Origin of the sequence: Streptomyces erythrochromogenes (genome assembly GCF_036170895.1) — a bacterium.
GTDB classification, from domain to species: Bacteria; Actinomycetota; Actinomycetes; order Streptomycetales; family Streptomycetaceae; genus Streptomyces; species Streptomyces erythrochromogenes.
The window spans coordinates 5703126-6157447 of the sequence record NZ_CP108036.1 but is presented as its reverse complement, the minus strand read 5'-3'; the positions used below and the strand labels follow the sequence as shown (position 1 = coordinate 6157447).

At 72.4% G+C, this 454322-nt stretch carries 405 protein-coding genes, 1 tRNA gene, 1 other RNA gene, 7 pseudogenes and 2 riboswitches (2 of these 416 cut by a window edge); of the genes and pseudogenes, 183 read left to right on the top strand and 231 right to left on the bottom strand.

What is annotated here, in order from left to right; translation table 11 throughout:
• From uvrC to OHA91_RS28160, 3 genes are all read right to left on the bottom strand, one after another.
• On the bottom strand, nt 1–1361 hold the 5' portion of the coding sequence (gene uvrC / locus OHA91_RS28170) for an excinuclease ABC subunit UvrC (RefSeq protein ID WP_037632011.1). 649 nt of this gene lie to the left of the window's left edge; 1361 of the gene's 2010 nt are visible here — the first part of the coding sequence; the start codon lies at nt 1359–1361; its stop codon lies beyond the left edge, outside the window.
• Between the two features lie 189 nt (nt 1362–1550).
• Nucleotides 1551–2345 (bottom strand): hypothetical protein, encoded by a 795-nt coding sequence (locus OHA91_RS28165; RefSeq protein WP_031149133.1) that lies wholly within the window; start codon nt 2343–2345, stop codon nt 1551–1553.
• Between the two features lie 5 nt (nt 2346–2350).
• The gene (locus OHA91_RS28160; RefSeq protein WP_031149135.1) at nt 2351–2959 is read right to left on the bottom strand and encodes a papain-like cysteine protease family protein; all 609 of its coding nucleotides are present in this window, start codon (nt 2957–2959) and stop codon (nt 2351–2353) included.
• A gap of 228 nt (nt 2960–3187) precedes the next feature.
• On the opposite strand from OHA91_RS28160, the gene OHA91_RS28155 reads away from it, so the two are divergent.
• Entirely contained in the window at nt 3188–4138 is a 951-nt protein-coding gene (locus tag OHA91_RS28155) for a hypothetical protein (RefSeq protein ID WP_328740245.1), read from the top strand.
• 20 nt (nt 4139–4158) lie between these two features.
• Here the strand turns inward: OHA91_RS28155 and OHA91_RS28150 are convergent, their stop codons facing one another.
• Nucleotides 4159–4590, bottom strand: a complete 432-nt coding sequence (locus tag OHA91_RS28150; RefSeq protein ID WP_031149139.1) for a Rieske (2Fe-2S) protein — start codon at nt 4588–4590, stop codon at nt 4159–4161.
• Between the two features lie 120 nt (nt 4591–4710).
• Here OHA91_RS28150 and OHA91_RS28145 point away from each other — a divergent pair, with 120 nt between their 5' ends.
• A complete protein-coding gene (locus tag OHA91_RS28145) occupies nt 4711–5592 on the top strand; it encodes a carbohydrate kinase family protein (protein ID WP_266502235.1) in 882 nt (293 codons plus the stop codon).
• Here the strand turns inward: OHA91_RS28145 and OHA91_RS28140 are convergent.
• Together OHA91_RS28140 and uvrA are read right to left on the bottom strand one after the other, a co-directional pair.
• Nucleotides 5582–5776 carry a hypothetical protein gene (locus OHA91_RS28140; protein WP_328740244.1) on the bottom strand — a complete coding sequence of 65 codons (195 nt, stop codon included), beginning with the start codon at nt 5774–5776 and terminating at the stop codon, nt 5582–5584. The two genes, OHA91_RS28145 and OHA91_RS28140, sit on opposite strands and share 11 nt — an antisense overlap.
• A gap of 162 nt (nt 5777–5938) precedes the next feature.
• Nucleotides 5939–8920, bottom strand: coding sequence for an excinuclease ABC subunit UvrA (gene uvrA / locus OHA91_RS28135; protein WP_266502231.1), 2982 nt, complete (start codon nt 8918–8920; stop codon nt 5939–5941).
• A gap of 185 nt (nt 8921–9105) precedes the next feature.
• Between uvrA and OHA91_RS28130 the strand changes: the two genes are divergently transcribed.
• From OHA91_RS28130 to OHA91_RS28120, 3 genes are all read left to right on the top strand, one after another.
• Nucleotides 9106–9795, top strand: coding sequence for a maleylpyruvate isomerase family mycothiol-dependent enzyme (locus OHA91_RS28130; protein WP_031149145.1), 690 nt, complete (start codon nt 9106–9108; stop codon nt 9793–9795).
• Between the two features lie 23 nt (nt 9796–9818).
• Nucleotides 9819–10475 (top strand): MBL fold metallo-hydrolase, encoded by a 657-nt coding sequence (locus OHA91_RS28125; protein WP_328740243.1) that lies wholly within the window; start codon nt 9819–9821, stop codon nt 10473–10475.
• A gap of 192 nt (nt 10476–10667) precedes the next feature.
• Nucleotides 10668–11993 (top strand): MFS transporter, encoded by a 1326-nt coding sequence (locus OHA91_RS28120; protein WP_266502721.1) that lies wholly within the window; start codon nt 10668–10670, stop codon nt 11991–11993.
• Between the two features lie 14 nt (nt 11994–12007).
• Here OHA91_RS28120 and OHA91_RS28115 read toward each other — a convergent pair whose 3' ends face one another.
• The 4 genes from OHA91_RS28115 to uvrB form a co-directional block, all read right to left on the bottom strand.
• Nucleotides 12008–12991, bottom strand: a complete 984-nt coding sequence (locus OHA91_RS28115; RefSeq protein WP_031149151.1) for a TerC family protein — start codon at nt 12989–12991, stop codon at nt 12008–12010.
• A gap of 237 nt (nt 12992–13228) precedes the next feature.
• On the bottom strand, nt 13229–15187 hold the full coding sequence (locus OHA91_RS28110; RefSeq protein ID WP_031149154.1) for a TerD family protein: 1959 nt from the start codon (nt 15185–15187) through the stop codon (nt 13229–13231).
• Nucleotides 15188–15233: 46 nt separating this feature from the next.
• Nucleotides 15234–15812, bottom strand: a complete 579-nt coding sequence (locus OHA91_RS28105; protein WP_031149156.1) for a TerD family protein — start codon at nt 15810–15812, stop codon at nt 15234–15236.
• 88 nt (nt 15813–15900) lie between these two features.
• Nucleotides 15901–18057, bottom strand: coding sequence for an excinuclease ABC subunit UvrB (uvrB, locus tag OHA91_RS28100; protein WP_328740242.1), 2157 nt, complete (start codon nt 18055–18057; stop codon nt 15901–15903).
• Between the two features lie 235 nt (nt 18058–18292).
• On the opposite strand from uvrB, the gene OHA91_RS28095 reads away from it, so the two are divergent.
• From OHA91_RS28095 to OHA91_RS28085, 3 genes are all read left to right on the top strand, one after another.
• Nucleotides 18293–19195, top strand: coding sequence for a glycerophosphodiester phosphodiesterase (locus tag OHA91_RS28095; protein ID WP_031149160.1), 903 nt, complete (start codon nt 18293–18295; stop codon nt 19193–19195).
• Between the two features lie 64 nt (nt 19196–19259).
• Nucleotides 19260–19823, top strand: a complete 564-nt coding sequence (locus OHA91_RS28090) for a methylated-DNA--[protein]-cysteine S-methyltransferase (RefSeq protein WP_031149162.1) — start codon at nt 19260–19262, stop codon at nt 19821–19823.
• Nucleotides 19824–20082: 259 nt separating this feature from the next.
• Complete coding sequence (locus OHA91_RS28085) at nt 20083–21288, top strand: MFS transporter (protein ID WP_276566694.1); 1206 nt, start codon at nt 20083–20085, stop codon at nt 21286–21288.
• Here the strand turns inward: OHA91_RS28085 and OHA91_RS28080 are convergent.
• Entirely contained in the window at nt 21278–21652 is a 375-nt protein-coding gene (locus OHA91_RS28080; RefSeq protein ID WP_031149166.1) for a cupin domain-containing protein, read from the bottom strand. The genes OHA91_RS28085 and OHA91_RS28080 overlap by 11 nt on opposite strands.
• A gap of 66 nt (nt 21653–21718) precedes the next feature.
• Entirely contained in the window at nt 21719–22507 is a 789-nt protein-coding gene (locus OHA91_RS28075) for a class I SAM-dependent methyltransferase (protein ID WP_266502215.1), read from the bottom strand.
• A gap of 83 nt (nt 22508–22590) precedes the next feature.
• On the opposite strand from OHA91_RS28075, the gene OHA91_RS28070 reads away from it, so the two are divergent.
• Entirely contained in the window at nt 22591–23535 is a 945-nt protein-coding gene (locus tag OHA91_RS28070; RefSeq protein ID WP_266502213.1) for a pseudouridine-5'-phosphate glycosidase, read from the top strand.
• A complete protein-coding gene (locus OHA91_RS28065) occupies nt 23532–24437 on the top strand; it encodes a carbohydrate kinase family protein (protein ID WP_266502211.1) in 906 nt (301 codons plus the stop codon). Before OHA91_RS28070 ends, OHA91_RS28065 begins: the two co-directional genes overlap by 4 nt.
• A gap of 268 nt (nt 24438–24705) precedes the next feature.
• Here OHA91_RS28065 and OHA91_RS28060 read toward each other — a convergent pair whose 3' ends face one another.
• The gene (locus tag OHA91_RS28060) at nt 24706–25353 is read right to left on the bottom strand and encodes a nucleoside/nucleotide kinase family protein (RefSeq protein WP_031149174.1); all 648 of its coding nucleotides are present in this window, start codon (nt 25351–25353) and stop codon (nt 24706–24708) included.
• A 93-nt stretch (nt 25354–25446) separates the two neighbouring features.
• On the opposite strand from OHA91_RS28060, the gene OHA91_RS28055 reads away from it, so the two are divergent.
• Nucleotides 25447–26901: a WGR domain-containing protein gene (locus OHA91_RS28055; protein WP_266502208.1), complete on the top strand. Its 1455-nt coding sequence runs from the start codon at nt 25447–25449 to the stop codon at nt 26899–26901.
• A gap of 27 nt (nt 26902–26928) precedes the next feature.
• Here OHA91_RS28055 and OHA91_RS28050 read toward each other — a convergent pair whose 3' ends face one another.
• Entirely contained in the window at nt 26929–27327 is a 399-nt protein-coding gene (locus tag OHA91_RS28050) for a cupin domain-containing protein (protein WP_308289031.1), read from the bottom strand.
• Between the two features lie 148 nt (nt 27328–27475).
• Here OHA91_RS28050 and OHA91_RS28045 point away from each other — a divergent pair, with 148 nt between their 5' ends.
• Nucleotides 27476–28144 (top strand): DUF2293 domain-containing protein, encoded by a 669-nt coding sequence (locus tag OHA91_RS28045; protein ID WP_328740241.1) that lies wholly within the window; start codon nt 27476–27478, stop codon nt 28142–28144.
• Here OHA91_RS28045 and OHA91_RS28040 read toward each other — a convergent pair.
• Nucleotides 28137–28820, bottom strand: coding sequence for a chaplin (locus OHA91_RS28040; protein ID WP_308289030.1), 684 nt, complete (start codon nt 28818–28820; stop codon nt 28137–28139). The genes OHA91_RS28045 and OHA91_RS28040 overlap by 8 nt on opposite strands.
• A gap of 149 nt (nt 28821–28969) precedes the next feature.
• Here OHA91_RS28040 and OHA91_RS28035 point away from each other — a divergent pair, with 149 nt between their 5' ends.
• On the top strand, nt 28970–29518 hold the full coding sequence (locus OHA91_RS28035; RefSeq protein ID WP_031149185.1) for an HAD domain-containing protein: 549 nt from the start codon (nt 28970–28972) through the stop codon (nt 29516–29518).
• Here OHA91_RS28035 and OHA91_RS28030 read toward each other — a convergent pair.
• The 3 genes from OHA91_RS28030 to OHA91_RS28020 form a co-directional block, all read right to left on the bottom strand.
• On the bottom strand, nt 29499–30704 hold the full coding sequence (locus OHA91_RS28030) for an SWIM zinc finger family protein (RefSeq protein WP_031149187.1): 1206 nt from the start codon (nt 30702–30704) through the stop codon (nt 29499–29501). The genes OHA91_RS28035 and OHA91_RS28030 overlap by 20 nt on opposite strands.
• Nucleotides 30701–33529, bottom strand: coding sequence for a DEAD/DEAH box helicase (locus tag OHA91_RS28025; RefSeq protein WP_328740240.1), 2829 nt, complete (start codon nt 33527–33529; stop codon nt 30701–30703). The genes OHA91_RS28030 and OHA91_RS28025 overlap by 4 nt, the downstream gene beginning before the upstream one ends.
• A 95-nt stretch (nt 33530–33624) precedes the next feature.
• A complete protein-coding gene (locus OHA91_RS28020; protein ID WP_328740239.1) occupies nt 33625–34965 on the bottom strand; it encodes a helix-turn-helix domain-containing protein in 1341 nt (446 codons plus the stop codon).
• Nucleotides 34966–35136: 171 nt separating this feature from the next.
• Here OHA91_RS28020 and OHA91_RS28015 point away from each other — a divergent pair, with 171 nt between their 5' ends.
• Nucleotides 35137–35754, top strand: a complete 618-nt coding sequence (locus OHA91_RS28015; RefSeq protein WP_031149193.1) for a hypothetical protein — start codon at nt 35137–35139, stop codon at nt 35752–35754.
• Nucleotides 35755–35798: 44 nt separating this feature from the next.
• The gene (locus tag OHA91_RS28010; RefSeq protein WP_328740238.1) at nt 35799–36059 is read left to right on the top strand and encodes a DUF6343 family protein; all 261 of its coding nucleotides are present in this window, start codon (nt 35799–35801) and stop codon (nt 36057–36059) included.
• 120 nt (nt 36060–36179) lie between these two features.
• Here OHA91_RS28010 and OHA91_RS28005 read toward each other — a convergent pair whose 3' ends face one another.
• From OHA91_RS28005 to rpsA, 4 genes are all read right to left on the bottom strand, one after another.
• Nucleotides 36180–36566, bottom strand: a complete 387-nt coding sequence (locus OHA91_RS28005; RefSeq protein ID WP_031149197.1) for a tetratricopeptide repeat protein — start codon at nt 36564–36566, stop codon at nt 36180–36182.
• 66 nt (nt 36567–36632) lie between these two features.
• A complete protein-coding gene (gene coaE / locus OHA91_RS28000; protein WP_328740237.1) occupies nt 36633–37256 on the bottom strand; it encodes a dephospho-CoA kinase in 624 nt (207 codons plus the stop codon).
• A 58-nt stretch (nt 37257–37314) separates the two neighbouring features.
• A complete protein-coding gene (locus OHA91_RS27995) occupies nt 37315–38253 on the bottom strand; it encodes a PAC2 family protein (RefSeq protein WP_328740236.1) in 939 nt (312 codons plus the stop codon).
• A 237-nt stretch (nt 38254–38490) separates the two neighbouring features.
• Nucleotides 38491–39999 carry a 30S ribosomal protein S1 gene (gene rpsA, locus OHA91_RS27990; protein ID WP_030666059.1) on the bottom strand — a complete coding sequence of 503 codons (1509 nt, stop codon included), beginning with the start codon at nt 39997–39999 and terminating at the stop codon, nt 38491–38493.
• A 353-nt stretch (nt 40000–40352) separates the two neighbouring features.
• Here rpsA and OHA91_RS27985 point away from each other — a divergent pair, with 353 nt between their 5' ends.
• Nucleotides 40353–41201, top strand: coding sequence for a class I SAM-dependent methyltransferase (locus OHA91_RS27985; RefSeq protein WP_266502188.1), 849 nt, complete (start codon nt 40353–40355; stop codon nt 41199–41201).
• 4 nt (nt 41202–41205) lie between these two features.
• Complete coding sequence (gene hrpB / locus OHA91_RS27980) at nt 41206–43728, top strand: ATP-dependent helicase HrpB (RefSeq protein WP_328740235.1); 2523 nt, start codon at nt 41206–41208, stop codon at nt 43726–43728.
• Here the strand turns inward: hrpB and OHA91_RS27975 are convergent.
• From OHA91_RS27975 to OHA91_RS27965, 3 genes are all read right to left on the bottom strand, one after another.
• A complete protein-coding gene (locus tag OHA91_RS27975; RefSeq protein ID WP_266502184.1) occupies nt 43718–44731 on the bottom strand; it encodes a DUF3068 domain-containing protein in 1014 nt (337 codons plus the stop codon). The genes hrpB and OHA91_RS27975 overlap by 11 nt on opposite strands.
• A gap of 14 nt (nt 44732–44745) precedes the next feature.
• Nucleotides 44746–44886, bottom strand: a complete 141-nt coding sequence (locus tag OHA91_RS27970; protein ID WP_106971437.1) for an SPW_0924 family protein — start codon at nt 44884–44886, stop codon at nt 44746–44748.
• 157 nt (nt 44887–45043) lie between these two features.
• Nucleotides 45044–46285 (bottom strand): lytic transglycosylase domain-containing protein, encoded by a 1242-nt coding sequence (locus OHA91_RS27965; protein ID WP_328740234.1) that lies wholly within the window; start codon nt 46283–46285, stop codon nt 45044–45046.
• Between the two features lie 184 nt (nt 46286–46469).
• Here OHA91_RS27965 and OHA91_RS27960 point away from each other — a divergent pair, with 184 nt between their 5' ends.
• Nucleotides 46470–47339 (top strand): DUF4184 family protein, encoded by an 870-nt coding sequence (locus OHA91_RS27960; RefSeq protein WP_051893049.1) that lies wholly within the window; start codon nt 46470–46472, stop codon nt 47337–47339.
• A 40-nt stretch (nt 47340–47379) separates the two neighbouring features.
• Here OHA91_RS27960 and polA read toward each other — a convergent pair whose 3' ends face one another.
• The gene (gene polA / locus OHA91_RS27955; protein ID WP_031149219.1) at nt 47380–50103 is read right to left on the bottom strand and encodes a DNA polymerase I; all 2724 of its coding nucleotides are present in this window, start codon (nt 50101–50103) and stop codon (nt 47380–47382) included.
• 199 nt (nt 50104–50302) lie between these two features.
• Between polA and OHA91_RS27950 the strand changes: the two genes are divergently transcribed.
• From OHA91_RS27950 to OHA91_RS27915, 8 genes are all read left to right on the top strand, one after another.
• A complete protein-coding gene (locus OHA91_RS27950) occupies nt 50303–52573 on the top strand; it encodes an FdhF/YdeP family oxidoreductase (RefSeq protein WP_328740233.1) in 2271 nt (756 codons plus the stop codon).
• A 54-nt stretch (nt 52574–52627) separates the two neighbouring features.
• Nucleotides 52628–53119, top strand: a complete 492-nt coding sequence (locus tag OHA91_RS27945; protein ID WP_031149223.1) for a PaaI family thioesterase — start codon at nt 52628–52630, stop codon at nt 53117–53119.
• 552 nt (nt 53120–53671) lie between these two features.
• Nucleotides 53672–54073, top strand: a complete 402-nt coding sequence (locus OHA91_RS27940) for a hypothetical protein (RefSeq protein WP_031149225.1) — start codon at nt 53672–53674, stop codon at nt 54071–54073.
• Between the two features lie 540 nt (nt 54074–54613).
• Nucleotides 54614–55846, top strand: coding sequence for a branched-chain amino acid ABC transporter substrate-binding protein (locus tag OHA91_RS27935; protein WP_031149227.1), 1233 nt, complete (start codon nt 54614–54616; stop codon nt 55844–55846).
• A 108-nt stretch (nt 55847–55954) separates the two neighbouring features.
• Nucleotides 55955–56887 (top strand): branched-chain amino acid ABC transporter permease, encoded by a 933-nt coding sequence (locus OHA91_RS27930; RefSeq protein ID WP_031149230.1) that lies wholly within the window; start codon nt 55955–55957, stop codon nt 56885–56887.
• 5 nt (nt 56888–56892) lie between these two features.
• The gene (locus tag OHA91_RS27925) at nt 56893–58629 is read left to right on the top strand and encodes a branched-chain amino acid ABC transporter permease (RefSeq protein ID WP_031149232.1); all 1737 of its coding nucleotides are present in this window, start codon (nt 56893–56895) and stop codon (nt 58627–58629) included.
• Between the two features lie 5 nt (nt 58630–58634).
• Complete coding sequence (locus OHA91_RS27920) at nt 58635–59675, top strand: ABC transporter ATP-binding protein (RefSeq protein WP_266502716.1); 1041 nt, start codon at nt 58635–58637, stop codon at nt 59673–59675.
• Complete coding sequence (locus tag OHA91_RS27915; protein ID WP_031149237.1) at nt 59672–60388, top strand: ABC transporter ATP-binding protein; 717 nt, start codon at nt 59672–59674, stop codon at nt 60386–60388. The genes OHA91_RS27920 and OHA91_RS27915 overlap by 4 nt, the downstream gene beginning before the upstream one ends.
• Before the next feature lie 71 nt (nt 60389–60459).
• Here the strand turns inward: OHA91_RS27915 and OHA91_RS27910 are convergent, their stop codons facing one another.
• Nucleotides 60460–61113 carry an ANTAR domain-containing response regulator gene (locus OHA91_RS27910; RefSeq protein WP_031149239.1) on the bottom strand — a complete coding sequence of 218 codons (654 nt, stop codon included), beginning with the start codon at nt 61111–61113 and terminating at the stop codon, nt 60460–60462.
• 98 nt (nt 61114–61211) lie between these two features.
• On the opposite strand from OHA91_RS27910, the gene OHA91_RS27905 reads away from it, so the two are divergent.
• Nucleotides 61212–61286 (top strand) — tRNA-Leu (locus tag OHA91_RS27905).
• Nucleotides 61287–61396: 110 nt separating this feature from the next.
• Nucleotides 61397–62142, top strand: a pseudogene (locus OHA91_RS27900) (transcriptional regulator).
• Here OHA91_RS27900 and OHA91_RS27895 read toward each other — a convergent pair.
• Genes OHA91_RS27895 through OHA91_RS27885 form a run of 3 tightly spaced genes read right to left on the bottom strand, consistent with a single transcriptional unit; the run spans nt 62139 to nt 63736 of the window.
• The gene (locus OHA91_RS27895) at nt 62139–62645 is read right to left on the bottom strand and encodes a GNAT family N-acetyltransferase (RefSeq protein ID WP_037632017.1); all 507 of its coding nucleotides are present in this window, start codon (nt 62643–62645) and stop codon (nt 62139–62141) included. The pseudogene OHA91_RS27900 and the gene OHA91_RS27895 overlap by 4 nt on opposite strands.
• Entirely contained in the window at nt 62642–63226 is a 585-nt protein-coding gene (locus OHA91_RS27890) for a GNAT family N-acetyltransferase (RefSeq protein ID WP_051893050.1), read from the bottom strand. Before OHA91_RS27890 ends, OHA91_RS27895 begins: the two co-directional genes overlap by 4 nt.
• Before the next feature lie 51 nt (nt 63227–63277).
• A complete protein-coding gene (locus OHA91_RS27885; RefSeq protein WP_031149245.1) occupies nt 63278–63736 on the bottom strand; it encodes a hypothetical protein in 459 nt (152 codons plus the stop codon).
• Nucleotides 63737–63800: 64 nt separating this feature from the next.
• Between OHA91_RS27885 and OHA91_RS27880 the strand changes: the two genes are divergently transcribed.
• Entirely contained in the window at nt 63801–64073 is a 273-nt protein-coding gene (locus tag OHA91_RS27880) for an EF-hand domain-containing protein (protein ID WP_328740232.1), read from the top strand.
• Here OHA91_RS27880 and OHA91_RS27875 read toward each other — a convergent pair.
• The 3 genes from OHA91_RS27875 to OHA91_RS27865 form a co-directional block, all read right to left on the bottom strand.
• Entirely contained in the window at nt 64003–64569 is a 567-nt protein-coding gene (locus tag OHA91_RS27875; protein ID WP_031149247.1) for a hypothetical protein, read from the bottom strand. The two genes, OHA91_RS27880 and OHA91_RS27875, sit on opposite strands and share 71 nt — an antisense overlap.
• Before the next feature lie 44 nt (nt 64570–64613).
• A complete protein-coding gene (gene pyk / locus OHA91_RS27870; RefSeq protein WP_031149249.1) occupies nt 64614–66041 on the bottom strand; it encodes a pyruvate kinase in 1428 nt (475 codons plus the stop codon).
• A gap of 146 nt (nt 66042–66187) precedes the next feature.
• Nucleotides 66188–66892 carry an SIMPL domain-containing protein gene (locus tag OHA91_RS27865; RefSeq protein ID WP_031149252.1) on the bottom strand — a complete coding sequence of 235 codons (705 nt, stop codon included), beginning with the start codon at nt 66890–66892 and terminating at the stop codon, nt 66188–66190.
• A gap of 127 nt (nt 66893–67019) precedes the next feature.
• On the opposite strand from OHA91_RS27865, the gene OHA91_RS27860 reads away from it, so the two are divergent.
• On the top strand, nt 67020–68825 hold the full coding sequence (locus tag OHA91_RS27860) for a bifunctional metallophosphatase/5'-nucleotidase (RefSeq protein ID WP_328740231.1): 1806 nt from the start codon (nt 67020–67022) through the stop codon (nt 68823–68825).
• A gap of 61 nt (nt 68826–68886) precedes the next feature.
• Here OHA91_RS27860 and OHA91_RS27855 read toward each other — a convergent pair whose 3' ends face one another.
• The 7 genes and pseudogenes from OHA91_RS27855 to OHA91_RS27825 all read right to left on the bottom strand — a co-directional run bounded on the left by OHA91_RS27855 (nt 68887) and on the right by OHA91_RS27825 (nt 78650).
• A complete protein-coding gene (locus OHA91_RS27855) occupies nt 68887–70359 on the bottom strand; it encodes a peptidase M16 family protein (RefSeq protein ID WP_328740230.1) in 1473 nt (490 codons plus the stop codon).
• 98 nt (nt 70360–70457) lie between these two features.
• Nucleotides 70458–71867: a lysine N(6)-hydroxylase/L-ornithine N(5)-oxygenase family protein gene (locus OHA91_RS27850; RefSeq protein WP_266502167.1), complete on the bottom strand. Its 1410-nt coding sequence runs from the start codon at nt 71865–71867 to the stop codon at nt 70458–70460.
• On the bottom strand, nt 71864–73192 hold the full coding sequence (locus OHA91_RS27845; RefSeq protein ID WP_328741181.1) for a pyridoxal phosphate-dependent decarboxylase family protein: 1329 nt from the start codon (nt 73190–73192) through the stop codon (nt 71864–71866). Before OHA91_RS27845 ends, OHA91_RS27850 begins: the two co-directional genes overlap by 4 nt.
• A 598-nt stretch (nt 73193–73790) precedes the next feature.
• Nucleotides 73791–76304, bottom strand: coding sequence for an aminopeptidase N (pepN, locus tag OHA91_RS27840; RefSeq protein ID WP_031149262.1), 2514 nt, complete (start codon nt 76302–76304; stop codon nt 73791–73793).
• A 39-nt stretch (nt 76305–76343) separates the two neighbouring features.
• Nucleotides 76344–76706: a chorismate mutase gene (locus OHA91_RS27835; RefSeq protein ID WP_051893051.1), complete on the bottom strand. Its 363-nt coding sequence runs from the start codon at nt 76704–76706 to the stop codon at nt 76344–76346.
• Between the two features lie 317 nt (nt 76707–77023).
• A pseudogene (locus OHA91_RS27830) lies at nt 77024–77662 on the bottom strand (response regulator); the annotation flags it as partial.
• A gap of 235 nt (nt 77663–77897) precedes the next feature.
• The gene (locus tag OHA91_RS27825; RefSeq protein ID WP_031149267.1) at nt 77898–78650 is read right to left on the bottom strand and encodes a S1 family peptidase; all 753 of its coding nucleotides are present in this window, start codon (nt 78648–78650) and stop codon (nt 77898–77900) included.
• A gap of 171 nt (nt 78651–78821) precedes the next feature.
• On the opposite strand from OHA91_RS27825, the gene OHA91_RS27820 reads away from it, so the two are divergent.
• From OHA91_RS27820 to OHA91_RS27780, 9 genes are all read left to right on the top strand, one after another.
• Nucleotides 78822–79718 (top strand): hypothetical protein, encoded by an 897-nt coding sequence (locus OHA91_RS27820; RefSeq protein ID WP_328740229.1) that lies wholly within the window; start codon nt 78822–78824, stop codon nt 79716–79718.
• A 153-nt stretch (nt 79719–79871) separates the two neighbouring features.
• On the top strand, nt 79872–80549 hold the full coding sequence (locus tag OHA91_RS27815) for an HAD family acid phosphatase (protein ID WP_031149271.1): 678 nt from the start codon (nt 79872–79874) through the stop codon (nt 80547–80549).
• Between the two features lie 372 nt (nt 80550–80921).
• Entirely contained in the window at nt 80922–81413 is a 492-nt protein-coding gene (locus OHA91_RS27810; RefSeq protein WP_078959205.1) for a flavin reductase family protein, read from the top strand.
• Nucleotides 81413–82102: a hypothetical protein gene (locus OHA91_RS27805; RefSeq protein WP_328740228.1), complete on the top strand. Its 690-nt coding sequence runs from the start codon at nt 81413–81415 to the stop codon at nt 82100–82102. Before OHA91_RS27810 ends, OHA91_RS27805 begins: the two co-directional genes overlap by 1 nt.
• A 47-nt stretch (nt 82103–82149) precedes the next feature.
• Nucleotides 82150–82851 (top strand): TetR family transcriptional regulator C-terminal domain-containing protein, encoded by a 702-nt coding sequence (locus OHA91_RS27800; RefSeq protein ID WP_328740227.1) that lies wholly within the window; start codon nt 82150–82152, stop codon nt 82849–82851.
• Nucleotides 82852–82994: 143 nt separating this feature from the next.
• Nucleotides 82995–84191 carry an MFS transporter gene (locus tag OHA91_RS27795; RefSeq protein WP_328740226.1) on the top strand — a complete coding sequence of 399 codons (1197 nt, stop codon included), beginning with the start codon at nt 82995–82997 and terminating at the stop codon, nt 84189–84191.
• A gap of 52 nt (nt 84192–84243) precedes the next feature.
• Nucleotides 84244–84990: an SDR family NAD(P)-dependent oxidoreductase gene (locus tag OHA91_RS27790; RefSeq protein ID WP_266502148.1), complete on the top strand. Its 747-nt coding sequence runs from the start codon at nt 84244–84246 to the stop codon at nt 84988–84990.
• Complete coding sequence (locus OHA91_RS27785; RefSeq protein WP_107064675.1) at nt 84987–86069, top strand: amino acid permease; 1083 nt, start codon at nt 84987–84989, stop codon at nt 86067–86069. Before OHA91_RS27790 ends, OHA91_RS27785 begins: the two co-directional genes overlap by 4 nt.
• 63 nt (nt 86070–86132) lie before the next feature.
• A complete protein-coding gene (locus OHA91_RS27780) occupies nt 86133–86864 on the top strand; it encodes a TetR/AcrR family transcriptional regulator (protein WP_037632022.1) in 732 nt (243 codons plus the stop codon).
• 23 nt (nt 86865–86887) lie between these two features.
• Here OHA91_RS27780 and OHA91_RS27775 read toward each other — a convergent pair whose 3' ends face one another.
• Both OHA91_RS27775 and OHA91_RS27770 read right to left on the bottom strand, forming a co-directional pair.
• The gene (locus OHA91_RS27775; protein WP_031149285.1) at nt 86888–87805 is read right to left on the bottom strand and encodes an SDR family oxidoreductase; all 918 of its coding nucleotides are present in this window, start codon (nt 87803–87805) and stop codon (nt 86888–86890) included.
• Between the two features lies 1 nt (nt 87806).
• The gene (locus tag OHA91_RS27770) at nt 87807–88571 is read right to left on the bottom strand and encodes an SDR family oxidoreductase (RefSeq protein ID WP_031149287.1); all 765 of its coding nucleotides are present in this window, start codon (nt 88569–88571) and stop codon (nt 87807–87809) included.
• Between the two features lie 56 nt (nt 88572–88627).
• On the opposite strand from OHA91_RS27770, the gene OHA91_RS27765 reads away from it, so the two are divergent.
• The 5 genes from OHA91_RS27765 to OHA91_RS27745 are packed head-to-tail and all read left to right on the top strand — an operon-like array spanning nt 88628 to nt 93012.
• On the top strand, nt 88628–89377 hold the full coding sequence (locus OHA91_RS27765; protein WP_031149290.1) for an enoyl-CoA hydratase family protein: 750 nt from the start codon (nt 88628–88630) through the stop codon (nt 89375–89377).
• Complete coding sequence (locus OHA91_RS27760) at nt 89374–90225, top strand: CoA transferase subunit A (RefSeq protein ID WP_031149292.1); 852 nt, start codon at nt 89374–89376, stop codon at nt 90223–90225. Before OHA91_RS27765 ends, OHA91_RS27760 begins: the two co-directional genes overlap by 4 nt.
• On the top strand, nt 90222–90956 hold the full coding sequence (locus tag OHA91_RS27755; protein WP_031149294.1) for a CoA-transferase subunit beta: 735 nt from the start codon (nt 90222–90224) through the stop codon (nt 90954–90956). Before OHA91_RS27760 ends, OHA91_RS27755 begins: the two co-directional genes overlap by 4 nt.
• Before the next feature lie 4 nt (nt 90957–90960).
• Entirely contained in the window at nt 90961–92052 is a 1092-nt protein-coding gene (locus OHA91_RS27750) for an NAD(P)H-dependent flavin oxidoreductase (protein WP_037632025.1), read from the top strand.
• Between the two features lie 30 nt (nt 92053–92082).
• A complete protein-coding gene (locus OHA91_RS27745; RefSeq protein WP_266502134.1) occupies nt 92083–93012 on the top strand; it encodes a tyrosine-protein phosphatase in 930 nt (309 codons plus the stop codon).
• Between the two features lie 61 nt (nt 93013–93073).
• Here the strand turns inward: OHA91_RS27745 and OHA91_RS27740 are convergent, their stop codons facing one another.
• Nucleotides 93074–94771: a DEAD/DEAH box helicase gene (locus tag OHA91_RS27740; RefSeq protein WP_328740225.1), complete on the bottom strand. Its 1698-nt coding sequence runs from the start codon at nt 94769–94771 to the stop codon at nt 93074–93076.
• Nucleotides 94772–94872: 101 nt separating this feature from the next.
• Nucleotides 94873–95076, bottom strand: coding sequence for a cold-shock protein (locus tag OHA91_RS27735; protein ID WP_008743912.1), 204 nt, complete (start codon nt 95074–95076; stop codon nt 94873–94875).
• 248 nt (nt 95077–95324) lie between these two features.
• Here OHA91_RS27735 and OHA91_RS27730 point away from each other — a divergent pair, with 248 nt between their 5' ends.
• Nucleotides 95325–95963 carry an SIMPL domain-containing protein gene (locus OHA91_RS27730; RefSeq protein WP_031149305.1) on the top strand — a complete coding sequence of 213 codons (639 nt, stop codon included), beginning with the start codon at nt 95325–95327 and terminating at the stop codon, nt 95961–95963.
• Between the two features lie 43 nt (nt 95964–96006).
• Here the strand turns inward: OHA91_RS27730 and OHA91_RS27725 are convergent, their stop codons facing one another.
• Genes OHA91_RS27725 through OHA91_RS27715 form a run of 3 tightly spaced genes read right to left on the bottom strand, consistent with a single transcriptional unit; the run spans nt 96007 to nt 98631 of the window.
• Complete coding sequence (locus OHA91_RS27725) at nt 96007–97164, bottom strand: acetyl-CoA C-acetyltransferase (RefSeq protein ID WP_266502127.1); 1158 nt, start codon at nt 97162–97164, stop codon at nt 96007–96009.
• A gap of 27 nt (nt 97165–97191) precedes the next feature.
• Nucleotides 97192–97833 carry a TetR/AcrR family transcriptional regulator gene (locus tag OHA91_RS27720; RefSeq protein ID WP_266502125.1) on the bottom strand — a complete coding sequence of 214 codons (642 nt, stop codon included), beginning with the start codon at nt 97831–97833 and terminating at the stop codon, nt 97192–97194.
• Nucleotides 97834–97848: 15 nt separating this feature from the next.
• The gene (locus tag OHA91_RS27715; protein ID WP_328740224.1) at nt 97849–98631 is read right to left on the bottom strand and encodes an SDR family oxidoreductase; all 783 of its coding nucleotides are present in this window, start codon (nt 98629–98631) and stop codon (nt 97849–97851) included.
• An 88-nt stretch (nt 98632–98719) separates the two neighbouring features.
• On the opposite strand from OHA91_RS27715, the gene OHA91_RS27710 reads away from it, so the two are divergent.
• Both OHA91_RS27710 and OHA91_RS27705 read left to right on the top strand, forming a co-directional pair.
• Nucleotides 98720–99865, top strand: coding sequence for an acyl-CoA dehydrogenase family protein (locus OHA91_RS27710; protein WP_328740223.1), 1146 nt, complete (start codon nt 98720–98722; stop codon nt 99863–99865).
• Complete coding sequence (locus OHA91_RS27705) at nt 99865–100857, top strand: acyl-CoA dehydrogenase family protein (protein WP_328740222.1); 993 nt, start codon at nt 99865–99867, stop codon at nt 100855–100857. The genes OHA91_RS27710 and OHA91_RS27705 overlap by 1 nt, the downstream gene beginning before the upstream one ends.
• Here OHA91_RS27705 and OHA91_RS27700 read toward each other — a convergent pair.
• Nucleotides 100844–101572, bottom strand: a complete 729-nt coding sequence (locus tag OHA91_RS27700) for a class I SAM-dependent methyltransferase (RefSeq protein WP_266502117.1) — start codon at nt 101570–101572, stop codon at nt 100844–100846. The genes OHA91_RS27705 and OHA91_RS27700 overlap by 14 nt on opposite strands.
• 54 nt (nt 101573–101626) lie before the next feature.
• Here OHA91_RS27700 and OHA91_RS27695 point away from each other — a divergent pair, with 54 nt between their 5' ends.
• Nucleotides 101627–102094, top strand: a complete 468-nt coding sequence (locus tag OHA91_RS27695; protein WP_328740221.1) for a hypothetical protein — start codon at nt 101627–101629, stop codon at nt 102092–102094.
• A gap of 30 nt (nt 102095–102124) precedes the next feature.
• Here the strand turns inward: OHA91_RS27695 and OHA91_RS27690 are convergent, their stop codons facing one another.
• The 3 genes from OHA91_RS27690 to OHA91_RS27680 form a co-directional block, all read right to left on the bottom strand.
• Nucleotides 102125–102676: a hypothetical protein gene (locus tag OHA91_RS27690; protein WP_031149325.1), complete on the bottom strand. Its 552-nt coding sequence runs from the start codon at nt 102674–102676 to the stop codon at nt 102125–102127.
• 46 nt (nt 102677–102722) lie between these two features.
• On the bottom strand, nt 102723–103457 hold the full coding sequence (locus OHA91_RS27685; protein WP_328740220.1) for a glucose 1-dehydrogenase: 735 nt from the start codon (nt 103455–103457) through the stop codon (nt 102723–102725).
• Nucleotides 103458–103540: 83 nt separating this feature from the next.
• Nucleotides 103541–103738: a hypothetical protein gene (locus OHA91_RS27680; RefSeq protein WP_328740219.1), complete on the bottom strand. Its 198-nt coding sequence runs from the start codon at nt 103736–103738 to the stop codon at nt 103541–103543.
• A gap of 178 nt (nt 103739–103916) precedes the next feature.
• On the opposite strand from OHA91_RS27680, the gene OHA91_RS27675 reads away from it, so the two are divergent.
• The 3 genes from OHA91_RS27675 to OHA91_RS27665 are packed head-to-tail and all read left to right on the top strand — an operon-like array spanning nt 103917 to nt 106661.
• On the top strand, nt 103917–105320 hold the full coding sequence (locus OHA91_RS27675) for a hypothetical protein (RefSeq protein ID WP_328740218.1): 1404 nt from the start codon (nt 103917–103919) through the stop codon (nt 105318–105320).
• Between the two features lie 34 nt (nt 105321–105354).
• Nucleotides 105355–106083, top strand: coding sequence for a VWA domain-containing protein (locus OHA91_RS27670; RefSeq protein ID WP_328740217.1), 729 nt, complete (start codon nt 105355–105357; stop codon nt 106081–106083).
• Nucleotides 106084–106118: 35 nt separating this feature from the next.
• Nucleotides 106119–106661: a pyridoxamine 5'-phosphate oxidase family protein gene (locus OHA91_RS27665; RefSeq protein WP_266502106.1), complete on the top strand. Its 543-nt coding sequence runs from the start codon at nt 106119–106121 to the stop codon at nt 106659–106661.
• Between the two features lie 65 nt (nt 106662–106726).
• Here OHA91_RS27665 and OHA91_RS27660 read toward each other — a convergent pair whose 3' ends face one another.
• The 4 genes from OHA91_RS27660 to OHA91_RS27645 all read right to left on the bottom strand — a co-directional run bounded on the left by OHA91_RS27660 (nt 106727) and on the right by OHA91_RS27645 (nt 109895).
• On the bottom strand, nt 106727–107275 hold the full coding sequence (locus OHA91_RS27660; protein ID WP_328740216.1) for a DUF1062 domain-containing protein: 549 nt from the start codon (nt 107273–107275) through the stop codon (nt 106727–106729).
• Nucleotides 107276–107503: 228 nt separating this feature from the next.
• The gene (locus tag OHA91_RS27655) at nt 107504–107908 is read right to left on the bottom strand and encodes an HIT family protein (protein WP_328740215.1); all 405 of its coding nucleotides are present in this window, start codon (nt 107906–107908) and stop codon (nt 107504–107506) included.
• A gap of 84 nt (nt 107909–107992) precedes the next feature.
• Nucleotides 107993–108715 (bottom strand): dienelactone hydrolase family protein, encoded by a 723-nt coding sequence (locus OHA91_RS27650; protein WP_328740214.1) that lies wholly within the window; start codon nt 108713–108715, stop codon nt 107993–107995.
• Nucleotides 108716–109058: 343 nt separating this feature from the next.
• A complete protein-coding gene (locus tag OHA91_RS27645; RefSeq protein WP_266502100.1) occupies nt 109059–109895 on the bottom strand; it encodes a helix-turn-helix domain-containing protein in 837 nt (278 codons plus the stop codon).
• Between the two features lie 176 nt (nt 109896–110071).
• Between OHA91_RS27645 and OHA91_RS27640 the strand changes: the two genes are divergently transcribed.
• Nucleotides 110072–110503: a hypothetical protein gene (locus OHA91_RS27640; RefSeq protein ID WP_266502098.1), complete on the top strand. Its 432-nt coding sequence runs from the start codon at nt 110072–110074 to the stop codon at nt 110501–110503.
• 130 nt (nt 110504–110633) lie between these two features.
• Here OHA91_RS27640 and OHA91_RS27635 read toward each other — a convergent pair whose 3' ends face one another.
• The 3 genes from OHA91_RS27635 to OHA91_RS27625 all read right to left on the bottom strand — a co-directional run bounded on the left by OHA91_RS27635 (nt 110634) and on the right by OHA91_RS27625 (nt 117810).
• Nucleotides 110634–112094, bottom strand: coding sequence for a glutamate synthase subunit beta (locus OHA91_RS27635; protein ID WP_031149348.1), 1461 nt, complete (start codon nt 112092–112094; stop codon nt 110634–110636).
• On the bottom strand, nt 112087–116652 hold the full coding sequence (gltB, locus tag OHA91_RS27630) for a glutamate synthase large subunit (RefSeq protein ID WP_455753564.1): 4566 nt from the start codon (nt 116650–116652) through the stop codon (nt 112087–112089). The genes OHA91_RS27635 and gltB overlap by 8 nt, the downstream gene beginning before the upstream one ends.
• A gap of 426 nt (nt 116653–117078) precedes the next feature.
• Nucleotides 117079–117810 carry a VIT1/CCC1 transporter family protein gene (locus OHA91_RS27625; protein WP_328740212.1) on the bottom strand — a complete coding sequence of 244 codons (732 nt, stop codon included), beginning with the start codon at nt 117808–117810 and terminating at the stop codon, nt 117079–117081.
• 251 nt (nt 117811–118061) lie between these two features.
• On the opposite strand from OHA91_RS27625, the gene OHA91_RS27620 reads away from it, so the two are divergent.
• The 7 genes and pseudogenes from OHA91_RS27620 (at nt 118062) to OHA91_RS27585 (ending at nt 128248) form a co-directional block, all read left to right on the top strand.
• Nucleotides 118062–119057, top strand: coding sequence for an ADP-ribosylglycohydrolase family protein (locus tag OHA91_RS27620; protein WP_051893057.1), 996 nt, complete (start codon nt 118062–118064; stop codon nt 119055–119057).
• Between the two features lie 695 nt (nt 119058–119752).
• Nucleotides 119753–120931 (top strand): ADP-ribosylglycohydrolase family protein, encoded by a 1179-nt coding sequence (locus OHA91_RS27615; protein ID WP_266502712.1) that lies wholly within the window; start codon nt 119753–119755, stop codon nt 120929–120931.
• 7 nt (nt 120932–120938) lie between these two features.
• Nucleotides 120939–122081 (top strand): ADP-ribosylglycohydrolase family protein, encoded by a 1143-nt coding sequence (locus tag OHA91_RS27610; protein ID WP_328740211.1) that lies wholly within the window; start codon nt 120939–120941, stop codon nt 122079–122081.
• 1208 nt (nt 122082–123289) lie between these two features.
• Nucleotides 123290–124693 (top strand): ADP-ribosylglycohydrolase family protein, encoded by a 1404-nt coding sequence (locus OHA91_RS27600; protein WP_381699799.1) that lies wholly within the window; start codon nt 123290–123292, stop codon nt 124691–124693.
• Nucleotides 124690–125568 (top strand): annotated as a pseudogene (gene rbsK / locus OHA91_RS27595) (ribokinase); the annotation flags it as partial. The gene OHA91_RS27600 and the pseudogene rbsK, both read left to right, overlap by 4 nt.
• Nucleotides 125569–126185: 617 nt before the next feature.
• The gene (locus OHA91_RS27590; protein WP_408059190.1) at nt 126186–127436 is read left to right on the top strand and encodes a CaiB/BaiF CoA transferase family protein; all 1251 of its coding nucleotides are present in this window, start codon (nt 126186–126188) and stop codon (nt 127434–127436) included.
• On the top strand, nt 127433–128248 hold the full coding sequence (locus OHA91_RS27585; protein WP_328740210.1) for an HpcH/HpaI aldolase/citrate lyase family protein: 816 nt from the start codon (nt 127433–127435) through the stop codon (nt 128246–128248). The genes OHA91_RS27590 and OHA91_RS27585 overlap by 4 nt, the downstream gene beginning before the upstream one ends.
• Before the next feature lie 166 nt (nt 128249–128414).
• On the opposite strand, the gene lgt is transcribed toward OHA91_RS27585, so the two are convergent.
• The 11 genes from lgt to hisI all read right to left on the bottom strand — a co-directional run bounded on the left by lgt (nt 128415) and on the right by hisI (nt 137600).
• Nucleotides 128415–129440: a prolipoprotein diacylglyceryl transferase gene (gene lgt, locus OHA91_RS27580; protein WP_078959209.1), complete on the bottom strand. Its 1026-nt coding sequence runs from the start codon at nt 129438–129440 to the stop codon at nt 128415–128417.
• Between the two features lie 88 nt (nt 129441–129528).
• Nucleotides 129529–130512, bottom strand: a complete 984-nt coding sequence (locus OHA91_RS27575; protein ID WP_266502087.1) for a DsbA family protein — start codon at nt 130510–130512, stop codon at nt 129529–129531.
• A 95-nt stretch (nt 130513–130607) separates the two neighbouring features.
• A complete protein-coding gene (gene trpA, locus OHA91_RS27570; protein ID WP_031149375.1) occupies nt 130608–131423 on the bottom strand; it encodes a tryptophan synthase subunit alpha in 816 nt (271 codons plus the stop codon).
• A complete protein-coding gene (gene trpB, locus OHA91_RS27565; protein ID WP_328740209.1) occupies nt 131420–132670 on the bottom strand; it encodes a tryptophan synthase subunit beta in 1251 nt (416 codons plus the stop codon). The genes trpA and trpB overlap by 4 nt, the downstream gene beginning before the upstream one ends.
• Before the next feature lie 205 nt (nt 132671–132875).
• Entirely contained in the window at nt 132876–133031 is a 156-nt protein-coding gene (gene trpM / locus OHA91_RS27560) for a tryptophan biosynthesis modulator TrpM (RefSeq protein WP_381620827.1), read from the bottom strand.
• A 77-nt stretch (nt 133032–133108) separates the two neighbouring features.
• Complete coding sequence (gene trpC, locus OHA91_RS27555) at nt 133109–133918, bottom strand: indole-3-glycerol phosphate synthase TrpC (protein ID WP_030032547.1); 810 nt, start codon at nt 133916–133918, stop codon at nt 133109–133111.
• A 172-nt stretch (nt 133919–134090) separates the two neighbouring features.
• Nucleotides 134091–134591 carry a DUF2752 domain-containing protein gene (locus OHA91_RS27550; RefSeq protein ID WP_107064677.1) on the bottom strand — a complete coding sequence of 167 codons (501 nt, stop codon included), beginning with the start codon at nt 134589–134591 and terminating at the stop codon, nt 134091–134093.
• Nucleotides 134592–134659: 68 nt separating this feature from the next.
• The gene (locus OHA91_RS27545) at nt 134660–134911 is read right to left on the bottom strand and encodes an HGxxPAAW family protein (protein ID WP_031149381.1); all 252 of its coding nucleotides are present in this window, start codon (nt 134909–134911) and stop codon (nt 134660–134662) included.
• Between the two features lie 123 nt (nt 134912–135034).
• The gene (locus OHA91_RS27540; RefSeq protein WP_031149383.1) at nt 135035–135709 is read right to left on the bottom strand and encodes a TIGR02234 family membrane protein; all 675 of its coding nucleotides are present in this window, start codon (nt 135707–135709) and stop codon (nt 135035–135037) included.
• Nucleotides 135710–135723: 14 nt separating this feature from the next.
• Nucleotides 135724–137214 carry an anthranilate synthase component I gene (locus OHA91_RS27535; RefSeq protein WP_266502079.1) on the bottom strand — a complete coding sequence of 497 codons (1491 nt, stop codon included), beginning with the start codon at nt 137212–137214 and terminating at the stop codon, nt 135724–135726.
• 17 nt (nt 137215–137231) lie between these two features.
• Nucleotides 137232–137600: a phosphoribosyl-AMP cyclohydrolase gene (hisI, locus tag OHA91_RS27530; RefSeq protein ID WP_031149387.1), complete on the bottom strand. Its 369-nt coding sequence runs from the start codon at nt 137598–137600 to the stop codon at nt 137232–137234.
• A gap of 91 nt (nt 137601–137691) precedes the next feature.
• Between hisI and OHA91_RS27525 the strand changes: the two genes are divergently transcribed.
• Entirely contained in the window at nt 137692–138324 is a 633-nt protein-coding gene (locus tag OHA91_RS27525; protein WP_031149390.1) for a TIGR03085 family metal-binding protein, read from the top strand.
• A 436-nt stretch (nt 138325–138760) separates the two neighbouring features.
• On the opposite strand, the gene hisF is transcribed toward OHA91_RS27525, so the two are convergent.
• Genes hisF through hisD form a run of 8 tightly spaced genes read right to left on the bottom strand, consistent with a single transcriptional unit; the run spans nt 138761 to nt 144471 of the window.
• Nucleotides 138761–139516 carry an imidazole glycerol phosphate synthase subunit HisF gene (gene hisF / locus OHA91_RS27520; protein ID WP_031149391.1) on the bottom strand — a complete coding sequence of 252 codons (756 nt, stop codon included), beginning with the start codon at nt 139514–139516 and terminating at the stop codon, nt 138761–138763.
• Nucleotides 139513–139911: a RidA family protein gene (locus OHA91_RS27515; protein ID WP_031149393.1), complete on the bottom strand. Its 399-nt coding sequence runs from the start codon at nt 139909–139911 to the stop codon at nt 139513–139515. The genes hisF and OHA91_RS27515 overlap by 4 nt, the downstream gene beginning before the upstream one ends.
• Nucleotides 139908–140636: a bifunctional 1-(5-phosphoribosyl)-5-((5-phosphoribosylamino)methylideneamino)imidazole-4-carboxamide isomerase/phosphoribosylanthranilate isomerase PriA gene (gene priA / locus OHA91_RS27510; protein WP_266502074.1), complete on the bottom strand. Its 729-nt coding sequence runs from the start codon at nt 140634–140636 to the stop codon at nt 139908–139910. Before priA ends, OHA91_RS27515 begins: the two co-directional genes overlap by 4 nt.
• Complete coding sequence (gene hisH / locus OHA91_RS27505) at nt 140636–141286, bottom strand: imidazole glycerol phosphate synthase subunit HisH (RefSeq protein ID WP_030964994.1); 651 nt, start codon at nt 141284–141286, stop codon at nt 140636–140638. Before hisH ends, priA begins: the two co-directional genes overlap by 1 nt.
• Entirely contained in the window at nt 141283–141450 is a 168-nt protein-coding gene (locus tag OHA91_RS27500; protein WP_030855494.1) for a hypothetical protein, read from the bottom strand. Before OHA91_RS27500 ends, hisH begins: the two co-directional genes overlap by 4 nt.
• A 2-nt stretch (nt 141451–141452) precedes the next feature.
• On the bottom strand, nt 141453–142046 hold the full coding sequence (gene hisB, locus OHA91_RS27495) for an imidazoleglycerol-phosphate dehydratase HisB (RefSeq protein ID WP_328740208.1): 594 nt from the start codon (nt 142044–142046) through the stop codon (nt 141453–141455).
• A complete protein-coding gene (locus tag OHA91_RS27490) occupies nt 142043–143170 on the bottom strand; it encodes a histidinol-phosphate transaminase (protein WP_031149397.1) in 1128 nt (375 codons plus the stop codon). The genes hisB and OHA91_RS27490 overlap by 4 nt, the downstream gene beginning before the upstream one ends.
• Nucleotides 143149–144471 carry a histidinol dehydrogenase gene (hisD, locus tag OHA91_RS27485; RefSeq protein WP_031149399.1) on the bottom strand — a complete coding sequence of 441 codons (1323 nt, stop codon included), beginning with the start codon at nt 144469–144471 and terminating at the stop codon, nt 143149–143151. Before hisD ends, OHA91_RS27490 begins: the two co-directional genes overlap by 22 nt.
• Before the next feature lie 125 nt (nt 144472–144596).
• Between hisD and OHA91_RS27480 the strand changes: the two genes are divergently transcribed.
• The 3 genes from OHA91_RS27480 to ybaK are packed head-to-tail and all read left to right on the top strand — an operon-like array spanning nt 144597 to nt 147481.
• Nucleotides 144597–146195, top strand: a complete 1599-nt coding sequence (locus OHA91_RS27480; protein ID WP_031149400.1) for a hypothetical protein — start codon at nt 144597–144599, stop codon at nt 146193–146195.
• Between the two features lie 34 nt (nt 146196–146229).
• Nucleotides 146230–146967, top strand: a complete 738-nt coding sequence (locus tag OHA91_RS27475; RefSeq protein ID WP_031149402.1) for an LON peptidase substrate-binding domain-containing protein — start codon at nt 146230–146232, stop codon at nt 146965–146967.
• A 19-nt stretch (nt 146968–146986) separates the two neighbouring features.
• Nucleotides 146987–147481, top strand: coding sequence for a Cys-tRNA(Pro) deacylase (gene ybaK, locus OHA91_RS27470; protein ID WP_031149405.1), 495 nt, complete (start codon nt 146987–146989; stop codon nt 147479–147481).
• Nucleotides 147482–147503: 22 nt separating this feature from the next.
• Here the strand turns inward: ybaK and OHA91_RS27465 are convergent, their stop codons facing one another.
• The 4 genes from OHA91_RS27465 to OHA91_RS27450 are packed head-to-tail and all read right to left on the bottom strand — an operon-like array spanning nt 147504 to nt 151461.
• Nucleotides 147504–148196: a hypothetical protein gene (locus OHA91_RS27465; protein WP_381620592.1), complete on the bottom strand. Its 693-nt coding sequence runs from the start codon at nt 148194–148196 to the stop codon at nt 147504–147506.
• A 28-nt stretch (nt 148197–148224) separates the two neighbouring features.
• Complete coding sequence (locus OHA91_RS27460) at nt 148225–149088, bottom strand: ABC transporter permease (protein WP_051893059.1); 864 nt, start codon at nt 149086–149088, stop codon at nt 148225–148227.
• Nucleotides 149085–150122, bottom strand: a complete 1038-nt coding sequence (locus OHA91_RS27455) for an ABC transporter ATP-binding protein (protein ID WP_266502067.1) — start codon at nt 150120–150122, stop codon at nt 149085–149087. Before OHA91_RS27455 ends, OHA91_RS27460 begins: the two co-directional genes overlap by 4 nt.
• 28 nt (nt 150123–150150) lie before the next feature.
• Complete coding sequence (locus tag OHA91_RS27450) at nt 150151–151461, bottom strand: NYN domain-containing protein (RefSeq protein ID WP_051893060.1); 1311 nt, start codon at nt 151459–151461, stop codon at nt 150151–150153.
• 221 nt (nt 151462–151682) lie between these two features.
• On the opposite strand from OHA91_RS27450, the gene OHA91_RS27445 reads away from it, so the two are divergent.
• A complete protein-coding gene (locus tag OHA91_RS27445) occupies nt 151683–151847 on the top strand; it encodes a hypothetical protein (protein ID WP_167344713.1) in 165 nt (54 codons plus the stop codon).
• Between the two features lie 89 nt (nt 151848–151936).
• Here the strand turns inward: OHA91_RS27445 and dnaE are convergent, their stop codons facing one another.
• Nucleotides 151937–155479 carry a DNA polymerase III subunit alpha gene (dnaE, locus tag OHA91_RS27440; protein ID WP_266502063.1) on the bottom strand — a complete coding sequence of 1181 codons (3543 nt, stop codon included), beginning with the start codon at nt 155477–155479 and terminating at the stop codon, nt 151937–151939.
• A 172-nt stretch (nt 155480–155651) separates the two neighbouring features.
• Between dnaE and OHA91_RS27435 the strand changes: the two genes are divergently transcribed.
• The 5 genes from OHA91_RS27435 (at nt 155652) to OHA91_RS27415 (ending at nt 161529) form a co-directional block, all read left to right on the top strand.
• On the top strand, nt 155652–156977 hold the full coding sequence (locus tag OHA91_RS27435) for a DUF2252 domain-containing protein (RefSeq protein WP_266502061.1): 1326 nt from the start codon (nt 155652–155654) through the stop codon (nt 156975–156977).
• Between the two features lie 37 nt (nt 156978–157014).
• A complete protein-coding gene (locus OHA91_RS27430; RefSeq protein WP_328740207.1) occupies nt 157015–157704 on the top strand; it encodes a hypothetical protein in 690 nt (229 codons plus the stop codon).
• A gap of 48 nt (nt 157705–157752) precedes the next feature.
• Nucleotides 157753–158547, top strand: a complete 795-nt coding sequence (locus OHA91_RS27425) for a DsbA family protein (RefSeq protein ID WP_031149422.1) — start codon at nt 157753–157755, stop codon at nt 158545–158547.
• Nucleotides 158548–158677: 130 nt separating this feature from the next.
• The gene (locus OHA91_RS27420; RefSeq protein ID WP_031149424.1) at nt 158678–160339 is read left to right on the top strand and encodes an alkaline phosphatase D family protein; all 1662 of its coding nucleotides are present in this window, start codon (nt 158678–158680) and stop codon (nt 160337–160339) included.
• A gap of 242 nt (nt 160340–160581) precedes the next feature.
• Nucleotides 160582–161529, top strand: a complete 948-nt coding sequence (locus tag OHA91_RS27415) for a zinc metalloprotease (protein WP_266502702.1) — start codon at nt 160582–160584, stop codon at nt 161527–161529.
• Between the two features lie 72 nt (nt 161530–161601).
• Here OHA91_RS27415 and OHA91_RS27410 read toward each other — a convergent pair whose 3' ends face one another.
• Nucleotides 161602–162171, bottom strand: coding sequence for a dienelactone hydrolase family protein (locus OHA91_RS27410; protein WP_031149428.1), 570 nt, complete (start codon nt 162169–162171; stop codon nt 161602–161604).
• Nucleotides 162172–162234: 63 nt separating this feature from the next.
• Here OHA91_RS27410 and OHA91_RS27405 point away from each other — a divergent pair, with 63 nt between their 5' ends.
• The gene (locus tag OHA91_RS27405) at nt 162235–163293 is read left to right on the top strand and encodes a mechanosensitive ion channel family protein (protein WP_266502056.1); all 1059 of its coding nucleotides are present in this window, start codon (nt 162235–162237) and stop codon (nt 163291–163293) included.
• 49 nt (nt 163294–163342) lie between these two features.
• On the opposite strand, the gene OHA91_RS27400 is transcribed toward OHA91_RS27405, so the two are convergent.
• Entirely contained in the window at nt 163343–163930 is a 588-nt protein-coding gene (locus OHA91_RS27400; protein WP_031149432.1) for a TetR/AcrR family transcriptional regulator, read from the bottom strand.
• A gap of 63 nt (nt 163931–163993) precedes the next feature.
• Between OHA91_RS27400 and OHA91_RS27395 the strand changes: the two genes are divergently transcribed.
• Nucleotides 163994–164500 carry a hypothetical protein gene (locus OHA91_RS27395; RefSeq protein ID WP_031149434.1) on the top strand — a complete coding sequence of 169 codons (507 nt, stop codon included), beginning with the start codon at nt 163994–163996 and terminating at the stop codon, nt 164498–164500.
• On the opposite strand, the gene OHA91_RS27390 is transcribed toward OHA91_RS27395, so the two are convergent.
• The 4 genes from OHA91_RS27390 to OHA91_RS27375 all read right to left on the bottom strand — a co-directional run bounded on the left by OHA91_RS27390 (nt 164497) and on the right by OHA91_RS27375 (nt 168645).
• Entirely contained in the window at nt 164497–166089 is a 1593-nt protein-coding gene (locus OHA91_RS27390; RefSeq protein WP_328740206.1) for a Na+/H+ antiporter, read from the bottom strand. The two genes, OHA91_RS27395 and OHA91_RS27390, sit on opposite strands and share 4 nt — an antisense overlap.
• A gap of 93 nt (nt 166090–166182) precedes the next feature.
• Entirely contained in the window at nt 166183–167124 is a 942-nt protein-coding gene (locus OHA91_RS27385; RefSeq protein ID WP_030665814.1) for an RluA family pseudouridine synthase, read from the bottom strand.
• A gap of 53 nt (nt 167125–167177) precedes the next feature.
• Entirely contained in the window at nt 167178–167738 is a 561-nt protein-coding gene (lspA, locus tag OHA91_RS27380) for a signal peptidase II (RefSeq protein WP_030965020.1), read from the bottom strand.
• 133 nt (nt 167739–167871) lie between these two features.
• Complete coding sequence (locus tag OHA91_RS27375; RefSeq protein WP_328740205.1) at nt 167872–168645, bottom strand: TraR/DksA family transcriptional regulator; 774 nt, start codon at nt 168643–168645, stop codon at nt 167872–167874.
• A 588-nt stretch (nt 168646–169233) separates the two neighbouring features.
• Between OHA91_RS27375 and ileS the strand changes: the two genes are divergently transcribed.
• Nucleotides 169234–172386, top strand: coding sequence for an isoleucine--tRNA ligase (gene ileS / locus OHA91_RS27370; protein ID WP_266502046.1), 3153 nt, complete (start codon nt 169234–169236; stop codon nt 172384–172386).
• A gap of 624 nt (nt 172387–173010) precedes the next feature.
• On the opposite strand, the gene OHA91_RS27365 is transcribed toward ileS, so the two are convergent.
• The 16 genes from OHA91_RS27365 to rsmH all read right to left on the bottom strand — a co-directional run bounded on the left by OHA91_RS27365 (nt 173011) and on the right by rsmH (nt 191181).
• Nucleotides 173011–174222 carry a DivIVA domain-containing protein gene (locus OHA91_RS27365; protein WP_031149445.1) on the bottom strand — a complete coding sequence of 404 codons (1212 nt, stop codon included), beginning with the start codon at nt 174220–174222 and terminating at the stop codon, nt 173011–173013.
• 82 nt (nt 174223–174304) lie between these two features.
• Nucleotides 174305–174601: a YggT family protein gene (locus tag OHA91_RS27360; RefSeq protein WP_030664053.1), complete on the bottom strand. Its 297-nt coding sequence runs from the start codon at nt 174599–174601 to the stop codon at nt 174305–174307.
• Nucleotides 174602–174661: 60 nt separating this feature from the next.
• Complete coding sequence (locus tag OHA91_RS27355; protein WP_030774792.1) at nt 174662–175279, bottom strand: cell division protein SepF; 618 nt, start codon at nt 175277–175279, stop codon at nt 174662–174664.
• 149 nt (nt 175280–175428) lie between these two features.
• Nucleotides 175429–176148, bottom strand: a complete 720-nt coding sequence (locus tag OHA91_RS27350) for a YggS family pyridoxal phosphate-dependent enzyme (RefSeq protein ID WP_328740204.1) — start codon at nt 176146–176148, stop codon at nt 175429–175431.
• Nucleotides 176135–176899, bottom strand: a complete 765-nt coding sequence (pgeF, locus tag OHA91_RS27345) for a peptidoglycan editing factor PgeF (protein WP_031149455.1) — start codon at nt 176897–176899, stop codon at nt 176135–176137. The genes OHA91_RS27350 and pgeF overlap by 14 nt, the downstream gene beginning before the upstream one ends.
• A gap of 17 nt (nt 176900–176916) precedes the next feature.
• Nucleotides 176917–178122: a cell division protein FtsZ gene (ftsZ, locus tag OHA91_RS27340; RefSeq protein WP_031149457.1), complete on the bottom strand. Its 1206-nt coding sequence runs from the start codon at nt 178120–178122 to the stop codon at nt 176917–176919.
• 279 nt (nt 178123–178401) lie between these two features.
• Nucleotides 178402–179256 (bottom strand): cell division protein FtsQ/DivIB, encoded by an 855-nt coding sequence (locus OHA91_RS27335; RefSeq protein ID WP_408059189.1) that lies wholly within the window; start codon nt 179254–179256, stop codon nt 178402–178404.
• A gap of 30 nt (nt 179257–179286) precedes the next feature.
• A complete protein-coding gene (murG, locus tag OHA91_RS27330; RefSeq protein WP_031149462.1) occupies nt 179287–180381 on the bottom strand; it encodes an undecaprenyldiphospho-muramoylpentapeptide beta-N-acetylglucosaminyltransferase in 1095 nt (364 codons plus the stop codon).
• A gap of 6 nt (nt 180382–180387) precedes the next feature.
• The gene (ftsW, locus tag OHA91_RS27325) at nt 180388–181758 is read right to left on the bottom strand and encodes a putative lipid II flippase FtsW (RefSeq protein ID WP_031149465.1); all 1371 of its coding nucleotides are present in this window, start codon (nt 181756–181758) and stop codon (nt 180388–180390) included.
• Between the two features lie 70 nt (nt 181759–181828).
• On the bottom strand, nt 181829–183406 hold the full coding sequence (gene murD, locus OHA91_RS27320) for a UDP-N-acetylmuramoyl-L-alanine--D-glutamate ligase (protein ID WP_245240066.1): 1578 nt from the start codon (nt 183404–183406) through the stop codon (nt 181829–181831).
• Entirely contained in the window at nt 183388–184458 is a 1071-nt protein-coding gene (mraY, locus tag OHA91_RS27315; protein ID WP_031149469.1) for a phospho-N-acetylmuramoyl-pentapeptide-transferase, read from the bottom strand. Before mraY ends, murD begins: the two co-directional genes overlap by 19 nt.
• Nucleotides 184455–185885: a UDP-N-acetylmuramoyl-tripeptide--D-alanyl-D-alanine ligase gene (locus tag OHA91_RS27310; protein WP_031149471.1), complete on the bottom strand. Its 1431-nt coding sequence runs from the start codon at nt 185883–185885 to the stop codon at nt 184455–184457. The genes mraY and OHA91_RS27310 overlap by 4 nt, the downstream gene beginning before the upstream one ends.
• The gene (locus OHA91_RS27305; RefSeq protein ID WP_031149473.1) at nt 185882–187591 is read right to left on the bottom strand and encodes a UDP-N-acetylmuramoyl-L-alanyl-D-glutamate--2,6-diaminopimelate ligase; all 1710 of its coding nucleotides are present in this window, start codon (nt 187589–187591) and stop codon (nt 185882–185884) included. Before OHA91_RS27305 ends, OHA91_RS27310 begins: the two co-directional genes overlap by 4 nt.
• Nucleotides 187592–187636: 45 nt before the next feature.
• On the bottom strand, nt 187637–189658 hold the full coding sequence (locus OHA91_RS27300; RefSeq protein WP_107064678.1) for a peptidoglycan D,D-transpeptidase FtsI family protein: 2022 nt from the start codon (nt 189656–189658) through the stop codon (nt 187637–187639).
• 63 nt (nt 189659–189721) lie between these two features.
• Complete coding sequence (locus tag OHA91_RS27295) at nt 189722–190255, bottom strand: hypothetical protein (RefSeq protein ID WP_031149478.1); 534 nt, start codon at nt 190253–190255, stop codon at nt 189722–189724.
• Nucleotides 190252–191181: a 16S rRNA (cytosine(1402)-N(4))-methyltransferase RsmH gene (gene rsmH, locus OHA91_RS27290; RefSeq protein WP_031149480.1), complete on the bottom strand. Its 930-nt coding sequence runs from the start codon at nt 191179–191181 to the stop codon at nt 190252–190254. The genes OHA91_RS27295 and rsmH overlap by 4 nt, the downstream gene beginning before the upstream one ends.
• A gap of 390 nt (nt 191182–191571) precedes the next feature.
• Here rsmH and OHA91_RS27285 point away from each other — a divergent pair, with 390 nt between their 5' ends.
• The 4 genes from OHA91_RS27285 (at nt 191572) to OHA91_RS27270 (ending at nt 197046) form a co-directional block, all read left to right on the top strand.
• Nucleotides 191572–192123, top strand: coding sequence for a beta-class carbonic anhydrase (locus OHA91_RS27285; protein WP_030850219.1), 552 nt, complete (start codon nt 191572–191574; stop codon nt 192121–192123).
• A gap of 137 nt (nt 192124–192260) precedes the next feature.
• On the top strand, nt 192261–193271 hold the full coding sequence (locus OHA91_RS27280; protein WP_266502036.1) for an AAA family ATPase: 1011 nt from the start codon (nt 192261–192263) through the stop codon (nt 193269–193271).
• Nucleotides 193271–194638 (top strand): DUF58 domain-containing protein, encoded by a 1368-nt coding sequence (locus OHA91_RS27275; protein ID WP_266502034.1) that lies wholly within the window; start codon nt 193271–193273, stop codon nt 194636–194638. The genes OHA91_RS27280 and OHA91_RS27275 overlap by 1 nt, the downstream gene beginning before the upstream one ends.
• A complete protein-coding gene (locus OHA91_RS27270) occupies nt 194635–197046 on the top strand; it encodes a transglutaminase family protein (RefSeq protein WP_266502032.1) in 2412 nt (803 codons plus the stop codon). Before OHA91_RS27275 ends, OHA91_RS27270 begins: the two co-directional genes overlap by 4 nt.
• Nucleotides 197047–197513: 467 nt before the next feature.
• Here OHA91_RS27270 and OHA91_RS27265 read toward each other — a convergent pair whose 3' ends face one another.
• The 3 genes from OHA91_RS27265 to OHA91_RS27255 are packed head-to-tail and all read right to left on the bottom strand — an operon-like array spanning nt 197514 to nt 201182.
• Complete coding sequence (locus OHA91_RS27265; protein ID WP_328740203.1) at nt 197514–198146, bottom strand: TetR/AcrR family transcriptional regulator; 633 nt, start codon at nt 198144–198146, stop codon at nt 197514–197516.
• Between the two features lie 29 nt (nt 198147–198175).
• On the bottom strand, nt 198176–200269 hold the full coding sequence (locus tag OHA91_RS27260) for a YhgE/Pip domain-containing protein (RefSeq protein ID WP_328740202.1): 2094 nt from the start codon (nt 200267–200269) through the stop codon (nt 198176–198178).
• A complete protein-coding gene (locus tag OHA91_RS27255) occupies nt 200241–201182 on the bottom strand; it encodes an ATP-binding cassette domain-containing protein (RefSeq protein WP_328740201.1) in 942 nt (313 codons plus the stop codon). The genes OHA91_RS27260 and OHA91_RS27255 overlap by 29 nt, the downstream gene beginning before the upstream one ends.
• Before the next feature lie 179 nt (nt 201183–201361).
• Between OHA91_RS27255 and OHA91_RS27250 the strand changes: the two genes are divergently transcribed.
• The 5 genes from OHA91_RS27250 (at nt 201362) to OHA91_RS27230 (ending at nt 205584) form a co-directional block, all read left to right on the top strand.
• Nucleotides 201362–201868 carry an SAV_6107 family HEPN domain-containing protein gene (locus tag OHA91_RS27250; protein ID WP_328740200.1) on the top strand — a complete coding sequence of 169 codons (507 nt, stop codon included), beginning with the start codon at nt 201362–201364 and terminating at the stop codon, nt 201866–201868.
• Nucleotides 201869–201941: 73 nt separating this feature from the next.
• Nucleotides 201942–202700 carry a methyltransferase gene (locus OHA91_RS27245; protein WP_031149500.1) on the top strand — a complete coding sequence of 253 codons (759 nt, stop codon included), beginning with the start codon at nt 201942–201944 and terminating at the stop codon, nt 202698–202700.
• A gap of 293 nt (nt 202701–202993) precedes the next feature.
• The gene (locus OHA91_RS27240; RefSeq protein WP_030663992.1) at nt 202994–203395 is read left to right on the top strand and encodes a DUF3040 domain-containing protein; all 402 of its coding nucleotides are present in this window, start codon (nt 202994–202996) and stop codon (nt 203393–203395) included.
• Nucleotides 203396–203502: 107 nt separating this feature from the next.
• On the top strand, nt 203503–204129 hold the full coding sequence (locus tag OHA91_RS27235; protein ID WP_031149503.1) for a DUF4126 domain-containing protein: 627 nt from the start codon (nt 203503–203505) through the stop codon (nt 204127–204129).
• A gap of 36 nt (nt 204130–204165) precedes the next feature.
• A complete protein-coding gene (locus OHA91_RS27230) occupies nt 204166–205584 on the top strand; it encodes a phytoene desaturase family protein (protein ID WP_078959215.1) in 1419 nt (472 codons plus the stop codon).
• A gap of 22 nt (nt 205585–205606) precedes the next feature.
• Here OHA91_RS27230 and OHA91_RS27225 read toward each other — a convergent pair whose 3' ends face one another.
• The 5 genes from OHA91_RS27225 to OHA91_RS27205 form a co-directional block, all read right to left on the bottom strand.
• Entirely contained in the window at nt 205607–206467 is an 861-nt protein-coding gene (locus OHA91_RS27225) for a chromosomal replication initiator protein DnaA (protein ID WP_031149507.1), read from the bottom strand.
• A 42-nt stretch (nt 206468–206509) separates the two neighbouring features.
• Nucleotides 206510–207424: a methylenetetrahydrofolate reductase [NAD(P)H] gene (gene metF / locus OHA91_RS27220; protein ID WP_030663980.1), complete on the bottom strand. Its 915-nt coding sequence runs from the start codon at nt 207422–207424 to the stop codon at nt 206510–206512.
• A gap of 170 nt (nt 207425–207594) precedes the next feature.
• A complete protein-coding gene (thiE, locus tag OHA91_RS27215) occupies nt 207595–208230 on the bottom strand; it encodes a thiamine phosphate synthase (protein WP_031149512.1) in 636 nt (211 codons plus the stop codon).
• 75 nt (nt 208231–208305) lie between these two features.
• Nucleotides 208306–208671 carry an Rv2175c family DNA-binding protein gene (locus tag OHA91_RS27210; protein WP_030663974.1) on the bottom strand — a complete coding sequence of 122 codons (366 nt, stop codon included), beginning with the start codon at nt 208669–208671 and terminating at the stop codon, nt 208306–208308.
• An 87-nt stretch (nt 208672–208758) separates the two neighbouring features.
• A complete protein-coding gene (locus OHA91_RS27205) occupies nt 208759–209979 on the bottom strand; it encodes an NAD(P)/FAD-dependent oxidoreductase (protein WP_266502016.1) in 1221 nt (406 codons plus the stop codon).
• A gap of 81 nt (nt 209980–210060) precedes the next feature.
• A riboswitch (TPP riboswitch) is annotated at nt 210061–210172 on the top strand.
• On the opposite strand from OHA91_RS27205, the gene thiO reads away from it, so the two are divergent.
• The 6 genes from thiO (at nt 210170) to OHA91_RS27175 (ending at nt 217253) form a co-directional block, all read left to right on the top strand.
• Nucleotides 210170–211351 carry a glycine oxidase ThiO gene (gene thiO / locus OHA91_RS27200; protein ID WP_031149517.1) on the top strand — a complete coding sequence of 394 codons (1182 nt, stop codon included), beginning with the start codon at nt 210170–210172 and terminating at the stop codon, nt 211349–211351. It overlaps the preceding riboswitch by 3 nt.
• Nucleotides 211348–211548, top strand: coding sequence for a sulfur carrier protein ThiS (gene thiS, locus OHA91_RS27195; RefSeq protein ID WP_031149519.1), 201 nt, complete (start codon nt 211348–211350; stop codon nt 211546–211548). The genes thiO and thiS overlap by 4 nt, the downstream gene beginning before the upstream one ends.
• Nucleotides 211549–211553: 5 nt before the next feature.
• On the top strand, nt 211554–212348 hold the full coding sequence (locus OHA91_RS27190; RefSeq protein ID WP_031149521.1) for a thiazole synthase: 795 nt from the start codon (nt 211554–211556) through the stop codon (nt 212346–212348).
• 1501 nt (nt 212349–213849) lie between these two features.
• Complete coding sequence (gene pknB / locus OHA91_RS27185) at nt 213850–215763, top strand: Stk1 family PASTA domain-containing Ser/Thr kinase (RefSeq protein ID WP_328740199.1); 1914 nt, start codon at nt 213850–213852, stop codon at nt 215761–215763.
• Nucleotides 215764–215769: 6 nt separating this feature from the next.
• Entirely contained in the window at nt 215770–216630 is an 861-nt protein-coding gene (locus tag OHA91_RS27180) for a deoxyribonuclease IV (protein WP_031153020.1), read from the top strand.
• An 89-nt stretch (nt 216631–216719) separates the two neighbouring features.
• The gene (locus OHA91_RS27175; protein ID WP_328740198.1) at nt 216720–217253 is read left to right on the top strand and encodes a DUF4396 domain-containing protein; all 534 of its coding nucleotides are present in this window, start codon (nt 216720–216722) and stop codon (nt 217251–217253) included.
• 33 nt (nt 217254–217286) lie between these two features.
• Here the strand turns inward: OHA91_RS27175 and OHA91_RS27170 are convergent, their stop codons facing one another.
• A complete protein-coding gene (locus tag OHA91_RS27170; RefSeq protein ID WP_031153024.1) occupies nt 217287–217919 on the bottom strand; it encodes a sulfite oxidase-like oxidoreductase in 633 nt (210 codons plus the stop codon).
• Between the two features lie 173 nt (nt 217920–218092).
• Here OHA91_RS27170 and bfr point away from each other — a divergent pair, with 173 nt between their 5' ends.
• Nucleotides 218093–218569, top strand: coding sequence for a bacterioferritin (gene bfr, locus OHA91_RS27165; RefSeq protein ID WP_031153026.1), 477 nt, complete (start codon nt 218093–218095; stop codon nt 218567–218569).
• A gap of 40 nt (nt 218570–218609) precedes the next feature.
• On the opposite strand, the gene OHA91_RS27160 is transcribed toward bfr, so the two are convergent.
• Both OHA91_RS27160 and OHA91_RS27155 read right to left on the bottom strand, forming a co-directional pair.
• Nucleotides 218610–218876, bottom strand: coding sequence for a (2Fe-2S)-binding protein (locus OHA91_RS27160; protein WP_031153028.1), 267 nt, complete (start codon nt 218874–218876; stop codon nt 218610–218612).
• A gap of 163 nt (nt 218877–219039) precedes the next feature.
• Nucleotides 219040–220401 (bottom strand): class II 3-deoxy-7-phosphoheptulonate synthase, encoded by a 1362-nt coding sequence (locus OHA91_RS27155; protein ID WP_381620537.1) that lies wholly within the window; start codon nt 220399–220401, stop codon nt 219040–219042.
• Nucleotides 220402–220730: 329 nt separating this feature from the next.
• Between OHA91_RS27155 and OHA91_RS27150 the strand changes: the two genes are divergently transcribed.
• Nucleotides 220731–222701 carry an anthranilate synthase family protein gene (locus tag OHA91_RS27150; protein ID WP_328740197.1) on the top strand — a complete coding sequence of 657 codons (1971 nt, stop codon included), beginning with the start codon at nt 220731–220733 and terminating at the stop codon, nt 222699–222701.
• A gap of 117 nt (nt 222702–222818) precedes the next feature.
• Here OHA91_RS27150 and OHA91_RS27145 read toward each other — a convergent pair whose 3' ends face one another.
• The 6 genes from OHA91_RS27145 to OHA91_RS27120 all read right to left on the bottom strand — a co-directional run bounded on the left by OHA91_RS27145 (nt 222819) and on the right by OHA91_RS27120 (nt 228158).
• Complete coding sequence (locus OHA91_RS27145) at nt 222819–223136, bottom strand: hypothetical protein (protein WP_031153033.1); 318 nt, start codon at nt 223134–223136, stop codon at nt 222819–222821.
• A gap of 71 nt (nt 223137–223207) precedes the next feature.
• Complete coding sequence (locus OHA91_RS27140; RefSeq protein WP_031153035.1) at nt 223208–224215, bottom strand: 2-hydroxyacid dehydrogenase; 1008 nt, start codon at nt 224213–224215, stop codon at nt 223208–223210.
• Nucleotides 224216–224286: 71 nt separating this feature from the next.
• Nucleotides 224287–225315 carry a 6-phosphofructokinase gene (locus OHA91_RS27135; protein WP_031153037.1) on the bottom strand — a complete coding sequence of 343 codons (1029 nt, stop codon included), beginning with the start codon at nt 225313–225315 and terminating at the stop codon, nt 224287–224289.
• A gap of 153 nt (nt 225316–225468) precedes the next feature.
• The gene (locus OHA91_RS27130) at nt 225469–226113 is read right to left on the bottom strand and encodes a response regulator (RefSeq protein ID WP_051893308.1); all 645 of its coding nucleotides are present in this window, start codon (nt 226111–226113) and stop codon (nt 225469–225471) included.
• 59 nt (nt 226114–226172) lie between these two features.
• Nucleotides 226173–227390: a MacS family sensor histidine kinase gene (macS, locus tag OHA91_RS27125; RefSeq protein ID WP_328740196.1), complete on the bottom strand. Its 1218-nt coding sequence runs from the start codon at nt 227388–227390 to the stop codon at nt 226173–226175.
• Nucleotides 227391–227426: 36 nt separating this feature from the next.
• Nucleotides 227427–228158, bottom strand: coding sequence for a lysophospholipid acyltransferase family protein (locus OHA91_RS27120; RefSeq protein WP_031153043.1), 732 nt, complete (start codon nt 228156–228158; stop codon nt 227427–227429).
• 170 nt (nt 228159–228328) lie between these two features.
• On the opposite strand from OHA91_RS27120, the gene OHA91_RS27115 reads away from it, so the two are divergent.
• Together OHA91_RS27115 and OHA91_RS27110 are read left to right on the top strand one after the other, a co-directional pair.
• On the top strand, nt 228329–229108 hold the full coding sequence (locus OHA91_RS27115; RefSeq protein ID WP_031153046.1) for an alpha/beta hydrolase: 780 nt from the start codon (nt 228329–228331) through the stop codon (nt 229106–229108).
• Nucleotides 229101–229706 carry a hypothetical protein gene (locus OHA91_RS27110; RefSeq protein WP_328740195.1) on the top strand — a complete coding sequence of 202 codons (606 nt, stop codon included), beginning with the start codon at nt 229101–229103 and terminating at the stop codon, nt 229704–229706. The genes OHA91_RS27115 and OHA91_RS27110 overlap by 8 nt, the downstream gene beginning before the upstream one ends.
• Nucleotides 229707–229783: 77 nt before the next feature.
• On the opposite strand, the gene OHA91_RS27105 is transcribed toward OHA91_RS27110, so the two are convergent.
• From OHA91_RS27105 to OHA91_RS27080, 6 genes are all read right to left on the bottom strand, one after another.
• On the bottom strand, nt 229784–230545 hold the full coding sequence (locus OHA91_RS27105) for an endonuclease/exonuclease/phosphatase family protein (protein ID WP_031153050.1): 762 nt from the start codon (nt 230543–230545) through the stop codon (nt 229784–229786).
• A 68-nt stretch (nt 230546–230613) separates the two neighbouring features.
• Nucleotides 230614–231555 carry an ROK family glucokinase gene (locus tag OHA91_RS27100; RefSeq protein ID WP_031153053.1) on the bottom strand — a complete coding sequence of 314 codons (942 nt, stop codon included), beginning with the start codon at nt 231553–231555 and terminating at the stop codon, nt 230614–230616.
• A 61-nt stretch (nt 231556–231616) separates the two neighbouring features.
• Nucleotides 231617–232081 (bottom strand): DUF5304 domain-containing protein, encoded by a 465-nt coding sequence (locus OHA91_RS27095; protein ID WP_266501996.1) that lies wholly within the window; start codon nt 232079–232081, stop codon nt 231617–231619.
• Between the two features lie 75 nt (nt 232082–232156).
• Nucleotides 232157–233314: an ArsA family ATPase gene (locus tag OHA91_RS27090; RefSeq protein ID WP_328740194.1), complete on the bottom strand. Its 1158-nt coding sequence runs from the start codon at nt 233312–233314 to the stop codon at nt 232157–232159.
• Between the two features lie 116 nt (nt 233315–233430).
• Complete coding sequence (locus OHA91_RS27085) at nt 233431–233871, bottom strand: SRPBCC family protein (protein WP_030850114.1); 441 nt, start codon at nt 233869–233871, stop codon at nt 233431–233433.
• A 135-nt stretch (nt 233872–234006) separates the two neighbouring features.
• A complete protein-coding gene (locus OHA91_RS27080) occupies nt 234007–234825 on the bottom strand; it encodes a metallophosphoesterase family protein (protein WP_031153061.1) in 819 nt (272 codons plus the stop codon).
• Between the two features lie 243 nt (nt 234826–235068).
• Between OHA91_RS27080 and OHA91_RS27075 the strand changes: the two genes are divergently transcribed.
• Entirely contained in the window at nt 235069–236865 is a 1797-nt protein-coding gene (locus OHA91_RS27075) for an AMP-dependent synthetase/ligase (protein ID WP_031153063.1), read from the top strand.
• Nucleotides 236866–236898: 33 nt separating this feature from the next.
• On the opposite strand, the gene OHA91_RS27070 is transcribed toward OHA91_RS27075, so the two are convergent.
• The 7 genes from OHA91_RS27070 to OHA91_RS27040 all read right to left on the bottom strand — a co-directional run bounded on the left by OHA91_RS27070 (nt 236899) and on the right by OHA91_RS27040 (nt 245230).
• Entirely contained in the window at nt 236899–238512 is a 1614-nt protein-coding gene (locus tag OHA91_RS27070) for a GMC oxidoreductase (RefSeq protein ID WP_031153065.1), read from the bottom strand.
• Between the two features lie 131 nt (nt 238513–238643).
• Complete coding sequence (locus OHA91_RS27065; protein WP_328740193.1) at nt 238644–239786, bottom strand: glycosyltransferase family 4 protein; 1143 nt, start codon at nt 239784–239786, stop codon at nt 238644–238646.
• Nucleotides 239787–239806: 20 nt separating this feature from the next.
• A complete protein-coding gene (locus OHA91_RS27060; RefSeq protein ID WP_063835565.1) occupies nt 239807–240937 on the bottom strand; it encodes a hypothetical protein in 1131 nt (376 codons plus the stop codon).
• 78 nt (nt 240938–241015) lie between these two features.
• Nucleotides 241016–242080 (bottom strand): C40 family peptidase, encoded by a 1065-nt coding sequence (locus OHA91_RS27055; protein WP_328740192.1) that lies wholly within the window; start codon nt 242078–242080, stop codon nt 241016–241018.
• Nucleotides 242081–242301: 221 nt separating this feature from the next.
• Nucleotides 242302–243330: a C40 family peptidase gene (locus OHA91_RS27050; protein WP_031153073.1), complete on the bottom strand. Its 1029-nt coding sequence runs from the start codon at nt 243328–243330 to the stop codon at nt 242302–242304.
• A gap of 253 nt (nt 243331–243583) precedes the next feature.
• Nucleotides 243584–244948 (bottom strand): NYN domain-containing protein, encoded by a 1365-nt coding sequence (locus OHA91_RS27045; RefSeq protein ID WP_031153075.1) that lies wholly within the window; start codon nt 244946–244948, stop codon nt 243584–243586.
• A gap of 42 nt (nt 244949–244990) precedes the next feature.
• Nucleotides 244991–245230 carry a hypothetical protein gene (locus OHA91_RS27040; protein ID WP_008738811.1) on the bottom strand — a complete coding sequence of 80 codons (240 nt, stop codon included), beginning with the start codon at nt 245228–245230 and terminating at the stop codon, nt 244991–244993.
• A gap of 136 nt (nt 245231–245366) precedes the next feature.
• On the opposite strand from OHA91_RS27040, the gene OHA91_RS27035 reads away from it, so the two are divergent.
• Complete coding sequence (locus OHA91_RS27035; protein ID WP_245240162.1) at nt 245367–246089, top strand: rhomboid family intramembrane serine protease; 723 nt, start codon at nt 245367–245369, stop codon at nt 246087–246089.
• Nucleotides 246086–246367, top strand: coding sequence for an Lrp/AsnC family transcriptional regulator (locus OHA91_RS27030; protein WP_328740191.1), 282 nt, complete (start codon nt 246086–246088; stop codon nt 246365–246367). Before OHA91_RS27035 ends, OHA91_RS27030 begins: the two co-directional genes overlap by 4 nt.
• Nucleotides 246368–246783: 416 nt before the next feature.
• Here the strand turns inward: OHA91_RS27030 and OHA91_RS27025 are convergent, their stop codons facing one another.
• The 7 genes from OHA91_RS27025 to ctaE all read right to left on the bottom strand — a co-directional run bounded on the left by OHA91_RS27025 (nt 246784) and on the right by ctaE (nt 254614).
• Nucleotides 246784–247365: a ferredoxin gene (locus OHA91_RS27025; RefSeq protein ID WP_328740190.1), complete on the bottom strand. Its 582-nt coding sequence runs from the start codon at nt 247363–247365 to the stop codon at nt 246784–246786.
• A 26-nt stretch (nt 247366–247391) separates the two neighbouring features.
• On the bottom strand, nt 247392–248777 hold the full coding sequence (locus tag OHA91_RS27020) for an aminotransferase class V-fold PLP-dependent enzyme (RefSeq protein ID WP_328740189.1): 1386 nt from the start codon (nt 248775–248777) through the stop codon (nt 247392–247394).
• A gap of 219 nt (nt 248778–248996) precedes the next feature.
• Nucleotides 248997–249113: riboswitch (SAM riboswitch) on the bottom strand.
• An 86-nt stretch (nt 249114–249199) separates the two neighbouring features.
• The gene (gene trpD, locus OHA91_RS27015) at nt 249200–250264 is read right to left on the bottom strand and encodes an anthranilate phosphoribosyltransferase (RefSeq protein WP_031153085.1); all 1065 of its coding nucleotides are present in this window, start codon (nt 250262–250264) and stop codon (nt 249200–249202) included.
• A gap of 163 nt (nt 250265–250427) precedes the next feature.
• Entirely contained in the window at nt 250428–252056 is a 1629-nt protein-coding gene (gene qcrB, locus OHA91_RS27010; protein WP_031153086.1) for a cytochrome bc1 complex cytochrome b subunit, read from the bottom strand.
• Nucleotides 252053–253111 (bottom strand): cytochrome bc1 complex Rieske iron-sulfur subunit, encoded by a 1059-nt coding sequence (qcrA, locus tag OHA91_RS27005; protein ID WP_031153089.1) that lies wholly within the window; start codon nt 253109–253111, stop codon nt 252053–252055. Before qcrA ends, qcrB begins: the two co-directional genes overlap by 4 nt.
• Nucleotides 253108–253917 carry a cytochrome bc1 complex diheme cytochrome c subunit gene (qcrC, locus tag OHA91_RS27000; protein ID WP_030036316.1) on the bottom strand — a complete coding sequence of 270 codons (810 nt, stop codon included), beginning with the start codon at nt 253915–253917 and terminating at the stop codon, nt 253108–253110. The genes qcrA and qcrC overlap by 4 nt, the downstream gene beginning before the upstream one ends.
• A gap of 76 nt (nt 253918–253993) precedes the next feature.
• On the bottom strand, nt 253994–254614 hold the full coding sequence (ctaE, locus tag OHA91_RS26995; RefSeq protein ID WP_030036314.1) for an aa3-type cytochrome oxidase subunit III: 621 nt from the start codon (nt 254612–254614) through the stop codon (nt 253994–253996).
• Between the two features lie 199 nt (nt 254615–254813).
• Here ctaE and OHA91_RS26990 point away from each other — a divergent pair, with 199 nt between their 5' ends.
• Entirely contained in the window at nt 254814–255218 is a 405-nt protein-coding gene (locus tag OHA91_RS26990; RefSeq protein WP_031153091.1) for a DNA-binding transcriptional response regulator, read from the top strand.
• 53 nt (nt 255219–255271) lie between these two features.
• Here OHA91_RS26990 and OHA91_RS26985 read toward each other — a convergent pair whose 3' ends face one another.
• The 4 genes from OHA91_RS26985 to ctaC form a co-directional block, all read right to left on the bottom strand.
• A complete protein-coding gene (locus OHA91_RS26985; RefSeq protein ID WP_031153093.1) occupies nt 255272–256516 on the bottom strand; it encodes a L,D-transpeptidase in 1245 nt (414 codons plus the stop codon).
• Between the two features lie 131 nt (nt 256517–256647).
• Complete coding sequence (locus OHA91_RS26980; protein ID WP_031153095.1) at nt 256648–257046, bottom strand: cytochrome c oxidase subunit 4; 399 nt, start codon at nt 257044–257046, stop codon at nt 256648–256650.
• Entirely contained in the window at nt 257043–258773 is a 1731-nt protein-coding gene (ctaD, locus tag OHA91_RS26975; RefSeq protein WP_031153097.1) for an aa3-type cytochrome oxidase subunit I, read from the bottom strand. The genes OHA91_RS26980 and ctaD overlap by 4 nt, the downstream gene beginning before the upstream one ends.
• A complete protein-coding gene (gene ctaC / locus OHA91_RS26970) occupies nt 258770–259744 on the bottom strand; it encodes an aa3-type cytochrome oxidase subunit II (RefSeq protein WP_031153099.1) in 975 nt (324 codons plus the stop codon). Before ctaC ends, ctaD begins: the two co-directional genes overlap by 4 nt.
• Nucleotides 259745–260027: 283 nt before the next feature.
• Here ctaC and OHA91_RS26965 point away from each other — a divergent pair, with 283 nt between their 5' ends.
• Nucleotides 260028–261407 carry a cysteine desulfurase/sulfurtransferase TusA family protein gene (locus OHA91_RS26965; RefSeq protein ID WP_328740188.1) on the top strand — a complete coding sequence of 460 codons (1380 nt, stop codon included), beginning with the start codon at nt 260028–260030 and terminating at the stop codon, nt 261405–261407.
• Nucleotides 261408–261665: 258 nt separating this feature from the next.
• On the opposite strand, the gene OHA91_RS26960 is transcribed toward OHA91_RS26965, so the two are convergent.
• Nucleotides 261666–262640, bottom strand: a complete 975-nt coding sequence (locus OHA91_RS26960; RefSeq protein WP_031153103.1) for a carbohydrate kinase family protein — start codon at nt 262638–262640, stop codon at nt 261666–261668.
• Nucleotides 262641–262783: 143 nt separating this feature from the next.
• On the opposite strand from OHA91_RS26960, the gene OHA91_RS26955 reads away from it, so the two are divergent.
• Together OHA91_RS26955 and OHA91_RS26950 are read left to right on the top strand one after the other, a co-directional pair.
• Entirely contained in the window at nt 262784–263023 is a 240-nt protein-coding gene (locus OHA91_RS26955) for a hypothetical protein (protein ID WP_031153105.1), read from the top strand.
• Nucleotides 263024–263103: 80 nt separating this feature from the next.
• Nucleotides 263104–264540 (top strand): hypothetical protein, encoded by a 1437-nt coding sequence (locus tag OHA91_RS26950; RefSeq protein ID WP_031153107.1) that lies wholly within the window; start codon nt 263104–263106, stop codon nt 264538–264540.
• Nucleotides 264541–264627: 87 nt separating this feature from the next.
• On the opposite strand, the gene erpA is transcribed toward OHA91_RS26950, so the two are convergent.
• The gene (erpA, locus tag OHA91_RS26945; RefSeq protein WP_030010511.1) at nt 264628–264984 is read right to left on the bottom strand and encodes an iron-sulfur cluster insertion protein ErpA; all 357 of its coding nucleotides are present in this window, start codon (nt 264982–264984) and stop codon (nt 264628–264630) included.
• A 292-nt stretch (nt 264985–265276) separates the two neighbouring features.
• Here erpA and nadA point away from each other — a divergent pair, with 292 nt between their 5' ends.
• Nucleotides 265277–266464, top strand: a complete 1188-nt coding sequence (nadA, locus tag OHA91_RS26940; protein WP_031153109.1) for a quinolinate synthase NadA — start codon at nt 265277–265279, stop codon at nt 266462–266464.
• Between the two features lie 128 nt (nt 266465–266592).
• Here nadA and OHA91_RS26935 read toward each other — a convergent pair whose 3' ends face one another.
• The 3 genes from OHA91_RS26935 to cobS all read right to left on the bottom strand — a co-directional run bounded on the left by OHA91_RS26935 (nt 266593) and on the right by cobS (nt 271514).
• The gene (locus OHA91_RS26935; protein ID WP_328740187.1) at nt 266593–269718 is read right to left on the bottom strand and encodes an efflux RND transporter permease subunit; all 3126 of its coding nucleotides are present in this window, start codon (nt 269716–269718) and stop codon (nt 266593–266595) included.
• A gap of 137 nt (nt 269719–269855) precedes the next feature.
• Nucleotides 269856–270602: a response regulator gene (locus OHA91_RS26930; RefSeq protein ID WP_245240164.1), complete on the bottom strand. Its 747-nt coding sequence runs from the start codon at nt 270600–270602 to the stop codon at nt 269856–269858.
• 90 nt (nt 270603–270692) lie between these two features.
• A complete protein-coding gene (gene cobS, locus OHA91_RS26925; protein WP_328740186.1) occupies nt 270693–271514 on the bottom strand; it encodes an adenosylcobinamide-GDP ribazoletransferase in 822 nt (273 codons plus the stop codon).
• Between the two features lie 70 nt (nt 271515–271584).
• On the opposite strand from cobS, the gene OHA91_RS26920 reads away from it, so the two are divergent.
• The gene (locus OHA91_RS26920; protein WP_031153115.1) at nt 271585–272361 is read left to right on the top strand and encodes a hypothetical protein; all 777 of its coding nucleotides are present in this window, start codon (nt 271585–271587) and stop codon (nt 272359–272361) included.
• Nucleotides 272362–272446: 85 nt separating this feature from the next.
• On the opposite strand, the gene pspAA is transcribed toward OHA91_RS26920, so the two are convergent.
• Together pspAA and OHA91_RS26910 are read right to left on the bottom strand one after the other, a co-directional pair.
• Nucleotides 272447–272725 carry a PspA-associated protein PspAA gene (gene pspAA, locus OHA91_RS26915; RefSeq protein ID WP_031153117.1) on the bottom strand — a complete coding sequence of 93 codons (279 nt, stop codon included), beginning with the start codon at nt 272723–272725 and terminating at the stop codon, nt 272447–272449.
• A gap of 12 nt (nt 272726–272737) precedes the next feature.
• Nucleotides 272738–273532: a PspA/IM30 family protein gene (locus tag OHA91_RS26910; protein WP_078658699.1), complete on the bottom strand. Its 795-nt coding sequence runs from the start codon at nt 273530–273532 to the stop codon at nt 272738–272740.
• Between the two features lie 282 nt (nt 273533–273814).
• On the opposite strand from OHA91_RS26910, the gene OHA91_RS26905 reads away from it, so the two are divergent.
• Both OHA91_RS26905 and OHA91_RS26900 read left to right on the top strand, forming a co-directional pair.
• Nucleotides 273815–274414, top strand: a complete 600-nt coding sequence (locus OHA91_RS26905) for a DUF3043 domain-containing protein (protein ID WP_031153119.1) — start codon at nt 273815–273817, stop codon at nt 274412–274414.
• Between the two features lie 50 nt (nt 274415–274464).
• Complete coding sequence (locus tag OHA91_RS26900) at nt 274465–275223, top strand: class I SAM-dependent methyltransferase (protein ID WP_328741177.1); 759 nt, start codon at nt 274465–274467, stop codon at nt 275221–275223.
• 52 nt (nt 275224–275275) lie between these two features.
• On the opposite strand, the gene OHA91_RS26895 is transcribed toward OHA91_RS26900, so the two are convergent.
• Entirely contained in the window at nt 275276–275488 is a 213-nt protein-coding gene (locus tag OHA91_RS26895; protein ID WP_030849308.1) for a hypothetical protein, read from the bottom strand.
• 104 nt (nt 275489–275592) lie between these two features.
• Here OHA91_RS26895 and OHA91_RS26890 point away from each other — a divergent pair, with 104 nt between their 5' ends.
• The 5 genes from OHA91_RS26890 to OHA91_RS26870 all read left to right on the top strand — a co-directional run bounded on the left by OHA91_RS26890 (nt 275593) and on the right by OHA91_RS26870 (nt 281857).
• Nucleotides 275593–276798, top strand: a complete 1206-nt coding sequence (locus OHA91_RS26890; RefSeq protein WP_031153122.1) for a bifunctional adenosylcobinamide kinase/adenosylcobinamide-phosphate guanylyltransferase — start codon at nt 275593–275595, stop codon at nt 276796–276798.
• A 113-nt stretch (nt 276799–276911) separates the two neighbouring features.
• Nucleotides 276912–277967: a nicotinate-nucleotide--dimethylbenzimidazole phosphoribosyltransferase gene (gene cobT / locus OHA91_RS26885; protein ID WP_266502696.1), complete on the top strand. Its 1056-nt coding sequence runs from the start codon at nt 276912–276914 to the stop codon at nt 277965–277967.
• A gap of 83 nt (nt 277968–278050) precedes the next feature.
• On the top strand, nt 278051–279916 hold the full coding sequence (locus tag OHA91_RS26880) for a phosphatidylglycerol lysyltransferase domain-containing protein (protein WP_328740185.1): 1866 nt from the start codon (nt 278051–278053) through the stop codon (nt 279914–279916).
• A gap of 56 nt (nt 279917–279972) precedes the next feature.
• Nucleotides 279973–280617, top strand: coding sequence for a hypothetical protein (locus OHA91_RS26875; RefSeq protein ID WP_051893302.1), 645 nt, complete (start codon nt 279973–279975; stop codon nt 280615–280617).
• A 73-nt stretch (nt 280618–280690) separates the two neighbouring features.
• Nucleotides 280691–281857, top strand: a complete 1167-nt coding sequence (locus OHA91_RS26870) for a sensor histidine kinase (RefSeq protein WP_037632925.1) — start codon at nt 280691–280693, stop codon at nt 281855–281857.
• A gap of 78 nt (nt 281858–281935) precedes the next feature.
• Here the strand turns inward: OHA91_RS26870 and OHA91_RS26865 are convergent, their stop codons facing one another.
• The 5 genes from OHA91_RS26865 to OHA91_RS26845 all read right to left on the bottom strand — a co-directional run bounded on the left by OHA91_RS26865 (nt 281936) and on the right by OHA91_RS26845 (nt 288689).
• Nucleotides 281936–282763 (bottom strand): endo alpha-1,4 polygalactosaminidase, encoded by an 828-nt coding sequence (locus tag OHA91_RS26865; protein WP_266501962.1) that lies wholly within the window; start codon nt 282761–282763, stop codon nt 281936–281938.
• On the bottom strand, nt 282760–283473 hold the full coding sequence (locus OHA91_RS26860) for a spherulation-specific family 4 protein (protein ID WP_328740184.1): 714 nt from the start codon (nt 283471–283473) through the stop codon (nt 282760–282762). Before OHA91_RS26860 ends, OHA91_RS26865 begins: the two co-directional genes overlap by 4 nt.
• Nucleotides 283470–285032 (bottom strand): hypothetical protein, encoded by a 1563-nt coding sequence (locus tag OHA91_RS26855; RefSeq protein ID WP_031153136.1) that lies wholly within the window; start codon nt 285030–285032, stop codon nt 283470–283472. The genes OHA91_RS26860 and OHA91_RS26855 overlap by 4 nt, the downstream gene beginning before the upstream one ends.
• Nucleotides 285029–286564, bottom strand: coding sequence for a GT4 family glycosyltransferase PelF (pelF, locus tag OHA91_RS26850; protein ID WP_031153138.1), 1536 nt, complete (start codon nt 286562–286564; stop codon nt 285029–285031). Before pelF ends, OHA91_RS26855 begins: the two co-directional genes overlap by 4 nt.
• A gap of 94 nt (nt 286565–286658) precedes the next feature.
• Nucleotides 286659–288689, bottom strand: a complete 2031-nt coding sequence (locus OHA91_RS26845) for a hypothetical protein (RefSeq protein ID WP_051893304.1) — start codon at nt 288687–288689, stop codon at nt 286659–286661.
• A gap of 346 nt (nt 288690–289035) precedes the next feature.
• Here OHA91_RS26845 and OHA91_RS26840 point away from each other — a divergent pair, with 346 nt between their 5' ends.
• The 6 genes from OHA91_RS26840 to OHA91_RS26815 all read left to right on the top strand — a co-directional run bounded on the left by OHA91_RS26840 (nt 289036) and on the right by OHA91_RS26815 (nt 298378).
• Entirely contained in the window at nt 289036–290571 is a 1536-nt protein-coding gene (locus OHA91_RS26840; protein ID WP_031153143.1) for a leucyl aminopeptidase, read from the top strand.
• Nucleotides 290572–290855: 284 nt separating this feature from the next.
• Nucleotides 290856–292244: a dihydrolipoyl dehydrogenase gene (lpdA, locus tag OHA91_RS26835; RefSeq protein ID WP_031153146.1), complete on the top strand. Its 1389-nt coding sequence runs from the start codon at nt 290856–290858 to the stop codon at nt 292242–292244.
• 54 nt (nt 292245–292298) lie between these two features.
• Complete coding sequence (gene sucB / locus OHA91_RS26830; protein ID WP_328740183.1) at nt 292299–294086, top strand: 2-oxoglutarate dehydrogenase, E2 component, dihydrolipoamide succinyltransferase; 1788 nt, start codon at nt 292299–292301, stop codon at nt 294084–294086.
• A 133-nt stretch (nt 294087–294219) separates the two neighbouring features.
• Nucleotides 294220–294843 carry a GntR family transcriptional regulator gene (locus OHA91_RS26825; protein WP_030654838.1) on the top strand — a complete coding sequence of 208 codons (624 nt, stop codon included), beginning with the start codon at nt 294220–294222 and terminating at the stop codon, nt 294841–294843.
• Nucleotides 294844–295063: 220 nt separating this feature from the next.
• Complete coding sequence (gene aceE, locus OHA91_RS26820; protein ID WP_031153151.1) at nt 295064–297745, top strand: pyruvate dehydrogenase (acetyl-transferring), homodimeric type; 2682 nt, start codon at nt 295064–295066, stop codon at nt 297743–297745.
• 114 nt (nt 297746–297859) lie between these two features.
• The gene (locus OHA91_RS26815; RefSeq protein WP_031153153.1) at nt 297860–298378 is read left to right on the top strand and encodes a DUF4240 domain-containing protein; all 519 of its coding nucleotides are present in this window, start codon (nt 297860–297862) and stop codon (nt 298376–298378) included.
• A gap of 9 nt (nt 298379–298387) precedes the next feature.
• Here the strand turns inward: OHA91_RS26815 and OHA91_RS26810 are convergent, their stop codons facing one another.
• Nucleotides 298388–299158 (bottom strand): SDR family NAD(P)-dependent oxidoreductase, encoded by a 771-nt coding sequence (locus OHA91_RS26810; RefSeq protein ID WP_266501953.1) that lies wholly within the window; start codon nt 299156–299158, stop codon nt 298388–298390.
• Nucleotides 299159–299245: 87 nt separating this feature from the next.
• Here OHA91_RS26810 and OHA91_RS26805 point away from each other — a divergent pair, with 87 nt between their 5' ends.
• Entirely contained in the window at nt 299246–299899 is a 654-nt protein-coding gene (locus tag OHA91_RS26805) for a TetR family transcriptional regulator (RefSeq protein WP_031153156.1), read from the top strand.
• Between the two features lie 62 nt (nt 299900–299961).
• Here the strand turns inward: OHA91_RS26805 and OHA91_RS26800 are convergent, their stop codons facing one another.
• Nucleotides 299962–300597 (bottom strand): hypothetical protein, encoded by a 636-nt coding sequence (locus tag OHA91_RS26800; RefSeq protein WP_328740182.1) that lies wholly within the window; start codon nt 300595–300597, stop codon nt 299962–299964.
• Between the two features lie 141 nt (nt 300598–300738).
• A complete protein-coding gene (gene glnA / locus OHA91_RS26795) occupies nt 300739–302148 on the bottom strand; it encodes a type I glutamate--ammonia ligase (protein WP_030654817.1) in 1410 nt (469 codons plus the stop codon).
• Nucleotides 302149–302333: 185 nt separating this feature from the next.
• On the opposite strand from glnA, the gene OHA91_RS26790 reads away from it, so the two are divergent.
• Nucleotides 302334–302801 carry an RDD family protein gene (locus OHA91_RS26790; RefSeq protein ID WP_031153161.1) on the top strand — a complete coding sequence of 156 codons (468 nt, stop codon included), beginning with the start codon at nt 302334–302336 and terminating at the stop codon, nt 302799–302801.
• A gap of 86 nt (nt 302802–302887) precedes the next feature.
• Here OHA91_RS26790 and OHA91_RS26785 read toward each other — a convergent pair whose 3' ends face one another.
• From OHA91_RS26785 to OHA91_RS26765, 5 genes are all read right to left on the bottom strand, one after another.
• Nucleotides 302888–303586 (bottom strand): DUF4191 domain-containing protein, encoded by a 699-nt coding sequence (locus OHA91_RS26785; protein ID WP_030849255.1) that lies wholly within the window; start codon nt 303584–303586, stop codon nt 302888–302890.
• A 10-nt stretch (nt 303587–303596) separates the two neighbouring features.
• On the bottom strand, nt 303597–303794 hold the full coding sequence (locus tag OHA91_RS26780; RefSeq protein ID WP_030849252.1) for an SCO2195 family GlnR-regulated protein: 198 nt from the start codon (nt 303792–303794) through the stop codon (nt 303597–303599).
• A gap of 248 nt (nt 303795–304042) precedes the next feature.
• Nucleotides 304043–304990 (bottom strand): lipoyl synthase, encoded by a 948-nt coding sequence (gene lipA, locus OHA91_RS26775; protein WP_031153164.1) that lies wholly within the window; start codon nt 304988–304990, stop codon nt 304043–304045.
• Between the two features lie 119 nt (nt 304991–305109).
• Entirely contained in the window at nt 305110–305901 is a 792-nt protein-coding gene (gene lipB / locus OHA91_RS26770) for a lipoyl(octanoyl) transferase LipB (RefSeq protein ID WP_031153166.1), read from the bottom strand.
• Between the two features lie 76 nt (nt 305902–305977).
• Nucleotides 305978–306274 (bottom strand): hypothetical protein, encoded by a 297-nt coding sequence (locus OHA91_RS26765; RefSeq protein ID WP_031153168.1) that lies wholly within the window; start codon nt 306272–306274, stop codon nt 305978–305980.
• A 172-nt stretch (nt 306275–306446) separates the two neighbouring features.
• Here OHA91_RS26765 and OHA91_RS26760 point away from each other — a divergent pair, with 172 nt between their 5' ends.
• Nucleotides 306447–307886 (top strand): hypothetical protein, encoded by a 1440-nt coding sequence (locus OHA91_RS26760; protein ID WP_031153170.1) that lies wholly within the window; start codon nt 306447–306449, stop codon nt 307884–307886.
• Nucleotides 307887–307979: 93 nt separating this feature from the next.
• On the opposite strand, the gene OHA91_RS26755 is transcribed toward OHA91_RS26760, so the two are convergent.
• The 3 genes from OHA91_RS26755 to OHA91_RS26745 all read right to left on the bottom strand — a co-directional run bounded on the left by OHA91_RS26755 (nt 307980) and on the right by OHA91_RS26745 (nt 311280).
• Nucleotides 307980–309251: an NAD(P)/FAD-dependent oxidoreductase gene (locus OHA91_RS26755; protein WP_031153172.1), complete on the bottom strand. Its 1272-nt coding sequence runs from the start codon at nt 309249–309251 to the stop codon at nt 307980–307982.
• Nucleotides 309252–309404: 153 nt separating this feature from the next.
• Nucleotides 309405–310295, bottom strand: coding sequence for a TIGR01777 family oxidoreductase (locus tag OHA91_RS26750; RefSeq protein ID WP_328740181.1), 891 nt, complete (start codon nt 310293–310295; stop codon nt 309405–309407).
• 313 nt (nt 310296–310608) lie between these two features.
• Complete coding sequence (locus OHA91_RS26745; RefSeq protein WP_328741176.1) at nt 310609–311280, bottom strand: VIT1/CCC1 transporter family protein; 672 nt, start codon at nt 311278–311280, stop codon at nt 310609–310611.
• A gap of 176 nt (nt 311281–311456) precedes the next feature.
• On the opposite strand from OHA91_RS26745, the gene OHA91_RS26740 reads away from it, so the two are divergent.
• Nucleotides 311457–312539, top strand: coding sequence for a PP2C family protein-serine/threonine phosphatase (locus OHA91_RS26740; RefSeq protein ID WP_031153177.1), 1083 nt, complete (start codon nt 311457–311459; stop codon nt 312537–312539).
• 111 nt (nt 312540–312650) lie between these two features.
• Here the strand turns inward: OHA91_RS26740 and OHA91_RS26735 are convergent, their stop codons facing one another.
• Nucleotides 312651–312902, bottom strand: coding sequence for a hypothetical protein (locus OHA91_RS26735; protein WP_030032818.1), 252 nt, complete (start codon nt 312900–312902; stop codon nt 312651–312653).
• Nucleotides 312903–313009: 107 nt separating this feature from the next.
• On the opposite strand from OHA91_RS26735, the gene OHA91_RS26730 reads away from it, so the two are divergent.
• Nucleotides 313010–313381 carry an ArsC/Spx/MgsR family protein gene (locus tag OHA91_RS26730; protein WP_031153179.1) on the top strand — a complete coding sequence of 124 codons (372 nt, stop codon included), beginning with the start codon at nt 313010–313012 and terminating at the stop codon, nt 313379–313381.
• Here OHA91_RS26730 and OHA91_RS26725 read toward each other — a convergent pair.
• Both OHA91_RS26725 and OHA91_RS26720 read right to left on the bottom strand, forming a co-directional pair.
• Nucleotides 313378–314208 (bottom strand): class I SAM-dependent methyltransferase, encoded by an 831-nt coding sequence (locus OHA91_RS26725; protein WP_078959409.1) that lies wholly within the window; start codon nt 314206–314208, stop codon nt 313378–313380. The genes OHA91_RS26730 and OHA91_RS26725 overlap by 4 nt on opposite strands.
• Before the next feature lies 1 nt (nt 314209).
• Nucleotides 314210–315067, bottom strand: a complete 858-nt coding sequence (locus OHA91_RS26720) for an alpha/beta fold hydrolase (RefSeq protein WP_408059188.1) — start codon at nt 315065–315067, stop codon at nt 314210–314212.
• A 159-nt stretch (nt 315068–315226) separates the two neighbouring features.
• On the opposite strand from OHA91_RS26720, the gene OHA91_RS26715 reads away from it, so the two are divergent.
• The 3 genes from OHA91_RS26715 to OHA91_RS26705 all read left to right on the top strand — a co-directional run bounded on the left by OHA91_RS26715 (nt 315227) and on the right by OHA91_RS26705 (nt 317749).
• Complete coding sequence (locus OHA91_RS26715; protein ID WP_051893306.1) at nt 315227–315688, top strand: MarR family winged helix-turn-helix transcriptional regulator; 462 nt, start codon at nt 315227–315229, stop codon at nt 315686–315688.
• Nucleotides 315685–317118, top strand: coding sequence for a MocR-like pyridoxine biosynthesis transcription factor PdxR (gene pdxR / locus OHA91_RS26710; protein WP_328740179.1), 1434 nt, complete (start codon nt 315685–315687; stop codon nt 317116–317118). The genes OHA91_RS26715 and pdxR overlap by 4 nt, the downstream gene beginning before the upstream one ends.
• Before the next feature lie 88 nt (nt 317119–317206).
• Complete coding sequence (locus OHA91_RS26705; protein ID WP_245240166.1) at nt 317207–317749, top strand: hypothetical protein; 543 nt, start codon at nt 317207–317209, stop codon at nt 317747–317749.
• On the opposite strand, the gene OHA91_RS26700 is transcribed toward OHA91_RS26705, so the two are convergent.
• Nucleotides 317742–318611, bottom strand: a complete 870-nt coding sequence (locus OHA91_RS26700) for a Gfo/Idh/MocA family protein (RefSeq protein ID WP_037632932.1) — start codon at nt 318609–318611, stop codon at nt 317742–317744. The two genes, OHA91_RS26705 and OHA91_RS26700, sit on opposite strands and share 8 nt — an antisense overlap.
• A 321-nt stretch (nt 318612–318932) precedes the next feature.
• On the opposite strand from OHA91_RS26700, the gene glnII reads away from it, so the two are divergent.
• Together glnII and OHA91_RS26690 are read left to right on the top strand one after the other, a co-directional pair.
• On the top strand, nt 318933–319952 hold the full coding sequence (glnII, locus tag OHA91_RS26695) for a glutamine synthetase (RefSeq protein ID WP_266501907.1): 1020 nt from the start codon (nt 318933–318935) through the stop codon (nt 319950–319952).
• A gap of 504 nt (nt 319953–320456) precedes the next feature.
• Complete coding sequence (locus OHA91_RS26690; protein ID WP_031153189.1) at nt 320457–321059, top strand: winged helix-turn-helix domain-containing protein; 603 nt, start codon at nt 320457–320459, stop codon at nt 321057–321059.
• Nucleotides 321060–321130: 71 nt separating this feature from the next.
• Here OHA91_RS26690 and OHA91_RS26685 read toward each other — a convergent pair whose 3' ends face one another.
• Nucleotides 321131–322627 carry a PepSY-associated TM helix domain-containing protein gene (locus OHA91_RS26685; RefSeq protein ID WP_328740178.1) on the bottom strand — a complete coding sequence of 499 codons (1497 nt, stop codon included), beginning with the start codon at nt 322625–322627 and terminating at the stop codon, nt 321131–321133.
• Between the two features lie 86 nt (nt 322628–322713).
• The gene (locus OHA91_RS26680; protein ID WP_328740177.1) at nt 322714–323409 is read right to left on the bottom strand and encodes a hypothetical protein; all 696 of its coding nucleotides are present in this window, start codon (nt 323407–323409) and stop codon (nt 322714–322716) included.
• Nucleotides 323410–323472: 63 nt separating this feature from the next.
• On the opposite strand from OHA91_RS26680, the gene OHA91_RS26675 reads away from it, so the two are divergent.
• The 3 genes from OHA91_RS26675 to OHA91_RS26665 all read left to right on the top strand — a co-directional run bounded on the left by OHA91_RS26675 (nt 323473) and on the right by OHA91_RS26665 (nt 326992).
• On the top strand, nt 323473–324060 hold the full coding sequence (locus OHA91_RS26675; protein WP_328740176.1) for a rhomboid-like protein: 588 nt from the start codon (nt 323473–323475) through the stop codon (nt 324058–324060).
• A 134-nt stretch (nt 324061–324194) separates the two neighbouring features.
• On the top strand, nt 324195–324992 hold the full coding sequence (locus OHA91_RS26670) for a tyrosine-protein phosphatase (protein ID WP_031153193.1): 798 nt from the start codon (nt 324195–324197) through the stop codon (nt 324990–324992).
• Between the two features lie 59 nt (nt 324993–325051).
• Nucleotides 325052–326992: a hypothetical protein gene (locus OHA91_RS26665; protein WP_328740175.1), complete on the top strand. Its 1941-nt coding sequence runs from the start codon at nt 325052–325054 to the stop codon at nt 326990–326992.
• Between the two features lie 26 nt (nt 326993–327018).
• Here OHA91_RS26665 and OHA91_RS26660 read toward each other — a convergent pair whose 3' ends face one another.
• The 5 genes from OHA91_RS26660 to OHA91_RS26640 all read right to left on the bottom strand — a co-directional run bounded on the left by OHA91_RS26660 (nt 327019) and on the right by OHA91_RS26640 (nt 330868).
• On the bottom strand, nt 327019–328008 hold the full coding sequence (locus tag OHA91_RS26660; RefSeq protein ID WP_328740174.1) for a hypothetical protein: 990 nt from the start codon (nt 328006–328008) through the stop codon (nt 327019–327021).
• The gene (locus tag OHA91_RS26655) at nt 328008–328952 is read right to left on the bottom strand and encodes a hypothetical protein (protein ID WP_328740173.1); all 945 of its coding nucleotides are present in this window, start codon (nt 328950–328952) and stop codon (nt 328008–328010) included. The genes OHA91_RS26660 and OHA91_RS26655 overlap by 1 nt, the downstream gene beginning before the upstream one ends.
• The gene (locus tag OHA91_RS26650; protein WP_328740172.1) at nt 328942–329958 is read right to left on the bottom strand and encodes an ABC transporter ATP-binding protein; all 1017 of its coding nucleotides are present in this window, start codon (nt 329956–329958) and stop codon (nt 328942–328944) included. Before OHA91_RS26650 ends, OHA91_RS26655 begins: the two co-directional genes overlap by 11 nt.
• Nucleotides 329955–330488, bottom strand: a complete 534-nt coding sequence (locus OHA91_RS26645; RefSeq protein ID WP_328740171.1) for a septum formation family protein — start codon at nt 330486–330488, stop codon at nt 329955–329957. Before OHA91_RS26645 ends, OHA91_RS26650 begins: the two co-directional genes overlap by 4 nt.
• An 89-nt stretch (nt 330489–330577) precedes the next feature.
• Nucleotides 330578–330868 carry a hypothetical protein gene (locus tag OHA91_RS26640; protein WP_328740170.1) on the bottom strand — a complete coding sequence of 97 codons (291 nt, stop codon included), beginning with the start codon at nt 330866–330868 and terminating at the stop codon, nt 330578–330580.
• 466 nt (nt 330869–331334) lie between these two features.
• Here OHA91_RS26640 and OHA91_RS26635 point away from each other — a divergent pair, with 466 nt between their 5' ends.
• From OHA91_RS26635 to OHA91_RS26615, 5 genes are all read left to right on the top strand, one after another.
• Nucleotides 331335–332738, top strand: a complete 1404-nt coding sequence (locus tag OHA91_RS26635) for a hypothetical protein (protein ID WP_209441518.1) — start codon at nt 331335–331337, stop codon at nt 332736–332738.
• An 88-nt stretch (nt 332739–332826) separates the two neighbouring features.
• The gene (locus OHA91_RS26630) at nt 332827–333723 is read left to right on the top strand and encodes a metal-dependent hydrolase (protein ID WP_031153196.1); all 897 of its coding nucleotides are present in this window, start codon (nt 332827–332829) and stop codon (nt 333721–333723) included.
• The gene (locus tag OHA91_RS26625) at nt 333720–334775 is read left to right on the top strand and encodes a PDR/VanB family oxidoreductase (RefSeq protein WP_266501893.1); all 1056 of its coding nucleotides are present in this window, start codon (nt 333720–333722) and stop codon (nt 334773–334775) included. Before OHA91_RS26630 ends, OHA91_RS26625 begins: the two co-directional genes overlap by 4 nt.
• Nucleotides 334776–334798: 23 nt before the next feature.
• Nucleotides 334799–335515: a TetR/AcrR family transcriptional regulator gene (locus OHA91_RS26620; protein ID WP_031153199.1), complete on the top strand. Its 717-nt coding sequence runs from the start codon at nt 334799–334801 to the stop codon at nt 335513–335515.
• A gap of 62 nt (nt 335516–335577) precedes the next feature.
• Nucleotides 335578–336114, top strand: coding sequence for a GNAT family N-acetyltransferase (locus OHA91_RS26615; RefSeq protein WP_031153201.1), 537 nt, complete (start codon nt 335578–335580; stop codon nt 336112–336114).
• Here the strand turns inward: OHA91_RS26615 and pulA are convergent.
• From pulA to OHA91_RS26580, 7 genes are all read right to left on the bottom strand, one after another.
• Nucleotides 336101–341449: a pullulanase-type alpha-1,6-glucosidase gene (pulA, locus tag OHA91_RS26610; RefSeq protein WP_408059187.1), complete on the bottom strand. Its 5349-nt coding sequence runs from the start codon at nt 341447–341449 to the stop codon at nt 336101–336103. The genes OHA91_RS26615 and pulA overlap by 14 nt on opposite strands.
• 96 nt (nt 341450–341545) lie before the next feature.
• Nucleotides 341546–343258 carry a carbohydrate-binding module family 20 domain-containing protein gene (locus OHA91_RS26605; protein WP_328740169.1) on the bottom strand — a complete coding sequence of 571 codons (1713 nt, stop codon included), beginning with the start codon at nt 343256–343258 and terminating at the stop codon, nt 341546–341548.
• A gap of 1468 nt (nt 343259–344726) precedes the next feature.
• Entirely contained in the window at nt 344727–345728 is a 1002-nt protein-coding gene (locus OHA91_RS26600) for a LacI family DNA-binding transcriptional regulator (RefSeq protein WP_245239977.1), read from the bottom strand.
• Nucleotides 345725–347374 carry a glycoside hydrolase family 13 protein gene (locus OHA91_RS26595; RefSeq protein WP_031146283.1) on the bottom strand — a complete coding sequence of 550 codons (1650 nt, stop codon included), beginning with the start codon at nt 347372–347374 and terminating at the stop codon, nt 345725–345727. The genes OHA91_RS26600 and OHA91_RS26595 overlap by 4 nt, the downstream gene beginning before the upstream one ends.
• Nucleotides 347375–347423: 49 nt before the next feature.
• Nucleotides 347424–348266, bottom strand: coding sequence for a sugar ABC transporter permease (locus OHA91_RS26590; RefSeq protein ID WP_030659138.1), 843 nt, complete (start codon nt 348264–348266; stop codon nt 347424–347426).
• Nucleotides 348267–348268: 2 nt separating this feature from the next.
• A complete protein-coding gene (locus OHA91_RS26585; protein WP_136230600.1) occupies nt 348269–349324 on the bottom strand; it encodes a carbohydrate ABC transporter permease in 1056 nt (351 codons plus the stop codon).
• Between the two features lie 7 nt (nt 349325–349331).
• Nucleotides 349332–350603, bottom strand: coding sequence for an extracellular solute-binding protein (locus OHA91_RS26580; RefSeq protein WP_031146278.1), 1272 nt, complete (start codon nt 350601–350603; stop codon nt 349332–349334).
• 222 nt (nt 350604–350825) lie between these two features.
• On the opposite strand from OHA91_RS26580, the gene OHA91_RS26575 reads away from it, so the two are divergent.
• The 3 genes from OHA91_RS26575 (at nt 350826) to OHA91_RS26565 (ending at nt 355122) form a co-directional block, all read left to right on the top strand.
• On the top strand, nt 350826–353090 hold the full coding sequence (locus OHA91_RS26575; protein WP_328740166.1) for an alpha-amylase family glycosyl hydrolase: 2265 nt from the start codon (nt 350826–350828) through the stop codon (nt 353088–353090).
• A gap of 26 nt (nt 353091–353116) precedes the next feature.
• A complete protein-coding gene (locus tag OHA91_RS26570; protein WP_031146274.1) occupies nt 353117–354157 on the top strand; it encodes a LacI family DNA-binding transcriptional regulator in 1041 nt (346 codons plus the stop codon).
• Nucleotides 354158–354231: 74 nt separating this feature from the next.
• On the top strand, nt 354232–355122 hold the full coding sequence (locus tag OHA91_RS26565) for a phosphatase PAP2 family protein (RefSeq protein ID WP_078959048.1): 891 nt from the start codon (nt 354232–354234) through the stop codon (nt 355120–355122).
• A gap of 99 nt (nt 355123–355221) precedes the next feature.
• Here OHA91_RS26565 and OHA91_RS26560 read toward each other — a convergent pair whose 3' ends face one another.
• From OHA91_RS26560 to OHA91_RS26540, 5 genes are all read right to left on the bottom strand, one after another.
• Nucleotides 355222–357294 (bottom strand): phosphocholine-specific phospholipase C, encoded by a 2073-nt coding sequence (locus tag OHA91_RS26560; protein WP_266501865.1) that lies wholly within the window; start codon nt 357292–357294, stop codon nt 355222–355224.
• A gap of 147 nt (nt 357295–357441) precedes the next feature.
• Nucleotides 357442–357942, bottom strand: a complete 501-nt coding sequence (locus OHA91_RS26555) for a GNAT family N-acetyltransferase (protein WP_328740165.1) — start codon at nt 357940–357942, stop codon at nt 357442–357444.
• A complete protein-coding gene (locus OHA91_RS26550; protein ID WP_328740164.1) occupies nt 357939–359027 on the bottom strand; it encodes a hypothetical protein in 1089 nt (362 codons plus the stop codon). The genes OHA91_RS26555 and OHA91_RS26550 overlap by 4 nt, the downstream gene beginning before the upstream one ends.
• Nucleotides 359024–359281: a DUF397 domain-containing protein gene (locus OHA91_RS26545; RefSeq protein WP_031146260.1), complete on the bottom strand. Its 258-nt coding sequence runs from the start codon at nt 359279–359281 to the stop codon at nt 359024–359026. Before OHA91_RS26545 ends, OHA91_RS26550 begins: the two co-directional genes overlap by 4 nt.
• A complete protein-coding gene (locus OHA91_RS26540; protein ID WP_328740163.1) occupies nt 359278–360129 on the bottom strand; it encodes a helix-turn-helix domain-containing protein in 852 nt (283 codons plus the stop codon). The genes OHA91_RS26545 and OHA91_RS26540 overlap by 4 nt, the downstream gene beginning before the upstream one ends.
• A 110-nt stretch (nt 360130–360239) precedes the next feature.
• Between OHA91_RS26540 and OHA91_RS26535 the strand changes: the two genes are divergently transcribed.
• A complete protein-coding gene (locus OHA91_RS26535) occupies nt 360240–360704 on the top strand; it encodes an ATP-binding protein (protein WP_328740162.1) in 465 nt (154 codons plus the stop codon).
• Between the two features lie 203 nt (nt 360705–360907).
• A complete protein-coding gene (locus tag OHA91_RS26530) occupies nt 360908–361765 on the top strand; it encodes a helix-turn-helix domain-containing protein (protein ID WP_328740161.1) in 858 nt (285 codons plus the stop codon).
• Between the two features lie 8 nt (nt 361766–361773).
• On the opposite strand, the gene OHA91_RS26525 is transcribed toward OHA91_RS26530, so the two are convergent.
• Entirely contained in the window at nt 361774–362343 is a 570-nt protein-coding gene (locus OHA91_RS26525; RefSeq protein ID WP_328740160.1) for a hypothetical protein, read from the bottom strand.
• A 609-nt stretch (nt 362344–362952) separates the two neighbouring features.
• Between OHA91_RS26525 and OHA91_RS26520 the strand changes: the two genes are divergently transcribed.
• Nucleotides 362953–363729, top strand: coding sequence for a CAP domain-containing protein (locus tag OHA91_RS26520; protein ID WP_328740159.1), 777 nt, complete (start codon nt 362953–362955; stop codon nt 363727–363729).
• 89 nt (nt 363730–363818) lie between these two features.
• On the opposite strand, the gene OHA91_RS26515 is transcribed toward OHA91_RS26520, so the two are convergent.
• Nucleotides 363819–366806, bottom strand: a complete 2988-nt coding sequence (locus tag OHA91_RS26515) for a bifunctional [glutamine synthetase] adenylyltransferase/[glutamine synthetase]-adenylyl-L-tyrosine phosphorylase (protein WP_328740158.1) — start codon at nt 366804–366806, stop codon at nt 363819–363821.
• A gap of 1294 nt (nt 366807–368100) precedes the next feature.
• Here OHA91_RS26515 and OHA91_RS26510 point away from each other — a divergent pair.
• A complete protein-coding gene (locus OHA91_RS26510) occupies nt 368101–370113 on the top strand; it encodes a PIG-L family deacetylase (protein ID WP_328740157.1) in 2013 nt (670 codons plus the stop codon).
• A gap of 176 nt (nt 370114–370289) precedes the next feature.
• Complete coding sequence (locus OHA91_RS26505) at nt 370290–372350, top strand: PIG-L family deacetylase (protein ID WP_266501839.1); 2061 nt, start codon at nt 370290–370292, stop codon at nt 372348–372350.
• 3 nt (nt 372351–372353) lie between these two features.
• Here the strand turns inward: OHA91_RS26505 and OHA91_RS26500 are convergent, their stop codons facing one another.
• From OHA91_RS26500 to OHA91_RS26490, 3 genes are all read right to left on the bottom strand, one after another.
• Nucleotides 372354–373016: a hypothetical protein gene (locus OHA91_RS26500; protein WP_051892565.1), complete on the bottom strand. Its 663-nt coding sequence runs from the start codon at nt 373014–373016 to the stop codon at nt 372354–372356.
• A 164-nt stretch (nt 373017–373180) separates the two neighbouring features.
• Nucleotides 373181–373435, bottom strand: a complete 255-nt coding sequence (locus OHA91_RS26495) for a hypothetical protein (protein WP_245239974.1) — start codon at nt 373433–373435, stop codon at nt 373181–373183.
• A gap of 162 nt (nt 373436–373597) precedes the next feature.
• Nucleotides 373598–374395 carry an arylamine N-acetyltransferase family protein gene (locus OHA91_RS26490; RefSeq protein WP_328740156.1) on the bottom strand — a complete coding sequence of 266 codons (798 nt, stop codon included), beginning with the start codon at nt 374393–374395 and terminating at the stop codon, nt 373598–373600.
• Between the two features lie 107 nt (nt 374396–374502).
• Between OHA91_RS26490 and OHA91_RS26485 the strand changes: the two genes are divergently transcribed.
• Complete coding sequence (locus OHA91_RS26485; RefSeq protein WP_266501828.1) at nt 374503–375120, top strand: DUF7691 family protein; 618 nt, start codon at nt 374503–374505, stop codon at nt 375118–375120.
• 33 nt (nt 375121–375153) lie between these two features.
• Nucleotides 375154–375363, top strand: a complete 210-nt coding sequence (locus OHA91_RS26480) for a hypothetical protein (protein ID WP_266501825.1) — start codon at nt 375154–375156, stop codon at nt 375361–375363.
• Between the two features lie 43 nt (nt 375364–375406).
• Here OHA91_RS26480 and OHA91_RS26475 read toward each other — a convergent pair whose 3' ends face one another.
• Nucleotides 375407–376066, bottom strand: coding sequence for a hypothetical protein (locus OHA91_RS26475; protein WP_328740155.1), 660 nt, complete (start codon nt 376064–376066; stop codon nt 375407–375409).
• A 169-nt stretch (nt 376067–376235) separates the two neighbouring features.
• Nucleotides 376236–377597 carry a glutamine synthetase family protein gene (locus OHA91_RS26470; RefSeq protein ID WP_031146228.1) on the bottom strand — a complete coding sequence of 454 codons (1362 nt, stop codon included), beginning with the start codon at nt 377595–377597 and terminating at the stop codon, nt 376236–376238.
• Nucleotides 377598–377769: 172 nt separating this feature from the next.
• Here OHA91_RS26470 and OHA91_RS26465 point away from each other — a divergent pair, with 172 nt between their 5' ends.
• The 4 genes from OHA91_RS26465 (at nt 377770) to OHA91_RS26450 (ending at nt 380159) form a co-directional block, all read left to right on the top strand.
• Complete coding sequence (locus OHA91_RS26465; RefSeq protein ID WP_328740154.1) at nt 377770–378144, top strand: hypothetical protein; 375 nt, start codon at nt 377770–377772, stop codon at nt 378142–378144.
• A 124-nt stretch (nt 378145–378268) separates the two neighbouring features.
• The gene (locus OHA91_RS26460) at nt 378269–378901 is read left to right on the top strand and encodes a DUF3105 domain-containing protein (RefSeq protein WP_051892605.1); all 633 of its coding nucleotides are present in this window, start codon (nt 378269–378271) and stop codon (nt 378899–378901) included.
• Nucleotides 378898–379575, top strand: a complete 678-nt coding sequence (locus tag OHA91_RS26455; protein ID WP_031146223.1) for a DUF305 domain-containing protein — start codon at nt 378898–378900, stop codon at nt 379573–379575. Before OHA91_RS26460 ends, OHA91_RS26455 begins: the two co-directional genes overlap by 4 nt.
• Before the next feature lie 164 nt (nt 379576–379739).
• The gene (locus OHA91_RS26450; RefSeq protein ID WP_266501813.1) at nt 379740–380159 is read left to right on the top strand and encodes a CBS domain-containing protein; all 420 of its coding nucleotides are present in this window, start codon (nt 379740–379742) and stop codon (nt 380157–380159) included.
• Nucleotides 380160–380189: 30 nt separating this feature from the next.
• On the opposite strand, the gene OHA91_RS26445 is transcribed toward OHA91_RS26450, so the two are convergent.
• Nucleotides 380190–381125: an alpha/beta fold hydrolase gene (locus OHA91_RS26445; RefSeq protein WP_408059186.1), complete on the bottom strand. Its 936-nt coding sequence runs from the start codon at nt 381123–381125 to the stop codon at nt 380190–380192.
• Nucleotides 381122–381823, bottom strand: coding sequence for a DUF998 domain-containing protein (locus OHA91_RS26440; protein WP_031146217.1), 702 nt, complete (start codon nt 381821–381823; stop codon nt 381122–381124). Before OHA91_RS26440 ends, OHA91_RS26445 begins: the two co-directional genes overlap by 4 nt.
• Nucleotides 381824–381898: 75 nt before the next feature.
• Between OHA91_RS26440 and OHA91_RS26435 the strand changes: the two genes are divergently transcribed.
• From OHA91_RS26435 to OHA91_RS26420, 4 genes are all read left to right on the top strand, one after another.
• Nucleotides 381899–382273: a hypothetical protein gene (locus OHA91_RS26435; RefSeq protein WP_328740153.1), complete on the top strand. Its 375-nt coding sequence runs from the start codon at nt 381899–381901 to the stop codon at nt 382271–382273.
• Between the two features lie 200 nt (nt 382274–382473).
• On the top strand, nt 382474–384054 hold the full coding sequence (locus tag OHA91_RS26430; RefSeq protein WP_031146215.1) for a multicopper oxidase family protein: 1581 nt from the start codon (nt 382474–382476) through the stop codon (nt 384052–384054).
• Nucleotides 384055–384163: 109 nt separating this feature from the next.
• Nucleotides 384164–385372, top strand: a complete 1209-nt coding sequence (locus tag OHA91_RS26425; protein ID WP_031146212.1) for a DUF4352 domain-containing protein — start codon at nt 384164–384166, stop codon at nt 385370–385372.
• 130 nt (nt 385373–385502) lie between these two features.
• Nucleotides 385503–387257: an NAD+ synthase gene (locus OHA91_RS26420; protein WP_266501799.1), complete on the top strand. Its 1755-nt coding sequence runs from the start codon at nt 385503–385505 to the stop codon at nt 387255–387257.
• Between the two features lie 83 nt (nt 387258–387340).
• On the opposite strand, the gene OHA91_RS26415 is transcribed toward OHA91_RS26420, so the two are convergent.
• A complete protein-coding gene (locus tag OHA91_RS26415; RefSeq protein ID WP_031146208.1) occupies nt 387341–388369 on the bottom strand; it encodes an endonuclease/exonuclease/phosphatase family protein in 1029 nt (342 codons plus the stop codon).
• 288 nt (nt 388370–388657) lie between these two features.
• Here OHA91_RS26415 and panB point away from each other — a divergent pair, with 288 nt between their 5' ends.
• From panB to OHA91_RS26400, 3 genes are all read left to right on the top strand, one after another.
• Nucleotides 388658–389527 carry a 3-methyl-2-oxobutanoate hydroxymethyltransferase gene (gene panB, locus OHA91_RS26410; RefSeq protein ID WP_328740151.1) on the top strand — a complete coding sequence of 290 codons (870 nt, stop codon included), beginning with the start codon at nt 388658–388660 and terminating at the stop codon, nt 389525–389527.
• A 136-nt stretch (nt 389528–389663) separates the two neighbouring features.
• Complete coding sequence (locus OHA91_RS26405) at nt 389664–390686, top strand: ATP-binding cassette domain-containing protein (protein WP_031146204.1); 1023 nt, start codon at nt 389664–389666, stop codon at nt 390684–390686.
• Nucleotides 390683–391534, top strand: coding sequence for an ABC transporter permease (locus tag OHA91_RS26400; RefSeq protein WP_031146201.1), 852 nt, complete (start codon nt 390683–390685; stop codon nt 391532–391534). Before OHA91_RS26405 ends, OHA91_RS26400 begins: the two co-directional genes overlap by 4 nt.
• A 57-nt stretch (nt 391535–391591) precedes the next feature.
• Here OHA91_RS26400 and OHA91_RS26395 read toward each other — a convergent pair whose 3' ends face one another.
• Nucleotides 391592–395398: an AfsR/SARP family transcriptional regulator gene (locus tag OHA91_RS26395; protein ID WP_328740150.1), complete on the bottom strand. Its 3807-nt coding sequence runs from the start codon at nt 395396–395398 to the stop codon at nt 391592–391594.
• Between the two features lie 73 nt (nt 395399–395471).
• On the opposite strand from OHA91_RS26395, the gene OHA91_RS26390 reads away from it, so the two are divergent.
• Entirely contained in the window at nt 395472–396272 is an 801-nt protein-coding gene (locus OHA91_RS26390) for a site-2 protease family protein (RefSeq protein ID WP_266501787.1), read from the top strand.
• Nucleotides 396273–396341: 69 nt separating this feature from the next.
• Nucleotides 396342–397235, top strand: coding sequence for a S41 family peptidase (locus OHA91_RS26385; protein ID WP_031146195.1), 894 nt, complete (start codon nt 396342–396344; stop codon nt 397233–397235).
• 4 nt (nt 397236–397239) lie between these two features.
• Here OHA91_RS26385 and OHA91_RS26380 read toward each other — a convergent pair whose 3' ends face one another.
• The gene (locus OHA91_RS26380; protein WP_030849047.1) at nt 397240–397428 is read right to left on the bottom strand and encodes a hypothetical protein; all 189 of its coding nucleotides are present in this window, start codon (nt 397426–397428) and stop codon (nt 397240–397242) included.
• Nucleotides 397429–397614: 186 nt separating this feature from the next.
• Here OHA91_RS26380 and OHA91_RS26375 point away from each other — a divergent pair.
• Nucleotides 397615–398133, top strand: a pseudogene (locus OHA91_RS26375) (hypothetical protein); the annotation flags it as partial.
• Between the two features lie 60 nt (nt 398134–398193).
• Here the strand turns inward: OHA91_RS26375 and npdG are convergent.
• A complete protein-coding gene (gene npdG, locus OHA91_RS26370) occupies nt 398194–398898 on the bottom strand; it encodes an NADPH-dependent F420 reductase (RefSeq protein ID WP_031146191.1) in 705 nt (234 codons plus the stop codon).
• Between the two features lie 84 nt (nt 398899–398982).
• Between npdG and OHA91_RS26365 the strand changes: the two genes are divergently transcribed.
• On the top strand, nt 398983–399591 hold the full coding sequence (locus tag OHA91_RS26365; protein WP_031146190.1) for a hypothetical protein: 609 nt from the start codon (nt 398983–398985) through the stop codon (nt 399589–399591).
• Between the two features lie 15 nt (nt 399592–399606).
• Here the strand turns inward: OHA91_RS26365 and OHA91_RS26360 are convergent, their stop codons facing one another.
• Entirely contained in the window at nt 399607–399864 is a 258-nt protein-coding gene (locus OHA91_RS26360) for a hypothetical protein (RefSeq protein ID WP_266501779.1), read from the bottom strand.
• Between the two features lie 93 nt (nt 399865–399957).
• Between OHA91_RS26360 and map the strand changes: the two genes are divergently transcribed.
• Nucleotides 399958–400815, top strand: coding sequence for a type I methionyl aminopeptidase (gene map / locus OHA91_RS26355; protein WP_031146185.1), 858 nt, complete (start codon nt 399958–399960; stop codon nt 400813–400815).
• Nucleotides 400816–400943: 128 nt separating this feature from the next.
• Entirely contained in the window at nt 400944–401591 is a 648-nt protein-coding gene (locus tag OHA91_RS26350; protein ID WP_031146183.1) for a biliverdin-producing heme oxygenase, read from the top strand.
• 82 nt (nt 401592–401673) lie between these two features.
• Here the strand turns inward: OHA91_RS26350 and OHA91_RS26345 are convergent, their stop codons facing one another.
• The 4 genes and pseudogenes from OHA91_RS26345 to OHA91_RS26330 form a co-directional block, all read right to left on the bottom strand.
• Complete coding sequence (locus tag OHA91_RS26345; RefSeq protein ID WP_031146181.1) at nt 401674–401991, bottom strand: hypothetical protein; 318 nt, start codon at nt 401989–401991, stop codon at nt 401674–401676.
• Between the two features lie 70 nt (nt 401992–402061).
• Nucleotides 402062–402727 (bottom strand): PhzF family phenazine biosynthesis protein, encoded by a 666-nt coding sequence (locus OHA91_RS26340; RefSeq protein ID WP_031146179.1) that lies wholly within the window; start codon nt 402725–402727, stop codon nt 402062–402064.
• Between the two features lie 19 nt (nt 402728–402746).
• Nucleotides 402747–404171, bottom strand: a complete 1425-nt coding sequence (locus tag OHA91_RS26335; protein WP_328740149.1) for an HtaA domain-containing protein — start codon at nt 404169–404171, stop codon at nt 402747–402749.
• Between the two features lie 311 nt (nt 404172–404482).
• Nucleotides 404483–405901, bottom strand: a pseudogene (locus OHA91_RS26330) (HtaA domain-containing protein); the annotation flags it as partial.
• A gap of 61 nt (nt 405902–405962) precedes the next feature.
• On the opposite strand from OHA91_RS26330, the gene OHA91_RS26325 reads away from it, so the two are divergent.
• From OHA91_RS26325 to efeU, 6 genes and pseudogenes are all read left to right on the top strand, one after another.
• Entirely contained in the window at nt 405963–407033 is a 1071-nt protein-coding gene (locus tag OHA91_RS26325; protein WP_408059185.1) for a heme/hemin ABC transporter substrate-binding protein, read from the top strand.
• A gap of 1 nt (nt 407034) precedes the next feature.
• The gene (locus OHA91_RS26320; protein ID WP_245239973.1) at nt 407035–408291 is read left to right on the top strand and encodes a FecCD family ABC transporter permease; all 1257 of its coding nucleotides are present in this window, start codon (nt 407035–407037) and stop codon (nt 408289–408291) included.
• A 59-nt stretch (nt 408292–408350) separates the two neighbouring features.
• Nucleotides 408351–409172: pseudogene (locus OHA91_RS26315) on the top strand (heme ABC transporter ATP-binding protein); the annotation flags it as partial.
• Nucleotides 409173–409424: 252 nt separating this feature from the next.
• On the top strand, nt 409425–410576 hold the full coding sequence (efeO, locus tag OHA91_RS26310; RefSeq protein ID WP_328740147.1) for an iron uptake system protein EfeO: 1152 nt from the start codon (nt 409425–409427) through the stop codon (nt 410574–410576).
• Between the two features lie 40 nt (nt 410577–410616).
• The gene (efeB, locus tag OHA91_RS26305) at nt 410617–411909 is read left to right on the top strand and encodes an iron uptake transporter deferrochelatase/peroxidase subunit (RefSeq protein WP_328740146.1); all 1293 of its coding nucleotides are present in this window, start codon (nt 410617–410619) and stop codon (nt 411907–411909) included.
• A gap of 26 nt (nt 411910–411935) precedes the next feature.
• A complete protein-coding gene (gene efeU, locus OHA91_RS26300; protein ID WP_328740145.1) occupies nt 411936–412799 on the top strand; it encodes an iron uptake transporter permease EfeU in 864 nt (287 codons plus the stop codon).
• Between the two features lie 4 nt (nt 412800–412803).
• Here the strand turns inward: efeU and OHA91_RS26295 are convergent, their stop codons facing one another.
• Genes OHA91_RS26295 through OHA91_RS26285 form a run of 3 tightly spaced genes read right to left on the bottom strand, consistent with a single transcriptional unit; the run spans nt 412804 to nt 415056 of the window.
• A complete protein-coding gene (locus tag OHA91_RS26295) occupies nt 412804–413379 on the bottom strand; it encodes a GNAT family N-acetyltransferase (RefSeq protein ID WP_266501757.1) in 576 nt (191 codons plus the stop codon).
• Nucleotides 413376–414239 (bottom strand): PhzF family phenazine biosynthesis protein, encoded by an 864-nt coding sequence (locus OHA91_RS26290; RefSeq protein WP_328740144.1) that lies wholly within the window; start codon nt 414237–414239, stop codon nt 413376–413378. The genes OHA91_RS26295 and OHA91_RS26290 overlap by 4 nt, the downstream gene beginning before the upstream one ends.
• A gap of 55 nt (nt 414240–414294) precedes the next feature.
• Entirely contained in the window at nt 414295–415056 is a 762-nt protein-coding gene (locus tag OHA91_RS26285) for an SDR family oxidoreductase (protein ID WP_266501751.1), read from the bottom strand.
• A 109-nt stretch (nt 415057–415165) separates the two neighbouring features.
• On the opposite strand from OHA91_RS26285, the gene OHA91_RS26280 reads away from it, so the two are divergent.
• Both OHA91_RS26280 and OHA91_RS26275 read left to right on the top strand, forming a co-directional pair.
• The gene (locus OHA91_RS26280; protein WP_328740143.1) at nt 415166–416515 is read left to right on the top strand and encodes a Bcr/CflA family multidrug efflux MFS transporter; all 1350 of its coding nucleotides are present in this window, start codon (nt 415166–415168) and stop codon (nt 416513–416515) included.
• Nucleotides 416516–416549: 34 nt separating this feature from the next.
• Entirely contained in the window at nt 416550–417563 is a 1014-nt protein-coding gene (locus OHA91_RS26275) for a small ribosomal subunit Rsm22 family protein (protein WP_266501745.1), read from the top strand.
• Between the two features lie 30 nt (nt 417564–417593).
• On the opposite strand, the pseudogene ddaH reads toward OHA91_RS26275, so the two are convergent.
• Nucleotides 417594–418421 (bottom strand): annotated as a pseudogene (gene ddaH / locus OHA91_RS26270) (dimethylargininase); the annotation flags it as partial.
• Nucleotides 418422–418561: 140 nt separating this feature from the next.
• Between ddaH and OHA91_RS26265 the strand changes: the two are divergent.
• On the top strand, nt 418562–419173 hold the full coding sequence (locus OHA91_RS26265; RefSeq protein ID WP_328740141.1) for a TetR/AcrR family transcriptional regulator: 612 nt from the start codon (nt 418562–418564) through the stop codon (nt 419171–419173).
• 170 nt (nt 419174–419343) lie between these two features.
• Complete coding sequence (locus tag OHA91_RS26260; RefSeq protein ID WP_031146150.1) at nt 419344–420093, top strand: bifunctional DNA primase/polymerase; 750 nt, start codon at nt 419344–419346, stop codon at nt 420091–420093.
• 54 nt (nt 420094–420147) lie between these two features.
• Here the strand turns inward: OHA91_RS26260 and yaaA are convergent, their stop codons facing one another.
• From yaaA to OHA91_RS26245, 3 genes are all read right to left on the bottom strand, one after another.
• On the bottom strand, nt 420148–420951 hold the full coding sequence (gene yaaA / locus OHA91_RS26255; protein WP_031146148.1) for a peroxide stress protein YaaA: 804 nt from the start codon (nt 420949–420951) through the stop codon (nt 420148–420150).
• Nucleotides 420952–421039: 88 nt separating this feature from the next.
• Complete coding sequence (locus tag OHA91_RS26250) at nt 421040–421870, bottom strand: hypothetical protein (protein ID WP_328740140.1); 831 nt, start codon at nt 421868–421870, stop codon at nt 421040–421042.
• Nucleotides 421867–422601 carry a MerR family transcriptional regulator gene (locus OHA91_RS26245; RefSeq protein ID WP_266501729.1) on the bottom strand — a complete coding sequence of 245 codons (735 nt, stop codon included), beginning with the start codon at nt 422599–422601 and terminating at the stop codon, nt 421867–421869. Before OHA91_RS26245 ends, OHA91_RS26250 begins: the two co-directional genes overlap by 4 nt.
• A gap of 78 nt (nt 422602–422679) precedes the next feature.
• Here OHA91_RS26245 and rnpB point away from each other — a divergent pair.
• An RNA gene (rnpB, locus tag OHA91_RS26240) (RNase P RNA component class A) lies at nt 422680–423081 on the top strand.
• Between the two features lie 911 nt (nt 423082–423992).
• Here the strand turns inward: rnpB and OHA91_RS26235 are convergent.
• Genes OHA91_RS26235 through OHA91_RS26225 form a run of 3 tightly spaced genes read right to left on the bottom strand, consistent with a single transcriptional unit; the run spans nt 423993 to nt 426978 of the window.
• Nucleotides 423993–425381, bottom strand: a complete 1389-nt coding sequence (locus OHA91_RS26235; protein WP_328740139.1) for a bifunctional RNase H/acid phosphatase — start codon at nt 425379–425381, stop codon at nt 423993–423995.
• A complete protein-coding gene (locus OHA91_RS26230; RefSeq protein WP_031146141.1) occupies nt 425381–426124 on the bottom strand; it encodes a zinc ribbon domain-containing protein in 744 nt (247 codons plus the stop codon). The genes OHA91_RS26235 and OHA91_RS26230 overlap by 1 nt, the downstream gene beginning before the upstream one ends.
• Nucleotides 426121–426978 (bottom strand): Nif3-like dinuclear metal center hexameric protein, encoded by an 858-nt coding sequence (locus OHA91_RS26225; protein WP_031146140.1) that lies wholly within the window; start codon nt 426976–426978, stop codon nt 426121–426123. The genes OHA91_RS26230 and OHA91_RS26225 overlap by 4 nt, the downstream gene beginning before the upstream one ends.
• A gap of 224 nt (nt 426979–427202) precedes the next feature.
• Between OHA91_RS26225 and OHA91_RS26220 the strand changes: the two genes are divergently transcribed.
• A complete protein-coding gene (locus tag OHA91_RS26220; protein WP_031146139.1) occupies nt 427203–428300 on the top strand; it encodes a hypothetical protein in 1098 nt (365 codons plus the stop codon).
• A 15-nt stretch (nt 428301–428315) separates the two neighbouring features.
• Here the strand turns inward: OHA91_RS26220 and OHA91_RS26215 are convergent, their stop codons facing one another.
• The 3 genes from OHA91_RS26215 to OHA91_RS26205 form a co-directional block, all read right to left on the bottom strand.
• Nucleotides 428316–429257, bottom strand: a complete 942-nt coding sequence (locus OHA91_RS26215) for a 3-oxoacyl-ACP reductase (protein ID WP_031146132.1) — start codon at nt 429255–429257, stop codon at nt 428316–428318.
• A gap of 63 nt (nt 429258–429320) precedes the next feature.
• The gene (locus tag OHA91_RS26210) at nt 429321–430397 is read right to left on the bottom strand and encodes a Zn-dependent alcohol dehydrogenase (protein WP_328740138.1); all 1077 of its coding nucleotides are present in this window, start codon (nt 430395–430397) and stop codon (nt 429321–429323) included.
• Nucleotides 430398–430418: 21 nt separating this feature from the next.
• Nucleotides 430419–431273 (bottom strand): MaoC/PaaZ C-terminal domain-containing protein, encoded by an 855-nt coding sequence (locus OHA91_RS26205; RefSeq protein WP_031146128.1) that lies wholly within the window; start codon nt 431271–431273, stop codon nt 430419–430421.
• Between the two features lie 217 nt (nt 431274–431490).
• On the opposite strand from OHA91_RS26205, the gene OHA91_RS26200 reads away from it, so the two are divergent.
• The 4 genes from OHA91_RS26200 to OHA91_RS26185 all read left to right on the top strand — a co-directional run bounded on the left by OHA91_RS26200 (nt 431491) and on the right by OHA91_RS26185 (nt 433375).
• A complete protein-coding gene (locus OHA91_RS26200) occupies nt 431491–431844 on the top strand; it encodes a response regulator (protein WP_266502681.1) in 354 nt (117 codons plus the stop codon).
• Nucleotides 431845–432001: 157 nt separating this feature from the next.
• Nucleotides 432002–432547, top strand: a complete 546-nt coding sequence (locus OHA91_RS26195; protein ID WP_328740137.1) for an RNA polymerase sigma factor — start codon at nt 432002–432004, stop codon at nt 432545–432547.
• Nucleotides 432534–432818, top strand: coding sequence for a hypothetical protein (locus tag OHA91_RS26190; RefSeq protein WP_328740136.1), 285 nt, complete (start codon nt 432534–432536; stop codon nt 432816–432818). The genes OHA91_RS26195 and OHA91_RS26190 overlap by 14 nt, the downstream gene beginning before the upstream one ends.
• Before the next feature lie 128 nt (nt 432819–432946).
• Nucleotides 432947–433375: a hypothetical protein gene (locus OHA91_RS26185; RefSeq protein WP_328740135.1), complete on the top strand. Its 429-nt coding sequence runs from the start codon at nt 432947–432949 to the stop codon at nt 433373–433375.
• A gap of 20 nt (nt 433376–433395) precedes the next feature.
• Here OHA91_RS26185 and OHA91_RS26180 read toward each other — a convergent pair whose 3' ends face one another.
• On the bottom strand, nt 433396–434583 hold the full coding sequence (locus tag OHA91_RS26180; protein WP_031146119.1) for a lipid-transfer protein: 1188 nt from the start codon (nt 434581–434583) through the stop codon (nt 433396–433398).
• A gap of 12 nt (nt 434584–434595) precedes the next feature.
• Nucleotides 434596–436728, bottom strand: coding sequence for an acyl-CoA dehydrogenase (locus OHA91_RS26175; RefSeq protein WP_328740134.1), 2133 nt, complete (start codon nt 436726–436728; stop codon nt 434596–434598).
• A gap of 130 nt (nt 436729–436858) precedes the next feature.
• Between OHA91_RS26175 and OHA91_RS26170 the strand changes: the two genes are divergently transcribed.
• Nucleotides 436859–438391, top strand: a complete 1533-nt coding sequence (locus OHA91_RS26170) for a hypothetical protein (protein ID WP_328740133.1) — start codon at nt 436859–436861, stop codon at nt 438389–438391.
• A gap of 58 nt (nt 438392–438449) precedes the next feature.
• Here OHA91_RS26170 and OHA91_RS26165 read toward each other — a convergent pair whose 3' ends face one another.
• Genes OHA91_RS26165 through OHA91_RS26155 form a run of 3 tightly spaced genes read right to left on the bottom strand, consistent with a single transcriptional unit; the run spans nt 438450 to nt 441137 of the window.
• Nucleotides 438450–440033 (bottom strand): serine/threonine-protein kinase, encoded by a 1584-nt coding sequence (locus tag OHA91_RS26165; protein ID WP_266501710.1) that lies wholly within the window; start codon nt 440031–440033, stop codon nt 438450–438452.
• Nucleotides 440034–440068: 35 nt separating this feature from the next.
• Entirely contained in the window at nt 440069–440329 is a 261-nt protein-coding gene (locus OHA91_RS26160) for a DUF397 domain-containing protein (RefSeq protein ID WP_328740132.1), read from the bottom strand.
• Nucleotides 440289–441137 carry a helix-turn-helix domain-containing protein gene (locus OHA91_RS26155; RefSeq protein WP_328740131.1) on the bottom strand — a complete coding sequence of 283 codons (849 nt, stop codon included), beginning with the start codon at nt 441135–441137 and terminating at the stop codon, nt 440289–440291. The genes OHA91_RS26160 and OHA91_RS26155 overlap by 41 nt, the downstream gene beginning before the upstream one ends.
• A gap of 130 nt (nt 441138–441267) precedes the next feature.
• Here OHA91_RS26155 and OHA91_RS26150 point away from each other — a divergent pair, with 130 nt between their 5' ends.
• The 7 genes from OHA91_RS26150 to OHA91_RS26120 all read left to right on the top strand — a co-directional run bounded on the left by OHA91_RS26150 (nt 441268) and on the right by OHA91_RS26120 (nt 452242).
• The gene (locus tag OHA91_RS26150; protein WP_328740130.1) at nt 441268–442671 is read left to right on the top strand and encodes an SMI1/KNR4 family protein; all 1404 of its coding nucleotides are present in this window, start codon (nt 441268–441270) and stop codon (nt 442669–442671) included.
• Nucleotides 442672–442765: 94 nt separating this feature from the next.
• Complete coding sequence (locus tag OHA91_RS26145) at nt 442766–443407, top strand: class I SAM-dependent methyltransferase (RefSeq protein ID WP_266501699.1); 642 nt, start codon at nt 442766–442768, stop codon at nt 443405–443407.
• Nucleotides 443408–443490: 83 nt separating this feature from the next.
• Nucleotides 443491–444486, top strand: a complete 996-nt coding sequence (locus OHA91_RS26140; protein WP_031146100.1) for an N-acetylmuramoyl-L-alanine amidase — start codon at nt 443491–443493, stop codon at nt 444484–444486.
• Between the two features lie 155 nt (nt 444487–444641).
• The gene (locus tag OHA91_RS26135; protein ID WP_031146098.1) at nt 444642–445463 is read left to right on the top strand and encodes a membrane protein; all 822 of its coding nucleotides are present in this window, start codon (nt 444642–444644) and stop codon (nt 445461–445463) included.
• Between the two features lie 160 nt (nt 445464–445623).
• Nucleotides 445624–448215 carry an N-acetylmuramoyl-L-alanine amidase gene (locus OHA91_RS26130; protein ID WP_328740129.1) on the top strand — a complete coding sequence of 864 codons (2592 nt, stop codon included), beginning with the start codon at nt 445624–445626 and terminating at the stop codon, nt 448213–448215.
• Nucleotides 448216–448313: 98 nt separating this feature from the next.
• Nucleotides 448314–449324 carry an LLM class F420-dependent oxidoreductase gene (locus OHA91_RS26125; RefSeq protein ID WP_031146094.1) on the top strand — a complete coding sequence of 337 codons (1011 nt, stop codon included), beginning with the start codon at nt 448314–448316 and terminating at the stop codon, nt 449322–449324.
• A 176-nt stretch (nt 449325–449500) separates the two neighbouring features.
• Complete coding sequence (locus OHA91_RS26120) at nt 449501–452242, top strand: PKD domain-containing protein (protein WP_328740128.1); 2742 nt, start codon at nt 449501–449503, stop codon at nt 452240–452242.
• Between the two features lie 115 nt (nt 452243–452357).
• Here the strand turns inward: OHA91_RS26120 and OHA91_RS26115 are convergent, their stop codons facing one another.
• A complete protein-coding gene (locus tag OHA91_RS26115) occupies nt 452358–452753 on the bottom strand; it encodes a hypothetical protein (protein ID WP_051892557.1) in 396 nt (131 codons plus the stop codon).
• A gap of 78 nt (nt 452754–452831) precedes the next feature.
• The gene (locus OHA91_RS26110; RefSeq protein WP_031146088.1) at nt 452832–453470 is read right to left on the bottom strand and encodes a hypothetical protein; all 639 of its coding nucleotides are present in this window, start codon (nt 453468–453470) and stop codon (nt 452832–452834) included.
• Between the two features lie 112 nt (nt 453471–453582).
• Here OHA91_RS26110 and OHA91_RS26105 point away from each other — a divergent pair, with 112 nt between their 5' ends.
• Nucleotides 453583–453885 carry a hypothetical protein gene (locus OHA91_RS26105; RefSeq protein WP_078959056.1) on the top strand — a complete coding sequence of 101 codons (303 nt, stop codon included), beginning with the start codon at nt 453583–453585 and terminating at the stop codon, nt 453883–453885.
• A gap of 93 nt (nt 453886–453978) precedes the next feature.
• Here the strand turns inward: OHA91_RS26105 and OHA91_RS26100 are convergent, their stop codons facing one another.
• Nucleotides 453979–454322, bottom strand: partial view of a prenyltransferase/squalene oxidase repeat-containing protein gene (locus tag OHA91_RS26100; RefSeq protein WP_031146084.1) — the final stretch only. It continues 739 nt past the right edge of the window; only the last 344 of its 1083 coding nucleotides appear in the window; the start codon falls outside the window, past its right edge; the stop codon is at nt 453979–453981.

The following is a 454322-nucleotide window of genomic DNA, read 5'->3' as shown; positions in this document are numbered from 1 at the left end:
ACCTCGTGCATGGACCGGACGTCGTCCTGCCCCTCGAAGGACTTGACCTGGAAGCGCCGGTACTCGCTCTTGCGGGCCAGGCCGTCCTCGAACACGACCATGGACGCCACGACGTCGTCCCCCTGCAGGTGGGAGATGTCGAAGCACTCGATGCGCAGCGGTGCGCCGTCCAGCTCCAGGGCCTCGGCGATCTCCTCCAGGGCGCGGGAGCGGGTGGTGAGGTCGCTGGCGCGCTTGGTCTTGTGCAGGGCGAGGGACTGCTGCGCGTTGCGGTGGACGGTCTCCATGAGGGCCTTCTTGTCGCCGCGCTGCGGTATCCGCAGGCTGACCTGGGACCCCCGGCGCTCGGCGAGCCACTGGGCCAGCGCGGGCGTGTCCTCGGGGAGCGCGGGGACCAGCACCTCCTTGGGGACGGACTCGCCCTTCTCCTCGCCGTACAGCTGCTGGAGGGCGTGCTCGACCAGTCCGGCCGTGTCGACGGCCTCGACCTTGTCGGTGACCCAGCCGCGCTGGCCGCGGACGCGGCCGCCGCGGACGTGGAAGATCTGCACGGCGGCTTCGAGCTCGTCCTCGGCGACGGCGATCAGGTCGGCGTCGGTGGCGTCGGCGAGCACCACGGCGTTCTTCTCCATGGCCCGGCGCAGCGCCCCGATGTCGTCGCGCAGCCGGGCGGCCTTCTCGTACTCCATGTCCTCGGCCGCGATGTGCATCTCCTTCTCCAGCCGGGAGAGGTACGCGCCGGTGCGGCCGGCCATGAAGTCGCAGAAGTCCTCGGCCAGTTCGCGGTGCTCCTCGGGGGTGACCCGGCCGACGCAGGGCGCGGAGCACTTGCCGATGTAGCCGAGGAGGCAGGGGCGGCCGATCTGGGCGGAGCGCTTGAACACTCCGGCGGAGCACGTCCGGACCGGGAAGACCCGCAGCATCAGGTCGACCGTCTCGCGGATCGCCCAGGCGTGGGCGTACGGACCGAAGTAGCGCACGCCCTTCTTCTTGGGCCCCCGCATGACCTGGACCCGGGGGTACTCCTCGTTCAGGGTGACGGCGAGGGAGGGGTAGCTCTTGTCGTCCCGGTACTTGACGTTGAACCGGGGGTCGTACTCCTTGATCCAGGAGTACTCCAGCTGCAGCGCCTCGACCTCGGTGGAGACCACGGTCCACTCCACGGAGGCGGCCGTGGTCACCATGGTGGCGGTACGGGGGTGCAGGCCGGCGACGTCCTGGAAGTAGTTGGCCAGGCGCTGGCGCAGGCTCTTGGCCTTCCCGACGTAGATCACCCGGCGGTGCTCGTCGCGGAACCGGTAGACCCCCGGGGAGTCGGGGATCTGCCCCGGCTGGGGGCGGTAGCTGGAAGGGTCGGCCATGCCAACCACCCTACTGGCGCGCACCGACAACGAACCGTAGCCCTCCGGGCCGGTCTGCGGATCCGTGGGGTCCGCCGCGCGGGGTCCGGGGCGGAGCCCCGGGGAACGGTGGAAGGGCGGGGTGGGGAGAGCCGCCCGCAGGGCCCGGCCCCGAGGTGGGGGCGGGCCGGGCACTGCGGGGGCAGCCGCTCAGGCCCGCGCGCCCGCCCGGCGGGAGCGCCGGACGGCGGCCGCACCCAGCGCCCCGAGCACCAGCACACCGGCCCCCGCCGCCCACGGCGCCTCCGCACCCTCGGCGGCCGGCACGGCCACCGCGGAGCCCTCGGCGTAGCCGCCCGCCGAGCCGCGCTCGGCATACGGGGAGCCGGGGAGCTTGTCCCCGTACGCCGTGGCGACCCGCGCCCGGTAGGCGCCGAGCGTCGTGCCCCCGGCGCCCACCGCCCGCACGGCGTCCTCGTCCAGCGGCAGCACCCGGCTGCCGCCGGCCACGTACCAGGCGTCGATCTGCGGTTCCCGGAACACGGTTCCACCGGGCAGTTTCGCGGCGCCCAGCTGCGCGTAGCGGAATTCGTCGTCGCCGGTGGCGATGTTCACGACCTGCCAGCCGGCCTCCGTGCGGGCGGTCCACAGGGCGGCCTGCTGGCCGTCGGAGGAGACCGCCTTGCTGGCGAGGAACTCCAGGCGGGCGACGGACGCACCCGCCCGGCCCGCGACGAAGTCCGGGGAGAGGTGGTGGACCGGTATCGCCTCGCCCTCGATGCGGGGCTGCGCGGCGGCGAGGGAGACCTTGCCCTCCCGGGCGAAGAACCGGGAGAGCGTGGCCAGGGTGTCGGGGGCGGTCGCCGCCTGCGCGGCGGCCGCCCTGTTCTCGGCGGTGGCCGCCCGGGGCTGCGGCTCGGGGGCCGCGGCGGCGGCCTGCGGGGAGAGCCCGAGGAGGGCGGTGGCGGCGAGGACGGCCGCGGCGGCCGAAGCGCGCAGGGTCATGGCGGTCACGCCCCGATCCGGTAGAGGGAGTGGGTCCAGGAGAAGGTGTTGTTGTTGACGTACCAGGCGTGGGAGGCCCAGTTGTAACGGTCGCTGGAGGGCCAGGGGTCGCCCCAGTAGACCCAGTTGCTCGCGGTGTCGTAGCCGTAGACGACGTGCATGTGGCCGCCGCCGTTCGACCACTGGATGCGGGTCTCGATCGGGCGGCCCGCATTGATCTCGGTCTGGACGGTGGAGTACTGCAGCCAGCCGTTGACGTACGAGCCGGGGTTGATGCCCGCCCAGCGCAGCCCGGTCTGGACGTTGCCGAGGGTGGCCTGGCTGTTCGGGCACTCGGTGCCCTGCTGGCGGTTGAAGGCGGCGTTGCAGAACTGGTTCTGGCTGTGGTTGCGGCCGAACCAGGTGGCGATGGTGTTGCCGCCGGCGGCCCAGCACCAGTTGGTCTTCTGCTGTGCCTGCATGGTGATGTTCAGGCGCTTTTGCGCCAGGGCGAGCGGGGCGGTCGCGTCGGCATCGGCGGCGGTGGCGGTGCCGGCGGGCAGGGCGAGGAGCAGGGCGGTGAGAACGGCGGTGAGGAGGGCGGCCGGGGAAAGCCGCCGGTTTCGGTTGCGCATCGCGTTCCTCCCGAGGTGGGGAGTGGGGGTGGAGGAGCGCGTCCGGACGCTGTGGAGGAGCATCAGGGAGTTGTCGCGATCAGGTCAACGCGCTTCAATACGCGGTGACGTTGCAGTGTGAACGGTGGGACTGCGGTGTGAACGGTTGCTGTCGTTTCACCTGGTCCCCCGGAGCTGCCGCCGTGATCCCCCACCCCGGCGCGTGTGAACGTTCACAGAGGAGTCGCCATGCGGCCTTCCACGGATCCGGCGAACACGGCGGAACTGAACCGGCTGCTGCGCGGCGGCCCCTTCCACCTCGCCCTGCGCGCCGCCCTCGCCGCCCGCGGGCTGCCCCTCCAGCGGGTGCAGCACCGGCTCGCCGCGCAGGGCATCAAGGTCGGCGTGACCAGCCTCAGTTACTGGCAGCAGGGCGCCCGCAGGCCGCGCCAGCCGGAGTCACTGCGGGCCGTCACCGCCCTGGAGCGGATCCTGGAGCTGCCCGACGGCGCCCTGGTCAGGCTGCTGGCGGTCCCGGACCCGGCGTCCGTCACCGGGCCCGCCGCCCGGCCGGCCGGCCGCTCGTACCGGGCCCTGTTCAGCGGGGGCGGGACGGTGGAGAGGCTGCTGGACGGGATGGAGCTCCCGCCGGACGGCGGGCTGCACTCGCTCGGCCACCACGAGCGCGTCCGCATCGGAGCGGCGGGCGAACTGCGGGTCCGCGAGTCCCAGCAGATCGTCCGGGCGCACCGGGACGGGGTCGACCGCTACCTCGCCGTGCACCACGGCGACCCGGGCTGCGACGTGTCCCGGGTGCGCGTGACGGCGTACGAGAACTGCCGTACGGGCCGGGTGCGGTGCCATCCGGAGGCCGGGGTGGTGGTCGCCGAGCTGCTCTTCGACGCCCGGCTGCGGCGCGGTGACACCTACGTCTTCGGCTACGGAGTCGAGGACGGCACGGGCCCGCGCAGCGGCGAGTACGTGCGCGGCTTCAGCTACGCGGGCGGCCAGTACATGCTGCAGGTCCACTTCGACGCATCGGCCCTCCCGGTGCGCTGCCGGCGGTTCGCCCGCACCGGACCGGACGCCCCGCGCACCGGCCTGGCGGACCTGACGCCGAGCGGCCGGCACCGGGCGGTGCACCTGGTGGAGCAGTCGGTGCGGCGCGGGATCCTCGGGATCGCCTGGGACTGGGACTGACCCGTACGGCCGGGTGCGGATCAGCCCGCGACGAGCTTGCCGTTCTCCGCGCGGACCGGAACCTCCGGCAGCGGCCGGTCCGCCGGGCCCTGCAGGACCTTGCCCGTGGAGACGTCGAAACGGCTGCCGTGGCAGGGGCAGTTCCCCTCGCCCTCGACGATCTTGTCGAGGACGCAGCCGGCGTGCGTGCACTGGGCGCTGAACGCCTTGTACTGGCCCTCCGCCGGGCAGCTGACGATCAGCTTCCGCTCCCGGTAGAGCTTCGCGCCGCCCACCGGGACGTCGGCCGCCGCGCCCAGCTCCACGGGGGCGGTGGGGGTCGCGGGGGTGTTGCCGCCGCTGTTGGTCTGCGTGGAGCAGGCCGTGAGGGCCGCCCCGGCGCCGGCGGCCCCCGCCAGCGCGGCGGCGCCCTTGAGGACGGTACGGCGGGCGGCGGACTGCGGCGCGGACATGCGGTTCTCCAGGGCTGCGGAAGGGGTGGGGCGGGGCACGGACGGAGGTCACGGGCGGAGCCCGGTCCGGGCACCGGCCCACCCGACGATACCGCCGCCCCATGGAGTACCTTCCTCCGCGTGATCGTCGTCGGCGGAGAAGCCCTCATCGACCTGGTGCCCGCGGTCGGACCGCCGGGCGCGCTGCTGCCCCGGCCGGGCGGCGGGCCGTACAACACCGCGCGCGCCCTCGGTCGGCTCGGCGCGGAGACCGCCTTCTGTTCCCGGGTCTCGACGGACGGTTTCGGCGAGAGCCTGCTGGCCGGACTGCGGGCGGCCGGGGTGGACGTGTCGCTGGTCCAGCGCGGGCCGGAACCGACCACCCTCGCCGTGCCCTCCCTGGCCCCGGACGGCTCGGCCTCGTACGGCTTCTACGTCGAGGGCACCGCGGACCGGCTGTTCACCCTGCCGCCCGCCCTCCCGCAGGGGGTACGGGCCCTCGCGCTCGGGACCTGCTCGCTCGTCCTGGAGCCGGGCGCGAGCGCGTACGAGGCCCTGCTGCGCCGGGAGTCGCGGCGCGGGCTGCTGACCCTGCTGGACCCCAACATCCGGCCGGCGCTGATCGCGGACCCGGCCGGCTACCGCGCCCGGTTCACGGACCGGCTGCTGCCGCACACGGGCGTCCTCAAGCTGTCCGAGGAGGACGCGGCCTGGCTGGGCGGGCGGGTCGGGGACTGGCTGGCGGCCGGGCCCTCGGCGGTGGTGCTGACCCGTGGCGCGGCGGGCCTGACGGTCTGGACGCGGGAGGGCGCCGAACACTCGGCGGCGGCCCGCCCGGTCGCGGTGGCGGACACGATCGGGGCGGGCGACACCGTCAACGCCGCCCTGCTGCACCGCCTGGCGGCGGATCCGGGCGCTCCGGTGGACTGGCAGGACGTCCTGGCCTACGCCGCCCACGCGGCGGCCCTGACCTGCACCCGGCCGGGAGCGGAACCCCCGTACGCGGCCGAGCTCAGCGGATAGCGGCCCAGACGCTCCGGGCCACGGCAGCGGCGGCCTGCAGGGCGGCCATGAGCGGGCCGGCGTTGGGCGTGCGTTCCATCAGCACGCGCACGAACATCTCTTCCTTGTTCGCGCAGTACTGCCCCGCGCCGATGTCGGGGACGCCCTCCTGACCGCCCTGACGGACCCGTCCTGCACGGGCCACGCGGTGGGCGTCGCCTCGTAGCCCCGGACGACGGGAGGGGCCCGGCCGGTGGCCTGCCCGCCCCCGCTGGTCCGAGCGCGGCGGCTGGGCCGTCCCTTCCGGATCTTGTCGGACGAGCCCGTGCCGGGCGGCGCGGGCCCGGCACGATCCGAAAGGGACGGCTTAGGCCTTGCGGGCCCGCGTCGTCGTCTTCTTGGCCGCCGTCTTCTTGGCGGGGGCCGCCTTCTTCGCGGCGGCCGCCTTCTTGGCCGGGGCCTTCTTCGCCGCGGCCCGCACCGGGGACGCCCCCGCGTCGGATACCCGGTCGGCGCCCAGGATGTCCCGCAGGAACTTGCCCGTGTGGCTCGCGCCCACCGAGGCCACCTGCTCGGGCGTGCCCTCGGCCACCACCAGGCCGCCGCCGTAACCGCCTTCGGGGCCCATGTCGATGACCCAGTCCGCGGTCTTGATGACGTCCAGGTTGTGCTCGATCACGATCACCGAGTTGCCCTTGTCGACCAGCCCCGACAGCACCTTGATCAGCTTCGAGATGTCCTCGAAGTGCAGGCCCGTCGTCGGCTCGTCCAGCACGTACACCGTCCGGCCCGTCGAGCGCTTCTGCAGCTCGGAGGCCAGCTTCACGCGCTGCGCCTCGCCGCCCGACAGGGTCGGCGCGGACTGGCCGAGGCGGACGTAGCCCAGTCCCACCTCGTTCAGCGTCTTGAGGTGGCGCGCGATCGTCGGCACCGCCTCGAAGAAGCCCAGCGCCTCCTCGATCGGCATGTTCAGGACTTCCGCGATGGACTTGCCCTTGTAGTGGACCTCCAGCGTCTCCCGGTTGTACCGGTCGCCGTGGCAGACCTCGCACGGGACGTAGACGTCCGGCAGGAAGTTCATCTCGATCTTGATCGTGCCGTCGCCGGAGCAGTTCTCGCACCGGCCGCCCTTGACGTTGAAGGAGAAGCGGCCCGGCAGGTAGCCGCGCACCTTCGCCTCCATCGTCTCGGCGAACAGCTTGCGCACGTGGTCGAAGACGCCGGTGTACGTCGCCGGGTTCGACCGGGGTGTCCGGCCGATGGGCGACTGGTCGACGTGGACCACCTTGTCGACGAGGTCGTCGCCCTCCACGCGGGTGTGGCGTCCCGGCACCGAGCGGGCGCCGTTCAGCTCCCGCGCCAGGTGCGTGTAGAGGATGTCGTTGACCAGGGTCGACTTTCCGGAGCCGGAGACACCGGTCACGGCCGTGAGCACGCCCAGCGGGAAGGACACGTCGATGTCGCGGAGGTTGTTCTCCTTGGCCCCGTGGACGGTCAGCCTGCGCTCGCCGTTCACGGGCCGGCGGATGTCCGGGATCTCGATGGACCTCTTCCCCGACAGGTACTGCCCGGTCATCGACTCGGTGTTCTTCAGCAGCTCCTTGAGCGAACCGCTGTGGACCACCTTGCCGCCGTGCTCGCCCGCGCCCGGACCGATGTCCACGACCCAGTCGGCCACCTTGATGGTGTCCTCGTCGTGCTCGACGACGATGAGGGTGTTGCCCATGTCCCGCAGCCGCACCAGCGTCTCGATCAGCCGGTGGTTGTCGCGCTGGTGCAGGCCGATGGACGGCTCGTCCAGCACGTAGAGGACGCCGACGAGGCCGGAGCCGATCTGCGTGGCGAGCCGGATGCGCTGGGCCTCGCCGCCCGACAGGGTGCCGGCGGCGCGGTTGAGGGAGAGGTAGTCCAGACCGACGTCCACGAGGAAGCGGAGCCGCTCGTTGACCTCCTTCAGGACCCGCTCGGCGATCTTCTTGTCGCGGGCGTCGAGGCGCATCCGCCCCAGGAAGTCCGCGCACTCGCTGATCGACATGGCGGCCACCTCGGCGATGGACTTCTCCATCACCGTCACCGCGAGCACGATCGGCTTGAGGCGGGTGCCCTCACAGGTGGGGCAGGGCACCTCGCGCATGTAGCCCTCGAAGCGCTCGCGGCTGGCGTCGCTCTCCGACTCCGCGTGCCGCCGCTTCACGAACGGCACGGCGCCCTCGAAGGCCGTCGTGTAGGCCCGCTCGCGCCCGTAGCGGTTGCGGTAGCGGACCTCGATCTGCGTCCGGTGGCCGTGGAGCAGGGCCTTCTTCGCGCGCACCGGCAGCCCGGCCCACGGGATGTCCGTGCGGAATCCGAGCTCCCCGGCGAGCGCGCCGATCAGCCGCTGGAAGTAGTCCTTGGTGTGGCCGAGCGACCACGGGGAGACGGCGCCCTCGTCGAGGGACTTGTCCTCGTCCGGGACGATCAGCTCCGGGTCCACCTCCATGCGCGTACCGATGCCGGTGCACTCGGGGCAGGCGCCGAAGGGCGAGTTGAAGGAGAAGGAGCGCGGCTCCAGCTCCTCGAAGGACAGGTCGTCGTACGGGCAGTAGAGGTGCTCGGAATACATCCGCTCACGCTCGGGGTCGTCCTCGGCGAGGTCGACGAAGTCCAGGATCACCATGCCGCCGGAGAGGCCGAGGGCGGTCTCCACGGAGTCGGTCAGCCGGCGCTTGGCGCTGTCCTTGACGGTGAGGCGGTCGATGACCACCTCGATCGTGTGCTTCTCCTGCTTCTTCAGCGTCGGAGGCTCGGAGAGCTGGATGGTCTCCCCGTCCACCCGCGCCCGGCTGTAGCCCTTGGTCTGGAGGTCGGCGAAGAGGTCGACGAACTCGCCCTTGCGCTCGCGCACGAGCGGCGAGAGCACCTGGAAGCGGCTGCCCTCGGGGAGCGCGAGCACCTTGTCGACGATCGCCTGCGGCGACTGGCGCGAGATGGGCCGGCGGCACTCGGGGCAGTGCGGCTTGCCGATACGGGCGAAGAGGAGGCGGAGGTAGTCGTAGACCTCGGTGATGGTGCCGACGGTCGAGCGCGGGTTGCGCGAGGTGGACTTCTGGTCGATCGAGACGGCCGGGGAGAGGCCCTCGATGAAGTCGACGTCGGGCTTGTCCATCTGGCCGAGGAACTGACGGGCGTACGACGAGAGCGACTCGACGTAGCGGCGCTGGCCCTCGGCGAAGATCGTGTCGAAGGCCAGGGAGGACTTGCCCGACCCGGAGAGTCCGGTGAAGACGATGAGCGAGTCGCGGGGCAGGTCGAGCGAGACGTTCTTGAGGTTGTGCTCGCGAGCGCCACGAACGATGAGACGGTCGGTCACGCCGGTCCGCACCTTTCTTGAGAGAGCGGGGGGCACGGCCCCCGTCCCAGGGTATGGGGGGCGCCTCTGCAGTGGAGATGGAGTCTGGACTTCGAGCGTATAGCACGCACATTCGATTTACGGCACTCCGCAGACCTCTTCACCCGATCGTGTGGCCGTCGGCTCCGAGCACTAGGCTCGAAGCCATGACTGATCATGTGCACGACCTGCGATCTGTACGTGAAGCCACGGACCGACTGCTGACCGCGGTCGCGAAACTGGACAACGCCGCCCTGTCCGAGGAGTCACACCTCCCGGGCTGGACCCGGGGCCACATCCTGGCCCACCTCGCACGCAACGCCGACGCCCTCCTGAACGTCTTCGAGGGCCGCCCGATGTACGAGAGCGGCGAGGCCCGCGACGCGGACATCGCGCGCGACGCCGGCCGGCCTCTGGAAGAACACCTGACGGACCTCCGTGATTCCGGGGCCCGCTTCCTCGCCACCACCGAGCACGACCAGGACTGGTCCCGCACGGTCGAGCTGCGCAACGGCGTCACCGACCTCGCCTCGAACGTGCCCTTCCGCCGCTGGGTCGAGGTGGACCTGCACCACGTCGACCTGAACATCGGCTACGAGCTCTCCGACCTCCCGGAGGAGTTCACCGACCGCGAGATCGCCTTCCTCGCCGACCGCTGGTCCGGCCGCCCTGAGGTGCCCGCCACGGCCCTGTCCACCGCCGACGGGCGCACCTGGCGCACCGGCTCTGCCGGGGACCCGGCCGTGACCGTGTCCGGCTCCCCCGCCGCCCTGCTCGCCTGGCTCGCCGGCCGCGGCGACAAGGGTGCCTCCCTGACCACCGCGGGCGGCCCCCTGCCCGTGCTCCCGCCGTTGTAGGAAGAGACCTCTAGGATCAACACATGACGTACACCGGAGAGGTCAAGGTCGGCGGTCCGGCCGACGTGCACGAGCTCGCGGACCTGATGATTTCCAAGGTCGCGGTGGGTTCGATGAACAACAACGCGTACCTGCTGCGCTGTCGGGCCACCGACGAGCAGCTGCTCATCGACGCGGCCGCCGAGCCGCAGACGCTGCTGAACCTGATCGGCGACGACGGCATCGCCTCCGTCGTCACCACCCACCGGCACGGCGACCACTGGGGTGCGCTCGCGGAGGTCGTGGCGGCCACCGGGGCGCGGACCTACGCGGGCGCCCTCGACGCCGAGGGCATCCCGGTCGCGACCGACGTCGCGGTCGCGGACGGGGACACCGTGCGCGTCGGGCGGGTCGAGCTGACCGCACGGCACCTGGTCGGGCACACCCCCGGCTCGATCGCGCTGGTCTACGACGACCCGCACGGCCACGCGCACGTGTTCACCGGCGACTGCCTCTTCCCGGGCGGCGTCGGCAACACCCACGACGACCCGGAGGCCTTCAAGAGCCTCCTCGACGACGTGCAGCACAAGCTCTTCGAGCAGCTGCCCGACGAGACCTGGGTCTACCCGGGCCACGGCAACGACACCACGCTCGGCGCGGAGCGTCCGCACCTGGCGGAGTGGCGCGAGCGCGGCTGGTAGGGACGGCAACGCGTCAACTTGGCTACGCGGAGCACTCCTTCCGGTCGTTGACGGCCGAACTCATGTCCCGGCGGACGGGGAGGCGGTATTTGGTGCGGCATGCAACAGGACCCCTCCCCGCCCCCCGCCCCTGCCGCCTCCCCCGCTCCGGCCCCGCGGGCCGCTGAAGACGGCGGCCCCGCCCGGCCCGGGATGCTGCGGCTCGCCTCCGCGGCGCTCGCCGGGACCGCCATCGAGTTCTACGACTTCTTCGTGTACGGGACGGCCGCCGCACTCGTGCTCGGCCCGCTCTTCTTCCCCTCCTTCTCCCCGCTCGCCGGGACCCTCGCCGCCTTCGGCACCTTCGGGGTGGGCTTCCTCGCCCGCCCGCTGGGGTCCGCCGTCTTCGGCCACATCGGCGACCGCTACGGCCGGCGCCCCGTCCTGTTGGCCTCCCTGCTGCTCACCGGCCTCGCCACGGTCGCCGTCGGCTGCGTGCCGACGTACGGGACGATCGGCATGGCCGCGCCGGTGCTGCTGCTCCTGCTGCGCTTCCTCCAGGGCCTGGGGCTCGGCGGCGAATGGGGCGGCGCGGTGCTCCTGACCGCGGAGCACGCGCCGGAACACCGGCGCGGCCTGTGGGCGAGCTTCCCGCAGATCGGCCCGTCTGTGGGGTTCCTGCTGGCCAACGGCCTGATGCTGGGGTTGTCCGCCTCGCTGACCGACGCCCAGTTCACCTCGTGGGGGTGGCGCGTGCCGTTCTGGGCGGCCGGGCTGCTGGCCCTGGCCGGGCTGTGGCTGCGCCGCTCGGTGGAGGAGACCCCGCAGTTCCGCGCGCTCGCGGCGACCGGGCGGCGGGCCGACGCCCCGCTCGCCGAGGTGTTCCGGGGCCACTGGCGGCTGCTCCTGCTGACCGGCGGGGCCCTCGCCGTGGGCTACGCCGTCTTCTACGCGGTCACCACCTGGTCCCTCGCCTACGCCACCGAGCACCTCGCGGTGGGCCGCACGACGATGCTGGCCTGCATCATGGCGGCCGTCGCGTTCAAGGGCCTGATGACCCCGCTGCTCGCGATGCTCGGCGACCGCTACGGGCGGCGGCCGCTGTGCCTGGCCGGGTGCGCGGCCAGCGCCGTGTGGATGTTCCCGCTGGTGGCGCTGTTGCGGACGGCCGACCCGCTGCTGATGACGCTGGGCTTCGCGGTGGCGCTGCTGGGCATGGTGACGATGTTCTCGGTGGTGGGCGCGTACCTGCCCGAGCTGTACGCCCCGCGGATCCGCTGCACGGGGGCGGCCGTCGGCTACAACCTGGGCGGTGTGCTGGGCGGGGCGCTGACCCCGATCGTCGCGACGGCGCTGGCGGACGGCTCCGGGCCGCCGTGGGGCGTCGCGGCGTACCTCACGGCGATCGCCCTGGTCAGCCTGGCGTGCTTCGCGCTGCTGCCGGAGACCAGCCCCCTGGTGGTGGGGAAGCGGTCGGGCGTGGAGTCCCAGGAGAAGAAAACGGAAACGGGGGCGGCCGAAGCGGCCGCCCCCGTGTAGGTCCGGGAACCGGGTCAGGCGTCGATGCTCTCGGTGCGGGCGGCGGCCTCGGCCGCCGCCTGCTTCTTCGAGGCGATCAGGCTGGTGATCGTGGTGATGACCAGGACACCGCAGATGACGCCCAGGGAGACGGGGATGGAGATCACCGGCACGTGCACCCCGGACTCGTGCAGGGCGTGCAGCACCAGCTTGATGCCGATGAATCCGAGGATGATCGACAGGCCGTAGCTGAGGTGGACCAGCTTCTTCAGCAGGCCGCCGATGAGGAAGTACAGCTGGCGCAGGCCCATCAGCGCGAAGGCGTTGGCCGTGAAGACGATGTACGGGTCCTGGGTGAGGCCGAAGATGGCGGGGATCGAGTCCAGCGCGAACAGCACGTCGGTGGTGCCGATGGCGAGCATGACGACCATCAGCGGCGTCAGTACGCGCTTGCCGTTGTTGACGATGAAGAGCTTGGTGCCGTGGTACTGGTCGGCGACGCCGAACTTCTTCTCGACGGACTTGAGGAGGCGGTTCTCCTCGAACTCCTCGTCCTCCTCGTCCTTGCGGGCCTCCTGGATCAGCTTCCACGCGGTGTAGATCAGGAACGCGCCGAAGATGTAGAAGACCCAGCTGAAGCTGGCGATGATCGCGGCGCCGGCGGCGATGAAGACCGCGCGCAGGACGAGTGCGATGAGCACGCCGATGAGCAGCACGCGCTGCTGGAGGTGGGAGGGCACCGCGAACTTCGCCATGATCAGGACGAAGACGAAGAGGTTGTCGACGCTGAGGGACTTCTCGGTGATGAAGCCCGCGAAGAACTCCTGGGACGCCTGGGGGTTGCCGAAGAACCACAGGCCGAGGCCGAAGAGTGCGGCGAGGACGATCCAGACGACCGTCCAGATGCCGGCTTCCTTGATCGATACGTCGTGGGGCTTGCGGCCGATGAAGAAATCGGCGCCGATGAGCAGGGACAGACCGAGGATGGTCGCGACCCAAAGGGCCCAGGAAACTTCCATGGTGAATACGCCTCCGGCGGATGGCTCAGCACTTCGTCAGCGTCATCGCTGCCGGAGGTCTCTTCCACCCGGGCGGCCTGGAGGCCGTGGGCCGACGCCCCGGGACCGACTTGCGCTTATTCAAGCAATGGTCCGTATTGACGGGTACGCCGTAGCAGGAAAGCAGGAATACTCCCCTCCGCGGAGACGAGCTTACCCGCCGAAGGCGGTAAAGGTAAAGGGAATGCCAAAGGATGGTCACGGACGGGTAGTGCGCCGGGCCTCCGCCACCCGGTCGAGGGCCTGGTCGAGGACCCGGCTGCCCTGCGGCGGGAGGTCCGGCTCGAAGGTCCAGGCGTGGTGCACCCAGGGGTCCGCGAGGTGGTTGTCCGGGACCGGCGAGAGCCGCATCAGGGAGCGCCACAGCGGGTCGAGCAGCGGTCCGTAGGCGGACGCCTCGTCGCGGTCGGCGACCATCAGCAGGTGCACACCGACCGCCGCGCCCTCGTCCGCGAGGTAGCGCAGCTGGGTGACGGCCCGGTCGTCGAAGCCGTGCGGGAAGTCGTGGACGATGAGCAGCTGGTCGGCCGTGTCCACGTCCGGCGGCAGGTCTTCGGGGGCTCCGGCCTTGAGCGCCATCTGTACGAGGTCCACCCGGCGGGTCAGCTCGGCCAGCGTCCGGGTCACCCCCGCGGCCCCGGCGGCGGGCGGTGCGGCCAGCACCCCGGCCCGTACCAGGGGAGCCAGGGAGGCGGCGCCCGCCCCGGCCGCGTCGATGACGTGGACGGAGAACCGGTCGGCGGGGTGGACCGCGAGCAGCCGTACCGCGTGGGCGACGGCCATGTCCATGGCGGCGCGGCGCAGCCGGTCGGTGTCCATGGCCATCGCGGCCTCGGAACCGGTGCGGCCGTTGTCGATCCACAGTCCGCGCTCCAGCGGGACCCGGACCAGCATGGGGATGCGCAGGTCGGGCCGCTCGGGCAGGTGCAGGTCGCCCAGGCGCAGGGCGAGGGGGCCCTCCTCCGGCGTGCGGTGGCCGTGCCAGACGGGGTTGTCCCAGCGGGCGTACGAGGCCGGCAGCGCGGGCTCGACGACCTCGGCCTCGGCGATCAGCTGGGCGAGGTCGCGGTCGAGGACGGCCTGGGCCTGGGCGACCAGTTCCTCGCGGCGGGCCCGCGCGGTGTCGCGGGCGGCGTTCCCGGAGCCGCCGATGCGGTGGCGCGGGTCCGAGAGGGCGTCGTCGAGCTCGCGGTCCATGCGGGAGTCGGCGAACTCCACGGCGCTGCGGTAGGCGGCGACCGTGCGCGCCAGGTCCTCGAACATGCCCCAGACCTGGTTGTAGAGCCGTTCGTCCATGGACCAGCCGCTGGCGTCGCCGGCGACCGGCCGCGGGGGCTGCCCCGACTCGGCCGCCGCGGCGGCCCGGGGAGCCGGCTCGGGCGGCTCGCTGCTGGTGCGGCGGCGGCGCGGGTGGGTGTAGCTGATCGTGGGCGGGGAGCCGTCGCCGGTGGGCGCGGGACCGGGCGTACCGGCGTACGGGACGCCGGAGACCGGGATCGGGTCCGGGGGCTCCGGGGCGGGCGCGGGGGCCTGGGCCGGGGTCTGCGGGGTGCGCAGGTCGCCGACGAGGGTGGGCATGGCCGCGAGCGTCACGTCGGCCTCCTTCGCCGGGGCGACGGTGCGCAGCGCGGTGGCGGCCAGCTCCCGGGCGGCCGGTGCGGGCATCCCGCCGTCGGCGAGGAGGGCGCCGAGGCCGTCGGCGTAGCCCTGGCCGACGGCGCGGACCTTCCAGGCGCCCTGGCGCCGGTACAGCTCCAGGGCGGTCACGGCGGTCTCGGCGTCCAGCCCGGTGAGGGTGTAGCCGGCGATCTCGGTGCCGCCGTCGGCTGCGGCCACGGCCACGTAGGAGGCCGGGACCGCGCCGAAGCGGACCGGGCCGCCAGGCGGCAGGACGAGCAGCACGCCGACGCGGTGGACGTCCGCCGCGACGGCGTCGAGGTCCACGGCGAAGGTGTGCCGGTCGGCGAGGTCCGCCGGCGCGTGCACGCCGGGGAGGGACCTGGCGCCCGGGTGGGCCAGGACCTCGGTGCCGGTGAGCCGGCCCTGTTCGTCGGCGAGCGAGGCCAGGGCGAGCACGGGCGTGCCCGCCGAGACCCTGATCTCCACCCGGCTCTGGGACACGGGGTGGTTCTGCCCCCGGACCAGTTCGGCCGTCATCGTGCAGCCCCTCCCCCGTGCCTTCTTTTCTCTTCTTCCGGTACTGCTACAGGTGCGGCAGGATTGCCGGCATCAGGTCCTGGAAGGTGCGGCCGTTGGCCGGGTTGCCCAGGGCCGTCATCTGCCAGCCGGAGCCCGCGCGGGACACCTTCGCCATGATCTGCGCGGTGTACGCGCCGCCGCCGTCAAGGGTGTAGCGGGCCAGCTCCTGGCCGTTGGTCTCGTCGACGATGCGGCAGAAGGCGTTCTGCACCTCCTGGAACGTCTGGCCGGTGAAGGAGTTCACCGTGAAGACGATCTGGTCGATGTGGACCGGCACGCGCTGGAGGTCGACGAGGATCGCCTCGTCGTCCCCGCCCTGGCCGACGCCGCCGACGAGGTTGTCGCCGGTGTGGCGCACCGAGCCGTCGTCGCTCTGCAGGTGGCGGAAGAAGACCACGTCGACCGGCTGCTTGTCGGCGAAGAGCACCGCCGACGCGTCGAGGTCGATCTCCCGCGTCCGCGAGCCGAACAGTCCGCGGCGCTTGGCCGCCTGCCAGCCCAGGCCCATCCGGACCGCGGTCAGCGTGCCTCCGTCCGCCTTCTGCAGACTGATGGCCTGACCCTTGGTCATGTTGACCGTCACGCGCGTCCCCTCTCCATAGCCCGCCCCAGTTGACTGGTGCGCAGCGTGTTCCTGCGGCTGTGACCCAACCCTACTGACAGCCCCCGACTCAGGCGAGGCCCGCTTCCTTCATCTGCCGAAGCTCCTTCTTCAGCTCGCCGACCTCGTCCCGGATCCGGGCCGCGACCTCGAACTGGAGCTCCGCCGCGGCGGCGCGCATGCGGTCGGTCATCTGCTCGATGAGCGAGGCCAGTTCGGCGGCCGGGCGGTCGGTGAGCACCTCGGCACCCTTGGCGCCCTTGGCCGGTTTCGTCCCCTTGCCGCCCTTGGCGCCCGCCGGGGCGTGGGCCGCGGGACCGCCGAGCGCCGGCACCGGTGCCTTGGCGCCCTTGCCCTGCCGGTATCCGGTGCCGAGGAGCTGCTCGGTGTCCAGTTCCTCGCGGGCGATGGTGGCGACGATGTCGTTGATCTTCTTCCGGAGCGGCTGCGGGTCGATCCCGTGCGCCGTGTTGTAGGCGATCTGCTTCTCGCGGCGCCGGTTGGTCTCCTCGATCGCCTTCTCCATGCCCGGCGTGACCTTGTCCGCGTACATGTGGACCTGGCCGGACACGTTGCGCGCGGCGCGGCCGATGGTCTGGATCAGGGAGGTGCCCGACCGCAGGAAGCCCTCCTTGTCGGCGTCGAGGATAGCCACCAGGGACACCTCGGGCAGGTCGAGGCCCTCGCGCAGCAGGTTGATGCCGACCAGGACGTCGTACTCGCCGGCCCGCAGCTCGCGCAGCAGCTCGATGCGGCGCAGGGTGTCGACGTCGCTGTGCAGGTAGCGGACCTGGATGCCGAGCTCCAGGAAGTAGTCCGTGAGGTCCTCGGCCATCTTCTTGGTGAGGGTGGTGACCAGGACCCGCTCGTCCTTCTCCACCCGCTTGCGGATCTCGTGCACCAGGTCGTCGATCTGGCCCTCGGTGGGCTTGACCACGACCTCGGGGTCGATGAGGCCGGTGGGGCGGATGATCTGCTCGACGAAGCCGTCGCCGCGCGAGAGCTCGTACTTGCCCGGGGTCGCCGACAGGTAGACGGTCTGGCCGATGCGCTCCTGGAACTCCTCCCACTTCAGCGGCCGGTTGTCCAGCGCGGACGGCAGCCGGAAGCCGTGGTCGACCAGGGTCCGCTTGCGGGAGGCGTCGCCCTCGTACATGGCGCCGATCTGCGGGACGGTGACGTGCGACTCGTCGATGACCAGGAGGAAGTCCTCCGGGAAGTAGTCGATGAGGGTGTTGGGCGCCGATCCCCGCTCGCGGTCGTCCATGTGCAGCGAGTAGTTCTCGATGCCGGAGCAGGACCCGATCTGGCGCATCATCTCCAGGTCGTAGGTGGTGCGCATGCGCAGGCGCTGCGCCTCCAGCATCTTGCCCTGGTTCTCCAGCTCGGCGAGGCGCTCGGCCAGCTCGGTCTCGATGCCGGCGATCGCCTTCTCCATGCGCTCGGGGCCGGCGACGTAGTGGCTGGCGGGGAAGACGTAGAGCTCGCGGTCCTCGCTGATGACCTCGCCGGTCAGCGGGTGCAGGGTGGAGAGGGCCTCGATCTCGTCGCCGAACATCTCGATGCGGACGGCCAGTTCCTCGTAGACCGGGAAGATCTCGATGGTGTCGCCGCGCACCCGGAAGGTGCCGCGGGTGAAGGCGACGTCGTTGCGCGTGTACTGGATGTCGACGAAGCGGCGCAGCAGCTGGTCCCGGTCGATCTCCTCGCCCACCTTGAGCGAGACCATCCGGTCGACGTACTCCTGCGGGGTGCCGAGGCCGTAGATGCAGGACACGGAGGCGACGACGATCACGTCCCGCCGGGTCAGCAGCGAGTTGGTGGCGGAGTGGCGCAGCCGCTCCACCTCCTCGTTGATCGAGGAGTCCTTCTCGATGTACGTGTCCGACTGCGGTACGTAGGCCTCGGGCTGGTAGTAGTCGTAGTACGACACGAAGTACTCGACGGCGTTGTTCGGCAGGAGCTCGCGGAACTCGTTCGCCAGCTGGGCGGCCAGCGTCTTGTTCGGCGCCATGACCAGGGTGGGGCGCTGGAGCTTCTCGATCATCCAGGCGGTGGTCGCCGACTTGCCGGTGCCGGTCGCACCCAGCAGGACGACATCCTTCTCACCTGCACGGATGCGCTTCTCCAGCTCGGCGATGGCCGCCGGCTGGTCGCCGCTGGGCTGGTAGGGGCTGACGACCTCGAAAGGCGCCACCGTGCGTTCGATCTTCGATACGGGCCGCATGAGTCCACCGTACGACCCCGCACTGACACTCACGCCTCCCCGCCCGGTCCCGGCGCGCTCCGGGCGGCCCCGCGGGCCCCGGGCCCCCGTCATCCGTTCTGGTCCGTTTGTCGTAGTTCGGTGGCGGCTCCGTGATCTTCAACCCCATGATCGCGGTGAAGTGCATCGCCACAACGTCTGCCGCTCCGCACCCGTCTGACGCAGGAACAGGGCTCACGACCCGAGGAGAACGCACATGTACGTCCGACCCGCCGCCGCGGCCGCCGCCGCATTCCTGGGCTTCACCCTCACCCTGCTGGGCGGGACGGCGTCGTACGCCGCCACCGGTCCCGGATCCACGCCCGGACCGCTGGGCCTGGGGGGTCCCGTCGTGTACGCCCACCGGGGCGCCTCGGCGTACGCCCCGGAGAACACCCTCGCCGCGGTCGACCTGGCGATGCGGCTGGGTTTCGACTGGGTCGAGAACGACGTGCAGCGCACCAAGGACGGCGAGCTGGTGGTGATCCACGACGACACCCTGGCCCGGACCACGGACGTCGAACAGCTCTTCCCCGACCGCAAGCCCTGGAAGGTCAAGGACTTCACGGCGGCCGAGATCGATCGGCTCGACGCGGGCAGCTGGTTCGGCGAGGAGTACGCGGGCGCCTCCGTGCCGACCCTGCGGCAGTACCTCGACCGGGTGCAGCGCAACCGGCAGCGGCTGCTGCTGGAGATCAAGAAGCCGGAGCTCTACCCGGGGATCGAGGAGCAGACCCTGAGGGTGCTGGGCGAGGCGGGCTGGCTCGACGCGCGCCACGTCGCGCAGCGGCTGGTGGTGCAGAGCTTCAGCGCCGACTCCGTGCGCATCGTGCACGGGCTGCGCCCCGACCTGGTGACGGCCTTCCTGGGCACCCCGCCCGTGGCGGACCTGCCGCGGTACGCGGAGTTCACCGACCGGATCAACCCGTGGCACACCACCATCACGGCCGACTGGGTGGCGGCCGTGCACGGTCTGCTCGGGGCCCACGGCAGGGCGATGGAGGTGGACACCTGGATCGTCGACGACGCCGCGACCGCCCGGAAGGTGCAGGAGATGGGCGTGGACGGGATCATCACGAACGCCCCCGACGTGGTCCGGGAGGCGGTCGGCGGCTTCTGAGCACCCGGGCGGTGACAAGCCGGTGCGGCCGGGGCCTGTCGGCGGCGAGCCGTACCGTGGAGGCGTGGACAGCACCGAGCGGCCCCGCGGGCCGCACCTCGAATGGACCGTCGTCGCCAGCGACATCGGCCCCCTGCTCCTGGCCGCGACCCCCGAGGGGCTGGTCCGGGTCGAGTTCCATGCCGGGCCGGACCGGCTCGACCGGATGACAGGACCGCTGGTCTCCCGGCTCGGCGCCGACGCCCGGCGGCCCGCGCCGGGCGAGGAGGAGCTGCTGGCCGAGCCGGTGCGCCAGCTCGCCGCGTACTTCGCCGGTTCGCTGCGGCGCTTCGACCTGCCGCTGGACTGGCGCCTCAGCTCCGGCTTCAACCGCCAGGTGCTCCAGGAGCTGGACCGTTCCGTGCCCTACGGATCGGTCGTCGGCTACGGGGAGCTGGCGGCCCGCGTCGGACAGCCCGGCGCCGCCCAGGCCGTGGGCAACGCCATGGGGTCGAACCCGCTGCCGCTGGTGGTGCCCTGCCACCGGGTCGTGGAGAACGACGGGGGCATCGGGGGGTTCGGCGGCGGACTGGAGACCAAGCGGCAGCTCCTCGCACTGGAGGGAGTGCTCCCGCAGCCCCTGTTCTGAGCCCGGCGCGACGCCTGTGACCTCCTGGCCCGGCCCGCGGTGACGGCCCGGTTCCGCCGGACGGTAAGGGGTGGCACACTGCGGCGGTGACTACTGCTGCTGCCGCCGCACCCGGCCCCGCCGCGTCCCCCGTGCCCCGCGCCGCGCACCCGCGAGGGCGGTGTACGGCGTGACCGCCTCTCCCGGCACGGACCGGCCCGCCCCGCCGCTCGGCCTCCCGGACCTCGCGCGGCTCCAGAAGCGCACCTCCCGTGTGCTCATGGCCGGCCAGATGCTCGGCGGCCTCGGCGTGCCCATCAGCATCGCCCTGGCCCCCGTCCTCGCCACCGAGGTCAGCGGCACCGAGGCGCTGTCCGGGTTCGCCTCGACCGCCTCGGTGATCGGCACCGCCCTGGTCTCGCTGCCGCTCGCCGCCCTGATGACCGCGCGCGGCCGGCGCCCCGGACTGGTCCTGGCGTACGGGATCGGCGCCGTCGGGGCGGGCCTCGTGGTGCTCGCCGCCACGATCAAGAGCTTCCCGCTGCTGCTGCTCGGCATGGCCGCCTTCGGCGCCGCCTCCTCCGCCAACCTCCAGGCCCGGTTCGCCGCCGCGGACCTCGCCGCCCCGGACCACCGGGCCCGGGCCATCTCGGTCGTCGTGTGGGCGTCCACCCTCGGCGCGGTGCTCGGCCCCAACCTGTCCGCGCCGGCGAGCCGCAGCTTCGCCGGGACGTCCATACCCGAGACGGCCGGCCCGTTCGTGTGGGCCGCCGTCGTCTTCCTGCTGACCGGCGCGCTGATCGCCGTACTCCTGCGCCCGGACCCGCTGCTGACGGCTCGGGCACTGGCCGCACCCGAGGAGCAGACCCGCGAGGGCCGCTCGATCCGCGCGGGAATCGCCGCCGTGAAGGCCTCGCCGCGGGCCCGCCTCGCCCTGCTCACCGTCGCCGTCTCCCACACCACCATGGTCTCGATCATGGTCATGACCCCGATGGACCTGGGCCACCACGGCGCCGGGCTGGAGCTCGTCGGGCTGGTGATCAGCGGTCACATCGCGGGGATGTTCGCCTTCTCCCCGCTCATGGGCTGGCTCGCGGACCGGCTCGGACGGCTCTCCGTGATCGGCCTCGCCGCGGGGATGCTGTCGGTCGCCGCGCTGCTCGCCGGGACGGCCGGGCCCAACCACGGCCAGAGCGCCCTCGGGCTCTTCCTGCTCGGCCTCGGCTGGTCCGCCGGGATGGTGTCCGGCTCGGCCCTGCTGACCGACTCGGTGCCGCAGCCCGCGCGGGCCGCCGTACAGGGCCTGAGCGACCTCACGATGAACACGGCGGCGGGCGTGGGCGGGGCCGCCGCCGGCGTGATCATGTCCCAGGCCGGCTACGGCTGGCTCAACGCCGTCGGGGCCTCGCTGCTGCTGCCGATGGCGGCGCTCGCCCTGTTCACCGCGCGCCGCCGTCCCGCGGATCCCAAGGGGGTCAGCAGCTGATGTGGTAGGCCTTGCGGAGCGTCTCGTGGACGGTCCAGACGGTCTTGTCGCCCTCCCTCAGGACGCAGGCCGAGCCGGGGCCCACCTCCAGGGTCTCGCCGCCCTCGACCTCGACGGTGGCGCGTCCGCTGACCACCACGAACAGCTCGTTCGCCTCGACGTCGGTGACCACGCCCGGGGTGATCTGCCAGATCCCGCGCACCTGCTTGCCGTCGGCCGACTCCCACAGGACCTTGCCCGTGACGACCGGATCGCCGGAGACGATCTGTGCGGGGTCGAGGTCGTCGGGCTCCAGCTCCACGTCCGCCACGGTGACGGCGAAGGAGGCGGGGGCGGGGACGGCGGAGTGATCGCTGGTGCTCATGGCGCGCCAGCCTAGTGCGGCCCGTCCGCCCGGCGCGGTGACCACAGCGTCCAGGAACGGACCGGCCTACGAGTCACCCTGTCCAGTCGGACCGGGCCGCCTGGCGGTGAGGACCGGCTGGTGGAAGCCGGTGTCCGCCGGAGCGTGCCAGGCGGTGTCGCGCAGGCCCCCCTCCCGGGCGAACTCCGCGGTCCTCTCCTGCGTGAGCGCCCAGTACGTGGCGCGCGAGGTCCAGGGCGTCCAGGTGTCGCCGGCCGGCAGCAGCTGGAAGAGCTCCAGGTCGTAGCGCTCCCCGTCGGCGTGCCAGTGCCACAGCTGGAAGGTGATCGTCCGCTGCCCGTCCGGGCCGGTGTGGACGTGCGGGGCCTCGCTCTGCGGCCGGGCCCGGAGCAGGTCCGCGTAGGGGCGGGTGGAGAGCAGGAGCAGGCCGCCGGGGCGCAGGACCCGCCGGGTTTCGGCCAGGGCGGCGCGCACGTCCTGGGCGGTCAGCAGGTGGGGCAGCGCGTTGTCGGCGCAGACCACGGCGTCGAAGGAGGCGTCCGCGAAGGGCAGGGCCCGCATGTCGGCGGCGGCGAAGGGCAGGTCGAGTCCGCGGCGGGCGGCCTCGCTCGCGGCGCGGGCCGCGGAGAGGGGGCTCAGATCGGTCCCGGTGACCTCGTGGCCCAGTGCGGCCAGGCCGAGGGACTGCGTGCCGATGCCGCAGGCGTTGTCGAGGACCGTGTGCGGTCCCGGACCCAGCGCGGCGGTGAGCAGGGCGTCGAGGGCCCGGCCCTGCCGGGTGACGGACGCGTCCCAGTCCGCGTAGATGAGGTCGTAGCGGTCGGCGAGCCCGTCGTAGAAGCCGCGCGTGTCCATGGGGGAACGCTACTCGGACAGCTTTGTGACGGGTGTGGCGGGAGTGCGTTTGGAGGCGGCGGTCCCGTGCCATGGATGGGGACATGTCACAGCACAGAGCAACTGCACCCCTGCCCGGTGGACCGGTCCTGTCGGAAGAGGTACGCGAGGCGCTCGCGCAGGGCAGGCCCGTGGTGGCCCTGGAGTCGACGATCATCGCGCACGGCCTGCCCCGCCCCCGCAACCTGGAGGTGGGCCTCGAACTGGAGGAACTGGTCCGCGCGGAGGGTGCGGTTCCGGCGACGGTCGCGGTCGTCGACGGCGTGGCCCGCGCGGGCCTCGACAAGACCCAGCTGGAGCGGATCGCGGCCGGTGACGGCGTGCGCAAGCTCGGCCACCGGGACCTGGCGCCCGCGCTGGCGACGGGCGCGACCGGGGCGACGACGGTGTCCGCGACGGCCTTCCTCGCGGCCCGGGCGGGCCTGCGGGTCTTCGCGACGGGCGGGCTGGGCGGCGTGCACCGCGAATGGGCGCAGACGCAGGACGAGTCGGCGGACCTCTCCCTGCTGGCGCGGACCCGGATCACGGTGGTGTGCGCGGGCGTGAAGTCCATCCTGGACGTCCCGGCGACACTGCAGCGGCTGGAGACGCTGGGGGTGGGGGTGCTCGGGTACGGCACGGAGCGGTTCCCCGGTTTCTACCTGGCCGATTCCGGTGAGCCGGTGGACTGGACCGTGCACCGGCCCGAGGAGGTGGCGGCGGTCATGGCCGCTCAGGACGCGCTGGGCGGGACGGAATCGGCGCTGCTGGTGGCCAATCCGGTGGCGGCCGGGGAGCAGCTGGACCCGGAGCTGCACGACCGGGTCCTGGCCGACGCCCTCGCCCTCTGCCGCGAGCAGGGGATCACGGGCCAGGCGGTGACCCCGTTCCTGCTGGGGTTCCTGGTACGGGCGACGGACGGGGCCTCGCTGGAGGCGAACCTCGCGGCGGTACGCGGCAACGTGCGGCTCGGCGCCTGGATCGCCGGGGCCTGGGCGGCGCGGGCATGACCGCTGCGGGGGCGCTGCTCGTCGTCGGGGACGTGGTGACTGATGTGGTCGCCATACATCCGGAGCCGCTTGCTCCGGCCACCGACACCGCGGCCCGCATCCGCACCCTGCCGGGCGGCGCGGGGGCCAACGCGGCGTGCTGGGCCGCCCGTACGGGGAGCGCGGAGGTACGCCTCCTCGCGCGGGTGGGCACGGAATCGGCGCGGTGGCACGAGCGGGCCCTGGTGGACGCGGGGGTGCGGCCGCGGCTGGTGGTCGACCGGGAGGAGCCGACCGGGACGGTGGTGGCCCTGGTCGGCAAGGACGCGGAGCGGACCTTCCTCACCGACAGCGGGGCCTCGCTGCGGCTGTGCCCGGCCGACTGGGCCCCGTCCCTGCTGGACGGGGCGGCGCACCTCCACCTGTCGGGTTACCTGTTCTTCGCCGACAGCAGCCGGGAGCTGGCCCTGGTCGCGCTGCGGGCGGCGCGGACCCGGGGGGTGCCGGTGAGCGTGGACCCCGCGTCGGCGGGGTTCCTGGCGACGCTGGGCCCGCAGCGCTTCCTGGACGCCGTGGCGGGCGCGGGGGTGCTGCTGCCGAACGAGGACGAGGCCCGGCTGCTGGCCGGGCTGCCGAAGGGGGCCGGCGCGGCCCGGGCGGCGACGGCGCTGAGCCGGCGGGTGCCGCTGGTGGTGGTGACCCGGGGCCCGGCGGGGGCGCTCGTGGCCGAACGGGGCCGGATCACGGCCGAGGTGGCGGCCTCGGACCCGGCCGGGGCGGTGGTGGACTCCACGGGAGCCGGCGACGCCTTCACGGGCGCCTTCCTGGCGGCCCGCCTGGAAGGCGCGGACCCACCGGAATCGGCCCGCGCCGGCTGCCGCGCGGCAGCCCGAGCCATAACCCGCCCGGGCGGCCGCCCGTAACACCCCCAGCCCCGCCGACACCAGAGGTCCAGGCCCGGACAGCACCCGCCACCCCAACCCCGCCGGCGTTTGAGGCCCGGGCCCGGACAGCACCCGCCACCCCAACCCCGCCGGCGTTTGAGGCCCGGGTCCGGACAGCGCCCGCCACCCCAACCCCGCCGGCGTTTGAGGCGCGGGTCCGGGCAGCGCCCGGGAAACGGCGAAGGGGCGGGGCGGGGTGGAGCCTCCGCGCAGCGGCACTGGCACCCAGCCCCGCCGCCCCGCAGGGTCACCGCTCCCGGACCCCCGTCCAGGCGGGATGCCTGGGATCATCGGCCCGCACCACCACATCGGCGGCGGACGCCGGATCCACCTCGGCCTCGTACCGGGCGAACGCCTCCCCCGTCCACCGCTCGGACTCCTCGGTCCGCCGCGCCAGCGCCCCCGGCGACAACCGCACGTGGACGCTCAGGTCGAAGGGGAACCACCGCCCCAGCAGCAGCGGCCCGTGCACCAGCAGCACACCGCCGGCCGGGAGTTCGACGTACGGGCTGCGGGTCGCCCGGTCGGTCACCGGGTCCCACAGGTCCGGCAGCACCCGCCCCGTCCCACCGGGGTCGGTCGGCCCGAACACCTCCCGCCAGAGCGCGGCCGTGTCGTACCAGCCGTCCAGGTACGCGTCCACGTCCCGCCGGCCGAACTCGTAGCGGAGGGAGGCGGGCCGCAGGAACCCGCCCGTCGGCACCACCAGGACCGGTCGCCCGCGCAGCCGCAGCTCCTCCGCGAGCCGCCCGGCGAGGGTGCCGGTGTCCGCCGCGGGCGCTCCGTCGATGCCCACGCGCTGCCGGCCGTCCGGCCCGGGGGCGTTGGCGGGGTCGTCGAGGTGTCCGGCGAGCCGCTCGGCCATCCGCTGCCATGTGATCGCTTCCCACTGCACCGGCCCATTGTCAGTGGTCGGCCCTAGCTTTTTCCCACGAGGGATCACCGCGGAAAGGGCGCCGGTGGCCCGGCTTTCGGGGAGGGGTCTGTCATGGCTCGGGAGACGACGTATCTGGAGCTGTCGCAGGACGGCGGCGGGGCGCACAAGTTCTACGAGGTGACCGTGGACGGCACGGCGGTCTCCGTGCGCTACGGACGCATCGGCGCGCCCGGCCAGTTGCAGAGCTCCTCGTTCCCGACGGCCGAGAAGGCCCGGGCGGCCGCCGCCAAGAAGATCGGCGAGAAGGTCCGCAAGGGGTACGCCCCGGCCGTGCAGGGGCAGCGCGCCGCCCGGGCGGTGACGCGCCGCCAGGTGACGTCGGCGCCGTCGACGGCGCGTGCCGTCGCCCCCGTGCTGTGGCGTTTCCGTACCGGTTCCGCGGCCTTCGGGATCCATGTCGACGAGGACCGCTGCTGGGTCGGCAACCAGGCAGGCGACGTGTACACGCTGAGCCACGGCGGTGAGGTGCTGGCCCGCTATTCGCTGCCGGACGGGGTGAAGTGCCTGGTGGCGGACGAGTTCTGGATATACGCGGGCTGTGACGACGGCACGGTGTACGACCTGTCGTCGAAGGTCCCCTTCGGCGCCTACGCCATCGCGGCGGACGTGGACATCTACTGGCTGGACATCCACGAGGGCGTACTGAACGTCTCCGACGCGAACGGCGGCCTGACCGTCATCGACCACGAGGAGGAGCACCAGTGGTCGCGGAAGTCCTCGGGGACCGGTGGGTGGATGGTCCGGGCCGACGAGCGGGCGGTCTACCACGGACACAGCGCCGGTGTGACGGCCTACGCGGCCGACGGCACCGGGCAGTTGTGGCACAGCGCCACCCCGGGCGGTGTCCTGTTCGGCTGGCAGGAGGAGCACTCGGTGTACGCGGGTACGGTCCGCAACACCGTGCAGCGGCTGTCGAAGGCCTCGGGGGCGACCGAGGCCACCTACCGGTGCGACGCGGCGGTGTATTCGTGCGCGACCTCGCCGGACGGCCGCCACGTCTTCGCGGGCGACTCCTCCTCCTCCGTCTACTGCTTCGACGCGGACGGGAACCGGCTGTGGAAGCTGGGGACCGGCGGCGGGTCGGCGCTGTCGATGCAGTACCTGGACGGGCGGCTGTACCTCGTCACCACGGACGGCTCTCTGGTCTGCGTGGACGCGAGCGAGCAGGCGATCGCGGCGGCCCAGCAGGGTTCGGTGCCCGCGCCGATGGACGTGAAGTCGGCGGCCGCGCTGCCGGTTTTCACCCCGGCCGCGTCGGCCTCGGCGGTGGCGACGGTCTCCATGGCCGCGGTGGCCTCGGAGCCGGCGGGCGGTGTGGTGGTGGAGTGCGTCCAACAGGGGGGCCGGATGCGGGTACAGGTGGTGTCGAGCGGCTTCGAGTCCTCCTGGAACGTGCAGTTCCCGCGGGGGATCAGGGAGGTCGGCGCCCGGTACGTGGTCGACGACCTGCACGCGGCGTCCAGGGGCTTCTACCGGGTCCGCGGCGAGATACGCCGACTGGTGTGAGCGCGGCCGGCCCGCTCGGGCGGCGGCTCAGCAGGGGTGCTGCCGGCAGACCTCCGGTGTGACACCGGAGGGGGCCGGCGTGGGTATGGAGAAGGCGGTCCCCTCGGGCAGCCGGGGGGTCACGTGGAGCACGACCGGCTCGGTGCCGAGGTTGTGGCCCAGGTGTATGTGGCCGATGCCCGCGGGTTCCACGAAGGCGGTTCCGGGCCGGTGCACCTCGACGGTGAGGTCGTGCAGGACCCGGGTCAGGGTGCCCGCCAGGACGACGGCTTCGAGCCGCATCCGGTGGTAGTGCCAGCCCGTGCAGCCGCCCGGCGGGATGACGATCTCATGGCCCGCGGGGATCGTGGTGACGCATGCCTTTCCGGTGCTCATGCCGAAGCCGATCACCGGCGGCCGTGCCGTCGTCGTCCGCCGTGCGCCCATGTGTTCCTCCTCCGTGGACCGACCCCCGTGGTCAGCGGTCCAGGGCCCACCGTAGGAGTGATCAGGCCGATCCCGGAAGAGTCGGTGAAACCTCAACCTCCCTTCGCCACCAGGTGATATGAGGGGCGCAGGGCGGTATCACACCTGTATGAGCCTGGTCGTGTTCGAGTCTGCGAAGCAGATCCACTGCGCGGAGTGCCGGCAGGGTCCCCTCCGGCACCTGGTCCGCGAGGCCGGTGTGCCCCGGTGCCTGGACTGTGCGGATCTGGGGCACCTCGTCTATCTTCCGCGCGGCGACGCCGCGCTCACCCGCCGCTCCCGCGAGGCCAGTTCGCTCTCCGCCGTCGTGGTCCGCTTCCACAGGCGGCGCCGCCGGTACGAGCGCCTCGGGCTCCTCGTCGAGGACGCCGCCCTGGCCGGCGCGGAACGCGCCTGTCTCGCGGACTCCGAGGCGCGGGCGCGCCGCCGGGAGCGCGACCGGCTGCGCCGTGCGGCGGAGGACGTCCGCTTCACGGCGGCCTTCGCCGCCGAGATCGTCCGGCTGTTCCCCGGCTGCCCGGCCGACCGGGCCGTGGCGATCGCCACCCATGCCTCGGTGCGCGGCAGCGGCCGGGTGGGCCGCACCGCGGCGGGGCGGGCCCTGGACGAAGCGGCGGTCTCGGTGGCGGTGCGGGCTGCGGTGCGGCACACCGACACCGAGTACGACGCTTTGCTGATGTCGGGTGTCCCCCGCTTCGCGGCCCGCGCCCGGCTGGCTCCGCGGATCGACGCCATCCTGGACGGGTGGCGCACCATGCCGCGGAGGGCGGCTAGTTGAGCCGGAAGCGGCGGTAGAGGAGGACACCGCCGAGGAGCAGGCCTCCGCCCGCGGGCAGCAGGTACCCGGCGCCGTCGGCCCCGGTGTGGGCGAGCGCCTCGCTGTGCCGCGGCGGCTGGACCTCGGTGACCGGGACGACGGGCGTGACGGGGGTGGCCGGCGTGACCGGGGTGACCGGCTTCTCGACGACGGGCGGCTGGACGGGCTTGCCCTCTGTGGGCTTCTCGCCGTTGACGGACGTGTTGCTGTGCGCGGGGTTCCCGATGCCGACCACGTTGACGGAGTTGCCGCTGACGTTCAGCGGGAGGTCGACGGGGAGCTGGATCCCATTACCCGACAATACGCCCGGAGAATCCTTTCCGCGCCCCTCTGCCACGGCTCCTCCGCCGTTCCCGCCGCCCTGCTGCGACGTGTGCGACCCGCCCTGCGTGGAATGCCCGCCGCCTCCCCGCGACTCGTTCGCACAGCGGTTCCCGGCCGCGGGGTTCAGCACGCCGACGACGTTCACGGTGTTCCCGCAGAGGTTCACCGGCACGTTCACCGGCAGCTGCACCAGGTTCCCGGACAGCAGACCGGGCGAGCGCTCGGCCCTGCCGCCGGCGTCCGCGTCGGCGTGGGCGAGCCCGCTCACGCCTGCGGCGGCCAGGCCGCCGCCTGCAACGACCGCCGCGATCAAGCCACTTCGACGACTGTGACGCATCACTTTCCTGCCTTCCGGTGGATTTCGGGACCCAGCCCCGCATCGGAAACAACGCCTCCAAACCCATACGGGTTATAGGGGTGGTAGGGATTTCACTCAATCGTGTACTGGGTACTGGGTACTTCATGACTGATCGCCCACTGCTGCTCCTCGACGTGGACGGCCCGCTCAACCCCTTCCGTTCCCTCTCCGCCGGGCTGCGCGGGTACCGGAGCCACCGCATGCGGCCGGAGGTCTGGCTCTCCTACCGCGACCCGCAGTCCCGCAGCGCCCGGCGCGGCGCGCGGGTCCGCCTCCACCCGTCCCACGGCGCCCGGCTGCTGGCCCTGCCCTTCGAGATCGCCTGGGCCACCGCCTGGACGCACCAGGCCAACACCCTGATCTCCCCGCACATCGGGCTCCCCGGCGACCTGTCCGTCGTCGAATGGCCCGAACTGTTCGCCGAGGACCCCGACGGCCTCTCCTGGAAGACCCGCCACCTGCGGGACTGGGCGGCCGGCCGGCCCTTCGCCTGGGTCGACGACATGATCACCCCGCAGGACCGGGCCTGGGTCGCCGCCCACCATCCGGCCCCGGCCCTCCTGCTGCGCATCCACCCGCGCCACGGCCTGCGGGACCGCGACTTCACCGCCCTCACCCGCTGGGCGGAGGGTCTCAGCCCAGCAGGGCGCTGACCGGGTCCGGGGAGGGGCGGCCCGTGGGCCACCAGTCGTCGTCGTCCGGGCGGGACTCGTAGGCGTACCAGAGGGCGTCGCGGCCGAGCCGGAGCTGGCGGGTGCGGGCCGTCAGGCGGTTGCGCTCGGGGCGGAAGGAGCCCTGCGACGCGGCGAGGAGCGCGGGGCGGGCCCGGTCGAAGGGGCCGGCCGGCGGATCCCAGGGCTCTTCGAGGGCGGCGAGGGCGGGGCGGCCGCCCTGGCGCCAGGCCGCCGCGGCCCGGGCGAGGTCGGTGGTGGTACGCCCGGTGGCGCGGGCCAGGTCCCGGTAGAGGGTGCGGGCCGCACCCGTCAGGCCCGCCGTTGGCTCCGCGGAGGCCAGCCGTACGGCGTCCTGCCAGAGGGAGAGCCCGGCGATCGGGTCCTCGCCGGTGGTGAGCAGGGCGAGGGCGCGGGCGGCCGCGTCGGAGGCGAGCTGGTCGAGGGCCAGCGGGTCCGGTGCAGCCGGGTCGGCCGGGTAGGCGGGCGGAAGGCCCGCCGCCGCGGGTGGGGCGAGCGGCGCGGGCAGCGGCGGCAGCACGGTGCGGACGAGCGCCTCCCGGGCGGCGACACCGGGGAAGTCCGGCGCCGCATCGGGCTGTTCGCGGGCGGCGTGGGCGGCGTTGCGGCGGGTGAGGTCCTCCAGGAGTTCCCGTTCGCCGCGGCCGCGCAGGAGCAGCAGGACGAACGGGTCCTCGTCGAGGAGGCGGGCCGCGCGGTAGCAGAGGGCGGCGGCGTGCTTGCACGGCGGACGCCCGAAGTCCGGGCAGGAGCAGTGCGGGACGAGCTCGCCCGCCCCGGGCAGGACGGTCCCCGCCAGCGACTGCGGGACCTCACGCTCCAGGAGCGCGCCGAGCGCCGCCGGGTCGGCCGCGACCTCCTCCAGCAGCTCGCTCCACTCCGGGTCCGCGAAGGCGGGCAGGGTCAGCTCGGTGCGGTACGGGCGGGGCCTGCTGCCCCGCACGTACGCGACGATCCGGCCGGGGGTGACGGTCACCGCGTCGACGTGCCCGGCCACGGCATAAGTACGGCCCCGGGCCAGGCGGGCCGGGTCGCCGGAGGCCTCCTCCAGTGCGGCCACCCAGGACCGGCCCCACCAGCTCACCGCCTCCGCCCCGGCGGGCACGGTCTCGAAGGTGCGGCGGCGGTCGTCCCGCGCGGTGATCATGCGGGCCTCCGCAGGGAGACGAGGTCGGCGAGCTCGCGGTCGGTCAGCTCGGTCAGCGCCGCCTCGCCCGAGCCGAGGACTGCCTCGGCCAGGGCCCGCTTCGCCTCCAGCATCTCGGCGATGCGGTCCTCGACGGTGCCCTCGGCGATGATGCGGTGGACCTGTACGGGCTGGGTCTGGCCGATGCGGTAGGCGCGGTCGGTGGCCTGTTCCTCGACGGCCGGGTTCCACCAGCGGTCGAAGTGGACGACGTGGCCGGCGCGGGTGAGGTTCAGGCCGGTGCCGGCGGCCTTGAGGGACAGCAGGAAGACGGGGACCTCACCGGCCTGGAAGCGGTCCACGAGCTCCTCGCGGCGGGCGACCGGGGTACCGCCGTGCAGGAGCTGCGAGGCGATCCCCCGGGCCGACAGGTGCCGCTCGATCAGCCGGGCCATCGTCACGTACTGCGTGAAGACCAGCACCGAACCGCCCTCGGCGACGATCGTGTCCAGCAGCTCGTCCAGCAGGGCGAGCTTGCCCGAGCGGTGCGGCAGCCGGGGCTGCTCCTCCTTCAGGTACTGGGCGGGGTGGTTGCAGATCTGCTTGAGCGAGGCCAGCAGCTTCATGATCATGCCGCGTCTCTCGATGCCCTCGCTGGACTCGATCACGGCCATCGCCTCGTCCACCGCGGCCTGGTAGAGGGAGACCTGCTCCCGGGTGAGGGACACCGGGTGGTCGGTATCCGTCTTCGGCGGCAGCTCGGGCGCGATACCGGGGTCGGACTTCTTGCGCCGCAACAGGAACGGCCGTACCAGCGCGGACAGGCGGGCGACCGCGGCCTCGTTGCCCCCGTCCTCCTCCTGCTGGTGCTCCACCGGGCGGGCGTGGCGGGCCCGGAAGGCGGTCAGCGGGCCCAGCAGGCCGGGCGTGGTCCAGTCGAGCAGCGCCCACAGCTCGGAGAGGTTGTTCTCCACCGGGGTGCCGGTCAGCGCCACCCGGGCCGGCGCCGGGATCGTGCGCAGTGCCTTCGCGGTCGCCGAGTGGGGGTTCTTGACGTGCTGCGCCTCATCGGCGACGACCATGCCCCAGCGCTGTTCGGCGAGCTGCGCGGCGCTGGCGCGCATCGTCCCGTAGGTGGTGAGGACGAACCCGCCCTCGCAGGACGTCAGGTCCTCGGTCCTGCGGCCGCCGCCGTGGAAGCGGCGCACGGGGGTGCCGGGCGCGAACTTCTCGATCTCCCGCTGCCAGTTGCCCAGGAGGGAGGCCGGGCACACGACGAGCGTCGGCTCGCGGCGGTCCCGGTGCAGGTGCAGGGCGATGAGGGTGACGGTCTTGCCCAGGCCCATGTCGTCGGCGAGGCAGCCGCCGAGACCGAGGGAGGTCATCAGGTCCAGCCAGGCCAGGCCGCGCGCCTGGTAGTCGCGCAGGGTGGCCTTGAGCGCGGCGGGCTGCGGCAGCGGCGCCAGTTCCCCCGTCAGCCGCTCGCGGAGCGCGGCCAGCGCGCCCACGGGCACCGCCTCGACCTGCTCGCCGCCGACCTCCGTGGTCCCCGACAGCGCGGCGGCCAGCGCGTCCACCGGGTCCAGCAGGCCCAGTTCGCGCTTGCGCGCCTTGCGCACCAGCTCCGGGTCGACCCGGACCCACTGGTCCCGCAGCCGTACGACGGGCCGGTGGGCCTGCGCCAGCGCGTCCATCTCGCCCGGGGTGAGCCGGTCGCCGCCGAGGGCCAGTTCCCAGGAGAAGGCGAAGAGGTGTTCCGCGTCGAAGAAGGCGGTCCCGTCGGTGGCGGACCCGGGCGCGGTGGACCGTACGACGGCGTTCGCGGACAGCGTACGGGCCAGGTCGCGGGGCCAGTGGACGACGACCCCGGCGGCCGCCAGGCGGTTCGCGGCGACCCCCAGCAGGTCTTCCAGCTCCGGGTCGGACAGTGCCAGGGCGTCGGGCACGGGCTGGTCCAGCAGCCGCAGCAGCGGTGGCCAGACCCGCGCGGCCCGGCGCAGCGCGAGCACGGCGTCGATCCGGGCGCGGGGACCGAAGCCGGCTCCCGCGGTGCCGGCCCACAGCTGCCCGGCATCGGTGACCAGCGTCGGGTCGGCGAGGCTGTGGACCTGGACGACGGCGGCCCCGGCGCGCCGGGTCTCCTCCCCCTCGGCCTCGTCGAAGAGGCGGAAGGAGGACAGGTCGAGCCGGAGCGAGAGCCCGACCCCGGTGTCGGATCCGGCCGCGACCTGCGCGGCCCACTCCTGTATCCCGGGCACCCGCTGCGGTTCCCGGGCGGCGAAAGGCCGCCCGGCGGCGACGGCAGCCGCCGGGGTGCGGGGCAGGCTGTCGGCGACTGCGTCGAGGAACGCGCGGACCAGCGCCTCCGGTTCGGGCAGCCGGAGCGGACGGCGGCCGGCGAGGGGCGTCGCGTACCCCTCGTGGGGCAGGGCGGCGGCGACCGCCCTGAGGTGGGCGATGTCGGCGGCGTCGAGCGGGCCCGCGCGCCAGGCGTCGACGCCCTCGGGGGTGAGCCCGGGGAGCAGTCGGCCGCGCGCGGCCAGGGTCAGGGCCTGCGTGGCGGCGGTGCCCCAGGCCCGGGTGGCGGGGTGCGCGGCGGGGCTGCGGGGGGCCGGCGCGAGCAGGGGCAGGGCTGCGGCGACCGAGAAGGTCACCGCGGGCACGGTCCGGCTGCGGACCCCGGTGCCGTGCGGCCGTACGACGGTGAGCGGACCCGGTGTGCCCGCCTCGGGCAGGGGGTCCCCGTCGGGCGACCAGAAGGCGACCCGTCCCTCCCGGGGGACGGCGGCGGGCAGGAAGACGGCGGCATGGCGCAGCAGCGCGGATGCGTGCGTCTGCGCGGTCATGGTGTCCCCCTCCCTCACGATGTCCTCCCGGACCTGCCGACCCCTTCCCCACGAGTCTAGGTGTGGCCACCGACAACGGCCCCTGACCTGCGGATTCAGCGGGACCAGCGGCCCTGTTCCACGGCGTACCCGTACACGGGCCGACCGGTCGCGGCGCTCGTGCGCAGCGAGCGGCCGCCGTCGTCGATGCGCAGGGTTCCCGAGCCGGCCGGCGAGGACCAGCGCAGGTCCAGGGACCAGTCGCAGTCGCAGCCCGTGGTGGCGGCCGCCACCCGCAGGACGACCGGCTCGGCGGCCGAGACCCGCATCGGGAAGGACGGGGCGGGAAGCCGGTTCCCGGCGTCGTTCCCGGCGACGGGCCGGGCCAGCGGGCGCGGCGCGTCCAGGTTGACGGCGAAGACGGCCGGGGTGATGCCTCCGCCGCAGCCCTGCGACATCTGGTAGACGTTCCAGGCGGGCGGTGTGCGGCGCGCCGCCACCCGCACCTCCAGGCCCTCCAGGACCACCGCGCCCCCGCCCGTGCCGTGCAGGGTGGCCTCCACGATCTGGTTCCCGGCGTGCACGGCGCGCTGCGCCGAGGCCCAGGCGGGCGCGTCCGCCTCCACGGGCGGCGGGGGCACCGCTGCGGGACCCCGCTCGGACAGGTAGGCGTGGTCGCAGCCCGCTGCCCACACGTGCGACCGCACCGCCGCCCTGAGGGGCGCCGCCGGCGCCTGGCCGGGGGCCGCCGCCGGCGGCGGGGAGGAGGACGGGGCCGGCGCCGTCGCCGGTCCCTGCGACGCTGCCGAAGGCGGTGCCGGACCCGTCGCCGGCTCCGACGGAGCCGCTCCGTCCGCCGACGGAGTCCCCGCCGCCGGGCCGGATCCCGCAGGCCCCTGCGTACCGGCCCCCGTGCCCGCCCCCGCCCCGGCCCCCGCCTGCGGGGTCCCCCGCTCGGGTCCGGTCACCGCCAGCAGCGCCACGGCGACCGCACCCGCCGCCAGCCCCGCGGCGACGACCACGGCCGCCCTGCGCCGGTACCAGGACGGGCGGACCACCGGCTCCCCCACCGCGGCCGGAGCGACCACCAGCACGGCCCGCTCCGCCGCGACGGCCGGTACCGGCGGCTCGGGTACCTGCGGCTCCGGTACCTGCGGCTCGGGTACCGCCTCTGGTGCCGGCTCCGGTACGGGCGTCGGCGCGGCCGCCCCCGCGCGCCGCCGCGCGTCCGCCAGCAGCCACGCCCGGTGCAGGTCCACCGCCTCCGCCGCCGAGGCCCCGCAGGCCCGCGCGAAGCGGTCCACCACCGCGAACTCCGCCGGCAGCGCCTCCCCGTTGCAGTAGCGGTGCAGCGTCGACGTACTCGTGTGCAGCCTGCGCGCCAGGACGCCGTAGCTCAGCCCTCCGCGCTCCTTCAGCTCCCGCATCAGCCGCGCGAAATCCTCGGCCTCACTCACCGTGTCCCCCGTCCCGTGTCCCGTGGCTCCGTTCCATGCCTGAGGTGTTCCCCCAGGTGAAAGCGCGTACGGGCGTTCCAGTGTCCCGATTTCGCCCCGAACCGTCGCCCTGCGCCCCCACCGGGGAACAGCCTTGTCAGGCACACCGATGCATCCACGGGGAGAACCGACATGTTCCGACGTACCGACACTGCCGCCACCCTCGCCACCGCACTGGTCGCGGCGGCCGCCACCCTCGTCCTCACCACCTCGACCTCCGCCGCGGCCGTCGGCGCACCCGGTTTCCTGACCGGCACCGACCTGCCGCCGCACCCGACGTCCCCCTGGTACTCCGGCGAGATCACCAAGGGGCTGCCCGAGACGGCGCCGTTCTGCCTGGACGGCGTACTGCCGGCGGCGGGCAGCTGGCACCGCACGTTCGGCACCGAGCTCGACACCGGTGCCGTGCAGGTCTCCGTACGGTCCGCCTCGCCCTCGGCGGCCGCCAAGCTGGTCGGCACGCTGGAGCGCAAGGTCGCCGCCTGCGCCGCCGACTGGCTGCGCACGGCCCCGGGCGGCACGGCCTCCTGGCAGGACTACGGGACCCTGCCGGTCGAGGAGGGCGCGCACGTCTACGGGGTCCACACCTCGATCCCGGAATCCGAGCCGGGCGTGCACCTGTACGGGATCGGACGCGACGGCTCCACCGTGACCGTCGTGCAGTGGGGGCAGATGGGCGACCTGTCGCAGGCCCCGCTCGCCGCCTTCAAGAAGACGACCACCAAGGCCGTGAACAAGCTCAACCCGTAGCCCGGCCGCCCGAGTGGGACCATGGACAGCGAGAGGCGATGGCCATGCGTTCCGGAAACGAGCCGGTGACAGCCCGCAGTCCGCTGCGGCTGCGGTTCTGGCTGGGTGTCTGGGGGCTGGTCTGGTCCGCCGCCGGGACGGTCGCCTTCTCGCTGGCGGGCCGTCCCGGATGGGCGGCGGCGTGCGGGGCGCTGGCGGTCGTGGTCAGCGTGGACCTGTTCATGATCGTGCGCCACATCCGCCAGGGCCCCCACTACCAGCCGGGCCGGGACATCCCCCCGTACGAGCCGCCCGACAGCCGTTGATCGGGGCTCGGCCGGACCAGGCGACCGGGCGTCGGCCGGACCAGGCGGTCAGGCGGTCAGGCGGTCAGGCGGTCAGGCGGTCAGGCGGTCAGGCGGTCAGGCGGTCAGGCGAGGGGAAGATCAGGCCTGTTCCTCGAAGCGGGCCGCCGCCAGGTACTCCGGCTGCGGGTCGAGGGCCGCGGCCAGCCGGAAGTGCCTGCGCGCCTGCTCCGGCCGGCCCGCGCGCTCGTGCGTGCGGGCGAGCGCGAAGTGGGCGAAGGCGTTGTCCGGCTCCCGCTCCAGCACCAGCTCGAACTCCAGCTCCGCCGGGCGCAGTTGGGCGGCGGCGAAGAAGGCCCGGGCACGCAGCAGCCGGGCCGCCGTGTTCTCCGGGTGGGCGGCGATGACCGAGTCGAGCAGCTTGACCGCGCCGCGCGGGTCGCGTGCGGCGAGCAGCTGCTCGGCCGCCCGGAAGTCGATGACGTGTGTTTCCGGGCTGGACGGCGTGGGACGCGTGGTCTCGGACACGGTATGGATCCTTCCCTCTACCGGCGCCTTCAACGCCCCCGCCCCACGCGCTATTCCATGCACACGTCAGGCGGTGGCGCTTCCCGGGGCCCGGCCCGAGGCCCGCGCCGTAAGCTCTTCCCACACCTTGCGCACCTGCGGCTCCAGCGCGTCCAGCGGCCCGTCGTTGTCGATCACGAGGGTGGCCACGGCCAGCCGCTGCTCGCGCGTGGCCTGCGCGGCCATCCGGGCCCGGGCCTCCTCCTCGGCCATCGCGCGCAGTGCGGTCAGCCGGGCCAGCTGCGTCGACGGGGCCGCGTCCACCACGACCACCAGGTCGTAGAGGGGCGCGAGGCCGTTCTCGGTGAGCAGCGGTACGTCGTGGACGACGATCGCGTCGGGACCCGCCGCGGCCTCCAGCTCGGCGGACCGGGCGCCGACCAGCGGATGCACGATCGCGTTGAGGGTACGGAGCTTGTCCTGGTCCGCGAACACGATGGAACCCAGCTTCGGCCGGTCCAGACTCCCCTCGGGGGTCAGCACCTCTTCCCCGAAGGCCGCGACGACGGCCGCGAGCCCCGGCGTACCGGGCTCCACGGCCTCCCGTGCGATCCGATCGGCGTCGACGACGATCGCCCCGTACCCCGCCAGCAGTCGCGAGACCTCGCTCTTGCCGGCACCGATTCCGCCCGTCAGGCCCACTTTCAGCATGCCCCGCAGCTTAGGCCCCCGTACACCCGTGCGGGAGGCGGACCCCCGGGCGGGGGGCTCAGCCCTCTCCCTCGCGCTCCGCCAGGAACCGCTCGAACTCGCGGCCGATCTCGTCGGCCGACGGCAGCTCCGCCGGCTCGGCGATCATGTTGCCGCGGGTCTCGGCCCCGGCGGCGGCGTCGTACTGGTGCTCCAGCCCCTGCACCAGGCTGACCAGCTCCTCGTCGCCCTCGCGGATCTGCCGGTCGATCTCCGTCTGCGTACGGTGCGCCTCGGTCCGCAGCGCGTGCGCCACGGCCGGCAGCACCAGACCGGTCGCCGCCGTGATGGCCTCCAGCACCGTCAGCGCGGCGTCCGGGTACGGGGAGCGCGCCACGTAGTGCGGCACGTGCGCGGCGACGCCGAGCACGTCGTGCCCGGCCTGGGACAGGCGGAACTCCACCAGGGACTCGGCGCTGCCGGGCACCTGGGCCTCGTCGAAGGGGCTGCGGTGGCCCGGCATGAGGTCGGTGCGGTTGCCGTGCGGGGTGATGCCGACGGGCCGCGTGTGCGGGACGCCCATCGGGATTCCGTGGAAGTTGACCGAGAGCCGGACCCCGAGGCGCTCGACGATCTGCCGGACGGCGACGGCGAAGCGCTCCCACTCCACGTCCGGCTCCGGGCCGGACAGCAGCAGGAACGGCGCTCCGGTGGCGTCCTGGACCAGCCGGACCTCAAGCCGCGGCTCCTCGAACTCCGCCCAGTGGTCGCGCTGGAAGGTCAGCAGCGGACGGCGCGCCCGGTAGTCCACGAGCCGGTCCGCGTCGAAGCGGGCGACCACCTGGTGGGGCAGCGTGTCCAGCAGCCGCTCGACGATCTGCTCGCCGGTCTCTCCCGCGTCGATGTACCCCTCGAAGTGGTACAGCATGACCAGCCCGGCCGAGTCCTGGGCGACCGCCAGGTCCGCCACCGCCAGACCCTTGGCATCCCATTCGTACAAGCCCTGTGGATCAAGCACCGCCACCACTCCTCCTCGTCTCGTTCTCTGCCAAGAACGTCCAAGGCTGCGCCGCCATTCCCCAGTTGGCCCCCTTCACAGGAACGCAATGGATCACACGGACCACACGGAGCACACGGAGCACGGGAATCGCAGGGGCCCGCCGGGAACGCGGAGAGGCCCGCCCCCCGAAGGGGACGGGCCTCACCGTCGTACTCAGTCAGCTCTGCTCACACCGGAGTGCGATGCGCGCTGCGATCAGCTCTGGCCGCCGGCCAGCTTCTCGCGGAGCGCGGCCAGGGCCTCGTCCGACGCCAGGGCGCCGGAGGTCTCGTCCGACTCCGAGGAGTAGGAACCACCCGAGATGCCCGCACCGGCGTTGCCACCGGCGGCCGGGGCGGCAGCGCCCTCGGCAGCAGCGGCCTCGTCGGCCTCGCGGCTCTTGATGACCTGAGCCTGGTGCTGCTCGAAGCGAGCCTGCGCCTCGGCGTACTGGGTCTCCCAGGCCTCGCGCTGCTTCTCGTAGCCCTCGAGCCAGTCGTTGGTCTCGGGGTCGAAGCCCTCGGGGTAGATGTAGTTGCCCTGGTCGTCGTAGGACGCGGCCATGCCGTACAGGGTCGGGTCGAACTCGACCGACGCCGGGTCGGCACCGAAGGACTCGTTGGCCTGCTTCAGGGACAGCGAGATCCGGCGACGCTCGAGGTCGATGTCGATGACCTTGACGAAGATCTCGTCGTTGACCTGGACGACCTGCTCCGGGATCTCCACGTGGCGCTCGGCCAGCTCGGAGATGTGGACCAGACCCTCGATGCCCTCGTCCACGCGGACGAACGCACCGAACGGAACCAGCTTGGTGACCTTACCCGGGACGACCTGACCGATCTGGTGCGTACGGGCGAACTGCTGCCACGGGTCCTCCTGCGTCGCCTTCAGCGACAGGGAGACACGCTCGCGGTCCATGTCGACGTCGAGGACCTCGACGGTGACTTCCTGGCCGACCTCGACAACCTCGGACGGGTGGTCGATGTGCTTCCAGGACAGCTCGGAGACGTGAACCAGACCGTCGACGCCACCCAGGTCCACGAAGGCACCGAAGTTGACGATCGAGGACACGACGCCGGAGCGGACCTGACCCTTCTGCAGGGTGGTGAGGAACGTCTGGCGAACCTCGGACTGGGTCTGCTCCAGCCAGGCGCGGCGGGACAGGACCACGTTGTTGCGGTTCTTGTCCAGCTCGATGATCTTCGCCTCGAGCTCCTTGCCCACGTAGGGCTGGAGGTCGCGGACGCGGCGCATCTCGACGAGGGAGGCCGGCAGGAAGCCACGGAGGCCGATGTCGAGGATGAGACCACCCTTGACGACCTCGATGACGGTACCGGTGACGATGCCGTCTTCTTCCTTGATCTTCTCGATCGTGCCCCAGGCACGCTCGTACTGAGCGCGCTTCTTGGACAGGATCAGACGGCCTTCCTTGTCCTCCTTCTGGAGAACCAGGGCCTCGATCTCGTCGCCGACCTTGACGACCTCGTTCGGGTCGACGTCGTGCTTGATCGAGAGCTCGCGGCTCGGGATCACGCCTTCCGTCTTGTAACCGATGTCGAGCAGGACCTCGTCCCGGTCGACCTTCACGATGACGCCGTCGACGATGTCGCCGTCGTTGAAGTACTTGATCGTCTCGTCGATCGCGGCGAGGAAGGCTTCCTCGTTACCGATGTCGTTGACCGCTACCTGCGGAGTGGTAGAGGTGGTCTCGGTGCTGCTCGTCATGTGGGAAAGGGCTCCGGTTACGGACAGAAAGTCGTAGGTACTGCTACGCCGGGAGCCCTTATCGGCATCTGCCGAAGAAGCCGGACAGCCAAGGAAGCCCCTGATCCGCACAAGCGGGGAGGGCCTCGAAAACCGAGGGGACATCAACAGATGCAAGCGCAGCCTGCTAGGTCTGAGGAGCACAGGCTCGCAGCGCAACTTGTAGCATACGGGGACGGCCGGACAGGGTCAATGCGCGAAGGCCCACACCCCGGGCGGATCACCGCACAACCGGCACAATTCATGGGCGGGAACGCCCTGATGGCGGTTCCTGCCACATCCCAAGACATTCGCAGACTACGACGACGGGCCCCATGAACCAAGAGGACGACGCCCCCGAAGACGCGTACAAGGCCGATCCGGACTCCGCGGACGACGCCGAGGCCACACGCCGTGACGCAGGGGAAGCGGAGAGCAGCCGGGCGAGCCGCGGCTGGTGGGACCGCAACGCCGACGAGTACCAGAGCGAGCACGGCGCCTTCCTCGGCGACGACCGCTTCGTGTGGGGGCCCGAGGGACTCGACGAGGCGGACGCGGGCCTCCTGGGCCCCGCCGCCTCCCTCAAGGACAGGGACGTGCTGGAGATCGGCGCCGGCGCCGCCCAGTGCTCGCGCTGGCTGGCCGCCCGGGGCGCCCGCCCGGTGGCCCTCGACCTCTCCCACCGCCAGCTCCAGCACGCGCTGCGCATCGGCGACGACATCCCCCTGGTCGAGGCCGACGCCGGCCGGCTCCCCTTCCGCGACGGCTCCTTCGACCTCGCCTGCTCCGCCTACGGCGCCGTCCCCTTCGTCGCCGACCCGGTGAACGTCATGCGCGAGGTCCACCGCGTACTGCGCCCCGGCGGCCGCTGGGTCTTCTCCGTGACCCACCCCCTCCGCTGGGCCTTCCCCGACGAGCCCGGCCCCGAGGGCCTGACCGTCTGCGCCTCCTACTTCGACCGGACCCCGTACGTCGAGCAGGACGAGCAGGGCCGCGCGGTCTACGTCGAACACCACCGCACCCTCGGCGACCGCGTCCGCGACGTGGTGGCGGGCGGCTTCCGCCTGCTCGACCTCGTCGAGCCCGAGTGGCCCGAGTGGAACGGCCAGGAGTGGGGCGGCTGGTCCCCGCTGCGCGGCAACCTGATCCCCGGCACCGCGATCTTCGTCTGCGAGAGGGCCTGACGTCTTGATCCGCCAGGCCGCCCTCGACGCCCTTCCCGTACGCGAGGCCCTGCCCGGGCTGGTCTCCGCGCTCGACGCCCACGGCACCGCGGTGCTGTGCGCGCCGCCCGGGACCGGCAAGACCACGCTGGTGCCGCTGGTGCTCGCGGGCCTGGTCGGCGGCGGGGCGCGGCGCCGGGTGGTCGTGGCCGAGCCGCGGCGGATCGCCGCCCGGGCCGCGGCGCGCCGGATGGCCTGGCTGCTGGGCGAGCAGCCCGGCGGCTCGGTCGGCTTCACGGTCCGCGGCGAGCGCGTGGCCGGCCCCGGCACGGTGGTGGAGGTGGTGACCACCGGAGTGCTGCTCCAGCGGCTCCAGCGCGACCAGGAGCTGGCCGGCGTGGACGTGGTCGTCCTGGACGAGTGCCACGAGCGGCATCTGGACGCCGACACGGTCGCCGCGTTCCTCCTCGACGTACGCGAGACCCTGCGCCCGGAGCTGCGGCTCGTGGCGGCTTCGGCGACGACGGACTCCGCGGGCTGGGCCCGGCTGCTCGGGGGCGCGCCGGTGGTGGAGGCCGCGGGGGTCTCGTACCCGGTGGAGACCGTCTGGGCGCCCCCGGCCCGCCCGGTGCGGCCCCCGCACGGGATGCGGGTGGACCCGGCGCAGCTCGCGCACGTGGCCTCGGTGGTGCGGCGGGCGCTGGCGGAGCGTTCGGGTGACGTGCTGTGCTTCCTGCCCGGCGTCGGCGAGATCGCCCGGGTGGCGGGGCAGCTGGGCGGTGTGGACGCGGAGGTGCTCCAGGTCCACGGCCGGGCGCCGGCGGCCGTGCAGGACGCGGCGCTGACGGCCTCGGACCACCGCCGGGTGATCCTCGCGACGGCGGTGGCGGAGTCGAGCCTGACCGTCCCCGGGGTGCGCGTGGTGGTCGACTCGGGGCTGGCCCGCGAACCCCGGGTGGACCATGCCCGCGGGCTGGGCGCGCTGGCGACCGTACGGGCCTCCCGCGCGGCCGGGCGCCAGCGGGCGGGCCGGGCCGGGCGTGAGGCGCCGGGCGTGGTGTACCGCTGCTGGACGGAGGCGGAGGACGGCCGGCTGCCGGCGTTCCCGTCGCCGGAGATGCGCATCGCCGACCTGGCGCAGTTCGCACTGCAGGCGGCGTGCTGGGGCGACCCTGACGCGTCCGGGCTGGCGCTGCTGGACGCGCCGCCGGCCGGGGCGATGGCCGCGGCGCGGGAGGTGCTCGTGGCCGTCGGCGCGGTGGACGCGGCCGGGCGGCCGGGCCCGCGCGGGCTGCGGATGGCCCGGCTCGGGCTGCACCCGCGGCTCGCGCGGGCCCTGCTGGACGGCAGCGCCGCGCTCGGCGCCCACCGGGCGGCGGAGGTGGTGGCCCTGCTGAGCGAGGAGCCGCCGCGCGAGTACGGGGACGACCTGGCGTCGGCCTGGCGTCGGGCCCGCGCGGGCGGGGACGCGTACGCCGCCCGCTGGCGCACGGAGGCCCGCCGCCTGGAGCGTGCCCTTGCCCCTGCGGGGCGCACGTCCGAGACCGAGTCCGGGGGCCGGTCCCCGGACGATGCCGCCGCCGGCCTCGTCGCCGCCCTCGCGTTCCCCGAGCGGGTGGCGAAGGCCAGGGGCGAGGGCGCCTTCCTCATGGCCTCCGGGACCGGGGCCGGGCTCGGCGACGGGTCACCGCTGCGGCACGCGCCCTGGCTGGCCGTCGCCGTCGCCGACCGGCCCCCGCACTCCGCCTCCGCGCGGATCCGGATGGCCGCGGTCGTCGACGGGGACACCGCCCTGGCCGCCGCGGCGCACCTGCGCACCGACGCCGAGGAGGTGCACTGGGAGGACGGGGACGTCGTCGCCCGCGCGGCGCAGCGGCTCGGGGCGATCGAGCTGGCCGTGCGCCCCCTGCGCACCCCCGACCCGGCGCTCGTGCGGGCGGCCCTGCTGGAAGGGCTGCGCACCGAGGGGCTGGACCTGCTGCGCTGGTCCCCGGACGCGCGGACGCTTCGGGCCCGCCTCGGCTTCCTGCACCGGACGCTCGGCGGCGCGTGGCCCGACGTGGCAGCGGACGGGGTGCTCCTGGAGCGGGCCGACGACTGGCTGGAGCCCGAGCTGTCCCGGGCCCGGCGGCGCGCGGACCTGGCCCGGATCGACGCCGGCCAGGCCCTGAACCGGCTGCTGCCGTGGGCCACCGGCGAGGCGGCCCGGCTGGACGAGCTGGCTCCGGAACGCCTGGAGGTGCCCAGCGGGTCCCGGATCCGGCTGGACTACGCCGCCGAGCACGGACAGCCGGTGCTCGCGGTGAAGCTGCAGGAGCTGTTCGGGCTGGCCGAGACCCCGCGGGTGGCGGGGGTTCCCGTACTCGTCCACCTGCTGTCGCCGGCGGGGCGTCCGGCGGCCGTCACCGCCGACCTGGCCTCCTTCTGGCAGGGCGGCTACCGCGCCGTCCGGGCGGAGCTGCGCGGCCGCTACCCCAAGCACCCCTGGCCGGAGGACCCGGCCACGGCCGAGCCGACCCGCCACACCAACGCCCGGCTCAGGCGCTGACCCCGTCCCGCGGGACGCGCTCGTCGTCGCGCGGGACGCGCTCGTCGTCGCGTACGCGGCGGCCGCGGGCCTCCAGCCACAGCGCCAGCCCGAGCAGTGCGAGGCCGCCGGCGGCCAGGCCGGCCGGGGCGTAGGTGTGCAGCGCGAGGACCTTGGCCCGGTTCGCCTTGACCAGGTCGACCGTGTAGTCGGAGTAGTCCTCGCGCATGGTGACGTGCCCCGCGAAGGCGGTGAGCTTGCCGTCCGGGCCGCCCGAGGCGATGCCGCCGCGCATCTCCTGCTGGATGTCCTGTTCGGCGTTGACGGGCGCTCCGGTCACCGGGTCGACCCAGAAGCGCACCTTGGCGGTGTACCAGAGGGTGGTGCCGGTGGCCGCCTCGATCGTCGCGGGGTCGATGCCCTCGATCGGCATCTTCTTCGGCATGGCCACCTTGGTCCAGGGGATGGTCTGCTCGAAGTAGTAGACGTCCATGCCCTTGAAGCGGCGCGGTCCGACGTAGTGGATCGGCGAGGAGGTGCGGGTCTGGGCGTCGAAGTAGAGGTAGTCGCGCGGTTCGGTGAAGAAGGGCCATTTGAACTCGATGCCCTGGCGCTTGACCGCGTCGCCGTCGACCATCTCCCCGGTGGCGTGCACCGGGTCCTGGGTGTGCGCGTCGAAGATGTAGCGCTCGGGGATCTGGGAGACCATCTTGCCGTCCGGGCCGATGATGTAGGACAGCGTGTCCCAGACGACGACGTCCTTGCCGGCGCTGGCCTCGATCTCCCTGGAGGCTTCCACGTTGCCCTTGAGGGTCTGGACGATCGTGACCTTGTCGACCTTCTTGGGCTGCATGCCGCCGGTGTAGTCGAGGAGGGTCGCGTCCTTCGCCTCCAGGACCATCTCCTGGTACTGGTTCGGCGGGATCTTCGCGAGCCGCGGGTACGCGTACCAGCGCAGCAGCGGCGCGAGGGCTGCGCAGAACACGGCTAGGGCCAGCAGGACAAGGCTCGCTCTGCGTCGCACGGCCGGGCCCTCCTCTACTTTCCGGGCGCGGGGGGCGCGGTGGTGAGCAGGGGCTTGGGTGAGGTCTCGCCTTCGGGCACCCCGAACGCCGTGATGGCGAACACGAGGGCCAGCGCGGCCGCGAGGCCGATGACGGCGGCGACGAATGCGCGCATGCCGGGGCTCCGAAATCTGATGAGGCGTCAGAGATGGGGCACCGTAGCAACGCGGGGGCGAGATGAGAACCGTCTGGGCGACGGGTCCGCCGCCTGCGGCCGGACCCGGCGGAGCCACCCGCCGGTGGGGTGGCGGGTGGCGGCCGGCCGGCCGGCGCTACGAGGCCGGGGTGCCCGTCGGCGCGGGGGTCCGGGCGGGCTTCGCAGTGGCCGTGGGCGCCGGGGTCCGGGTGGGCGCCGTCGCGGTCGGAGTGGGGGTCGGCTTCGGCGACGGGGTCACGGTCGGGCTCGGTGTGGGTGTGGGGGTGGGGGTGGGCTTCGGGTCCGGCGTGGGCGACGGCGTCGGCGTGGGTGTCGGCGTAGGCGTAGGCGTCGGATCGGGAGTCGGCGTCGGGGTGGGCTCCGGCGTGGGTGACGGCGTCGGCTTCGGGTCCGGCGTGGGGGTCGGGCTCGGCTTGGGCGTGGGGGCCGGGGGCGGGGTCGGCTTCGGGGACGGCGTCGTGGGCACGGGCGCGGGCGCGGGTGCCGGCGTCCCGCCGGTGTCAGGGACCTCGTGCGTGCCCTTGAGGTAGTACGTGAACCAGGACCGCACCGTCCGCAGGTACTCCGTGGAGTGGTTGTAGGAGAGCACCGCCCGGTCCAGGTCCGCCTCCACCCGCAGGTCCCGGGTGCCCGCGCACAGGTAGCGGGCGGCCGCGAGGGCCGCGTCGTGCACGTTGTTCGGGTTGCGGCGCCCGTCGCCGTCCGCGTCCTGGCCCCAGGCCGCCCACGTGGAGGGGATGAACTGCATCGGCCCGACCGCCCGGTCGTACCGCGCGTCGCCGTCGTAGGCGCCGCCGTCGGTGTCCCGGATGTTCGCGAAGCCGTTGCCGTCGAGCACCGGTCCGAGGATCGGCCGCAGAGTGGTCCCCGCCGCGTCCACCTGGCCGCCGCGCGCCTGCCCGGACTCCACCTTGCCTATGGCGGCCAGGAGTTGCCAGCGCAGCCCGCAGCCGGGGTCGCTCTGCCCCACGGCCTGCTCCGCCCGCCGGTACGCCGCGAGCACGCTCGCCGGTATCCCCTGCCCCCCTTCCCGCGGTCCGGTCACGACCGGGGCGGAGGGCTGTTCGGACTGCGGCGCCGGGTCCGCTCCCGTCGTCGGCGGCGTCCCCTCAGGCAGCAGTACCGCCGGCGGCTGCGGGCTGACCAGCGGGGGCAGTTCGGTGAAGTAGGCCGAGTCGCCGCCGCTCGCGTCAGCCGGGAGCGGCCCGTCCGCGACGTTCCCGCCGGCCGCGACCGCCGCGTCCGGGTCCACGCCCGCGGGACCCCGCGAAGCGGTCAGCGCGGCGACCGTCAGCGCGCAGACCAGCGCGGCCGTGGCCCCCCTGCGCAGCCTGCGGCCGAATATCCGAGACGACATGAGCCGGACCCCTCCCCCTCGACGTCCGCGTGACCCTACGTCAACTCCCTGCAACGGGCACGCACCGCGGCCCGGAATTCACCGGATCCCCACGTCCTCGGGCAGGTCACGCATACTGTCGGGACCCTTCGGGCGCATTGGCCCGAAGTAAGGAACGACGACAGCGACATCCAGAAGAGGTGCCATGCCGTTCACTCTCAGCCATGCGGCGGCCGTACTTCCGGCCATCCGCCGGACGGGCCGTGCACGGGGTCCCCTCGTCGCCTCCGCGATGGTCCTCGGCTCCTTCGCGCCGGACACCTTCTACTTCACGGACGCCGTCGTCGAGGGCTTCATGGCCTACGGGAGCGTGACGCACTCGCTGCTCGGGGTGTTCACGCTGGACGCGGTGCTCACCGCGGTCCTCGTGGGGTGCTGGCTGCTGCTGCGCGAGCCGCTCGTCGCGCTCCTGCCGGGCCGTTGGCAGGGCAGGGTCCACGCCTTCCTGCGGGGCGAGGAATGGCGCGCCCGGCGCCGACTGCCCGCGCTCGCCGCATGGTTCTACGTGTCGGCGGTCGCCGGTTCGCTCACGCACGTGCTGTGGGACAGCTTCACGCACATGGACCGGTGGGGGACCAACGCGCTGCCCTGGCTCGGCGAGCCCATCGCCTTCGGCTTCCCGCCCTACACCTTCCTGCAGTACGGCAGTTCGGCGATCGCGGCCTGCGCGCTGCTGTGGTTCACGGCGACCGCCCTGCGCCGGCTGCCGGCCGGCGCGCCGCCCGCGTCCGTGCCGGTGCTCGGCCGCGCGGAGCGCTGGGGTGCGCTGGCACTGATCGCGGCGGGCGTCGCGGCCGGGGTGGTCTTCCGCGTGATCCGCTTCTACACCTTCTTCGACCGGATCCGTACGCCCCTCGACATCATCCCGACCGTCTGCTTCGGGGCGGGCGGCGGCCTGTGCGTGTCCCTGCTGTTCTACGGGGTCTACGTACGCCTGCGCCGGCGCCGCGACCGCGACCGGCACCGCGACGACCGCGCGGACGAGGGAACGCGAACGCCCGTCCCCACCGCCTGAGCGGACGGGGACGGGCGCTGCTCGCGCATCGTCACGCGGATCAGTGCGCGGCGGACTCCCAGTCCGCGCCGACACCAACCGACACGTCCAGCGGGGCGCGCAGCTCGACGGCGGCGCCCATCTCGCGGCGCACCAGCTCCTCCACCTGCTCGCGCTCGCCGGGGGCGACCTCCAGCACGATTTCGTCGTGGACCTGGAGCAGCATCCGCGACCGCAGGCCGGCCTCGGTGATCGCCTTGTCCACCCGCAGCATCGCGACCTTGACGATGTCGGCGGCGGTGCCCTGGATCGGGGCGTTGAGCGCCATCCGCTCGGCGGCCTCGCGGCGCTGGCGGTTGTCGCTGTTGAGGTCCGGCAGGTACCGGCGGCGGCCGAAGACCGTCGCCGTGTATCCGGTGGCCCGGGCCTCGTCCACCACGCGCTGGAGGTAGTCGCGGACCCCGCCGAAGCGCTCGAAGAAGGTCTCCATCAGGCCGCGCGCCTCGGCGGGCTCGATGCCCAGCTGCTGCGAGAGGCCGAAGGCGGACAACCCGTAGGCCAGGCCGTACGACATGGCCTTGATCTTGCGGCGCATCTCGGCGTCGACCTGGTCGCGCTCCACCCCGAACACCTGGGAGGCGACCGTGGTGTGCAGGTCCTCGCCGGTGGCGAACGCCTCGATCAGGCCCTCGTCCTCGGAGAGGTGGGCCATCACGCGCAGCTCGATCTGGCTGTAGTCGGCCGTCATCAGGGACTCGAAGCCCTCGCCGACGACGAAGCCGCGGCGGATGGCGCGCCCCTCGTCGGTGCGTACCGGCACGTTCTGCAGGTTCGGGTCGGTGGAGGACAGCCGGCCGGTCGCGGCGACGGTCTGACTGAAGCTGGTGTGCACCCGGCCGTCGGCGGCGATGGTCTTGACCAGGCCCTCGACCGTGACGCGCAGCTTGGCCTGCTCCCGGTGCCGGAGCATGATCACCGGCAGTTCGTGGTCGGTCTGCGTGGCCAGCCAGGCCAGCGCGTCGGCGTCCGTGGTGTAGCCGGTCTTGGTCTTCTTCGTCTTCGGCAGGTCCAGCTCGCCGAAGAAGACCTCCTGGAGCTGCTTGGGCGAGCCGAGGTTGAACTCGTGGCCGACCGCCGCGTGCGCCTCCTTGACCGCCTGCTGCACGGCTCCCGCGAACTGCTGCTCCATGGCTTCCAGGTGGTCGCGGTCGGCGGCGATGCCGGCGCGCTCCATCCGGGCGAGCAGCTCAGAGGTCGGCAGCTCCATGTCGTGCAGCAGCTCCGCGGCGCCCACCTCGGTGAGCTTGCCGGTGAAGGCGTCGCCCAGGTCCAGGACGGCGCGGGCCTGCGCCATCAGCGCCTCGGCCTCGGCCGTCTCGTCGGCGCCGAAGGCCAGTTGCCCGTCGGCGGCGGCGGGGGCCAGCTCACGGTGCAGGTACTCCGTGGACAGGGCGTCCAGGGCGAAGGAGCGCCGGCCCGGCTTGACCAGGTAGGCGGCGAGCGCGGTGTCCATGGTGACACCGGCCAGGCTCCAGCCGTGCTCGGGGAAGACCCGCATCAGGCCCTTGGCGTTGTGCACGACCTTGGGCCGGGCCGCGTCGGCCGCCCAGGCCGCGAAGGCCCGCTCGTCCGTCTCGTCGAGCTCGGCCGGCGTGAACCAGGCGGCCGCGCCCCCGGCGGCGGCCAGCGCGATCTCGGCGACGTTGCCCTGGCCCAGGGCCCAGCTGTCGACGGTCGCGACGCCCAGCGGCCCGCCCGCGTGGCTCTCCAGCCACGGGGCCAGCTCGCCCGTGCCCAGCACGGACGCGTCGAGCTCCACGCCGGCCGCGGGCGCCGGGGCCGTCTCCTGCTCGGCCGCACCCGGGTCCACGGCCAGCAGCCGCTCGCGCAGCGACGGGTTGCGGATCTCCAGCACGTCCAGCACACCGGTCACCGCGGACCGGTCGTACGGCAGGCGGCCCAGGTCGGCGGCGGACTTGGGCAGCTCCACGTCCTTGACCATCTCGGTCAGGACCCGGTTGAGCTTGACGGCCTCCAGGTGGTCCCGGAAGTTCTGCCCGGCCTTGCCCTTGACCTCCTCGGCGCGCTCCACGAGCTCCGCGAACGACCCGAACTGGGTGATCCACTTGGCGGCGGTCTTCTCACCGACGCCCGGGATGCCGGGGAGGTTGTCGGACGGGTCTCCGCGCAGGGCCGCGAAGTCCGGGTACTGCTGCGGGGTGAGCCCGTACTTCTCCTCGACCTTCTCCGGCGTGAAGCGCGTCAGCTCCGAGACGCCCTTGGTCGGGTAGAGCACGGTCGTGTGCTCGGACACGAGCTGGAAGGAGTCCCGGTCGCCGGTGACGATCAGCACCTCGAAACCGAGGGCCTCCGCCTGCGTCGCCAGCGTCGCGATCACGTCGTCGGCCTCGAAGCCGTCGACGGCGAAGCGCGGCACCTTCATCGCGTCGAGGAGCTCGCCGATCAGCTCGACCTGCCCCTTGAACTCGTCGGGCGTCTTGGAACGGTTCGCCTTGTACTCGGGGAACTCCGTCGAACGCCACGTCTTGCGGGACACGTCGAACGCCACCGCGAAGTGCGTGGGCGCCTCGTCGCGCAGCGTGTTCGCCAGCATCGACGCGAAGCCGTAGATGGCGTTGGTCGGCTGCCCCGTCGCGGTCGTGAAGTTCTCCGCGGGCAGCGCGAAGAACGCCCGGTACGCCAGGGAGTGCCCGTCCATGAGCATCAGGCGGGGGCGGTCCGCTGCGGTCGTCTGGTCCGTCTTCTTCGATGCTGAATCTGCCACGTCCCCGATCCTAGGCGCCCCCACCGACAATTCCGGCCCGTCGCCTCCCCCGGCGCATCCGCCCCACCGGACGCCCCCCGCGCACCCCGCCGGGCGTCACAAGCACCGGACCGCCCTCCCCGAACCCCGTGGGTCGTGCAAGGATCGAAGCACGCGGCCACCCGTGCTGCACACGTACGTACGCTCGAAGGGGAGCGCGATGGCGACCAAGCCGCCCACAGGTGATCCGGTACAGGACGCACCGCAGGTCACACCGCCCAAGCACGCGGCGGCCGGCCTTCCGGCGATCGGCCACACCCTGCGCATCGCGCACGAGCAGATGGGCCTGGCCCGCACCGCCCGCACGCTCCTCAAGGTCAACCAGAAGGACGGCTTCGACTGCCCCGGCTGCGCCTGGCCCGAGGGCGACAAGCGGCACACCGCCGAATTCTGCGAGAACGGCGCCAAGGCCGTCGCGGAGGAGGCCACCCTGCGCCGGGTCACCCCCGAGTTCTTCGCCGCGCACCCCCTGGCCGACCTGGCCACCCGCTCCGGCTACTGGCTGGGCCAGCAGGGCCGCATCACCCAGCCGATGTACCTCCCCGAGGGCGGCGACCGCTACGAGGCGATCAGCTGGGAGCGCGCCTTCTCCGTCATCGCGCAGGAGCTGACCGCGCTCGGTTCCCCCGACGAGGCCCTCTTCTACACCTCGGGCCGCACCAGCAACGAGGCCGCGTTCCTCTTCCAGCTCTTCGCCCGCGAGTTCGGCACCAACAACCTGCCCGACTGCTCCAACATGTGCCACGAGTCCTCGGGCTCCGCACTGACCGAGACCATCGGCATCGGCAAGGGCAGCGTCTCCCTCGAAGACCTCCACCAGGCCGACCTGATCATCGTCGCCGGCCAGAACCCGGGCACCAACCACCCGCGCATGCTCTCCGCCCTGGAGAAGGCCAAGACGGCTGGCGCGAAGATCATCTCGGTGAACCCGCTGCCCGAGGCCGGCATGGAGCGGTTCAAGAACCCCCAGACCCCCCTCGGCATGCTCCGGGGCACCGCCCTCAACGACCTGTTCCTGCAGATCCGCATCGGCGGCGACCAGGCCCTCTTCCGCCTCCTGAACAAGCTCGTCATCGAGACGGACGGCGCCACCGACGAGGCGTTCATCCGCGAGCACACCCACGGCTACGAGGACCTCGCGGCCGCCGCGAAGGAAGCCGACTGGGACGAGACCCTCACGGCCACCGGCCTGACCCGCCCCGAGATCGAGCGCGCCCTCGCCATGATCCTGGCGTCGAAGCGCACCATCGTCTGCTGGGCCATGGGCCTCACCCAGCACAAGCACGCCGTCGCCACCATCCGCGAGGTCGTCAACCTCCTCCTGCTGCGCGGGAACATCGGCCGCCCCGGCGCCGGCGTCTGCCCCGTCCGCGGCCACTCCAACGTCCAGGGCGACCGCACCATGGGCATCTTCGAACGGCCGGCACCCGCCTTCCTCGACGCCCTCGACAAGGAATTCGGCATCACCTCGCCGCGCGGCCACGGCTACGACGTGGTCCGCTCCATCCAGGCGATGCGCGACGGCAGGGCCAAAGTCCTCTTCGCCATGGGCGGCAACTTCGTCGGCGCCACCCCCGACACCGAGGTCACCGAGGCCGCGATCCGCCGCACCGCCCTGACCGTCCACGTCTCCACCAAGCTCAACCGCTCCCACGCGGTCACCGGCCGGCGCGCCCTGATCCTGCCCACCCTCGGCCGCACCGACAAGGACGTCCAGGCCTCCGGCAGGCAGTTCGTCACCGTCGAGGACTCCATGGGCATGGTCCACGCCTCCCGCGGCAACCTCGCCCCCGCCTCCCCGTACCTGCTCTCCGAGCCCGCGATCGTGGCCAGGATGGCCCGCGCCGTCCTCGGCTCCGCCTCCGCCACCCCGTGGGAGGACTTCGAGCGCGACTACGGCGCCATCCGCGACCGGATCGCCCGCGTGGTCCCCGGCTTCGAGGACTTCAACGCCCGCGCCGCCCGGCCCGAGGGCTTCCGGCTGCCGCACGCCCCGCGCGACGAACGCCGCTTCCCCACCCGGACCGGCAAGGCGAACTTCACCGCCGCTCCCGTCGAGTACCCCCAGGTCCCGCCGGGTCGGCTGCTCCTGCAGACCCTGCGCAGCCACGACCAGTACAACACCACGATCTACGGCCTCGACGACCGCTACCGCGGCATCACCGGCGGCCGCCGCGTCGTCATGGTCAACCCCGCCGACGCGGCGGAGCTGGGCCTCGCCGACGGCTCGTACACCGACCTGGTGAGCGAGTGGAAGGACGGCGTGGAACGGCGCGCACCCGGATTCCGCGTCGTGCACTACCCGACCGCCCGCGGCTGCGCCGCCGCGTACTACCCCGAGACGAACGTGCTGGTCCCGCTCGACTCGACCGCGGACACCAGCAATACCCCGGCCAGCAAGTCCGTCGTCGTGCGCTTCGAACCCGCCTGATAGAACGACCTCAGGAAAAGAAGGTTAACGAGCGTTGACGAACGGAGCCTGACCATGGGTGAGCAGCACGCAGTGAAGTTCCCGCAGGAGGTCCTCGACGAGTACGCGGCCCTGGGCATCGACCTGCCCGCGCTGTTCTCGGCCGGAGACCTCGGCGAGCGCATGGACATCCGCATCCTGGAGGCCTCGGCCGACCGCGTCGTCGGCACCATGCCCGTCAAGGGCAACACCCAGCCCTACGGACTGCTGCACGGCGGGGCCTCCGCCGTACTGGCCGAGACCCTCGGCTCGATCGGCGCCATGATGCACGGCGGCATCAGCAAGATCGCCGTCGGCGTGGACCTGAACTGCACCCACCACCGGGGCGCCCGCAGCGGCGTCGTCACCGGCGTCGCCACCCCGGTCCACCGCGGCCGCTCGACCACCACCTTCGAGATCGTCATCACCGACGAGCAGGACAAGCGGATCTGCACCGCCCGCCTGACCTGCCTGCTGCGCGACGTCGACCAGGTCGCCGGTGGCGCCGAGGCCCACTCCCAGGCCTGACCCGCACGCCCCACCCACCCGGCACGGCCCGCCCGGCCCCGACGAACGGCTCACCGCCCGCCGCCGGGGCCCAGGCCGTTCCCTCCCGGACGGCCCTAGGTGTGTTGCCCCGGGACCTTGGTGCAGGAGCAGGGGTTCGAAACGGTCCACGCCGACGGCCAGCGGCGCCGGCACCCCGTAGGGGAACTCGTAGGACGTGGTGCCCGCACCGAGCGCGTTCAGTGCGGCCTCCCGCAGCGCGTAGCCCTCGTCGGAGAGGGCGACCGCGACGAGGCGCCCGGCGACCCGCTCGGCGTCGGCCCTCGCCAGAAGGCCCCGCTCCGGGATGTCGGCGATGACTTCGAGACAGCCGTCCCGGGTGCCCGCGTCGGGGGCGTCCAGCTCGCGCCAAGCCGATTCGATCAAGTCTGTCGCGCTCCGGCGTCCGCTCACGGGCCGAGCATGGGAGCCGGCCCCGCCGTGCGGGCCCCGCAACAGCCCGGAATCCGCCAGTCCGCACGCTTCGCGGTGACATCTGTTGTCTCACCGGTGGGCACCGCCTACCGTCCCCCCATGGGGACCATGCCACGCACGGCCCGGTACGCCGCCCACACCCTTCTCGCGGCGCTCGCCCTGACCGGCTGCTCATCCTCCGCACCACCCTCCGCGGCGGGCTCCGCGAGCCAGTCCGCCCCCACCCCCGCCTCGCCCGTACAGGTGTGCACGAGCCTCGTGTCCTACTGGGCGAAGGAGACCCTCCTGGGCACCAAGTGGTCCGGCCTCGACTGGGAGCAGAAGGGGCTTTCCAACGACCAGTACGCGATCCACGAGGCCGCGGTGGCCGCAGGACGCACGGAAGAGCGAACTGCCGGACAGGACAAGGCACTTGAGCTGATCGACCACTTCGTGGCGCAGCGCTGCGCCGAGCAGGGCGGCGCGACCCGCAGCTCGGAGAACTGGCGCCCGCCGATGTGACCGGCGTCACCGCATTCCGAGCACGTTGTCCGTCTTCCGGGCAGATGCCTCCGCCGGATCGAACCGCAGGTGGGAGGCCCTGCCGCCACCGAAGCAAGATCGTTCACAGTCCCGCCACAACGCTGCAATCATCACTCTGTGTAATTCCTAAGACGGCTCGAATCCGCCTTTTCCCTCGGCAATGACCACCCGGAGGATTCTTTCGGGCACACGCAGCCACATTCGGCTCAATTTGATCTAAGACAGGTGCATGAAGGCCTCAAGCCCCTTAGAGGAACTGCAATTTCTCACCATGCGGACGATCTCAAGGGTGCCTAAATGTCCGTTTTGTTTAAACTCCCACCACACATTCTTGGCCTTGGCATAACAAGAGCGTCACATCCTCCTTTCCCGCCTCCCGGTGCTCGCCACCTCGGCCCTAGAGTCACGGCCAGTCACCGCGCCGCAGGGCGCGAATCAGCACGGCCGTGGACCTCTCCAGTGCGGCCCGGCGACCCAACGGCACCTCGACAGAGGGCTGCGCCAGGGAAAGGAAGAATCGTGCGACACCGTTCTTTGCTCATCCTCACCACCGTGATCACCACGGGAGCACTGACCCTCACCGCTTGCGGATCGCGCGACGGAGGCTCCAAGGACAACAGCGGCGGCAAGAAGACCGTCGTCGTCATCGGCGTCGACGCCCCGCTGACCGGTTCCCTCTCCGCTCTCGGTCAGGGCATCAAGAACTCCGTGGACCTCGCGGCCAAGACGGCCAACAAGAACAACGAGGTCCCGGGCATCGAGTTCAAGGTCGAGGCCCTCGACGACCAGGCCGTCCCGGCCTCCGGTCAGGCCAACGCCACCAAGCTCGTCGGCAACAAGGACGTCCTCGGCGTCGTCGGCCCGCTGAACTCGGGCGTTGCCCAGCAGATGCAGGGCGTCTTCGCCTCCGCCAAGCTGGCGCAGGTCTCCCCCGCCAACACCAACCCCGCGCTCAGCCAGGGCGACAACTGGGGCAAGGGCGAGTTCAAGCGCGGCTTCGACACCTACTTCCGCACCGCCGCCACCGACGTGGTCCAGGGCAAGTTCGCCGCCCAGTACCTCTTCAAGGACGCCGGCAAGAAGAAGGTCTTCATCGTCGACGACAAGCAGACCTACGGCGCCGGCCTCGCCGCGATCTTCGCCGAGGAGTTCAAGAAGCTCGGCGGCGAGGTCGCCGGCACCGACCACGTCACCGTGAAGGAGACCGACTTCTCCTCCACCGCCGACAAGGTCAAGTCCTCCGGCGCCGACTCCGTCTACTTCGGCGGCCAGTACCCCGAGGGCGGCCTGCTCGCCGACCAGATCAAGAAGGCCGGCGCCGCCGTCCCGCTCATGGGCGGCGACGGCATCCAGGACCCCGCCTTCATCAGCGCCTCCGGTGAGGCCAACGAGGGCGACCTCGCCACCTCCATCGGCTACCCCGTCGAGAAGCTCGACACCGCCAAGAAGTTCATCGAGGACTACAAGGCCGAGGGCTACAAGGACCCGTACGCCGCCTACGGTGGCTACTCCTACGACGCCGGCTGGGCCGTCATCCAGGCCGTCAAGGCCGTCGTCGCCGCCAACAGCGGCAAGCTCCCCGACGACGCCCGCGCCAAGGTCGTCGAGGCTCTCGGCAAGGTCTCCTTCGAGGGCGTGACCGGCAAGGTCGCCTTCGACCAGTACGGCGACACCACCAACAAGCAGCTCACGGTCTACAAGGTCGAGGGCGGCAAGTGGGTCGACGTCAAGAGCGACACCTTCAACCAGTAAGCCCGTAGCACCCAGCACCACCCGTAACACCTGAACCAACGCCGCGCGAGGGCGCAAACAGTGCCCTCGCGCGGAGTCTTATCCGACACGCTCATCGGAGGCCCTGCGGTGCACGAACTGCCGCAACAGCTGGCCAACGGCCTGGCCCTCGGTGCTCTCTATGGCCTCATCGCCATCGGGTACACCATGGTCTACGGCATCGTCCAGCTCATCAACTTCGCCCACGGCGAGATCTTCATGATCGGCGGCTTCGGCGCGCTCACCGCCTACGCCATCCTCCCGACCGGCACCAGCCTGCTGATCGCGATACCCGTCATGATCGTCGGCGGCGCCATCTGCTCCGTCGCCGTGGCATGCGCAGCCGAACGCTTCGCCTACCGCCCCCTGCGCAGCGCTCCCAGGCTCGCACCCCTCATCACCGCAATCGGCCTCTCGATCGCGCTCCAGCAGCTCGTCTGGCAGTTCTACCCGGACGCCAAGAAGGCCGTCAGCTTCCCCGAGTTCACGGGCCCGGCCTTCAAGCTCACCGACAGCCTCGCGATCCAGCGTGCGGACCTCTTCGTCCTCATCCTCGCCCCGCTCTGCATGCTCGCCCTCGGCGTCTTCGTCCAGAAGAGCCGCAGCGGCCGCGCCATGCAGGCCACCGCGCAGGACCCCGACACCGCCAAGCTGATGGGCATCAACACCGACCGCATCATCGTCATGGCCTTCGCCATCGGTGCCGCGTTCGCCGCCGTCGCAGCCGTCGCCTACGGCGTCGACAAGGGCCAGATCAACTTCGAGATGGGCTTCATCCTCGGCCTCAAGGCCTTCACCGCAGCCGTCCTCGGCGGCATCGGCAACATCTACGGAGCCATGGTCGGCGGCGTCGTCCTCGGACTCGCCGAAGCCCTCTCGATCGCCTACATCGAAGAGATCCCCGGCATGCAGCAGCTCGGCGGCGGAGCCTGGTCCAACGTCTGGGCCTTCGTACTCCTCATCGTCGTCCTCCTCGTGCGGCCCCAAGGCCTGCTCGGCCAGCGCGTCACGGATCGGGCGTGAGAACCATGACCACCAACACCACCCCGCAGACGCAGACGCCCACGCAGACCGCGAAGACGGCACCCGCACCCGCCGCGCTCCTCTACGCGATCGTCGGTGGCAGCCTCCTCACCATCGTCAGCGCCTTCCTCGCCTGGACGTGGACCGCCGACTTCCCCGGCGACCTCACCTTCTACGGCAGCCCCGCCGACCTCCAGTACGTCACCCTGGTCGGCGCCGCCCTCACCCTGGTGCACGCGCTCGCCGCACTCGGCGTCAAGGGCTTCAGCTGGCTCACCCCCGCCGGCTCCCGCAAGGCCATCTGGTTCCTGGCCCTCGGCAACCTCGCCGCCACCTGGTTCACGGTCATCTCGATCACCGTCGTCCTCGGCGGCGTCGTCAACCTCGAACCCGGCGCCTACGTCGCCCTCGTCGGCTCCCTCGTCCCGGCCCTCGCCGCGTACAAGCTCCCCGACGACAGCCGCAAGGTCACCGCGGCCAAGAGCAAGCTGCCCAACTGGGCCGAGATCCTCATCATCACCGGCGTCTTCGCCCTCGGCCTCTTCGTCATCACCTTCGGCATCGACACCGATGACAAGGAACCGCAGCTCTTCGTCGCCTACCTGATCACGGTCGGCCTCGCGGCCCTCGCCCTGAACAAGTCGGGCCTCCTCGCCCGCTTCTCGGTGCTCACCGCGAACAACCGCCAGGTCACCCTCCTCGGCACCGCGGCCGCCGCGATCGCCTTCCCGTTCATCCAGCAGAGCGGCGACACCTACACGCTGATCGCGGTCAACATCCTGATCTTCGCGACCGTCGCCCTCGGCCTGAACATCGTCGTCGGCCTCGCCGGCCTCCTGGACCTCGGATACGTCGCCTTCCTCGGTGTCGGCGCCTACGCCGCCGCCCTGGTCTCCGGCAGCACCGCCTCCGCCTTCGGCATCCACCTCCCCTTCTGGGCGGCGGTCATCGTCGGCGCCATCGTCTCGCTCGTCTTCGGCGTGGTCATCGGTGCACCGACCCTCCGCCTGCGCGGCGACTACCTCGCCATCGTCACCCTCGGCTTCGGAGAAATCTTCCGCATCGCCATGGGCAACCTCGACGGCACCTCCGGTCCGGACGTCACCAACGGCCCGAACGGCATCCCGAACATTCCCCACCTGGAGATCTTCGGGTGGAACTTCGGCGAGTCGCACATCGTCGCCGGCATCGAACTCGGCGCCTACGCCAACTACTACTTCCTGATGCTGCTGGTGATGGCCCTGGTCGTCGTGGTCTTCGCCCGCGCCGGCAACAGCCGCATCGGCCGCGCCTGGGTCGCCATCCGCGAGGACGAGACCGCCGCCGAAGCCATGGGCATCAACGGCTTCAAGGTCAAGCTCATCGCCTTCGCCCTCGGCGCCACCCTCGCCGGCCTCGCCGGCACCGTCCAGGCACACGTCAACACCACGGTCGTCCCCGAGAACTACGTCTTCGCCGGGCCCGTCCCGCCGAACTCCGCGTTCCTCCTCGCCGCCGTCATCCTCGGCGGCATGGGCACCATCCGCGGCCCCATCCTCGGCGCCGCACTCCTCTTCCTGATCCCGGCGAAGCTGGCCTTCCTCCAGGACTACCAGCTCCTCGCCTTCGGCATCGCCCTCATCCTGCTCATGCGCTTCCGCCCTGAAGGCCTCATCGCCAACAAGCGCGCGCAGCTCGAGTTCCACGACGACACCGCTGACCAGGCCCCCCAGGACCTGGCCACCGCCAAGGCGGGGGCGTGAACGACATGACGACCACCACGGACACCACCACCAAGACCAAGACCACGGTTCTCGAAGCCAAGGGCGTCACCATGCGCTTCGGCGGCCTCACCGCCGTCAAGGGCGTCGACCTCCAGGTCAACGCGGGCGAGATCGTCGGACTCATCGGCCCCAACGGCGCCGGCAAGACCACCTTCTTCAACTGCCTCACCGGGCTGTACGTCCCCACCGAGGGCTCCGTCAGCTACAAGGGCAAGGTCCTCCCGCCCAAGCCCCACCGGGTCACCGAGGCCGGCATCGCCCGTACCTTCCAGAACATCCGGCTCTTCCACAACATGACGGTGATGGAGAACGTCCTCGTCGGACGCCACACCCGCACGAAGGAAGGCCTCTGGTCCGCCCTGCTGCGCGGCCCCGGCTTCAAGAAGGCCGAAGCCGCCAGCGAGGCACGCGCCATGGAACTCCTCGAGTTCATCGGCCTGGAGCACAAGGCCGACCACCTCGCGAAGAACCTCCCCTACGGCGAGCAGCGCAAGCTGGAGATCGCCCGCGCCCTTGCCAGCGACCCCGGCCTCATCCTCCTGGACGAGCCCACCGCCGGCATGAACCCGCAGGAGACCCGCGCCGCCGAAGAGCTCATCTTCGCGATCCGGGACATGGGCATCGCCGTACTCGTCATCGAGCACGACATGCGCTTCATCTTCAACCTGTGCGACCGCGTCGCCTGTCTGGTCCAGGGCGAGAAGCTCATCGAAGGCACCGCCTCCGAGGTCCAGGGCGACGAGCGCGTCATCGCGGCCTACCTCGGCACCCCCTTCGAGGGCGAGCCCGGTGCCGAGGAAGTCGCCGAGGTCGAGGCGGCCGAGGCCCACGCCGAGGCTGAGGCCGACGCCGAGCCCGAGGCTGAGGCCGACGCCGAGCCCGAGGCTGAGGCCGACGCGGAGACCGAGGCTGCGGACGAGGACGAGGCCCCCGCGGCCGAGTCGGACGACGCACCCGCCGCGGACGCGGACGCCGATGCGGACAGCACCACCAGCACCACCAGCACGGAAGGAGAGGCCAAGTGACCGCACTGCTCAAGGTCGAGGACCTCAAGGTCGCCTACGGCAAGATCGAAGCCGTCAAGGGAATCTCCTTCGAGGTCAACGAAGGTGAAATCGTCTGCCTCGTCGGCACCAACGGCGCCGGCAAGACGACCACCCTCCGCACCCTCTCCGGGCTCCTGAAGCCCACCGCGGGCAGCGTCACCTTCGATGGCCAGCCCATCGTCGGCGTCCCCGCCCACAAGATCGTCGCCCTGAAGCTGGCGCACTCCCCCGAGGGCCGCCACATCTTCCCGCGGCTGACGATCGAGGAGAACCTCCAGCTCGGCGCCTTCCTCCGCAGCGACAAGGACGGCATCGAGAAGGACATCCAGCGCGCCTACGACCTCTTCCCCATCCTGGGCGAGCGTCGCAAGCAGGCCGCCGGCACCCTCTCGGGCGGTGAGCAGCAGATGCTCGCCATGGGCCGCGCGCTCATGTGCCAGCCGAAGCTCCTCATGCTGGACGAGCCCTCCATGGGTCTCTCCCCGCTGATGATGCAGAAGATCATGTCGACCATCTCCGAGCTCAAGGCCTCGGGCATGACGATCCTGCTCGTCGAGCAGAACGCCCAGGCGGCGCTCTCCCTCGCCGACCAGGCGCACGTCATGGAGATCGGCAAGATCGTCCTCTCCGGCACCGGCCAGGACCTCCTCCACAACGAGGACGTCCGCAAGGCCTACCTCGGCGAGGACTGACAGAACGTGTGAGGCCCGCCTCCCCTCGGGGGGAGGCGGGCCTCACGCATGTTCCGGGACGGGCGCGGAAACTACTTCCCGCTCTCCTTCTTCTTCGCCTCGGCGTCCTCGATGACCACCTCGGCGACCTGCTGCATCGACATCCGGCGGTCCATGGAGGACTTCTGGATCCAGCGGAAGGCCGCGGGCTCGGTCAGCCCGTACTGCGTCTGCAGGATGCTCTTCGCCCGGTCGACCAGCTTGCGGGTCTCCAGCCGCTGCGAGAGGTCCGCGACCTCCTGCTCCAGCGCGCGCAGCTCCGCGAACCGGGACACGGCCATCTCGATGGCCGGCACCACGTCGCTCTTGCTGAACGGCTTCACCAGGTACGCCATGGCCCCGGCGTCTCGGGCCCGCTCGACGAGGTCGCGCTGCGAGAACGCCGTCAGCATCAGGACGGGGGCGATGGACTCCTGCGCGATCTTCTCGGCGGCGGAGATCCCGTCCAGGACGGGCATCTTCACGTCGAGGATGACCAGGTCGGGCCGGTGCTCGCGGGCGAGCTCGACGGCCGTCTGCCCGTCGCCGGCCTCGCCGACGACGTTGTAGCCCTCTTCTTCGAGCATCTCTTTGAGGTCGAGACGGATGAGCGCCTCGTCCTCCGCGATGACGACCCGGGTCGTCAGCGGCGGAACGTGCGACTGGTCGGCGTCGGGCGTGGGCGTCGACTCGTGCTCGGCGGTCACGGGGGCTCCTTGATACGGGGCATTACTGCTCCCCCGAGCCTACCTAGCTACGGTAAGGTGGACTCGCAGCGGGTCGGGGTAAACCTTCGATCCGCTGGGCCCCGGTAGCCCAATTGGCAGCAGGCAATGGATTCAAAACCCATACAGTGTCGGTTCGAGTCCGACCCGGGGCACTTTTCCTTCTTTTCCAAGGTCACGCGAGAACGCGTGACCTTCACTCTTTTCGGCGGCATGCACCCGAATTGCGCGACGCGTACAGAAAAGAGGCAACAGCGTCGCCCGCATGTACGACCTCGCTACCCGCAAACACGCTCTCAGGCTCCTGGGTGACGGCCGCAGCCTCAACGCCGTCAGCAAAGAAGCGGGAATATCCCGGGCCGCAATCCGCTCCTGGCGCGTACGCATCGAGCCGCTTCCTGGCTCAACCAGGCTCAGCCGTGCACGGGTCCGGCCGATCGAGCCGCGTACTCCTCTCTCTTCGGCCTCCACCTCGGTGACGGCTGCATCAGCTCCCACCCGAAGGGTGGCCACTACCTGCGCATCGTGTGCGCGGACGCCTGGCCCGGCCTGATCGAGCAGAGCCGCCGAAGCGATCTCGGCAGTCCGGCCGTCCGACAAGGTCTACGTGCTGCAGCGCCAGGGCTGCGTCAACGTCACCAGCTACGGGCGGCACTGGACGTGCCTGTTCCGCAGCACGGGCCGGGGAAGAAGCACGAGCGGCGGATCGCGCTCGAAGGCTGGCAGCAGGAGATCGTCGACGCGTACCCCTGGGAGTTCGTCCGGGGGCTGATCCACTCCGACGGGTGTCGGATCACCAACTGGACCGTCCGCAACGGCAAGCGCTACGAGTACCCGCGGTACTTCTTCACCGACAAGTCGGACGACATCCGGAGGCTCTGCACCGACACGCTCACCGCACTCGGCGTCGAGTGGACGATCCTGGCCCGCGGCAGCGACCCGTTCAACGTGTCCGTCGCCCGGAAAGCGTCCGTCGCGCTCATGGACGCCCACATCGGACCGAAGTACTAGGGCGCCGCGTAGCAGCGGACGGTCACCGTCCGGGTCGGGCTCCACCGCTGTTCGACCGTGCCCAGCAGTTGCCAGCCGAGGCGTTCGTACAGGGCTGCCGCCGCGGTGTCGGAGGACAGTACGTCGAGCACCGGGTGCAGACCGCGGCTGCGGGCCTGCGTGGTGGCGTGGGCCATGAGGGCCGCTCCGATGCGGTGCCCGCGGGCGGACGGGGCGACGAAGAGTCGGCTGATCACGGCGGTCGTGTCCTGGCCCGCTCCCGTGCGGGCGCTCCACAGGCCGGGCGCCGCGTCTTCCGCGCCGCTGCGGGACAGGACGACGTGGCCGGCGATGCGGCCGTGAAGTTCCGCCACCCACGCGTCGAGGAGTGAGGGAGGGGTGAGCCATGCGTCGGGCGCGGCGGGCCAGTTGACCGGGTAGCGGTCGTGTTCGTGGACCTCTGCCAGGACGTGTACGCAGTGGCTGAGGTCGGGGTCGGTGCGGTCCCGGATGCTCGCGCTCACGGGCGGGGTTCCGGGTCGGTGGCCAGGCGGGCGTGGAGGTGTTCGTCGTGGTGGAGGCCGTCGCCGAAGAGGTGGGACTCGCGCAGGGTGCCTTCGGGGAGGTAGCCGCAGCGCCCTGCGACGCGGCAGGAGGCTTCGTTGCCGGTGGCGTGGGCGAGCTCGATGCGGCGGGCGGCGGCGGTGTGGAAGCCCCAGGTGGTGACGGCTCGCGTGGCGCGGGTGGCCAGGCCGCGTCCGCGGGCGTGCGGGAGGAACCAGTAGCCGATCATGGCAAGGCCGTCGGCCCGGTCGGTCCAGCGGAGGTTGACGGTGCCGAGCAGGGTGCCGTCGGTGGCGTCCAGGGTGGCGAAGGCGGCGCCGACGCCGCGGTCCCAGCCGTCCTCGCGGGCTTCGAGCCAGGTCTGGGCGGCTTTGTGGTCGGCCGTGGCGAGGGGGTTCCAGAGGGCGATCGTCGGGTCGGCCGCGGCGGCGACGAGGTCGTCCAGGCGCTCGGGTCCCGCGGGCGTGTGGCCCCATGGGTGGAGGGTTGCGTCTGCGAGGTCGAGCGTGGTGCGGACGAATGTTTGCAGGGAGGTGCTCATGGTGCCCTTCCTACTCGGCCGTCGGGCCTGTCGCCAGCCCTTTCCCGGTGGTTACGGCAGGTCGCCGTCGCCGCCGAGGTTGGCGACCGTGCGGCGCAGTACGTCGATGGTGGCGGCGTATGCGGCGTCGTCGATGCCTTCCCGCATTCTCGTGTGGACCTTGGCGTTGCGGTCGTGGGCGCGGAGGCGGCCTGCCTCGCCGGCTTCCGTCAGTGTGAGGCGGTCGGCGGTCTCGGTGAGCCAGCCGCGGGCGGTGAGGTCGGCGTAGACGGCTTCGAAGTCGGTGTGCTGGTCGTCGTAGGGGGCGAGCTTCGCGGTGAGGGCGGGGCGGGTCCATTGGCCCGGGGCGCCGGCGACGTGGTTGAGGGTCCACCAGTGGGGCTGGGTGAGGTTCTCTTCGGCGAGGGCGGTGCGCAGGCCGCCGATGACGAGGTTTGCGGCTGTGCGGCTCCAGTGGCCGATGGGCTGGGCGGCGAGCTGCTTCTGGGAGTAATCCTTGGTGGTGGTCATGGTGTGACCGTAGGACCTCAAGTGGGCTTGGGGTCAAGGAGTGGTGCGACGAGGGGTGTGCGTGATGAGTGAGAGGGCCTGGCTGTTGTTCGAGGCGCTGGATCTGGATGCCGATGGTGAGCTGACGCGCGCGGAGGTGATCTCGGCGTTGTGGTCGACGGGACCGACGCCGGCGGCGCGGGGTGATCTGCCGTTCGGGGGTGTGGGGGATGCGGAGGCGTCGTCGGCGTTGTTCGACGAGGCGGATGCGAACGGGGACGCCGGGGTTATGCGGTGGGGAGGTGGACCTCGGTCACGACGGCGGTGGCGATCGCGGGCCGGCCTTCGTGCAGGGTGATGCGTTGGCCGGGGCGGACGTGTTGCCACTGGGTGGGGGTGAGGGGGACGAGGCGGGCGGTGGCCCGGTCGCCGGGTTCCAGGAAGCGGGTGTTTTCGAGCCAGAGTGCGGCGATGTTCACGGCCGGGTCTCCGGTGGGTGAGAGGTTGCCGATGTCCCATACGGGACGTAGTACGCCGTGTCCGGGGATCGGTGTTGTGCGGGCGCCGAGGGTGAGGTCGGCGCGGATCATTCCGTTGCGGGTTTCGGCGGCCCGCCAGTGGCACCAGGCGGTGCTGCGTTCGAGGTGGAGCTGCTGGGCGGCGTCGGCGAGTTGTTCCCAGGAGGTCAGGGGCAGGGGTCGTGCGTTCCTGACGTCTTCGAGCAGGGTGAGGGCGGTTTCCCACTCGTCGTGGGCGAGGAGTTCCCAGACGTCCCGGCCGGTGAGGTCGTTGCCGGTGGCGGTCTCTTCGGGGGTCAGGAGTGCGGCTGTTTCGAGCAGTTTGATGACGTCCACGGGGTGATTGTCCGCGCCGGACGGGCCGGCGCGGTGGGGTGGGGTCAGTGGACGGCGTCGCCGATGTGGTGGATGCGGACGAGGTTGGTGGATCCGGTGACGCCGGGGGGTGAGCCGGCGGTGATGACGACGACGTCGCCGGTGACGCAGCGGCCGATGCGCAGGAGTTCTTCTTCGACCTGGGCGACCATGGCGTCGGTGGAGTCGACGTGGGGGCCGAGGAAGGTTTCGACGCCCCAGGTGAGGTTGAGCTGGGAGCGGGTGGCGGGGTCGGGGGTGAAGGCGAGGAGCGGGATGGGTGAGCGGTAGCGGGAGAGTCGGCGGACCGTGTCGCCGCTCTGGGTGAAGGCGACGAGGAATTTGGCGTCGAGGAAGTCGCCCATTTCGGCGGCTGCGCGGGCGACGGCTCCGCCTTGGGTGCGGGGCTTGTTGCGGTCGGTGAGGGGTGGGAGGCCCTTGGCGAGGATGTCCTCTTCGGCGGCTTCGACGATGCGGGACATGGTGCGGACGGTTTCGACGGGGTATTTGCCGACGCTGGTTTCGCCGGAGAGCATGACGGCGTCGGTGCCGTCGATGACGGCGTTGGCGACGTCGGAGGCTTCGGCGCGTGTGGGTCGGGAGTTGTCGATCATCGAGTCGAGCATCTGGGTCGCGACGATGACGGGTTTGGCGTTGCGCTTGGCGAGTTTGACGGCGCGCTTCTGGACGATCGGGACCTGTTCCAGGGGCATTTCGACGCCGAGGTCGCCGCGGGCGACCATGATGCCGTCGAAGGCGGCGACGATGTCGTCGATGTTGTCGACGGCCTGGGGCTTTTCGATCTTGGCGATGACGGGGAGGCGGCGGCCTTCTTCGTCCATGACGCGGTGGACGTCTTCGATGTCGCGGCCGCTGCGGACGAAGGAGAGGGCGATGACGTCGGCGCCGGTGCGCAGGGCCCAGCGGAGGTCTTCGATGTCCTTGTCGGAGAGGGCGGGGACGGAGACGGCTACGCCGGGGAGGTTGAGGCCTTTGTGGTCGGAGACCATGCCGCCTTCGATGACGCGGGTGTGGACGCGGGGTCCGTCGACGTCGGTGACTTCGAGGGTGACGCGGCCGTCGTCGACGAGGATGCGTTCGCCGGTGGTGACGTCTGCGGCGAGTCCTTTGTAGGTGGTGCCGCAGGTGTGGCGGTCGCCTTCGTGGTCTTCGACGGTGATGGTGAATGCGTCGCCGCGTTCAAGGAGTACGGGTCCTTCGCGGAAGCGGCCGAGGCGGATCTTCGGGCCTTGAAGGTCGGCGAGGATGCCGACGCTGCGGCCGGTCTCGTCGGAGGCCTTGCGTACGCGCTGGTAGCGCTCCTCGTGTTCGGCGTAGGTGCCGTGGCTGAGGTTGAGGCGGGCGATGTCCATTCCGGCTTCGACCAGTGCTTTGATCTGGTCGTATGAGTCGGTGGCGGGGCCCAGGGTACATACGATTTTCGCTCGGCGCATGGGGCGAGCCTATTCCCCTACCAACGGGTAGGTAATCGCTTCCTGGTGTCCACTCAACAACCTTTGGGGAAAAGGTTGTTGACAAGTGTTGAATGTGCGTGGGGGTGCTCTGATGAGCACCCCCGGGGGCCCTTTTTATCCGCGTTTCAGAGTTGGGGCGGGGTCATCGTGAAGCGGGCGTTCACCTGGGCGTAGACGGTCTGGCGCTGGGGTTCGAGGTCGAGCGGCGGGGGGCCGGCGTCCTCGGTGGCGCTGAAGGCCATGGTGCGCATGCCGGAGCCGCCGGGGGCCTGGGCGAAGGGGGCGGCGTTCTCGGCTCCGAGGTCGGCGAGTTCGACGAGGGCGGCGAGGCGGGCGCCGAGGGCTTCGGCGTATTCGCGGGCGCGCTGGACGGCTTCGAGCACGGCCTGGCGGCGGGCTTCGCCGTGGGCGGGCGAGGTGGGGCGCAGGGCCCACCAGGGGCCGTCGACCTGGGTGAGTTCGAGGTCGGCGAGGCGGGTGGTGAGTTCGCCGAGGGTGGTGAAGTCGCTGAGTTCGGCGGTGATGTGGACGCGGCCGTGGTAGGCGCGGACGCGTTCGGCCCGGCCGTGCCGGGTGAGTTCGGGGGTGATGGAGAGGGCGCCGGTTTCGAGTTTTTCGACGGGGTCGCCGTAGCTCTTGATGAGGTCGAGGACGGTGTTGTTGCGGCGGGTGAGGTCTTCGAGTGCGGTGCGGCGGTCGGTGCCGCGGGCGCTGACGGTGATGCCGATGCGGGCGATCTCGGGGTCGACTTCGAGGCGGGCTTCGCCGCGGACTGCGACGCGGGGTACTTCGGGGGTGCCGTAGGGCTGGTGCGATGCGTCCTGGGTCATGGATTCACTCTCGCACTGTCGCCCGTTCGGGTGTGGTCACCGGATCGAAACCTGGCGGGGGTGTTGCGGCTTGTTACCGGTGGGTCAGAATCTACGCGCGTTGTTCAGGCCTCAAAAGGGAGATGGCATGGCGTTCGATCGCAGGACTTTCATAGGGACCACGGCCGCGACCGGTGCGGCCGTGGCGCTGGCGGGGGCCGCGAGCACCCCGGCGGCGGCCGCGACGCAGCAGGACGCGAGGAAGCCGGGGCCGCGGACGTACGCGTTCACGGTGATGGGGACGACCGACTTGCACGGGAACGTCTTCAACTGGGACTACTTCACGGACAAGGAGTTCGACGACAAGGCGCACAACGACGTCGGTCTGGCGAAGATCTCGACCCTGGTGGACCAGGTGCGGGCGGAGAAGGGGCGGCGCAACACGCTGCTCATCGACGCGGGTGACACCATCCAGGGCACGCAGTTGTCGTACTACTACGCCAAGGTCGATCCGATCACGGCGCGGCGCGGTCCGGTGCACCCGATGGCGCAGGCGATGAACGCGATCGGCTATGACGCGGCGGCGCTGGGGAACCACGAGTTCAATTACGGCATTCCGGTGTTGCGGAAGTTCGAGGAGCAGTGCGATTTCCCGCTGCTGGGGGCGAACGCGCTGGATGCGAAGACGCTGCGGCCGGCGTTCGCGCCGTACAGCATGCACAAGCTGCGCACGCCCTGCGGGCGGGACGTGAAGGTGGCGGTGCTGGGGCTGACGAACCCGGGCATCGCGCTGTGGGACAAGGCGAACGTGCAGGGGAAGATGACGTTCCCGGGGCTGGAGGAGCAGGCGGCGAAGTACGTGCCGAAGCTGCGGTCGATGGGCGCGGACGTGGTGATCGTGTCGGCCCACTCGGGGTCGAGCGGTACGTCCTCGTACGGTGACCAGCTGCCGTACATCGAGAACGCGGCGGCGCTGGTGGCGGAGCAGGTGCCGGGGATCGACGCGATCCTGGTGGGGCACGCGCACACGGAGATCCCGGAGTACCGGGTGAAGAACAAGGCGACCGGCAAGGACGTGGTGCTGTCGGAGCCGCTGAAGTGGGGGCAGCGGCTGACGCTGTTCGACTTCGAGCTGGTGTGGGAGAAGGGCCGCTGGTCGGTGGCGAAGGTCGCGGCGAAGGTCCTGAACTCGAACACGGTGGCCGAGGACGCGAAGATCACGCGGCTGCTGTCGGACGAGCACCGCAAGGTCGTGGCGTACGTGAACCAGGTGATCGGCACCTCGACGCAGGTGATGTCCTCGGCGGAGGGCCCGGTAAAGGACGTGGCGATCATCGACCTGATCAACCACGTGCAGGCGGAGACGGTGAAGACGGCTCTGGCGGGTACGCAGTGGGCGGCGCTGCCGGTGCTGTCGCAGGCCTCGTGCTTCTCGCGGACGGCGGCGATCCCGGCCGGGCAGGTGACGATCAGGGATGCGGCGGGTCTGTACCCGTTCGAGAACACGATGGAGGCGCGGCTGCTGACGGGTGCGCAGCTGAAGGACTACCTGGAGTACTCGGCGCGGTACTTCGTGCGGACGGCGCCGGGTGACGCGGTGGATCCGGCGAAGCTGACGAACGCGGAGAACATCCCGGACTACAACTACGACGCGGTGTACGGGCTGGCGTACGACATCGACATCGCGCAGCCGGCGGGTTCGCGGATCTCGGGGTTGTCCTTCCAGGGCAAGGCGGTTGATCCGGCGGCGCAGTTCGTGCTGGCGGTGAACAACTACCGTGCTTCGGGCGGCGGGAACTTCCCGCACGTGCCGCAGGCCAAGCAGCTGTGGTCGAACTCGGACGAGATCCGCAACACGATCATCCAGTGGGTGAAGGCGAAGGGAACGATCGACCCGGCGCAGTTCGCTTCGGTGGACTGGCGGCTGACGCGGGCGGGAGTGCCGGTGTTCTAGTTCGCCCTCACTCGTGACGGGGCCGGTGTCCGCGGCGGCGGGCGGCGGCCCCGTCCGTGTTTCAGGCGTCGGTGCGGACGAGGTGTGCGGGGACGGCGGCGTCGAGGGCGGCGATGAGGCGTTCGCCGCGTGCGACGTGGTCGGGGTACACGTGCTGGGTGCAGCCGCAGCCGGCGAGGACTATGCGGCCCGGGCCGTCGTGGCGCATGAGGGCGATCTCGTCGAAGCGGATGGGGTGCTCGTCCTGGGCGTCGCGGGCGACGAGGCCCCAGGAGGTGAGGACGTACTCGGCGCGTTCGTGGCGGGGGGTGGTGGCTCGGCGGAGGGGGTTCATGCGGAAGCGGGTGCCGGGCGTCGGGGTGTGCTGTCCGTGGAAGCGCCAGCAGGTGGAACTGGGCAGCGGGGTGCCGTGGAGGGTGGTCAGGCGGGGGGAGGCGTCGAGGGGGACGACGAGGACGGCGTCGGTGAGGGCGCGGCGGAGGTAGTCGGTGACGTCCTGCGCGGTGACGGCGGTGTGCTGGGCGAGGAGGGTGCCGCTGTCGTGGTGGGGGATGCCGAAGTGTTCGGCGGTGAAGGCGCGGTGGAGTGCCGTCCAGTGGCTGTGGCTGCAGTCGAGTTGGGCGCGGGTGTGGGCGGTGAAGGTGTCGAGCTCGTCGCGGGTGGGGCCGCGGCGGGCGAGGTTCAGGGTTTCCTGCCAGAGGATCTCGGCGGCTTCTTCGGCGTGGCCGTCTGCGGGGTGGAGGGCCAGGACGCGGTCGAGGGTGAGGCGGTCACGGAGGAATCGGTGGAGGGTGGGTTCGTCAGTGATGCCGCGGGTGCGGTGGGTGCTGTGCTCGACGCGGTGGCCGAGGACGTGGCAGGCGGCGTCGGCGACGGGTTCGTGGGCGCGTGAGGTGAGCAGGAGGGAGACGGTGTCGACCTGGCGGTGCTGCCAGGTTCCGGCTGTGTCGGCGCGCAGGCGGGGGGCGGGGCGGTCGGGGCGGGTTCCGGCGGGCAGGGGGAGGCTGAGGCCGGCGGGCGGGGGGCCGTCGAGGGTGAGGACGGCGTTGCCACGGGTGAAGTGGGTGGCGGCGTGGGTGCGGGCGGCGTCGGGGCCGAGCCGGGCGTACGTGTCGGGGCGCTGGTGGGCGAGGAGGCCGAGGCCGTGGGGCCCGTAGCGGGCGTCGAGGGGTGCGGAGCCGCGGTGGTCGCAGGTCAGGGGGGCGTGGATGCCGAGGAGGCGGGTGGTGTGCCCGGTGTCGAGCAGCGGGAGGTCGCCGAGGGCGCTGCAGACGGCGAGGAGGAAGCCGGTGATGTCGTCGGGGGTTCCCGTGGCGATGAAGTGGGTCATCTCTTCGCCGACGGTGCTGCCGAACTCGTGCGGGCGGTTGCCGACCCGGGTCATGGCGAGGGCTTCGACGAGGCGGGTGACGCCGAGGGTGGGGGCGGTCTCGTCCCGCACCCCGGTGCCGAAGGAGAGGACGGCGGTGAGGGGACCGGGGGCGGGGGCGGTCTGCCACAGGACGGTGACCCCGTCGGTACTGCTGCGCTGCATGACGGCGACGATAGTGCCGGTACGGGGAGGCGCGGCCGGGGGGGTGGGCGGTCGCCCGGCCGGAGGGCCGCTGTCTGGTCCGGCCGGTGGGGTGGCCCTCAGGGGTGCTCGACGAGCGGGAGGAGTTCGCCGGCGGGGCGGGGGCGGGTGTGTTCGCGCTGTTCGAGGCCGAAGGTGGTGAAGGCGGTGCGCGGGGGCTGGGGGTAGGGCTCTTTGCCGGTGAGGGTGTTGAGGATGGCTGCGCTGCGCCAGGCGGCGAGGCCGAGGTCCGGGGCGCCGACGCCGTGGGTGTGGCGTTCGCCGTTCTGGACGAAGATGCTGCCGGTGACGGAGGGGTCGAGGACCATCCGGTAGCGGTCGTCGATGCGGGGGCGGCCGGAGGAGTCCTTGCGCAGGTAGGGGTCGAGGCCTGCGAGGAGTCGGGTGAGGGGTCGTTCGCGGTAGCCGGTGGCGAGGACGACGGCGTCGGTGGTGAGGCGGGAGCGGGCGCCCTGTTCGGCGTGTTCGAGGTGGAGTTCGACCTTGGTGGTGGCGACGCGTCCGGCGGTGCGGACGGTGACGCCGGGGGTGAGGACGGCGTCGGGCCAGCCGCCGTGGAGGGTGCGGCGGTAGAGCTCGTCGTGGATGGCGGCGATGGTGGCGGTGTCGATGCCCTTGTGGAGTTGCCATTGGGCGGGGACGAGGTGGTCGCGTACGGGTTCGGGGAGGGAGTGGAAGTAGCGGGTGTAGTCGGGGGTGAAGTGTTCGAGGCCGAGTTTCGAGTACTCCATGGGGGCGAAGGAGGGGGTGCGGGCGAGCCAGGTGAGGCGTTCGCGGCCGGTGGGGCGGGCGCGGAGCAGGTCGAGGAAGACTTCGGCGCCCGACTGGCCCGATCCGATGACGGTGACGTGTTCGGCGCCGAGGATGCGCTCGCGGTTGTCGAGGTAGTCGGCGGAGTGGATGACGGGGACGGTGGGGGCTTCGGCGAGGGGGCGCAGGGGTTCGGGGACGTGGGGGGCGGTGCCGATGCCGAGGGCGAGGTTGCGGGTGTAGGTGCGGCCGAGGGCTTCGGCTTCGCCGGCGGGGTCGAGCTGGGTGAAGTCGACTTCGAAGAGGTCGCGTTCGGGGTTCCAGCGGACGGCGTCGACCTGGTGGCCGAAGTGGAGTCCGGGGACGCGGCCGGCGACCCAGCGGCAGTAGGCGTCGTATTCGGCGCGGTGGATGTGGAACTGCTCGGCGAAGTAGAAGGGGTAGAGCCGTTCCTTGTGCTTGAGGTAGCTGAGGAAGCTCCAGGGGCTGGAGGGGTCGGCGAGGGTGACGAGGTCGGCGAGGAAGGGGACTTGGAGGGTGGTGCCGTCGATGAGGAGTCCGGGGTGCCAGCGGAAGTCGCGGCGCTGCTCGTAGAAGGCGGTGGCGAGTTCGCCGGCTCCTTGTTGGGGGAGGCCGTGGGCGAGGGCGGCGAGGGACAGGTTGGACGGTCCGATGCCGATTCCGACGAGGTCGTGGGGTGCATCGAGCTGGGCGGTCATCGGTGGGTGCTGCCTTCCAGGAGGGCGATGAGGGTGTCCAGGTCTCCCGCCGTGGTGTGCGGGTTGAGCAGGGTGGCTTTGAGCCACAGGCGGCCGTCGGCGTGGGTGCGGCCGAGGACGGCGCGGCCTTGGTGGAGGAGGGCGCGGCGCAGGGTGGCGAGCTCGTCGTCGGTGGCGTGGGTGGGCCGGAAGAGGACGGTGCTGATGGTGGGCGGGGCGTGGAGTTCGAAGCCGGGGTGGGCGTCGAGGCGCTGGGCGAGGTGCTGGGCGAGCTCGCAGGTGCGGTCGATGAGGTGGGCGAGGCCGTCGCGGCCGAGTGAGCGCAGGGTGGTGGCGATCTTGAAGGCGTCGGGGCGGCGGGTGGTGCGCAGGGAGCGGCCGAGGAGGTCGGGGAGGCCGGCTTCGGTGTCGTCGGTGGCGTTGAGGTAGTCGGCCTGGTGGGCGAGGGGGGCGAGGAGCGCGGTGTCGGGGACGGCGAGGAGTCCTGCGGCGACGGGCTGCCAGCCGAGTTTGTGCAGGTCGACGGTGAGGGAGTGGGCGCGGCCGAGTCCGGCGAGTCGGTGGCGGTGGCGGGGGCTGAGGGCGAGGAGGCCGCCGTATGCGGCGTCGATGTGGAGGTCGGCGCCGTGGTGGTCGCAGAGGTCGGCGATGGCGGGGAGCGGGTCGATGAGGCCTGCGTCGGTGGTGCCGGCGGTGGCGGTGACGAGGGTGGGGCCGGGGGTGGTGGCGAGGGCCTCGGCGAGGCGGGCCGGGTCGAGGACGCCGGCGGGTGTGGGGAGTTCGGTGGCGGGGGGCAGGCCGAGGAGCCAGGCGGCGCGGGGGACGGAGTGGTGGGCGCCTGCTCCGTGCAGGACGGTGAGGCGGGGGCCGTGGCGTTCGCGGGCGAGGAGCAGGGCGAGTTGGTTGGCTTCGGTGCCGCCGGTGGTGACGAGGGCGTCGGGGTGGGGGGTGTCGTAGAACTCGGCGGCGAGGGTGCGGGTGAGGAGGGCTTCGATCGCGGAGGCGGCGGGGGCCTGGTCCCAGGAGTCGAGGGAGGGGTTGAGGGCGCCGGCGGCGAGGTCCGCGGCGGTGGCGACGGCGAGCGGCGGGCAGTGCAGGTGGGCGGCGCAGAGGGGGTCGGCGGGGTCTGCGGCGCCGGCGGCGAGGGCGTGGACGAGGGTGCGGAGGGCTTCGTGGTCGCCGGTGCCGTGGTCGGGCAGTACGGTGCCCAGTGTGGTGCGGACGTGGGCGGTGACGGCGTCGGGGCCGCCGGCGGGGAGCGGGCCGCGGCGTTCGGCGGCGCCGGTGCGGAGGGCGTCGAGGACGGTGTCGAGGAGGGGGCGCAGGGCCTGGGGGCCGGTGGCTCCGCCGGCGAGCGCGTTGCCGTGCGGCGCTGTCGTGGGGTCTTCCGGCCGGCCGGAATGCCGGGTGCCGTGCGGCGCTGTCAACGGGACCTCCGGGGGCTGGCCGGGGTGCGGTAGTGGCACCCGGTCAGTACAACGATCAGACCCGAATGGGGTAACCGCCGGGGTTTGTCCGAATCGGCGGTGCGGGTGGGCCGGTGCCGGGGCCGGGGTGGGGTGCCGTCAGGGACTGCATGATTTATGGCGCCTGAAGCGGACCGGCCCGTAGAGGCTCCTGCCGCGCCAACAAATCACGTTCTACGTCCCGGCCGGCACCCCGCCCCGCCCCCGTCACCGGCCTCGCGAGCCGGACCCGCCCGCCGGGGTCGGGGCCGGGGGTGGGCCGGGGTGTTGTCCGGGACGTAGAACGTGTTTTGTTGGCGCGTGATTCGCTCTGCGGGCCGTTCCCGCCAGGGCGCCATAAATCATGCAGTCCCGGACGACATCCCGGACCGGCCCCGGACCCGGCACCGGCCCCCTTCCGCCGAGCCGCCCGCAGGACCCGGCCCCGGCCCCCCGTTCCGCCGAGCCGCCCACAGGGCTAGCGGCGGCGGATGCGGAGGGCGCGGGCCAGGTCGTCGAGCTGGTCCACGAGCTTGCGGCGCAGGAGCGGGATCACGTCCGGGTCGGCGAGGCAGGCCTGGCCGGCCTTGAGGTTGGCCTCGTCGACGGCGTGGGCCGGGAAGGCGTAGCGGCCGGCGGCTTCGCCGATGGCGGGGCCGCGGCGGGCCCCGAGGGCGACGGCTTCGGGGTAGTAGCGGGTCACGTACTCCGCTACGAGGTCGGCCTGTTCGGGCTGCCAGAAGCCCTGGGCGGTGGCGCTGAAGAGGTAGTTGGAGAGGCTGTCGTCGTGGAAGAGGCGGTCCCAGGCGGCTGCTTTGGCCTCGGGGGTGGGGAGGGCGGCGCGGCAGCGGGCGGCACCTTCCTCGCCGGTGGCGCTGGGGTCGGCGGCGAGGGCGGCGTCGATCTCGCTCTCGCCGATGGCGCCGAGGACGGCGAGGCGGCCCAGGATGCGCCAGCGCAGTTCGGGGTCGAGTGCGGGGCCGCCGGGGACGGTGTCGTCGGCGAGCCAGGCGGCGATGGTGTCGGGCTGGGTGGCGCTGCCGACGAGGGTGCGTACGGCGGTCAGCCGCATGCCGGGCTCCGAGCCGTCCTCGGTGCGGCGCAGGAGGTCGCGGGCGATGCCGGTGAGGGTGGCGAGTGCCTCCGTGCGGTCCTCGGGGGCGACGTAGCGTACGGCGACTTCGTTGCGGGCGAAGGTGAGGACGCCCTGGACGATGGCGAGGTCGTGTTCGGCGGGCAGGTGTGCGGCCGCGGTGGCCAGGAAGTCCTGCGGGCCGAGTTCGCCGTCGCGGACCATGTCGCGCAGGCAGTTCCAGACGACGGCGCGGGTGAGGGCCTCGGGGATCCCGGAGAGGCCGCGCAGGACCGTTTCGAGGGAGGTTTCGTCGAGGCGGACCTTGGCGTAGGTGAGGTCGGCGTCGTTGAGGAGGAGCAGTGCGGGGCGTGCGCCGCCGGCCGAGATGATCTCGTCGGAGGGGACGTCGAGGTCGAGGAGTTCGCGCAGTTCGAGGATGCGGCCGTCGACGGGGTCGTGGTCGTAGAGGCCGACGGCGATGTGGTGGGGGCGGCTGCCGTCGTGGTCGACGGTGAGGGTCCAGCCGTTGGTGCCTTCGGGGTCCTCGATGCGCGGGGTGAGGGTGTCGATGCCGGTGGTGCGCAGCCAGGCGTCGGCCCAGCCGCGGACGTCGCGTTCGGTGTGGGCGGCGAGGGAGTCGATGAAGTCGGCGAGGGAGGCGTTGGCGAACTTGTGGCGGGCGAAGTGGGTGTTGATGCCGGCCAGGAAGTCCTTCTCGCCGAGCCAGGCGACGAGCTGGCGCAGGGCGGAGGCGCCCTTGGCGTACGAGATGCCGTCGAAGTTGAGGAGGGCGGAGGCGGTGTCGGGGACGTCGTCGGGGGCGGGGGCGACGGGGTGGGTGGAGGGGCGCTGGTCGGCGTCGTAGCCCCAGGGCTTGCGGGTGACGCCGAAGTCGGTCCAGGTGTCGGTGAAGCGGGTGGCTTCGGTGAGGGTCTGGTAGCCCATGTATTCGGCGAAGGACTCGTTGAGCCAGATGTCGTCGAACCAGGCGAGGGTGACGAGGTCGCCGAACCACATGTGGGCCATCTCGTGGGCGATGACCATGGCGCGGGACTGGCGTTCGGTGTCGGTGACGGCGGAGCGGTAGATGAACTCGTCGCGGAAGGTGACGAGGCCGGGGTTCTCCATGGCGCCGGCGTTGAACTCGGGGACGAAGGCCTGGTCGTAGGAGTCGAAGGGGTAGGGCTCGGTGAACTTGGCCTGGTAGCGGTCGAAGCAGGCTTTGGTGATGGAGAGGATCTCGTCGGCGTCGGCGTCCATGTGGGGGGCGAGGGACTGGCGGCAGTGGATGCCGAAGGGCAGTCCGGCGTGCTCGGTGGTCACGCTGTGCCAGGGGCCTGCGGCGACGGCGGCGAGGTAGGTGGAGATGACGGGTGTGGGGGCGGACTGCCAGATGCCGGCGCCGTCCGTGTCGCGGTCCGCGAGGCGGGTGGTGATGCCGTTGGCGAGGACGGTCCAGTCGCCGGGTGCGGTGACGGTGAACTCGAAGACGGCCTTCAGGTCGGGCTGGTCGAAAGCCGGGAAGACCCTTTGGACGTCGTCGAGGAACATCTGGCTGTAGACGTACGTGTGCCCGTCCGCGGGGTCGGTGAAGCGGTGCAGGCCCTCGCCGGTGCGGGAGTAGCGCATGCGGGTGTCGAGGTGCAGCTCGTGGGGGCCCTGGGTGAGGCCGGTGAGCGGCAGCCGGTTGTCTTCGAGGGCGGCCGGGTCGAGGGGGTTGCCGTCGAGGGTCGCCGAGCGCAGGGTGTCCGGCTTCAGCTCCACGAAGGTGTCGCCGCTGGTCCGTGCGGTGAACCGGATGACGGTGGTGGAGTCGAAGGTGTCGTCGTCGCCGGTGAGGTCGAGGGTGACGGCGTAGTGGTGGACGTCGAGGAGCTGGGCTCGGAGCTGCGCTTCGTTGCGCTTCAGTGCGGACATGGGCCCATGCTGCCGCAGTGGGCGGCCGGACCCGAGTGTCTACTCCTCGCCCGCGGCGATCGTCTCGTGGTGGCGGATGACCTCGGCGATGATGAAGTTGAGGAGCTTCTCGGCGAAGGCGGGGTCGAGCTTGGCGTTCTCGGCGAGCTGGCGGAGCCGGGCGATCTGGCTGGCCTCGCGGCCGGGGTCGGCGGGGGGCAGCTGGTGGCGTGCCTTGAGGTGGCCGACCTGCTGGGTGCACTTGAAGCGTTCGGCGAGCATGTGGACCACGGCCGCGTCGATGTTGTCGATGCTGTCCCGCAAGCGGGCGAGTTCGGCGGTGACGCTCTCGTCGATGCCGTCGGCGGCGCGGCCCGTGCCGTTGCCGTTGCCCGTGCCGTTGTCGAGGTCGCTGATGTTCATGGTTGTCGAGAATACGTGGCGCGGGCGCGCAGGTCGCGGGGGTAGTCGGCCTGTGAGACGGCGGTCGGGTCACAGGGGCAGGACCGCGGTGACGACCCAGCCGCCTCCGGGGCTGGGCCCGCGGTGAAGTGGCCGCCGAGGGCCTCGGCGCGTTCGGTCATGCCGGCGAGTCTGTAGCCGCCGCCGCGGGCCTTTTCGGAGAGGCGGGCGGGGCGGCCTCCGTCGTCGGCGATGCGGACCTCGAGGCCGGCGGGGACGGTGCGCAGCGTGACGCGGACGGCGGTGGCGGTGGCGGCGTGCTTGGCGGTGTTGGTGAGGGCCAGGCCGCTTTCCCGGGCCCATGCGGCGATCTCGACGCGGTTGCGGGCGTCGAGTTTGGCCTGGACGTTGGCCAGGTGGGTCTTGACGGTGGAGAGGGAGACGTAGAGCTCGCCGGCGATCTCGGCGTTGGTCATCCCGCGGGCGAGGCAGCGCACGACGTCGCGCTCGCGTTCCGTGAGGGGTTCGCTGGGGCGGCGGGCCTGGGCGGCCGGGGTCTTCGGCGCCATTTCGCGCAGCAGTCGCACGGTGACGGCGGGCGAGACGAGGGAGTCGCCGACGGCTGCCGCCCGTACGGCCTCAACCAGCATGGCCGGGCTCGCGTCTTTGAGGAGGAAGCCGGACGCTCCGCCGTGGAGCGCTGCGTGGACGTACTCGTCGAGGTCGAAGGTGGTCACGATGACGATGCGTGGCCGGTCGCTGCCGGACAGGCGCCGGGTGACGTCGAGGCCGTCGAGCCTGGGCATGCGGATGTCGAGGAGGAGGACGTCGGGGCGGTGCTCGGCGACTGCGGCGAGGGCGGCTCCTGCGTCGACGACGTCGGCGAGGACCTCGATGTCCGGCTGGCTTTCGAGGATCATCCGGAAGCCGGTCCTGACCATCTCCTGGTCGTCCGCGATGACCACGCTGATCGCCATGCGCCACCTGCCCGGCTGTCGCCCGCTGCCACCGGTTTCCTCCCATGGGACCGGTGCGTGCGTCGGCCCGCACCCGCACGGCGGGCCGCCGGGAGGGTGTCGCGAGGCGCGGACGGCGGTGTTCCGGCCTTGCGGTCCGTCAGCCGACGCTACGCGGGTGGAAACGGGTGCGCCTCGTCCTTCCGGCCGGTTCGTACCCGGCCGGAAGGACGAGGCGGTACGGGGGCTGCGGGGGCTACAGGGTCGCTGCGGCGCTCTTGATCTGGGCGGCGAAGGTGGAGACCTCGGTGTAGACGCCCGGGTAGTCGGGGCGGGCGCAGCCTATGCCCCAGCTGACGATGCCGACCTGGATCCAGGCTCCGGCGTTGTCGCGGCGGAACATGGGGCCGCCGGAGTCGCCCTGGCAGGTGTCGACGCCGCCCTGGTCGAGGAAGCCGGCGCAGATCTCCTCGCCGGGGACGAGGTCGCTGTAGGCGGCGTTGCAGGCGGCGTCGGAGACGAAGGGGACGGTGGCCTTCATGAGGTAGCGCTGCTGGCCGCCGCCCTCGCGGGTGGCGCCCCAGCCGGCGACGGTGAAGGTGCCGTTGTCGTAGGCCTTGGTCTCGGCGATCTTGAGGGTGGGCAGGTTGATGGGCTTGGCGAGCTTGATCAGGGCCCAGTCCTTGCCGGTGCCGTTGTAGCCGGGGGCCCGCAGGACCTTGGTGGACTTGACCTTGATGGCGCTGGAGCTGTTGAGGTCGACGACTCCGGCGGTGGCGGTGATGGAGGTGTTGTTGCCGGAGCCGCTCACACAGTGGGCGGCGGTGAGGACGATCTGCTGGGTGTAGAGGGCGCCGCCGCAGCCCATGGAGAGGCGCACCATGAAGGGGAACTCGCCCTGGGCGGCTCGGGTGCCGCCTACGACGGGTGCCGGGCCGGCGGAGGCGGTGCCGGGCTGGAGGCTGACGGCTGCGAGGGCTACGGCGCCGACGGCGAGGGTGCGCTTCATGAATCGCACAAGGCTGGACACAGTCAACACACTGCCTTTCGTGGGGGGTTGGGCCGTGCGCGTCATCGGGGAATGACGGGTCCATGACACATCAGGAGGATGGCGGCCAACAAGAAGGCAGTTTCGGCCAACTGCCGTCAGCGCGACAGGGATTGCGGTAAGGAGGACCCGATGGAGGAGAACGGCGGGCCGGGCGCGATCATCGAGCACGGTTTTCCGCACCTGGCGGTCGTGCGCGCCTCGATCACCGCGCTCTTCCGCCGCATGTCGGCCGACGGGATCCGCGCCTACGCCACGAGCTTCTCCCCCGCCGACGCGGCCTTCGACGCCTCCGACGACCTGCACCTGGGGGCGCAGCGGGTGGCCTCGGCGATGGTGCGCGCGCTGCGGCTGCCGGACGCGCGCATGGTGGTCGCCTTCCGGCCGATGGAGGAGGCGGCCACCGTGGAGCTGACCGCGGGGCCGGAGTACTTCATCGAGGTCAACGACCGTTTCCGCACCCACCGGCGGGACCTGGCGGCCGCCCTGTCGCACGAGGTCACCCATGTGCTGCTGCACCGGCTGGAACTCGCCTTCCCCGATCCGGTGGAGAACGAGATCCTCACCGACACCGCCGCCGCCTACCTGGGGGCGGGCTGGCTGCTCCTGGACGCCTACCGGGAGGACGCCCTCACCCACCAGAGGTTCGGCTACCTGACGCCGGAGGAGTTCGGCTACGTCCTCGCCAAGCGCGCCGCACTGCTGGGCGAGGACCCGTCACCGTGGTTCACCAGCCCCCAGGCGTACGAGGCCTACGTGCGCGGGAGCGCGCTGGCGGCCCGGGAGCACCGCCGGGCGCCGCTCGCCGCCGCGGGCCCGCTGGCGCGGCGGCGGTACGCGAGGGCGCGGCGCACCGGGGCCACCCCGCCCGGCGGGTCGGCGTACCGCTTCGAGCGCGAGGCCTCCGGCCCGGGACTGCGGGTCAGCTTCCCCTGCCCGGTGTGCGGGCAGCGGCTGCGGGTCCCGGTGGGCGGACGGCTGCGGGCGCGGTGCGGTCTGTGCCGGACGGTGCTGGAGTGCGACACGTAGTCCCGATGGTCCCGGTGGCCCCGGTCCGCGCGCACTTGGCTTGATCATTCACCGATCGGTCGCGAAAAGTTTCCTACCGGCCAGTAGACATGGGTGCGGTTCTCGCCAACTCTGGTCACGTCCATGTCAATTCGCGACCGAGGAGCACCCCACATGCGCCTGTCCCGCCGCACCAGAACGCCCCGTACCGCCGCCGCCGGCCTCGCCGCAGCGGCCGCCGTCCTGACGCTCGTTCCGGCCACCGCGGCCGAGGCGGCCCCCGTCGCCGCGCCCGCGCCCGTCTCCTCATCGGCGAACGCGTCCGCGCCGGGCGGGAACGCGGCGATACTCGGCATCGACTACGCCACTTGGCAGCGGGAGGTGGCCGCCGCCGTCGACGCGGCCCGTCCGGCCATCGAGCAGCGCATCGCGAACTCGCCCGCCGGCGAGAAGCCGGCCCTCGTCCTCGACATCGACAACACCTCGCTGGAGACGGACTTCCACTGGTTCTGGACCTACCCGACGCCCGCCATCGCCAAGGTCCGCGCCCTGACCCAGTACGCCCACGCGCGCGGCGTGGCCGTCTTCTTCGTCACGGCCCGCCCCGGCATCATCCACTCCCTCACCGAGTACAACCTCAAGGCCGTCGGCTACCCGGTGTCGGGGCTCTACGTCCGCGACCTGCCCGACCTCTTCGAGGAGGTCAGCACCTACAAGACGGCCAAGCGCGCGGAGATCGAGGCGCGCGGCTACACGATCATCGCCAACATCGGAAACAGCCCCACCGACCTGGTCGGGGGTCACGCCGAACGCACCGTCAAGCTCCCGGACTACGGCGGCAAGCTCTCCTGACGCGCGGGGGGAACCGCCCGGTTCCCCTTCGTGCACGATCTTCGCACGGACCGTCGCGCACAACATGACGGCCTGACTGCGGTTCAGCGGGTGGACCCAGCGGGTAGTCATACCTCAACGCACCGACGAAGACTCGGGCCCGACCCCTCGCCAGGGGGCCGGGCCCGCTTCCGTTTCCGGCCTCCGCGGACCGGCCCCTGCGGCCGCCGGCGTTGCAGGCCGGGCCACCGGCCCGACCTCCTCCGTTAGTTCCATGATCCAAAGCCTATTTCGATTGCGATAAAGGCGATCGATGGGCCTCTGACCTGGGTTTCCATCGAAACTAAACTCTGTTAAGTTTTCTTCCGCCGATAACTCCTGAGGAGGGGGGACATGGCCACAACTCTGGGCCCAGCCAGGCCCGTACCCCGATCCGCATCCGCGCCGCCGGACGATCTCCGGGCCGTGATGCGGCTGTTCCCGACGGGCGTCACCGTCCTGTCGTCCGGTCGGGGCGACCGCGCGGCGGCGATGACCGCGAACTCGTTCGTCTCGATCTCGCTCGACCCGCCCCGCGTCCTGGTCTCCGTCATGAAGTCGTCCCGCACGTATCCGGCGATCGATTCCAGCGGAGAGCTCCAGGTCCACCTGCTCTCCGACCGCCAGGGCGACGTGGCGCGGCTCTTCGCCTCCCGCGACAAGCCCTTCGGGCGGGACCTGGAAGGGCACTTCACCACCGACGGCGAAGGCTCCCACCCGTACCTGCCCGGCGCCCTGGCCTCGCTCGGCTGCCGGATCGAGGAGCGGTTCCCCGGCGGGGACCCCACGCTCTTCCTCGCCCGCGTGGAGCACGTGCGGCCCGGGCTCGCGGTGAACATGAGCTGATGACGGCGTCGCGTTCCAGTCCGTTGCGGACGAGGAGTTCGCCGACGCCAGGCGGGGACACCGCCGGCGGCTACGTCGCCCACATGAGCGTGGAGGGCACCGACCGCTCGGCCGCCGCCCTCAAGGCGGCCCTGCTGGACGAGATCGCCGGGACGGGCCTGTTCACCTCGGCCGCTGCCGGCGACGGGCAGCCCCCCGCCGACGACGACGTCGTCGCCCACGTGGTGGACGCCGCCTACCGCGGTTCGGTCGCGCACAACGAGCGCATGCTCGCCTCCGCCACCGGCGCGGCCGCCGACCGGGTGGACGCCGACGGCAACGGCTGGCTGTTCTTCCTGCCGTTCCTGCCCTTCGACGGCGCGTCGGTGGTGCGGGCCCTGGACATCCTGGACCGCATCCACCTCGCCACCGGCATCCGGCCCGGCTCCACGGTCAACGCCCGGGACGCCGACGTCATCGACCTCGTCGTGTCCTTCCCCTTCGACCGGGCCACGCAGGTCGAGGCCGCCCACAGCGCCCTCGACCTCGCCCACACCTGGTTCGGCGAGGCCGGCCTGCGCCCCTACCGCCTCGACTCCGGGCACGCCCGCTCCGTCGCGGGGGGCGCCGCCGCCGAGGCCGCCCTCCAGCGCGCCCTGCGCACCGCCGTCGACCCCCTCGGGGTCATGGCCGCCGGACGCTACGCGTGAGCGCCGCCGCACCGTCCCACCCGACCCGCACCCCTGATGAGAACGTGATGACGACGACGCCGTACGTACCCGACACCGCCGAGGCGATCCTGGACCGCGCCCGCGAGCTCGTACCGTTCCTGCGGGAGAACTCCGCACGCATCGAGGACGGGCGCCGGCTGCCCGAGGACATCGTGGAACTGCTCCGCGGCGCGGGGGTGTTCCGTGCCGCCATGCCCAAGACCTGGGGCGGTCCGGAGCTGACCTCGATGCAGCAGGCCGAACTCCTGGAGATCCTCTCCGCCGGGGACGTCTCCGTCGGCTGGTGCGCGATGATCGGCATGGACTCGGGCATCTACTCCGGCTACCTCGACGACGAGGTGGCCCGCGGGATGTGGCCGACCCTCGCCGAGTCCGACACCGGCCCGGCCGGTCCTGCGGGCCTCCTCTCGTACGTCGATTCCGCGCTGGCCGACCCGCTGCGCGGCGGGTGCATGGTCACGCACGGCGTACTGGAGCGGCTGCCGGGGGACGGGAAGGCGGCGCAGCGGCTCGGCGGTGCGCTGGGCTCGCTGGAGGAGGCCTTCGCCTACCTCCTGCTGAGGGCCCGGGCCGCCGGCGAGCTGGCGCCCGGTACCGACGTACGGTCCGCCACCCGCTTCCTCGTCACCCTCACCCATGGGCTGCGCGTGATGGAGCGGACGGCGGGGCGGGACTACCTGGCGCAGGTCGTCGACCAGGCCCTCCAGGGCCTGTCCTGTACCGCCTGACGACCACCTGAAGACCATCCGACAACCGCCCGGCGCCCGCCTGACCGGCATCCGACCGGCGCCCATTCCCTCTGCACCACGCCTGGGTTGCGCCTGCCCGAATTCTGGAACGATCGTTTATCCATAGAAAGGTTGTGACGGCCGTGCCCAAGGCCGTGTACGTCCTCGCCCTCGGCATCTTCGCCATGGTCACCAGCGAATTCGTGGTGGCCGGCCTGATGCCCCAGATCTCCGAGGGAGTCGGGGCCACCATCCCCCAAGTCGGCTACCTCATCACGGCGTTCGCCGTCGCCATGGCCCTCGGCGGGCCGTTCCTGGCCACCGCGGTGCTGAAGCTCCCGCGCAAGAGCGCCCTGATGGTCCTCTTCGCCGTCTTCCTCGGCGGCAACATCCTGGCCGCCCTGTCCACCGACTACCTCACGATGGCCATCGGCCGCGTCATCACCGGTGTCGCCTCCTCCGCCTTCTTCGGCGTGTCGCTCTCGGTCGTCGCCGAGATCACCAAGCCCGAGATGCGCGGCAAGGCGATCGGCGCCGCGATGAACGGCCTGATGCTCGGCACCCTGCTCGGCCTGCCCATCTCCACCTTCGTGGGCGGTCAGCTGGGCTGGCGGGCCGCGTTCTGGGCGATCTCCGCCCTGACCGTCGTCGCGGCCCTGGCCACGGTCTTCGGCGTGCCGTCCGTGACCGGCGCCCAGTCGGGGGGCGGCTCCTCCGTCAAGGAGGAGATGCGCGCCTTCAAGAACCCGCGGCTGTGGCTGGTGTTCTCCACCTCCACGCTGATCATCGGCGCCACCTTCTCCGCGTTCAGCTACTTCACCCCGATCCTCACCGAGCTCACGGGCTTCAGCGAGGGCGCGGTGCCCGGGCTGCTGGTCGCCTACGGAGCGGCGACCGTCGTCGGCAACAACATCGTGGGCCGCTTCGCCGACAAGCACACCATCGTGACCCAGCTCGTCGGGCTCGGCCTGAACATGGTCTTCCTCGCCGGCTTCGCCGTCTTCGCCGAGGTCACCGCGCCCGCGCTGATCTTCATGATGGGCATCGGCCTGGTCGGCGTCACGATGAACCCCTGCATGATCACCCGGGTCCAGCGCACCGCGAACGCCCGCCCGCTGGTCAACACCGTGCACTCGTCCTTCATCACTCTCGGCATCGTCATCGGCTCCTGGCTCGGCGGTGTCGGAATCAACGCCTACGGGCTCCGGGCCCCGCTCGTACTGGGCGTGATCATGGCCTTCCTCGGTCTGTTCACCCTCCTCCCGGACCTGCGGAGCGCGAAGGGCGGCACCGGCGGCTGCGCCCCGGCCGCCCCCGAGCGGCAGCCGGCCGCGGCCTGAGCCCGGCACCCTTCCAGACCACCCCACTCCCGCACACAGAAAAGGAATCATTGTGACGACCACTCTCCACGGCGTGGCCCTGGTGACCGGCGGCTCCCGCGGCATCGGCGCCGAGATCGCCCGCACGCTCGCCGCCCACGGCGCCGACGTCGCGATCACCTACCGCTCGAACAAGGAGCAGGCCGAGGAAGTAGCCGGCCAGGTACGGGCGCTGGGCCGGCGCGCCGTGACCGTCGAGGCGGACGCCGCCGACGCGGAGGCCGTCACCGCGGCCGTGGACCGCGTCGTGCGCGAACTCGGCCCGGTGCGGATCCTCGTCAACAACGCCGGATACGCGGACATGACCTGCCCGCCGCTCGCCGAGGTGCCGCTCGCCACCCTCGACCGGACCCTGGACATCAACGTCCGCGGCGCCTTCCTCACCGCCCAGGCCGTCTCCCGGTCCATGCCCGACGGCGGCCGCATCGTGAACATCGGCTCCTGCCTCGCCACGCAGGTACCCGCGCCGGGCTTCACCGCGTACGCCATGTCGAAGGCGGCCGTCCACGGCCTGACCGTGGGTCTCGCCCGTGACCTGGGCGAGCGCGCCATCACCGTCAACCAGGTGGCCCCCGGCTCGATCGACACCGACATGAACCCGGCCGACGGCCCGTCCGCCGACTTCCAACGCGGCCTGAACGTCTTCGGACGCTACGGACGCGCCGAGGAGATCGCGAGCGCCGTCCTCTACCTGGCGAGCGACGAGGCCTCGTTCGTCACGGGCACCACGCTGACCGTCGACGGCGGCGCCAACGCCTGACGGCCCGCCCCTCCGACGCCGGGCCCCGGAGACGCATCGAGCCCCCGCTCCGCTCCGGGGCCCGGCTCCCCTCCCCCACCGCACAGCCCCCCACCACGTACCGCACTCGCGCCACGCAAGGGAACCTGTCATGCCGAACCTGGACCGCCGCGGATTCCTCGCCGCCTCCGCCGTCGCCGCGGGCGCCGGGATGGCCGGCCCGCTCGCCGCCACCGACGCCGTCGCCGCTCCCGCACGCGGCCCGGCCGGGTCCGGCGCTGGGGAACCTCACGGCGCACGGGGAGTTCGCCCCGCACGGGCCCGGCGCTGTCCTCACCGCCACCGTCGGCGTCGTCTTCGCCTTCGGCGGGACGGAGATCGTGGCGGTCGCGGCCGCCGAGTGCCCCGATCCGGGCCGGGCCGTCGCGCGGGCCACCCGTCAGATCGTCTGGCGGATCCTGGTGTTCTTCCTCGGCTCGGTGCTGCTGGTGGTCGCGATCGTGCCCTGGCCGCAGATCTCCGGCGGGGAGAGCCCGTACGTGACGGCGCTGGACCGGATCGGCGTGCCCTTCGCGGCGTCGGCGATGAGCGCGGTGATCCTGACCGCGCTCATGTCCGTACTGGGCTCCACGCTGTACGCCTCCTCGCGCATGCTGCACACGCTGGCCGGGCACGGGGACGCGCCGCGGTGGGCGGCCGCGCCGCGGCGGGCGGTGCTGCTCGGCACCGTGGTGGGCTGCGGGGCGGTCGCGGCGCAGGCGGTGAGCCCGGGGCGGACCTTCCCCTTCCTGCTCAACTCGACCGGTGCCGTGCTCGTCATCATGTATCTGGGGATCGCCGTCTCCCAGTTCGTGCTGCGGATCCGGACCGAGCGCACCGAGCCCGAGAGGATGACCTTCCGGATGTGGGGCTTCCCGTACCTGACGGTGCTGGTGGTGCTGGCGCTGTCGGCGGTCCTGTGCTCCGTGCTGTTCACCGCGCAGACGCGGCCCCAACTGCTGATGAGCCTGGGCAGTCTGGGGGTGGTGCTGGTCGCCCGCGTCCTCACGCGGGGCCGGCGGAGGACCGGCGAGTTGCGGTTCGTCAACACGGTAAGGTAAGTAAACGGTGTTTGTACGGGGGGTGCGACACTCTCGCCCTGTCCCTGAGGAGGAGCCCCCGCCATGCAGACCCTGTCCCGCCGCGAACGCCTTCGGATCGAGACCACCGCGCAGATCAAGGAGGTCGCACTCGACCTGCTCGCCGCCGGTGACGTCGCGGGGATCACCCTGCGCGGCATCGCGCGCGAGATGGGTATGACGGCGGCGGCCCTGTACGGGTACTTCGACACCCGGGACGACCTGCTGGCGACGCTGGCCGCGGACACGTACAACCGGCTGGCCGACCAGCAGGAGGCGGCGCGGGACGCGCTGCCCGAGGACGCGACCGCGGCCCGGCTGCTCGCGGTCGCGGGCACCTTCCGGGAGTGGGCCCGCACCCACCCGGCGGAGTTCCGCCTCACCTACGGGGACAGCTCCCCCGGGTACGCCCCGACGGCCGACATCGTCGTGGCGGCCGCCCGCCGATGTTGCATGATCCTCCTCGGCCTGGTCGACGCCGCCTGGCCGCAGGCGCCCGAGCAGCTCAAGCGGGCCGAGGCGGAGTGGGCCGACTTCGTCCCCTCCCTGGCCGCGCTCGCCCGCGAGTGCTTCCCCCACCTCCCGCCGCAGGCGCTGCTGGCGTCGCTGCGCGTGTGGGGCCGCATGTACGGCCCCGTCGCGCTGGAGGTCTACCGCCAGTTCGGCCCGGACGCGAACCCGCGGGTGCTGTTCCAGGCGGAGATGGACTCGGCCCTGGAGATGCTCGGCCTGGAGAAGCCGTCCGCGGACACGGCCTCGGCCGTGTCCGCGAAGTAGCGCCCTGATCGGCCGGTCGCCCCCTAGGCCGGGCCGGATCCGTACGCCGGGAGCGGCGGTTCGGCCGCGGCCAGGAGCTTGACGGCCGCCTCGCCCGCCTCTGCCGGGGTCCACCTGGCCCCGCGGTCGGCGGTGGGGCCCGGCCGCCAGCCCTCCATGACCGTGATCCGGCCGCCCTCGGTCTCGAAGACCCGTCCGGTGACCCCGGCCGAGGCGTCCGCGCCGAGCCAGACCACGAGCGGTGACACGTTCTCGGGGGCCATCGCGTCGAAGCCGCCGTCCTCGGGGGCGGCCATGGTCTGCGCGAAGGCCCGTTCCGTCATGCGCGTCCGCGCGGCCGGGGCGATCGCGTTGACGTGGACCCCGTACCGGCCCATCTCGGCGGCCGCGACCAGGGTGAGGCCGAGGACGCCCGCCTTGGCGGCGCTGTAGTTGCCCTGGCCGACGGAGCCCAGCAGCCCCGCCCCGGAGGAGGTGTTGACGGCCCGGGCGGCCACCGGCCGGCCGGCCTTCGCCTCCGCCCGCCACCACGCGGCAGCGGCCCGCAGCGGCAGGAAGTGGCCCTTCAGGTGGACCCGCATGACGGCGTCCCAGTCGTCCTCGTCCAGGTTCACCAGCATCCGGTCCCGCAGGAACCCGGCGTTGTTGACGAGCGTGTCGAGGCGCCCGAAGGCGTCGAGGGCGGCTTCCACCAGGGAGTCCGCGCCCTGCGGGGTCGCGATGTCCCCGCCGTGCGCCACGGCTTCGCCGCCCAGCGCCTCGATCTCCCGGACCACCTGCGCCGCCGGGCTCTCCGGCCCGGGCAGCCCGTCCAGGCCCACGCCCAGGTCGTTGACGACGACCCTCGCCCCTTCCGCGGCGAAGGCCAGCGCATGGGCCCGGCCCAGCCCCCGCCCGGCGCCCGTCACGATCACGACCCGGCCCTCGCACAGTCCCGCCATCTCAGCTCTCCTTGTTGACAGTTGCCGCATCCAGGAACGCCGGGCGCTCCCCGCCGCCGTGCACGAGCAGGCTCGCCCCGCTCACGTACCGCGCCCGGTCGGAGGCGAGGAAGACCGCGGCGTCGCCCACGTCGGCCGGTTCGGCGAGCCGCCCCAGCGGGACGGTCGCCCCGACCGCTTCGATCCCTGCCTCGTCCCCGTAGTGCAGGTGCGCGAGTTCGGTCCGCACCATGCCGAGGACCAGGGTGTTCACCCGTACCTCGGGCGCCCACTCGACGGCCATCGAGCGGGCCAGGTTCTCCAGGCCCGCCTTGGCCGCCCCGTACGCCGCCGTCCCCGGTGAGGGGCGGGTCCCGCTGACGCTGCCGATCATCACCACCGAGCCCCGGTTCCGCCTGAGCCAGGGGTGGGCCGCCAGTGAGGCCGTCATGGGGGCGACCAGGTTGAGCTCCACGACCCGTGCGTGGCGTTCGGCGCCGCCCTCCCCGAGGAGGCGGTAAGGGGTTCCGCCCGCGTTGTTGACCAGGCAGTCGAGGCGCCCGTACCGGTCGGCGACCGCGTCGAAGAAATCGCCCACGGCGCCCGCGTCGCGCAGGTCGAGCGGGATGAAGGACGCCTCGCGGCCGTCCGTCGACACCGGTTCGTCCGGGGGCCGCCGGGCGCAGACGACGACCTCCGCGCCGGCCGCGAGGAACGACCGGGCGATCCCGGCCCCGACGCCCCTGGTTCCGCCGGTGACGACGACAACCCTCCCGTCGAGCTCCATCGGCTGCTACCTTCCTCACCTAACAAATGTTTGGTGGAAAGGTAGCTGATCCTCTCATGGGTGTCTCCACCTCCGACCCGGACAAGGGCGTCGCACTGGTCACCGTCGACTTCCCGCCCGTCAACGCGCTGCCCGTGCAGGGCTGGTACGACCTCGCCGACGCCCTGCGCACCGCCGGCCGCGACCCCGAGGTCCGCTGCGTGGTCCTCGCCGCCGACGGCCGCGGCTTCAACGCGGGCGTCGACATCAAGGAGATGCAGCGCGACACCGGCCACGCGGCCCTCATCGGCGCCAACCGGGGCTGCTACGAGGCGTTCGCCGCCGTCTACGAGTGCGAGGTGCCGGTCGTCGCGGCCGTGAACGGGTTCTGCCTGGGCGGCGGGATCGGCCTGGTCGGCAACGCCGACGCGATCGTCGCCTCCGACGACGCCGTCTTCGGCCTGCCCGAGCTCGACCGGGGCGCGCTCGGCGCCGCCACCCACCTGGCCCGGCTGGTCCCCCAGCACCTGATGCGCGCCCTCTACTACACCTCGCGCACCGCGACCGCCGCCGAACTGCACGCCCACGGCTCGGTCTGGAAGGTGGTCCCGCCCGGAGCGCTGCGCGGCGCCGCCCTGGAACTGGCAGCCGAGATCGCGCGGAAGGACGGCTATCTGATCCGCCTGGCGAAGGCGGCCATCAACGGCATCGACCCCGTGGACGTGCACCGCAGCTACCGGTTCGAGCAGGGCTTCACCTTCGAGGCCAACCTCAGCGGGGTGGCCGACCGGGTCCGCGACACCTTCGGGAAGGAAGAGCGCGCATGAGCGACAAGTCGATGACCGTCGAAGAGGTGGTCGGGCAGCTGCGCAGCGGGATGACCCTCGGGATCGGCGGCTGGGGGTCCCGGCGCAAGCCCATGGCCCTGGTCAGAGCCCTGCTCCGGTCCGAGATCACCGATCTCACCGTGGTCTCGTACGGTGGGCCCGACGTCGGCCTGCTGGCGGCCGCGGGCCGGATCCGCCGGCTCGTCGCCCCCTTCGCCACCCTCGACTCCATCGCGCTGGAGCCCCATTTCCGGGCCGCCCGCGAACGGGCCGCCTTCGCGTTCACCGAGTACGACGAGGCCATGTTCATGTGGGGCCTGCACGCCGCCGCCAACCGGCTGCCCTTCCTGCCGGTCCGGGCCGGCCTCGGCTCCGACGTGATGCGGGTCAACCCGGAACTGCGCACGGTGACCTCGCCCTACGACGACGGCGAGGAACTCGTCGCCGTCCCCGCCCTGCGCCTCGACGCCGCCCTGGTCCACCTCAACCGAGCCGACCGCCTCGGCAACGCCCAGTACCTGGGCCCGGACCCGTACTTCGACGACCTGTTCTGCGAGGCCGCCGACGCCGCCTACGTCTCCTGCGAGCAGCTCGTCGAGACCGCCGAGCTCGCCAAGGCCGGCCCGCCGCAGTCCCTCCTCGTCAGCCGGCACTCCGTCACCGGGGTGGTGGAGACCCCGAACGGTGCGCACTTCACCTCCTGCGCCCCCGACTACGGCCGTGACGAGGCCTTCCAGAAGCTCTACGCGAGCACGCCCTGGCCCGAGTTCTCGGCCCGCTTCCTGTCCGGGGCGGGCGAGCACGACTACCAGCTGGCCGTCCGGGCCTGGCACGAGGAGCAGCAGTGACCACGACGACCGCCACCCGCGCCGAGTACTGCGTGATCGCCTGCGCCGAGGCCTGGCGGGGCGACGGCGAGGTGCTCGCCAGCCCCATGGGCCTGATCCCTTCCTTCGGGGCCCGGCTGGCCAAGCGGACCTTCTCCCCCGACCTGCTGCTGACGGACGGCGAGGCCATGCTCGTCGGGCTCGACGGCACGCCCGAGGGCTGGCTCCCCTACCGGCGCCACCTGACCATGGTCACCGGCGGCCGGCGGCACGTGATGATGGGCGCGAGCCAGATCGACCGGTTCGGCAACCAGAACATCTCCTGCATCGGGGACTGGGAGCGGCCGGCGCGCCAGCTGCTCGGCGTGCGCGGCGCGCCCGTGAACACCCTTAACAATCCGGTGAGTTACTGGATCCCCAGGCATTCGACGCGGGTCTTCGTCGAGCGCGTCGACATGGTCAGCGGCGTCGGGTACGACCGGGCCGCCGAGGCCGGGGTGACCCGGTTCCACCGGCTGCCCCGGGTCGTCAGCGACCTGGGCGTCTTCGACTTCGCCGGCCCCGGCCGCGCGATGCGGCTGGCGTCCCTGCACCCCGGGGTCACCGTCGAGCAGGTCCGGGCGGCGACCGGCTTCGAGCTGGCGCTGCCCGACGAGGTCCCGTACACGCGGGAGCCGACCGGGCCCGAACTGCGGCTGATCCGCGAGGTCATCGATCCGAAGGGTCTGCGCGACCGGGAAGTGCGGGGCTGATCCGGTGGAGACGGCGTTCACGAAGCTGGTCGGGGTCGAGCACCCCATCGTGCAGACGGGCATGGGCTGGGTCGCCGGCCCCCGCCTGGTGTCGGCCGCGGCCAACGCCGGCGCCCTGGGCATCCTGGCCTCGGCGACGATGACCACCGAGCAGCTTCGGTCGGCGGTCCGCGAGGTCAGGTCCCGCGTCCCGGAGGGGACCCCCTTCGGCGTCAACCTGCGCGCGGACGCCGGGGACGCGCCCGAGCGCGTCCGGCTGATCATCGACGAGGGGGTACGGGTCGCCTCCTTCGCCCTCGCGCCCTCCCGGGAGCTGATCGGCCGGCTGAAGGACGCGGGCGTGGTCGTCATCCCGTCGATCGGGGCCCGGCGGCACGCCGAGAAGGTGGCGGCCTGGGGCGCCGACGCGGTGATCGTGCAGGGCGGCGAGGGCGGCGGGCACACCGGGGACGTGGCCACCACGGTGCTGCTGCCGCAGGTCGTGGACGCCGTGGACATCCCGGTGGTCGCGGCGGGCGGCTTCGGCGACGGCCGCGGTCTGGTCGCGGCCCTGGCGTACGGGGCGGCGGGCATCGCGATGGGCACGCGGTTCCTGCTGACCTCGGACTCGACCGTCCCGGACGCGGTGAAGGCCGAGTACCTGAAGGCGACGGTCAGGGACGTCACCGTCACCACGGCCGTCGACGGGCTGCCGCACCGCATGCTCCGTACGGAGCTGGTGGAGTCCCTGGAGCGGGCGGGCCGTGCCAGGGCGCTGGTCCGGGCGGTCCGGCACGCGGCGGGCCTGCGCAAGCTGTCCGGTCTGAGCTGGCCGCAGATGGTCCGCGACGGCCTGGCGATGAAGCACGGCAAGGACCTGTCCTGGAGCCAGGTCCTGCTCGCCGCCAACACTCCCATGCTCCTCAAGGCGTCCATGGTCGAGGGCCGTACGGACCTCGGCGTCATGGCATCGGGCCAGGTCGCGGGGGTGATCGACGATCTTCCGTCCTGTGCGGAGCTCGTCTCCCGCGTCATGGCCGAGGCCCACTCCGTGCTGGACCGTCTCCACGGGTCGCACGGACCGCACTCGCTCGACGCCCTGCCACCACCAGGGTGATCCCCCTTCTCCGTCACAGGAGTTGCCCCCATGAGCCGTGTCAGAATCCGCAGAGCGGCCGCGGCGGCCGTCGCCGCCTTCGCCCTCGCCACCCTGCCGACCGCCGCGTACGCGGCGGCGGCGCCCGGAGCCGGTGTCGGTGCCCGGCACCACCAGCAGCAAGCCGAAACGATCCGCCAGATCACTCTCCAGGGCGCCGTCAACGTCCGCGACCTCGGCGGCTACCGCACCTGGACCGGCGGCCAGGTCCGCCAGGGCCTCGTCTACCGCTCCGACGCACTGAGCAAGCTGACCGACGCCGACGTCACCACCGTCTCCGGTCTCGGCCTCACGAAGGTCATCGACTTCCGCATCCCGATGGAGGTCCAGTACGACGGCGCCGACAGGCTGCCCGCCGGACTCTCCGCCACCGCCCGCCCGGTCAGCGACCTCGGCCTCTACGGAACGCTCGTCGGGGCCATCGGCAGCGGGGACCCCGTCACGCAGGAGCAGATGCTCGGCGGCGGGCGCGCCGAGGCCTACATGCGCGACATCTACCGCACGTTCGTGACCGCCCCCGAGAACCGGGCGCAGTTCGCGGCGACGCTGCGGGAGCTCGCGGACGGCCGGCAGGGCCCGGTCCTGTACCACTGCACGTCCGGCAAGGACCGGACCGGCTGGGTGAGTTACGTGCTGCTGCGCGCCCTCGCCGTCCCCGAGGGCACGGCCGAGGGCGACTACCTGGCGTCGAACACCTTCCGCGCCGCCTACGACGCCAAGGTGCGGGCGGGCCTCAAGCAGTCGGGCCGGATGCAGAACCCGGACCTGCTGATCCCGCTCCAGGAGGTCCGCCAGGACTACCTGGACTCGGCGACGGCGCAGATGGAGGCCGACTACGGCAGCTTCTACGGCTACCTGACCCAGGGCCTCGGCCTGGACCTGCGGACGCTGGCGAAGCTCCAGGCCAGGCTGGTCCGGTAGCGGATACGCCGACGGGCAGTGCACGAAGCACTGCCCGTCGGCGTATGTCGGTGGGAGCGGGTCAGACGGCGCGCCGGCGGCCCTGGCCGCCGGTGCCGACCCGGCTGCGCGCGGAGGCCGCGGCGGCGCCGCCGCCGGAGCCGCCCGTGCCGCGTCGGCCGCGCTCGCCGGAGCCGCCGGCCGAGCCGCCCTGACCGCCGCCCTGACCGCCGCCCTGGCCGCCGCGACGGGCCTGGCCCGAGCCGGAGGCCGCCGGGGCCTGGCCGGAGCCGCCGCCGGACCTGCGGCTGCGACCGCCGGCCGCCGGGGCGCCGCCGGTGGCGGAGCCGGTGCGCGGGCCGCCCGAGCGGCGGCGCGAGCCGGAGCCCGAACCGGAGCCGTTGCGCGCCTTCGGCGCGGGCTGCTGCGGCACTTCCAGCACCACCGGGATGCCCGAGGGCTCCTTGGCGCCGGTCAGCCGTGCCAGCTCCTCGTCGGAGGACTTGATCTGCGCGGTGCGCGGGGAGATCCCGGCGTCCGACATCAGCCGGGTCATGTCCCGCTTCTGGTCGGGCAGCACCAGGGTGACCACGCTGCCGGACTCGCCGGCGCGCGCGGTGCGGCCACCACGGTGCAGGTAGTCCTTGTGGTCGGTGGGCGGGTCCACGTTGACGACGAGGTCGAGGTCGTCGATGTGGATGCCGCGGGCCGCCACGTTGGTGGCGATCAGCGCGGTGACCTCGCCCGTCTTGAACCAGTCCAGGGTGCGGTTGCGCTGCGGCTGCGAACGGCCGCCGTGCAGGCCGGAGGCGCGGACGCCGTCCGCCAGGAGCTTCTTGACCATGCGGTCCACGCCGCGCTTGGTGTCCACGAACATGATCACCCGGCCGTCGCGGGCGGCTATACGCGTCGCCACGGCCTTCTTGTCGGTCTCGTCCAGGACGTACAGGACGTGGTGCTCCATGGTGGTGACCGCACCGGCCGACGGGTCGACGGAGTGGCCGACCGGGTCGGTCAGGAACATCTTGACGAGCTTGTCGATGTTCTTGTCGAGGGTCGCCGAGAAGAGCATGGTCTGCCCCTCGGGCCGGACCTGCTTGAGCAGCGCGGTGACCTGCGGCATGAAGCCCATGTCGGTCATCTGGTCGGCCTCGTCGAGGACGGTGATCGACACCTGCGAGAGGTCCGCGTCACCGCGGTCGATGAGGTCCTTCAGGCGGCCGGGGGTGGCGACGAGCACCTCGGCGCCGCGGCGCAGGGCGCCCGACTGCCGGTTGATCGACATGCCGCCGACGACGGTGGCGATGCGCAGGTTGACGGCCGTGGCGTACGGGGCCAGGGAGTCGGTGACCTGCTGCGCGAGCTCGCGGGTCGGTACGAGGACCATGGCGAGCGGCGCCTTCGGCTCCGCACGGCGGCCGGCGGTACGGGCCAGCAGCGCCAGGCCGAAGGCCAGCGTCTTGCCGGAGCCGGTGCGGCCGCGGCCGAGCAGGTCGCGGCCGGCGAGGGAGTTCGGCAGGGTCGCGGCCTGGATGGGGAACGGTTCGGTGACGCCCTGGGCTGCGAGGGTCTTCAGCAGCGCCTCGGGCATGCCCATGTCCTCGAACGCGGCGACCGGCGGCAGTGCCGGGACGGCCGGTTCCGGCATGGTGAATTCCTGCGGCCGGGGTGCGGGCGGGGCGGACTTCTGCCGTCCCGCACCAGCCTTCGGACGCCCCTGGGCCGCTCCTCGTCCCCGTGTGGGGCGGCGGCTGGGACGTGCGGAGCTGGAGCTGGTCATGCGAGAAAGCCCTCCTGAAACCGGCAGGTAAAACAAAGGTCGAGACAGCAGACAAGCCGGGGCCCGCACCTCTCGGTGCGGACCCCGGCATGCTGAGAAAATTAGGCGGGGAGGATGTTCTCCGCCTGGGGGCCCTTCTGGCCCTGCGTCACGTCGAAGGACACGCGCTGGCCCTCGGTGAGCTCACGGAAGCCCTGGGTGGCGATGTTCGAGTAGTGGGCGAAGACGTCCGGACCGCCACCGTCCTGCTCGATGAAGCCGAAGCCCTTTTCCGAGTTGAACCACTTCACGGTGCCAAGTGCCATTTTAAATCTCCTGAATAGGCGGCAAAGGGCCCCATCCGGAGATTCCGGCAAAAAAACAATAAAAGCGCCTGAGGAACATTCCCGTCAGGCGCACATAAAGTTCATGGGTACCACAACTGCAACGACCCCTAAGCTAGCACATCCCGGTCCCGAGGTGCGGACGGGGCGGTGTGACCTCCGTCCTTCGTGCCACGGGCGGGGCTCGGAAGTGCCTGGTGGCGGGCTCCCCCACCTGGTTTGATCATGGGATGGCAGCGATCAGAGAGCCCTGGGGGCTCAGTGTGCTCGGTGCGGGCAGCGTGTCCGCCGAACCCCGTCTCGCCTTCGTGGACCTGGCGGTCGACCTCGTCGCCCCGACGCCGAAGGTGGCCTTCGCGGAGGCGGGGGCGGCGGTGGCCCGGCTGCGGCAGACCCTGCGGGACCACGGCGTGCCGGACGCGGACGTCTCCGGCTCGCGCCTGCGGCTGACCTCCCAGCACAGCGGGTACGGCGCGGACCGCACCTTCCTCGGCTACAGCTGCGAGGCGAAGTACACGGTGCAGACGGAGGCGCTCGACCGGATCGAGCTGCTGATCGAGGACGCCGTCACCGCCGGTGCGAACCGTGTCGACGACGTGCGCTTCGAGGTCCGGGACAAGCCCTCGATGCGCGACGAGGCGCGGCGGCGCGCGGTCGAGGCCGCCCGGCGCAAGGCCGAGGTCTACGCGGAGGCCTGCGGGGTCGAGCTGGGAGCGGTGATCCACATCGAGGACGTGAACCCGGAGTCGGTCGGCGGCCACGGCCGCAGCGTCGGCCGCGCGGACCACGAGTACGACGGCACCCTCTCCCCGGGCTCGGTCCGCGTCGACGCCGCGGTCCTCCTCGGCTTCTCCCTGCTCCCCTCCTGACCCGGCGGCGGGGGCGGCGGACCGCCGGCCGGCGAGCCGGCCCCTACAGGCGTTCGATGATCGTCACGTTGGCCTGGCCGCCGCCCTCGCACATGGTCTGGAGGCCGAACCGGCCGCCGGTGCGCTCCAGCTCGTGCAGGAGGGTGGTCATCAGCCTGACCCCGGTCGCGCCCAGGGGGTGGCCCAGGGCGATGGCGCCGCCGTTGACGTTGACGCGTTCCGGGTCGGCGCCGGTCTCCTTCAGCCAGGCCAGCACCACCGGCGCGAAGGCCTCGTTGATCTCCACGAGGTCGATGTCGGCCAGTGACATGCCGGTCTTCTTCAGTGCGTACGCCGTCGCCGGGATGGGTGCGGACAGCATGCGGATGGGGTCCTCGCCGCGCACGGAGAGGTGGTGGATGCGGGCCCGGGGCCGCAGGCCGTGTTCGCGTACCGCCCGCTCGGAGGCGAGCAGCATGGCCGCCGCGCCGTCGGAGACCTGGGAGGAGACGGCGGCGGTGATGGTGCCGCCCTCGACGACGGGCCTGAGCGCCGCCATCTTCTCCAGGGTGGTGTCCCGGCGCGGCCCCTCGTCCGCGGTCACGTCCCCGTAGGCCGCGATCTCGCGGTCGAAGCGGCCCTCGTCGACGGCGCGCACGGCGCGGCGGTGGGAGCCGAGCGCGTACTCCTCCATGTCGCGGCGCGAGATCCCCCATTTCTGCGCGATCAGCTGGGCGCCGTGGAACTGGTTGACGGGGGCGTCGCCGTACCGGGCGCGCCAGCCGGCGGATCCCGCGTACGGCCCCTCCGTGTACCCGAGGGGTTCGGCGGCCTGGCGCGAGGCGAAGGCGATCGGGATCATCGACATGTTCTGGGTGCCGCCGGCGACCACGAGGTCCTGGGTGCCGGAGAGCACGCCCTGCGCGGCGAAGTGCACCGCCTGCTGCGAGGAGCCGCACTGGCGGTCGACGGTGACCCCGGGGACCTCCTCGGGCAGGCCGGCGGCGAGCCATGCGGTGCGGGCGATGTCCCCGGCCTGCGGGCCGACGGTGTCGAGGCAGCCGAAGACCACGTCCTCCACGGCGGCCGGGTCCACCCCGGACCGTTCGACCAGTTCCTTCAGGACGTGTGCGCCGAGGTCGGCCGGGTGGACGGCGGACAGGCCGCCTCCGCGCCGCCCCACGGGGGTGCGCACGGCGTCGACTATGTAGGCCTCGGGCATCGGGGACTCCTCAGACGGTCGGATCGATCAGGTGGGGCGCAGGGCGATCCCGTCCAGGACCATCGACAGGTACTGGCGGGCGATCTCGTCGGGGCTGTGCTGTCCGCCCGGCCGGTACCAGGAGGCCGCCACCCAGACCGTGTCGCGCACGAAGCGGTAGGTGAGGCGGATGTCGAGGTCGGCCCGGAAGACCTTGGCGGCGACCCCCCGTTCCAGCGTCCCCAGCCAGGCCTTCTCGAACTTCTGCTGCGAGTCGGACAGGTAGTGGAAGCGGGGCTGGGCGGAGAGGGTGCGGGATTCCTTCTGGTAGATCGCGACGGCCGCGCGGTGCCGGTCGATCTCGCGGAAGGACTCGGTGACGAGGGCCTCGATGGTCTCCCGGGGGCCGAGGCCGGCGGCGAGGACGGCGTCGTACCCGTCCCACAGCTCGGTCAGGAAGGCCGAGAGGATCTCGTCGAGCATCGATTCCTTGGAATCGAAGTGGTAGTAGAGGCTGCCGGCGAGCATCCCGGCGGCGTCGGCGATCTTGCGGACGGTGGTGGCGTTGTAGCCCTGGGCGGCGAAGACCTCGGCGGCGGTGTCGAGGAGTTCGCGGCGCCGCTCGGGCGAGGGGGTCACCTGCGGCTTCTTCTTGGCTGCGGGCTGGGCCGCGGGCTTGTTGGTTGGCACGCGTCCATTGTCGGGCTACGGGTGCTGGCTGCTGACGGACACCGTCTCGCCCGTCATGTACGACGAATAGCCGCTGGCCAGGAAGACGATGACGTTGGCGACCTCCCAGGGCTCGGCGTACCGGCCGAAGGCCTCGCGGGCGGTGAGTTCGGCGAGGACCTCCTCGCTGGTGACCTTCACCAGGTGCGGGTGCATGGCCAGGCTGGGGGCGACGGCGTTGACGCGTACGCCGAACTCCGCGGCCTCCAGGGCCGCGCAGCGGGTGAGCGCCATGACCCCGGCCTTGGCCGCGGCGTAGTGGGCCTGGCCGGTCTGGGCGCGCCAGCCGACGACGGAGGCGTTGTTGACGACGACTCCGCCCGCGCCGGAGGCCTTGAAGGAGCGCAGTGCGGCGCGGGTGCAGCGGAAGGTGCCGTTCAGGGTGACGTCAAGGACGCGGGTCCACTGTTCGTCGCTCATGTCGACGAGGGCCGCGGTGCCGCCGAGCCCGGCGTTGTTGACGACGACGTCGAGCCGGCCGTGGGTCTGCTCGGCGAACGCGAACAGGGCGCGGACCTGGTCCTCGTCGGTGACGTCGCAGGGCAGGGAGGCGACGCGGCCGGCTCCGAACTCGGCCGTGAGCGCGTCCTCGGTCTCCTTGAGCCGGCGGGCGTGGGCGTCGCCGATGACGATGCGGGCGCCCTCCTCCAGGAAGCGTCGGGCGGTGGCCCCGCCGATCCCGGCCCCCGCGGCGGCGGTGATGACGGCGGTGCGGTCCTGCAGCAGGTGGTGGCCGGCGGTGTACCGGGGCTCGTTCATGCGAACTCCTCGACGCTGCTCATGGCCGTACGTTAACCTACCAAACACTTGTTAGGGAAGTGACGGCGTTCGAGGAGGCGGGCACCCGATGGACCTGACCCAGACGGCGGAGGTGGAGGCCTTCCGGGCCGAAGCGCGCGCCTGGCTGGCCGACCACGTACCCGCCTCCCCCCTGCCCTCGCTGGAGACGCGGGAGGGCTTCGCCGCGCACCGGGAGTGGGAGGCCCGGCTGCACGCGGACCGCTGGGCGGTGGTGTCCTGGCCCGAGGAGTACGGCGGCCGCGGCGTCGACCTCGTGAAGTGGCTGGTCTTCGAGGAGGAGTACTGGGCGGCGGGCGCGCCCGGCCGGGTCTCGCAGAACGGCATCAGCCTCCTCGCGCCGACGCTCTTCGACCACGCGACGGCGGAGCAGCGGGCGCGCGTGCTGCCGCCGATGGCGAGCGGCGAGGTCGTCTGGGCGCAGGCCTGGTCGGAGCCGGAGTCGGGCTCCGACCTGGCCTCGCTCACGTCGCGCGCGGTCCGCACGGAGGGCGGCTGGCTGCTGTCCGGGCAGAAGACCTGGTCCTCGCGGGCCGCCTTCGCCGACCGGGCCTTCGGCATCTTCCGCACCGACCCGGACACCCCGAAACCGCACCAGGGGCTGACGTACCTGATGTTCGACCTGCGGGCGTCCGGGGTCACGGTGCGGCCCATCGGCCGCCTCGACGGCAAGCCGGCGTTCGCGGAGCTCTTCCTGGACGAGGTCTTCGTACCGGACGAGGACGTGATCGGGGAGCCCGGGCAGGGCTGGCGGATCGCGATGTCGACCACCGGCAACGAGCGCGGCCTGACCCTGCGCTCCCCCGGCCGGTTCCTGGCGGCGGCGGACCGGCTGGCCGCCCTGTGGCGCGCGCAGGGGGACCCGGCCGACACGGCACTGGCCGACCGGGTGGCCGACGCGGTGGTCGGGGCGCGCGCCTACGAGCTGTTCACCTGGGCCGGCGCTTCCCGCTTCGCCGCGGGCGGGGCCGTCGGCGCCGAGTCCAGCCTGAACAAGGTGTTCTGGTCGGAGTACGACATCGCGCTGCACGAGACGGCGCTGGACCTGCTGGGTGCGGACGCCGAACTCGCGGACGGCGAGTGGGCCGAGCCGTGGGTCTTCTCGCTGGCCGGGCCGATCTACGCGGGGACGAACGAGATCCAGCGCGACATCATCGCCGAGCGGCTGCTCGGCCTGCCGAAGGGCCGCCGCTGATGCGTTTCCTGCCGACCGACGAGCAGTCGGACTTCGCCCGTACGCTGCGCTCCCTGCTGGGCTCGGCGCAGGTCCCGGCGGCGGTACGGGCCTGGGCGGACGGCGAGCACGGGCCGGGGCTGGCCCTGCGCTCCCGGCTCGCGGGGACGGGCCTGTTCGCGCTGGCCGCACCCGAGTCGTACGAGGGGGCCGGCCTGCTCCCGCTGGAGCTGGCGCTGGGCTTCGTGGAACTGGGCCGGGCGGGGGTGCCGGGACCGGTGGTGGAGAGCGCGGCGGTGTCGGTGCTGCTGTCGGAGCTGGGGGACGAGGCCCTCGCCAAGCGGTTCCTGCCGGGCCTGGTCGCGGGCGAGGCCTGGGCCACGCTGACGCTGCCGGGCGGGAGTCCGTACGCCCTGGACGCGGACGCGGCGGCGCACTGCTTCACCGTGTCGGCGGCGGGCGAACTGCGGCTGGCCACCCCGGCATCCGGGGAAGTCCTGCGGTCGACGGACCCCGCGCGGCGGCTGGCGCGCCCCTCGGCGACCGGGGGCGAACTCCTCGCGGCGGGCCCGGCGGTGGCGCGCGCGGCCGGGGCGGCGGGGCGCTGGGCCCGGCTGCTGACAGCGGCCCAGTGCCTGGGCGTGGGCGAGGCCCTGCTGGAGCGGACGGTCGGATACGTGAAGCAGCGCACCCAGTTCGGGGCGCCGATCGGCTCCTTCCAGGCGGTCAAGCACCGGCTGGCGGACACCCTCCTGGCCCTGGAGTTCGCGCGTCCGCTGGTGTGGGCGGCTGCGCTGTCCCTGGCCCCGGGCGACGTGGCGGCGGCGAAGCTGCGGTGCGGCGGGGCGGCGTACCGCGCGGCCATGACGGCGCTCCAGCTCCACGGTGCGGTCGGCTACACCGAGGAGCTGGACCTGTCCCTGTGGCTGCGCAAGGCACGCCCGCTGCGGGACGCCTGGGGCACCCCGTCGGAGTGCCGGGCGGAAGTCCTGCGGTCTGTCACACGCGGGTGACGTGGAGGCTGACGACGTAGCTCTCCTCGACCGTGCCGTCGGGGAAGAGCGGGGCCAGCAGCTCACGTTCGGCGGCGAAGTAGTCGCGGGTGCCGGGCTCGCCCAGCATCAGGAAGGCGGAGTGGCTGGCGAGGTTGGCGAGGTGCGCGTCCAGCGGGATGCGCCGGGACCAGCGCACGGACCGGCTGGTGAACCCGCCGAGCCCGCGGGGCAGCGTACGGAAGCCCTTCCCCTTGGCCGCGCCGAAGAACTCCGCCAGCCGCGCCTCCTGCTCGGCGATCCAGGGCACGGTGAGGTCCGCGTCGTTCCACCAGATGGCGAGCGCGCCGCCGGGGCGCAGCACGCGGCGGGCCTCGGGGACGGAGCGGGCCGGGTCGGTCCAGTGCCAGGCCTGGGCGTAGGTGAGGAGGTCGAACGCGCCGGTGGCCAGCGGCAGCCGGTCCCCGTCGCCGCGCACGACCGGGATCCCGGGGTGCGCCCGGCGCAGCTGCGCGGCCATCCCGTCCCCGGGCTCCACGGCGACGACCTCGGCGCCGCGCCCGTGCAGCAGGGCGGTGGCGATACCGGTACCCGCCCCCACGTCGGCCACGCGCGCCCCGGCGAGCGGGCGCCCGGCGAGCTCCTCGACGGCGTCGAGGAGGGCCGGCGGGTAGCCGGGCCGGTGGGCGGCGTAGGAAGCCGCTGCGGCATCGAAGGAACGGGCGCGTGTCGTCATGCGTCCATTGTTTTCGATCACACGTACCAGGCAACAAGATCGAGGTATCAGGACATGCGCAGGACCATCTCCGCCATGACGCTGTGCGCCGCGGTGGCGCTGCTGCTCACCGGCTGCGGGAGCGCGGAGCCCGAGCCCGCCCCGGAGGGCGGCAAGCAGCAGCCGCAGCCCGCGGCCTCGCAGAACCAGGGCCAGAACCCCTCGTCGGCCCCGGCCGCCGGCGGCGGCGCGAAGCACGACGTGACCCTGGAGGTCGGCGGCACGGGCAGGACGGCCGTCATGTACAGCGGCCTCGGCAGCGGCTTCGAGCAGCAGACCCTGCCGTGGTCGAAGTCGGGCACGGCCGAACTCACCGCCGCGGAGCAGAAGGTGGGCTACCTGGTCAGCGTCGTCCCGGGCACGATCACGGGCTCCGACGGCAAGCTCCAGCAGGCTCCCTGCACCATCAAGGTGGACGGCAAGGTGGTCGCGGAGAGCGACGGCGTCACGAACACGAAGGGCTGCTCCTACAAAATCAAGTAGCCCGCGTCGGCGGTTCTCGCCGCGCCGCCGTCAGGTCCGGGAGCGGCGCACGGAGATCCGGAGCAGGAGGGCGGTCTGGAGCAGGAGGAGCGCGCCGGTGCCGGCCGCCTGCCACAGCGGCCGGTCGGGGCGGCCGCCCGGGGCCCAGGCCGGCCCGTCGGGGTCCACCGTCACCGTCAGCCGTGCGCCGACCGCGAGGTCGAGGGTGACCGGGCCGGGCAGGTCGCGGCCCGCCTCGGTGCGCAGGCGCAGCGACGGGGACAGGCTCGCACCGTCCTCCACCATCGTCCGCTGCGCGACCACCGCGGTCTCCTCCCGGCCCCGGTCGTGCAGGACGTGCCGGTCCCAGGTGACCCCGCCGAGCACCGCGATCCCGACGGCGGTGAGCGCCACGGCGGTGCGGGCCACGAACTCGGCGTCGGTGCCGTGCGGCACGGCCGCACCGGCGACGAAGACGGCCAGCAGGACCGGGACCCAGAGCCCCTCGGGACCGCGCAGCATCCAGATCGCGCCGAACTCCACCGCCAGGAGCAGGCAGTTGCGCAGGACCGCGCCTGCCGCCCTCCGTGCCAGATCAGCCATGGACACATCATGCACGGGCCCGGAGGGCCTGGGGGTGCCCTGTCCGTCAGGCGGTCGTCATCCCGCCGTCGACCGTGAACTCGGCGCCCGTCACGTACGAGGACGCGTCCGAGCAGAGGAAGAGGACGAGCTCGGCGACCTCCTCCGGCCGACCGATCCGCCCCAGGGGCAGGTGCGAGAAGTCCCGGCCTTCGACGGCGCCGGCCACCATCGGGGTGTCGATGGCCCCCGGGTGCACCGAGTTCACCCGGATCCGGTCCCCGGCCAGGTCGAGCGCCGCCGACCGGGTCAGTCCGCGCAGCCCGAACTTGGTCGAGCCGTAGGCCGCGTGGCCGGGTATCCCGACCAGCCCGGCGGTGGAGGAGACGTTGACGACCGAGCCGCCCCCGGCCGCCCGCAGCACCGGCGCCACCGCCTGGATGCCGAGGAACGGCCCCAGCAGGTTGACCCGCAGGAGTGCCTCGAAGTCGTCGAGCCGCTGCTCCTCCACGTGCGCGGTGCGCCACACGGCGGCATTGTTGACCAGCGCCGATACCGTGCCGAAGGCGCGTACCGACTCAGTGACCACCGCCGCCCAGCTCGCCGGGTCGGCGACGTCGTGGCGTACGTACAGCCCGTCACCGCCCAGCTCGGCGGCCACGGCCCGGCCCTCGTCCTCCCGTACGTCGGTGACCACGACCCGCGCCCCGGCCTCCACGAAGAGCCGAGCCCCGGCGGCCCCCTGGCCACGCCCGGCGCCGGTTATGACGACGACCTTCCCGTCGAGCCCGGTGCGCCCCATGGAGCCCCTCCCCTATATGACTACCAGTCATATCTCTAGCAGTCGTACCCCTCGGGGGGAAGGGCGCCATGGGCATGGGCGGGTCAGTCGATCGGCTGGCCGTCGTACGTGCCGTCGACGCAGATCCACGAGCCCTTGGTGGACTCGTACTCCACGCTCCCGCCGCCGTCCACACACTTCTGCCCGCCGATCGCGGGCACTGCAGCTTGCGCGACAGGGGTCACGCCGCCAAGAGCGGCCAACACAACGACGACAAGCGTCCCGAGCAGTCGTGTACGCATCAGAACCTCCAACGAGGATGAGCGACGCGGTCATCACCACTCTCGGCCCGGACCCTGTCGAGGTGCGCACCCTGTTACTCCATTCGGGTGAAGGCTCCGCACCCGCCATTGCACGGGAGTCGCTGCCGGAACACGCCCTCCGGCGGCGCGCCCCCGAGTGCGGGCGCAGGCTGACCTCATGGACATCAAGCCCGATGTGGCCGTAGGGCCGCCGGATGACGACGGCCTGCGGAAGGTCGTCATCGACGGCAAGAGCAGAGGCAAGGTGTGGAGCCACCACGAACTGCAGAGGGTCCTGCGTCGCGCTGGCGTGCCACGCAAAGCCGACGTCGATTGGCAGGGCGGAGACAGCAGCGTGTGGCCGGCTCACGCCTTGGGGCGACGCCTCACCGGCGCCGTCATGGCGCTCGGCTTCCTGGCGACCGCAGGCATGTGCACCTGGATAGGCATAAAGGATTCTTTCGACGCCCTCACCTTCGCCGGGCGGGTGACAGGCTTCCTCTTCCTGCTCATGGCCGTCGTGGAAGTGATCGCCTTCGTGGCCGGCTTCGACTATTGGCGCAAGCGGAAAATGACTCCCTCCGGGCCGGCCCTTCTACTCGGAGCGCTGGTCGAGTTCTTCGTCGGTGCGACGCTGCTCGTGCTGTTCCTCGCCAACCAGGGCAGGCCGACATACGTGTTGTGCCTGCTGCTCTGGATAGCGCTCACAGTCTGCGCCACATGGTCCCTTTGGGTCCTCTGTCGCCAGCGGGTCTGGAAGACGCTACGCAATCCTGGCCGCATCGCGATCGGGGCGGTCGTCTCCACCGTCCTCGTCACCACCAACTTGGCATACACCCAGATATACCTTCCCTCCATCTCCCGCCCGCTGGTGCAGGGCACAGCCGAAATCGGAACGCCGAGTCTGAACAAGGCAGGCACGAAGATGTACCTGCGGGTCCGTCTGCGCCTCAAGAACTCCGGCGAGGTCCCTGTTCACATCCTCGGCAGCATCTATTGGATCAACGTCAAGCTCGCCAGCGACCCGAAGGACAGGTACAAACTGATCAGACCCGGCGAGCTGGTCCTTCCACCGGGGCGGGAGTTGAGCCCGGGGGAGGAGGTTTCGACGGACGTTGTCGCCGAGATCGACAACCCGGAGGACGCCGAATACGAAGCGGTCTCAGCCCAGGTGGAAGCTTACGCGTTCAGACAGGACAGAATGAGACTGGACACCGATTTCGCCACCGGAAAATGGCGGGGAAAACTCAAGGAGGAAAAAAAAGACGACGACCCGCCGGGCCCAATAGCAAAGAAAAAAGAGTACTTCAGATACCAGTCAAACATATCCCAGAGCAGCGAACTCCTGAATTTGACGCGCGGGCGGGAGCGCGTGACGGTCTGGTGGCTGTACCTTGGCCGACCGTTCGTCTATGTCGATGTCGGCAGTCCGGGCGAAAAGAAGAAGGGCTTCCTGTTCAACCAAATCATTCAGCAGACAAAGGCGATCGACCGGTACGGCCTGGCCTTCATACGCGGCTCAACGGTCCAGACGCCGTACGCGCAGCTCCTCAAGGAAGCCCAGGCCAAGCGCCCGAAGTGACCGGGGCCCGCGGCCTTCCCCGTACCCTCGCCCCATGACGAGCAGCGCCATCAGCCTCCGCAAGGTCGAGGAGTCGGCTCCGGCCCTCGTGAGCCTCTACAAGACGGCCGGGATATCCCTGCGGAAGTACGGCCTGGAGGGCGGACGTGCCGCCGTCTACCTGGTCCTGGACTACTCCGGGTCGATGCGCCCGTACTACCAGGACGGCAGCGTGCAGGCCCTCGCGGACCGGGTGCTGGGACTGTCCGCGCACCTGGACGACGACGCCCGCGTGCCGGTGGTGTTCTTCTCCACCGAGGTCGACGCGGTGGAGGAGATCTCCCTGGCCGGGCACGAGGGCCGGGTCACCGAGATCGCGTCCCGCCTCGGCCACATGGGCAAGACCGCCTACCACGCGGCGATGGACGCGGTGATCGACCACTACCTCGACTCCGGTGCGACGGCCCCCGCACTCGTCGTCTTCCAGACCGACGGCGGGCCGATCAACAAGCTCGCCGCCGAGAGGTACCTGTGCAAGGCGGCCCGGCTGCCGCTCTTCTGGCAGTTCGTCGGCTTCGGCAACACCCGCAGCACGCAGTTCGACTTCCTGCGCCGGCTGGACGAGCTGCCCGTGCCCGCGAAGCGGCCCGTGGACAACGCGGGCTACTTCCACGCCGGCCAGGACCCCCGCACCGTGCCGGACGGCGAACTGTACGACCGCCTCGTCGGGGAGTTCCCGGCCTGGCTGGCGGCGGCACGCGGTGCGGGCATCGTGCGCGCCTGACCCGGGCCCGCCGGTGCCCGCGCTTTGATGGACGTATGACGCATACCAGTTGGGCAGTGTTCGAGAAGGCGGAACCGGACTTCGCGGCGGCCGTCGAGGCCCGCTTCGCGCAGTACCCGCACCACGTGCTGGCGACCCTGCGCAAGGACGGCTCCCCCCGGGTGACCGGCCTGAACGTCGACATCCGGGGCGGCGAGCTGTGGTTGGGGATGATGGCCGGCTCGATGAAGGCCCGGGACCTGCAGCGCGACCCGCGCTTCGCCCTGCACACCAATCCGGGCGAGGGCGAGACCATGCCGGACGGGGACGTACGGATCTCCGGGCGAGCGGTGGAGCTCGTGGACCCGCCCGAACTCCACCGGTACGCGGAGGAGACGGAGACCCCGCACCCCTTCCACCTCTTCTACGCCGACCTCACGGAGGTCGTCCACATCGGCATCGAGGGCGACGACCTGGTGGTGCGGACCTGGCTCCCGGAGCACGGCCTGCGCACCCAGCGCCGGGGCAACGACGACGAACCGCCGCGCGAGGACCCGGAGCCGGAGGACGAGCCGGGCGGCGGGGGCCTGGCCCTCTAGAGCCGTATCGCCCCAGGGCCTGTCCGGCGGATCCGCCGGACAGGCCCTGGGCGCCCGGGTAAGGGTCAGCGCTTGAGCGTGAAGGTGAAGTCTCCTGAGATCCTGCCGCTCAGCCGGACCGCCGAGACGAGCTTCCCGTCCGTGATCAGTCTCTCGACCTCGGCCCGTGAAAGACCGCACCCCTCAGAGATCAACCGCACCGGCCGGACCGGGATCCGCGCTGCGAAGCGGACCGAGACGTCGATCACCTCGCGGTCCAGGTGGTCCGATCCGCCGGTGTCGAGGCGCCAGGCGCCGTCCCAGTCGAGGGAGATGTGATTGCGGCGCCGCACGACCGGATCCTGGAGCAGTTCGCCTGCCAGGCTCGGGTCGTTGTCATGCAGTCGGTCCAGCAGCTCGGGTCGTACGGAGCGCACGTGCACCCGCTCCAGGACCGTGAGTTTCGCCGTGTCCCCGCAAGCGGAGCAGAGCACGAGGAGCCAGGCGTCGAGGAGCTTGTGGTTGGCGTTGACACGAAATTTGCCGTTCGCCCGGAAGCGCTCGGACGCGCACGTGTGGCATCGGCGGAGAACGAGCGGCAGGCAGGTGGGAGCGACCACCCAGGTATTGAGCACAGAAGTACACCGGTTCCAGTGAGAAGACCGCAGCAGAAAGGAGCGCGGCGCACATGCGCGACGCGCGACGAATCAGCACTCGGGGGGTCTCACAGGGTGTACAACGGGACGTCCTTGCCTCGACGACTTGTCCGCCAGCACGGTAACGGCGCACAGCGGGGCGGCTCCACCGGTTTTGTGGCGCCCCTGTGCGAACGGGCCCGTCGCTTCCAGGATCGACGCCCGAGGTCACGCCAGGGCCTCGGCGATCCTCGCTCCTGCATCGCCGGTGACGCGATGCGCGGAGCGCCCGGCGGGCCAGGTCGACAAACCGTCGTCCGCCCACCGCGGAACGACGTGGAAGTGCAGGTGGGGCACCGACTGCTCCGATCCCGGACCGCTGGCGCTGAGGATGTTCACTCCCGAGGCGTCCAGGGCGTTCCGGGCCGCCCCGGCGACGCGCTGAACCAGTGCCGTCACCGCGGCGAGCGCCTCGGGCGGGGTCTCGAAAACGTCTGCGTAGTGGAGCGTGGGAACCACCAGAGTGTGGCCCGGCGCGAGCGGGTTCAGTGGGGTGAAGGCACAGGCAACCGGACCGCGAGCCACCCAGCTCGCGGTGCCTTCACGGATGAGTCCGCAGAAGATGCAATCCATGCACCCGACCCTGCCAGTCGAAGACCCGCGGACGGATCCGGCCCCTGCCCGGGAGTTCGGCAGGGGCCGGCGGTGCAGACCGTTCTACTTCAGGTGGCGGTCGAAGAACCGGTTCCCGTCCTCCACCTCGAACCACGGAGTGCCGGTGTGTCCGCCCAGGTTGGCGTGCAGCGTCTTCTCCTCGGTGCCGAAGGCGTCGAACAGGTCAAGGGTCCGTTGCCGGGGGTTCCCTTCGTCGTCCCACTGCAGCAGGAACAGCAGAGGAACGGTGACCTGCCGGGCCTCCTCGCGCTGGGCGCGGGGCACGTAGCCCCCGGCGAAGAAGCCGGCGGCCGCGATGCGCGGCTCGACCGCCGCGAGGCGGATCCCGAGGGCGGTCCACCCCGAGTACCCGACCGGACCGTCGATCCCGGGCAGTTCGAGGAGGGCGTCCAGGGTGGTCCGCCAGTCCGGGACGGCCTTTTCGACCAGCGGGCCGATCATGGACTCGAAGATCCCGTCGACCGCCTCGCCGGCCTGCATCGCCCGGCGGAGCTCGGCGCGAGCCTGCTCGTCGGCGGCGGAACGCGGCCGGTCGCCGCACCCGACGGCGTCGATGCTCGCCACGGCATAGCCGCGGGCCGCGGAGTGCCGGGCCCGCGCCACCAGCCGGGCCGCGCTCTTGGGCAGGCCGTTGTTGTGGGCCATCAGGATCAGCGGGACGGGGGCGGCGGACTCGGGCGTCCACAGGGTGCCGGGGATCTCGCCGAGGGTGAATTCGCGTTCGAGGACGCCGTCGTCGAGGCGGCGTTCGGAGGTGAAATGCATGGTCGTGCCCTTCGGGAATGCGCGCTGACGGCGCTCCCGGACGACCTGCCTACCGTCCGACCGTGACCCCGGAGGGGAGCACCCATGTCGATACTGCGTTCACGGGTACCACCTCCTCCTGCTGTCGCACGGCCTGGCGGAAACGTAGCAGTGGCCGCGGCGGTCCGCGCAACGGATTTTCACGGCGCCGAGGCCGGAAGCTTCACGGCCGCAATGAACGACGCCCACGGGCCGACGGGGAACACGAGAACGGGCCCGACACCGGCCAGCTTGCCGTCACGGAACGGGGGCCGGACCGGGGAGATCAACCGTCGCGACGGCTGGTTTCGGTGCGAACTCGCCTTCACGTCTGCGCGCGCGTCGCGTACTCCTCCGCCGCCGACTCGATGCGGGCCAGAGAGACCTCCGGCGACAGCGCTGCCGCCCTGGTGAGGTCGTACCGCTGCCAGTGGCGGCGGACCAGGTCCACTTCGTCGTACAGCTGCCCCACACAGGGCCCCTCGCTGTAGGTCACGTCGGGCGAGTCGGCGAACTGCATGATGCTGACCAGCGAGCCCAGAACGCCTTGGGCTCCGGCGGAGAACGGCACGACCTGCACGGTGATCCGATGGGCACGAACGTACGAGGCGATGTGCCGCAGCTGCGCAGCCATTACGCCGGGGCCCCCGATCACCGTCTGCAGCACCGCCTCGTGCAGGATGACCCACAACTGAGGCCTCACCGGATCATCGAGGAGCCGGGCTCGCTCCAGACGGAACGTGCACAGGCCGTCGACGTACTCGGCGGGCGCGGTGGGGTTGCCGCCCCGCATGACGGCCCGGCCGTAGTCCGCCGTCTGCAGCAATCCGGGAACCAGCGTGGCGCTGTAGTCGTAGATGGCGGTCGCGACGCGTTCCAGCTGGGCGACGGCGGCGAAGTCCTCCACCTGCTTGGACCTGAACGCCCTGGACAAGCGGACGAAGTAGTCCCCTGTGTCGAATTCCTTGTCGATCATGGCCGCCAGTTCCGGCCGCAGGCGGCGCTGGCCGCCCTCCATCTGACCGACGTACGACCCGGTGGCGAAGATCCGCTCGCCCAGCGCGGCCTGGGTCAGGCCGGCCGTCTCGCGATGCCGCCGCAGTTCCTCGCGGGCGAACTCCTCCGGCGTCTGCGCCCCACCCTCGTCATTCGGCTTGGCCATGAGCCAACTCCCCGCCTTCGCAGTGCCCTTGCTCCACGGAAAAGCGTAGGGCAACGGAACGTTCCGATGTGACTACTCAAAGCCATGACGCCATGTCGCGCGCGAACACCGTTGTCAGTGCCTCTGGTTAGCGTGAACGGTGTTCAGCCGGAACCGAGGACACCATGGGGGATCACATGAAGCAGGCACACGGGCGCGGCAGGGCCGCCGCCATCACCGCGCTGACCGCCGCACTCACGCTGACGCTCGCGGCCGGCACGGCCCAGGCCTCGCCGGGGGACGAGATCGTCGGGTACCCGGGACCCGACGGGCTGATCTGGATCCCCGAGCTGGCCGGTTCCAGCGGCTTCGTCTCGGGCGGTCTCGCGCCCTGGCTGGACACGTTCATCACCTTCGGCTGCGCGGGCGGCGGCACCATAGAGGTGGCCTTCCACCTCGAGAACCACCCGGACCGCGACCCGGCCCCCTTCACGGTCGACTGCCCCGAGAGCGACCCGGCGCGGGTCACCGTCCCCCTCGGCACCGGCCTCCGGGGCGGCTTCCAGGCCTCGGTGACCGCTTCGGCCCCGGCCACCCGCTGGGGCGCCACGGTAGTGCAGCCCGAGTAGCCCCAAAAGCGCCACAGCGCCCGCCACCCCTGGTCGGGGACGTGGCGGGCGCTGCGTCGGGTGTTCCGTACGCCGTTGTACGGACCGTATGAGGGGTCCCGCCCTTCGCGCGGCGGGGGTACTGCCGGTGCTACACCGTCAGCGAGCGGTCCGTCGGCTTGACCGGGTACGGGAGGGCGCTGCTGCCGGTCAGGAAGCGGTCCACGCCGCGGGCGGCCGAGCGGCCCTCCGCGATGGCCCAGACGATGAGCGACTGGCCGCGGCCCGCGTCGCCGGCGACGAAGACGCCGTCGACGTTGGTCGCATAGGAGGCGTCGCGGTCGATGTTGCCGCGGGCGTCCAGCTCCACACCGAACTGCTGGACCAGGCCGTTCGCCTGGTCGGTGCCCGTGAAGCCCATCGCCAGGGTCACCAGCTGCGCGGGGAGGACGCGCTCCGTGCCGGGCTTCTGGACGAGCTTGCCGTCGACGAACTCGACCTCGACCAGGTGCAGGGCCTGGACGTTGCCGTCCTCGTCGCCCTCGAAGTGGGTGGTGGAGACGGAGTAGACCCGCTCGCCGCCCTCCTCGTGGGCCGAGGTGACCTTGTAGAGCATCGGGAAGGTCGGCCACGGCTGGTTGGCGTTCCGGTCCTCGCCCGGCTTCGGCATGATCTCCAGCTGCGTGACCGAGGCCGCGCCCTGGCGGTGGGCGGTGCCCACGCAGTCCGCGCCGGTGTCGCCGCCGCCGATGACGACCACGTGCTTGCCCTCGGCGGTGATGGGCGGGGCCAGGAAGTCGCCCTCCTGGACCTTGTTCGCGAGCGGCAGGTACTCCATCGCGAAGTGGATGCCCTTGAGCTCGCGGCCCGGCACCGGCAGGTCGCGGGAGACGGTGGCGCCGGCCGCGACGACGACCGCGTCGAAACGCTTGCGCAGGTCGGTCGCCGTGATGTCACGGCCGACCTCGATGCCGGTGCGGAACTTGGTGCCCTCCGCGCGCATCTGCTCGATGCGGCGGTTGATGTGCACCTTCTCCATCTTGAACTCGGGGATGCCGTAGCGGAGCAGGCCGCCGATGCGGTCCGCGCGCTCGTACACGACCACGGTGTGGCCGGCCCGGGTCAGCTGCTGGGCGGCGGCCAGGCCGGCCGGGCCCGAGCCGATGACGGCGACGGTCTTGCCGGACAGGCGCTCGGGGGCCTGCGGGGTGACGTCCCCGTTGTCCCACGCCTTGTCGATGATCGAGACCTCGACGTTCTTGATGGTGACGGCCGGCTGGTTGATGCCGAGCACGCACGCCGACTCGCACGGGGCCGGGCACAGACGGCCCGTGAACTCCGGGAAGTTGTTCGTCGCGTGCAGCCGCTCCGACGCCGCCGCCCAGTCCTCGCGGTAGGCGTAGTCGTTCCACTCGGGGATCAGGTTCCCGAGCGGGCAGCCGTTGTGGCAGAACGGGATGCCGCAGTCCATGCAGCGCCCGGCCTGCTTGCTGATGATCGGCAGCAGCGAGCCCGGGACGTAGACCTCGTTCCAGTCCTTCAGCCGGTCGGCGACGGGACGGGAGCAGGCGGTCTCGCGCGTGGTGGTGAGGAAGCCCTTCGGGTCAGCCATTGGTCGCCGCCTCCATCATCTTCTCCGTGGTCTCGGATTCCGAGAGTCCGGCGAGCTCAGCGGCGTCCTTGGCGGCGAGCACTGCCTTGTACGTGGTGGGGATGATCTTGCTGAACCGGTCCACCGCGACGGACCAGTCAGCCAGGAGCTTCGCGGCCACGGTCGAGCCGGTCTCCTCCTCGTGGCGGCGCACCACATCGTGCAGCCACTGCTTGTCGGTGTCGGACAGGGCCTCGACCGCGCCCGCGTTGCCGACGTTGACGTTGTGCGGGTCGAGGTCGATGACGTACGCGACGCCACCCGACATGCCGGCCGCGAAGTTGCGGCCCGTCTCGCCCAGGACGACCGCCGTGCCGCCGGTCATGTACTCGCAGCCGTGGTCGCCCACGCCCTCCGAGACGACCAGGGCACCGGAGTTGCGGACGCAGAAGCGCTCGCCGGTGCGGCCGCGCAGGAACATCTCGCCGCCGGTGGCTCCGTAGCCGATGGTGTTGCCGGCGATGGTGGAGTACTCGGCGAGGTGGTCGGCGCCGCGGTCCGGGCGGACCACGATCCGGCCGCCGGAGAGGCCCTTGCCGACGTAGTCGTTGGCGTCGCCCTCCAGGCGGAGGGTGATGCCCTTCGGCACGAAGGCGCCGAAGGACTGGCCGGCGCTGCCCGTGAAGGTCAGGTCGATGGTGTTGTCGGGCAGGCCCGCGCCACCGAACTTCTTGGTGACGTGGTGGCCGAGCATCGTGCCGACGGTCCGGTTGATGTTCCGGATCGAGACCTGGGCGCGGACCGGCAGGGCCGCCTCGGCGGACTCGGCGTTCAGCGCGTCGGACGCGAGCTCGATCAGCTCGTTGTCGAGGGCCTTCTCCAGACCGTGGTCCTGCTCGATCAGGGCGTGGCGGACCGCGCCCTCGGGCAGCTCGGGCACGTAGAAGAGCGGCTCCAGGTCGAGACCCTGCGCCTTCCAGTGCGAGACGGCCTTGGTGGTGTCCAGCAGCTCGGCGTGGCCGACGGCCTCCTCGATCGTGCGGAAGCCCAGCTCGGCGAGGATCTCGCGCACCTCCTCCGCGATGAACTCGAAGAAGTTCACGACGAACTCGGGCTTGCCGGAGAAGCGGTCCCGCAGGACCGGGTTCTGGGTGGCGATGCCGACCGGGCAGGTGTCCAGGTGGCAGACGCGCATCATGACGCAGCCGGAGACGACGAGCGGCGCGGTCGCGAAACCGAACTCCTCGGCGCCGAGCAGCGCGGCGATGACCACGTCGCGGCCGGTCTTGAGCTGGCCGTCGGTCTGGACGACGATGCGGTCGCGCAGGCCGTTGAGCAGCAGGGTCTGCTGGGTCTCGGCGAGGCCGAGCTCCCAGGGGCCGCCCGCGTGCTTGAGCGAGGTGAGCGGGGAGGCGCCCGTACCGCCGTCGTGGCCGGAGATGAGGACGACGTCCGCGTGGGCCTTGGAGACGCCCGCCGCGACCGTGCCGACGCCGACCTCGGAGACCAGCTTCACGTGGATGCGGGCGACCGGGTTGGCGTTCTTGAGGTCGTGGATCAGCTGGGCCAGGTCCTCGATGGAGTAGATGTCGTGGTGCGGCGGCGGGGAGATCAGGCCGACGCCCGGGGTGGAGTGCCGGGTCTTGGCGACCCACGGGTAGACCTTGTGGCCGGGCAGCTGGCCGCCCTCGCCGGGCTTGGCGCCCTGCGCCATCTTGATCTGGATGTCGTCCGCGTTGACCAGGTACTCGCTCGTCACACCGAAGCGGCCGGAGGCGACCTGCTTGATGGAGGAGCGGCGCGCCGGGTCGTACAGGCGGTCCGGGTCCTCGCCGCCCTCACCGGTGTTGGACTTGGCGCCCAGCTGGTTCATGGCGATGGCGAGGGTCTCGTGCGCCTCCTTGGAGATGGAGCCGTACGACATGGCGCCGGTGGAGAAGCGCTTGACGATCTCGGAGACCGGCTCGACCTCGTCGATGGAGATCGACGCGCGGTCGGACTTGAAGCCGAACAGGCCGCGGAGCGTCATCAGGCGCTCGGACTGCTCGTTCACGCGGTCCGTGTACTGCCGGAAGATGTCGTACCGGCGGTTGCGGGTGGCGTGCTGGAGGCGGAAGACCGTCTCCGGGTCGAACAGGTGCGGCTCGCCCTCGCGGCGCCACTGGTACTCGCCGCCGATCTCCAGGGCGCGGTGCGTGGCCGCGACGCCGGAGACGGGGTACGCCTTGGCGTGGCGGGCGGCCACCTCCTTGGCGATGACGTCCAGGCCGGCGCCGCCGATCTTGGTGGCGGTGCCGTTGAAGTAGGTCTCGACGAACTCGTCGTTCAGGCCGACTGCCTCGAAGACCTGGGCGCCGCGGTAGGAGGCGACGGTGGAGATGCCCATCTTGGACATGACCTTCAGGACGCCCTTGCCGAGCGCGTAGATCAGGTTCTTGATGGCCTGCTCCGGCTCCAGGCCGGACAGGAAGGTACCGGCGCGCAGCAGGTCCTCGACGGACTCCATGGCGAGGTACGGGTTGACAGCGGCGGCGCCGTAGCCGATGAGCAGGGCGACGTGGTGGACCTCGCGGACGTCGCCGGCCTCGACCAGCAGGCCCACCTGGGTGCGCTGCTTGGTGGCGATGAGGTGGTGGTGCACGGCGGCGGTGAGCAGCAGCGACGGGATCGGCGCGTGCTCGGCGTCCGAGTGGCGGTCCGAGAGGACGATCAGGCGGGCGCCGTTGGCGATCGCCGCGTCGGCCTCGGCGCGGATCTCCTCGATCCGCGCGGCGAGCGCCTCGCCGCCGCCGGAGACCCGGTAGAGGCCGGAGAGCGTGGCGGCCTTCATGCCGGGCATGTCGCCGTCGGCGTTGATGTGGATGAGCTTGGCCAGCTCGTCGTTGTCGATCACCGGGAAGGGCAGGGTGACGCTGCGGCAGGACGCGGCGGTCGGCTCCAGCAGGTTGGACTGCGGGCCGATCGAGGAGAGCAGCGAGGTGACGAGCTCCTCGCGGATGGCGTCCAGCGGCGGGTTGGTGACCTGTGCGAACAGCTGGGTGAAGTAGTCGAAGAGCAGCCGGGGGCGCTCGGACAGGGCCGCGATCGGGGAGTCCGTGCCCATGGAGCCGAGCGGCTCGCCGCCGGTACGGGCCATCGGCGCGAGGATGACGCGCAGCTCTTCCTCGGTGTAGCCGAAGGTCTGCTGGCGGCGGGTGACCGAGGCGTGCGTGTGCACGATGTGCTCGCGCTCGGGCAGGTCCGTCAGCTCGATCTCGCCGGTCTCCAGCCATTCGGCGTACGGGGCGGCGGAGGCGAGCTCGTTCTTGATCTCGTCGTCCTCGACGATCCGCTTCTGGGCGGTGTCGACGAGGAACATCTTGCCGGGCTGCAGGCGGCCCTTGCGGACGACCTTGGCCGGGTCGATGTCGAGGACGCCGACCTCGGAGCCGAGGACGACGAGGCCGTCGTCGGTGACCCAGTAGCGGCCGGGGCGCAGGCCGTTGCGGTCGAGGACCGCGCCGACCTGGGTGCCGTCGGTGAAGGTGACGCAGGCGGGGCCGTCCCAGGGCTCCATCAGCGTGGAGTGGTACTGGTAGAACGCGCGGCGGGCCGGGTCCATGGAGGTGTGGTTCTCCCACGCCTCCGGGATCATCATCAGCACGCTGTGCGGCAGCGACCGGCCGCCGAGGTGGAGCAGCTCCAGGACCTCGTCGAAGGAGGCCGAGTCGGAGGCGTCCGGGGTGCAGATCGGGAAGATGCGGTCCAGCACGCCGTCGCCGAAGGCGTCCGACGCCAGCTGGGACTCGCGGGCCTTCATCCAGTTCCGGTTGCCCTTGACCGTGTTGATCTCGCCGTTGTGCGCGACGAAGCGGTACGGGTGGGCGAGCGGCCAGGACGGGAAGGTGTTCGTGGAGAACCGGGAGTGGACCAGGGCGAGCGCCGAGGCGAAGCGGCGGTCGGAGAGGTCCGGGAAGAAGGGCTCCAGCTGGCCGGTGGTCAGCATGCCCTTGTAGACGATGGTGCGGGCGGAGAGCGACGGGAAGTACACGCCGGCCTCTCGCTCGGCGCGCTTGCGCAGCACGAACGCCTTGCGGTCCAGCTCGATTCCGGTGCTGCCTCCCCCAGACTCCGTCCGGGAGGTGCCCCCAGAGACGAACAGCTGGCGGAAGGCGGGCATGGTGGCGCGGGCGCCGTTGCCGAGCAGGTCGGGCGTGACCGGGACCTCGCGCCAGCCGAGGACCGTGAGGTTCTCTTCTGCGGCGATGGCCTCGATCTGCTCCGCGGCGACGGCCTGTGCGGTGCCGTCGGCGGGGAGGAAGGCGATGCCGACGGCGTACGCGCCGGCCTCGGGGAGCTCGAATCCGGCGACCTCGCGGAGGAAGGCGTCCGGCACCTGGGACAGGATTCCCGCGCCGTCGCCGGAGTCCGGCTCGGAGCCGGTGGCGCCACGGTGCTCGAGGTTCCGCAGAACGGTCAGGGCCTGCTCAACGAGTGTGTGGGTGGCCTCGCCGGTGAGGTTCGCCACGAATCCGACGCCGCAGGCGTCCTTCTCGTTGCGCGGGTCGTACATGCCCTGCTGGGCAGGGCGACCGTCCATGGGCGACCAGGCGGTGTTCAGGCCGGTCGCGGAGTGCGTGGATGCGGAACGCATCGGCTCTCCCGTCGTCGTCGTGGCATATGTGCTAGCCGAGGGACGACGTTGGCCCTCTGCGAAATTTCGTGCAGATTACATGATGACGACAATCCCGAGAAGCGGATACGCCATTCCAGCATGCGGACACTGCGCGAGGCAGAGAGAGGGGACTTCCGCGGCGCTCTACGGGCGGATCACGGGGCCGCAGGGGGCAATCCCGGCGTGTTCCCGCGCATCCCGGCGTATCGCGTGGGGCGAAGGTCCCGGCACAGGGCGAGCATCGTTGCCCGCCCGGAGTCCTTGAGTGATGCCCGGCGGACACGGGATCGAAACCGCCGAGTAACGGACTACTTATGTTGCGTACTGCATAGTGTCTCACTCCAAGGGCGGTCAGCCTATGGCTCCGCCGATCCAGGTTCCCAGGACGTACGTCACACCGGCGGCCGCGCCGCCGAGCAGCAGCTGGCGCAGGCCGCTGTACCACCACGACCGGGCGGTGACCCGGGCGACGACGGCGCCGCAGGCGAAGAGCCCGGCGAGTGCGAGCAGTACCGCCGGCCACAGGGCCGTGGCGCCGAGCAGGTACGGCAGTACGGGGAGCAGCGCGCCCAGCGCGAAGGAGCCGAAGGAGGAGGCGGCGGCGACGAGCGGCGACGGCAGGTCGTCGGGGTCGATGCCGAGCTCCTCGCGGGCGTGGATCTCCAGGGCCTGCTCGGGATCGCGGGACAGCTGCATGGCGACCTCGCGGGCGAGCGCCGGCTCGACGCCGCGGGAGACGTAGAGCTCGGCGAGCTCCTCCATCTCGTCGATCGGGTGCTTGCGCAGCTGCTGCCGCTCGACGTCGAGCTCGGCGAGGACCAGCTCGCGCTGGGAAGCCACGGAGGTGTACTCGCCGGCGGCCATCGAGAAGGCTCCGGCGGCGAGTCCGGCGAGTCCGGTGATCACGACGGTCTGCGGGGCGACGGCTCCGCCGGCCACGCCGGTCATGAGGGCGAGGTTGGAGACGAGCCCGTCCATCGCACCGAAGACGGCCGGCCGCAGCCATCCACCGTTGACGTCGCGGTGGGTGTGGTTGTCGCGGTGGGCGGTGTGCAGCGGTGCTTCGATGTCGATGATGGACATGCGGCGCTATCTCCCCAATTGTCTTTACGGACGCCATGACGCGTCCGACTCCCCCTGAACACCTCGAAACTACGCACGATTTTCGTGGCCCGCCAGCAAGGAAGGCCGTACTTACCTGCGGTTTTGCGCCTCGGCGACCGGGTGACGCCGATGTTCGCGGGGTGTTTCGCGGCGCGCGACAAACCGCATGACATGGCACAAATCCCCCAAGGGCCCATGATGGGCCCCATCCACGTGGGAGAGGCGCGCCAATGGAGCCGGTGAAGCAGATTGCATGCAATCCGCAGGTCCTCCTCGAACGGGCCCGGGGCGCTCTTCTGGGGCTCGCGGTGGGCGACGCGCTCGGCGCCCCCGCGGAGAACATGAAGCCGTCGGAGATCCGGGCGAAATGGGGCCGCATCGAGGGCTTCGTGTCGGAAGACCCGGCCGGTACGGACGACACCGAGTACGCGATCTTCTCGGGGCTGCTCCTGGCCCGCCACGGCTCGGCGCTCACCGTCAGCCACGTCGAACGGGCGTGGCACCACTGGATCGCGGACCTCGACGAAGGCCCGTTCCGGGGCGCGGGGTTCTCCGAGCGCGGCACGCTGGAGAACCTCCGCCGGGGCCTGGCGGCGCCCATCTCCGCCCAGCACCGGCACGCGTGGTCGGACGGACTGGCCATGCGGGCCGCGCCGTTCGGCGTCTTCGCGGCGGGTCGGCCCGCCGAGGCGGCGCGGCTGGTCGCCATCGACGGCACCGTCAGCCACGACGGCGAGGGCATCTACGGCGGCCAGGCGGTGGCGGCGGGCGTGGCGGCGGCCATGGCGGGCGGCAGCGCGGCGTCCGTGATCTCCGCGGCCCTCTCGGTCATCCCCTCGGACTCGTGGACGGCCCGCTCCCTGCGCCGCGCGGTCACCGCCGCCCCGCGCGGGGAACGGGCGGTCCGCTCGGCGGTGGTCATCGGCGGCTACCCGTGGACGGACCTCGCGCCGGAGGCGGTGGGCCTGGCGTTCGGCGCATTCGCCGCCTGCCGCGGCGACTTCTCCTCCTCCGTGCTCACCGCCGTGAACATGGGCCGCGACGCGGACACCACGGCCGCGGTGGCGGGCGCCCTGGCCGGCGCGATGTCCGGGGCCGCGGCGATCCCCACCGCCTGGGGCTCGGCCATCGGCCCGGTCCGCGGCAGCTGCCTCCCGTCGATGCGGGGCTACCACGTCCTGGACATCGCGGACCTCCTCACCCCCGAATACGAGGCCGCCCGATGACCCAGACCCCCCTGAACGACCCCGCCCGACCGCAGCCCGCACCGACGAACCCGCCGGACCGCCCGACCCCCGACCCCGCCGCTACGGCGGCCCGGCGGCCGGAGGCCGTTGCGTCGGCCCCGGGCGCCCCGACGGCCCCCGCGGAACGCGGGCCGGACGGGTGGCCGCAGGCCGTGGCTACGGGCCTCCGGCCGGACCCGGCCCCGGGCCGGGAACCGGAGGCCCGACGGTGGCCCGCACCGGCAGACCTCCGACCGGACCCGGCAGGACCCCCCGCCCTCGGCCCGGGGGCCGAGCCGGCGGCCCCGGGGGCGGCGGCACGGCTGCAGCCCGTACCTGCCGATCGGGCAACCCTCGCCGGACTCGGCCCCGACGGGCGGCCGCGGGCCGTACCGTCCAGCCTGGTGGCGGGCCACGTGGCTGAGGCGCAGCTCGTGGCGAACCGCCGCCCGGGGCCGGGCGCTCCGGTGGACCAGGCCGGCCACGGCTCCGGGACGGGGCCGACCCCGAGGCCGGAGGAACGGCCGCATCCCGCACCGGCAGGCCCGGCGGCGGGCGCGCAGCCGCGGGCCGTACCGACGGGCCTCCGACCGGACCCGGCAGGACCCCCTGCCCTCGGCCCGGGGGCCGAGCCGGCGGCCCCGGGGGCGGCGGCACGGCTGCAGCCCGTACCGGTCGGCGGGCCGCTGCGGGCCGTGATCCGGTCCGCGCCGGCGCCGCACCCCGCGGACGCCCGGCCCGGACAGCCGGCATCGGACCGCCGTCCCATCGAAGGCCTCCTCCTCGGGCTCGCCGCAGGCGACGCGGCCGGCTGGCCCGCCGCCCGCCACCGCGCGAGCCGGATGCCCGAGTGGACCCGCCGCCTCACCCGCGAGCTCGACACCTTCGCCGAGCAGAACGCCACCACCACCCTCCCCGTCCCCATCGCCCTCAACCAGCCCCCGGAGCCGCTCCGCCTCGGCCCGTCCGACGACGCCGAATGGGCGGCCTTCGTCGCCGAGTCCGTGCTCACCGCCGCCGGCGTCCTCCTCAGCGACCTCTCCCGTTCCCGCCGCATGCGCGCCGCCATCGACCTCGCCTGGAACGCCCTCGCCTCCGAGGTCGCCGCGGCCGCGGAACGCGCACCCGAGGTGGAGTCCGCCGTACTCCCCCTCCGCGCCCGCATCTCCGTACGCGCCGGCCTCGGCAACCTCGCCACTGGCCTGCGCCCGCCGGCCACCGGCCACGACAACCCGCACTACTTCGACGACGCCGCCTGCGTGCGCGCCTGCGTCCTCGCCGTCGTCCACCCCGGCGACGCCCGGGCCGCCGCCGACCTCGCCGAGTTCGACGCCCGCTACACCCAGGACGGCGACGGCGTCCACGGCGCCCGCGCGATGGCCGCCGCCGTCGCCACCGCCCTCACCACCGCGGACGTCGACGCGGCAGTCGACGCAGCCCTCGCCCAGCTCCCCGGGGCCACCGAGATCGGCCGCAACGCCCGACACGCCGTCGGACTGGCCCGCGCCCACGCGGACGGCGGCGCGTTCGCCATCGTCCCGACCCTCGAGCACGAGATCGTGGACCACGTGTACAGCTACGGCATCGCCGCCGCCGAGACCGTCCCCGTGGCCCTCGCCCTCGCGACCGCCGCCCGCGGCAGGACGACCGAGGCCGTACCGGCTGCCGCCTGCCTGTCCCGCGTCGCGGACTCCGCCCCCGCCCTCGCCGGCGCGCTCACCGGCGCGGTCGGCGGCGGCGACTCGATCCCGGTCGCCTGGCGCGAGGCCTGCCGCACCCTCTCCGGCTGCGCCCTCCCCCGCCTCGCCGGCACCGACCTCGTGGAGCTCGCCGCGCTCCTCGCGCACACGGAACTCACCTCACCCAAAGGATGATTCGGACATGACGCTCACGTTGGAGGACCGGGCCTGCGGGGCCCTCGTCGGCGCCGCCGTCGGCGACGCGCTCGGCGGCCCGGTGGAGGGCTGGACCCCGGACCAGATCGTCGAACGGCACGGGGGCCGCGTGCACGGCATCGTCGGCCCGTGGCACGAGAACTGGCGCACCGCCCGCCCCATCGCCCCGTACCACAAGGGCGACGGACACGTCACGGACGACACCTTGATGACGCACGCGCTGGTACGGGTCTACGAGACGGTACGGGACCACCTCGACGCGTACTCCGTCGCCGAGCACCTGGTCCCCGACCTGATGTCCATCCCGCGCTGGATCCCCGAACTGGAGGCGGAGGCCCTGCCGTTGCAGCGGATCTTCCTCGCGGAGAAGTGGATGGTGACCCGCCTGCACTACGCGCACGCGGACCCGCGCGAGGCCGGCACCGGCAACATCGTCAACTGCGGCGCGGCCATGTACATGGCTCCCGTGGGCATCGCCAACGCGGGCAACCCGGCGGGAGCCTACGCCGAGGCCCTCGACATCGCCGGCGCGCACCAGTCCTCGTACGGGCGGGAGGCGGCGGGCGTGTTCGCGGCGGCCGTGGCGGCGGCGTGCGTGCCGGGGGCGACGGCCGCCTCCGTTGCGGAGACGGCCCTGTCCCTGGCCAAGGACGGCACGCGTGCGGCGATCTCGGCCGTCTGCGAAGTGGCGGGCGGGTACCGGGACTTCGAGTCGGCGCTCGCACCGCTGCGGGCGGCGGTGGCCCCGTACGACTCGGTCGGCCCGGACTACCGCACCCCGTCGCTCGACGCCCGCCGCCCGTCCCGCCTCCATGCGATCGAGGAGCTGCCGATCGCACTGGGAATGCTGCTCGTCGCGGACGGACGGTACGAGGCGGCCGTGCTCGGGGCGGTCAACTACGGGCGGGACTGCGACTCCATCGCCACCATGGCGGGGGCGATCGCCGGAGCCCTGGGCGGCGAGGCCGTGGTCCCGGCGGTCTGGGCGAAGCAGGTCGCCGAGGCCAGCCGCCTGGACCTGCACGCCCCGGCCGTTGCGCTGGCCGCCGTGGCCCGGGAGATCTTCGCCCGCGACCGGGCCCGCCGCCGCGCCCACGAATCGGCCTTCGCCGCGATCGCGACCCCCTGATGCCCCCGCCCCTCTGCGACCCCCTTCACCCCGGATCGGCGGTGCCTCCTGCGGCCGCCGGCCGACACCCGGCCAAGGGCCCGGGCACCGCCCGCCCGACCGCCCCCGCCGCCCCGGCCCCTTTCGCCGGCACCCACGAACCCCCTGGCCGGCACACGGCCGAAGGCCCGGCCGACGCCCACCCCGAGCCCGGCACCGGATCGCCGCCCCCGGCACCGGAGCCACCCACGGGTGAACGCCCGGGCACGGCTGCCGGCCGACACCGGGCCCACGGCCCGGCCGACGCCCGCCCGAAGCCCGGCGCCGGATCGACGTCCCCCGTCAACGCCCGCGAGCACCCCCGCGCAGCCGCCGGTGGACACGCGGCCACGGGGCCGGCCGCTGCCCGCCCGGTGGCCGACACCGACGCCACCGGCCGACTTTCGGCCAAGGGGCCGGGCACCGCCCGCCCGCAGCGCGACACGGGATCGGCGTCCCCGAAGCCGGCGCCCAACGCCCGTGAGCGCCCCGATGGACCCGTGCCCCACGCAGCGGCCATCACCGGGGCGAGTGCCGACACCGCGAGCGCGGCGGCCCTTGCCGGCGAACGTCCCGGCGGCCCCGCCACCGACCCGGTGGGTAACGCGCCGCTGCCCGGGTCGCCGCCGTCCGTGGACGGGCCCGCCCGACCCGCCCCCTCTCCGGCGGACGGCGTGCGCCTGACCTGGGCGCAGCCCGAGGATCTCGTCGGGCACGAGCTGCGCCAGGCGGCCGAGGACGGCCGGGACCCCGGTCCCGCGCAGCGGGCCTGGCTGGCCGCGGGCGGCCACCCGGCGCCCGAGCGCGCCGGGGCCTCCCCCACCCCGGCGCCCCCGCACCTGCGTGCGCTGGCGGCCCGCCTGCTGGACGAACTCGCCCGCCTCCCCTCCCCGCTGGCCGCCGACGAGCCCACCGCCTGGGCAGCCATCGCCGCCGCCTGCCCGACGGCCGCCTCCCCCGCTCCTGCGGCACCCCTGCCCACCCGACCGCGGCACGTCCGCCCCGAGCCCGCACACCTGGCCGTCGGCCCCGGCCGCCGGGGCCCGGCCGGGGGGCACGGTCAGCGTCCCGACCAGGCTCACGCCCCTGCAGGCCGGGCCCCCGGGGCCGCCCCCGAACCGGCTCCCCACCCGGAAGCCGCTCCCGAGCCGCGCCCCACCCGGGCCCACACCCCAGCCAACGAAGGGCCGGTGGGCCCGGCCCCCGGAAACCGCCCCGCACCGGCAGCACGCACCGGCGCCGCCGACGCGCAGCACCCCACCCGGGCCCACACCCCGACCGACCAAGGGCCCGGAGAGCCGAGTCCGGGAACCGGCCCCGAGCCGGTGCCCCGCACGGAAGCCGCTCCCGAGCCGCAGCACGCCCCGCCAGACGCCCCTCCCAGCCGGGGGCCCGTGGGCCCGGCCCCGGGAACAGGCCCCGCGCCCGCGGCACGCACCGGCGCCGCCGCCGACGGGCAGCGGCCCGCCCGGGCCTGCGCCCGTACGGGCCAGGGGCCTTCCGGGCCTGCCGCCTCGGGAGCCCGGCCGGGCGGGGGCGGGTTGCGGGGGCGGTTCGAGGCCGCCTGGGTCGGGCGGGCCGTCGGGTGTCTGCTCGGGAAGCCCGTCGAGAAGCTGCCCCTGGAGGGGATCCGGGCCCTGGCCCGCGCCACCGGCAACTGGCCGCTCGGCGACTGGTTCACCGCCCGCGGCGTGCCCCCGGAGCTCCTCGCCGCCCACCCGTGGAACCGCCGCTCCGCCCCGACCTCCCTCGCCGAGAACATCGACGGCATGCCCGAGGACGACGACCTCAACTACCCCCTCCTCGGCCTCCTCCTGCTCCAACGCCACGGCAAGGCCTTCACCACCGCCGACGTCGCCCGCCTGTGGCTCGACGAGCTGCCCGCCGGGCGCACCTTCACCGCCGAGCGCGTCGCGTACCGCAACCTCCTGCTCGGCCTGGAGCCGCCCGCCACCGCCACCCACCACAACCCCTTCCGCGAGTGGATCGGCGCCCTCATCCGCGCCGACGTGCACGGCTGGACCAACCCCGGCGACCCGGTCGCCGCCGCGGCCCAGGCATACCGGGACGCCGCCCTGACCCACACCGGCAACGGCGTCTACGCCGCCCTCTTCGTCGCCGCCGCCACCGCCGAGGCCGCCACCGGCCGCTCGGACGTCCACACCGCGCTGCGCGCCGGGCTGGCCGCCGTACCGCCCCGCTCCCGCCTCGCCGAGGCGATCCGCTTCGGGATCCGTACGGCCGCCGACGAGGCCGACTTCGACCTCGTCGTCGACCTGCTGCACGCCCGCTACGGGCACTACCACTGGGTCCACGCCGTCCCGAACACCGCCCTGATCGCCGCCGCCCTCACCCACGCCGACGGGGACTTCACCCGCTCCGTCTGCCGTGCCGTGTCCGGCGGCTGGGACACCGACTCCAACGGGGCCACCGCCGGCGCCGTCGCCGGGCTGCTCGCCGGCTCCCCGGAGCGGATCCCGCACCGCTGGACCGCCCCCCTCAAGAACCGTCTCGCCACCAGCGTCCCCGGCTTCGACGGCATCGGTTTCGACACCCTCGCCCACCTCACCGCACAGGAGGCAGCACGCTCATGACGGCCATCGCCGTGCTCGGCAGCACCAACATGGACCTCGTCGCCTACGTCCCCAAGGCCCCCCTCCCCGGGGAGACGGTCACCGGCCGCGCGTTCCGGACCGTCCCCGGCGGCAAGGGCGCCAACCAGGCCGTCGCCGCCGCCCGTTCCGGCGGGAAGGTGGTGATGATCGGCGCGGTCGGGGCCGACGAGTTCGGCGTACGGCTGCGCTCCGCGCTCACCGCCGCCGGCGTCGAGACGGCGGCCCTGCGCACCGTCGAGGGCGCCAGCGGCACCGCGCACATCACCGTGGACGACGAGGGCGGCAACCGCATCGTGGTCATCCCGGGGGCGAACGGCAGCGTCACCGCCCTGGAGGCGGGGGACGAGGCCCGGATCGCCGCCGCCGGCGCCCTCCTCCTCCAGCTGGAACTGCCCCTGCCCGCCGTGCTCGCCGGGGCCCGCGCCGCCCGCGCGCACGGCGTCCGTACGGTGCTCACCCCGGCCCCCGTCCAGCCGCTGCCCGCCGAGCTCCTCGCCGCCACCGACCTCCTCGTGCCCAACGAGCACGAGGCGGCCGCCCTGACCGGGCTGACCGACCCCCGGCAGGCCGCCGAGGCACTGCTGGCCACCGTGCCCGAGGTGGTCATCACCCTCGGCGCGGCCGGCGTCCTCTACGCGGCGCGCGGCCGGGACCCGCTGAGCGTGCCCGCGCCCCGGGTCCGGGCCGTGGACACCACCGCGGCCGGGGACACCTTCGTCGGGGCCCTGGCCGTGGCCCTGGGCGAGCGCCGACCGATGCCGGAGGCGCTGCGCTGGGCCTCGGCGGCTGCCGCGCTCTCGGTGCAGCGGCACGGCGCCCAGGACTCGATGCCGACCCGCTCCGAGACCGACGCGTTCGCTCTGGCCGCGTGGGAAGCGGAACCCCGCCCGGCGGGCCGCGGGGCGGCTGACGCCGCCACCGCGACCGCGACCGCTGGTACGGACGGGGTCGGCCGGGCCGACGACCGCCGTTCCGCCGGCTCCGGCGAGGCCGGGACCGGAGCCGCCTCGTGACCCCCGAGGAGCCCCGGACCCCGTCGGACACCGGGGACGGGAGCGTGTCGGGGCGATCCCCGCAGGGCGCCGAACGCACCGTCGCCGCACCGTCCGGCCCCGGGCCCCGTTCGGCGGCCGAGGAGACGCCCCGGCGCGCGCCCGGCCCCACCGGAGCCGCGGCGCCCCCGCTCCCCCACCGAGCCGGGCCCGTACCCCCCGGTCCCCACCCGCCGGCCGAGCCGTCGTCCGTCGACCGCCCACCAGGGCAAGGCCACGGGACCGCCCCCGCCTCCGGGCCCGGGTCCCGGGCAAGCACCCCGGAAACCGGACCCCCACCCGCCCCCGCCCGGCCGCAGCAACGACAAGGGCCCGAGCCCGCCGCCGCGACCGGCGTGCCGGCAGGCACCCCGGAAACCGGACCACCCCCCGCCCCCGCCCGGCAGGGGCAGGGGCAGAGGCCCGCCCGCGGGTCCGGTGTGTCGGCCGGCCCCGCCGACCCCCGCCCGCGGGCCCGGCCGTCATCCGTCCCCGCCCGGCCAGGGCAAGGGCCCCTGCGCGGGCTGCGGGTGCTCGACATCGCGACCCTCTTCGCCGGGCCCCTGACCGCGACCCTGCTCGGGGACTTCGGCGCCGACGTCGTCAAGATCGAGCACCCGACCGTCCCCGACCCCTCCCGCGGCCACGGCCCCGCCAAGGACGGCATCGGCCTGTGGTGGAAGCTGCTCGGCCGGAACAAGCGGACCATGACCCTCGACCTGTCCGCCCCCGGCGGCCGGGACACCCTGCTGCGGCTCGCCGCCACCGCCGACGTGATCGTCGAGAACTTCCGCCCCGGCACCCTGGAGAAGTGGGGCCTGGGCTGGCCCGAGCTGTCCGCCGCCAACCCGCGCCTGATCCTGGCCCGCGTCACGGCCTTCGGCCAGCAGGGACCGTACGCCCACCGCCCCGGCTTCGGCACCCTCGCCGAGGCCATGAGCGGCTTCGCCGCGGTCACCGGGGAACCGGACGGCCCGCCGACCCTGCCGCCCTTCGGGCTCGCCGACTCGATCGCCGCGCTGACCTGCGCGTACGCCGTGATGACGGCGCTCGCCGGACGGGACCGCACCGGGCACGGGCAGGTCGTGGACCTCGCGATCATCGAGCCGATCCTCACCGTGCTCGGCCCGCAGCCGCTCTGGTACGACCAGCTGGACTACGTCCAGCCGCGTACGGGCAACCGCTCCGCCAACAACGCCCCCCGCAACACCTACCGCAGCGCCGACGGCCGCTGGCTTGCGGTCTCCGCCTCCGCCCAGTCCATCGCCGAGCGGGTGATGCGGCTGGTCGGCCGGCCGGAGCTGATCGCCGAACCCTGGTTCGCCACCGGTGCCGGGCGGGCCCGGCACGCCGGCGTCCTCGACGACGCGGTCGGCGGCTGGATCGCCCGCCACAAGGCGGAGGAGGTCGTGTGCGCCTTCGAGGAGGCCGAGGCGGCCGTCGCGATCGTCTACGACGTCCGCGACGTGATGGCCGATCCGCAGTTCGCGGCCCTCGACACGGTGACCGAGGTCGAGGACCCGGAACTGGGGCCCCTGCGGATGCAGAACATCCTCTTCCGGCTGTCCGAGACCCCCGGCGGGATCCGCTGGGCGGGCCGCCCGCACGGCGCGGACACGACCGAGGTGCTGGCCGAGCTCGGACTGTCCGGCGCCGAGATCGCCGCGCTGCGCACCGAGGGGGCTCTGTGATCCTGACCTGGCTGTACGCACCGGGCGACCGCCCGGCGGTGGTCGGCAAGGCGCTGCGCTGCGGGGCGGACGCCGTCATCGTCGACCTGGAGGACGCGGTGGCGGTCTCCCGCAAGGAGTACGCCCGCGCCGCCACCGTCGAGCTGCTCGCCGAGCGGCCGCCGGTCCCCGTCCACGTCCGGGTCAACGCCCTCGACTCCCCCTGGGGCGGCGCCGACCTCGCCGCGCTCGCCGGGCTGCGCGGGCTCGCGGGGCTGCGGCTGCCCAAGATCTGCGCACCGGAACAGGTCGCCGCGGCCGCCGACCGCACGGGCGGGGTGAGCCTGTACGCCCTGCTGGAGTCGGCGCTGGGCGTGGAGCGCGCGTACGAGATCGCCCGCGCGCACCCGGCCCTGCGCGGGCTCTCCCTCGGCGAGGCGGACCTGCGGGCGGACCTGGCGGCCAGCGCCGAGGAGGGCCTGGACTGGTGCCGCTCCCGGGTGGTGGTCGCGGCTCGCGCGGCCGGGCTGGCGCCCCCGTCGCAGTCGGTCTTCCCCGACATCCGGGACCTGGAGGCGCTGGCGGTCTCCTGCGCCCGCGGCCGGTCACTCGGCTTCCTCGGCCGGGCGGCGATCCACCCGCGCCAGCTCCCGGTGATCGAACGGGCCTACCTCCCGGCGCCCGAGGAGGTCAGCGCCGCGGTGGAGGTGCTCAGCGCGGCGCGGGCCGCACCGGGCGCGCTGGCGCTGCCCGACGGCCGGTTCGTGGATCCGGCCGTCGTGGCGTCGGCGCACCGCACCCTTGCGCTGGCCGCGCGGATCCCGGTCCACTGAAACCCCGCCGCCCTTGCGCTCGCCGCGCGGACACCGGCTGGGCGCGGCCCGGCCTGCCCGGCGCACGCACCACGGACCCGGCGGCCGCACGGCCGGTGCCGCGTGGGGACACGAGAAGGGGGGTGCCGCGTCGTGCGCGGCACCCCCCTTCTCGACCTCTGTGAGGTCAGGACTTGTCGGCCTCCGTGGCCTCGGCGTCCACGCCCGGCTTGCGCAGGTCGGCCTTGACGGCGCCTCGGGCGAGGGCCGGCGCGGAGTCCTTCGGACCGGCGTCGGCCGCCTCCACCTCTGCCTTGGCCTCGGCCTTGTCCTTGCCGTTGTCCTTGGCCTCGACGGCAGCCTTGCCGTCCTTGGCGTCCTTGCCGCCCTCACCGCCGGAGGCATCCGGCTCGACGACCTCCTCGCGGCCCGGCCGCAGCTTCGCCGAGAGGACGAAGTAGACCACCGCGAGCACGAAGACGACGATCGAGGTCCAGACGTTCAGCCGCACGCCCAGGATGTGGTGCGCCTCGTCGACGCGCATGTACTCGATCCAGCCGCGGCCGACGCAGTACGCGGCGACGTACAGGGCGAAGGCCCGCCCGTGGCCGAGCTTGAATCGGCGGTCGGCCCAGATCACCAGGAAGGCGACGCCGATGCACCACAGCGACTCGTACAGGAAGGTCGGGTGGTAGGTCCCGGCGTCCCGGTTCGGGCCGGCGCTGATCTCCACCGCCCAGGGCAGGTCGGTGGCCCGGCCGTAGAGCTCCTGGTTGAACCAGTTGCCCCAGCGACCGCAGGCCTGGGCCAGTGCGATGCCGGGGGCCAGGGCGTCGGCCCAGGCCGGCAGTGGGATGCCGCGCAGCCGGCAGCCGATCCAGGCGCCGACCGCGCCCAGCGCGATCGCGCCCCAGATGCCGAGGCCGCCCTCCCAGATCTTGAAGGCGTCGACCCAGTTGCGGCCCTCGCCGAAGTAGAGCTGGTAGTCGGTGATCACGTGGTAGAGGCGACCGCCGACCAGCCCGAACGGCACCGCCCACACGGCGATGTCCGCGACCGTGCCCGGCTTTCCGCCGCGCGCGATCCAGCGCTTGTTGCCGAGCCAGACGGCGACGAAGACGCCGATGATGATGCAGAACGCGTAGCCGCGGAGCGGGATCGGTCCGAGATGGATCACGCCGGTCGACGGACTGGGGATGTAAGCAATGTCCATGGCAGACCTGACGCTACCCTGCCGGGCGGTGCGTACCGCAACCCGCCCGGCAGGGTCGAAACCAAATCCAGACATGGATCGGCGGAAGTCAGTCCCCCGAGGACCCGTTCCCGGTGCCGTTTCCGGTGCCGTTTCCGACCCCGTTTCCGGAACCGTTCGCGGAATTCTTCGACGCCGTCCTCGACGCCGACGGTGAGGCCTTCGCCTCGCCCTTCCCGGCGTCCTTGCCCGATTCCTTGCCGGTGTCCTTCTCGGAACCCTTCGCACCGGCCCCGCCGGAGCCCTTGGCGCCCGCTTCCACCTTCTCCTTCAGCTTCTGCGGGGTCAGCGGGTTGGCCTGGTCGGAGAAGATGTCCTTGCCGTCGAGCAGCACGGTCGGCGTGCCGCGGAAGTTCCCGGCGGCGAAGGCCTCGTGCGACTTGGCCACCCAGCTGTTGTGCGTACCCTCCTCGACGCACGCCTTGAACTCGGGGGTGACCAGCCCGTCCACCTTGCCCGCCAGCTCCAGCAGCTTGGCGTTCTTGCCGTAGGCGTCGTCGACCTCCTGCGGCTGGTTCTGGAAGAGGACGTCGTGGTACTCGGAGAACTTGCCGGCGTCCTGGGCGCAGGCCGCCGCGTTCGCCCCCTTCAGGGAGCCGCTGCCGCCCATGTTCCCGTCGATGAGCGTGACCAGGTGGTAGTCCACCTTGAGCAGGCCCTTGGCTTCCAGCTCGTGGATGGTGTCCCGGTAGTTGTCCTCGAAGGACTTGCAGGCCGGGCAGCGGAAGTCCTCCCACACGGTGAGGGTGGCCTTCGCCTCGGGCTTGCCCGTCTGGATGGCGAGAGCGTCCTTGCCGGTGGCGCCGCTGGGGGCGACGACCGGGCCGCCCTTGGCGCTGGTGTCCTTGCCGGCGTTGGCCGCGATCACGCCCACGACGGTCGCCAGGGCCAGGACGCCGACCACCGCCGCCGCCACGATGAGGGTCCGCCGGCGCTTGTCCCGGGTCTTCTGCCGCTCGCGCTCCGCTAGGAGTCGCTCCCGGGCCGATCGTTTCGTCGCATCGCGGTTGGCACCGTCGTTCTTGTCGCTCACGCTCCGCCAAACGAAGCAGGGAGGCACTCGCGTGCCTCCCTGCTCGCCATTCCACCCGATCGGACTACAGAACCCGATCAGACGTCCGTTTTGTCTCAGCTCCTGCGTACGCCTGCCGCAAGCTCGCCCGCCAGCGCCCGTACGGCGTCCAGCCCGGCCGGCAGGTCCGGCGCGTCCAGCAGCAGCTTCACGAAGGCCGAACCGACGATCACCCCGTCGGCGAAGCCGGCCACCTCCTTGGCCTGGACGGCGTTGGAGACGCCGAGGCCGACGCAGACCGGGAGCTCGGTGGTGGCGCGGGTGCGCCGCACCAGGTCCTGCGCCTGGTTTCCGACCGATTCGCGGGTGCCGGTGACGCCCATCAGCGAGGCGGCGTAGACGAAGCCGGAGCCGGCCGCCGTGATGGTGGCCAGGCGCGCGTCCTTGCTGCTCGGCGCCACGACGAAGACGGTCGCCAGACCGTGCTTCTCGGCGTGCTCGCGCCACAGCGCGGACTCCTGGACCGGCAGGTCGGGCAGGATGCAGCCGGCGCCGCCCGCCGCCGCCAGCTCGGCCGTGAACCGCTCGACGCCGTAGCGGTCGATCGGGTTCCAGTACGTCATCACCAGGATCGGCGCGCCGGTCGCCTCGTGGGCCTCGCGCACGGTGCGGAGCACGTCGGCGATCTTGACCCCGCCGCGCAGGGCGATGTCGTCGGCGGTCTGGATGATGGCGCCGTCGAGGACCGGGTCGCTGTGCGGGAGGCCGATCTCGACGACGTCCGCGCCGCCCGCGACGACGGCCTTGACCGCGTCGATGGCGCCGTCGACGGTCGGGAAGCCCGCCGGCAGGTAGGCGACGAGCGCGGCGCGGTCCTCGGACTTCGCCTTGGCGAGCGTGTCGCTCAGCAGCTGGATGTTGCCGTTGCTCACTTCGACTCCCCCTCGGCCGTCCCGCCGTCGTACAGCCCGAAGTAGCGGGCCGCCGTGTCCATGTCCTTGTCGCCGCGGCCGGACAGGTTGACGACCAGCAGGCCGTCCTTGCCCAGCTCCCTGCCCAGGTCCAGGGCGCCCGCGAGGGCGTGCGCCGACTCGATCGCCGGGATGATGCCCTCCGTACGGGAGAGCAGGCGCAGGGCCTGCATCGCGGCGTCGTCGGTGACCGCGCGGTACTCGCCGCGGCCGGCGTCCTTGAGGTAGGAGTGCTCCGGGCCGATGCCCGGGTAGTCCAGGCCGGCCGAGATGGAGTACGGCTCGGTGATCTGGCCCTCCTCGTCCTGCAGGACGTAGGAGCGGGAGCCGTGCAGGATGCCGGGCTCGCCCGCGGTGAGGGTGGCCGCGTGCTCGCCGGTCTCGACGCCGTGCCCGGCGGGTTCGAAGCCGACCAGGCGGACGCCGGCGTCCGGGATGAAGGCGTGGAAGAGGCCGATGGCGTTGGAGCCGCCGCCGACGCAGGCCGCGACGACGTCGGGCAGCCGGCCGGCGCGCTCCAGGATCTGGCGGCGGGCCTCGACGCCGATGACCCGGTGGAAGTCGCGGACCATCGCCGGGAAGGGGTGCGGGCCGGCGACCGTGCCGAAGAGGTAGTGGGTGCGGTCCACGTTGGCGACCCAGTCGCGGAACGCCTCGTTGATGGCGTCCTTCAGGGTCCGCGAGCCGGACTTCACCGCGATGACCTCGGCGCCCAGCATGCGCATGCGGGCGACGTTCAGCGCCTGGCGCTGGGTGTCGATCTCGCCCATGTAGATGACGCATTCGAGGCCGAAGAGGGCGCAGGCGGTGGCGGTGGCCACGCCGTGCTGGCCGGCGCCGGTCTCGGCGATCACGCGGGTCTTGCCCATGCGCTTGGTGAGCAGCGCCTGGCCCAGCACGTTGTTGATCTTGTGCGAGCCGGTGTGGTTGAGGTCCTCGCGCTTGAGGAAGATCCGCGCGCCGCCGGCGTGCTCGGCGAAGCGCGGCACCTCGGTGAGGGCGCTGGGGCGGCCGGTGTAGTTGACCATGAGGTCGTTGAGCTCGGCCGCGAAGGACGGGTCGCCCTTGGCCTTCTCGTACTCGACGGCGACCTCGTCCACGGCGGCGACGAGCGCCTCCGGGATGAACTTGCCGCCGAAGTCGCCGAAGTAGCCCTCGGCGTTGGGAACGTGACCCTCCGGGTCCGGGATGAAGAACTCGCTGGACATGTCCAGTGCTCCTACGGGTGCGAGATGCGGCGGGTGGTTTCACCGTATTGCGCCGCCCGCCCGTGCCGCGCACACCCCGCTGGGGGATGTCGTGGTCACGGTGCGGAGCGGCCCGCTCCCGGAGCCGGTCGGCCCGGGAAGCAGGCCGTACGGGACCGCCTGGCGACGCGGTACGCCTTCGCGTACCGGGCCGCGGCGGCCCTCGTTACGGCGCGTCTCCGCGGCGCCATCGCATGCCGTTGACCTGGCCGGGCTCGGAGCCGATCACGTACCGGACCCGCCGCCCGTGGACGCGCCGGGCCGGGGCACGGCAGCCGCGGGGGCGGCAGCCGCGCGCCAGGGGCGCGTACGCCGTCGGCACGCCGCCGGCACCGCGGCGAGGTGCCGGCGGCGCGGACTGCGTGCGGACGGAGGGACGGTCAGGGGTCACGGGACGGGTCAGCTCCGTCCGTGGCGCAGGGCCGGGTGGGCCCCGGCGGCGACGAGGTCGGCCACGGCCGCCTTAGGGTCGCGGCCGGTGACCAGGGACTCCCCGACGAGGACGGCGTCGGCGCCCTCGTTCGCGTAGGCGATCAGGTCGTGCGGTCCGCGGATGCCGGACTCGGCGACCTTGACGATGTGGGGCGGGATCTCGCCGACGACGCGCTCGAAGGTGGAACGGTCGACCTTGAGGTCCTTGAGGTTGCGGGCGTTGACACCGATGATCTTGGCGCCGGCGGCCACCGCTCGCTCCACCTCCTCCTCGTCGTGGACCTCGACGAGCGGGGTGAGGCCGATGGACTCGGCCCGCTCGATGAGGGAGACGAGGGCCTCCTGCTCCAGGGCCGCGACGATCAGCAGCGCGAGGTCGGCGCCGTAGGCGCGGGCCTCCCACAGCTGGTACGCCGTGACGATGAAGTCCTTGCGCAGGATCGGGATGTCCACGCGGGCGCGGACGGCCTCCAGGTCTGCCAGCGAGCCGCCGAACCGGCGCTGCTCGGTGAGGACGGAGATGACCGCCGCACCGCCCGCCTCGTAGTCCGCGGCGAGCCCGGCCGGATCCGCGATCGCGGCCAGCGCGCCCTTGGAGGGGCTGGAGCGCTTGACCTCGCAGATCACCTTGACGCCGTCGCCGCGCAGGGCCGCGACGCCGTCCTTGGCCTGGGGCGCCTTGGCGGCACGCTCCTTGAGCTCGTCGAGGCTCACGCGGGCCTGCCGTTCGGCAAGGTCTTCGCGGACCCCTTCGATGATCTCGTCGAGCACACTCACGCGAGCGGCCCCCTTCCGGGTCGATGACGGTCGGCCGCCCTGCAGACACGTACCACTGCAAGGTCGGCTATCAAATGGTATCCGGCGGAGGCGTCGCCCTCCGCACTCGGTTGACGGCGTCCCAGTAACTGGACATTCGGAATACGCCCTTCATCCCGGCTGCGCACGGGCCTCAGGGTGCCAGTGCCGACCCGAAAGAGAGATTTCGGACAACGGCGAAAACCAGTACCACCGCGCCCACCGCCCACGAGTGGGCGGGACGCAGGACGATCCTCGGCGCCGGCCCGCCGCGGAAGGCGCGAACCAGCCACAGGGCCATGAAACCCGCGAAGACGAAGTAGCCGACGACCGCGAGGGCATTCGACCCGAAAGCAGCGGCCAGATCCCCGTGCGCGAACGCGTGCGCGCTGCGCAGCCCGCCGCAGCCCGGGCACAGGACGCCCGTCAGCCGCAGCAGCGGGCAGACCGGGTAGTGGCCCGGCTCGTTGGGGTCCACGGCGCCCACGTACGCGAACGCCGCGCCGGCCGCGGCCAGGTAGAGCGCCGGGGCGGCGAGCCGCCTGGCCCGGGACGCCCGCTCCGCGGGCACCGCGGGTGCGGCCGGCCCGGTCTGCGGACCGGGCACGGCGTCGGGGGTGCTGGAGGCGTCCACCTGCTGATTCTCTCCGCTCACGACAAAAGGCGCAGCCCGGCGGGGCCGCGCCTTTCGGCTCTCTTCCAGGACCGGCGCAGGTGGCGCGCTCAGGCCTTGGCAGGGACCTTGTTCGCGGCGATGACGTCGGCGAGGTCCTTGTGGGCGGCCTTCGGCGCGCCCATGCCCGCGGCCCTCATCGCCAGGCCGACGACACCGCCGAGCACGACGACGACCATCCCGGCCCAGAACCCGAGGGGGTTGGCGAGCACCATGAAGGCGCCGGAGATGCAGAAACCGATGAAGGCGATGATGACACCGGTCCAGGCGGCCGGGGTGTGTCCGTGGCTAGTGCCCGCCATGAGTTGCTCCTCGTTTGCTCTGTCGCGCTGCTTTGTCGAACGTGCGGTCTGTGCCGGACGCTCGGTGACATTGTCCCGCACCGGGCGGCTTCGCCGTCCAGGGGGGTCGGCTCAGGGGCCGGGTCAGCGGGTCCGGTCGCCGCTCGGACCCGTGGTCGGGTCCTCGCCGCGGTCCAGAGCCTTCCACAGATCTTCAGGCCGGTCCGGATCCACCGCCGCGACGGCCCGCGGACGGGGGCTGCCGTCACGCTCGTAGCGGCCGCCCATCGAGGGCCAGCCGCGGCCGAAGCGCAGCGCCAGCAGTCCGGCGGCCAGGATCAGGACCGCCCCGGCGGCCGTGACGTACGGCCACGTGGTCTGGGTCAGGCCGGCCACGTGCGCCGCGCTGTCCGCGGTCGTACGGGCGGCCTGCGCGTCCAGGGCGCTGCGGCCGTCGGAGCCGAAGAGGGCGGACAGCGCCGCGCCGAGGCCGCTGAGCGCCAGCAGGCCCGACACCAGCAGCCGTCCCTTGCCGCGTACGGCGAAGACGGCGACCAGCGCGGCCAGGCCGACGATGGCCAGGGCCGCCGGGAGCCCGGTCACGGCCCGCCCGTCGGCGCTGAGCTGGAGCGAATCGCTGCCGATGGCGGCCGTGCCCCGGGCCCAGACCCGGCCGGAGGCGAGCAGGACGACGGTGGCGCCGAGCGCGCCGAGCAGCAGCGCCGCGGCCACGCTGCGGCGGCTGCTGCGGCTGTCGGGGGCCTCGGGCTCGGCGGAGGCATCGGATCGGGGCGGGGGCACGGCACTCACGTACCCCACTATCCCCTACGCCCTCAGGAGCCGCTCAGGCGGTTCGCCGCTGCCACCGCGCGCAGCACGGCGGCGGCCTTGTTGCGGCACTCGTTGTCCTCCAGCTCGGGCACCGAGTCGGCGACGACACCGGCTCCGGCCTGCACGTACGCCGTGCCGTCGCGCAGCAGCGCCGTACGGATGGCGATGGCGGTGTCGGAGTCGCCGGCGAAGTCCAGGTAGCCCACGCAGCCGCCGTAGAGGCCGCGGCGGGAGGGCTCCAGCTCCTCGATGATCTGCATGGCGCGCGGCTTGGGCGCCCCGGAGAGGGTGCCGGCCGGGAAGCAGGCGGTGAGCACGTCGAAGGCGGTCTTCCCCTCGGCCACGCGCCCCGTCACGGTGGAGACGATGTGCATGACGTGGGAGTAGCGCTCGATCGACATGAAGTCGACGACCTCGACCGATCCCGGCTCGCAGACCCGGCCGAGGTCGTTGCGGCCCAGGTCGACGAGCATCAGGTGCTCGGCGCGCTCCTTGGGGTCGGCCAGCAGCTCCTCGGCGAGGTCGTTGTCCTCCTGCGGGGTCGCGCCCCGGTGGCGGGTGCCGGCGATGGGGTGGACCATGGCCCGCCCGTCCTCGACCTTGACCAGCGCCTCGGGGCTGGAGCCGACCACGTCGAAGCCGTTCTCGAAGCGGAAGAGGTACATGTAAGGGGACGGGTTGGTGGCGCGCAGCACCCGGTAGACGTCCAGCGCGGAGGCCTTGCAGGAGGTCTCGAACCGCTGCGAGGGCACCACCTGGAAGGCCTCGCCGGCCCGGATGCGCTCCTTGATGTCCTCGACGGCCGCCTGGTACTTCTCGCCGCCCCACAGGGCGGAGAACTCGGGCAGCTCGGAGGCGGGCAGCGGGGCCGGGACGTAGGGCGCGGGCCTCGCCAGGTCCGCCTCCATGGCGTCGAGGCGGGCCACGGCGTCCGCGTGGGCCTCGTCGACCCCGGAGTCGAGGTCGTTGTGGTTGATGGCGTTGGCGATGAGCTGGACGGTGCCGTCCCAGTGGTCCAGCACCGCGAGGTCGGAGGTGAGCAGCATCGTCAGCTCGGGCAGCTCCAGGTCGTCGCTGCCGTGCTCGCCGATGCGCTCCAGGCGGCGCACGATGTCGTAGCCGAGGTAGCCGACCATGCCGCCGGTGAAGGGGGGCATGCCGCCCGCGAGGTCGCGGGGGGTGTGCAGGGCCTCGACGGTCGCGCGCAGGGCGTCGAGGGGGTCGCCGTCGGTGGGTACGCCCACGGGCGGGGTGCCGATCCAGTGCGCGCGGCCGTCCCGGACGGTCAGGGTGGCGTCGCTGCGGACCCCGACGAAGGAGTACCGGGACCAGGACCGGCCGTTCTCCGCGGACTCCAGGAGGAAGGTGCCGGGGCGTTCGGCGGCCAGCTTGCGGTAGAGCCCGACGGGCGTGTCCCCGTCGGCGAGCAGCTTGCGGCTCACGGGGATGACGCGGCGGTCGGCCGCGAGCTTGCGGAACGTCTCAAGATCCATTGCGTGGGGACCCCTACCTAGTCGGCTGCGCGGAGGAGGACGTCGTCGTCGAAACAGGTGCGGGATCCGGTGTGGCAGGCGGCTCCGACCTGGTCGACCTGGACGAGCACGGTGTCGGCGTCGCAGTCGAGGGCGACGGACTTGACGTGCTGGAAGTGGCCGGACGTATCCCCCTTCACCCAGTACTCCTGGCGGCTGCGGGACCAGTACGTGCAGCGGCCGGTGGTCAGGGTGCGGTGCAGGGCCTCGTCGTCCATCCACCCGAGCATGAGCACCTCACCGGTGTCGTACTGCTGGGCGATGGCCGGTACCAGGCCGTCGGCGGAGCGCTTGAGGCGCGCGGCGATGGCGGGGTCGAGGTTGCCGGGGCGGGGGGTCGTACTCATGGAGCCATTGTGCCGGGCCCGGATGGGGGTGGTGATCCATGTCCGTCTGATGGGCGGGCGCACGGCACGTTCCGGCCGTAGGCTGGCCCGCATGTCTACCCATGCGAAGCGTGAACGCCTGCTGCTGGCGGACTTGTTGGAGGCGGCCGGTCCGGAGGCCCCCACGCTGTGCACCGGCTGGAGGTGCCGCGACCTGGCCGCGCACGTGGTGGTGCGGGAGCGGCGGCCGGACGCGGCGGGCGGCCTGGTGCTGAACGTGCTGAAGGGGCGGCTGGACGCGGCGATGGCCGAGTACACGGCCAAGCCGTACGAGGAGCTCATCCAGCTGATCCGGACCGGGCCGCCGCGGATGTCGCTGTACGCGCTGAAGCAGATCGACGAGGCGGCGAACGCGGTGGAGTTCTACGTCCACGCGGAGGACGTCCGCCGGGCCCAGCCGGACTGGTCCCCGCGGGAGCTGGACCGGGTGTTCTCGGACGCGCTGTGGTCCCGCCTGGAGAGGATGGCCCGGCTGACGGGGCGGCGCTCGCCGGTGGGCCTGGTGCTGAGGCGTCCGAACGGGCAGACGGCGGTGGCGCACAAGGGTGCGCCGGTGGTGACGGTGACGGGCGAGCCGGGGGAACTGACGCTGTTCTGCTTCGGCCGGCAGGCGTCGGCCGCGGTGACGCTGGACGGCGAGAAGGAGGCCGTCGCGAAGCTGACGGTGGCGGAGCTGGGCCTCTAGCCGTTGCCCTGGCCGGGCGGGTGCCGTTGTTTCCCGGGTGCGGGCCGGTGGCCGCGCCTCAAGCGCCGGCGGGGCTGGGATTGCGCGGCGGTGGCTTCGGGTGGGGCGCTGCCCCTCCGGGGGCTCTCCTCGGCTCGGCGCGTGCGGGTGTGTCGCGGCCGTACGGGCTGGGTCGCGCGCTCGTCCTGCGGGGAGCCCCCGCAGTGTCCCCGCCCCACGGCCCCCGGGAAGCAGGCGGGCGGACACCGCCGGGGTGGGGGTGTGGGGACGGTGGGGGGTGTCCCCGCAGGACGAGCGCGCGACCACCCCGTACGGCCGCGACATGGCCGCACGCGCCGAGCCGAGGAGACACCCCCCGGCGGCCCCGCCCGGGGGACACCACCCCAGCCCCGCCGGGGCTTGAGGCGCGGCCACCGGGCCGCACCCGAGGGACGGACTAGCGGACGGGGTGGCCCGCTTCGCGGAGGGCCGTTTTGACCTCGGAGATGCGCAGGTCGCCGAAGTGGAAGACCGACGCCGCGAGCACCGCGTCCGCGCCCGCCTCGATCGCCGGGGCGAAGTCCGCGAGGCGGCCCGCGCCGCCCGAGGCGATCACCGGCACGGTGACGTGCTTGCGGACCGCCGCGATCATCTCCGTGTCGTAGCCGTCCTTCGTGCCGTCGGCGTCCATCGAGTTCAGCAGGATCTCCCCGGCGCCCAGCTCCGCGGCCCGGTGGGCCCACTCGACGGCGTCGAGGCCGGTGCCCCGGCGGCCGCCGTGCGTGGTGACCTCGAAGGTGCCGGACTCGGTGCGGCGGGCGTCGACCGACAGGACGAGGACCTGCCGGCCGAACCGCTCCGCGATCTCCTGGATCAGCTCGGGGCGGGCGATGGCGGCCGTGTTCACGCCCACCTTGTCCGCTCCCGCGCGCAGCAGCTTGTCGACGTCGTCGGCCGTGCGGACGCCGCCGCCCACGGTCAGCGGGATGAAGACCTGCTCGGCCGTGCGGCGCACCACGTCATAGGTGGTCTCGCGGTTCCCGGAGGACGCGGTGATGTCGAGGAAGGTCAGCTCGTCGGCGCCTTCGGCGTCGTACAGCTTGGCCATCTCCACCGGGTCGCCCGCGTCGCGCAGGTTCTGGAAGTTGACGCCCTTGACGACGCGGCCGTTGTCCACGTCCAGGCAGGGGATCACGCGTACGGCGAGGCTCATGCGGGCACCGCCTTGTACGCCTCGACCTCCACCTCGACGACCATCGACGGGTCGACGAAGCCGGAGACGATGAGCATCGTCGCGGCCGGGCGGACCGCGTCGAAGAGTTCCTTGTGGGCGCGGCCCGCGTCGTCCACGTCGCGGGCGTGCGTCAGGTACATGCGGGTGCGGACGACGTCCTCGGGGCCGAGGCCGGCCTGGGCGAGGGCCTTGAAGGCGACGCCGAAGGCGGCGATGGTCTGGTCGTACGGGCCGCCCGCGTCGGCCGCGGTGCAGCCGGAGACCAGCACGAGGCCGTTCGGCAGCTGCACGGCGCGGGAGTACGCGATGACGTCCTCGTAGGGGCCGCCGGAGGAGATGCGGCGTACGGCGCCGGTGTCGGGGGAGCTGCTCATGCGGAGACCACCTTCAGGGCTTCTTCCAGGGTGAAGGCCTTGGCGTACAGGGCCTTGCCGACGATCGCGCCCTCGACGCCCAGCGGCACCAGCTCGGACAGGGCCCGCAGGTCGTCCAGGGAGGAGACGCCGCCGGAGGCGACGACGGGCCGGTCGGTGGCGGCGCAGACGTTCTTCAGCAGCTCCAGGTTGGGGCCGGTGAGCGTGCCGTCCTTGCCGATGTCGGTGACGACGTACCGGGCGCAGCCCTCGGAGTCGAGGCGGGCGAGGGTCTCGTAGAGGTCGCCGCCCTCGCTGGTCCAGCCGCGGCCCTTGAGGGTGGTGCCGCGTACGTCGAGGCCGATGGCGATCTTGTCGCCGTGCTCGGCGATGGCCTTGGCGGCCCACTCGGGGGTCTCCAGGGCGGCGGTGCCGAGGTTGACGCGGGTGCAGCCGGTGGCGAGGGCCGCGGCGAGCGAGGCGTCGTCGCGGATGCCGCCGGACAGCTCGACCTTGATGTCCATGGCGCGGGTGATCTCGGCGACCAGGGCGCGGTTGTCGCCGGTGCCGAAGGCGGCGTCCAGGTCGACCAGGTGGAGCCACTCGGCGCCGGCGGCCTGCCAGGCGAGGGCCGCCTGCAGCGGGGAGCCGTAGGAGGTCTCGCTGCCGGAGACGCCGTGGACGAGGCGGACGGCCTGGCCGTCGCGGACGTCGACCGCGGGAAGGAGTTCGAGCGTGTTCGGCATCAGAGGGTCTCGATCCAGTTGGTGAGGAGCTGGGCGCCGGCGTCGCCGGACTTCTCGGGGTGGAACTGGGTGGCCCACAGGGCCCCGTTCTCCACCGCCGCGACGAAGCGTTCGCCGTGGGTGGCCCAGGTGACCTTGGGTGCGCGGATCAGCGGGTTGGTGACCTCGAGGGACCAGTCGCGCGCCGCGTAGGAGTGCACGAAGTAGAACCGGGCGTCGGCGTCCAGGCCGGCGAAGGCCTGGCTGTCGGCCGGGGCCTCGACGGTGTTCCAGCCCATGTGGGGGACGATCGGGGCCTTGAGCGGGCCGACGGTGCCGGGCCACTCGTCGAGGCCTGAAGTCTCCACGCCGTGCTCGATGCCGCGCTCGAAGAGGATCTGCATGCCGACGCAGATGCCCATGACCGGGCGGCCGCCGGAGAGGCGGCGGCCGATGATCCAGTCGCCGCGGACGTCCTTGAGGCCCTGCATGCATGCGGAGAAGGCGCCGACGCCGGGGACGAGGAGTCCGTCGGCGTCCATGGCCTTGTCGTAGTCGCGGGTGATCTCGACGTCCGCGCCGACGCGCGCGAGGGCGCGTTCGGCGGAGCGGACGTTGCCGAAGCCGTAGTCGAAGACGACGACCTTCTTGGTGGGGCGTGCTGTGCTCATTCCCAGATTCCTTGGATTCGCAGGACTCCGGCTGCCAGACACATCGCGGAGGCGAGGGCGAGCAGGATGATGACCGACTTGGGCATCTGCTGCTTCTGGAAGGAGTAGACGCCCCCGGCCAGGAACAGGCCGAGGACGATCAGGATGGTGTTCAGCCCGTTCACTGCTAGAGGGCGCCCTTCGTGGAGGGCAGGATGCCTGCGGCGCGCGGGTCGAACTCGGCGGCGTAGCGCAGCGCGCGGGCGAGGGCCTTGAACTGGCACTCCACGATGTGGTGGGCGTTGCGGCCGTACGGGACGTGGATGTGCAGCGCGATCTGGGCCTGCGCGACGAAGGACTCGAAGATGTGCCGGGTCATCGTCGTGTCGTAGGAGCCGATCATCGGCGCCATGTTCTCGGGCTCGGTGTGCACGAGGTAGGGGCGGCCGGACAGGTCGACGGTGACCTGGGCGAGGGACTCGTCGAGCGGCACGGTGCAGTTGCCGAAGCGGTAGATGCCCACCTTGTCGCCGAGGGCCTGCCTGAAGGCGGCGCCGAGCGCGAGGGCGGTGTCCTCGATGGTGTGGTGGGAGTCGATGTGCAGGTCGCCTTCGGTCTTGACGGTGAGGTCGAAGAGGCCGTGGCGGCCGAGCTGGTCGAGCATGTGGTCGTAGAAGCCCACACCCGTCGAGACGTCGACCTGGCCGGTTCCGTCGAGGTTTATCTCGACGACGACGGAGGTCTCCTTGGTGGTCCGTTCGACCCGTCCGATGCGGCTCATGCGTGCTGCTCCTTCTTCAGTGCGCGAACCGCTTCCAGGAACGCGTCGTTCTCTGCCGGGGTGCCGGCGGTGACCCGCAGCCGGCCGGGTACGCCGTTGTCCCGGACCAGGACCCCGTGGTCGAGGATCTTCTGCCAGGCGGTGTGCGAGTCCTCGAACTTCCCGAACTGGATGAAGTTCGCGTCGGACTCGGTGACCTCGTAGCCGATGGCCCGCAGTTCGGTGACGAGGCGGTCCCGCTCGGACTTGAGCTGCTCGACGTAGCCGAGCAGGGTGTCGGTGTGCTCCAGGGCGGCCAGGGCGGTCGCCTGGGTGACGGCGGACAGGTGGTACGGCAGGCGCACCAGCTGCACGGCGTCGACGACGGCGGGGTGTGCGGCCAGGTAGCCCAGGCGCAGGCCGGCAGCGCCGAAGGCCTTGGACATGGTCCGGGAGACCACCATGTTGGGGCGGCCCTCGATGAGGGGCAGCAGTGAGTCCCGGTGGCTGAACTCCACGTAGGCCTCGTCGACGATGACGAGGGAGGGCTTGGCGGCCTGGGCCGCCTCGTAGAGGGCCAGGACGGTCTCCGCCTCGACGGCGGTGCCCGTGGGGTTGTTGGGCGAGGTGATGAAGACGACGTCGGGGGCGTGTCGGGCGATCGCCTGCTGCGCCGCCTCCACGTCGATGGTGAAGTCCTCGCGGCGCGGGCCGGAGATCCACCCCGTGCCGGTGCCGCGGGAGATCAGCGCGTGCATGGAGTAGGAGGGCTCGAAGCCGATCGCGGTGCGGCCGGGCCCGCCGAAGGTCTGCAGCAGCTGCTGGATGACCTCGTTGGAGCCGTTGGCGGCCCATACGTTCTCCCGCGCGACCGGGTGCTTGCCGGTACGGGTGAGGTAGGCGGCAAGTTCGGTGCGCAGCTCGACCGCGTCCCGGTCCGGGTAGCGGTTGAGGGTGCGGGCGGCGTCGGCGACGCGCTCGGCGATGCGCGCGACGAGCTCCGGGGGCAGCTCGTAGGGGTTCTCGTTGGTGTTCAGCTGGACGGGCACGTCGAGCTGCGGGGCGCCGTACGGGCTCTTGCCGCGCAGTTCGTCCCGGATGGGGAGGTCGTCGATTCCGATGCTCACTGGTTGGGGACCTTCCATCCGAAGCGTGCCTTGAGGGCGGCGCCGTGGGCGGGCAGGTCCTCGGCCTCGGCCAGGGTGACCACGTGGTGGGTGACCTCGGCGAGGGCGTCGCGGGTGTAGTCGACGATGTGGATGCCGCGCAGGAAGGACTGCACGGACAGGCCCGAGGAGTGGCAGGCGCAGCCGCCGGTGGGCAGCACGTGGTTGGAGCCGGCGCAGTAGTCGCCCAGGGAGACCGGGGCCCACGGGCCGACGAAGATCGCGCCGGCGTTGCGGACGCGGGCGGCCCAGTCGGCGGCGTCGGCGGTCTGGATCTCCAGGTGCTCTGCGCCGTAGGCGTCGACGACCTTGAGGCCGTCCTCCAGGCTGTCGACGAGGACGATCGCGGACTGCTTGCCGGCGAGGGCGGGCTTGATCCGGTCCTCGACGTGCTTGGTCGCGGCGACCTGCGGCTCCAGCTCCTTCTCGACGGCGTCCGCGAGCTCGGCGGAGTCCGTGACGAGGACGGCCGCCGCCAGCGGGTCGTGCTCGGCCTGGCTGATCAGGTCGGCGGCGACGTGCACCGGGTCGGCCGTGGAGTCGGCGAGGACGGCGATCTCGGTCGGGCCGGCCTCGGTGTCGATGCCGATGCGGCCGGTGAAGTAGCGCTTGGCGGCGGCGACCCAGATGTTGCCGGGGCCGGTGACCATGTTGGCGGGAAGGCAGTCCTCGGTGCCGTACGCGAACATCGCGACAGCCTGGGCTCCGCCGACCGCGTACACCTCGTCCACGCCGAGCAGGGCGCAGGCGGCGAGGATCGTCGGGTGCGGCAGGCCGCCGAACTCCTTCTGCGGCGGGGACGCGAGCGCGATCGATTCGACGCCCGCCTCCTGGGCCGGCACCACGTTCATGACGACGGAGGACGGGTACACCGAGCGGCCGCCCGGGGCGTACAGCCCCACGCGCTCCACGGGAACCCACTTCTCGGTCACGGTGCCGCCGGGGACCACCTGGGTGGTGTGCTCGGTGCGGCGCTGTTCGCGGTGCACGATCCGGGCGCGCCGGATCGACTCCTCGAGGGCTGCGCGGACGGCCGGGTCGAGCTCGTCGAGGGCGGTCTTGAGGGCCTCGGCAGGCACCCTGACCTGCTCCAGCGTCACCCCGTCGAACTTCTGCGCGTACTCGATCAGCGCCGCCGTGCCGCGATGATGGACGTCCTCGCAGATGGGCCGCACCTTCTCCAGGGCAGCTTCTACGTCGAACTCGGCACGGGGCAGCAGGTCGCGCAGGGCGCCGCCCTCGGGGAGGGCGTCACCGCGCAGGTCGATACGAGAGATCACCTCCCAATTCTCTCAGACCGCCTCGCGCCACCGTCCGCCCGTATCACTGGCTGATACACGTCCCGGACGTCACGGGCGCCCGTTAGCGTTCGCCTACACGTACATGACGGCGGAGGGGGACCGCGGTGACCGAGGCGAGCCCGGACGGGGAACCGGCGGATCTCAGCGCTTCCGAGCGCCGGATGTGGGACGCCTTCCGCACGGGCAGCGTCTGCGATCTCAGTGCCCGCGCCGCCGACCGGGACGATCCGCACGCCGACCACGTCTGGGGTGCCGGGCGCAGTGTCCGCGCCGCGGTGGTGGCGCTGCTGCTGCTCCACGGGCCGCCGCCGGTGCCGGGCCGGGTGGCGTCCCTCAAGCTGCGGGGCGTACGGATCACCGGGCGGCTGGATCTTTCCGGTGGCACGGTTGCTCCGTACGTGGAGCTCCAGTCGTGCCGCTTCGACAGCGAGATCCAGCTGTCCGAGGCCCGCTTCGGCACGTTGCGCCTGGTCAACTGCGCGATCCCGCGGCTGGAGGCGTCCCGGCTGCACACCGAGGGCGATCTGCACCTGCCGCGCTGCCGGGTGGCGCGCGGGATCCGGCTGACCGACGCGCAGATCGGCACCGACCTGCTGGTGAGCCAGGCGGTGGTGCAGCGGGACAACAAGGGGCGGGCGATCGCCGCCGACGGGATGTCGGTCGCGCAGGACTTCCAGGGCGAGCTGCTGGAGACGTACGGGGAGGTGAGCCTGCGCGGCGCGAAGGTCGGCGTGTCGATGAACCTGCGCGGGGCCCGGCTGCGCAATCCGTCCGGGCGGCACGCCCTGAACGCCCCGCAGCTGACCGTGGAGCGGACCCTGTACCTGACCTCGATCGCCATGGGCTACGGCCGCGGCGACTCGGGCTCCTCCACTCCCCCGTACGGGCTGGGGCAGACGCCGACGCGGGGGCAGCGGGCGCAGCCGTTCGAGTGCCGGGGCGGGCTGAGGCTGGACGACGGCCGGTTCGGGGACGCCATCGACTTCTACGGGGCGCGGTTCCTGCTCACGGACGAGCAGGAGATATCCCTGCGCCGGATCCAGACCCCGGAGTTCCGCTTCGTCGGGGAGGGGCCGGAGCGCGGGCGGGTGGTGGTGTCCGGGGCCAAGGTGGTCAAGCTCGTCGACACCTCCACGAGCTGGCCGGGCCCGGGCGGGGTGTCCATCGAGGGGTTCGAGTACGAGAACCTCGCGCCCCGCGGCCACTTCCCCCTCTCCCGCCGGCTGGCCTGGCTGGAGGCGGCCACCCCCGAGTACTCGCCGGGCCCGTACGAGCGGCTGGCGGCCGTGCTGCGGGCCAGCGGCGAGGACGCGGAGGCGCGCGAGGTGCTGCTGGCCAAGCAGCGGCGGCGCCGGGCCACGCTGCCGCCGGGCCCGAAGGCGTGGGGGTACCTGCAGGACTGGACGGTGGTCTACGGGTACCGGCCGGGCCGGGCCGCGCTGTGGATGGCCGTGCTCTGGGCGGCCGGGGCGCTGCTCTTCTCCCAGCTCGACCCGCCGGCGATCAAGCAGGACGAGCATCCGCAGTGGAGCGCCCCCCTGTACGCGCTGGACCTGCTGCTCCCGGTGATCGACCTCGGCCAGCAGGGGCAGTGGAAACTGGCGGGCGGCTGGCAGTGGGGGGCGGCGGGCCTCGTCATCATGGGCTGGATCCTGGCCACGACGGTGGCGGCGGGGGCCTCCCGGCTGCTGCGGCGGGGGTGACGGGGCGCGTCCGCGGACGATTACGCTGTGCGTCGTGACCACCGTTCGCCTGCCCCTCTTCCCGCTGAACTCGGTGCTGTTCCCGGGACTCGTCCTCCCGCTGAACGTCTTCGAGGAGCGTTATCGCGCCATGATGCGCGAGCTGCTGAAGTCGGGCGAGGACGAGCCGCGCCGTTTCGCGGTCGTCGCGATCCGCGACGGCCGGGAGGTCGCCCCGACCGCGCCCGGCCTGCCGGACCCGACGTCCCTGCCCGAGCGGGGCCCGGCCGCGGGCTTCGGCGCGGACCCGATCCAGGCGTTCCACCGGGTGGGCTGCGTGGCGGAGGCGGCGACGATCCGGGAGCGGGAGGACGGCAGCTTCGAGGTCTTGGCGACCGGTACGACGCGGGTCCGCCTGCTGTCGGTCGACTCCTCGGGCCCCTTCCTGACGGCGGAGCTGGAGGAGCTCCCGGAGGACGCGGGCGACGGCGCCGGGGTCCTCGCGGAGGGCGTGCTGCGGGCCTTCCGCAACTACCAGAAGCGGCTGGCCGGGGCCCGCGAGCGGTCCCTGACGGGCGCGGAGCTCCCCGACGAGCCGTCGGTGGTGTCGTACCTGGTGGCCGCGGCGGCGGTGCTGGACATCCCGTCGAAGCAGCGGCTGCTCCAGGCCCCGGACACGGCGACGCGGCTGGCGGAGGAACTGAAACTGCTGCGCACGGAGACGGCCGTGATCCGGCACCTGCCGTCGCTGCCGGCGGTGGAGCTGACCCGCGCTCCGACGAGCCCCAACTGACCCGACCGACGGGGGACCGATGGCGAAGAAGACCAAGCAGGCGGCCGGCACTCCGGCGATCGTGGCCCTGACGGCGGCCGGGGTCGCCTTCACCACCCACGCGTACGAGCACGACCCGGCGCATCCCTCGTACGGCGAGGAGGCGGCCGAGGCCATGGGCGTCTCGCCGACGCAGGTCTTCAAGACCCTGGTGGCGGACGTGGACGGCGTCCTGACGGTGGCGGTGGTCCCGGTGTCGGGGTCGCTGGACCTGAAGGCGCTGGCGGCGGCGGTGGGCGGCAAGCGGGCGGCGATGGCGGACCCGGCGCTCGCGGAACGCACCACGGGCTACGTCCGCGGCGGCATCTCCCCGCTGGGGCAGCGCAAGCGGCTGCGCACGGTGATCGACGAGTCCGCGACGGCGCACCCCACGATCTGCTGCTCGGCGGGCCGCCGCGGCCTGGAGATCGAACTCTCCCCGTCGGACCTGGCCGCCCTCACCGGAGCCGTCCTGGCCCCGATCGCCCGGGCCTAGCCTCGGCCCGCCGCCCCCGGGGTCAGGGTCGCGGGGCTTCCGACGCGGTCGGACCGGCGTCGGCGGGCGGCAGCGTCGCCTCGGCCGGCGGCGGCGCCGGCTGGTAGTAACCGCTCCACCCGTACAGCGGGTCCGGCTCCGGATCCCGCGGCGTCCACAGCGCGGTGAACCCCAGGTGCAGCAGCACGGCGGTCATCGGCCAGGCCAGCAGCGCCCCGTACGCCAGCAGCTCCAGCGGCGCGTCGAACGGCACCCCCTTGCCGGCCGCGGCCGCGGCAGCGGCCAGGTCCGTCGAGGACGAGCCGAGCCACAGCCCGAACCGCCATCCCGCCAGCGCGGCGAAGCAGGACCCGACGGCGAGCCCGATCACCAGCGGCACGCCGCCGGCCCGGCGCCACAGGAACGTGCCGACGGCGCTCAGCACGCCCAGCCCCAGCGCCAGCAGGAAGAAGGTCCCGTCGGCGGCGATCCGCGCTTCGCTCTCGCTGTTGCGCAGGAACACCGCCTCCCCGTTGGAGACGTACTGCACCCGGGGCGCCAGCCACCACCACAGCACTCCGAGGAGCAGCCCGGCCACTGCGACCGCCAGGGCCACGACGGCCCCGTCGCGGATGTCCTCCGGGCGGATGGCCGCGGCGGAGCCACCCGGCTTCTCGGGCGGCGACGGCGGCGGGTCGAACGGGGAGTGCGGGGTCACGGCTTCGGTCACCCCCACATCGTGCCAGGTGTGTCCGGCAGCGGTGTCAGCGGACGGCCGCCCGGCGGTACGCCCAGGTCGCGACGGTCAGCGAGAGGACCCCCACGGCCGCGCAGACGCCGAGGTCGAAGAGGACGGCGGCCCAGTCCGGCGATGCCTCGAAGGTCCGGGCGAACGCCTCCACCCCGTACGTGGACGGCAGCAGGTCCCGCGCCCAGACGATCACGGCCGGCATCCGCTCGGGCGGCAGCACCCCGAGCAGCAGCGCGGCCGACATGCCGAGCTGTCCGGCGAGGGTGGCGAGCTCCTGCCGGGGTGCCAGCAGCCCCAGCGCCGCGCCGAGCCCGGCCAGTGCGGCCCCGGCGAGCGGCACCACGGCGGCCAGGATCCACAGCCCGCTCATCGGCAGCCCGAAGAGCAGGCACCCGAAGACGGCGGTGACCAGTGTCCCCGGCAGCGTGAAGGAGGCGTACGCGGCGGCCGCACCCAGCACCACCGAGGCCGGCGGCACCGGCAGGGTGGCGTAGTGGTCGAGTCCGCCGCCGGCCCGCAGCTGCCCGAAGTACTGCGCGAGCAGGTTCAGCGCGACGAAGGCGACGACGAGCACCGAGGAGCCGGCCACGACGGCCCGGGCCTCCGAGCCCCCGTCGACGACGCCGCGCATCAGGATCATGATCCCGACGGACTGGAAGGTGGCCACGAACAGCAGCGGTATCCGCGCCACCCGCGCACGGGACAGCTGCGCCCGGTAGACGGCGGCCAGCGAGGGGAAGAACCGCGCGCCGGGCGCCAGCGGCGCGGGCTGTGCGCAGCCCGGGGTGTCGGCGGCCGGCGCGGCTCCGGTCGCGGATGCCGTTGGGGCGTCGGGCGCGAGCGCGGCCCGGACGGCCCCCGTCGAGCGGTCGCTCACGACTTCACCAGCCCTTTCGTCTTGCCGCCGAGGGCCAGGTACACGTCTTCCAGGCTGGGGGTGGCCAGGGTGAAGTCGTCGAGCGCGGCGAAGGCCGGGCCCCCGGTGACCGAGGCCACCGCCGCCCTGGCCTCGTCCGGCGCCAGCCGGAGCACCCAGCGGCGCCCCGACTCGACGGCCCGGTCGCGCAGCCGGGCGACCTCCGGCACCGCCAGCGGGGCGCCTTCGCGCCACACCAGTTCCAGCCGGACCTCGCCCGAGACGTGCGCCTTCAGCGCGGCGGGCGTGTCGCAGGCGATGACCTTGCCCTGGTCGATGACGGCGACCCGGTCGAGGACGGTCTCGGCCTCGATGACGTTGTGGGTGACGAGCAGCACGGTCGCGCCGTGCTGGGCGCGGCGCCGGTCCACGGCCGCCCAGACGGCCCGCCGGGCCACGGGGTCCATGCCGGTGGTGGGCTCGTCGAGGACCAGTACGGGCCGCTCGCCGACCAGGGCGGTGGCGAAGCAGGCGAGGCGCCGCTGGCCGCCGGAGAGCTTCTTCAGGGGCCGTCCGGCGATCCCGGTCAGCCCGAGTTCCTCCAGTACGGCGTCGCGCGCGGCGCGTGCCGACCGTACGTCGAGTCCGCGCAGCCGTCCGGTGGTCTCGGCGGCCAGGGCCACCGTGAGCTCGTCCAGGGCGGTGGACTCCTGGCCGAGGTAGGCGAGCAGCCTGGAGGCCCGTCCGGGGTGGCGCACGAGGTCGTGGCCGAGGAGGGTCACGGTTCCCGAGTCGGGCCGCATCAGGCCGGTGAGCTGGCGGACCAGGGTGGACTTGCCGGCGCCGTTGGGGCCGAGCAGGCCGAAGACCTCGCCGCGCCGGACGTCGAGGCTGATTCCGTCGTTGGCGCGGGTCTCGGGCAGGGCGGGGGCGCCGCGCCGTCCGCGTACCGCGGGATACGTCTTGACCAGGTCACGCACCGCGCAGACCACGTCCGGCGCCGCTCCCGCGGCCGCTGCCGTGCCGTTCTGCGCCTGTGCTGTGCCCGTACTCACGAGGGAGCAGCCTACGGGGTTCCCGCCCCTACTCGGCCGCCGGGGTCAGCGGGGCGGCGAGGTCGGCGGGTCCGGTTCCGGGTGCGGCGGCCGGTACCGCGGCGACGTGCTCGGCGGCGGCGCGGACGTCGATCTCCCTCCAGAACCCGGCGCGGATGGCGTAGCGGTCGTGCTCGTCGATCTGGTCGTCCTTGTGCGCGAGCAGGCCGAACCGGGCGGCGTAGCGCAGCAGCTCGCCGTCGATCCGGTGCGGGATGCGCGGGTACATGGTGGCCAGTTTCTGCAGGTGCACGGTCTCCGGGAGGCGTTCCATCCAGCGTCGGGCGAACACCTGTCCCACCTCGAACGGGTCGCCGCCGACGGTGGTGATGTCCTCCTCCCGGTCGGCCCAGCGCTGTTCGGCGCTGGTGAGCTGGGCGAGGGTGGGCAGCGAGGCCGTCTCGGCGGGTTCGCCGAGCGGTCCGGCGCGGTCGATCCAGCCCTTGTCGGAGGACCAGCGCAGGGCGCTGGCGGGGGACGGCGTGGTGCTCGGCGAGGTCTGCTGGCCCCCGTGCGGTCCGGGGGCGGCGCGCAGGGCTCCGGCGAGGTCCTTGGGGGTGGGGACGCTCTTTCCGCCGGGGGTGGTGGGCGCCGGTACGGGGACTCCCTCCCGGTCGTCGTCCGCGGGGGCGGCGGCGCCGTTGCGGGCGGCCTCGGCGAGCGCGGCCTCGGGGAGCGGCGCCGAGAGGATGGCGGCGATGTCGGGCCGGGGCACGGGCGGCGGGGAGCACAGTCCGGCGAGGTCCTTGGCGCGGACGGCGCGGGTGATCCAGGCCCGGTCGAGGACGCGGCGTTCGTCGGCCTCGGCGACGAGGTCCTCGGACTGGTTGTAGTCGCCGTCGGCGGCCTGGACGGCCCACAGGTGGACGGCGACGCCGTGTTCCTTGGCGGACATCAGGCCGGGCAGCAGGTCGCCGTCGCCGGTCACGAGGACCACGTCGGAGCAGGCGCGGTTGCGGGCGAGCTCGGTGAGCTCGGCGTGCATGGCGGCGTCGACGCCCTTCTGGGCCCAGCGGCCGTCGCTGCGGGTCAGGGCGCCGAGGCGGACGGTGACGCGGGGCATGACGCGCAGCCTGCGGTGTTCGGGCTGCGGCACCCGGTCGGGTGCGCCGTCGAACCAGTAGATGCGCAGCAGGGGCTGCTCGGTGTCGGCCTCGGCCCGCTCGCGCAGGCCCTGGATGAGGGCGGCATGGTCGACGGTGATCCGGGAGCGGGAGGGCTCCCCGGCGAGAAGGCTGGCGGCGGCGCCCAGCAGGTAGCCGGCGTCCACCAGGACGACGCAGCGGTCCACGCGTTCCACCCTCTTCCCTGGGGGTCCCCATGTGTTTTTCACGGGTTCCCCGAGTCTGCCCGACCTCACGGGTGTTGAAGGCCGGAACTCGATCATCGGCGTGGCGGATCTCACGTGGGGGCGGGCCGCGGCTCTCGGCTACGCGCAGTAATGATCCAAAATGCGCGGTTTCTGGGGCTGTGTGAGTGTGAAGGCGGTCCTGGCCCCTAGACCCTCACGGAGGCTCCACCATGGCCAAGAACAAGAATCAGAAGCAGCCGGCGAAGCAGCAGACCCGCTCGTCCGGGCCGGACGCGTCGCGCTCGTCGGATTCCTCCCCCGAGCAGTCGTCCCAGGCGCCGAGTCCGATGGACCTGGCCCACAAGAGCAAGCAGAAGAAGTTCGGCCACAACTGACGCCCTTCGCGTCGGTCTGTGACGACCGGAACCGGAAGGGCCTGCCCGGCGACGCCGGGCAGGCCCTTCCGTGCGGGTGGCGGCCGCTGCTATCCGGCCAGGCAGGACGGTCCGAGCAGGACCTTGAGGTCGCCGAAGAGGGCCGGGTCGGGCTGCACCCGGTGCCGGTCGAGGCGGAGCACGGTGGTGGTCCGCGGTCCCTGGAGCTTGATCCGCACCTCGGTGTTGCCCTTGTGGTGGCGCAGGATCTCCCCCAGACGGGTCACCATCGGGGGCGTCACCTTGACCGTGGGGATGGTGAGGACCACGGGGGCGTTGGTGCCGGCCGAGGAGAGGTCGGGGACCATCATCTCCATGGCCACCAGGCGGGGGACGTCCTCGCGCTTGTCGAGGCGGCCCTTGACGAAGACGACGGTGTCCTCGACCAGCTGGGTGGAGACGAGCTGGTAGGTCGCGGGGAAGAACATGCACTCGATGGAGCCGGCCAGGTCCTCGACGGTGGCGATGGCCCACGCGTTGCCCTGCTTGGTCATCTTGCGCTGCAGGCCGGAGATGATGCCGCCGATGGTGACGACGGCGCCGTCGGAGTGCTCGCCGCCGGTCAGCTGGGAGATGCCGGCGTCCGTCTTGTCGGAGAGCACGTGCTCCAGGCCGAAGAGCGGGTGGTCGGAGACGTAGAGGCCGAGCATCTCGCGCTCCTGGGCGAGCAGGTAGGACTTCTCCCACTCGACGTCGGAGAACTCCACGTCGAGGCCGAAGCCGGGCTCGTCGCCGGCGTCGTCGTCACCCATTCCGCCGAAGAGGTCGAACTGTCCCTCGGCCTCCTTGCGCTTGACGGCGACCACGTTGTCGATCATCGGCTCGTGGTGGGCGACCAGGCCCTTGCGGGTGTGGCCCATCTCGTCGTAGGCGCCGGCCTTGATCAGCGACTCGATGGTGCGCTTGTTGCAGACGACGGCCTCGACCTTGTCCAGGAAGTCGGGGAAGGAGGAGTACTTCCCCTTGGCCTTCCTGGTCTTGATGATCGAGTCGACGACGTTCTGGCCGACGTTGCGGACGGCGGTGAGGCCGAAGAGGATCACGTCGTCGCCCTGGGCGGCGAAGTTCGACTCGGACTCGTTGACGTTCGGCGGGAGCACCTTGATGCCCATGCGGCGGCACTCGTTCAGGTAGATCGCGGACTTGTCCTTGTCGTCCTTGACCGAGGTGAGCAGGCCGGCCATGTACTCGGCCGGGTAGTTCGCCTTGAGGTAAGCGGTCCAGTAGGAGACCAGGCCGTAGGCGGCCGAGTGGGCCTTGTTGAAGGCGTAGCCGGCGAAGGGGACCAGGACGTCCCAGAGCTTCTGGATGGCCTCGTCGCTGTAGCCGTTCTTGCGGGCGCCTTCCTGGAAGATCGTGAAGTTCTTCGCCAGCTCCTCGGGCTTCTTCTTGCCCATGACGCGGCGCAGGATGTCGGCCTCGCCGAGCGAGTAGCCGGCGATGATCTGGGCGGCCTTCTGCACCTGCTCCTGGTAGACGATCAGGCCGTAGGTGACCGCGAGCACCTCTTCGAGCGGCTTCTCCAGCTCGGGGTGGATCGGGGTGATCTCCTGCTGCTTGTTCTTGCGCAGGGCGTAGTTCGTGTGCGAGTTCATGCCCATCGGGCCCGGGCGGTACAGGGCCGACACGGCGGAGATGTCTTCGAAGTTGTCGGGCTTCATCAGGCGCAGCAGGGAGCGCATGGGCCCGCCGTCGAACTGGAAGACGCCGAGGGTGTCGCCGCGGCCGAGCAGTTCGAAGGTCTTGGGGTCGTCGAGCGGGAGGCCCAGGAGGTCGATGTCGATCCCCTTGTTGGCCTTCACCATCTTGACGGCGTCGTCCATGATCGTGAGGTTGCGCAGGCCGAGGAAGTCCATCTTCAGCAGGCCGAGCGACTCGCAGCTCGGGTAGTCCCACTGGGTGATGGTGACGCCGTCGGTGTGCCGCACCCAGACGGGCACGTGGTCGGTGATCGTCTCGCTGGACATGATCACGCCGGCCGCGTGCACGCCCATCTGGCGGACGAGGCCCTCCACACCGCGGGCGGTGTCGATGACCTTCTTCACGTCGGGCTCGTTCTCGTACATGCTGCGGATCTCGCCGGCCTCGCTGTAGCGGGGGTGCGAGGGGTCGAGGATGCCGGAGAGCGGGATGCCCTTGCCGAGGACGTCGGCGGGCATGGCCTTGGTGAGGCGGTCGCCCATGGCGTACGGGTAGCCCAGGACGCGCGCCGAGTCCTTGATCGCGTTCTTGGCCTTGATGGTGCCGTAGGTGCCGATCATGGCGACCTTGTCCTGGCCGTACTTCTCCGTGACGTACCGGATCACCTCGACGCGCCTGCGCTCGTCGAAGTCGATGTCGACATCGGGCATGGAGACGCGCTCGGGGTTCAGGAAGCGCTCGAAGATCAGGCCGTGCGGGATCGGGTCGAGGTCGGTGATGCCCATGGCGTAGGCGACGATCGAGCCGGCCGCGGAGCCTCGGCCGGGGCCGACCGCGATGCCCTGGTTCTTGGCCCACATGATGAAGTCGGCGACCACGAGGAAGTAGCCGGGAAAGCCCATCGAGATGATCGTGTCCATCTCGTACTCGACCTGCTTCATGCGGTCCTCGGGGATGCCCCCGGGGAAGCGGCGGTGCATGCCGCGCATGGTCTCCTCGCGGAACCAGGTCACCTCGGTGTAGCCGTCCGGGATGTCGAACTTCGGCATCAGGTTCCGGAACTTGAACATGCCCTCGGTGTCGATCTGGTCCGCGACCAGCTTGGTGTTGGCGCAGCCCTCCTGCCAGGCGTCCGAGGAGTCGATGGCGTACATCTCGTCGGTCGACTTCAGGTAGTAGCCGGAGCCGTCGAAGCGGAAGCGGTCGGGGTCCGAGAGGTTCTTGCCGGTCTGGATGCACAGCAGGGCGTCGTGGGCGGCCGCCTCGCTGGCGTAGGTGTAGTGCGAGTCGTTCGTCACCAGCGGCGGGATGCCGAGCTTCTTGCCGATCTCCAGCAGTCCGTCGCGGACCCGGCGCTCGATCTCGATGCCGTGGTCCATCAGCTCCAGGAAGTAGCGGTCCTTGCCGAAGATGTCCTGGTACTCGGAGGCCGACTTCAGGGCCTCGTCGAACTGGCCGAGGCGCAGGCGGGTCTGCAGCTCGCCGGAGGGGCAGCCGGTGGAGGCGATCAGCCCCTCGGACCACTTGCTGATGGTCTCCTTGTCCATGCGCGGCCACTTCGTGAGCCAGCCCTCGGCGTACGCGTCGGAGGACAGCCGGAAGAGGTTGTGCAGGCCGGTGGCGTTCGCCGCCCAGATCGTCTTGTGGGTGTAACCGCCCGAACCGGAGACGTCGTCGCGCTTCTGGTGGGGCTGGCCCCACTGGATGCGCCGCTTGTTGCGCCGGGACTCGGGGGCGACGTACGCCTCGATGCCGATGATCGGCGTGATCCCGGACTTCTGGGCGGTGTGGAAGAAGTCGTAGGCCCCGTGCAGGTTGCCGTGGTCGGACATGGCGATGTGCGTCATGCCCATCTCGTTGCACGCGTTGAACATGTCCTTCAGCCGTGCGGCACCGTCCAGCAGCGAGTACTGGGTGTGGACGTGCAGGTGCGTGAACGGCGTCTTGGTCACGGCGCTGGTCTCCTGGCGGCGGGGGGAGGGGGGCAGCTTTGAATCCTACGTCCCACGGGTGACAGATCACGGGCACTGAACGGTACGGTCGGGCGTTGCAGAACCAGGGGCACCGGTCCGGCGTCCAGTCCGGCAGAGCCCGTACCACCCCGTGCACCAGGAGGAACCCGCCATGGCGGTCCCCGAGACGACCGACGAGCAGCGCGCCGAGGAGATCCTCGACGTGTTCGACACCGCATTCGGTGAACTGCTCGCCGCCGACCCCGCTGCCTTCCAGGTCAAGTTCCGCAAGATGGCGGCCTCGGCCTTCGCCTTCTACCGCGGCACGGCCTGCCTCTTCTACTCCGACCTGGAGCGGGACCGGCACGGCGGCCCGTACCTGGACGAGCGGACGGGCCGGGTGTGGATCCACGGCGATCTCCACGCCGAGAACTTCGGCACGTACATGGATTCCAACGGCCGGCTGATCTTCAACGTCAACGACTTCGACGAGGCCTATGTCGGCCCCTTCACCTGGGACCTCAAGCGCTTCGCGGCCTCCGTCGCGCTGATCGGCTACACCAAGGCGCTCAGCGACGACCAGATAAGCGAGCTGGTGCGGATCTACGCCGGCGCGTACCGGGAGCGGATCCACCGGCTGGCCGCGGGTGCGAAGAACGAGGAGGTGCCCTCCTTCACCCTGGACACCGCCGAGGGCCCGCTGCTGGACGCGCTGCGCTCGGCCCGCTCCCGCACGCGCTTCTCCCTGCTGGACTCGATGACGGAGATACGGGACTACGAGCGCCGCTTCACCTCCGGCGGCGGTTCCATCGAGCTGGACGCCGCGACCCGCTACAAGGTGCTGGCCGCCTTCGACGGGTACCTGGAGACGCTTCCCGAGGAGTCCCTCGTGCGCCCCGACTCCTACCGGGTCAAGGACGTGGTCGGCCGCCGGGGCGTCGGCATCGGCTCGGCCGGCCTGCCCTCCTACAACATCCTCCTGGAAGGGCACAGCGACGCCCTGGAGAACGACGTCGTGATCTACCTCAAGCAGGCGCAGACCCCGGCGGTCTCCCGGCACATCACGGACCGGGCGGTACGGGAGTACTTCCTGCACGAGGGGCACCGCACGGTGATCTCGCAGCGGGCCCTCCAGGCGCACGCCGACCCGTGGCTGGGCTGGACGGAGCTGGACGGCGCGGGGCAGCTGGTGGCGGAGGTCTCGCCGTACGCGGTGGACCTGGACTGGTCGGACCTGGACGACCCGGAGGAGATCGCGGCCGTGGTCGCCGACCTCGGCCGGGCCACGGCGACCATGCACGCGTCGGCCGACGAGGCGGAGAGCGGGCAGTCCCTGGTGCCGTTCTCCACCGAGCGGGCCATCGACGCGGCGATCGCGGCGGACGAGGAGGGCTTCGCGGAGCTGCTGGTGGACTTCGCGCACGCGTACGGGGCCCGGGCGCGCGCCGACCACCAGATCTTCGTGGACCTGTTCCGCAACGGGCGTCTCACCCCCTGAACCGGCTCCCACAGGAACACGTGGCACACTCGCCGGGATGGACTTTTCCGGGACGGGACTCAGAGGGCTGCGGGCCGCGCTGTTCAGCGCTGTCGTCGTGCTGCTCTCGTCCGGGTCGCACGTCCTGATGTCCCGGGTCCCGCTGCCGCCCATGCTGGTGGGCGGGGCCTTCGCGGGTGTGTTCGCCATCGCCTACGCGCTCGCGGGCCGCGAGCGCGGCTTCGGCCCCATCGCGGGGCTGCTCGTACCGCTGGAGCTGGCCGCCGACACCGTCTTCACCGCGGGCCAGCACCTCTGCTACGGCCCGGCCGGCGGCCCCGTCTCGGGTCCGCTGCGCGCCATGGGCCTGGAGGAGCTGTGCGGGGGCACGCCGGTGGGCGGGCCGCTGATCGAGGTGACCGGGCCCGCCGCCGACGCGGCCGCGCTGCTGGCCTCGCCCGGTCCGTACACGCCGTGGCTGCTGCTCGGCGCGCACGTCTCGGTGGGGATGCTCGCGGCCGCCTGGCTGCGCCACGGCGAGCGGGCGCTGGGACGGCTGCTGCGGGCGGTGGCGGCCTTCGCGTTCCGGCCGCTGCTGCTGGCGGCTGCCGCGGTGGCGGGGGCCTGCGAGCCGGCGCGGCGGGCGCTGCGGCCGGCCGCGGCGGGAGCCGGGGCCCGTACGCGCTTCCCCGCACACTCCGTGGGACGGCGGGGACCCCCCGTGCTCGGTGCGCTCGCGCGCGCCTGACGCACGTAAGGCAGTCCCTTCCCCACATCACACACCACGGAGATCACGATGAGTTCACGCAACAGCCAGGCGAACAAGGCGGCGGCCCGCGAGCGGCTGCGGGCCGAGCGCGAGGCGCAGGCCAAGAAGGACAGGATCCGCAGGCAGGTCATAGTCGGCGTCGGTGTCGTGGCCGCGCTGGGTCTGGCCGGCGGTATCGCCTACGGCGTCATGAAGGCCAACGAGCCCGACTACTGGGAGAAGGCCGCCAAGGCCGAGCTGGTCAAGCCGAAGAACACCACGGGCGACGACGGCACCACGGTCGTCGTCGGCAAGGCCGACGCGAAGAAGACCCTGGAGCTGTACGAGGACTCGCGCTGCCCGGCGTGCGCCTCCTTCGAGCAGGCTTCGGGCGAGCAGATCAAGAAGGACGTCGAGGCGGGCAAGTACAAGCTCCAGTACTTCGGCGCCACCTTCATCGACAACGCGGTCAAGGGCGAGGGCTCGAAGAACGCGCTGAGCGCGCTGGGCGCGGCGCTGAACGTCAGCCCGGAGGCCTTCCTGGAGTACAAGGGGGCGCTGTACTCCAAGGAGCAGCACCCCGAGGAGACCGTCGACAGCTTCGCCAAGGACGACTACCTGCTGAAGGTCGCGGACACCGTTCCGGCGCTCAAGGGCAACGCCGAGTTCAAGAAGGCCGTCGAGGACGGCACGTACGACCGGTGGGCGCTGGAGATGTCGAAGCTCTTCGACAAGTCCGGGGTGAAGGGCACGCCGACCCTGAAGATGGACGGCAAGAAGATCGACACCCCGCAGACGCCGGAGGCGTTCACGGCCGCGATCGACAAGGCCCTGCAGGGCTGATCCCGGGCATACCGGGAGAGAGCCTTCCGGACCGGCCGTACCGACGAGCGGGCGAACTCCCAGAGTTCGCCCGCTCGTTGCGTTCCGACGTCTGTTCCCAGGGGTGTACCCGTCGGTAATATGACCATCCGTGACCAGTCATCTCACCCCTCTCCCGGCCGCGGCAACCCCCCGCCGCCGCACGGTCGTTCTCGCCGCGGCGGCCACGGCCACGCTGGCCCCCCTCGCCACGCTGGGCGCCGGAACCGCCCATGCGGCGGGCACCGCGCCCGCCTTCCTCCACGGCGTCGCCTCCGGCGATCCGCTGCCCGACGGCGTCCTGCTGTGGACGCGCGTCACCCCGACCCCCGAGGCCGTCCCCGGCTCCGGACTCGGCGCCGCCGTCCAGGTGGGTTGGGAGGTGGCCTCCGACCAGGCCTTCTCCCGCGTCGTCGCCGGGGGAACCGTCACGGCGAGCGCCGCCACCGACCACACGGTCAAGGTGGACGTGCGGGGGCTCCGGCCGCAGACGCCGTACTGGTACCGGTTCACCGCGGGCTCGGCCGTCTCCCCCGTGGGGCGCACGCTGACCACCCCCGGCCACGACGTGACGACCCCGGGAGTCCGCTTCGGCGTGGTCTCCTGCGCCAACTGGGAGTCCGGCTGGTTCTCGGCCTACCGCCACCTGGCCGCCCGCACGGACCTGCACGCGGTCCTGCACCTGGGCGACTACATCTACGAGTACCAGTCCGGGGGGTACCCGGAGGCCGAGTACACCGTGCGCCGGCACGAGCCGAAGCACGAGATCGTCTCGCTGGCCGATTACCGCACCCGGCACGGCAAGTACAAGACGGACGCGGACCTCCAGGCCCTGCACCACGCGCACCCGGTCATCGCCATCTGGGACGACCACGAGTTCGCGAACGACATGTGGGCCGGCGGCGCCGAGAACCACACCCCGGGGGCCGAGGGCGACTGGGCCGCCCGCGCCGAGGCCGCCAAGCAGGCCTACTTCGAGTGGATGCCGGTACGGACCTCCACCGCGGGCACCGTCTACCGCAGGCTGCGCTTCGGCACCCTCGCCGACCTCCACCTGCTGGACCTGCGCTCCTTCCGCTCACAGCAGGCCAAGGTGGGCAGCGGTTCGGTGGACGACCCGGAGCGCACCCTCACCGGGCGCGCCCAGCTGGACTGGCTCAAGTCGGGCCTCGCCGGATCGAACGCGACCTGGAAGCTGGTCGGCACCTCGGTGATGATCTCGCCGGTGGCCTTCGGCTCGCTGCCCGCGCACCTGCTGGGGCCGCTCGCCAAGCTGCTCGGCCTGCCCGAGGGCGGTATCGCGATCAACGTGGACCAGTGGGACGGGTACACGGACGACCGCAAGGAGCTGCTGGGCCACCTGAAGGAACGCAACGTCAAGAACACGGTGTTCCTGACCGGCGACATCCACATGGCCTGGGCGAACGAGGTTCCGGTGAACATGGCCACGTACCCGGGCTCGGGCACGGCGGCGACCGAGTTCGTCGTCACGTCGGTGACCTCCGACAACCTCGACGACATCCTGCACGTGCTGCCGGACACGGTCTCACTGGTGGCCGAAACCGCCATCAAGGCCGCCAACTGGCACGTGAAGTGGCTCGACATGGACGCACACGGCTACGGCGTCCTGGACGTGACGCCGGAGCGCTCGCAGATGGACTACTACGTCATATCCGACAAGCGCCGGCCCGACGCGACCTCCGCATGGTCCCGCTCCTACCGGACCCTGAACGGGACACAGAAGGTGGAGCGGTCCTACCAGCCCGTTCGCTGACCGCCTGATTGACCGTCAATTCTGCTGCCGCAAGGGGCGTCTGGTACATACCAGACGCCCCTTGTGCGTTCTCGGCAACAAATCTTTTACGTAAGGCTCTTGACCTGAATATGTCATGCACACATAAGCTTCGCGCCAGCTGAAGAAGATCCTTCAGGCCACCACCCCCCACCACCCCCCACTCGCGAGGAGCACACGTGCGCGCGCCTGCCCGCATATCCCCCCTTCTCCGCCGCCGCCTGATGAGCACGGCGGTCCTGGCCGGAACCCTGGCCTTCACCCCGCTTGCCGCCCCCACCACGCTCGCGGCCGCCAAGACCCCCGCCGAGGTGTGCGCCGACGAGGCCGCCGCCCCCGCCAACGCCCGCGCGACCCGTGCCCACGACGAGCACGCGGACGAGCCGAACGAGCTCACCGACGCGCAGGCCAAGGCCATGGACGCCGACCTCAAGTCGAAGCTGGACAAGGCCCTCAAGAACCAGCCGCAGCGCAGCCTCGCCGCGGCCGAGGCCGTCGTGAACATCCCCGTGTACTTCCACGTCATCCACTCCGGCACCACCGGCAAGCTCACGTCCACGGACGTCGGCAAGCAGCTCGCGGTCCTCAACGCGGCCTACGGCGGCCAGGGCACCGGCAACGTCAACACGAACTTCCAGTTCACCCTGGCGTCGACCGACTACACGGACAACGCTTCCTGGTACAACCTGGCCTCCGGCTCCCAGGCCGAGAAGGACATGAAGAACACCCTGCGCAAGGGCGGCCCGGGCGCGCTCAACTTCTACACCGCCAAGCTCTCCGGAGGCCTGCTGGGCTGGGCGACCTTCCCGACCTCCTACGCCTCCAGCCCCAAGATGGACGGCGTGGTCGTGCTCGACAGCTCGCTGCCCGGCGGCTCCTCCGCCAACTACAACGAGGGCGACACCGCCACCCACGAGGTCGGCCACTGGCTCGGGCTGTACCACACCTTCCAGGGCGGCTGTAACGGCAACGGCGACTACGTCTCCGACACCCCGGCCGAGAAGAGCGCCGCGTACGAGTGCCCGACCGGGCGCGACAGCTGCGCCAGCAAGCCCGGCGCGGACCCCATCCGCAACTTCATGGACTACACGTACGACTCCTGCATGTACCAGTTCACCGCCGGCCAGGTGGCCCGCATGAGCAGCAGCTGGACCGCCTACCGGGCGGGCTGACGCCAGCAACGAAGAGGGCCCGGCCCGGCATCCGCCGGGCCGGGCCCTTCCGCTTGCACATGTCCCGCGCCGCTACAGGCTGTCGAGGAATCCGATCGCGGCCGTCCAGGCCTGCTCCGCGGCCTCGGCGTCGTAGTCGTCGAGGTCCGGATCGGTGAACAGGTGCCCGGCGCCCGGGTAGCTGTGCACCTCGACGTCCGCCCCGGCCCGCTGCATCCGCAGGTACCAGGCCGTCAGCCAGTCGTGCGGCTCGAAGGGGTCCGGGTCCGCGATGTGCAGCTGCACCGGGAGCCCGTCCACCGACGCGCTGTCCTCCAGGTCCGCCGTCCCGTGCAGGAGGAGCAGCCCGCGCGCCTTCTCGTCGGCCAGTGCCAGGTGCTGGGCGAGGGAACCGCCGAAGGAGAAGCCCGCGTAGACCAGGCCCCCGTCGGAGTGCGGGGCCGAGGCCAGCACCGCCCGCTTCAGCAGCTCGTCACGGCCGATCTCGTCCTGGTGGGCCATGCCCTCCTCGACGGTCTCGAAGGTGCGCCCCTCGAAGAGGTCCGGCACCTGGACCTGGTGACCGGCCGCGCGCAGCCGGTCGGCCGCCGCCTGCACCGCGGGCCGCAGCCCGTACGTCGAGTGGAAAAGCATGATGTTCATGCCTCCATCGTGCCAGCCGTCACCGGACCCGGTGCGCCGCGGCTTCCCGCTACGTTCATCCCCATGGAGACGGAGAACTTCCTGCGCCCCGTGACGGTCATCGGCGGCGCGCTGGTCGCCACCCTGATCGCGGGCTGGCTGCTCGACCTGCTGCTGCGCCGGGCCGACGCCCGGCATCCCGAGACCCCGCTGTGGGAACTGCTGCGCCGCTGCCGGCTCCCCTTCCAGGTGGTGCTGTGCACCTCCCTCCTGCGGGGCTCCTACCGCCGGGTGGGGATCCTGCCCGACCATCCCGTCGGTGTCGGCCGCTTCCTCACCCTGGTGCTCATCGCCTCGGCGGCCTGGCTGGCGGTGCGCATCGCGACGGCCGCCGTCGACTCCACGTACGCGCGCTACGCCGCGGCGACCGAGGACGAGGCCCGGGTCCGCCGGGTGCGCACCCAGATCACGCTGATCCAGCGGGTGGTCACGGCGGTGGTGGTCGTGGTCGCCGTCGCGGCGATGCTGCTGACCTTCCCCCCGATGCGTGCGGTCGGCGCCTCGGTGCTGGCCTCCGCGGGCGTCCTCGGCATCGTGGCGGGCATCGCCGCCCAGTCCTCGCTGAGCAACCTCTTCGCCGGGCTGCAGATCGCCTTCGGCGACACCGTCCGCATCGGCGACACGGTGGTCGTCGACAAGGAGTGGGGCCGGGTCGAGGAGATCACCCTGACCTTCCTGACCGTCCGCACCTGGGACGAACGCCGCATCACGATGCCTGTGTCGTATTTCACGAGCAAGCCGTACGAGAACTGGTCGCGCGGCGGCGCGCAGATGACCGGAACGGTCTTCTGGCACCTGGACCACAGCGCACCCCTGGACCTGATGCGGGAGCGCTTCCGGCAGATCCTCGCGGAGCTGCCCGAATGGGACGGCCGCGGCGGCGGCCTGGCCGTGACGGACACCACACCGCACACCGTCCAGGTCCGCGGCGTGGTCACGGCCAAGGACGCCGACGACCTCTGGACGCTGCGCTGCGCGGTCCGCGAAGCGCTGATCACCTGGCTGGCGGCCCACCACCCCTACGCCCTCCCCCGCATCGCGACGTCCCCGGCACCCCCGGCCCCGGACGCTTCGGAGGACTAGGCCGTCCCTTTCGGATCTTGTCGGCCCGGCAAGATCCGGAAGAGACGGCTCAGCGGGCGGCGAGCAGCGCGGCCGCGCACTCCTCGGCGAGGTCCTCGGCGTGCGGGGGCAGCGCCTCGCCGGCGCGCAGGTGCCGGCGGACGACCGAGAGCGGCAGGTCGATCAGGGCCAGGACGATCCGGTCCAGGCCCTGCGCGTCCGCGAACCCGAGGGACGCGGCGAGGCCGCCGATGGCGGCGTACACGCGCTCGTTGCCGGAGTCGGCGCGCCGGGTGTGCTCCTCGGACCAGTCGGCGCGCCCGAACTCCGCCGCGCCGTAGAGGAGGAGAGCGGCCTCCTCTGGCTGGGCGCGGCTCCAGGCGACGACGTGGCGGGCGGCCGTACGGGCGGCCGCGTGCGGGTCGGCCTGGCCGTGGAGGCCGGCGAGGTAGCCCTCCTGGAACCGCTCGACGGTCCGCAGCCACACCTCGGCGAGCAGGGCGGGGCGTCCGGTGAAGCGGTGGTACATGGAACCGCTCGGCGCGCCGATCGCCTGGGCGACGGCGGACATCGTCACGCCGCCCGGTCCGGCCGAGGCGGCCAGCCGCACGGCGGCGTCGAGGATCTGGTCGGTGTCGAAGCGGGGTGGTCTCGCCATGAATCAGAGAGTACCCTCCAGATTATTAGAGACCCATCTCTAATAATGTGAAGGGGAGGACCGATGGGCGTCTTCAACGTGCACGAACGCCTGCTGACGGCCGGGCCGGACCAGGTCGGCGCACTCATCGACACGCTGTCCGGCGGGGAGGACGACCGGCTGTGGCCGAGCCACCTGTGGGAGGAGATGGAGCTCGACCGACCCCTGGCCGTCGGGGCGGTGGGCGGCCACGGCCCCGTGCGGTACACCGTGGCCGCGTACGTGCCCGGGACCTGGGTGCGCTTCGCCTTCACCGGGCCCCGCGGGTTCCACGGCTTCCACGAGTTCACCGTGCTGCCCGTCGACGCGGAGCGGACCGTGCTGCGGCACACGCTCGCGATGACCGTCAGCGGCGTCAGCCGCGTCACCTGGCCGCTGGCCTACCGCGCGGCGCACGACGCCGTGCTGGAGGACAGCCTGGACCGCGCCGAACTGGCCTGCACGGGCACGATCGCCCACCGGGCCCGCTGGTCCCCGTACGTCCGCTTCCTCCGCGGCCTGGAACGCCTGGTCACGCGACCGGCGGCTTAGGGGGCGCGCAGGCTGCGTACGTCGAGGTGGCGCAGCACCCGGTCGACGACCTCCGGGTCGGATCCGGGTTCGCTGCGGGCGGCCAGTACCTCGTGGCGGGCGGCCGACATCATCTCCCGCTGGATCCGCTGGATGTCGTGGAGCCGCTGCACCCGCTGCGCGTACGCCTCGCGCCGTTCCTCGTCCACCATGTCCGGGCTGATCCTGGCCCCCACGTCGTACGCGCGCCGGGTCAGCTGCTCGATCAGGTCCTCCGGCAGCTCCTCGACCTCCTCGATCTCCTTCAGCCGCCGCTTCGCGGCCTTGGCGGCGCGGATCGCCAGCTGCCGCTCGGCCTCCCGCCGCGCGTCGGTGTCCTCCTCCACGCCGAGGCGCCGCACCAGCCACGGCAGGGTCAGCCCCTGGCACACCAGCGTCACCATGATCACCGCGAAGGCGATGAAGATGATCTCGTCGCGCGCCGGGAAGGGCTCGCCGGAGGCCGTCTCCAGGGGAATGGCCAGGGCCAGGGCGACCGAGGCCACCCCGCGCATCCCCGCCCACCACATCACCACGCTCTCCCGCCAGCTCAGCGGGATCTCCTCGTCGTAGTCGCGCCGCTGGTGCAGCTTCTTCGCGAGCCAGCCGGCCGGCAGCAGCCATGCCAGCCGTACGCCGACGACCACCGCGACGACGACCGCCGCCCATCCGGCCATCTCCCACTCGCGGTCCTGCGCCGTCCCGAAGACGTTGTGCAGCTCCAGCCCGATCAGCCCGAAGGCCACGCCGGTGACCAGCGTGTCCACGACCTCCCAGAAGGTGTGCCCGGCCAGCCGCCCCAGTACGTCGTCGGCGTCGGAGGCGTACTCGGCGAGGAACAGGGCCGTCGTCAGCACGGCCAGCACCCCGGACCCGTGGAGCTCCTCGGCGACCACGTACGAGACGAAGGGCACGAGCAGGGTCAGCCCGATCTGGAGGGTGGCGTCGCCGAGCCCGCCCATCAGCCGGTTGGTGGTCCAGCCGAGGACCAGGCCGACGACGACGGCGACGACGGCGGACAGCACGAACTCCCCGAGCGCGTCGGGCCAGGAGAAGCTGCCGCTGACGGCCGCGGCGATCGCCACGTGGTAGAGCACGATCGCGGTCACGTCGTTGAAGAGCCCCTCGCCCTCCAGGATCGAGACCATGCGGCGGGGCAGCCCGAGCGATCCGGCGACGGCGGTGGCGGCGACCGGGTCGGGCGGCGCCACGAGCGCGCCGAGCGCGACGGCGGCGGCGATCGGCAGCGCCGGCACCACGGAGTGGGCGACGGCGGCCACGGCGGCGGTCGTGACGAACACCAGGGCCACGGCCAGCAGCAGGATGGGCCGCACGTTGGCGGCGAACTGGCGCCACGAGGTCCGCTGCACGGAGGCGTACAGCAGCGGCGGCAGCACCAGCGGCAGGATGAACTCGGGCGGTACCTCGACCTCCGGCACGGCCGGCACCAGCGCGAGGACCACCCCGCCGAGGGTCATCAGGACCGGCGCGGGCAGCCCCAGCCGGTCCCCGAGGGGCACCATGACCACGGCCCCGAGCAGGAGCACGAACAGCAGAGCAAGCTGATCCACTCCCCCACCCTGCCAGGCCGCCGCGCCGGGCCTCGGCGCTCAGGGCCGCGGCCGCGTGTCGGGCTCGCGCGCCGGGGCCGCGGGCCGGAGCCGCTATTCGCTCTCGGCCCGGATCACGTCGAGGGCGTGCTGCAGGTCCGCCGGGTAGGTGCTCTCGAACTCCACCCACTGCCCGTCCGCGGGGTGCTCGAAGCCCAGCCGGACCGCGTGCAGCCACTGGCGGGTGAGCCCGAGCCGCTTCGCGACGGTCGGGTCGGCCCCGTAGGTGAGGTCGCCGACGCACGGGTGGCGGTGCGCGGACATGTGCACGCGGATCTGGTGCGTGCGCCCCGTCTCCAGCTTGATGTCCAGCAGCGAGGCGGCGCGGAAGGCCTCGATCAGGTCGTAGTGGGTGACGGAGGCCTTGCCGTCCTGGGTCACCGCCCACTTGTAGTCCGCGCTCGGGTGGCGGCCGATCGGCGCGTCGATCGTGCCGCTCATCGGGTCCGGGTGGCCCTGCACCAGCGCGTGGTAGCGCTTGTCCACGACCCGCTCGCGGAACTGGTTCTTCAGCGAGGTGTACGCGCGCTCCGACTTGGCGACGGCCATCAGGCCGGACGTGCCGACGTCGAGGCGGTGCACGATGCCCTGGCGCTCGGAGGCGCCGGAGGTGGAGATGCGGTAGCCGGCGGCGGCGAGGCCACCGATGACGGTGGTGCCGGTCCAGCCGGGGCTCGGGTGGGCGGCGACGCCCACCGGCTTCATGATGACGACGATGTCGTCGTCGTCGTGGACGATCTCCATGCCCGGGACCGGCTCGGCCACGACCTCGACCGGCCGCGGGGGCGCGGGCATCTCGACCTCGAGCCAGGCGCCACCGTGCACGCGCTCGGACTTCCCGACGACGCTGCCGTCGACCGACACCTTCCCCTCGGCCGCCAGCTCGGCCGCCTTGGTCCGGGAAAAACCGAACATACGGGCGATGGCGGCGTCGACGCGCTCGCCTTCGAGGCCATCGGGAACGGGCAGGGTGCGGATCTCGGGAATCGTACTCACCCGTCGAGTATGCAGGACGGGGCGGACGGGCCGTCCCGCGATCAGCGCTTCGATCAGTCCTTGTGGACGGTGCCGTCCGGGTCCAGGCCCTTGAACGACAGCAGCACGATGAGGATGCCGCCGCACACGATCGCCGAGTCGGCGATGTTGAAGACGGCGAAGTGGGCCGGCGCGATGAAGTCGACGACCGCCCCGCGGAAAACGCCCGGCGAACGGAAGATCCGGTCGGTCAGGTTGCCCAGCGCACCGCCGAGCAGCAGCCCCAGGGCGATCGCCCACGGCAGGCTGTAGAGCTTGCGCGCCAGCCGCACGATCACCACGATCACGGCCGCGGCGATGCCGGTGAAGATGATGGTGAAGGCCTCGCCGAACCCGAACGCGGCGCCCGGGTTGCGGACCGCCTCGAACTTCAGCAGGTCGCCGATGATCTCGATCGGCGGCTGGTGCTCCAGCTTCGCCACGACCAGCATCTTGGTGCCGAGGTCCAGCAGGTAGGCGAGCACCGCCACGACGAGCAAAGCCGCGATCCGCCGACGCCCCTTGGGCGCGGCCGACTCCGGCTGGGCGTCGTCCCCGACCTCCGGCGTACCGATGATGCGCTCCGCCTCTGCCACGTGAGTCCCTCGAACTAGCCGACCCAGGCTTCTCCTGGACCCTGACCAGACGAGGGTACGTCAGGGCCCCCGCACACCGCCCGCCCCGCCTGCCGCCTTTCCCGTCACCGACCGCCGCACCCCCCGGTGCCCCCTAGTGCCGCCGCTCCTGCTTCTGCTTGCAGTCCACGCACAGCGTGGCCCGCGGGAAGGCCTGCATCCTGGCCTTCCCGATGGGCTGCCCGCAGTTCTCGCAGAGCCCGTACGTGCCCGCCTCCAGCCGTTCCAGGGCCCGCTCGGTCTGCTCCAGCATGGAGCTGGCGTTGGCCGCGAGCGCGAGCTCCGACTCGCGCGTGATGTTCTTGGTGCCCGTGTCGGCCTGGTCGTCGCCGGCGCCGTCGCCCGAGTCCCGCATCAGGCCGGAGATGGCCACCTCGGAGGCGTCGAGCTCGGCGCGCAGCCGCAGCACCTCCGACACCAGCTCCGCGCGGGCCTCCTCGACCTCCTGGGGCGCCCAGGGGTCCTCCCCGGGCCGTACCGCTAGCTCACCGGGGGCGGCGGCGGCCGCCGCCGTGACCCGGGTCTTGGGGAGCCCGCTCGTGGCGGCCGCGGCCGTCTGCCGCGCCGCGCCGGTGCTCTTCTTGGCAACCACGTTCCGGACTCCAGTCTGCTTCGCGGCGTGCGCCGCCCCCTCGGCCGCGGCCTTCTTGGCCGTGGCCGTCCGCTTCTCGACGGCGGTCGTCTTCTTGACTGCGGTCGTCTTCTTCCCGGCCGCGGTCGCCTTCTCGGCCGGAGCCTTCTCGGCCACGGCCGACTTCTTCGCCGGTGCCTTCTTCGCCGATGCGTTCTTGGCGGCCGTCTTACGGGCCGCCGTCGCCTTCTCGGCGGGAGCCGGGTCCCCGGAGACCGCTGTCTTCTTCGCCACCATGGCCGCGGCCCCTTCACATACTGTGATATTGCTCGCGAATCGTGCCGGAACGATAAATCGGCTCCGCTCCCGCGGCAACGGGGCACGCATCCGTCGAGGTCAACCTGCATCCGTTGTGCCCATCCGGAGGCCCGGTAATCCGCCCCTCCCGCCCCACCCGATGCCGCTGCGGCCCCGATGGCCCGTTCGGGTCACTCCCGGCCCCGCCCCGGCCCCCCGGCCGCACCCCCGCCACGCCGTGGCCGCAGGCCCCGCAGGGGCCCCCGTAAACCGGTCTGCCGAGCACCCCCCGCACCCGTACACTGGGCCCAGCGAAAGGCATGGACGGGGACGAGTAGCGTCGGACGCAGCCAGGAGCGACCCGGGGACGGTGAGAGCCCGGGGGCGAGCGCGACGTGAAGGATCACCCCTGAGCCGCCGGAAGAAAGCCGCGGGTCCCCCGCAGGGCGAGTAGAACCGGCTTCGCACCCCAATGAGGGGGCCACCGGATCCGTCCGGCGGCCAAGGAGGGTGGTACCGCGGGAGCAGCAGTCGGCTCTCGTCCCTCCGGACGGAAGCGACACCCCGCCGGAGGAAGAGTTCAGCCTCATGACCACACCGCCGCAGTACCGCCCGGTACCCGCCCAGGTCGACCTGCCTGCCCTCGAGCACGCGGTCCTCGACTTCTGGCGCGAGAGCAAGACCTTCGCCAAGACCCTGGAGCAGTCCGAGGGCCGCCCCGAGTGGGTCTTCTACGAGGGCCCGCCCACCGCGAACGGCATGCCCGGCGCGCACCACATCGAGGCCCGCGTCTTCAAGGACGTCTTCCCCCGCTTCCGCACGATGCGCGGCTACCACGTGGCCCGCAAGGCCGGCTGGGACTGCCACGGCCTGCCCGTCGAGCTCGCCGTCGAGAAGGAGCTGGGCTTCAACGGCAAGCAGGACATCGAGGCGTACGGCATCGCCGAGTTCAACGCCAAGTGCCGCGAGTCCGTGACCCGCCACACCGACGCGTTCACCGAGCTCACGACCCGCATGGGCTACTGGGTCGACCTGGACGACGCCTACCGGACCATGGACCCCGAGTACGTCGAGTCCGTGTGGTGGTCGCTGAAGGAGATCTTCAACAAGGGTCTGCTCACCCAGGACCACCGCGTCGCCCCCTGGTGCCCGCGCTGCGGCACCGGTCTGTCCGACCACGAGCTGGCCCAGGGCTACGAGACCGTCGTCGACCCCTCCGTCTACGTCCGCTTCCCGCTGACCTCCGGCCCGCTCGCGGGCCGGGCGGCGCTGCTGGTGTGGACGACCACCCCGTGGACCCTGGTGTCCAACACGGCCGTGGCCGCGCACCCCGAGGTCGACTACGTCGTCGCCACGAACGGCGAGGAGAAGCTGGTCGTCGCCCGGCCGCTGCTGGAGAAGGCCCTCGGCGAGGGCTGGGAGGCCACCGGCGAGTCCTTCACCGGCAAGGAGATGGAGCGCTGGACCTACGAGCGCCCCTTCGAGCTGGTCGAGTTCCCGGCCCCGGCCCACTACGTCGTGAACGCCGAGTACGTCACGACCGAGGACGGCACCGGTCTGGTCCACCAGTCCCCCGCCTTCGGCGCCGACGACCTCGCGGTCTGCCGCTCGTACGGCCTGCCCGTCGTGAACCCGGTCCGCCCCGACGGCACCTTCGAGGAGGAGGTCCCCCTGGTGGGCGGCGTCTTCTTCAAGAAGGCCGACGAGAAGCTGACCGCCGACCTCGACGCGCGCGGCCGGCTCTTCAAGCACATCGCCTACGAGCACAGCTACCCGCACTGCTGGCGCTGCCACACGGCCCTGCTCTACTACGCGCAGCCGTCCTGGTACATCCGCACCACCGCCGTCAAGGACGCGATGCTGCGGGAGAACGAGAAGACCAACTGGTTCCCGGACTCCGTCAAGCAGGGCCGCTTCGGCGACTGGCTGAACAACAACATCGACTGGGCGCTCTCCCGCAACCGCTACTGGGGCACCCCGCTGCCGATCTGGCGCTGTGAGGAGAACCACCTCACCTGCGTCGGCTCGCGCGCCGAGCTCTCCGAGCTGTCCGGCCAGGACCACTCGAACCTGGACCCGCACCGCCCGTACATCGACGAGGTCACCTTCACCTGCACGCACGAGGGCTGCTCCCTCGAAGCGGTCCGCGTGCCGGAGGTCATCGACGCCTGGTACGACTCGGGCTCGATGCCGTTCGCGCAGTGGGGCTACCCGTACAAGAACAAGGAGATCTTCGAGAAGCGCTACCCGGCGCAGTTCATCTCGGAGGCCATCGACCAGACGCGCGGCTGGTTCTACACGCTGATGGCGGTCGGCACCCTCGTCTTCGACAAGTCGTCCTACGAGAACGTGGTCTGCCTCGGCCACATCCTCGCCGAGGACGGCCGCAAGATGTCCAAGCACCTGGGCAACATCCTCCAGCCGATCCCGCTCATGGACCAGCACGGCGCGGACGCGGTGCGCTGGTTCATGGCGGCCGGCGGCTCCCCGTGGGCGGCCCGCCGCGTGGGCCACGGCACGATCCAGGAGGTCGTCCGCAAGACCCTCCTCACGTACTGGAACACGGTCGCCTTCCAGGCCCTGTACGCCCGTACGTCGAACTGGGCGCCCTCGGCGGCCGACCCGGCCCCGGCGGACCGCACGGTCCTCGACCGCTGGCTCCTCTCGGAACTCCACGCCCTCGTCTCCGAGGTCACGGAGGCGATGGAGTCCTACGACACCCAGCGGGCCGGCAAGCTCCTCTCCGCCTTCGTGGACGACCTGTCCAACTGGTACGTCCGCCGCTCGCGCCGCCGCTTCTGGCAGGGCGACGCGGCCGCGCTGCGCACCCTGCACGACGTGGTCGAGACGGTCACCCGGCTGCTGGCCCCGCTGACCCCGTTCATCACGGAGCGGGTCTGGCAGGACATGGTGGTCCCGGTCACACCGGAGGCCCCCGAGTCGGTCCACCTCTCGACGTGGCCGGTCGCGGACACGGCGGCGATCGACCCCGCCCTGTCGCAGCAGATGCAGCTCGTACGCCGCCTCGTGGAGCTGGGCCGCGCGACCCGCGCGGAGTCGGGTGTGAAGACCCGCCAGCCGCTCTCCCGGGCGCTGGTCGGCGCGGTGGGCTTCGACGCGCTCTCCCCCGAGCTCCAGGCCCAGATCACGGAGGAGCTGAACGTCTCCTCCCTTGCCTCCCTCTCGGAGGTCGGCGGGTCCCTGGTGGACACGACGGCGAAGGCGAACTTCCGCGCGCTGGGCAAGCGCTTCGGCAAGGGCGTCCAGGACGTGGCGAAGGCGGTGGCCGCGGCCGACGCGGCGGCGCTGTCGCTGGCCCTGCGGTCCGGCTCCGCCGAGGTCGAGGTGAACGGGGAGTCCGTTTCCCTCTCCCCGGAGGAGGTCATCATCACCGAGACCCCGCGCGAGGGCTGGTCGGTGGCGTCCGACTCGGGCGCGACGGTGGCCCTGGACCTGGAGATCACCCCGGAGCTGCGGCTGGCGGGCCTGGCCCGTGACGCGATCCGGCTGATCCAGGAGGCCCGGAAGAACTCCGGCCTCGACGTGGCGGACCGGATCGCCCTGCGGTGGTCCTCCTCGGACCCGGAGGTCGTGACGGCCCTGACGGACCACGCCGGCCTCATCGCGGACGAGGTGCTCGCCACGGACTTCGCGTCCGGCGCCGCCGACGCCGACGCCGCCTACGGCGACCCCTTCACGGACGAGCCCCTGTCCCTGACGTTCCGCCTCCGCAAGGCGTAGCCCGCACGACAACGGCCCGCCCCTCCCCTCCCGGGGGGGTGCGGGCCGTTCGCGTCTGCGGCTGGCCGCTGCCGTAGTGCCCCGGGTGCGGCCCGGTGGCCGCGCCTCAATCGCCGGCGGGGCTGGTTTGGTGTCCCCTGGGCGGGGTCGGGATCGGGGGGGGTGGAGGTGCGGTGCCGCCGGGGGGTGTCTCCTCGGCTCGGCGCGTGCGGGCACGTCACGGGCCAGACGGGGTGGTCGCGCGCTCGTCCTGCGGGGACACCCCCCACCGTCCCCACACCCCCAACGGGCGGTGCCGGCCCGCCTCGCACCCGGGGGCCGTGGGGCGGGGACACTCCGGGGGCTCCCCGCAGGACGAGCGCGCAACCCAGGCCGCCTCGCCGCGACACACCCGCACGCGCCGAGCCGAGGAGAGCCCCCGGAGGGGCACCGCCCCACCCGAAGCCAAACCCAGCCCCGCCGGCGATTGAGGCGCGGCCACCGGGCCGCACCCGGAAGACAAGGGCAGCGCCCGGCCAGGGCAACGGCGGCCACCGGCCCGCACCCGGTACGGGAACGGGCCGGGCCCGGTGCCCCCGAAGGGGAACCGGGCCCGGCCCGTGACTGCCGACTGCGCGGCGGCGCTTAGTTGTCGTCCTCGTCGATCAGGAAGCCCCGCATCGGCGACGGCGCCTGCATCGGCTGCGGCGCAGCCGGCCGCACCGGAGCCATCGGCTGGGTCATCGCCGGGGACATCTGCTGCTGGCCGCCGTAGGACGGACCGGCACCCATCGGGGAGGGACCGCCCATGGACGGACCGCCCATGGAAGGGCCGCCCATGGAGTGGCCCATCGCACCGGCCGGAGCCATCGAGGGCGACGGCGACGGGGGCAGCGCGGGACCGGCCGGGTTGCGCGGCGGGGCCAGGGAGTCGTCCGCCTGGGTCTCCAGCTGGCGCAGCTGCGACTCCAGGTAGGACTTCAGACGCGTACGGTACTCACGCTCGAAGCCCCGCAGGTCCTCGACCTTGCGCTCCAGCGTGGCGCGGGCGGACTCCAGGGAGCCCATCGCGACGCGGTGCTTCTCCTGGGCGTCCCGCTCCAGCGCGTCGGCCTTGGCGCGGGCGTCCCGCTCCAGGCCCTCGGCGCGCGACCGGGCCTCGCCGACGATCTTGTTGGCCTCGGAACGGGCCTCCGCGATCGCCTGGTCGGCGGTCTGCTGCGCCAGGGACAGGACGCGGGCGGCGCTGTCGCCGCCGGGGCCCTGCTGCGGGAGCTGCGGCTGCTGCTGCATCTGCTGCATGGGCTGACCCATCGGCTGCATCTGCTGACCCATCGGCTGCATCTGCTGGCCCATGGGCTGCATCTGCTGGCCGAGCGGGTTCTGGCCGCCCATCGACTGCTGCTGGCCCATGGGCTGCTGGCCCATGCCCTGCGGTCCGCCCATGGGGTGCTGCTGCATGGGGCCGCCCATGGGGCCGCCCATCGGGCCGGGGCCCTGCTGGCCCTGGCCGCCGGGGCCCGGCGGGAGCTGCGGTGCGCCGCCCGGCAGCTGGGGCGGGCCCATCTGCGGGTTCTGCTGCTGCGGCGGGCCGGATATGGCCGCGGGCACGGGGGCGCCGGGGCCGCGCTGGTCCTGGGGCTCGGGCTTGCGCATGCCCTGCTGCTGCTGGTTCTGCGCGGCGGCGCGCGTGGCGGCGGCCAGCTTGGCGCGCAGGTCCTCGTTCTCGCGCAGCAGGCGCGTCAGTTCGGACTCGACCTCGTCGAGGAAGGCATCGACCTCGTCCTCGTCATAGCCTTCTCGGAGGCGGACGGTCGTGAACTGCTTGTTCCGCACGTCCTCGGGAGTCAGCGGCATGTCTTCTTCACCTCTACGTAGTCGTCGGCAGTCGGCAAGACCGTATCGGGACCGTCCCCGCGCGTACGGGGAAGCTCATCGTTCACACGCTTCTCGCAGCGGTGCTCACGAAGCTGATGAGGATGTAAACGATGATCATCAGAACGAAGAAGGACAGGTCGAGTGCCACGCCGCCGAGACGCAACGGCGGAATGAACCGCCGAAGGAGCTTGAGCGGTGGATCGGTGACAGTGTAGGTGGCCTCCAGAACGACCACCATCGCCTTGCCGGGTGTCCATGAACGTGCGAACTGGAACACATAGTCCATGACCAGTCGGAAGATCAGCACGATCAGGAAGCACATCAGCACGACGTAGACCACCTGCAGCGCGATGCCCATCCCGTGCTTCCCTCTCCCCGTTTCCCGATCTGTTCCCGGTCCCGTATCTGACGGATCGGTCTAGCTTTGGTTGAAGAACCCGCCCTCCGCGATGCGGGCCTTGTCCTCCGCCGTGACATCGACGTTAGCAGGCGACAGCAGGAACACCTTCTGTGTCACGCGTTCAATGCTGCCGTGCAGACCGAACACGAGTCCGGCGGCGAAGTCCACGAGACGCTTCGCATCCGTGTCGTCCATCTCCGTGAGATTCATGATCACCGGAGTGCCCTCACGGAAGTGTTCCCCGATGGTACGGGCCTCGTTGTAGGTCCGGGGGTGCAGTGTCGTGATGCGGTACGGCTCCCGCTCGGAGACGACCTTGGGCATGATCACGGGGGCGTTCTTCTCCAGGTTCGTGCGATCAGGTGTGATGGATGCCACGGGGGCAATTCGCGCAGGACGTCCGTTTTCCACCGGAATTGGGATGGGCTCCCGCTGCGCCGGAGGCTGTACGACTCGTACCGGTTCGTCCGATACGGGCGACTGGTGCACGGGCTGCTGTCGGCGATCCCGCTCCCGAGCCCGCTCCATCTCCGGCTCGGGCTCGAACTCGTCGTCGGGGTCGTACCCCGGGTTGTCGTACCGGTCGTCCTCCACGAGGCCGAGGTAGACCGCCATCTTGCGCATCGCGCCGGCCATTCTCCGAGTCCTCCGCTCTGTGGTGGATCGCCCTGTCGCAGGTGCCGCCGTGTCACGAATGTCACCAACTGCCCGCGATCCACGTGGTCTGCCCGCTCATCGACGGGAATGACCATATTTTCTGCTGTGGTCCGACTTTCTTCGCGACGTTACCCGAGCCGGGGTCTCGCGCCGAGTACCGCAGTGCCGACGCGTACATGTGTCGCACCGGCCGCAACGGCCTGTTCCAGGTCTGCGCTCATCCCGGCCGACACCATCGTGGCAGTCGGATGGTCCGCGCGCAGGCGGGATGACAATTCCACCAACCGCTCGAAGGCGGCCTGTTCGCGTCCCGCGTAGTGGCCGGACAGCGGTGCGACGGTCATCAGTCCGTCGATCCGCAGTCCGGGTGCCCCGGCGACGAGGTCCGCCAACTCCGCGAGCTGCTCCGGTGCGGCCCCGCCCCGGGTCCCCCGCTCGCCCGACTCGGCGTCGAGGGCGATCTGGACGAGGCAGCCGATCTCACGGCCCGCACCCGTCGCGGCCGCCGAGAGGGCACTCACGAGCCGGGCCCGGTCGACGGACTGCACCACGTGCGCGTATCCCGCCACGGAACGGACTTTGTTGGTCTGCAACTGGCCGACGAAGTGCCAGGTGAGCGGCAGATCCGCGCAGGCCGCGGCCTTGGGGGCGGCATCCTGGTCGCGATTCTCAGCAACATGACGGACGCCCAGCTCCGCCAGCAGTCGTACGTCGCTCGCGGGGTAGGTCTTGGTGACCACGATGAGGGTCACCTCCTCCCGCCCTCGGCCCGCCGCCGCGCACGCGGACGAGATACGTTCCTCCACCCGCGCCAGGTTCTCGGCGAGCTCCGACTTACGATCCGTCATTCTTCTTTTCCCCCGGGGATCCGGGGGTCTCCCCCCGGGAAAGCTCCGTCAACCAGACATATCCGGCAAGCCGTCCGGTCACCCGGTCACGGCGGTACGAGAAGTGGTCCCGCGACTCCAGTGTGCAGACCGGGGAACGGAGGCCGTTCACCACCCCCGCCTCCGCGAGCTGCGCGTGCACCCCCGCGACCACGTCGACCGCCGGTGTCCCCCAGCTGGTCTCGGCCCGGGCGGCGGGGACCGTTTCGGCCACCGCCTCCCGCATCTGCGCCGGCACCTCGTAACAGTGCCCGCAGACCGCGGGCCCGGTGCGGGCGACGATCCGCCCCGGCTCGGCGCCGAGGGAGACCATCGCCTCCACCGCCGCCGGCACCACTCCGGCGACCAGCCCGGGCCGTCCGGCGTGGGCGGCCCCGACGACGCCGGCGACGGGGTCCGCCAGCAGGACCGGCGTGCAGTCGGCGGTGAGCACGGCGAGGGCGAGCCCCCGACGGGCGGTCACCACCGCGTCCACGGCCGGGATCTCCGCTTCCCCCCAGGGTCCGTCGACCACCGCCACGTCCCGGCCGTGCACCTGGTTCATCCAGACCACCTGGTCCGGGTCGAGTCCCAGGGACCGCGCGGCCAGGGCCCGGTTCGCGACAACGGCGGCCGGGTCGTCTCCGACCGCGCCGCCGAGGTTGAGCTCTTCGTACGGAACGGCGCTCACTCCGCCCCACCGGTCGGTGAAGGCGAAGTGGGCGCCGCCCACGTGATGCTGCTCCGGTGTCACTTCAAGAAGTCCGGGACATCCAGTTCCTCGGCCGGGCTGTCCTGGTACGGCCGGGCCGTGGGGACCTGCGGCGCGGGGGCCTGGACCTCGACCGGGGCCGCCTCGACGGGGGCCGGGGGCTCCTCGCGCGGGGGGACCGTGCCGAGTCCGCCGAAGGCCGGGCGGACCGGCTCGGCGGCGCGGACCGGAGCCGGGGCGGGCTCCTCGCGCTTCGTGGACGCGGCGCCGATGACGTTGTCCCGGCGGGCCGGGGGCTGTCCGCCGTCGAACCCGGCCGCGATGACGGTGACCCGTACCTCGTCGCCGAGCGCGTCGTCGATGACGGCGCCGAAGATGATGTTCGCCTCGGGGTGCGCCGCCTCGCTCACCAGCTGCGCGGCCTCGTTGATCTCGAAGAGACCGAGGTCGGAGCCGCCGGAGATGGAGAGCAGCACGCCGCGGGCGCCGTCGATGGACGCCTCCAGCAGCGGCGAGGAGATCGCCATCTCGGCGGCGGCCACCGCGCGGTCGTCGCCGCGGGCCGAGCCGATGCCCATCAGGGCCGAGCCGGCCTCGGACATCACGGACTTGACGTCGGCGAAGTCGAGGTTGATCAGACCCGGGGTGGTGATGAGGTCGGTGATGCCCTGGACGCCCGAGAGCAGGACCTGGTCCGCCGACTTGAAGGCGTCCAGGACGCTGACCTGGCGGTCCGAGATGGACAGCAGGCGGTCGTTGGGGATGACGATGAGGGTGTCGACCTCTTCGCGGAGCTCGGCGATGCCGTCCTCCGCCTGGTTCGCGCGGCGCCGGCCCTCGAAGGTGAACGGCCGGGTGACCACACCGATCGTCAGGGCGCCCAGCGAGCGCGCGATGTTGGCGACGACGGGTGCGCCGCCGGTGCCGGTGCCGCCGCCCTCACCGGCGGTGACGAAGACCATGTCGGCCCCCTTGAGGACCTCCTCGATCTCCTCGCGGTGGTCCTCTGCCGCCTTGCGACCGACGGCCGGGTTGGCTCCGGCGCCGAGGCCCCGGGTGAGTTCACGGCCGACGTCGAGCTTGACGTCGGCGTCGCTCATCAACAGCGCCTGGGCGTCGGTGTTGATGGCGATGAACTCGACGCCCTTGAGACCGACCTCGATCATTCGGTTGATGGCATTGACACCACCGCCGCCGACACCGATGACCTTGATGACTGCGAGGTAGTTCTGCGGTGCTGCCACGTCGAAGGCCTCTCGCCTCGAGTTACGTGTCGCCGCCTCGCGGGCCTGCGTTGCGACGACTGATGCCGAAATAGGGACGGTCCGAACGCGCCGACCCGAACCCTCACCCTGAAGTTTAGGGTTAGGGGTGTGTCTGTTCCTTGGACTCTTCCGAACAGGACACTAAGTCGACAAGTAGCGCGTGTTCAACGAACACGCCGAACCTCCCGTTTTTCTTTTCACCCTATGTGATCACCCGTATCGCTGGCCAACCAGGGTGCGTCGCTGTTCGACCTGACGTCAACTCCCGGCCGCCGCAGGGGCGGTGGGAACGCTCACGTCGAAGTGGCCGGCCTTCGGAGCGGCTTTCAGCAAAGCGGTCAGCGCACGCCCCTTCGCGTCGCTCTGTTCGCCGCTGCCCCACCGCACGGACCGGCCTCCGGTCAGCTCCAGCACGATCGAATCGTAGGAACCCACCTTGACCTGCACGGTTTCCTTGGCGATCGGCGCCGGGAGGGATCCGGCGACGAGCACGGCCTCGTGCAGCAGCCGCTCTTCGTCGAAGCGGCGGGCGCTCGGGGAGCCCCCGGCGTTCAATTCGAGGACCGGAACACCCGCGGGTGCTTTCGGAACCGTGTCGAATCGCACACCCGATGCGTCCACTTCCACGAAGTTGGCGTCCTTTTTGATGAGCAGGACGGGTTTGCGTTCGGTCACCTTGAGTCCGATCCCGTGCGGCCAGGCCCGCACCGCATCGACCGAATCGATGCGGGGCAGACGCCCGCGGACACGGCTCTCGATCTCGTCCGTGTCGACGCTCACGAGGGGTGAGCCGACCGGTACGGCCGCGGCGGCGAGCACCTGTTCGGGGGTGAGCACCTCCGTGCCGGTGGCGGTGACCTTCTCGACGCGGAGCCAGGAGGACCCGTAGAGGACCCAGGTGCAGCCGGAGACGAGAAGTACCGCGGCGGCCAGGGACGCCAGCACAGGGCCCCGGCGCAGGTGCTTGCCGGGGCCCCGTGGGGCGGTCCCCTTCCGGGCCTTCGCGGACTTGGGACCCTTGGACGGCTTGGGAGAGCCGTCGCCCTTGCGGGGCGACCGGCCGGGCCGATCAGAAGACGGGGTTCCGCGCTGTGCGGTCGTCGCTCCGGCCACTCCTGTGCCTCCTGCGTCCGTGCTCCCGCGTCAGCGGGCTCGGTGGGCTGCGATCGCCTCGTACACCATGCCGACCAGCAGCTCGTCGGCGTCCCGGCGGCCGAACTCACCGGCGGCGCGGGACATCTCGTACAGGCGGTGCGGGTCGGACAGCACCGGGAGGACCTGGCTGAGCACCCAGTCGGGCGTCAGTTCCGCGTCGTCCACGAGCAGGCCGCCGCCGGCCTTGACCACCGGCTGGGCGTTGAGCCGCTGTTCGCCGTTGCCGATCGGCAGCGGGACGTAGGCGGCGGGCAGCCCGACGGCGGACAGTTCGGCGACGGTCATCGCTCCCGCGCGGCACAGCATCATGTCGGCGGCGGCGTAGGCGAGATCCATCCGGTCCACGTACGGTACCGGCACATAGGGCGGCATCCCGGGCATGTTGTCGACACGCGGCAGTTCGTTCTTCGGCCCGACCGCGTGCAGGATCTGCACGCCGGAGCGCTGGAGGGTCGGAGCGACCTGCTGGATCGTCTCGTTGAGGCGCCGGGCGCCCTGCGAGCCGCCGGAGACCAGCAGCGTGGGCAGGTTGGGGTCCAGGCCGAAGGCGGCGCGGGCCTCGGGGCGTACGGCGGCCCGGTCGAGGGTGGAGATGGAGCGGCGCAGCGGGATGCCCACGTAGCGGGCGCCGCGCAGCTTGCTGTCGGGCGTGGAGACCGCGACGGCGTGCGCGTACCGGGAGCCGATCTTGTTGGCCAGTCCGGGCCGGGCGTTGGCCTCGTGGACGATGATCGGCACCCCGAGCCGCTTGGCCGCGAGGTAGCCGGGCAGGGCCACGTAGCCGCCGAAGCCGACGACGCAGTCGGCCTTGGTGCGCAGGAGGATCTCCTCCGCGGCCTTGATGGTGCCGCGCAGCCGTCCGGGGACGGTGATCAGCTCCGGGGTGGGCTTGCGGGGCAGCGGTACGGCGGGGATCAGCCCCAGTTCGTAGCCGCGCTCCGGCACCAGGCGGGTTTCGAGTCCGCGCTCGGTGCCCAGGGCGGTGATGCCCACTGAAGGGTCCTGCCTGCGCAGGGCGTCCGCGAGGGCGAGCGCCGGCTCGATGTGGCCGGCGGTCCCCCCACCGGCGAGTACGACATGCACCGAAATTCACCGCTCTCCGGACGGACGCTTCTTGACGCGCCGTCTCATCGACTTCCATCTCACCCCGGTCCGCCTCCAGCCGGTCTTCGGCTGCCGCATCGCGAGGGCCGCGCGCGCGGCCGGCTCCTCCCGCGCGAAGGCGATGAGCAGTCCGACCGCGAACATGGTCGGCAGCAGGGCGGACCCCCCGTAGGAGAACAGCGGGAGCGGGACTCCGGCGATCGGCAGCAGGCCGAGCACCGCACCGATGTTGATCACGGCCTGGGCCGTGATCCAGGTGGTCACGCCTCCCGCGGCAAACCGTACGAAGGAGTCCTCCGTGCGTCCGGCCACGCGGATACCCGCATAGCCTAGAGCCGCGAAGAGGGCGAGCACCGACAGCGTCCCCGCCAGTCCCAGTTCCTCCCCCGTGATGGCGAAGATGAAGTCGGTGTGGGCTTCGGGTAGTTGACCCCATTTTTCCACACTTGCACCCAGGCCGGAACCGAACCAGCCGCCCGACGCGAGGGCGTAGATCCCGTGTACGGCCTGCCAGCAAAGGTCGTTCTTGCCCGGTTCTGTCGCACCGATGCACTCCAGGCGGTCCATCCGGTGCGGACTGGTCTTGATGAGCAGTGCGACGATCGCACCCGCGAAGGCGAGCACGCCGACGAACATCCGCGTCGGGGCCCCCGCGAGCCAGAGCAGGCCGAACAGGATGGCGCCGAGGATCATCGCGGTGCCCATGTCCCCGCCCAGCATGATGAGCCCGAGGAGCAGGAAGGCCACGGGGACCAGGGGCACCAGCAGGTGCTTCCACTGGCTCAGCAGCCCCTTGTCGCCCTTGCGGGCCAGCAGGTCGGCGCCCCACAGGATCAGTGCGAGCTTGCCGAACTCACTGGGCTGCAGCATGAACGGGCCGCCGAGGGAGATCCAGTTCTGGTTGCCGTTGATCGAGACCCCTATCCCGGGGACCTGGACCAGGACCATCAGGAAGAGCGTCCCGGCGAGCACCGGGTAGGACAGGGCCCGGTGCAGCTTCACCGGCATCCTGGAGGCGACCAGCAGCAGCACCGTGCCGATGAGGGCGGCGAGGAACTGCTTCTTGAAGAAGTACGCGTCGCCCAGGCCCAGCTGGAGCGCTTTGATCATGGAAGCGGAGTACACCATCACCAGACCGAGCACGGTGATGAGCAGGGAGCTGCCGAAAATCAGGTAATAGGCCGTGAGCGGGCGGTCCCACGCCCTGCGCAACTGCTGTTGCGTGCGCCGGAGGCCGGCCAGCGGCCCGCGCCCGGGGGGCCGCCCAGGGCGCTTCACACTCACCCCGGGGCGCTTGCGGCCCTGCGCCTTCACGGCGGACGGCCGCCGCCCCGGCAGCATCTGCTTGGCCGGCATCTGTGATCTTCCCCTCCACTCGTAAGAGGCGAGCATCCGGCCGGAGGGAACCAGTCCCGGCGCCCCCGGCCTAGGCCGTGTCCGCGGCGTTCTCGGCGGCCAGTTCGCGCACCGCGTCGGCGAACGCGTCCCCGCGCTTGTTGTAGTTCGCGAACATGTCCATCGAGGCGCAGGCCGGTGCCAGCAGGACCGTGTCGCCGGGCTCGGCGAGCGCGGCCGCCTCCCGGACCGCTGCGAGCATCGCCCCAGTGTCGGTCCGGTCGAGGTCGACGACCGGGACCTCGGGGGCGTGTCGCGCCAGCGCCTCGGCGATCAACGCCCGGTCGGCGCCGATCAGGACGGCGCCGCGCATCCGCGCGGCCGACTTCTGCACGAGCTCGTCGAAGGTCGCGCCCTTGGCGAGGCCGCCGGCGATCCAGACGACCTTGTCGAAGGAGGCGAGGGAGGCCTCCGCCGCGTGGGTGTTGGTGGCCTTGGAGTCGTCGACGTAGACGACCGAGGCGACCTCGTCCACCCGGGCGACCCGGTGGGCGTCCGGACGGAAGTCGCGCAGCCCGTCGCGGACGGCGCGCGGCTCCACGCCGTAGGCGCGGGCCAGGGCCGCGGCGGCGAGCGCGTTGGCGATGTTGTGCGGGGCCGGCGGGTTGACGTCCTTGACCTCGGCGAGCTCCTGGGCGTTCTTCTGCCGGTTCTCCACGAAGGCCCGGTCGACGAGGATGCCGTCGACGACTCCGAGCATGGAGGGGCCGGGGGCGCCGAGGGTGAAGCCGATCGCGCGGCAGCCCTCTTCGACGTCGGCCTCGACGACCAGGTCCTCGGTGGCCTTGTCGGCCACGTTGTAGACGCAGGCCACCGTGTTGCCCTCGTAGATGCGGCCCTTGTCGGCGGCGTACGCCTGCATCGAGCCGTGCCAGTCGAGGTGGTCGGGGGCCAGGTTGAGGACGGCTGCCGAGTGGACGCGCAGGGAGGGCGCCCAGTGCAGCTGGTAGCTGGAGAGTTCGACGGCGAGGACGTCGTACTGCTGCTCGCCGAGCACCACGTCGATGATCGGGGTCCCGATGTTGCCGACGGCGGCGGTGCGCAGCCCTGCGGCCTTCAGGATCGACGCGAGCATCTGGACGGTGGTGGTCTTGCCGTTGGTGCCGGTGACGGCGAGCCATTCGGCGGGCCCGGCCGGGTCCGCGCCGGCCCCTTCGCCGGTGCCCTCGGCCGCGGCGCTGCGGGCGGCGCGGAGCTCCACGCCGGCCGCGCGCAGCCGCCAGGCGACCTCGACGTCGCCGACGACGTCGACGCCCGCCTCGGCGGCGGCCAGGAAGAGCGGGCTCTGCGGCTGCCAGCCGGGCGAGGTGACGACCAGTTCGGTGCCCTCGGGCAGGGTCTCGCCGGCCCGGGCGCCGTCGGGCAGGTGACCGAGGCGGACCTCGATGCCCAGTTCCGCGAGCTCGGCCGCCCTGGCCCGGTGCGCGTCGCCGTCGCCGTTGTCGACGACGGTCACGCGGGCGCCCAGCCCGGCAAGCGCCCGGGCGGCGCTGATGCCGCTGATGCCGAGGCCGGCCACGGTGATCCGGCCCGGCAGGCCGAACCGGCCCAGGGCGTCGGGGCCGAGCAGGCCGGCCAGGTCGGAGGCGCTCACTTGTCGGCTGCCCATCCCGCGTAGAAGAGACCGAGACCCACGATCACGCACATGCCCTGGATGATCCAGAAGCGGACCACGACGAGGACCTCGGACCAGCCCTTGAGTTCGAAGTGGTGCTGGAGCGGCGCCATCCGGAAGACGCGCTTGCCGGTCAGCTTGAAGGAGCCGACCTGGATGACGACCGACATCGTGATGAGCACGAAGAGGCCGCCGAGGAGCGCCACCAGGAGCTCCGTGCGGGAGCAGATGGCGAGGCCCGCGAGCGCGCCGCCGAGGGCGAGCGAACCGGTGTCGCCCATGAAGATCTTGGCGGGCGAGGTGTTCCACCACAGGAAGCCGAAGCAGGCGCCCATGAGGGCGGAGGCGACGACCGCGAGGTCGAGTGGGTCGCGGACCTCGAAGCAGGCGTTCGGGTTGGTGAGGTCGGCGGCCATCGCGCACGACTCCTGGAACTGCCAGACGCCGATGAAGGTGTAGGCGCCGAAGACCATCACGGCGGCGCCGGTGGCCAGACCGTCCAGACCGTCGGTGAGGTTCACGCCGTTGGACAGGGCCAGGATCATGAACAGCGCCCAGACCACGAAGAGCACCGGGCCGATCGACCAGCCGAAGTCCGTGACGAACGACAGCTTGGTGGAGGCCGGGGTGAGGTCGCGCGAGTCCTTGAACTGGAGTGCGAGCACTGCGAAGGCGATGCCGACGATCAGCTGGCCGGCCATCTTGGCCTTGGCCCGAAGACCCAGCGAACGCCGCTTGACGATCTTGATGTAGTCGTCGAGGTACCCGACGAGGCCCATGCCGGCCATCAGGAACAGGACGAGCAGGCCCGAGAAGCTCGGCTCCTCACCGGTGATGACCTTCGTCAGCGCGTACGCGACGAGCGTGGCCAGGATGAAGGAGATACCGCCCATGGTGGGCGTGCCCTTCTTCCCGGCGTGGCCGCGCGGGCCGTCGTCGCGGATGAACTGGCCGTAGCCCTTGCGGGCCAGCAGCTTGATCAGCAGCGGCGTGCCGATGACGGTCAGGAACATGCCGATGACACCGGCGAACAGGATCTGCCTCATCGGCCGGTGACCTCGCCCTCGACAGTGCCCTCGAGCAGGGCCTGCGCCACCCGCTCCAGACCGGCCGACCTGGAAGCCTTCACCAGCACGACGTCACCCGGGCGCAGTTCACTGCGCAACAGGTCGACCGCCGCCTGCGCGTCGGACACGAGCACCGACTCCTCACCCCACGAACCCTCGTTATATGCGCCCAGTTGCAGCCAGGAGGCTTCCCTGCCCCCGACCGCGACGAGCTTGCTCACGTTGAGCCGGACGACAAGTCGTCCGACCGCGTCGTGCTCGGCGAGAGCGTCGTCTCCGAGCTCGGCCATCGGGCCGAGCACCGCCCACGTGCGCCCCCCGTTCGCCCTGCCGCCACCGCCCATCGCGGCGAGCGCGCGCAGTGCGGCCCGCATGGACTCCGGGTTCGCGTTGTAGGCGTCGTTGACGATCGTCACACCGTCCGCCCGCTCGGTGACCTCCATCCGCCACCGCGACAGCGTGCCCGCCCCGGAGAGCGCGGTGGCGATCTCCTCGACGGACATGCCCAGGACGTGGGCGACGGCGGCCGCGGCGAGCGCGTTCGACACGTGGTGCTCACCGTACAGCCGCAAGGTCACGTCGCTGCACCCGGTCGGTGTGTGCAGTGTGAAGGAAGGCTGCCCCTTGTCCGTCATGCGGACTTCCGTGGCCCGGATTTCGGCGTCGTCGGCCTCGCCGAACAGCACCGTACGGGCCTTCGTGCGCGCGGCCATGGCACGAACGAGCAGGTCATCGGCGTTCAGGACGGCGACGCCGCCCTCCGCCTCGGCCGGCAGCGCCTCGACGAGCTCGCCCTTGGCCTGCGCGATCTGCTCGCGGCCGCCGAACTCGCCGATGTGCGCGGTGCCGACGTTGAGCACCAGACCGATCCGAGGGGGCGTCAGTCCGGTGAGGTAGCGGATGTGTCCGATGCCGCGGGCGCCCATCTCCAGGACGAGGTGCCGGGTGTCCTCGGTGACGCGCAGCGTCGTGATCGGCAGGCCGATCTCGTTGTTGAGGTTTCCGGGGGTCCACACGGTGGGCGCGTGGTGCTGGAGCACCTGCGCGATGAGGTCCTTGGTGGAGGTCTTGCCGGCGGACCCGGTGAGGGCCACGACGTCGGTGCCCAGGCGGGCGACGACGGCCCGGGCGAGCGCCCCGAGGGCGGCCACCACGTCGGGGACGACGATGGCCGGGACGCCGACGGGCCGGGTCGCGAGGACGCCCGCGGCGCCGGCGGCGAGTGCGCGTTCGGCGTAGTCGTGGCCGTCGACCCGCTCGCCGACGAAGGCGGCGAACAGGCTGCCCGGCCCGACCTCGCGGGAGTCGTAGACCACGGGACCGGTGACCTGTACGGACGGATCCGGTATGTCGTGGGGCCGCCCGCCGGTGATGTCGGCGATCTCGGCGAGGGAAAGGGCGATCACTGGTTCACCTCGGCCTGTCGGACCTGGTTGGTTCGATCGAGCACGAGTTGGCGTTCGATCGCGGCGCGGAGCACCGTGCGGTCGTCGAAGGGCCGGACGACCCCTGCGGTGTCCTGGCCCTGCTCGTGGCCCTTGCCGGCCACGAGCACGGTGTCGCCGGGCTCGGCGCGCGCGACGGCGGCGGCGATGGCCGCCGCCCGGTCGGCGTCGACGAGGACGGTGCCGCGCTCGGCGGGCGGTACGGACACGGCGCCGCCGAACATCGCGGCGAGGATCGCGAGCGGGTCCTCGGAGCGCGGGTTGTCGGAGGTCAGGACGGCCACGTCGGCGAACCGGGCGGCCGCGGCGCCCATCGGGGCGCGCTTGGTGGTGTCGCGGTCGCCGCCGCAGCCGAGGACGATGTGCAGCTTGCCGGTGGTGACCTCGCGCAGGGCGCGCAGGACCGACTCCACGGCGTCCGTCTTGTGCGCGTAGTCGACGACGGCGAGGTACGGCTGTCCCGCGTCCACCCGCTCCAGCCGGCCGGGGACCCCGGGGACCGCGGCGACGCCGTCGGCGGCGGTCTGCGGGTCGAGGCCGGCGGCGGCGAGCGTGACGATCGCGGCGACGGTGTTGGCGACGTTGAACGGGCCGGGCAGCGGGGCCTTGGCGCGCACGCGCTGCCCCTCGGGGCCGACCAGCGTGAGCGTGGAGTCCATGTGGCCGGTGACGACGTCCTCGGCGCGCCAGTCGGCGGCCCGGTCGCCCGCGGCGGAGAAGGTGACGACCGGGACGGTGGCCTCCTTGGCGAGGCGGCGCCCGTACTCGTCGTCGAGGTTGACCACGCCCAGGCGGGCGCGGCGGGGCGTGAAGAGCTCCGCCTTCGCCTGGAAGTAGTCCTCCATGTCGGAGTGGAACTCCATGTGCTCGGGGCTCAGGTTGTTGAAGACGGCGACGTCGAAGACGCAGCCGTCGACGCGGCCGAGCACCAGGGCGTGGCTGGAGACCTCCATGGCCACGGCCTCGACGCCGCGTTCGCGCATGACCGCGAAGAGGGCCTGCAGGTCGGTGGCCTCGGGGGTGGTCCGCTCGGACTTGATGCGCTCGTCGCCGATGCGCATCTCGACGGTGCCGACCAGACCGGTACTGCGGCCGGCCGCGCGCAGGCCGCCCTCGACGAGGTACGCCGTGGTGGTCTTGCCGGACGTTCCGGTGATGCCGATCTGGAGCAGGCCTTCGCCGGGGTGGCCGTAGATCGCGGCGGCGAGTTCGCCCATCCGGCCGCGCGGGTCGGCGACGGCCAGGACCGGCAGGCCGGTGGCCGCTGCGCGTTCGGCGCCCGAGGGGTCGGTCAGCACGGCGGCGGCGCCGAGGCCGGCGGCCTGGGCGGCGAATTCGGCACCGTGGGTCCGGGCTCCGGGCAGGGCCGCGTACAGGTCTCCCGGGCGGACCGCACGGGAGTCGTGCGTGATCCCGGTGATCTGCGCAGCGCCTGGTGACGGGACGCCCAGCAGCGTGGCCAGCTCGCCCAGCGGGCTCGGAGCGGCGGACGCGGGCCTGGGTGCTCCCGGCGGCGCTGCCGGGGCGTCTTGCTGGGTGGTTCTGGGCTGATCAGCGTGGGGCACGGCGGTGAGCGTACCGGGCGCGGCGGCCGGGCCGCGAAGTGAGGGCCCGGCCTCGGCTGCGGCGGCCGGTCGGTTCCCGGGTTTCGGGGTGATCGTTGTCACTGATGGTGCCTCACGCTTTTCTGGCGGGCAGGCCGTGGCCGAGGGTCACTGGCCGGGCTGCGGAGTGGGCTGCGGGGCGGGCTGCTGGGCGGCCTGCGGGCCGGGCTCGTAGGTGACGGGGAGCCCGGCGGGGGCGGTGCCGGTGGGGGCGACCTGGAGGGTCTTGAGGGCGAACTCCATGACCTTCTTGTAGATGGGGCCGCAGATCTGGCCGCCGAAGTAGCTGCCCTTCGTGGGGTTCTGGATGGCGCAGTAGACGGTGATGCGCGGGTTGTCCGCCGGGGCGAAGCCGGCGAAGGAGGCGGTGTAGCCCTTGTAGCGGCCGGTGGCCGGATCCACCCGGTTGGAGGTGCCGGTCTTGCCGCCGACCCGGTAGCCGGGGATCTTCGCCTTGGTTCCGGTGCCCTCCTGGTCGTCGACGACGGATTCGAGCATCTCGGCCAGGGTCTTGGCGGTCTCCTGGCTGATCACGCGGTTCTGCTCGGGTGCCGGGGCCGGGTTGAAACGGCCGTCGGGCCCCTTGGTGCCGCGGACCAGCGTCGGCTCGATGCGGACCCCGCCGTTGGCGATGGTCGAGTACACCGAGGCCGCCTGCATGGCGTTGAGGGAGAGTCCCTGGCCGAAGGGAATCGTGTACTGCTGGGAGGTGGACCAGTCCTGGGGATCGGCGAGGATGCCGCGGGACTCGCCCGGGTAGTTCAGGCCGGTGGGCCGGCCGATGCCGAACTTGGTCAGGTAGGAGTGCAGGACCCTGTTGGCCTCGGGCTGGGTGGGGCCGAGCTGGCCGGTGGCCAGGATGGTGCCGATGTTGGAGGACTTGGCGAGGACCCCGTTGAGGGTCAGGTACCAGGTCGGGTGGTCGATGTCGTCCTTGAACAGCCGGTCGCCGCGGTGCAGGCGGTTGGGGACCTCGACGCGGGTGTCGGGGGTCGCCTTCTTCTCCTCCAGGACGGCCGCCATCGACATCACCTTGGCGGTGGAGCCGGGCTCGTACACGTCCTGGAGCGCGGCGTTGCCCATGGCGGCGGAGCTGGCCCGGGTCAGGTCGTTGGGGTCGAAGCCGGGGGCGTTGGCCATGGCCAGCACCTCGCCGGTGCGGGTGTCCTGGACGATGACGTAGCCGCGGTCGGCCTCGGACTTCTGCACCTGCTCGGCGATGGCGCTCTGCGCCGCCCACTGGATGTCCCGGTCGATGGTCAGCTCGATGTCGTCGCCGGGGACGGCTGGCTTCTCGCTGGAGCCGGCGGTGGGCACCTTGCGGCCGCCGGACTGGGCGTAGGTGATCTCCCCGTCCTTGCCGGCCAGCTTCTTGTCGAGGGCGGACTCCAGCCCGCCGCCGCCCTTGCCCTCGGCGTTGACGTAACCCAGTATCCCGGCGGCGAGGTCCCCGCCGGGGTACACGCGCTTGCTGCTGTCCTCCTTGAACACGCCGGCCAGGACGTTGGCGCCGGGGGCGTTGTTCTTCTTGTCGGCGCTCGCCTTCTCCGAGAAGACCCGCTTGAGGTCCTTGATCTGGTTCCAGACCTGCGGGGTCTGGCGCTGGGCGAGGACCACGTACCGGCTGTTCTTGGTCCTGAGCTTCTCCGCGAGCTCCTTGGCGTCCTTGCCGAGGATGGGTGCGAGGAGGGCCGCGGCCTGCTCGGGGGCGTCCGGGGCCTTGCTGTCCTGCGGGGTGAACATCTTCGGGTCGGCGGTGATGTCGTACGCGTCGACGCTGGTGGCCAGGGCCACGCCCCTGCGGTCGGTGATCTCGCCGCGTTCGGCGGCCAGTTTGACGTTGGTGTAGCGGTTCTTGGAGGCCGCGGCGGAGAAGGACGAGGCGTCGACGGCCTGTACCTGGAGCAGCCGTACGACGAAGGCGAGCATGACCAGGGTCAGGCCGACGCCGACCAGGCGCAGCCGGGGCCGGGGGCTGCCGAGCCGGATGGTGTGCGGCTTGCGGGGGCCGGCGGGGCGGCGGGTCGCCGGGCGCGAGGCCGGGCGGGCGGCGGCCCGGGTCCGGTCGCCGGGCCGCGACGGCCTGGCCGGCCCGGGCACCCGCCGCCGCGGCGGCTCCTGCGGGCTCACCCGGCCACCGTCCGCGCCTCGAACGCCGGCGAGGCCGGTTCAGACGGGATCCGCGTCACGACGTCACCTTCCAGGGGTCTGGCTGGACTGCGGGCTACCGGAGGGAGCGGGCTGGGCCGGCGCCGGGGATGCGGTCGGGGCAGGGGGCTGGCCCGGTCCGGCCGGCGGCGGGGCCGGGAGGGTCGGGGTCGGCGACGGCGGCGCCTCGGCCACCGAGACGCTGCCGGAGACCTTGCCGTCGGGGCCGATGAAGACGGGGCTGCCGCCCGGGACCAGGCCCAGTTCCCGGGCGCGGCGCTGGAGGGCGTCGGGGGCCGAGTGGGCGTCCACGTCGCGCTGGAGGGCCTGCTCCTCGTCGGTGAGGGCGGTGGTCTCCTTCTTCAGCCGGGTCAGCTGGAAGGAGCCCTCGTTGAGGGCCGAGTTCAGCAGCAGCAGGCTGATCAGGCCGCCTGCGAGCAGGGCCACGACCAGCAGGACGAACGGCATCCGCGCCGCCTGCCCGCCGGGCCGCGGCCGGGCCGGGCGGGCGCCGAGGGCCCGCCCGATGCGGGCCGCCTGCCCGCGGGTCAGCGTGGCGACCTTCCCGGCCTTGGTCACAGTTGCGCCTCCCGGATGCGTTCGACCCCCCGGAACCTCGCCGGGGCGGCCCGCCGGTTCTCGGCGATCTCCTCCTCGGTCGGCAGCTCCGCGCCGCGCGTGAGCAGTTTGAGCTTCGGCTGGTACTTCTCCGGCACCACCGGCAGCCCGGGCGGCGCGGTGGAGGTCGCGCCCGCCGAGAAGACCTGCTTGACCAGGCGGTCCTCCAGCGAGTGGTACGAGAGCACCGCGATCCGGCCGCCGACCGCGATCCGGTCCACGGCCGCCGGGATGGCCCGCTCCAGGCCGGAGAGCTCGCCGTTGACCTCGATCCGCAGCGCCTGGAAGGTGCGCTTCGCCGGGTTGCCGCCGGTCCGCTTGGCGGCCTGGGGCAGGGCGTCGCGGATGAGCTCGACCAGCCGGGCGCTGTTGCTGAAGGGGGCCTTCTCGCGCTCGCGGACGATCGCGGACACGATCCGCTTGGCCTGCTTCTCCTCGCCGTACTGGCGCAGGATCCGCACGAGCTCGCCCGGCGCGTAGGTGTTGAGGACCTCGGCGGCGCTGATGCCCGTCGTCTGGTCCATGCGCATGTCCAGCGGCGCGTCCTGCGCGTACGCGAACCCGCGGTCGGCCTCGTCCAGCTGCATGGAGGAGACGCCCAGGTCGAAGAGGATGCCCTGGACGGCCGGGAGGCCCAGGCCGTCGAGCACCTCGGCGAGGTCCGCGTAGATCGCGTGGACGAGGGTGGCCCGGTCGCCGAAGGGGGCGAGCCGTTCGCCGGAGAGCCGCAGGGCCTCCTTGTCGCGGTCGAGGCCGATCAGGCGCGCCTCGGGGAACCGGGTCAGCAGGGCCTCGCTGTGGCCGCCGAGGCCGAGGGTGCAGTCGACGACGACGGCCCCGGGCCTCTCCAGCGCCGGGGCCAACAGGTCCAGGCACCGCTGGAGCATCACCGGGACATGTCGGGACTCGCTAGTCAAAGCGCCCTCTCAGATAACGGCGCGGCAGGCGTACGCACCGCCCGCTCCCCGGCCGGTGAGCGGAAGAGGGCCGGGCCGTACGTACGCGCCGCGCACGCGGAGTCTTCATCGGTGGCCGGGCGGCCGGTCAGGGCCGGGCTCCGGCCGGTTCGCGTCACTTTAGTGCAACGGTCGCCGCGGTCAACGAACCGGCCCGCGCGCCGTACGCGCCTCTCGGACCGAAGCCGCAAATGATGCCGAACCACCCGGACGGCCGCTCCCCGCCCACCCCTGTGGGTTAGCTCACAACAAGCCCCGTTGACGTTCTTTGTCCAACCTCACGCCCGGACGGCGCCGCCCGTGACCACTAACGTCGTACCCATGACGACTTCCGCATCCCTGCCTGCAGACTCCGCACCCGAGGCATCCGTCGGCGGATCCGTCACCGACCGGCTGGTCGAGGCGAATCAGCGCTACGCCGCCAAGTTCGCCGACCCCGGCATGGACGCCCGCCCGGTCCTCCACGTGGCCATCGTGGCCTGCATGGACGCCCGCCTCGACCTGCACGCCGCACTCGGCCTGGAGCTCGGCGACTGCCACACCATCCGCAACGCGGGCGGTGTGGTCACCGACGACACCATCCGCTCCCTCACCATCAGCCAGCGGGCCCTCGGCACCCGCACGGTGATACTCATCCACCACACCGGCTGCGGTCTGGAACGTCTGACCGAGGACTTCCGCCACGAGCTGGAGGACGAGGTCGGCCAGCGTCCCGCCTGGGCCGTCGAGGCCTTCCGCGACGTCGACCAGGACGTCCGCCAGTCCATGCAGCGCGTGCGCACCAACCCGTTCCTGCCCCACAAGGACGATGTGCGAGGCTTCGTCTTCGACGTGCACACCGGACTCCTCCGGGAGATCGATCCCAGCTCCTGAGTGACACAAGGCCGTGACGCCGTCAAGAATGCGGGAAGACACCCCCCGGGAAACCCCGGGTCCGGTGTCCGTGTTTCGGGGTGGGCCGGTCATGCGCCAAGGGCGTCGGCCCTGAGAAATGGGCCGAGGAGAACCAGGTGACGACGTATGACGACCGAGCGAGCCTCGCGGATCTGACCAGCACGGCGGAGCGGGTCCGCGAGTCGGTCGAGAGCGTGATCGAGGGCAAGCCCGAGGTCGTCCGCCTCGCGCTGACCGTGCTCCTCGCCGAGGGACACCTGCTGATCGAGGACGTTCCCGGCGTGGGCAAGACGATGCTCGCGAAGACGCTGGCCAAGTCCATCGACTGCTCGGTGCAGCGCATCCAGTTCACGCCGGACCTGCTGCCCTCCGACATCACGGGCGTCAGCATCTACGACCAGCAGCGCCGCGAGTTCGAGTTCAAGCCGGGCGCGATCTTCGCGCAGATCGTCATCGGCGACGAGATCAACCGCGCCTCGCCGAAGACCCAGTCGGCGCTGCTCGAGTCGATGGAGGAACGCCAGGTCACCATCGACGGCACCACCTACACCCTGCCGAGCCCCTTCATGGTCGTCGCCACCCAGAACCCGGTGGAGATGGAGGGCACCTACCCGCTGCCCGAAGCCCAGCGCGACCGCTTCATGGCCCGCGTCTCCGTCGGCTACCCCAGCCCCGAGGCCGAGCTCCAGATGCTCGACGTGCACGGCGGGATCAACCCGCTCGACGACCTCCAGTCCGTCGCGCACGCCCACGACATCGTCAAGCTCATAGAGGCCGTGCGCGAGGTCTACGTCGCCGAGCCCGTCCGGCGCTACGTCGTCGACCTGGTCTCCGCCACCCGCAGCCACCCCGACCTGCGGCTCGGCGCCTCGCCCCGGGCCACCCTGCACCTCCTGCGCGCCGTGAAGGCCTCCGCCGCGCTCGCCGGCCGGGACTACGTCCTGCCCGACGACGTCCAGTCGCTGGCCGCGCCGGTCCTCGCTCACCGGCTGCTGCCCACCGCACAGGCCCAGCTGAACCGGCGCACCTCCGAGCAGGTCGTCGGCGAGATCCTCCAGCGCACCCCCGTCCCGGCCGCGCACGCCCGCGGCGAGATGCCGCCCGGCGCCGGCGCCCGGAGCTTCTGATGGGCGCCGGTGCCCCACGCGGCGCCGGCGGCCCGGGAGACGGCGGCGGACTGCGCGCCTCGCTGTCCGGGCTGACCACCCGCGGCCGCTCGTTCGTGGCCGCCGGGATCGCCGCGGCCGCCTGCGCCTACGTCCTCGGCCAGGGCGCACTGCTGCGCGTCGGCCTGCTCCTCGCCCTCCTGCCGCTGATCTGCGTCTACGCCCTGCACCGCACCCGCTACCGGGTCTCCGGCAGCCGCCGGCTGACCCCCGGGCGGGTGCCCGCGGGCGCCGAGGCCCGGGTGCAGCTGCGCATGGACAACGTCTCCCGGCTGCCCACCGGCCTGCTGATGCTCCAGGACCGGGTGCCCTACGTACTGGGCCCGCGCCCGCGGTTCGTCCTGGACCGGGTCGAGCCCGGCGGCCGCCGCGAGGTGTCCTACCGGGTCCGCTCCGACCTGCGCGGCCGCTACCCGCTGGGCCCGCTCCAGCTGCGGCTGACCGACCCCTTCGGGCTGGTCGAACTGACGCGCTCCTTCAGCACCTACGACACCCTCACCGTCATACCGCGCACCGAACCCCTGCCCCCGGTCCGGCTGGCCGGCGAGTCCAACGGCTACGGCGACGGCAGCCGCCGCTCCCTGGCCCTGGCCGGCGACGACGACGTGATCCCGCGCGGCTACCGGCGCGGCGACGACCTGCGCCGCGTGCACTGGCGCTCCACCGCCCGCTACGGCGAGCTGATGGTCCGCCGCGAGGAACAGCCCCAGCGCAGCAGGGCCACGGTCCTGCTCGACACCCGCCGCCTCGCCTTCGACGGCGCGGGCCCCGACTCCGCCTTCGAATGGGCCGTCTCCGCGGCCGCCTCCAGCCTCGTGCACGTCCTGGAACAGGGCTTCTCCGCGCGCCTGCTCACCGACACCGGCAACGCGGTGCCCGGCGAGGGCGGCGGCGGGTTCTCCGCCGGCGGGCAGGAGTCCGCGGAGGCCGCCGGGCTGATGATGGACACCCTCGCCGTGGTCGGGCACTCCGACGGCGCCGGGCTCTCCCGGGCCTACGACGCGGTGCGCGGCGGCGGCTACGGCGAAGGCGGCGGCGACGGGCTCCTCATCGCCTTCTTCGGCGACCTGGACGACGTACAGACCGAGCTGGCGGCCAAGATGCGCCAGCGCACCTCCGGCGCGGTGGCCTTCGTACTGGACACCGGGGCCTGGGGCGGACTGCCCGTGCCCGGGCACGACGTGGTCCCGCTGGAGGAGCGGCTGCGCAGGCTGCGCGACGCGGGCTGGACGGCGCTGGCCGCCACCCCGGGGGTGGCCTTCGGCGAGCTGTGGCGACAGGCCGGGACCGCGCGCGTCGGTACGGGAACGAGCGGAGGCCGGGAATGAGCGGACGGGCGAAACTGACGGTCTTCGCAGCACTCGCGACGCTGCTCACCGCGTGGTCGCTGAGCCCGCTGGTGGAATCGCAGGCCTGGCTGCTCCAGGCCGCACTGCTGCTGGTCGTGCAGAGCGCGGTGGGGGCGGGGGCCCGGCGGGTCCCGCTGGCGCGGTCGCTGACCGTGGCCGCGCAGCTGCTGTTGTCGCTGCTGCTGCTCGCGCTGCTCTTCGCGGGCAAGGTCGAGTCCACCGGCAGCGGCCCGCTGGCCTACTTCGTGACGGACTTCGGCTCGCTGTTCGCACAGGGCGTCCACGACGTGGGCGAGTACGCGATACCGGCCCCGCTGACGGACGGCATCCAGCTGCTGCTGGTGTCCGGGGTCCTGCTGATCGGCCTGCTGGTGGACCTGCTGGCGGTGACGGCGCGCACGGCCGCCGCGGCCGGGCTGCCACTGCTCGCGCTCTACTCGGTCGCCGCGGGCCTGTCGGGCGGCGGGGAGGCCTCCTGGTTCTCCTTCCTGCTGGCGGGCTGCGGATACCTGATGCTGCTGCTCTGCGAGGGCCGCGACCGGCTCGCCCAGTGGGGGCGGGTCTTCGGCTCGGCTCCGCACGGACGCGGAGCGGCCGACTCCGGCATCAGCAGCGGCAACGTCCGGGCGATGGCCCCGGTGCGGTTCGGCCGGCGGATCGGCGCCCTGGCCCTGGGCCTTGCGCTGGTGGTGCCGGCGGTGCTGCCCGCCCTCGACGACGGCCTGCTGGGCGGTCCGAAGGACGGCGAGGGCGCCGGCGGCTCCGGCGGCACGATCTCGGCGGTCAACCCGCTGGTCTCCCTGCAGAGCAACCTGAACGCGCAGGACAACCGTGTGGTGCTGAGGTACCGGACGGACAACCCGCAGCAGGGCGAGCAGTACCTGCGCATCCTGGGCCTGGACGAGTTCAACGGCTCCAAGTGGGAGGCGTCCGGCCGGGCCCTGACCGACGTGCCGCAGCAGATGCCGGTCCCGCCCGGGCTCGGTGACCAGGTCCGCCTCGGCTCGACCGAGGTGACCACCAACATCACGGCGTCGGACGGCTACACCCAGCGCTACCTCCCCATGCCGTATCCGGCGACCGCGGTGGAGATCGGCGGGAAGTGGCGGTTCGAGCCGGTCGGCCGGACCCTGGTCGGCGACCAGCTGGGCCGGGACAAGTACCAGACCGTCCAGGGCGCCGAGTACAAGGTGCGCAGCCTGCTGCTGAAGCCGACCGCGCAGCAGCTCCAGAAGGCCCCGGCGCCGGACCCGGCGATCCGGGAGGAGTACACGAAGGTCCCGGACAACCTGCCGCCGGTGGTCGCCGAGACGGCCCGCCAGGTGACGCAGGGGACGAAGGACGACTACTCGCGCGCGGTGAAGCTCCAGGACTTCTTCGCCGTGAGCGGTGGATTCCGCTACGACACTCAGACCGCCTCGGGGACGGGGCCGGAGGCCGTCGCCCGGTTCCTCGCGAACAAGGAGGGCTTCTGCATCCACTTCGCGTTCTCGATGGCGGCGATGTCCCGCACGCTGGGCATCCCGGCCCGGGTCGCGGTGGGCTTCACCCCCGGCGAGAAGCAGTCGGACGGCGTCGTGAACGTGTCGATGCGGGACGCGCACGCCTGGCCCGAGCTGTACTTCCAGGGCGTGGGCTGGACCCGGTTCGAGCCGACTCCCCGGTCGGGCCTCAACGTGCCGGACTACTCCCGCACGCAGGCTCCGACGGCCCAGCCGTCCGTGCCCGCGCCGCTGCCCTCGCAGGGCGCGGTGCAGCCGGCGCCGGCGCCCTCGGCGTCCGCCGAGTGCCCGCCGGAGATGAAGAAGCTCGGCGAGTGCGGACCGACCGCCCCGCAGCAGAGCGCGGCCGGCGGCGACGGGCCGTCGGTGGCGACGGTCCTCGGCTGGGCGGCGGTCGTGGTCGCGGTGCTGGGCCTGCCCCTGCTCCCGCTGCTGTGGCGCAGCCGGCTGCGGGCCCGCCGTCTGGGGACCGGGGAGGTCCTGGCGGCCTGGCTCGAACTGGGCGACGCCGCCTGGGACGTGGGCGTGGCCCCGGACGAGGCGCTGTCGCCGCGCCGGGCGGCGGGCCGGATGGTGGACCTGGGCCGCCTGGAGCCGGACGCCGCCGCGGCGGTGCACCGGGTGGCGGGTGCCGTGGAGCGGGCCCTGTACGCGCCGCCGGGCGCGGAGGTCTCGTACGCGGGCCTGGCGGACGACGTACGCGCGGCCCGTGCGGGCCTGCTGGCCGCGGCGGGCCGCCTGACCCGGCTGCGCGCCCTGCTGCTGCCGCGCTCGGCGACCCGGATCTCCTGGGCGGTCTCGGCCCGCCGGTCGGCGCTGACCTCGGCGGCATCGGCCCGCCTGACGGCCCTCCGCCTCCGCCTCCCCCTCCGCGGCCGCGGCTGATCCGCGGCTGAGGGAACGCCGGCGAGGCTGGGATTCCGCCTCGCCGGCGTTTTCGTGCCCGCGTCCCGGTCTTTTCAGCCCCGCCGTCGGTCGGGGCGCGGCGTCCGGGGTGGCACCCCGGCAGCGGCGCGCCACCGCGACAACCGCCGAACCCGCGGACGCGAGAACGCGGCGAGGCCCGATCCCCCCGGGCCCCGCCGCGTCCGCGCTTTTCCCACCGGGTCCCCCGTACCTCCCCCGGTTCCGGATGGAGGTACCCGGTCCGCTCCGCAGCCCCGTGTCGGCGGTGCGGACCGGGTCTCTCCTGTCCGTGGCTCCCAGTCTGGCGTCCGCGCAGGTGGGAGCCCATCCGCGTGCGTACTCATTTCCGCGCCTAGGTACGGATACTCAGCGGCCGCGGCGGGCCCCACCAGTTGTACGGGCTGCCGCGCCCGCGCGGCACCGCCGACTGGGGGGTGCAGCGCGGGTCAGCGGTTTCCGCTGACCCGGCCGCGCAGCAGCAGCGACAGCGCCGAGTGCACGTCGTCGAGGGACCGCTCCCGCTGGAAGGACTGCCAGTCCAGGGCGGCCACCAGCACCATGCCCACCAGTGCGGCCGCGGTGAGCTGCACGTCGATCTCGGAGCTGAGCTCCCCGCGCTCGACGCCCTCGCGCAGCACCTTCTCCACGACGGCCACCGCCTCCTGGCGGACCACCATCAGGGTGGACTGCCAGGTGCGGTTGGTGCGCCACAGCTCGGCGACGTACAGCTGGGTGAAGGCCGGGTAGCGGTCGATGAAGACCAGGCCCGCCCGGATCATCGCGTCGAGCGCCTCGACGCGGCTGCCGCCGCGCGCCTCGGTCTCCTCCGCCGAGGTCCGCAGCGATGCCGTCAGCAGTCCGACGCCGTGTCGCAGCAGCTCCTCGAACAGCTCGTTCTTGCTCGCGAAGTTGTAGTAGACCGTGCCCTTCGCGACGCCCGCCCGCTCGGCGATCTCATCGACCGTGGTCGCGGAGAAGCCCTTCTCGGCGATCAGGGTGACGGCCGCTTCGTAGAGCTTCTGCCGGGTGGCCGCACGACGGCCCCCGCCGGTACCCGTACCGGCGCTGCTGCTGTCCATGGCGCTGATTGTCACAGGTCAACACATCCCTACAGGCTCAGTTCCGGGTGCAGTCTGTCCATGGTCCACACCTGCTTGCCCCGGGCGGCGAGCGCGGTCAGGGCGAGGGCTCCGACCGTGAAGGCCACCAGGACCAGGCTGCCCTGCCAGACCGGGGTGAGGTCGCCGCCGGTGATGAGGCGGCGCAGGCTCTCCACGACGTACGACATCGGCAGGTACGGGTGGACGGCGTTGAAGAAGTCCGGACTGGTCTGGACGGGGTAGGTGCCGCCGGCCGAGGTCAGCTGGAGCATCAGGACGGCGAGGACGAGGATCCGCCCGGCCGCGCCGAACTTGGCGTTGAGCCACTGGATGATAGCCGCGAAGCAGCCGGTGACCAGCAGCAGGAAGCCGATGGTGAGGGCCGGGTTGGCCATCTTCAGGCCGAGGCCCGGGGCCCAGTGCAGGACGGACATCAGCAGGGTGACCTGGGCGGCGCCGATGCCCACGACCGGCAGCCAGCCGGCGAGGGCGATCCGCCAGGGCGAGGCGCCCGCGGACAGGGCCCGCTTGTTCATCGGGACGATCAGCATGTAGGCGACCATCGCTCCGACCCAGAGGGACAGCGGGATGAAGTAGGGCGCGAAGCCGGTGCCGTAGTTGGGCGCCTTGTGCAGGGACTGGTTGGCGAGCTTGATCGGGTCGGCCATGACCTCGGTGCGGGCGTCCCGCTGCTGCTGGTCGTAGTCGGGGATCTTGCCCACGCCCTCGTGCAGGCCGCCGGCGAGCTCGCCGGTGCCGTCGACGAGCTTGTACATGCCGCCGTCGAGGCGGTGGGCGCCGTCGCCGAGCTTGCCGACGCCGTCGGTGAGGGCGCCGGAGCCGGTGGTGGCGGTGCCGAGGCCGGTGTGCAGCTGGGACATGCCGGTGGCGACCTTGTGGGCGCCGGCGTTGAGGGCGTTGACCTTGGCGACGGCCGCGTCGAGGTCGCTCGCGAGGTGGGGGGCCTTGTCGGCGAGCTCGCGGGCCTTGTTCTCCAGGTCCGTCAGCTGGGTGCGGAGCGTGGCCACGTCCCCGCTCGCGTTCTTGGCCAGGGTGCCGACGTCACCGCTGAGTTCGGCGGCCTCGGCCGTGTCGTCCCGGACCTTCTTCAGGTCGGGGCAGGAGGCGAGGTGCGGTTCGGCTCCGGGGGTGACGCAGTGCTTGGTGTAGTAGGCGTCGGCGCCGGCGGAGGCCCGCTTGGCGACGGCCGCGGCGGCCGGGGCCTTCTCCACGAACTTGTCGAGGTGGTTCTTGACCACCTTGGCGCTGTCGGCGACCAGCTCGGCGGTGGCCGCGAGGCTCTTGGGGTCCTTGACGAAGGGCCGGGCCTTGTCGGCCGCGCCGTTGACCTTGTCGGCGACCATCTGGGTGCCGTTCGCGACGTCCCGCGTGCCGGTCTCCAGCTTGGCGGCGGCCGCGTTGAGCTTCTTCAGTCCGCTGTTGAGCTCGCCGCTCTTCTCCCCGGCGGTGTCGAGGCCGTCGGCGAGCTCCTTGGCGCCCTCCTGGGCCTTGCCCGCCCCGTCCTTGAGCTTGTCGGCGCCGTCGGCGGCCTCGGCGGTCTTGTCGTGCAGGTCGGAGAAGCTGACGAAGATCTTGTCGAGGAAACCGCGGGAGGCGTTGGCGGACGCCGCCGAGCGGACCTCGGAGAAGACGGAGCGCGAGATCGAGCCGACGACGTAGTTGTTGGCGTCGTTGGTGCGGACCTGGAGGGCCCCCGTGGCGGGGTCGTCGCCCGAGCTGGAGGCGATCTTCTCGCTGAAGTCGGCCGGCATGGTCAGGGTCAGGTAGTACGTACCGTCCTCCAGGCCCTTGGCCGCCTTCTCGGCGCTCACCTCCCGCCAGTCGAAGGTCTTGCTGTCGCGGAGCTTCTTGGTGATCTCACCGCCCGCGTCCAGGTGCTTGCCGTCGACGGTCGCGCCACGGTCGGAGTTGACGAGGGCGACGGGCACCCTGTCGAGGCGGCTGTACGGGTCCCAGAAGGACCACAGGTACAGGGCTCCGTAGAGCAGCGGCAGCAGGAGCAGCGCCACGAGTGCGGCCCGGGGCAGCTTCCCCCGCCCGAACCGCTTCAGCTCAAGCGCGGCCAGCTTCGGCGAGCGCATCGTCCGCCCCCTTCGTGTCGTCGTCGTCGTTGTCGTCGTTGCCGTCGTTGCCGGTGTCGTCGGCGTCGTTCTCGGTGGCCGTCGCGGTGGCCGGCCCGGTCTCCGCGTCCTTCTTCGCGCCGGAGTCCTTCTCCACGGCCGGTTCCGCTTCCGCCTTCGCGGCCGGTTCCGCTTCCGCCTTCGCGTCGGCGTCCCGGCCGGCCCCGGCGCCGTCCTCCTTCGGGCCGGTCCGCAGGACCACGGCGTCGGCGGGGGCTTCGCTGCACACCGCGAGGACGGTGATGCCCCGGGCGGCGATCGAGCGGAGCAGGGCCCAGACCTCGGTGCGTTCGGTGTCCGAGAGCTTGATGTCGAGGTCGTCGAGGGCCAGCAGCTGCGGCGAGCCGAGCAGGGCGATGGCGACCGACAGCCTTACGGCCTCCAGGCGTTCCAGGTCCCGGACGGTGGTGCGCTCGCCCTTGGGCAGCGTGGCCAGGTCCAGTCCGGCGGCGTCCAGCGCCGCGTCGATCCGGGCGGCGGCGGTGGCGCGGCGCTCGGCCCGGGAGCGGAACAGGGATCGGATCGGGGCGCCGTAGTGGCGCTGGAGCAGGGCGCCCTCGCGCAGCTGCTCGGCGACGGTGAGGGACTGGTCGAGGTCGTTGACCCCGGGGACCGGGCCCAGGGCGGCGATCCGGCGGACCGCGGCCATCTTCTTCGGCAGCCGGTGACGGCCGATCTCGGCGTGGCCCTCGGTGGGCTTCATCCGCCCGGTGAGGGCCAGGAGCAGGCAGGTCCGGCCGCTGCCGGAGGGGCCTTCGACCGCGATGAGCGAGCCGGGTGCCGCGTCGAGGCCGATCCCCCGGAAGGCCCAGCCGCGCGGTCCCTTGAGTCCGAAGTCCTCGGCCTTGACGGCCGCGCCGTGCGGGCTGTCCACGCCGTCCCCCTTCTTTTTGAACTGACCGGTCAGTTCAAAAACTACCACCTCATTCCGCACCAGGTGCGCAGGAGGGGGCAGTTGCTGTGCATTTGACGGAAAACACGCAGGTCAGGCTGATTGTCAGTGGGGCCCGTCACGATGGGGGCAACGCACAACGCATCGACAGGAGGTTCGTCATGGCCACACCGTCCCCGTCCCCTGTCCACCCCGTCCTGCGGAAGTCGGCGGCCCCGCCGGCTGCCCTCGACCTCCTCGCCAAGGCCCACAGCGGCCTGGCCGAGGCCGCCCGGCTGACCCGGCCCAACGAGCGCTATGCCACGGCCCACCTCTCCGCGCTGCGCACCGCCGCGGCCGTGCTCGCGGCGCGCGCACGCCCCGAGCCGGTGCACCCGCGGCGGCGGCCCCGGATCCGCAGCGCATGGGAGGTGCTGCCGGAGCTGGCGCCGGAGCTGGCCGAGTGGAGCGCGCTCTTCGCCTCCGGCGCCGCCCGCCGGGCCCGGGCCGAGGCGGGGATAGCGGACGCGGCCAGCGCCCGGGACGCGGACGACCTGCTGCGCGCCGCCTCGATGTTCCTGCGCCTGGTGGAGCGGATGCTCGCCGTCCGGGCACCCGCCCCGACACCGTCCCAGAGCCCGGGGCAGACCCTGCCGCAGCCACGGCCGGAGCGTTCGGACGCGGGATGACCTGCCCGGCTGCGGAAGGCAATAGGGTGGGGCACGGACCGCTCACCCTTCCCTCGCCGAGGAGCCATCAGCCGTGTCGGACACTTCCCGCCCCCGTGCCTCCCTCCGCACCGCCGTGGTGTGGGAGGTCCTCAAGGAGGCGCTCGACCGCCGGGTGAAGGCGACCGGACGGGACGTGCTGGACGTGCTCGACACCGGTGGCGGCACCGGCAAGTTCGCCGTCCCGGTGGCCCACCTGGGCCACCGGGTCACCGTGGTCGACCCCAGCCCGAACGCGCTGTTCGGGCTGGAGCGCCGGGTGTCCGAGGCCGGCGTCGCCGACCTGGTCCGCGGCGTCCAGGGCGACGCCCAGGGCCTGTTGGACGTGGTAGAGCAGGGCGCGTACGACGTGGTGCTCTGCCACGGCGTCCTGGAGTACGTGGACGACCCGGCCGAGGGCGTGGCCAACGTGGCGGCGGCCCTGCGTCCCGGCGGCACGCTCAGCCTGCTGGCCGCCGGCCTCGGCGGGGCCGTGCTCGCCCGCGCGCTGGCCGGGCACTTCACGGAGGCCCGCACCGCCCTCACCGACCCGGCCGGCCGCTGGGGCTCCGGCGACCCGGTACCGCGCCGCTTCACCGCCGAGCAGCTCTCCGAGCTGGTCGGCGACACCGGCCTGGCGGTCGGCGCGGTGCACGGCGTGCGGATCTTCGCCGACCTCGTTCCGGGCGTCCTGGTGGACACCGAGCCGGGCGCGGTGGAGGCGCTGCTGCGTCTGGAGGAGGCCGCGGCTGAGCTGCCCGCCTTCCACGCGGTGGCCACGCAGCTGCACGTCCTGGGCGAGAAGCAGGCCTGAACTGCTGCTCTTGCGTGCACCGAGTCTGCCGCTCACCCTCCGTTCGGCCGGTCCGCCCCGTATGATCGGGAGCAGTGACCGGCATGGCGAACGGGCCATTGGGGAATAACGGCCTCAGTGACCGCTCCCGCGGCGGTACGGTTTTCACGCAGTGGCTTTACCGGCTCTGTCTCTGTGCTTTGTCATTTTGGAACGTGTGCGTTGAGGGCGGGTGTCACGGGGGCGATTCCCCGCCTATCCTGAAGGGGACCCCTGGTCGCTACCCCCGCGACCGACGGATGAGGAGGACTCCCGTGCCGCTCTCGGAGCACGAGCAGCGAATGCTCGAGCAGATGGAGCGAGCGCTGTACGCCGAAGACCCCAAGTTCGCGACAGCGCTTGAGGGAAGCGGTCTGCGTACGTACACCCGGCGACGGGTCTACCAGGCAGTCGCAGGCATTGTGGTGGGTATCGCGCTCCTCATGACCGGTGTGATCATTCCGAACGTGCTGTGGATCAGCGTGGTGGGCTTCCTCGTCATGCTGGGATGTACGGTCCTGGTGGTCACCGGTTGGCGCAAGGCACCCAAGCCCGGCGAGCAGCCCGTCTCCGGAAGTACCGGCGGTTCGGCCCGCGGCCACAACCGGCAGCGTCGGTCGATGATGAACCGCATCGAGGACCGGTGGCAGCGCCGCCGTGACGAGCAGGGGCAGTAGCCCCCGGAACACGTGAGTGAGGGGACGGCCGCCGCCGTGCGGCCGTCCCCTCACTGTTCTGCGCCTACCTCCGGCCCGCGGGTGGCCCCGTACGGCATGATGATCCGATGAGTGTGCTCCCCCTGGTCTTCACCAGCGGCTGGGCCAGCGGGATCAACGCCTACGCCGTGGTCCTCCTGCTCGGCATCTTCGGCCGTACCGGCCTGACCGACGAGGTCCCCGCGTCGCTGCAGCGCACGGACGTGCTGATCGTCGCCGCAGTGCTCTTCCTCTGCGAGGCCGTCGCCGACAAGATCCCGTACGTCGACTCGATATGGGACGGCGTCCACACCGTGATCCGCCCGGTGGCGGGTGCGGTGATCGGCGCCCTGCTGGCCGGGCAGAGCGGCTCGCTCTCCGACATCACCGCCGGGGCGGTCGGCGGCACCACGGCGCTGGCCAGCCATTTCGTGAAGGCCGGCACCCGGATGGCGATCAACACCTCGCCCGAGCCGTTCAGCAACGTGGCGATGAGCATCGCCGAGGACCTCGGCGTGGCGGGCCTCGTCACCTTCGCGATCTTCTACCCCGTCCCCGCCGCGATCATCGCGGCCTCCCTGCTGGTCGTCGGACTGGCCATTGTGGCCTTCCTCTGGAGCCGGATCCGCCGCTTCCTGCGCCGCCGCGCCCAGCGTCGCGAGGAGAAGCGGCTGGCCGTCGAGGCCCGCGAGGTCACCGGGGCGCCACCCCGCTGAGCGCGGGCGCCCGCACCGGGTCATAGGCTCGGCCGCATGGCACGAATTGCGGTGATCGGCGCCGGCATGGGCGCGATGGCGACGGCGGCCCGGCTGGCCGTGGCGGGGCACCAGGTGACGGTGTACGAGCGTGGCGCGACCTACGGCGGGGCCGTGGGCCGGTACGAGCGCGACGGCTTCGCCTTCGACACCGGGCCCGGACTGCTGCACCTGCCCGCCGTCTACCGCGACCTCTTCGTGAAGACCGGCAAGCGGCCCCTGGCGGACTGCGTCGACATGGCGCAGGTGAACCCGGCCGTGCGGCACGTCCTGCCCGGCCACGGCATCGACGTCACCCTCCCCGGCGCCTCGCACGGCGGTGTCGCCGCCGCCCTCGACGGCGCCTTCGGCCAGGGCGCCGGCGAGCGCTGGAACGCCGTGCTGGCCCGTGCCCGGGACGTCTGGGACGCCACCCGCCGCCCGCTGCTGGAAGAACCCCTGCGGGACGGCGCCCGGCAGACGCTCGGCGGCGACCCGTACCCGGCCCTGCGGCGCAGCGGTCTGCTCCGCCGCCGCAGCCCGACCCTCGCCGAAGTCGCCGGGCGGGAGCTGGGCGGTCCCCTCTCGGAGGTGCTGACCGGCGTGGTCCGCGGCTACGGCCTCGACCCCGCCACCGCTCCCGGCTCGGCCGCCGTGCTCCCGTACATGGAGCAGACCTTCGGCAGCTGGTACGTGCGCGGCGGGATGCGGGCGCTGGCCACCGCGGTGTACGAGCGCTGCCTGGAGCGGAAGGTCGCCTTCGTCTTCGGGGCGCAGGTGCGGGAGGTGCTGGTCCGGGGCGGCCGGGCGGCCGGGCTGCTGCTGGCCGACGGCACGGAGGCGGCCGCCGACTCCGTCGTCTGCGGGATCGACCCGCGGCGGCTGCCGGCCGGCTCGCTGCCGTGGCCCGCCGGGGCGGTACCGGCCCGCGGCGACGGCGTGCCCGGCCGGATCACCCTGCTGCTCGCGCTGCGCGGCGCCCGCCCCGCGGGAACCGTCCACCGCACCCTCGTGCACTCGGCCGGGGTGCAGGTCTCCGTCATGCGGCCGGACGATCCCGCCACGCGTCCCGACGCGGAGCACGAGGCGGTCACCGTGAGCGCCGTGCACGGCCCGGGGACCTCGGAGCCCGGGGAGCTGCTGAACCTCGCGGAGAAGGCCGTACAGGGCCTGCAGGAGCGGCTGTTGTGGCAGGAGGTGCGCACCCCGGCCGACGTCGAGGCGGCGACCGGCGCGCTGGGCGGCGCGGTGCCCCCGCCCGCTCTCGCGGGTGCGGGGGGCCGGCTGCTCTACCCGGCGAACGCCACGGGCGTGCCCGGGCTGTACCTGGCGGGCGGCTGGGCGCATCCCGGCGGCGGGCTCGCGCACGCCGGGATGACCGGGGCCCTGGTGGCCGGACTGATCGTGGAGGGCGCGGGCTTCCGCGGCTCCCAGTGACCCGGCCGCGGCCCCGGCCGGCTCAGTAGCGGTACTGCTCGTACTCGCCCTGCTGCGGGTACGGGTACTGCTGCGGCGGCTCGCCCTGCCCGTCCGCCGGGTAGGACTGGCCCGCCCCGTCGGTGGACCGCTGCTGCGGGACCCAGACGCCGCCGGGCGGGGTGTCCGTGGAGTACTGCTGCTGGCCGTAGTCGGCGTAGGGGGCGTAGTCGTACGGCTGGGGCGGGACGACGGCGCCGCCGGTGCCGATGTACGGGTCCGAGTAGGCGGCGTAGACCTGCTGCTGGTCGCCCGTCGGGTAGCCGCCGGAGTAGTCGTAACCGCCCTGGTTGTGCTGGTCGTAGTACGCCGCGTACTGGTGGGCGTCCTGCTCGGCGGTGGTGAACGGCGAGGCGAAGGCGGCCGTCTGGTCGACCTCGGGGGCCGGCGTCGCGAAACTCTGTATGCCGTAGGACCCGGTCTCCTCGGGCACGGGCTGCGGGCTGTAGACCTCTTCGGCCGGGGCCTGGAACGGCCGCTCGTCCGGGGCCCCGTCAGCGTCGCCGTACTCGAGGGCGGTGACCTGGAGCGCCGGCTCCGGCGCGGAGGTCCCTCCTCTGCGGCGTCTGGCCTGCCGTACGGGCTCCCCGCCGCGGCGCAGCGCCCAGCCGGCGACGAAGCCCTTGCGGAAGGAGAGCGTGACCAGGGTCTGGCCCACGGCGAACGCGGCCGCGCCGGCGCCGATGACCGGCACCGAGGGGAGTATCACGCCGGCGACCACGCCGAGGAAGCCGGCGAAGGCGAGCAGGCGCCAGCGGAGCCGGGCCTTGTACTGCATCAGTACCTCGGCAAGCAGCCACAACGCGACGATTCCGAACGCGATGTAGAGGACCGTCATACCCATGCAAGGCCCCTCTCGGTACGGCCGTCACACGGGTACGGCCGGTCAAGCCCGCTGGTGCAGGCCCAGGTTCTCGTAGATCTCGAGAGTCGCCGTGGAATTGTTCAGCGTGATGAAGTGCAGTCCCGGTACACCTTCGGACAGCAGCCGCGCGCAGAACTCCGTGGCGAACTCGATGCCAATGGAGCGTACAGCGGCCGGGTCGTCCTTGACGGCGAGCATGCGCTCTTTCACGTCCGCGGGGAAGACCGCGGTGCTCAGCTGGGGCAGCCGGTCGAGCTGCTTGATGCCCACAACAGGCATGACCTCGGGGATGATCGGGGTGTCGCAGCCCGCCTTCTCGACGCTGTCGCGCAGCCGCAGATAATTCTCGGGATCGAAGAACATCTGGGTGATCGCATAGTCGGCGCCCGCGCGGCACTTGTCCACGAAGTGCCGGATGTCCGTATCCCAGTCGGTCGAGCGCGGGTGCATCTCGGGGAAGGCCGCGACACCGACGCAGAAGTCCCCGGACTCCTTGAGCAGCCGCACCAGGTCGGCCGCGTAGTGCACGCCCTCGGGGTGGGCCACCCAATCGGCCATCGGGTCGCCCGGCGGGTCTCCGCGCAGGGCGAGCATGTTGCGGATCCCGGCGTCGGCGAACTGGCCGATGACGTGGCGCAGCTCGGCGATGGAGTGGTCCACGGCGGTCAGGTGCGCGACCGGGGTCAGCGTGGTGTCCGCCGCGATCTCCTGGGTGGCCTTGACGGTGCCGCCGCGGGTGGAGCCGCCGGCTCCGTAGGTCACGGAGACGAAGCTCGGGGATACCGCCTCGACCCGGCGGAGGGCGTTCCAGAGGTTGCGTTCGCCCTTCTCGGTCTTCGGGGCCCAGAACTCGAAGGAGTACGAGCGCCCGGACGCGAGGAGGTCGCGGACCGTGTGTGCGCGGTCCGACCAGGTGGAAGCGGTACCAGAGGCCATGTGGGCAGGTTAGACGCGCCCCGGCGCTCCCCGAAGCGGCGTCCACCTTTTGGACACGTTTTTGGACACCTGTGGCCGCGCCTCTGGCCGGAAGGGGCTTGTACGGGTTATGGCGGCGCGGAATGCCACCGGCTGTCCGGGCGGACGGGACCTGCCCGTCGGGCCGGGGCTCAGCCGAGGCGGGCCCGGATCCGCTTGGCGAGGTCCGCGGCGGCGGCACCGGGGTCGGGGGCCTCGGTGAGCGCGCGGACGACCACGACGCGGGTGGCGCCGGCGTCGAGCACCTCGTCCAGGTTCGCGGCGTCGATGCCGCCGATGGCGAACCAGGGCCGGTCCTGCTCCAGGGAGGCCGCGTAGCGGACCAGGTCCAGGCCGGGGGCGTGGCGGCCGGGCTTGGTGGGGGTGGGCCAGCAGGGCCCGGTGCAGAAGTAGTCCACGCCCGGTTCGGCGGCGGCCGCGGCGACCTCGTCCTCCGCGTGGCAGGAGCGGCCGATGAGCACCTGCCGGCCGAGGATGGCGCGGGCCGCGGGGACGGGGATGTCGCCCTGTCCGAGGTGCAGGACGTCGGAGCCGATGGCGTGGGCGACGTCGGCGCGGTCGTTCACCGCGAGCAGTTTGCCGTGGCGGCGCGCAGCCTCGGCGAACACCTGGAGGTGTTCGAGTTCCTCGCCCGCCTCCATGCCCTTGTCGCGGAGCTGGACGATGTCCACGCCCCCGGCCAGGACGGCGTCGAGGAACTCGGGGAGGTCACCCTGGCGCTTGCGGGCGTCCGTGCACAGGTAGAGCCGGGCGTCGGACAGCTGCATGGGTGTTCCCCCCGTGATGGAGGCGGTGTACGGGCGCGGGGCCCGTACACCGCGGTGGAGCTACTGCGGATCAGGTCAGAGGGCGAGCGCCTGAGCGCGGCGCTTCACCTCCGTGCCGCGATTCTCGCTCAGCGCCTGGGCGGGGGTGCCGGGCAGGGTCGGGTCGGCGGTGAAGAGCCACTCCAGGATCTCCTCGTCGGAGAAGCCGTCGTCGCGCAGGACGGTCAGCAGGCCGACGAGGCCCTTGACCACCTTGTCGCCGTCGATGAAGGGGGCCGGAACCTGCAGGGCCCGGTTCTCGCCCCGGCGCACGGCGATGAGCTGCCCTTCCTTGACCATCTGGCGGACCCTCGTCACCTCGACGTCGAGCATCTCCGCGATGTCGGGGAGGTAGAGCCAGTCGGGGACGAGGGAATCGATCTTTGCGTCAATCTCGGTCACAGGCCAAGCCTGCCACCTCCCACCGACAGCCGGTACCCGGGCGGACCGTCCGTGGCGCGCCGCCGTACGGACCGCCCGGACCGCCGGCTACGCGGTGGCCGATTTCAGCGGGGTGCCCGGGTCGGCGACCTTGGCCGGGTCCACCGGGACGCCCGTCTCGATCAGCTTGCGGCCCTGCGCCAGGTCGCGGGGGCGGCCGACCGCGAGGACCGCGGCCAGGGCCCCGTCGCGCAGCCAGCACACCGACCAGGTCTCCTCGGCCGGGTCGCCGCGCCACACCAGGGCGTCGGCCCCGCCGTGGTGGCCGGCGTACTGCACGAAGCGCCCGAACTGCTCGGACCAGAAGTACGGCACCGGGTCGTAGACCGTGGTGGGCTCCCCGGCCAGGACGTTCGCCGCGACCGCCCTCGGCCCCTGGAGCGCGTTGTCCCAGTGGTGCACGAGCAGCCGCGCCCCGTACCGCCCGGACGGGAAGGAGGCGCAGTCGCCGACCGCGTACACCCCCGGAAGGGAGGTCAGCAGGTGCGCGTCGGCGGTGACCGAGCCGTCGGCGCCGCGTTCCACGCCGGACCCGGCGAGCCATCCGGTGGCGGGCCGTGCGCCGATCCCCACGACCACCGCGTCGGCGGGCAGGGCGCGCCCGTCCGCCAGGAGGACCCGCCCCTCCTCGACGCCGGCCACCTGCGCGCCGGTGACCAGCTCGGCGCCGGCCTGCCCGTACCAGCGCGCCATCGGCTCGGCGACCTCGGCGGGCAGGGCGCCCGCCAGCACCCGGTCCGCCGCCTCGACGACGGTCACCGCGCAGCCGGCCTCCCGGGCGGCGGTGGCGAACTCCGCCCCGATCCAGCCCGCACCGACGACCACGACCCGGGACGCTGCCGCCAGGACCGGGCGCAGCCGCGCGGCGTCGTCCAGCGTGCGCAGCAGGTGCACGCCCGGGACGCCCTCGGCGCCGGGCAGGGTCAGCGGCTGCGCGCCGGTCGCCAGGACGAGGACCTCGTACGGGACCGGCCCCGCCTCGGTGTCCAGTTCGTGGTCGGCGGCCCGCAGCCCGGTGACCTCCGTCCCGAGCCGGAGCTCGATGCCCAGGCCTTCGAAGTCCACGTCGAAGGCGGAGTCCTCGGCCTTGCCGAGGAGCACCGCCTTGGACAGCGGGGGCCGGTCGTAGGGCTGGTGGGGTTCGGCTCCCAGCAGGGTCACGGGGCCCGTGAAGCCCTGTTCGCGCAGGGCGACCGCGGTCTGCACCCCGGCCATTCCGGCGCCGACGATCACGACGCCGCGCTGATTCTGTTCCGTCTGCTCGCTCACGCCGCCACCCTAATCATCTGACGCTCCGTCAGGAATAGGTGCCGCCTTACCCGCCGTCCACCGCCGGGATAGTCTGGCCACCGTACCTATCGCGGGAGTCCGGCGCACCGGGCTGAGAGGGAGGCTGGCCGGCCTCCGACCGTACGAACCTGATCCGGGTCATGCCGGCGAAGGGAGGGGCTGGACGCCCATGCACTCATCTCGGAAGGGAACCGACCGGGGATCCGACGTCCTCGTCGTCGGAGGCGGGATCATCGGCCTGGTCACCGCCTGGCGGGCCGCGGAGCGCGGGCTGCGCACCGTACTCGCCGACCCGGCACCCGGCGGCGGCGCCGCCCAGGTCGCGGCCGGCATGCTCGCCCCCGTCACCGAACTCCACTACGGCGAGGAAGCCCTCCTCGGCCTCGGCCTCGCCTCCGCCGAACGCTATCCGCGGTTCGCCGCCGAGCTCGCGGAAGCGAGCGGCGGCATGGACATCGGCTACCGCGCCTGCGGCACCCTCGCCGTCGCCCTCGATGCCGACGACCGCCTCCACCTGCGCGAACTGCACGCCCTCCAGCGCCGCTGCGGCCTGGACCCCGCATGGCTCACCGGCCGCGAGTGCCGCCGCCTGGAACCCATGCTCGCCCCCGGCGTACGCGGCGGCCTGCGCGTCGACGGCGACCACCAGGTCGACCCGCGCCGGCTCGCCGCCGCCCTGCTCGCCGCCTGCGAAGGCGCCGGAGTGGGCATCCACCGCGCGGCCGCCGAGCAGCTGCTCACCACCGCCGACCGGGCGACCGGCGCCCTCCTCGACGACGGCACGGAACTGCGCGCCGACCAGGTGGTCCTCGCCGCGGGCTCGCTCAGCGGCAGGCTGGCGGGCGTGCCCGCCGATGTGCTGCCCCCCGTACGGCCCGTCAAGGGGCAGGTGCTGCGGCTCGCCGTACCCCCCGCCTACGCGCCGTTCCTCTCCCGCACCGTACGGGCGGTCGTGCGCGGCAGCCACGTCTACCTCGTGCCCCGCGAGAACGGCGAACTCGTCATCGGCGCCACCAGCGAGGAACTCGGCTGGGACACCACCGTCACCGCGGGCGGGGTCTACGAACTCCTGCGCGACGCCCACGAACTGGTCCCCGGCATCACCGAACTCCCGCTGACCGAGACCCGGGCGGGACTGCGCCCCGGATCACCCGACAACGCCCCGCTGCTGGGCCCCACCGACCTGCCCGGCCTGCACATGGCCACCGGGCACTACCGCAACGGGGTGCTGCTGACCCCGCTCACCGGCGAGGTGCTGGCCGAGCTGCTGGTCACCGGCGAAATGCCCGAGATCGCGCGCCCCTTCACCCCCCGCCGCTTCTCCGCCGCACGTCAGGAGTCGTACGCATGACCATCTCCGTCAACGGCGAGCCGCGCGAGGTCGCGGCCGGCACCACGCTCGACACCGTCGTCGCCACCCTGACCGCGGCCCCCTCCGGGGTGGCCGCCGCACTCAACGAGACCGTCGTCCCCCGCGGGCAGTGGCCGGCCACCCACGTGGGCGACGGCGACCGCGTGGAGATCCTCACCGCGGTCCAGGGAGGCTGACCGGCATGGCCGACGACCTCTTCACCCTGGGCGACCGGACCTTCTCCTCCCGCCTGATCATGGGCACGGGCGGCGCCCCGAGCCTGGACGTACTGGAACGCGCCCTGGTCGCGTCCGGCACCGAGCTCACCACCGTGGCCATGCGCCGCCTCGACCCGACGGTGCAGGGCTCCGTCCTCTCCGTCCTCACCAAGCTCGGCATCTCGGTCCTGCCGAACACGGCCGGCTGCTTCACCGCGGGCGAGGCCGTCCTCACGGCCCGGCTCGCGCGGGAGGCCCTCGGCACCGACTGGATCAAGCTGGAGGTGGTCGCGGACGAACGGACCCTCCTGCCCGACGGCGTCGAACTGCTGGACGCCGCCGAGATCCTGGTGGACGAGGGCTTCACCGTCCTCCCGTACACCAACGACGACCCGGTGCTCGCGCGCAAGCTGGAGGACGTGGGCTGCGCGGCGATCATGCCGCTCGGCTCACCCATCGGGTCCGGCATGGGCATCCGCAATCCGCACAACTTCGAGCTCATCACGGAACGGGCCTCGGTCCCGGTGATCCTCGACGCGGGCGCGGGCACGGCCTCCGACGCCGCCCTGGCGATGGAACTGGGCTGCGCGGCGGTGATGCTGGCCTCGGCCGTGACCCGGGCCCAGGAGCCGGTCCTGATGGCGTCCGCCATGCGGGACGCCGTCTCGGCGGGCCGCCTCGCCTTCCGGGCGGGCCGCATCCCCCAACGCCGCTTCGCCGAAGCCTCCTCCCCCACGGAAGGCCGCGCGACCCTGGACCCGGAGCGCCCGGCGTTCTGAGGGAGGGACGGGGTCCGACGTGCGCGGGGTGGTGGGGGTGGGGTGGGGCGGCGGGGTGGGTCGGAAGGCGCGGGTTGGTGTGTGGGTAGCGGGGTCTGCGCGGGGCGGCATCAGAGCTATCTTGGGGGTTTCCCGTCAGTCCCATCGTCTCTCCGGTTCGTGCCGGTCCCTCAAGGGCGCTCCCTTCGGTCGCGTCGCTTCGCGATGGCCTTCGGCCACCCTTGACCGACCGTCCCGCCCCGGAAATCCGAAAGACTGCCGGGAACCCCCCAAAGGAACGGGCCGGGCGACAAGAGACCATCAGGGCGTCGGAGAGGCCCGGGCAGGAGCCAGGAGCGCCCCAAATCGCTACGCGCTCCTGCCGTTTAAGCGTCTGCGAGCCTCTTGGGCCGGACATAGGCCGCCTCGGATCGCTACGCGCTTCGCCAGGACGGCGTCTGCGAGCTGTCAGGGGCTGGACATAAGCCGCCATCGATCGCTACGCGCTCCTCGATCACGCGTCCGCAGACCGTCTGGGGCTGGCCATAAGCCGCAGAGGCCTAATTTGCTCCCCATGGAGGGCGTCCGAGGGCGGTTGGGGGGAGGAGAAGCGCCAGATGACGGCTGAGGCGATGCCAATCCAGGTGTAGGTGGGGGGAGGCCTCGGAGAGCCGACGGATTGCCCCAATCGCCCCTGTTTGGGCGGGCGGCTGGGACCTCACCTCGGCCTTGATGGGGGTTGGCATCGGCTCAGCCGATGGATCGCCCTCCCGCCCCCCAAATCCGCCCCTCCCAGCCCCGAACAAGGGGCGGACGCGGTCTCGGAGAAGCGCGTAGCGATCGATGGCGGCCTATGTCCGACCCTTGACGGCTCGCAGACGCCTTCCGACAGGAGCGCGTAGCGATCTGAGGCGGCCTATGTCCAGCCCAAGAGGCTGGCTGACGCCTTCCGACAGGAGCGCGTAGCGATTTGGGGCGCTCCGGGCTCCCGCCCGGGCCCCTCCGACGCCCCGTCCCTGAAATCTGAGACCGGCCCGTTCCTTTGGGGGCTTCCCGGCAGTCTTTCGGATTTCCGGGGCGGGACGGGCGGTCAAGGGTGGAGCGCAGCGACATCGCGAAGCGACGCGACCGAAGGGAGCGCCCTTGAGGGACCGGCACGAACCGGAGAGACGATGGGACTGACGGGAAACCCCCATACGCGTCACTGACTACCGAATGCTCGGATTCCGCTTCCCGGGGCCCCTTTCCCTTCGCTCCCGTCCGTCGAGAATTCCGCTTTCCCGGACCCCCGCCGCACCTCCCGTCACCACCGCCCCAAAACCCCCCTCCCCCGCCCCGCCGCCGGGCCTTGCGCCCCCGACCGTGCTGGTCACGGCCGGTTTGGGCGGGTGGGCAACCGCCGGGTCAGCGCGGGGGAGCCGAGGGGGCGGAGGCCCCGCCCCGCCCCCTCCCCACGTCACAGCTGCGCTGCAACGAGACCCGCCCCCGCCGGTGTACCTGCGTCGGCTCGTAGAATCGGCGGGTGGATACGACCCTGGAAGACCCCCTCGTCGGGCGCGTGCTCGACGACCGCTACCGCATCGATGCCCGCATCGCGGCCGGCGGCATGGCCACGGTCTACCGGGCCGTCGACACCCGCCTGGACCGGATCCTCGCCCTGAAGGTGATGCATCCGGCGCTCGCGTCCGACGCCGCCTTCGTCGACCGGTTCATCCGCGAGGCGAAGTCCGTGGCGCGCCTCGCGCACCCCAACGTGGTCGCCGTGTTCGACCAGGGCACGGACGGGCCGTACGTCTACCTGGCGATGGAGTACGTCTCCGGCTGCACCCTGCGCGACGTGCTGCGCGAACGCGGCGCGCTCCAGCCGCGGGCGGCCCTCGACATCCTCGAACCGGTCCTCGCCGCCCTCGGCGCCGCCCACCGGGCCGGCTTCGTGCACCGCGACATGAAGCCCGAGAACGTCCTGATCGGCGACGACGGCAGGGTCAAGGTCGCGGACTTCGGGCTGGTCCGGTCCGTGGACTCGGTGACCAACACCACCGGCTCGGTCCTCGGCACCGTCTCCTACCTGGCTCCCGAACAGATCGAGAACGGCGTCGCCGACACCCGCGTGGACGTCTACGCCTGCGGTGTCGTCCTCTACGAGATGCTCACGGGCTCCAAGCCCCACGTCGGCGCCACCCCCGCGCAGGTGCTCTACCAGCACCTGCACGAGGACGTCCCGCCCCCGTCCGCCGCGGTGCCCGGGCTGCCCGTCGGCCTCGACGGGCTCGTGGCGTCCGCCACGGCCCGCAACCCCGACCTGCGCCCCTACGACGCCGCCGCCCTCTTCGGCCTCACCCGCGAGGCCCGCGCCGAGCTCACGGACGTCGAGCTGGACGCCGTACCGCCGCAGGCGCGCGCCGTGGAGCGGTCGTCCACCGAGGACCGCACCGGCGTGATCCCGCGCCCGGTGGCCGCGCAGCCCGTGAACCTCACCTCGCGGTTCGAGACCCCGCCGCTGGACCCGCCCGCTCCGCCCGGGCGCCGGGCGGCACCCGCCGGGCGGCCGCGCCGCGGCGTGCTGCTTGTGGTCGTCGGCGTGCTGCTGGCCCTGGGCATCGGTACGGGCGTCTGGTACATCAACTCCGGCCAGTTCACCAAGGTCCCCAGCCTCCTCGGCAAGACCGAGGAGCAGGCCCGCACCCAGCTGTCCGAAGCCGGTCTCGGCGTGAAGGGGGTCGACCGGAAGTTCAGCGACGCCTTCGAGCGCGGGACGGTGATGAACACCGATCCACCGGGCGGCCGGCGGATCCGCGGCAACGGCGCGGTGCTCATCACGATCTCCCGCGGCCCCGAGGTCGTGTCCGTTCCCAACCTGAAGGGCAGGCCCCTGGAGGAGGCCAAGCAGGAGCTGGCCAGGACCGGGCTGGCCCCCGGGGTCGTCACGCAGGCCTTCAGCCAGGACGTCGCCCAGGGCTCGGTGATCAGCACCAATCCGGCGGGCGGCGAGAAGCGGGCGCCCGACACGGCGGTCGCGTTCGTCGTCAGCAAGGGCCGGCCGGTGCCGGTGCCGGGTGTGACGGGTCTGCCGTTCGAGCAGGCGAAGGGCACGCTGGAGGGTCTGGGCCTCAAGGTCGTGACGGCTCCCGAGCAGGTCAACGCGCCGTCGGATCCGGGTACGGTCGCCAACCAGTCGATCGGAGCCGGCACCCAGGCGGCGGCCGGGGACACGATCACGCTGACCGTGTCCAAGGGTCCGCGCCAGCTGCCGGTCCCGAACGTGGTCGGCCAGGACGTGGACGACGCCCGCAGGACCCTGGAGGCCGCCGGCTTCAAGGTGAAGGTGGACCGGCCGCTGATCACCTTCAGCAAGACCGTGGACGCGCAGTCGGTGCTGCCGGGGCAGACCGCCGCCGAGGGCCTCACGATCACCATCCGGATCAAGGGGCTGTAGACGCACGTGGTACGCAATCCAGTGGGCGGACACGTCCCCGTCGCGGGCGGTCTCGCCTCGGTCGGGCTGACGTACGCCAGGGAGATGGGCGCCGAGGCCGTCCAGGTCTTCGTCGCCAATCCGCGCGGCTGGGCCACCCCGGTCGGCAATCCGGCGCAGGACGAGCGGTTCCGCGAGGAGTGCGCGCGGGAGGACATCCCCGCGTACGTGCACGCGCCCTATCTGATCAACTTCGGCTCGCACACCGCGGCCACCGTGGAGAAGTCGGTGGAGTCCCTGCGCCACTCGCTGCGCCGGGCTCGGCGGATCGGCGCGCTCGGGGTGGTAGTCCACACCGGCTCGGCGACCGGCGGCCGCCCGCGGGAGGTGGCGTACGCGCAGGTCAGGGAGCACATGCTGCCGCTGCTGGACGAGCTGACGCATGACGACGACCCGTTCCTGCTGCTGGAGTCGACGGCGGGGCAGGGCTCCTCGCTGTGCTCGCTCGCCGAGGACTTCGGCCCGTACTTCGACGCGCTGGACCACCATCCGAAGCTGGGGATCTGCCTGGACACCTGCCACATCTTCGCGGCCGGCCACGACCTGGCGGAGCCGGGCGGAACGAAGGTGACGCTGGACCTGCTGGTGGACACCGTGGGCGAGGGCCGGCTGAAGCTGGTCCACGCGAACGACTCCAAGGAGGGTGTGGGCGCGCACAAGGACCGGCACGCGAACATCGGCCGGGGGCACATCGGCCGGGACGCCTTCGCCGAGCTGTGCACGCACCCGGCGATGGACGGCGTACCGCTGATCATCGAGACGCCCGGCGGCAAGGAGGGGCATGCGGCGGACGTGGCGCTGCTGAAGGAGCTGCGCGGCCCCCAGTGATCCACTGATCCTTGGGGAATACCCCAGGGGGGTATACGGTTCGGTCAAGTCGACGGACCGCTACCCGGCTTTTCCCACCAGGGGTTGTCATGGAGCAGATGCACGAGGGGCACGACCACGAGCACGGGCACGACCACGAGCACGGGCACGACCACGGGCAGGCGCACGGACACGGCGGCGCCGGCAGGGTCAGCTGGGCGACGGCCGCCCGGGCCACCCTCCACTGCCTCACGGGATGCGCCATCGGCGAGGTGCTCGGCATGGTCATCGGCACCGCGCTCGGCTGGGGGAACGTCCCGACGATGGTCCTGGCGATCGTCCTCGCGTTCTTCTTCGGCTACGCGCTCACCCTGCGCGGGATCCTCGCCTCGGGCGTCGGTCTGCGTACGGCCGTCCGGGTGGCCCTCGCCGCGGACACCCTTTCGATCGCCGTCATGGAACTGATCGACAACGGGGTGATCGCACTGTGGCCGGGCGCGATGGACGCGCACCTCTCGGACCCGATGTTCTGGATCGTCCTGGCGATCGCCCTGGCGGCCGCCTTCGTGATCACGACCCCGGTCAACAAGTGGATGATCGGCCGCGGCAGGGGTCACGCGGTCGTCCACCAGTACCACCATTGAACGAAGGCACCCTCGGGGCACCCCCGGGGCTCCCTAGAGTTCGGGGCCCTCGCCCGGCTCCTCCTGGTACGAGTAGCGCTGCTCGCGCCAGGGGTCGCCGACGTTGTGGTAGCCGCGCTCCTCCCAGAAGCCGCGGCGGTCGGCGGTCATGTACTCGATGCCGCGGACCCACTTGGGGCCCTTCCAGGCGTACAGGTGCGGGACCACGAGCCGGACCGGGAAACCGTGCTCGGCGGTGAGCAGTTCGCCGCCCTCATGGGTGGCGAAGACGGTCCGGTCGGAGGCGAAGTCGGCCAGCCGCAGGTTGGAGCTGAAGCCGTACTCGGCCCACACCATCACGTGCGTGACCTGCGGCGCGGGCGGCGCCAGGGCCAGCACCTCGCGGGCGAGCACACCGCCCCATTCGGCGCCCTGCATGCTGAACTTCGTGACGCAGTGCAGGTCCGCCACGACGGAGGCGAACGGCAGGGCCGTGAACTCCTCGTGGTTCCAGCAGTGCTTGTCGCCGTCGGCGGTCGCGCCGAAGACGCGGAACTCCCAGCGGTCCGGCTTGAACTTGGGCACGGGACCGTAGTGGGTGACGGGCCAGCCCTTCTGCAGCCGCTGCCCCGGTGGAAGCTCCAGCTGCTCTGCTCCCGGAGATTCCCGGCTTTCCGGCTGACCCATGACTCCATGGTGACAGACCGGGCAGGGTGGTCATGACCAGGTCTGGTCCGATTCGGGCAAGTCACGGCAACTCCCACTAAGGAGGCACTTACTGGACGGCCCTCAGTGGCGGTGCAAGGATGCGCGCAACTGCCCCGTCACATAGCTGACATTGCCTGGAAGGAGCCTCTGCGATGCAGGGCGACCCCGAGGTCCTTGAGTTTCTGAACGAGCAGCTGACCGGCGAGCTGACGGCCATCAACCAGTACTGGCTGCACTACCGCATCCAGGACAACAAGGGCTGGACCAAGCTCGCCAAGTACACGCGTGAAGAGTCCATCGACGAGATGAAGCACGCGGACAAGATCACCGAGCGCATCCTGATGCTCGACGGTCTGCCGAACTACCAGCGTCTTTTCCACGTGCGCGTCGGGCAGACGATCACCGAGATGTTCCAGGCGGACCGCCAGGTCGAGGTCGAGGCCATCGACCGGCTGAAGCGGGGCATCGAGGTCATGCGCGGGAAGGGCGACATCACGTCGGCGCGGCTCTTCGAGGACATCCTGGAGGACGAGGAGCACCACATCGACTACCTCGACACCCAGCTGGAGCTCATCGAGTCCCTGGGCGAGGCGCTCTACATCGCGCAGCTCATCGAGCAGCCGAGCTGACCCTCCGCAGATCTGCTCCAGGCCGGCCCCGGGCCGGTTTCTAGGCCGCTTCCGCCAGCTCGGGCGAGCGTGCCGGCTGCGCGTCGGCGGCGAGCACGGACACCGCGTCGCCCTTCTCCAGCAGCTCCCTGCGCGGGCATGCCCCGCGGCCGAGGATGCCCTGGATGGTGCGCACGCAGGAGCCGCAGTCGGTGCCGGCCTTGGTGGCCGAGGCGATCTGGCGGGGCGTGCAGGCCCCGGCAGCCGCGTGTTCCTTGACCTGCTTGTCGGTGATCCCGAAGCAAGAGCAGACGTACACGCGGTTCACCTCCTGGCGCTGAGTGGTGCGGCGAGCCATCCCCTATTCGGTGAGGCTTACCTAACCGTACCCAAAGTTAGGGTGGCCTAAAAGCCCCGGGTACGACAGTGGGGCGCGGATCACATCGATCCGCGCCCCACAGTCGTAGGAACGCACCTACTGATCTCGACGACTAGTCGCGGTAGAGCTCCGCGACCAGGAACGCCAGGTCCAGCGACTGGCTTCGGTTGAGCCGCGGGTCGCAGGCCGTCTCGTAGCGCTGGTGCAGGTCGTCGACGAAGATCTCGTCGCCGCCGCCCACGCACTCGGTGACGTCGTCACCGGTGAGCTCGACGTGGATGCCGCCCGGGTGGGTGCCGAGGCCCTTGTGGACCTCGAAGAAGCCCTTGACCTCGTCGAGCACGTCGTCGAAACGGCGCGTCTTGTGGCCCGAGGCCGCCTCGAAGGTGTTGCCGTGCATCGGGTCGGTGACCCAGGCGACGATCGCGCCGGAGGCGGTGACCTTCTCGACCAGCTCGGGGAGCTTCTCGCGGACCTTGTCGGCGCCCATGCGGACGACGAAGGTCAGCCGGCCCGGCTCGCGGTCCGGGTCCAGGCGGTCGATGTACGTCAGCGCCTCGTCCACCGTGGTGGTGGGGCCGAGCTTGATGCCGATCGGGTTGGCGATCTGCGAGCAGAACTCGATGTGCGCGTGGTCCAGCTGGCGGGTGCGCTCACCGATCCAGACCATGTGGCCGGAGGTGTCGTACAGCTTGCCGGTGCGCGAGTCGGTGCGGGTCAGCGCACCCTCGTAGTCGAGCAGCAGCGCCTCGTGGGAGGCGTAGAACTCGACCGCCTTGAACTCGGCCGGGTCGGTGCCACAGGCCTTCATGAAGTTGAGCGCGTTGTCGATCTCCCGGGCCAGCTGCTCGTACCGCTGACCGGACGGGGAGGACTTCACGAAGTCCTGGTTCCAGGCGTGCACCTGGCGCAGGTCGGCGTAACCACCGGTGGTGAAGGCGCGCACCAGGTTGAGCGTGGAGGCGGAGGCGTTGTACATGCGCTTCAGCCGCTCGGGGTCCGGGACGCGGGCCTCTTCGGTGAAGGCGAAGCCGTTGACGGAGTCGCCGCGGTAGGTCGGCAGGGTGACGCCGTCGCGGGTCTCGGTGTCCTTGGAGCGCGGCTTGGAGTACTGGCCGGCGATGCGGCCGACCTTGACGACCGGCACGGAGGCCGCGTACGTCAGGACGGCACTCATCTGGAGCAGCGTCTTGAGCTTGGCTCGGATGTGGTCAGCGGAGACACCGTCGAAGGCCTCGGCGCAGTCGCCACCCTGGAGCAGGAACGCCTCGCCCTTGGCGACGGCTCCCAGACGGGCACGCAGCTGGTCGCACTCGCCCGCGAAAACGAGCGGAGGATACGACTCGAGGTCCGCGACGACAGCGCGCAGAGCCTCGGCATCGGGGTACGAAGGCTGCTGCGCCGCGGGAAGGTCTCGCCAGGTCGCCTTGACGGCGGGGGCTTGGATTTCAGCGTTCACGGTCACCTCGTACACATTACGGCGTTACGGGTGGCATCCGGCCCCCCGCCCACAACGTGAGACGGATTTCTCGAAGGCCGTGGACGCCCAACGGAACGGAATCCATGGTTCGGCCTGCGGTCCGGGACGGAACCGGGGCCGCGGCGGCGGTCTGGGCTATGGTTGACCGCGTGTACGCGCACACGAACCAGAACTGGTGGTGGCCCGCTCCCGGCGGCCCGCTTCCTGCGCGTACCTGAAGACACGCACGACGCCAAGGCCGCCCCGAGGGGCGGCCTTCCGCGTTCCCGGCCTCGGCGCCGGCAGCGAGAGCCGCTCCTCCCCCGACGGAAGGACGCTCCGCCATGGACACCAGCCGACCGAACCGCCCTGACGTACCCGGCCCGCTGGGCCGGCTGCTCGACGACTCCTGCCCGCCCTTCGCCCTGCTGCGCCGGCAGACCCCCGGCCGCGACCACGACACCGTCGAGGTGCTCCTCGGCGCGGTCCACGAGGCCGAGCACCTAGCCGACCTGCCCGTCGGTCCTCTGCCCACGCTCGTGCTCGTGCCCTTCCGGCAGATCCGGGAGCGCGGCTTCGACGTGCGCGACGACGGCACGCCGCTGAGCGCGCTGGTCGCCGAGGAGGTGCACGAGATCCCCCTCGCCGAGGCGCTGGCCGCGCTGCCGGCGCACGCGGTGCGGGTCGAGGACGGCGGCTTCGACGTCTCCGACGAGGCGTACGCGGACACGGTGGAGCGGGTGATCCGGGACGAGATCGGCCGGGGCGAGGGCGCGAACTTCGTCATCCGGCGCACGTTCGAGGGCCGGATCGACGGCTTCGGCCGGGCGGACGCGCTGGCCCTGTTCCGCCGGCTGCTGGAGGGCGAGCGGGGCGCGTACTGGACGTACGTCGTCCATACGGGCGAGCGCACGCTGGTCGGGGCCAGCCCCGAGGTCCACGTGCGGATGTCCGGCAGCACGGTCGTGATGAACCCGATCAGCGGAACGTACCGTCATCCGGCCACCGGACCGACCGCCGAGTCGCTCCTCGCCTTCCTCGGCGACCGCAAGGAGACCGAGGAGCTGTCGATGGTGGTCGACGAGGAACTGAAGATGATGTGCACGGTCGGGGACCGGGGCGGGGTGGTCGTCGGACCGCGGCTCAAGGAGATGTCGCACCTCACGCACACCGAATACGAGCTGCGCGGACGCTCCTCGCTGGACGTGCGGGAGGTGCTGCGGGAGACGATGTTCGCGGCGACGGTGACGGGCTCGCCGGTGCAGAACGCCTGCCGGGTGATCGAGCGGTACGAGAGCGGTGGGCGCGGCTACTACGCGGGGGCGCTGGCCCTGCTGGGCCTGGACTCGGCGGGTTCGCAGACGCTCGACTCCCCCATCCTCATCCGGACGGCCGACATCGCCCGGGACGGGCGGCTGCGGGTGCCGGTGGGCGCCACGCTGGTGCGGCACTCCGATCCGGCGGGCGAGGTCGCGGAGACGCACGCGAAGGCGGCGGGGGTGCTGGCGGCGCTCGGGGTGCGACCGGCGGCGCCCCGGCCGGCCGCCCCGGGGGCGCGGTTGGCGGACGACCCGCGGGTGCAGGCGGCCCTCACCGCCCGGCGGGCCGACCTGGCCCCCTTCTGGCTGCGGATGCAGGAGCGGCCGGCCGCTCCGGCGGGCCGTGCGCTGGTGGTGGACGGGGAGGACACCTTCACGGCGATGCTGGCGCACGTGCTGCGGGTGGCCGGGCTGGAGGTGACCGTACGGCGCTTCGACGAGCCGGGCCTGCGGGCGGCGGCCCTCGCCTGGGAGGGGCCGATCGTGCTGGGGCCCGGCCCGGGCAATCCGGCGGACTCCGCCGATCCGAAGATGCTGCTGCTGCGCGGGCTGACCGCCGAACTGCTGGCCGGGCACCGCCACGGCCTGCTCGGGGTGTGCCTCGGGCACGAGCTGCTCGCCGCCGAGCTGGGCCTGCCGCTGGTCCGCAAGGCGGAGCCGGCGCAGGGCGCGCAGACCCGGATCGAGCTGTTCGGGGCCGAGGAGGTGGTCGGCTTCTACAACACGTACACCGCGCACTGCGACGACGCCCTGGCCGCCGGGCTGGCCGCCCGGGGGGTGGAGGTGGCCCGGGACCGGTCCTCGGGGGAGGTCCACGCCGTGCGCTCCCCGGCCGGGGGCTTCGCCGGGGTCCAGTTCCACCCGGAGTCGGTCCTCACCCTGCGCGGCGCGGACCTGCTGCGCGAGCTGGTGACCGCCGTCCGCGCACCGGCCGCCGCCCGGGCGCCGCTGCCGCCGGGGCCGGGCGGGCCGAGTCGGCGGTGCTCGGCGTCCTGAGATCCGGGCTGCCGTTCCCCCTTCCGCCCGTCGCGGCCGACGGCTGCCGGGCGGCGACGCGGCGACGCGGCGACGCCCGGCACGGCCCGGCCCGGCCCGGTCTCCGGGGGCTCTCCCCTACTCCCCCGCGGGAACGGCTCCCCCGTCGGCCGCCGGGGCCGGCTTCGCCGCGCGGCGGGCGAGGAGGGCCCTGATCCCCTTGCACGCCCCGATCGCGAGCAGTACCGCGCCCGCGCCCACCAGTACGTCGAAGGAGCCGAGCGCCAGCCCGACGGACATCACCACTCCCACCGCGCCGTCGGCGACGGCCAGCCAGGGGTCCGTCCGTCGGCCGGGCTCCGCCCGGCGCAGCAGTTGGACGCCGCGGTAGACGAAGATCAGTTGCACGGCGGCGAAGACGCAGAAGGCCCACCGCATCCAGTCGGGTATGTCCACAGCGTGAGGGTAGCCCCGGCGACGGCCCCCACCGGGGAACCGGAAGGTGAACGTGATCCGAAATCCGGGGGCTACGGGGCCTGCGGCGGGTCCGGGACGAGGGTGTTCTCGGAGCGGCGGCCCGCGAGGTAGTCGGCCACGTTGGCGGCGGTGGTGTCGATGATCTGGCTCACCGCGTCGGTCGTGTAGTAGGCCTGGTGGGAGGTCACCACGACGTGGGGGAAGGTGACCAGCCGGGCCAGGGTGTCGTCCTCGACGGTCTCCAGGGAGCGGTCCATGAAGAAGATCCCGGCCTCCGCCTCGTACACGTCCAGGCCGACGCCCGTGAAGCGTCCGGCACGGAGCTCCGCGACCAGGGCCTCGGTGTCGATGAGGCCGCCGCGGCTGGAGTTCACCAGGATCGCGTCGTCCTTCATCAACCGCAGCGCCGCCGCGTCGACGAGGTGGCGCGTGGACCCCAGCAGCGGCACGTGCAGACTGATCAGGTCCGAGGAGGCGAACAGCTCCTCCTTGTCCACGTACTTCATGCCGAGCTCGACGCAGGCCGGGTTGCGCACGACGTCCCAGCCCAGCAGGTGCATGCCGTGGCCGTGCGCGATGCGGGTGAACGCCTCGCCGATCTTGCCGGTGCCGAGCACCCCGACCGTGCGGGCGTGCATGTCGCGGCCCATCAGCCCGTCCAGGCGGAAGTCGAAGTCCCTGGTCCGGGTCGCGGCCCGGACGATGCGCCGGTTGACGGCCATGGCGAGGGTCCAGGCGAACTCGGCCACGGAGTACGGGGAGTAGTACGAGACCCGGCTCACCGTCAGGCCGAGCTGCCGGGCGACGTCCAGGTCGATGTTGTTGAAGCCGGTGGAGCGCTGGGCGATCATCCGGGTCCCGCCGGCGGCCAGGATCCGCAGCACCCGCCCGTTGAGGTCGGCGTTGACGCTGGAGGAGACGACCTCGTACCCGGCGGCGATGGGGGCGGTGTCCTCGGTGAGGAAGACGTCCAGGCAGCGCACCTCGTGCAGGCCCGCGAACGCGGCTTCGAGCATGGGCTTCTCGTCCGCCTGCACGCCGAACGCCAGGATTTCCACGTTCACTCCAGTACGTAGGACCATGGGCCGTTCGTCACGATACGGCCCATGGTGTGCCAACGCCCGGCGGCTCAGCCGAAGAAGACGCCGACCTCCTTGTAGAGGGCGGGGTCGACCGTCTTCAGCTTCGCCGTCGCGTCCGCGATCGGCACGCGCACGATGTCCGTCCCCTTCAGCGCGACCATCTTCCCGAAGTCCCTGTCGTGCACGGCGTCGATCGCGTGCAGCCCGAACCGGGTCGCCAGCCAGCGGTCGAAGGCGCTCGGGGTGCCGCCGCGCTGGATGTGCCCGAGCACCGTCGTGCGGGCCTCCTTGCCGGTGCGCGCCTCGATCTCCTTGGCCAGCCACTCGCCGACGCCCGACAGCCGGACGTGCCCGAAGGAGTCCTTGGTGCCGTCCTTCAGCACCATGTCGCCGTCCTTGGGCATCGCTCCCTCCGCGACCACGACGATCGGCGCGTAGCTCGCCTTGAAGCGGGAGGTCACCCAGGCGCACACCTGGTCGACGTCGAAGCGCTGTTCCGGGATGAGGATGACGTTGGCCCCGCCGGCGAGCCCCGAGTGCAGGGCGATCCAGCCGGCGTGCCGGCCCATGACCTCGACGACGAGGACCCGCATGTGCGATTCGGCCGTGGTGTGCAGGCGGTCGATGGCCTCGGTCGCGATGCCGACGGCGGTGTCGAAGCCGAAGGTGTAGTCGGTGGCCGACAGGTCGTTGTCGATGGTCTTCGGCACGCCCACGCAGGGGATGCCGTATTCCGCGTGGAGGCGGGCGGCGACCCCGAGGGTGTCCTCGCCGCCGATCGCGATGAGCGCGTCCACCTCGTACTTGGCCAGGTTCTCCTTGATGTCGCGCACCCCGTTCTCCGTCTTGAACGGGTTGGTGCGCGAGGATCCGAGGATGGTGCCGCCGCGGGGCAGGATGCCGCGGACGGCGGGGATGTCGAGGGGGACGGTCCGCCCCTCGACCGCGCCGCGCCAGCCGTCCTTGAACCCGACGAACCCGCAGCCGTACTCCTGCTCGCCCTTGCGGACGACGGCCCTGATCACCGCGTTGAGCCCGGGGCAGTCGCCGCCACCAGTCAGCACTCCGACCTTCATTGCATCTCCCTTCGCCATGACGGTCACGCTAGTGGTGACGCAGGTCACAGCAAGGGATCTGGAGGGTCAATTCCGGTGGAATCGCGGGGCGTTGCGTACGCCCGTTCACTCGTACGAGGACGTAAGTACGATCGGCGGCCGCGTGAGCGGTGCTCACGCGTCGTCGAGACCGGCCTCTATCGCGTACCGGACGAGCTCCACCCGGTTGTGCAACTGCAGCTTGCCCAGGGTGTTCTGGACGTGGTTCTGCACGGTGCGGTGGGAGATGACCAGCCGCTCCGCGATCTGCTTGTACGAGAGCCCCTTGGCCACCAGTCGCAGCACCTCGGTCTCGCGGTCGGTCAGTTGCGGCGCCTTCGGCTCGTCCGAGGCGGCCGGCACCGGGTCGGTGGCCAGGCGCCGGTACTCGCCGAGCACCAGCCCGGCCAGGCCCGGGGTGAAGACCGGGTCCCCGGCGGCGGTGCGGCGGACGGCGTCGATCAGCTCCTGGGCGCCCGCGGACTTCAGCAGGTAGCCGGTCGCGCCTGACTTCACCGCCTCCAGTACGTCCGCGTGCTCGCCGCTGGCCGACAGGACCAGGACCCGCAGCGCCGGGTTGGCGCCGACCAGCTCCTTGCAGACCTGCACCCCCGGCATGCCGGGCAGGTTGAGGTCGAGGACCAGGACGTCGGGGGTGACCGCGCGGGCCCGGCGCACCGCTTCGGGGCCGTCGCCGGCGGTGGCCACCACGTCGAGGCCGGCGGCGGCCAGGTCGCGGGCCACGGCGTCGCGCCACATCGGGTGGTCGTCGACGACCATCACCCTGATCTCGCGCTTCTCCTGCGGCTGCTGCGGGTTGTTCACGTCGGTTCGCTCGCTCACTTCTTGTCCGTCCTGCCCCTGGGTACCTTCAGTTCCACTTCGGTGCCCTGCCCGGGGACGGACACCAGATCGGCGCTGCCGCCGAGGTCGCGAAGCCGGCCGCGGATGGAGAGGGCCACGCCCATCCGGCCCTCGCCCTCGGCCTGGTCGAGGCGGCCCGCGGGGATGCCGGGGCCGTCGTCGCGGACGGTCACTATCACCTCGTCGCCCCAGTCCTCGACCAGGATCCAGGCCCTGGCGCCTTCCCCGGCGTGCTTGCGCACGTTGTCGAGCGCGGCGCCGACGGCGGCCGCCAGCTCCTTCGCGGCGGGCACGGGCAGCGGTACCGGAGTGCCCGGCTCGGCGAAGCTCACCCGGGACCCGGCGTGCGGGGCGAGGAGCGTGCGCAGGTCCAGTTCGCCGTCGTCCGCGCCGGTCTCGTCGTCCTCGTACGAGTCGACCAGCGCGCCCCGCGACTCGTCGCGGGAGACCCGGGAGGGCTGCACCAGGCCGCTGGAGACGAGCGTGCGCAGCGCCACCTCCTGCTCCCCCGCCATCCTGCCGAGCTCCTCGGCCTCGCCGCCCAGTTCGGAGCCGCGGCGCTGGACCATGGCCAGGACCTGGAGGACGCCGTCGTGGATGTCGCGGGCGAGGCGCTCGCGCTCGCGGGTGGCGGCCTCGATCTCCAGGGCGCGGGCGAGGGTGTTCTCGCTGGCCCGGGCGACCTCGACGACGTAGCCGATGGCCACGGAGGCGACCCAGACCAGCAGGACGTTGTGCAGGGTGTCCCGGGTGGGCTGGCCGCTGTGGATGACGATGTTGGCCATGGCCACGAAGGTGGAGGCGAAGCAGGCCCAGCGCCAGCCGCCCTTGATGGCGAAGCCGAGGACGGCGCCGGCCGTCCAGATGGTGGGGAGGGTGGGCCCGCCGCCGATGATCCGCTCGTGGGTGTCGACGATCGGCGTCAGCAGGATCCCGACGATCGCGACGGTGAGGTCCGCGACGAGGAACCCCTTGGTGCAGCTGGCCGCGTTCGAGACCTTGCGGAAGGTCGCGAGCGTCCACACGGCCAGGACCGCGAGGTAGCCGGCCGCGGGCCAGGGGTGCGGGAACTGCCGGTACGCCGAGGCGAACAGCAGCACCGCGTAGACCATGGTCAGCAGCCGGTACGCGGTCAGGGCACGCCAGAGCGGCTGCTCGACCGACATGCGTACGACGCGTTCGCGTTTCGCCATCTCCCCCACCCCCCTGACGGGCGGTACCGCCCGCCGCTACTCGCTCTTGTCGGCCTTGTCCGCCTTGGCCGCCTTCTCGGCGTCCTTGGCCGCCTTCTCGGCGTCGGCGATCTGGCGCTTGGCCGCCGTCGCGTAGATGTCGACGTACTCCTGGCCGGAGAGCTTCATGATCTCGTACATGACCTCGTCGGTCACCGAGCGCAGGATGAAGCGGTCGCCGTCCATGCCGTGGTAGCGGCTGAAGTCCAGCGGCTTGCCGATCCGGATGCCGGGGCGCATGAGCTTGGGGATGACCTTGCCGGGCGGCTGGATCTTCTCCGTGTTGATCATCGCGACGGGGATCACGGGCGCGCCGGTGGCCAGTGCCACGCGGGCCAGGCCGCCGGGCTTGCCGCGGTAGAGGCGTCCGTCGGGTGAACGCGTGCCCTCGGGGTAGATACCGAACAGCTCACCGCGTTCGATGACCTCGACGCCGCTCTTGATGGCGGCCTCGCCGGCGCCGCGGGCGCCGGAGCGGTCCACCGGGAGCTGGCCGACGCCCTTGAAGAACGCGGCGGTCAGCTTGCCCTTGACTCCGGGGGAGGTGAAGTACTCCGCCTTCGCGATGAAGGTCACCTTCCGGTCCAGCACGGCCGGCAGGAAGAAGGAGTCGGAGAAGGACAGGTGGTTGCTCGCGAGGATCGCCGGCCCCTCCGCGGGAATGTTCTCGAGGCCCTCCACCCACGGCCTGAACGCGAGTTTCAGCGAACCGCCGATGGAGAACTTCATTGCGCCGTAGATCAACTCGAAAGCCTTCCTGTGTCTGTCGAACAGACCTTATCCCGTGCCCCCGCCGGCAGGGGCCCGACGACCCTGGCCGGTGCCACCCCCGTCGCGTACGGTGAAGTCACACAGAGCAACGCACCCGCCCGACGTACGTCATGATCAAGGAGTCCCTGGTGCCCGTCCTCCCTGGAGCCGAGCCGTTCCGCCACGAGGGCGGAGAGGTCGGCGTCCTTCTCTGCCACGGCTTCACCGGTTCCCCGCAGTCCCTCCGTCCCTGGGCCGAGTACCTCGCCGGGCGGGGCCTGACGGTGTCGCTTCCGCTGCTGCCCGGGCACGGGACGCGCTGGCAGGACATGCAGCTCACGGGCTGGCAGGACTGGTACGCCGAGGTGGACCGCGCCCTGCGCGAGCTGCTGGACCGGTGCACGCAGGTGTTCGTCTTCGGGCTGTCGATGGGCGGCGCGCTGACCCTGCGGCTGGCGGCCAAGCACGGGGACGCCATCAGCGGCATCGTGCTGGTCAACCCGGCCAACAAGGTGCACGACCCGCTGGCCTTCGCCCTTCCCGTGGCCCAGCACTTCATCCGGTCGACGCCCGGCATCGCCAGTGACATCGCCAAGCCGGGCTCGGTGGAGGTCGGCTACGACCGGGTCCCGACGCGGGCCGCGCACTCGCTGCGGAAGTTCCTGCAGCTGGTGGACGCCGATCTGCCGCAGGTGACCCAGCCGCTGCTGCTGCTGCACAGCCCGCAGGACCACGTCGTGCCGCCCGTCGACTCGGCGCGGGTGCTGGCCCGGGTCTCGTCGACGGACGTCACGGAGACCCTGCTGGAACAGAGCTACCACGTCGCGACGTTGGACCATGATGCGGAGCGGATCTTCGCGGACAGTTTTGCGTTCGTCGGCCGACTGGCGGAGAGCGTGGGCAGGGAGGGGGCGGAGGCCGGTGGCTGAGCACGAGGAGCAGTCGGGCGGCATCCCGCCGCTGGACGAGGAAGCGGCGTGGGCCGCGATCGTGGCCGGGTACGGGCAGGAGCCGCCGGACCCGCCGGGGTCCCGGCCGTTCCGGCCGATCGAGAACCTCCTGCTGCCCGAGGAGGACGTCAAGCCGCTGCCCCCGGAGCCGGGCGCGGACGCCAAGGCCAAGGGCGAGCCCGAGTCCGAGTCCGGGTCGAAGCCGGAGCCGCCCGCGGCGCCCGCGCCCGCGCTGGGCAGCTCGGTGGTCTTCGCCCCGGGCGTGGGCATGGCGGGTCCCCGTGACCACTCGCTGGCGGAGCCGGACGACGACGACCTGACTCCGGCGGACGAGGGCCACTTCGTCCCGCCCGAGCCGGAGCTCCCGCCCGCGGACACGACGGCGAAGTTCGCGTGGCTCGCGGTGGTCGGCGGTCCGGTGCTCCTGCTGCTGGCGGTGCTGCTGCAGTGGGACATGACCTGGTGGCTGACGACGCTGGGCATCGGCGGCTTCCTGGGCGGCTTCGCGACGCTGATCGCCCGCATGCAGCACGGCGACGAGGAGGACGACGACCCGGGCCGCGGCGCGGTCGTCTGACGGACGAGGCCGGCGGGGCTGCCCTTCAGCCCCGCCGCACCGCCCGGCCCCGCCGGCGCGGCACCCGGACGGCAGGGCTACGGCAGAGCCGGCAGCCGCAGCGCCGCCAGCACCGGCAGGTGGTCCGTGGCGGACCGCAGGTCCGCTCCGGACACCCCCGCCAGCCCCGCTGGGACACCGCAGGCCAGCACTTCCACTCCCGCCGTGGCGAAGACCGCGTCGATCCGCCGGTCCGGCGCCGCCGCCGGGAAGGTCCGCTCCCCGCCCCAGGGGGCAACCGACCAGCAGTCCTGCAGCGCGCCGGCGAGCCGCCGGAAGGCGGGGCCGTCCGGCCCCTCGTTCACGTCGCCCGCGGCGATCCCGTACGGGGTGTCCAGCGCCGCGACCCGGTCGAGGAGGAGGTCGGCCTGCTCCCGCCGCTGGGCCCGGTCCAGGGACAGGTGCGCCGAGACCACGCCCAGGCGCACGCCGCCGATGCGGACGACCGCTGTGGCCAGGCCCCGGCGGTGCAGTCCGGGCGTGTGCGGCAGCAGTACGTCCTGCGTCCGCTCCACGAAGACCCGCAGCGAGCACAGCAGCAGCGGTCCGGTCGCGGTCGCGCCCCCGCCCAGCACCACCAGGTCGCACTTGGCGGCGACCCGCGCCGCGTGTTTGCGCCAGCGGAAGAACCGCGGCGCCTCCTGTACGAGGACCAGGTCGGGTTCGCAGGCCCGGATGACCCGGACCAGCGCCTCCTCGTCGTCGCGCAGCGAGCGGATGTTGTAGCTGAGCACCCGGATCACGGCGGAACCGTCGGGTTCCGTACGGGACTTCGGCAGCGTGGGCGGCAACTGGTCCATGTAACGCAAGATACGCAGCCGCCCGCCGCTCCCCCAAGGGGCGCGGCGGGCGGTCCGGGTGGAAGGGGTCAGCCCTGGCGGGCCAGGTCGGCCGCGCCGACGAGTCCGGCCTTGCCGCCGAGCTGCGCGGCCAGCACCTGGGCGTGCGGGCGCCAGGCGCCGCCGACCAGCCAGCGCTTGAAGGACTTGCGGATCGGGTCGAGCACGAGGTCGCCCTCGTCGGAGACGCCGCCGCCGACGATGAAGGCGGACGGGTCGAAGAGGGAGGCCAGGTCGGCGAGTCCGGCGCCGGCCCAGCGGGCCAGTTCGCGGAAGGCGTCGACGGCCACCAGGTCGCCCTGGCGGGCGGCCTCGCTGATGTGCTTGCCCTCGATGCCCTCGGGGGTGCCGTCGCCGAGCGCGAGCAGGATCGTCGCGTGCTCGGGGGTGGCGTTGGCGCGCTGCTTGGCGTAGCGGACGAGGGCGCGCCCGGAGGCGTACTGCTCCCAGCAGCCCTGGCTGCCGCAGCCGCACAGCAGGCCGTCCGGGACGACCCGGATGTGGCCGAACTCGGCGGCGACGCCGAAGCGTCCGCGCCGCAGCTTGTTGCCGATGATGATGCCGCCGCCGAGGCCGGTGCCGAGCGTGATGCAGATGACGTCGTCGTGGCCCTGGCCGGCACCGAAGCGGTATTCGCCCCAGGCCGCGCAGTTCGCGTCGTTCTCGACGACGACGGGCAGGCCGATGCGCTGCTCGACCTTGTCCTTGAGCGGCTCGTGGCGCCAGTTGATGTTCGGCGCGAAGAGCACGGTCGCGCGCTTGTCGTCCACGTATCCGGCGGCGCCGATGCCGACGGCCTCGATGGTGTGGTTGCTGCTGACCTCGGACACGGCGGCGCAGATGGCCTCCGTCACGCCGTCCGCGGTCGGCGGGGTGGGCACCTTGTACGTCTCAAGGATCGTGCCCTCTTCGTCGACCACGCCGGCCGCGATCTTCGTGCCGCCGATGTCGACGCCGATGGTGAGTCCCATTAGTCCCTCGGTTTCCGGTCAAACCCCGCCACGGCCAACGGTACCCGAGGGCGTCGGGGGTTCAGTCGAGATCGATCCGCTCGGCGGGACCGTCGTCGGGGCCGTCCCGGCGGGGGTCGCGGTCGCCGGAGGCCTGCCGGGGTGCCCGGGGCTCGCCCCGGGTCCAGCGGCCCTCGTGGCCCTCGACGGCGGAGCGGTAGGCGGCGAGCAGCTCGGAGCCGGCGGCCGCGAGGTGGTCGAAGACCTCGGGGTTGCGTTCGACGACGGGCTTCGCGGCGCTTTTCGCCTGGTCGACGATCTGGCGGACCGCGCCCTGTGCGGCGGCGCCGAACAGCGGGTTGTTCAGGCCGGAGACCTTGTCGGCGACGGCCTCGAAGAGCTTGAACAGCTCCTCGGCGGCGGTGCCGGTGGTTCCGGAGCCGGCCTGGCCCTGCCCGCGCAGGCGCTCCTTCTCGGCCGCGAGGTCCTCGGCACAGGCCTTGGCCCAGGCGTCGTCGTCGGTGGGGCGGTCGGTGGCCTCGCTCATGGCGGACTCTCCTGCGGCGGCTGCTGGGCGTGCGTGCTGTCTACCTTCGACGGTACCCGAACGGGGGTATCCGGTTCAGCGCGTACGGGGCCACAGGCCGGGGTCGGGGGTGAAGCGGATGCGGAGCTCGCCTTCGGTGAGGGCGGCGCCGGAGACGGTGCACCGGCGCAGCGCCGAGGGCAGCGGAACGATCCTGCGGTACGGGCCCGCGGTGAGCAGCAGCTCGTCGCCGCGGCGGACGAGGTCGAGGTCGCGTTTGTGCGCGCCGGGCAGCGGAACCACCCAGACGAGGACGCCGTCCTCGGCGAGCCGGTCCTCGACGGTCCAGGCCCGGCGGGGCGCGGGCGCGTCCGGGACGAGTCCGCCGGGGGCGGCGAGCCGGTCGAGGTCGTCCTGGCCCTGGGGGTCGGGGCCGAGGTGGGCGAGGGCGACCACCGGGCCCTCGTCGGCCCACTCGGCGGCGTACTTCTCCTGCTGGGCGGCGAGCCCGGCGAGCCAGGGGTCGGCGGAGCCGTGCGGGACCATCCGGTTGGCGACGACGGCGGAGACGGGCAGCTGCTGGAGGGCGAGGCCCAGGCGTCCCAGCCGAAGCGTGTCGGCGGCGGCCGGTCCGGGCTCGGCGACCAGGCGCACTTCGGTGGTGTCGGCCTCCACGACGGCCTGGACGGCGGCCAGCTCCTCGTCCCAGCGCGCTGCGGCCTCGTAGAGCCACTGGGCGGGCATGGGCACGCCGGCCAGCTGGGCCAGTACGGGCCGCAGGGCGCGGGCGGCCTGCTTCTCTGCGGGGAGCAGGCGGGCGAGGTAGCGGCGCAGCTGGGCGGGGAGGGCGAGGGTGGCGACGGCCTGGTGGAGCGGGGGCAGGTCGACGACGACGAGGTCGGTGGCGGGTGCGGCGGCGGCCCGTCGCAGGGCGCGGAGCAGGGCGAACTGTTCGGAGCCGGGCAGTTCGGTGAGTTCCTCGGCGCCCAGCGGCCGGGCGCCGACCATGGCGAGGAGGGCGGATCCGCGTTCCTGGAGGGCGACGAGTTCGTCGCGGAACTCCTGGCCGGAGTCCACCCGGGCGACGCTCAGGCCGGGCGGGATCGGGTCGCCGAGGAGTTCGGCGAGCGGGTCGCCCGGGTCGCCGGAGAGCAGCAGCACCCGCTGCCCCTCGCGGGCCGCGGCGAGGGCGGTGGCCGCCGCCACGGTGGTCCGCCCGGCCCCGCCGGGGCCGGTGATGAGCAAGGTGTGCATGTGGGGGTGCTCCGGATCGGTGGGGTGCGCCGCCGCGCGGTGCCGCCCGGCGGGACGCCGCGGGGCGGTGCCGCGCCGGTGTCGGGCGCGGCACCGCCCCGGGTGGCGGGTCGGACTCAGACGGACTCGACGCGCTTCTTCAGGCCCGCCAGCGCGCGGTCGATGATGACCTTCTCGGCCTTGCGCTTGATCATGCCGAGCATGGGGATCTTGACGTCGACGGTCAGCTGGTAGGTGACCTCGGTGCGCTTGCCGCCGTCCACCGGGGCCAGCCGGTAGGAGCCGTCGAGCTGGCGCAGCATCTGGGACTTGTCCAGGGTCCAGCTGACCTCGTCGGTGCCCTTCCAGGTGTAGGCGAGGGTGTGGTCGTCCTTGATCGCGCCCGCGTCGAGCAGCAGTCGGACCTTCTCGGCCCGGCCCGCGGCGTCGGTGGCGAGGACCTCGGCCTCCTTCACCTCGCCGGTCCACTCGGGGTAGCGGGCGAAGTCGGCGATCACGGCCATCACGTCGCCGGGCGCGGCGTCGATCGTGATGCTTGAGCTGGTGTGTTCCGCCATCGCGGTCGCTCCTCCGGAGTTTGTTCGAGGATGTGTACGGCCTCCGGCCGCCGCGTGAAGGCTACCGCGCGTGTGGGCGCCGCCACTCCAGTGGCTCCCCGGGCCCGGTGCGGGCGGCGCGGAACCGGCCGGTTCTCACCACTCCATGGCCCATGGGCGGCCGGTCGACGCGAAGTGTCCGACGTTCACGCACTCGGTGGCGCCGATCCGCATCCGCCGGGCCAGCGGCTGGTGGACGTGGCCGAAGAGGGCGTAGCGGGGCCGGGTGCGGCGGATGGCGGCCAGCAGGGCCTCGCTGCCGCGTTCGAAGCGGCGTGCGACGGTGTCGTAGCAGAGCTCGGGCACTTCCGGCGGGATGTGCGAGCACAGCACGTCGACCTCGCCGAGGGCCTCGACCTTGGCGGCGTACTCCTCCACGTCCACTTCGTAGGGGGTGCGCATGGGCGAGGGCAGTCCGCCGCCGACGAAGCCGAAGACGCGTCCGGCGATCTCGACGCGCTGTCCGTCGAGCACGGTGAGGCCGTGGCGGTCGGCGTACTCGGGCCACAGCGTCGGGATGTCGACGTTGCCGTAGGTGGCGTACGTGGGGCGGGGGAAGGCGGCGAACATCTCGGCGTACTGGCGGCGCACGGCCTCCTCGATCACCTGTTCGCGGTCGAGGCCCGCCCAGAGCCGCCGGCCGAGGGCGTGGGCCTCTTCGAAGCGGCGCTGGGTGCGCAGCTCGACGATGAGGTCGGCGTTCTCGACGCCGAACAGGTCGGGGAAGATCCCGCGCGAGTGGTCGGCGTAGTCGAGGAAGAGGACGAGGTCGCCGAGGCAGATCAGGGCGTCGGCGCCGTCGCCGGCCCGGGCGAGGGCTTCGGTGTTGCCGTGGACGTCGCTCACGACGTGGACCCGTGTGCGGCTCGATCCGCTCGTGCCGCCGCCGTTCTCGCCCCGCTTGGTGCCAGCCATGCGGACAACCCTAGGGGGACTCGTGAGGGCCGGGTAGTGGGGGTGTGAAAGGTCGGCCTACCTGCGGTTACTTCCGAGTCGCCAGAGGGGTCGACTACTGTCGGCACGTTGGGGCCGGGCCTCGTGAGTGCAGAATGTGACGCACGGAACATCTGGCCGGTTCCCTCTATCGGGAACCCACTACCGGTGGGTAACGTCCGGTCGGTCCACATGGTGGCGATGGCGCCCAGAGGAGCAGCAGTCTTGCGCGAGTTCAGCCTTCCGGCCCTGTACGAGGTCCCGTCGGACGGGAACCTGACGGATCTCATCCGCCGCAACGCCGCTCAGCACCCAGACACCGCCGTGATGAGCCGCAAGGCCGACGGCCGGTGGCAGGACGTGACGGCGACCGAGTTCCTGGCCGAGGTCCGTGCCACGGCCAAGGGCCTGATCGCGGCCGGCGTCCGTCCCGGCGACCGCGTCGCCCTGATCTCCCGCACCCGCTACGAGTGGGTGCTGATCGACTTCGCGATCTGGAGCGCGGGCGGCGTCACCGTCCCCGTGTACGAGACCAGCTCCCCCGAGCAGATCCAGTGGATCCTCGGCGATTCCGGCGCCGTCGCGGTCGTCGTGGAGAGCACCGGGCACGGCAAGGCCGTGGCCTCGCTGCGCGACCGCCTGCCGGAGCTGCGCGAGGTCTGGGAGATCGAGCAGGGGGCGGTGGAGGCGCTGAAGGCCGCGGGCGCGGCCGTCACCGACGCCGAGGTCGAGGAGCGCAGCAGCCTCGCGAACGCCGACGACCCGGCCACCATCGTCTACACCTCGGGCACCACCGGCCGCCCCAAGGGCTGTGTGCTGACCCACCGCAACTTCTTCGCGGAGTGCGGCAACGCGGTGGAGCGCCTGAGCCCGCTGTTCAAGACCGGCGAGTGCTCGGTGCTGCTGTTCCTGCCGGCCGCGCACGTCTTCGGGCGCCTGGTGGAGGTGGCGGCCGTACTGGCGCCGATCCGCCTGGGTTGCGTACCGGACATCAAGAACCTCACCGACGAGCTGCAGTCCTTCCGCCCCACGCTGATCCTCGGCGTCCCCCGGGTCTTCGAGAAGGTCTACAACTCGGCGCGCGCCAAGGCGCAGGCCGAGGGCAAGGGGAAGATCTTCGACGCCGCGGCCGAAACGGCCATCGCCTACAGCCGTGCGCTGGACACCCCGCGCGGCCCGTCGTTCGGGCTGAAGCTCAAGCACAAGCTCTTCTCGAAGCTGGTCTACAGCAAGCTGCACGCGGTCCTCGGCGGGCGCGGCGAGTACGCGATCTCCGGCGGCGCGCCGTTGGGCGAGCGGCTCGGCCACTTCTTCCGCGGCATCGGCTTCACGGTCCTGGAGGGCTACGGCCTGACCGAGTCCTGTGCCGCGACCACCTTCAACCCGTGGGACAAGCAGAAGATCGGCACGGTCGGCCAGCCCATGCCGGGCTCCGTGGTGCGCATCGCGGACGACGGCGAGGTGCTGCTGCACGGCGAGCAGATCTTCACGGGGTACTGGAACAACGAGGCGGCGACCGCCGAGGCGCTGACCGACGGCTGGTTCCACACCGGCGACGTCGGCACCCTCGACGAGGACGGCTACCTCACGATCACCGGCCGCAAGAAGGAGCTCATCGTCACGGCGGGCGGCAAGAACGTGGCCCCCGCGGTGATCGAGGACCGGATCCGGGCGCACGCGCTGGTCGCGGAGTGCATGGTGGTCGGCGACGCGAGGCCGTTCGTGGCCGCGCTGGTCACGATCGACGAGGAGTTCCTCGGCCGCTGGGCCGCGGAGAACGGCAAGCCGACCGGGGTCACGGCGGCGGAGCTGCGTGAGGACGCGGACCTCATCGCCGCCGTCCAGAAGGCGATCGACGACGGCAATGCGGCGGTCTCCAAGGCGGAATCGGTGCGGAAATTCCGCATTCTGCCCTCCCAGTTCACGGAGGAGTCGGGCCACATCACGCCGTCGCTGAAGCTCAAGCGCAACGTGGTGGCGAAGGACTACGCGGACGAGATCGAGGCGCTCTACCGCGGCTGATCCGCTCTGCCGGCCCGCGGCCGGAGGACGCCGTCAGCGGGGGTCGGCGAGGATCCGCGCCATGTTCCGCTCGGCGAGGGCGGTGATGGTGACGAACGGGTTCACGCCGAGCGACCCCGGGACCAGGGAGCCGTCCACCACGTAGAGCCCCTGGTAGCCCTTGGCCCGCCCGTAGGCGTCGGTCGCGTCCCCGAGGACGCAGCCGCCGAGCGGGTGGTAGGTGAAGTCGTCGGCGAAGGCCCGGTTCCCGCCGAAGAGGTCGTAGCGGTAGATCGTGAAGTTGCGCCGGTTGATGCGGTCGAAGAGGTTCTTCGCCGCGTTGACCGAGGGCGCGTTCTGGTCCCGCCGCCAGTTCAGGCGTGCGGAGTCGGTGGCCGCGTCGTAGGTGAAGTGCCCGCGCTCCGGGTTCCTGGTGATGGCCAGGTACATCGAGATCCAGTGTTCGAGGCCCATGGGCAGCGGGGCGATCTCGGCGAAGACCGGGTTCGCGGCGTTGTCCCAGTCGTCGATGCCCAGCGCCGGCATGGTGGCCTGGTGGGCGCCGACCGTGTCCCAGAGGTGGTTGGCGCGCGCGGTCATGACGTTGCCGTTGGGGCCCCAGCCGCGCCCGACCCTGTCGCTGAGCGCGGGCAGGGCGCCGGTCTCGCGGGCCCGCAGCAGGATCTCGGTGGTGCCCAGGCTGCCGGCGCCGAGGAAGAGCTGCCGGCAGCCGAGTTCGCGGACGTGGGTGACCTTCCCCGTGACGTCGCTGGTGCGCACCGTCACGACGTACCCGCCGGCCGGGTCGGGCCGCACGCCGACCACGCGCTGCATGGTCTCGATGGTGACGTTGCCGGTCCCGATGGCGGCGGCGAGGTAGGTCTTGTCGAGGCTCTTCTTCCCGTGGTTGTTGCCGTAGATGACCTCCCCGGCCAGTGCCGAGCGGGGTGCGGTGCCGGCGGCCTCGCGCTTCATGTGGTCGAAGTCGTAGACGTTGGGCACGAAGACGGTCTTCAGGCCGGTGTTGTGGGCGTGCTTGCGGGAGATCCGGGCGAAGCGGTACCACTCGGTGGACTCGAACCAGGCCGGGTCGATGTCGTTCACGCCGAGCAGGGCGCGGGCGCGCGGGTAGTAGGTGCCGTACATCTCGTCGGCGTCGACCCCGGGGAAGACCTCGGTGAAGTACGAGCGCCTGGGGACGGGTGCCATGCCGCCGTTGACGAGGGACCCGCCGCCGACGCCGCGCCCCACGTAGACGGACATGTCGCCGTGGTTCACGCGGTCCAGGACTCCGGGGTACGGGCTGATGTCGCGGTTGACCACGTCGAGCCAGAGGAACTGCGCGAGCGGGGCCTCGGTGCGGGTGCGGAACCACATGGAGCGGTGGTCGGGGGCGGAGGTGGAGGGGAAGACCTTGCCGTCGGGCCCGGGGGTGTCCCACAGCCGGCCCATTTCGAGGACGACGGTACGCACGCCCGCCTGCCCGAGGCGCAGGGCGGCGACGGCGGATCCGTAGCCGGAGCCGACGACGATGGCGGGGGCGTACTGGGCGGCGGCGGGCTCGACGGCGGCGGCGGAGGCCGCCCCGATCCGTGTGAAGCCGAGGGCGGCGGCGGTCGAGAGTGCGCCGAGTCCCAGCATTTGACGGCGCGTCAGGTTGGGTGTCATGGCCGCATCATGAGCGGATTCCGGCCGTCCGCCCAGACGCGGTGTTGACAGACATCTGAGGAACAGTCAGACATGGCTGCGCGGCCCGCCACCCGGGGCGGAGCGGCCCGCCACCTCGGGGCGGAACCCCGCTACAGCAGCTCGCGCAGGCGTTCCGCCAGGAGGTCCCAGCGCCATTTCTCCTCGACCCAGGCGCGGCCGCGCTCGCCCATGCGGGCGCGCAGGTCCGGGTCCTGGAGCAGGGCCACGATCCGGTCCGCGGCCTCCTCGGGCGCACCGCCGCGCACGACCCAGCCCGTCTCGCCGTCCAGCACCGCGTCCGGCGCACCGCCCGAGTCGCCCGCGACCACCGGCAGGCCCGTCGCCGAGGCCTCCAGGTAGACGATCCCGAGCCCCTCCACGTCGAGGCCGCCCCGCCGGGTCCGGCAGGGCATGGCGAAGACGTCGCCCGCGCCGTAGTGCGCGGGGAGTTCGGACCACGGGACGGCTCCCGTGAAGACCACCGACCGGGCCACGCCCGTGGACTGGGCCAGCGCCCGCAGGTCCGCCTCGTACGGGCCGCCGCCGACGATCAGCAGCACGGCGTCGGGGACCGCGGCCAGGATCCGCGGCATGGACTCGATCAGCGTGTCCTGGCCCTTGCGCGGGACCAGCCGCGACACGCACACGACCACGGGCCGGTCCGAGAGGCCGAGCCGGGCCCGGATCTCGTCGCCGCCCGACGCCGGGTGGAAGGTCTTCTCGTCCACACCCGGCGGGAGTTGGACCATCCGCGCCGCCGCCCGGTCGGTGACCGCCGAGGCGATCCGGGAGCGCGTGTACTCCCCCAGGTACGTCAGCGTGTCCGTGCCCTCGCCGATCCGCCGCAGCAGCTGCCGCGCGGCCGGCAGCTGGGCCCAGCCCGCCTCGTGCCCGTGGGTGGTCGCCACGATCCGCCGCGCGCCCGCCCGCCGCAGCGCCGGGCCCATCAGGCCGAGCGGGGCGGCGGCGCCGAACCAGACCGACTCGCAGCCGTGTTCGCGCAGCAGGCCGACGGCCCGCCGCGTCACGCGCGGGGTCGGCAGCAGCATCGTCGTACGGTCACGGACCACCTGGAACGGCTGCTCCGCGTCGAAGGCGGCGGTGGCCTCGCGGCCCTCCGCGCTGTGCTTCCACGTGGAGGCGTAGACGACGACCCGGTCGGGATCCAGCCGTAGCGCCATGTTGTGGAGGAAGGCCTGGATGCCGCCCGGTCGCGGCGGGAAGTCGTTGGTCACGATCAGGGTCTTGTGCATCGCCTGCCGACAGTACCCGCTCAGCGCAGCTCCTCGCGAAGGGACTCCTGCCACGCTGCCGTCAGCCCGGCCCGGTCCACCCCGAGGGTCGCCCGCAGCGCGGTCTCCAGCGGCTCGCGCCCGGCCCGTCCGTACAGGTCCACCAGCGCCCTCTCGCCCCACTCGGCCGCGATCAGCCGGCACGCCAGCCACGCGCCCTCGTACGCCCGCGCCGCCGCATCCGGGTCCCCGCCGAAGGCGAAGTCCTCGGTCCGGGGCAGCTCCCCCGGCAGCTCGCCGCGCCGCACCGCCCGGGCGAGCGCCGGGGCGGCCTGCGCGGGGGGCGTGGATGCGCCCCGGTACGCCGCCCAGTCCGCGAAGCCCTCGGAGAGCCACAGCGGGGTGGCCGCGGAGGTCGCCGCGCGCGTGGCCACGTGCGTGACCTCGTGGGTCAGGATGATCCGCCGGCCCTCCGCGCCCAGTCCGGCGTACCCCTCGGGGTTGACCACGACCCGGTCCGCGGGGGCCGGGCCGGCGCCCACCCGGCCGGTGGTGACGGCGCCGAGCCCCCGGTAGGTGTCGGCGGGGCGGCCCAGCAGCCGCGCCATCGCGTCGAGGGAGCCGGGGACCAGTACGACCACCCGGCCCGCCCAGGGCCCGGGCCGGGCGGCGCTCGCTGCGGGCACCGCACGGTCGGCCTCGGCGGCGATCTCCCGCAGCGTCCCGGCGCTCTGCCCGGCCCCGCCGAGGACCAGGGAGTGCGTACCGGTGGCCACCGAGACAGGGCCCTGGTCCCACAGCTGCGGCAGGGCGCCGGGCGCGGGCCGGTCGGCGCCCACCCGCCAGGTACCGCCCTCCCGGACCAGCTCCACCTCGCGTGCCGACTCCTCGGGGGCGGTGTCGTAGCCGGCCAGGCGGTAGCGCAGCCGGGCCGTCGCGAGGGCGCGGTCGCCGTCGCGCCGTACCGAGGAGACCTCGTACGCCCAGTCCGTCAGCGGGATGCCGGCGAGCGCCTCGGGCACGGCCCGCGACCAGTCGGCGACGGCCCGGCGGACCTCCCGCCCGGCGGTGCCGGCGCTACCGGCCGGCCGCGGGCCGCAGCCGGCGAGCAGCGCGCCCAGGAGGAGCACCACGAGCGGCAGGATGCGCGGCGGACGGCGGACGGGGAGCATCCGCCGATCGTACGCAGGGCGCCGCGGGCGACGGGCGCGGCAGGGGCGGCGGCGGGCGGTCCGCCGCCGCCCGCGGGGTCAGGGGCGGGTCACCGCCGACACCGGCATCATCCCGACCGGGTCGTAGCGCACCCGGGCCCCGGGGTAGGGGGCGTGGACCACCTGGCCGTTGCCGACGTACATGCCGACGTGGCTGGCATCGGAGCGGTACGTCACCAGGTCGCCCGGCCGGGCCTGCGACAGCGGCACCTGGCGCCCGGCGTGCCGCTGGGCCTGCGAGGTGCGCGGCAGCGAGACGCCCGCCTGCCGGTAGGACCAGACCATCAGCCCGGAGCAGTCGAAGCCGGAGGGCCCGGTGGATCCCCACACGTACGGGCGGCCGACGGCGGCCCGGGCGGCCATCACGGCAGCCGCTGCGCGGCCGGAGGAGGGGCCTCCGGCGCCCATGGGGCCCAGGTCCGGCAGTGCTTCGTGGCGCCCGCCGGAGCGCGAGGAGCGCTCGAAGTCGGCCCGCTCCGCGGACGGCATGGAGTTGAGGAGCCGCTGGGCCGCGGCGAGCTTCGCGGTGACGGAGCGCTTGTGGCGGGCGACGTCGGAGCGCAGGGCGTCGAGTTCGGCGAGTTTGCGGGAGGCCTCCGAGCGCACCTGGCCGAGCCGGCGCTGTTCCTGGCGCAGGTCGTGGAGCTGCCGGGCCTGACGCTCGGTCAGCCGGTCCAGGGCGGCGGCCTGCTCCAGGTAGGCGTCGGGGTCCTCGGCCAGCATCAGCCCGACGGCGGGGTCGATGCCGCCGCTGCGGTACTGGGCCCCGGCGAAGGTGCCGAGGACGCCGCGCATGGCGTTGATGCGCTCCTGGCCGCGGGCGACCGCGTCCTGGGCCCGGTTGACCTCGATGCGGAGCCTGTCGGCCTTCTCGCCCGCCTCGTTGAAGTGCTCGGTGGCCTGCTCGGCCTCCTCGAAGAGCCGGTCGACCTGGGCGCTGACGCCGGATCTCGCGCCGCCGCCCGGTTCGTGCGGGTGGCCGGGGGCCGCGCTCGCGGGTGCGCCCGCCATGGCGACCGCGGCGGTGGCCGCGGCGGCGGTGAGGACGGTGACCTTCGTGTTCCGGTCGAGGCCGCCGAGCCCGGGCCGACGATGGGACGCCACGTGGAGCCGCTCCCTTCCGCTGGGCGGGGCCCGGGTCCGCCCCCCGTGGACGGTCGTGTGCCGGGTTCCGCGCTGGCAGACAGTAGCCGTGCGACCACGCACCGACCAACGACCGCCGGAGGGCACACACACCGACGCCCCGCCGGAGACGCAGGTCACCGGCGGGGCGTGTGGTCAGAGCGGGGCCGTGGAATTCGCCCGGATGGGCGGTGCGCGGCGCGTCAGCCGATGCGGACGCCGAACTGGAAGGGCATGTTGTCCATCGACTCGTACTTGACGCCGCCGCGCGGGTTCGAGGCGTGCAGCGTCATGTTGTTGCCGGCGTAGAGGCCGACGTGGTGCAGGTCCCCGTAGAAGAAGACGAGGTCACCGGGCTGGAGCTGGCTGCGGCTGATGCGCGTGCCGTCGTTCGCCTGGGTGTAGGTCACGCGGCTGATGCTGACGTTGGCCTGCTTGTACGCCCACTGGGTCAGCCCGGAGCAGTCGAAGGAGTTCGGGCCCTCGTGGCCCGATATGTACGCGCTGCCGACCTTGGTCTTGGCGGCCGCGAGCGCGGCTCCGGCACGGCCGGAAGCCTTGACGTCGCCGAGGTCGACGCGCTGGCTGTCGGCGCGGCTGGCGCGCGTGTCCTCGTCCTTGAGCGCGGCACGCTCCTGCGCCGTAAGGGTGTTGAGGAGGGCTTGGGCGGCGGCGAGCTTCTCGCCCGAGACCTTCTTCTTCTCGCCGAGCTCCTTGCGGGTGGCGTCGAGGTCGGCGATCTTCCCGGAGGCCTCCTGGCGCTGCTGCGCGAGGGTGCGCTGCTTCGCCTGGATCTTCTGGACCGCTTCGACCTGCTTGCCGCTCAGGTGCTCCAGGGTGGAGGCCTTGTCGAGGTAGCTGTCGGGGTCCTCGGAGAGGAGGAGGGCGAGGGAGGGGTCGATGCCGCCGTTGCGGTACTGGGCGCTCGCCATCGAACCGAGCGCGCTGCGGAGGTCGTTGAGCTCGCTCTGGCCGCGCGCGACCTGGTCCTGGATCTGCCCGATCTCCTTCTCGAGGGTCTCCTGGCGCTCCTTGGCCCCGTTGAACTTCTCGGTGGCCTGCTCCGCCTCTTCGTAGAGGGCGTCGACCTGGCTCTTGACCTCGTCCTTGCTCGGCTTCGCCGGAGCGGCGGAGGCACTCTGCGCGGTGAGGGCGACAGCCGCGGCCGCGACCGAGGTGAGCACGGTCACACGAGCGCGAGTCGGCTGCTTGGGTCGACGGTGGGACGCCACGAAGGCGAGCTCCTTCTTCCTAGGTAGCCGCCGAAGAACGCAACTCGGCAGCACCTTCGCTGCCACCCCGAATGAGTGATCTACCGCACGAAGGTTTGACCAGACCCTAGTGACCCATCTGTGATCAGTTCAAATCCTGCCGGGAAAAACTCGGCCTCCGACCAGGTTCTTTACCTTCACCGCACGCTCCGTGCCGGGCACTTGACGGTGCGTCCTCCACATGACCCACCAATTCCGGCATTCGGAGCGGGAGTTAGGAAACGCGCGAAAGCCGCTTCAGCAACAAAGCGGACGTTACGGGCCGCGCCCCGGCCTTGGCCACTCCGTCGGCGACCTCGCGGTCCGTGGAGACCACGACCACCGGCCGGCCGGGCGGCTCCGCCCGCACCAACTGGCGGATCAGCTCGTCCGCCGTCACCCCGGCCTTGGAGAACAGCACCCGCACACCGCGCGGCGGCGCGAGCAGCACCGGGGCCGCCAGCTCCGCGCCGTCGAAGACACAGGTCATCTCCGCGCCCGTCTGCGCGGCCAGCATCGACAGTCCGCCCAGCAGCCGCAGCCGCTGCTTCTCCAGCGGCATCGTCGGATAGCCGGTCTTGGTCACGTTGTAGCCGTCGACCACCAGATGGGCCTGCGGCAGCGCCAACAACTGGTCCAGCAGAGCCGGATCGGTCTCCGACAGGGCGCGCGCCGCGATGTCCTTCGGCGTCATCCGGCCCGGCTCCACCGCGTCCACCGTGTCGGCCGGGCGGGTGTTCACCGGAGGCAGCGCCAGCTCGCGGCGCAGCCCCTGCGCCGCGTCCAGCACGGTGTCCAGCAGCAGCCGCAGCCGCATGTCCTCGATGCTGCGCCCCTCACGGGTGGCCCGGCGCGAGGTCTCCAGCGACGTCTCCACCTCCGCGAGACGGGACCTGAGCCGCCGGCTCTCGCTCTCGGCGGCCGCCACGCGGGTCGCGGCCTCGCCGCGGATCCCGTCGATCTCGGCGGTCACCTTGCGCAGGGCCGCCTCGCCGCGCTTGACGTCGCTGAGGGCGCTGCGCAGCCGGCGCTGAAGCGATTCCGCTTCCTTGCGCGCCGCCTCCAGCTCGACCCGTACCTGCTCACCGCCCGTGCGCTGCAGTTCCCGTACGTGCTCCAGCTCCTCGCGCAGGCGCTCCAGCTCGCGCCGGGTCTCCTCGCCGACCCGCTCGGCGTCGGCGCGCTGCGCCTCCTCGCCGGCGGCGGCCACGAGCTTGACCCATCCGGCCGGCCGTAGGACGAAGGCGGCGGCCGCCACGTCCAGCGGGTCCGCGGCGGCCGGCGGCGCGCCGGACTCCAGCGCGCCGGCCAGGTCCGCCTGGGCCTCGCGCAGCTTCTCGGCGACCCTGCTGCGGAACACCGGGTCGGTCTCGACCGCCGCGGCCATCGCGTTGCCCGCGAACTTGGCGCGCCGGGTCGGGGTGAAGCGGGCGTACTGGCGCAGCTGCGCCGGCAGGTCCGCGACCGTCAGCGCGCCGAAGGCGTCCGAGACGAGCGCGACGACCCGGCGCCGCACGCCTTCCGGCAGTGGGCGGTCGAGCGCCTCCGCGGCGTCGCCGGCCGCGTCGGCCGGCCCAGCGCCGCTTGCTGGCTCCACAATCCGTCACCCCTACCGTGATGGTCTACCTGCGGACGGGGCTCCTTAGGAGTCCGCGCCCGGCCTGTCCACGAGCTCGATCTGGTCCACCGCGTTGCACCAGCGGCAGCGGACCGACTCGATGGTCTCATTGACCACCTCGCGCTCCTCGACCTTGGGCTCCCCGGCGAGGTCCAGGTGGACGTACTCGACGACCTTCGACGAACGGGTGACGTCGAAGCGCGTGAGGTTGCCGCACAGGGTGCAGCGCCACCGCGTCGTGTCGGTCGGCAGGGGAACCGTCATCGGGCTGCTCACTCCTTCGTAGCTGATTCAATTAAAGCGGTCCGTTCGGCCGTCCGCGTCGGCCTGTGCACCGCAGCTCGTAACCCTACGGCCTGCCACCGCTTCAGGTGGGTCGCGTTGCGTCATGCTCTGTCACATGATCGTAAGGTGGCGGGCCCTGCGCGAGGCTGCCCGGGGACCGGTGGTCACCCACGCGCTGATCGCGGGCTGCGGTGTGGTGTTCGTCCTGAGCCCCGCGTCGGGGCTCAACCCGGTCTACGGGACCGGCGACGAGCTGCTGGCCGCGGGCACCGCGTACTTCCGGCGGTGGGGCGTGGTCCCGGACGAGCTGTTCACGGACGCGCCGCGCGCCTGGCTGACGCCGCTGACCGCGCTGTTCGTCCACGGCAGCTGGCTGCACCTGCTCGGGAACATGCTCTTCCTCTTCGTCTTCGGCGCGATGGCCGAGGAGCGGATGGGCCGCCCGGCGTTCCTCGTCTTCTACCTCTGTACGGGCTACCTGGCGCTGGCGGCGTACGCGGCGGCCAACGCGGAGTCCGCGCAGACGCTGGTGGGCGCGTCGGGGGCGATCTCCGCCGTCCTGGGGGCGTTCTTGTACCTGCTGCCGCGGGCACGGGTGACGAGCCTGTTCCCCTTCCTCTTCTTCCTGCCGCTGCGGTTCCCGGCGTGGATCGTGCTGCTGTTCTGGTTCGCCCTCCAGTGGGTGGCCGCGCACCGCGCGGAGAGCGGGCCGGGGGTCGCCTATCTGGCCCATCTGGTGGGGTTCTCGCTCGGGTTCCTCTACGCGTGGGCCCGGTATCGGGGTGCGACTAGAGTGAGGCGACCAGCGACGGCCACCGAGGGAGACAGCCAGCCGTGATCACCGCGATCGTGCTCATCAAGACCAGCGTGGACCGCATCCCCGAGATCGCCGAGTCCATCGCCGCCCTCGAGAACGTCAGCGAGGTCTACTCCGTCACCGGAACGTACGACCTGATCGCGCTGGTCCGCGTGAACCGCCACGAGAACCTGGCCGACATCATCCCCGGCCGCATCAGCAAGATCCCGGGCGTCAAGGCGACGGACACGCACGTGGCGTTCCGTACGTACTCGCAGCACGACTTGGAGGCGGCGTTCGCCATCGGCCTGGACGCCTGACGCCTCCGGCGCGGTGTGCGGATCCGGCCCCTGCCCTGCGGGCGGCTCGATCCAGCGGGGCGGGGTCGGCCCGGTCGGGGAGCGGGCCCGCCGCCGGGGTGTCTCCTCGGCTCGGCGCGTGCGGGTATGTCCCGGCTGTGCAGGGTGGTCGCGCGCTCGTCCTGCGGGGACACCCCGCCACGTCCCCACTCCCCTCGGGCCCCGTGGACTTCCGGAGCGCTGGCGTGGGGTGGGGACACGCAGGAGGGTCCCGGCAGGACGAGCGCGCAACCGAACCCGCCTGGCCGCGACACCCCGCACGCGCCGAGCCGAGGAGACCCTCGTGCGGGGCACCGCCCCACCCCCGACACCGCCAAGCCGCGCAGCGACCCCGCACGGGCCGGCCCGAACCGCACACCGCCGAGCCCCCCGCAGGGTCAGAGCTTCGGCAGGGGCTCGCCCGCGGCGGGTGGGCGGCGTTCGGCCAGCCAGAAGAGGTAGCCGCGGAGGTAGTCCGCGAGGCCGTCGTCGATGTACGCCACGTACGCCCGCGCACCGCCCGCCGCCTCGCGTTCGTCCTCGTCCTTCGACACGGACCACGTCCGGTCCAGCGCCACGGCCCACTCCCGGACGCGCCCCCGGTCCCGCCACCACTCCCGCACCAGCTCCGGCGTCCACCGCTCGTCCCCGTCGCACTGGAAGCCCTCCATCGGGTCCTGCCAGGCCGCGGCCATGACCCGGTGCGTCTCCTCGGGGGTGCGCGGCTGGCGGTAGACGAACTCCAGCCCGTACTCGTCGTCGTACAGGATGTGGTCCGGAGCCACGCCCCGGCCCACCCAGCAGCTGTCGGTCATCGCCCCGTAGAACGGCCCCGGTACGTTCCGCCAGTTGCGCTCCTGCCACACGTCGGGGCAGGCGTCCCACGAGTGGTTGTACGCGGGCACCCACTCGGAGAGCCCGGGCAGCGGCTCCCCCTCCACGCACGCCCACACCGTCGGTATCGGATCCCAGTAGCTCATGATCCGTACGATGCCAGTCCGCACTGTCAGACCGCGGGGACGCAGCGGCCCTCCTCCGTGCGGTACTGCCACTTCGCGCCGTCCGCGACGAGCTCCTTCACCGCCCGGACGAAGCGCTCCACGTGCTCGTCCGGGGTGCCCGCGCCGAAGCTGACGCGGATCGCGTTCAGGGAGCGCTCGCCCGGGGCGGCCTCGGGGGCCCCGCACTCGCCCTGGGCCTGCGGCTCGCTGCCCAGCAGGGTCCGCACCAGCGGGTGGGCGCAGAACAGGCCGTCCCGTACGCCGATCCCGTACTCGGCGGACAGCGCGGCGGCGAAGTGGGAGCTGTTCCAGCCGTCCACGACGAAGGAGATGACGCCGACCCGCGGGGCGTCCTCCCCGAAGAGGGACAGGACCCGGACGGCCGGGACCTCGGCGAGGCCCTCGCGGACCCGGGTCACCAACTGCTGCTCGCGCGCCACCAGGTTGTCGAAGCCGGCCTCGGTCAGGGCCCGGCAGGCGGAGGCGATGGAGTAGACGCCGATGACGTTCGGGGAGCCGGCCTCGTGGCGGGCCGCCGTGGTGTGCCACTCGACGTCCACGCCGCCGTCCTCGCGGCGGGAGACCTTGCGGGAGGCACCGCCGCCGGCCAGGTACGGCTCGCCCTCCTGGAGCCAGTCGGCGCGGCCGGCGAGGACGCCCGAACCGAAGGGCGCGTAGAGCTTGTGGCCGGAGAAGGCGACCCAGTCGACGTCGAGGTCCCGCACCGAGACGGGGTGGTGCGGGGCCAGCTGGGCGGCGTCCAGCACGATCCGCGCGCCGTGGGCGTGCGCAGCGGCGGCGAGTTCCTTCACCGGCCACAGCTCGCCGGTGACGTTGGACGCGCCGGTGACGCACACGAGCGCCGGGCCGTAGGGCTCGCGGTCGGCGAGCGCCCGCTCCAGGGTGGCGACGGCCTCGGCCGGGGTGCGCGGCGCGTTGAGGTAGGTGACCTGCGCGTTCGTCCACGGCAGGAGCGAGGCGTGGTGCTCGGTCTCGAAGACGAAGACCTGGCAGTCGGCCGGGAGCACCGCGGCGAGCAGGTTCAGGGAGTCGGTGGTGGAGCGGGTGAAGACGACCTGGTCGCCGGGGCGGCAGTCGAGGAACCCGGCGACCGTGACGCGGCTCTGCTCGAAGAGGTCGGTGGACAGCTGCGAGAGGTATCCGGCGCCGCGGTGGACGCTGCCGTAGTACGGGGCGTAGGCGGCCACGTCGTCCCAGACCCGCTGGAGGGCGGGGGCGCTGGCGGCGTAGTCGAGGGCCGCGTAGGTGACCTCGCCGCCGGTGACGAGCGGGACGGTGACGTCGCGGCCGAGGACGGCGAGCGGCTCGGCACAGGCGGGGTCGTGGGCGGTGGCGGCGGTGGCGACGGCGGCGTTCAGGGATGCGGACATGGCGGTATCTCCCGGCAGGCAGGGCTGAATGGCTTCGGTGTGCCCGTACGCGGGTACGGCCGTGCGGCCGTCCGGGGTACGGGAGTGGCCTCGGACGGGACGTCGCGGTACGCGGAAGTGACCCTGGTCCGAGGGTGAAGAAGGGGCGTCAGTCGCCCTATCGCATTCGCTTGCTCACGGAAAACGCTCCTCGAGAGACCAGGACCCCTGGTGTCGAGGGATCCGCGCTTGCCGTAGGCCTTGCTGCCTACGACCTGGTCATCACCCGGGGCACCCCGCCACGGAAGGAGGGTTGCCGGACAGCAAGCCGGGGCCTAAACGCTGTCACTCGTGACCTGCTGAGCATCCTGCCACAAGATCCCCCGAGCACAAGACCCCGGTCCGAATGGCGGACCAGGGTCTGGCTCGAAACGTGTGTCGGGTCAGGCGTTGCTGGCCGTCACCCAGCGCTCCAGTGCGGCCCTGGCGGCACCGGAGTCGATCGACTCGGCCGCGCGGGTGATGCCGGCGGCGATCTGCTCCTCCAGGCTGCCCGTGCCCGGGTCGAGGGCCACCAGGGCGGCCGCCGAGTTCAGCAGCACGGCGTCGCGTACCGGTCCGGTCTCGCCGGCCAGCAGGCGGCGGGCCACGTCGGCGTTGTACGAGGGGTCGCCGCCGGCCAGGGCGGAGACGTCGACCAGGGGGATGCCGACGTCGCGCGGGTCGAAGGTCTGCTCGGCGACCTTCCCGTCCCGGACCCACCAGACCCGGGAGGTCGCCGTGGTGGTCAGTTCGTCCAGGCCGTCGTCGCCGCGGAAGACCAGCGCTGACGAGCCGCGCTCGGCGAGCACGCCCGCCACGATGGGGGCCATCCGGGGGTCCGCCACGCCGGTGGCCTGGGAGCGGACGCGGGCCGGGTTGGTCAGCGGGCCGAGGATGTTGAAGGTGGTCCGGATGCCCAGTTCGCGGCGGGCCCCGGCGACGTGCCGCAGGGCCGGATGGAACTTCACCGCGAAGCAGAAGGTGATGCCGGCCTCCTCGGCGACCTCGACGACCCGCGCGGTGCTCAGGTCGAGGTTGACTCCGAGCTTCTCCAGGACGTCCGAGGAGCCGCTCGCGGAGGACGCGGCCCGGTTGCCGTGCTTGACGACCTTGGCGCCGGTTCCGGCCACGACGACCGCCGACATCGTGGAGATGTTCACCGTCTTGGCCCCGTCGCCGCCGGTGCCGACGATGTCGACGGTGCGGCCGGGCACCTCGATGAGGTTGGCGTGCCCGTACATGGCCCGTACCAGGCCGTTGATCTCCGCGACCGTCTCCCCCTTGGCGCGCAGGGCGACCACGAAGCCGGCGATCTGGGCGTCGGTGGCCTCCCCCCGCATGATCCGGTCCATGGCCCAGGCGGTGTCGTCGGCGCGCAGGTCCTGGCCGGTCAGCAGGGCGTCGAGGACGCCCGGCCAGCCACGGGCCGCCACGCTGTCGCCGCCTGCCGGGGTCGCAACGTTCATGGTCAGCTCCTGCTGCTGTAGGGGTTCCCCGTCGAATGGGTCGGAGATCAGCCTATCCAGCCCCGGTTACGGCAAAGAGCCCCGTCCGGACACTGGACGGGGCTCTCGCCGTGGCGACACCAGGACTGACCGAAATCAGTCCCTCATGCGGTGGTGCAGGGGATCAGTGGTGGCCGTGGCCGGACTGGATCTCCTTGTACTCCTCCACCGTGGGCTTCGGGATCTGGTTGCCCTCGGCGTAGAAGCCCTTGCTGAGCTTCGCGCGCAGCTTCTCGGTGGCCTTCACCTTGCGCTCGACACCGTTCTCGTCGACCGTCGGGCCGATCTCGATCGGCTTGTACTGCTCGTGCGCGGTGAGGGTGTGCAGCTTGCCCTGCGGGAGCGGCTCGTGGACCTCGACGAACTCACCGTGCGGCAGACGCTTGATGATGCCGGTCTCGCGACCGTGCAGCACCTTGTCGTGGTCCCGGCGCTGGAGGCCGAGGCAGATCCGCTTGGTGACGATGAAGGCGAGGACCGGGACGACGAAGAAGCCGATCCGGACGAACCACGTGATCGAGTTGATCGACAGGTGGAAGTACTGGGCGAACATGTCGTTGCCGCCGCCGATGAGGAGCACGATGTACTCCGCGATCCAGGCGACACCGAAGGCCGTACGGGTCGGGACGTTGCGCGGGCGGTCCAGGATGTGGTGCTCGCGCTTGTCGCCGGTGACCCAGGACTCGATGAACGGCCAGACGGCGATCGCACCGAGCACCAGCGGGAAGAGCAGCAGCGGGATGAACACGCCCAGGACGAGCGTGTGGCCCCACAGGTTGATCTCCCAGCCGGGCATGGCACGGATCAGGCCTTCCGGCATACCCATGTACCAGTCGGGCTGCGCACCGGTGGACACGTGGTCCGGGCGGTACGGACCGAGGGCCCAGATCGGGTTGATCGAGGCGACGCCGGCGACGACCGCGATGACACCGAAGACCAGGAAGAAGAAGCCTCCGGCCTTGGCCATGTAGACCGGCAGCAGCGGCATGCCGACGACGTTGTTGTTCGTCTTGCCGGGGCCCGCGTACTGGGTGTGCTTGTGGTAGAAGACCAGGATCAGGTGGGCCACGAGGAGGCCCATCATGATGCCGGGCAGCAGCAGGATGTGAACCGAGTAGAAGCGCGCGACGAAGTCGCCGCCCGGGAACTCCCCGCCGAACAGGAACATCGACAGGTACGTGCCGACGACCGGGACGGACAGGATGGCGCCCTGCATGAAGCGGACACCGGTACCCGAGAGCAGGTCGTCCGGCAGCGAGTAACCGGTGAAGCCGGTGAACATGCCGAGGACCAGCAGCAGGAAGCCGAAGATCCAGTTGACCTCGCGCGGCTTGCGGAACGCGCCGGTGAAGAAGACGCGCATCATGTGCACGATCATCGCCGCGACGAAGATCAGCGCCGCCCAGTGGTGGATCTGGCGGATCAGCAGGCCGCCGCGGACGTCGAAGCTGATGTCGAGCGTCGAGGCGAAGGCCTCGGACATCAGCACGCCCTGCATCGGGACGTAGCTGCCGTGGTACTCCACCTCGTTCATGCTCGGGTGGAAGAACAGCGTCAGGTACACACCCGTGAGGATGATGATGATGAAGCTGTAGAGGCAGATCTCACCCAGCATGAAGGACCAGTGGTCCGGGAAGATCTTGCGCATGTTGGCCTTGGCCAGGCTGTAGATGCCCAGGCGGCCGTCCGCCCAGTCCGCTACCCGCTCGCCGGCCGGCGCTTTGCGCGCCTTGTTGTCAGTGGCGGTGCTCATCCGCGCTCCCAGAATGCAGGGCCGACGGGCTCTTCGAAGTCGCCGAGCGCTTCGAGGAAGCCTTCGTCATTCACGCCGATCCGCAGCTGCGGAAGGGCGTGACCGGCCGGGCCGAAGATGACACGGGCGCCGTCGGAGAGGTCGAAGGTGGACTGGTGGCACGGGCAGAGCACGTGGTGCGTCTGCTGCTCGTACAGGCTGATCGGGCAGCCGACGTGGGTGCAGATCTTCGAGTAGGCCACGATCCCGTCGTGGGACCACTCGAGTTCCTGCTTGTCCTTGATGTCGTCCGGCTGGATGCGGACGATCATCAGGGCGGCCTTGGCGATCTGGACCTGGAAGTCGTGCTGGTGCTCGTCCAGGCCCTCGGGCATGGCGAACGTCAGCGAACCGACGAGCACGTCCTCGGGACGCAGCGGCTCCATCGTGTTCTGGTTGATGAGCAGCTTGCCCTTGGCCCACAGGGTCTTGCGCAGCTTCTCCTCGGGCAGCGGGCCCAGGTCGCGCATGATCACGACGGCGGAGAGCGGCAGCATGGCCAGCGCGCCCAGCATCGTGTTGCGGATCAGCGGGCGACGGCCGATGCCGGACTCGCTGGCGCCGTCGGCGAAGTCCTGGAGGACCTGCGCCTTGACCTCCGGCGGAGCGGCGATCTCGTGGCGCTCCGCGGCGACCTCGACGTCGGACATCAGGGTGCGGGCCCAGTGGACCGCGCCCGCGCCGATGCAGAAGAGGGCCGTGCCCAGGGTGATGCCCAGGGCGAAGTTGAGCGCGCTGACCTTCCCGATGGGGAAGATGTAGACGATCTTGTCGACCGGGAAGATCACGTAGGACGCGATGAAGGCGATCGTCGCCAGCATCGACAGCGTGAAGAGCATCGCGACGGTGCGCTCGGAGCGCTTCGCCGCACGCTCGTCGATGTCCTGGATGCGCGGCTTGTGGACCGGCAGGCCCGGGTCGGCGAACGGGTCGTCCGCCACTGCTACGCCACCGTGGTGGGCGTCGCCCTGCTCGCTCGGCAGGTGCTTCTCTTCGGGAATCTCTTGGCTACTCATGACTTCTTGGCCTTAGCGGTGTGGGCCGCGACCCAGACGGCGACAGCGATCAGCGCACCCAGAGCGAAGATCCAGCCGAACAGACCCTCGGAGACGGGGCCGAGGCCACCGAGCTTGAGACCACCGGGGTTGGTCGACTTCTCACCGTTCACGTTCTGGAGGTACGCGATGATGTCCTTCTTCTGCTTCTCCGGCATGGTGCTGTCGGGGAAGGAGGGCATGTTCTGCGGGCCGGTCTGCATGGCCTCGTAGATGTGCTTCGGCGAGACGTCCTCAAGGTTGGGGGCGTACTTGCCGTTCGTCAGCGCGCCGCCTTCACCGGTGAAGTTGTGGCACTGCGCGCAGTTGTTGCGGAACAGCTCACCGCCGTTGGCGATGTCGGCGTCCGCCGGGTCGTACTGCTTCTCGGTCGGCGTGATCGGGCCGGCACCGAGGGAGGCGATGTACGCGGCCAGCTGGTCGATCTGCGCCTGGGTGTAGATGACCGGCTTCTTCGGCACCTGGGCGCCGGGCTGCTGGGCGGGCATGCGGCCCGTGCTCACCTGGAAGTCGACGGCCGCGGAGCCGACGCCGACCAGGCTCGGGCCGTCAGAGGAACCCTGACCGCCGGTTCCGTGGCAGCTTGCGCAACCCACGGCGTAGAGCTTCTTGCCCTCCTCGATGGCGAGGGACTGGGCGGTTTCATCGGCCTGCGCCTTGCCCGCGGGAGCAAAGGCGGCGTACAGCCCCCCAGTGGCCGCCAGCGCGAGGAGTAGAACGACGACCGCCGCCAGCGGATGGCGTCGTCGTGCGGAGAGCTTTTTCACGGATTACCCCGGTGTCAGGATCTTCTGCGTCGGTGTGTCTGGATGGAGTGCCGGGTCGGACCCGGTGACGTGTTCGCTACTTGATCAGGTAGATCGTGGCGAAGAGGCCGATCCAGACGACATCGACGAAGTGCCAGTAGTAGGACACGACGATGGCCGACGTGGCCTGTTCGTGGGTGAACCTCTTGGCCGCGTACGTCCGGCCGAGGACCAGCAGGAAGGCGATGAGACCGCCCGTCACGTGCAGACCGTGGAAGCCGGTGGTCAGGTAGAAGACCGAGCCGTACGGACCGGACGAGAGGCTCATGCCCTCGTGCTTGACCAGCTCGGTGTACTCGAACACCTGGCCGCCAATGAAGATCGCACCCATGACGAACGTGATGATGAACCACGTCCGGAGCTTCTTCACGTCACCGCGCTCCGCGGCGAATACGCCGAGCTGGCAGGTGAGGGAGGAAAGCACCAGGATCGTCGTGTTCGTCGCCGAGAAGGGCAGATTCAAGGCCGAAGCCTGCTCTGTCCAGTACTCGGGACCTGTCACGGATCGCAGGGTGAAGTACATCGCGAAGAGGGCCGCGAAGAACATCAGCTCGGAACTCAACCAGATGATGGTTCCGACGCTGACGAGGTTCGGCCGGTTGACCGTCGGGTGCGCGTGCCCGGTATCTACTGTCGTTGCTGTCGCCACGACCGACATTATGTCGGTCGCTTATCCCGCCCTCACCCCGGGGGGTGCCGTTCGGAGTGTCAGGGGCGTGTGCAAGGCCCGAACGGCCCATCAGATCACCTCTCCGAACAGCCTCGTGCACATGTCCGAACCGATGTTGACCGGGCGGCGGGAGGAGTAGCATCCCGCGCAACATCAACGTGATTCATGGGACACGTGGAGGATCGAAATGCGGGCGACTGCGCGGGTTCTGGTCTACAGCGACGACGCGGGCACCCGGGAGCAGGTGAGACTGGCGGCGGGCCGCCGTCCCGCCGCGGATCTGCCGCCGGTGGAGTTCCTGGAGTGCGCGACCCTGCCGGCGGTCCTGTCGGAGCTGGACGCGGGCGGCATCGACGTGTGCGTGCTGGACGGCGAGGCGGTTCCGGCCGGGGGCATGGGTGTGTGCCGGCAGATCAAGGACGAGATCTTCCGGTGCCCTCCGGTGCTGCTGCTGATGGGGCGCCCCCAGGACGCCTGGCTGGCCACCTGGAGCCGTGCCGACGCCGCCGTGACCCTTCCGGTGGATCCGGTGGCGTTCGCGGACGCCCTGGCGGGTCTGCTGCGCTCCCGGCTGTCCTCCTCGGCGGCCTGACCCCCGAGGACGGCGGCGGCCCCCGGACAGGGTCCGGGGGCCCGGCCGGCTGCTCAGACCGTCGGCCTGAGGCGGGCCTGGTCGACGTGGCTGCGGCCGTCCTGGGTGCCCTTGAGGAGGGCGCTGCCCTCGCGCCAGTCCTTCCAGTCCATGTTCCAGTCCCCGAACCCGTTGCCGAAGATGTCCATGTCGTCGCCGATGCTGTTGATCACCTGGACGATGTCGCCCTCGGTGATGTTCTCGTAGAACCAGGCGGCGTTGCCCGTGCTCATGCCGGTGCAGCCGTGGCTGACGTTGGCGTAGCCGTGGGAGCCGATGGACCACGGCGCGGCGTGGACGTATTCACCACTCCAGGTGACGCGGGTGGCGTAGTAGACGGGCAGGTTGTAGTACTCGCTGCCGCCGATGCCGACGGTGTCCCCGCGCATCTGTACGTAGTACTGCTTCCCCAGCACCACCTTGATGCCGTTGCGGGTGGAGAACCCGGGCTTGCCGGTGGTGACCGGGATGGAATTGATCACTTCTCCGTTGCGCTTGAACGTCAGCCAGTGCGCGGAGGCGTCGGTGGTGACCTCGACGCGGTCGCCGATCTCCAGCTTCAGCGGCTTGGCGGCGGCTCCGTGGAGGTCGTCGGTGATCTTGATGCCCTCCAGGTTGCTCCGTACGGAGACGCTGGTGTTGGCGGGCCAGTAGTCCTTCGGGCGGTAGTGCAGGTTCTTGTCGTCGACCCAGTGCCAGGCGCCTTCGACCCCGGGCGGGGCGTCGACGATCAGGCCCCGTTCGACGACGGCTCGGGCCGCCTTGTCCTTGACGGGCTCGTTGAGTTCGGCGGTGAGGGGCTGGCCGACGCCGTACTTGCCCTCCTCCGGGCCGAACTCCACCTTGAGGACGCCCTTGGACGGGGTGGTGTCGAAGGCCATCGTGCGCTGGCCCGGGGTGCCCCGCTGGTCCTCCGTGCTCACGGTGACCGTGTAGCGGACGCCTGCGGCCATGGGGACGGTGCTGTGCCAGCGGTCCCCCTTGGCGCTGAGTTCGCCCGCCAGGCGGCGGCCGTGGGTGTCCACGGCCGTGACGTCGGTGATCCGGCTGCCCTTGGCCTTTGAGGTGATCTCAAGGGGTCGGTTGGGGTCGACGGGGCGGCTGCCTGCGGTCTGGTTGAAGGCGACCTGCTCGCCCGCGTCCACCGGACGGGCTGACAGCGGGTTGTCGCCGGACCCGCATGCGGTGGCGCCGGCCCCGAGGGACGCGACCAGCAGGGAGCAGCTGAGTACCGTCCAAAGACGCGGTGAGTGCTTCATGGGGCCAACGCTATGAAGATATGACAATTACGGCGCGCGGGGTGACTGCAAACGAGGGGCCCGGACTCCTCCGAGGAGGTGTCCGGGCCCCAAGTGGTGCGCGACCGGGCCGCGCGGGTGCTGCTAATCGACTACTGGTTCGCGTTCTCACCGCGGTAGTACTCGTACACCCAGCCCCACAGGCCGATCAGGATGATCGGGGCCGAGAAGTACATGAGCCACCAGCCGAAGATGACGCCCATGAAGGCGAGCGCGCCACCGACGCCGAGCGAGAGCGGCTGCCAGCTGTGCGGGGAGAAGAACCCCAGCTCGCCGGCCTCGTCGGCGACGTCGGCCTCCAGGTTGTCCTGGGCCATCTCGTCGACGCGCTTGGCCGTGAAGGCCAGGTAGTAGCCGATCATGACGCTCAGGCCGAAGGCCAGGAAGAGCGCGGTGGTTCCGACGGGCTCCTTCGACCACACGCCGTACACGACGGCCATGATCAGGATGAAGAAGGAGAGCCAGAGGAACATCTTGCCCTGGATCTTCACTTGCCGGCCTCCTTGCCACCGGTGACGGCAGCCTTGGCGCCGTGGTCCTCGAGGTGGTCGAGCGCCGCGATCTCCGGGTGGTGGAGGTCGAAGGCGGGCGACTCGCTACGGATGCGCGGCAGCGTGAGGAAGTTGTGCCGCGGCGGCGGGCAGGACGTCGCCCACTCGAGCGAACGGCCGTAGCCCCACGGGTCGTCGACCTCGATCTTCTTGCCGTACTTGGCCGTCTTCCACACGTTGTACATGAACGGCAGCATCGACAGGCCGAGCACGAAGGAGCTGATCGTGGAGATCGTGTTCAGCGTGGTGAAGCCGTCGGCCGCGAGGTAGTCCGCGTAACGACGCGGCATGCCCTCGGCGCCCAGCCAGTGCTGCACCAGGAAGGTGCCGTGGAAGCCGATGAACAGCGTCCAGAAGGTGATCTTGCCGAGGCGCTCGTCCAGCATCTTGCCCGTGAACTTCGGCCACCAGAAGTGGAAGCCGGCGAACATCGCGAACACCACGGTGCCGAAGACGACGTAGTGGAAGTGCGCGACGACGAAGTACGAGTCGGAGACGTGGAAGTCCATCGGGGGCGAGGCCAGGATGACGCCGGTCAGACCACCGAAGGTGAAGGTGACCAGGAAGCCGATCGTCCAGAGCATCGGGGTCTCGAAGGACAGCGAGCCCTTCCACATGGTGCCGATCCAGTTGAAGAACTTCACACCGGTCGGTACCGCGATCAGGAAGGTCATGAAGGAGAAGAACGGCAGCAGTACACCGCCGGTGACGTACATGTGGTGGGCCCACACGGTCACCGAGAGGCCGGCGATCGCGATCGTCGCGGCGATCAGGCCGATGTAACCGAACATCGGCTTGCGCGAGAAGACCGGGATGATCTCGGAAACGATTCCGAAGAACGGCAGCGCGATGATGTACACCTCTGGGTGTCCGAAGAACCAGAAGAGGTGTTGCCAGAGCAGTGCGCCGCCGTTGGCGCTGTCGAAGATGTGCGAGCCGAACTTGCGGTCGGCCTCCAGCGCGAAGAGCGCGGCGGCCAGGACCGGGAAGGCGAGCAGGACCAGGACACCGGTCAGCAGCACGTTCCAGGTGAAGATCGGCATGCGGAACATCGTCATGCCCGGAGCGCGCATGCAGATGATCGTGGTGATGAAGTTGACCGAGCCGAGGATCGTACCGAAGCCGGAGAAGGCCAGACCCATGATCCACATGTCCGCGCCGATGCCGGGCGAGCGAACCGCGTCCGACAGCGGGGAGTAGGCGAACCAGCCGAAGTCGGCGGCGCCGTTCGGGGTCACGAAGCCGGCCACCGCGATGGTCGAGCCGAAGAGGTACAGCCAGTACGCGAACATGTTCAGCCGCGGGAACGCCACGTCGGGCGCACCGATCTGCAGCGGCATGATCCAGTTGGCGAAGCCCGCGAACAGCGGGGTGGCGAACATCAGCAGCATGATCGTGCCATGCATGGTGAACGCCTGGTTGAACTGCTCGTTCGACATGATCTGCGTGCCCGGACGGGCCAGCTCGGCGCGCATGAAGAGCGCCAGCAGACCGCCGATGATGAAGAACACGAACGAGGTGACCAGGTACATCGTGCCGATGGTCTTGTGGTCGGTGGTGGTGAGCCACTTCACGACCACGTTGCCCGGCTGCTTGCGCCGCACCGGCAGCTCGTTCTCGTACGAGTCAGCTGCGGCGGCACCCTGGGATTCGTTGAGGATGCTCACAGTTTGTTCACTTCCGCATTCCGGGCCGGGTCGGTCTGCTGGATGCCGGCGGGGAGGAAGCCGGTCTGACCCTTCTCCGCCAGGCCCTTCAGGTACTCCTGGTACTTCTCGGGCGAGACCACCTTGACGTTGAAGAGCATCCGGGAGTGGTCGACGCCGCAGAGCTCGGCGCACTTGCCCATGAAGGTGCCCTCTTGGCTCGGGACGACCTCGAAGACGTTGGTGTGGCCCGGGATGACGTCCTGCTTGAACAGGAAGGGGACCACCCAGAAGGAGTGGATGACGTCGTTCGACGACAGGATGAAGCGGACCTTCTCACCCTTGGGGAGGACCAGGGTCGGACCCGGGTTGCCCGTCTGCGGGTTGCGGTCGCTCGGGACGCCCTTCTCGTAGACGCCCTCGGCGCCCGCCGGGAAGTCCTTGGTGAAGCGGTCCGGGATGGAGGCGAGCTCCTTGGGAACCGCACCCGCCTTCGGGGTCGCCGCGTCGCCGTCGACGTTCTCGATGTAGTTGAAGCCCCAGCTCCACTGGAAGCCGATCACGTTGATCGTGTGCGGCGGCTTCGGGGTGAGGGCGAGCAGCTTCGACTCGTCACGCGCGGTGAAGTAGAAGAGCACCGAAACGATGATGAGCGGGACCACGGTGTACAGCGCCTCGATGGGCATGTTGTACCGGGTCTGCGGGGGGACCTCCACCTTCGTCCGGCTACGCCGGTGGAAGATGACGCTCCAGATGATCAGGCCCCACACCAGGATGCCCGTGATCAGCGCGGCGGCCCAGGATCCCTGCCACAGGGAGAGGATGCGCGGCGCCTCCTCGGTTACCGGAGTCGGCATTCCGAGGCGGGGGAAGTTTTTCCATGTATACGAGCAACCTGTGGCGGTCGCCAGGACCACGCCCGCAGTCAGCGCCTGCAGCAGCTTCCGCCGCATCGGGCGCCGCGGCGAGCGGTCGGAGCCGTAGGGACTCACGTAGCGCCTTCCCGAGAGTCTCGGCCCGCGCGGCCGGCCGCGGCCGTGTTCGGGTCGGTCGCCGGCCCTGACGCAGGCAGGGGTTTGGATGTTTATGCGGACCAAACCCTACTGGACGCTATTTGGGGTCGCGCGGGGAGGGTGCCCAACGCGCCGCTACTGCCCCCGAAGGGATGGATCCGCCGTACGGGGGACGGTGCGAATGGCCCTGAATGGCGGGCTCCGGGGCCCATCTGACGCCCCCTGACCTCGAACGCTCGGGGGCCGGCGCTAGCGTGGCGGGATGCCGTACTTCGACAGCGCGTCCGCCGCTCCCCTGCACCCCGTGGCCCGGCAGGCGTTGCAGGCCTCCCTGGACGAGGGCTGGGCCGACCCGGCCCGGCTGTACCGGGAGGGCAGGCGCGCGCGGCTGCTCCTGGACGCGGCGCGGGAGGCCGCCGCGGAGGCGGTGGGATGCCGCGCCGACGAGCTCGTGTTCACTCCTTCGGGGACGCACGCGGTTCACACGGGCATCGCCGGCGTCCTCGCCGGGCGGCGACGTGTCGGCGACCATCTGGTCGTATCAGCGGTCGAACACAGTTCTGTACTGCATTCGGCGGCGGCGCACGAGGCGCGCGGCGGGAGCGTTGGCGAGGTCCCGGTGGACCGGTGGGGTGCGGTGTCCGCCTCCGGGTACGCGGATGCGCTGGTCCCGGCGACCGCCCTGGCCTGCCTCCAGTCGGCCAACCACGAGGTGGGCACGGTCCAGCCGGTGGCCGAGGTGGCCGAGGTCTGCGGGGCGGCCGGGGTGCCGCTGCTGGTGGACGCGGCGCAGTCGCTGGCCTGGGGTCCCGTGGAGGGCGCCTGGTCCGTCCTGGCGGCGAGTGCGCACAAATGGGGCGGCCCGCCCGGGGTCGGCCTGCTGGCGGTCCGCAAGGGGGTGCGGTTCTCGCCCCAAGGCCCCGCGGACGAAAGGGAGTCGGGCCGCTCCCCCGGCTTCGTGAACCTTCCCGCGATCGTGGCGGCGGCGGCCTCGCTGCGGGCGGTACGGGCGGAGGCGGACGCGGAGGCCGCCCGGCTGCGGGTCCTGGTGGACCGCATCCGGCGGCGGGTGGTGCGGCTGGTCCCGGACGTCGAGGTGGTCGGCCACGCGGACCGGCGGCTGCCGCACCTGGTCACCTTCTCCTGCCTGTACGTCGACGGGGAGGCGCTGCTGCACGAGCTGGACCGGGCGGGCTTCTCGGTCTCCTCGGGCTCCTCCTGCACGAGCTCCACGCTGACCCCCAGTCATGTGCTGCGGGCGATGGGCGTGCTGTCGGAGGGGAACGTACGGGTGTCCCTGCCGCCGGGGACCCCGGCGGCGGAGGTCAACGCGTTCCTGGAGGTGCTGCCGGCTGCGGTGGCGGGCGTACGGGAGCGGCTCGGCGTCTCGGAGCCGGCCGCGGTGGCGCCGGAGGCGGATTCCCTGGAGCTCGACGCGCTCGGGCTGCGGTGCCCGCAGCCGGTGATCGAGCTGGCCCGGGCCATCGTCCGGGTCCCGGTGGGCGGCACGGTGACCGTCCTGTCGGACGACGAGGTGGCCCGGCTGGACATCCCGGCGTGGTGCGCGATGCGGGGGCACGAATACCTGGGCGAAACCCCCCGCCCCACGGGCACCGCCTACACCGTCCGCCGCGGAGCGTAGCCACGGCGGGGCGAGATCCGGCCTTGCCGGCTCCGCCGTGGCCGCCTCGTCCGCGTTCCCGGGCTGCGCCGACCGCTTCCGACGTCGCTGCGTTCGAAGGCAGGGCCGAGCCGAATCGAGCCTCGCCAGGGGGCACCTCCCAGCGGTGGCCGGGGGCGTTTGAGGCACGGGTCTGGGGCGGCGCCCCAGGAACCCGGCTCCGCCGGGCACCGGGCTCCGCCCGGACCCGCGCCTCGAACGCCGGCGAGGCCGAACGGCCTAGGCCAGGTGGGCCTGGACCTCCGCCGCGGCCTCGTCGCCGTAGGCCTTGGTGAAGCGCTCCATGAAGTGCGCGCGGGCCAGCGTGTACTCCTGGGTGCCCAGCGTCTCGATGACGAGGGTCGCGAGCATGCAGCCGAGCTGCGCCGCGCGCTCCAGGCCGACGCCCCAGCCCAGGCCCGTCAGGAACCCGGCGCGGAAGGCGTCGCCGACGCCGGTCGGGTCGACCTTCGCGTTCTCCTCGGGGCAGCCGACGACGATCGCGGCCTCGCCCGCCCGCTCGATCTTGACGCCGTTGGAGCCCAGCGTGGTCACGCGGGTGCCGACCTTGGAGAGGATCTCCTCGTCGGTCCAGCCGGACTTCGACTCGATGAGGCCCTTCTCGTACTCGTTCGAGAAGAGGTAGGTCGCGCCCTCCATCAGGGTGCGGATGTTGTCGCCGTCCATGCGGGCGATCTGCTGCGAGAAGTCGGCGGCGAAGGGGATCCCCCGCGTCCGGCACTCCTCCGTGTGGCGCAGCATCGCCTCGGGGTCGTCCGCGCCGATGAGGACGAGGTCGAGCCCGCCCACGCGGTCGGCCACGGACTTCAGCTCGATCAGGCGGGCCTCGCTCATCGCGCCCGTGTAGAAGGAGCCGATCTGGTTGTGGTCGGAGTCCGTCGTGCACACGAAGCGCGCGGTGTGCAGCACCTCGGAGATGCGGACGGACTCGGTGTCGACGCCGTGCCGGTCGAGCCAGGCGCGGTACTCGTCGAAGTCGGAGCCGGCGGCTCCGACCAGGATCGGGCGGCTGCCGAGCTGCCCCATGCCGAAGCAGATGTTCGGGCCCACACCGCCCCGCCGCACGTCGAGGTTGTCGACGAGGAAGGAGAGGGAGACCGTGTGCAGCTGGTCCGCGACGAACTGGTCGGCGAATCGGCCGGGGAAGGTCATGAGGTGGTCGGTGGCGATGGAGCCGGTGACTGCGATGCGCACGGCGTGGACGCTCCTGCTGAGGACGGCGAGGGACAGTCAAAACTACCCGGTAAGTGTCCCCGGGCCGAACCCCAGGACGAACCCCAGAAACTACCCCTTAGTAGGTCTTTCTTCGCGAGAGCTCCGGTGCCTACGGTGCCTGCATGACCTATACCGACGGTTACGGCTACTGCGAGTACACCGCTGAGAGGCGCGGAGCGGAAGGCCCGGGACGGCCCGGCTTCGCCCGTCTGCTGGGGGACTGCGCCCGGATGGCCCCGCACTGGGGCGTCGAGGAGGGTCCCCGGCCGGTCCGGGTGGCGCCCTCGCAGATCCACGGGGTCAGGGTGCCGGCCTCCTCGGCCCGGCTGATCGCCTCCACCGCCGCGTACGGGGACCAGTAGGAGGCAGGAGGGGAACCGGTTGCGCCCCTGTTCCGTCACACCCGCATCAGACACTGCGGGACAAGTGAAGGAGCGATGCAGTGACCAGCGAAGAACCCGGCACTTCAAGCGGCACACGACGGCGGCCCGCCTGGGTCGTCGGCTCGATCGCGGCCGCCGTCCTGCTCGCCGGCGGCGGTACCGCCTACTGGGCGTCCGCGGCCCAGAGCGACGGCGCGTCCCGCCGTACGGGTGACAGCGCGGCTTCCGCGCCCCGTGACGCGGGAGACCCCTCGGGGCCGGGCATCGCCCCCGGGGAGCCGGATCCGTCGGGCGCGGGCGTGGTCTACCGGGCCGACGTGAAGCTGCCCGAGGCCCCGGCGGCGGCGCCCGCCTACAGCGTGTCCGGCGAGGTCGCGGAGGCCGATGTGGCCCGGCTCGCAGCGGCCCTGGGCATGGCCGGCGCGCCGCGGCTGGAGGGGGACGTCTGGCTGGCCGGGGAGGCCGCCGACGGCTCCGGGCCGCGGCTGACGGTGGCCCGTACGGCCCCGGGGACGTGGAACTTCAACCGCTTCCAGGCGGGCGGCGACGGCGCGGGCAACGGCGCCGGGGACGACTGCGTGCGCGGCAAGGACACCTGCGGCCCCGCCACGCTCCCCCGGGACGGCGGCGGTGCGGGCGGGAGCGGCAAGCCGGTGTCCGAGGAGGCCGCCAAGGCCGCCGCGGCCCCGGTGCTCAAGGCCCTGGGGCAGGACGGGGCCAAGCTGGACGCCCGGCTCACCCAGGGCGCGGTGCGGGTGGTGACGGCGGACCCGGTGGTCGGCGGGCTGCCCACGCAGGGCTGGTCGACCAAGGTGAGCGTGGGCGCGGACGGCTCGGTGGTGGGCGGCAACGGCGAGCTGAAGGCGCCGGTGCGGGCGGCCGAGCAGCCGGTGGTCGGGGCCGTGGAGGCGCTGGCCCGGCTGAACGCGAGGTCGAACGGTTCCGGCGGCGCACCGGAACCCAGCGGCTGCGCGAGCGCGGTCCCGCTGACGGCGGACGCCGCGGTGGGGGCCGCGGAGACGGTGCCGTGCAATCCGGAGCCGCGGCCGATGAAGCCGCCGCGCACCGAGACGGTGAAGGGCGCGGTGCTCGGGCTGGCTCCGGGGACGGTCGACGGAGCGCGGGGGCTGGTCCCGGCCTGGCTGTTCGAGGTGGCGGGCCAGGGCGGCGCGCCGGGTCACACGGTGACCGAGCCGGCGTCCGCGAAGGAGAGCACGCCGGGGCCGGCCGGCCGTACCGTGCCCGGGTTCTCGTACAAGGAGGCCGATCGGAAGCTGACGGTGAACTTCTGGGGCAGCGTGTGCAGCACCTACGCCGTGGAGGCGCGGGAGCAGGCGGAGTCGGTCATGGTGAAGATCACTGACACGCCGAACAAGCCGGGTCAGGCCTGCATCATGCTGGCCGAGGAGAGGTCCCAGTCGGTGACCTTGAAGGAGCCGCTGGGCGACCGCAAGGTGCTGGACGCCACGACGGGCAAGGAGCTCCCCCGGCAGTAGCGCGGCAGCCGCCCCCTGGGCATGCGCGAGGGCCCGCCCCGGTCGGATGCGACCGGGACGGGCCCTCGTCGTTCGGGCGGTTCAGGCTTAGCTGAACGAGTCGCCGCAGGCGCAGGAGCCCGTGGCGTTCGGGTTGTCGATCGTGAAGCCCTGCTTCTCGATGGTGTCGACGAAGTCGATGGAGGCACCGTGGAGGTACGGGGAGCTCATGCGGTCGGTGACGACCTTCACACCGTCGAAGTCCTTCACGACGTCGCCGTCGAGGGAGCGCTCGTCGAAGAAGAGCTGGTAGCGCAGGCCGGAGCAGCCGCCGGGCTGGACGGCGACGCGGAGCGCCAGGTCATCGCGGCCTTCCTGCTCCAGCAGGGTCCTGACCTTCTCGGCGGCGGCGTCGGACAGGAGGATGCCGTCGCTCACAGTGGTCTTGTCGTCCTGTACGGACATCTGCATTCACTCCCGAAGTGGGCGGCTCCCCGCGGGGTGCGGGGAAACGTCGGACTCTTGCCGTCGGTGGCAACGAGCGGGACCGCGGATTCATTCCGGGACCCGACGCTTGTTTCAGATATTCATGCTCGCACACCGCGCGCGGACGCGGGCCCGGCGAATCGAGGGCTGATGCGTCACATTGACACTATCGGCATCGTCAAACTGACGTGAAGCGGTTATGATAGATAGCGTCAAGTAGACGAGAAGTCGAAGCGATGATCCTGAAATCCCTCGTCGCAGAACAGAAAGGGTGCGTGTCGTGACCACCGCCCAGCCGTTGGACGTCCAGCCGACGCCCCTTGCCCTGCTGCTGCTCGGCCGTGAGGCCGACCCCAAGAGCGAGCGCGGGGTGGAGTGCCCCGGCGACCTGCCCTCGCCGTCCGACCCGGACCTCGTGGAGCGCGCCCGCGCGGCCAAGGAGAAGCTCGGGGACAAGGTCTTCATCCTCGGCCACCACTACCAGCGTGACGAGGTCATCGAGTTCGCCGACGTCACCGGTGACTCCTTCAAGCTGGCCAAGGACGCGGCCGCCAAGCCGGAGGCCGAGTACATCGTCTTCTGCGGCGTCCACTTCATGGCCGAGTCCGCGGACATCCTGACCTCGGACGACCAGAAGGTGGTCCTGCCGGACCTGGCCGCCGGCTGCTCGATGGCCGACATGGCCACCGCCGAGCAGGTCGCGGAGTGCTGGGACGCGCTGACCGAGGCCGGCATCGCCGACACCACGGTGCCCGTCTCGTACATGAACTCCTCCGCCGACATCAAGGCCTTCACCGGCAAGCACGGCGGCACGATCTGTACCTCGTCCAACGCGAAGAAGGCCCTGGAGTGGGCGTTCGAGCAGGGCGAGAAGATCCTCTTCCTCCCGGACCAGCACCTGGGCCGCAACACCGCCGTCCGCGACATGGGCATGTCCCTGGACGACTGTGTGCTCTACAACCCGCACAAGCCGAACGGCGGCCTCACCGTCGAGCAGCTGCGGAACGCCAAGATGATCCTGTGGCGCGGGCACTGCTCGGTCCACGGCCGGTTCTCGGTCGACTCGGTCAACGACGTCCGCGCCCGCATCCCCGGCGTGAACGTCCTGGTCCACCCCGAGTGCAAGCACGAGGTCGTGGCGGCCGCGGACTACGTCGGCTCGACGGAGTACATCATCAAGGCGCTGGAGGCGGCTCCGGCCGGCTCCAAGTGGGCCATCGGCACCGAGCTGAACCTGGTCCGCCGTCTGGCGAACCGATTCGCTGCCGAGGACAAGGAAGTCGTCTTCCTCGACAAGACGGTCTGCTTCTGCTCGACGATGAACCGCATCGACCTCCCGCACCTGGTGTGGACGCTGGAGTCGCTGGCCGAGGGCACCCTCGTCAACCAGATCCAGGTCGACAAGGAGACGGAGAGCTTCGCGAAGCTCGCGCTGGAGCGCATGCTCGCCCTCCCGTAGGGGGCGACGGCGCGGCTGAGCCCGCAGACGCCGGAGAGAGAAGAGGGGCGGCTCCCGTACGGGAGCCGCCCCTCTTCTCTCTCCGGCGTTCGGGCGGGTGGGCCGAGCAGCTCGGCCCACCCGGCCGGTCAGACCTTGGCCGGGGTCTCCTCCGGCTGGTCCTGCGGCGGCACCACCGTCAGGCGGGCCGTCTTCTTGGCGCGGCGGCGCTCCTTGCGGAGCTCGACCATCGTGTAGAGGGTCGGCACCAGGAGCAGCGTCAGCAGGGTCGAGCTGACCAGGCCGCCGATCACCACGACGGCGAGCGGCTGCGAGATGAAGCCGCCCTCGCCGGTGACGCCGAGCGCCATCGGGAGCAGCGCGAAGATCGTCGCCAGGGCCGTCATGAGGATCGGGCGCAGACGGTGCCGGCCGCCCTCGACGACCGCCTCGACGACGCCGAGGCCCTGGGCGCGGTACTGGTTGACCAGGTCGATCAGGACGATCGCGTTGGTCACGACGATGCCGATGAGCATCAGCATGCCGATCATCGCCGGGACGCCCATCGGGGTGCCGGTGACGAGGAGCAGGCCGAGCGCGCCGGTCGCCGCGAACGGGATGGACACCAGCAGGATCAGCGGCTGGACGAGCGAGCGGAAGGTCGCCACCAGCAGCATGAACACGATCGCGATGGCCGCGAGCATGGCGAGGCCGAGTGAGCCGAACGCCTCGTCCTGGTCCTCGGAGACGCCGCCGATGGAGGCCGTGGCGCCGGCGGGCAGGTCCAGGGCCTTGAGCTTCGTCTGCAGTTCGGCGCTGACCGCGCCCGTGTTGTCGCCCTGCGGGCGCGCGGTGATGGTCGCGGCGCGGGCGCCGTCGATCCGGGTCATCGCGACCGGGCCGGGGACCTCCTTGACCTCGGCGATGTCGCCGAGCCTGACCGGGCCGACCGGGAGCGCCTGCAGTTCGGCCAGGGTGGTGGCCGGCTGCGCGGACTTGATGACGATGTCCCGCTCGGTGTCGTCCAGTACGGCCTTGCCGGCCGGGTTGCCGCGGACGGCCTGGGCGACGATCGCGCCGATCGCGGCCTGGTTCAGGCCGGCGTCCGCCGCCTTGGGGGTGGCGGTCACCGAGATCCGGGGCACGGACTGGGACAGGTCGCTCTGCACGTCGGTGACGTTGTCGAGCTCGGCCACCTCGGCGCGGACCTGCTCGGCGGCCTTGGCGAGGACCTCGCCGTCGCCGGCCTTGACGACCACGCTGAGGTTCTGGCTGCCGAAGGCGTCGCCGGCCGCGACGCGGGTCTCGCCGATGCCGTCGAGGGCGGCCAGCTGGTCCTCGATCCGCTTCTTCACGGCCTCGGTGTCGCCGGCGTCCTTCAGGGTGACCTGGTAGGAGGCCTGGTTGGAGCCGGTGCCGCCGCCGAAGGCCGCGAGGAAGCCGGAGGAGCCGACGGTGACCTGGTAGCTCTTGACGCCGCCGACCGAGCCCAGCACCTTCTCGACCTTGCGGCTCGCCTCGTCCGAGGCGGCCAGCGAGGTGCCCGGGGCGAGCTCCTGCTTGACCGTCAGGAGGTCCTGCTCGCCCTGGTCGAAGAAGTTGGTCTTCAACAGGGGGGTCATGCCGAAGGTGCCGAGGAGGACGACCACCGCGATGGCCACACTGGTCAGGCGGCGCCGGGTGGCGAAGCCCAGGACGCGGACGTAGAAGCGCTGGAGGCGGCTGCGCGCCTCCTTCTCCTCGGCCTCGCGCCGGGCCTGCGCCGCGCTCTCGGCGTCCCCGGGCGTGACGCCCTTGGGCGCGCTGAGGAACCAGTACGAGAGCACCGGAACGACCGTCAGCGAGACGAGCAGCGAGGCCAGCAGGGCCGCGGTGACGGTGAGCGAGAAGGAGCCGAAGAGCTCGCCGATCATGCCGCCGGTGAGGCCGATGGGCAGGAACACGGCGACGGTGGTGAGCGTGGAGGAGGTGACCGCGCCGGCGACCTCCTTGACCGCGGTGATGATCGCGGCCTCGCGCTCCTCGCCGTAGCCGAGGTGGCGCTTGATGTTCTCCAGGACCACGATCGAGTCGTCGACGACCCGGCCGATGGCGATGGTCAGCGCGCCGAGGGTCAGCATGTTGAGCGACAGGTCGCGGGTCCACAGCACGATGAGCGCGAGGACCACGGACAGCGGGATGGAGACCGCCGTGACCAGCGTCGAGCGCAGCGACGCCAGGAAGACCAGGATCACGATCACCGCGAAGAGCAGGCCGAGCATGCCCTCCGTGGTGAGGCTGGAGATGGACTTGGCGACGGCCGGGCCCTGATCGCTGACGACGGTCAGCTCGGCGCCGGCGCCGAGCGTGGAACGCAGCTCGGGCAGCTTGTCCTTGACGGCGTCGGAGATGGCGACGGCGCTGCCGTCCTTGTCCATGGTCAGGACGAGGGCGAGGCTGGGCTTGCCGTTGGTGCGGGTGATGGAGACGGCCTTGGCCGGCTCCTGCTTGACGACTGCGACGTCGCCGAGGCGGACCGCGGGCTTCCCCGGGGCGGGGCTCAGCCGCAGGTCCTCGACCTGGGTGAGGGAGGTGAAGCCGTTGCCCACGCGGACGGTGCGGTTCTTGCCCGCCTCGTCGAAGGAGCCGGCGGGGACGGCGGCGCCGCCCGCCTGGAGGCCCTGGGCGAGGGCGGAGCCGTCGAGGCCGGCGGCGGCGAGCTTGGCCTCGTCGGGGGTGACGGTGACCTGGAGGTCCTGGACGCCGTCGACGCTGACCTGGCCGACGCCCTCGATGTCCGAGAGGACGGGCACGACGGACTTCTCGAGCTGGTCGGCGAGGGCCTGCTGGTCCTTGTCGGAGGTGACGGCGAGGATCACCGTCGGGATGTCGTCGGTGGAACCGGCCACCACCTGCGGGTCCACGTCGGCGGGCAGCCGGACGCGGGCGCGGTTGACGGCCTGCTGGACGTCGGCGACGAGCTGCTTGGTGCCACTGTCGCCGTAGTCGAAGGTGGCCATGATGAGGGCGTTGCCCTCGCTGGCGGTGGAGGTGATGCCGGTGATGCCGTCGACGCCCTTGAGCATGGCTTCGATCGGTTCGACGACCTGCTTCTCCACCACGTCGGGCGAGGCGCCCTGGTACGGCGCGAGCACGGACACCATCGGGAGTTCGATGGAGGGCAGCAGCTGCTGCTTGAGCTGCGGAATGGCTATGGCGCCGAAGAGGAGCGCGACGATCGACACGAGGCCGACCAACGCCCTTTGGGCAAGGCTGAAGCGGGACAGCCAGGACATGGGTATGGGATCTCTCTGCAGTGACGAACGCGAGGGCACTCCCACCCTGTCCCATGCGGCGGGCCGGTTTCGTCGCTCGCAGGTGCCGTCCTTATGTGCGGCATACCGCGTCCGTAGTACACGGCACTACTGCGCGGCTACTCCCCCGACTCCACGCGGGGCCGGACGAGTCCCGATTCGTAGGCAATGACCACCAATTGGGCCCTGTCGCGGGCGCCGAGCTTGGCCATGGCCCGGTTCACGTGCGTCTTGACGGTGAGGGGACTGACCTCCAGCCGTCCGGCGATGCCGTCGTTGGACAGGCCCGCGGCGACGTGTACGAGGACCTCGCGCTCCCGGACGGTCAGCGCGGCGAGCCGCTCCGCGTGGACCCCGGCCGAGGTGCCGGCGGCGGCCGGGTCGGCGCCGCCGCCCTGGGCGAGGAAGGTGGCGATCAGGCCCTTGGTGGCGGCCGGGGAGAGCAGCGCCTCACCGGCGGCGGCGACGCGGATGGCGTTGAGCAGCTCCTCGGGCTCGGCGCCCTTGCCGAGGAAGCCGGAGGCGCCCGCCCGCAGCGCGGAGACCACGTACTCGTCCACCTCGAAGGTCGTCAGCATCACCACGCGCACGGCGGCGAGTTCCGGGTCGGCGCTGATCATGCGGGTGGCGGCGAGCCCGTCGGTGCCGGGCATCCGGATGTCCATCAGCACGACGTCGGGGCGTTCGCTCCGGGCGAGGGCGAAGGCCTGCGCCCCGTCGGAAGCCTCCCCGACGACCTCCATGTCGGGCTCGGAGTCGACGAGCACCCTGAAGGCGCTGCGCAGCAGGGCCTGGTCGTCGGCGAGCAGCACCTTGATGGGAGTGCCGGGCGCGGCGGGGGGCAGGTCCGTCGGAGTGTGGTCCACGGGGTGAGCGTACGCGGGCCGGTTCCGGTCCGGACGGGGGTCCCGTCGGACCGGACGGGACGGGACGGGGCGGCCTGCGGCCGGGAGGGCTCAGCCCAGGGCGAGGACGACGAGCGCGGTGGTCGCCGCCACCTCGGCCAGGGCGCCGAACACGTCGCCGGTGACCCCGTCGAAGCGGCGTACGCAGCGGCGGAGCAGCAGTTCCGCGGCGAGCAGGGCGGCGAGGACCGCCGCCGCGGACCGGGCCGCGGCGGGCAGGCCGGTCGGGAGGGCGGCCGCGGCGGCCGCGGCGGTGACGAGGGCCGCGAGGGCGACGGCCACCGGGCGCGGGACGACCCCGGCGACCGCGGCGCCGAGCCCCTCGGGCCGGGCGGGCGGGACGCCCTCGCGGGAGGCCAGGGTCATGGCGAGGCGGGCCGTGACGGCGGCGATGACGGCGGCGAGGGCGCCGCGGACCCAGCTCTCGGCGTACAGCTCGAAGAGGGCGGCCGTCTGCACGAGCAGGACGACGACCAGGGCGATCACGCCGAAGGGTCCGATGTCGGACTTCTTCATGATGCGCAGTGCCTCGTCGGCCGGTTTGGCGCTGCCGAGGCCGTCCGCCGTGTCGGCCAGTCCGTCCAGGTGCAGTCCCCGGGTCAGCGCCGCCGGTACGGCGGCGGTGACGGCCGCCGCGAGCAGCGGTCCGGCGCCGAGCAGCAGCAGGAGCACTCCGGGAACGGCCGCGAGCGCGCCGACGACCAGTCCGGCGAGCGGGGCGCAGGCCATTCCGGTGCGGGCCGCGGGGCGGTCCCAGCGGGTGATGCGGGCGGGCAGCACGGTGAGGGTGCCGAAGGCGAAGCGGACGCCGTCGCGGAACGAGGCGCGTTCCGGGGGCGGCGTCAGGGGCGGACCGTCGAACGAATCTGTCATCGGCGCGAACGCTACCCGCTCGGAGCGGGCGGTAAATTACCCATTACGTTCCAAATAGGGAGTCAGTGGGATGGGTCACTGGTGGTATCGGAACATCATCGAGCCAGGAAAGCTGCCCATGCTGCTCGCCCTGGTGTCCTTCGTGACGTCGTTCCTGGTCACCCGCGTGATCACGCGTACGATCCGGGCCGGCCGCGGCCCCTTCAAGAACGTCACCCCGGGCGGCCTGCACATCCACCACGTGGTGCCGGGAGTGATCCTCGTGATCATCGGCGGCTTCGGTGCGATCGGCAGCGCCCGCAACGGCTTCGGCGCGGCCCTCTCGGCCGTGATCTTCGGGCTGGGCGCGGGGCTGGTCCTGGACGAGTTCGCGCTGATCCTGCACCTCGACGACGTCTACTGGAGCGAGCAGGGCCGCAAGAGCGTGGAGATCGTGGTCGTGACGGCCGCGGTGGTGGCCCTGGTACTGGGCGGGTTCGTGCCCTTCGGGGTGAACGACCTGACCCCAGAGGAGCGCCAGAGCCGCGGGCTGGTCGTGATGAACGCGGCCGGCAACTTCTGTCTCGCGCTGCTCGCCCTGTGGAAGGGCAAGGCCCGCACCGCGCTCTTCGGCGTCGTCATCCCCTTCGTGGCGCTGGTCGGCGCGATCCGGCTGGCCCGGCCCGGTTCCCCGTACGCCAAGCGGTTCTACGTGAACCGGCCGCGCGCCCGGGCCAAGGCCGGGCTGCGGGCCTTCCACCACGACCGGCGCTGGACGCGGCGGCGGCGCAGGTTCGAGGACTTCATCGGCGGCGCCCCGGACCCGCGGCCGGTGCCCCTGGAGAAGCCGCCGGCGCCGCCGGAGTGAGCGGTGGACGGACCGGCACACACGACACGACGACGGGCCCTCCCCCGGCAGGGGAGGGCCCGTCGTCGTGTCGGTGCGTCCGGTCTCAGCCCGGGATCAGGCCGTCGTCGCGGAGCATCTGCCTGACCTCGTCGAGGCTCGCGTCGGGCCCCGGCAGGATCAGCTCGGACGGCTCCAGGGCGTCGTCCGGGAGCGGCGCGCCCAGCCGTCGGACGGCTTCGAGCAGCGCCCCCAGGGTGCGCCGGAAGCCCTCCTCGTCGCCGCCCTCCATCTCCGCGAGCAGCTCGTCGTCCAGCTTGTTGAGCTGGGCGAAGTGGCTGTCGGCCACGTCCAGCTGGCCTTCCCCCATGATGCGGACGATCATGACGGCCCCGTCCTACTGCTTGTCGAACCGGTGCTGGGTCTGCGGCTGCTGGGCGTTGCCCTGGGCGCCGCCCTCGATGGCCTGCTGCTGGGCGGACGGGCCGCCGGCCAGCTCCGCCTTCATCCGCTGGAGCTCCAGCTCCACGTCCGTGCCGCCCGACAGCCGGTCCAGCTCGGCCTGGATGTCGTCCTTGGAGCCGAGGCCGCTCTGGTCGTCGAGGGCGCCGGAGGCCAGCAGCTCGTCGATCGCGCCGGCCCGGGCCTGCAGCTGGGCGGTCTTGTCCTCGGCGCGCTGGATGGCCAGGCCGACGTCGCTCATCTCCTCGGAGATGCCGGAGAAGGACTCCGCGATCCGGGTCTGGGCCTGGGCCGCGGTGTAGGTGGCCTTGATGGTCTCCTTCTTCGTGCGGAAGGCGTCCACCTTCGCCTGGAGCCGCTGCGCGGCCAGCGTCAGCTTCTCCTCCTCGCCCTGGAGGGTCTGGTGCTGCACCTCCAGGTCGCTGACCTGCTGCTGGAGCGAGGCACGACGGGACAGGGCCTCACGAGCCAGGTCCTCGCGGCCCAGGGCGAGGGCCTTGCGGCCCTGGTCCTCCAGCTTGGCGGACTGCCCCTGCAGCTGGTTCAGCTGCAGTTCGAGGCGCTTGCGGGACGTCGCCACGTCGGCGACGCCGCGGCGTACCTTCTGCAGCAGTTCGAGCTGCTTCTGGTACGAGTAGTCGAGGGTTTCGCGCGGGTCCTCGGCCCGGTCAAGGGCCTTGTTCGCCTTCGCGCGGAAGATCATCCCCATACGCTTCATGACACCGCTCATGGGCTTCGCGCGCCCCCTTCTAGACGGACTGTGCTCCAGGTCACCGACAGAACCCACAGTACGGGCCCTGTCTCCATTACCGCACTGTTCGAGGACGGATGCGCTCCTCCTCCAGGACGACTACGCCTCCGCCGTATCAGGCGTGAGGAGTAGGTGGGTCCCCGACCGTACGGACGGCGGGCCCCGCTGCTCGGACCGTGCACAGGGAAGGACGCCCGCCGTTGCCGGATCGTTCCCCACCGGGGTGGGGCCGGTGGCCGCAACCACGTAGGCTTGGGTTTTGTGTTTGGTAGCCGCTCCTCCAAGGAAGAGAAGGCCGCCGCCACCGACAAGGTGAGCGCCGACCTCTCGCAGCCCCGTGACCCGCAGGCCCCGAAGGGCCGCCCTACGCCGAAGCGCGCCGTGGCACAGTCGCAGCGCAAGGCCGTGGTGGCCTCGACCGGCAACCGCAAGGAGGACGTGAAGCGAGCCCGTGAGCGCCGCCGCGCCGAGATGGCCAAGCAGCGCGAGGCGCTGGCCAACGGCGACGAGCGTTACCTGCCCACGCGCGACAAGGGCCCCGTCCGCCGGTTCGTCCGCGACTTCGTGGACTCCCGCTTCTCGGTCGCCGAGATGTTCCTGCCGCTGGCCGTGGCCATCCTCGTGCTCAGCATGGTGCGCCAGCCCACGATCCAGAACATCGCGCTGCTGCTGTGGCTCGGCGTGATCGTGCTGATCGTCCTGGACTCCATCGGTCTGGTGTTCCGCCTGCGCAAGTCGCTCAACGAGCGCTTCCCGAACGAGCCGCGCCGCGGCGCGGTCGCGTACGGCCTCATGCGCACCCTGCAGATGCGCCGGCTGCGCCTGCCGAAGCCGCAGGTCAAGCGCGGGGAACGGCCCTGACCGGAGGGACGCCCGGCGCGTCGGGGGAAGGCTTCGCCGAGGGGGCACGCCTGTGGCTCGAGGGCCTGGGCGGACTGCGCAACGCGGTCCGTCAGGAGCTCGTGGGCCGACAGGTCGACGAACAGATCGCGCAGCGCTTCCCCGTGGGGCAGCGGCTGCGCGTTCTCGACGTCGGCATGGGCCAGGGCACCCAGGCGCTGCGCCTCGCCCGCGCCGGGCACAAGGTGACGGGCCTGGAGCAGGATCCGGGCATGCTGGCCGTCGCACGCGAGGCACTGGCCGTGGAGCCCGCCGGGATCCGCGACCGGGTGAAGCTGCTGGAGGGGGACGGGCGCGAGACCGGCGCCCATTTCCTTCCGGGCAGCTTCGACGTGGTGCTGTGCCACGGGGTGCTGATGTACGTGCCCGAGCCGGACGCCATGCTCGCCGGGCTGGCCCGGATGCTGGCCCCGGGCGGACTGCTGTCCCTGCTGGTGCGCAACGGCGACGCCCTCGCCATGCGGCACGGGCTGGACGGTGACTGGAAGGGCGCGCTGGCCGCCTTCGACAGCACCGACTACACGAACCGGCTGGGCCTGGACGTACGCGCCGACCGGCTGGCCGGGCTGACCGCGACCCTGTCGGGGATCGGTGCGCCGCTGCAGGCCTGGTACGGCGTACGCATCTTCACGGACGGCACCGAGGCCGGCGAGGTGCTGCCGCCCGACGAGGAGCTGGAGCAGCTGCTGGCCGCCGAGGACCGAGCCGGCCGCACCGACCCCTACCGGGGTGTCGCCGCACTGCTGCACCTCTGCGGCGTCCGGGGCTGACTCCGGCCGTTCGGCCCGCCGCGGATGCGGCGGGCCGAACGGCTCGGAGGGGTCAGGCCTCCAGCGCGGAGCGCAGGCTCATCGTGTAGAGCTCCGTGCCGCTGTCGTCGGACAGCTTCACCTGTTCGGTACCGCCCTCCAGCAGGTCCTTCCAGTACTCCCCGATCCAGGACTCCGCGTCTCCCTGCGTGGTGAACTCCTCGGGTACCACCGACGGGCTCGTCTCGGTGCCCTCGGCCGTCTCGAACCGCCACGTCCACGCCATGTCCGCCTCCGTTGCTCGTCCGCTGCTCACACGCTTCTCGCCTTGAGTCTGCCCGCAGAGTAACCGGGCGCGCAGCAGTCTCCGCGACGCGGGAGGATCATCCTGTGGAACTCACTCTGCTCGGCACCGGTACCCCCGAGGGGCTGCCCCGCCCCGGCTGCCCCTGTGCGGCCTGCGCCGTCTCCGTCGGGCCGCGCTCGCGCGCCGCCACGGCGGTCCTCGTCGACGGGGCGCTGCTGCTCGACCTGACCCCCGGTGCGGTGCTGGCCGGCGCCCGGGCCGGGCATTCGCTGGCCGGGGTGCGGCAGGTCCTGCTGACCCACCCGCACGACGGGCCCGCGGTGGAGCTGCCGCCGGGGCTGCCGACCGCCGGGCGGGTGCCGGACGGGCAGGAGCTCTCGGTGATCTCCGGGCACCGGGTGCGGGCGGTGCCGATGGACGCGCCGGGCACGGGGTACGAGGTGACCGGCCCGGACGGCGGCCGGCTGCTGTACCTGCCGCCGGGCGGGGCGCCGGCCGGGACCGCCGGGCGGGCCGGGCAGCGCCCGTACGACATGGTGCTCGCCGACGTGCTGGTGCGCCCCGAGGCGCTGGCCCGGCTGCGGGCCAACGGGGCCGTCGGCCCGGACACGGACGTGATCGCCGTCCACCTCGACCACGACGTGCCGCCGGGCCGGGAGCTGGAGCGCCGGCTGGCGGCCTCCGGGGCGCGGGCGGTGCCGGACGGGACCACCGTGTTCGTCGGCGACTACCGCGCGGTGCCGGACCTGCCGCGCCGCACGCTGGTGCTGGGCGGGGCCCGCTCGGGCAAGTCGGTCGAGGCGGAGCGGCGGCTGGAGTCCTTCCCCGAGGTGGTCTACGTCGCCACCGGGGGCACCCGGGACGGGGACGCGGAATGGGCGCGGCGGGTCGGGCTGCACCGGGAGCGCCGGCCTGCGAGCTGGCGGACGGTGGAGACGTGCGAGCTGGTCCCGCTGCTCGCCGAGGACGGGCCGCCGCTGCTGATCGACTGCCTGGCGCTGTGGCTGACCGACGCCATGGACCGGGCCGGTGCCTGGAACGACGAGGTCTGGGCCGAGCACGGGCGGCAGGAGCTGGGCGAGCGGACCGCCGCTCTGGTGGCGGCCGTCCGCGCGACCCGCCGCCAGGTGGTGCTGGTGAGCAACGAGGTCGGTTCGGGCGTCGTTCCGGCGACCGCCTCGGGCCGTCGTTTCCGTGACGAGCTGGGCCGGCTGAACGCCCGGGTGGCGGGCGAGTGCGAGCACGTCCTGCTCGTCGTCGCGGGACAGGCGACGGTACTGAAGGAGTAGACCCCGCCGGGGTGTTCGGCCGCCCGGGGAGCCCCGGGCGGGGCCGGAACGGCCGGGCCCGCCGAGGCCTGAGGGAGGGCTTCACCGGCTGTACTCTCTGGCAGATGAGCACGCTGAATCTCGACGACTTCTCCGATCTGATCGAGCGCCCCGACGGGGGCGTCCGGCGTGATGCCGAGGAACGCCGTGAGCGCCTCGCCGTACCGCCCGGCGCGCTGGGGCGGCTCGACGAACTCGCCGAGTGGCTCGCCGCCGCGCAGGGGCAGGTTCCGGTCAAGGCCATCGAGCGGCCCCGCGTGGTGCTGTTCGCCGCCGACCACGGGATCGCCGTCCAGGGGGTCTCCGCCCGGGCCGCGTCCACGGGCCACGAGCTGGTGCGGGACGTGCTCGACGGGGCCAGCCCCGTCGCCGTCCTGGCCGGCCGGTTCGGCGCCACGATACGGATCGTCGACGCCGGTCTGGACTGCGATCCCGGGCTGCTCCCCGAGGACGTCGTGGCGCACCGCGTCCGGCGCGGGAGCGGCCGGATCGACGTCGAGGACGCGCTGACGGTCGAGGAGGCGCAGGCCGCGCTGCGGCTCGGCATGCGCATCGCCGACGAGGAGGCCGACTCGGGGACCGACCTGGTCGTCCTCGGCGACCTGAGCGTCGGCGGGACGACCGTCGCCGCGACCCTCGTCGCCGCCCTGTGCGGAACGGACTCCTCGGTGGTCACCGGCCGCGGCGGCCGGCCCATCGACGACCTGGCCTGGATGCGCAAGTGCGCGGCGATCCGCGACGCGCTGCGCCGGGCCCGCCCGGTCCTGGGCGACCAGGTCGCGCTGCTGGCGGCGGTCGGCGGTGCGGACGTCGCCGCCATCACCGGATTCCTGCTCCAGTGCGCGGTGCGCCGTACGCCCGTCATCCTCGACGGTGTTGTTTCGGCCGCGTGCGGACTGGTGGCCCAGAGGGCCGCTTTCCGGGCTCCTGACTGGTGGCTGGCGGGTCAGGCGAGCGGCGAGCCGGGTCAGGCGAAGGCACTTGACCGAATGGCGCTCAACCCCGTGCTCGATCACGGCGTCACAGTGGGTGAAGGAACCGGGGCATTGCTGGCTCTCCCCCTCGTCCAGGCGGCCGCCGCACTCGCGGCGGAGCTTCCTGAGCGCGCGGTGGAGGAGCCGACGGAATGAGCCGCCGGGGTCCGCGGTCCTGACCAGGCCGCGGCCCCCGACCGCACCATCACGGACAGCGACGCCCCATATGATCGCTTTTTATGGGAGAGGTCCGTTTGACCAGCGCAGAGACCGACCGCACCGCCGTACCGGCGACCGGTCCGTCATCCGGCAGGAAAGAGACCGGCGCAGACCCCGCCGGCAAGACGGCGGGGGGCGGCCGGGAGAGCGGTCGGGGGAGCGCCCGCTCACAGCGCGGAGCCGCTTTCGCGGTCTGGTACCTGCGCGTCGTCACCTTCATCAACTTCCTCAGCGCGGTATGGGTCTCGCTCGGGCAGGACCTGCGGCGCCACAACATCGAGGACTTCTACACCCCCTACATGCTCACCGCGGGCTTCGCCTCCGGTCTGTTCACGCTGCTGCTGGCCGTCACCCTCGGCCGCCGCAAGCGCGCCTCCTGGATCCTGAACCTCGTCCTGAGCGGCCTCCTGGCGCTGCTCCTCGCCTACGCGCTCTTCGCCTACGAGGAGATCCGCGAGCACCCGCAGAACTGGGTCTCGCTGGCCCTGACCGCGCTCTTCACCGGCGCGCTGCTGCTGGGCCGCCGCGAGTTCTACGCCAAGGGCGACCGCTCCAACCCGGCCTTCGCCGCCGCCGTCGCCGCCGTCGGCCTGCTCGTCACCTCGCTCGTCGCGGCCCTGCTCGTGGGCGCCGCCAACACCTCCCCGGACAGCGCCGGCGTCTCCTTCCCGGAGCGCTGGAAGTACGGCGTGATGCGGCTGATCACCCTGGCCCCCGACGACCTGGCCTCCGCGGCGATCACCCCGCCCGGCTGGGTGGACGTCTTCATCAACGTCATGTCGATGCTGCTGCTGCTCGCCGTGCTGTTCGCCGCGTTCCGTTCGCGCCGCGCCGTCGACCCGCTCAGCGAGGAGGACGAGGAGCGGCTGCGGGCGCTGCTGGCCCGGCAGGGCGACCGCGACTCGCTCGGCTACTTCGCGCTGCGCCGCGAGAAGTCCGTCATCTGGTCCCCCACCGGCAAGGCCGCCGTGACCTACCGCGTCGTCGGCGGTGTCTCGCTCGCCTCCGGCGACCCGATCGGCGACCCGGAGGCCTGGCCCGGCGCCATCGACCCGTGGCTGGCCGAGGCCCGCGAGCACGGCTGGGTGCCGGCCGTGATGGGGGCGAGCGAGGAGGCCGGGCAGATCTACGCCCGGCACGGCCTGGACGCGCTGGAGCTCGGCGACGAGGCGATCGTGGAGACCGCCGAGTTCACCCTGGAGGGCCGTGCCATGCGCACCGTCCGGCAGGCCTACAACCGCGTCAAGCGGGCCGGGTACACGGTCCGCATCCGCCGCCACGCCGACGTCCCGGCCGAGGAGATGGCCGAGCTGGTGCGCCGCGCCGACGACTGGCGCGACGGGGCCACCGAACGCGGCTTCTCCATGGCGCTGGGCCGGCTGGGCGACCCCGCCGACGGCCAGTGCGTGATGCTGGAGTGCACCGACGGCAACGGCGATCTGCGGGCCGTGCTGTCCTTCGTGCCGTGGGGCCCCAAGGGCCTGTCGCTGGACCTGATGCGCCGTGACCGGGACTCCGAGAACGGCCTGATGGAGTTCATGGTCATCGAACTCCTCGAACGCTCCAAGGAGATCGGGGTCACCCAGGTCTCGCTGAACTTCGCGATGTTCCGGTCGGTCTTCGAGCGCGGGTCCCGGCTCGGAGCGGGTCCGGTGCTGCGGATGTGGCGCTCGCTGCTGAGCTTCTTCTCCCGCTGGTGGCAGATCGAGTCCCTCTACCGGGCCAACGCCAAATACCGGCCGATCTGGGAACCGCGGTTCATGCTCTTCGAGAAGAGTTCGGACCTGCTGCGGATCGGTGTCGCGGCCGGGCGGGCCGAGGGCTTCCTGGAGGCCCCCGGCCTTCCGAAGTGGCTGCACCGCAGACACCTGGAGACCCGCCGTTGACAGCGCGGAACAGCAGCACCCCACTGCGGCGGTTCGCCCGCCGCGAGTGGGGCCCCATGTTCTGGACCGTCCGGGACGCCCTCGTCCGGGACACGTGGCGGGCGATCCCGATGACCCTGGGCGCGGTCTGCCTGACCACGGTCTTCCAGATCGTGCAGAACACCTCGTGGGGCTTCCAGCCGGTGCAGGACCTCGGGTCGGTCAAGGCCGTCGACCCGTTCTGGCTGGCCCTGCTGCGCACTCCCCTGTCGCTGTTCGTCCCGGCCCTCGACCTGCCGGTGTGGGGGGCGCTCGCGCAGATGCTGCTGGTGTTCGGCATCGCGGAGATCTGCATCGGCTGGTGGCGCACCCTGGTGATCGGCTACGTCGCCACCCTCGCCGGGACCACGTACGCGCGGATCGGCGTCGCGCTGGGCCCTGAGCACCCCTTCGGCCTGCCGGTGTCCGACCGCATCGTCAACGACACCGGCCCGTCGGCGGCCGTGGTCGGCCTCGCCATCTACCTCTGCTGGCGCTACCGGGCGTACCTGACCGGCGCCCTGGTGATCCTCGCGATGATCGGGGAGGTGCTGGTCAAGAACAACCTCGCGGGCAAGGAGCACCTGGCGGCCATCGCCGCCGTCATGGCCGTGTGCGTGGTCCGGGCCCAGTGGGGTCCGGTGCGCTCCCGCGTACCGGCGGGCCAGGGCCCTCCGCCCTGAGCTGTGTCCCGGCAGGCCGTACCGTATCGGGGTGACGACAGACCTCGGGCGGTTCGCCCCCACCCGGCAGTGGATGCGGGCCCATCCGCTGGCCACCGACGCCGTGCTGGCGTTCGGCGCGCTCGTCGCCATGGTCGTCGGCTCCTTCGCGGATCCGCACGGACCGCACGGGCCCACCTTCGGGACGCGCACCCCCGAGCCCTTCTCCCTGCTGCTGATGCTGCTCGGCTCGGCCGCGCTGGTGTTCCGGCGCCGGCAGCCGCGGGCCGTGCTCGCGGTGACCTGCGGGCTCTCGCTGCTGGAGCTGACCACCGGGGAGCCGCGGGCGCCCGTCGCCATGTGCACGGTGATCGCCCTGTACACGGTGGCGGCCCTCACCGACCGACCGACGACCTGGCGGATCGGGCTGCTCACGATGGCGGGCCTGACCGGTGTGGCAATGCTGGCCGGGCCGCTGCCCTGGTACGCGCAGGAGAACCTCGGGATCTTCGCCTGGACGGGCATGGCCGCGGCCGCCGGGGACGCCGTGCGCAGCCGGCGGGCCTTCGTCGACGCCATCCGGGAGCGGGCCGAACGGGCCGAACGCACCCGCGACGAGGAGGCCCGGCGGCGGGTCGCGGAGGAACGGCTGCGGATCGCCCGGGACCTCCACGACGTGGTGGCCCACCACATCGCCCTCGTCAACGTGCAGGCCGGGGTGGCCGCGCACGTCATGGACAAGCGCCCGGACCAGGCCAAGGAGGCGCTGGCGCACGTACGGGACGCCAGCCGGTCGGCGCTGAACGAGCTGCGGGCGACCGTCGGCCTGCTGAGGCAGTCCGGTGACCCGGAGGCGCCGACCGAGCCGGCGCCGGGGCTGGGCGTCCTCGACGAGCTGGTGGACACCTTCCGGCACGCCGGGCTGCCGGTGCAGGTGATCGTCCAGCTGGACTGCGGGACGGGTCCGCTGCCGGCCGCGGTGGACCTTGCGGCGTACCGGGTCATCCAGGAGGCGCTGACCAACGTGCGCAAGCACGCGGGGCCGGGGGCGCGGGCCGAGGTGAGCGTGGTCCGGGTCGGCCCGTCGGTGGAGGTGACGGTGCTCGACGACGGGGGCACGGAGCCCGTCGACACCGAGCCGGGCGGTGGCCACGGCCTGCTCGGCATGCGGGAGCGGGCCACGGCCCTGGGCGGATCCTGCTCCACGGGGCCCCGCTTCGGCGGCGGCTACCGCGTCCACGCCGTATTGCCGTGGGCCTAGCCGTCTCTTTCGGATCTTGCCGCAACCATCGCAGCCCCGGCCGGCCGAACCCGGCCTCGCCGGCGGGGCCGGACTTGGCTAAGGACACGTTCTGCGCCAGGCGTCGAGGTCGTACTTCTTCTGCAAGGAGCTCAGTTTCAGCTCGCGCGAGCGCTCGCAGAAGCGGCGCGTGGACAGTTCGTACTCCGCGTGGAAGACGGCCTTGCCCGCTGCGATGAAGGGGGTCAGCCGCTCGCACTCGTCGTACTGCGCGCACTGCTCGTTGACCGCGAAGTCGAAGTCCCCGACGAGCTGGGGGATCTGGTCGAGGTCGTTCTTCAGGCCGACCGACATGCCCCGGTCGTGGGCGAGCTTCGCGATCAGCCGGTTGTAGCGCAGCTGGTCGTCGGCGGTGAGCGGGAAGCCGGTGGTGTTCTTGTAGCCGTCCATGTTGTCCGGCTCGACCGCGTCGAAGCCCTTGTCCCGGCACATGTCGAACCGCTCGGCCATCAGCGGTTCGAGCTCCGCCACGCGCCGGATGTCCAGCCAGCGCTCCCCCTCCCAGCCGTTGCCCTTGCCGAGGAGGTCCTGCGGGAACGCTTCTGCGTCCGGCCGGAAGTCCTCCCACGCCCCGGTGGAGACGTAGCAGATGGTCTTGCGGCCGGCCTTCTTCAGCGCGGCGACCTGTGCCCTGGTGGTGTCGAACCCGTCGACGTCGTAGACGGGTGCCTTCACCGACGTGTCGAGCTTTCCGGTCAGCTGCCACTGCCAGTCGGTGCCGGGCGGGGGCTGCCAGCGTTGTCCGGGGGCGAGTTCCGGCCAGCGGTACGGTTCGTCGTCGCCCTCGCCGTCAGGTCCGGCCGTGCACGCGGCGAGCAGCAGCAGGGGCAGGACCAGCAGGAGCCGCAGCGGTCGCAAGGTTCTCATCCCGCCGTCTCCAGGGCGTACGGGAGGGTCCCCCACGGGTGCGGGCCGTTCCCCGGGACGGCGCAGTGCACGCCCGCACCGCGTTCCGCGGCCAGTTCCCCGGCGAGCCGGGCGGCGAGTTCGCCGGGCGGGACGGCGTAGACGAGGTGGCAGAACCGCTGGGCGGGGTGGTCTGCCGTCCAGGGCGGTGGCGCGGCCGCGTCCCGGTAGGCGTCCCAGGGCCCCTCGAAGGTGACGAGCAGGTCGGCGATTTCCGCGTAGCCGGGGTGCGGGTGGGCTCCGTGGTTGAGGACGAGGGTGTGGGCGCCCGCGGCCCGGGCCGCGACCGTGAGCCGCCCGTAGTGCGGGAGCAGTTCGGGGTCGGCGGAGGCCTGGTCGAGGAAGGCTCCGTCGGTGGCGTACCAGTCGCGGTGGCGCAGCAGGTCCTGCACCACCGCAGCGTGCGGGCGCCGCCCGTAGTCGGTGTCGACGTATCCGAGTACGGGTACGCCGGCCTCCCGGAGCCGCTCGGCGACGAGGGCGAACCGCTCGTCGCGGGCGGCGCCGGGCCCGTTCTCGGGGTTGAGCACCACCGAGTGGAGCCGGTCCGCGCAGCGGATCAGCCGCTCCCAGGCCTCGGGCCGGTCGGCGGGATGCTCGTAGAGGGGCACCAGCAGCATGGGGTCCTTCTTCTCGTCCGTCTCGTCCGTCTTGTACGTCTCGTGCGTCATCGGTGGGCGGTCGCGCGGCCGAGGAGCAGGCAGACCAGTGCGGCCAGTGCGGCCGCGGCCGTGCCCGCCACGGCCACCTGGACGACCCGGGGCTGGCCCAGCCCGGTCAGCAGCGCCAGGCTCTGGGCGACGGCGGCCGAGGCGCAGACCACGGCCGCGGGCCGGACGGCTCCGAAGGACTGCAGGAGCAGCCCGCTCCACATCACCGCCCCGAGGAGCAGCAGGGTGGCGACGCGGACCCCGGTGAGTCCGGGGGCTCCCGGCCACAGCAGGGTTCCGGTCACGCCGAGGGCCAGCAGCACCGACAGGTAGATGCCGAGGCAGCGGGTCAGGGTGGCGAGCATCCGGCGCCGGAACTGGCGGGGCGAGCGGGCCCCCTGGAGCCCGGAGAGGGTTCCGCTGCGGAAGCGGTGCAGCAGCCACTCGGCGGGGCCCATGCTGAGGGTGAGGGCCACCGCCGACGGGGCGGCGACGGCCTCGGCGGGGCCTCCGGCGAGCACCTCGCCCAGGGCGGCGTAGAGCACGAGCAGGCCGGTGCCCAGGCCGAAGACGCCAAAGGGCACCGAGTCCCCGAGCCGGGGCCCGCGGGGGGTGAACTCCTCCTCGGCCCCGCGCAGCATCTGCCAGCGCACGGGGCCGACCCGGGCGGGCCGCCGGGCCGCCCAGCCCCTGATCCGGTGCGCGGCGGCCCGTAGCCCGTCGGCCAGCGGGAGTTCCCGTACGGCCAGGATGCAGGCGGCCAGCAGGGACACCGCGAGGAGGGTCACCCGGACCGGCACGGGCAGGTCGACGAAGAGCACGGCCACGGCGCCGGCGGCCATCGGGGCGAGGGCCGCGAGGAGCACCCGCTCCCGGCCGAGGACCAGCAGGCAGGTGGCGGCCCCGACGTACAGGGCCTGTCCGGCGGCGAAGGCGTACGAGAACGGCGGCCCGCCGGGCACGGCCAGCGCCGCGGCGGTGCCCAGCAGGGATCCGACGGGGGCGCCGACGAGCAGGGTCCGCCCGGCGGCGGCCCGGTCGCCCAGGCCGAGCCAGGAGTACGCGCGGTGGGACAGGGTCTGGTCCCAGACCCAGCCGATGAGCGCCCCGGCGAGCAGGGTCAGCGTCCCGGCGGGCAGGCCGAGGCGGTCCTGCGGGCCTTCGAGGAGGGGCGCGCCCAGGAGGTAGGCCAGGCCGGGCAGGGCGAAGATGACCCCGCGCAGCAGGCAGGCGGTGAGGGAGACCTTCCACGGGTCGGGGGCGGGCCCCGTCTCCGGGAAGGAGCGGGGCACGCGGGCGTAGAGCTCCTCCGCGAGGGCGAAGGAGTCGTGGCGGCCGTAGGTCAGCCGGATGTACTCGTCCGTCATGCCGTCGGATTCGAGGACGGCGGCGATCTCGTCGGGGTGGACGGCGGAGGCGATGAACACGTCGAGGCGTTCGGCCAGTTCGTCCATCGGGTCGGCGGCGGGCCCGGGGTCCCCGGCGCGCGGCCGGGGGATCGCCGGGAGCGTGCCGGAACCGGAGCCCGAGCCGGAACCGTGACCGGGACCGGGGGGCTTGAGCCAGAGGGATCCGCTCACCACAGGCTCCCGTCGGCCGCGAGTTCCCGGTACCAGGGGTCGGCGAGCCGCTGGGTCCATGCGTCGCCCGCGTGGACGGGCAGCACGGGCTGGCCTGCGAGTTCCCGGTAGATGTGCCGGAAGCCGTCCACGGACTGGTGGAGGGTGAACTTCTCCACGACCCGCTTGCGGGACATCCGGCCGAGCTCGGCGCGGCGTTCGTCGTCGCGGAGCAGGGCGAGGGTGGCGCGGGCCATGGTCTCGGGCTCGCGCGGCGGGACGACCAGGCCGGTGTCCCCGACGGCCTCGCGGACCCCGCCGACGTCGGTGGAGACGGTGGTGCGGCCGCAGGACATGGCTTCGATGATGCTGAAGGGGAAGCCCTCGCTGATGGAGGAGAGCATCACGACGGAGCCGGCCGCGTAGGCCTGGGCCACCTGCTCGATGCGGCCCTCGTAGGTGATCCCGTCGCTCACGCCGAGTTCGGCGGCGAGTTTCTCCAGGCGCAGCTTGTAGTCCTCGCAGCCCGCCGGGACGGGGCCGAACAGGCGCAGCCGCAGGGCGGGCAGTTCCTCGCGCATGAAGGCGTAGGCCCGGATCAGGGTTTCGAGGTCCTTGATCGGGTCGATGCGGCCGCACCAGCTGAGGGTGGGCACGTCCGGTTCGGGGCCGGCCTCGGGGAAGGCGTGCGGGTCGACGCCGTTGTAGACGGTGCGGATCCGCTCGGAATCGGCGCCCCCGCGCTCCTCCCAGCGGCGGTTGTACTGGTTGCAGGGGGTGATCAGGTCGGCTTGGCGGTAGCCCTCGGTGTTGAGCTCGCGGTAGAAGCCGAGCATGAGCGCCTTGACGGGCCAGCGCTGCTCGGCGGTGCGGTAGCCGAGGTAGCGTTCGCGCAGGTAGATGCCGTGCTCGGTGAGCAGGAAGGGCACCCCGTCGAGGTGTTTGGCGGCGAGGGCGGGAAGGGTGGCGAGGCCGCTGCTGACGGCGTGGGCGACGCTGTCGGGCGGGATGCGGACGGAGAGCGGCCGCAGCGCGTGTTCCAGCAGGTCGGTCGCGGTGAGCGCGTCGTGGATGGTGGGCGCCGCCTCGGCGGTGGAGAGCCCGGGCCGGGTCCAGACGTTCATCAGGAGGCGCAGAACCGATTCGGAGCGCAGGGCCGGCGCGAGTTTCCCGGCCCGGGCCAGGACGGCCAGTTCGCGCAGGGCCTCGGAGAAGGTGCGGCGGGCGGGGTCGTCCGCCGGGTCGAGCAGGGAGAGCAGGAGGCTCTCGTAGACCTCGGTGAAGCGGCGGTGGGCCTTGCCGCGCAGGGCCGACCGGCGGCCGCGACAGCCCTTCGACGGGGGTGGACCCCAGAGCGGGACGGCCGTGTGCCGGTAGACGTTGCGGGGCAGTTCCCAGGTGACCGGCTCGCGTCCGGAGCCGGTCAGGGCTATGACGTTGAAGTCGACCTCCGGCATGCCGCGAACCAGCTGGTCGCACCAGGTGCTGACGCCCCCGTGGACGTGTGGATAGGTGCCTTCGGTGAGCATGGTGACGTGACGCCCATGACTCATGCGGTGTGTCCCCCCAGGACGGAAAAGGGGCCGGCGCCCGTGGGTTCGCGGAGCGCCGGCGCTGGGTGCTACTCGGTGTTGGCGTGCGGGACGGTCAGCTGGGCAGCTTGAGCGTGACGGCGCTCTGCAGCAGTTCGGGGCCGGTCCAGGCGGAGCGGTTGCCGGCGTACGCGGTGCCGAAGTCCGACGTGCCGAGCAGCATCTGCTTCTTGGTGCCGTTGGGGGCGGTGACCGGGGCGACGATTCCCGAGGGCGCCTTGATGGTGACGTCCTTGCCGATGCGGTAGGCGGTGACCTTGCCGTCCGCGAGCGCCTTGTCCCAGGCCGCGCGGCGCTGGAGCTCGACACCGGTGTCCTTCATGGACTGGTTGACGATCGGCGCGCTGGGAGCGTAGAGGGCGCGGTAGGTGTCGAGGACCTGGTTGAGCACCGGGTACAGGGTCCGGTCCTCGGCGAGGTTGGACTGGTGGACGTAGTGCGGCCGCGGGTCGTTTGCCAGGACGTGCCGCAGGGCGGTGCGGGCCTCGGCCGGGACGATGTAGTCGAGGTATCCGGTGTTGACGTCGAGCGGGGCCGGCAGGCAGGTGGACGTCGCCGGGTTGTCCTCGCAGACGCCGCTTCCGCCGTGGGCGCGGCTGGTGTAGATCCAGTTGTACTCGTCGGCCATCTCGGCGTTGGTGCCCGTGTTGTAGTACACGTTCATCGGGTGCCGGGGGACGGTGAGGGTGGAGCCGATGGCGCGCTGCGCCGGCTCGCGGGAGTTGTCACTGCCGGCCCACTTGACCCCGTTGTCGGCGAGGGCGCCGGCCAGGTTGGGGTTGTCCACGGGCTGCTGCGGAGCGGTCTTGAGGCCGGAGTGCTCGCCGGTGACGAGCTCCGACCTGTCGAGGGTGATGCCCTTGGAGGCGGCCCAGTTGTTGTTGTCCCGGATCTGGGCGGAGATCTCGGCGCGGCTCATGTACTGGATCGCGCCCTGGGCGTTCTTCGTACAGGTCCACGGGGTGACGGCGGTGTTCTGGACGCAGCCGAGGAACGGGTGGGTGTAGGTGTGGTTCATCCACCGGTACTTGGCGCGGTCGGCGACGAGCTGGGCGGTCAGCGCGTCGACGCCGCCGTTCTCGGCCTTCCACTCCTCGCCGGCGCCGCCGTTGAAGAGCATGTCCAGCTTGAAGTTCTTGGACGTCTGCCACTGCGCCGCGTACACGGCGTCGGCGGCGCTCATCCGGATGGTGCTCTCCATGCCCTCGCCGCCCGCGCAGGCGTAGTCGCCCGGCGTGCAGTTCAGCTCCTTGTTCCAGCGGGCGTCGGGGGCGAAGACGTCGTCGACGTGGACCGCGAAGTAGTTGCGGCTCTGGCCGAGGTGCACCCCTTGCGTCAGCCAGTCGACGATGCCGCGGGCCAGCAGCCGGAACTGCTGCTGGTACTGGTTGTAGCCGAAGGTGACGACCAGTTCGCTGCGTCCGTCGTGCGTGTACTCGCCGACCAGGGAGGCCCGGCCGGAGCCGACGGGCGCGTCCACGTAGCTGGTGTAGCCGGGGCGCGGCTTGCCCATGTACCCGTAGCTCTCGGGGACGAGGGCGGAGTTGTCCTCGAAGGTGACCTGCCCGCCGAGGTAGGCGAAGGGTCCGGCCTTGCCGGCGGTGGTGACGGCGGCCTGGGTGCCGTCGAGCTGCCCGCTGAAGCCGCCGTTGTCGGTGTATTCCAGCCCGACGCCCGGGTGGGCCCAGGTGTAGGCGTCGACCTGGCGGATCCCGTACGTCGTCTCGTACGCGGCGAGCGCGGCCATCTCGGCGGAACCCTCGCCGAAGGGGTTCTCGTTGGGCAGGACCACGCCCTGGTACTTGGCACGCGGCCGGCCGTCGACGGTGTCGCTGAGGAACGCCGCGTTGATGACCGGCCGGCCCGCGCTGCCCAGCTGGAGGCGGGTGTAGGGCACTCCGGTGTCCCGGAGCTCCGCGGTGATCGCCTCCACCGAGCTGCCGCCGTCGTCGACGACGAGCACCTTGAGGTCGATCCGCGGTGGTGTCACGGCCGCCTGGGCGGTAGCGGCAGGTACTGCCACGGACACCAGGGCGGCCGCGGCCATGACGGCGGCCAGCCTGTTCATCCGGTTCTTGTTGACCATTTCGGCCTTTCCCCCCGCAGGCATCCCTCGACACGGCCCTTGGCGGTCGGCCGGGCCGGGGAGGCTCTGTGGAAATCATGCAAAGGAACCCCGCGTCCCCTTGCGAGAGTGGACCGAGTCTTTCGGACCTCGTCAGGTCTACGAGGCAAACCTGGAGCAGAGTCCACGGATGGGTGAACCTGATGGCTTCTTGATCGAACAACTTGCCAAACCTTCGAGTGGCGTACGGGCGAGCGCGTGCGCGTAGGCTCCTTTCAGGCGGCCGTCGGGCCCCGAATACGATCGCTACGGATGGCCGTCCACCCACTCGGCCCACACACACAAACGGAAGCGAGACTTCACCACCGTGACTGCTCTGACTCTCAGCACTGCCGGCGCGGCGACGCTGCGCGCCGACGCCCTCGTCGTCGGTGTCGCCAAGGGCCCGAAGGGCGCGATCGTCGCCGCGGGCGCCGAGGCCGTGGACAAGGCGTTCGACGGCAAGCTCGCCGGTGTCCTCGACGCACTCGGCGCCTCGGGTGCCGAAGGCGAGGTCACCAAGCTGCCGGCCCCGGCAGGCCTCAAGGTCCCGGTCGTGCTGGCGGTGGGGCTCGGCTCCGTCCCCGAGAAGGACGAGTCGTTCGACGAGGAGGTGCTGCGCCGCGCCGCCGGCGCCGCCGCCCGCGCGCTGCACGGCAGCAAGAAGGCCGGCTTCGCCCTCCCGCTGGAGGACGCCTCCGCCGTCACCGCCGTCGCCGAGGGCGCGCTGCTGGGCGCGTACGCCTTCACCGCCTACCAGGGCGGCGAGAAGAAGGCCGGCAACGGCAAGGACTCCGGCCCGAAGCAGCCGCTCGCCGAGGTGGCCCTGCTGGGCGCCAAGCCGCGCGACAAGGAGCACAAGGCCGCCGCCGAGCGCGCCGCGGTCGTCGCGACCGAGGTCAACGTCGCCCGTGACCTGGTGAACACCCCGCCGAACGACCTGACCCCCGAGGCCTTCGCCGCGGTCGCCTCCGCGGCTGCCAAAGAGAACGGCGTCAAGGTCCAGGTGCTGGACGAGAAGGCCCTGGTCAAGGGCGGCTACGGCGGCATCATGGGCGTCGGCAAGGGCTCCGAGAACCCGCCGCGCCTGGTGAAGCTCACCTACACGCACCCCAAGGCGGAGAAGACCCTCGCCTTCGTCGGCAAGGGCATCACCTACGACTCGGGCGGCATCTCCCTGAAGCCGGCCGGCCACAACGAGACGATGAAGTGCGACATGGCCGGCGCCGCCGCCGTCTTCGCGTCCGTCGTCGCGGCCGCGAAGCTGGGCCTGCGGGTCAACGTCACCGGCTGGCTCGCGCTCGCCGAGAACATGCCGTCCGGTTCCGCCACCAAGCCCGGTGACGTCCTGCGCATGTACAGCGGCAAGACCGTCGAGGTCCTCAACACCGACGCCGAGGGCCGCCTGGTCCTCGGTGACGCGCTGACCAAGGCCTCCGAGGACAACCCGGACGCGATCGTCGACGTCGCCACCCTGACCGGCGCGATGGTGCTGGCCCTCGGCGACCGCACCTTCGGGATCATGTCGAACGACGACGCCTTCCGCACCTCGATCCACGAGATCGCGGAGGAGGTCGGCGAGTCCTCCTGGCCGATGCCGCTCCCCGCCGAGCTGCGCAAGACCATGGACTCCCCCACCGCCGACATCGCGAACATGGGTGTCCGCATGGGCGGCGGCCTGGTCGCCGGCCTCTTCCTGCAGGAGTTCGTCGGCGAGGGCATCACCTGGGCCCACCTCGACATCGCCGGCCCGGCCTTCCACGAGGGCGCGCCGCACGGCTACACCCCCAAGGGCGGCACCGGCTCGGCCGTGCGCACCCTGGTGCGGCTGGCCGAGCGCACGGCCACGGGCGACCTCGGCTGACGCACTCGGTGTGACGCGTGACGCACCCCGGGGCCCGGCGGGCCCCGGGGTGCGTTCAGCCGACAACGAAATCCGTAGGTTTCTACGCAGCGGTAACCCCGGCTTCGGAGAGAACGCCCTCTCACAACGTGGGCCCGGCGTCCCGCGTTCCCCCGACAAATGCGAAGATGGGTTCTCGGCAGGACAGGGCCCCCACCACAGGGCCGAAGAAACAGCGGCCGATTACCAGCCGCCGCCCGGTCACAGAGGACCGGTGCCCGGCGCACATGCATGGAGGACGTGACGTGGCGAACGACGCCAGCACCGTTTTCGACCTAGTGATCCTCGGCGGTGGCAGTGGCGGTTACGCCGCGGCGCTGCGCGCATCCCAGCTGGGTCTGGACGTTGCCCTGATCGAGAAGAACAAGCTCGGCGGCACCTGCCTGCACAACGGCTGCATCCCCACGAAGGCTCTGCTGCACGCGGGTGAGATCGCGGACCAGGCGCGCGAAGCCGCCCAGTTCGGCGTGAAGGCCACCTTCGAGGGCATCGACGTCGCAGGTGTGCAGAAGTACAAGGACGAGGTCATCTCGGGCCTGTACAAGGGCCTGCAGGGTCTGGTCGCCTCCCGCAAGGTGACGTACATCGAGGGTGAGGGCCGCCTTTCCTCGCCGACCTCCGTCGACGTGAACGGCCAGCGCATCCAGGGCCGCCACATCCTGCTGGCGACCGGCTCCGTGCCGAAGTCCCTGCCGGGCCTGGACATCGACGGCAACCGCATCATCTCCTCGGACCACGCGCTGGTCCTGGACCGCGTGCCCGAGTCCGCGATCGTCCTGGGCGGCGGCGTCATCGGCGTCGAGTTCGCCTCGGCGTGGAAGTCCTTCGGCTCCGACATCACCGTCATCGAGGGCCTCAAGCACCTCGTGCCGGTCGAGGACGAGAACAGCTCCAAGCTGCTGGAGCGCGCCTTCCGCAAGCGCGGCATCAAGTTCAACCTCGGCACCTTCTTCGACAAGGCCGAGTACACGGAGAACGGCGTCCGCGTGACGCTGGCCGACGGCAAGACCTTCGAGGCCGAGGTGCTGCTGGTGGCCGTCGGCCGCGGCCCGGTCTCGCAGGGCCTGGGCTACGAGGAGCAGGGCGTCGCGATGGACCGCGGCTACGTCCTGGTCGACGAGTACATGCAGACCAACGTGCCGACGATCTCGGCCGTGGGCGACCTCGTCCCGACCCTCCAGCTCGCGCACGTCGGCTTCGCCGAGGGCATCCTGGTCGCGGAGCGTCTGGCCGGTCTCAAGACCGTCCCGATCGACTACGACGGTGTCCCGCGCGTCACCTACTGCCACCCCGAGGTCGCTTCCGTCGGCATCACCGAGGCCAAGGCCAAGGAGATCTACGGCGCGGACAAGGTCGTGGCCCTCAAGTACAACCTGGCGGGCAACGGCAAGAGCAAGATCCTGAAGACCGCGGGCGAGATCAAGCTCGTCCAGGTCAAGGACGGTGCCGTGGTCGGCGTCCACATGGTCGGTGACCGGATGGGCGAGCAGGTCGGCGAGGCCCAGCTGATCTACAACTGGGAAGCCCTGCCGGCCGAGGTCGCGCAGCTCATCCACGCGCACCCGACCCAGAACGAGGCTCTCGGCGAGGCCCACCTGGCCCTGGCCGGCAAGCCGCTTCACTCGCACGACTAGTTCGTCCCGGGCGCGACGACCACTTCCGCACTTTCGTAAGGAGCAACAGAAACCATGTCGGTTTCCGTAACCCTTCCGGCGCTCGGCGAGAGCGTCACTGAGGGCACTGTCACCCGCTGGCTGAAGGCCGAGGGCGAGCGCGTCGAGGCCGACGAGCCGCTGCTCGAGGTCTCGACCGACAAGGTCGACACCGAGATCCCGTCGCCCGTCGCCGGCATCCTCGCCTCCATCAAGGTCGCCGAGGACGAGACCGTCGAGGTCGGCGCCGAGCTGGCCGTCATCGACGACGGTTCCGGCGCCCCGGCGGCCGCCGAGGAGCCGGCTGCCGAGCCGGCCGCCGCTGCCGAGGCCCCCGCGGCCGCTCCGGCTCCCGCCGCCGAGGCCCCCGCGGCCGCGGCTCCGGCCGCCGAGGCGCCCGCCGCCGAGACCGCCGCCCCTGCCGCCTCCGGCACGGACGTCGTGCTCCCCGCCCTGGGCGAGTCCGTCACCGAGGGCACCGTCACCCGCTGGCTGAAGGCCGTCGGCGAGTCGGTCGAGGCCGACGAGCCGCTGCTGGAGGTCTCGACGGACAAGGTCGACACCGAGATCCCCGCGCCGGTCTCCGGCACGCTGCTGGAGATCCTGGTCGGCGAGGACGAGACCGCCGAGGTCGGCGCCCGTCTGGCCGTCATCGGCGTCGCCGGTGCCGCCCCGGCCGCTGCCGCTCCGGCCGCCGCCCCGGCTCCGGTCGAGGCCGCCCCGGCTCCGGCTGCCGCCCCGGCGCCCGTCGCCGCTCCGGCGCCGGTCCAGCCCGCCCCGGCCGCCGCTCCGGCGCCGGTCCAGGCTGCCGCCCCCGTGGCCGCTCCGGCTCCGGTGACCCCGGCGCCGGCCGCTGCCCCCGCCGCTCCGGCCGCCGCCCCGGCGTTCGCCGGTGACGAGGGCGCGTACGTCACCCCGCTGGTGCGCAAGCTCGCCTCGGAGTCCGGCGTGGACCTGTCCGCGGTCTCGGGCACCGGTGTCGGTGGCCGTATCCGCAAGCAGGACGTCCTGGCCGCCGCCGAGGCCGCCAAGGCCGCTGCCGCCGCTCCGGCGCCGGCCGCTGCCGCTCCCGCCGCCAAGGCTCCGGCCGCCGCGGTCTCCGAGCTGCGCGGCCAGACGGTCAAGATGACCCGCATGCGCAAGGTCATCGGCGACAACATGATGAAGGCCCTGCACTCGCAGGCGCAGCTCAGCTCCGTGGTCGAGGTGGACATCACCAAGATCATGAAGCTGCGCGAGAAGGCCAAGGCCGGCTTCCTCGCCCGCGAGGGCGTCAAGCTGTCCCCGATGCCGTTCTTCGTCAAGGCCGCTGCCCAGGCGCTGAAGGCCCACGCGGTCGTCAACGCCCGGATCAACGAGGACGAGGGCACCATCACCTACTTCGACTCGGAGAACATCGGCATCGCCGTGGACTCCGAGAAGGGCCTGATGACCCCGGTCATCAAGGGTGCGGGCGACCTCAACCTGGCGGGCATCTCCAAGGCGACCGCCGACCTGGCCGCCAAGGTCCGCGGCAACAAGATCACGCCGGACGAGCTGTCGGGCGCGACCTTCACCATCAGCAACACCGGTTCGCGCGGTGCGCTGTTCGACACGGTCATCGTGCCCCCGAACCAGGTCGCCATCCTGGGCATCGGTGCCACGGTGAAGCGCCCGGTGGTCATCGAGACCGCCGAGGGCACCAACATCGGCATCCGCGACATGACGTACCTGACCCTGTCCTACGACCACCGCCTGGTGGACGGCGCGGACGCGGCCCGGTACCTCACCGCGGTCAAGGCGATCCTCGAGGCCGGCGAGTTCGAGGTCGAGCTCGGCCTCTGAGCCGAACGGCTTGTAACCAGCCTCACTGTCGGCGCCCCCGTCCGGGATACTCCCGGGCGGGGGCGCCGCCGTATTGTCTACGCATCAGGCCCCGCATGACCCTGCACACCCACCAGGAGATGAAGCCCCGATGATCACCCCACCCGTCGTGCACTCGCTGCGCGAGCAGATCCGCGAGCACATCGTGGAGGGGATCGTCAGCGGGCGCTGGAAGCCCGGCGAGCGGATCGTGGAGCGGCGCATCGCCGTGGAGTTGGAGGTCAGCCAGACCCCTGTACGGGAGGCCCTGCGCGAGCTGGAGACGCTGCGGCTGATCGAGTCCGCGCCGAACAAGGGCGTGCGCGTGCGCAACCTCTCCGCCGCCGACCTGGAGGAGATCTACCCGGTCCGGGCGGGTCTGGAGCAGATCGCGGCCGAGCTGGCGGCGCCGCGGCTGGCAGCCGACTGCTCGGCCCTGGAACCGCACGTGGCGGCCCTGTGGGAGGCCGACCGCAGCTCGGACGGCACGGCGCAGGTGCGGCACACGGTGGGCTTCCACCGGGAGATGGTGCGGGCCGCCGGGAACAGCGTGCTGCTGCACACCTGGGAGAGCCTGGGCATCGAGGTGTTCACGGCCCTGTCCATCCGCTGGCTGGGGACCGTCCAGAAGTCCTACGCAGAGGAGCACGAGGCCCTCGTCGAGGCCTTCCGCAGTCGGGATCCGGACATCGGCGTGCTGGTGAAGCGGCACGTCCTGGGGTGCGCACCCCGGGCCTGAGCGACCGTTTCGCCCCGTTTTGACCGGCACCGCGTGCCCGTTTTACTGGCACGCGGTGCCGACTTTCGTCAGATCGACGTTTCTTTGTCACTTTTATTTGATCGATCATCGATCAGGGATTTACAGTCGTCGCGGACCTCAACCAGGTCCATCGACCCTGTCCTGCCCGTCAGGGATTTTCTTCACCACCTCTCCTTTGTCCGGAAGGCGGCGCACAGCGATGTCCGACCCCGTAGGAAAGCTTCCGAGCGAGCTCGACCAGCTCCCGGACCGCGACACCGAGGAGACCGCCGAATGGGCGGCCTCCCTCGACGCCGTCGCACAGGCCGCCGGTACGCGCCGCGCCGAATACCTGCTCCGCCGCACGCTCCAGCACGCCGAGGCCGCCGGCCTCGCCCTGCCGAAGCTGCTGGAGACGGACTACGTCAACACCATCCCCACCTCCGCGGAGCCCGAGTTCCCGGGTGACGAGGCGATGGAAGCCAAGATCACCGCCTGGAACCGCTGGAACGCGGCCGCCATGGTGACCCGCGGCTCCAAGTACGGCGTCGGCGGCCACATCGCCACCTTCGCCTCCGCCGCGTGGCTGTACGAGACCGGCTTCCAGCACTTCTTCCGCGGGAAGGAGGCCGACGGATCGGGCGACCAGCTCTACATCCAGGGCCACGCCTCCCCCGGCATCTACGCCCGCGCCTTCCTCGACGGCCGGATCTCCGAGCAGCAGCTCGACAACTTCCGCCAGGAGTCCGGCGGCAACGGCCTGCCCTCCTACCCGCACCCGCGGCGCCTGCCGTGGCTGTGGGAGTTCCCCACGGTCTCCATGGGCCTCGGCCCGCTCTCCGCGATCTACCAGGCGCGCTTCAACCGCTACCTGCAGAACCGGAACATCAAGGACACCGCCAACTCGCACGTCTGGGCCTTCCTCGGCGACGGCGAGATGGACGAGCCCGAGTCGACCGCCGCCCTGGCCCTGGCCTCCCGCGAGCAGCTCGACAACCTGACCTTCGTCATCAACTGCAACCTGCAGCGCCTCGACGGTCCGGTCCGCGCCAACTTCCGCGTGGTCCAGGAGCTGGAGGCCCAGTTCCGCGGCGCCGGCTGGAACGTCATCAAGACCCTGTGGGGCTCCGCCTGGGACGAGCTGTTCCAGCTCGACACCACGGGCGCCCTCGTACGCCGCCTGCGCGAGGTACCGGACGCGCAGTTCCAGACGTACGCGACCCGCGACGTGGCCTACATCCGCCAGCACTTCTTCGGCGCCAACGCCGAGCTGGTCGCCCTCGGCGCCCTGCTCTCCGACGCGAAGATCGCCGAGTGCTTCCACACCTCGCGCGGCGGCCACGAGCCCCGCAAGGTCTACGCCGCGTACAAGGCCGCCCTGGAGCACAAGGGCGCGCCGACGGTCATCCTGGCGCAGACCGTCAAGGGCTACACGCTGGGTGCCGGGTTCGAGTCGAAGAACGCGAACCACCAGATGAAGAAGCTGACGATCGACGAGTTCAAGAGCATGCGCGACAAGCTCGACCTCCCGATCCCGGACAGCGCCTTCGCCGACGGCCAGGTCCCGTACGGCCACCCGGGTGCGAACAGCCCCGAGGTGCAGTACCTGAGCGAGCGCCGCGCGGCCCTCGGCGGCCCGGCTCCGGCCCGCAAGGTCCACCACGTGGCCCTGCCCGCCCCGGCCGAGCGCTCCTTCGCCCCGCTGCTGAAGGGCTCCGGCAAGCAGGAGATGGCCACCACCATGGCCTTCGTCCGCCTCGTCAAGGACCTGATGCGGGACAAGGAGACCGGCAAGCGCTGGGTGCCGATCGTCCCCGACGAGGCCCGTACCTTCGGTATGGAGTCCCTCTTCCCGTCGGCCGGCATCTACTCGCCGCTGGGCCAGACGTACGAGCCGGTCGACCGCGACCAGCTCATGTACTACAAGGAAGCCAAGGACGGGCAGATCCTCAACGAGGGGATCACCGAGGCCGGCGCCATGGCCGACTTCATCGCCGCCTGCACCTCGTACGCGACGCACGGCGAGCCGATGATCCCGTTCTACATCTTCTACTCGATGTTCGGCTGGCAGCGCACCGCCGACCAGATGTGGCAGCTCGCCGACCAGCTCGGCAAGGGCTTCATCGTCGGCGCCACCGCCGGCCGCACCACGCTGACCGGTGAGGGCCTCCAGCACGCGGACGGCCACTCGCACCTGATCGCGTCCACGAACCCGGCGTCGCTCAACTACGACCCGGCCTTCGCGTACGAGATCGCGGTGATCGTCAAGGACGGTCTGCGCCGGATGTACGGCGAGACGCCGGAAGACGTCTTCTACTACCTCACGGTGTACAACGAGCCGAAGGTCCAGCCGGCGATGCCGGAGGGCGTGGAAGAGGGCATCCTCAAGGGCCTCTACCGCTTCAACCAGGCCTCCGACCTGGAGAACGCCCCGGCCGCCGATGCCGCGAAGATCCAGCTGATGGCCTCGGGCACCGCGATCCACTGGATCCTGGAGGCGCAGGCGCTGCTCGCCGCCGACTGGAACGTGGCCGCCGACGTCTGGTCCGCCACCTCGTGGGGCGAGCTGCGCCGCGACGCGCTGGAGTGCGACGAGGCGCTGCTGCGCGGCGAGGTGCGCACCCCGTACGTCACCCGCGCGCTGGAAGGCGCCCAGGGCCCGGTCCTCGCCGTGTCCGACTGGATGCGCCAGGTCCCGGACCAGATCAGCCAGTGGGTGGAGCAGGACTACACCTCTCTGGGCACGGACGGCTTCGGTCTGTCCGACACCCGTGAGGGCGCCCGCCGCCACTTCGGTGTCGACGCCCAGTCGATCGTGGTGGCCGCGCTGGCCCAGCTCGCCCGCCGTGGCGAGGTTCCGGCCTCCGCGGTCAAGGAGGCCCGGGAGCGCTACGGCCTCTGAGCCGTGTGAATCCGGACGAGTAGGGCCGGTGCCCGCCCCGCAGGGGGCGGGCACCGGCCTTTCGCCGTATGAGCGGTGGCGGCGCGGGGGCGCAACCGTGATGCTGGAGCCGTGATGGACGAGACGGAGTTCTGGGAGATCGTCGACCGTACCCGCGAGGCCGCCGAAGGCGACCCCGAGGAACATGCCGAGCTGCTCGTGGAGCGGCTGGCACAGCTCGATCCGGACTCCGTCCTGGACTTCGCCCGGCACTTCGAGTCCCGGTACAGCCGGGCGTACACCTGGGACCTGTGGGGCGCGGCCTGGGTGCTGCTCGACGGGGCGAGCGACGACGCCTTCGACTACTTCCGGTGCTGGCTGATCGGCCAGGGGCGGGAGGTCTTCGAGGGCGGGGTGCACGACCCGGACCATCTGGCGGAGCTGCTGGGCGACTTCGACGAGGAGATCGACGGGGACGGCGAGGAGCTCGGGTACGCGGCCGACGAGGCGTACGAGCAGCTGACCGGGGCGGTGGCCCCGGATCTGGGCATCCCGTTGCAGGCGGCGGAGCCGGAGGGCACCCCGCTGGACTTCGAGAACGAAGCCGTGCTCGCGGAGCGCTTCCCCCGGCTCTGGGACCGGTTCAGAGGCTGACGCCCCGGTTCAGCAGTGCGTGCCGCCGTCGATGCGGATCTCGGTGCCGGTGATGAAGGCGCCGTCCTCGGAGCCGAGCATGGCGACGACGCCGGCGACGGTCTCGGGGCCGGCGAAGCCCTGGCCGATGGCCGGGGCGAGCTTGGTGAAGAGGGACCAGTCGGTGTCCTCGGGCAGGCCGGGGCCGTTGCCGGTGGTCATGCCGCTCTCGATGGAGCCGGGCGCGACGCTGACGAAGCGCAGGCCCTGCTTGCTGTACTCGGCGGCTAGGGCGTGGGTCATGGACTGGATGCCGCCCTTGCTGGCCGCGTAGGCGGACATGTAGGGATGGGCGAAGGACGCCGAGGTGGAGCTGAAGTTCACGACGACCGGCCGGTCCGCGTCCAGCAGGGCCGGCAGGGACTCGCGGATCATCAGGAAGGTGCCGGTCAGGTTGACCGCGATGACCTGGTTCCACAGCTCCAGCGTGGTCAGGTGGGTGTGCGCGGAGCGCAGGATGCCGGCCGCGTTGACGAGCACGTCGATCCCGCCGAGGGCGCGGGTCGCGGCGACGACGCCTTCCCTGACGGCGTTCTCGTCGGATATGTCGAGGAGCGCGGTGGTGAGCCGGTCCCCGTGGCCAGCTGCGGCGGCGCGTTCGGCGGTGGCCTTCAGGCCGGCCTCGCTGACGTCCACCGCGTGGACCCGGCCGCCCTCGGCGAGGAGGCGGTGGACGGTGGCGCGGCCGATGCCGGAGCCGCCGCCGGTGATGAGGACGCGACGTCCTTCGTAACGGTTCATGGCGTGAGCGTACCGAAGGAGTGGCACGTTTTGTCATGCTGACAAAAAATGCCTTCTCCGAGATGGGCGAACGGTAGGCTGCACCCCGTGAGATCCCCCCGCCCGTACGCCCCCCAGGCCGACTCCGGAGCGCAGTCGCTGACCGAGCGCCGCAAGGCCGCCACCCAGCTCGACATCGCCCGCGCCGCCTGCGAGCTGTTCGCCGAGCACGGCCCCGACGGCACCACCGCCGAGGACATCGCCCACCGCGCGGGCGTGGCGCTGCGCACCTTCTACCGCTACTTCCGCAACAAGCAGGAGGCCGTGGCACCGCTGCTGGCGGGCGGCGGCGACGCCTGGCGAGCGCTGCTCGCGGAGGAGGACCCGGGCACCCCCCTCGCCGAGGCCCTGGAACGCGCCGTCACCCGGTCGCTGAGCGGCCCGCAGGCGGTCGAGGAGGGCCTGGAGGTGACCCGCGGCCTGCTGCGCGCGGCGGCGGACGACGAGGCCCTGCGCGCGGTCTGGTACCGCGTGAACCAGGACTCCGAGGAGCGCCTGGTCCCGGTGATCGGCAGGCTGGCGGGCGCGGACGCCGAACTGCGGGAGGTACGGCTGCTGGCCGCCGCGGCCACGGACGCGATCCGGGTGGCGCTGGAGCTGTGGTCGCAGACGGACGCCCCGGTCTCTGGGCCCGGCTCCCCCGCCGAGCTTGCGGCCTTGTGCCTGCGTGACCTCACGGGCGCGATGCCCCTGCTGCGCTGAACCAGCGCCGCAGGGGCATCGCCCCGGTCCCGGTCCCACGGCCCTCCGTGGTCCGATCAGCCTCAGCGGCCACCACCCCAGCCGCCGCCGCCGTTGCCGCCCCCGCCGCCGTTGCCGCCGCCCCAGTCACCGTTGCCGCCGCCACCGCCGCCGCCCCAGTCACCGTTGCCGCCGCCACCGCCGCCGCCCCAGTCACCGTTGCCGCCGCCACCGCCGCCGCCCCAGTCACCGTTGCCGCCGCCACCGCCGCCGCCCCAGTCACCGTTGCCGCCGCGACCGTTGCCCCAGTCACCGTTGCCGCCGCGACCGTTGCCCCAGTCACCGTTGCCGCCGCGACCGTTGCCCCAGTCGTTCCAGTTGCCGTTGCCGCCGCGGCCGGAGTTGTTCCAGTTCGCGTCGTCGTGCCAGTTGTGGTGGCGCCGGTCGGAGTCGCGCCAGTTGCTGTCGCGCCAGTAGCCGCGGTCGCCGCCGACGCCCGCGTTGTCCCAGCACCAGCTGGGCCGGTCACGCCAGTCGCGGTTGCAGCAGTAGTCCCACCGGGCGTCCGAGCGGTTCGAGGGGTACCGGTAGCAGTCGTAGCCGCCGTTCCCGCCGCCACTGCCGGCGACGACCGAGGCCGAAGCACTGGCTACGGGCAGCAGACCGATGGCGATTCCCGCGGCTCCGGCCATCGTTGCCGCAACGATCCTACGGCGCATTCTCATGCACCTCCGAACATGTCTCGCTTATGAGGCCTTTAGGTCATTTCCACCCTTACTCCACCCGGTCGACCTGTCAAAGCGGAAAGGCCCCCCGCCTCGCTCCGTGGAGCGTGGCGGGGGGCCTCCCATCAGGCATTTTTAGAGGTCGAAGTACAGCTCGAACTCGTGCGGGTGCGGACGCTGCGCGATCGGGGCGATCTCGTGCGTGCGCTTGTAGTCGATCCAGGTCTCGATCAGGTCGGGGGTGAAGACACCGCCGGCCAGGAGGTACTCGTGGTCCTCCTCCAGGGCCTTGAGGACGTCCTCGAGGCTGGTCGGGACCTGCGGGACGCTAGCGTGCTCGTCAGGGGAGAGCTCGTAGAGGTCCTTGTCGATCGGCTCCATCGGCTCGATCTTGTTCTTGATGCCGTCGAGGCCCGCGAGGAGCAGGGCCGAGAAGGCCAGGTACGGGTTCGAGGACGGGTCCGGCGCGCGGAACTCGACGCGCTTGGCCTTCGGGTTCGAGCCCGTGATCGGGATGCGCATGGCGGCGGAGCGGTTGCGCTGCGAGTACACCATGTTGACCGGCGCCTCGAAGCCCGGCACCAGGCGGTGGTAGGAGTTCACCGTCGGGTTGGTGAAGGCGAGCAGCGACGGGGCGTGCTTGAGGATGCCGCCGATGTAGTAGCGGGCGGTGTCCGACAGGCCCGCGTAGCCGGCCTCGTCGTAGAAGAGCGGCTCGCCGCCGGCCCACAGCGACTGGTGGACGTGCATGCCCGAGCCGTTGTCGCCGAAGATCGGCTTCGGCATGAAGGTCGCGGTCTTGCCGTTCTTCCAGGCGACGTTCTTCACGATGTACTTGAAGAGCATCAGGTCGTCGGCCGCGGCCAGCAGCGTGTTGAACTTGTAGTTGATCTCGGCCTGGCCACCGGTGCCGACCTCGTGGTGCTGGCGCTCGACCTGGAGGCCCTGGGCGTCCAGCTCCAGGGAGATCTCGGCGCGCAGGTCCGCGAAGTGGTCGACCGGGGCGACCGGGAAGTAGCCGCCCTTGTAGCGGACCTTGTAGCCGCGGTTGTTCTCCTCGGAACCGGTGTTCCAGGCGCCGGCCTCGGAGTCGATGTGGTAGAAGCCCTCGTTCGCGGTGGTCGCGAAGCGCACGCTGTCGAAGATGTAGAACTCGGCCTCGGGACCGAAGAACGCGGTGTCGGCGATGCCGGTGGAGGCGAGGTACGCCTCGGCCTTCTTCGCGATGTTGCGCGGGTCGCGGCTGTAGGCCTCACCCGTGATCGGGTCGTGGATGAAGAAGTTGATGTTCAGAGTCTTGTCGCGACGGAAGGGGTCCAGGCGCGCGGTGGTGATGTCGGCGCGCAGGGCCATGTCGGACTCGTGGATCGCCTGGAAGCCGCGGATCGAGGATCCGTCGAAGGCGAGCTCCTCCGCCGGGTCGAATGCCCGCGCCGGGATCGTGAAGTGCTGCATCACACCAGGCAGGTCGCAGAAGCGGACGTCGACGAACTTGACGTCGTTCTCCTCGATGTACTGCTTGACTTCGTCGGCGTTCTGGAACATCCAACTCCTCCTACTCCCGGCCCCGGGGGAGGGACGGGCTTTATAGCTCGTGGTGCGTCAGTGCGGTGCCGCACGCTGACCCGACCATAAGCAGACGGGATTTCCCAAGCATGACCCATTTGTTTCGCACAAGTTAACCAGGGTCCGGCCGGAGCGCCGTGAGGCGCCACCGGTACCGTGGTCGGGTGGACAACAGACAGGCAATCGGATCCTGGCTCTCCGGCCCCAAGGCGGCCGCCGAGGAGATGGGCGTCGACTTCGGCTATCCGGGGCAGCGCCTCGGCCTGCCCCAGCAGGGCCCCGGCTCGGTGGCGCGCTTCGGGCGCCGGATCGGGGCCGTCGCCCTCGACTGGATCGGCTGCCAGCTCATCGCGTACGGGCTGATCACCGGCGGAAACCTGGGCGCCGCGGGCAACTGGACCCTCGGGCTCTTCGTGGCCCTGACCGTCCTGACGGTCGGCACCGTGGGCTTCACACCCGGCAAGCGGGTCCTGGGCCTGCGCGTGGTCGCGGAGGACGGCGGCCGCCTCGGCTTCGTCCGCGTGGTCGTGCGCACGCTGCTGCTGGCCCTGGTCATCCCGGCGCTGATCTGGGACCGCGACGGCCGCGGCCTCCACGACCGCCTCGCGCGCGCCGTCCAGGTCCGCATCTAGCGCGTTGCGAACAGACAGGGGCGCCCCCCGAGCCGGCCGGCTCGGGGGGCGCCCCTGTCTCGTATACGAAAATCAGCTGAGCTGCGTCAGCGCATCTTTCCGCCGCGCGGCATCTTCATGCCCTTGGGCATGGGGCCCTTCGGCAGCGGCATGTTGCTCATGAGGTCACCCATGGCACGCAGCTTGTCGTTGACCGCGGTGATCTGCGGGCCGGTCAGTACGCGCGGCAGCTTGAGCAGGGTGGTGCGCACCTTCTTGAGCGGCACCTCGCCCTCGCCCGTACCCACGATGAAGTCGTGGACCGGCACGTCCGGCATGATCCGGGCCATCTTCTTCTTCTCGTTCGCGAGCAGCGGCTTCACCCGGTTCGGGTTGCCCTCGGCGATCAGCACGACGCCGGCCTTGCCCACGGCACGGTGGACGATGTCCTGCTGCCGGGTCATCGCGATGGCCGGGGTGGTCGTCCAGCCCCGTCCCACGTTGTCCAGTACGGCCGCGGCCGCTCCCGGCTGTCCTTCCATCTGCCCGAAGGCAGCCCGCTCGGCACGTCGCCCGAAGACGATCGCCATCGCGAGGAAAGCCACCAGGAAGCCCAGGATGCCCAGGTAGACCGGGTGGTCGATCAGGAAGCCGATCGCAAGAAAGACACCGAAGGTGACGATTCCCACGCCCGCGACGATCAGACCGACCTTCGGGTCGGCCTTGCGCGTCATCTTGTACGTCAGGGCGATCTGCTTCAGTCGCCCGGGGTTCGCAGCAGTCTCTGCGTTTGACTTCCTCGCCATAAAGCGAAGTTTACGTGGCCTGCGGGGTTCGGGTAGCCGCGGCCTCAAGTACGTGTTCGGTTTCGACCCGGTCCTTGGCCCTCTTGCGGTCCTCCAGGACCGCCGTCCAGGCGTTGCGGCGGGCCCCGCTCATGAGGAGGGATTCGAGGCCCCGGAAGGCGTCGGAGAGCGTCGGGATGGCGATGGCGCGTACGGGCGCGGCCTGCATGATGTCGATCCCTTTCACGATGCTCACGTCTGCGCGAGGTGGGCGGGCGTCTACGGTGCGTGGACCAAGCGTCACTGACTGGTGTTACCAGGGCGTGACCGGTCGGTCAAATGTGATGGACACGTTGCATACGCCGACGCGGCCCGCCGGGTTCTTCCGTCACGAAAGAGCCTAGGGGCCGCGCCGATGCGGTATTACTCGTTGGTAGCACTTTGTGCGCGACTTCACACGGACGGTCGCGCCGCGCGTCAGACGGTCGCGCGCTTCTCCATCGCCTGCTGGTAGAGGCGGCCGGCCCGGTACGAGGACCGGACGAGCGGCCCGGACATCACGCCCGAGTAGCCGATCTCCTCGGCCTCCTTCGCCAGCTCGACGAACTCGGCCGGCTTCACCCAGCGCTCGACGGGGTGGTGCCGCGGCGAGGGCCGCAGGTACTGGGTGATGGTGATGAGCTCGCAGCCGGCCTCGTGCAGGTCCTTCAGGGCCTGCGAGACCTCCTCGCGCTCCTCGCCCATGCCGAGGATCAGGTTCGACTTGGTGACCAGGCCGTACTCGCGCGCCTTGGTGATCACGTCGAGCGAGCGCTCGTAGCGGAAGCCGGGGCGGATCCGCTTGAAGATCCGCGGCACCGTCTCGACGTTGTGCGCGAAGACCTCGGGGCGGGAGGCGAAGACCTCCTCCAGCAGCTCCGGCACCGCGTTGAAGTCGGGGGCCAGCAGCTCGACCTTGGTGTGGCCGGCCTCGCGACCCGCCGTCTGCTGGTGGATCTGGCGCACGGTCTCGGCGTACAGCCAGGCACCGCCGTCGGCCAGGTCGTCGCGGGCGACGCCGGTGATGGTGGCGTAGTTCAGGTCCATCGTGACGACGGACTCACCGACGCGGCGCGGTTCGTCGCGGTCCAGCGCCTCGGGCTTGCCCGTGTCGATCTGGCAGAAGTCACAGCGCCGGGTGCACTGGTCACCGCCGATGAGGAAGGTGGCTTCGCGGTCTTCCCAGCATTCGTAGATGTTGGGACAGCCGGCCTCCTGGCACACCGTGTGCAGTCCTTCGCCCTTCACCAGGGCCTGCATCTTGGTGTACTCGGGGCCCATCTTCGCCCGGGTCTTGATCCACTCGGGCTTGCGCTCGATGGGGGTCTGGGCATTCCGGACCTCGAGGCGCAGCATCTTGCGTCCGTCGGGTGCGACTGCGGACACGACCGGCTCCCTGTGACTTCGATTGTTCGGGCGCCCACCAGGGTACGCCCGTAATTTCGTACGCTCTTACGTCGCCCAACCTGCGAGCGGCCGGACTCATTCCCGTCGCCGGGAGGTCTCTATGCGGTCTCGATCTCGCGGGGCCGCAACTCGGCGTGCTCCAGTACGTCCTTCAGGTGGCGTTCGACGACCGGGAGCACCTCGGCGATCGTGACCTCACGGCCCAGTTCGTACGAGAGCGAGGTCACACCGGCGTCCCGGATCCCGCAGGGGATGATCCGGTCGAACCAGGTGCTGTCGGGGTTCACGTTGATCGCGAAGCCGTGCATCGTGACGCCCTTGGCGACCCGGATCCCGATGGCGGCCAGCTTGCGGTCCTCGCGCCGCTGTCCGGCGTTGGACGGGGCGTACTCGGGGCCGTTGAGCCGGGGGTCGAACTCCTCGTCGGCGAGCCGCGGGTCGAAGTCGAGGGAGAGGCCGCCGATCTTCGGGCGCTCCTCGACCGGGTCGCCGAGCACCCAGACGCCGGAGCGGCCCTCGACCCGGGTGGTCTCCAGGCCGAAGTCGGCGGCGGTGCGGATCAGCGCCTCCTCCAGGCGGCGGACGTGGGCCACGACGTCCACCGGCCGGGGCAGCTTCATGATCGGATAGCCGACGAGCTGGCCGGGGCCGTGCCAGGTGATCTTTCCGCCGCGGTCCACGTCGATGACGGGCGTGCCGTCGAGCGGGCGCTCGCTGGGGTCGGTGCGCCGGCCCGCCGTGTAGACCGGCAGGTGCTCCAGCAGCAGGCAGGTGTCCTCCATCTCGTCCGCGAAGCGGGCCGCGTGCACCCTGCGCTGCTCTTCCCAGGCCTGGGTGTACTCGACGGATTCCGCTCCGAAGCCCAGACGGACAAACCCAAGCTCAGCCACCGCAGCGCCTCCTCATTGAACCTGCTGTGTGCACGTACTTCACTGAGCAAGGGTACGGCTGCCCGCGCGGGCCCCTTCAGGGCCCCGCTTCCGGCGCCGCGTCGGGCTCCGGCAGGCTCGACGGCAGCTGTTTCGGGCGTCGGCGGCCCTTCGGCGGGCGGTCCGGGTCCTCGTCCGCGCGCGGCAGCCGCCGGTGGCCCTCCGAGTGGTCGTTCACCCAGCCGCACACCCCGCAGGCGTACCGCCCGTCGAGCCCCGCGATGTAGGTGCCGCAGCGCCGGCACTCGGCCTCGGTCAGCTCGGGCGGAGGCAGCGGAGCGGTCGATTCGGGCCGCTCCTCGGAGAGATGTGACGGGTGGTGCCGGCGGGTCATGGCCCGCAGCGTACGCGGGCGGAGGGGGCTAGTCCGTAAAGAGCCCTACCGATTCTGCACACGATCGGATGAATGTGGGGCAGAGAGGGCGGCATGGGCGAAGTTCGCCGCTACATTCACGCCGTTCAAGGGCCGGGACTCCGGTCCGTCACGTCAGGAAACCGTGGAGCCGATGACGGAACGACCTGCCCAGCGCGTCCCCAACCGCCAGCTGGCGGCGCTGATCGCGGAAGCCGGGTTCTCCAACGCCGGGCTCGCCCGCCGCGTCGACCAGCTCGGTCTGGAACACGGTCTCGACCTGCGGTACGACAAGACCTCGGTGACCCGCTGGCTGCGCGGCCAGCAGCCGCGCGGAACCACCCCGGCGCTGATCGCCGAGGTGTTCACCCGGCGCCTCGGACGCCGGCTCTCCGCGCAGGACCTGGGCCTCGACGCCTGCGCCCCGGTCTACGCGGGGCTGGAGTTCGCGGCCACCCCCGAGGAGGCCGTGGACATCGCGAGCGGCCTGTGGCGCAAGGACTCCGGATCCCACGCCGAGCTCCGGAAGATCGCCTTCACCCCGGCCGGGCTGGTCGTGCCCAGCCGGGACTGGCTGATCGGGCGGCCCGACGAGCGCGTGGCCCGGGGCGCGGAACCGGCCGCGGCCCGCGTCCCCCTCCAGGGCCGGGCCTCGGTGCCGCGGCAGCGGCAGATCGACCGGGGGCCCGGGCAGCGCGTGACGGCGGGCGACATCGCCGCGCTGAGATCGGTCAGCGAGCTCTTCCGGACCCTGGACCACGCCTACGGCGGCGGGCACGCCCGCCAGGCCCTCGTGCGGTACCTGGAGCACGAGGCCGAGCCGATGCTGCGGGGCACCTACGGCGAGACCACGGGGCGCCGGCTGTTCGCGGCCGCCGCGGACCTGACCCGGCTCGCGGGCTGGACCTCGTACGACATCGCCGCGCACGGGCTCGCCCAGCGGTACTTCGTGCAGGCCCTGCGGCTCGCGCAGGCGGCCGGGGACCGCCCCTACGGCTCGTACGTGCTGGTCACCATGAGCCGGCAGGCGGTCTACCTCGGGCACGGCCGGGAAGCGGTGCAGCTGGCCCGGGTGGCCCAGCAGGGCGTCGGCTCGGGCCCGCCGGCGGTGGTGCAGGCGCTGCTGCACGCGGCGGAGGCGCGCGGGCACGCGGTCCTCGGCGAGGTCCGGGCGGCGACGGCCTCCCTGGTGCGGGCCGAGCGCGCGCTGGGCGCGGCCAGGCCGGGGGACGACGTGCCGCACTGGGCGCGCCTGTACGACGAGGCGCAGCTGGCGGACGAGTTCGGGCACTGCCACCGGGACCTCCAGCAGTACCGGGCCTCGGCGCAGCACGCGGAGCGGTCCCTGCAGCTGAGGGCGCCGGGGTTCGCGCGGTCGCGGCTGTTCTGCCGGGTGGTGCTGGCCACGGCCCGGCTGGGGCTGGGCGAGCTGGACCAGGCGTGCGCGCTGGGCGCGGAGGCGGCGCAGCAGGCGATGGAGATGCGGTCGGTGCGGGCGGTGGAGTACGTACGGGACTTCGAGCGGCGGCTGGAGCCCTACCGGGACGCGTCGGCGGTGCGGACCTACCGGGACCGGGTGGCGGCGCTGTCCTGACCGCGGCGGGATCCGTCCCCCGGGCCGCCCGGAGGTACGGCAGGGGCCCGGTCCCCTGGCGGGAGGACCGGGCCCCTGGGTCGTGGGTGGTTCTCAGGCCGCCACCGGGAGTGCGGGCTCCGGGGCTACCGGGAGCGGGATGCCCAAGTCGCGCAGGATGGCGCCGCCGGCGCGGCGGGCCGAGTGCAGGGCGCCCTGGACGGTGTTGGTGTCGCGGTGGTCGCCGCACACGTAGAGCCCGGCCAGGACCCGCACCGGGCGGCGCCGGTCGTGCGGCGGGGGCATGGCGGGGACGGCCTCCGGGGTGTGGTGGACGGCCAGCAGCTCCCACTCGCGGGTGCTGGTGTCGTAGAGGCGGGCGAGTCGCGAGGTGACGGTGCGAGTCGGCGGCGGCGGGCCGAGCACGGTCGTGGTGACCAGGCTGCGGCCGGCCGGGGCCCGCGTCGGGTCGACCGCGCTCATGACGGCGGTGTGGGAGACGGGCCAGTTGGGGTCCCCGTCCAGGATCAGCGAACCGTCCCGGGGCAGTGGGCCGGCGGTGGCGTGGTGCAGGACGGTGACCTCGTGGAACGCGGGCACGCGCAGGCCGGGCAGGAGCTCGGCGGCGGCGCGGGCGCCGGTGGCGAGCAGGACGGAGCGGCAGCGGAAGTCGCCGTGCTCCTCGGTGGTGACCAGGTTGGTGGCCACCGATCGGACCCTGATGCCGGTACGTACGGTGCCGGGCGGCAGCCCGGAGGCGAGCAGGTCGGGCAGGGCCGCGGCGCCGCCCTCGGGCACGGCGAGACGGCCGCGGGCGAAGGTGCGCAGGGCCAGGTCGGCGACCCGGCTGGAGGTGGTGAGCTCCGGGTCCCGGAGCAGGGCGGCGAGCAGCGGCCGGAGCACGCCGTTCAGGGTGCGCGACGGCAGGCTCCGGGTGCGCAGGGCCGCGGACGCGGTGCGTTCGGGACGGGCGAGCAGCTTGTCCTCGGGCAGCGCGGCGAGCCTGCCGAGGGCGGCGCTGAGCCGGGCCTGGTCGAGGGATCCGCTGGCCAGGGCCCGGGCGGGGGTGAGGGACCCGGCCCGCAGCTGCCTGCCGTCGGTGTGGACCAGGACTCCGGGCGAGAAGGGGCGCAGGACCAGGGCCCGCAGGGCGTGGGTGCGCTCCAGCTCGCTGTACGCGGTGTTGAGCAACTGGGCGGTCCGGTCGAGCCGGAACCCGTCGGCCGATTCGGTGGCCATCCGCCCGCCGGGATCGTCCGCGGCCTCCAGGACGGTGACCGTGACCCCGGCTGCGATCAGGTGGTGCGCGGCCGCGAGTCCTGAGACTCCGGCTCCTACGATGACGACGTCCGCATGGTGTGCGGCATTGGGTGCGCTGCTGAGCACGTGCCCCTCCCCGAGGTCGGCGCGGCTGTGTGGGGATCCTCCTTCCCCCAACCGGTCGAACGGGAACCCGAGTTCGGCCGGGTATTGCGGACAACTCCGGTCGCACGACGGTCGCATCCGGGTCACGAACGGTCGCACGCGGTCGCACGCGGTTTATTGGAGCGCGGCGCGGATGGCCTGTTCGATGCCGGGGTCGCGGAAGACGAACCCGGACTCCAGGAGCCGGGTGGGGCGGGCGCGCTGACCGCCCAGCACGTCCTGGGAGAACTCCCCCAGCACGACGCGCAGGGCCACGGCCGGTACGGGCAGCACCGCCGGCCGGTGCAGCACCCGGGCCATGGCGGCGGTGACCTGGCGGTTGGTCAGCGGTTCGGGGGCGGTGAGGTTGACCGGGCCGCTCAGCTCCGGGGTGTCGATGATGTGGCGCAGGGCCGCGACCTCGTCGTGGAGGGAGATGAACGGCCAGTACTGGCGGCCGTCGCCGAGCCGGCCGCCGACGCCCGCGCGGAAGAGGGGGAACATCCGCCCCCAGGCCCCGCCCTCCTTGGCGACGACCAGTCCGGTACGGGCGAACGCGGTGCGGATCCCGGCCTCCTGGGCGGGGGCGGTGGCGGCCTCCCACTCCACGCAGACCGAGGGCAGGAAGCCGTGTCCGGCGGGGCTGTCCTCGTCCACGGGGCGGTCGCCGGTGTCCCCGTAGTAGCCGACGGCGGACCCGCTGACCAGGACGGCGGGCGGTTCGTCGAGGCCGGCGAGGGCGTTCGCGAGCGCGGCGGTGCCCAGCACGCGGCTGTCGCGGATCTTCCGCTTGTACGCGGCGGTCCACCGGTGGTCCCCGATCCCGGCCCCGGCCAGGTGCACGACGGCGCCGCAGCCGGCCAGCCCGGCCGGGTCCACGCGGCCGCGCTCCGGATCCCACCGCGCCTCGTCCGCCCCGGCCGGCTCACGCCGCACGAAGCGCACCACCTCGTGGCCGTCGGCCCGCAGGGACCGCACGAGTGCACTGCCGATGAGGCCGGTCGAACCGGTGACTGCGATGCGCATGGGCCCATCCTGCCGGGTCGCTGCGCTGTGCTCGGCGGCTTTGGGGGTGCGTCGTCGGCTTTCGGGTGCGGCCCTGCCCCGGCGGGCGCCATGACACGGCGCTCCGCGCCCGCGCCTCAAACGCCGGCGGGGCTGAAGAAGCCCGCCGGAGCCGCACCCGGCGGCCCGCGGAGGCAAGATCGAGCCCCGCCGGCGACGGAGGCGCGGAGGCCCGGGAGCCGGGCGGAGGCCGGGCCGCCAGGCGGAGGCCGGGCCGCCAGGCGGAGGCCCGGGAGCCGGGCGGAGGCCGGGCCGCCAGGCGGAGGCCGGGCCGTCAGGCGGTCGCGGTGCCGAGCCAGGTGCCGACCGCGTAGGTGACGGCCATGGCCAGGGTGCCGCCGGCCACGTTGCGGGCGACCGCGCGCGGGACCGGGGCCCCGCCGAGCCGTGCGCTGAGCACCCCGCACAGCGTGAGCGCCGCCAGTACCGCGACCACCGTCACCGGCACCCGCGCGGACGGCCCCGGCAGGATGATCGCCAGCAGCGGCAGCAGCGCCCCCACGGTGAAGGCGACGAGGCTCGCGAAGGCAGCGTGCCACGGGTTGGCCAGCTCGTCCGGGTTGATCCCGAGCTCCACGCGGGCGTGGGCCCGCAGGGCGTCCCGTTCCGTGAGCTGCTCGGCGGCCTCCCGGGCGACCTCCCGGCTCAGGCCGCGCTCCGCCAGCAGGTCGGTGAGCTCGTCGAGCTCCGCCTCCGGCTCTTCGGCCAGCTCCCTGCGTTCCATGTCGAGCGCGGCCCGCTCGGAGTCCCGCTGGGAGCTGACGGACACGTACTCCCCCGCCGCCATGGACAGCGAGCCCGCCAGCAGTCCGGCGACGCCCGCCGCCAGGATCGACGCGCGGGAGGTGGTGGCCCCGGCCACGCCGACCACCAGGCCCGCGGTGGAGATGATCCCGTCGTTGGCGCCGAGCACGCCGGCGCGGAGCCAGTTGAGCCGTGTGCTCATCTCCGCGCTGGCCGAGCCGCCGCCGGTGCCGTGCGCCTCGACGTGGGCCCGGCCGGGTGCCCTGCCCGGGCCTTCGTTTCCCGTCACGCCCCCACTGTCGCGGCCCGGAGGGGGCGAAGCCACCCGGCGGGCCGGTCCGGGGTGCGCGGGCCCGGCCCCCGTACCAGGGTGGAGGGGTGAGACGCGGACGCGCTGAGCCGGGCGGGCTGCGCGGCGAGCCACCGCCGCGCTGGGCCCGGATCGCGCCCGCGGCGGCCCTGGTGGCGCTCGTCCTCGCGCAGGCGCTCACGACCGACGTGGAGCTGGGCTTCTTCCTGGCGGGCCTGCCCCCCGTGGCGGCGTTCGCGTACGGGGCGGCCGGAACCGCGATCTTCGCAGCCGTGGTCCTGCTGCTGCTGGGGGTGCACGACATCGGCGTCGCCCAGGCCCGGGGGACGGACCTGGCCACGGTGGCCGTCGTCGGGCTGCTCAGCGTGGTCATCGCCTGGGTCCGCCAGCGCCGGGACGAACAGTTGGTCAGCGTGCGTACGGTCGCGGAGGCGGCCCAGCTGGCGGTGCTGCCGCCGGTGCCGGAACGGGTGGGCGAGGTGCGCTGCTCGGGCCTCTACCGGGCGGCGCAGCGCGGCACGCTCGTGGGCGGCGACCTGTACGACGTAAGGGTGGGGCCGTTCGGGGTCCGGGCGCTGGTCGCGGACGTGCAGGGGCACGGCCTGGCCGCGGTGGCCACGGTGGCGGCGCTGCTCGGCGCCTTCCGCGAGGCCGTGCTCGACGACGCGGAGCTGGCGGCGGTGGCGGTCCGGCTGGACCGGCGGCTGTTGGCGGACGCGGCGGACGCCCATGTGGACCATCCGGAGCTGTTCGCCACGGCGGTGCTGGTGGAGTTCCCGCCCGGGCTGGACCTCGTACGGTTCGTGTCGTGCGGGCATCCGCCGGCGCTGCGGCTGCGGGGTGCCGAGGTCGACGAGGTGACCGTGGAGCCGGGGCCTCCGCTGGGTCTGGGGCTCGCGGGACCGGATCCGCCGAAGGTGGTGGAGCTGCCGGTGCGGCCGGGGGACCAGTTCCTGCTGCACACCGACGGGGCGACGGAGGCCCGGGACGCGGCCGGGCACTTCTACCCCCTGGCGACCCGGGTGCCCGTCCTGGCGCGGGACCCGGTGGGCCTGGTCGGGGCGGTGTGGAAGGACCTGGCGGCCTTCACGAACGGCGGGCCGGGCGACGACGTGGCCCTGCTGCTGCTCTCCCCGGACGGCCGTCCGTGACCGGCTCGCCCCGGGCGGTGCCGCAAGCTCCGCCCCGAAGCTCCGCCCGGGGCCCCGCCCACCGCCCGTGGACGGTCGGCGGGCGGGGCCCCTGCGTGCGGTGAGGCGCCGTCACGACTCCTTGATGAACGCGCGCACCATCTTGCAGGTGACGTTGGACGGCCGGTGGATCCCCGTCCGGACGGCCATCGTCCGGATCTTCCGGTTGGTGGCGCGCTTGGCGTCGTACGTCCCCGAGTCGAGCAGGGATATCGCCAGCCGCATCGCCTTCAGACGGCGGTTGTGGCTCTCGTACCACTCGCGGGGCAGGCCCGCCGGCAGCGGCTTCTTCTGGACGGGCCGGACGGTGCTGGCAGTGGCCATCTACAGCCTCCCAAACGGTAGTTGGCTTCCTGTCGTTCTTCCTCGATTTTACTGGGGACCACTGACAAAAGCCCCTGGCCAGACGGGCCCTGGGTAGGGTTGGGGCCATGGAGATCTGGATCAACCCCGCGTGTTCCAAGTGCCGCAGCGCGCTCACCCTGCTGGACGCGGAGGGCGCCGAGTACACCGTGCGCCGCTACCTGGAGGACGTGCCCTCCGAGGACGAGATCCGCGAGGTGCTGGGCCGTCTCGGGCTGGAGCCGTGGGACATCACCCGTACGTCGGACCCGCTGGCCCGGGAGACCGGCGTACGCGAGCTGCCGCGCGAGGAGACGGACGCGGCGCGGGCCCGGTGGATCACCCACCTGGCCGCGCACCCGAAGCTCATCCAGCGCCCGATCATCACCGCCGAGGACGGCACGGCCGTGGTCGCCCGCACCGAGGAGGCCGTCCGCGAGGCGCTGTCCCGTACGGCCTAGACGCGGCGGGCGATGACCTCCATGCAGGCGCGGTAGCGCTCGCTGACCGAGTACTGGAGCGGCTCGAAGCCGTGCTCCTCCATCAGGTCGTAGAGGCGTCGGCGGCTGAAGTTGTGGAAGTGTTCCAGCTCCCCCCAGTAGGGGTTGGCCTCGCCGGCGTCGAGCAGGCGCCAGACCGAGCAGTCGTAGTGGGGCATCGACGCGAAGATCACGCCGCCGTCCCGGAGCAGGCGGTGCGCGGCGGCCAGTCCCTCACCGGGGTACGGCATGTGCTCCAGCACATCGGCCAGGCTGATCACGGAGTACCGGCCGGGGGCGTCGAGCGCCGTGAGGTCGGCGCAGTGCGCCTGGATGCCGAGCCGGCGCAGGCCCTCCGCCGTCGAGGGCCGCAGATCGAGGCCGTGGGGCTCGAAGCCCCACTCCTCGGCGGTGAACAGCAGCGATCCGTTGCCGAAGCCGACGTCGAGCCAGCGGCCGTCGGGGACGTGGCGCGCGACGCGTTCGACGATGCGCGCCGAGGTGTAGCGGTTCTGCTCGAAGCCGGCGCCGGGCTGCTGGTTCGGGTTGGTCGCGGAGAAGATCTCGGCCGAGACCTCGTCCGAGAAGTAGCCGTCGGTGAAGACGTGCCCGCAGGCGGCGCAGCGCATCCAGGTCATGACCGGTGCGACGACGGGCTTGTAGAGCGGGTGGCGCGAGCAGTCCCCGGTCCTCAGGACGGAGATCTCGGCGTCGGAGCAGAGTGGGCAGGCGTCGTACAGCAGGCGCGGCTGCGGGGACGCGAGCGGGACGGTGGCGGAGGTGGCCGCGAGGGCCGGACCGGCGGACATGTCATGAAAATAGCGACTTTTGCGGTCGAAATACCGCTGACGCGCGGGCCTCGGACCTGACCGGGTCGGAGAGCAGGCGGGCGATCTCGGCGGCGGCCGTCAGGGGCAGCGCGTGATGCGAGACCTCGGGCAGTACGTCGATCCGCGCGCCCGGCAGCGCCTCACGCGCGGCGCGGGCCGCCCGGCCGGGGTCGTGGCAGCGGGCCCGCCCGGCGAACAGCACGTCCACCCTGACGTCCGGCTCCGCGAGGCGGGCGAGGTCCGGGCGCGGGCCGGTGACCGGCCGGGCGGCGGGGAAGCGGGCGGTCTCGTCCTGGAGCCGGAGCCAGGCCGGGTCGAGGGCGGCCCCGCGGGTCTCCCACGAGAGGAAGGAGCGGATCCGCTCCGGGGTGGGCCGCAGGAGCACGGGCAGGGCGCGCAGGACGTATCCGGGGCGGAGTCCCGCGAAGACCTGGGTCGGGTCGAGCAGGACGAGGCGGTCGAGCCCGGCGGACCGCCGGGCGGCGTGGTGGGCGGCGATCCAGGCCCCGTACGAGTGCCCGGCGAGGGTCACCGGTCCGTGCGGGGCGAGCCCGTCGAGCACCGCGTCGAGCCAGTCGGCCAGGTCCTCGGGGGTTCGCGGGGCCCGCCCGGGCGCCGGAACGCTGAGCCCCGGCTCACCCACGAGGTCCACGGCGTGCACGCGGTGGGTGCGGGCCGCCCCGGCGGCGGCGCAGGCGCCCCACACCGCGGAGGTGGCTCCGCCGCCCGGCAGCAGCACCAGCGGCGGGGCGCCGGCCGGGCCGCAGCTGTTGACGCGGGTGAGCCCGTAGGGGGTCGGCAGCTCGACGGCCTCGACCGGCCCGGGCCACCCGGCCAACACCTCGCCGTAGGCGGCGCGGAAGGCGGCGGCAGAGGACGAGCAAGAGGGAGAGGGAGAGGGAGAGGGAGAACGGTGGGACGACGTCCGGGACACGGGCTGCTCCAATGTCTCGCCAGGCGATAATCTCGCTGAACGAGATATTAGGCAGGAGGCGATGTGCACGACAACCACGAGCCCGACAATCTGCAACTGGTGCACCTGCTGCGGGCGGTGACCGTCGATTTCGGCCTGCGCCAGGCGGAGTTCGCCGCCCGCAACGGCATGCACCCCACCGACGTACGGGCCCTGATCTGCCTGCTGGACGCGGCCCGCGCGGCCGAGCCGGCCACGGCCGGCCTGCTCGGCGCCCGGCTCGGCCTCAACTCGGCGGGCACCACCGCCGTGATCGACCGGCTGGAGCGGCTCGGCCACGTGGCCCGGATCCGCGACGAGCACGACCGGCGCCGGATCCTGCTGCGGGTGGAGCCGGCCGCGATCCGCCTGGGCCGGGAGTTCTTCGGGCCCCTGATCGACGGGGTGCTACGGGTGCTGGACTCCTTCGACCCCGCCGAACGGGACACCGTCCGCCGCTTCCTGACGGCCACCCACACCGTTTTCACGTCGGAGCCGCACCCGTGACCGCCGCCACCTCCGACCCCAGCCCCCGCCCCGGCCCCGGCCCCGGCCCCGGCTCGGGCTCCGACCTGCACCTGGACCTCCCCGCCGAGGGCGCCCGCCGCACCGCGCTCGCCCAGGCCCTGCGCAGCGCGGTGCGCAGCGGGCGGCTGGCCGGCGGGACGCGGCTGCCGCCCTACCGGGCCCTGGCCGCCGACCTCGGGCTGGCCCGCAACGCCGTCGCCGACGCCTACGCCGAACTGGTGGCCGAGGGCTGGTTCACGGCCCGGCAGGGTTCCGGCACCCGGGTCGCGGAGGGGGTGGCGGCCGCGCCCGCACCGGCCGCCGGGGCCGGGCCCGCGCCCGAGCGGCCCCGGCACGACCTGCTCCAGGGCAAGCCCGACCCCGCGTCCTTCCCGCGGGGCCCCTGGGCCGCCAGCGCCCGGCGGGCCCTGGCCGGGGCGCCCACCGAGGCCTTCGGGCCCGGGGATCCGCGGGGCCGCCCCGAGCTGCGGCGGGCCCTGGCCGGCTATCTGTCCCGGACGCGGGGCGTGCGTACCGGCCCCGAGAACATCGTGGTCTGCTCCGGTTTCGCGGGCGGGCTGCGGCTCCTCGCGTCCCTGCGGCCCCGGGACTGGGCCGTCGAGTCGTACGGACTCCCCTTCCACCACGGCATCCTGGACGCCGCCGGGGTCCGCCCGCACCCCGTCGCGGTCGACGAGGACGGCGCCCGGACCGGGGAAATCCCCTCCCGGGCCCGTACGTTGCTGCTCACCCCGGCGCACCAGTTCCCGACCGGGTGCGCCCTGCTGCCGGCCCGGCGGGCGGCAGCCGTGGAGTGGGCCCGCGGCACCGGCGGCCTGATCGTGGAGGACGACTACGACGGGGAGTTCAGGTACGACCGCAAACCGGTCGGAGCGGTTCAGGCACTGGCCCCCGAGCACGTGGTCTACGCGGGCTCGCTCAGCAAGAGCCTCTCCCCCGCGCTCCGTCTGGGCTGGCTGGTCCTCCCGGACCCCCTGGTCGGGCAGGTGCTGGCGGCGAAGGGGCTGCGGGAGTCCTGGGCGAGCGCACTGGACCAGCTGGCACTCGCCGACTTCATCGACTGCGGGGCGTACGACCGGCACGTGCGGCGGATGCGCCTGCGCTACCGGCGCCGCCGCGACCAGCTGGTCTCCGTACTGGCCGCGCGCGCCCCGGAGGTGCGGGTCACGGGTATCTCGGCCGGGCTGCACGCCGTGGTGGAACTCCCGCCGGGCCGCGAGGCCCGGGCGCTCGCGGCCGCCCGCGCCGCGGGGCTGGCCCTGGACGGCCTCTCCTCCTACCGGCATCCCGCCGACCGGACCCCGCCCCGCGAGGGGCTGGTCGTCGGCTACGCGGCTCCCCCGGACGCGGCCTTCACCCAGGCCCTGGACGCCCTGGCGGAGGTGACCCGCCGGGCGGCGGGCGGGTAGCGGGCTCCTTCACAACGCCCCCACACGCCGTTCTCGTATGGTGGCCGGAGCGTCGAAAGAGGACATACCGCACCTTAAGGACCCGGTCGTGACCGAGCAGCAGCCGCAGGAAGAGAGCCTGACCACCCGCCCGTCCCACGCGTCTCACCCGTCCCACCGGCACGCGGACTGGATGTTCGGCGGGGTCTACGGGACGGTCCTGGCCAGCGCCCTGATGGCCGCACTGAACCAGGAGGGCGAGGACTTCACCCCCTTCTACGACGCCAGCTGGGTCCTGGTGACGGCGGCCACGGCCGGCCTCGCGCACGGCTACTCGCACCACATGGCCTCCCACCGGGAGGAGGCCGGGGGGCACCGCTGGCAGATCCTGGCCCGGGCCCTGTGGAACGAGTGGCCACTGATCGTGGCCACCCTTCCCACCGTCCTGCTGCTGACCGCCGCCGGGTTCGGCGGCTGGGACGCCTACGACGTCACGGCCGGCGGACTCGGCCTGAACACCGCCCTGCTGTTCGGCTGGGGCTCGCTCACGGCGCTCCGGGTCGGCCACCGGCTCGGCCGGGCGCTGCTGATCGGCCTGGCCGATGCCGCCATCGGCCTCGCCATCATCGTGGCCAACGCCCTCATCAAGTAGGCAGCTGCGCCTCCGCCTGAGCCAGGATCTCCGTCAGCCGGGCGCCGAACTCCGCTCCGCGCGGATCGGGCACGCCCGTCCGGGCCGCGGTGAGCAGCGCGTCCAGGGCCCGCCCGTAGGCGCCCGGCACGTCGCTCCAGCCGGGCAGTTCGTGCACGCCCTCGCTGCCGCGCAGTTCCAGCCCCACCCCGGCGGCCGCCTGCGGGGCGCCCAGGCTGAGCACGGCGGTGCTGGCCGCGCCGGAGGCGTGCCGCAGCGCCAGTTGGACGACGTCGGAGGGGCCTCGGGTGGCGCTGACCTCGGTGACGTCGCCGAGGATCGGGATCAGGACCGACAGGGCATGCGGCCCGACGTCCCACAGTCCGCCCTTGGCCTTGCGCCAGGGCGAGTCGGCGTAGGCGCTGGGCGTGCCGTCGGGCGGGAAGACGGCACCGAGCCAGTGCGCGGCGGCCGTGAACCAGCCGGTGCGGGCGGCCTGCTCGTCGACCCAGCCGGCGGTGGGCTCGGCGAAGCGCAGGGTGAGGAAGACGACGGAGGCGACCTGGTGGCGGGCGACGGCGTCGGCGACGGCCCGGGCGTCCTGCGGCGTCGTCGCGACGGGCTTGTCGAGCAGCAGGTGCCGGCCGGCGGCGGCCGCGCGCACGGCGAGCGGGGCCTGTACGTCGGGCGGCAGGGCGAAGGCGACGACGTCACAGTCGGCGAACAGCTCGTCGGGGTCTTCGTACACCTTCACGCCGTACTTCTGCGCCAGCTCCGCAGCGGCTTCGGGCCTGCGGCCCCACACACCGGCGAACTCGGAGCCGGCGTGCGCGGCGAGCGCGGGGGCATGGGTACGGATCGCCCAGGGGCCGGTGCCGAGCAGCCCGACCCGGGGGCGGGGGTCTGCGGGCGCCTGACCGGCGGCAGTTGGGGCGGTGGTCTCGGCGGGAACTCCGGCGCGAACTCCGGCGCGGTCTCCGGCGGGGCTCAAATCAGACGAAATGCTCACGCGGCCAGTCTGCCCCACCCGGACGGGTGCTCGACCGCCAACCCGCACAAGCCGCCCGACCAGCGGCGTAAACCTCGGTAACACGGGGTTCACACACGGGCAACGGAAGAGAAATCGCGGGCGGGCACGCTGCGGTCAACACCGCAGCGATGAAGCAGCGTCCAGCAGCACCCGCAGAGTCTGAGGATGGGGCCCGTGAGCTACAAGGCTGAGTACATCTGGATCGACGGCACCGAGCCGACGGCGAAGCTTCGCTCCAAGACGAAGATCCTGGCGGACGGCGCCGAGCTGCCGATCTGGGGCTTCGACGGATCGAGCACCAACCAGGCCGAGGGCCACGCCTCCGACCGCGTGCTCAACCCGGTGTTCTCCTGCCCCGACCCGATCCGCGGCGGGGACAACGTCCTCGTGCTGTGCGAGGTCCTGAACATCGACATGACCCCGCACGAGTCGAACACCCGCGCGCTGCTGCGTCCGGTCGCCGAGAAGTTCGCCGGCCAGGAGCCGATCTTCGGCATCGAGCAGGAGTACACCTTCTTCGACGGCGTCCGTCCGCTCGGCTTCCCGGTGGGCGGCTTCCCGGCCGCGCAGGGCGGCTACTACTGCGGCGTCGGCTCGGACGAGATCTTCGGCCGCGAGATCGTCGAGAAGCACCTGGACCACTGCCTGGCGGCGGGCCTGGAGATCTCCGGCATCAACGCCGAGGTCATGCCCGGCCAGTGGGAGTTCCAGGTCGGCCCGCTGGGCCCGCTGGAGGTCTCGGACCAGCTGTGGATCGCGCGCTGGCTGCTCTACCGCACCGCCGAGGACTTCAACGTCTCCGCGACGCTGAACCCGAAGCCGGTCAAGGGCGACTGGAACGGCGCGGGCGCGCACACCAACTTCTCCACGAAGTCGATGCGCGAGGACTACCGCGCGATCATCTCGGCGTGCGAGGCGCTGGGCGAGGGCAGCAAGCCGCTCGACCACGTGAAGAACTACGGCGCCGGCATCGACGAGCGCCTGACGGGTCTGCACGAGACGGCCCCGTGGAACGAGTTCAGCTACGGCGTCTCGGACCGCGGCGCCTCGGTCCGCATCCCGTGGCAGGTGGAGAAGGACGGCAAGGGCTACATCGAGGACCGCCGCCCGAACGCGAACGTGGACCCGTACGTGGTGACCCGCCTCATCACGGACACCTGCTGCACCGGCCTGGAGAAGGACGGCCTGGTCTGACGGCCCCGCCTCCCCCGACACCGACGCCCGCCGCGCCTCCCCGAGGCCCGGCGGGCGTCGTCAGTGCCGGGTGGCACGGCGTCCCCATGACGACAGCGGAGCGGGGTCGCCCACGATGCGATACGCGTGACGGGACTGGACTGGCGCAGGGGGCCGACCGCCGGATGGATTGCCCCGGTTTGCCTGGCGCCCGGCCCGGATCCTGAGACATTGATCCAGGATGCGAGATGCAGCCTGCCCCGGCGGCGGCTCTTCTGCTTGAATGGGGCCATGGCCAGCCACTCGCACACCTCGTCAGGTCGCAGCGACCTCGAGCCGTTCTGGCCGTCCCGTCAGGACCACGACTTCGATCGTGAGTGTTGCCGCGCGAAGAACGCGCCGGCCCTCTAAAGCCTCCGGGACCTCTCCTCCGGGTTTCCCCGAGGCCTTCGGTCTGCGCGGTACGACATCGACGACGCACGTACGTCTCCTGCCGACCACTCCGCGTGAAAGAGCTGACCACTCATGGCGAACACCCGCTCCCTGACCTCCGCTGCGACCTCTCCTCTCACTTATCCGCCCAGTCCCCGCCACCGGCTGCGCGCCGTGGACCGGGACGAGGTGGCCCGGGTCGTGGACTTCCTCCCGCCCGGCGCCACTTGGCTGCCCGCACCCCAGCACACCCTTCCGGCTCTGCCGGGCCAGCCGCCGATGGTCGGCTACCTGGTCCTCGTACCGGCGGACCAGCAGCCTCCGACCGCCTTCGCCCCGCAGGCCGTGGCCGCCCCGGTCCAGTCGGTCCCCGGTGCCCGCACCGAGCCCGCGGCCACGGCCCCCGGCCAGGGCGACGCCCTGATCCGCATCGACTCGGCGCAGCGCACCGCCGAGGTCGACGGCCGCGTACTCGACCTGACGTACCTGGAGTTCGAGCTGCTGGCCCATCTCGTGCAGCACCCGCACCGCGTGCACAGCCGCGACCAGCTGGTCACCACGGTCTGGGGCTACGGCCACGTCGGCGACGGCCGGACCGTGGACGTCCACATCGCCCGGCTGCGGCGCAAGCTGGGCGGGTCCCACCGCGGTGCCATCCAGACGGTGCGCCGGGTGGGCTACAAGTACGCCCCCTGACCGACCCGGGAACGACGGTGGGCCCGTACTCCTTCACGGAGTACGGGCCCACCGCTTTCACCGGAGCGGCACTACGCGGCCGCGGCCGCAGCCCGGCGGCGTGCCACGAAACCGAACAGCAGGTCCACCGCGAGGAAGACGACCAGGCTGATGCCCAGCAGCGGGATGAACCAGCCCACCAGCGCGGTCACCGCGGCCAGCGGCAGCAGCACGGTCACGGGCAGCTTCCGCCAGGCTCCGCGCGGCTGCGCGCGGCCGACCGAGAGCTTGCGGTCCTTCGTCGGCCTCCGCAGCCACCACATGCGGTAGCCCCAGAAGACGAGGAACATCAGGCCGACGGCCAGCGCGGCGAGCACGATCTGGTTGACGAGCCCGAAGGTCTGGCCCATGTGCAGGTCGATGCCGAAGCGGGTCATCTTGGCGAGCACGGGGTAGTCGGCGAAGCGGAGTTCGTCCATGATCCGGGCGTCGGCGGGGTCGACGGCGACGGCGTCGAAGTGCACCGGCACCTGCTTGTCCTGCTCCTTGATGACGTACCCCTTGCCCTGGGCGGGCAGGGTCACGCGGATCGCCTCCGTGACACCGGCGTCGCGGGCGGCGGCCACCGCCCGGTCGAGGCCGACATCGGCGGTGGGGGCGGGCGGGGGCATCTGCGTACCCTCGGGCATGGTGTGGCCCGCGTGCTCGTCGGCGCCGCCGGCGTCCGTACCGGGGTTCAGCTTCGCCGAGACGGCCGGGGTGGCCCCGCCGAGGCCGTCCTGGAGCTGCCCGATGTTCTCACCGGCGTACTTCGACCAGGTCAGGCCGGTGGCGGAGAGCACGACGAGTCCGGCGACGGACCACAGGCCGACGACTCCGTGCCACGACAGGGTCCGGCGCCGACCGGTGGCCCCCCGGTCCGGGAGGACGAGCTGCGCCTTGCGCTTGCGACGGCGGCCGATCCACAGGGCGAGGCCGCCGAGCGCGACCACCCACATCCAGCTGGCGGCCATCTCGCTGTAGTTGCGGCCGAACTCCCCGAGCTGGAGGTTGGAGTGGAAGGTGCTCAGCCAGGCCCGCAGCGGCAGCGCGTCGCCGACGGTGGTGAGCTGCCCGCGCACCTCGGCGGTGTACGGGTCGACGAACACGGTGAGGGTCTCGCCCTCCGCGAGGCCCGACCTCTCCATGATCACCCGGGTGGTGGCCTCGGCGTCGGGGCCCGGCCACACGGACACGACCTCGCCCTCGGGTGCGGCACCCTTGGCCGCCTCGACCTGGGCGCTGAGCGGCAGGGCTCCGTCGCCGACGCGGGCGACGGTCAGCTCGTCGGCGTAGACGATCTTCTCGGCCTGCCAGGAGGCGGCGTACAGCAGCCCGGTGGCGGCGGCGAGGAACAGCAGCGGGGCGATGAGGAGGCCCGCGTAGAAGTGCATGCGCAGGAGCAGCGGGCGTACGGCGGCCCAGCCGCCGCTGCGGCTCTTGGAGGTGGCGGGCGGGTCGGAGTCCGGGGTGGCATCCGCAGTGGCGTCCGGAGTGGCGTCCGGAGTGGCGTCCGGGGTGCGGACGTCCTGAACCTCTTCAAGGGACATGTGGGTCCTAGGTGTTGGCGAAGGCATGGGGACGGCGGCCCCAGGTCTCGCCTCCCCTCGCACGGGTGCCGTGGAGGTGCGCCGGATCAGGCGCGGGCAGGACGGCCGGGGGCCGTGGAGCGGTGGGCACTGGCGCTCCGGGGCGGCCCTCGGCGCACCACGGCGTGGGCGTGGACCGCTCCGCGCAGCCGGCGCGGCCGCCGGTACGGGGCGCGGAAGACGGGCGGGGCCGGTACGGCGGCGACCCGGGCCCGCACCAGGTCGAGTGCGCGGGCGAGCGGCCGGGCGGCGTGGAGCGCGGCGGCGCCCAGGACGCGGGCCACCCGGAAGACGGCGGCCTCGCCGCGCGCCAGCCAGGCGGCGCAGACCAGCCCGGCGAGCGCGTGCGCGGCGATCATCCCGGCGCCGCCGTGGGAGGCCGTGCCGGCCATGTCCGCCACGGTCGCCATGTCGGCCGCGCCGGCGGCCTCGGCGGCGGGCACGTGGTGGTGCCCCCGCATCGCGGCGGGCCCGGAGGCGGACTCGGCCGCCTGACTGCCGGAGAAGACGAGGTGCAGCACGCCCTGTACGGCGAGCACCGCGGCGGTGATGCCCACGGGTCCGCGCCGTCGTCCGGCGAGGAGCCACGCGAGGACGGCGGTCACCGCGAAAGCACTCAGAAGACCAAGAAAGGGAACATCCATGCCGGACATGTACGAATGCCCCACCGCGCCCAGCACGACGCACATCGCCGCGAATATTGCGGCTCGCGTGGCGCGCAGTGGCGCGAAGGATTCGAACATGGCCGGGACATGTTCGCACGATGCCCCTTGGTTTCCGCCAGGGGCTTATCCGATCATGAGCAGGTGAATCCAATTCCATGGGGAGCGGTGTACGCCGGCGGGGTCCAGCTCGGGGCGTACGCGCTGGAGCGCACCGGACCGGCCGATCGGGAGCGGCTGCTCCGGGGCTGCTCGACGAATGTCGACAACCTAGCCGCCGGGCGCTGGGAGACCCTGCTGAGCAGCGCTCTCGTCGTCGAGGAACCGATGCCCCTGCCGTACGCGCTGCTGCTGGTCGCGGTGCTCGGCTACGCCGAATACGCGTACGGGGCCTGGTGGACGGCCGCGGTGTTCCTGTTCGGGCACGCCTCGGCGACCCTCCTGGTGTACGGCGCGCTGCGCAGGACGACCGATTCCGCAACCCGCCGCGCCATGGACGTGGGGACGAGCTACGGGTTCAACGCCGTCCTCGGCACGCTGACCTCCGCCCTGCCGCGCGGGCCCGTCCGCACGGCCGCCCGGGTCGGCCTGCTGGCGCTCGCGACGGCGCCCGTACTGAAGCGCGGCCGGACCTTCACCGACGCCGGGCACCTCGCGGCGCTCGGGATCGGCATGGGCGTCTCGCTGGCCCTCGATTGCCTTTCTGGCGCAAACCGTCAGAAAATTACCTGAATCGCCCCACGATCGCATGACCGGATGACGGCATGACCGGATGACCGCATGACCGCATGACGGCATGACCGGATCACCGGATCAACAGACCGCCGCACGACACGAGTGACTCGAACACCGCTGGAGCCGCCACGATGACCGCCACCCCCTCCACCACCGTCGCCAACCTCCGCGACCTCGGAGGCACCCCGCTCTCCGGCGGCCGCACCGTCCGCCCCGGCCTGGTCCTGCGCTCCGGCCAGCTCGACCGGCTCGACCTCGACGCCGACCCGGTGGTGGCGGCGTTGGGCGTGCGTACGGTCATCGACCTCCGCACCGACGCGGAGCGCGCCGACCACCCCGACCGCATACCGGCCGGGGCCCGGCTCCTGGTCGCCGACGTCCTCGCGGACAAGCTGCGGGAGGCCGGCAAGAAGCCCGCCGCCGCGCAGCTCAAGGACCTGCTCTCCGACCCGGCGGTGGCCGAGGAGCACCTGGGCGGCGGCAAGGCGCAGGCCCTGTTCGCCGACACCTACCGGTCCTTCGTGCACTCCGGTTCCGCGCAGGCCGCGTACCGCATGCTGCTGACCGAGGCCGCCGACCCGCAGGCGGGCCCGCTGCTGTTCCACTGCACGGCCGGCAAGGACCGCACCGGCTGGGGTGCGACCGTCGTCCTGGCGCTGCTCGGCGCGGACGACGACACTCTGATGGCCGAATACCTGTCCGTGAACCCGGCGGTCAAGCAGGCCTTCGCCCCGATGATCGAGGGCTTCACGGCGGCCGGCGGCAACCCGGACATCGCGCTCGCGCTGATCGGGGTCTTCCCCTCCTACCTGGAGGCCGCCCTCGACGAGGTCGAGACGCGCTACGGCTCCATGGAGAAGTACGTGCGCGAGGGCCTCGGCGTCGCGGACGAAACGGTCGAGGCGCTCCGCGCCCGTCTCGTGGGCTGAGTCCCCGCCCGGGGGACGCGGACGGGTGACCATCCGACGATTCGCTCGTTCTGCTGAACGTGACTGCGCCGGATACCGCCACCCGCCCCCAGCCTCCCGTGGCCCCCGTGCCGCCCGACGTCGAGCAGGCCGAGGCCGCCATCGTCGAGCACTACCCGCGGCTGGTGCGGCTCGCCTATCTGGTGCTGCCCCCCGCCCTCGGCCGCAACCGGCGGGTGCTCACCGCCCACTCGCTGGTCCAGCGGGCGCTGCCGCGCGGGCGGCGGGACGCGGCGGCGGGCGTCGCCGCCGTGCAGGGCGGGGTCCCGGGGCAGCGGGGCGGCCCGGACGACTCCGGGTACGCGTACGTCCGGCTGCGGGTGCTCCGCGCGGCGCTGGAGGCGGGGCTCCCGCTGACGTTCCGGGCGCTGCCCCGGCGCGCGCAGCTCCCGCCGGCGCTGCCCCAGGTGTGGGGCCTGCGGCTGTTCCCCCGCTCGGGCGGGGCCGAGGAGCTCGCCCTCGACCAGTGGCTGGCCACCCTGGACGGTCCCGGCCGGGCCGCCTGCGTACTGCGCGCCCTGGAGCGGCTGCCCGAGCCGGAGGTGCTCCGGGTCCTCGACGAGGCCGGCGTCCCGGACCCGGCCGCCGCGGCCCGGGAGTCCGGTGATCCGGCGAACGACGCGCTGTTCGCCTCCCCCGAGTTCGACCCGTGCGTGCTCCAGGCCCGGCCCACCGACCTGCTGCGGCGCCGGCGCCTGACGCGGGCCGCGCTGGCCGCCGGGGCCGCCCTCGCCGTGTGCGGGGCGCTGCTCGCGCTGCCCGGCGGGGGCTGGGGCTCGGACGGGGCCGCCGCGCCGCCCTACGCGCGCAACGCCGTGGCCGAACAGGCCCTGGATCCGGCCAAGCTGGTCCGGGTCGCGCCCGCGCTCTGGCACACGTCCTCCCGTACGGACTTCTCCACCTGGCCGGCCCGCGGGGACCGCGCGGACGACACGGCTCTGCTGCGCCGGGCGCTGGCCGTCTGGGCGCGGCCCGGCTCGTCCGTGGTCGTCTCGGCCACCCCGGGGACCCCGTCCGGGCCGCCGATGGGACCGGCGCAGCTGCTGTTCGCGGGCGCCGTCGACCAGGCCGTGGTGGTCCTGCTGTACGACGGCCTGCGCGTGGTCCGCTACGCCGAACCGCGCTCCGGTTCCGCGGGCGCGGCCCTGGACTTCGCCCGGACCGACGGCGCCTCGGCGGACACCGCGACCGCGCTGGTCGTCAGCCGGGTGGACGGCAACGTCCGCTACCTGGTGGCGCCCTGGGTGACGGGGGTGGCCCTTCGGGACCTGCTCAAGCCCGGCGGCCCGCCGGCGGTGCTGAAGACGACGCAGGACGGGGTCACCCCGCCGGTGCCCGGACCGGCTCCCACGGGCGACTGCACCAGCTGGAACGCCCTGTCCCTGACCGGGGACGGCGCCACCCGGCTGATCACCGACCTGGGCGAGCTGACCCCGGCCCGGCTCACCTCGGGGGCGCCGGGTGCCGAGCGGAACGTGACGGAGGCAGCGGAGCTCGCGGACTGGTCGAGGATCGCCTGCCTGCTGCCCTCGGTGCGCTCGCACGGGGTCCGTACGGTCAACTCCTGGACGTACGCGAAGCAGCCGCTGCCGGAGGGCGACGGGACGGCGACCTGGCTGTGCACGCGGGCCGAGACGTGGCAGGGCGCGGCGGACCGCGTGCAGGCCCAGTTCCTGGCGCCGGGCTCGGCCGCGGCGGCCCAGGCGGCGGCCGCGGAAGGGGCCGCGGCGTGCGGGCCCCGGGAGCCGCGGGTGCTGGCGGGCGTGCTGTGGAAGTCGCGGGCGGGCCAGTGGTACGTCCTGGCCGCGGGCAGCGCGCAGTTCGCCTCGCTGTCGGTCTCGGGCGGCGGGGTGAACGGCTCGGCGAACGGCAACCGGCTGGCGGTCAAGGCCCCGGCCGGCGCCCAGGTCGACCTGACGGGCCGCCTGACGGACGGGACCAAGGCGGGCGTACTGCGCTGACGGCGGGGCCGGTGTCCCGAACGGCCTCAGCCGATGTCCGTGCGGGTGAACCTCCACAGGGCGGCCGCGGCCACGGGCAGGAGGTAGAGCCCCAGCGCCAGGAAGGCATGGGTCGCGGGGGTCCCTTCCCGCATCGCTGCGCAGGCGATCTCGCCGACGCACTCGGTCTTGTCGCTCAGCATCAGGAGGCGCTCGTTGAGGACGGCGAAGGTGATGCCGGAGAAGTGGTATTCCGTCAGTGAGGGCACGTAGTCCCGTACGAGCCGTTCGGCCAGGACGAGGTAGGCCAGCGCGATCCCGAATGCCACGGTCAGGCTGCGGGTCAGCATGGCCAGGCAGTAGCCCAGCAGGGCCACCAGTGCGACGAAGGCCGCACCTCTCAGCACGATGACGACCAATGCGGTCCAGAAGTGTGCGTCGGCGTCGGCGGTGGTGCCCCTCAGGTGGGCTGTCACCAGGAGCAGCGGCACGAGGACGGCCGAGGTGGCCAGAGCGGTCACCCCTGCGACGGCGGCGACGAGAACACCACGGGTGACGAACAGGCGGGCCCGGCGGGGCTCGGCGGCGACCAGGTTGAGGATGACGCGGGAGGACCAGTCCGTGCCTCCGCTCACGAGGCCGAAGGCCAGGGCCGCCACCGCAACGCCTGACAGCACGGTCCGCAGGTCCACGAACGATGCTTTGGTCAGCTGGTAGCGCGGGTCGTCGAAGAAGTACTGCGCCGACAGCGGCCCACCGGTGCCCGGCCGTCGGGCGGCCTCCGCGGTGTACTGCCGGTAGGCCGCCTCCGCCTCGCGCCACGCGGTGGCCATGTCGGTGTCGTGGCCGAGGTACGCGGCGAGAGCGAACGCGCCGAGGAGGAGCGGCAGCGCGTACAGGGCCCAGCGCACCGGTTTGGGGCTGAGGATCCGGCGCAGCTCCGAGCGGACGAGCCGGCGCAGGGGTCGGGGCCCCGATCGGTCCGCGTGGGGCCCGGTGGCCGGGCGCCCGGCCGGGGGTAGGGCTGCCGTCGTCATCAGGTGATGTCCGTTCGGGTGAAGCGCCACAGGGCCATCAGCAGCACCGGTACGAGATAGATCAGTACGCCCAGGAACCCGTCCGCGGCGGTGAGGTCGACATGGACCGCCTCGCAGCCGGGTCCCGCGATGCAGTCGGACTCGGCCAGGGGGACCACGGGTTTCTCGTTGAGCACGGCGAAGACCAGCCCGTCCATGGCGTACTCGGCGCCTCGCGGCCCGCGGCCGGCGAAGATCTGGTCCGCACCGGCCAGGTAGAGGAACCCGATGGCCAGCGCGACGGACGCTTTGCGCGTCAGCATGGCCAGGCCGTAGCCGAGCAGGCAGAGCAGTCCCACGAGGAGCACCCCCCGCGCGTACTGGCTGGCCAGGGCCGCCCAGTAGACGCCGTCGAGGCCCGTCGTGCTGCCCCGGGTGAGTGCGGCGAGCAGGAGCAGGGGCACGAGGAGCAGCCCGGCGGCCGCGGTGACGGCCATCGACAGGCCGGCGACGAGCAGGGCCCGGGTGGCGAAGAGCCGGAATCGGCGGGGCTCGGCCGCCGCGAGGGTGAGCATGACGCGCGAGGACCAGTCGGCGCCTCCGGCGACCATGCCGAAGACCACGGCGGCGGCGGCCAGGGCGGTGACGACGGTGCGCAGGTCGCCGAAGGACATGGTGTCCATGAGGTACCGCGGGTCCTGGAAGTAGTTCCTCGCGCTGAGGCCGGACCCGACGGGCAGTCCATAGGTCTGGGCGTCGGCGAGGAAGGTGGCGTACCGCTCTTCGGCGGTGCGCCATGCGGTCGCGGTGTCACGGTCGTGGAGCAGCAGTTTGGACAGCCCGAACGCGAGGACGGCCAAAGGCAGGGCGATCCCCGCGTGCCGCATGGCGCGCGGCGCCCTCAGCCGCATCAGTTCGGCCCGGGCCAGCCGGCCCCAGGGCAGGGGTGCGCCGTCAGTCGCCATGCCGCGTCTCCCGGCCCGTCGTGGCGGCATCCGCCGCGCGGACGGCGGCGACGTAGATGTCCTCAAGGGACGCCGACTCCACGATCAGCTCGCGCGGGTAGACGGCCCGGTCGGTGAGCAGCCGGAGTACGTCCGAGCCGTCGGAGGGGGTCGGACGGCCGGGGGACGGCTCGACCTGGAGCTCGGCGCCGGTGGTGCCGACGGCGGCAACGGCCTCGTACCCGTGCTCGGCCAGGACGGACTGCGCCGTCGCGGCATCGTGGACCCGTACGACCAGGCGTGAGGTGCCCCGGCCGAGGAGTTCCGGAACGCTCGCGTCGCAGATGACGCGGCCGTTGCGGACGATCGTGACCCAGTCGCTGACGAGTTCCACCTCGGCCAGGATGTGCGAGGAGACGACGACGGTCATGCCGCGCTCGTCCCTGAGCCGCTTCAGCAGTTCGCGCATGTGCCGGACGGCTTCCGGATCCAGGCCGTTCATCGGCTCGTCCAGGACCAGGAGGTCGGGCTGGGAGATGAGCGCGGCCGCGACCCCGAGCCGTTGCTTCATGCCGAGGGAGTACCCGGAATACGAGCGCCTGGCGGCCCTGTCCAGGCCGACGAGGTCGAGCACGTCCGCGACCTCGTCGCGGCCGGCGCCGTGCAGTTCGGCGAGAAGGCGCAGGTTGTGTTCGCCGGTGAGCGAGCCGGTGAAGGCCGGCCCCTCGATCAGGGCCCCCATCCGGCGGGCGACGAAACGCTGTTCGGCCGGAAGCTCCCGGCCGAAGGCGGTGATCGTTCCCCGGTCGGGGCGGACGAGGCCCAGGAGCGCCTTGAGCGCCGTGGTCTTGCCCGATCCGTTGGGCCCCAGCAGCCCGACGACGGCTCCCTTCGGGATGGACATGGAGAACCCGTCGAGCGCGGTCTGCCGCCGCCCGCGCGAGGTCCGGAACGACTTGAAGACCTGGTCGAAGCGGACGAGGACCTCGGGCGCCTCTCCCCCGTTCACGGTCGCGGTCGTGCTCACCTCTGGCCGCCGGCCTCGGCGACGGTGCCGGTCCTGGGGGTGGCGTAGGCGATTCCGCAGTGCCCGAGCCGGTTGCCCGCGTCCCAGGACTTCTTGTTCATGGGGGCCAGGTAGAGGCTGATGAGGGCGCCGCGCTGGGATCCGATCACCGGCGCGAGTTGCGGCTCGCAGGCGGTACGCATCCGGTCCATCACGCCCCGGTCGCCCGGGAATTCCGCACCCTCGGCGTCCGGCAGCGTCACCTGGGAGACGACCTCGAAGAAGTGGGGGGTCCCGCAGTCCACGGTGCCGACGGTCTGGTCCGACTGGACGTCTCCCCGGTGGTTGGAACACATACCGGCCTTGAGGTCCTTGAAGGCGACCGGAGTGCCCTGCGGCAGGTTCTTGAAGGGGTCCGCCGGCGGCGGGCCGGACGGCTGCCCGGTGGCCGGAGCGGAATCTGCGGACTTGTCCTCGGTGGTGGCACAGCCTGCGAGCGTCAGCACGCCGAGGGCCGCCGTCGCCAGTAAGAGGGTGGGGGAACGACGCATACTTGCTCGCCTCCGGTAGCGCGGGAACCCGCCGCTCCCTGCGGGAATTACTTCTGCACAGGGAACAGCGGGTCGGTCAACGAACTGAATCAGCAGGCGCGCGTACCGAAGTAGGTGTCTGCCGTGTCGCCATCATCGCCGCCGTTGTTGTCGGCGTACCAGTCCACCAGACCGTTGGCGTAGGCGCCCACGTAGTGGTTTCCGGTGCGGTGGCTGTGACCGGAGGCCCAACTGCCAGGCTCAGCACCGGGGTTGCCATTGATGTAGACCGAACCCCAGTCGCAGCGGGTGTCGGCCTGGGCCACCGTGGCACCTCCGCCGACCATCACGAGTCCGCCCAGCACCGCGGCGGCGGCACCCATGGCACCGATGCGTCGCATGTTCTTCACGATCTTCCCCCTCATCGAGTCGTGTTGCGTTGGTGATTTGCTTGATCAGCCTTCATGACCGCACTCGAGAAGGTCAACAACGTTCAAAGGGCTGACCTGAAGTCGGTCACGACGAATCCCGCGCAGCACCTCATCCGCCGCAGGCCATCCACGCTCGCTCTGCGTCACAGAGCCTCCGTCCACACAGATGAAGCGCGCATGCACATACCTGGCGGTCACCACGCTCGGTGAAACGATCCAAAAGAGCGAGTAAACATTCCGCTAAGCACCTGCGCCAAGTTGGCGAGAAGCTGCCGCAAGGGTCGCCCGACAGGCGGTCAAAAGTTCAACCTCCTTGCCTGGTCGAGGAGTTGGCGAGATCCGGACATGACGGCCGTAGTGCGCACATGGCATGATCGGATTCCGGTTACCGATCGGTAATCCCCCACACCCCTCACCCGCTTGAAGGTCACACCACGTGCGCATGCTCGCCCGACGACTCCTGCTCCCCGGCCTGACCGCCCTCAGCCTCGCGGCCACCGGCTGCGGATCGAGCTCCCACACCGGCGCCGCCGAACCGGCCGCCCCCGCCCCCCTCACACCGTCCGCCGACAGCGGCTCGCAGCAGCTGGACGTGGCTGCCGCGCCCCAGGGCGAGCCCACCCCGGCGGCCGTCGCCCGGGGCGGCTCGAAGGGCAGGACCGAGAAGTCCACGCTGAAGGTCGCCTCGTACGACGCCGCGACCGGACGGGCCGTCATAGCCAAGGCCCCGCCCAAGGGCCCCTCCCAGGCACCCTCGCCGGACAAGTCGCCCGAGGCCGACAAGCCCGTCGCGGCGGGCGACGTCATAGCCAGCGCCCCGGCGCCCGGCGCCCCGAACGGCCTGCTCGCCAAGGTCACCGAGGTCGTCGGCAAGACCGACCGCGGCACCGAGGTCAAGACCGCCTCCACGACGCTGGCCGCCGTCCTCAACGACGACAAGGCCGACGGCAAGGTCCCCGTCGACCCCTCGACGGTCGTCGTCGAGCCCCTGATGAAGGGCGTCACCTTCTCCTGGGCCAAGGGCGACGGCCTGAAGTTCGGCCCCGAGGGCGCCAAGCTGCCGCTCGGGAACCTCCGGCTCGACGTGAACGCCTCCGTCGACACCGCCCCGGACGCGCCCGCCTCGGCCGGCGCCTCCGTCTCCGGCTTCGTCCAGCTCGCCCCGCAGGTCGAGTTCCAGTACGACGGCACCCAGGGCGGCGGCGCCGGTCCGCGCGGCGCCTTCCTCGGGATGAGCGGCGACTGGTCCTCGCAGTGGAAGCTCCAGGGCCGCGCCGCCGCGAGCACCGGGGCACCCAAGCGGATCCCCTTCGCCAAGCTGCACAGCTCCCCGGTCATCCAGGTCGGCCCGGTTCCGGTCGTCGTCAACCTCGGCCTGACCTGCTACATCCAGGTGGAGGCCGACGGCAAGGTCACCCTCGACGTCCAGCAGGACGTCAAGGGCGACTTCAAGGTCGGCGGCAGCTACGCCTTCGGCAAGGGCTGGACCCCGGTCAGCGCGTCGAACGTGAAGAGCACCCCGGTCCAGGCGACCGTCACCGCCGCCGGGAAGGTCAAGGGCGCACTCGGCGCCGAGGCGTCCGTCGGCCTCTACGGCGCCGTCGGCGTCACCGGCGACTTCGCCCCGTACCTGCGCGGCGAGGCCGACGTCAAGGCGACCGCGTCCAGCGACGGCAAGGCCTCCGTCAACGGCGCCTGGGCGCTGTACGGCGGGTTCGACCTGAGCGGGCAGCTCCAGCTCCAGCTGTCCCTGTTCGGCACCCCCGCCTTCGAGCGCAAGATCCCGCTCGGCGCCCTGAACCGCGAATGGGCGCTCGCGAGCGGCAGCACCGGCCGCTGACCGCCCCGGACGACGCCACATCGCGACGGGCGCGAGAAGTCGGCGCAAGGGTCTTCTCACTCCCTGTACCCATCAGTACATTGACGCCATGTCTAATACGCCGCTCGCGCCCGCCCCCGTGGCGTCGGAACACGTGGACCTCAGGCCCCGGAACGTGTCCTTCGGCTGGGAGGACACCCCGCTCCACTGGCTGCCCGGCGAACCCTTCGCCGGCCACATGATCAATGTGCTGCACCTGCTGCTGCCCGCCGGTGAGCGGTGGTTCGTGCACGTCTACAAGCAGGCGCTGCCGTACATCGAGGACGAGCGTCTGCGGGAGGACGTCGTCGGCTTCATCGGCCAGGAGGCCATGCACGCCGCCGCCCACGACGACGTCCTCCCCCACCTGAAGCGCCTGGGTCTCGACCCGACCCCCTACACCGCCCAGGTGGACTGGCTGTTCGAGAAACTGCTCGGCGACCGCACCCTGCCGCCGGGCCGGGCCCGGCACTGGTGGCTGATGGAGCGGGTCGCGATGATCGCGGCGATCGAGCACTACACGGCGTTCCTGGGCGACTGGGTGCTGGGCGCCGACGAACTCGACCGGCGCGGCGCCGACCCGACCATGCTGGACCTGCTGCGCTGGCACGGCGCGGAGGAGGTCGAGCACCGCTCGGTCGCCTTCGACCTCTTCATGCACGTCGACGGCGGCTACCGCCGCCGGGCCCGGACGTGGGCGACCGCCTTCACCGCCCTGGTCTTCCTGTGGCAGCGCGGTGTCCGCTTCTTCATGGAGAACGACCCCCATCTCGTGGACGGCAAGGCCTCCTTCGGGCAGTTCTTCATGGCCGGGCAGCAGGGGGTGCTCCCCTCGACGGGCTCCATGCTGAAGTCCATACCGAAGTACCTCTCCCGTACGTACCACCCCTCGCAGGAGGGCTCGACGGCCCGGGCGGTGGCCTACCTGGCCTCCTCCCCCGGCGCGGGCGGCGGGGTGCGGGCATGAGGCGCGCCCTCGCCGTCACGACGGCCACGGCGGTCGCGGGTGCGGCCTGGGCGGCCCGCCGGGCCCTGAACCGCCGCATCGGCGACTCCCCGCTGTGGCCCCTGCCGGCCCTGGAGGTGCCGGTCTCGGGCCACTCCCCGCGCCGCGCACTGCGCGCGCTGATCGTCTCCCGTACGCAGCCGGCGCAGGACGTGCTGGAACTGACCCTGGAATCCCCCGAGCTGCCCGCCTGGACACCCGGCGCGCACGTGGACGTCACCCTGCCCTCGGGCCTGGTCCGCCAGTACTCGCTGTGCGGCGACCCGGCGGACGCGGGCCGCTACCGGATCGCGATCCGGCTGGTCGAGGACGGCCGCGGCGGCTCCCGGGAGGCGCACGCTCAGCTCGTCGAGGGCGCGGAGCTGGAACTGCGGCCCCCGCGCAACCGCTTCGAGCTGCTGCCGGCCCCGTCGTACGCGTTCGTCGCGGGCGGCATCGGCATCACCCCCATCCTGCCGATGCTCCGCGCCGCCACCGGGGCGGGCGCCGACTGGACCCTCCTGTACGGAGGCCGCTCCCTCGACTCGATGCCCTTCCTGGACGACCTCGCGGCCTACGGGGACCGGGTCACGGTCCACCCCGAGGACGAGGTGGGCCTGCCCGACCTGGCCCCGCTCGCCGAGGCGGCGCCCGGCACCCTGGTCTACTGCTGCGGCCCGGAGCCCCTGATGCAGGCCGTGACGGCGGCGGCCAAGGACCCGGCGGCCGTGCACCTGGAGCGCTTCGCGCCCTCGGCGGCGCCCGGTCCGGCGCGGGCCTTCACCGTCGAACTGCGCCGCTCGGGACGGGTCGTCGAGGTCGGCCCGCAGGAGAGCACGCTCGCCGCGGTGCGCCGGGAGCTGCCGGACACCCCGTACTCGTGCGAGCAGGGATTCTGCGGGACCTGCCAACACCGGGTCCTCGCGGGCGAGGTGGACCACCGCGACGACCTGCTCACGGACCAGGAGCGCGGGGAGTCGATGCTGCTGTGCGTCTCGCGCGCGAAGGGGGACCGCCTCGCCCTGGACCTGTGAACGCTCCCCAGTAGGGTGTCCGCATGACGACCGGAGTACGGCGCAGGATGGGTGTCGAGGAGCGGCGGCAACAGCTGATCGGGGTTGCCCTGGAGCTGTTCAGCCACCGGTCCCCCGACGACGTGTCGATCGACGAGATCGCGGCGGCCGCGGGGATATCCCGGCCGCTGGTCTACCACTACTTCCCCGGCAAGCTCAGCCTGTACGAGGCGGCGCTGCGGCGGGCCGCCGACGAGCTGGCGCTGCGGTTCGTGGAGCCGCACGAAGGGCCGCTCGGGGCGCGCCTGCTGCGGGTGATGGGGCGGTTCTTCGCCTTCGTCGAGGACCACGGGCCGGGCTTCTCGGCTCTGATGCGGGGCGGTCCGGCGGCCGGTAGCAGCCGCGCCAACGCGATGATCGACGAGGTCCGGCAGGCGGCGTACGAGCAGATCCTCACGCACCTGGGGATCGGGCTCGACGAGGTGCCGGCCCGGCTGGAGCTGGTGGTGCGCTCCTGGGTCTCGCTCGCCGAGTCCACCGCGCTGATCTGGCTGGACGGGCGCAGGATCCCGCGGGGCGAGCTGGAGCTGCAGCTGGTGCACGACTTCGCGGCGCTGGCCGCGGTGAGCGCCGCGTACGACGCGGAGATGGCGGGGATCCTCGTCCGGATCCTGGCCGGCGAGCCCGCCGACGGGCCCTTCGGGGACCTGGTCGGGCGGCTGGTCGGGCTCGTTCCGGGCGACGCGGCCCCCGCTTTGTGACAGGGCGCGCAAACCGCGCCCTCCCATGATCACAACCGGCGGCGATCCCCGATAATGCCCGCGTGATCATTGACGACGGGATCTTGTTCCGGCCGGCCGTGGAGAAGGACGCCGGGACGCTGGTGCGGCTGTACGACGAGGCCGCCCGCTGGATGCAGAAGCACGGGATCGAGCAGTGGAAGCCCGGCGACAAGGACGCCGCGCACTTCCGGTCGAAGATGCACGACGGAGAGGTGTGGCTCGCCGGCGACGCCGACGGCCGGGTGTGCGGGGCCTACGAGTTGTGGTGGTCCGACGAGGAGGCCTGGGGGATCCAGCCGCCCGTGGCGGGCTACGTGCACCGGCTGATGGTGTCGCGCGAGTCCGCCCCCGCCGGGGCCGGCCGCCGGCTGCTCGAACATGCCGAGCGGCGGACGGCCAGGACCGGGCGGGAGCGGGCACGACTGGACTGCGTCTCCACCAACCCCCGGCTGCTCGCGTACTACGTGGACGCGGGCTACCGGGTGGTCGGGGAACTCCCCGACAAGCGGGGGGAGGACGGCAGGACCTACGGGGTGATCCTGCTGGAGAAGCGGCTCGACCGGCTCACCGTCGTGTGAAGACGGAGACGGTGCGGGCGGGGACGGTGAACTCTCCTGTCGTCACGTCGTAGGCGGACTGCTTGACCGTGGCGTCGGAGCCCGCCGCCTGCACCGGGTGCAGGCGGTAGGCGGTACCCGCGAGGGCGGTGACGCGCTGGGGCTGGGCGGTGGGGGTGGCGTTGAAGACCACCACCAGGTCGCCCAGGGTCATGGTGATCACGCCCGGGGTCTCCTCCCGGCCCGAGAGCGGGAAGCCCATGCGGGACTGGACGGCCTCGGCCGTGGTGAGGGCGAACTCCGGCTCGGTGGTGCGGATCTTCAGCAGGTCGCGGTGGGCCGCCGCGGTGGCGGTGATGTCGGTGCAGGTGGGCGCCGGTCCCGTCAGCAGGGGCTTCGCGTAGGGCCACTTCGGGGCGTTGTCGGCGGCCGGGGGCAGGCCGCGGCCGAAGCCGTTGCCGGCGCGGCAGTCCCACTGGATGGCGTTGAACCAGTCGCCGCTGTCGTAGGAGTTGCGGTCCAGGGACTTGGAGCGCAGCAGGTCGGTGCCGGCCTGGGAGAGCGCCGGGCCCTGGGAGAGGGTGGCCGTCGCCATGGCCAGCACCTGCATGCGGGCCTTGTCGCGGTTGGCGGTGGCGGGCGGGAGCTTGAAGGTCAGGGCGTCGGCGAGGGTCTCGTTGTCGTGGGCGTCCGCGTAGGCGAGGGCGTCGCCGGGGGCGGCCGCGTAGCCGGCCGGGGAGCCGTTGTAGTCCACCTCGGAGCCCTTGACGCGGCGCCCGGAGGTGTCGGTGAAGGCGTACGAGGCGAGGTTGCCGGAGAGGCCGACCTTGATCAGGTCCTGGGCGTGCAGGAGGCGGGCCCTCTGCTCGGCCGGGGTGCCGTTGGCGGGCGAGCCGTTGGGCTCGGTGAACAGGCCCGAAGCGAAGCCCTGGACGCGCGGGTCCTCGTCGAAGGGGCCGCCGCCGCGGACCGCGTCGCGCGCCCGGTCGGAGAAGGTGGCGATGCCGGTCCCGGCCATGTTCTTCTGCGTGGCCTGGACGAAGCGGGCGTCGTCGGCGATCTCACCGAAGTTCCAGCCCTCCCCGTAGAGGACGATCTTCTTGCCGTCCACGCCGTCCTTGGCGGGCGTCAGGGCGTCCAGCGCGGCGCGAACCGCCAGGATGTTGGCCTTCGGGTGGTGGCCCATCAGGTCGAAGCGGAAGCCGTCGACCTTGTACTCCTTCGCCCAGGTGACGACGGAGTCCACGACGAGGCGGCCCATCATGGCGTTCTCGGGGGCGGTGTTGGCGCAGCAGGTGGAGGTGGCGACGCTGCCGTCGGCCAGCAGGCGCTGGTAGTAGCCGGGGACGATCCGGTCGAGGACCGACTTGTCCGACTGCCCGGCGGCGACCGTGTGGTTGTAGACGACGTCCATCACCGTGCGCAGCCCGGACCCGTTCAGGGACTGGACCATCCTGCGGAACTCGACGGTGCGGGCGGTGCCGTTCGGGTCGCTGGCGTAGCTGCCCTCGGGGACGGTGTAGTGCAGCGGGTCGTAGCCCCAGTTGTAGGAGTCCTTCGCGGCGGCCGCCGCCACGCACGCCTGCTGCTCCTGCGAGTCCGGCGCGTACACCGTGAGGTCGCAGGCGGGCTCGGTGCGGTCCGCGGCCTTCTCCGGGATGGTGCCGATGTCGAAGGCGGGCAGGAGGTGGACGTACGAGGTGCCGGCGGCGGCCAGGTCGCGCAGGTGCCGCATGCCCGCCGAGGCGGTGTCGGTGAAGGCCAGGTACTGGCCGGGGTGGCCGCTGGTGCGGTCCGCGACGGAGAAGTCGCGGATGTGCAGCTCCTGGATCTGCGCGGAGGTGAAGGGGACGGCCGCGGGCTTGCGCAGCTGCTTCCAGCCGGGCGGCGCAAGCTTGGGGTCGGCCAGGTCCACGGCCAGGCTGTGGGTGGAGTCGGCCGTCAGGGCGGTGGAATAGGGGTCGGTGACGAGGTTGCGCACCACCTGGCGGGTGCTGGGGGCCCAGACGGTCACCGCGTAGCGGTACGGCTTCCCGCTCCAGGAGCGCTCGCCGCGCACCGACCAGACGCCGGTGGCGTCGTCGCGGCGCATGGCGACGGTGCGGCCGTCGAGTTCGAGGGACACCTGCTGGGCGGTGGGGGCCCAGACGGAGAGGGTGGGACGGCCGTCCTTGAAGACCGGGCCCAGGGCGGCGGTCGTCGCGTACAGGTCGTCGAGGACGCCGGCGAGCTGCACGCCGGTGGCGGCGAGCACGGCGCCGTTCGCGGCGCGGGCGGAGGCGACGAGCTGGCCGCGCAGGGCCTCCCGTACGCGGTCCCGGTCGCGCGGGTCCACGGTGAACGCGGCGTACGCGGCCAGGTGCGGGAACTTCTGCTTCTGGGCGGCGGTCAGCTCGGAGCGGCCGAGGCGCAGCCACTGGGCCGGGCCGGTCAGGGTGCCGTTCTCGGCCTTGACGGCGCCTTCGCGGGAGGCGAGGAGCTGGGCGGAGGCGGCGGCAGCGGGGGCGTTCCAGGCGACGGTGTCGCGGTCGAGCCACACCGCCTGGGACTTGGTGAGGTCGAGGGCGGCGGAGGAGCCTGCGGGCTGGGGCAGGAGGTACTTCTCCTGGCCGCCGAGCATCCACACCTCGTGGCCGGTGGCCTTCAGGTCGAGGGACTGGTCGGTGGGCAGGTCCTTCTCGTCGCCCTTGTGCAGGATGTAGCTGAGGCTGGTGGCGCCGGCGGCGAGCGGGACCTCGTAGACCGCTCCGTAGGAGTCGGTGCGGGTCGGGAGCAGCGGCTTGGACCAGTCGGTCGGGGTCGCTGCCCCGGTCCACACGTGCAGGCCCCAGCCGTCGTACGCGCCGTCGGGGCGCTGGTAGTGCAGGACGGCCTTGCCCTGGTCCTGCGGCGGGTACGCGGGGCGGTCGGTGCGGGCGGGCTCCTTGCCCTGCTCCAGCCAGATCTCTCCGGTCTTCGTCACGTCGATGGTGCGGTCGGCGGCGACGTCCTTGTTGCCGTCCTTGTCGATGACGAGGTAACCGACGGAGGAGGCACCGGGCTTGAGCTTGACGTGGGCGAAGGCGCCGTAGGCGTCGCGTCCGGTGAAGGCGTGGCCGGCAGGCCACGGCGTGGCCTCGCCCTCGGCGATGTCGCCCCAGGCGTAGAGCCGCCAGTCGGTGTAGTCGCCGTCGGGGCGGTTGTAGTGGACGACCGCGTAGTCGCGCTGGGTGGCGGTGGGCGCCTCGACGGGCGGGGCCTGACCGGTGACGGACCCGGCGAGTGCGCTCGCGGTGCGGCCGGCGGAGTCGACGACGACCGCCTTGTAGCGCAGGGCGGTCCCGGCGGGGGTCTTGGCGTCGATGTGCTGGGTGACCTTGTAGGGGGCGTGGTCGGCGGAGCCGAGGACCTGCCACTTCTCGTTGCCGGTCTGGGCGGCGAAGACGACCCGGTTCAGGCCGCCGCCGCTGACGTCCGCGGACAGCTCGACGGTGCCGGTGGCGCCGGGGGCCGGGGCCTTGAGGGCCAGCGCGGGCTTGGCGGTGGGGGCGGCGAGCGGGGCGACGGCCTTCAGGACCACCGAGCCGAGGGCGGGGACGACGACCGTCAGCTTGCCCGCGGCGGAGGCGCGGATCAGCGCGGAGCCGCCGTACAGGGTGCGGTACTGGGTGCCGGCCGGGGCGTCGATCTCCACGGTGCGGGACTCGGCGGCGTTGTTGGCTGCGACCAGGTACTCGGTGCGGGTGCGGGCGTCGGTACGGGCGAAGGCGTAGACGGAGCCGTCGGAGAATCGTTCACTCTGAATGCCGTCGCGCAGTGCCGGGTGGGCCTTCGTCAGCTTCGAGAGAGCACTGATCTCCTTGTAGAGAGGGTGCTCCGGATCGTAGGCGTCGCTGGCGTGCGTGCGCGCCGTTCCCAGCTGGTCGTCGTCCAGGTAGTCGGCGGTCTTCGACGCGAACAGCGGCTGACGTGCGTCCTTGTCGCCGCCCGCGCCGGTGTAGCCCTGCTCGTCACCGGAGTAGATCACCGGGTTGCCGCGGGAGAAGAACATCAACTCGTTGGCGAGCCGGTAGCGGCCCAGCAGCTCCTGCTCGGCGGCGCCCGGCCGGTCCTGCTTCAGGAAGGTCCCGAAGCGGCCCATGTCGTGGTTGCCGAGGAAGGTCACCTGCTCGTAGGCGTTGGCCTTGCCGGAGGTGTAGCGGTAGTCGTCGGCGAGGACGCAGCCCAGCCGGGAGGCCGCCGCGCCCTGGGAGGCGTACGCGCGGATCGCGTCCTGGAGCGGGAAGTCGAGGGTGGCGTCGAGCTTCCCGCGCGTCACGTAGGGGGAGGTGACTGCGGTGTCGGCGGAGTAGACCTCGCCGAACATGAAGAAGTCGTCGCGCCCGCGCTTGGCCGCGTAGTCGTCGAGGGCCGTCGCCCACTGCGTCCAGAACTCCGTGTTGACGTGCTTGACCGTGTCGATGCGGAAGCCGTCGATCTTGAAGTCCTTGACCCACTTCTCGTAGATCTTCTCCATCCCGCTGACGACCTCGGGACGCTCCGTCCACAGGTCGTCCAGGCCGAAGAAGTCGCCCTGCTCGGAGGACTCGCCGGCGAAGGTGGAGTCACCCCGGTTGTGGTACATCGTCGGGTCGTTGAGCCAGCCCGGCACCTTCAGGTTCTTCTTCGCGTCCGGCACGAACGGGGTCCTCGGGAAGGACTCCCCGTCCACCTTCGGGAACTTCCCCTTCCCGTCGGCGTAGTCCTTGTCGTCGAACGGCACCCCGTCCTTCGTCAGATAGGGGAACGCCCCCTTCGACAGGTACGAGTACGAGGCCTCCCGGTAGTCCACGACATCGGCGGTGTGGTTGGTGATGACGTCGAAGAAGACCTTCATCCCCTTCGCGTGCGCCTTGTCGATCAGCCGCTCCAGGTCCGCGTTGGTGCCGAAGTGCGGGTCGACCTGGGTGAAGTCGGTGATCCAGTAGCCGTGGTAGCCGGCGGAGACGTCGTCCCCCTTGCCCTGCACCGGCTGGTTCTTGAAGATCGGCGCCATCCAGATGGCCGTGGTGCCGAGCCCCTTGATGTAGTCGAGCCGGTCGGTGAGCCCCTTGAGGTCGCCGCCCTGGTAGAAGCCCTTGTCGGTGGGGTCCAGGCCGGTCTCCAGGCGGGAGCCGGTCAGCCCGCCCCGGTCGTTGCCCGGATCACCGTTCGCGAACCGGTCCGGGAGCACGAAGTAGAACTGCTCGCGGGTCAGGTCGTTGCGGGCCGGTTCGGCGGCCAGTTTCGCGTCCGAGGGCGGGGCGGGCGCCTTGGCCTCGGCGGCCGCGGCGGGGAGGGCGGGCAGGAGCGTCACGGCCAGCGCGGCGGCGAGCACTCCTGCGGCAGGGCGTATCAAGGCGGGTCTCCTTGTGTACGTGTCGCATGGATGAGGGCCGCCCGGCGGGGGGCGGGGAAGGTGGTGCCGGGCGGCCCTGGTCTGTGGGGCGGCGGCTCAGCTGCGCCAGGTGTCGCTCAGCGTGACCTTGCCGCTCGCGGGGACGGTGGCCGTACGGTTGGCGCCGCTCTCCCAGGTGACGTTCCCGGAGGCGTCCTTGCGGATGTACTTGTACGCGAAGGACGTGCCGGCCGGGAGGGTGACGTCGAGCTTCCAGACGGGGTAGGCCGCCGGGTCGAGCTTCAGCGCGCTGCCGGTGTTCCAGTTGCCGAGCTCGGCGCGGTCACCGGTGACGTAGATGTTCTGTCCCGGCACGGTGGTGGCGTTGACGGCGAAGGCCGCCCCGCCGGAGCCCGCCGGGGTGCCCGAGCAGGTACGGGCGTTCACGTGCAGGGCGAGGGCGGTCCCGGCGCCGAGCGTGGCGGTGAACTGTCCGCCGGAGCCGACGGTCACGGTGCGCCCGCTCTGCACGTCGCAGTAGTCGCCGGCCGGGAGCGAGGTCTGGAAGGTCCGGGTCAGGGACGAGCCCTCGTGGTTGATCACGACGTAGGCCTTGGAGCCGCGCCCGAAGGCGATCTGGTCGCCGCCGTTGTCCCACCAGTTCACGACGCCCTGACCGCGCGCCGCGTTCCGGAAGCCGACCATGGAGGAGATCTCCCGCCAGGCGTGCTGGCACTTCCAGCCGTCCGAGTAACAGGCGTTGACCGTGCCGCCGTTCGGCGGGCCGGCGTCCTTGTCCGTCCACTCGTAGCCGGAGTGCACGTCGGGCGACCCGTACGGCCAGGCCAGGGCGAACACACTGGCGAGGGTGTAGGCGGACCCGTCCTTGTAGGTGAGCGTGTCGCCGACGCGCTCGGTGTCGTGGTTGTCGACGAAGACGCCGCTCTGCGCGGAGGGCATGTAGCCCCACGCCTCGCCGAAGTTCTTCAGGTGGGCCAGGTTCTCGCTCTGGAAGACGCGCTTGAGGTCCCGCGCGTAGCGGAACTCCTGCACATCGCCGTTGCCGAGGTACTCGCTCGGCGAGACGGCCTCCCCCGCCCCGAATATCGCCTCCTGCTTCCAGTAGACCCCGGGGTTCGTCAGCCGGGACTTGATGTTGGCGAGGTCGGCGGCGGGCATGTGCTTGGCGGCGTCGATGCGGAAGCCGTCGACGCCCAGCGAGAGCAGGTCGTTGAGGTAGCCGGCGATCCGGCCGCGCACGTAGTCCTCACCCGTGTCCAGGTCCGCGAGCTGGACGAGCTCGCAGTTCTGGACGTTGCCGCGGTCCTGGTAGTTGGAGATCGTCGCCCGGCAATCGTCCATGTCGGCGCCCGAATAGATCCCCGGGTAGGTGTACTTCGTGTACGAAGAACCCCCCGTCCCGGTGAGGGTGGCGCCTGCGTCCGCCGGACCCGCCATGTGGTTGATGACGGAGTCGACGACGACCTTCACGCCCGCGGCGTGACAGGCGCCGACCATCGCCTGGAAGGCGGCCCGGTCCCCGAGCCGACCGGCGATCTTGTAGCTGACGGGCTGGTACGAGGTCCACCACTGGCTGCCCTGCACGTGCTCCTGCGGGGGCGAGACCTGCACGTACCCGTACCCGGCGGGTCCGAGGGAATCGGTGCAGGCCTTGGCGACGGAGGCGAAGCGCCACTCGAAGAGGACGGCGGTCACGTCCTTCTCGCCGGGGGGCGTGGCGGCGGCCTGCGGCGCGATGGCGGTGAGCGTGGCGGCAGCAAGTGCGGTGGCGGTGAAAAGAGTTGCAGCTCTGACAGCTCTGGCAGGCATGCGGGGGCCTCCTGGCGGAAGACGTGGGGATTGGAGCGACCGTAGGTGCCAGGTAGAAGCCCTGCAAGACTTTGCGCAAGAGATTGCAGAATTGTTTCCGAGGCGTGTCCTCTCACCCCACCGATGGACTCGGGCCCCCACAGGGCGAGTTCACGGGGGGTGGGGTGGGGGCGGGACGGGGTGGCGGTGGGGCGGGGTGGCGGTGGGGCGGTGGGGCGGGATCGGAAGCGTGCGGGTCGGTATGGGGGAGCGGGGTCTGTGCGGGGCGGCATCAGAGCTGTCTTGGGGGTTTCCCGTCAGTCCCATCGTCTCTCCGGTTCGCGCCGGTCCCTCAAGGGCGCTCCCTTCGGTCGCGTCGCTTCGCGATGTCGCTGCGCTCCACCCTTGACCGCCCGTCCCGCCCCGGAAATACGAGGACAGCCGGGAACCCCCCAAAGGAACGGGCCGGGCGACAAGAGACCATCAGGGCGTCGGAGAGGCCCGGGCAGGAGCCCGGAGCGCCTCAAATCGCTACGCGCTCCTGCCCGAAGGCGTCCGCGAGCCGTCAGGGGCTGGACATAGGCCGCCATCGATCGCTACGCGCTCCTCGATCACGCGTCTGCAGACCGTCTGGGGCTGGCCATAAGCCGCAGAGGCCCGATTCGCTCCTCATGGAGGGCGTCCGAGGGCGATTGGGGGGGAGGAAAAGCGTCAGAGGACGGCCGAGGCGATGCCAATCCAGGTGTGGGTGGATGGAGGCCTCGGAGAGCCGTCCGATTGCCCCAATCGCCCCTGTTTGGGCGGGCGGCTGTGATGCCACCTCGCCCTTGATGGGGGTTGGCATCGGCTCAGCCGATGGATCGCCCTCCCGCCCCCCAAAACCGCCCCTCCCAGCCCCGAACGAGGGGCGGACGCGGTCTCGGAGAAGCGCGTAGCGATCGATGGCGGCCTATGTCCAGCCACAGGGGCCTGCGGACGCCGAGCCGTGAGGAGCGCGTAGCGATGTGAGGCGGCCTATGCCCAGCCCAAGAGGCTGGCTGACGCCATCCGACAGGAGCGCGTAGCGATTTGGGGCGCTCCGGGCTCCCGCCCGGGCCCCTCCGACGCCCCGTTCCTGAAATCTGAGACCGGCCCGTTCCTTTGGGGGCTTCCCGGCTGTCCTCGTATGTCCGGGGCGGGACGGGCGGTCAAGGGTGGCCGCAGGCCATCGCGAAGCGACGCGACGAAGGAGCGCCCTTGAGGGACCGGCACGAACCGGAGAGACGATGGGACTGACGGGAAACCCCCAGCACATCCCTGATCCCGCCCCGCCGAAACACCGCCGACCCGCACCGCCCCGCACGCTTGCGATCCCGGTCCGCCGAAAGCCCCGCGGCCTCACCGCGCTCGTCGGCTCGCGCTCCCGGCCGGGGAGGTCACGGCCCTGGAGGTGGGTGGGCAACCACCGGCCCGCCTTGGGGGCCGAGGGGGCTGGAACCCCGCCCCGCCCCTAAGGCACCTGCCCCGTCGACCCTCGCACCACCAGTTCCGGCTGGAAGACGTACTCCGTGCGCTGGACCGGGGTTCCGGACACCGCCTCCAGGAGGGCGCCCACCGCCGCCGTCGCCATCGCCCGTACCGGCTGGCGGACGGTCGTGAGCGGCGGGTCCGTGAACGCGATCAGCGGCGAGTCGTCGAAGCCGACGACCGACACGTCCTGCGGTACCCGCAGACCCCGTTCACGCACGGCCCGTATCACCCCGAGCGCCATCGGGTCGCTGCCGCACACGATGCCCGTGCAGCCGCGGTCGAGGAGGGCGCCGCCCGCGGCGTGGCCGCCCTCGACCGTGAAGAGGGTGCGCTGGATCCGCCCCTCGACCTCCGCGTCCGGCACGACGGACCGGAAGCCCTGCTCCTTGCGGGCCGAGGGCACGTACCGGGTCGGCCCGATGGCCAGCCCGATGCGTTCGTGCCCGAGGTCCTGCAGGTGCCGTACGGCCATCTCGGCGGCCGCGCGGTCGTCCGGGGAGATGAAGGGGGCGTTCACGTGCTCGTTGAAGCCGTTGATCATCACGAACGGCAGCCCGCGGGAGGCGAGGCGCTGGTAGCGGGCCGGATCGGCGTGGGAATCGGCGTGCAGCCCGGACAGGAAGACTATGCCGGTGACCCCCCGCTCCTCCAGCTGCTCGACCAGCTCGTCCTCGGTGGCCCCGCCGGGCGTCTGCGTGCACAGCACCGGCGTGTACCCGTGCCCGGCCAGGGCCTGCTCGATGACCTGCGCGAACGCCGGGAAGATCGGGTTGGTGAGCTCCGGGATCAGCAGGCCGACGAGGCCGTTGCTGCGGCGCTTGAGCCGCACGGGCCGCTCGTAGCCGAGCAGGTCCATCGCGGCCAGCACCTTGTGCCGGGTACCGGCCGCGACGCCCGCCTTGCCGTTGAGCACACGGCTGACCGTCGCCTCGCTGACCTGGGCCTGCGCGGCGATGTCCGTCAGCCGGAGGGGGGAGGTCACCCCGCCGTCACCTGCCACCACACCGTGGTGTCGGCCGGCAGCACGCCGTCCTCGACCGTCGCACCGCTGGACAGCAGCACCTCGCCGGTGACGGGGAGCCGTACCGCCGCACCCGTGGTGTTGGCGGTGCACAGGAAGTCCCCGCGCCGGAAGACCAGCACGCCCTCCGGTGCCTCCTGCCAGTCCACGGACTCGCCCGCGCCCAGGTCCGGGCGCTCGCGGCGCAGCCGCAGGGCGGCCCGGTACAGCTCCAGGGTGGAGGACGGGTCGCCGGTCTGCGCCTCCACGCTCAGCTCCGCCCAGGAGTCGGGCTGCGGGAGCCAGCTGCCGCCGGTGCCGAAGCCGTACGGGGCCTCGGTGCCCGACCACGGGATGGGGACCCGGCAGCCGTCGCGGAAGCCGTCCTGCCCCGCCGCCCGGAAGAACGACGGGTCCTGGCGGACCTCGTCGGGCAGGTCGGTGACGTCGGGCAGGCCGAGCTCCTCGCCCTGGTAGACGTACGCCGAACCGGGCAGCGCCAGCATCAGCAGGCTCGCCGCGCGGGCCCGCCGCAGACCGAGCTCGCGGTCTCCGGGCTCGCGCAGCTGGGTGCCGAGGCCGGCGGGGTTGGCGAAGCGGGTGGCGTGCCGGGTGACGTCGTGGTTGGACAGCACCCAGGTGGTGGGGGCGCCGACGGGGCGCATCGCGGCCAGCGAGCCGTCGATGACCTCGCGGAGCGCGGTCGCCTCCCAGTCGCTGGTCAGGTACTGGAAGTTGAACGCCTGCTGCATCTCGTCGGGGCGGACGTAGCGGGCGGTGCGCTCGACGGTGGGGGTCCAGGCCTCGGCGACCAGGACGCGGTCGCCCTCGTACTCGTCGAGGATGCGGCGCCAGGAGCGGTATATCTCGTGGACGCCGTCCTGGTCGAAGAAGGGCATGACGTCGTTGCCGAGCAGCTTGAGCTGGTCCCGGGCGCCGAGGTCCGGCAGGCCGGGGGCCTTGACCAGGCCGTGGGCGACGTCGACGCGGAAGCCGTCGGCGCCGAGGTCGAGCCAGAAGCGCAGGATGGAGCGGAACTCGTCCCTGACGGCCGGGTGGTCCCAGTTGAAGTCGGGCTGCTCGGGCGCGAAGAGGTGCAGGTACCACTCGCCGTCCGCGACCCGGGTCCAGGCCGGGCCGCCGAAGATCGACTCCCAGTCGTTGGGCGGCAGTTCGCCGTCCTCGCCCTTGCCGGGACGGAAGTGGAAGCGCTCCCGCAGCCGGGAACCGGGGCCTTCGCGCAGCGCCTGCTTGAACCATTCGTGCTGGTCGGAACAGTGGTTCGGGACGAGGTCGACGATGATGCGCAGGCCCAGGCCGTGCGCCTCGCGGATCACGGCGTCGGCGTCGTGCAGGGTGCCGAACATGGGGTCGATGGCCCGGTAGTCGGCGACGTCGTAGCCGGCGTCGGCCTGCGGGGAGGCGTAGAAGGGGCTGAGCCAGACGGCGTCGACGCCCAGCTCCTTGAGGTAGGGCAGGCGGCTGCGGATGCCTTCGAGGTCCCCCATGCCGTCCCCGTTGGAGTCGGCGAAGCTGCGCGGATAGACCTGGTAGATCACCGCGTCTCTCCACCAGCCGGGCGTGGTGCCGGTGGTGGTGGGAAGTGCGTCGGCGAGGTGCTGGGTCATGTCGTCCTTGGAGAGATCGGGCCGGAAGGGGAACGGCAGGCTCGGGTGGTCAGCCCTTGGTGGCGCCTGCCGTCATCCCGGCGACGAGGTGACGCTGGGCGAAAACGAAGAAGATCGCCGCGGGGATGGCGATGAGGACCGAGGCGGCGCTCATCGCACCCCAGTTGGAGGTGTACTGGGTGACGAAGGTCTGGAGGCCGCCGGCCAGGGTCAGGTTCTCGTCGCCGACCATGAAGGCGGAGGCGTACGCGACCTCGCCCCAGGCGGTGATGAAGGCGTAGAAGCCGGTGACGGCGAGGCCGGGCTTGGCGAGCGGGAGGATCAGCCGCCAGAAGGTGCCGAAGGGGTTGAGTCCGTCGACGCGGCCGGATTCGTCGATCTCCACCGGGATGGTGTCGAAGAAGCCCTTCATCATCCATGCGCAGAACGGCACGGCGATGGTGAGGTACGTGATGATCAGGCCGACGGGCTGGTTGAGCAGCCCGAGCTGTCCCATCAGGTTGTAGAGCGGGACGATCAGGATGGCCATCGGGAACATCTGCGTGATGAGCAGGGTCCACATCAGCGGCTTCATGCCGGGGAACTTGAACCGGCTGACCGCGTATCCGGTGGTGGCGGCGATGAAGACACCGAGGACGGTGGTGACGCCGGCGACCAGGACGGAGTTGAGGAACCAGTCGAGGAAGTGGCTCGACTCCAGCAGGTACGTGTAGTTGCTGAGCGTGGGTTCCTTGACGAAGTCCGTGGTGATCGCGTGCTGCGCGGGCTTGAGCGAGGTCAGCAGGATCCACAGGACCGGGAAGACGGCGATGACGGACGCGACGACGAGGGTCGCGTGCAGGCCGACGGAGGCGAGCGGGGAACGGCTGCCCCGGGTACGCGTGCTGGTCATGGTCACCACACCTCTCCCTGCTTGCGCAGCGAGCGCCGGTAGACCAGCGCGAAGATCATGAGCAGCAGGAGGATCAGTACGCCCCACGTCGCGGAGACGGCGAAGTCGCGCGGGCTCGTGATGAAGGCCTCCCGGAAGGCCTGGGTCACCAGGATTTCGGTGGAGTCTCCCGGTCCGCCCCGCGTGAGCAGGAAGATCACCGGGAACATGTTGAAGGTCCAGATGGTGGAGAGCAGGATCACCGTCATGCTGACCGTGCGCAGCCCGGGCATCGTGATGTGGCGGAAGCGCTGCCAGGCGCTGGCGCCGTCCATCTCGGCGGCTTCGTAGAGCTCGCCGGGGATGGACTGCAGGCCGCCGAGGAGGGCGACCATCATGAAGGGGATGCCCAGCCAGACGTTGACGGCGATGACCGAGAACTTGGCCCAGGTCGGGTCGTCGAGCCACGGCACGGCGGCGATGCCGCCGCCGTCGAGGACCTTGTTGAGGATGCCGTTGTCGCGGTTGAAGAGGAACCGCCAGGCGAAGACGGAGACGAAGCCGGGCACGGCCCAGGGCAGGATGAGCGCCATCCGGTAGGCGGCGCGGCCCCGGAACTGCCGGTTCAGCATGTTGGCGAGGGTCAGTCCGAGTACGAACGTGATGGACACGCACGCGACGGTCCAGACCACCGTCCACACCAGCCGCTGCAGGAACACCGGGTCGCCGAGCACCGCCGTGTAGTTGTCGAGTCCGATGAACTCGTACGTGGCGTCGATGTGGCGGGCGCCGATGTCACGGGCGACGTTGCGCTCGTTGGCGTCGGTCAGCGACAGGTAGACGCCGCGCACCAGCGGCCAGCCGATGATCACGCCGAGGACGAGCACCACCGGGGCGACCATGGCCCAGGCGTACCAGTGGGTGGCGAGGGCGCGCCTCAGGCCACCTGCGTTCCGGGTGTTCCGGGTGTTCCCTGTGTTCCCGCTGTCAGTCCAGCGGCTCCGGCCGCGGACGGCGGAGTCGTTCCCGACTCCGTCGTCCGCGGCCTTCACCACAGACTGGCTGGTGTCAGCAGCCATCGTTTCGTTACTTCCAGCCCTTGAGGATCTTGCGGAACTCGATGCCGGCCGCCTTGGCCGCGTCCTCCGGGCTCGACGCTCCGGTGATCGCCTTGGTGTATTCGACCTTCAGCGGCTCGAAGAGGGAGCCGTTCTCCGGGATCCAGGCGCGCTCGACGGCCTTGTCCACGGCCGGCTTGAAGAACGCGACCATCTCGCTGCTCTTGACGTCCGGCTGCTCGTAGGCGGCGGTACGGGTCGGCAGCAGGCTCAGCTCCTTGGCGGACTGGACCTGGACCTCCTGCGAGGTCATGTACTCGACGAAGGCGTGCGCGGCGGCGCGGTTCTTCGAGCCGGCGTAGACGCCGAGGTCGTGGCCGCCCTGCGGGGCACCGGCCTTGGCCGAGCCGGCCGGGACGGCGGCGATGCCGAGGTTGGCCTTGTCCTTGAACTGGTCGCCGGCGTAGGTGTCGGCGACGGCCCACGGACCGTTGATCATCATGGCGGCCTCGCCGGTCTTGAAGGCCGTCTGCATGTTGGCGTAGCCGTCGGTGGCGTTGGTGATCGCCGCACCCGAGGCGACCAGGTCGCGGGCGGTCTTGAAGGCCTTGACGCCCGCCTCGTTGTCGACGGTGACCGTCTTGTTCTTCGCGTCGACGAGGTCGCCGCCCTCGCCGTAGATCAGCGGGAGGAACCAGTAGGAGTCGTCGCCGCGCAGGTAGAGAGCGGCCTTGCCGGTCTTCGCCTTGATCGCCTCGGCGGCGGTCTTCAGCTCGGCCAGCGTCTTGGGGGGCTGGACGCCGGCGTCGGCGAGCATCTTCTTGTTGTAGAAGAGGCCGAGGGTGTCGATGACCTGCGGCACGGCGTAGGTCTTGCCCTCGTACTTGCCGCTGGCCGCAGCCTGCGGCAGGAACTCGCTGTCGACCTTCTTCGCCATGTCCGCCGGGACCTCGTCGAGGTAGCCGAGGGAGGCGAAGTCCGCGACCCAGCCGACGTCGGCGCGGATGACGTCAGGCGCGTCGGAACCGCTGCTGAAGGCGTTCTTGACCTTGTTCTGCGCGTCGCCGTACGGGACGTTGACGTACTTGACGGTCACCTTCGGGTGCTTCGCGGTGAACGCCTCGGCGATCTTCTGGAAGCTGGCCTTCTCGGCGTCGTTCGCGGTGTCCCACCACGTGACCGTGCCGGAAAGCTCGCCGCCGGCGTCGGTCCCGCCGTCGCCCTTGTCTTCACCGCCGCAAGCCGTCGCCGCGAGCGCCAGGGCCGCGACCAGCGCGGTGGCCGCTATGCCACGCCGCATATGAACTCCTTCGATGATCCCGGCCGCGCCCTCGCGGTCCCGAGTTGCCAGGAACGTAACAAGACTGAAAGAGGACCGAAAGGCCTTGCGCAAACTTTCTGCAAGCGGAGGGGATCGTTACATCCGTGTGTCCGTACGGTTGCCGCAGCTTGCTGTTAGTTCGAGTCGTCTTCGACTGCCCGGGCCCGCAACCAGGGGGCATCTCGCGGCGTTGACCCCGATATGACCCACGAGTCGACGGCCGTCGGCCTTGCAAGCGCTTACAGCAACACCACGACCGCAAGCGGTGACTGGTGGCGCGATGCCGTCATCTACCAGGTGTACGTACGCTCCTTCGCCGACAGCGACGGCGACGGGATCGGCGATCTGCGCGGCGTCCGCTCCCGCCTCCCCCACCTCGCCCGCCTCGGGGTCGACGCCGTCTGGCTCACCCCCTTCTACGTCTCCCCGCAGGCGGACGGCGGCTACGACGTCGCCGACTACCGGGCCGTCGACCCGCTCTTCGGCGACCTCGCCGACGCCGACGAGCTCGTCCGGGCCGCGCACGGGCTCGGGCTGCGGGTCATCGTGGACGTCGTGCCGAACCACACCTCCGAGCAGCACCCGTGGTTCCGGGCCGCGCTCGCCGGGGAGCCGGGGGCCCGGGAGCGCTACCTCTTCCGCCGGGGGCGGGGAACGGACGGGAGCCTCCCGCCGAACGACTGGGAGTCGATCTTCGGCGGCCCGGCCTGGACCCGGGTCGCGGACGGCGAGTGGTACCTGCACCTCTTCGCCCCGGAACAGCCGGACCTCGACTGGACCCACCCGGAGGTCACGGCGGAGTTCGACTCGGTCCTGCGCTTCTGGCTCGACCTGGGCGTCGACGGCTTCCGCATCGACGTCGCCCACGGCATGGTCAAGGCCGACGGCCTGCCGGACATCGGCCGCGGCGCCCAGGCCACGCTCATCGGCGCGGAGCCGCTGCCGTTCTTCGACCAGGACGGGGTGCACGAGATCCACCGCTCGTGGCGGCGCCTCCTCGACTCCTACGAGGGGCAGCGCATCGGGGTCGCCGAGGCCTGGGCCCCGTCCTCGGAGCGGCTCGCCCTGTACGTCCGGCCGGACGAGCTCCACCAGGCGTTCAACTTCCGGTTCCTTAACTGCCCGTGGGATCCGGGGGCGATGCGGACGGTGATCGACGAGTCGCTGGCCGCCACGACCTCGGTCGGCGCCCCCACCACCTGGGTCCTGTCGAACCACGACGTGGTCCGCCACGTCACCCGCTACGGCGGCGGCACCCAGGGCCTGGCCCGCGCCCGGGCCGCGGCCATGCTGATGCTGGCCCTCCCGGGCTCGGCCTACCTCTACCAGGGCGAGGAACTCGGCCTCCCCGAGGTCACGGACCTCCCCCCTGAATCCCGCCAAGACCCGGCCTTCCGCCGCGGGCGCCGCCAGCAGACCCCCCTGCCCGCGGTTCCCCCCGCCCCGACCGTCATCGCCCCGCGCGACGGCGAACCCCCAGCGCCACAGGCGCACACCCCCACCCAGCCGCAGGCCGAGGCCGGCACCGGGCCCGCGGCCGATCTGCTATCCACGCCGCAGGCACACGGTCCCACCCGGCCGGAGGCCAGGTCAGCCAGCCGGCCGCAGGCCACACTGCCCATCGCGCCGCAGGCGAACGGCCCCGCCCGGCCGCAGGCCGAGACCGGCACCGGGCCGCAGGCCGGGGAGCCCGGGGCGGGCACCGCCCCGGCGTGCTGCGGGCCCGCGCCGGAGGCCGAGGCGTGCACCGGGCCCGTGCCCGAACCGCAGCCCGCGCCACAGGCGCACACCCCCACCCGGCCGCAGGCCGAGACCGGTGCCGGGCCGCAGGCCCAAGCGTGCTGCGGGCCGCAGGCCGGCACCGGCGCCTGGCCCGTGCCCGATCCTCCGACCGCGCCGGAGGCGGAAGGGCAGACCCGGCCGCAGGCCGAGACCGGTGCCGGGCCGGAGGCCCGGGTGGGCTGCGGGCCGGAGGCCGGGAGCGGGGGCGGGTCCGGGTCCGATCTGCTGGCCGCGCCGGAGGCGGAAGGGCAGGACGGGCTGCGCGACGGCTGTCGCGTCCCCATCCCCTGGGACGGGCCGGAGCCCCCCTACGGCTTCGGGCCGGCCGGCAGCTGGCTCCCGCAGCCCCCGGCCTGGGCCGGCCTCAGCGTCGCCGCCCAGACCGGCGACCCGCACTCCACGCTGGAGCTCTACCGCGCCGCCCTGGAACTGCGCCGGGCCATGCCCGGACTGGGCGCGCCCGGGGCCGGCCCGTCCCCCGACCCCCGCGGGATGCGCTGGCTCCCCTCCCCCGACGGCGTCCTCCTCTTCACCCGCCCCGGCTTCGCCTGCACCCTCAACACCCGCCCCGACCCCGTCGAACTCCCCGCGCCCGGTCGTCCCGTACTCTCCAGCGCCCCCGTGGAGACGGACGGCCGCACCGTCCGTCTTCCCCCGGATTCGTGCACGTGGTGGGCATTTTGACGTGGCGGCCGGTACAGTCCAATCCCGTGACCGCACGGCTAGCCGACATCGCAGCCCAGGCGGGGGTCAGCGAAGCCACAGTCAGCCGCGTGCTCAACGGCAAGCCCGGTGTGGCCGCGGGCACCCGCGAATCCGTGCTGGCCGCGCTGGACGTCCTCGGCTACGAGCGCCCCGTACGGCTGCGCCAGCGCAGCGCCGGCCTCGTCGGACTGATCACGCCCGAGCTGGACAACCCCATCTTCCCGGCGCTCGCCCAGGTCATCGGCCAGGCCCTGACCCGCCAGGGGTACACGCCCGTGCTGGCCACGCAGACTCCCGGCGGGTCCACCGAGGACGAGCTGACCGAGATGCTCGTCGACCGCGGGGTCTCCGGGATCATCTTCGTCTCCGGCCTGCACGCCGACACGACGGCCGATATGGGCCGCTATGACCAACTCCGAGGCCAAGGCGTCCCCTACGTCCTGATCAACGGCTTCTCCGACAAGGTGCAGGCCCCCTTCGTCTCCCCCGACGACCGCGCCGCCATGCAGCTCGCCGTCACCCACCTCACCGCGCTCGGGCACACCCGGATCGGCCTCGCGGTCGGGCCGAAGCGGTTCGTACCGGTCCTGCGCAAGATCGAGGGCTTCCGGGTCGGGATGAAGGAGCGGCTCGGACTCGGCGACGCCGAGATCGAGGAACTGATCCAGCACTCCCTCTACTCCCTGGAGGGCGGCCAGGCCGCCGCGTCCGCACTGATCTCACGCGGCTGCACGGCCGTGGTGTGCGCGAGCGACATGATGGCGCTCGGCGCGATCCGGGCGGCCCGCCAGCAGGGCCTGCGGGTGCCGCAGGACGTCTCGGTCGTCGGCTTCGACGACTCCCCGCTCATAGCCTTCACCGACCCGCCGCTGACCACGATCCGCCAGCCCGTGCAGGCGATGGGGCAGGCGGCGGTGCGGACGCTGCTGGAGGAGATCGGCGGTACGCCGGCCCCCCACAGTGAATTCGTCTTCCTGCCGGAACTGGTCGTGCGCGGCTCCACGGCCTCGGGCCCCGGACAGCGGCGCACCCCGAGTCGTACTTGAGACGGAGCGGCTGCGCCGAAGACCGTCCCGAGGGATGATCGGAGGCGAGAGCTCATCTGGCAGACTCTCTCCCCATGGGTGAATCGAGCGTGAAGACACTGGAAACCCGGACGGACGTCTCCTCACCCGTAGTGGTCGAGACCGAGACCCGCCCGGGTTCCGACCGCGCCCTGCTCTCCCGGCTGCGCGTCCCGCGCCGACCGCGGATCTGGTTCGAGATCCTGCTGATCGCGGTCAGCTACTGGACCTACTCGCTGATCCGCAACGCCGTGCCCGAGCAGAAGTCGATCGCCCTCGCGAACGCCGACTGGATCTGGGGGGTCGAGCAGACCCTCGGCATCGCCGTCGAGCAGTCGGTCAACCACGCCGTCAACTCCGTGACGTGGCTGATAGTGGGCATGAACTACTACTACGCCACGCTGCACTTCGTCGTGACGATCGGCGTGCTGGTGTGGATCTACCGGTTCCATCCCGGCCGGTACGCCGCCACGCGCCTGGTCCTCTTCGCCACCACCGGCGTGGCCCTGGTCGGCTACTACTTCTACCCGCTCGCGCCGCCCCGGCTGATGAACGGGCAGGACTTCATCGACACCGTGCTGGTCCACCACACCTGGGGCTCCATGGCCTCCGGCAACCTCAAGCACATGTCGAACCAGTACGCTGCGATGCCGTCCATGCACATAGGGTGGTCGCTCTGGTGCGGGCTGACGATCTTCGCGGTCGCCTCGGCCCCCTGGGCCCGGATCCTGGGCCTGCTCTACCCGACGGCGACCCTGATCGTCATCGTGGCCACCGCCAACCACTTCTGGCTCGACGCCGTGGGCGGCATGATCTGCCTGGCCTTCGGCTACGCCGTCTCGCGCACCTGGTACGGCTCGATGCCGCACCGCCTGCCCCGCCACCCCGAGCACACGGGCCCGCACCCGGCGTCGGAACTCCTGAACCGGGTCCGCACCCGCCGCTAGGGCGCAGCCGCCCGACCCCGTACACCGAGCGCCCGCGCCCCGGAGGAATTCCGGGACACGGGCGCTTTCGCGTCTCTCGCGCCTCTCGCGTCCCTCGCGTCAGGAGGAGGACTGGTCCGTCAGGATCGCCGGGTCCGAGAGGCCGGCCGCACCGGTCTCCACCTTCCCGGCGAAGCGGCGGCCGAAGTCCGCGGTCTCGGACGAGGTGACGCTCACGTCGTACCAGCGTCGCGTGTTCTTCAGGGAGACGCTGTGGGTGACGGTGGCGCCCTTGGCGACGGTGAGGCGCTTGGCCCCTCCGCCGTAGGCGTTGGTGACCGTGAGGGTCGCCGTCGACGCCCCGGCATTGGTGAGGGTGAGGTCCAGGTTGCCCGTGGTGGCGTTGTGGCGGGCGGTGACCTCGGGGCCGGGGGTGGTGCCGGGGTTGCGGAAGCCGCGCAGGAAGCCGTTGGGGCCGTGCACGGTCAGGTCGGTGACGCCGGCCGAGTAGCGGGTGTTCCAGGTGTCCGAGATCGACTTGCCGGCCTCGGTGGTGTACGTCCAGGGGGCGTCGGTGCGGTTGGCGGAGGTGACGTAGAACTGCGCGCCCAGGTCCGCGCCGCCGCTGAAGGTCAGCCGGAACTTGCCCTCGGCGGTGAGGGCCGCACCGTCGACGTACGGGGCGTACTTCAGCGGGCGGGTGCGGCACTGGCCCTTCTCCTGGCGCGGCATCGCCCCCACGGCCGGCGGGGTCGCCCGGAAGTCGGGGTGCCGCTCGCGGTCCTGCGGCTCCCACAGGCCGGTGTCGGGCAGCGACCCCGTGGAGGTGTCCTTGCGTGCGAAGTCGAAGGCCGAGGTCAGGTCGCCGCAGACGGCGCGCCGCCAGGGCGAGATGTTCGGCTCCTGCACCCCGAAGCGCTTCTCCATGAAGCGGATGACGGAGGTGTGGTCGAAGGTCTCGGAGCAGGAGTAGCCGCCGGTGCTCCAGGGCGAGACGACGAGCATCGGGACGCGCGGACCCAGCCCGTACGGTCCGGCGACGTAGCCTGCCTTGCCGGGGAAGACGTCGAGGGCGGTCGGCGTGGTCGACAGGCCCTGGTTCGCGTCGGCCGGGGCGTACGGCGGGACGACGTGGTCGAAGAAGCCGTCGTTCTCGTCGTAGGTGATGAACAGGGCGGTACGGGCCCACACGTCGGGGTTGGACGTCAGCGCGTCCAGCACCTGCGCGATGTACCAGGCGCCGAAGTTGGAGGGCCAGTTCGAGTGCTCGCTGAACGCCTCGGGGGCGGCTATCCAGGACACCTGCGGCAGGGCGCCGGCGGCGACGTCCGCGCGCAGCCGGTCGAAGTAGCCCTCCCCGGCCTTGGCGTTCGTGCCGGTGCGGGCCTTGTCGTGGAGCGGGTCGCCGGGCCGGGCGTCCCGGTACTTGTTGAAGTAGAGCAGCGAGTTGTCGCCGTAGTTGCCGCGGAAGGCGTCGTTGATCCAGCCCCACGAGCCGGCGGCGTCCAGACCGTCGCCGATGTCCTGGTAGACCTTCCAGGAGATCCCGGCCGCCTCCAGGCGCTCGGGGTAGGTGGTCCAGTCGTAGCCGAGCTCGGCGTTGTTGAGGACCGGGCCGCCGCCCTTGCCGTCGTTGCCGGTGTGGCCGGACCAGAGGTAGTAGCGGTTGGGGTCGGTCGAGCCGATGAACGAGCAGTGGTAGGCGTCGCAGATGGTGAACGCGTCGGCGAGGGCGTAGTGGAAGGGGATGTCCTCGCGCGTCAGGTGGGCCATGGTGGCGGGCGTCTTGGCGGGCACCCAGTTGTCGTACTTGCCCTTGTTGAAGGCGCTCTGTCCGCCGGCCCAGTCGTGGTTGAGGCCCTGGAGGTACTCCATCCCGAGGTCGTCGGACGGCGGGCGGAAGGGCAGCGTCTCCTTGCCCGCGTTGTCGGCCTGGTGCCAGACGGACTTGCCGCTCGGCAGGGTCACGGGACGCGGGTCGCCGAAGCCGCGGACGCCGCGCAGGGCGCCGAAGTAGTGGTCGAAGGAACGGTTCTCCTGCATCAGGACCACGATGTGCTCGACGTCGGCGATGGTGCCCGTCGTCCCCTGCGCGGGGATGGCGGCGGCGCGCGCGATGCTCTCGCCCAGCATGGTCAGGGCGGCTGCGCCGCCGGTGAGCTGGAGAAAGCGGCGACGGTTGAGTTCTGCCATGGGGTGACGACCTCTGCTTCGTTCGCGGGTGTTGGAGCGCTCACAAGAACAGCGCCCCCGGAGGACCGGAGAGGGAGCCGGATGTGACGTCGGCGGGTACGCCGGGCGAACGGCAGGCGGATTCCGCCGGAGTTCGGCGCGCCGCCCTCAGCACCCCCGTTCGAACTCGACCTGGGTGAGGGGGTTGCCATCACCGAAGTCGTAGGTGCGGGTGGAGCCGCTCTCGGTGAAGCCGGCCTTGGTGTAGAAGCGGCGGGACTGGGGCGTGTCGCGCAGGGTCCACAGGTGTGCGCGGGTGAAACCGTCGGCGCTCAGGTGCCCCAGCGTCCCGGTCATCAGGGCCGCGGCCGCGCCCGTTCCCCAGCTGTCGGGGTGGCTGTAGAAGGAGAGGATCTCGGCGAACCGGGGCCTGGTCGAGGACGGGCGGAAGACGGCCATGGCCACCGGCCGGCCGTCCCCTTCGGCCAGCAGGATCGTGGAGTCCTGCGCCGCGAGCCGTGCGTGCCAGCGGGTGCGCCTGCTCGCGATCCCGTCCGCGGCGAACCCCGGATCGAAGAAGGGCGCGTACGCCGCCTCCCAGGCGGCGGCGTGGATCTCGCCGAGGACGTCCCCGTCGCCCGGGCCCGCGCGACGCACCGTGAAATTCACTCCCGGCACCTCTCGATCCTGTCCAGGGCTTCGGTGAGCGTGCGGGCGTACGCCTGATCGGCGAGGATCCGTACGCCGCGCCAGGGCCGGCTGAGCCGTTCCTCCTGCGCGAGGATCCTGCGCAGCAGGGACGCCCCCGAAACGGCCGGGGCGCCGATCTCCCCCAGGATCCGGACGGCCTCCCGTACCGGTAGGGCGGGATCGCCGTCCCAGGCCGGGTCCACCTCCGCCAGCAGCACCGGCACGGCCGGCTCCGGGTCGCCGGTGATCCGCCAGTACGCGTGCGCGGCGTACGTCCTGGTCCACGCTCCGGGCGACTCCATCAGGCGGCGCACGGGCGTTGTGTGTACGGCGGCCAGCGGGCCGAGGTCGGCGAGGAACGGCAGGCCGTGGCTCGCCGTCCCGGACCGTACGGCCGCCCCGCACACGTCGAGGGCGAGGGCGGGGTCCCCGGTGACCTTCCAGTGCGCCCAGGCCGCGCGGCGCGGGTAGGAGCCGCCGACCCCGCGGCCCCGGCCAGTGGCGTACGCGGCCAGCCGGTCGGCCGTGGCGACGGCCGGCGGGCCGATCCGGCCGAGCACGCGCATCGCGTCGTAGGTGTCGGCCGTCCCCAGGAACCGGATCACCTCGGACACGGCGGACGCGGAGGCCGGGCCCCAGAGAGCGAGGAGTTCAAGGAGGGCCGTGCAGGAGTAGTGCTGCACCGGGTTCTGCCGCAGGACGGGCAGCACCACGGGGAGCAGCTCCACTGCGGGCAGGGCAGCCAGGATGCGTGCGTGGGAACGACTGGACGGGAGGCGGTTGGCGTCGGCACGCCGCTGCAGGGCGGGCAGCGCACGGAGGTCGCCCATCCCGGCGAGGGCGAGCATGAGCAGTTCGTCGCTGTACGCGGAACCGTGGCCGAGGGACCCGGCGATCAGGTCGGCGTCCGCGGCGACGGCTCCGCCGGCCTGGAGCACCGCGTGATCGGCGTCCCAGCTGGTGTGCGTACGGTCGCAGACGGCTTTGACCACGACCTCCCAGCACCACGGATCGGGCCGCCGGTATCGGTAGACGGCCTCGGTGGCTTCGTCGAGTGCGCTCACGCGGTGGCGTGCGCCACGAAACCGGCCCAGGCGTCGGGGGTGACGGCGAGACGGGCGCCTGCGGGACGCTTGGAATCCCGGACGAGGACCGTGCCGGGGGTGTGGGCGACCTCGACGCACTCGGGCCCGTCGTTGGTGCTGTAGCTGCTCTTGGTCCAAGCGACCTCGACGCAGTCGGCCCCGTCGGCCGTGCTGTAGCTGCTCTTGACCCACGTGAGGGCGAAGAGGCTCTCGCCCGACGGCTTGATGGTCATGTCTCCCCCAGTACTTTTTCGATGAACGTCAGCGATTCGCGAGGCGTCAGCGCCTGTGCCCGGATCATGCCATAGCGCATGTCGAGGATCTGGACCTCTTTGGGCTCGGTGATCAGGCGGCTGGCCAGCTGAACGTCGTTGTGACCGACCGCCGTTCCGTCCCTGAGACGCATGACTTTGAACGATGCGGCAAGCCCGGAATGCTCCTCGACCGCGATGGGCATCACCTGGATCTCCACGGTGCGCAGCCGACCGACCTCCAACAGGTGTTCCAACTGGCCGCGCAACACCATCTTGCCCCCGATGGGCCGTCGGAGCACAGCCTCTTCCTGTACGACGGTCAGGAGCGGGGCCGGATGTCGCCGGAGGACCTCCTGGCGGGCGAGCCTCGCAGTCACCAGGCGTTCGACCTCGTCCTCCGAGAACCCCGGGCGCCTCAGCCCGAACAGGGCACGGGCGTACTCCTCCGTCTGGAGCAGACCCGACACCACGACGTTGTCGTAGGACCCGATCTCCACGGCCTCAGATTCCAACCTGGCCAGATCCCGGACCTTCTTGGGATAGCGGGCCCTTTCGACATCGGCCTTCATCGCGGCGATTTTCCCGCCCGCCCCGAGGACCTCGTCCGCCTTGTCCAGGAACTCCGGACGCGGAATACGGGACCCTCGCTCGATCTTGTAGATCAGGTTCGCCCCGTATCCCATCCGCTCACCGAATTTGGTTCGGTCAAAACCCGCCGCCTCACGCCACATCTTCAGCTGGCGCCCCACCGTGGCGATGACCGCCCCGGATTCGTCCTCCGGGTCGAGTTCCCAGCTCGACTCATCGGCACCGTCCGTCGTGTTCACATCCGCCTCCCCTTGGACCGCGAGGACACCACGGGACCGCTCTGGACAACCGTCGTACACAGCGCCCTCAACTCTGTTCAGGGTACGCACGGATGGCCACGCTGAGTCACGTGAATCAGGAAACCTCCCTCGTCGCCACGCTCCCCTCCACCCCGCGCGGAGCCCGCGCCGCACGCGCGCTCACGGTGGCCCAACTCGTGGAGCAAGAGCTTCCGTTCGAGGACGCGGCACAGGTCGTCGCCGAACTCGCCGCGAACGCCGTGACCCACGGCAGGGTGCGCGGGCGGGACTTCCGGCTCGCGCTGCACCTCGCGCCCGGGCCTACGCTCCGTATCGAAGTGTCGGACACGCGGCGGGAGTTCGAGCCGCCCGCAGACTGCGGGGCACCGGACGCCGAGGCGGAGTCGGGACGGGGGCTGGTGCTGGTGTCCGCGCTCTCCGTGCGGTGGGGAACGGATCTCGGGCCGGCGCCACTGAAGACGGTGTGGGCAGAAATTGATGTGGCGAGTCCGATTTCACCGGATCGAGGTTTCCACGACCCGGTGGATCAATATCCGGTCTCTCACGACGCCTAAAGACTAACCACCGGGGGAAATGACCTTCCATACCTCCCCCCTCCCCTCTCACCCGGTCGGGTGAATCACCCCAACTGGGCTGGCGCGTACGCCAATTCGCCGGGCACTCTGACTCCCGACAACCCCATAAACGCATTCGGCCCCCGGCCGGGACGGCAATCCCGGGCGAGGGCCTGACCACAGCGGAAGTGAACGCCTTCCCCATGGCTGACCAGCAGCTTAGCGCGCCCTCGCGCGTCCCGTCGGGTATCCGGCACGTCAACCACGACCACCGTCGCGGCTACGTCAAGATCGGCAACCATCTCGCCCAGCACCGCGAGCTGAGCATGGCGGCGATCGGCCTGGCCACGCACATCCAGTCGCTCCCGACCGGCTCCAAGGTGACCATCAAGGCCCTCGCCGAACGCTTCCCGGAGGGCGAGGTCCGCATCGCCACCGCCCTGCGCGAGCTGGAGCTGCACGGCTACCTAGCCCGCTTCCAGGAGCGGCTCCCGACGGGACGCGTCGTGACCTGCACGGTCTCGTACAACAACCCGCCCGCGATGGCCGAGGCGAGCCGCGAACGGCGGGACCCACCCCGGCACCCCGAGCCGAAGCCGACCCCCCAGCCGGACCCGGACCCGGAGCCTGAGCCCGAACGGGAACCCGCGGCCGAAACCGTCACCCCCGAGGCCGAGTCGGAGGCGCGGGAACTCCTGGCCCGGCTGCGCCTGCGCGATCCACGGCTGACGCTGTCCGAGCGGGACACCGTACGGCTGGCGCCCGCCGCGGCGAAATGGCTGGAGCGCGGGCTCGCCCCGAGCGCCGTCACCGCGGCCCTCACGCGCTCGCTCCCGACGCAGACGATCCACTCCCCCGCCGCGCTGCTCGCCCACCGCCTGCGGGAACTGCTCCCGCCCCGCCTGCCGGATCCCCGGGCGCCCCACCCGGCCGGCCCGGACCGCACCGTCCACCCCCTCCGCACGTGCGACGGCTGCGAACGCGCCTTCCGCTCCCCCACCCCCGGCCACTGCGGCAGCTGCGCGCCGCCGCCGACGGCCGGGACGGCGGCCGCCGCCTGAGCCGCGGGCTACAGCGATTCGTCGGCGGCCCGGTCCAGGAACGACTGCAGTGCGGCCAGCTGCACCCGTACCGCCTCGGCGAACTCGGCGTCGGCCTTCGCCACGTCCACGCCTTCGGGGCCCTTGGCGTACCAGTCCGTCGCCAGCTCGCCCACGCGCTCGGAGCGCGCGTTGATCGCCGCCAGGTCCTTCCTCCCCTCGGGCGGTGCCACGAGGCGGGCCGTCGTGAGGGCCCGCGCAAGGTCCGTGTTGGCCGGCGCGTACCCGCCCTCGAACTGGCGCCGTCTCTCCTGCGCGGTCTTGGTCGGGTCGAGGCTGAGGGTCAGCAGCTGGGTGGACTGCTGCACGTACTTGTTCGCGGTCGCCGCGAGTTCCACGTAGGCGGCCCGGCGGATGTCCGACCGGCGGGCCTGCGCCTCCTCCCGACGGGTGTCCTTGGCCTCGAAGTAGGCGAGCGTGCTCCCGGTAAGGCCGGCCAGGGCGCCGATCAGCGCCCCCGCGAGCGCGGCGGTCGTCGTACTCGGCTGCCTCCGGCGCCCATTCGCCCCGCCATCGGCCTTGTCCTTCTTCTGCGTCATGCATTACCCGTACCGCGGCCGACCCTGCCCGGCACCCGCAACCACCTGGAGGCACGAACACCACCGGGACCGCTCGAAGGAATTACGTCGGACGATCACGCCCGCCCTCACCCCCGCCCTGATCATTTACAGGTTCGGCAATTCCTCCGAATGGGCCGCGGGGAATGGGGGCAGGTTCTCGTAGCGCCCCTCGCGGGCGGTGCGGGCCCCGACGCCACGATCCGGCGCCTGGTTGCGTGACATGCGTCACGACGGGAACCTCGACGCCGGAGGACTTCTCGGGCGCGCCAACCCATCGACATTTCGACATTTGTCCGTTTTGGATTCGACATTCCCCTCTCCTACGGGAACGGAATCTCAGCTACCGCCCGACCCACCCCCTACTTCCCTGGTCACGGCCGCTCCTGAATACACATCACATGGTTGTGCCAGTGACCAGATCGTGACCATGCACGATCAACGGCCCGTTTCAAGCTGCGTGCCGAATCCCCTGTGTGACCGCGAAACGGAAACTTGCCAGGCCAATGGCGGGCTTCTAAGAATGTCGACCATTCCGGCGTCCCGCAGTTCCGGCGTCGGAAGCTTCGCGAACACCGAATGGGGTCACGCATGCAGAAGCATCGGAAGAAGAAGCAGTACCGGAAGATAATCATCGGGGTCAGCGCTCTCGGAATCGTGGGTGTCCCCACGGCCGCCATGGCCTGCTTCGACACGGGCGGCGACGACACCGGCCGTACCCGTACCGCGAGCCACCAGGCGCAGCGCCCGTGGCAGTACCAGCCCTCGGGCAACCCGGACCTCATGGTCCCGGTGGACGTCCCGACGACGCCGAGCAGCCCCACGGTGCCCGCGCAGCCGGTCGAGGAGCCCTCCCAGCCGCCGCAGGCCCAGCCCCCGCAGGCGCAGCCCTCGCAGCCGTCGCAGGCACAGCCGCAGCCCGCGAAGCCGCCGGTCACCAAGAAGCCGCAGGCGCCGCAGCCGCCGAAGACCTCGCCCGCGCCGGCCGCCTCCGGCTCCGTCGCCGCGGTCCTCGCCCTGGTCAACCAGGAGCGCGCCGCCGCCGGATGCCAGGCCGTCACCCTGAACGCGAAGCTCACGAAGGCCGCGCAGGACCACAGCGCGGACATGGCCGCCAACAGCAACATGTCCCACACGGGCTCCGACGGCTCCGACCCGGGCGCGCGCATCACCCGCGCCGGCTACGCATGGAGCACGTACGGCGAGAACGTCGCCTACGGCTACAGCACGCCCGAGAAGGTCATGGAGGGCTGGATGAACAGCCCCGGCCACCGCGAGAACATCCTGAACTGCTCCTTCAAGGAGATCGGCATCGGCCTCGCCCAGCCGAACCACTACTGGACCCAGGACTTCGGCACGGCCCGCTGACACCCGCGCCACCCGGCAACGGCGGACGGCGGCCCCCTCACGGGGTCCGCCGTCCGCCGTTCCGTTTCGTCAGCCGCGGGAGAGGCCGTTCAGCCCCCGTAGAAGAGTTCCTCGACCACCGCGCGGGCGCGGCGCGTGATGCGGCGGTAGTCGTCCAGCAGCTCGCCGACCGTGCCCTCCGCGTAGCCGAGGTAGCGGCCGACCGCCGCCAGTTCGCGGGCCTCGGACGGGAAGGTGTCGCCGGCACGGCCGCGTACCAGCATCACCGCGTTGCGGACCCTGGTCGCCAGGACCCAGGCCTCGTCCAGGATCTGCGCCTCGTCGGTCGGGATGAGTCCGGCCGCGTGGGCGGCCGCGAGGGCCTCGCGGGTTCGGGTGGTCCGTAGGCCCGGTTCGGTCCAGGCGTGCCGCATCTGGATCAGCTGGACGGTCCACTCCACGTCGCTGAGGCCGCCGCGGCCCAGCTTGGTGTGCAGGGTCGGGTCGGCGCCGCGCGGCATCCGCTCCGACTCCATCCGGGCCTTGAGGCGGCGGATCTCCCGTACGGCGTCCTCGCCGAGGCCCTGCGCGGGATAGCGCAGCGGGTCGATCAGCTCGATGAAGCGGCGGCCGAGCTCCTCCTCGCCGGCGACCGGCTCGGCCCGCAGCAGCGCCTGGCTCTCCCAGGTCAGCGACCAGCGCCGGTAGTAGGCGGCGTAGGAGGCCAGGGTGCGCACCAGGGGGCCGGATCGGCCCTCGGGGCGCAGGTCGGCGTCGATGAGCAGCGGCGGGTCCGCGGTGGGCAGCTGGAGCAGCCGGCGCATCTCGGCGATGACGGTCTGGGCGGCCTTGGCGGCCTCCTGTTCGTCGACGCCCTCGCGGGGTTCGTGGACGAAGAGGACGTCGGCGTCGGATCCGTAGCCGAGTTCGTGTCCGCCGAAGCGGCCGACGCCGATGACGGCGAAACGGGTGGGCAGGGTGTCGCCGAAGTGCGACTGCACGGCGGCGCGCAGGGCGCCCGCGAGCGTCGCGGCGGTGAGGTCGGAGACGGCTCCGCCGACCCGGTCGACCAGGGCTCCGTGGTCCTCCTCGGCCGGGTTGTCCTCCGTACCGTAGGAGCCGATGATGTCGGCCGCGGTGGTGCGGAAGAGCTCGCGGCGGCGCACGCCGCGGGCGGCGGCGACGGCCGTCTCCGGGTTCTCGGCGCGGCCCACGGCGGCGAGGACCTCCTGCTGGAGGGCCTCGTGCGTACGGGGCTGCAGGCCTTCGGGGTCGCCGAGCAGGGCCACCGCCTCGGGGGCCCGCATCAGCAGGTCGGGGGCGAGGCGTCCGGCGGACAGCACGCGGGCGAGGTTCTCGGCGGCGGCGCCCTCGTCGCGCAGCAGGCGCAGGTACCAGGGGGTCTTGCCGAGGGCGTCGGAGACCTTGCGGAAGTTCAGCAGGCCGGCGTCCGGGTCGGCGGAGTCGGCGAACCAGCCGAGCATCACCGGCAGCAGGGTGCGCTGGATGGCGGCCTTGCGGGTGACGCCGGAGGCGAGGGCTTCGAGGTGGCGCAGGGCCGAGGCCGGGTCGGCGTAGCCGAGGGCTTCGAGGCGCTGGCCGGCGGCGCGCGGGGAGAGCCGGGTCTCGCCCGGGGTGAGCTGGGCGACGGCGTCGAGCAGCGGCCGGTAGAAGAGTTTCTCGTGCAGGCGCCGGACGACGGAGGCGTGCCGGCGCCAGGCCTTGTTGAGTTCGGCGACGGGTTCGGTGCGCAGGCCCATGGAGCGGCCCAGGCGCCGCAGGTCGTTCTCGTCCTCGGGGACCAGGTGGGTGCGGCGCAGCCGGTAGAGCTGGATGCGGTGCTCCATGGCGCGCAGGAAGCGGTAGGCGTCGTGCAGCTGGGCGGCGTCGGCGCGGCCGACGTAGCCGCCGGCGGCGAGGGCGTGGAGGGCGTCGAGGGTGGTGCCGGAGTGCAGGGTGGCGTCGCTGCGGCCGTGGACGAGCTGGAGCAGTTGGACGGCGAACTCGACGTCGCGCAGGCCGCCGGGGCCGAGCTTGAGTTCGCGGTCGACCTGGGCGGCGGGGATGTTGTCGACGACGCGGCGGCGCATCTTCTGGACGTCGGCGACGAAGTTCTCGCGTTCGGCGGCCTGCCAGACCAGGGGGCTTATGGCGGCGATGTATTCGGCGCCCAGGGACTCGTCGCCGGCGACGGGGCGGGCCTTGAGGAGGGCCTGGAACTCCCAGGTCTTGGCCCAGCGCTGGTAGTAGGCCAGGTGGGAGGCGAGGGTGCGGACGAGGGGGCCGTTGCGGCCCTCGGGGCGGAGGTTGGCGTCGACGGGCCAGATGGTGCCCTCGACGGTGGTCTCGGAGCAGATCCGCATCAGGTGCGAGGCGAGGCGGGTGGCGGCCTGGAGCGCCTTGCCCTCATCCGCGCCGTTGGCCGCGTCCCCGACGAAGATGACGTCGACGTCGGAGACGTAGTTGAGCTCGTTGCCGCCGCACTTGCCCATCGCGATGACGGCGAGGCGGCAGAGCGCCGCGTCCTCGGGGGCGGCGGCTGAGGCGATGCGCAGGGCGGCGCGCAGGGTGGCGGTGGCGAGGTCGGCGAGCTCTGCGGCGGTCTGGGCGACGTCGATGGTGCCGCAGACGTCGCGGGCCGCGATGGAGAGCAGGCAGCGGCGGTAGGAGACGCGCAGGGCGACGGGGTCGTGGGCGTCGGCGAGGCCGCGCTCGAACTCGGGGAGTCCCGGGTGCAGGTCGGCGGCCTCGTACGTGACGAGGCCGCGCCAGTCGCGGGGGTGGCGGGCCAGGTGGTCGCCGAGGGCCTCGGAGGCGCCGAGTACGCCGAGGAGGCGGTCGCGGAGGGGCTTGGCGCTGACGAGGGTGTCGAGGAGCCCGGGGAGCTCGCCGTCGGGCTGCGCCTCGGCGAGCCGGACCAGCCCGCGCAGGGCCAGGTCGGGGTCGGCGGTCGCGCCGAGGGCGTCGAGGAGTACGGGATCGGCGCGCACGGCGGCGAGCGCCTCGGAGTCGAGCAGCCGGGCGGCTGCGGAGGGGTCGGTGAAACCGCTGCGGAGCAGCCGGATGAAGGTGCTGCTCCTGCGTCCCGGGACCGTCATCCCGCCGCCTCCCGCGGTCGTCGCTGGTACTGCCTTGGCTCTGCGTTGGTGTGCGCGTTGCACTGCCCTGACCTGCCTGGGTCGAGCCTAGCCGGAGCAGGCGTTCGACTCACCGGGACGTACCATGACGTGGATTATCGGATTATCCGAATACTTATGGCGTAATGGGGCCCGCTCCCCGCCGACCGGCCACGAGGAGCCCCATGTCCGACGGACACCCCCGCCCCGGTCCCACCGCGGGCGACGGTGTCCCGCCGGGGCCGAGGCCCTGGCCGGGCGGAGCACCGGGAGCCGATCCGTCGTACGGGCAGTACGCGTCGTACGAGCAGCAACGGCAGTACGCGTGGAACCAGGAGCCCCAGCAGTACCACCAGGCCCACCTGCCCCACCAGCACCAACACCCCGAACCTGTACGTGAGTTTCACCATGCCCCGAGCGGATGGCCCGAGGAGAACGGTCTGCCGCCGCAGGCGCAGGAGTTCCAACAGCCGTACCCGACCCACCCGGGCCGGGTCCAGCACACCTACGGGCACCAACAGCCGCAGGAGGCGCATGGATTGCAGTATCCGTACCCAGCACAGCAGGACTTCCTGCCACTGCAGGCCCATGGACCCCAGCGAGCGCAGCAGACTCAGCAGGCGTACCAGGCCTATCCGTCCCATCAGGCGGCGTTTGCGGAGCCCCGGGTCCCGGTCGGTGCGGCCGAGGCCGTAGCCGCCGACGACCCCGCGCAGTCGGACGACGAAGGCGCGGCCCCCGAGGCCGCGCGGCGGGCCCGGCGGGGGCGCAAGCCGATCCCGGGACCAGCGGCGGCCGCCGGGCGGCACGCTCGGCCGACGAGACGGAGGCCGGACCCGGACCCGCCGGCGGCCCGGCAGGGGCACCCACCGCACAGCAGGTACCGCGGGGCGGCCGCAAGGCCGCCCGGCTCGCTGGCCGGGCTTCGCCGCAGGCGCAGGCGCAGGGCAGGGCCGCCCGGCGCGCCCGCGGAGCCTCGCCGCAGGCACAGGGCGAAGCCGAAGCCGCACCGCCGGAACAGCCCGGCCGCAAGGCCGCCCGGCTCGCCCGCGGAGCCTCGCCGCAGGCGCAGGCGCAGGCGCAGGGCAAGGCCGCCCGGCTCGCCCGCGGAGCCTCGCCGCAGGCGGAGGGCGTCGGCCAAGCCGGAGCGGCCGCAGCGCAACGGCGGCGGCGCGCCGGTGCCGAAGCGGCGGCCGGGCGAGGGGCGGCGCGCCGCCACCGGTGGGCCGGCCTCGTCAAGGTAGTCGCCCTCTGCGCGGCCACCGCCGCCACCGGCATGCTCGTGCTCCGCGGCAACGAGGCCCTCGCCGGCCTGGCCGCCCACACCCCTGCCGTCGCGCCGCCGCCGGCCACCGGCGCCGTACCCGACCCCGGCCGCATCGTCCAGATCGTCGCGCACCCCGACGACGACCTGTACTTCATGAATCCGGACCTGCGTTACTCGATATCCGCCGGCCACCCCGTGGCCTCCGTCTACCTCACCGCGGGCGAAGCGGACGGCATCAACGCCACGCCCGCCAAGGGGGCGACCACGGCCCCCGACAAGCCCGCCTACGCCGAGGCCCGCCAGAACGGCATCCGCGCCGCCTACGCCAAGATGGCCACCGGCGACCGCACCAGCGCCTGGCAGCGCACCGTCGTCCCGACGAAGGGCGGCGGCCACGCGGAGGTCGACGTCCTCGTCGCCAAACCCCAGGTCAACCTGGTCTGGCTGCAGTTGCGCGAGGCCGGCCACGGCTACGCCGACGTGCCCGACAGCCTGCACGGCCTGTGGAACGGCAAGGTCGCCCGCCTGGAGTCGATGCTCTCCTCCGGGACCCCGGTCAAGCAGCGGTTCGCGTACTCCAAGGACCAGGTCGTCCAGACCCTCGTCGGGGTCCTGGAGCAGTACACGCCGACCACCGTCCGCTTCCAGGACCCGACCCCCGGCCGGTACCCGGACACCAAGCAGTACACCGACCACCAGGACCACTTCTACGGCGCCCGCTTCGTGCAGATGGCCACCGCCGCCTACGCGAAGGACGTCAAGGACCGGCCGCACTTCGCGGTGCAGAACTACGTCGGCTACTTCAACGGCTCCCTCCCCAGCGCCCTGGACCCGCAGGAGGCCAAGGAGAAGCTGGACAGCCTCGACACCTACGCCTGGCTCGACCGGCAGAACCACTGCGGCAGCAACGCCGGCTGCGGCGACCTGAAGGTGTCCGACAAGCCGGCGGGCAACCGGTGGACGGACACCGTCAACTACGCCCGCGGCACCGGCACCGACTGGCTGACCTCCGACAAGGACCACGGCCTGTGGGCCTTCAAGGTGCTCGACGGCCAGGTCGCCGTCTGGCACCGGTCCGGCCCTGTCGGCCCCTGGCGGGGCCCGGACCTGCTGCCCGGCACCGGAATGGACCCGGGCGCCGGCGCCGTGACGCTGAAGGACGGCCGTATCGCGGTCTTCGGCACCCGCACCTCCTTCGGGGCCCGGCCCGCCGACTACAAGCGCGAGGTCGTCTACACGGTCCAGAAGCAGCCCGGGGCGGACGGGTTCGGGGAGTGGCAGTCGCTCGGCACCCCCGAGGCCGCGGACGAGACGTGGACCTCCGACATCAGCGCGCCGGCCGTCTCGGTCGACGGCACCGGGCAGCTGGCGGCGTACGTGCGCGACGGCGCGTACGGCCTGCGCGGCCGGGTGCAGCAGCCGGACGGCGGCTGGGGGCCCTGGGAGAAGCTCGGCGGCGAGGACCTGCACGGCGCCCCGGTCACCGCGATCGACGGCGCGGGGCGGCGCATAGTCCTGTCGGCGACGTCGAAGACGGTCGTCGGCTGGGCGCAGCCGAAGCCGGGCGCCCCGCTGGGCCGCGTCACGGCCACCGGGCTGCCGGACACCACGCTCCCGCTGACCGCGGTGGGCCGCGAGGGCGGGGTGCGGCTGTGGTTCCGCAAACCCGGCTCGGGCAACGTCCGTACGGCCCTGATGACGGCCGACGACGGGCTGAAGGTGAACAACATGACCGACCTCGGCGGGCTGAACGGCTTCGGCTCGGTGACGGCGAGCGGGCACGTGCTGGCGGGCCGCACGGCGGGCGGACAGCTCGGCTCGGAGGTCGGGCCGGGACGGCCGTGGGGGCGGTCCCCGCTGATGTTCGTCGGCGCACCCTCCTCCACGACGACCGGGAGGAACATGGTCAGTCTGGCGGTGGTGGGGCTCGACGCGCGGCTGTACGTGACCTCGTCGGCGGACGCCCCGGACGCGTACCTGGCGCCGTGGCAGCCGGTCGGCCCGCGCAACGCCGCTCCGTAGGGCGGGTGCTCCGGACGCCCGGAGCGGACGAACCACCTCCGCTTTGGCGGCACTTACCCGGTCTTCTCCGGAAGCCAGGAGTCATCGGCCGCTTCGGTGAACCAAGTTCGCCCATTCGGCCTCTCTTTGACTGCTCAGTCATTTCTCCTGCCCGGAACGAACCCAAGGCGTGCCCGATGCCGTTGACCCGTCGCCGCTTCGCGGCCCTGCTCACCGTGCTGACAGCCGGCACCACCGGCGTACTCTCCGTGGCCTCCGGCCAGCAGACCTCCGCCGGGGCCACCCCGGGGAAGAACCCGACCGTCGTCCTGCCCGCGAGCGTCACCACCGGCTCGGTCGTCCAGGTCGTCGCGCACCCCGACGACGACCTGTTCTTCATGAACCCCGACCTCAGCCGCTCCCTGCGCTCCGGCACCCAGGTCACCACGGCCTACCTCACCTCGGGCGAGTCCGACGGCCGCAACGAGGCGCACGGCGACGCGGCCAGGGATCCCGAACAGCCCGCCGACCGCGCCCACTACGCGGAGGCCCGGCAGAACGGCATCCGCTCCGCCTACGCCCAGATGGCCACCGGCGACCGCACCAGCGCGTGGCGGCGTACGGTCGTGCCCACGGCCGGCGGGGGCCGCGCCGAAGTCGACGTGCTCATAGCCAAACCGCAGGTCAACCTGGTGTGGCTGATGCTGCGCGAGGCCCGCAGCACCGGCCAGGACACCCCCGAGAGCCTGCGCGGCCTGTGGAACGGCCGGATACCCGCGCTGGAGTCCCAGCTGACCTCCGGGACCCCGGTCAAGCAGGGCTTCTCGTACACGAAGGACCAGCTGATACAGGCGATAGCGGGGGTCCTGGAGCAGTACCGGCCCACGACGATACGGATGCAGGACCCGACGCCCGGCCGGTACGGGGAGACCGGCCGCTTCACCGACCACCAGGACCACATGTACGGCGCCCGCTTCGTGCAGGCCGCCACCACCGCCTACGCCGAACAGGTCCAGCGGCGCCCGCACTTCTCGGTCCAGAGCTACCTCGGCTACCACAACAGCACGCTCCCGCACTCGCTGGACCCGCAGACGGCCGAGACGAAGACCGACTACCTGCGGACCTACGCCTGGCAGGACCACCAGGACCACTGCGGAAGCCCCTCGGGCTGCGGCGACCGCAAGGTCGCGGGCAACCCGACCGGGCGCAACTGGGCCCAGTCGCTGCGCTACACCCGCGCCGACAACGCGTCGTGGCTGACGGAGGGGGCACCGGGCACCCTCTGGGCCTTCACCGTGCTGGACGGCCGCATGGCGTACTGGCGGCGCGATGCCGGCGGGGTCTGGGAGAAGCCGGTCTTCCTCGCGGGCACGGGCATCGACCCGGGGGCGACCGCCGCCCGGCTGCCCGACGGCCGCGTCGCCGTCCTCGCCACCCGCACCGTCCTCGGCCCCGCTCCCTCCGACTACCGGCGCGAGGTCGTGTACGCCGTCCAGGTCTCGCCCGACGGGACGTTCGGCGCGTGGCAGTCGCTCGGCACCCCCGAGAAGGGCGACGACGACGGCACCTCGGCGATCAGCGCCCCCGCGGCCGCGGTGGACGCGCGGGGCCTCCTCACGGTCTACCTCCGCGACTCCCGCCGCACCCTGCGCGCCGTCGCCCAGCAGCCGGACGGCGGCTTCTCCCCCTGGCAGCGCCTCGGCGGCGAGGACCTGCAGAGCGACCCGGTCACGGCGGTCGACACCGCCGGGCGGCGGCACGTGTACGCGACGACCACGACCTCGGTGCTGGCGTGGACCCAGGCGGGCGCGGACGGCCCGCTGCGCGGGCCCTCGCCGACGGGCCTGCCGGCCACGACGGTCCCACTGACGGCCTCCCCGGACGGCCCGGGCGTCCGCCTGTACTTCCGGCGGCCCGACTCGGGGGTGGTGCGCACCGCCGTGGTCACGGCGGGGCCCGCGACCAAACCCCAGGTCTCCTCCGTCACGGAGGCGGGCGGGCGGGCCGGCTACGGCGCGGTCGGCGCCGCGGGCCGCCACGTGGCGGGCCGCGCGGACAGCGGCACGGTCAGCACCTCCGGCCTCGGCGGCCCCCCGGCCTGGGCGGAATCCCGCATGCTCTTCGCGGGCGCCCCGGCGGCCGTCCTGGAGCCGGGCGGCACGACGACCACGACGGTCCTCGGCCTGGACGCCGAACTCCACACCTTCACCATCCCGTCCACCCCCACCCGCCCCGCCTGGCACCGCGCGGTCCGCTGACGCCTAGGGGGTGGCCAGGAGGGCGTGGATGCGGTCGGCGGTCCAGGTGCCGGCGGCGCCGGGGCAGGTGGAGAGGTATTCGGCGGTGTCCTGTCGCGTCCAGGGGCCGCAGTCCTGGAGGCCGGCGGCCAGGTGGCGCAGGTAGGCGGCGGCCGGGGTGCGCAGTTCGACGTCGCGGAGGGTCCACGGAGCGGTGAAGGTCACCACGGGGATCCCGTCGATCGTGCCCGGGCAGACGAGGGTCTCGTACCGGCCGGGGCCGAGGGCGTGGCTGCCGTCCCGCAGGACGGTCGTGAGGTCGAGGTCCGCACCGGGTTCCCGGGCCATCTCCTGCGCGGCGATGTCGGACAGCTGGCCGGCGGTCACCAGGTGTGCCCGCCCGCGGAGCCGGCCGGGGGCGGTGGGGTCGTAGTAGCCCCGTCCGCCGGTCCACACCAGGGACTCGGTGGCGAAGTACAGCCGGCCGTCGAGCTCGACCGGGACCGAGCGCTCGGGCGCCCGCCGGTCGCGGCAGCCCGGGTGGGCGTGCGTCGCCCCCGGCGGGGCGCCGCCGGAGATGTACGCGGCGAGGCGGTCCATGTGCATGTTGGAGCCGTAGGAGGCGTACCAGACGTGCTCGGGGGCTGGGATCGCCCGGGTGAGCGGACGAACGGCGTGTACGGCCATGCAGGGGTCCTCGGGCTGCGCGGTACGGGTTCCACCAGTTCGCCTGCACGCGCCGGGCGGGTCCCATGCGACGTACCGGGCAAAGTTCTCCCCAAAGGTTTGCGCACGCCGCGGGGGCGGCCGACGTGGGTGTCGGTCCGCCCCCGCGACGCGGGCCGCCGGGGTCAGGCGCCCAGGTGGTGACCCTTCGCCCACTCCTGCTCGCCGTCCGCGACACAGGTCGAGGTGTAGATCGGGCCCGTGAACGCCGGGCGGCTGGCGGGCACCGCGGCGAGCGAGGAGCAGTTCGACGAGTAGCCAGCGCGACCGCCGGAGAAGTAGTCGATGTCGACCCCGTCGTTGGCCAGAGCGGCACCGGCCCCGCCCAGCAGGATGCCGGCGGCCAGGACGGACGCGGTGACAGCAGAACGAATACGCATGACTCCCCTAAGGATCTGTGGAACGACGACGCGCTGGTGAATGTGCGCGTCGGCCGGTCCAACAGCTCGGGGGCACCGCCGGGAACGGCAGTTCACTCCAATGCCCGCGGCCGTATCGTTTCGACAACGCGCGCCCCCCTGCACGCCCCCCTGTACACGCCGCTAGGGCCGGGGGTGGAGCGCCACGGGCAGCCGGTCGAGCACGATGCCGAACTCGCCGCGGTAGGCCGCCCGCACCTCGTCGTCGGTCGCCAGCTCCTCCTCCGTACGGTCGCCGTCCGCCGAGGTGGCGATGAGGGTGCGGTCCCGCAGGGTGATCCGGCCGCCGTCCTCGGTGATCCGGGAGCAGACCGGGCCCCTGGTGAAGCCGGACTCGGGGCTGGTGCTGTGCCACCAGGCACCGGTCCGGAAGTCGGCGAGCGCCCGGGGGCGGGTCTCCAGCCGGTACGCGGGCACGCCGTCGCGCAGTACGTCGAGGTCGCCTTCCGTACCGTCCCCGGCCGCCCTGACGAGGAACACCCCGCCGGGATCCTTCTGTTCGCCCGTCTCGTCCAGGTCGAGGGGGTACGTGCTGTGCTCGCCGAAGCCCACGTCGGCGAGCCAGCGCCCGTCGACGCGCAGCGCGAGATGGTCGTACGGGATCCCCGGCCCGCCGTCCTTGCCGTACACCCGCGCCTGGAGGAGCTCCACCCGGTGCCCGAGGGTGCCCAGCAACTCGGCGAACCCGCCGTTCAGTTCGTAGCAGATGCCACCGCGCCCGGCGGTCACGATCTTGTCGAAGAGGGCGTCGCGGGTGAGCGCGATCTCCTCGCCGAGGTGGATCGCCAGGTTCTCGAACGGCACGGTCCGCAGATGGAGCAGGTGCAGCTCGCGCAGCGAGCCGCCGGTGGCCCGCTCGGGCCGCACCGCCCCCAGGCGGCGCAGGTAGGCATCGGTACGGGCGTCGTCGAGAGGTTCCATCCCCCCACTCTCCCCACCCGCCCCCTTCGGCGCCATGCGCCATTGGTCCTAGTCCCCGCCCGAATCAACGATCATGAACTCCTGTCGACTTACGGAGGGATGGGGCCATGGGGAACCTGGAGATGAGCACCGGCGACATGCGGGACGTGATCCGGCTGCTGACGGCGGTGGAGCGGACGCCCGAACAGGACCGCGTCCTCGGCGTCGCACGGGAGCGGTGCGCGCAGATCGACGCCCGCCTCGAAGACCAGGGCATCACGCTGGACGTGCCGGTCGTCCAGGCCCTGGAGGAACTGCTGGCCGGCAGCCCCAGCGCGGACATGGAGCCCGGATACAGGTACGCCTTCCAGGCACTGGTGGCGGTGAACTTCTCCGACACCTACGACCTGGGCTACTGGCGGCGGCCCTCCTGGTTCCACACCGTCGACGAGGAGATGACCAGCCACGGGGTCCCGGCCGACCTGGCACCCGCCGCACTCCTGTTCGCGGGCCCGCCGATCCGCCTCCCGCACCCGGGCGACGCCCTCCCGTCCATGAGCACCTTCCCGGCCTCCCGCGCAGCAGAACTCGTCCGGGCGTACGAGGCGGTCCTGGACCGCCTCGACCCCGAAGTCCGCGAGACGGCACAGGTCCTGCTGAACCCCATGCGGGCCGAGGCCGATGAGTGGGAGCGGACGAAGCAGGCGGGCCGGACCGAGGACACCATCTTCTTCTGGATGCGCTGAACACCAGGGCGCGATTCCGCTTCAATGGCGCCCATGGAACTCCGAGAGAAGTGCGAGTGGGCGGCGGACAACCACGGGGCCGGCACCGCTTCCGCGCGGGGCGAGTGCACCTGGGCCGCCCCGTGCTCCCACCCCGCGGTCTGGAGCGTGCGGGTCAGCTCCGCCGTGGGCGACAGCTGGTGGGCCGCCTGCGCGGACCACGCCACCGCATCCACGGTGCTGTCGCCCCGCGCCACCGACTGAGCAGCAACCGACTCCGGACGCCCGGTGCGTCGTCCGGCCGAGGTCAGCGCGGGGAGGCGACCAGGCCGGTCGCGATGAGTTCCTTGGTCCGGGCGACTGCTTCCGCAATCTCGGGGTGCCGGCCCGCAGGCGGGAAGAAGTCGACCGCGCCGACCGCGCCGTGGTTCGCCCACAGGCAGGTGGTCATGGGAAAGGTCTTCCAGACGTTCTTCTGGCAGGTGATCGCGGCCGTCTTGGTGGTGACCGTCTCCGCCTCGCCGACCAGGGTGCGCTCGTCGTCCCCCGCCAGGGATTCGCCGTACACGGTCTTGACGGTCTTGAGCGGATCCGGAACGGCCCCGTAGAGGTCGTACTCGGCTGCGATGTGCGGTACCGCGACCGTCCGGTTCTCGATGGCGAGACTGATCCGGTCCGGGCCGTGGCAGACGTAGTCCTCGGAGTCCTTCTCCCCCTTGTACGCGGGCAGGGACTCGTCCTTGTGGGCGTTGAGCCCGTACCGGATCGAGCCCCGCTTCCGGTCACAGGTCATGTTCTGGACCGTGGGCACCTGGGACTTGTCGTACCGGATCCCGGTGTCCTTGCCGAGCAGCTCCGACTCCGGCTCCGATGCGTCACCGCCGCACCCCGCAAGCAGCAGGGCCAGCCCCACGGCCCCCACTGCGCCCTTCCATCCGCGCACGTTCGCGCCCCCCTCGCTGCTCACCGTCTCATGATCGACTCCGAAACCATAGGCGAGCAAAGCCGGTCGCCCGGCATCCGGTGGGGGGAGCGAAGAGCCCGAGATCCCGCAACGGGCACACGGCTCCGGGCCGGCGGCTGAGTGCCGCCGGCCCGGGGTGCCGTGTGACTGGGATATAGCCGCTGACCTGCGGTTACAGCACCGGGAGGTTCTTGCGGAGTTCGAAGGCCGTGACCTCCGAGCGGTACTCCTCCCACTCCTGCTTCTTGTTGCGGAGGAAGAAGTCGAAGACGTGCTCGCCGAGGGTTTCGGCGACCAGTTCGCTGCGTTCCATCAGGGAGATGGCCTCGCCGAGGTTCTGCGGGAGGGGTTCGATGCCCATCGCGCGGCGTTCGGCGTCGGAGAGGGCCCAGACGTCGTCGTCGGCGCCCGCCGGGAGTTCGTAGCCCTCCTCGATGCCCTTGAGGCCGGCCGCCAGGAGGACCGCGTACGTGAGGTACGGGTTGGCGCCCGAGTCGATCGAGCGGACCTCGACGCGGGAGGAGCCCGTCTTGCCCGGCTTGTACATCGGGACGCGGATCAGGGCCGAGCGGTTGTTGTGGCCCCAGCAGATGTACGAGGGGGCCTCGCCGCCCGCGCCGGCGCTGCGCGAGGAGCCGCCCCAGATGCGCTTGTAGGAATTGACCCACTGGTTGGTGACCGCGGCCGTCTCGGCGGCGTGCCGCAGCAGGCCCGCGATGAAGGAGCGGCCCACCTTCGAGAGCTGGTACTCGGCGCCCGACTCGTAGAAGGCGTTGCGGTCGCCCTCGAAGAGGGAGAGGTGGGTGTGCATGCCCGAGCCCGGGTACTCCGAGAACGGCTTCGGCATGAAGGTGGCCTGGACGCCCTGCTCCAGCGCGACCTGCTTCATGACCAGGCGGAAGGTCATGATGTTGTCGGCCGTCGAGAGGGCGTCGGCGTAGCGCAGGTCGATCTCCTGCTGCCCCGGGGCGCCCTCGTGGTGGCTGAACTCCACCGAGATGCCCATCGATTCGAGCATGGTGATCGCCTGGCGGCGGAAGTCCATGCCCACGTTCTGCGGGGTGTGGTCGAAGTAGCCGGAGTTGTCGGCCGGGACCGGGCGGGTGCCGTCCAGCGGCTTGTCCTTCAGCAGGAAGAACTCGATCTCCGGGTGGGTGTAGAAGGTGAAGCCCAGGTCGGAGGTCTTGGCGAGGATGCGCTTGAGGACGTAGCGCGGGTCCGCGAAGGACGGGGAGCCGTCCGGCATGAGGATGTCGCAGAACATCCGGGCGGTCCCGGGGGCCTCGGCGCGCCACGGCAGTATCTGGAACGTGCCCGGATCCGGCTTGGCGATCATGTCGGACTCGTAGACCCGTGCGAAGCCCTCGATGGCGGAGCCGTCGAAGCCGATGCCCTCGTCGAAGGCCTGCTCCAGCTCCGCGGGGGCGACCGCGACGGACTTGAGGAAGCCCAGTACGTCGGTGAACCACAGGCGCACGAAGCGGATGTCGCGCTCCTCAAGCGTCCGGAGGACGAATTCCTGCTGCTTGTCCATGCCTTCATCCTCGCAGTTCAGACGGCCTGTGCACCACCGCCTGACCGGTCGCGGCGCACTCGGGCCGGCTCAGTATCGCCAGTGGTGGTTTCCGCCACATTACGCACCCGCGAAAGGTCGTGGCACCCCCGCACTGACCTCGGCCCGGTCATGAGCATTACCATCTGCGCCCATGGGGGGCCGGGAGTACACGCAGCGGGGGCGTCACGGACGTTCCGCGCTCCGGCGTGCCGTCCTGCTGACGGTCCTCGGAGTGCTGGCCGGCGCGCTGTTCCTCTGCGCGCGCCCGGGTGAGCCGCACTCCGCCTCCGAGGCGCTGGCGCACGGCACGGCGCACGCCGTCTGCGCGTCCCCGTACGACCTGCCCGGCTGCTCTCCCCTCGCGCACGTGACCCCGGCCGTGCTGCCCGTGCCGCCGCCCGCCGTGACCGTGCCGGGCAGTGGTCCGCAGGCCGCCGCGCACGCGACGGCGGCGGGTCTGGTCCGGGCGCCCGAGGCGCTGGCGCGCGCCCCTGACCTGCATGTTCTCCAGGTGCTGCGGACCTGACGGGTCCGGTTTGCGTTCCGTCCACCCCCCTCATCAGAAGAAGGAACCAGGGCACATGGCCAGCAAGTCCGGCAGGACCCCCCAGCACACCGACCCGAACTCCCGCCAGGCGCGGATAGCCGAGATGCGCCGCGTCGAGAAGGCCCGGGAGCGGCGCAACAAGGCGATCGCGATCACCGTCTCGTCGGCCGTCGTCGTCGGTCTCGTCGGTTTCGGGGCCTGGGTGCTGATCGACCAGAAGCAGGAGGAGCAGCGCAAGGCGGCTGCCGCGGAGAAGCTCCGCAAGGAGGCGGAGGAGATCCGCAAGAAGCCGGTCGAGGGCGAGAAGCTCTGGGACGTGAAGAACCTCGGCCGCAACCACGTCGAGACGCCGGTGAAGTACGAGATGAACCCGCCGGTCGGCGGTGACCACCACCCCCGCTGGATGAACTGCAACGGCGACGTCTACAAGAACCCGGTGCCCGAGGTGAACGCCGTCCACTCGCTGGAGCACGGCGCCGTCTGGGTGACGTACAACGACAAGGCCGCCCCGGCCGACGTGGACAAGCTCGCCGCGACCGTCGGCAAGACCCCGTACACGCTGATGAGCCCGGTCAAGGAGCAGGCCGGCACGATCGTGCTCAGCGCGTGGGGCAAGCAGCTGACCGTGGACCAGGCGGACGACCCGCGGGTGGCGCAGTTCTTCACCAAGTACGTGCAGGGTGAGCAGACGCCGGAGCCGGGCGCGGCCTGCACGAGCGGGGTGGCCGGCAAGTGAGCCGCGCGATACCCCGTACGTACTGGGTCGCGGGCACGGCCGTCCTGCTGGCGCTGCTGTTCGCGGCGGCGGCCACGGTCGCCGCCGCGAAGGGATCCGGTTCGCCGGCGCCTCCTGCGGAGCCCCGTACACCGGGGCTGCACTCCGCCGACGCCGGTTTCGCGCGGGACATGTCGGTCCATCACCAGCAGGCGGTGGAGATGTCCTTCATCGTGCGGGACCGCACCCAGGACGAGGCGGTGCGCACTCTCGCCTACGACATCGCCAACACCCAGGCGAACCAGCGGGGCATGATGCTCGGCTGGCTGGACCTGTGGGGGCTGCCGAAGGTGGTGGCCGGCGAGCCGCCGATGTCGTGGATGGGGAGCTCGGCGGGCCACGGCGGGCACGCCGGGCACGGCCCCGCCAAGCCCGGCGCGCTGATGCCCGGCATGGCCACCAAGGAGGAGCTGGAGCAGCTCGGGGCCGCCTCGGGGCGGGACGCGGAGGTGCTCTTCCTCCAGCTGATGACCGACCACCACAAGGGTGGCGTGACGATGGCCGAGGGGTGCGCGCAGCAGTGCGTGACCCCCGTCGAGCGGGAGCTGGCGCAGGGCATGGTCGACGCGCAGCGCTCGGAGCTCACCCTCATGGCGGACATGCTGAAGCAGCGCGGAGCCACACCGCGCGGCTGACGGGACACGCTCGTACGGTGGTGGGAGGCGCCCTCTCACCCGTACGGGCGTGTGCTCCGCCGTTCGGGGGTCGTGGGGTGGGCCGAACGGCCGCATCCCGGTGGGGACGCCCGGCCGGGCGCGCCCGCACCCGGCCGTGAACGGCGTGCTCAGGAGGTTCAGTCATGACCACCGCCGCAGACATCATGCACCCCGGGGCCCAGTGGATCCCGGCGCACGAGACCCTCGACCGGGCCGCCGAGCTGATGGCCCGGCTCAATGTGGGTGCGCTGCCCATCAGCGACTCCGAAGAGCGGTTGTGCGGCATCATCACCGACCGCGACATCGTCGTGAACTGCGTGGCCAAGGGCCTGGACCCGTCGAAGATGACGTGCGGGGACATGGCCAAGGGCACGCCGCGCTGGATCGACGCCGGCGCGGACGTGTCCGCCGTGCTGGACGAGATGGAGAGCCACCAGATCAAGCGGCTGCCCGTGATCAAGGACAAGAAGCTGGTCGGCATGATCAGCGAGGCCGACCTGGCCCAGCACCTGTCCGAGGACCAGCTGGCGGGCTTCGTCGAGAAGGTCTACGCCCGGCGCTGACGGGGCACGGAGCCCGTGGCCCGTGGCCCGTCAGTACACGTCCCGCCGCTCCGGCTCCCGCTCCCGCTCACTCGTCTCCACGACCGTCCGGGCCACCTGGTCCGGACGGTCGAGCATGACCAGGTGGCCTGCGGGCTCGGCGACCTCGAAGCGGGCGCCGAGCCGGTCGGCGAGGTCCGCCTGGCGGGCCAGCCAGCGCAGCGCGCCGCGGCCGGACGTTCCGTCGTGACCGGCGAGCACGGTGGTGGGGGCGGTCAGCGGGCGGGTGCGGCGCAGCGCCGCCAGTTCGGCGGCCATGTCCAGGTAGCGGGAGTTCTCCAGCAGGGCTCCGCGCCAGACGCGGCCGGTGCGGTAGCAGCGGCGTACGAGGTCCGGCGCGGCCGGGTCGCCGCCGCCCGTGCGGGAAGCCCGTACGGTGGCGCGCCGGACGGCGGGACCCAGTGCGGCCGGCAACCCGGCGGCGGTCACGGCCCGGCCGAGGACGCGGGCGGCGCCGGTGCGCAGCGCGGCGGGCAGGACCGTACGGGGATCCTCCTCGACGCTGGCGTCGAGGAGGACCAGGGCGGCGGTGCGCTCCGGGTACAGGCGGGCGAAGCCCTCGGTGTGGAAGGCGGCGATCGAGTGCCCGACGACGGTGACCGGGGCGGCCGCGGGCCCTCCGTGTCCCAGCGCGTCGAGGAGTCCGGCGATCCGGTGGGCCTCCCCGGCGGTGGTGGGCGGTGCGGTGGCGGGGGCGCTCAGACCGTGTCCGGGCCGGTCGAAGCGGACGACGGTGCAGCCCTCGGCGACGAGTAGCGCGGCGACGGCGTCCCAGTCGAACCAGGCCATGGCGAGTCCGGCGCTGAGCACGCACACGGGGCCCCGGCCCTCGACGACGACCTGCAGCGCGGTCCCGTCGACGTTGAGGAACAGGCCCGGGCCCTTCCCCCCGGAGTACGAGGGCTCGTACGGCTCGTGCGCGGTCACGTGCGGCGTTCCTTGTGGACGGAGTAGGCGAGCAGGCCCAGCCAGATTGCCACGAGCAGGACCTGGAGCCGCTGACCGGCGCCGAGCGCCCAGGTACCGCGTCCGGCGGTGAACATCGCGATGGCGGACAGGGTCCAGGCGGTGGCGAGCAGTTCCAGGACGACCAGCGCGGGGCCGTAGCGGGCGAGCGGGGCGAACCAGCCGTAGCGGCGGGCCGCGACCGTCAGGGCCACGAGCCCGACGAGGGCCCCGGTCATGGCGAGGGTGCTGCTGACGGCATGGGCCTGGTGGGTGGCGGGGACCAGCCCGGCGGTCTCCCGGGCGGCGCATTCGGGGTCCGCGGTGGGCGTGCAGCTCAGCGGGAGCCAGGCGTCGGCCGCGGTGGCCGCGCCGAAGAGGGTGACCCCGGCCCAGCCGGCGACCGCCCAGAGGCGGCGGGACTCGGCGTACTTCAGCAGCCGTATGAGGGCCAGCAGGCCGCCGACGAAGGCGAGCATCCCGGCGGTGAAGTCGGTGGCCCGGAAGAGGCCGCCGAGCGGCTGGTCCTGGGCGGCGAGTTCGCTGACGTACGTCTCGATGGGGTTGAGGCCCGTGGAGAGGACGACTTCGAGCACCCACGCGGTGTACGCCGCGGCGGCGAGGCCGATCAGGAGGGCGACCGGCCGGGCGGTGCGCGGAGTGAGTCCGTATGGGGACATAGTCTGACTAATCCTAATCAAGCTCGGGGTCGGTCCTCCGCCGATCGGACACCCACCCCGGGTAGGGTTCCGGCCATGACGCGCAGTGCTCGGCGAGCCGCCCCGGGGCCCCGGCTGCTGCTGCTCGCCGCGATGCTGCTGGGCGCCGTCACCCTGCTGTCCCCGGGCCCTCCTGCCGAGCCCCACGCCATGGAGGACGTGTCCCCGGGCCGGTGCGTTGCCTCGGCAGGGGCTTCCGGTGCGGCTGCGCGCGGTGGCGCTCACCACACCCCCGCCACCCCGCCGCAGGTGCGCGGAGCGGCCCAGGAACCTGCTCCGGAGCCGGAGCCGGCCGCCCGAGCGGCGCTGTCCGGAACCGGAAGGGGCCGCACCGGGTTCGGCTGCCCCGCCGTTCCCACCGCGGCCGCCGCCCTCGACCTCCCCGTCCGGTCGGCGGTACTGCGGATATAGGCCCGGCCCCGGCGTCGGCCCCGCGCTGTCACGCCACCGCCGCACCGCAGTCGCCGCGGCCCGGTCGCCGTACCGCTTGCCGCATCGCCGTGCCGCTGCTGCTACCGCTGCCGCTGCCGCGCCGACGTTCCCGTGGTTCGCCGCGCGGCGCCGCCGGACCGCGCCCGTGAACCCGTCCGACCACACCCCGAGGTGCTCCCTTGCGCTGTCTCCCCACCCGCCGCTCCGTATTCGGCGCCGCCGCTGCCGCCGTAGGCTCCGGGCTGCTCGCCGCCTGCTCCGGGCCCGCGGGCACCGCCGGCTCCCCGGGCTCCGCCGCGGACTCCCGCACGGGCCACGGCTCCATGCACCACGGCGGCCCGAAGGCCGACGGGCCCGAGGGGTACGTCGACCCGGCCGGTCCCGAGGTCCGGGCCGCCGAGGCAGCCCGCGGGGCCACCGGCCCGCTCACCGAGGTCAAGGTCACCGCCACCGCCACCACGCTCGACCTCGGCGGCGGGCGCACCGTGCGCTCCTGGGCGTACGGCGACCGGCTGCCGGGCCAGGAGGTCCGCGCCACCGCGGGCGGCACCCTCTCCCTCACCCTGGCCAACAACCTCCCCGAGGCCACCTCCCTGCACTGGCACGGCCTCGCGCTGCGCAACGACATGGACGGGGTCCCGGGGCTGACCCAGCGGGACATCGCCCCGGGCGGGTCCTTCGCGTACAAGTTCGCCGTCACGCATCCGGGGACGTACTGGTTCCACCCGCACACCGGGGTGCAGCAGGACCGCGGCCTGTACGCGCCGCTCATCGTCGAGGACCCGAAGGAGCCGCTGTCCTACGACAAGGAGTGGGTGGTGGTCCTCGACGACTGGATCGACGGGGTGGACGGGGCCACCCCGGATGCCGTCCTCGCCGAGCTCCGCAAAGGCATGAGCACGCAGGGCGCGGGCGCCGCCCACGGGCGCAAGTACGTCTTCATGGGCGGCGAGAGCGACGTCCTCGGCAAGGACGCGGGCGACGTCGTCTACCCGCACTACCTGGTCAACGGACGGGTCCCGGAGGACCCGTCCGTCTTCACCGCCCGCCCCGGGGACCGGATCCGGCTGCGCATCGTCAACGCCGGCGGGGACACCGCCTTCCGGATCGCCCTCGGCGGCCACGAACTGACGGTCACCCACACCGACGGCTTCCCGGTGGAGCACGCCACGACGCGCTCACTGCTGCTGGGCATGGGCGAGCGCTACGACGTCCTGGTCACCGCCCAGGACGGGGTGTTCCCGCTCACCGCGCTGGCGGAGGGCAAGGACGGGTCGGCGCTCGCGGTACTGCGCACCGGGACGGGCACGGCCCCCACGGCGGCGACCCGGCCGGCCGAGCTGGAGGCACGGCCGCTGATGGCGGGCGCGCTGCGGGCCGCCGGTGCGGCCGTACTGGCGCGGCGCGAGCCGGACCGTACGGTGCGGATCCGGCTGACGGGCTCCATGACCCGCTACAACTGGGCCTTCGACGGCAAGCCGTACACGCCGGACCAGCGGCATCCGGTCAAGGCGGGCGAGCGGGTCCGGCTGGAGTTCCGCAACGCGACCCCGATGTGGCATCCGGTGCACCTGCACGGGCACACCTTCGCGCTGGGCACGGAGCCCGGCGGGGCGCGCAAGGACACCGCGATCGTCCTGCCGGGCGGGCGGCTGACGGCGGACTTCGACGCCGACAACCCGGGGCTGTGGATGGCGCACTGCCACAACGTCTACCACTCGGAGTCCGGGATGATGACGGTGCTCGGCTACCAGCTCTAGCGCCGGGCCGGCCCACGGGGAGCGGGCGGGAATTCGGAAGGGCGTGCGCCACCGGCATGGCACCCTTGCTCTGATCACGACAGCCGCGACAAAGGACCCCTCCGCCGGTATGACCACCCCGCCGAACCCGCCCAGCACCCCCTCCGGCCCGCCGACGGAACCGGCGGGCACGCCCGTTCCCGACACGGCCCCGATACCGGCGCCCGCCCAGCCCCTCTCGCTCGAGAAGACCCCGGCCGCCTCCGCCGAACCCGCCGCCGAGCCGGCCCCGGAGGCCCCGGAGGCCCCGGAGGCCCCTGCCACTCCGGTGGCGGCGGACGCGCCCGCCGCGCCCGAGACCCCCGCAGCCGAACCGGCCCCGGCCCCCTCGGCGTTCGCCCCGCCCACGCCGGCGCCCGCCGGCCCGGCCGCGCCGTTCGGCGCCCCGGCCGCGCCGTTCGGCGTCCCGGGGGCGCCCGGCGGCCCCACCGACCCGTGGGGGCAGCCCGTTCCCGGCTACGGCTCCGCCCCCTACGGCGGCTACCCGCAGGCCGCCGAGACCAACGGCCTGGCCGTCGCCACCCTGATCGTCGGCGGTTTCGGCGTCGTCCTCGCCTTCGTTCCGTTCCTGTTCTGGCTCGGCGGCATCCTCGCCGTGACCGGCGTGGGCCTGGGCATCGGCGCCATCGTGCGCGCCAACAAGGGCGCCCCGAACAAGTCGATGGCCGTCATCGGCACCGTTCTCGCCGGTGCGGGCATCCTCGCCTCGGTCGGCGGCTTCTTCCTGACCGTCTCCGTCATCGAACGCACCACCGACCGCATCGAGGCGGGCATCGACGACGAGGACCTGGACCTCGACGGCCTGTACCCCAGCAGTGAGCCCTGGCCGTCCGGGTCCGGGTCGGCGTCGGCCTCGCCCTCCCAGGTCCCCGGCCTGACCAGCGCGCTGCAGTTCGGCGAGACCTACACCTACCCGAACGGGGTCAAGGTGAGCCTCTCGAAGCCGACGAAGTACGAGCCGAAGGGCATCATCGCCCGCGAGCAGGTCAAGAACGCGGTCCAGATCACCATCACCATCACCAACGGCTCGACCGCGCCGCACGAGGTCATCTACGCCGTGCCCAACGTCCGCGACGACAAGGGCATGACCGCCGAGATGGTCTTCGACAGCGGCGGCGGCAGCACCGTCCCGAAGATGGTGAAGGGATCGATCCTGCCGGGCGAATCCGCCAGCGGCGTCGTGGCGTTCGAGATCCCCGAGGGCACCAAGAGCATCACCGCGGACATCGCCGCCGGAACCCTGCTCGACGACGTGAAGTACGCCGGCCCCATCGGCTGACGCGACCTCACGACCGGCCCCGCGACCGGCCCGGCGGGAGGCCCGCAGGAGGCACCCCGGCACGCCGCAAGGCCCGGGAAACAGGCGGGGCCCAGGACATCGCGTCAGAAAGACGATTAGACTGGGCCCCGTGCCTCAACTACGCCTCGCTCTGAATCAGATCGACTCGCACGTCGGCAACATCGCCGCGAACGCCGACTCGGTCGTCCACTGGACCCGGCACTCCGCCGAGCAGGGCGCCCACCTGGTGGCGTTCCCGGAGATGATGCTGACCGGGTACCCCGTCGAGGACCTCGCCCTGCGCGGCTCCTTCGTCGAGGCCTCCCGCGGCGCACTGCGCGACCTCGCGGAGCGGCTGGCCGCCGAGGGCTTCGGCGAACTGCCGGTCGTCGTCGGCTACCTCGACCGGACCGAGAAGGCGACGCCCCGCCTCGGGCGCCCGGCCGGCTCCCCGGAGAACGCGGCGGCCGTCCTGCACGGCGGCCGGGTGGTGCTCCGCTTCGCCAAGCACCACCTGCCCAACTACGGCGTGTTCGACGAGTTCCGGTACTTCGTGCCGGGCAACACGCAGCCGGTGATCCGGGTGCGCGGCGTCGACGTGGCCCTGGCCATCTGCGAGGACCTCTGGCAGGAGGGCGGCCGGGTCCCGGCCACCCGCTCCGCCGGGGCCGGGCTGCTGGTCTCGATCAACGCCTCCCCGTACGAGCGCAACAAGGACGACGTACGCCTCGAACTGGTGCAGAAGCGCGCCCAGGAGGCCGGCTGCACCCTCGCCTACCTGGCGATGATCGGCGGCCAGGACGAGCTGGTCTTCGACGGCGACTCGATCGTCGTCGGCGCCGACGGCGAGGTCATCGCCCGCGCCCCGCAGTTCTCCGAGGGCTGCGTCCTGGTCGACCTCGACCTGCCGGCCGCGCGCGCCGACGCCCCCGAGGGCGTGGTGGACGACGGGCTGCGCATCGACCGCGTCGTCCTGTCCGAGGAGCCGGTGGATCCGTACGAGCCGGTCGTGACCGGCGGCTACGCCGACCGGCTCGACGACGACGAGGAGGTCTACGACGCGCTGGTCGTGGGCCTGCGCGCGTACGTGAAGAAGAACGGATTCCGCTCCGTCCTGGTCGGGCTCTCCGGAGGCATCGACTCCGCGCTCGTCGCCGCCATCGCCTGCGACGCGGTCGGCGCGCAGAACGTGTACGGCGTCTCGATGCCCTCGAAGTACTCCTCGGAGCACTCCAAGGGCGACGCGGCCGACCTGGCCGAGCGCACCGGCCTGAACTTCCGGACCGTGCCGATCGAGCCGATGTTCGACGCCTACATGGGCTCGCTGGGCCTCACCGGCCTGGCCGAGGAGAACCTCCAGTCCCGGCTGCGCGGCACCATGCTGATGGCCGTCTCCAACCAGGAGGGCCACATCGTGCTGGCCCCCGGCAACAAGTCGGAGCTGGCCGTCGGCTACTCCACCCTGTACGGCGACTCGGTCGGCGCGTACGGCCCGATCAAGGACGTCTACAAGAGCGACGTCTTCCGGCTCGCCCGGTACCGCAACCGGGCCGCGGCCGAGCGCGGCGAGACCCCGCCGATCCCGGAGAACTCGATCGTGAAGCCGCCGAGCGCCGAGCTGCGCCCCGGGCAGGTGGACACCGACTCGCTGCCGGACTACCCGGTGCTGGACGCGATCCTCGCCCTGTACGTGGACCGGGACCAGGGCCTGGACGAGATCGTGGCGGCCGGCTTCGACGCCGAGCTGGTCGCGAAGACCCTGCGGATGGTCGACACGGCCGAGTACAAGCGGCGCCAGTACCCGCCGGGCACGAAGATCTCCGCGAAGGGCTTCGGCAAGGACCGCCGGCTGCCCATCACCAACGGCTGGCGCGAACAGGCGTAGGCCCACCGGACAGGCCCGGCGGAACGCGGAGGGGCCCCACCGCATCACCGGTGGGGCCCCTCCGCGCCGCCGTGTGCGCGCCGCTACTTGTTCACCGTCAGCCGCGCGGCGACCGGCAGGTGGTCGCTGCCCGTGCGGGGCAGGGTCCAGGAGGCCTCCGGCCGGATCCCGCGGACCATGATCTGGTCGATGCGGGCCATCGGGAACTGCGCCGGCCAGCTGAAGCCGAAGCCGTCGCCGGCCGCGCCCTGGGTGGAGCGCATCTGCGAGGTGACCTCGGACAGGGCGCGGTCGTTCATGGTGCCGTTCAGGTCGCCGAGGAGGAGGACCTTCTTCAGGGGTTCGGCGGCGAGCGCGGCGCCCAGCGCGTCGGCGCTGTCGTCGCGCTGGTTGGCGGTGAAGCCCGCGTTCAGCTTGACCCGGACCGAGGGCAGGTGGGCGACGAAGGCCGCGACCTCGCCCTGCGGGGTGGCGACGGTGGCCCGCATGGCCCGGGTCCAGCCCATCCGGATGTCGACGGGGGCGCTGCCGCTCAGCGGGTACTTGCTCCACAGGCCGACGGTGCCCTCGACCGAGTGGTACTTGTAGGCGCTCGCCAGCGCCTTCTCGTAGACGGGGACGACACTGCCCTTGAGCTCGGTGAGGGCCAGGACGTCGGCACCGGAGCGGGCGACCGACTCGGCGGTGCCGCGCGGGTCGGGGTTGTCGGCGTCGACGTTGTGGGTGGCCACGACGAGGTCGCCGCCGGTGCCGGACTTGTCGAAGACCAGGCCGCCGAAGAGGTTCAGCCAGACCACCGCGGGCAGCAGGACCGCGATCAGCGCGGTCGCCGACCGGCGGAAGACGGCGCCCCCCACCAGAAGCGGAACGGCCAGACCCAGCCAGGGCAGGAAGGTCTCGGTGAGGCTGCCGAGGTTGCCCACGTCGTTGGGCAGCTCGGCGTGGAAGATCATGACCAGCGACAGCAGTACGGCGGTCGCGGCCAGGACCAGGCCCCGCCGCCAGATGCCCGGGTCCCTGCTCAGTTCGGCCAGCCGGCGCCGGAAGCGGGGCTCGGAGTGCTCGTGCTCCGAGCCGCCGTTCCCCGATTCCGTCCTGTACGCCTGTGCCATGCCGCTGCCCTCACTGCCGTGCTCGCGCTCCGTCCCCGCCCCTTGACCCTAGGCGATGAAGCGGAGCCTTCCGTGCCGTACGTCACGACCGTCCGTCGCGGTCGCACGTCCGGGAGGACGAACGGCCGTACGCAGGGGGTTCCGCTTGTCACGAAACGCGCACATTGGCGTACCCGCTGCGGCGGGCCGCCCGCACCACTTCCGCCCACGGCCCCGGGGATGCCACCATGGTGAGTGAGTCCGGGGACACCGTAAGGGTGCCTCGAGATGACACAAGGAGCAGTTGCAATGACGCACGCCGTTTCGCCTGCCCGCGAACCCGCAGCCGCCGCCTCCCCCACCCTGTACGGAGGCACGGGCACCCGGCGCATCACCGTCCGCGACCTGACCCTCGCCAAGGAACGCGGCGAGAAGTGGCCCATGCTCACCGCCTACGACGCGATGACCGCGTCCGTCTTCGACGAGTCCGGCATCCCGGTCATCCTCGTCGGCGACTCGATGGGCAATTGCCACCTCGGTTTCGACTCCACCGTCCCGGTGACGATGGACCACATGACCATGCTCTCGGCGGCCGTCGTACGCGGCACCAGCCGTGCGCTGGTCATCGGCGACATGCCGTTCGGCTCGTACCAGGAGGGCGCCGTGCAGGCGCTGCGCAGCGCGACCCGCCTGGTCAAGGAGGCCGGAGTGGGCGCCGTGAAGCTGGAGGGCGGCGAGCGTTCGCTGGCCCAGACGGAGCTGATCGTGCAGTCGGGCATCCCCGTCATGTCCCACCTGGGTCTGACCCCGCAGTCGGTCAACGCCATGGGCTACCGGGTCCAGGGCCGCGGCGACGAGGCCGCGCACCAGCTGCTGCGCGACGCGAAGGCCGCGCAGGACGCGGGCGCGTTCGCGGTGGTGCTGGAACTCGTTCCGGCCGAGCTGGCCGCCGAGGTCACCCGGTCCCTGCACATCCCGACGGTCGGCATCGGCGCGGGCGCGGAGTGCGACGCCCAGGTCCTGGTGTGGACCGACATGATGGGCCTGACCGGCGGAAAGATGCCGAAGTTCGTCAAGCAGTACGCGAAGCTCCGCGAGACCATGACGGACGCGGCGAAGGCCTTCGCCGAGGACGTCGTCGGCGGCACGTTCCCGCAGGCGGAGCACGCCTTCCACTGACACGGACGCCGGTGCGCCCCGCCGCTGTGAGGTGAACCACTGAGACGGCCCGCCGACCTCGCGTCGGCGGGCTGTCGTATGTCTGTCGTACCTTTGTCGGTCGCCTGTCGGTGCTTTGTCAGTGGCGCCTGGTCCCATGGTGGGCATGACGCGAAACGAAAAGAACCCCAACGCCGTGGAGGTGCGGGGGCTGGTCAAGCACTACGGCGAGACCAAGGCCCTCGACGGTGTCGACCTGGATGTCCGTGAGGGCACGGTCCTCGGGGTCCTCGGGCCCAACGGCGCCGGCAAGACCACGCTGGTGCGCTGCCTCTCCACCCTGATCGTCCCGGACGCCGGGACGGCGACAGTCGCCGGCTTCGACGTGGTCCGCCAGCCGCGGCAGCTGCGCCGCACCATCGGCCTGACCGGCCAGTACGCCTCGGTCGACGAGAAGCTCTCCGGCTGGGAGAACCTCTACATGATCGGGCGGCTGCTCGACCTCTCCCGCAAGGACGCCCGCAGCCGCGCGGACGAGATGCTGGAGCGCTTCTCCCTGACGGAGGCGGCGAAGAAGGCCGCCATGAACTACTCCGGCGGTATGCGCCGCCGACTCGACCTGGCCGCGTCCCTGATCGGCCGGCCGGCCGTGATCTACCTGGACGAGCCGACCACCGGTCTCGACCCGCGCACCCGCAACGAGGTGTGGGACGAGGTCCAGCGCCTGGTCGCGGAGGGCGCCACCGTGCTCCTCACCACGCAGTACATGGAGGAGGCCGAGCAGCTCGCGAGCGAGCTGACGGTCATCGACCGCGGCAAGGTCATCGCCAAGGGCAAGGTCGACGAGCTGAAGGCCCGCGTCGGCGGCCGCACCCTGAAGATCCGTCCCGTTTCCTCCTCGGACCTGCCGGGCATGGCCCGCTCGCTGGCCGAGGCCGGACTGGACGGCGTGGCCGGCTCCCAGGCCGTGCCGGACGAGGGCGTGCTCCTCGTCCCGATCCTGAGCGACGAGCAGCTGACCGCCGTGGTCGGCCTGCTGGCCGCCCGCGGGTACGCGATCGCCGACCTCGGCACCTACCTGCCCAGCCTCGACGAGGTGTTCCTGGCCATCACCGGCCAGAAGCCCACGCTCGTCGAGGACTCCGTCCCCACCGAGAAGACCGAGGAGGTCGCGGCATGAGCACCGTAACCACGACGAAGCCCGCCCCCGCCGCGCCCGGTCCGGCCAAGGTGGCCGCCGCCCGCGGTGAGGGACGGATCGGCCTGCGGGCCAACCTGCGGCACATCGGCGCCCTGGTGCGCCGCAACGCCCTGCAGATCAAGCAGGACCCGGAGTCGATGTTCGACGTCCTGTTCATGCCGATCATCTTCACGCTGCTGTTCGTGTTCGTCTTCGGCGGCGCGATCTCCGGCAAGGGCAACCAGGCGGACTACGTGAACTACGTGGTCCCGGGCCTCATGGCCATGATGGGCATGAACATCGCGATGGCGGTGGGCACCGGCGTCAACGACGACTTCAAGAAGGGCGTGATGGACCGGTTCCGGTCCATGCCGATCGCCCGGTCGTCCGTGCTCCTTGCCAAGATCGTCGTCGAGCTCGGCCGGATGATGGTGGCCATCGCGATCCTGCTGGGCGTGGGCTTCCTGCTCGGCCTGTCGATCAAGTCCTCGGTGCTGGACCTGTTCCTCGCCATCGGGCTGTCGGCCGTCTTCGGCAGCGCACTGATGTGGATCTTCATCCTGCTCGGGCTCACCATGAAGACCGCCCAGGCCGTCCAGGGCATGGCGATGCTGGTCCTGATGCCGCTGCAGTTCGGCAGCTCGATCTTCGCCCCGCCGTCGACGATGCCGGGCTGGCTGCAGTCCTTCACGGACTACAACCCGCTGTCGAACCTGGCGGACGCCGCCCGCGCCCTGATCAACGGCACTCCCGTCGGCGACTCGGTGTGGATGACGCTGATCTGGTCGCTGGCCATCACGGCGGTCACCATGCCGCTCGCGGTCCGGAAGTTCCGCCAGAAGACCTGACCCGCGGACCGGTCCACTCCGGATCGCGTCCCGGACGGGCACCGGCCGGGGGCCGGGTCAGACGAGGGCGGTGGCCTCCTCCAGGGTGAGGCCGCCGCCTTCGGCGTACGCCGCCTCGTAGGCGGTGTCGCCCAGCGCCGACCGTGCCTGCTTCTCGGCGAAGGCGAAGTCCTCGCGCTCCGTGGTCACCGGGAAGTGGTCGGGCGGCAGCAGGGCGCGGTAGGCGCCGAGCAGCCGGGCACCGTCGTGCTCCCGCTGCGGGCCGCCCGGCGACACCAGGGATACGGCGGCCGTCAGCAGGAACGTGGCGGGCAGGTGCGGGGCGACCATCAGTGCCAGCGGGTGCCGGAAGGCGGCCGTGGCGTCGCGGATCCCCTGCAGGGCGTCCTCGTAGCGGCCGTCCTGGTTGTCCAGCCAGGCCGACGTGGCGAGCAGGAACACGTCGAAGATGGCGTACGCGCCGAAGGCGAACTCCTCGCGCAGCACCTGGATCTGCACACGGGCCTCGTCGATCCGCCCGGTACGGCCGAGGATGCCCGCGAGGAACATCCGGGCGGCGGGCATCGCCTCGTTGCCGAACTGCTGCACCGTGGCGGTGATCTCGGTGAGGATCCGCTCCGCCTCCGCGATCTCGCCGTTCTCGGTGAGCGTGCCGGCCATCCGCACGCGCAACACCGTCACCTGCGCCTTCGCGCCGAGGCGTTCGGCGTATGCGATCGCCTCGCGGTAGTCGCGGGCGGCCAGGGCGTGCTCGCCGCGCCGCTCCCGGGACTCGGCGCGGGCGGAGAGCGCCTCCGCGCAGCCCCAGTCGTCGCCGAGTTCCCGGAAGAGCTCCAGGCTCTCGTCGGCGTCGCGGGCGGCGTCGCCCGCCCAGTCGGAGCGGTTGGCGAGGATGTTGGCGCGCAGCTGGAGGGCGGAGGCCAGCTCCCAGCGGTGACCGAGCGCGCGGGTGGTGGCCACGGTCGCGTCGACGACCCGCTTGAGCAGCCCGGCGTCGCCCGCGATCATGACGGCGTAGATCCACAGGGAGGCCGGCGTGCGGCAGGTCTGCGGCAGCCCGGGCCGGTAGGTGGCGATCACCCCGTCGACCAGGGCACGGACCTCGGGGTCGTCCCAGTCCTTGTTGGTCTGGTCCCGGGCCGCCAGCCGGACCAGGTGCAGGGCGCGCCAGGCCTCGGCGAGCACCTCGCCCGTGTAGGGCGGCGGCGCGTCCACGAGCTGTCCGTACACCGGCTCCGCCGGGACGACGGGCGCGACGAAGGGGTTGGGGCCGAGGGTCGCGACCGCCTCCGCCCAGTGCCGGGACTCGGCCCGCTGGTCGAGGAGGTGCCAGTACCAGCCCAGGGAGTGGACGAGGCAGAGCGCCTCGTCCGCGTCGCGGGTGGTGACGGCCCGGCGCAGGGCCGTACGGATGTTCTCGTACTCGGTGGCCAGCCGCTGCGCCGTCTCGCGCTGGCGGCGGCCGCGGAGCAGGGGGTCGCTGGTCCGGGCGAGCTCGCGGTAGTGGACGAGGTGGCGGCGGGCGGTGTCCTCGCGGTCGCCGCCGGCTTCGGTGAGGCGCTCGGCGGCGTATTCGCCCACCGTCTCCAGGAGGCGGTAGCGCATACCGGAGCCGTCGGGGGCGGGAGCGGCGACGACGAGGGACTTGTCGACGAGGGAGCCGAGGGTGTCGGCGACGTCCCGGGCGGTGTCCCCGGCCGGGTCGGCGCAGACGGCCTCGGCGGCGGCGAGGTCGCAGCCGCCCGCGAAGACGGACAGCCGGCGCAGGACGGTGCGCTCGGCCTCGTCGAGGAGGTCCCAGGACCAGTCGACGACGGCCCGCAGGGTCTGCTGGCGCGGCAGCACCGTACGGGCGCCGCTGGTCAGCAGCCGGAAACGGTCGTCCAGCCGGTCCGCGATCTGCCGCGGCGTCAGCAGCCTGAGGCGCGCCGCGGCCAGCTCGATGGCGAGCGGCAGCCCGTCGAGACGGCGGCAGATCTCGGCGGCGGCGGCCGGGTCCTCGTCCACGGTGAACCCGGCGCGGGCGGCCGCCCCGCGGTCGCCGAGGAGCCGCAGCGCGATCGGGTCGGGCAGCGGTTCGACGGGGCGCAGGGACTCCCCCGGCACCCCGAGGGGTTCGCGACTGGTGGCCAGGATCTGGACGCCGGGGCAGTGGGTGAGGAGGCGCTCGGCGAGCTCGGCGGCGGCTTCGACGACGTGCTCGCAGTTGTCGAGGACGAGCAGCAGCCTGCGGTGGGCGCAGTGCTCGGCGAGCCGGTGGAGGGGGTCGTCGCCGTTGCGGTCGGTCAGCGCCCGCAGTTCCTCGGCGGCGGCGCCGCGCAGCTTGGTCTCACGTGCGCCGACTGCGGCGAGGGTGGCTTCGGCGACGTCCTCCGGGTCGTCGACGGGGGCCAGCTCGACCAGCCACACGCCGTCGGGCCATCCGCCGCGCGGCTCGTGCGCCTCGGCGGCCTCCTGCGAGAGCCGGGTCTTGCCGGCGCCGCCGGGCCCGAGGAGCGTGACGAGCCGGGCCCGCGCGAGATCGTCGCCGATGACGCGGATGTCGTCCTCCCGGCCGACGAAGGTGGTCAGCCGTGCCCGCAGATTGCCGCTGCCCTGGCCGGACGGGGCGGGGGCCCGGGCGGCCGGCGGCGAGGAGGCGTGGATGGACCCGGCCGGGCCGTGGCCAGGGCCACGGCCCGGGACCTGGGCATGGCCCGGGACCTGGGCATGGCCCGGGACCTGGGCATGGCCCGGGCCGGGGCCCGACGCCGAGGCATGGCCCGAGGCCGGGCCGGGGCCTGAGACCGGGCCGGGGCCCGAAGCCGAGGCATGGCCCGAGACCGGGCCGTGGGCGGAGGCCGGGCCGGGGCCCGAAGCCGAGGCGTGGCCCGAGACCGGGCCGTGGGCGGAGGCCGGGCCGGGGCCCGAAGCCGAGGCATGGCCCGAGACCGGGGCATGGCCCGAGACCGGGCCGTGGGCGGAGGCCGGGCCGGGGGTGGAGCCTGGGCCGGGGCCCGAGGCCGAGGCGTGGTCATGGGGCGCAGCCGGACCGTGGCCCGCAGCCGGACCATAGGGCGCGGCCGGGCCATGGGCATGGCCCGGGTGTTCCGGGCCGCCGGGGTGGGCGAACCTCGGCCCGGCGGTCGCAGGCCAGGTCGCCGGGCCGGAGTCCGCCGGGGCCAGGAGTTCGGCGTGCAGGGCGCGCAGGACCGGGCCGGGGTCCGTGCCGAGCCGGTCGGCCAGGTCCCGGCGGACGTCGTCGTAGGCGGACAGGGCCTCCGCCGGGCGGCCCGCGTCGCGCAGGGCCCGGATCCGCAGCGCCTGGAGCGGCTCGTCCAGCGGCTGCTGCGCGCACAGCGCGGTCAGCTCCGGCAGGGAGTGCTCGGCCTCGCCCAGGGCCAGGGCCGCCGTGAGCCGGCCCCGGCGCGCCTCCATCCGTACGGCGTTCCAGCGGGCGGCCTCCGCGGCCGGGTCGGGCAGGTCCGCGAGGGCCGGTCCGCGCCACAGGGCGAGGGCCTCGTCGTACAGGGCGGCGGCCTCGGCCGGGTCCCGCGCCTCGGCGCCGGCCCGAGCCAGCCGTTCGAACCGGTACAGGTCGACGTCCTCGCGCTCGGCGGCCAGCCGGTAGCCGCCGTCGGCGGACAGCACGGCGGTGCGCCCCAGCGCCCGGCGCAGCCGGGCCACGAGGGCCTGCAGGGCGGCCACGGCGTCGGACGGAGGGGCGCCGTCCCACACCTCGTCTACCAGCAGCCGGGCCGGCACCACCCGCCCCGGGCGCAGCGCGAGCGCCGTCAGGAGCGCGCGCAGGCGCGCCCCGCCGACGGCCACGGGGGTCCCGTCGTCGCGGAGGGCCTGGACGGAGCCGAGGATCGCGTAACGCACCGGCCCATTGTCCCCGGACCCCGGCCCGGCCCCGAACCGTTTTCCGCGCGCGGCCCGGGATAGGTTTCCCCGCATGGGTCATCAGGGCACCCGCCACGAGCGGCGGATCAGTTCGGTATTCCTCGGCATCTTCGCCGTCATGGCCGTCACGGGCTGGGCGGTGTGGACCGGGTACTCGACGAGCACCGGGCTCGCCGTGTTCCTCTTCGTGACGTCGGCGTGGATCGTCTCCCTCTGCCTGCACGAGTACGCGCACGCCCGTACCGCCCTGCACGGCGGCGACCTCACGGTCGGCGCCAAGGGCTACCTGACCCTGAACCCCCTCAAGTACACGCACGCGCTGCTCAGCATCGTCCTGCCGGTGGTCTTCGTGATCCTGGGCGGGATCGGCCTGCCGGGCGGCGCGGTCTTCATCGAGCGCGACCGGATCCGGGGCCGCTGGAAGCACAGCCTGATCTCGGCGGCGGGACCGCTGACGAACGTGGCCTTCGCGATCGTCTGCACGGCACCCTTCTGGCTGGACGCCCTGGACGGGGTGCCGCTCGCCTTCCGCTACGCGCTCGGTTTCCTCGCGATGCTCCAGGTGACGGCGGCGATCCTGAACTTCCTGCCGGTGCCGGGCCTCGACGGCTACGGGGTGATCGAGCCGTGGCTGTCGTACCGGGTGCGGCGCGAGGTGGAGCCGCTGGCGCCGTTCGGCCTGATCGCCGTCTTCGCACTGCTGTGGATCCCGGCGGTCAACGTCTTCTTCTTCGACGTGGTGGACGGGGTGCTGTCGGCGCTGGGCGTGTCGGACCTGGAGACGTACTGCGGCCGCGACCTCTACCGTTTCTGGCAGGAGGGCAGCGGCGTCTGCGAGGTCCCGCAGGACTAGGCCGTATCGATCGGACCTTGCCGGGAAACCCGTCGCCGCAGGCCCGTCCGCCACCTAGCATGACCCGCCGTGCCTACACACGAAGAGATCATCGAGCGTGCCCTGGAGCGGATCGGCGCAGGGTACGTGTTCCCCGAGAAGGCCGTGGACATCGACGCCGCGGTCCGGCGCCGGCTCGCGGCCGGCGAGTACGACGGCCTGGACGAGCGGGCGCTGTGCGAGACGGTCACGGCGCACATCCAGGAGGTGTGCCCGGACAAGCACCTGCGGTTGCTGTGGGTCGAGGAGCCGCAGTCGCTGGAACCGGAGGACCAGGACGCCGGACGGGCGGCCTTCCTCGCACTGCTGCAGGCCGAGAACCACGGTGTGCGGCGCGTCGAGCGGCTGGAGGGCGGCGTCACCCTCGTCGACGTCCGCCTGATATCGACGGCCGACGAGGGGGCCGCCGTGATCGGCGCCGCCATGCAGCTGGCCTCCCGCGGCTCCGCGCTCGTCCTGGACCTGCGCGCATGCCGGGGCGGCTCGCCGGAGGGGGCCGCGATGTGGTGCAGCTACTTCTTCCCCGACGACCAGGTGCACCTGAACGACATCTACGACCGCGCCACCGGGTCCACCCGCCAGTACTGGACGTTGGCGCACCTGCCCGCGCCCCGCTACCTCGACCGCCCCGTGTACGTGCTGACCAGCGCGCTCACCTTCTCCGGCGGCGAGGACGTCGCCTACACCCTCCAGGCGCACGGCCGTGCCGTCCTCGTCGGCGAGACCACGCGGGGCGGTGCGCACCCCACGGATCGGCACGCGGTGAGCGAGCACGTCCTGGTGGCGGTGCCGACCGCCCGGACGATCAGCACGGTGACGGGCGGCAACTGGGAGGGCGTCGGGGTCGTCCCCGACGTCCCGGTCCCGGCCGATCAGGCACTCGACACGGCGCTCAAGGCCGCCCGGGCGGCCGCCGGGGGCTGACGGCTCAGGCGTTGCGGGCGGTCGCGGCCTTCTCGGCCTTGGCCTTGCGCATGTAGTACCAGGCCATGTTGGACGTGAGGCCCGCCAGCAGCACCCACACGATCCCGAGGAAGCTGCCCTCCACGAAGGCGACGACGGCCGCGGCCACAGCAAGGACGCACACGACAACGGCGAAGACGGCAAGGCGGGGCATGGGAAGAGCTCCTCGGGGACACGGAAGGGGGTAGAGCCCCTCCAGTGTCCCCCATGCCCCGCAGTGCTGCCGTAAGGGCCGCGCGCAGCCGCTTCCGATACATTTCCGGCTTTGCCCGACCTCCTCTCCCCCGCAGCGTCAGCGTTCGCCGGTGACGCGCCGTATCCGGAGCGCGACGAACGAACAGCCCGGCCGGTACCGCGCGCCCGGCGCAGCAGCGATCCGCGGGCGAGGCGCGGGGCGGCGGCCGAGAGGCTGTGCGCCGAGGGCGGGCTCGCCGCCGAACTGCGCATCGACGGGACGAGCTCGGTCATCGGAGTCGTCGCCGATCTGCGCACGATGAAGGTGCGCACCTCCGTGGACGTCCCGGCCTCCGAGGGGGCGTATCCGCCGGCGGCGGCGAAGCGGCTGGTCCGCACGCTCGCCGAGGCGCCGGCGGATCTGCACGTGCAGAGTCTGGTGGAGGGCGAGAACGGGCCGCGCGGCACCCTGGAGCGCCTGCGGCCCGAGCCGGGCGACCTGCTGCCCAGGGACGGCGCCCCGATCGCAGGGTTCCGCCTGACGCTCATCAAGGGGATGGGCAACAGCCGGGGCAACACCGAGTCGGGGTTCATCCGCAGCGTCGACGACGCCGTCGACCGCTTCCACCACGGGGTGGTCGCCCACCTGGGCGCCGTCGATGCCCGTACCGGTCGGCGGGTCTGAGCACGGGACTCCTCCGGCGGTCCGGTCCGGTCCCGGGACCGGACCGCCGGGCGGGGGTGGTCAGACGTCCGTCGTGCGCAGGCCCGCGTGGGCCTTGTAGCGGCGGTTGGTGGAGATCAGGTTCGCGACGAGGGCCTCGACCTGGTGGGCGTTGCGCAGGCGGCCCGCGAAGATGCCGCGCATGCCCGGGATGCGGGCGGCCAGGGCCTGGACGATGTCCGTGTCGGCGCGGGATTCGCCGAGGACCATGACGTCGGTGTCGATCTCGTCGATCGACTCGTCCTGGAGGAGGACCGCCGAGAGGTGGTGGAAGGCGGCCGTGACGCGGGAGTCCGGGAGCAGCGCGGCGGCCTGCTGGGCGGCGCTGCCCTCTTCGACCTGGAGGGCGTAGGCGCCCTGCTTGTCGAAGCCGAGCGGGTTGACGCAGTCGACGACGAGCTTGCCCGCGAGGTCCTCGCGCAGCGCTTCGAGGGTCTTGGCGTGGCCCTCCCACGGCACCGCGATGATGACGATGTCGCTGCGGCGCGCGCACTCGGCGTTGTCCGCGCCCTCCACGCCGAGCCCCAGCTCGTCGGCGGCGGTGCGCGCGCGGTCGGCGGCACGGGAGCCGATGATCACCTTCTGGCCGGCGCGGGCGAGCCGGTAGGCGAGGCCCCGGCCCTGGTCGCCGGTGCCGCCGAGGACGCCGACGACGAGGCCGGACACGTCCGGCAGGTCCCAGGGGTCCTTGGCCGGCGGCTTCTGCGTGCTGTCTGAGGAAGTCATGGGGGCGAGGGTACTGCCGGGTAGCCCACAGTCGAAGAGTCGGGAAGCGCCCCCCGTGTCGCCCCGATGCGGGAGGATGCGGACATGGATGCCGTCAGGGTCGCCCTGCTGCGCGAGGTGCTCGCCGGTACGCAGTGGCCGGGCGACGCGCGCCGCTTCGCCGGCTCGCTGCGCCGGTCCGTCGCTCCGGCCGGCGGGAAGCTGCTGCTGGTGGGGACCGAGGGGTACGAGCCCTGGCACATGGCGGCGCACCTCGTGGACGAGGCCGCCTGGTCGGGCCTGCCGGAGCTGGCGCCGACACTCGTGCGCCACCGGGTGCGGCCCGGCGAGCCGCCGCACCTGTCGGTGGGGCTCGGCCGGCTGGCGGCGGCCGGGCGCGGGCACACGGTGCTGGTGGTGGCGCCGCGGGAGCCCGGCGAGGGGCTGCTGGAGCGCGTGCACGACGCCCGGCGCGCGGGCGCGACCGTACTGTCCCTGGACGGCGGGGACCGGGATCTGGGCGCGCTCGCGCACGACGCGCTGTCGGTGCCGGACGGCGGCGCCGAGCTGGACCTGGACACCGTGCAGCACCTGGTCAGCGCGGCGGCCGGGGAGAACGGCCTGCCGGCTCAGCGCGGGTCCCGCCGCCGGTTGCGGGACCGGCTGGCGGGGTTGGCCGACCGGCTGACCGCGCCGCCGCCCAGCCGCTGGTAGTCCGCTACCGACCCGTCAGCCGGCCGCGCCCGTGCCCGTGCCGGACGTGCCCTCTTCTTCCTCGCGGGTCTTGTCGTTCCACTTGGGGTCGTTCTGCCACTCGAGGTTGCGCTCCTGTGCCGTCTCCATGGCGCGGGTGGCCTCCTCGGGCGTTCCGTAGGGGCCGAACCGGTCCTTCGCCGGGCACTCGGGGCCTTCCTCGACCTTGTGGTGGACCAGGCAGTAGTACCACTCGCCCGGTTTGCCCACCTGGCGCTTCTTGAACAGGGCCATCGTCGTCCAGGCTCCTCTCGATGCCTCCGCAAGCCGCTGTGTGCCGCTCTATCCCGCCATGCTGCCCCATCCCCGCTGGATACACTCGCTTGCATGTCCGGTCAGTCGCTGCTCGTTCCAGGCGAGCTCTCTCCCGCCCGTTCCGTTCCCGGAAACATCCGCCGGCCCGAGTACGTCGGCAAGCCCGCGCCCACTCCGTACACCGGACCGGAGGTGCAGTCGGCCGAGACCATCGAGGCCATGCGCATCGCCGGCCGGATCGCCGCCCAGGCGATGGAAGAGGCCGCCAAGCTGATCGCGCCGGGGGTGACCACCGACGAGCTCGACAAGGTCGCCCACGCGTACATGTGCGACCACGGCGCCTACCCCTCGACGCTCGGCTACCGCGGCTACCCGAAGTCGCTGTGCTCCTCGGTCAACGAGGTCATCTGTCACGGGATCCCCGATTCCACCGTCCTGCGCGACGGCGACATCGTGAACCTCGACGTGACGGCGTACATCGGCGGGGTGCACGGCGACAACAACGCCACCTACCTGTGCGGTGACGTGGACGAGGAGTCGCGGCTGCTGGTGGAGCGCACCCGTGAGGCGCTGAACCGGGCGATCAAGGCCGTGAAGCCGGGCCGCCAGATCAACGTCATCGGGCGGGTCATCGAGTCGTACGCGAAGCGCTTCGGCTACGGCGTGGTCCGGGACTTCACCGGCCACGGCATCAACTCGTCCTTCCACTCCGGCCTGATCATCCCGCACTACGACAGCCCGCACGCGACCACGGTCATCGAGCCGGGGATGACGTTCACGATCGAGCCGATGCTGACCCTGGGCACCCACGACTACGACATGTGGGACGACGGCTGGACGGTCGTCACGAAGGACCGCAAGCGCACCGCGCAGTTCGAGCACACGCTGGTGGTGACGGACTCCGGGGCGGAGATCCTGACCCTTCCCTAGCCGGTACCCGGCCGGATTCTTTTACCGACAAGGCGTCGGGAACTCATTGACTTAGGCAAGCCTAAGTAGGAGTATCAGGCGTGGCGGCACTGCTGCCACGCCTGTTTCCTCTTTCCTGGAGGTCCGCCTTGGACGCCTTCTCTACGGTCATCCGCGTCGCGTCGCACGAGCAGCACACCGAGGCCGAGACGTCGACCTTCATGAGCGACCTGCTGGGCGGGCGGCTCGGAGTGGACGCGTACACGCGCTACACCGAACAGCTGTGGTTCGTGTACCGGGCCCTGGAGGAAGCGGCCGAGTCCCTGAAGGACGACCCGGTGGCGGGACCGTTCATCCGGCCCGAGCTGATGCGCGTCGCGGAGATCGAGCGGGACCTCGCGCACCTGCTGGGCCCGCAGTGGCGCGAGAACGTCGTGGCGCTGCCCTCGACCGAGGCCTACGCCGCGCGCGTGGCCCAGTGCGCGGCCGAGTGGCCGGGCGGGTACGTCGCCCACCACTACACCCGCTACCTGGGCGACCTCTCCGGCGGGCAGATCATCCGCGACAAGGCGGAGCGCACCTGGGGCTTCGAGCGCAAGGGCGACGGAGTCCGCTTCTACGTCTTCGCGGACATCTCCAACCCGGCGGCCTTCAAGCGGACCTACCGCGAGCTGCTGGACGCGATCGCCGCGGACGACCTGGAGAAGCAGCGCATCATCGACGAGTGCAAGCGCGCCTTCGACTTCAACGGCGCGGTGTTCCGCGAGCTGGGCGAGGAGTTCCGCCTCACCGCGTGACGTCGTGTACAGGCACGGGCGCGGGTACGAGTCCGGGGCCGGTCCGGGTGCACAGTGCACCCGGACCGGCCCCGCGGCCGTTTCAGGAGGCCGTGAGCGCCCACAGCACGAGCCAGGTGACGAGCAGTACGTTCGGGTAGAAGAGGGCCAAGAGGCAGCCGGCGCTCCCCAGCGCGAAGCGCCGCCTGCGCTGGGCGTCGGTCCGCGGCGGGATCCAGGTGGCGGCCACCAGCGCGAACGGGACGACGTAGAACAGGGCGTAGGGGCCCGGGGCACCGGGCCCGTACGAGAGCGCCTGGCCGAGCCAGGCGGCGGCGGGCGCCAGCACGGTGAAGAGCACGGCCACGGCCAGCCACTGCCGCCGCTCGTAGGGCGGACGGGGCATGGGGTTCGTCGTCATGACGCCATCCCACCGCGGCACCCGGCTCCCGCGTCAGCGCCCGCGTACTCACTTCCCGGGTGCGGGATACCTACGCGGGGTGGACGGGCGGGGCGAAGCGGACGCGGCCGCCCACCTCGATCGTGCCGTCGGCACCGGGGGCGGTGAGGATCTGGGAGCCGGCGCCCTGGGTGATGTTCAGGGCTCGGTCCAGCTGGGCCGTCAGCAGGATCGCCGCCGAACCGGTGGCCTCGTCCTCGGCGATGACGCCGTCGGGGCGGCGCGGGAAGCCCCGGGCCCGGACGCGGCCCGCGGCCTCGTCCTCCCACGCCCAGGCGTACAGCCAGCCCTCGCCGGGCGGCGGCGCCGGGAGCGCCTCGACCTCGGCGACGCTGTCGTACTGCTGGGTGCGCTTGCCCTCGACCCACTCGGGCCGGGCCGTGATCCAGGTGAACTCCCCGTCGTCACGGGCCCATACCGATCCGGCGGGCGGCTGGAGCTCCTCGATGTCCAGCAACCACGCGACCCCGACCAGCGGGTGTCCCGCGAAGGACATCCGCGTGCCGGGGGTGCGGATGTCGACGACCCCGCGCTCGGGGTCGTCGACGAACACCGTCTCGCTGTAGCCGAGTTCGGCGGCCAGCGCCTGCCGCGACGCGTCGTCGGGGCAGGTCCGGCCGTCGCGCACGACGCCGAGCAGGTTGCCGTACCGGCCGTCACCCGCGCAAAAGACCTTCAGGACATCGAGATCGTTCACGCGGGAATTCAAGCACGGTTCAGACCTGGGCCGTACGGCGCCTGCGCGCCATGTATATCGCGCCCGCGCCGGCCGCGATGACGACACCGGAGGTGGTAAGCAGCGCCCCGGCCGGAATCTCGGCACCGGTGTTGGCGAGGTTGCCGCCGACGGAGCCGCCGCCGACCGAACCGCCGCCCGCGGTGCCAGCCGTACCGCCGGTGGTTCCGCCCGTCGAGCCGCCGCCGGTGGTGCCGCCCGTGGACGGCGGCAGGGTGGCGTCCTTGTCCAACGCCACGGAGAAGGTGAGCGGGTCGATCGCGTCGCCCGCCTTGTACATGGAGCCGGTGGTGTCGTTGGCGAAGACGGCCGCGCCGTCGGCGGTGAAGGCCGCCGGCACGCCGTTCAGCGCCAGCACGCCGTTCTTGGTCTTGTAGTCGGTCTTCGACAGGTCGAGCGTGGCGAAGGCGACGCCCGTCTTGCTGCCGGCGGCGTTCTTGACGTCGACGTACAGGGTGCCGGTCTTGCCGGTGGCGTCGATGCGGGGGTTGCCGAAGGTCATGTCGATGCCGTGGGCCGCGTACTGGAAGCGGAGGTTGCCCTCGAAGGAGGCGTTCAGCTTCTGCTTCTTCGCGTCCAGCCCTCCCTTGCCGAAGGCGAAGTCGAAGAGTTCGCCGTTCTTGGCGGCGCCGCCGGCCGGGGTGATCGAGCCCGCGCCCAGCACGTACCGGCGGAAGGACTCCTTCACACCCCACGTCAGCTTGCCGTTCAGGACCTTCTGCGCTCCGTCGGCCGGAGCGGTGGGGCTCGGGTCCTTTGTGGGGGTGGGGTCCTGGGTCGGGGTCGGCTTCGTCGGGGTCGGCTCGGGGGCGGGCTGCTCGAACTTCAGGTTCGCGGTGAGCGGGTCGCCGGCCTTGTTCTCGTAGCCGGCGGAACCGAGCGCGTCCGCGGCCTCCTTGGTGAGGGTCGTCGCCAGGCCGGTCATCGACTGGCCGGCGAAGGCGACGGTGGCCAGCGGCACGTCCTGGGCGGTGGCACCGGACTTGGTGACGTCCGCGGTCAGCTTCTTGGTACCGGTGTCGATGCGTATGTCCGACAGCTTGACCTCGAAGCCGTGGCCGGTCGGCGGGGCAGGAGAGGAGAAGGTGACGCTGCCCTTGAAGGCGGCCTTCACCACGTGGCCGCCGGCCGGGTCGTACTGGCCGGTCGGCTCGACGAATCGCAGGGTGCCGTCGGCGTTCTGCTGGGCGCCGTCGGCGACGGTGATGGTGCCCTTGGCCATGCCGGTCACGTAGGCGCGGTAGCTGGCGAGGACGCCCCAGTCGAGGGTGCCGCCGACGATCTTCACGGGCCCGGCCGGGGGGCCGCCCGCGGCGGTGGCCGGCAGGGCGAAGGCGGTGGCGCCGAGAGCGGCGGCGGTCAGGACGGCGGCCGCGAGGGAGATCGGGCGGCGGATGGACGACATGGCGGGGCACTCCTGGGGGACGGAAGGGGAAAGGGGGGAGGGGCGGGGCGCTACTTCGAGGCGTCGGCGGGCGCGCCGTCCGACCGGTCGGCATCCGCCGCCGAGCCCGACCCCGAAGCCGAGCCCGAGCCCGGGGCCGCAGCGGGCTCCGTGGCGGCCGCCGGCTCCGGCGCGGCGACCGACTCCCCGGCAGCGGCCGGAGCCGAGCCGGAGGCCGAAGCCGTGGCGGGCGCCGCGGAAGCGGGAGCGGCCGAGCCCGCGGCCGGCGCCTGGGCCGAGCCCGCGGCGGGCGCCGAGGCTGCGGAAGCGGCACCGGTGGCCGGGGCCGTGGCCTGGCCCGGCGCCGAGGCTGCGGCCGGGGCCGTGCGGCGCTTGCGCAGCAGGAAGGCTGCGGCGGCGGCCAGGAGCAGGACGCCCACGGCCAGGCCCACGTAGAGCCCGGTGTTCGAGGACTCCCCGGACTCCGCGGCGGGGGCCTGTTCGCCCGCCGACGGTGCGGGGGCGGCAGCCGCCGACGGCGAGGCCGTGGAGCCCAGGTCGGGCAGGGCCGGCAGCTTCGCGGTGGCGTCGAGGGCGACGGCCAGCGAGACGGGGTCCATCTCGGTGCCGGCCTTGTACATGGAGTTGAAGGCCTGGGAGCCGCCCTCGGTGAGGGTGGCCGGGGCCTCGGTCAGGGTGACGAGCGCGCCCTCGGCCTTCAGGCCCTTGGCGTCGAACTCGACCAGCGGGACGGCGTTCTTCGTCGTGCCCGCCGTGGTGACGTCCGCGGACAGCACGCCCTTGCCGTTCTCCACCTTCACGCCCACGGTGGCGAGCGTCAGGTCCAGGTGGGCTCCGGTGAACCGGACGGTGCCGGCGAAGGCCGCGTCAAGAGTGCCTTTCTGGCCGTCGTACACGCCCTTGCCCTGCGGGAAGCGGAACAGCGCGCCACCGTCCTGGGCCCCTTCGGCGAGGGTCCACTTGCCCTGGCCGATCGAACCGGTGACGTACTCGCGGAAGGTGCGGCGCACCCCCCAGTCGACGGCGGCGTCGGCGAAGGCGCCGGGCGCCTGCGACGCCTCGGACGTGGTGCTCGGCTGCGCGGACGACGACTGCGAGGCCTCCGCCGCCGGCGCCGCCTTCACGTCGGCCGAGAGCGAGAGCGGGTCGAGCTGCGCGCCGGCCGGGTAGTAGCCGGCGAACGCCTGGGCGCCCTGGGAAGTGAGGGTGACCGGGATGTTCGTGAGGGTCAGCGGGGTGCCGCCGCCCTTCATGTTGATCCCGCCGACGCCGAGCGTCGCGAAGGGCACCTGGCTCTGGTTGCTGACCGTGCCGGTGTCCTTGGCCTTGCTGGAGACGTCCACGTACAGCGTCCCGCTACCGCCGCTGATCTTGACGGTGGGGCGGCTGACGGTCATGTCCAGCTCGTAGGCGCCGTCCGGCTTCTGGTGGCCCTGAAAGGTCACTCCGCCGGAGTACGAGGCCTCGAACGCGCCCGTCCCGGGGTCGTAGGAGCCGGTCGCCGAGTGGAAGCGGAACAGACTTCCGCCGACCGTGGCGGCTCCGCTCTTCAGCTTGAAACCGCCTTTTGCCACCGGACCGGTGACATAACTCTGGAAAGACGATTTGATGCCCCAGTCGAGCCGACCCCCCTGCACGGTGCCCGCGTGGGCGGCGGCCGCCGGGAGCAGAGCCCCCAACAGGCCCGCCAGCAGGGCCATGGTGAGCGTACGGATGGGTCTCGCGGGCATGACTGCCCCCTCCAGGGTCTAGCAAGCAAGGTTAGGCTAACCTAAGCTAAACCCAGGCCGGATGGAAACCCCCCGGTCCCCAGAACCTCAGTCGGACGATCAGGACGGTGCCTTCGTGCCTACGCCCGCCGCGTCACACCGCTTTCCCCGTCTCGCAGTTGCCGTGGCAGCACTGGCACTCGCGCTGACGGGCTGCGGAGGTACGGCCACCCCTCCGGGCTCATCCGCCCCCGCCGCCGCTGCCGCTCCGGACCGGGTGGAGCCGCTCGCCGCGACGCCGCAGCCCGCACTGCCGGTGACCGTGCCCTCGGCCGACGGCGCCCAGGTGACCGTCACCTCGGCCGACCGGGTGATCCCGCTGACCGGCAGCCTCAACGAGATCGTCCACACGCTGGGCCTCGGCGGACAGGTCGTCGCCCGGGACATCACGGCCACCTTCGAACAGGCCGCCCGGCTGCCGGTGGTGACACGTGGCCACGACGTCTCCGCCGAGAGCGTGCTCTCACTGCGCCCCACGCTGGTGCTGACGGAGACCACCACCGGTCCCGCCGAGGCGGTCCAGCAGATCCGCGACGCCGGCATCCCGGTCCTCGTGGTCGCTCCCGCCAAGGGGCTGGACGACGTTCCGAAGCGGATCGACACCGTCGCCGCGGCGCTCGGCGTCAAGGACGCAGGCGCCCAGCTGAACCAGCGCACCGCCGACCGGATCGCAGCCGTCCGCAAGAACGTTCCTGCGGCCGGGGGCAAGCAGCCCCGGGTGGCGTTCCTCTACCTGCGGGGCACCGCCTCCGTCTACCTGCTGGGCGGTTCGGACTCCGGCGCCGCCTCGCTGCTGGAGGCGGCCGGCGCGGTCGACACCGGCAAGGAGTCCGGCCTCGGCAAGGACTTCACCCCGATCACCAGCGAGGCCCTGGCGGCCGCCGCCCCCGACGCGATCCTGGTCATGTCCAAGGGCCTCGAATCGGTCGGCGGCATCGACGGCCTGGTGAAGATCCCGGGCGTCGCCCAGACCCCGGCCGGCATGGACCGCCGCGTGCTCACGGTCGACGACGGGGTCCTGCTCAACTACGGCCCCCGTACGGACCAGGTCCTGTCCTCCCTGATCACCCAGCTCTACGGCAAGGGAGCCTGAGGTGACGCTCTCCTACGACACCGCCGGGGACGGGTGTGTGCCGGGGCGCTCCCCGCAGGGCGCCGAACGCACCGCCGCCGCACCGTCCGACAAGGAGAACCGTTCGGCGCCCGAGGAGACGCCCCGGCACGCCCCCGGCCCCACCGGAGCCGCCCCCGGCGAAGCCACCGGCACGGGAACCGAGCCCGCCGAGCCCGCCGAGCCCGCCGCAGGCGAACGCCGCCGCCGTCGCGGCCGGAAGGCCCTGCTCCTCACCGTCGCCCTGGTCGCGACCCTGCTCCTCCTCGCCCTGGTCTCCGCCGGCACCGGCGCCTACCGCATCCCCACCGCGGACGTACTCGCCTCCGCCCAGCACCGCCTGGGCCTCGGCGGGGCACCGCTGGACCGGGTCGGCGAGAGCGTGCTGTGGAACGTACGCCTCCCCCGCGTCGTGCTCGCGCTGCTCGTCGGCGCCAGCCTCGGCTGCGCCGGCGCGCTCATGCAGGGCGTCTTCGGCAACCCCCTCGCCGAGCCCGGCGTCATCGGCATCTCGGCGGGCGCCGCCGTCGGCGCGGTCGCCGCCATCGGCCTCGGCCTCAGCTTCTTCGGCAACTGGACCATCACCGTCTGCGCGTTCGTCGCGGGCCTGATCACCGTCAGCTCGGTCTACCTCCTCTCCCGCAACGGCGGGAAGACGGAGATCGTCACGCTGATCCTCACCGGCATCGCGGTCAACGCCTTCGCCGGCGCCCTCATCGGCCTGTTCGTGTTCTTCGCGGACAGCGGCCAGGTCAACCAGATCACCTTCTGGCAACTGGGCTCCCTGGCCCAGGCCACCTGGCCCAAGGTGCTCGCGGTCCTGCCCTGCGCCGTCGCCGGCCTGCTCGTCGCCCCCTTCTACGCCCGCCGGCTCGACCTGCTCTCGCTCGGCGAGCGGCCCGCCCGCCACCTCGGCATCGACGTCGAACGGCTGCGCCTGGCCCTCATCCTGGTCGTCGCGCTGCTCACCGCGGCCGCCGTGGCCGTCGCCGGCGTCATCACCTTCATCGGCCTGCTCGTCCCGCACCTGCTGCGCATGGCCAACGGCCCCGGCCACCGCTTCCTGGTCCCGGGCAGCGCCCTGGCCGGCGCCGTGGTCCTGGTCGCGGGCGACCTCGCCGCCCGGACCCTCGCCCAGCCCGCCGAGCTGCCGCTCGGTGTCCTGACCGCCCTGATCGGCAGCCCGTTCTTCTTCTGGCTGCTGCGTCGCACCCGCCGCAAGCAAGGAGGCTGGGCGTGACCCGCACCACCACCACCGCCGACGCGACCGCCGCCACGGCCACCGCCAGGCCCGGCACGCTGTCCCGACTGTTCGCCCGCGGCCGCCGCACCGTCCCGGCCCGCCCGGCGCCCGGCACGGCCCTCGCCGAAGCCGTGGACCTGCACGTCCGGCTCGGGCAGCGCGAGGTGCTCGCCGGCATCGAACTGTCCGCCCGCGCCGGGGAGGTGCTGGCCCTGGTCGGCCCCAACGGCGCAGGCAAGTCCACCCTCCTCGGCGCCCTCGCCGCGGACCTGCCCGCCGCCTCCGGCGAAGTCCGCATCGACGGCCGCCCGGTGGGCGACTGGAGCGCCCCGGACCTCGCGCTGCGCCGCTCGGTCCTGCCCCAGTCGGCCGCGCTGTCCTTCCCCTTCCCGGTGGAGGACGTCGTACGGATGGGCCGCGCGCCCTGGGCCGGCACCCCCTTCGCCGAGGCGGACGAGGAGGCCGTCGCCACCGCGATGGCCGCGGCCGAGGTCACCGAATTCGCCGCGCGCCCCTTCTCCGCGCTCTCCGGCGGCGAGCGGGCCCGGGTCGCGCTGGCCCGCGTACTGGCCCAACGGGCCCCGCTGCTGCTGCTCGACGAGCCCACCGCCGCCCTCGACCTGCGCCACCAGGAACTCGTGCTGCGCATCTGCCGGGAGCGGGCCGGGGCAGGTGACGCGGTCGTCGTCGTCCTGCACGACCTGGGGCTGGCCGCCGCCTACGCGGACCGGGCCGCAGTCCTGCACGACGGGCGGATCGCCGCGGACGGCCCGCCCGCCGAGGTGTTCGAGGACGCCCTCCTCAGCCGCGTGTACCGGCAGCCCGTAGAGGTGCTCCCGCACCCCCGCACGGGTGCCCCGCTGGTGGTCCCCGTACGAGCCACGGAACGCGCCGCCGAACGCGTCCCGGAACCCGCCGGCATACCGGACGGCATGCCCTCTTGACCCCCGCTTGACCGGGCCATGGGCTTGTCGTGGAGGGTCCGTGACGGCCCCGTGTCCCAGCCCGGAACGTGAGACCTGAATCACTGCACGAGGGGGTATGGGTGAAGTAAGGCTCGGTTAAGTTAGGTCCGCCTCACTGGCCTCTCCCCCTTGGGACGGCCCTCGTCCGACGCCCAGGAGCCCCCTATGCGCCCCGCCCGCCTCACCGTCGCCGCCGCCACCGCGGTGGTCGCTCTGACCGTCGCCACCGGCTGCTCCCAGAAGAGCGACGCGGGCGACGACGCGATCCGCGTGGCGGCCTCCGACAGCGCCTGCGACGTGTCGAAGACGGAGTTCCCGGCCGGCAAGGTGCAGATCGACGTCGAGAACAAGGGCTCCAAGGTCACCGAGGTCTACGTCCTCTTCCCGGACGCCCGCATCGTCACCGAGCGCGAGAACATCGGCCCGGGCACCAAGGCGTCCATCACCGCCGAGATCAAGGCGGGCGACTACGAGATCGTCTGCAAGCCCGGCATGAAGGGCGACGGCATCGCCCAGAAGGTCAAGGCGACCGGGGCCAAGGGCGCCGCCGAGGAGAAGCGCAGCCCGGAGGCCGACGCCGCCGTCGCCGCGTACCGCGCGTACGTCGTCGCGCAGGCCGAGGAGACGCTCCCCAAGGCGCAGGCCTTCGCGGACGCGGTCAGGGCCGGCGACGTCGAGGCAGCCAAGAAGGCGTACGCCCCCTCCCGCATCGGCTGGGAGCGCACCGAGCCGGTCGCCGAGTCCTTCGGCGACATCGACCCGAAGGTCGACGTCCGCGAGGACGGCCTGGAGGCCGGCCAGGACCCCGCGAAGGACTGGACGGGCTGGCACCGCCTGGAGAAGTCCCTGTGGGCCGACAACAAGATCGACGACAACGACAAGAAGCTCGCCGACACCCTGATCGCGGACCTGACCGACTGGCAGAAGAAGGTCGGCCAGGCGGAGATCACCCCCACCTCGATCGCCAACGGCGCCAAGGAGCTCCTCGACGAGGTCGCCACAGGCAAGGTCACGGGTGAGGAGGAGCGCTACTCCCACACCGACCTGGTCGACTTCAAGGCCAACGTCGAGGGCGCGCAGAAGGCGTACGACCTGCTCAAGCCGATCGCCGAGAAGAACGACCCGGAGCTGTCCAAGCAGCTCGACGCCCAGTTCGCGGCCCTGAACACCCTTCTGGACAAGTACCGCGCCGACAAGACCTCCTACGAGTTCACCTCGTACGACAAGGTCGGCGAGGCGGAGCGCAAGGAGCTCTCGGACGGCGTGAACGCGCTCGCCGAGCCGCTGTCCAAGCTCGCCGCAGCGGTCGCGAAGTAACGGACGGAACGGAAGCGGACGAGAGCAGACGGAGCAGACGATGACCGAGTCGCAACCGGCGGCAGAGCAGCCGCAGCAGGACGGCGGCGCCGCCCCCGCGGCCGCCGCAGCCGCACCCTCCCGCCGTGCGGTGCTCGGCTGGGGCGGGGCCGGGCTCGCGCTCGGCGCCGCCGCGGCCGGCGGTGCGGCCGCGGCCTTCGGCGGCGGCTCGGACATGGTCTCGGCGTCGGCCGCGGGCGCGGCCGTGCCCTTCCACGGCGCGCACCAGGCCGGAATCGCGAGCGCCGTGCAGGACCGGCTGCACTTCGCGGCCTTCGACGTGAAGACGAAGGACCGCGCGGCGCTGGTCGGGCTCCTGAAGGAGTGGACCGCGGCGGCCCGTCTGATGACGGCGGGCCTGCCGGTCGGCGACGTGTACGAGGGCCTGCCGGAGGCCCCGCCGACCGACACCGGCGAGGCCCTCGGCCTGAAGGCCTCCCGGCTGACCCTGACCGTCGGTTTCGGTCCGGGCCTGTTCGCCAAGGACCGGTTCGGGCTGGAGGGCAGGCGCCCCGAGGCGCTGGTGGACCTGGAGCTGTTCCCCGGCGACAACCTGGACCCGGCCCGCTCCGGCGGCGACCTGTGCGTGCAGGCGTGCGCCGACGACCCGCAGGTCGCCGTGCACGCCATCCGCCAGCTGGCCCGGATCGGCTTCGGCCGGGTCGCGGTGCGCTGGTCGCAGCTCGGCTTCGGCAAGACGTCCTCGACGACGCCCGACGAGCAGACCCCGCGCAACATGATGGGCTTCAAGGACGGCACCCGGAACATCTCGGGCACCGACAAGGCGGCCCTGGACAAGCACGTGTGGGTCGGCGCGGGCGACGGCAGCGACTGGCTGACGGGCGGCTCGTACCTGGTGGCGCGCCGGATCCGGATGAACATCGAGACCTGGGACCGGACCCCGCTCCAGGAGCAGGAGGACATCTTCGGCCGCGACAAGGGCGAGGGCGCCCCCGTGGGCAAGTCCAAGGAGCACGACGAGCCCTTCCTGAAGGCGATGAAGCCGCAGGCGCACGTCCGTCTCGCGCACCCGGACACCAACAACGGTGCGACGATCCTGCGGCGCGGCTACTCCTTCACCGACGGCACGGACGGCCTGGGCCGCCTCGACGCGGGCCTGTTCTTCCTCGCCTACCAGCGCGACGTCCGCACGGGCTTCGTCCCGATCCAGCGCAACCTGGCGAAGTCCGACGTCCTCAACGAATACATCCAGCACGTGGGTTCGGCCGTCTTCGCCGTCCCGCCGGGCGTCCGCGACAAGGACGACTGGTGGGGCCGGGCGCTGTTCGCGTAAGTATCCGCCGGAGAGGAACAACCGCCGTGTTCGGCAACTATCTGATCGGCCTGCGCGAGGGGCTGGAGGCCAGTCTGGTCGTCTGCATCCTCGTCGCGTACCTGGTGAAGACGGAGCGCCGGGACGCCTTGCGTCCGGTGTGGCTCGGCATCGGGATCGCCTGCGCGCTCTCGCTCGCCTTCGGCGCGCTGCTCGAATTCGGCTCCCAGGAGCTGACCTTCGAGGCCCAGGAGCTGCTGGGCGGCAGCCTGTCGATCATCTCGGTGGGGCTGGTGACGTGGATGGTCTTCTGGATGAAGCGCACCGCGCGGCACCTGAAGGCCGAACTGCACGGCAAGCTGGACACGGCGCTCGCCATGGGCACCGGCGCGCTGGTCGCGACCGCTTTCCTGGCGGTCGGCCGGGAGGGCCTGGAGACCGCGCTGTTCGTGTGGGCGTCGGTACGGGCCAGCGGCGAGGGCTCCTCGGCGCCGCTGGCCGGTGTGCTGCTGGGCATCGCGACGGCGATCGTGCTCGGGTACCTCTTCTACCGCGGCGCCGTACGGATCAACCTGGCGAAGTTCTTCCGGTGGACCGGCGCGATGCTCGTGGTCGTGGCCGCGGGCGTGCTCGCCTACGGCGTCCACGACCTCCAGGAGGCCCGCTTCCTGGGCGGTCTGAACGACAGGGCCTTCGACGTCAGCACGGCCGTCCCGCCGGACAGCTGGTACGGGACCCTGCTCAAGGGCGTCTTCAACTTCCAGCCGGACCCGACCGTCCTCCAGCTGACGGTGTGGGTCCTGTACCTGGTCCCCGTGCTGGTGCTGTTCTTCGCCGAGCGCGGGCGCGGCGGCCCGGCGGGCACCCCGGCGCGGGCCTGCGACCCCTCGGACGCCAAGCCCGCCGGCTGACGGGTCACCAGAGCCGGTCGACGCTCCCGGAGTGGAGCGGGACGCGCACGGCGGTGAAGGCCGTGCGGTCCGCGGCCGGGGCGCCGGTGAAGAAGGCCGCGACCACCACCTTGTCGAAGCCCGGGGCGTCGGTGGCCAGCGGGTCCTCGGGGGTGCCGCCCACGAGGACCGTGCCGGGCAGCGGTGCGAAACCGGCCGCCTCGTAGAACGGCGCGAGGGGCCGGTCGCAGCTGAACAGCGCCAGGTCCACGGCCGGGTCCGCGGCGAGTTGGGCGCGGGCGGCCGCCACCAGCCGCCCGCCGAGCCCCTGTCCGCGCAGCGCGCTCCGGGTCACGACGGAGCTCAGCCCGGCCGCCCGGTACGTGCGCCCCGCGAGCGGGATCCCCTTGTACAGCAGCGCCAGCGCGGCGGCCACCGCCCCCTCGTCGTCGACGAGCAGGAGGGTGCGCGGCGCCAGCGCCGGGTCGTGCCCCGGGGTGGAGCCGGGCCAGGCCTCTGCTTCCAGCTCGGCAACCTGGACTGCCAGCGCCGCGGGCACGCAGGCCTCGGCGAACCCCAGCACCCGCGGACCCGCGCTCACGGGATGCGAACGGCCGTGCCGCCGACGCGGACGCGGGGGTCGCCCTCGCGCAGTTCGACCGTGAGCACCCCGGGGCGGCCCATGTCCGCGCCCTGGTGGAGGGTCAGCACGGCGTCCTGCGGGACCAGGCCGAGCTCCCGGGCGTACGCGCCGAAGGCGGCCGCCGCGGCCCCGGTCGCCGGGTCCTCGACGACACCGCCGGGCGGGAACGGGTCGCGTACGTGGAACTCCCGCGGGCCCGCCCGGTGCACCAGCTGCACGGTGGTGAGGTCCAGGCGCCGCATCAGCGCCTCCAGCCGCGCGAAGTCGTAGGCGAGGTCCGCGAGCCGGGCCCGGGTGGCGGCGCCGATCACCAGGTGGCGGGCTCCGGCGTAGGCGATCCTCGGCGGGAACGCCGGGTCTAGGTCGGCCTGCGGCCAGTCGAGCGCGGCGAGCGCCTCGGCGAGGTCGGCGGCGGCGATCTCCTCGGTGTGCGGCTCGACGCTGGTCAGCGTGGCCCGCAGGCGGTCGTCCTCGGCGGTGACGGAGACCGGGACGGTTCCCGCGCGGGTGGCGAGGAGGAGCTCGCCGGGTCCGATCCGCTCCGCCAGCGCGACGGCCGTGGCGACCGTGGCGTGGCCGCAGAAGGGGACCTCCGCCTTCGGGCTGAAGTAGCGCACGGTGAAGGAGCGGTCCTCCTGGCCGCCGAGCCCCGCGGGCGGGGCGGTGAGGAAGGCCGTCTCGCTGTAGCCCAGCCCGGCGGCGATCTCCAGCATCGCGTCCTCGTCCAGGCCGGAGGCGTCGAGCACGACCCCGGCGGGGTTGCCGCCGTCCGGGTCGCCGGAGAACGCGGTGTAGCGCAGTACCTCGGTATCGGTCATGCAGTCATGATCGGCGCGGTCGGCGCGCCGTGGCAATGGGGGCCGGGCGGGCGGCTCAGCCGCGGCCGATGTACGGCATGGCGGTGGCCATCACCGTCGCGAACTGCACGTTCGCCTCCAGCGGGAGCTCGGCCATGTGCAGGACCGTGCGTGCCACGTCGGCGGCGTCCATGACCGGTTCGACGGCCAGCTGCCCGTTGGCCTGGAGGATGCCGGTCTGCATCCGCTCGGTCATCTCGGTCGCCGCGTTGCCGATGTCGATCTGGCCGCAGGCGATCCGGTACGGCCGCCCGTCCAGTGACAGGGACTTCGTCAGGCCGGTCATGGCGTGCTTGGTCGCGGTGTAGGCGATGGAGTTCGGGCGGGGCACGTGGGCGGAGATGGAGCCGTTGTTGACGATGCGGCCGCCCTGCGGGTCCTGCCCCTTCATCTGCCGGAAGGCGGCCTGCGCGCAGAGGAAGGCGCCGGTCAGGTTGACGTCGACGACCGAGCGCCAGGCCTCGTAGGTGATGTCCTCCAGCGGGACCCCGCCGGGCCCGAAGGTGCCCGCGTTGTTGAAGAGCAGGTCGAGGCGCCCGTAGCGGGTGCGCACTGACTCGAACAGCCGATTCACGTCGTCCGGGTCGCTGACGTCGGCCGGCACGCACAGCACGTCGGCGCCGGTCCCGGCCGCGGCGGCGGTCTCCTCCAGCGGTTCGGCCCGGCGGCCGGCCAGGGCCACGGCCCATCCCGCCGCGGCCAGGGCCAGTGCCACGGAACGGCCGATCCCGGAGCCGGCGCCGGTCACGACGGCGATCTTCTTCGTAGGTTCGTCCATGGGGCCGCAGGGTACGTCACAGCACGCTCCGGTCCCGGGACGTTCCGATTGCTGAGAACATGGGTCGGTCAGGGGTGCACAAAAGCAGATGAGAAGACTGGAGTTCCGCATGCCGGAGAGAGGCCCCGCGACGGCACCCTCGCACGACTCGTCGCCCGAATCGCCCTCCGCCCCCGCCGCCACCGCGTCCCTGACGCGCGCCCGCCGCACGAGCCTGCTCGTCACCTTCGTACTCGGCGGGCTCACCGCCCTCCCCCCGCTGTCCATGGACATGTACCTGCCGGCCCTGCCGCAGGTCACCGACGCCCTGAACAGCCCCGCAGCAACGATCCAGCTGACCCTCACCGCCTGCCTCGCCGGCATGGCACTCGGCCAGCTCGTCATCGGCCCGATGAGCGACAAGTGGGGCCGGCGCCGGCCGCTGCTCGCCGGCATGGTCGTCTACGTCCTGGCCACCGCGATCTGCGCCCTCGCCCCGACCGCCGAGCTGCTGATCGCCTTCCGGCTGCTCCAGGGTCTGGCCGGGGCCGCCGGCGTCGTCATCGCGCGCGCCGTCGTGCGCGACCTGTACGACGGCGACGAGATGGCCCGCTTCTTCTCCACGCTGATGCTCATATCCGGGGCCGCCCCGATCGTCGCGCCGCTCATAGGCGGCCAGGTGCTGCGCTTCGCCGACTGGCGGGGCGTCTTCGTCGTCCTGACCGGCGTCGGCGCGGTCCTCACCCTGATGGTCTGGCGCGGCCTCGGCGAGACCCTGCCGCCCGAGCGGCGGCACACCGGCGGCGTCGGCTCCGCGCTGCGGACCATGCGCGGGCTGCTCGGCGACCGGGTCTTCACCGGCTACACCCTGACCGGCGGCTTCTCCTTCGCCGTCCTCTTCTCCTACATCTCCGCCTCCCCCTTCGTGGTGCAGGAGATCTACGGGGCCTCGCCCCAGACCTTCTCCCTGCTCTTCGGCCTGAACTCCGTCGGCCTGATCCTCGTCGGGCAGATCAACGGCAAGCTGCTGGTCGGCCGGGTACGCCTGGACAAGGTGCTGGCCGTCGGCCTCGCGGTCGTCCTGGCCTCCGCGGTGTCCCTGCTGCTGATGACCACGGGCGTCTTCGGCGAGGTCGGGCTGACCCCCGTCGCCACCGCGCTGTTCGTCCTCATGTCGGCGATGGGCATCGTGCTGCCGAACACCAACGCGCAGGCGCTGATGCGGACCCCGCACGCGGCCGGATCGGCCTCCGCACTGCTCGGCACCTCCTCCTTCCTGGTCGGCGCGATCGCGTCCCCGCTGGTGGGCATCGCGGGCGAGGACACGGCGGTCCCGATGGCCCTGGTGCAGCTGGTGTGCGCGGTGCTCTCGGTGAGCTGCTTCCTGGCCCTGTGCCGGCCCTGGCAGAAGCGGGACGCGCAGACCGCGCCCGTCCCGGCAGAGGACTGGGCCGAGGGGCCGGAGCCGGGGTCTCGCTGACGGCCCCGGCTCCGGCTCGCCGTAAACTCGGCAGGTGAACGTCTCCGCCCCCACCACCGCCGAGACCCTCCGCAGCACGCTCGGCGGGCTGCTCGACGGTCTCCCGCCCAAGCAGGCCGCGGCCGCCGTCGAGCGGCTCATCGCCAACTACCGCGGGCGGACCCCCACCGACGCACCCGTACTGCGCGACCGCTCGGACGTCGCGGCGTACGCGGCCTACCGCATGCCCGCCACCTTCGAGGCCGTACGGTCCGCCCTGGACGCCCTGGCCGAGGCGGCGCCCGACTGGGCGCCCGCCTCGCACGTCGACGTGGGCGGCGGTACGGGGGCGGCGACCTGGGCGGTGGACGCCACCTGGGACGGCCCGCGGCGGACCACCGTGCTGGACTGGGCCGAGCCGGCGCTGACCCTCGGCCGGGAACTGGCGGCGGCCTCCGGCTCTCAGGTGCTGCGCGGCGCCGAGTGGCGGCGGGCCGTCATCGGCGCCGGGCTGGCGATCCCCGACGCCGACCTGGTGACCGTCTCGTACGTGCTCGGCGAGCTGACCGGGCAGGCCCGCACGGCCGTCGTCGCCGAGGCGGCGCGGGCCGGCCGGGCGGTGGTGCTGATCGAGCCGGGCACGCCGGAGGGGTACCTGCGCATCCGCGAGGCCCGCGACCAGCTGATCGCGGCCGGAATGCAGGTCGCCGCCCCGTGCCCGCACGACGGGACCTGTCCCATCGAGGTCGGCAAGGACTGGTGCCACTTCTCGGCACGGGTCAGCCGCTCCTCCCTGCACCGGCAGGTCAAGGGCGGCTCGCTCCCGTACGAGGACGAGAAGTTCAGCTACGTCGCCGCGACCCGCTTCCCCGTCGGGCCGGCCGCCTCCCGCATCACGCGCAAGCCGCAGATCCGCAAGGGGCTCGTCCTGCTGGAGCTGTGCGGCCCCGAGGAGGGCGACGGCGCGGGCCTGACCCGGGTCAACGTGACCAAGCGCCACGGCGACCTCTACAAGGCCGCGCGGGACGCCGACTGGGGCCAGGCCTGGCCGCCGCCCTCCGAGGACTAGGCGGCGCCGAGGGCTAGGCGGCGCCGAGCCCTACGGACGCAGCTCCTGGGTGCAGCACTTCACGCTGCCGCCCCCCTTGAGCAGTTCCCCGAGGTCCATCGGGACCGGTTCGAACCCCCGGTCGCGCAGCGGGCCGAACAGCCCGGTCGCCGCCTGCGGGAGCAGCACGTGCCGGCCGTCGGACACCGCGTTCAGGCCGAGGGCGGCCGCGTCCTGCCCGTCGGCGATCAGCGCGTCGGGGAAGAGCCGCCTGAGCACGCCCCGGCTGCCGGGCGAGAAGGCCTCGGGGTAGTACATGACCTCGTCGCCGTCGAGGACGCTGAGCGCGGTGTCCAGGTGGTAGTAGCGCGGGTCCACCAGGTCGAGTCCGATGACGGGCCGGCCGAAGAACTCCTGGGCCTCGTCGTGCGAGAGCGGGCTGGAGCGGAAGCCGCGGCCGGCGAGGATGAAGCTCGCCGTGACGGCGAAGTCGCCCTCGCCCTCGTTGACGTGGGCGGGCTCGTGGACGTCCCGGTAGCCGTGGTCGCGGAACCAGTCGAGGTGGATCGCGGCCTCGGGGCCCCGTTCCGGGTGGGCGAAGCGGGCCCCGAGGACCCGGCCGTCGACCACCAGGGCCCCGTTCGCCGCGAACACCATGTCGGGCAGCTCGGGATCCGGCAGCAGGGTCTCGACGGTGTGGCCCAGGGACACGTACCGGTCCCTGAGGTCTTCCCACTGGGTCTGGGCGAGGGGCAGGTCCACCGGTTTCGTGGGATCCATCCACGGATTGATGGAGTACGTGACCTTGAAGTGTGCGGGTGGGCACATCAGATAGCGCCGGGGTGTGGCGTCTCTGCGCAAAGAAGGCTCCTCACGACTTTCACGACTCGGGACGAGTGCTGGAAAGAATCGTCTCTCCTGGACCGGGACGACGCAGTGGACCGATGGGGTGGTTTACCGAACCGATGAGAAACGAACAGAAGAGGAGACGAGACGTCTCGCTTTGATATTTTCGGGGCATGACCAAGACCCCTGACGCCACACGCCGCAGCGACCGCTCCCGGCGTGCCATCCTCGACGCCGCGCTCGCCCTGGTCGGGGAGGTCGGCTACAACAAGCTGACCATCGAGGCCATCGCCGCCCGCGCCGGCGTCGGCAAGCAGACCATCTACCGCTGGTGGCCCTCGAAGGCCGCCGTCCTCCTGGAGGCCTCCCTCGCCCTCGCCGGGGACGCGGAGACGGACGCCGGGTGGGCCGGCTTCCCCGACACCGGGGACCTCGCCGCCGACCTGAAGTACGTACTGCGGGCGACGGTCGACGAGTTCAACGACGAGAAGTACGAGGCCCCCGCCCGCGCCCTGACCGCGGCCGGCGCCACCGACCCCGAGCTCGGCGCCACGTTCACCGAGCAGCTGCTGGAGCCGCAGCTCGCCCTGTACGAGGCCCGGTTGCGCACGGCCCGCGATGCCGGCCAGCTCGCGCCCGACACGGACCTGCGGCTGACGGTCGAGATGCTGCTCGGACCGCTGACGTACCGCTGGCTGCTGCGCACGGCGCCGCTCACGCACGCGTACACCGACGCACTGGTGGACGGGGTGCTCGGCGGGGTGGCAAACGTCACCGCCGGCTAGCCGCCCGACAACCCGCGTTCACCCGGGAATGTTTGCCCCGATTCTGTGGGTATGTTGGGGTTGATGGTCACCCATCCCCGGCCCCCCGGTCTCACAGAGCGGTCACCCGGGGCGCAGGATGGTGGGACCATGTGAAGGTCTGCCGGGGCAACGGTGAGGTGAGGGGATAGATGGGGTCTGAGTCCGGCCGCGTCAAACGCGGCGAGCAGAGCAGGATCTCCCAGTGGCTGCGCCGGCGGCAGAAGCCCACCGCCGAGGACCCCGCACGCGAGCGCGAGGCGCTCCTCCTGGCCGTCGCGGCCGCCGGTCTCCCCCTCGCCCCCGCCGCCCATCCCGCCGGCTATCGATGTTCGTGCGACCGCATCGGCTGTCCGACCCCCGCACGACATCCCGTCTCCTTCGCCTGGCAGACCCAGTCGACCACCGACCGCGCACAGATCGAGCGGTGGGCGCGCAACCAGCCCCAGGCCAACTTCATCACCGCGACCGGCATGGTCCACGACGTACTCGACGTCCCGTTGGAAGCCGGCGCCGCCGCCCTGACGCGGCTCCTGGAGGCCGACATCAAGGTCGGCCCCGTCGCCGAATCGGGCGGCACCGGCGACCAGGCCCGGATGCTCTTCTTCACCGCCACCCGCGGCACCCCCGAGGACGAGGACGAGTGGTGGCCGTGCGCGCTGGACTGCCACCCCGAGACCATGGACGAACACCCGGGCCTGCGCTGGCACTGCCGCGGCAGCTACGTCCTGGTCCCGCCGGCGGCCCTCCCCGGTGACCAGGCGGTGACCTGGATCCGCGGCATGGAGCACCCCCTCCCGGACCCGCTCACCCTCCTGGAAACCCTGACGGACGCCTGCGCCGCGTACGCCGACACCTCCGACCGCACCCCGGCGACGGTGGCCTGGCCGCTCGGCCGCTGAGACGCTGTGACGTGGGAGCGCCGGGGGCGGTGCCCCCGGCCGCGGCGCGGCGCGTCAGTGGTGGATCTGCGTCACGACCACGTCGAGGGACCAGGCCCGGCCCGCCTTCGCGGGGGCTTCCGCCTCGACGACGTAGCCCAGGTCCCGCAGGGCCGTCACCAGTTCCGCGGGGGAGCCGGGCACGGCGCCGGCCACGAGCAGGTCCCGGACCAGCCGGCCCTTCGTCGCCTTGTTGAAGTGGCTCACCACGGAGCGCTTCTCCACGCCGTCGACCATCTGCGAGTGCAGCACCCGCACGGTCGCGGTCCGGCCCGCGACCTCGCCCTTGGGCTTCCACGCGGTCGCGTACGCCGCCGAACGAAGGTCCAGTACGAGCCCGTCCCCGGCGGCCGCGGGCAGCACCTCGGCCATCGGGGCTCGCCAGTACGCACCGAGCGCACCCAGCCCCGGCAGCTTCACGCCCATCGAGCAGCGGTACGACGGGATGCGGTCGGTGACGCGCACCGCGCCCCACAGCCCCGAGAAGACGAGCAGCGCGTCCTCGGCGGTCGCCCGCGCCGGCGCCGGCAGGTCTGCCAGGCCCAGCGCGTCGTAGAGCACACCGGTGTAGATCTCCCCCGCCGGGAGGGCCGCCGCCGAGCGCAGCTCCGCGTTCTTCGCGACCTCGCCCCGCAGGCCCTCGCTCAGGCCCAGTACCTCACGGGCCTTCAGCTCGTCGCCCGTGCACAGGTCGAGCAGTTCCTCCAGCACCGCCGCCCGGGCCTGCGCCAGGCCCGGCAGCGACAGCTCCTGCGGCTCCAGCGGTGCGCCGGAGCCGCCGGCGGCCTTTCCCTCCGAGGGCGGCAGCAGCACGAGCACGGTGGTTCTCCTTCAGTACGACACGTCGCAGGGGATGCGGCCCCCCGGCCAGGGTAGACGCCCGCTCGCCCCGCCCGGCCCCTCCCGCCTACACCGGCTGGCGCAGGGCCGAGACCAGCGTGCGGGGGTCGTCGGCGTGGAAGCGGATGGTGCGGGCCGACGCGCGGGTGCCGAGCGGGCGGGTGAAGGTGAGCGGGCGGTTCAGCTCCAGGGTCACCGTGGTCTGGCTGCCGACGATGAGGTCGAGCACCCCGTCCTGGGAGAGCGTGACCAGCCGCCCTTCGGGATAGCGGCGCTCCACCCGTACGGGGGCCACCGCGTCCGGCGGGACGGCGAGGTCGAAGAGGGCGCCGTAGCGGATCCGCAGCGTGCCGTCGGCGCCGACCACGTGCGGCCGGGTGACGCAGGCGGCGTGCAGGGCGATCACCAGCAGGATCCCGTACACGTCCAGCACGAGCACCACCCGGTGGACGGCCGGCCAGGGGATGAGGAGGGCCAGTGCGACGGTCTCGACCACCGACACGAAGACCATCCCGTACATCATGGCCGTCTGCGGTCCGGTGTACGCGGCGGCGAGGTCCCCGGGGCGCACCCCGTGCTTGCGGCGCAGGACCCACCAGCCGAGGGAGGCGCCGGCGTGCAGCTCGTGCCGCAGCAGCCGCCGGACCTGGACCGGGACCACGGTGCGGACCGCGGTCCGCAGGGCTGCCCGGGGTTCCTCGCCGGCTGCGCGGGCGGCGGCGTACAGCCGGTGCAGCACCCACGTCTCCAGCAGGAGCACCCCGAACACCGCGGCCTCGGCGGCGGCCAGGGCCGGTGCGGGCAGTCGTACCCCGGCCGCCACGCACACCACGAGCGCCAGCTCCGCCGGCAGGACCGCGGCCACCGCGATCCGGGCCGCCCGTACCGCGCGTGTCATCCCCGTCCCCTCTCGATGAATGCCTCCATGACGCGGCGGACGACCTCCGCCTGTGCGGGGGCGTACTCGGCGAGCAGCGCCTCCTTGAACCCGGTCACCACCGCCCCGTCCCGGGGGATCGCGGCGAACACCTCGTCGGGGACCGCCGCCACCAGCTCGGCCGCCAGGCCCGGGATCCGCGGGTCGTCCGCGGGGGCGTCGGCGAGTTCGTCCAGGCGCTCGTACAGGGCGAGCGTTCCGGGGTCGGCGGCCAGCGGCCCGAGTGCGGCGTAGACCTCCTCGCCGCCGACGCCCGTGGCGTCGAGGAGCGTCAGGTGTTCGCGGTCCTTCGCCGCGGCCGGCGAGGTGGTGCGCGGCGCCTTCGCCAGGAGCTCGGCGAGCGCGGGCGAGATCGGCTCGCCCTCCCCCGGCTCCGCGGCCAGGAGCACGGCGAGCCGTCGCCGCCGCTCCTTGATCTCCGCCTCCTGCCGGGCGAGGTCGGCGTCGAGCTCCTCCAGTACGTCGGCCAGATCGCGCCCGGCGTCGTCCGCGAGGACGTCGCGCACCTCGTCGAGGCTGAGCCCGAGCTCGGTGAGCCGCCGTACGCGGGCCAGCAGGACGGCGTCCCGGACGGTGTAGGCCCGGTATCCGTTGGGACGCCGCTCCGGTTCCGGGAGCAGCCCGACATGGTGGTAGTGCCGGATCGCCCGGGTGGTGACCCCGACGACCGCGGCGATCTCTCCGATCCGCATGCCCCCCAGTAGAAACCCTGCCGTTGCGGCAAGGTCAAGCGGCGGCGGCACAGCCGGTAACATGGTCGCCACGGCAGACGAGTCGGCCGGGCGGCCGCGTCGGGATCCTCGGATCCCGCCGAGGAACGTCCGGGCTCCACAGGGCAGGGTGGTGGGTAACGCCCACCCGGGGTGACCCGCGGGACAGTGCCACAGAAAACAGACCGCCGGGGGCTTCGGCCCTCGGTAAGGGTGAAACGGTGGTGTAAGAGACCACCAGCGCCTGGGGTGACCCAGGCGGCTAGGTAAACCCCACCCGGAGCAAGGTCAAGAGGATCCGTCCCCGGACGGGTCTGCGCGAACGCTTGAGGGCTGCCCGCCCGAGTTCGCGGGTAGACCGCACGAGGCCGGCGGCAACGCCGGTCCTAGATGGATGGCCGTCTCCCCGGCGACCGCGAGGTCACCGGGCGACAGAACCCGGCGTACAGGCCGGCTCGTCTGCCGCTTCCACTCCCGTTCGGGGGCCGAGCGGTTCCCTCTCCCCGGTCCGGGGTGTTTGCTCGGCGGTATCCGGGTTTCCGCGGAGCGGGCCCGTACGCGTGGGGCGGCGCCCCGCCGGAGCGTCTCCTCGACCCGGCCCGTGCGGCTCGGCTCCCGCCGGGGTAGCGGGTTTCCGCGGAACGGGACCGTACGGGTGGGGCGGTGCCCCGCCGAAGTGTCTCCTCGGCTCGACCCGTGCCGCTCGGCTCCCGCCGGGGTAGCGGGTTTCCGCGGAACGGGACCGTACGGGTGGGGCGGTGCCCCGCCGAAGTGTCTCCTCGGCTCGACCCGTGCCGCTCGGCTCCCGCCGGGGTTGCCGGTTTACGCGGGGCGGGATCGTGTGGTGTGGGGCGGTGCCCCGGCGGAGTGTCTCCTCGGCTCGGCGCGTGCCGCTGGGCTCCCGCCGGGGTTGCGGGTTTACGCGGGGCGGGATCGTGTGGTGTGGGGCGGTGCCCCGCCGGAGTGTCTCCTCGGCTCGGCGCGTGCGGCTGCGTCTCGGCGAGGCGGCCTGGGTTGCGCGCTCGTCCTGCGGGGACACTCCGCCGTGTCCCCACCCCACGCCACGGCTTCGGTGCTTGCGGAACCGGGCTCGTACTGCTGGAGCGGGGACGGTGAGGGGTGTCCCCGCAGGACGAGGCGCGACCACCGGGTACAGCCGAGACATGCCCGCACGCGCCGAGCCGAGGAGATACCCCTCGGCGGCACCGCGACCCGCCCGCACGGGGAATGAAACCGCCCGTACTGGCGACGCCACGGACCCGCCCGGAACCCGCGTGGCCCCGGCGAGGGGAACGGCACCGCGACCCGCCCCCACCGGGAATGAAACCGCCCGCACTGGCGACGCCACGGACCGGCCCGAAACCTGCTCGGCCCTACCGCAGGTGCGCGGTGTCGTTCAGGAGGCGGACCGAGGCGTTCCCGTCCGCGTAGTAGGCCACCGCCGAGAGGGAAGCCGCCGAGAGCTCCATCCGGAACAGCGATTCCGGCGGGGCCCCGAGGGCGAGGCGGACCAGGATCTTGACCGGGGTCACGTGGGTGACCAGCAGGACGGTGCGGCCCGCGTGCGCGGCCAGCAGCCGGTCACGGGTGGCCGAGATCCGGCGGGTGGCGGCCGCGAAGCTCTCCCCGCCGCCGGTGGGGGCGGCCTTCGGGGAGTCCAGCCAGGCCTGGAGGTCGTCCGGGAAGCGCTCCTGCACCTCGGCGAAGGTCAGGCCCTCCCAGGCACCGAAGTCCACCTCGCGCAGGCCCTGTTCGACGGTCACGTCGAGGCCGAGGCGGTCGGCGACGGCCCGGGCGGTCTCGCGGCAGCGGAGCAGCGGGGAGCTGATGACCGTCTGGACGGTGCCGCGGGCGGCGAGCGCCTCCGCGACGGCCGCCGCCTGGCGGCGGCCGGCCGGCGACAGCTCGGGGTCGCTCCCCCCGCTTCCGGAGAACCGCTTCTGCGGGGTGAGCGCGGTCTCGCCGTGGCGCAGCAGCACGAAGGTGGCCGGCGCGCCCATGTCGGGACCCCAGCCCTGACCCGCCGCGGGGGCGGTCGCCGTCGCTGCGTGGGCGGCCCGGCCGGGCGCCGGTGCCGCCGACGGGATCGATCCGCCCGTACCGGAGCCGGGCTCCGCCCAAAGGGTGTCGGCCGCTGCCTCCGCGAGCGCCGACGCGGTGGCCGACGTACGGGCTGACGCCGGAGCGGTGGCCGCGGTGTCCGGGCCGGACCGGGAGGCGGCCAGGGCCGCCCGCGCCGCCGCGGCGCCCGCCGCGGCGTCCCCCGGCGGGCCGGACGGCGGCGGGGTGGACAGGGACCGGGCGGCGGAGGCGTCGAGGGCGGCCGAGGAGGCCGACGGCTCCCACTGTTCGCCGCGCTTGCCCGCGTCCATCGCCTCGTTGGCGAGCCGGTCCGCGTGCTTGTTGCGCTCGCGCGGGATCCACTCGTACGTCACCTGCGCGCGCGGCAGGATCCGCGCGGCCTCGGCCGCGAGCGGCTTCATGTCCGGGTGCTTGATCTTCCAGCGGCCCGACATCTGCTCGACGACGAGCTTGGAGTCCATCCGGACCAGGACCTCGGCGTCCGACGCGAGGTCACGGGCCGCCGTGAGCCCGGCGATCAGGCCCTTGTACTCCGCCACGTTGTTCGTCGCGACGCCGATGAACTCGGCGCGCTCGGCCAGCGTCTCGCCCGAGGCCGGGTCGAGGACGACGGCGCCGTAGCCGGCCGGCCCCGGGTTGCCCCGGGACCCGCCGTCCGCCTCGACGACAAAACGCGGCATCAGATGCCCGAGTCGGCCGTACGGACCAGGATGCGGCCGCAGTTCTCGTGACGGACGACCTGGTCGCGGGCCGCGGCCTTGATCTCGTTGACCTCGGCCATGTCGAGCTCCAGCCGGCAGCCCTCGCAGCGGCGCTGGTAGAGGCGCGCGGCGCCCACCCCGCCCTGCTTGACGCGGATCTTCTCGTACAGGGCCATCAGGTCGGCCGGCATGGAGGTGACGATCACCTCGCGGTCCTTGGTGGCCTTGGCGACCTCGGCGTCGATCTCGGCGGTGGCCGCGTCACGACGGGTGGTGGCGTCGGCCACCTTGGTCTCCAGGGCGGAGACCCGCTCGGTGAGCTCGGTGACGCGCTCCTGCGCGGCCTCCAGGCGCTCCATGACCTCCAGGACCACGTCCTCCAGGTCGCCCTGGCGCTTGGCGAGGGAGACGACCTCGCTCTGCAGGTTCGCCAGGTCCCGGGCCGAGATGCCCACGCCGGAGTCCAGCCGCTGCTGGTCGCGGACCGCACGCTGGCGCACCTGGTCGACGTCCTGCTCCGCCTTGGTCTGCTCGCGCGCGGTGTCGCTCGCCTGGGTCTGGGCGGCGACCAGCAGGTCGCGCTGCTGCGTCAGGTCCTTGGTGAGCGTGTCGAGCTCGGCGTGCTCGGGCAGCGACTTGCGCTTGTGGGCGAGCTGAGACAGCCGGACGTCCAGTGCCTGGACATCGAGAAGTCGGATCTGGTCGGCGGGCTCGGCGTTCAGTTGGGGGCTCCAGAGATAGAAGGGGAGGGTACGGACGGCGCGTGCGCCGTCCACGGGTCGGTGACCGTGCGCGAGACGTGGGTGCGCAAACCCCAGCCGTGGCGCTCGGAGATCGCGTCGAGCTGCGCGGCTGCCTGCTCGCACCAGGGCCACTCGGTGGCCCAGTGGGCCGCGTCGACGAGGGCGAGCGGGCTCTGCTCGCGGGCCTCGGACACCGGGTGGTGACGCAGGTCGGCGGTCACGAAAGCGTCCACGCCCGCGGCGCGGACCTCGGCGAAGAGGCTGTCGCCGGAGCCGCCGCTGACGGCGACGCGCTGGATCATGGCGTCCGGGTCGCCGGCGACTCGGATGCCCTGGGCGGTCGGCGGCAGCCAGGCCGCGCAGCGGGCGGCGAACTCGCGCAGGGTCTCGGGACGGTCCAGCTCGCAGATCCGGCCGAGGCCGCGGCGGCCGGCCGGGTCGCTCGGGTCCGGCACGAGCGGACCGGTGATCCGCAGGTCCAGGGCGCCGGCGAGGGCGTCGGAGACGCCCGGGTCGGCGGTGTCGGCGTTGGTGTGGGCGACGTGCAGCGCGATGTCGTTCTTGATCAGCGTGTGGACGACGCGGCCCTTGAAGGTGCCGGCCTCTACCGTGGTGGTACCCCGCAGGTAGAGGGGGTGGTGGGTGACGATCAGGTCGGCACCCAGGTCCACGGCTTCGTCGGCGATCTCCTGGACGGGGTCCACCGCGAACAGGACCCGGGTGACCTCGGCATCGGGGTCGCCACATACGGTTCCGACCGCGTCCCACTGCTCGGCCCGCGAGGGGGGCCAGAGAGCGTCCAGCGCGGCGATGACTTCAGAGAGACGGGGCACGGGCCAAGGCTACCGTCCGTGGCGGCCGGCCCGGTCAGCACCGGTCCCGGGGAAACGGCCCGCTGCCCGCCCGGCGCGCCTGCCTTTCGATGCCTCACAGCACAATCGCACCGCCCATCACAGACGAATCGCCGCCCGGACACCCTTACGTGTGAAGCCGCCTTGGTCGTGTTGTTCGGCATGAATCCCGAAAACTAGCTTCCTCACCGGAGGTGACGGCCCGGATGACTGTCTGTGCCATCGAGATGACGACCACGGCCCCGTTCACGATCTCCGCGGACGGGTCGTACGCCGCCCGGCTCGCCGGAGAAGGCGAGGCCCGCTACGCGGAACGCTGGACCCTCGCCGGTCCCGAGCCGTACGCGGTGCCGCTGCCCCTCGCACAGCCCGAGGAGGCGGACAGCGAGCTCCTCCCGCTGGCCGACGGGCGCGTGCTGATCCACCGGCGGGTCGCGGACCGCCACGCCTTCGTCCTGCTCTACCCGACGGGCGCCGCGGCCGGGCCGCGCACCGGAGAGCTCCAGTTGGGCGGGGTGGACGCGGAGGAGGGCGTACGGGTCTTCCTGCTCCCGCCGGCCCCGGACGGCTCCGGTGCCTTCGCGGTGGCCGCGTCGGACACCGCGACCACGCTGTGGCAGGTGGCCGGGTGCGCGTTCGGGCCGCAGCGGGTGGCCCGGATCCCGGGGCGCTGCTCGGGCGGTGTGTGGCTGGACCGGTCGGGCCGGCTGCTGGCCCTGGACCGCGAGCTGGACGGCACCGTCAAGGCCGTCGCCGTCGACCTGGGGCGCGGCGGCGAGGTCTCGCCGCTGCTCCAGATCACCGAGGACAGCGACGACCGGCTGCTGCTGGCCGAGCCGGACAGCGGGCTGCTGCTGATCCGCTCCGACGCCCCGGGCGAACCGCGCCTGGGCTGGGGGGTGCTGGGCAGCTCGCGTCCGGTCCGCTTCCCGGAGTGCCTGCGGCTCGGGGAGGCGCTGCCCTTCGCGGTCCAGCCGGGCCAGGCCCTGATGCCGGAGACCTGCGGGGTGGCGTTGTGGCTGCCCGAGGGGGACATCGGCCTGTGGCGCCCGGCCGACCGGCGCGTCTTCCGGCTGGCCGCCCCGGCGGGGTGGCTCGGCGGTGCGGGCATGTGGAGCCCGCAGGGCCGCCTGCACCTGCCGTGCACGACGGCGGAGGTGCCCTGCGGGATCGTCGGGATGAACCTTCCTGCTGCTCCTCCCCCGCCGGTCCGCCTTGACCCGCCGGTCCGCCTTGACCCGCCGCCCCCGCCGTCGCCCCGCCCGGTCCCCCTCCAGCAGGCCCCCCTGGCGGGGCGGCAGTAGCGGTTCGGCGGCGGCTCAGCCGTGCTTGAGGCCGAGGACCTCGGGCGCGGCGAAGGTCTCGTTGGCCGGGCGGGAGTCGTAGTGCGGGGTGAGGACCTCGTCGAGCTCCTCGTAGGAGAAGGACTCCTTGCCCGTGTCGAACTTGGCCGCCACCTTGGGGCGTTCCATGACGACGACGATGCCGCCGTGCACGACGAAGAGCTGCCCGTTCGCCTTGGCGGAGGCGGGTGAGGCCAGGTAGCCGACGAGCGGCGCCACGTGCTCGGGGGCGAGGGCGTCAAGCTTGCCGTCCGCCGGTACCTCGAAGCCGGCGAAGACGTCCTGCGTCATACGGGTGCGGGCGCGCGGGCAGATGGCGTTGGCCGTCACCCCGTACTTGGCCAGGGCCAGGGCGGTCGAGGTCGTGAGGCCCACGATGCCTCCCTTGGCCGCGGCGTAGTTCGGCTGGCCGGCCGAGCCGCCGAGGAAGGCCTCGGAGGAGGTGTTGACGATCCGGCCGTAGACCGGGCCGCCGGCCGCCTTGGACCGTTCGCGCCAGTGGGCGGACGCGAAGTGGGTGGTGTTGAAGTGGCCCTTGAGGTGGACCCGGATCACCGAGTCCCATTCCTCCTCCGACATCGAGAAGATCATCCGGTCGCGCAGGATGCCCGCGTTGTTGACCAGGATGTCGAGCTTCCCGTACGTGCCCACCGCCAGCTCGACCAGCTCGCGCGCCTGCTCGAAGTCGGCCACGTCGCCGAGGTGGGCGACGGCCTGCCCGCCCGCGGCGCGGATCTCCTCGGCCACCTCCTGCGCCGGGGCGGCCGAGGCCTCCCCCGAGCCGTCCCGGCCGGGCTGGCCGAAGTCGTTGACGACCACGCTCGCGCCCAGCCGCGCGAGCTCGATCGCCTCGGCCCGGCCGAGCCCGCGGCCCGCCCCCGTGACGATGGCGGCGAGTCCCTCAAGTGGCAGTGACATCCGTACGGTTCCCCTCGGAGATCGGATCTGCGGAACGGGTCGGTGGTCGGATCGGTGGTCGGGTCAGAGTTCGATGCAGGTGCGCAGGGCGACGCCGGTGCGCATCTGGTCGAGCGCGTCGTTGACCTCGGCCAGGCTCACCCGGTGCGTGATCAGGTTCGACAGGTCGATGCGGCCGGCCCGCCACAGGGCGATGGTGCGCTCGTAGGAGCGGAGCACGTCGCCGCCGCCGTACATCGACGGCAGGATCTTCTTCTCGTCGAAGAACAGCGAGAACATGTTGATCTGGAAGTTGTCGTCGAGGGCGCCGGCCCCGACCACGACGACGGAGCCGCCGCGCCGCGTCATCTCGTACGCCTTCTGGGCGGTCGCGGACTTGCCGACGACCTCGAAGACGTAGTCGAAGCCCTCGCCGGCGGTGATCCGGTTCTTGGCGTCGGCGAACTCCTCCGGGGAGACCGCCTCGGTGGCCCCGAAGCGCAGGGCCGCCTCGCGGCGGGACTCGACGGGGTCGACGGCGATGATCTGGGCGGCGCCCTGCACCTTGGCGCCCTGGATGACGGATATGCCGACGCCGCCGCAGCCGATGACGGCCACCGAGGAACCGGCCTCCACCTTCGCGGTGTTGATGGCCGCGCCGAGTCCGGTGGTGACACCGCAGCCGATCAGCGCCGCGATGTCGAAGGGGAGGTCGTCGGGGATCGGGATGGCGCAGGCGGCGGGGACGACCATCTCCTCGGAGAAGGTGCCGGTGCCGGCGAAGCCGAAGATGTCGCTCGACGCCCGCTTGAAGTTGGGAGTGGCGACGTTCCCGAAGGCCTCCAGGCACAGGTGGCCCTGGCCGCGCTTGCAGGACGGACAGTGGCCGCACGGCGGCAGCCAGCAGACGAGGACGCGGTCGCCGATCGTGTGGCCGGTGACTCCGTCACCGACATCGGTGATCACGCCGGAGCCCTCGTGGCCCGGGATGAAGGGGGCGGGCTGCGGCAGGACGCCGCTCATCGCGGAGAGGTCGGAGTGGCACAGGCCGGTGGCCTTGACGCGGATCCTGACCTTGCCGGGGCCGAAGCCCACGGCTTCCATGTCGTCGACGACTTCCAGCTTGTCCTGGCCGATCTCGCTCTGCAGTGCTGCGCGCACGGTGCGGCTCCTTAGTGGGTGCTACGAGTGTTCGACGACGGTGTCGGCGAGGACCGGCGCGTCGTCCCGTTCGACGGCGGTCACCGACACCAGGACGCGGCCGGTCTCCTGCCACATCCGGATGCGCAGCGTCTCGCCCGGGAAGACGATCCCGGCGAAGCGCGTCCGGTAGGCGCGGACGCGGGAGACGTCCCCGCCGAGGGCCGTGTCGACGACGGCCTTGAGGGTCATGCCGTACGAGCACAGGCCGTGCAGGATCGGCTTGTCGAAGCCGGCCAGCTTGGCGAACTCGGGGTCGGCGTGCAGCGGGTTCCAGTCGCCGGAGAGGCGGTAGAGGAGTCCCTGGTCCTCGCGGATGTGCCGCTCCTCGACCCGGTCGGGTTCGCGCCCGGGCAGCTCCTCCTTGGCGGAGGGGCCGCGCTCGCCGCCGAAGCCGCCCTCTCCCCGCACGAAGATCTGCGCGTCGCTGGTCCACAGCGGCCCGTCGGCGTCGGCGACCTCGGAGCGCAGCACGATCACGGCCGCCTTGCCCTTGTCGTAGACGGCGGCGACCTTGGAGCTGGAGGTGGCCCGCCCCTTGACGGGGATGGGCCGGTGCAGCTCGATGGAGTGGCCGCCGTGCAGGACGGCTGCGAGGTTGACCTCGATGCCGGGAGCGGCGAGGCCGCCCAGCATGGCCATGCCGGCTCCGGCGACGGTCGCGAAGCTGGGCAGGACGTGGAGCTTGGATTCGAGGGTGTAGCGCAGTTCGTCCGGGTCGGTGGCCGGCAGGCCCGCGCCGAGGCCGAGGTGGTAGAGCTGGACGTCCTTGTGGTCCCAGCCGATGTCCCCCTGACGGGGGTCTGCGGCGAGGGCCCTGGCGGCATCGATCGGCATGAGGATGCGGCTCCCTGTCGTCGGTGTGGCGGGAAAATCGCTGCCCTGGAAGACCTCGGTGCGGCCGTCCGCACCGTCGGCCGCACCGAGGTCGTATGCGGGGCGGCCGGTTCTAGAACGCGTTCTAGGCTCGGCCGGTGAGGGAATGTATAACGCACGCCCCCGCACTTGGGAAGACTCTTGACTCCCCGTCAGATAGGCTTTCCCGGTGGAAGAAATGCCCGTGGAACACCGCCGGACCCGCACCCTGCGGGTCCTGCTGGAGCCGCACAATCCGGCCCTGGCGATCCAGCTCGGCCTCCAGCCGGACATCGACGTCGTGCGGGACCCGGCGGCCCGCCCGGAGGTGGCCCTGGTGGAGGATCTCGCGGCGGTGACCGCCCTGCTGGAGGACGATCCGGAGTGCCGGGTCCTGGTCCTGACGGGCTCGGCGCGCCCCGGTCTTCGGGAGGCCGCGCTCGCCGCCGGAGCGGCGGGGCTGATCGTTCGGGACGGCCGGGTGGAGGACCTCGCGGACGCGATCCGCCGGGCCTCGACGGGCGAGACGGTGATCGATCCGGCCCTGGGGTGAATCCTTTCGGGGTGCCCGCGCCTCTTGTGTATGTTGCCGACGCCGAGGTCGGCACCTGACCTGGAGGTTTTCGTGATCACTGTTCTCGTCGTCGCCGGCGCGGCCGTCCTGCTCTGCGCGTGCACCGTCGCCGTCCTGCGCAAGCGGGGCCGGGCCCGTGGCTGACCGTACGGACTGGCCGGGCGAGGCGCTGGTCGTCGCCGCGCAGGCCGGTGACCTCGATTCGCTCACCGCGCTGGTCGCCGGGGCGCATCCGAACGTACGCCGCTTCGCGCACTCCCTGTGCGCGTCGCGCGAGGACGCCGAGGACGCGGCCCAGGAGGCGCTGATCATCCTGTACCGCAGGGTCGGGATGCTCAGGGCGTCCGGGGCGCTGGCGTCGTGGATGTTCCGCATCGTCCGCAACGAGTGCCTGCGCCGCGCCCGGCTGGTGCCGAGGGAGCGGGCGCCGCTGCCGGACACGGCCGTCATGTCCGCCGAGGACGAGGTGCTGCGGCGCCTGGAGGCGGGGCGGGTGGCGGAGGCCATCGCCGCGCTGCCGGCGGACCAGCGGCGCGTGCTGATCATGCGGGACGTCCAGGGCCACAGCGGGCGGACCGCCGCCGAGGCCCTCGGCCTGAGCACCGCCGCGATGAAGTCGCGGCTCCACCGCGCCCGCGCGGCGCTCCAGCACACCCTGGGAGACACCCGTGCCCACCACTGACACCGCAGCTTCCTCCGGATCCGGCTTCGCGAGCGCGTCCGTGCCGCGGCACCTGGCGCGCGGCGGGGTGGGCTTCGGCGCGCTGATCGCGGCCTTCGCCCTCATCCCGGTCTTCGGCCCGGCCACCCTGCTCCTCGCGCCGGTCGGGCTGGTCGCGCTGCGCGGCTGCCCGATGTGCTGGGCGATCGGCCTGGCCGAGACCGTCTCCCGGGGCCGGCTCCGCCGCGAGTGCACGGATGGGCGGTGCGAACTGAAACCGGCGTCCCGTTGACCCCGGCACGGCCCGGCACGGAGCCGACCGTTCGGTCCGGGCCACCGATTGACGGATTCCGGCGCAGCGCCCGCGCCCGTACTGGACCAGGATGAGGCTCCTCGATCCGGTTCGTGGAGAGGTCCGTCATGCGCTTGTCCGCCCTGCCCGCCGCCGCCGCGCTCGTCCTCGCGACTCTTGCCTCAGGCGCGGCTCCGGCCACCGCCGACACCCCGGCCGACCCGGTCCTCCAGGTCGACCTGGAGGCCGGCAAGGGCCGCCACCACAACACCGGGACGGTGCTGTACGAGCGCGTCGACGCCGCGGTGAACTCGGCCAGGATCAAGGCGGTGACGATCCACAGCGGCGAGCTCGACTGCGCCTGGGTGCAGTGGAACAACCCACACAACCCGGACGGCTGGTCCAACCTGACCACCGAGCCCTCCTGCAACGGCACCGGCCTGGGCGAGTACCCCGACATCATCATCAAGGCCCCGGTCGGACACCCCCTCAAGGTCCGCCTGGTGGCCGACCACCTCGGCTCGGACATCGTGCACAAGGACATCCAGAAGCTCTGACCCGGCGGCGGGGCGGGGGGTCAGCGGCGCAGCATGGTCACGACCGCCGCGCCGCCCAGGCCGATGTTGTGGGCCAGGCCGGTGCGGGCGCCCGCGACCTGCCGCGCCCCCGCTTCGCCCCGCAGTTGCCAGACCAGTTCCGCGGCCTGGGCGAGGCCCGTCGCCCCCAGCGGGTGGCCCTTGGAGATGAGCCCGCCCGAGGGGTTGACCACCCACCGGCCCCCGTACGTCGTGGCCCCGCTCTCCACCAGCTTGCCCGCGGCCCCGTCCTCGCACATGCCCAGCGCCTCGTACGTCAGCAGCTCGTTGATCGAGAAGCAGTCGTGCAGTTCCACCACGTCCACGTCCTCGATGCCGAGCCCGGACGCCTCGTACACCTGCCGGGCCGCCGCCGCGCTCATCGGCTTGCCGACCACGTCGATGCAGGAGCCCGACGCGAACGACTCCTCCGTGTCCGTGGCCATCGCCTGCCCGACGATCTCCACCGCCCTGTCGTGCAGCCCGTGCGCCACCAGGAACCGCTCGGACACCACCAGGGCCGCCGCCGCGCCGTCCGAGGTCGGCGAGCACTGGAGCTTCGTCAGCGGTGCGTGGATCTCCTTCGCCGCCAGGATCTCCTCCACCGAGTAGACGTCCTGGAACTGCGCGTTCGGGTTGTTCGCCGAGTGCCGGTGGTTCTTCGCGCCGACCGCCGCCAGCTGCGCGGGCGTGGTCCCGTGGCGCTCCATGTGCTCCCGCGCCGCGTTGCCGAAGATCTGCGCCGTGGGCGGGGACATCTCGAAGCCGTGCCCCGCCGCCATGATCCCGTAGTGCCGGGCCACCGGCGAGGTCTTGAAGTCTCCTCCGTCCGCGCCACCGCCCAGCGCGCCCCGCTTCATCTTCTCGAAGCCCAGCGCCAGCACGCAGTCGCTCAGGCCGCCCTCCACGAACTGCCGCGCCATCATCAGCGCCGTCGCCCCGGTCGCGCAGTTGTTGTTGACGTTGTAGACCGGCACCCCGCTCAGCCCCAGCTCGTACGCCGCGCGCTGGCCGGCCGTGGAGGCCTGGAAGCAGTAGCCGACCGGTACCTGCTGCACCAGCCCGTAGTCCACGCCCGCGTCCGCGAGCGCCGCGGACCCGGCCTCCTTCGCCATGTCCCAGTACTGCCAGTCCCGCGACTCGGGCTTCTCGAACTTCGTCATGCCCACGCCCACGATGTACGACTTCATGCCCGATGACTCCTAGTCCCTGGGAAGGCCGAGAATCCGCTCGGCGACGACGTTGAGCTGGACCTGCGTGGTGCCCCCGGCGATGGTCAGGCAGCGGGACATGAGCATCCCGTGCACCGCCTGCTCCCCCGCCCCCTCCCGCACCGCGCCCGCCGGCCCCAGCAGTTCGAGCGCGAGCTCGGCGGTCCGCTGCTGGTGCGGGGTCTGGACGAGTTTGCGTACGGAGGCACCCGCGCCCGGCTCCAGCCCCGACACCTGCTGGAGCGTGGTGCGCAGCCCGATGCAGGCCAGGGCGTGCGCCTCGGCGGCCAGCGCGCCGATCCGGGCCCGGTGGGCGCCGTCGAGCTCGGCGGCCCGGGCGAGGAGGGCCTCCAGTCCGGTGTCGAAGGTCATCTGGTCGGCCATGTGCACCCGTTCGTTGCCGAGGGTGTTGCGGGCCACCTTCCAGCCGTCGTCGGCCGCGCCGACCAGCGCGTCCGCCGGGAGCTCCACGTCGTCGAGGTACACCTCGTTGAAGAGGGCCTCCCCGGTGATCTCCTTCAGCGGCCGGACGTCGATGCCGGGGGTGTTCTTCATGTCGACGACGAAGTAGCCGAGCCCCTTGTGCTTGGGCGCGTCCGGGTCGGTACGGGCCAGCAGGATCCCGAAGTCGGCGCTGTGCGCGGAACTCGTCCACACCTTCTGCCCGTTGACCACCCAGGAGCCGTCCTCACGCCGCTCGGCCCGGGTCCGCAGCGAGGCCAGGTCGGAGCCGGCGCCCGGCTCGGAGAAGAGCTGGCACCAGGTGATCTCCCCGCGCAGGGTGGGGAGCACGTAGGCGTCGCGCTGCGCCTGCGTCCCGTAGGCCAGCAGGGAGGGCACGATCCAGGTGGCGATGCCGAGGTCGGAGACCGTGACCCCGGCGGCCGCGAGCTCCTGCTGGACGACGAGCTGCTCGACGGGCCCGGCGCCCAGCCCGTAGGGCGGCGGCAGGTAGGGCGCCGCGTAGCCGGTGGGGGCCAGGATCCGCCGGGCGGCGGCCGGGTCGAGTCCGCGCGCGTCCTCGATGGCGGCGCGCGCCTTCGCTCGGTGGGCCTCGGCCTGCGCCGGCAGCTCCAGGCGCAGCTCGCGCCGCGCACCGCCCGCCGCGCAGCGCACGGCCCGTACGCGGTGCCCGTCGCCGGGTCCGAGCAGCTGGCGGGCGACGACCGCCCGCCGCAGGTGGATGTGGGCGTCGTGCTCCCAGGTGAAGCCGATCCCGCCGAGGATCTGGATGCAGTCCTTGGCGCAGGAGTACGCGGCGTCCAGGGCGGTCCCGGCGGCGAGGGCCGCCACGAGCGAGCGCACGTCGGCGGGCTCGTCCATGGCCTGAGCTGCGTCCCAGGCCAGAGCGCGGGCCTGTTCCAGCCGGACGAGCATGTCGGCGCACAGGTGCTTGACGCCCTGGAACTTCCCGATGGGCCGGCCGAACTGCTCGCGCACCTTGGCGTACTCGGCGGCCGTGTGCAGGGCCCAGGCAGCGGTGCCGCAGGCGTCGGCGGCGAAGAGCGTGCAGGCGAGGTCGCGGACGAGGGCAGCGTCGAGCTCCAGCAGCCGCCCGGCGGGGACCACCGCGCCGCGCGCCCGCACCTCGGCGGTGGGGCGGGTCGGGTCGGCGCTGTCGTGCGTACGGATGTCCAGCGCGGCGGCGTCCACGGCGAACCAGCAGGTCCCGTGCGCGGCCTCCGCGGCGAGCAGCACGAGGTCGGCCTCGCCGGCTCCGAGCACGGGCGGCGCGAGCCCGTCGAGCAGGTGCCCGCCGCCCTCGGTGGCCACGGCGGTCACGGTCCCCGGCCCCAGCGCCACCGCCCCGACCCGGCCGGCGAGGGGCTCGGCCCCGGCCCGGTCCAGCAGTACGGAGGCCAGCGCGCTCGGCAGGTACGCGCCCGGCAGCGCGGCCCGGGCCGCCTCCTCGACGACGACGGCCAGGTCGAGCAGGGTCCCGCCCTCCAGGTGCGGCTCCAGGAGCCCCGACTCCGCCAGAGCGTCCCAGTAGCCGGGCCGCACCCCGGTCCGCGGCGGGGAGTCGAGCAGCTTGCGCACCTCTTCGGGAGGCACGGCCCGCGCCACCCAGCCGCGCACCGCCTCGGCCAACTCCCGCTGCTCCTGTGTGATTCCGATGCCCATGCGCGGCAGACTAGAACACGTTCCAATCTGACGGAAGGTCAGATGGGGGTGTTCTTCCCGGGCCGTCGCCGCCCAGCGGGACGCGGCCGCCCTGCGTTCCCCTCTGCAGGGCCTTGAGATGATCGTCTCCATGACCTTCTCGTTCTCTGTCGACCGGATTCTGGGCGACCGCCCCTTCGCGGAGATCGGCTGTCCGACCCTTGCCGTGGCTGACGGGCGGCTGAATCTGGTCGCTCTGGCGGGTACGCACGAGTTCTCCGACCACCCGACGGTCGGTGTCTACGACACCGCCACCCTGTCCTGCCGCGTGCTGATCCGACCTCGCTGCGCGGTCCAGGCGATGGCCTTCCACCCCACCCTGCGGCTGCTCGCCATAGGAACCGGTTCCTACGACGGCGGGTACTTCTTCGGCGGTGAACTGCTCCTGCTCAACCTGGAGACAGGAGCGTCCGTCCCGGCCTTCGAGCATCATGGCGGGCGCCAGGTCCTGGGGCTGGAGTGGCTCGACGAACAGCGGCTCCGCGTACTGATGGCCCCGCCCGACGACTGGCAGGACGAAGAAGCGCACACGCACGGCCACACCGCCGTGGTCAGCCGGCCCGACTGGACCATGGTGCCGCCCGGATCCATCACACCCCACGATCTGGCCGGCCCCCGGGTCCCGGCACCCCGTCCCGACGGCAGGGCTGCCGCGTACCGGCTGGTGACCGAGCTCGGCCCGGACTGGGACCCGCGCCTCACCGTTCGGGCGGCGGAGGAGCTCTCGGACGGCCGGATCCTCGCCACGCTCGGCGGAGTGCAACTGGAGTGCTGGCTTCCGTCGGGGGAACGGCTCTGGGCCGTCCCGGACGAAGAAGGGGGCAGCGAGATCGCCGTCGCCCGGGACGAGAGCTCGGCCTGGGTCTCCCTCGTACGCCCCGAAAGACACCACCGACGCCCACAGTCCGTGGTCCGACTGTCCCTGGCGGACGGCGCGCAAGTGGACCAGCTCACACCGTCGGTCTACGTGTCCCTGTCGAGTGCGGCGGACGGCACTGCGGCCCTCGCCCCCTCCGGGTACCGGATCGCAGGCGTGCCGGTCGCCGACAGACACCCCATCCGTATCCGGCACGCCGGCCGCACATGGTTCCTCTCCTACGTGAAGGAGGAAGGCACCCGGCGTTCAAACCCCGGCGTTGCGTGGATGGCCACCGCCGAGCCGGGACCCGGACCAGGCCCGGGCCGACCGGCCGAGCCGGAGGAAGCGGACGTACGGCGCCTGTTCCCCTGCTCCTGGGTCCCCGGTGAAAGGCACTTCGGCGGGCCCGGCGTGGAGGCCGCCGACGGGAGCCTGATCCACGCGGGCAGGGTCTTCAGGCAAAGACGCCGGCCTGGTGACTCGTTCGTCGTACGTCGCGCGGCTCCGGACGGGACACCGCAGTGGGTCTTTCGCACCGACTGCTCCGCCACCGCGCTGGACGCCGACGCGACCACCGCCTTCATCGCCTACGACGACGGCGAGATCGTCGCTCTCGGCCTCGATACCGGCACCGTGCTCTGGCGGCACCGTCTCACCTTGGGAAACATGTCTTTGATACCGACGGCACTCACCGTCACCCAGGCGGGCCGCCTGCTCATCGGGACCCGCGACGGCCGAATCCTCCTCTGCTCCACCACCACGTGAGGCAGCCGGCGAAGTCCGCCGACCGACACGACCCTGCGCCGCACGCCGGGGCCGAGCGTCAGCGCGGGGCGGCCTTCAGCGCGGCGCGGGCGGCCTCCTTCGCCTTGGTCTCGCAGGCGCCCTTGGCGTACGGCGTCGCTTTGAGGCCCACCCGGACCGACAGGTTCCCCTCACGAACGGCGAGGACGCAGGTCCAGTCGGGGCTGGAGGACTCCCAGTACGCCTCGGTTCCGAACCCGATGCGGGACGCCGCGCGCTGACCGACCGCCTCCGTCTGGAAGTGCCGCCGCTGCGTGGCCGCGTTGGTCTCCGCGTCCCCGCCGAGGCTCAGGTTCCAGACGACCCTCGCGGTCGGCGACGCGGCGGTACCGGCGCCACCGCTGCACGACATCTGCGCGCCGTCGACCGTCCCGATCCAGCTGTCCGAGGTCGACGGCCGCAGGTCCAGGGGCACTTCCTCGCGCGCCTCCTCGCACCTGGGGACCTCCGCGTAGGCGATGGGGGCGTTCATGCGGTCCCGGACGTACAGGGCTGTCCCGGTACCGGCCACGAGGAGGACTCCGGCCGCCACCAGCGCCGCGACCCGGCGCCGCCGGGTGCGCCGCGGACCGTCGGGGCGGGTTGCCTCCGGTGGTGCCTGCGGCACGGGCGTCGGCGTGTCCTGCGTCGGCACCGTGACCGGATCGACCTCGGTCACGGATGCGGGCTCGGGCACGGGCGAGGGCTCCGGCTCCTCTACGGGAACGCCGGCCAGGAGGCCGTCGATCCGGGCCCGTTGCGCGGTGAGCATCCCGTACACGGCGGACGGCCACTGCCTGCCCGCCGGGGACACCGGACCGATCAGCTCGTGCAGCTCCGCCGGGGTCGGCCTGGCCTCCGGGTCCTTGGCCAGGCAGCGCGCGACGAGGTCGCGCAGCCCCGCCGGGACCCCGCTGAGGTCCGGCTCGCCGTGCGCCACCTCGTACAGCGTCTTGAGCGTGGAGGTCCCGGCGAAGGGGCTGCGGCCCGTCAGCGCCATGACCAGCACGGAACCGAGGGAGAAGACGTCGCTGGCGGGCGTGAGCGGATGCCCCTCCGCCTGCTCGGGCGACATGTACGCGGGCGATCCGACGACGAACCCCGTACGCGTCAGCCCGGTATCGCCCTCCGCCTCGCCCTCCGTGGCCCGGGCGATGCCGAGGTCGATGACGCGGACGCCGTCCTCCGCGAGGAGCACGTTGTCGGGCTTGAGGTCCCGGTGCACGAGCCCGGCCCGGTGGATCTCGGCCAGGGCCGACGTCAGGCCCGCGGCGAGACGGCGTACGACGTCCTCGGGCAGCACCCCGCCCGCCTTGACCACGGCGCCGAGGGAGGGCCCGGCGACGAAGACCGAGGCCAGCCAGGGCGTCGAGGCGTCCGGATCGGCGTCGATCACGGCGGCCGTGTACGCACCGGACACCTTGCGCGAGGCGGTGACCTCACGGCGGAAACGGGCCCGGAAGCCCTCGTCGTCGGCGAAGTGCGCGAGGACCTGCTTGACGGCGACGAGCCGCCCGTCCGGACCGGCCGCGAGCAGCACCCGCCCCATCCCGCCCTGCCCGAGCACACCGACGACCTCGAACGGCCCGACGTGCGTCGGACCGCCCGGCCCCACCTGCTCCATGTCCCCGCCCCCCTACTCCCCGAGTCGGGAGCGGATCATACCGAGACGGCCCTCACGAACGCGGCGAAAGCGGCGGGGCGGACGGTGAACACGGGCCCCTCGGGGTCCTTGGAGTCCCGAACGGCGACGAGGCAGGGCTGTGCGGCGACCTCGACGCACTGCCCGCCGGTGTCACCGCTGTATGAGGACTTGTGCCACGCCAGGGCGCCGAGCGGGGCGCATTCAACGCAGTTGCCTTCCGCGCTGTACGAAGACTTACGCCACCGCGTGCCCGTCAGGTTCTGGATGGTCTCCATAGCGCTCCTCCAATACGCGGGCGATCAGCGCCGCCGAGTCCTCCAGGGAGAGCGCGGCAGCCTGCAAGTGATCGTATCGGAGCGAACCCTCCCTGAAAGCTTGCGGATTGGCCGTCATATGACCCTGCACGAAGTCTTCGGTGTAAACGAGATCCGGGTTGTCCTCAAAGCGCAGGAGGTTGAACTCACCTGGCAGTCCCGCGTGGGCGCCCGCCGCGTAGGGCAGGATCTGCACCTGCACCCACTCCCGCCTCCTTAGCGCCGCCAGGTGCGCGAGTTGGTCCCGCATGACTGCACGCCCACCGATCTCCTGGTACAGCACGGCCTCGCTCATCACGACCCACATCAGTGGCGGGTTCTTGCGGTCGAGAATGCGCTGACGCTCCAGCCGAGCGGCCACCTTGGCATCGAGACCATCCTCGATCCACACGCCCAGGACCGCGCGCGCGTAGGCCTCTGTCTGTAACAGACCATGCACCAACTGTGGTTGGAACGAGGAGATATAGGCCGCCCGCGCCTCCATCTCCGCATACGCCTGGAACCACGTCGGCAGCTGGTGCCGGAGCACCAGCCCGACCAGCCGCGAGAACACCCCGCCCGTCCCGAGCGCCGCGTCCACCCGTTCCGAGAAGTCCCGCGTCGGGACCCTCCGCGTGGTCTCGACCTGGCCGATCAGCGAGCCCGTGCAGAAGACGATGCTGCCGAGCTGCGCCTGGTTGAGCCCCGCGTCCTCTCTGAGGCGGCGCAGTTCGGAGCCGTAGTAGTCCAGCGGTGAGGCGCTGGGATCGAGATCGCGCACGCCGACCATGGACGGTCACCCCCAAGGCAGTTGCCGGTTCCGTGGCCGAGCGTAGCCATCCGCACACTCCCCGGTGGCGCGATTCGCCCGGAACCCCCCGCACGGCGTCGGTGTCAGCGGCCCCGCATACGGTCTGCCCATGGCTGATCAGGGGTTCTCCGACGCATCGATGAACGACTTCGCGACCTGGGCACCGGTGCTGCGACTCCTACGGGCCGAAAAGGCGCGGGAGCCCGCAGGCAAGCCCGTCCGCGTCGCGGGACGCATCGGCCGACACGGCTGGAGTCTCGCACTCACCCGGCGGATGCCGCCCCCCGGCCGGGCCGCGCAAGTGGAGGACACGCGGGAGGAGAACGAGGCGGTGGAGCGGGTGCAGAGCGCGCTCGCGGACGCGGGAGTCGACGACGTCTCGTTCACCGCGGGCATAGAAGCGACCGGGAGGACGACGCTGCGCCTGCTGGGGCCCAGCCCCGCCGTGGAGCCCGGCATCGGCACCCCGCACCCGGGAGCGCTGATCCTGGTCGACGGTGCTCTCCCCGAGCCCTGGCGCCGGCTCCCCGAACCGTTCCCGGGGGCGGCTCCGGCGCCTTCGGCGGACCCGGAGCTGCTGGAGCGGACGCTGCGCGAACGCCTGCCGCACGCCATCGGCGCGACGGAGGAGGAGATCGCCGCGGCCGAAGCGCGTCTGGGCGTGGCCCTGCCCGACGAGCTCAAGGTCCTCTACCGGGTGACACGGGCCCGGTGGGAGGACTTGGGTGGCGACCACGAAGCGGTGATGGACGCGTGCACGGCGGTCGGCTTCGAGCTGTTCGATCTCGACGGCCTGTACGTCGCGGACGCGGCGTCGCGGTACTGCCGCTGGGAGTTCGCGGCGATGGAGGCGGTCACCACCTCACCCGACGCCATGGTGCAGGGCCTCGTCGGCTCACCCGGCTGGATCGCCTTCGGCGACAACGGCGGCGGAGACCGGCTGGCCGTCGACCTGACACCCGGCCCCCGCGGGCACAAGGGCCAGATCATCATGCTGTCCCACGAGGAAAACGTCGGCGCCGAGCTGGTCGCCGACTCCCTCACCGACCTCGTGCTGGGCCGGCTCGGCTCGGAGCCCGGCGGGTCCGGGCAGCGGCGGCCGCCTGCCGTCGCCCGGGTCAACATCGCGAGCCTGAAGAGCGTCGAATCCGCCGCGCATCCCGGCCTGGAGGTCCTGTCCATCGGTGTGTGGGACGACGCACCTCTCAGCCTCGCCCCCGTCGTCGGCCTGCCCCGCCTGCGCACCCTGACCGCGTACCCCGGCACCCTGGCCGACCCGTTGGAGATCGCGAAGCTCACCGGACTGGAGTACCTCGAACTCGGTCCGCAGGAGTGGCGCGTGCTCCTGGATGCCGGAGCCGTACCGCGCAGCCTTTCGGCCGCGGCCATCAGGGCGCACAGCGATCACGACCCGTTGCCGATCGTGGCCGTCGCGAACGAGATCCTGGGCCTCTGGGGCCGGCCCCGGATCGTCCAGACGGTCCTCGAAGGCGACCTCGGGCCGCTGCCGTAACCGGCGGGCCGGTCGGAGGCGACCCCACCCATGGACCGCTACCCGGCGGTAGGGCAGCATGGGCCGCCACACGCAGCTCAGCAGGAGGAACAGCATGGCCACGCCCAAGCCGGAGACCCTCGCCGCCTTCGAGGCCGCCAAGGGGTTCATGCCCGTACGGGAGGGCCTCGCCCTGTACGAGGCCGCCGCCGCGGCCGGGGCGCTCGGGCTGCCGCTGCTGGAGGTCGGCACGTACTGCGGGCGTTCGACGATCCTGCTGGCCGACGCGGCCCGTGAGGCCGGGGTGTCCGCGATCACCGTGGACCACCACCGGGGCAGCGAGGAGCAGCAGCCGGGCTGGGAGTACCACGACCCGACGGTCGTGGACCCGGAGGTCGGGCTGATGGACACCCTCCCCACCTTCCGCCGGACCCTCCACAAGGCCGGGCTGGAGGAGCACGTGATCGCGATCGTCGGCCGGTCCCCGCAGGTCGCGGCGGCCTGGGGCGGCAAGCTGGGCTTCGTCTTCATCGACGGCGGCCACACCGACGAGCACGCGATCGGCGACTACGAGGGCTGGGCCCCGCACGTGGCCGAGGGCGGCACGCTCGTCATCCACGACGTCTTCCCGGACCCGGCCGACGGCGGCCAGGCCCCGTACCGGATCTACCTGCGGGCCCTCGCCTCGGGCGCCTTCGAGGAGATCTCCGTCACCGACTCCCTGCGCGTACTGCGCCGCACCGGCCCGGGCATCTGACCCCACCCTTCATATAAGCGCACCACGCCCCCGGATGGCCCAGTACCGGCCGGGCCGGCGGGCAGCGGTCTAGCATCGCGGACGTGCGCTACGACGACAGCCCCCCGCCCCCCGAGTCCGGCTCCTCGGCCGATCCGGACCGGCACTGGTTCACCCGACGCTCCACGCTCGTGGTCGGGATCGCCGCACTCGCCCCGGCCTGCCTGGCGGGCTGGGTCCTGACCCAGACCCTGTCCGGGGCCGGGCCGGACGCGAGCCGGTCCGGCCCGGCGGCGCAGCCCGCCTCGCACTCGTCCGTGGCTCCGGGCCAGCGGGACGCGAAGCCGGGCTCCACCCCGAGCACGAGCCCGACCACGAGCCCGACGACGACCGCGGCGGCCCCCGTACCGGCCCCCGCCAAGGGCCCGCTGACCGGAAAGACCGTGGTCGTGGACCCCGGGCACAACACCGGCAACTTCAAGCACACCGACGAGATCGACCAGCAGGTCGACATCGGCACCAACCGCAAGGAGTGCGACACCACCGGCACGACCACCAACTCCGGCTACATGGAGGCGGAGTTCACGATGGACGTGTCCAAGCGCCTGCGGACCGCGCTGGAGGCCCAGGGCGCGAAGGTGGTCCTCACCCACGAGACGGGCGCCCGCGCCTGGGGGCCGTGCATCACGGAGCGCGCCCGCATCGGCAACGAGGCGAACGCGGACGCGGTGGTGTCCGTCCACGCCGACGGCGTCTCGGCCGGCAACCGCGGCTTCCACATCATCCTCCCGGCCAAGGTCAAGAGCGGGGCCGCGGACACCGCGAAGATCGTGGGACCCTCGCGTGAGCTGGGCGAACGGATCGCCGGGAACTTCGCCCGCACCACCGGCTCGGCCCCCGCCAACTACCTGGGCGGCGGTACCGGCTTGGTGGTCCGCGACGATCTGGGCGGACTGAACCTGTCAACTCGACCCAAGGTGTTCATCGAATGCGGCAACATGCGTGACGCCAAGGACGCGGCGCAGCTGACGAGTCCGGAGTGGCGGCAGAAGGCGGCCCAGGGCATCGCGGACGGCATCGTCGGCTTCCTGGGCGGGTAGTCCCTCTCGGGCCTCCCGCCGGGAGGCCCGCCGCCCCGATCCTCTCGGTTGCGGGATACATCCGTACCATGGTGCCGCCCGCCCTGCTGCAGGCACGATCTGCGCTGCGACCGCGGCACCACGAGACGACCGAGACCGAGAAGGACACCTAAGACGTGAACATCCGCTCCCTCACTCGAGGCGACGGCGTGGTGATCGGAGCAGCGGTGCTGCTGTTCATCGCCTCGTTCTTCGATTTCTACTCCACCACGGGTGGCGACCTGCCGAGCGCGTGGGACACCGACGCCTACCGCCTCGTGCTGCCCAGCGTCTTCCTGCTCGGGTTCATCGCCACCGGTCTGCTGATCGCGGGCCGCTTCCAGCCGGAGAGCCGCAAGGTGCTCGGCATCCCGCTGTCGGCGTGGGGTACGGTCCTCGCCGTCTCGGCCGCCTGGTCCGCGCTGTGGGCGCTGATCACCTGCCCGAGCACGCTCGACCTGGGCGCGGGCGCCGTCATCGCCTTCCTCGCCACGCTGGCCCTGGCCGGCGTTGCCCTCTTCGGTGCGAAGGTCCCGGCGCTCGCCGGTGCGCTGGTGCCGGAGGCGCGTCCCGCCGCCCCGCAGCCGTACGGCGGCCAGCCGCAGCCGGGTGCCGGGTACGGCTACCCGGCCGGGCAGCAGCCCTACGGTTCCACCCCGCAGCCGGTCCCGCCGTACGGTGGCACGCCGACCCCGGCGCCCGGCCCGCACGACTCGGGTGCCGGCCACCAGGCGGCCCCGACGCCCGCTCCGGCGGCGGACTTCAGCCCGTTCTGGTTCGCGGTGCCGGTGGCCCGTCCCCTGTTCGCGGAGGACGGCTCGTCCGCGCAGATCGCCGAACTCGCGCCGGGCACCTGGTACCTGGCGGTCGAGCAGCGCGGCGCGGCCGCCCTGGTCGCGCAGACCCAGGACGGCCGTCGCGGCATCCTGAGCGACACCTCGGGCATCCAGCGCGGCTGATCCGCGTACGCATGCGTAGGTCCCCCACGTCGCCCCACCGGTTCTCCGGTGGGGCGACGCGCGTGTGCGCCCGTGTCGGTACGGATCAGTAGCATCGACCCAACCAGTACTCATATTCGATGAGTTGCAAACGGGTGGGGAACACGTGATAGCAAGTCGCATGCGCGGTAGGGCTCTCGCCGCCGCGCTCGGCGTCGTGACGGCGCTGTGCCTGCCGGGGGTGGCCGTGGCCGCCGGACCCGGTCCGGACCGGGCGGGCAGCAGCGCTTCCGCCGGGACGAGCGGCCCGGTCGAGGGCACGGTCCGCAGGCTCGCGCTGGAGCCGAGGAGCGCCACGGAGGCGGCAGTCTCCGCGCAGAACACCGACCGCTTCGGGCTCATGGGCGTGTCCTGGAAGGACGCCTCCGCCGAGGTGCAGGGGAAGATCGAGGCCCGCAGCCGCAACGCCGTGACCGGGGCGTGGACGCCGTGGGTCGAGCTGGAGCCGCTCAAGGCCGGTCTGGACGGCGTCCGCCCGGGTGCGCGCGGCGCCACGGAGCCCGTGTGGGTCGGCTCCGCCGACGGCGCCGAGGTGCGGGTGAGCGGCGGCTCTGCCGCGCTGCCGGCGGGCCTGGAGCTGGACCTGGTGGACCCGGGCAAGGCCGGGCGCGGCGGTGCGGCGAAGTCCGCGCCGGCCTCGGGCGCCCGCGCGGCGGCCGCTGCGGTGGCCCCCGGGCCGGAGTCGACGGCGCCGCGACCGGACGTCGTCCCGCGCGCCCAGTGGGGCGCCGACGAGTCGCTGAACAACGAGGGGCCGCTCTACCTCGCGGGCGGGAAGATCAAGGCTCTGTTCGTGCACCACACGGCGGCCGCCGCCCCGTACGAGTGCGCGGATTCCGCGGCCATCGTCCGCGGTCTGCACGTCTACCACGTGAAGACGAACGGCTGGCGCGACCTCGGCTACAACTTCCTCGTCGACAAGTGCGGCACCCTCTTCGAGGGCCGTCAGGGCGGCGTGGACCAGCCGGTGATGGGCGCCCACACCTACGGCTTCAACTCGGAGTCGACGAGCGTCGCGGTCCTCGGCGACCACACGACCGCCGGGGCCTCGCCCGCCGCGCTCGAAGGCATCTCGAAGATGGCCGCGTACAAGCTGGGCCAGTACGACGCCGACATGGACGGCACGACGACGCTGACCGCGGGCGCCACGCAGAAGAACTACGCGGGCACCAGCTTCACCGCCGGGCAGCCCTACCAGTTCAAGACCGTCTCCGGTCACCGCGACGGTTTCAACACCGAGTGCCCGGGCCACCAGCTGTACCCGCAGCTGGACACGATCCGGAAGTCGGGCCCCGCGGCCCGGCTGAAGATCGGCGCCGTGAACGAGAAGGCCGTCGTGCCGGGCGGCACGGCGAAGACCCCGGGGCCGCTGGTGGTCGACTTCTCCACCAGCACGGCCGCGCCGCTGGTGAGCTCGTTCGAGCTGCTGGTGGACGGTACGTCGGTCGCGACGGTCGGCGGTGACGCCACGCGCGCCGCCACCATGCTGAGCCTGGGCGGCCACCGGGTCCAGGTCCGGGCGACCGCCAAGAACGGCAAGGTGTCCACGAGCCTCCCGGTCACCGTCGAGGCGGACGTCTCGGACGTCAAGTACGTCCCGGTCCTGCCCAAGCGCCTGATGGACACGCGCGAGGGCGTGGGCGTGCCGAAGGCGAAGGTCGGACCGGGCGAAGTGGCGATCCTGAAGGTCGCGGGCGTCCAGGGCATCCCCGCGTACGGCGTGACGTCGGTGGCGCTGAACGTGACGGCGACCAACCCGACGGAGGCCGGTCACGTGTCGGTCTACCCCAACGGCGTGGCCCGCCCCAGCACCTCGAACCTCAACTTCACCGCCGGGCAGACCATCCCGAACCTGGTCGTCGTACCCGTCCAGGACGGCATCGTCCAGTTCTACAACAGCGCCGGCACCGTCGACCTGATCGCCGACATCAACGGCTACTTCCTCGCGAGCGGCGAGGGCAGCACCCACATGAACCTCGGTCCGAAGCGGATCCTGGACACCCGGGACGGCACGGGCGGCGCCCCCGTCGCCCCGGTCGGCCAGGGTCAGGTCCTGGACCTCCAGGTCTCGGGCCTCACGGGCGTCGAGGGCGTGCCGGTCGAAGGCGTCACCGCGGTGGTCCTCAACGTGACGGCGACCAACCCGAGCACGGCCGGCCACGTGTCGGTCTACCCGCACGGCACGACCCGCACGAGCGCCTCGAACCTCAACTTCACCACCGGACAGACCATCCCCAACCTGGTCATCGTCCCCGTCGTGGACGGCAAGATCAGCTTCTACAACAACGCCGGCACCGTCGACCTCATCGCCGACATCACCGGCTACTTCACCACGTCGGGCCAGGGCGCCAAGCACTCCGGTGCGGGCCCGAAGCGCCTGATGGACACCCGCTCCGGGCTCGGCGTCGCCAAGGCCCCGGTCGGTGCGGGCGGTGTCGTCACCCTGACCGTCGCGGGCGTCGAAGGCGTGCCGGCCGAGGGCGTCACCGCGGTGATCCTGAACGTGACGGCGACCAACCCGAGCACGGCCGGCCACGTGTCGGTCTACCCGCACGGCACGACCCGCACGAGCGCCTCGAACCTCAACTTCACCACCGGACAGACCATCCCCAACCTGGTCATCGTCCCCGTCGTGGACGGCAAGATCAGCTTCTACAACAACGCCGGCACCGTCGACCTCATCGCCGACATCACCGGCTACTTCAGCAAGTAGCCGGGCCCGGCGCGACGGCCCCCCGCCCTTCCGGGCGGGGGGCCGTTGCCCTACAGTCGCCTGACGCATCGTCAGTTCCGGCTGGAGGGACCCGCCCCATGCGCCTCGGACTCGCACTCGGCTACTGGGGCCGCGGCCCCAACCCCGCCCACCTCGACCTCGCCACCGAGGCCGAGAGGCTCGGCTACGACTCCGTGTGGACCGCCGAAGCCTGGGGCTCCGACGCCTTCACCCCCCTGACCTGGATCGCCGCGCACACCTCGCGGATCCGCCTGGGCACCGCCATCGCGCAGATGGCCGCCCGCACCCCGACCGCCACCGCCATGCACGCCCTCACCCTGGACCACCTCTCCGGCGGCCGGATGATGCTGGGCCTGGGCCTGTCCGGCCCACAGGTGGTCGAGGGCTGGTACGGGCGCCCGTTCCCCGCGAGCCCTCTGACCGCGACCCGCGAGTACGTCGACGTCATCCGCCAGGTCCTGCGCCGCGAGGGCCCCGTCGCGCTGGACGGCCGCTTCCACAGCCACCCGTACCGCGGCGAGGACGGAACCGGGATCGGCAAGCCCCTCAAGCCCATCACCCACCCGCTGCGCGCCGGCCTCCCGCTCCTGCTGGGTGCCGAAGGCCCGAAGAACATCGCTCAGACCACCCGGATCGCGGACGGCTGGCTGCCCCTGTACTGGTCGCCGACCCGCACCGACGCCTACCAGGCCTCGCTGGCCGACCTCCCCGAAGGCTTCATGATCGCGCCGATGGCGCGGGCGCACGTCTGCGACGACGTCGCCGAAGGACTGCTCCCGGTCAAGGCCATGCTCGGCTTCTACATCGGCGGCATGGGACACGAGGCCCGCAACTTCCACGCCGCCCTGATGGCCCGGATGGGCTACGAGGAAGAGGCCCGCCGCATCCAGGAGCTCTTCCTCACGGGCCGCAAGGAGGAGGCGGTACTCGCCGTCCCGGACGCCTTCGCCGACGAGATCTCGCTGGTGGGACCGCGCGAGCGGATCGCGGAGCGACTGGAGCTGTGGCGCAAGGGCCCGGTGACGGACCTCCTGGTGACGGCTCCGGACCCGCACACCCTGCGCGTGCTGGCGGAGCTCAACAGCTGAGGGACTCCAGTCGGACAATAGGAAGTGACAGCGGCTGGCCGCAAGTGGATGATGATCGTTGCCGCTGGGGGGGATCTCGCGAGCGCCCGACTGCCGCCGGGGGGAACCGGCCGCGCACCGGTCGTGATGCGCCGCGCCCACCGCGGCACACGCCGCCCCCTCGTCGAAGGAACGCCTTGCTGCGCCCCACTCGTACGACCGTCCTGCTGACCGCAGGGCTCGTCTCCCTCCTCGGCCTGCCGGCCACCGCGGCCGCCGCCGAACCCGCGACCCACCTCTACGTGGACAACACCTTCACCCGGTGCTCGGACGGCGGCCCCGGTTCGGACGCCCAGCCCTTCTGCACCATCTCGGCCGCGACCAGGACCGTGCAGCCGGGACAGACCGTGCACATCACCCCGGGCAGGGCGTACAACGAGAACGTCGTGGTCGACCGGGGCGGGCTGCCCGGCAAGCCGATCACGCTGGTCTCCGAGCTGGAGGACGCTTCCAAGTTCAAGCTGGCGCCGGGCAGGACCCTGACCGTGAGCGGCGCCTCCCACGTGAACATCAGCGCACTTGACGCCCCGTCCGGCGTCCGGGTCACCGGTTCCACCGACATCGGACTGCGCGGGCTCACCGTCACCAACAACCCCGACTCCGTCACGATCGACGGCGGGAGCTCGGACGTCCGCCTCCAGCACAGCAGGCTGAAGACGTCCGTCCGGGTCGAGTTCGCCCGCGACGTCGTCCTCAGCCGCAACGAGATCCAGGGCTACGTCCACCCCGCCGTCGTCGCGTGGGACGCGACCGGCCTCGTCGTCACCAACAACACGATCCGCCGTGACTGCGAGGCGGGCATCAAGCTCTCCGGCGGCTCCAACGGCGCGGCCCTGTTCAACAACGTCGTCCACACCGACTTCGAAGCCGGCTGCGGAGACCCCGGCGCACGCTACGGCATCGAGGTGGCGCAGACCGCCACCGCCGGCACCCGCGCCGACTACAACCTGATCAGCGGCCCCTTCACCGCCGACCGGATCGCCTACAAGTGGGCGGACGCCCCCTACGCGGACCAGGCGACCTTCCACGCCGGGACCGGCCAGGGCGCGCACGACATCCTCACCCCGACGTCGAAGGGCGTCGGCGCGGAGGACGGCTCCCCCACGGTCGACTCCGCCGACGCCACCGCACCGGGCGTGCTGCTCACCGACCACTACGGGCGGGAGACCAGCGACGACCCCCGCGTCCCGAACACCGGCAAGGACGGCGGACACCTCGACCGCGGTGCCTTCGAACTGACCGACGGCCTCGTCGGCGTCCGAGCGGAGCTCGAACCGGCCTGGGCGCCGACCGGCACCACGGTGAAGGTGAAAGCGACCGCCGACAGCCGCTGGCTCACCGGGCTCACCTACGCGTACGACTTCGGCGACGGCACCGCCCCGCTCTCCACCTCGGCCGCCACCGCCGAGCACGTCTACGACAAGCCGTGCGCGTGCACGGTCAAGGTGACGGTGTCCAACAAGGACCGGAAGCAGTTCGCCACCCAGGTCGCGGCCAAGGTGACCGCGAACACCCCGCTGACCGCGGCCTTCACCGCCCAGCCCGTCCTGCCGCAGGCGAACACCCCCAACGCGCTCGTGCCCCCGCTGTCCGTCGAGGCCGACGCGCAGACCTCCACCCTGCCGTGGCCCGTCGAGCGTGTGGACGTCGACTTCGGTGACGGCGCCCAGGAGAGCCGCAGCTCCCTGGAGCCCGTCCGGCACACCTACAAGCAGCCCGGCACGTACAAGGTGACGACGACCCTCAAGGACGTCAAGGGCGCCACCTCCACCACCGAACGGAACGTGGAGGTTGCCTACACCCCGGCCGGCTACGTCGCCGTCCACCCGGCCCGGGTACTGGACACCCGCACCGCCAACGCCCCCGTCCAGGGCGGCACCGCCACCCCGATCGCCGTGCCGGTCCACTACTACAGCTCCGGACCGCACCACACGGCCGGCGCGTCCGCGGCCGTCCTGAACGTCACGGTCACCGGGGCCAGCGAGGACACCCACCTCGGCGTCTGGCCCTCGGGCCAGGCCCGCCCGGCCACCTCCAACGTCAACGTCAAGGCGGGCGGCACCTCCTCCAACACCGTCACCGTGCCCATCGGCGCGGACGGCAAGATCTCCGCGCAGCTCAACTCCGGCAAGGCCGCGCTCATCGTGGACTTCGTCGGCTACTACCAGCCGAACGCTGGGCAGCGCTTCGCCCCGATCGCCCCGACCCGCGTCGTCGACACCCGCACCGCGGGCGGCGCCCTGGGCGGCGGACAGACCCGCACGGTGAAGGTCGCCGGCGTCAACGGCATCCCGGCCGACGCCACCGCCGTCGCCCTCAACCTGACCGGCACCGGCGCGACGGAGAACAGCCACGTCATCGCCTACCCGTACCAGGACAAGCGGCCCGCCACCTCGAACCTCAACCTCGAACCCGGCAAGGACAAGTCCAACCAGGCCATCGTCCCCGTCGGACCGAACGGCACCATCACCCTCTACACCAACAGCGGCTCCACCCACCTGGTGCTGGACGCGGTCGGCTACTACGGCACGAGCGGCACCACGCTGTTCACCCCCGTCGTCCCGCAGCGCCTCGCGGACACCCGCACCACCGGCAAGCTCGCCCCCGGCGCCGCCACCACCGTCACCGGGATCCCCGCGAGCGCGCTCGGCGCGGCCCTGAACGTGACCGCCACCGACACCACCGGCCCCGGCTTCCTCACCGTCTACGGACACGGGGGCGTGCGGCCCGACGCCAGCAGCCTGCAGACCCGTCCCGGCGAGACCGTCCCCAACCACGTCACCACCCCGGTGGCGGACGGCCGCGTCACCGTCTGGAACAGCTACGGCGGCGCCAACCACGTGATCACCGACCTGTTCGGCTACTTCACCCAGGGCTGACCGCCCGCACGGCACCAGGGAGCCCCGGCCACCGCACACACGGCGGTGACCGGGGCTCCGTCGGCTCACGGCAGCTCACGGCGACTCACGGCGGCTCACGGCGGCTCACGGCGGCTCACGGCGAGGGCGTGTCCGCCTGCGGCAGGGCCTCCAGCAGCTCGCGCACGTCCAGCGGCATCACGGCGATCTCGATGCTCCCGCCGCCGTCGTAGGCGCAGGTCACGATCCGCGAGCCGGGATTGATGGAGATCCCCTCCTTCACCGACGGCACCCGCAACCCGGTCGCCCGCCCCCCGGGCAGCTCCACGGACTCCCCGCGCTCGGGAACCCAGCGGGCCGCGCCCCCGTCGGCGTACACCCGTCCCGGCCGCCAGCGGCCCGCTCCGGCCGGCCGCCGCGCCATCCCGGGAATCCCCGGCACGGGCGCGGCGGCCGCCCGTGCCCGGTGCTTGCGCCGCACCAGCCACCCGACCCCGACGACCCCGCCGGCAAGCAACACGTACTCGATCACCCGCCCATTCAAACAGCCCCGCGGCCGAGGGGGCGGCGACGCCCGCCCCGGCCCGGGGCCGCACGACGGTCGGGGGGGCTAGCCGCCGAGCTGGGAGGCGCTCGGGACCTTGTTGGTCACCTCGGCGCCCGCGCTCTTGCCCGCCTCCTTCACGCTGTTGATGACGTCGTCGAAGGACGAGATGTCGGCGTCACCCGCCTGGCCCTTGCGCAGCTTGCTGCCGAGGCCCTTCAGCGACTCGATGCCCGCCGTCAGCGGGGCCATCGCCTTCGACAGCAGCGGGTCGCCCTTGGCGTTGTCGGCCGCCGCCTTCAGCCGGTTGTACGCGAAGGCGCCCGCCAGGCCCGCCTTGATGAGCGCGAAGGTCCGGCCCTTCGCCCCCTTCTTGAACTTGCCCTCGCGGTACGGCTTGACGATCCACTGGTACGTGGCGCCCGCCGCGAGCGACGCGTTGGCGACGAACCGCGTCTTGGCGAACTTCTGCTTCTCGGCGGACGTGCTCGGCGAAGGCGTCACGGCCGCCCGCTCGTCGGCCTCCGCCGCCGCCGGCTCCGCGGCGGCGAGCGCGGCCAGCTCACCCATCGAGGCGGCGGACAGCTCCTCCCGCTGCGCACCGCCGCCACCGCTGCCGCAGGCGGTGGCACCGGCGAGCAGCGCGGTCGACAGGACCACTGCCGTGAGGGCGCGACGGAATCGGACGGTCGTGGGTACGGACACGGTTTCCTCCGGGGACTCAGGCGTCACCCGCAGCCTCACCCCGGCCCCGCGGGCCCGCCACCCGGCGGACCCGTTCGGGTTTGCGACGCGCCTGGGCGGCAACACGCGCAGCATGACCTCACACACGCGAGTACGCACCCGAGGAAGCAGTCAGGCAGGCCGGGCCGTCGCTCTGGTGGCGGACGTGCTTGCCTTCGTGATCGTCCTGTGGATCCTGCTCTGGTTCCTGGACGCCAACCAGGGCAACGAACTGGTCAACTTCATCCATGACGCCGCGAGCTGGCTGGCCGGCTGGTCCTACGACCTGTTCACCTTCAGCCGCGAATGGGTCCAGGTCGTCATCGGCTACGGCCTGGCCGCCGTCGTCTACGTCCTGGTCGGCCACGCCGTCGCCGGATGGCTCTACCGCCGCTGACGCCGCGCGCCCCCACGCCCCGCCCCGCGGGCACGCGAAGGGGCCCTCCCCGCCATCGGGCGGGAAGGGCCCCTTCCGTACGTCAGGTCCGGCTCAGCCGCAGCAGTCCGGCTCCAGCCCGGCCGGGAGCGAACCCCCGCCGAACACCTCGGTGGTGGCCTCGTCCCCGCCCAGCGCCGCGACGGCCAGCAGCAGCGACCCGGCGGTCCACGTCGTCTGCTCCACCGGCCACACCGCCTCGTCCTGGAAGACGTACCCCGTCCAGTACATGCCGTTGTCCGCGCGCAGGTGACCGATCGACCGCAGGATCTCCAGCGCCCGGTCCGACTCCCCCGTCGCCCACAGGGCGATCGCCAGCTCGCAGGACTCGCCGCCCGTCACCCACGGGTTCGGCAGGACGCACCGCACCCCCAGGTCCGGGACCACGAACTCGTCCC

Excerpts from the sequence above, each read along its gene's own strand:
- OHA91_RS28165 (WP_031149133.1), bottom strand. The coding sequence starts at position 2,345 with ATGACCCTGCGCGCTTCGGCCGCCGCGGCCGTCCTCGCCGCCACCGCC.
- OHA91_RS28160 (WP_031149135.1), bottom strand. The coding sequence starts at position 2,959 with ATGCGCAACCGAAACCGGCGGCTTTCCCCGGCCGCCCTCCTCACCGCC.
- OHA91_RS28155 (WP_328740245.1), top strand. The coding sequence starts at position 3,188 with ATGCGGCCTTCCACGGATCCGGCGAACACGGCGGAACTGAACCGGCTG.
- OHA91_RS28150 (WP_031149139.1), bottom strand. The coding sequence starts at position 4,590 with ATGTCCGCGCCGCAGTCCGCCGCCCGCCGTACCGTCCTCAAGGGCGCC.
- OHA91_RS28130 (WP_031149145.1), top strand. The coding sequence starts at position 9,106 with ATGACTGATCATGTGCACGACCTGCGATCTGTACGTGAAGCCACGGAC.
- OHA91_RS28125 (WP_328740243.1), top strand. The coding sequence starts at position 9,819 with ATGACGTACACCGGAGAGGTCAAGGTCGGCGGTCCGGCCGACGTGCAC.
- OHA91_RS28120 (WP_266502721.1), top strand. The coding sequence starts at position 10,668 with ATGCTGCGGCTCGCCTCCGCGGCGCTCGCCGGGACCGCCATCGAGTTC.
- OHA91_RS28115 (WP_031149151.1), bottom strand. The coding sequence starts at position 12,991 with ATGGAAGTTTCCTGGGCCCTTTGGGTCGCGACCATCCTCGGTCTGTCC.
- OHA91_RS28110 (WP_031149154.1), bottom strand. The coding sequence starts at position 15,187 with ATGACGGCCGAACTGGTCCGGGGGCAGAACCACCCCGTGTCCCAGAGC.
- uvrB (WP_328740242.1), bottom strand. The coding sequence starts at position 18,057 with ATGCGGCCCGTATCGAAGATCGAACGCACGGTGGCGCCTTTCGAGGTC.
- OHA91_RS28095 (WP_031149160.1), top strand. The coding sequence starts at position 18,293 with ATGTACGTCCGACCCGCCGCCGCGGCCGCCGCCGCATTCCTGGGCTTC.
- OHA91_RS28085 (WP_276566694.1), top strand. The coding sequence starts at position 20,083 with ATGGCCGGCCAGATGCTCGGCGGCCTCGGCGTGCCCATCAGCATCGCC.
- OHA91_RS28080 (WP_031149166.1), bottom strand. The coding sequence starts at position 21,652 with ATGAGCACCAGCGATCACTCCGCCGTCCCCGCCCCCGCCTCCTTCGCC.
- OHA91_RS28075 (WP_266502215.1), bottom strand. The coding sequence starts at position 22,507 with ATGGACACGCGCGGCTTCTACGACGGGCTCGCCGACCGCTACGACCTC.
- OHA91_RS28070 (WP_266502213.1), top strand. The coding sequence starts at position 22,591 with ATGTCACAGCACAGAGCAACTGCACCCCTGCCCGGTGGACCGGTCCTG.
- OHA91_RS28065 (WP_266502211.1), top strand. The coding sequence starts at position 23,532 with ATGACCGCTGCGGGGGCGCTGCTCGTCGTCGGGGACGTGGTGACTGAT.
- OHA91_RS28055 (WP_266502208.1), top strand. The coding sequence starts at position 25,447 with ATGGCTCGGGAGACGACGTATCTGGAGCTGTCGCAGGACGGCGGCGGG.
- OHA91_RS28050 (WP_308289031.1), bottom strand. The coding sequence starts at position 27,327 with ATGGGCGCACGGCGGACGACGACGGCACGGCCGCCGGTGATCGGCTTC.
- OHA91_RS28045 (WP_328740241.1), top strand. The coding sequence starts at position 27,476 with ATGAGCCTGGTCGTGTTCGAGTCTGCGAAGCAGATCCACTGCGCGGAG.
- OHA91_RS28035 (WP_031149185.1), top strand. The coding sequence starts at position 28,970 with ATGACTGATCGCCCACTGCTGCTCCTCGACGTGGACGGCCCGCTCAAC.
- OHA91_RS28030 (WP_031149187.1), bottom strand. The coding sequence starts at position 30,704 with ATGATCACCGCGCGGGACGACCGCCGCCGCACCTTCGAGACCGTGCCC.
- OHA91_RS28025 (WP_328740240.1), bottom strand. The coding sequence starts at position 33,529 with ATGACCGCGCAGACGCACGCATCCGCGCTGCTGCGCCATGCCGCCGTC.
- OHA91_RS28015 (WP_031149193.1), top strand. The coding sequence starts at position 35,137 with ATGTTCCGACGTACCGACACTGCCGCCACCCTCGCCACCGCACTGGTC.
- OHA91_RS28010 (WP_328740238.1), top strand. The coding sequence starts at position 35,799 with ATGCGTTCCGGAAACGAGCCGGTGACAGCCCGCAGTCCGCTGCGGCTG.
- coaE (WP_328740237.1), bottom strand. The coding sequence starts at position 37,256 with ATGCTGAAAGTGGGCCTGACGGGCGGAATCGGTGCCGGCAAGAGCGAG.
- rpsA (WP_030666059.1), bottom strand. The coding sequence starts at position 39,999 with ATGACGAGCAGCACCGAGACCACCTCTACCACTCCGCAGGTAGCGGTC.
- OHA91_RS27985 (WP_266502188.1), top strand. The coding sequence starts at position 40,353 with ATGAACCAAGAGGACGACGCCCCCGAAGACGCGTACAAGGCCGATCCG.
- OHA91_RS27970 (WP_106971437.1), bottom strand. The coding sequence starts at position 44,886 with ATGCGCGCATTCGTCGCCGCCGTCATCGGCCTCGCGGCCGCGCTGGCC.
- OHA91_RS27965 (WP_328740234.1), bottom strand. The coding sequence starts at position 46,285 with ATGTCGTCTCGGATATTCGGCCGCAGGCTGCGCAGGGGGGCCACGGCC.
- OHA91_RS27960 (WP_051893049.1), top strand. The coding sequence starts at position 46,470 with ATGCCGTTCACTCTCAGCCATGCGGCGGCCGTACTTCCGGCCATCCGC.
- OHA91_RS27950 (WP_328740233.1), top strand. The coding sequence starts at position 50,303 with ATGGCGACCAAGCCGCCCACAGGTGATCCGGTACAGGACGCACCGCAG.
- OHA91_RS27945 (WP_031149223.1), top strand. The coding sequence starts at position 52,628 with ATGGGTGAGCAGCACGCAGTGAAGTTCCCGCAGGAGGTCCTCGACGAG.
- OHA91_RS27940 (WP_031149225.1), top strand. The coding sequence starts at position 53,672 with ATGGGGACCATGCCACGCACGGCCCGGTACGCCGCCCACACCCTTCTC.
- OHA91_RS27925 (WP_031149232.1), top strand. The coding sequence starts at position 56,893 with ATGACCACCAACACCACCCCGCAGACGCAGACGCCCACGCAGACCGCG.
- OHA91_RS27920 (WP_266502716.1), top strand. The coding sequence starts at position 58,635 with ATGACGACCACCACGGACACCACCACCAAGACCAAGACCACGGTTCTC.
- OHA91_RS27890 (WP_051893050.1), bottom strand. The coding sequence starts at position 63,226 with ATGAGCACCTCCCTGCAAACATTCGTCCGCACCACGCTCGACCTCGCA.
- OHA91_RS27885 (WP_031149245.1), bottom strand. The coding sequence starts at position 63,736 with ATGACCACCACCAAGGATTACTCCCAGAAGCAGCTCGCCGCCCAGCCC.
- OHA91_RS27880 (WP_328740232.1), top strand. The coding sequence starts at position 63,801 with ATGAGTGAGAGGGCCTGGCTGTTGTTCGAGGCGCTGGATCTGGATGCC.
- pyk (WP_031149249.1), bottom strand. The coding sequence starts at position 66,041 with ATGCGCCGAGCGAAAATCGTATGTACCCTGGGCCCCGCCACCGACTCA.
- OHA91_RS27865 (WP_031149252.1), bottom strand. The coding sequence starts at position 66,892 with ATGACCCAGGACGCATCGCACCAGCCCTACGGCACCCCCGAAGTACCC.
- OHA91_RS27860 (WP_328740231.1), top strand. The coding sequence starts at position 67,020 with ATGGCGTTCGATCGCAGGACTTTCATAGGGACCACGGCCGCGACCGGT.
- OHA91_RS27855 (WP_328740230.1), bottom strand. The coding sequence starts at position 70,359 with ATGCAGCGCAGCAGTACCGACGGGGTCACCGTCCTGTGGCAGACCGCC.
- OHA91_RS27850 (WP_266502167.1), bottom strand. The coding sequence starts at position 71,867 with ATGACCGCCCAGCTCGATGCACCCCACGACCTCGTCGGAATCGGCATC.
- pepN (WP_031149262.1), bottom strand. The coding sequence starts at position 76,304 with ATGTCCGCACTGAAGCGCAACGAAGCGCAGCTCCGAGCCCAGCTCCTC.
- OHA91_RS27835 (WP_051893051.1), bottom strand. The coding sequence starts at position 76,706 with ATGAACATCAGCGACCTCGACAACGGCACGGGCAACGGCAACGGCACG.
- OHA91_RS27825 (WP_031149267.1), bottom strand. The coding sequence starts at position 78,650 with ATGAAGCGCACCCTCGCCGTCGGCGCCGTAGCCCTCGCAGCCGTCAGC.
- OHA91_RS27820 (WP_328740229.1), top strand. The coding sequence starts at position 78,822 with ATGGAGGAGAACGGCGGGCCGGGCGCGATCATCGAGCACGGTTTTCCG.
- OHA91_RS27815 (WP_031149271.1), top strand. The coding sequence starts at position 79,872 with ATGCGCCTGTCCCGCCGCACCAGAACGCCCCGTACCGCCGCCGCCGGC.
- OHA91_RS27810 (WP_078959205.1), top strand. The coding sequence starts at position 80,922 with ATGGCCACAACTCTGGGCCCAGCCAGGCCCGTACCCCGATCCGCATCC.
- OHA91_RS27805 (WP_328740228.1), top strand. The coding sequence starts at position 81,413 with ATGACGGCGTCGCGTTCCAGTCCGTTGCGGACGAGGAGTTCGCCGACG.
- OHA91_RS27800 (WP_328740227.1), top strand. The coding sequence starts at position 82,150 with ATGACGACGACGCCGTACGTACCCGACACCGCCGAGGCGATCCTGGAC.
- OHA91_RS27780 (WP_037632022.1), top strand. The coding sequence starts at position 86,133 with ATGCAGACCCTGTCCCGCCGCGAACGCCTTCGGATCGAGACCACCGCG.
- OHA91_RS27775 (WP_031149285.1), bottom strand. The coding sequence starts at position 87,805 with ATGGCGGGACTGTGCGAGGGCCGGGTCGTGATCGTGACGGGCGCCGGG.
- OHA91_RS27770 (WP_031149287.1), bottom strand. The coding sequence starts at position 88,571 with ATGGAGCTCGACGGGAGGGTTGTCGTCGTCACCGGCGGAACCAGGGGC.
- OHA91_RS27765 (WP_031149290.1), top strand. The coding sequence starts at position 88,628 with ATGGGTGTCTCCACCTCCGACCCGGACAAGGGCGTCGCACTGGTCACC.
- OHA91_RS27760 (WP_031149292.1), top strand. The coding sequence starts at position 89,374 with ATGAGCGACAAGTCGATGACCGTCGAAGAGGTGGTCGGGCAGCTGCGC.
- OHA91_RS27745 (WP_266502134.1), top strand. The coding sequence starts at position 92,083 with ATGAGCCGTGTCAGAATCCGCAGAGCGGCCGCGGCGGCCGTCGCCGCC.
- OHA91_RS27740 (WP_328740225.1), bottom strand. The coding sequence starts at position 94,771 with ATGACCAGCTCCAGCTCCGCACGTCCCAGCCGCCGCCCCACACGGGGA.
- OHA91_RS27735 (WP_008743912.1), bottom strand. The coding sequence starts at position 95,076 with ATGGCACTTGGCACCGTGAAGTGGTTCAACTCGGAAAAGGGCTTCGGC.
- OHA91_RS27730 (WP_031149305.1), top strand. The coding sequence starts at position 95,325 with ATGGCAGCGATCAGAGAGCCCTGGGGGCTCAGTGTGCTCGGTGCGGGC.
- OHA91_RS27725 (WP_266502127.1), bottom strand. The coding sequence starts at position 97,164 with ATGCCCGAGGCCTACATAGTCGACGCCGTGCGCACCCCCGTGGGGCGG.
- OHA91_RS27715 (WP_328740224.1), bottom strand. The coding sequence starts at position 98,631 with ATGAACGAGCCCCGGTACACCGCCGGCCACCACCTGCTGCAGGACCGC.
- OHA91_RS27710 (WP_328740223.1), top strand. The coding sequence starts at position 98,720 with ATGGACCTGACCCAGACGGCGGAGGTGGAGGCCTTCCGGGCCGAAGCG.
- OHA91_RS27705 (WP_328740222.1), top strand. The coding sequence starts at position 99,865 with ATGCGTTTCCTGCCGACCGACGAGCAGTCGGACTTCGCCCGTACGCTG.
- OHA91_RS27700 (WP_266502117.1), bottom strand. The coding sequence starts at position 101,572 with ATGACGACACGCGCCCGTTCCTTCGATGCCGCAGCGGCTTCCTACGCC.
- OHA91_RS27695 (WP_328740221.1), top strand. The coding sequence starts at position 101,627 with ATGCGCAGGACCATCTCCGCCATGACGCTGTGCGCCGCGGTGGCGCTG.
- OHA91_RS27690 (WP_031149325.1), bottom strand. The coding sequence starts at position 102,676 with ATGGCTGATCTGGCACGGAGGGCGGCAGGCGCGGTCCTGCGCAACTGC.
- OHA91_RS27685 (WP_328740220.1), bottom strand. The coding sequence starts at position 103,457 with ATGGGGCGCACCGGGCTCGACGGGAAGGTCGTCGTCATAACCGGCGCC.
- OHA91_RS27680 (WP_328740219.1), bottom strand. The coding sequence starts at position 103,738 with ATGCGTACACGACTGCTCGGGACGCTTGTCGTCGTTGTGTTGGCCGCT.
- OHA91_RS27675 (WP_328740218.1), top strand. The coding sequence starts at position 103,917 with ATGGACATCAAGCCCGATGTGGCCGTAGGGCCGCCGGATGACGACGGC.
- OHA91_RS27670 (WP_328740217.1), top strand. The coding sequence starts at position 105,355 with ATGACGAGCAGCGCCATCAGCCTCCGCAAGGTCGAGGAGTCGGCTCCG.
- OHA91_RS27665 (WP_266502106.1), top strand. The coding sequence starts at position 106,119 with ATGACGCATACCAGTTGGGCAGTGTTCGAGAAGGCGGAACCGGACTTC.
- OHA91_RS27655 (WP_328740215.1), bottom strand. The coding sequence starts at position 107,908 with ATGGATTGCATCTTCTGCGGACTCATCCGTGAAGGCACCGCGAGCTGG.
- OHA91_RS27650 (WP_328740214.1), bottom strand. The coding sequence starts at position 108,715 with ATGCATTTCACCTCCGAACGCCGCCTCGACGACGGCGTCCTCGAACGC.
- OHA91_RS27645 (WP_266502100.1), bottom strand. The coding sequence starts at position 109,895 with ATGGCCAAGCCGAATGACGAGGGTGGGGCGCAGACGCCGGAGGAGTTC.
- OHA91_RS27640 (WP_266502098.1), top strand. The coding sequence starts at position 110,072 with ATGAAGCAGGCACACGGGCGCGGCAGGGCCGCCGCCATCACCGCGCTG.
- OHA91_RS27635 (WP_031149348.1), bottom strand. The coding sequence starts at position 112,094 with ATGGCTGACCCGAAGGGCTTCCTCACCACCACGCGCGAGACCGCCTGC.
- gltB (WP_455753564.1), bottom strand. The coding sequence starts at position 116,652 with ATGGACGGTCGCCCTGCCCAGCAGGGCATGTACGACCCGCGCAACGAG.
- OHA91_RS27625 (WP_328740212.1), bottom strand. The coding sequence starts at position 117,810 with ATGTCCATCATCGACATCGAAGCACCGCTGCACACCGCCCACCGCGAC.
- OHA91_RS27620 (WP_051893057.1), top strand. The coding sequence starts at position 118,062 with ATGGAGCCGGTGAAGCAGATTGCATGCAATCCGCAGGTCCTCCTCGAA.
- OHA91_RS27610 (WP_328740211.1), top strand. The coding sequence starts at position 120,939 with ATGACGCTCACGTTGGAGGACCGGGCCTGCGGGGCCCTCGTCGGCGCC.
- lgt (WP_078959209.1), bottom strand. The coding sequence starts at position 129,440 with ATGGACATTGCTTACATCCCCAGTCCGTCGACCGGCGTGATCCATCTC.
- trpB (WP_328740209.1), bottom strand. The coding sequence starts at position 132,670 with ATGTCCAGCGAGTTCTTCATCCCGGACCCGGAGGGTCACGTTCCCAAC.
- OHA91_RS27545 (WP_031149381.1), bottom strand. The coding sequence starts at position 134,911 with ATGGCGGGCACTAGCCACGGACACACCCCGGCCGCCTGGACCGGTGTC.
- OHA91_RS27535 (WP_266502079.1), bottom strand. The coding sequence starts at position 137,214 with ATGGATCTTGAGACGTTCCGCAAGCTCGCGGCCGACCGCCGCGTCATC.
- hisI (WP_031149387.1), bottom strand. The coding sequence starts at position 137,600 with ATGAGTACGACCCCCCGCCCCGGCAACCTCGACCCCGCCATCGCCGCG.
- OHA91_RS27525 (WP_031149390.1), top strand. The coding sequence starts at position 137,692 with ATGTCTACCCATGCGAAGCGTGAACGCCTGCTGCTGGCGGACTTGTTG.
- hisF (WP_031149391.1), bottom strand. The coding sequence starts at position 139,516 with ATGAGCCTCGCCGTACGCGTGATCCCCTGCCTGGACGTGGACAACGGC.
- OHA91_RS27515 (WP_031149393.1), bottom strand. The coding sequence starts at position 139,911 with ATGAGCAGCTCCCCCGACACCGGCGCCGTACGCCGCATCTCCTCCGGC.
- priA (WP_266502074.1), bottom strand. The coding sequence starts at position 140,636 with ATGCCGAACACGCTCGAACTCCTTCCCGCGGTCGACGTCCGCGACGGC.
- hisH (WP_030964994.1), bottom strand. The coding sequence starts at position 141,286 with ATGAGCACAGCACGCCCCACCAAGAAGGTCGTCGTCTTCGACTACGGC.
- hisB (WP_328740208.1), bottom strand. The coding sequence starts at position 142,046 with ATGAGCCGCATCGGACGGGTCGAACGGACCACCAAGGAGACCTCCGTC.
- OHA91_RS27490 (WP_031149397.1), bottom strand. The coding sequence starts at position 143,170 with ATGGAAGGTCCCCAACCAGTGAGCATCGGAATCGACGACCTCCCCATC.
- ybaK (WP_031149405.1), top strand. The coding sequence starts at position 146,987 with ATGGCGAAGAAGACCAAGCAGGCGGCCGGCACTCCGGCGATCGTGGCC.
- OHA91_RS27445 (WP_167344713.1), top strand. The coding sequence starts at position 151,683 with ATGGCCAAGAACAAGAATCAGAAGCAGCCGGCGAAGCAGCAGACCCGC.
- OHA91_RS27435 (WP_266502061.1), top strand. The coding sequence starts at position 155,652 with ATGGCGGTCCCCGAGACGACCGACGAGCAGCGCGCCGAGGAGATCCTC.
- OHA91_RS27430 (WP_328740207.1), top strand. The coding sequence starts at position 157,015 with ATGGACTTTTCCGGGACGGGACTCAGAGGGCTGCGGGCCGCGCTGTTC.
- OHA91_RS27425 (WP_031149422.1), top strand. The coding sequence starts at position 157,753 with ATGAGTTCACGCAACAGCCAGGCGAACAAGGCGGCGGCCCGCGAGCGG.
- OHA91_RS27415 (WP_266502702.1), top strand. The coding sequence starts at position 160,582 with ATGAGCACGGCGGTCCTGGCCGGAACCCTGGCCTTCACCCCGCTTGCC.
- OHA91_RS27410 (WP_031149428.1), bottom strand. The coding sequence starts at position 162,171 with ATGAACATCATGCTTTTCCACTCGACGTACGGGCTGCGGCCCGCGGTG.
- OHA91_RS27405 (WP_266502056.1), top strand. The coding sequence starts at position 162,235 with ATGGAGACGGAGAACTTCCTGCGCCCCGTGACGGTCATCGGCGGCGCG.
- OHA91_RS27400 (WP_031149432.1), bottom strand. The coding sequence starts at position 163,930 with ATGGCGAGACCACCCCGCTTCGACACCGACCAGATCCTCGACGCCGCC.
- OHA91_RS27395 (WP_031149434.1), top strand. The coding sequence starts at position 163,994 with ATGGGCGTCTTCAACGTGCACGAACGCCTGCTGACGGCCGGGCCGGAC.
- OHA91_RS27375 (WP_328740205.1), bottom strand. The coding sequence starts at position 168,645 with ATGGTGGCGAAGAAGACAGCGGTCTCCGGGGACCCGGCTCCCGCCGAG.
- ileS (WP_266502046.1), top strand. The coding sequence starts at position 169,234 with ATGACCACACCGCCGCAGTACCGCCCGGTACCCGCCCAGGTCGACCTG.
- OHA91_RS27365 (WP_031149445.1), bottom strand. The coding sequence starts at position 174,222 with ATGCCGCTGACTCCCGAGGACGTGCGGAACAAGCAGTTCACGACCGTC.
- OHA91_RS27360 (WP_030664053.1), bottom strand. The coding sequence starts at position 174,601 with ATGGGCATCGCGCTGCAGGTGGTCTACGTCGTGCTGATGTGCTTCCTG.
- OHA91_RS27355 (WP_030774792.1), bottom strand. The coding sequence starts at position 175,279 with ATGGCCGGCGCGATGCGCAAGATGGCGGTCTACCTCGGCCTCGTGGAG.
- OHA91_RS27350 (WP_328740204.1), bottom strand. The coding sequence starts at position 176,148 with ATGACGGATCGTAAGTCGGAGCTCGCCGAGAACCTGGCGCGGGTGGAG.
- ftsW (WP_031149465.1), bottom strand. The coding sequence starts at position 181,758 with ATGCCGGCCAAGCAGATGCTGCCGGGGCGGCGGCCGTCCGCCGTGAAG.
- murD (WP_245240066.1), bottom strand. The coding sequence starts at position 183,406 with ATGGGCAGCCGACAAGTGAGCGCCTCCGACCTGGCCGGCCTGCTCGGC.
- mraY (WP_031149469.1), bottom strand. The coding sequence starts at position 184,458 with ATGAGGCAGATCCTGTTCGCCGGTGTCATCGGCATGTTCCTGACCGTC.
- rsmH (WP_031149480.1), bottom strand. The coding sequence starts at position 191,181 with ATGCTCCAGCGGTGCCTGGACCTGTTGGCCCCGGCGCTGGAGAGGCCC.
- OHA91_RS27285 (WP_030850219.1), top strand. The coding sequence starts at position 191,572 with ATGACGACTTCCGCATCCCTGCCTGCAGACTCCGCACCCGAGGCATCC.
- OHA91_RS27275 (WP_266502034.1), top strand. The coding sequence starts at position 193,271 with ATGGGCGCCGGTGCCCCACGCGGCGCCGGCGGCCCGGGAGACGGCGGC.
- OHA91_RS27270 (WP_266502032.1), top strand. The coding sequence starts at position 194,635 with ATGAGCGGACGGGCGAAACTGACGGTCTTCGCAGCACTCGCGACGCTG.
- OHA91_RS27265 (WP_328740203.1), bottom strand. The coding sequence starts at position 198,146 with ATGGACAGCAGCAGCGCCGGTACGGGTACCGGCGGGGGCCGTCGTGCG.
- OHA91_RS27260 (WP_328740202.1), bottom strand. The coding sequence starts at position 200,269 with ATGCGCTCGCCGAAGCTGGCCGCGCTTGAGCTGAAGCGGTTCGGGCGG.
- OHA91_RS27250 (WP_328740200.1), top strand. The coding sequence starts at position 201,362 with ATGGCCACACCGTCCCCGTCCCCTGTCCACCCCGTCCTGCGGAAGTCG.
- OHA91_RS27235 (WP_031149503.1), top strand. The coding sequence starts at position 203,503 with ATGAGTGTGCTCCCCCTGGTCTTCACCAGCGGCTGGGCCAGCGGGATC.
- OHA91_RS27230 (WP_078959215.1), top strand. The coding sequence starts at position 204,166 with ATGGCACGAATTGCGGTGATCGGCGCCGGCATGGGCGCGATGGCGACG.
- OHA91_RS27225 (WP_031149507.1), bottom strand. The coding sequence starts at position 206,467 with ATGGGTATGACGGTCCTCTACATCGCGTTCGGAATCGTCGCGTTGTGG.
- metF (WP_030663980.1), bottom strand. The coding sequence starts at position 207,424 with ATGGCCTCTGGTACCGCTTCCACCTGGTCGGACCGCGCACACACGGTC.
- thiE (WP_031149512.1), bottom strand. The coding sequence starts at position 208,230 with ATGCAGCTGTCCGACGCCCGGCTCTACCTGTGCACGGACGCCCGCAAG.
- thiO (WP_031149517.1), top strand. The coding sequence starts at position 210,170 with ATGCACTCATCTCGGAAGGGAACCGACCGGGGATCCGACGTCCTCGTC.
- thiS (WP_031149519.1), top strand. The coding sequence starts at position 211,348 with ATGACCATCTCCGTCAACGGCGAGCCGCGCGAGGTCGCGGCCGGCACC.
- OHA91_RS27190 (WP_031149521.1), top strand. The coding sequence starts at position 211,554 with ATGGCCGACGACCTCTTCACCCTGGGCGACCGGACCTTCTCCTCCCGC.
- OHA91_RS27175 (WP_328740198.1), top strand. The coding sequence starts at position 216,720 with ATGGAGCAGATGCACGAGGGGCACGACCACGAGCACGGGCACGACCAC.
- OHA91_RS27170 (WP_031153024.1), bottom strand. The coding sequence starts at position 217,919 with ATGGGTCAGCCGGAAAGCCGGGAATCTCCGGGAGCAGAGCAGCTGGAG.
- bfr (WP_031153026.1), top strand. The coding sequence starts at position 218,093 with ATGCAGGGCGACCCCGAGGTCCTTGAGTTTCTGAACGAGCAGCTGACC.
- OHA91_RS27150 (WP_328740197.1), top strand. The coding sequence starts at position 220,731 with ATGGACACCAGCCGACCGAACCGCCCTGACGTACCCGGCCCGCTGGGC.
- OHA91_RS27135 (WP_031153037.1), bottom strand. The coding sequence starts at position 225,315 with ATGAAGGTCGGAGTGCTGACTGGTGGCGGCGACTGCCCCGGGCTCAAC.
- OHA91_RS27130 (WP_051893308.1), bottom strand. The coding sequence starts at position 226,113 with ATGGTCGTCGACGACCACCCGATGTGGCGCGACGCCGTGGCCCGCGAC.
- macS (WP_328740196.1), bottom strand. The coding sequence starts at position 227,390 with ATGGCGAAACGCGAACGCGTCGTACGCATGTCGGTCGAGCAGCCGCTC.
- OHA91_RS27120 (WP_031153043.1), bottom strand. The coding sequence starts at position 228,158 with ATGAAGTTCTCCATCGGCGGTTCGCTGAAACTCGCGTTCAGGCCGTGG.
- OHA91_RS27105 (WP_031153050.1), bottom strand. The coding sequence starts at position 230,545 with ATGGACCAGTTGCCGCCCACGCTGCCGAAGTCCCGTACGGAACCCGAC.
- OHA91_RS27100 (WP_031153053.1), bottom strand. The coding sequence starts at position 231,555 with ATGGGACTCACCATCGGCGTCGACATCGGCGGCACGAAGATCGCGGCC.
- OHA91_RS27095 (WP_266501996.1), bottom strand. The coding sequence starts at position 232,081 with ATGAGCGAGGCCACCGACCGCCCCACCGACGACGACGCCTGGGCCAAG.
- OHA91_RS27090 (WP_328740194.1), bottom strand. The coding sequence starts at position 233,314 with ATGCACACCTTGCTCATCACCGGCCCCGGCGGGGCCGGGCGGACCACC.
- OHA91_RS27085 (WP_030850114.1), bottom strand. The coding sequence starts at position 233,871 with ATGGCGGAACACACCAGCTCAAGCATCACGATCGACGCCGCGCCCGGC.
- OHA91_RS27080 (WP_031153061.1), bottom strand. The coding sequence starts at position 234,825 with ATGGCTGGCACCAAGCGGGGCGAGAACGGCGGCGGCACGAGCGGATCG.
- OHA91_RS27070 (WP_031153065.1), bottom strand. The coding sequence starts at position 238,512 with ATGACACCCAACCTGACGCGCCGTCAAATGCTGGGACTCGGCGCACTC.
- OHA91_RS27065 (WP_328740193.1), bottom strand. The coding sequence starts at position 239,786 with ATGCACAAGACCCTGATCGTGACCAACGACTTCCCGCCGCGACCGGGC.
- OHA91_RS27060 (WP_063835565.1), bottom strand. The coding sequence starts at position 240,937 with ATGCTCCCCGTCCGCCGTCCGCCGCGCATCCTGCCGCTCGTGGTGCTC.
- OHA91_RS27040 (WP_008738811.1), bottom strand. The coding sequence starts at position 245,230 with ATGACGGTTCCCCTGCCGACCGACACGACGCGGTGGCGCTGCACCCTG.
- OHA91_RS27035 (WP_245240162.1), top strand. The coding sequence starts at position 245,367 with ATGATCGTAAGGTGGCGGGCCCTGCGCGAGGCTGCCCGGGGACCGGTG.
- OHA91_RS27025 (WP_328740190.1), bottom strand. The coding sequence starts at position 247,365 with ATGAGCTACTGGGATCCGATACCGACGGTGTGGGCGTGCGTGGAGGGG.
- OHA91_RS27020 (WP_328740189.1), bottom strand. The coding sequence starts at position 248,777 with ATGTCCGCATCCCTGAACGCCGCCGTCGCCACCGCCGCCACCGCCCAC.
- trpD (WP_031153085.1), bottom strand. The coding sequence starts at position 250,264 with ATGAACGTTGCGACCCCGGCAGGCGGCGACAGCGTGGCGGCCCGTGGC.
- qcrB (WP_031153086.1), bottom strand. The coding sequence starts at position 252,056 with ATGAGCACCGCCACTGACAACAAGGCGCGCAAAGCGCCGGCCGGCGAG.
- qcrA (WP_031153089.1), bottom strand. The coding sequence starts at position 253,111 with ATGAGTAGCCAAGAGATTCCCGAAGAGAAGCACCTGCCGAGCGAGCAG.
- ctaE (WP_030036314.1), bottom strand. The coding sequence starts at position 254,614 with ATGTCGGTCGTGGCGACAGCAACGACAGTAGATACCGGGCACGCGCAC.
- OHA91_RS26990 (WP_031153091.1), top strand. The coding sequence starts at position 254,814 with ATGCGGGCGACTGCGCGGGTTCTGGTCTACAGCGACGACGCGGGCACC.
- OHA91_RS26985 (WP_031153093.1), bottom strand. The coding sequence starts at position 256,516 with ATGAAGCACTCACCGCGTCTTTGGACGGTACTCAGCTGCTCCCTGCTG.
- OHA91_RS26965 (WP_328740188.1), top strand. The coding sequence starts at position 260,028 with ATGCCGTACTTCGACAGCGCGTCCGCCGCTCCCCTGCACCCCGTGGCC.
- OHA91_RS26955 (WP_031153105.1), top strand. The coding sequence starts at position 262,784 with ATGACCTATACCGACGGTTACGGCTACTGCGAGTACACCGCTGAGAGG.
- erpA (WP_030010511.1), bottom strand. The coding sequence starts at position 264,984 with ATGTCCGTACAGGACGACAAGACCACTGTGAGCGACGGCATCCTCCTG.
- OHA91_RS26935 (WP_328740187.1), bottom strand. The coding sequence starts at position 269,718 with ATGTCCTGGCTGTCCCGCTTCAGCCTTGCCCAAAGGGCGTTGGTCGGC.
- cobS (WP_328740186.1), bottom strand. The coding sequence starts at position 271,514 with ATGACAGATTCGTTCGACGGTCCGCCCCTGACGCCGCCCCCGGAACGC.
- OHA91_RS26920 (WP_031153115.1), top strand. The coding sequence starts at position 271,585 with ATGGGTCACTGGTGGTATCGGAACATCATCGAGCCAGGAAAGCTGCCC.
- pspAA (WP_031153117.1), bottom strand. The coding sequence starts at position 272,725 with ATGATCGTCCGCATCATGGGGGAAGGCCAGCTGGACGTGGCCGACAGC.
- OHA91_RS26910 (WP_078658699.1), bottom strand. The coding sequence starts at position 273,532 with ATGAGCGGTGTCATGAAGCGTATGGGGATGATCTTCCGCGCGAAGGCG.
- OHA91_RS26895 (WP_030849308.1), bottom strand. The coding sequence starts at position 275,488 with ATGGCGTGGACGTGGCGGTTCGAGACGGCCGAGGGCACCGAGACGAGC.
- OHA91_RS26880 (WP_328740185.1), top strand. The coding sequence starts at position 278,051 with ATGGGAGAGGTCCGTTTGACCAGCGCAGAGACCGACCGCACCGCCGTA.
- OHA91_RS26875 (WP_051893302.1), top strand. The coding sequence starts at position 279,973 with ATGTTCTGGACCGTCCGGGACGCCCTCGTCCGGGACACGTGGCGGGCG.
- OHA91_RS26870 (WP_037632925.1), top strand. The coding sequence starts at position 280,691 with ATGCGGGCCCATCCGCTGGCCACCGACGCCGTGCTGGCGTTCGGCGCG.
- OHA91_RS26865 (WP_266501962.1), bottom strand. The coding sequence starts at position 282,763 with ATGAGAACCTTGCGACCGCTGCGGCTCCTGCTGGTCCTGCCCCTGCTG.
- OHA91_RS26860 (WP_328740184.1), bottom strand. The coding sequence starts at position 283,473 with ATGACGCACGAGACGTACAAGACGGACGAGACGGACGAGAAGAAGGAC.
- pelF (WP_031153138.1), bottom strand. The coding sequence starts at position 286,564 with ATGAGTCATGGGCGTCACGTCACCATGCTCACCGAAGGCACCTATCCA.
- OHA91_RS26845 (WP_051893304.1), bottom strand. The coding sequence starts at position 288,689 with ATGGTCAACAAGAACCGGATGAACAGGCTGGCCGCCGTCATGGCCGCG.
- sucB (WP_328740183.1), top strand. The coding sequence starts at position 292,299 with ATGTCGGTTTCCGTAACCCTTCCGGCGCTCGGCGAGAGCGTCACTGAG.
- aceE (WP_031153151.1), top strand. The coding sequence starts at position 295,064 with ATGTCCGACCCCGTAGGAAAGCTTCCGAGCGAGCTCGACCAGCTCCCG.
- OHA91_RS26815 (WP_031153153.1), top strand. The coding sequence starts at position 297,860 with ATGGACGAGACGGAGTTCTGGGAGATCGTCGACCGTACCCGCGAGGCC.
- OHA91_RS26810 (WP_266501953.1), bottom strand. The coding sequence starts at position 299,158 with ATGAACCGTTACGAAGGACGTCGCGTCCTCATCACCGGCGGCGGCTCC.
- OHA91_RS26800 (WP_328740182.1), bottom strand. The coding sequence starts at position 300,597 with ATGCGCCGTAGGATCGTTGCGGCAACGATGGCCGGAGCCGCGGGAATC.
- glnA (WP_030654817.1), bottom strand. The coding sequence starts at position 302,148 with ATGTTCCAGAACGCCGACGAAGTCAAGCAGTACATCGAGGAGAACGAC.
- OHA91_RS26785 (WP_030849255.1), bottom strand. The coding sequence starts at position 303,586 with ATGGCGAGGAAGTCAAACGCAGAGACTGCTGCGAACCCCGGGCGACTG.
- OHA91_RS26780 (WP_030849252.1), bottom strand. The coding sequence starts at position 303,794 with ATGCAGGCCGCGCCCGTACGCGCCATCGCCATCCCGACGCTCTCCGAC.
- OHA91_RS26765 (WP_031153168.1), bottom strand. The coding sequence starts at position 306,274 with ATGACCCGCCGGCACCACCCGTCACATCTCTCCGAGGAGCGGCCCGAA.
- OHA91_RS26760 (WP_031153170.1), top strand. The coding sequence starts at position 306,447 with ATGACGGAACGACCTGCCCAGCGCGTCCCCAACCGCCAGCTGGCGGCG.
- OHA91_RS26750 (WP_328740181.1), bottom strand. The coding sequence starts at position 310,295 with ATGCGCATCGCAGTCACCGGTTCGACCGGCCTCATCGGCAGTGCACTC.
- OHA91_RS26745 (WP_328741176.1), bottom strand. The coding sequence starts at position 311,280 with ATGAGCACACGGCTCAACTGGCTCCGCGCCGGCGTGCTCGGCGCCAAC.
- OHA91_RS26735 (WP_030032818.1), bottom strand. The coding sequence starts at position 312,902 with ATGGCCACTGCCAGCACCGTCCGGCCCGTCCAGAAGAAGCCGCTGCCG.
- OHA91_RS26730 (WP_031153179.1), top strand. The coding sequence starts at position 313,010 with ATGGAGATCTGGATCAACCCCGCGTGTTCCAAGTGCCGCAGCGCGCTC.
- OHA91_RS26725 (WP_078959409.1), bottom strand. The coding sequence starts at position 314,208 with ATGTCCGCCGGTCCGGCCCTCGCGGCCACCTCCGCCACCGTCCCGCTC.
- OHA91_RS26690 (WP_031153189.1), top strand. The coding sequence starts at position 320,457 with ATGGCGAACACCCGCTCCCTGACCTCCGCTGCGACCTCTCCTCTCACT.
- OHA91_RS26685 (WP_328740178.1), bottom strand. The coding sequence starts at position 322,627 with ATGTCCCTTGAAGAGGTTCAGGACGTCCGCACCCCGGACGCCACTCCG.
- OHA91_RS26680 (WP_328740177.1), bottom strand. The coding sequence starts at position 323,409 with ATGTTCGAATCCTTCGCGCCACTGCGCGCCACGCGAGCCGCAATATTC.
- OHA91_RS26670 (WP_031153193.1), top strand. The coding sequence starts at position 324,195 with ATGACCGCCACCCCCTCCACCACCGTCGCCAACCTCCGCGACCTCGGA.
- OHA91_RS26660 (WP_328740174.1), bottom strand. The coding sequence starts at position 328,008 with ATGACGACGGCAGCCCTACCCCCGGCCGGGCGCCCGGCCACCGGGCCC.
- OHA91_RS26655 (WP_328740173.1), bottom strand. The coding sequence starts at position 328,952 with ATGGCGACTGACGGCGCACCCCTGCCCTGGGGCCGGCTGGCCCGGGCC.
- OHA91_RS26645 (WP_328740171.1), bottom strand. The coding sequence starts at position 330,488 with ATGCGTCGTTCCCCCACCCTCTTACTGGCGACGGCGGCCCTCGGCGTG.
- OHA91_RS26640 (WP_328740170.1), bottom strand. The coding sequence starts at position 330,868 with ATGCGACGCATCGGTGCCATGGGTGCCGCCGCCGCGGTGCTGGGCGGA.
- OHA91_RS26630 (WP_031153196.1), top strand. The coding sequence starts at position 332,827 with ATGTCTAATACGCCGCTCGCGCCCGCCCCCGTGGCGTCGGAACACGTG.
- OHA91_RS26625 (WP_266501893.1), top strand. The coding sequence starts at position 333,720 with ATGAGGCGCGCCCTCGCCGTCACGACGGCCACGGCGGTCGCGGGTGCG.
- OHA91_RS26620 (WP_031153199.1), top strand. The coding sequence starts at position 334,799 with ATGACGACCGGAGTACGGCGCAGGATGGGTGTCGAGGAGCGGCGGCAA.
- OHA91_RS26605 (WP_328740169.1), bottom strand. The coding sequence starts at position 343,258 with ATGCCTGCCAGAGCTGTCAGAGCTGCAACTCTTTTCACCGCCACCGCA.
- OHA91_RS26595 (WP_031146283.1), bottom strand. The coding sequence starts at position 347,374 with ATGACCCAGCACCTCGCCGACGCACTTCCCACCACCACCGGCACCACG.
- OHA91_RS26590 (WP_030659138.1), bottom strand. The coding sequence starts at position 348,266 with ATGACCAGCACGCGTACCCGGGGCAGCCGTTCCCCGCTCGCCTCCGTC.
- OHA91_RS26585 (WP_136230600.1), bottom strand. The coding sequence starts at position 349,324 with ATGGCTGCTGACACCAGCCAGTCTGTGGTGAAGGCCGCGGACGACGGA.
- OHA91_RS26580 (WP_031146278.1), bottom strand. The coding sequence starts at position 350,603 with ATGCGGCGTGGCATAGCGGCCACCGCGCTGGTCGCGGCCCTGGCGCTC.
- OHA91_RS26575 (WP_328740166.1), top strand. The coding sequence starts at position 350,826 with ATGACCCACGAGTCGACGGCCGTCGGCCTTGCAAGCGCTTACAGCAAC.
- OHA91_RS26565 (WP_078959048.1), top strand. The coding sequence starts at position 354,232 with ATGGGTGAATCGAGCGTGAAGACACTGGAAACCCGGACGGACGTCTCC.
- OHA91_RS26560 (WP_266501865.1), bottom strand. The coding sequence starts at position 357,294 with ATGGCAGAACTCAACCGTCGCCGCTTTCTCCAGCTCACCGGCGGCGCA.
- OHA91_RS26545 (WP_031146260.1), bottom strand. The coding sequence starts at position 359,281 with ATGACCATCAAGCCGTCGGGCGAGAGCCTCTTCGCCCTCACGTGGGTC.
- OHA91_RS26530 (WP_328740161.1), top strand. The coding sequence starts at position 360,908 with ATGGCTGACCAGCAGCTTAGCGCGCCCTCGCGCGTCCCGTCGGGTATC.
- OHA91_RS26525 (WP_328740160.1), bottom strand. The coding sequence starts at position 362,343 with ATGACGCAGAAGAAGGACAAGGCCGATGGCGGGGCGAATGGGCGCCGG.
- OHA91_RS26520 (WP_328740159.1), top strand. The coding sequence starts at position 362,953 with ATGCAGAAGCATCGGAAGAAGAAGCAGTACCGGAAGATAATCATCGGG.
- OHA91_RS26515 (WP_328740158.1), bottom strand. The coding sequence starts at position 366,806 with ATGACGGTCCCGGGACGCAGGAGCAGCACCTTCATCCGGCTGCTCCGC.
- OHA91_RS26510 (WP_328740157.1), top strand. The coding sequence starts at position 368,101 with ATGCTCGTGCTCCGCGGCAACGAGGCCCTCGCCGGCCTGGCCGCCCAC.
- OHA91_RS26505 (WP_266501839.1), top strand. The coding sequence starts at position 370,290 with ATGCCGTTGACCCGTCGCCGCTTCGCGGCCCTGCTCACCGTGCTGACA.
- OHA91_RS26500 (WP_051892565.1), bottom strand. The coding sequence starts at position 373,016 with ATGGCCGTACACGCCGTTCGTCCGCTCACCCGGGCGATCCCAGCCCCC.
- OHA91_RS26495 (WP_245239974.1), bottom strand. The coding sequence starts at position 373,435 with ATGCGTATTCGTTCTGCTGTCACCGCGTCCGTCCTGGCCGCCGGCATC.
- OHA91_RS26490 (WP_328740156.1), bottom strand. The coding sequence starts at position 374,395 with ATGGAACCTCTCGACGACGCCCGTACCGATGCCTACCTGCGCCGCCTG.
- OHA91_RS26485 (WP_266501828.1), top strand. The coding sequence starts at position 374,503 with ATGGGGAACCTGGAGATGAGCACCGGCGACATGCGGGACGTGATCCGG.
- OHA91_RS26480 (WP_266501825.1), top strand. The coding sequence starts at position 375,154 with ATGGAACTCCGAGAGAAGTGCGAGTGGGCGGCGGACAACCACGGGGCC.
- OHA91_RS26470 (WP_031146228.1), bottom strand. The coding sequence starts at position 377,597 with ATGGACAAGCAGCAGGAATTCGTCCTCCGGACGCTTGAGGAGCGCGAC.
- OHA91_RS26465 (WP_328740154.1), top strand. The coding sequence starts at position 377,770 with ATGGGGGGCCGGGAGTACACGCAGCGGGGGCGTCACGGACGTTCCGCG.
- OHA91_RS26460 (WP_051892605.1), top strand. The coding sequence starts at position 378,269 with ATGCGCCGCGTCGAGAAGGCCCGGGAGCGGCGCAACAAGGCGATCGCG.
- OHA91_RS26450 (WP_266501813.1), top strand. The coding sequence starts at position 379,740 with ATGACCACCGCCGCAGACATCATGCACCCCGGGGCCCAGTGGATCCCG.
- OHA91_RS26440 (WP_031146217.1), bottom strand. The coding sequence starts at position 381,823 with ATGTCCCCATACGGACTCACTCCGCGCACCGCCCGGCCGGTCGCCCTC.
- OHA91_RS26435 (WP_328740153.1), top strand. The coding sequence starts at position 381,899 with ATGACGCGCAGTGCTCGGCGAGCCGCCCCGGGGCCCCGGCTGCTGCTG.
- OHA91_RS26425 (WP_031146212.1), top strand. The coding sequence starts at position 384,164 with ATGACCACCCCGCCGAACCCGCCCAGCACCCCCTCCGGCCCGCCGACG.
- OHA91_RS26415 (WP_031146208.1), bottom strand. The coding sequence starts at position 388,369 with ATGGCACAGGCGTACAGGACGGAATCGGGGAACGGCGGCTCGGAGCAC.
- panB (WP_328740151.1), top strand. The coding sequence starts at position 388,658 with ATGACGCACGCCGTTTCGCCTGCCCGCGAACCCGCAGCCGCCGCCTCC.
- OHA91_RS26405 (WP_031146204.1), top strand. The coding sequence starts at position 389,664 with ATGGTGGGCATGACGCGAAACGAAAAGAACCCCAACGCCGTGGAGGTG.
- OHA91_RS26400 (WP_031146201.1), top strand. The coding sequence starts at position 390,683 with ATGAGCACCGTAACCACGACGAAGCCCGCCCCCGCCGCGCCCGGTCCG.
- OHA91_RS26390 (WP_266501787.1), top strand. The coding sequence starts at position 395,472 with ATGGGTCATCAGGGCACCCGCCACGAGCGGCGGATCAGTTCGGTATTC.
- OHA91_RS26380 (WP_030849047.1), bottom strand. The coding sequence starts at position 397,428 with ATGCCCCGCCTTGCCGTCTTCGCCGTTGTCGTGTGCGTCCTTGCTGTG.
- npdG (WP_031146191.1), bottom strand. The coding sequence starts at position 398,898 with ATGACTTCCTCAGACAGCACGCAGAAGCCGCCGGCCAAGGACCCCTGG.
- OHA91_RS26365 (WP_031146190.1), top strand. The coding sequence starts at position 398,983 with ATGGATGCCGTCAGGGTCGCCCTGCTGCGCGAGGTGCTCGCCGGTACG.
- OHA91_RS26360 (WP_266501779.1), bottom strand. The coding sequence starts at position 399,864 with ATGGCCCTGTTCAAGAAGCGCCAGGTGGGCAAACCGGGCGAGTGGTAC.
- map (WP_031146185.1), top strand. The coding sequence starts at position 399,958 with ATGTCCGGTCAGTCGCTGCTCGTTCCAGGCGAGCTCTCTCCCGCCCGT.
- OHA91_RS26345 (WP_031146181.1), bottom strand. The coding sequence starts at position 401,991 with ATGACGACGAACCCCATGCCCCGTCCGCCCTACGAGCGGCGGCAGTGG.
- OHA91_RS26335 (WP_328740149.1), bottom strand. The coding sequence starts at position 404,171 with ATGTCGTCCATCCGCCGCCCGATCTCCCTCGCGGCCGCCGTCCTGACC.
- OHA91_RS26325 (WP_408059185.1), top strand. The coding sequence starts at position 405,963 with ATGGAAACCCCCCGGTCCCCAGAACCTCAGTCGGACGATCAGGACGGT.
- efeO (WP_328740147.1), top strand. The coding sequence starts at position 409,425 with ATGCGCCCCGCCCGCCTCACCGTCGCCGCCGCCACCGCGGTGGTCGCT.
- efeB (WP_328740146.1), top strand. The coding sequence starts at position 410,617 with ATGACCGAGTCGCAACCGGCGGCAGAGCAGCCGCAGCAGGACGGCGGC.
- OHA91_RS26290 (WP_328740144.1), bottom strand. The coding sequence starts at position 414,239 with ATGACCGATACCGAGGTACTGCGCTACACCGCGTTCTCCGGCGACCCG.
- OHA91_RS26285 (WP_266501751.1), bottom strand. The coding sequence starts at position 415,056 with ATGGACGAACCTACGAAGAAGATCGCCGTCGTGACCGGCGCCGGCTCC.
- OHA91_RS26280 (WP_328740143.1), top strand. The coding sequence starts at position 415,166 with ATGCCGGAGAGAGGCCCCGCGACGGCACCCTCGCACGACTCGTCGCCC.
- OHA91_RS26265 (WP_328740141.1), top strand. The coding sequence starts at position 418,562 with ATGACCAAGACCCCTGACGCCACACGCCGCAGCGACCGCTCCCGGCGT.
- OHA91_RS26260 (WP_031146150.1), top strand. The coding sequence starts at position 419,344 with ATGGGGTCTGAGTCCGGCCGCGTCAAACGCGGCGAGCAGAGCAGGATC.
- OHA91_RS26250 (WP_328740140.1), bottom strand. The coding sequence starts at position 421,870 with ATGACACGCGCGGTACGGGCGGCCCGGATCGCGGTGGCCGCGGTCCTG.
- OHA91_RS26245 (WP_266501729.1), bottom strand. The coding sequence starts at position 422,601 with ATGCGGATCGGAGAGATCGCCGCGGTCGTCGGGGTCACCACCCGGGCG.
- OHA91_RS26235 (WP_328740139.1), bottom strand. The coding sequence starts at position 425,381 with ATGCCGCGTTTTGTCGTCGAGGCGGACGGCGGGTCCCGGGGCAACCCG.
- OHA91_RS26220 (WP_031146139.1), top strand. The coding sequence starts at position 427,203 with ATGACTGTCTGTGCCATCGAGATGACGACCACGGCCCCGTTCACGATC.
- OHA91_RS26215 (WP_031146132.1), bottom strand. The coding sequence starts at position 429,257 with ATGTCACTGCCACTTGAGGGACTCGCCGCCATCGTCACGGGGGCGGGC.
- OHA91_RS26205 (WP_031146128.1), bottom strand. The coding sequence starts at position 431,273 with ATGCCGATCGATGCCGCCAGGGCCCTCGCCGCAGACCCCCGTCAGGGG.
- OHA91_RS26200 (WP_266502681.1), top strand. The coding sequence starts at position 431,491 with ATGCCCGTGGAACACCGCCGGACCCGCACCCTGCGGGTCCTGCTGGAG.
- OHA91_RS26185 (WP_328740135.1), top strand. The coding sequence starts at position 432,947 with ATGCGCTTGTCCGCCCTGCCCGCCGCCGCCGCGCTCGTCCTCGCGACT.
- OHA91_RS26180 (WP_031146119.1), bottom strand. The coding sequence starts at position 434,583 with ATGAAGTCGTACATCGTGGGCGTGGGCATGACGAAGTTCGAGAAGCCC.
- OHA91_RS26175 (WP_328740134.1), bottom strand. The coding sequence starts at position 436,728 with ATGGGCATCGGAATCACACAGGAGCAGCGGGAGTTGGCCGAGGCGGTG.
- OHA91_RS26170 (WP_328740133.1), top strand. The coding sequence starts at position 436,859 with ATGACCTTCTCGTTCTCTGTCGACCGGATTCTGGGCGACCGCCCCTTC.
- OHA91_RS26165 (WP_266501710.1), bottom strand. The coding sequence starts at position 440,033 with ATGGAGCAGGTGGGGCCGGGCGGTCCGACGCACGTCGGGCCGTTCGAG.
- OHA91_RS26160 (WP_328740132.1), bottom strand. The coding sequence starts at position 440,329 with ATGGAGACCATCCAGAACCTGACGGGCACGCGGTGGCGTAAGTCTTCG.
- OHA91_RS26155 (WP_328740131.1), bottom strand. The coding sequence starts at position 441,137 with ATGGTCGGCGTGCGCGATCTCGATCCCAGCGCCTCACCGCTGGACTAC.
- OHA91_RS26150 (WP_328740130.1), top strand. The coding sequence starts at position 441,268 with ATGGCTGATCAGGGGTTCTCCGACGCATCGATGAACGACTTCGCGACC.
- OHA91_RS26145 (WP_266501699.1), top strand. The coding sequence starts at position 442,766 with ATGGCCACGCCCAAGCCGGAGACCCTCGCCGCCTTCGAGGCCGCCAAG.
- OHA91_RS26130 (WP_328740129.1), top strand. The coding sequence starts at position 445,624 with ATGCGCGGTAGGGCTCTCGCCGCCGCGCTCGGCGTCGTGACGGCGCTG.
- OHA91_RS26125 (WP_031146094.1), top strand. The coding sequence starts at position 448,314 with ATGCGCCTCGGACTCGCACTCGGCTACTGGGGCCGCGGCCCCAACCCC.
- OHA91_RS26105 (WP_078959056.1), top strand. The coding sequence starts at position 453,583 with ATGACCTCACACACGCGAGTACGCACCCGAGGAAGCAGTCAGGCAGGC.